The sequence below is a fragment of the Methanoculleus marisnigri JR1 genome (assembly GCF_000015825.1).
GTDB lineage: Archaea > Halobacteriota > Methanomicrobia > Methanomicrobiales > Methanoculleaceae > Methanoculleus > Methanoculleus marisnigri.
On sequence record NC_009051.1, the window covers coordinates 1,004,713 to 1,458,034 of the forward strand.

The window sequence follows — 453,322 nt, forward strand, 5'->3', positions numbered from 1 at the left end:
ATGGTGCCGCCGATCCTGACGATCCATCCTTCAAGCCCGATGGGGAAGAAGTGGTTCACGGCAAAGAGGATGGCCTCTTTCTCGGCGGCAAGAACCGGTTCGGAGTCGCAGTCCCGCCACTCGCACCAGACGACCAGGAACTCCCAGACCTCGTTGATGTTCTCCTCCGTGATCTTCTCGACCGTATACTGGTATTCCCGCCCGAACCGGTTGACCTGGCGCCGGATAGTGGCGTAGCCCTTCCCGGCGAGGTCGGCGAGGGCTTCGGTCCGGTAGATGTAGTCGAAGAAGTTCCGGTTTGCATGGAGGGGGAGGGCCGGGTAGAGTTCCCGGATCAGCGCTTCATTTGCCGGGTCGAGGACCCACAGGGGCGTATCCCCGCCTTCCCTCGCCGCGAGGTCGACGACGTCCCCGACCAGTTCCGGGTTTCTCGGGCCGATCGGCATGCGAAACGCCGTCACGCCGTCGATGGTGCTTGAGAGGACGATCGAACCTTCGACCTCTATGAAACGGTAGTCGGCGTAATGGTTCCAGCAGACCATGTTCGCGAACGTGTTGTCGCTGTGCACCTGGGGGAACTGCCGGTAGTGCTCCCGGAAGAGGTCGCGATCGTCCAGGCTCACGGGCTTGAAGTCGGTCAGTTTCAGCATGCTTACCTCCTATCCGGGTACCACCGCATGGGTGTGTGCCCTTCCATCCTCCGAAAACCGAGTGCGGTGTAGAACGGCTCGGTTCCGGGTTCGGCGACGAGGGCGATCCAGGCGACACCTGCAGACGTACAGTAATCGAGCAGCGCAGATAAGACCATCGTTCCGATGCCCCGGCCCCGGTAGCGCGGCAGGACGACCAGATCCTGGATGTAGCCGTCCGAGACCCCGTCCGAGATCACCCTGCCCATGCCGACCGCTTTGCCGGTCGTCCGGTCGATGGCGACGGCGAAGGCGAAACTTCCCGCGATGAGGGCGGCGAGATCGGCAGGGTCCCATCGCTCGTTCCACCAGCCGCCCGCCCGGTAGAGGTCGGCGATCGTCTCCACGTCCCAGACGTTCACCAGACGCACCTCGATGCCCGCCTCCTCCGTCATCGGTTCATGCCTCTCCATAAGGGTGCTCACGGTGTTTATCGTATATGACAGGCGCGGGTCTCAACCCGGACGGTGGAAAAAAATTGTCGTGCCCTTTCAGCAGACGCGCGGAACCGGATCGCCGACCGGCGGTTCGATGAACCGCTCTCCGCCGATGGCGGTTCGCATGACCACGTGCGAGCCTTCTACGACCTCGCCGACGATCGCGGCGTCACGCCCGTAGGGATGACTCCGGAGCGCCGCGAGGACGGCCTCTGCCTCCTCGGGGGCGACGCCCATGATCACTTTGCCCTCGTTCGCCACCTCGAGGGGATCGAGGCCGAGCATGCCGGCGGCGCTCCGGACGCTCGCCCGGAAGGGGAGGGCTTCCTCCTCGATGACGACACCGACACCGCTCTTACTCGCCATCTCGTTGATGGCGTTCGCAAACCCGCCTCTCGTCGGGTCTTTCATGGCGTGGATCTCCCCGGCCGCGAGCGCCTTCTCGACGAGCGGCCAGAGGGGGGCGACGTCGGACTTGATCTGGCCGCCGAAGTCGAACCCCTCCCGGTGGGCCATGATGGCGATGCCGTGGTCGCCGATGGTGCCGCTGACGATGATTTTATCCCCGACAGAAAGGCCGTTGTCCCGCACCACCCGCTCGGCGACGCCGATGCCGGCGGTGTTGACGACGATGGTATCGAGCGCGCTCCGCTCGAGCACCTTGGTGTCGCCCGTGACGAGGTTTGCCCCGCACTCGCCGAGTGCTGCGTCCATCGACGCGACGATCCGCTCGAGGTCGGCGACCTCGAAGCCTTCGGGGATGACCATGCCGCACGAGAGGGCGATCGGCCGCCCGCCCATCATCGCGAGGTCGTTGATGGTTCCGCAGACGGCGATCCGCCCGATATCCCCGCCGGGGAAGAAGATCGGCGAGACTACGTGGTTGTCGGTCGTGAAAACGATGTTCTGGCCGTTCAGTGGGATGACTGCGCCGTCGTCCAGCGATTCGAGCCCGATCCCGCCGGCGTTGTTGTGCTCGAGGTTGGTGATGACGCGCAGGAGCTCGCCCATCACCTCGCCGCCGGCACCGTGCATGAGGTTGACTTTCATTCTTCGTCCACTTCTATCTCGATGTTGGTAACTACGATTTCCATTCCTGTAACGATTTCGGGGAGTTTCCCGCACCGGGGGCAGACAAATCGCTCGTCCCCCTCGTAGCCGCATGAGCAGCGGGTGCGCGCCTCGACGTCCCGGCACGAGAACTGTGTTCCCGAAAAGAGCGGGTCGTCCTCGATGATGACGTTGAAGAGGAACTCCACCTGTTCAGGATTCACCATCGCCAGTTTGCCGACATCCACACTGACGCACTTCACCTCTTTTGCGTCGTTCTCGATCGCAGCCCGGCGGGCGGTCGTGTAGATGTCGTAGGCGATGCTGTACTCGTGCATTACTCCTCCATCGCGGCGTAAACCTGCCTGAAGACCTCGCGGGTCTCGAGCCCCTCCTCTCTGCTGAGGCGCTGGATGGCGAACCCGACGTGGACGAGGACGAACTCCCCGACCTTCACGTCGACGAGATCGAGCCTGACCTCCTGCTGCAGGTCGCCGAAGTCGACGACGCCGATGTTGCCCTCTTTTATCTCGAGTACCTCAGCGGGCATTGCAATACACATGTCCTCTCTTCCTCTCCTGTTATTTTGTTCCGTTGTCAAAAAAGGTTGACCATGCTGCACGGGGGGACCCGGGAGCAGCCGTTGTGGCCGGCGCGATTCCCGTTCTCCCCGTATTCAGGTACGTATAGATCGGTTTGGTGGGGTAAAAAAGATATGTTTGTCTCCGGTTCCGGCCCCCGGAGGGGCGGAGGGCGGGGCCGACCGTGGTGCGCCGCCGCCGGTGCCGCCGGCCCGCGGGCGTTGCGGTGTTTGTGCCCGGAGCGTAATGTTATGGGCGTACTGTATCTGCTTATTCCCGCCTGTCCCTGTGCAGTGGACCGTGGTGGCCTGCGCACCGCGGGCGCTCGAGATCCTGAATCAAAACTTTTCGGCCTTCTCGTGCTCCTGCCCTTCGGCCAGTCGCCAGTCCAAGACCTTCGGCCTTCTCGTGCTCCTGCCCTTCGGCCAGTCGCCAGTCCAAGACCTTCGGCCTTCTCGTGCTCCTGCCCTTCGGCCAGTCGCCAGTCCAAGACCTTCGGCCTTCTCGTGCTCCTGCCCTTCGGCCAGTCGCCAGTCCAAGACCTTCGGCCTTCTCGTGCTCCTGCCCTTCGGCCAGTCGCCAGTCCAAGACCTTCGGCCTTCTCGTGCTCCTGCCCTTCGGCCAGTCGCCAGTCCAAGACCTTCGGCCTTCTCGTGCTCCTGCCCTTCGGCCAGTCGCATATCGCCACGCACTGCCCCCGCCCCTTGGGGCGGGGAACGACTGCTGGAACAGCAGGAGTTTGAGCACCGCAGGTGCGAATGAGGAGGCCGGAGGCCGGGCGGGGTGGGGGTTACAGATCTTTTGGATGGGTAGAGACAGGGGAGGGGGGATGCTCCCCCCTCCCCACCTGACGGTGGTCGAGCTCCGGGCGTTCCACCCATCGCACTCCCCGTCAGCCCCTCCCCCCGAGGCGATATCCCCACGGTCCAGTGCATCGGGGCAGGAGGGAAAAATGGATCTTGTCTACCTCAACCGCTTACTGAAGACTTGCAGATGTAATGTATGCCAACCTGTCAGACTGGGATTCGGCCGTCCAGAGCGCAGAACCTTCTCTACCCCTCCCGGCGAAACACCCCCTCCACCTCGGCCCGGGGGAGATCCCTGCCCCTGACCCGCATCCGCCAGCGGTGCGTCCGGACCGAGACCGCCACGAGCGGTGCGAAGAGTTCCGCCGTCTCGGCCTCGGTGAAGTAGTGGGTGATGATGCCCTCGCCCCGCCGGAACGTCCACGGCTCCGTCTCCTTCCCTTTCCCGGCGCGCATGTCCTCGACGGAGAAACTCCTGAAGAAGAGCGTTCCGCCGGGCCCGAGCACCCGGACGGCCTCGGAGGCTATGGTCTTCCTGCCCTGCGCGGGGAGGTGGCCGGCGACGTGAACCAGGAGGACCGCGTCGAACGTCCCGGACTGGAACGGCAGGTGCCGGGCGTCGGCGACGGCGAGACCGCCCTCCGCTATCCCCGGGCGCCGCCGGGCAAGGGCGACGGCTTCGGGAGATATGTCGACCGCGGTCACGCGCGAGGATCGCCGGGCGATAGCCTCAAGGGTCTTGCCGTTCCCGCACCCGACCTCGAGGACGGCGGCATCGGCGGGGAGGTCGGGGAGCGGTGCCGGTGCTCCTCCCCAGAGGTTTCCCCGCCTCCGGTAGTCCTCGTCCCAGGGGGATGGATGGACAGTCACTGATCAGAGGTCGGCGCCGCCGGGGAATAATCATTCGCGCCGGCCGAGATCCTTCTCCCGCACGAACCGGAGCGATGCCGAGTTCATGCAGTAGCGCTGGTGGGTCGGCGGCGGCCCGTCGTCGAAGACGTGGCCCAGGTGGGCGTCGCACCGCCGACAGAGTACCTCCGTCCGGTTCATGAAGAACCGGGTGTCGGGTTCCGCCCTGACGTTCAGGTCCGAGACGGGCTTGGAGAAACTCGGCCAGCCCGTGCCCGACTCGAACTTCGTCTTCGAGGAGAAGAGGTGGTTGCCGCAGCAGACGCAGACGTACAGCCCGTCCTCCTTGCAATCCCAGTACTTCCCGGTGAACGCCGGCTCCGTCCCCTCCTTCCGGGCGACGGAGAACTGCTCCGGCGTCAGCTGGCGCCGCCACTCCTCGTCGGACTTGACGACCTTCTCGACCTCTTCCACCTCTCCGGTCACGGCGTTGCAGACGTTCACCGTTTCGACGGTTTCTACGGCTTCCCTGTTCATCGGTCACCCCCCGGTTTCTCCCGGCCCTTGGCCGGAGAGCAGATAAATCGTTCCCCGCCGCTGCCCGGGTGACGGGCCGCAGCCGGCGGACACTTCGTACCCGTCCCGGATGTGTTTTCGCATCCGTTATATATCCACCGGTCGATGAACCATCATGGAGAAATACTCTCTTCCGGGAAGGAGCCTTGTAACCCTTATCCTCCTCGGCTGCCTCGTCGGCGCTGCCGTCACGGCAGGCTGCATGGGGACTTCCGCGGAGCCGGAACCACAGGTTCCGACGTCGGAGGCGACACTGGGCGCTCACACCATCTACTCGCCCGCCGGGCCGAAGCCGTCGTTCTCGGCCACCGCCACCACGCCCGAGAAGCATATGCGCAGCGACGGGTCCTGTTACTGGATCGTGACCGGGACGGTGACCAACAACGGTGACGGGCCCGCGAGAAACGCCGTCATCCGGTTCATGCTCGTCGACGACGAAAGCAATATGATTCGGGCGACCGAGACCATTCTTGCCCCCCGGTTCCAGGCGGGCGAGACGAAGATATTCACCATCGACGCGTTCCCCGGCGACTGTGACCGGCAGTACCACGCCGAGATCGACGTCACGCACGATATCCCGTAAGGCCGGGGGTGAGCGTTATCCGGATAACGGGTTTACAGAGGAGATGAGATGAAGATACTTGGGATAAACGGAAGCCCCCGCGCCTCAAGGAGCCAGACGCTCCGGCTCGTCCAGGCCGTCCTCGACGGGGCGGAGAGCGCCGGGGCCGATGTGGAGCTCGTGGACGTCACGAAGCTCCGGATCGAGTACTGCAACGGGTGCCTGGTCTGCTGCGAGCGGGGCGAGTGCGTCAAGAACGACGATTTCGCCGAACTCTACCACAAGATGCTTGATTCCGACGGGATTGTCCTCGGGTCGCCCAACTACATCGACTCGGTCACCGCCCAGATAAAGACCATGCTCGACCGGATGGCGGACGCCATCCACTGCCAGATGTTCCTCGGGAAGTACGGGTGCGCCGTATCCACGGCGGGCGGTTCCGGGGCGGACGAGGTCGTGGCGTACCTGAATCAGGTTCTGCAGACCCTGGGCGCGAACACCGTGGGCGGCATCGGCGTGGTCCTCGGCGGAGACCCGGAGACGATCGTGCCTGCGGAGGGGAGGGCCTATGAGCTCGGGAGGAAACTCGCAAGAGCCATCGGGAAGAAGGAGACCTATCCCGATCAGGAGGAACTCCACGCCGCGATGTGTGATCGGATGCGGGCGCTGGTCACGGCAAACAGGGATCGCTGGCACCACGAGTACGACTACTGGAAGGAAGCCGGGCGGATACCCTAGGTCTTCTCCTTGACGCGGATCTCCTCGATGATCCGCTGCAGTCCTTCCCGGGCCTCCGGCTGCGGCTCCTCCCTGATCGCCAGGTCGAGAGCCGGGATAACCGCCCCGCCCATGTGGATCAGGCCCCATTCGGCCCGCTTTCTGACCACAAGCGCGTCGTCCTTGAGTGCCCGGACGAGCGGGGCGACGGCGTCCTCTCCCCCGATCCGGTTGATGGCCCGGACGGCGTTCGCCCGCACCTCTATCAACGGATCGGTGAGCGTCTCCGCAAGTACCGGGAGCGCGTCGGCGCCGACCCGTTCCACCTCGGCCCATCTCCCCTGCGCCATGAGGCAGAGCGTGAGTTCCGCACGGGTTTCCGGCTTCCAGCCGCCTGCTTCCAGCGCTTCGGCGACCCCCGCCCGGAACGTCTCGTCCCCCGAGCGGAGCGCGCCGACCAGGTGGCGGCGTATCGTATCGCCGGGATCTTTCAGGGCCTCGAGCGCGGCGTACCTGACCCGGTCGTCCACGTCGCTCAAGGCCTTGATGAGCGGTTCGAGGGCGCGAAGGTCTCCGATGTAGCCGAGCGAGCGCGCGGCGGCAACCTTGACTGCCTCGTCCCTGTCCTGCAGCGCCAGCGTCAGCGGTTCTATCGCCTGTTTGCTTCCCATGTACCCGAGCGCCTCCGCTACGGCTGCCCGGACCACGCTGTCGCGTTCGCTTTTGAGGGCTCCGCTCAGGGCTTCGATGGCCCGTGCGTCTCCGATATTGCCCAGGTTTCGGGCAGCAACGAGCCGGACGAACCGGTCGGGATCGTTCAGGGCGTCCGTGAGCGGTCCGAGTGCCGCTTCCCGCATCTCCCCGAGAACCCCGGCGGCGGCGCGTTGCATCTCCCGGTCATCGTCCTTGAGCACCCTGAGCAGCCCTTCGGCGGCCGGCTGCCCCATTGCGATAAGCCGGGTGGCAGCGGACGCCTGCACCTCCACCGATCTGTCATTGAGTGCAGTGATGAGCGTATTGATCTCTTCCCGGCCCTCCTGCCCGACGGCACTCTTCACGGAGACTTCTTTCTCCTCCCGGGCCCTGTTGCCGAAGGTGCTCTGCCACATGCTCGCCGCGCGCCGTCTCATGAGCGTGGTAGCCGCCTTTTCCCGGACCTCCCGGTCCTCGTCGCTCAGGGCATATGCCAGTGCCTCGTCCGCCCTTCCCGGCTCAATCCCCCCGAGGGCATCGACTGCTGCGAGGCGCCCTCCTTTACCTCCTTCGCGCAACACTGCCGCGAGCGGTTCGACTGCGAGGTTCCCGAATCCCCCGAGAACCCGGGCGGCAGTCACGCCGACTTCCCGTGCGGGATCCTCGAGATGCCTGATAAGGAGCGGTATCGACCGGGGGTTCCCGATGATCCCGATCGCCCTCGCTGCCGTCAACCGGACTACCGGCACCGGCTCCTCGAGTGCCGCTTCCAGCGGCTCAAGCACATCCGGCCCGAACGCCGCAACGGTCTCGGCCGCAACGGACCGGACTCCGGGGTAGTCGTCGCCGAAGAGGCGTATGAGCGCTTCGAGCGCACGCGTATCCCCGATTCGCCCGAGCGCGGCGGCAGCGGCACTGCGAACATCCTGCCCGGCGTCGCCGGTGAGCAGGATCAGCGCGTCGACGCCGTTCTCGTCGCCGATATCGCCGAGCCCCTCTGCGGCGGCGATACGGACAGCGTCGTGCGAGTCGGAGAGCGCGGCGACGAGAAACTCGACGGCCGGCGCCCCCAGGCTCCGCAACGCCGCAACCGCCGCCGCCCGGATCTCCGCGTCGTCGCTCTGCAGGGCATTGAGGTACCGTTCGAGCGACGCCTTCCCCGGTGCCTGCTCCGGCGGTTCCGGGGGTGCTACGGGGGCTTCCGGCAGCACCATCCGGCCCGGCTTCGCGGGAGCAGGTCCCTCCTTTTCTGTGCGCTCAGCCTCATCGGTCTCCTGCTCGTCGCCTGCGGGGGGGACGATCTCGTCCAGTGAAACCGGTTTCCTCGATTTCGATCGGCTCTTCTCGGTCCCCGCTTCGGCCTCCGGTCTCTCCTCCAGGAGTTTCTCGACCTCTTCGGCATCGTCCGGTTGTTGGGCGACAGGTTTCTCCTCCCCGCCTGCGGCGGGTTGCACCGCTTCCGCCCGTGCCGCCGGCGGAGGTCCGCGATGAGCCGGCCGGTCGGGTGGCCGGGAGACCGGTCCGAAGCGGTCTTCGATCCGCTTCCTGGCGGCAAGCCCCTCCCTGAGTTCCCGGTCGTAATCGGAAGACGCCGTCTGTACCGGTCTTGCCCGGGAGTTCTCCTCGTTGCGCGACCGGATGTAATCCAGCACGGCGGCTGCCTGCTCGCGGATTTCGGGGCTGTCGGAATTCATCGCCGCGTACAGTGCGTCGAGCGCGGGTTGTCCCAGTTGCCGCAGCGTCTCGCTCGCGCCGGTGCGGACACCCGAGTACTCGACCTCCAGCGCCCGGATGAGCGGCGGGATGGCCGCCCTCCCCATCCGGGCAAGTTCGTTCCACTGCTCCTTTGCGATCAGGTACCCCGCTCTCTCAAGATCGTTCTCCGGAATCCAGTCCAGCCGGTCCAGCGCCCAGGCCGCCTCCATCCGCACCGGATGGCAGGGGTCGTCGAGGGCTCCGACCAGGGCAGGTTTTCCCCGGTCGCTGCCTATCCCCCCGAGCGCCTCGGCAGCACGTACGCGGACGTCCACCTGCGGGTCTTCCATCGCCCTGACGAGTGCCGGGACGGCCCGGGAGTCACGGATCTTCCCGAGCGTTCGTGCCGACTCGCTCCGAATCCGGGGCTCCTTGCCGCCGAGGCCCTTGACGAGGATCGGGACGGCTGCCGCCTGGAGTTTTGCAAGTTCGGCCCAGTCTTCCAGGAGGAAGTAATACCACACCTTCTCGGAGGGGTCGTCGGGCACCCATCGCAGTGCGGCAAGCCCGACGGCGGCCTCTCTCCGGACCGAGTGGTTTTTGTCGCGGAATGCTTCGACGAGCGGTGGGATTGCTTTTTTGCCCGTTCCCCGGATCGCTATCACGGCGGCACGCCTGACCGCCGGCTGTTTATGGTGCAGCGCGAACTGCAGCGTCTCGGAGAGCGAATCGCCCTCCTCCGCGACTGCACGGGTGATGGCTGCCTGCAGGCCCGGGCTTGCCCGGAGGATCAGGGCGAGGAGCAGGGGGATGGAAGGAGCGCCGGCCGAAGCCAGCGCCCCGAGCATCCGTGCCCGCGAGACGCGGTTGGCATTCTCGAGTCTCTCGAGAAGGTCGGGGACGGCGGAGACCCCGAGGGCACAGAGAGCTCGCGCTGCATCGGCGCGGTTTCCGGCTTCTTCACCGTCCAGAACCGCAATCAGGCCGGGACAATCCTTCGTCTGCCGTAACCCCTCGATATTCGCTCGAAATTTATCAAAGAATGCCATGTCCTCGTATCGGTAGAGTGCGTGTCCGGGGTGCCGCCTGGCCGGATCTCTGTGTATTTAAATTATATTCGTTATTCGTTACCAATAAATGTTCCATTTCGTGTCTTGCGGCGTACCGTGGTTTCAAACGGGATCGGTTTGTTGTCTTCCGGCTTTCCTGCATCCCGCCCGGCCGATGCGAATCTTTATCGGTGCATGTCCGGTATACGGGGACCCTATGGTAAGGCTGGAGATCACCAGACTGCCGGGCATCATGCAGGAACTCGCGCCGGATATGGAGGAACTCGTAGGCCGGATATACTCCTGGTACGTCGAACCCGGACACCTGGTCTTCCCTGATCCGATGCTTGAATGGGTGCGGGAGAAGTACGGCGATATCGAGACGCAGCAGATCGTGAGGGTGACCAATAACCAGACCGGCGAGAGCACGCTTTTCAACTCCGTGCGGGCACGCCGGCCGGTGCTGACGCCCCGCGCCGAGGAGACGCGGGATCTCCGGGCGCTCTCGGGGGAGGGTCCGTTCGCAAACCCCCTCGAGGAGACGCCGGCCGATACGTTCGGGAGGATCGACGGCGATTACTGGGTTACAGCGAGCAATATCGCCAAGTACGATTACCTTCACGCCGTCATCATCGCGAAAGAGGACGACCCCTACGTCACCAGCGAACCGCAGGTCGCCGATATGATCAGCGTGGCCGTCCGGTGGTGCCAGGATGCGAACCGTACAAACCCCCGGGCGATCTACCCCTTCATCCTCTGGAACTTCCTCTGGCGTGCCGGGGCGAGCATCGTGCACAACCATGCCCAGGTGCTGCTCACCCACCTTCCGTATGCCGCTCCGGCACGGCTCGAGCGGGTCCGGGAGGAGTACCGGTGCCGCTACGGGAGCGAGTACTACGACGACCTCTTCACCGTTCATACCGCCGTCGGCCTCGGGCTCGTCTACAAAAACGCCCGTGTCATGGCGCACCTCACCCCGAGAAAGGAGCACGAGGTCGCGATCATCACGGAGTCGCCGCACGATCTCGCGGGGGCGCTCGCAAAGGTGCTCGAGTGTTACCGCAATATCGGGGTACAGAGTTACAACGCGGCGGTGTACATGCCCCCGCTCGGGGAAGAGGGACATTACGTCGCGTGGGTGGTCGACCGGGGAGACCTCCATTCCCGGACGTCGGATATCGGGGGGATGGAGGTCTATGCCGGGACGCCGGTCGTCTCGTCCGACCCGTTCCGCCTGATGGAGCACCTTACGGCCGCCATGCTGCCGTGATATCAGCAGGGGATCGTGTCGTGCTTCGCGAGGTTTTTGTAGACGCCTTCCATCCGCCCGGCGACACGGCTCCACGGGAACTCTTTCTTCACTTTGTCGAGCCCCTCCCTCCCCATGGCGAGCGCTTTTTCAGGTGAACCGGCCACCCGGGAGAGTCCGCGGGCGATCGAGTCCGGGTGCGGCCGCACCTTGACCCCGTCGGTCCCGTGCTCGATGTTCTCCGATAGTCCGCCGACGTCGGAGGCGACGACGCACCGGCCGGCGCTCCATGCTTCGAGGAGCACAAGCCCGAACGGCTCGTTTCTGCTCGGGATGGCGACGATATCGCTTGCGTTGAGGAGCGGCACGTATTCCGCGTCGGGCAGTCGTCCGAGGAACCGGACGGGAAGCGACCGGGCCCGGGTCTCGAGCCCCCGGCGCATCTGCCCGTCGCCGATGAACGCGAACTGGCCGTCGGCGTGCTCCCGGAGGAGAGCGGGAACTGCGTCCACCAGCATGTCGGGCCCTTTCTGCCACGCAAGCCGCCCGACGAAGAGTATCATCGGGGAGTCCGGGTCGAATCCGTAGCGTCGTTTTACCGCCTCCGGGTCGACGTCCGCCTGGTAGTGGCCGGGCACGATGCCGTTATGGACGACGTCGATCTTCCAGTCGGGGATCTCGTAGAGGCTCATGGCCTCCTGCCGGAGGGTCGAGGAGACCGCGGTGATATGCTTTGCAATCGATGCGCCGCAGCGTTCGATCCCGGATATCTCCGTAAACGGCCACCCGTTGCTGAACGTATTCCCGTTCCGGCCGAACTCCGTCGAGTGGTAGGTGAAGACGGTCTCCCTGTCGCGGAGTTTCTGGAGTGCGTCGACCACGTGCCAGTCGTGGAAGTGCAGGAGGTCGAACGACGGTGTGTCGAACTCGTGGAACCTCTCAAGCATCTTCCCGCTCATATCGGAGCAGTACCGGACGATGTCCTCTCCCGACGGCCGGCAGTAGTGGTACCGCACTCCGTTGATCTCGGTGTCTTTTCCCTCTCCCCGGGTGAAAAAATGCACCTCGTGGTTCTGTGCCAGCGTCTCGGCAAGATTTGACGCCGCGCTTGCGAGCCCGCCGACCCGTTCCGCATACAGCGACTCCCAGCAGAAAAATGCGATCTTCAGACTCTCCATGGTATTCCTCGTCTCTATCGTCTCTGCCGGCCGCCGGGGCTTACGGTCCCTCTTCAGCATCTGGATCTCTATCGGGCCGGCATGCAGTCCGAGCGCTTCATATCGCCTCCGAGATGATATATCTTTGGATTCTCAAAAAAACCCCAAAATGAGGTGTTTTGGGGGTTCCGATTCACCGGGTCAGGACGAGAAAGACTCTTTCAGGCGCCGCTCGAGGCGGTGGCCGTGCGACCCCATCCAGTAGAGTTTCCGGCACCTGGGGCACCAGGAGAACTCCTTCCCCCGGGTCGACCGCGGGGCGTAGCGTGCCTCCCGGATCTCCCGCAGGGTGGCCGGCCGGAGGCGGGTGTTGCAGAGGGAACAGCGGCTCATCCGGATCTCGGGCTCGATCAGCCCGAGGTCGGCGATCTGCCGTATCTGGGCCATGATCTCTTCCGACGCGATGTAGACGGCCTGCTCGCCGCCCCGCCGCGCGAGTTCGCGGTCGCGGGTCAGAAGAAGCCGGTCGTCCCGGCCGGCGATCTCGAGGAGGAGGGTGTCTTCCCGGGAACTCCCCGGGGAGAGGCTGTTTGCGCTCATGGTGTCGTAGCCCATGAACCGGAGGTAGCGGGTGAGCGTCCCGAGCATCCGGTCGGTCAGGAATCTCTGCCGTTCACCGGATCTCCGAGACATACTCGATGCGCCCGCCGCATTCGGTGCAGGTCTGCTCCTCGAGCCCCCGTATCCTGACTGCGTAGCCCGACCGCTCGATGACGGGGCTGCCGCAGGAGGGGCAGTAGGTGCTCTCGTAGGGGTGCCCCCCGACGTTGCCGAGATATGGGTAATGAACCCCGAGTTCTTTTGCACGCTCGTAGATCTTCTCAAGAGCCCTGATCTCGGTCGGCCTCGCGTCGAGCATCTTGTAGTCGGGGTGGAACCGGGTGAAGTGCATCGGGGTGTCGGGGCCGAGGTTCTCGAGCACCCACCGGATAAGCGTCTCCATCTCTTCCATCGAGTCGTTCTGTCCCGGGATGACCAGCGTGACCGTCTCGACGTGCATCCCGAGTTCCTTTGCAAGCGCCGTCGCGTCGAGGACCGGCTGCAGCCGCCCCCCGCAGACCTTCCGGTAGAAGGTGTCGGAGAACGATTTGATGTCGACGCGGAAGGCGTTGAGCATTCCCGCGAGTTCGTGCAGTCCCTCTTCGGTGATGTAGCCGTTCGTGACGTAGACCGTTCCGAGACCTTTTTGCCGCGCCAGCGTCCCCATCGCGAGCGGGTATTCGTGCCAGATGGCGGGTTCGTTGTAGGTCCAGGCGATGCTTGCGGATCCCGACCGGATCGCCCGTTCCACGCCCTGCTCCGGGCTGATGTCCCTGAGCGATTCCATCTCCAGTGTCTGCTGGGAGATTTGCCAGTTCTGGCAGTGCGCGCAGTGGAAGTTGCACCCGATGGTGCCGAGCGAGTAGGAGAGCGTTCCGGGCAGGAAGTGGTAGAGCGGCTTCTTCTCGATGGGATCGACCGCTTCGGCGATGACCTTGCCGAAGGTGGCGGCATAGAGCGTGCCGCCGCGGTTGATCCGGACGCCGCAGACTCCCTGTCTCCCCTCCTTGATGGTGCACCGGTGAGCGCAGAGCGAGCAGCGGACGGTGTCGTCCTCCAGTTTCCGGTAGAGTCGCGCCTCGTGCATACGATCACCGCGTGAGGGGAACCATGATAGTTATTGCGGGCGGGTTACCGGCTGCCCTGCTCCTCGTCTTCTTCTTCATCGTACTCGACGACAAGCGCCCCACGGTAGCCGCAACGCTTGCACTGGTAGACACAGCCGGTATATCCTCCGGTAACCGCCCAGACATCCGTAGAGTTGCATGCGGGGCAGTGCAGCATCTTCACAACAGGTATATGAGTGATATTGAGGATAATAATAGGGTGGGATGAAGAAGATCGTAATTTCTCTGGGCGGCTCGGTTCTGGTTCCTTCGCTTGAATCGAACAATATCGATCGGTATGTTTCTGTTCTGAAGAAGATCTCCGGTACGTGCCGCATTTTCGTCGTCGTCGGCGGCGGCGGGGAGGCACGCCGGTATATCGGGGTCGCCCGCAGTCTCGGCGCCGGGGAGGCGGCGGCGGACGAGCTCGGCATCATGGTGACCCGGCTGAACGCGCGTCTTCTCATCGCCGGACTCGGGGATGCGGCCTATCCGCGCGTTGCGGAGAACTACACGGAGGCGCAGGAGTTCGCGCAGGCCGGCAAGATCGTCGTCATGGGCGGGATAACGCCCGCGCAGACGACCGATGCGGTATCCGCGGTTCTCGCCGAGAGCGTCGGTGCCGCCCTCCTCATCAACGCCACGTCGGTGAACGGGATCTACAGCGCCGACCCGAAGAAGGATGCCGGTGCGGTGAGGCACGAGCGCCTCACGCCGCGTGAGCTCCTGGATATCATCACCGGGAGCCGGATGGATGCGGGCGCGAACACGGTGCTCGACATCGTGGCCGGGAAGGTGATCGAGCGGTCCGGCATCCCGCTCCTGGTGCTCGACGGCCGCGACCCGGAGAACCTCTACCGGGCGATCGTGGAGGGTGTATGCGTCGGCACCGTCGTCTGCGAAGAGGGTTCGACCCCTCTGCCGTCCTGAATCTTTCCTTCATCGGCAACTATTTTTGCCTGGGTTCCCAACGTATGCAGGTACAGGGGCAGTAGGGTAGCCTGGTCCATCCTAGAGCGTTTGGGACGCTTTGACGGCAGTTCGAATCTGCCCTGCCCCATCAGTCATGAACCGCACGACCGCCTGCGAGGTCTACCGCCGTCTTCTCGAGCACTATCCCGTCGTCGACGGCAGGCGCCATTTTCTCGAGTTTCATAACCCCTTCGAGACGCTGATCCTCACCATCCTCTCGGCGCAGACGACCGACCGTGCCGTGAACGCCGTCCGCGACGATCTCTTCTCCCGCTACCCGACGCCGGAGGCGCTCGCCCGCGCGGAGCCGGAGGAGGTGGAGCCGCTGATCAGGACGATCGGGTTTCACCACGCCAAAGCCCGCTACATCGTCGGGGCGGCAAGAAAACTCGTCGCCGAGTTCGGCGGCGAGGTTCCGCGGACGATGGAGGAACTCCAGACGCTGCCCGGTGTCGGGAGGAAGACCGCAAACATCGTCCTCTCCCACGCGTTCGATATCAACGTCGGGATCGCGGTCGACACCCACGTCCGCCGGGTCTCGAAGAGGCTCGGGTTCACCGACAGCACGAACCCCGATATCATCGAGCGCGATCTCGTCGCTCTCTTCCCCGAGGAGGTCTGGCGGGACATCAACTACCTCCTGATCCGCCACGGGCGCGCCGTCTGCACGGCAAAGAACCCGAAGCACGAGGTCTGTGTCGTCGCGGGGCTTTGCCGGTATTACCGGGAGTTCTCGGGCGGGGAGGAGTAGGGCGGGCTATTCCGGCTCGCCTTCGTGCCCTGAAGTGTTGTTCTCCGGGACTCCTGCAAAGCCCATCTACGGATTACAGGGGGTTGTGAAGCCCGGACTGGACATGCCCCTCCTGCGCTAGTTCTGATATGACAGTGCAAATCGGAGCCAGGTGCTACCTCAACTTTCGGAAATGCGTCATGAGGAGCCTGTCCCTATACACGACTTTCTAGAGGATATCGCCACGCACTGCCCCCGCCCCCTGGGGCGGGGGAGGAGGCCGAAGGCCGGGTGGGGTGGGGTCACAGATGTCCGATTACAAGGTAGAGACAGGGGAGGGGGGTTGCACCCCCCTCCCCGTCAGCCCCTCCCCCAATGGCGATACCCCCACGGTCCAGTGTACTGGCCTCCTCATAGTTATGATGCGTTTTCGAAAGTTGAACCCGAAATCCGTAGATGGCCTTACGCAACTGCCGCACAGCCCTATGCGAACCCGCCGGAGATCGACCCGCGATCGTCAACCCTCACAGAGTTCGATTAAAAGGGAGTTTGGGCGACCGGACAGAGAGCCCGTTTATTCAAAAACCCCCGCCGACCAGCGCCCGCGCGGCAAGATAACACCCTCCGGCCACGATCGCCGCCGCCGGGAGCGTCAGGATCCATGCGACGAGGATCTCCCGGACAACGCCCCACTTGACCGCCGAATAGCCGCGGGTCGCGCCGACGCCCATGATCGCGCCGGTCGCCGCGTGGGTCGTCGAGACCGGGACGCCGAACGCTGTCATCAGCGAGAGGACGCTTCCGGCGGCGGTCGACGCAGCAAACCCCTGGTAGGGCCGGATTCTCGTGATCCGGTTGGCCATCTTGTCGATGACGCGCCACCCGCCGAGGAGGGTTCCGAGCGATATGGCAAGCGACGATGTGAGGATGACCCAGAGCGGGACGGAGAACTCGGCGATCAGGCCGCCGGCAAGGAGCATCGCGGTGATGATGCCCATCGCGTTCTGGGCGTCGTTGCTGCCGTGGCCGATGGCCTGCAGCGAGCCCGAAAAGATCTGGAGGTTCTTGAATGTACGGGAGAGGCGCCGGGGAGGATGGTTGCGGAAGATCCAGGTGACGAGGGTGGCGAGGGCGAACGCGGAGAGGAATCCAAGCGTGGGGGAGATGACGATGAAGATTACGACCGCGAGGATGCCGCTGATCTTCAAAAAGCCGGCTATGATGGCGAGCGGAATTGCCATGGTCACCCCGATGAGCCCGCCGAGGAGGAGGTTCCACGGCTTGAAGTCGCCTCTATGGTGTGCAACAACGCCCGTGACAATCGCGCCGAGGATCGCGCCTACGAGCCCGTAGAAGATGGTCTGCTCAATGAGCACGAGCGACGGCCAGAGGACCGCGCCCGTTCCCGCGGCTGCAATCCCGGCGCCGAGAAGCCCCCCGATCAGGGCATGGCTGCTCGAGACCGGGATCCCGAAGAACGAGGTCATGAAGACCCAGAGAACCGCGCCGACCATGCCCATGAGGATCAGCATCGGCGTGAGGGAAACGGGATCGACGATCCCCCTCCCGATGGTTGCCGCAATTGCCGTGGTGAAGAGCAGGGGGCCGAGGAGGTTGAAGACCCCGGCCAGGAGCACCGCCTGCAGGGGTGTTAGCGCCTTTGTCGCGACGATGGTAGCGATCGAGTTTGCGGCGTCGTTCAAGCCGTTTGCAAAATTAAAGAGTAAGGCCAGAAGAATGCCGAGAACGATGATCGGATCCATGGCGGTCAGGAGTGTCTGATGGCTATGTCGCTCAAGACATTCGCGACGTCCTCGCACTTGTCGGTCGCCATCTCAAGGTTCTCGTAGATGTCCTTGAGTTTGATGATGGTGATGGCATCCTCCGTTTTGAAGAGATCCATGATGGCATGGCCAAGGACGTTGTCCGCGACGTTCTCCAGGCGGTTCACCTCGATGCACCGCTCCTCGATCAACCCCGGGTTCTTGATCGTCCGGATGCCGGCCACGGCCTTCTCGATCTCGACGACGCTCAGCCGGATTAGTTTTGCCAGCTGGATCATCGAGTCGTCGGTCTCGGTGATGCCGTAACTGTACATCTGCTGCGCGGTGCCGTCGATGTAGTCGAGGATGTCGTCGAGCGCCGATGCAAGGCGGGAGATCTCTTCCGGCTCGAGCGGCGTGATGAACGTCCGGTTCAGCTGCTCGTAGATCTCATGCGAGATCTCGTCTCCCTGATGCTCGATCTGTTTCATCCGGTGACACTGCTCTTTCACGTTCTCGAAGTTCTCGACAAGTTCGACGAGCAGATCGGCTGCGGAGACGACCGTCTGGGCCATCCTGTCGAAAAGGTCAAAAAATGCCTTGTCCTGAGGGATTACCCATTCCTTAATGCCCACAATGATCTTTATAGCGTTTTTCAGTCAGGGACTATATAGCGATCGGTCAGGCCGCATGGGTACGGTAAAATGGGGTTGATATATATGCAGAGCCCCGCAACGTGCGCATCTCTTATCCCTGCCTATTCCGGCGCAGCCCGCCCGGTTCCCCCCTCAGGACTCCGGGCCGGAGTTGCTCTTACCCGGAGACCTTCGTGAGATTGCTGCGGATGAAGTCGAGGTCGGTTTCCTTTGCCGCGATCTCATACAGGATAGTCCCATAACCTGGGCAGGGTTTCGTGAACGGCAGCAGGATCTTCCCTTTCTTGATCTGGAGGCCGACGAGCATCGGGGACTTCAGGAGCATCCGGATCTCTTTGAAGACGAAGTCCGGCGGCATCTCGTAGTATTCTCTGCAGTGCTTTCGCACGTAGTCGTTCACCTGTTCCGATGTCGCTTCCTTGAGGATCACCCGTCCACCGAGGTTGTTTACGCAACGTGATGCCATGGGAGTAATGTTCGCATTAAAACGAATAAATGTTGCGCCGTATCCCCTCTCCTATCCGCGTGCCGGGGAGGGGAAAGGTCATCGTCTGCAGTCTTCTTCCTGGCCGCGGTCTTCCTCCTGGTCGTTCTCGGAACCGGTCTCGGGCTGCTGATCAGGCGTCAGTGAGGCGTCCAGAGCCCGTTTTTCCTGCGGTATTTCATCACCGGTTCACTTAATGTCCTGCCGCAACCAAATACTCCTTTAAGTGAAGCGCGAACCGGCAGTAAAGAAAGTCCTCTACTGGTGCGACCAGTGCAACGTCCCCCTTATCGGGCGCACCTGCGCCTGCGGAGCGAGAGTCAGGGAGATACCGCTCCTGCAGCCGCACGATCTCCGGCCCGCCCTCGCGGCGGATATGGCCCTCATCCGGGGTCTTCTGACCGAACGGTTCGGCAACGTCCCGTTGCCCCGCGTCGTGCTCCTGAACAAGACCGGCGGCGTCGACCGGGCGGACCTCGTGATCGCCCACGGCGACCGGCTCGGCTGGCTCACGTTCGACCCGATCGCGCGGAAGTTCAGCCTCGATATCGCTCCCGAAGCGCTCCCGCACATCCTGCCGCACGTGACGCGCGGCATCATCGACCTGGAGGCCGAGCCCGCGGTGAGCGCCCATAAGGGCCGCATCGGCGGGAAACAGTTCCCGCTCGCGGCTCCGGTGCCGGACGGGACGGCCATCGTCTCCTACAAAAACCGGTTCGGCACGGGCATCGTCAGGGACGGGCAGGTCCGGGTGAAGGAGCTCGTCCCCGTCGAGCCCCGCAGCCGGCCCGACCCGGGCTGGGACGAGGTGATCGAGAAGAACCGCTACCACTTGAAAAACCTCGAACGGAACGCCGTCCGTACCATCAAAAAACACATGAACGACCGGCCGTGCGTGAATGTCTCGTTCTCCGGCGGCAAGGACAGCACCGCCGTTCTCCATCTCGCGCGGAAGGCGGGGGTGGAGAAGGCGTTCTTCATCGATACCGGGCTCGAGCTCCCCGAGACGGTGGAGTTCGCGGCGTCGCAGGGCGTCGAGATCATCAAAAAAGGCGGCGACTTCTTCCAGGCGGTCGAGAAGGCGGGACCGCCGGGGAAAGATCATCGCTGGTGCTGCAAACTCCTGAAACTGCAGCCGTTGAAGATCTATCTCGCCGGGCTCGGTCCCTGCGTCACCATCCAGGGGAACCGGTGGTACGAATCCCGGAACCGTTCCGACCTCGATGAGACGAGCCAGAACCCGGCAAATCCCCTGCAGTTGAACGTCTCGCCGATCCGGAACTGGCGGGCGCTCGAGGTCTTCCTCTACCTCTGGTGGCGCGAGGCTCCCATGAACCCGCTCTACGAGATGGGGCTCGAACGGGTGGGCTGCTACCTCTGCCCGGCGGTGCTCGAGAGCGAGTACGAAGGGCTCCGGGAGATGCACCCGGAACTGACGGATCGCTGGGACGAATTCCTTATCCGTTGGGCGGAGAAAAACGGGTTGCCGGACGCCTACCACCAGTGGGGGCTCTGGCGATGGCGGGCGCTGCCCCCGAAGATGCGCGAGGTCTGCAGGGACCGGGGCATCGGCGTCAACGACGACTTTACCCTGCGGGAAGCCCCAAAGAGCGTGAAAAAGGTGGCAACTATGAAGAGTACGGGTACCCGTGAGCCGGCACCGCCGGCAGAGAACGAGTCCGTCCCGGACGAGATCCGCAAGGACTTCCCGATCCTCGGCGATATCGTTTATCTCGACAACGCAGCGACGACCTTCTCGCCGGAGCCGGTGGTGGAGGCGCTCGTCGAGTTCGAACACCGATACCGGGCGAACGTCGGCCGGGGCGTCCACCGGTTGACCCGGATCGCGACGCAGCGCTACTGGCACGCCCACGAGAAGGTGGCCCGGTTCATCGGCGGGGAGGCGGGGGTGACGGTCTTTACGAAGAACGCCACCGACGCGATCAACATGGTCGCGCAGGGGCTCTCCTGGAATCCGGGCGACCGCGTGGCGACCACCATCCTCGAGCACCACTCGAACCTTCTCCCCTGGCGGGCACTTGCAAAACAGGGCGTCGCGCTCGACGTGATCGGGATCGACGCCGACTACTCGCTCGACCTTGCCGCGCTCGAGGAGACTCTGGCCGGAGGCGGTGTCCGGCTCGTTACCGTCACCCACGCCTCGAACGTCCTTGGCGTGACGACGCCGGTCCCCGAGATTTCCCGGCTCTGCCGGGAGCACGGCGCCCTCCTCCTGGTGGACGGGGCGCAGTCGCTCCCGCACATGCCGGTGAACGTCGCGGATCTCGGCTGCGACTTCCTCTGCTTTGCGGGGCACAAGATGTTCGGCCCGACCGGCACCGGCGTCCTCTGGATGCGGGATCTCCTCATCGAGCCTGCGATGCTCGGCGGCGGCATGGTCGTGAGCGTGACCGCCGAAGGCTACGTCCCGGCGGAGGGCTACCAGCGCTACGAGGCCGGGACGCCGAACGTCGGCGGCGGGATCGGGCTCGGGGTCGCCGTGGACTACCTCTCGGCGATCGGGATGGAGAAGATCCACCGGCACGAGGAGCGCCTGACAGCCCGGCTGATCGAGGGGCTCTCCGGGATAGACGGGGTCACGGTCTATGCGGGCCGGCAACCGGGTGCCCGGATAGGGATCGTCTCGTTCACCATCGACGGCGTCCACCCGCAGGAGGCGGCGCAGATGCTCGATGAGGATGCGGATATCCTGGTGCGCTCGGGGCACCACTGCTGCCAGCCGCTGATGGAGCATCTGGACCTCCCGGAGGGGACGGTGCGGGCGAGCATGGCGGCCTTCACGACGGAGCAGGAGATCGATCTTCTGATTGCGGCCGTCGACGAGATCGGCCGGGGGCGGTAGAGCCGTCTCCCTCAATCCTCTAACCCCATTCGGCGTTTGGCTCTTCCAGGCTCAGGGTTTCCACATCTCCAGTCTACTCTTGGAATCTGCTCTTCGGTTGCACTTAGCACGGATTTCGAGGGACTATCGCCGTAGGGGGAAGGGGCTGACGGGGAGGGGGGAGCATCCCCCCTCCCCTGTCCCCACCCCCCTGTGTTGCGATACCCCCACGGTCCACTACATGGGCAAGTTTGGGAAAATCAAGTCTGAAAGCCCTATCTTATCGGTGGCAGGAAACCCCCAGGTCTGGACACGACTGGGAATTCTCTCTCCTGTCACGAAAAAAGGGCCACTCCTGAACCCCACGAACTCATTCCTCTCCCCCGGAGCCCTTGCTCACCCTATGCGCCCAGTCCTATAACCCTCTCCGGGTGCGCATACACCCCCATCTCCGGCGTTCCCGCGAACCCGACGATACAGAGCCCTGTCTCCTCCGCAACCTCCACGGCGAGGGCGGTCGGGACCCCGGTGGAGACGAGCACCGGGATGCCGGCGATCAGGCACTTCCTGACCATCTCGGAGGTGACCGTCCCGGTGCCGACGGCGACCGTCCGCGAGAAGTCGAGTCCGTCCTGCAATCCCCGGCCGATCACCCTATCGAGGGCGTTGTGCCGGTCGAGGTCTTCTGCGCGGGCGACAATGCGGCCTCCCCCGGCAAGAGCGACCGCGTCGAGCGGGCCGGGGGCGGCGAGGGCGGCAACGGCGGCCTCAACCTCCGGGACGGAGACCATAAGGTCCGAGTCGATCGCGGGCAGTTTCCGGGTGTCGATGTAGGAGACGGCTCCCCCGCACCCGGAGAGGATGGTCTTTTTCACGCTGACCCGCTTGAAGACGTTCTTCGTGATGACGCTGATCCGGTTCCCCTCGATCCTGACCGACTCGATCTCGTCCGCGCTCCCGATGATCTCCTCGGTGTAGAGGTAGCCGGTGATGAAGTCTTCAAATCCGCCGGGGCTCAAGGTAACGGTCGTCAGGTGTCGGCCGTTGACGAAGATCGCCGTCGGCGCCTCTTCGGCGGCATCATGGGCGGCACTTCCGCCGCCGATACGGATACAGGCAATTCTCTTGAACATCTTCCTCACTTCACGTCGCCGCACGCTCCGGATGGCACCGGGTGCCACCCCGTGTGGGGCCGGTCATGCTATAAGAGGTGTACGGGAGAGGACTATACTATACCGATCGGGCGGCCGCGCTCTCTACACGCACTGCCGGACGAACTCCTCGGGCATCGAGGTGCGCCGTGCGGTCTCTTCGATCGAGAGCCCGCTCTCAAGGAACCTCGTTACCACGCTCTCCATGGGTTCGCCGACCTCGATGATGTGCATGTCGGGGTCGTAGAACCTGACGGCCCGCTGTCCCCAGGGCTGCTCGATCGGTTCGTGCACGTAGTTCACGGCCTCCCTCCCTTTGAGCCGTTCGAGGAAGCTGTCCAGGTCGTTCTCTTCGAAGTAGAGTTCGGCGTTGTTCGACCGCGGAACGATATCGCTCTCGGCGACGCCGATGAGGTCCGAGAAGTGCGACTTCAGGTGGATCGCAAAACCACCCTCGAAGATCACGTTCTCGCCGTGGTCATGGAGAACCCGTTGATCCAGCACCTCTTCGTAGAACGCCCTGGAGACCTCTACGTCACGAACGACGATAAGCGGGCATACGAATCTCATATCGATCATCTCATGGGATAGTGCGGCAGTTCAGCCTTCCGATCTCTGCGTTTCCCGGAACTGCTTCGTTGAAACGCCCTGAAAAACGGTATAAAAGAGGTATTAACGGCTGTCCGGGGGCGGGAAGAGATGACAGGGGAATCCTCCCCGCCGCCGGGCTTTTTGCGCCCCGGCACGGGCGCATTCGGGTTTTTATGGAACTCAAGATGTTGTTGATCACGCGCCCGGTCGGGCCCGATCAGGCTCCGGGTGTTACCCCATCACCGCCTGCGGGCCATCGCACCTGATGGTGCTCATGCTCCGGACGTTCCGTCCGTCGTCCTTCGAAAACGCTTCGCGTTTTCTCGAGCTCCGTTCCTTCAAAGCCTGACGGCTTCTCGGAACATCGCTTACTTAAACACGTCGAAGATCTGGTCGCTGCCGGTTGCGGAGAGCCGCTGGCGTTCCGCCTGCTCCTCGACGAGCGCGAGCACCGGGAGCTCCATGTCCACACCCGGGGTGTGGCCGAACATCCTCTCCATATCCGTCTGCAGGGCGTGCATGTAGAGCGAGTTCGCGATCTCCATCGGGCAGTTCTCCTCGCACTGGCCGCAGTTGACACAGGAGTCCGCCACGTGAGCGAACCGGATCAGGTGGAACATGAACGGCACGGGGAGCACGCCCGGCGGCACCAGGTAGTCTTTCTTCGTGCTGCACTCTTCGCAGTAGCAGATCGGGCAGTTCTCGATGCAGGCGTAGCACTTGATGCACCGGGACGCGTCCTCCATTATCTTCTGGAGGCGCTCCTTGCCCTCGCCGAGCCCTTCGAAGTATTTCGCCCGCCACTTGTCGCCGAGTTTCAGCATCGCGTTCTCGACCTTGCCGCGGATCTCGATCCCCTTCGGGTTCGCGGGCTCCGTGGCGATCGCCCCGGCCTTCGCGGCCCTGCTCAGGAGATCAGCACCCTTCTCGGAACAGACCTCGACGAACGTGGCCTTCCCGGCTTTCTCCCCGATGACGCCCCAGTTGCCGCAGGCGAGGTCCGCCTGGCGCGGGACTTTCATCTTGCAGCGGCGGCAGTTCGACCGGCGGCCGTAGCCTTCCTCTTCGAGTTCGTCCATCGAGATGCCCTTGTGCTGACCGTCCTTCGTGACGATGATGAACTGGCCCTTGTCAATCTCCTCCTTGACGACGTCGTTCGGGTCGATGCCGAACTTCTCGGCGATCATCTTCCGGGCCGAGACCGGGCTGACGGACCCGCCGCAGTTGACGCCGATCATGAGAAGGTTGTCCAGGTTGACCTGGTTGCGCTTCGCGAGCTCGTAGAGGCCCATCGCGTCGCAGCCCTTCACCGTCACGGCAAGGCGCATATCCTCGGCCCCGCCCAGGTACTTCTTGACCAGTTTCGAGAGCAGAAGCGTTCCACAGTGGAGCGAGCCTGCTGTCTGCCCGATCTCGGCCGGGTCGGTGATGATTGTCGGGACCGCATCGTAGAGGTCCACGCCCTTCTTCACCGCGAGGACTGCGTCGACGATCTTGTTCTCCAGGGCATACTTGAGCAGTCCGGTCACCGCACCGCCGCACTCCGCGACGCTGGCGATATCGGGGCTCGTCGTCCAGGCGTATACCATATCTCCCTTTGCTGCCATTTACTGCACCCCCGTGATCTTCTCGACCTTCACAGCACTGTGCTTCAACTCCGGCATCTTGGAGAGCGGGTCGAGCGCGGTGTTCGTCAGCATGTTCGCCGCCGCATCCGCAAAGTGCATCGCCATCATCAGCACGCCCGGTGCGACCTCGTCGGTCACCCTCGCGGTGGTCTCGACCTCGCCGCGCCTGCTGGTGAGTTTGATCATCTCGCCGTTCTGGATCTTCAGGCGCGCTGCATCCTCGTTGTTGATCTGCACGTAGCCGTTGGGCACCTCGTGGTGGAGGAGCTCCGCCCGGCCGGTCTGGGTCCGGGTGTGGTAGTGGAAGAGCAGACGTCCGGTCATCAGGGTGAACGGATACTCGGCGTCGGCGACCTCCGCGGGCGGCCGGTGTTCGATGCCGAAGAAGTGCCCGAGGCCGTCGGCCGACGAGAACTTCTCGCGGTGGAGGATCGGCGTTCCGGGGTGCTCCTCGGTGGGGCAGGGCCAGTGCACGGACTCCGGCTTCTCCATCCTTGCGTAGGAGGCGCCGGCCATCGACGGGGTGACCCGCCGCATGTCGTCCCAGATATCTTCCGCGGAGTTGAAGTCGAATCCCTGGAGCCCGAGTTTGTGAGCGAGATCGACGAAGATCTCCCAGTCGGCCTTCGCCTCGCCCGGAGGCTCCACGGCCTTCCTTACACGGTTGATGCGCCGCTCGCCGCTGGTGAACGTCCCGTCCTTCTCGGCGAAGGATGCGCCGGGCAGGATGACGTCGGCGTATTTCGCCGTCTCGGTCATGAAGATGTCCTGCACGACCAGGAAGTCGAGTTTCTCAAGCGACCGCATGACGTGGTTCGAGTCGGGGTAGGAGACGACCGGGTTCAACGCGAAGATATACATCGCTTTGATCGGGTCGCCGCACTGGGTGATCTGCTCGGTCAGCGTCACGCCGTACTCGCTTGCAAGCCCGGTGACGCCCCAGAGTTCTTCCATGCGCTTGCGGATGGTGTCGTCCTCGCACTTCTGGTAGCCGGAGAAGACGTTCGGGTATGCACCCATGTCGCAGGCGCCCTGGACGTTGTTCTGGCCGCGGAGCGGGTTGACGCCGGTTCCGGGTCTGCCCACGTTGCCGGTGAGCATCGAGAGGTTTCCGAGCGACCGGACGTTGTCCGTGCCGGTCGAGAGCTCCGTGATGCCGAGGCAGTAGATGATCACCGCGTTCTTCGCGCCGGCGTAAATCCGGGCGATCTCCTTGACCCGCTCGGTCGGCACGCCGGTGATCGACTCGACGTCCGCGTAGTTCTCCACGGTCTTCTTCAGGTCCTCGAATCCCGTCGTCCTCTTCTCGATGAACTCCTTGTCGTGGAGGTTCTCCTGGATGATCCAGTACATGATCGAGTTGATCAGGGCAATGTTGGTCGAGGGGTTGTAGCGGACCCACTCATCGGCCAGGCGCGCCGTGGGTGTGTAGCGCGGGTCGCAGACGATGATCTTCTTGCCCGCCTTCTTGGCCTGGACGAGCCTGCGGCCCGCAAGCGGGTGCGCCTCGATCGTGTTCGCACCGATCATGAAGATGACGTCGGCGTTCAGGACGTCCTCGAAGGGGTTCGTCGCGGCCCCGGAGCCGAACGAGAGCGAGAGCCCCGCGACGGACGGCCCGTGGCAGATACGCGCGCAGTTGTCGATGTTGTTGGTCTTGAAGGCCACCCGCGCGAGTTTCTGCATGATGTAGCACTCTTCGTTCGGAGTACGGCACGAGACCTGGAATCCAAGGGATTTCGGCCCGTACTTCTCGCTGGTCTCCTTGAACTTCGAGGCGATGAGATCGTAAGCCTCGTCCCAGGATGCCTCGACGAACTCACCGTTCTTCTTGATGAGGGGTTTCGTCAGCCGGTCGGGGCTGTGCACGAACTCCCAGCAGGTGGCTCCCTTGGGGCAGAGTTTGCCCTCATTGATCGGACTTCTCTTCAGGGGCTCGACCCCCACGAGCTTACCTTCATTCACCACAAGATTGAGCCCGCACCCTACGCCGCAGTACGGGCAGGTTGTGGGAACGTAACGTAATTTGCCATTAGTGTCAGCCATGTGAATTCTCCCGATAGTTGCATTCAACGTCGGTTTTGCCAGGCATGTCCGGGTAGAACGGACATGTTAATAGTGGCTTTACTCTACTAAGTAGTATATAAATTTAAACTTACTCTTTTAACATTGGCTGATTATTCATGCTGTATAGTTGATTGCTCTTCGACTCAATCCCCGGGACCCGGGGTATAGCCAACGATATCGATGATTATGCGATAAGGTGACACTTCCTCGGCGATATGCCGCAGCAACCCGTTTTGGGTAAAGCAAATTTGATTTACTGATCCAAAATGTTTACAATCAACCTTGACCAAACACCTCTCCGTGCAACCGAGACTGAATCACACATGGGAAGATATCGAGGCCCGGCTCGAGTCGAGAGGCTCCCCCCCGGGATTGATCGAGGACTTCAAACGATGCATCGATTTCCACACCTTCGCGGCCCCCGGGCTCCTGGTCGGGGTCTTCATGGTGGATCAGGCCCTGGAACTCCTGAACCCTCCTGAGGGTGAGAAGATCTACGCTGTCTGCGAGACCACCAAGTGCCTGCCCGACGCCCTTCAGGTGATTGCCCACTGCACGACCGGCAACCACCGCCTCCGGGTGATCCCGATCGGGAAGTTTGCCATCACCATGAACGGGCCGGCCGATTCCCCGTACGTAAACGGGATCCGGGTCTTCGTCGACGGCGATAAGATCGAGCGTTATCCGACGTTCGCTCTCTGGTACACCAAAGACCCGCTCTTCGACCCGAGAACCCGGGGTATCGACCTGATCGACGAGGTCATCGATGCGGGACGCGATCTCCTCTCGCACGAGCGGGTGCGGGTGAAAGTGCCCCAGAAATGGCCGTGGAAGTCCGCGATCTGTTCCATCTGCGGCGAGATGGTTCCCGACAACCTGCTCGTCGACGGTGCCTGTACCGACTGCCGATCACAGTCCTACTACGAGAAGGTAGCGTACTGAGGAGTTCTTCTCCCCCCCTGGGGGAGGCATAACTCCTATCGATATGGAAGGCACCGCATGGAGCTCTCTCCTATCGGACTCGTGCATTCAGGTATCCGCTTCAGGAGCGACATGCCGGTCCAGGGCGTCGACGCCGAGATCGAGATCTTTTCCCGGTACGCCGGGGGACTCTCCGGTATCGAGGAGAATTCGCACCTGATCCTCGTCTGCTGGATGCACGAGGCCGGCCGGGACGTCCTCACGGCGGTCGCCAGGAAGGTTTCGGGCGATCTCCCGGAGAAAGGCGTCTTCTCCCTCCGCTCGCCGGTGCGGCCGAACCCCCTTTCCGTCTCGGTGGTGCGGCTCTGCGGTGTCCGGGACGAGCGGTTTCTGGCGCTCGCGAACGTCGACCTGATCGACGGGACGCCGGTGATCGATATCAAGCCCTACCAGACGGGATGGGACTGCGTCTTCTCCGCGACCGGCCACGACCGGACGGAGAAGATCCGGAAGATGGGCCCCGGCGAGTACCGGGCCGGCCTCATCCGGGAGGCCGTGAACTATCACGGGGAACTCTGCCCCGGGGTAGCGGTCGGGGTGCGGATCGCGGAGGCGGCGACGCGCATCTTTGAGCGCGACCTGCGGCACCCGCAGGTATCGGTCGCGCCCGGCCCCGATCCCTGCATCGCCGACGCGCTCATCGGGATCACCGGCGCGAGCCCCGGAAACCGCCGGCTGGGGTGTTCGGGAGGAGACCGGTACGTTCTCTCCTGCGCCGGAAAGGAGGCGGTCTTCATCCTCCGGGAGGTGCCGGAGAGCGTCGATGCGATCCTTGCGGCCGGCGAGGCGTCGCTCTTCGACTGCGCCGTTCATTCCCGGCCGCAACAGAGACGATGATCCAGGAGTCACGAAGATGTCACGCAGGTACCTGAACCTTACCCCGCTCTCCGAGGCGCTCGCGATCATGCAGCGGGAGTTCCCCTCGCCGGGCCGCGCCGAGAGCGTGCCGCTCGCAGAGGCTGTCGGCAGGGTGACGGCCGAACCCCTGTATGCGGGGTATTCCGTTCCCATGGCCGATATCGCGAAGTTCGACGGTTACGCGGTGAAGAGCGGCGCGACACGCGGGGCGCAGGACCAGCGGCCGCTGCCTCTTGCCGGGTATACCCGCGTCAACACCGGCGAGGTGCTCCCACAGCCGTTCGACGCCGTCGTCATGATCGAGGATACCTGGGACGAGGGCGGCACGCCCTGGATCCGGAAGTCCGCCGCGTTCGGGCAGCACATCCGCCGTGCCGGCGAGGATGTCCGGGCGGGGGAACTCGTCCTCCCGAAAGGCCACCGGGTCAGGCCGTTCGATATCGGTGCGCTCGCGACCTACGGGATTGACCGGGTGAGCGTGCGGTCGGTCCGGGTCGGCATCGTCCCGACGGGGAGCGACCTCGTGCCGCTTGGCACGGCGCCCGGGCCCGGCCGGACGATCGAGACGAACACCCTCATGGCGGAGGCGTACCTTACCGGGACCGGGGCGACCTGCCGCCGTTACGGGATTGTTCCCGACGAACCCGATCTGATCCGGGAGGCGGTCGAGACGGCGGTCGCCGAGAACGATCTCGTCATCCTCTCGGCGGGTTCGTCGGCCGGCACCCGCGATTTCTCCCGGGACGTCGTCGGGGAAATCGGGGAGATAGTCTTTCACGGGATCGCGGTCAGGCCGGGGAAACCGGTGCTGCTCGCGAACGTCGGCGGCAAGCCGGTTCTCGGGATGCCCGGGTATCCCGTCGCCGCCCAGACGGTTCTCCGCGAGGTTGCCGGGAGCCTCCTCTCGTGGTGGGGGCTCTCGCCGGTCCCGTGCGGGGAGCTGGATGTCCGGCTGGCGCGGAGGCTGGCGTCCGATCTCGGGTTCGACGAGTTCGTCCCGGTCTCGGTCGGGCGGGTCGACGGCACCTGCTGGGCGACACCCCATCCCCGGGGCGGCGGCATCCAGATGGCGGTCGTCCGGGCGAACGGCTATCTCCACATCCCCGCCGCCCGCGAGGGGATCGAGGCGGGGGAAGTGGTGCGTGTCCGGCTCACCGTCCCGTCCGCTTCCCTCGCCCGGACGCTGGTCTGTGTCGGGAGGCGCGACCCCGTCCTCGGGGAACTCGGAAACCGTCTCGCGGAGTCCGGCTACCAGTTCCACTGCTGCAACGCCTCGACGATTGGGGCGGTGCTGGCCCTGCGGGCGAACACCTGCCACGCGGCAACGGTTGCTCTCCCCGAGACCGCGTTGGCATGGGACGACCAGGTGCTCCGCTACCTGCCGGACGTCGACCTCCTCCGGGTGCCGGTGGCCCGGACGGAGTTGGGGGTCGCATCGGCCGATCCCCTCGACGCCGGAAGCCTTGCGTCGCTCCGGGTCGCCAACCGCCCGAAGAGCGCGGCGGCGCAGTTCCTCCTCGATGCGTGGCTTGACCGGGAGGGGATCGACGTCTCCCCGTCGGGCGTTCCCGCGGACGTCCGGGTCTGTCCGGCCCTTGAAGCGCGGGAGGCGGGGCTCCGGTTCACGCCGATCGGCTGCGAGTCGTGCGATCTGGTGATACGAGAGGAACTTGCCGCGGACGAGGGCGTCGCCGCCCTCATCGAGGCCGTACGCTCGCCGGAGTTCCGCGCGTACCTCCATTCGATCGGGAGAGACCCGGGGGACGGAGACGCGCCCGGCGTCTTTTCGGCCTGAACCGCCGCACCTGCTCGAAACGCATATCCTTTTCTGGCATCATCACTCCTCATGCGAGTCAGCGAGCAGACACGGGAGCAGATCATGGCGGTGCTCCGGCGGATGACGGATGCCATGGGCAGAAAGGACATCGAGAGCCTGGTAACGCTCACCGATCCCGACTTCCGGGGTTTGTTCACCGGCGCCGACGGGAAGGTGATCGGGAGGGAAGCCTGCCGCCGGCACCTCGAGCACGGCTTTGCGCGGGCGGAAACCGTCGCGCTCGATCTCTCCGATGTCCATATCGGCGCCGAGGGGACGGTCGCCTGGGTGATGGCCGATATGACCTGCCGTTTTGTCTCAGGCGGTGTCCCGCGGACCATGAACGGGCGGATGACGGCGGTGCTCCGGGGGACGGGCCATGCGTGGATCTTCGCCCAGATGCACTGCTCGCTTCCGGCAGAGGGATAGGAAGAAGGGCGGTCGTCTCCGGCGTAACTCTTTTTGCTTTGTTGTGGTTTGTTCTGGTTCCTGGGCGGTAGGGTTTGCCTGGATCCGATGAGATCGTTTACTCAGCCATTCCGGTGCAGTGAGTTTGAGCACCGAAAGTGCGATGTTCCGATCGGAGAGTCCGCGATGATTGGGCATCTCGGGTACAAGAGTCTGAACACTCCCGGATTTTATTTTACGCACGCACAGTGACCGGAGCGAGGAAAAATCCCCATGCAGTGGACCGTGAGGCTACGCACCTTCGGTGCTCGAACTCCGCCTGCACCTCCGGTGCACGCGTCGTTTATCGCCATGGGGGTGGGGCTGACGGGGAGTGCGATGTTCCGATAGGAACGGAGCTCGAGCACCCGAAGGGTGCGGAGTGCGAGCGAAGCGAGCTTGAGCACCGATAGGTGCGAGGGGGCGTGCCCCTCCCCTGTCTCTCTCATAAGGCTATATCTGTAACCCCCCACCGCCCGCGCTTCGCGCTCCTCCCCCGCACCTTCGGTGCTTCAACTCCGCTCCTAGCGGAGCGTCGTTCCGCCCCCGGAGGGGGTGCAGTGCATGGCGATAGGCGATGTCCCCACGGGACATCGCTGGGAAGACCGAAGATTGACGTTCCTGTGGAATGCGATGGGCCGAAGGGCCGGGAGCATGAGCACCGAAGGTGCGAAGTGCGAGCTTAGCGAGCATGAGAAACCCAAAGGGTTTCGAAGTGCGCAGTTCCCACGAAATCCGTGCTGGCTGCCGCCAAAAAACAAAACAGTGGATGGTCGGGTTTCTCTGGATTGCGCAACATGCTGGAGTGCTTCTTAACCTCGTTTGCTAGCGTCCACGCCCCATAAAAATATCCCGGCAGAGCCCCTCACGGATCCGCTGTAAAGAACAGAATCGCCCTGCCGTTGCCGTCGATGACCGCGAGGGTGTCCCCGACGATCCGGTAGCCCGCCGCCGACCGGAGGAGGTCGAGGTAGGTTTTCTCCTGCTCCATGATGCCGGCGGGCTCGGCGCAGGAGGCTTTCGTCGCGATGATCCGCTCCACGCCAATCCCCGTCTCGTTGACCTGGTAGGGGGCGGAGTAGGCGTTGCACCCGGCAGACCCCGAGACCGTGCCGTCGCCGTCGAAGACCAGGGTGATATCGGTGCCGGGCACCGGCGATGCGACGGTGCTGCCGCTGCCGGTGGTGTAGCGGGTGAGGTGCCATTCGGTCGCAAGCAGCGGCACGCTCCCGGGCTGCTCTGCCCGCGCGAACGTGAGCACCTCCCGCCCGGAAGGCCCGGAGATCGTCAGCCGGTCGTCCTCGACCCGGTAGGAGGCGGCCGCCACGAGGAGCTCCCGGTAGCGGTTCTCCTGCTGCACGAGTTCCTGCTCATCCGCAGGGTAGGCCGCGGTGGCGACGACCGGTTCCACTGCGATGGTGGAGCCGTTGATCCGGTAGGGGGCGGAGTAGAGGTTGCACCCGGCCGACCCCGAGAGCGTTCCGCTCTCGCCGAAGACGATGAGCGGCGCCGTCCCGTGCAGGGGCGCGACGACGGAGCCGTTGTCGGCGCGGAACTCGACCAGATTCCATGCCGTCCCGCTAAGTGGTTCGGTGACCCGATTGGCGCTGTCAGGAGGCGTATCTACACCGCCGGTCCAGGCGACCGAGACGATGCACGCCGCTACGATGATCAGGAATGCAGTCTTCGCGAGTATGTTCTGTCCCTCTCTTTCCATCTCTTTCGAGTAGGCATTGGGAGGGGTAGAAGAAATAGTAACTCATTTCCATCGAGATTCCCTCGCTTCTCCTCTTCCCCGGAATCGGATCTTTCCGGCGTCGATCCGGGGTTTTCGTCAGGAGAGCGCCCCCAAGAGAGATGGCCGCACCGCCGGGGCAAAAGGGCAAAATCGGGCAGGGGCCGATCGGTCCCTGCGCCGGAAGCGGGGTAGGGATCAGGGCCGGCCCGCGCTGTACGAGAGCAGGGTCTTTCCTGCATCATCCAGGAGATCGAGCCGATCCCCGTCGATATGGTAGCCTGCAACCGAGGTGAGGAGGTTGAGGTACCGGGTCTCCTGGTTCATGAGGCCTTCCGGCTCGCCGCAGTGCATCTTCGTGCTGATCGGCGGTTCGATGGTGAGGTTCGTGCCGTCGAGCTGGTAGCCGGCCCCGTAGGAGTTGCACCCGGCGCTGCCGGTGACGTTTCCGTCAGGGTCGAAGACCGCCGTGATCGTGGTCCCGACGATCACCGAGGAGACCGTCTCCCCGCCGGGGCTGCTGAAGGACTCAAGCGTCCACTCCGTTCCGGCGAGCGGTGCCGGCGTGACCTCCGGTGCCTGCACGAAGAAGAGCAGGTCGGTGCCCTCCGCGTCCGTGAGGATCAGGCGGTCGCCCTCCGTCCGGTAGGAGGAGACGTTCGCGAGGAGGCCCATGAACGCCGCTTCCTGCTCCATGACCCCCGGCGTCTCGCAGTACATCAAAGTGCTGTAGAGCGAGGAGACCGTGAGGTCTGCGCCGTCGAGGCTGTACTGGCCGCCGTAGTGGTTGCACCCGGCGTTGCCGGTGACATTTCCGTCGTCAAAGTTTGCGGTGATCGTCGTGCCGGCGATCACCGAGGAGACTGCGTCTCCGTTGGCGCTGTAGGACTCAAGCACCCAGTCCGTTCCGACGAGCGGGAGGTCGGGCGTTTGTGCGGCTTTCTCGAAGACCAGCAGGTCGCCGCCCTCGCTGTCGGCGAGGATCAGCAGGTTGTCTTCCATCCGGTAGGAGGCGACTTCCGTGAGGAGCGCAAGGTAGCGGTCCTCCTGGTCCATGATGCCTTCAGGCTCGCTGCAGTACATCTCGGTCCGTATGGCCGGCTCGATGGTGAGCGCTGCGCCGTCCACGGTGTAGTCTGCGCTGTAGTGGTTGCACCCGGCCGATCCGCCGAGGCTCCCCTCTGCGCTGAAGGTCACCGTCACGCCCGTGCCGTCAAGAACCGGTGTCTGGGTGCCGTTCTCCCCGGCGAGGCTCGTGAGCGTCCACCAGGTGTTTCCCGCGAGTCCCGTGGACTCGTCTCCCTTCACGAAGACAAGCACGTCGGTGCCTTCCGCGTCGGTGATGATGAGCCGGTCGTTCTCGATCCGGCATCCGGCCGCCGAGCCGAGGAGATCGATGAACCGCGACTCCTGGTCCATGATGCCTTCGGGCTCCAGACAGAGTTTCAGTGTCTGGGCAATCGAGGAGATTGAGAGGCTCGTGCCGTCGATCTGGTAGTCCCCGCCGTAGCCGTTGCACCCGGCCGAGCCGGTGACCTTTCCATCAGGGCCGAAGGCCGCCGTGACCTCCGTTCCCGGCAGAACCCCGACGAGCGTGCCGTTCTCATCGAGGAACGAATCCAATGTCCAGGAAGTTCCGGCAAGCCCGACGGCCGTTCCCGGCGTCGACGTGCCCCCTGTGCACCCCGCGGTGACGATGCACGCCACGACGATGACAATGAGCGATGCCGTCGCGAGGATGAAGTTCCTGTTCCTTCTTCTGTTCGGTGCCATACAACTGCATATGGGCGGGATTGGGTGATAAATGAATGGTAGGCTACGAAAAAAATCGAACCTATACATGGGTGGTTTTTCGAATCTGGCGATTATACGTTTTATCCGGGTGCGGTTATCTTACGCTGCCGGACGGCGGAAAGCGGGCCGTTCCTCCGGTGTCGTGGCGTTCCGGCATCTCTCGCCGGGCACGTTCCTGTACATGCGGGGGTTTTTATCCGGCCAGTTCCATACCGGATGCGGGAGATGGATGCTGTGGCAATGTTGATCCTTCTGCGACACGGCGAGAGCACCTGGAACAGGGAGAACCGGTTCACGGGCTGGACCGACGTGGACCTCTCTCCGCAGGGTGTAAAAGAAGCTCATAAGGCGGCGGAACTCCTCAGGGACGGCGGGTACACGTTCGGCGTCGCCTATACCTCCGTCCTGAAGCGGGCGATCCGGACGCTCTGGATCGTGATGGACGACCTCGATCTCATGTACGTTCCCGTGCACCGGTCGTGGCGGCTGAACGAGAAGGGTTACGGCGTCCTGCAGGGTTTGAACAAGCAGGAGACCGCGGAGAAGTACGGTGCGAAGCAGGTGCATCTCTGGCGCCGGGCATACGACGTGCGGCCGCCGCCGCTCGCGTGGGACGATCCGAGGCACCCGCGGTTCGACCCCCGCTACGCGGATCTCGACCAGGAGACCCTCCCTGCGACCGAGTCCCTGCACGACACGCTCGAGCGGGTGCTCCCCTACTGGGAGAGCCATATCACCGAAGATCTCCGGCGGGGCAAACCCGTCCTGGTCTCCGCCCACGGGAACAGTCTCCGGGCTCTGGTCAAGCACCTGGACAATGTTCCCGACGACGAGATCGCGGGGCTCAACATTCCTACCGGCTACCCGCTCGTCTACGAACTGGACGAGGACCTGAAGGCCGTGAAGCACTACTACCTCGGCGACCCGGAGGAGATCGCGGCGGCCGCCCGGGGCGTCGCCCGGCAGGCAGGGCCGGGATAACCGGGGCTGGTCTCCCGGCCTTTCCCCGATACATCCCTTCGTTTACCTCCCTGTAACACAATCGTAACACCGTTCCTGCTATTGTTACAGATCTGTAACATCTTTTGCCCGCCTGTAACAAAACTGTAACAATTAAATCCCCGCCCGGTAAACATCATTCTATGTCCAGGGTTGTCCGGGTTGACGAGGAGGCGCTGGAGGTCGCCCTGCAGTACGGGAAGAACCTCTCGGCCGGGATCATGAAGATGGAAGAGATGCTCAAAAAACAGGAGAAGGCCAGGCGCGACTATACCAATATCGAGGAGATGGTCCGCCGGGCGGTCAGGGAAGAACTCGATATGCTGACGGCCAGGTACTGAGTGGATGGGCTGAGCCCGGGGCAGATGATGCCGGGGGGCACTCTTGCCCTGAGTGTGTGGCTCGGAGAAGACCTCCTGAGAGAGTTGTTGTTGCTATAGGGTCTGGCACCAACTAGAAGAGGACAAGGACAGACACGATCCAGTTTTCCCCGCAATACGGGTGCAGTGGACCGTGGTGGCTATCGCCAAGCGGGGGGTGGGGACAGGGGAGGGGGGAGCATCCCCCTCCCCTGAAACCCCTCCCCCAAACGCGATATTCGATGGAAATCCGTGCTCTGGAGCGATTCTAGACGAGGTCATCTAGAAGATCGTCCAGCGTAAAGATTCCAAGACCACCAATTCACCCCCGTCCGGTGAGTTCCGTAAGCCCCCTGAGCCACTCGAACGGCGCACCGGCGAACTCCTCCGGCGTCATCCGCCACACCCAGTTCCCCGTGGTGGTCGAGGGGTAGTTCATCCGTGCCGCGGCACCGAGGCCGAGGACGTCCTGCATCGGGACGATGCACGCCCGGGCGACCGAGGTCATCGCCAGCCGGACGAGCTCCCGGTGAACCTCGTCCGCCGCCACCTCCCGCCCGATATAGGTGAAGAACCTCTCCTTATCCTCCTCCGACGCCTCCTCCTCGAACCATCCCCGTGCGGTGTTGTTGTCGTGCGTCCCCGTGTAGCAGATGAGGTTATGGACGTAGTTGTGCGGGATATGGGGGGTTCTTGCGATCCCCTCGCCGAACGCGAAGAGGAGGATCTTCATCCCCGGGAAGTCGAACCGGTCGAGGAGGGCCTGGACGGCGGGGGTGTTCGCCCCCAGGTCTTCGGCGACGATAGGAAAGCAGGGGTGCTTTCGGGCGAGCGCCTCGAAGAAGTCTTCTCCCGGCCCGTCGACCCAGGTGCCGCGCTCGGCCGTCGCGTCGCCCGCCGGAACCTCGTAGTAGTCGGCGAATGCCCGGAAGTGGTCGATCCGGAAGAGGTCGTAGAGTTCGGCGGACCGGGCGATCCGGCCCGCCCACCAGTCGTAACCGCGCTCCCGGAGTGCGGCCCAGTCGTAGACCGGGTTCCCCCAGAGCTGCCCGGTCCTGCTGAAGATATCTGGCGGCACCCCCGCCACCACGGTCGGGCGGAGGTCTTCGTCCAGTTTGAAGATCCCGGGGTGCGCCCAGACGTCGACGCTGTCATACGCGACGTAGATCGGGATGTCGCCGATGACCTGGATGCCCCGTTCGGTGCAGTAGCGCCGGAGGGCCGACCACTGGCGGGCGGCGATGTACTGGAGGAACTTCTCTTTTCGTATCCGGTCGTCGAGCAGTTCGCGCATCTCTTTGAGGGCTCCCGTTTCCCTTGCCCGGATATCCTCCGGCCACCGGTTCCACGCCTGCCCGCGGAAATGGCCTTTTAACGCGACGAAGAGCGCGTGGTCGTCGAGCCACCATCCCGTGCCGTCGCAGAACGTCTCGAACCTGCGATCCGGCCCGGAGTGGCGGAACCGCTCGTAGGCAGCCGCGAACAGCCGTTCCCGGTACCATGCGGCCGCCTCGTACGCCGCCCGCTCCTCCGGGAACCCGGGCGCCGGCTCCAGTTCGCTCTTCCTGAGATAGCCTTCCCGGACGAGCATCTCGGGGCTGATGAGGAGGATGTTTGCGGCGAACGCCGACGGGCTCGAGTAGGGGGAGTGGGCGTATGCCGTCTCTGTCGGGTTGAGCGGCAGGATCTGCCAGTAGTGCTGCCGGCCCCGCTCAAGCGCATCGACGAACCGGTATGCCGCCGGACCGAAATCGCCGACGCCGTACGGTGACGGCAGGGACGTGATATGCAGGAGTATGCCGCTCCCCCGTGTCTGAATCATACATCTTCTCCCGATAACTCGCCCTTCTGGGGCGGTCTCCACTTATAGCCTTATCCCGCCCGGGGAGTACGGTCAAATAGATCGCGCTCCATAGGGGCCGGAATGGAGGTGATCGAGACGGCGTTACCAACCGCCATGACCAACTCCCGCATCCACGAGTACCTCCGCGAAGCCCCGTACCCGGCGACCCGGCAGGCTCTGGTCGACCGTGCCCGTAAGACCGGTGCACCGGGCGATATCCTGCGGGCGCTCGAACGGCTGCCGGAGAGGTTGTATGCGAGCCCGGACGCCGTGATCGAGACCATCGGGATGCTGGTGTGAGGGTATGCCGTCCCCCGCCGGAGATCACCGTGCCGCTGCGGTCGTCGTCGCCTCCTCCCGGATGGTGAAGAGGTCGCGGAGAGCGTCCCTGATGCAGGCCTCGAAGATGTCGCGCACGTGGGTGTGGGCGATCTCGAGCCAGTCGGCCACCCCGTCGGTGGGGATGTTCTGTCCTTCCGTCAGGTAGTAGTCGATATTGAGGAGGAACGCGTTGTGTTCCGTCGATTCGGGGACGGCGTCGGTGAGTTCCACCCGGCAGTTGTCGCGGTCGTCGTGGAACGAGAACTCGCACCCGGTGATGAACCCTGCCGGCACCTGCGGGAGTTCCGGCGGGAGGGTGGGGTAGAAGGCGAAGTAGTCCGAGAGCGTCACCTCCCGCTCCGGGATCTCGATGAAGTTGACGTAGCGCAGGTTCATGGTGCCGATGGCGTCGGTGCCGATGACCTCCCGGAACCGGTCGAACGCCCCGTGGATCTGCTCCGAGAAGGCTTCCCAGTGGACGTAGGGTTTCTGGCAGCTCACCGAGAGCAGGCGGGGCCCGACCTGGACGGCGCAACCCTCGTCCTCGGCGAGGAATATCGAGCGTTCGGCGACGAGGAGTTCCTCGCGGAGCCCTTCCGGACCGAGGAGCATCACCACCTCGCGCACGTAGCGCTGGTCTCTCTTCGGGTAGGTGTCCTTTAAGTGACTGTAGAGTATCCCCGGATAGGTCAGGTCCCAGGGGGTGTCCTCGGGGAACCGGAACTCGCATATCACTTCGGCGGCGGGGGGGTTGACATACTTCCTTACCTCTGCCATATTCTTCTCCCTCAGGGGTGCTGGATGGAGGGAGACTACTTTAAGGTGACTGCCCGGCGGCAAAGGCCGGGCACCATCACGATGCTTTATCTCTCCGGGCCGCTATCCGGGTGTGATGGGCGAGACGTTCCGCCAGACGGTTCACCTGCTCATGGGGGTCCTCAGCGCCGCGATAATTCTCCGCCTGGACGACCGGTGGGCGTTCATCTTCGTGAGCGCCGCTCTTGCTCTCCAGTTCCTCCTCTGCGACGCCTTCACCCGCGGCTACGACGTCCCGGTCCTCTCGCGGGTGATGGACGAGTCGGAACGCACCGGGAAGGTGCCGCTCAAGGGCGGGATCGCCTACGCCGCCGGGGCGCTCTTCTGCCTCGCGGTCTTCGGCCGCGAGTATACCGCGGTCGGCCTCGTCACGGTCGGGGTGCTCGACAGCGTTTCAACGCTCGCCGGGCTGCGGTTCGGGCGGCATACCCTCGTCGGGAAGAAATCGCTCGAGGGGACGGTTGCCGGGGCGGCGGCGGCCGCTCTTGCCCTCGCCTTCCTGATCCCCTGGTGGGTGGCCGTGGTTGTGGCGGGGGTCGCCGGCGTCATCGAGGCCTGCTTCCCGCTCGACGACAACGTGGCGATTCAGGTGGGGGTGTGCGTGGTGCTGGCGCTTATGGGGGTCGGGGCGGGGTTGTGACAGAAGAGTCTCGAGTGCTGGATTTGCGGAGTGCAGGTGTTCGACTGAGGATGGCAGAACAAGTTGGTGTGATGCAAAAGCCCCGTGCTCTGGACCGTGGTGGCTATCCCCGAGAGGGGGGTGGGGACAATGGGGAGTGCGAACGGAGTGAGCATGAGAAACTCGAAGAGTTTCGAGGGGGGAATACTCCCCCCTCCCCACCTGACGGTGGTCGAGCTCCGGGCGTTCGCACCTTCGGTGCTCATGCTCCCGCTCTGGCGACCGGTCGCATTCCGCCCATCGCACTCCCCGTCAGCCCCTCAAAGAACTTCGTTCTTCTCATGCTCCTGCCCTTCGGCCAGTCGCACTCCCCGCGTGGCGATAAGCGACGTTCCGGCAGGAACGGAGCTGGAGCACCGAAGGTGCGATATCCATGGGAAACCCGTACACGGGCAGGTGCGGCAAAAAGAAAGGAGCATGAACCCTCAGCACTATCTTACTAAATCGCGCTGAGCCCTGTCGATCCTCTCCCCTTCAGTGCTTCACACCCCGCTTCTTGAGTTCCTCCGACTTCTTCTTCGAGCACTCTTCGCACCGAAACTCGGGCGCCGGATCGTTCGATTTATCGTAGTTCTCTGCCCGGACCAGGCGGTAGCCCCGGGCGACCTTCCCGCAGTCCACGCACCGGACCTTCTCTTTGACCTCCCACTGGGCGGCGAGCGCCTCGGAGGTGAAGATGAACCGGTCGACCCAGAAGAAGATGAGGCCGCCGATGAGGTTTGCGACGACGGTGGCGGCGAGCGCCCCGAGGCCCGCGAGCCAGTAGAGCACCACGGCGAGGATGGGCGTCGAGAGCTGCCACCGGACGAGATACAGGCCGTATCGCTTAAAATTTACTTCCACGTATAAAATTCGGCGGGCGACCTCATAAAACCGGGGTCGGCACCGTCACCCGAGCACCAGGATCCGGCGGGTCAGGCTCTTGTGCACCCGCTGCTCGTGCTCCTGCAGGACGGTGAAGTGGCGGGCGGCGATCGGCGTGATGTCGCGATGCGTGACGACGACTGCGCGCCTCCCCGGCCGGAGGATGCGGCGGATTTCGGCAAGCGATCCGTCGTAGAGCCGGTCCATGCTCTCTCCGTGGATCCGGACCGACTGGCCGTAGGGGAGGTCGGTCACGACCGAATCAAGCGCCCCGTCGCAGACCGGGACCGCCGTGGCGTCGGCGATCAGCACGTCCGAGCCCGGGAGGTTCTGCCGGTAGCCGTCGACCATCGCGGGGTCGAAGTCGCTCCCGAGGATCCGGACGCCGATCTCCCGGGCTTCGAGCAGGATCCCGCCGGTGCCGCAGAAGGGGTCATAGACCACTTCGCCGGGGCGGACAAGGGAGATGTTGACGAGCGCCCGGGCCATCCGGGGCATCATCACCCCGGGGTGGAAGAACGGCCGGCGCATGGGGTTCCGCGCCTCGAACGCCCCCCGGTCGATCTTTCGGATGACGCGGCCGAAGTAGCAGCGGTCTTCCGAGACGACGGCGCGGTACTCCTCGACCGGGTCGCGGAGCGAGACCGGGCCGGCAATCAGGCTCCCGATCAGCCGTTCCAGGTCGAGACGCTCGATATCCATCCTGCTCCCCTGGATCATCTTCCCCCGGCCGACGAACGGCTTCTCAGTCGTGATGGCACGGTCGCGGAGGAGTTCCGTAAACGCTGCCCTTGTGGGCTCGCACTCCCCGAGGTACTCCATCACCACATGCGTCAGGGCGAGGCGCCCGGCGGCCTCCGGTTCCGGGCACTCCGCGACCGCGACCTGGGTCCTCCGGTCGAGCACCGTGCCCACGCACTCCAGTTCCATGGCAGGGAGGTCGGGGTGCTCGCCGGAGAGTTCGAAGAGCAGCTTCATTCCTATGGTATTGGGGGCGTGGGGCGATAAAGCGGGGGGATGGGGGATGCGACTGGCCGAAGGGCGGGATGGTGTGGCGGGTGTGAGGGGTCTGGTGGACGTGGATAATTACTGCCTCTTCGGTTGAATGTAATCCGAGATCCAGCGTGCATGAGTTTAGGTCATGAGGACATTTACACACCCCTTGGCACGGATTTCCCATGGATATCGCCATTGGGGGAGGGGCTGACGGGGAGGGGGGAGTATTCCCCCCTCGAAACTCTTCGAGTTTCTCATGCTCACTCCGTTCGCACTCCCCATTGTCCCCACCCCCCTCTCGGGGATAGCCACCACGGTCCACTGTACCGGGCTTTGTGCTCGCATCTGCTGTTTCCGTGGTCATTCATCACACATCCAGCTGTTTTCCCAGCAAATGCGACCCACTGCCCTCTCGGATCAAGAAGTATGCCTAAAGTGGGATCTAAAAAGAAGATAGCTGATAAAGCAAGAGGGATCCCCCCTCACTTCACCGACTCTTTCATCTTGTCGACGACGTCCTGAAAGAAGCCCTTGCCCTTCTTCGCGGAGGGTTTGTGCCCCCCGATCTCGAGCAGACGCTCATAGAGTTCGCGCTCCTCGTCCGTCAGGCGCTCGGGCACGACGATGTGCACCCGCACCAGCATGTCGCCGGGCTTCGTCTGCCACCGCACGCCCTCGCCCCGTATCTTCAGCCCGGTGTTGTGCTGCACGCCGGCGGGGATATCCAGGACGACCGTGCGCCCGTCGATCGTCTGCACCTCGACCTCGGAGCCCAGCACCGCCTGCGCCGGGGAGATATCGACGGTCGTCTCCAGGTCGTCACCCCGCCGGGTGAACGTCCTGTGCGGCGCGACGCTGATCTCGATGTAGAGGTCCCCCGGCGGCGCACCGTAATCCCCGGCGTCGCCGTAGCCCTCCATCCGGAGGCGCATGCCCGTATCCACGCCCGGCGGAACCCGGACCTTCACGGTCTGCCGGCCACGCCGGTGCCCGGTTCCGCCGCAGGCCTTGCACCGGGTCTCGGGGACCTTCCCCCGGCCACCGCAGGTGGTGCAGGGCGTCATCCGGACGAAGTTCCCGAAGATGGACTGGCTCATCTGCCGCATCTGGCCGCTGCCGCCGCAGGTCGGGCAGGTGGTGGTCTTCTTCGTCTCGCTCCCCGTCCCGTCGCACTCCGGACAGGGCTCGACGTGGTCGACGCCGACCTCCTTCTCGGTCCCGAACGCCGCCTCCTCGAGCGTGATGCGCATCTTCATCAGGAGGTCGGCGCCGGGGCGCGGGCCGGCACGCTGCCTGCCCCCGCCGCCGAAGAAGGTCTCGAAAATATCCCCGAACCCGGAGAAGTCGGCGCTGAACCCGCCCGAGTATCCGCCGCCGCCGGCGTACGAGCCACGGGACGCGTTACTGTAGGCGTCGTGCCCCATGTTGTCGTACTGGGCGCGTTTCTGCGCATCAGAGAGGACGCTATAGGCCTCGTTGATCTTCTTGAACTTCTCCTCGGCCCCCGGTTCCTTGCAGACGTCGGGGTGGTATTTTCGGGCCAGGTTCCGGTAGGCTTTCTTGATCTCCTTATCATCGGCGCTTTTCGAGACACCGAGGATATCATAGTAGCTGTCCGGACCCATCGACCTCACTCTTTGACTTCGTAATCGGCATCGACGACGGTATCGTCCTTCTTCGCGGCCCCTTCCGTCTGCTGCTGCTGGGCGGCGGCCGCCTGTGCCTGCTGGTACATCTTTGTCGTGAGTGCATATACCGCTTCGGTCAGGGCATCCATCTTCTGCTTGATCGCCTCGAGGTCGTCGCCCTCGAGCGCCTTCTTGAGGTCGGCGATCGCGCTCTCGATCTTCTCTTTGTCCGCGGCCTCGATCGAATCGCCCGCGTCCTTCATCGCCCGCTCGGCGGTGAAGATAGCGGTGTCGGCGGTGTTCCTGATTTCGATCTCCTCGCGATTCTTCTGGTCCTCCGCCTCGAACTTCTTCGCCTCGTCCATCATCCGCTGGATCTCGGCTTCGGACGGGCGGGAGTCCTGCGGCTTGATGGTGATCGACTGCTCGTTCCCGGTGCCGAGGTCCTTTGCCGAGACGTGGACGATACCGTTTGCGTCGATATCGAACGTGACCTCGATCTGCGGGATGCCACGCGGCGCCGGCGGGATGCCGGTGAGCTGGAATCGGCCCAGGGTGAAGTTGTCCTTCGCGAGCGCCCGCTCGCCCTGCATCACGTGGATCTCCACCGAGGTCTGGCCGTCGGCGGCGGTCGAGAAGATCTGGCTCTTCCTTGTCGGGATGGTGGTGTTGCGCTCGATGAGCTTCGTCGCGATGCCGCCGAGCGTCTCTATGCCGAGCGAGAGCGGCGTCACGTCGAGGAGCAGGACGTCCTTCGTCTCGCCGGTCAGCACGCCTGCCTGGATGGCGGCGCCGAGGGCGACGCACTCGTCGGGGTTGATGCCTTTATCGGGCTCCTTCTTGAGGACCTTCTTCACGGTCTCCTGGACGAGCGGGACACGGGTCGAACCTCCGACGAGGAGGATGTGGTCGATGTCGTCGGCGCCCAGTTTGGCGTCGGAGAGCGCCTGCTTCACCGGCCCGAGGGTCGAGTCGACGAGGTCGCCGATGAGCTGCTCGAACTTCGCCCGGGTCAGATCGACGTCCAGGAACTTGGGCCCGCTCTCCGTCGTGGTGATGTAGGGGAGGTTGATGTTGGTCTTCTGGACGGTGGAGAGCTCGATCTTCGCGTTCTCGGCCGCGTCGCGCAGCCGCTGCATCGCGACCGGGTCATTCCGGAGGTCGATGCCCTCCTTCTTCCTGAACTCGTCGGCCAGGTAGTCGACGACCCTCGTATCGAAGTCGTCGCCGCCGAGGCGGTTGTTGCCTGCGGTCGACTTGACCTCGAAGACGCCGTCGCCGAGCTGGAGGATCGAGACGTCGAACGTCCCGCCGCCGAGATCGTAGACGAGCACCGTGGAGTCGCCTTCCCTGTCGATGCCGTAGGCGAGCGCGCTCGCGGTCGGCTCGTTGATGATCCGGAGCACCTCGAGGCCGGCGATCGTCCCTGCGTCCTTCGTTGCCTGCCGTTGAGCGTCGTTGAAGTAGGCGGGCACCGTGATGACGGCTTTCGCGATCTTCTCGCCGAGATACTCCTCCGCGTCCAGCTTCATCTTCTGGAGGATCATCGCGGAGATCTCCTGCGGGGTGTAGGTCTTGTCCCCGATGGTGACCTTCTCGTTCGTGCCCATCCTGCGCTTGATCGACTGGACGGTGCGGTTCGGGTTCGTGATCGCCTGCCTCTTCGCGACGTTGCCGACCAGCCGCTCGCCCTCCTTGGAGAACGCTACGACCGACGGGGTGGTTCTGCCGCCTTCGGCGTTGGCGATGACCGTCGCCCGCCCGCCTTCCATGATTGCCATGCACGAGTTGGTTGTCCCAAGATCGATACCCAGAACTTTTTCCGAAACCATTCTGTTATTCCTCCATTCCTTTAGATACTACGACTTTTGCGCATCTGATGACCTTGTCCTGCATACAGTATCCGCGGACGGCCTCGTCGATCACGGTTCCTTCCCCGGCGTCCGAAGGGACGTAGGCGATCGCCTCGTGCCGTTCGGGGTCGAAGGGAAGGTTCCGGCATTCGATGGGTGTGATGCCGTGCCGTTCGAGGATGGTCATGAAGAGTTTCTTGATCTGCTCCATCCCTTCCGGGAGGCCTGCACCCTCGGCTCTCTCCGCCCGCTCGAAGTTGTCTACGACCTCGAGCAACTCCACCGCGAAATTCTCGATGGCGAACGTCGTACGGGCGTCGAGTTCCCGGTCCATTCTTTTGCGGTAGTTGTCGAAATCCGCCGCAAGGCGCAGATAACGGCTGTTAAGGTCGTCATATGCATTCTGCAGCTCTTCAAGCGCCGGAGATGCTGCATCCGCCTCGTTTGCGAGATTCTGTTGCTTCTCGTTTGGTTCGGATGTATCCTCCTTCATACGCCTAACCTGCTTCAAAACGATGTAATGGAGTTGTTCGTTTATTTATTGTAATGTGGTTCTATATAATATTAACTCTGACTGCAGAAATCTGCCTCCGGTGACATCCCGGATTTCCGATTGGACATCCGTTCGCCGGTATTCTTCCCCCGGTATCCGGATCCGCGCGAGGTGCAGCGCCCTCCTCGCCGGTCATGCCGGCGTTCCCCATGGCAGGGCCTGCGGTTTTCCTGCCGTGGAAATCGCGGCCGGTTCTGCGGGCAGCGCCAGATATATCTCTCTACCCCTCTCATGTGTACCCATGAAGTGGGCACTGCTGTCTGTCTGGGACAAGGCAGGCATCGTCGATCTCGCAAAGGTGCTTATCGAGCACGATTACGGGATCCTGAGTTCCGGCGGCACCGGGGCCGAACTCGCGCGGGCGGGGATTTCGTTCACCGACGTCTCCGCCTACACGGGCTTTCCCGAAATGATGCACGGTCGGGTCAAGACCCTCCACCCGAAGATCCACGGGGGGATCCTCGGCCGCCGCGGCATCGACGATGCCGTGATGCAGGAGCACGGCATCGAGCCGATCGACCTCGTGGTGGTGAACCTCTACCCCTTCGAGGCGATGAGCGGCAAGGGCCTCTCTCTTGAGGAGATCATCGAGTACATCGATATCGGTGGCCCGGCGATGGTGCGTGCGGCGGCGAAGAACCATAAGCACGTCGCGGTCGTCGCGGATCCCGGCGACTACGGGATGGTCGCGGACGCCGTCCGGCGGGGCGGGTTCTCTCCTGAAGAGCGGTTGAACCTCGCGGCAAAGGCGTTCGCCAGGACGGCCGCCTACGACGCCGCGATCACGAACCACCTTACCGGCATCGACCGGCCGTTCCCCGACGTCTTCACCGTCCAGTTCAGGAACGGCAGGACGCTCCGCTACGGCGAGAACCCGCACCAGGCGGCTGCCGTCTACGGCGATGCCGGCATAGCGGGAGAAGAGACGCTCCAGGGCAAGGAGATGTCCTACAACAATTACCTCGATGTCCACGCCGCGGTCGGCCTGCTCCGGGAGTTCGAGGAGTGCGCTGTGGTCATCGTCAAGCACAACAACCCCTGCGGCGTGGCGACCGGCGAGAGCCCCCTCGAGACCTACATCGCCGCCCGGGAAGTCGACCCGGTCTCGGCCTACGGCTCGATCGTCGCGATGAACCGCGAGGTGGGGGCGGACGTCGCCCGGGAACTGACGGGGACGTTCGTCGAGGTCGTGGTCGCCCCGTCGTTTACGGCGGAAGCCCTCGAGATCATGAAGGCGAAGGAGAACATGCGGGTGCTCCGGCTGCCCGGGCCGGTGGCGCAGCCCGAGATACGGAGCATCGACGGCGGCGTCCTGGTCCAGCGGACAGAGCCCTACCGCGAGGACTGGCGGGTCGTGAGCGAGCGAGAGCCCACCGCCCACGAGATGCGGGCGATGCAGCTCGCCTGGAAGGTCTGCCGGCACACGAAGAGCAACGCCATCATCTTTGCAGACGAGGACGCCGTCATCGGGATCGGCGCCGGGCAGATGAACCGGGTCGAGTCGGCGGAGATCGCGGTCAGAAAGTCCCGGAGACCCCTTGCCGGGTCGGCGGTCGCATCGGACGCCTTCCTGCCGTTCCCCGACACAATGGAGGTCGCGGCGGCGGCGGGCGCGACGGCGCTCGTCCAGCCGGGCGGCTCGATCCGGGATCAGGAGGTCATCGAGGCGGCGAACCGGCTCAACATCGCGATGATCTTCACCGGCGTCCGGCACTTCCGGCACTGAGGGGCCGGCCCTGATATCTCTTTTTTTGTCGGGTTTTCGGCTCTGTAGTAAGTGGTGTCCTGTATCATCACCTCCACACCGTTAGCTCACGCGAAGCCGCGAAGTCAGTGTCGTTGTCAGCAACCCCTACCTCCCCTTCGCGCCCTTCGCGGCTTCGCGTGAGTTTGCATCGCCTCGCACCTTGCGGTGCTCCAGCTCCGGCCCTTCGGCCCGTCGCCATTCGAAAATGCTTCGCGTTGTCTCAAGCTCCGGCCCTTCGGCCCGTCGCCATTCGAAAATGCTTCGCGTTGTCTCCAGCTCCGGCCCTTCGGCCCGTCGCCATTCGAAAATGCTTCGCGTTGTCTCCAGCTCCGGCCCTTCGGCCCGTCGCCATTCGAAAATGCTTCGCGTTGTCTCCAGCTCCGGCCCTTCGGCCCGTCGCCATTCGAAAATGCTTCGCGTTGTCTCCAGCTCCGGCCCTTCGGCCCGTCGCTCCCAAAATCTTATATCCCCCGCCCCCTCTCCACGGCTGATATGCGTATGGACTACGCGAGACTCCTCTCGGGAGCGCTCCGCTACGCAAAAGACGCTCTCTTTGGCGAGTGGGGGCGGTGGGTGCTCCTGGTACTCCTCTCGCTCGTCCAGACGTTCACCCTCTTTTTACTCCCGTTCTACAACGGCTACATCGTGCGGGTGCTCTCCGGCCGGACGCCCGCTCCCGAAGTCGACGACTGGGGGAGGCTCTTTCTTGACGGGTGGAAGCTGAACATCATCAATCTTATTTACCTGATCCCGGTCATCGTGGTCCTGGCCGTCTTCGGCGGGATTGCGGTCATCTCCGCCGTAGCGGCACGGGGGCTCGACAACCCGGACGTATGGGCCTCGGCCGTCGCCGCCGCCGTCACCGGGATCGCGATTGCGGCTCTCGTCCGGGCCGTCATATCGTTTATCTCCCTGATCGCCGTCGTGCGGTTCGCCCACACCGGAAGCCTCCTCCAGGCGTTCAACATCGTGGCGATCGTCTCGCAGATCGGGCGGATCGGGTGGGGCGCCTGGATCGCCGCGGTCGTCGTCATCCTCCTCATCGGCCTCGCGTATACGGCCGCGACCACCCTCATCGCCACGCTGCCCGTCCTCGGGTGGATCGTCAACCTCTTCTTGGGGGTGGTCTACGGCATCTTCCGCGCCCGCTACCTCGCGGCGGCCTATGAGAGTGTTCCGGCGGCGGGATGACGCGGGGACTCCTTTTCCTCTTGCCTGTATCGCCGTCCCGGTGCCGTGACCCCGGGAGTTCCAGGATGCCTCTGACAATGTCCAGAAGGCAGCGGTCAATGCATACGTGACGGATCACGTTCAAGGAAAATACCCGTGGCTTGATTGGAACTCTTTCAGGATAGCCGCTTAATGAGAACAAATGTTACATGAAAATGGTTAAATTATGGTTCGCTAAACTACCCGATTATGTCCAATGGCGGAATGGATACATATAGTTACAAGGGCTGGCTGGTATCAGACAGTTTCTTGAAACGTGCACTAGCAGTATTTGGGTACAATTTCGTCGCAGGTCTGATAATCTGGGTGGGCTTATTCATCATCTTCATGCTTTTCGGAGTGGTGGCTGCATTGGTATTTGGAACGTACTAACTGCTCTTATTTTTATAATGAGTAACCCTTTTTCGGGTATCCTCGAACGGGTCTTCCCGACGAGGCCGTGGTCACCGGGATCGGCGCTCTTCTGCCGAGTTTCCGGCTTGATAGTAAGTAATGTCTTGCAGTGCCATCTCCAGACCGTTCGTTCGCACAAAGCCGTGGAACGGAGTTTTTACCGGTGCTCATGCCCCGGCCCCCGGCCGCCTGCCGGTGCCGTATTCGCAGTGTATATATGGCCGCGCTGTCCCGGATCGGGAAACCGTTCTGAGCCCGGATTGCCTGATTCGTGGTGAAATGATCGCTTCATTTCGGCAAAAGAAGGTTGTAAAAAGAGGAATTATGGCAACGCTTTTATACCATACAATCTCACACTAAATCGTGGGTGAGACACCTATGGATTATGGAAACATGCTGAGCGATTCGTTCAGCTACGCAAAAGACGCTGTCTGGGGCAAATGGGTTCAGTGGATCCTGCTCGCCATCAGCACGATCATATTCCCGCTGATCATGGGGTATATGGTCCGCATTTACAGCGGTGTAAAGCCGGCTCCCGAGGTGGGGAACTGGGTAGGGATGTTCATTGACGGCCTGAAACTCTTCGTCATCGGGATCATCTACGGCATCCCGCTCTTCGTCATCATGGCCATCTTCTTCGTACCTGCCGCCATGATGAGCGATCCCCTTGCCGCCCTGGGAACGATGGGTATCGGTCTCCTGCTCGTGCTCGTCGTCGGAATCATCATATCGCTGATCTCGACGATCGGGATGATCCGGTTTGCGCAGAAGGACAGCATCGGCCAGGCATTCGCCTTCGGCGCCATCCTCGAGCACATCGGAAAGATCGGCTGGGGGAGTTACATCATCGCCATCATCGTCCTCATGGTTGCCGGGTTTGTCTTCGGTTTCATCGTTGGCATACTGGGCATGATCCCGGTCCTCGGCTGGGTGATCGCGTTCCTCCTGTACCCGGTCTGGGCGATCTTTGCGGCACGGTACATGACGCTGATCTACGAGAGCGCTCAGGCACCGGCCTGAACCCTATTTTCTTTTCGTAATCAAAAGGCACCGCCGGAGAGGTTCCGGGCGCCCGGGGCACGGCGTACGTGATGCCCGTTGCTGAAACCCGGCTTTATATATGCTGTGCCGTTCCTGTTCCGGTCGAACCGATCTGTGCCGGGATTAGACGATTTTTCCGGGTCAAATTCGCCCATTTCTGGAAAGGGATATAGTATATGGTCGGCAAGTGGATGCAATGGGTCATCCTTGCCGTCCTGGCACTCGTGCAGACGATCACGGTCTCCCTGATCCCGATGCTTTCCGGCTACGCCGTGCGGGTGCTCGCCGGCAACACACCTGCCCCCGAGATTGACGGGTAGGGCAAGCTCTTCGTCGACGGATGGAAGATGAATATCATTATGCTGGTCTACATGATCCCGGCAATCCTGGTCTTCCTCGTCCTCGGCGGCCTCAGCGCCCTCGCAGGAATGGCAACGACCGACCCGACTGCGGCCGCCGCCGCGATCCTCGGTGCACTGGTAGGAGCCTTCCTCGCCTTACTCGTCGGGCTTGTCATGGCGTTCATCGCCCTGTTTGCCGTACTCCGCTTCGCCCACACGGACAGCGTCGGTGAGGCATTCAACTTCAGCGCCATCCTTGCACAGATCGGCGCGCTCGGGTGGGGAATCTGGATCATCGCGGTCATCCTCCTCCTCGTCGTCGCGTTTGTCTACAGCTTCGTGGTCGGCATTCTCGGTGGGATACCCTTCCTCGGCTGGCTCATCGCACTCTTCCTCAACGCGGCGTTCGCCATCTTCTCCGCCCGGTACCTTGCCCTAGTATACGCGGAAGCGCCCGCTTCCGCATAAACTACCCAAACAACCACTCCTTTTTCGCCGAACCTATCCTTATGCACCTGCACTGAGTCCTTCCGTCAACGGTACCGTCTTCAATCCGTCGGCAGAATCTCGGGGGTATACCGTTTTTTTCCGAACAAAAACAGCGTGTTTATCCCTATCCCGGGTAATTCTTAACCGAACATGCGGTGATACACATGGATGTCGTCCGATTAATCAGCGAGTCCTTCGGTTACGCGAAGGACGCTATCTGGGGGAGATGGGTCCGCTGGCTCCTTCTGCTCGTCAGCACGATCATATTTCCGTTCATGTACGGCTACACGGTGCGGGTCATGAGCGGCACAAAGCCCGCCCCGGAACTCGAAGGCTGGATCGGGCTTTTTGTCGACGGCATCAAACTGATCGTCATCACGATCGTCTACGCGATCCCGCTCATGGTCCTCACCGTCCTTCCCTTCCTGATGTACTTCATCCCGGTCTCAGCGACGGTAACCCCGGCGGGATCCGGCCCCGAACCGCTTCTGAGCCCGGAGCTGGCCATCTTCGCAGCCCTCGCCATCCTTATCATCTTCATCCTTGCAGCCGTCATCATCGGGATCCTCTCGACGTTTGCGGCGGTCAGGTTCGCCCGGACGGGGAAGATGCGCGAGGCCTTCAGGATCCGCACTCTCCTCACCCACATCGGCACGATCGGGTGGATCCGCTGCTTCATCGCCCTCCTCGTCATGATCATCGTGATCGCGATCGTGGAGTTCGTTCTTGCCCTGATCCCGCTCATCGGCCCGGTCCTCCTCTTCCTCCTCACGCCGGCGTTCATCATCTTCTCCGCCCGCTACGTCGCCCTCCTCTACGAGAGCGCCCCGGCGCCGGTATAACCCCCCATTTTGCTCTGCACCAGAATCCCCGACTGCCCAACATTTAAGTAGCGCTGTCGCCAATTCTCTGACGGTGAATTGCACTATGTGTGATTGTTTTATTTGTTGAACCGATTCGCTTTTTTGACACAACCCTACGGGACGGCGAACAGACACCGGGTGTCTCTCTCACGCCGGCCGGGAAACTTGAGATTGCAACGCACCTCGCCGACGTCGGCGTCCACGTGATTGAAGCAGGCTCAGCCGCCGCGTCCGTCGGAGAACGCGAGTCGATCCGTGCCATCGCCGATGCCGGGCTTGCCGCCGAGTGCTGCACCTACGTCCGGGCGCTCCCCGGGGATATCGACCTTGCCGCCGACGCCGGTGCCGACTCCGTCCACCTCGTCGTCCCGGTGAGCGATCTCCATATCGCGAAAAAACTCCGTAAGACCCGCGAGCAGGTCTCTGAAATGGCCTGGAGCGCCGTCGAGTACGCGAAAGAGCGCGGTCTCGTCGTCGAACTCTCGGGAGAAGACGCGTCACGCGCCGACCAGGATTTCCTCGCGGAGGTCTTCCGGGAAGGGGTGGAGCGGGGAGCCGACCGGCTCTGCTTCTGCGACACCGTCGGGCTCCTCACGCCCGAGCGGGCGGCCGCGATCATACCGCCGCTCCTCTTCGCCCCGCTCTCCATCCACTGCCACGACGACCTCGGGTTCGGGCTCGCGACCACCGTCGCCGCCCTCCGGGCGGGGGCGACCTGTGCCCACGTCACCGTCAACGGCCTCGGGGAGCGGGCGGGAAACACCTCCCTCGAAGAACTGGTGATGGCGCTCGAGGTGCTCTACGGGGTCGATACCGGGATCGCGACCGAAGAACTCTATCCGCTCTCGACCCACGTCGCCCGGCTGACCGGGGTTCCGCTCGCGACCAACAAGCCGATCGTCGGCGAGATGGCCTTCACCCACGAGAGCGGGATCCACGCCCACGGGGTGATGCGGGACGCGAGCACCTACGAGCCCCTCCAGCCGGAGCGGGTGGGGAGGCGGCGGCGGATCGTCCTCGGGAAGCACTCGGGGTCGGCGGCGGTCGAGGCCGCGCTCCACGATATGGGCTACGCCCCGAGCGCTGCACAGCTCAAGGAGATCGTCGACCGGATCAAACGCCTCGGGGACGCCGGGATGCGGATAACCGATGCCGACATCATGGCGATCGCCGATACCGTCATGGAGATCGAGTTTACGCCGTGCATCGAACTGCGCCAGTTCACCATCGTCTCGGGCAGCAACGCGATCCCGACCGCCTCGGTGACGATGCTCGTTCGCGGCGAGGAGATCACCGGCGCCGCCGTCGGGACCGGCCCCGTAGACGCGGCGATCCGCGCGCTCCAGCGATCGGTTGCGGACGTCGGGAGCGTGCGGCTCGACGAATACAGCGTCGATGCCATAACCGGCGGCACGGACGCCCTCGTCGACGTCTCGGTGAAACTCAGCAAGGACGGGAAGACCGTGACCTCGCGGGGCGCGAGGACCGACATCATCATGGCAAGCGTCGAAGCAGTTATCGCAGGGATGAACAGATTACTCAGGGAAGAGCATGAAGACCGGAGCCAGGACTCTGATTGAAGCGCTGCAGCGTGAAGGGGTGGATACCATATTCGGCTACCCCGGCGGCGTGGTGTTGCCGATCTACGATGAACTCTACGATTCGTCGATCCGGCACATACTGGTAAGGCATGAGCAGGCAGCGGCGCACGCAGCCGACGGTTACGCGCGTGCAAGCGGCCGCGTAGGCGTATGCCTTGCCACCTCCGGCCCCGGCGCGTGCAACCTGGTCACGGGGATCGCGACGGCATATATGGATTCCATTCCGATCGTGGCGCTCACCGGCCAGGTGCCGACCGCCCTCTTAGGGAACGACGCGTTCCAGGAGTCGGACATCACCGGGATCACGATGCCGGTCACGAAGCACAACTACCTGGTGAAGGATGCCGGCGACCTCGACCGCGTGGTGCAGGAGGCGTTCTACGTCGCCCGGACCGGCCGGCCCGGTCCGGTGCTGGTCGATATCCCCAAAGACGTCAGCACGGGCCAGGTGTTGGAGGGAAAGCCCGTCCCCGAGACGGTCTCCCTCCGGGGCTACCAGCCCACCTACCAGGGGCACGTCCGCCAGATCGAGAAGGCGCTCGACCTGATAGCGACAGCCGAGCGGCCGCTCGTCTACGCCGGCGGCGGGGTGGTTCTCTCCGGAGCGTCGGCCGAACTCCTGGAGTTCGTGGAGGCGGCCGCCATCCCGGTGACGACGACCCTGATGGGGCTCGGCGCCGTCCCCGGCGACCACCCGCTCTGTCTCGGGATGCTCGGGATGCACGGCACCCAGTCCGCGAACTACGCGGTGACGGAGTGCGATCTCCTGGTAGCCGTCGGTGTCCGGTTCGACGACCGCGTCACCGGTAAGATAGAGACGTTCGCGCCGAACGCCGCGGTCATCCACATCGATATCGACCCGGCCGAGATCGGGAAGAACAAGAAAGTCGACGTCCCGATCGTGGGCGACGTGAAGGCCGTTCTCCAGGCGTTTTTATCCCGGATGCAGAAGCGCGGCGATACGGCGGCCTGGGTCTCCCGGATCGGCGCCTGGAAGGCGCAGTATCCGCTCGGTTACCGCGACGACGACCATCTCCGCCCGCAGTACGTCGTGGAGCAGCTCTCCGAGATCCTGAAAGGCGAAGGGATCGTCGTGAGCGAGGTCGGGCAGAACCAGATGTGGACCGCGCTCTACTACTGCTTCAAGAAGCCGCGGACCTGGATCACCTCGGGCGGTCTCGGGACGATGGGCTACGGGTTTCCGGCGGCCATCGGCGCACATTACGCCCGGCCGGATATGCCGGTCGTCGACATCGCCGGCGACGGGAGTTTCCAGATGAACATCCAGGAACTCGGGACGGTGGCGCAGTACAAGATCCCCGTCAAGGTCGTGATCCTGAACAACATGTACCTCGGGATGGTGCGGCAGTGGCAGGAACTCTTCTACGACCGTCGCTACTCCTACACCGAACTCCCGCCGGTGGACTTCGTCAAGATCGCGAACGCCTACGGGGTCGAGGGGCTCCAGGTCGACGAGAAGGCCGGAGTGCGTGAGGCGCTCGAGACCGCTCTCGCCACCGATGGGCCGTTCGTCCTGGACTTCCGGGTCGAGCGGGAGGAGAACGTCTTTCCCATGGTTCCCGCGGGTGCTGCGATCAACGAGATGATCGGGGTGCGTCAGCAATGAAACCGCATACCCTGAGTGTCCTCGTGGAGAACCGGGCAGGTGTCCTGAGCCGGGTCGCCGCGATGTTCTCGCGCCGGGGGTTCAACATCGAGAGCCTGGCCGTCGGGACCTGCGAGGAGCCGAACATGAGCCGGATCACGATCGTGGTGAACGGCGACGACGGGATCGTCGAGCAGATGATGAAGCAGACCAACAAGCTCATCGACGTCATCAAGGTCTCGGACCTGACGAAACGGGAGAGCGTGGAGCGGGAACTCGCCCTCATCAAGGTTGCCGCCGAGACCGGGCCGTCCCGCGCCGAGATCCTCCAGATCGCCGATATCTTCCGCGCCCAGGTCGTGGACGTCGGGTCGAAGACGCTTGTGCTCCAGGTGACCGGGGATACGGAGAAGATCGATGCGCTGGAGAAACTCCTGCGCCAGTACGGCATCAAGGAACTCGTCCGCACGGGGAAGATTGCGCTCCTTCGGGGCGCAAAGACCGTAAAGAGTTCCAAATAACATTCTTTTCGGTGTGATACCTTCATCGCTCCATCGGGGGAAGGTCACTCCCTCCCCTGCGATTGTGTTATATGTTAGCATGCCACACACTAACACAGCATGTTCTTCGGGCTACCTCTCCAAACGGGAATCATCGTGGGCGCCGCCGTCGCCCTGGTCGTCGTACTGCTCGCTCTCTGGGGTCTCGGGTTCCGGGAGGCCGTTTGAATGGCGGATCTTGCGACGTTCGCTCTGATCGCGCTCTACTTCTTCGTGCTCATCGGCATCGGGAACTGGGCCTCGAAGAAGATTCATAACACCGAGGATTACATCCTCGCGGGCAGATCGCTCGGGTTCTGGGTCTTCACGATCCTGATCGTCTGTTCGATCTGCAGCGGGATGACCCTGCTCGGCGTCAGCGGCTTTGGGTATACGTCCGGCTGGCCCGGGATCTGGGAGCAGATCTTCGTTCCGCTCGCGGCTGCGTTCTGTATCATCTTCTTCGGCGTGAAACTCCAGGCCATCGGGAAGGAGCGGGGGTACCTGACTGTCCAGGACTACCTCGCCGACCGGTTCGAGAGCCCGCGGGCGCTCCGGGCGCTCTCGGCGGTCTCCGGAATCATCGTCTCGCTGATCTATCTCGTCGGGCAGTATGCCGCGATCAGCATCGTCATCGTCTGGCTCTTCGGTATCCCGCACTGGCAGGCGCTCCTCATCTCCGGGGTCATCATCACCGCCTACACGGTCATCGGGGGGCTTTACGCCGTCTCCTGGACGACCCTCTTCCAGGGCGGCATCCTGATCTTCGGCGTGCTCCTGATGGCGCCGTTCGTCGTCATGAGCGCCGGGGGGCTTACTCACATCAACTCCGTGCTCGCCGGGATCGACCCGAACTTCGTCGAACCCTGGTATCCGGCTGCCTACGCCTCTTACGCCTACGCGACGCCGGAGTTCCTGGTCTCGTTCGGCATCCTCCTGATGGTCGGGCTTGCCTGCGCGCCGCACGTCATCAACAACGTCCTCGCGGCAAAAGAGGCCCGTTACTTCAAGTGGGCGCCGCTCGTTGCGTTCGGGATCTACGCGGTCGTGATGTTCCTCGTCAAGTTCACGGGGTTTGCCGTGCGGTCGCTCGTCGAGGAGGGAAGGTTGGTGCTCCCGGACGCCGTCAACGCACAGGACTTCGCCTTCATCCTGGGGGTCGAACACGCGATCCCGAACATGGCGTTCTGGGCGCTCTTTGCGGTGATCGTCCTCGCGGCGGTGATGTCGACGACCGATAGGCTGATGCTCACGGTCGGCACTTCGTTTGCGTGGGATATCTACAAGAACATCTTCCGCCCTGCGGCGACCGACAAAGAGGTGCTCCTCGTCTCGAAGGTCGCGATCGTCTTCGGGGCCGGCGGCACGCTTCTCCTCGCCATCAACCCCCCGCCGATGCTTGCGTGGCTGATCTGGATGGGTATCGGGGTGATGCTCGCGACGTTCGCGGTTCCGCTGCTTGCCGGGCTCTACTGGCGCGGTGCTACCGGGGAAGGAGCGATCGCGAGCATGGCGGTCGGACTCGTCGCGGCCGCAGCCTTCGGCTACTGGCACCAGTTCGTATCGCCGCTTCCCATGCACTTCAGCTTCTTTGCGCTCGTGCTCTCCGCCCTCGCCATGGTCGTCGTCAGCCTCCTCACCGCCCGGAGTTCCGCCGATGTGCTCGACGGCACCCGGACCGGCTGGTTCATCCAGTCACCCGAGAGCGCCCCGCGGCCGGGCGCACCGGGGGCGACCCGGCTCGCCGACAAGGACTCGCCCCGCCGGCAGTGACGGCGGAGCAATCCCGGTATTTCTTTTTTTGCGCCGCGCTGAGTCCGCCCGCCTCTCTTCGTAAAGTCCATATCCATATGAGCGAACACTTAGACTGCTGACATAACTGATGGATCGTTTGAGGTTGTCATGAAGACCGTCATCTACTATTTTACCGGCACCGGCAACTCCCTTGCCGCTGCAAAGAAGGTCGCCGGGCCCCTCGGGGATACTGAGTTTGTCCCGATAGCGGCGTTTCGGAATACCACGGACGAGATCATCCCGGACGCCGACCGTGTCGGGATCGTCTGCCCGGTCTACTTCTCCGGGCTCCCGGCGATGGCGGCATCGTTTGCGGAGCGCCTCGACGTCGCTAAAGCAGACTACGTCTTCTCGGTCGTCACGCACGGGGGAGGCGGAGGCTCTGCGGCTCTCCGGCAGATCGACGAGATCCTCAAGGAGCGGGCCGGAAGGGGGCTCGATGCGGGGTTCGCGGTGACCATGCCGGGCAACTACATCCTGATGTACGGTTCGCCCGCGGGGAAGAAGCGGGACCGGCTGCTCGCCGCGGCGGACGCGGAACTCGATGCGATCGCGGGCCGGATCCGGCGGGGGGAGCGGGTGAACCTCCCGTACGCGCCTCTGACGCGCCTCATCAGGGCCGTCATGTACCCCCGGTTCCGTTCCCGCGTCCACGGGGAAGACCGCAGGTTCACGGTGACCGAAGAGTGTACGTCCTGCGGTATCTGCGCGAGCATCTGCCCGGCGGAGAACATCGAGATGGTCGACGGCCGGCCGGTCTGGAACCACCGGTGCGAACTCTGCTGCGGGTGCATCCACCTCTGCCCGGCCGGGGCGATCCAGGCCGGAAAGGCTACCGAAGGAAGGCAGCGCTACCGGAACCCGTCGGTCGGCATCGCCGAACTGGAGCGCCGGCCATGAAGACCGTCATCTACTATTTTACCGGCACCGGCAACTCCCTTGCCGCGGCGAGGAAGATTGCCGGAGCTCTCGGGGAGACCGAACTCATCCCGATCGCATCGCTCGCGGACACCCCGGGGACTATCGCCCCGGATGCCGACCGGGTCGGGATCGTCTGCCCGGTCTACGACTGCGGGGTGCCGGTGATGGTCGCCAGGTTCGCGGAACGGCTCGATCTCTCGCAGGCGGGGTATACGTTTGCGGTCGTCACGATGGGCGGGATAGGGGTCTCGGCGCTCCACCAGTTGAACGGGATATTCAACAGACGGCAGAACCGGAGACTCGACGCCGCATTTGCCGTCAAAATGCCCGGCAACTTCCCGCCGCTCATGCGGTCGGTGCCGGGCGAGAAGTGTGGTAAGACCCTCGGCAGGGCAGACAGACGGCTCGCCGAGATCGCGGAGGCGATCGGGAGCGGCCGTTCGGTCTCCCCGGGGTTCGAGCCCGTCTCCTGGCTCGTGAACGTCCTGAGTTACGGGCCGTTCGTAAAGGGCACCCGGAACGCTGCAGAGGCCTTCTCCGTCTCGGATGCGTGTACCGGCTGCGGCACCTGCACAAGGGTCTGCCCGGCGGGCAATCTCACCCTCACCGACGGCCGTCCGGCCTGGGGGCGACGGTGCGAACTCTGCTGTGCCTGCCTCCACTTCTGCCCGACCGAGGCGATCCAGCTCAACGTGATGCTCGGGACCGAGGGCCGGGGGCGCTACCGGCACCCGGATCTCACGGTTGCGGATATGGTGAGCCAGCGGGGGGAGTGAGATTCGCACACGAGGTTTGAGTCATGGCAACTCCCCTGCGGCGGCTGCGTGGACGCCTGCCCGGAAGGGGCCGTCGGCTACGCGTGGAGAGGGAGATGACCGTTCACCGCCGTGATCTCGCCGAAGTACACGTTCATCGCGGTCAGCGTGCTGCTCATCCTCGCTGCAGCTGCCGGATGGGCTGCGAGCACCGTGCGGCGCCGGGCTCATAGAGAAAAGATATAAGCAGCAAGAAACCGTCCACCCCCGGCATGCAACCCTTCACGATCGCCGTTCCGGAGGCTGTCCTCGACGACCTGCGTCAACGCCTCGCCCGCACCCGCTGGCCCGATGACGGTGGCGGCCGGGGGTACGGCATCGATCTCGCATACATGAAAGACCTCGCCCGTTACTGGGAGCACTCCTATGACTGGCGGAGGCACGAGGCGTACCTGAACCGCTTCGCCCAGTTCAGGACGGAGGTCGACGGGGTGGGGATTCATTTCGTCCACGAGCGCGGGAGGGGACCGGACCCGACGCCGCTCCTCCTGCTCCACGGCTGGCCCGACTCGTTTTATCGGTATCACCGGGTCATCCCGATGCTTGCCGATCCCGCCCGGTTCGGCGGCGACCCCGATCTCTCGTTCGACGTGGTCGTCCCGTCCATCCCCGGACATGGGTTCTCCGACCGAAAGCCCATGACCACCGACGACACTGCCGATCTCTTCGCGGGACTGATGACGGAAGAACTGGGATACGGGAAGTTCGTCGCGGCCGGCGGCGACGCCGGGACCCTGATCGCCCAGGCCCTCGCGGAGCGCCACGCCGACGCCCTGGTCGGCATCCACCTGACCGATGTCGGCTACCCGGACCAGACGACGGATTTCTCGACCCTCACAGAGCCCGAGATGGCGTTCGCGAACTACATCCGGGAGTGGTGGATGAACGAAGGCGCCTTCAACATCATCCAGTCGACCAAACCGCAGAGCCTCGCCTACGGCCTGGCCGATTCGCCCGCAGGCCTCGCGGCCTGGATCATGAGTTTCATGGTCTCGGGCACGACCGGTGAGGAGTTTGAGACGCGCATCGGCCGGGACGAACTGCTCACGAACATCACGATCTACTGGGTTACCCGGACGATCGGCTCGTCCGTCCGCCGGTACTACCTTGACGCCCACGCGATCTTGGGCCCCTGGCGGCGCACCCCGGTTCCGGCTGCCGTCGCCCACCCTCCCCGGGACGCTCCGCTGCCGCGCGAATGGGCCGAGCGCCGGGTCAACCTCAGGCACTTCACCGAACTCCCCCGCGGGGGGCACTTCGCGGCCTGGGAAGAACCCGAACTTTACGCAAAGGATGTTTTGGATTTCGTCGGAGAACTGCGCAATTCTTAGGAAGACCCGCCGTGCAGGCCTGACGGCACAGCAGAACCCGCGCTCCGCGTTCCCTGCCCGGGAACTCCCGTTTTTCCCTCCAATTTGCGGCGTCTGCGGGGAAACAGATGGTCAACGATATAAGGTTTCGGCATAAACAGTACGGGCGTGAAATCGGCGGTACTGGGTGGCGGCCTCACCGGGATAACGCTGGCCCGCCTGCTCCACGAACAGGGCGACGACGTGACCGTTCTTGAACGGAACGAGATGATCGGGGGGCTCTGCCGCTCGAGGAAAGAGTTGGGGTTCACGTTCGATGCCGGGGGCTCGCACATCATCTTCTCCCGCGACGAGGAGGTCCTCTCCTTCATGCTCTCGGCACTCGGCGAGAACGCCGACCGGCGGGCGCGGAACACGAAGATTCTCTATAAAGGCCGCTACGTCAAATATCCCTTCGAGAACGGCCTGTATCAACTCCCTGACGAGGACCGCTTCTTCTGCATAAACGAGTTCGTCAAGAACCTCATCGCCGTCGAGAAAGGCGAAGTCCCGCCGCCGAAGAACTTTGCCGAATGGATCACCTGCACCTTCGGCCGGGGCATCGCCGAGTGCTACATGCTTCCCTACAACGAAAAGATCTGGAACTACCCGGCCGACCGGATGTCGCACCACTGGGTGGAGGGGCGCATCCCCCGCCCGCCGGTCGAGGATATCATCAAGTCGGCGATCGGCATCGAGACCGAGGGCTACGTCCACCAGGCGGTCTTCTCCTACCCGGTGACGGGCGGGATCGAGGCGCTGGTCAGGGCGATTGCGGAGCCGGTCCTCCCCGCCGTCAGGACCGGGTTTTCGGTCACTTCCATCCGCGAGGAGGAGGGCGGATTTGTTGTCAGCGACGGCCGCGAGACCGTCCGCGTGGACCGGGTGATCTCGACGATCCCGCTCCAGAACCTGCTCCCCTGCCTCTCCGACGTCCCGGCCGACGTGCAGGCGGCCTGCGACGCTCTCCGCTACAACTCGCTCTGCTCGGTCTTCATCGGGCTATCCGGCGACGTTCCCGATATCTCGTGGCTCTACGTCCCCGACGAGAAGACCGGCCTCTTCAACCGGATATCGTTCCCCTCGAACTACAGCACGGAGGTCGCCCCCCCCGGCCACTCCTCGATCCTCGCCGAGATCACCTACAACGAGGGCGACGCGGTCTCCCGGATGTCGGACGCCGGGGTCGTCGAGCATACCGTCGGATCGCTCATCGACGCCGGGTTCATCCCGTCACGGGATGACGTCGTCTACACCGGCGTCGCGCGGGAGAAGTTCGCCTACGTCGTCTACGACACCGAATACCTGAAGAACATCGCAATCGTCCGGGAGTTCTGCCGGGATCGGGGCATCGACCTCGTCGGCCGGTTCGCAGAGTTCGAGTACCTCAATATGGATGGGTGCATCAGGAGCGCGATCGATTTCGTGAGGGAATATCCATGAAAGTCAACTTCTTCGTCGAAGACATGCTCTTCTTCAAGTACATCGGGTGCGCCACTCTGGCAAAGACGCTCTATAACGCTCTCGTCAGGGAAGAACCCCGCCCGAAGATTGCCTGGAACGCCCATGGCCGTGACTTCGACCTCGTCCACTACCACACCTTCGGCCCTCTTGCCCTGACGAACAAGAAATACAGTCACGGCGTCAAGGTGCTCACGGCTCACTCGACCCCCCGTCTCAACGCCGGCAACCTCGTCTTCTCCGAGACGGTGAACCAATTTTACCCGGAAATTTACGGGGGGTTCGACCACATCATCACCATCTCGCCCCTCTGCGAGAGGGAGGTTCACGAGATCGCCCCGGACGTCCCGACCACCCTCATCCCGAACGGCGTGAACAGGGAGAAGTTCCAGCCGAACCCGGAAAAACGGGCGGCATTCAGGAAGACGTACGGTATCGGGGAGGACGAGTGGGTGGTGCTCACCGTCGCCCAGCAGACACCAAGGAAGGGCATCTACGACTTTCTCGCCCTCTCGCACGAACACCCGGACATCAAGTTTGTCTGGGTCGGCGGGTTCCCGTACGGGAGGCTTTCCCAGGACTACAGCATGATCGAGGAGAAAAAAAGCCGTTGCGGGAAGAACGTCCTCTTCACCGGTTTTGTCGACGACATCACCGCCGCCTACTGCAGCGCCGACGTCTTCTTCATCCCCTCCTACGCAGAGGGGCTCCCGATGGTCATCCTGGAGGCGTTCGCGACCGGCCTGCCGGTCGTCGCCCGGAGAATTCCTGAGTTCACCGGGAATTTCAGGGATACCGCCCTGTACTTCGATAATACCGAAGAGGCCGGCATGCTGCTCGAGAACCGGGATCTGCTCGGACGGCATGCGGCGCTCTCCCGGCCGTTCACAGAGGATTACGACATCAGAACGATTGCGAATCTCCACATTGACCTGTACCGGAAGCTGGCCGGGTAGTGCCGGGCTCGCGTTGCTTTTGGGAGGCCGTTCCTCTTCTCCCGTGATGCTGACGGGGAGATCGGCATCACGCTTATAGCAAACCGGCATCAACAACTATACCGGGAGTTGATCGAGGGATGATCTCCGTAGTCGTGCCGACCTATAACGAAGAGCAGAACATCGAGCGCTGCCTTGCGTCGCTCGCAGACCAGACGGTGCCGCGGGATACCTACGAGATCATCGTCGTCGACGGAGACTCGAAGGACAGGACCCGGGAACTGGCCGAACCCCTTGCGGACAGGGTCTTCATCCAGACGAGCAAGCGGGTGGGCGGAGCCCGAAACGATGGGGCGATGGCTGCCTCGGGCGATATCATCGCCACGACGGACGCCGACTGCGTCCTCCCCCGGGACTGGGTGGAGCGGATCGGGAAGGACTTCGCAGAGAAGGATATCGTGCAGCTCTACGGCACGGTCTACCCGATCGAGGACAGTTTCCGGAACCGGCTCTCTCTTCTCGGAGCAAACATCTTCTCGCGCCTGGGCTACTACACCCGGACGATCTACTTCACGCTCGGGTGCAACACGGCCTTCGACCGGGAGGCGTTCATCCGGGCGGGGATGTACCGCTGCATCGATGCCGGGGACGATCTCGAGATCGCGCAGCGGATGCGCAAGCTCGGGAAGGTCCGTCTCGACCCCCGCCTGAAAGTCGGGTTCTCGATGCGGCGCTACCAGCAGTTCGGGACGCTCAAGTCGCTCTGGGAATGGCTCTACATCGTTCTTCGCGGCGGCGAGGCCAACGGCGCCACCTACTCGCAGCGGGAGTACAAGTAGTTCCATGAAGGAGACCGTATCCATCCCGAAAGCCTATTCTGCGGCGGTGCAGCGTTCCGACGCCTGCGAGTTCGCACGCCTGCTCGGGCTGGCGGTCACGGCGATCGGGGACGGCCTTGTTAAGGTGGCGATGGCGACCGAGGGCATGAAGAACGCCCACGGCACGACCCACGGGGGCGCGATCTTCGCCATCGCCGACCACGCGTTCGGCGTCGCCGCGAACATGGAGGGGATCGACCAGATCGCGATCTCCGCTAACATCCGCTACTTCACTGTCCCCGCGGGGGAGACGCTCGAAGCGGTCGCCTATATGGTCTCGGAGACGGAGAGGACGTCCGTCTACGCCGTCGACGTCTACTCGGGCGACCGGCTGGTCGCAACGTTCGAGGGCGTCGGGTTCAAGATCGGGGGAACGGCGAAGCGGGAGTGAAAGGGGTGGTTTGATGCGGCAAATGTCCCCGAGCGTGCAGGCTCTAATGGGCATTGTACCTCACGGATCTCGTACACGGATTTCCAGTGGATATCGCCATTGGGGGAGGGGCTGACGGGGAGTGCGATGGGCGGAATGCGACCGGTCGCCAGAGCGGGAGCATGAGCACCGAAGGTGCGAACGCCCGGAGCTCGACCACCGTCAGGTGGGGAGGGGGGAGCATCCCCCCTCCCCTGTCCCCACCCCCCTGCGTGGCGATATTCCCACGGTCCACTGCATCGGATTTACTCTCGTTTCTACTATCCGAGAAGCATGAGAATGGCTAGACGGAGCGCGGGAATCCCAGCACCGGGTCATAACCCTCTAGCATAAGAACGCTCGATCCTTCTAACCGCAGCCCCCCAGAGATCCAGCCCGAATTTACCCCCTTCTGTCCCCCTACCACACCGTCCGGCACTGCCCGCCGCCGCGTTTCGCGAAGTACTGCTGGTGGTACTCCTCCGCCCGCCAGAACGTCCCCGCGGGCTCGATCGCGGTGACGATGGGGCGGCGGAACTTTCCTGATTGATCCATCTCCTCCTTCGACGCCCGGGCCTCCGCCTCCTGCTCGGGAGTATGGACAAAGATCACCGACCGGTACTGCGTCCCGATATCGGGTCCCTGCCGGTTCGGGGTGGTCGGGTCGTGGGCGTCCCAGAACGTGTCGAGGAGCGCCCGGTACGAGACGGTACCGGGGTCGTAGGTCACCTGCACGACCTCGGCGTGCCCGGTCCTTCCGGTGCAGACCTCGGGGTAGGTCGGGTTCTCGACGGTGCCGCCCATGAATCCCACCGCGGTCTCCACGACGCCCGGCACGCGCCGGAACGCCTCCTCGACGCCCCAGAAACACCCCGCGCCGAACGTGGCGCGCTCGAGGCTCTTCTCCGGTGCCATGACGGTCCGGCTCTTTTACGGGTTCGTGGAAAAAGGTATCGCTGCCGTCCGGGCATACCCTTATCTGGGGTCGGGGCCACGTACTCTCATGGTCTTTGAATCAGACGCCGTAGAGGTGGTCGCCCGGCTGATGGCGCTCTCTGCCCGCACCGCGCCGAAGGCCCGGGGCACCGACGTCATCAAGACGATGATCGTCACCGAAGAGGAGAAGGAGCGACTCGCCGGGGCGATGCGGGAGTACGGCGAGAAGCACGACGCGGTTTTCTTCATCAGGGACGCGGGCAACGTCGTGGCAAGCGACGCCTGCCTCCTCGTCGGGTCGCTCTACGCCGACGCCGTGGGCCTCGACTGCGGCGGGTGCGGCTACGCCACCTGTGCGGAGATGCTCGACGCCCAGCGCGAGTTAAACCCGCCGGCAACGCCGTTCCGGGGCCCGAACTGCATTGTGCGGATGGCGGATCTCGGGATCGCGGTCGGTTCCGCGGTGAAGACCGCGAGCCTCCACAACGTCGACAACCGGGTCATGTACACCGCCGGCGTCGGGGCGCTCTCGCTCGGGTGGCTGGAAGGCTGCGGCGTCGCTTACGGCATCCCGCTCCGGGCATCGGGAAAGGATATCTTCTTTGACCGTACACGCTGAAACGAAGTGACGAAATGGCTGTTATGAAGATCCGGGGCGGGGACCTCGACCTCGTCGAGTACGAGTTCACCTCCTTCTCCCCCGGCGAGAATATCCGGCCGTGCGGCCTCAAAAAGGACTACCGGCTCACGCCGGTCTCCGGCACCGTCGCCGCCCGCGCCCCGGCGAGGATTCACCTCACCGTGCTCGACATGAACCGGTTCTCTCCCGACCATCCCGGGGGAGGCGGCATCGGGTTCGCCATCGGGGTCTACTGCACCGCCGAGGTCGAGTGCACGCCCTCTGGGATTGAGATCGACTACACCCGCGAACCGATCCTCCGGCACTTCGCGGAGGCTTTCCGGCAGGTCGTCGGGTACGAGGGCGGTTTTAAGATCCGCGCACGCGATCACCAGTACGAGCACGTCGGGCTCGGGTCGACGAGCACCATCCTGATCGCGGTCGCGAACGCTCTCAACGTCGCCGTGGGCTCGCCGCTGACCTCTGATGAGCTCCGCCTCCTCCTCGGCTGCAACTTCGTCGAGGAGACGGAGGCCGGGAACGTCGCGTTCGGGTTCGAGACCGGCGTCGGGCCTGCCGCGAGCAGCCACGGCGGCATGGTGGTGATGGGCGACGAACTGGCGCTCATCTACCGGCACGCCTTCGCCGGGGGCAAAAAGGTCTACATCGCCATTCCGGCCTCCGACATCTCGTCGGCGGGGGAGAAGGAGTTCGACCTCCTGATGAACAAGGCCCGGACGCTCGACTACCGCGACCGGGAGCTGAAGTCCTACCTCGTCCTGATGGACCTCATCCCCGCGCTGGAACGCGGCGATCTCCGGAAAGCCGGCGAGGTCATCTGGGAGATCGAGTTCCGGGGCTCGAAGCGCGCCGAGGTGGAGCACCACGGGTTCGAGATCTACCGCTACATGGCGGCGCTCCGGGACGCCGGCCTCGAGTTCGTCGGGATGAGTTCGGTCGGCCCGTCGATCGCGGTCATCACGGACCTCCCGGAGGAGGCGGTGACGGAGATCCTCGCGAAGGCAGGCCTCCGGGTCGCTATCGCTACCACGGTCGATAACGAGGGGCTGAAGATCCACCTGGAAGAGAGGGCGTGAGGGGCGGGGCCCCGCCCAAAAGCCTCATTTTAAAAGAACGCCCAGTGGAACTCCTTGTGAGTCCTGCCGGTGCTCAGATACTGTTCTTCCGGTAATCGTACTCCCCGCTCGCGATCCGTTCCATGACGGTCTCGCCGATGGCGGCAAGATGGCTCCCGGCGAAATACCCCGACGAGACGCTCGCCCCCCCGGTCGAGGAGAGGAGGTACACCTTCCCCCGGGCGACCCCGAAGACCCGGGCGACCGGGCCTCTCGTTATCCGGACCATCTGCACCTTGTCGTAGTTCATCACGACGGTCTCGCGGTCGACGGCGCCGTTCACGAACGTGAAGAGGTCGCTATCCGTGCCGAACTCCGTGATCCGGTAGGAGACAGAGGTCGCGTAGAAGATCGCGAGGATGGCGAGCGCCGTCGCGAGCGGCAGCGCGTACGGGAGGACGAGCCCGGCGATCCCGGCCAGGGCCGCCGTCTCGCGGTAGAGATAGATCGACGGGTAGGCCGTCGCCAGAACGAGCGCGAGAGAGGCTAACGCGGCCCGGATCAGGAGAACGCTCCTCGCGCCTGCGGGCTGCCGCTCCCGGCCGTGCTCGGCCACGAACTCCGGCACCAGGTCTTCGAGAAGCCGCTGCTGCGTCGCATCGTCCTTTAAGAGGCAGAGGACGGGGCGGAGACTCTCCCCGCTCCCGGACGCGAGCCCCACCACCTCCGCCTCGATGCACGACCGGGAAAGGAGCCGGGCCGCGAGCGTCCGCTTTACCCGGACGGCGTTGATCCGCGAGACGTCAAACGACGTCTTATACGTCCTGATCAGGCCGTGCTCCAGGTATATCGTGTCGCCCCGGCGGTATACCCGGTAGTTGTAGTAATGGAATATCAGCGAGACCGACGGTGCCAGCTGGACGACGAAGAACATCAGCAGGGAGACCAGCGCCGTACCGCCCGCTCCCGCTCCCGTCACCGTGGAGACGTATACCTGAACGACGGAGTAGGCCAGGAACGCAAACCCAAAGACCGTCTGGTAGGTCGAGACGCTGAAGAGGCCGTGGACGATCACGTCCGCCGGGGAGAACGTGACCGGGGGTTCGGCCGGCTCGTCTTCCAAAACGGTCTCGTGGCCGTACAGCCGCTCTGCCATCCCGGCCCGTATCCCCTCCGCCACGTCCTCGCTAAACGTCAGGACGGCTTCCGGCACCGTGGCGCCGCTGCCCGAGTTGATGTTGACGAGCAGCCTCGATGTCCCGAAGACCCTGTTCAGGATACCCCGGTTGATGTTCACCGACGCAACCTTCGCGTAGGGGAGCGTCTTCTTCATCTTGAAGAGGGTGTTCCTCTCCACCACCACGTCCGTCTCGTTGAACTGAATGGTCGTCCGGCTCCACTGCCGGTAGTTGAAGAGCACCAGCGCGACGAAGAGGAACGCGAGTACGGCCGGTAGAGCACCCCTGCCGAGCTGCGTGGCGAGGACGGCCAGCACCACGATCGCCGAGAGCGATCGCTCCGCGATGATGCTCGGGTGGCACCGGATCTTCTCGCCATGGCGAGTTGGGGTATCCGCAGCCGTCCCGGGGCCGGAGCCCGCATCGCTGCTGCGGTCCTCTGTCTCCCGGTCACTCCCGTTCATTCGTCTGCAGCCCCCGGCCGGGGGATGGGGGTCGCCGGCATCCTGTCCCGGAGCATCCTCCCGACCAGGTTGTTGAGCCGGTCGGCCACCGTCTCCGCCTCGTCAATCTCGAGGTACCTGATGTCCGCCTCGCCCCCTGCAGTGGTTATGGTGACGTCCGCGAGGCCGAGCAGGTTGTTTATCGGGCCTCTGGTGATCTCCACCTGGTGCACCCGCTCGATCGGCACCAGGGTGTGGCGGATGAAGAGGACCCCGCAGCGCACGTCCACCCGGTCTTCGGTGATCCGGTAGCGGTACCGGGCGTAAAAGACCGGCGGAGCCGCGGCTATGTAAACCAGGGCGATCCCCAGGACGAGCAAGAAGCCGTACCTGATAAGATCGTAGTAGGACCCCAGGAATCCCTCTGCGTAGGTCTTCGTGAGGATGTAGGCCACGAGCAGAACCGCATACCACATGGCGTAGTCGATGTACATCGAGAGCATGCACTTCCGGTTCAGCCGGCGGTAACCGTCCGCGCCCGCCCCGGGTTCCGGCGATCCTTCGTCGGCCGGAGCCTGCCCGTTCACCGGGCCGGGAAACGACATGGTTATTCGTTGCCGTTCTGCTCACTTTAACCTATTGTCCGGGACGGTTTGCGTCCCCGCATCGCCGGGAACGCTCCGGTGGAAAAAAGATAACGACCGACTTCAGAAGTCGGTCATGATGCGGAACTGGTCGATCTCTTCGGTGCTCAGTTCCTCGAGGAACTCTTCGGCCGCGTGCTGGATGTTCTTGCTCGCGGTGATGGCGCGGCCGACGACCAGGATGTCGGCGCCCGCCTTCCTCGCGTCCTTCACGACGCCCTGCCGGATGCCGCCCGCGGTCGCGACCAGCAGCCGCTCGCCGCCGGCTTTCTTGATCGCCGGGATGTCTCCCCAGGCGTAGGCGGTATCCTCGACGTCGATGCCGCGGTGGAGTTCCACGACGTCCGGCTTCACCTTCAGCTGCTTGACCACGGCAACGGGGTCTTTGACGTTGAGCATGTCGATGACGGTGTAGATGCCGGTCTTGCGGGTGTCCTCGATCGCCTTCTCGATGGTGGAGATGGGCGCGAGGCCGGAGATCACGACGGCGTCGGCGCCGGCGTCGGCGGTCATCCGGGCCTCGAGGTTGCCCGTGTCGAGGGTCTTGAGGTCGGCGACGATGAACGCGTTCGGGCGGCGTTCGCGGATCTCGGAGATGATCGAGAGGCCGAACTTCTTGATCAGGGGCGTGCCCGCCTCGATGATCAGGTGGTCGTTCTGGGGCAGTTCGTCGAGAACCCTGTTCATGTGGTTCCTGTCGACGAGGTCCATGGCGACCTGGAGGTACGGCGGGTCCCAGAGCCGCTGGACCTTGAATCCCATGACCGCGTGGGCCGCCCGGTCCTTCTCGTGCAGGAGCGTCTCGACGTCGGGGAACCGGTCGAGGGCCCGGCGGAGCGCGAGTTTCATCGCGCCGTAGTTGAACCGGTAGATCTTGTTGTAGTCCTGTGCGGTCGGGTGAACGAAGACGCTCGCCATGATGACGGTGTCCTCGATGTCGACCCCCTCAAAGACGCCCTCCTCGATCGAGTCGGCGACCGCTTTCGCCACCGCGGCCTGGACGGGCCCGAACATCTGGTTCACCTGGTACTCTTTCTTTAACGTGACCTTCGGGATGATGAGCGTCGAGGGTTTCGTCGGCAGGTTCGGCCTGACGACCGCGAGGAGCGGTGTGTGTCCCTTCGAGAGCTGCGAAATGGAGTTCGCAAACGCCTGTCCTACCGCGCCCTCTTTGTTTCCCATTATCAGATCTATGTGCGCAAGTTCTGCGCCGTCTCCAACCAATGCTTCACCGATGAGATACATATGGATACCCTCAGATAGTGCTGAAATATTGGTGAAACAGGTATTAAAGACCTCCCGGTGGGATCGATACCGTTAAACGCGAAACGCCCGGTTCGAGAGGGAGGCCCTCTTCGCGTGCTGCCGGTATTAACCGTCCCCGCTGCGGGGTTTTGCGTGCAGAGGTTCCCTGTCGCGCCCCGGCACCGGACGTAAATAGCCACAGATTCCCCGGGGTGTCGGATAAGAGTTACAAGAATGTGGGGTCGGTGAGATTTGAACTCACGATCGACGGGTCTCTCCGAACATGCATCAGTGCTCCAACGGGTCATCATCCGTTCGTCAGGAGACCCATTGTTCATCACGTGCAAAGACCGCTGGAGCCCGTCGCCATTCCGGACTAGGCCACGACCCCCCTGCCCTCTATACGTTTGACGGCCATGAAGTATAAGGATTGCGCCGGAAAAAACCAGTAATCATATAACCGTACCTGCACCCATTTATATAGAATGGTTGAGGGCAGTTACGCGTGTGGGAACTCGCAGATACCCCTGCTCGGCATCACCATCGGTGAAATGCTGAACCGTATAGCGACGGAGCATCCGGACAGCGAAGCACTCGTCTCCGTCCACCAGGGTACCCGGTGGACGTATGCGGAGTTTCTCGAGCGCGTCGATACCCTTGCGCGCGCCCTCATGGCGCTCGACGTGGAGCGCGGGGACCGGGTCGCCATATGGGCGCTGAACTACGCGGAGTGGGTGCTCGTCCAGTTCGCCACGGCAAAGATCGGCGCCATCATGGTGAACATCAACCCGGCATACAGGACCTACGAGTTCGAGTACGCCATGAAGCAGTCCGAGGTCCAGACGCTCCTCATCCAGGGGCGGTTCAAGACCTCCGACTACGTCGGGATGTTCTACGAGTCCTGCCCGGAGGCGTTCGAGGCAAAGCCCGGCCGGATCAACAGCGACAAGTTCCCGTTCTTAAAGAACGTCGTCTTCCTCGGTGACATCCCCTACAACGGGATGTACACCTGGGACGACCTCCTTTCGAAGGCCGAACTCGTTCGTCCCGAAGAACTCCGGGAGCGCGAGGAGTCGCTCAGCTTCGACGACGCGGTCAACATCCAGTACACCAGCGGGACGACCGGGTTCCCGAAAGGCGTCGTCCTGACCCACCACAACATCCTGAATAACGGTTTCATCATCGGCGAAGGGATGAAGTTCACCCACGAAGACCGGCTCTGCATCCCGGTGCCGTTCTACCACTGTTTCGGCATGGTGCTCTCGAACATGGCGAGCGTCACCCACGGCGCCGCGATGGTGCTGCCTGCGCCGGTCTTCAGCCCCGAAGCGGTCCTCAAAGCCGTCCAGGACGAGAAGTGCACGGCGCTTCACGGGGTGCCGACGATGTTCATCGCCGAACTCTCCCACCCGGACTTCGCGAAGTACCGGCTGGATACGCTGCGCACCGGGATCATGGCCGGGTCGCCCTGCCCGACCGAGGTGATGCGGGAGGTCAACAAGAAGATGAACATGTCCGAGATCGTGATCGTCTACGGGCAGACGGAGACCTCGCCCGGCGTGACGATGACCACCACCGCGGACCCCCTGGAGCGGCGCGTCTCGACTATCGGCAAGCCCTTCCCCCACACCGAGATCAAGATCATCGACCCGAACACACAGCGGATTGTCCCCCGGGGGGAGACCGGCGAGATCTGCGCCCGGGGCTACTGCGTGATGCGGTGCTACTACAACAACCCGAACGCTACCCGCGCGACGATCGACGAGAGCCACTGGAACCATACCGGCGACCTCGGGACGATGGACGAGGAGGATTACGTCAAGATCGTCGGGCGCTTGAAGGATATGGTGATCCGCGGCGGGGAGAACATCTACCCGCGCGAGATCGAGGAGTACCTCCACAATCACCCAAAAGTCGCCGATGCTTACGTGATCGGCGTCCCGGACCGGAAGTACGGCGAGGAGCTGATGGCGTGGATCAAGACCGACAACGGCGCGACCCTCACCGAGGACGAGGTGAAGGAGTTCTGCCGCGGCCGGATCGCGCACTTCAAGATCCCGCGCTACGTCAAGTTCGTCGACGATTTCCCGATGACGGTCTCGGGCAAGATCATGAAGTTCAAGATGCGCGAGATGGCGATCGAGGAACTCGGGCTCGAGAGCGAGTCGAATATCGAGACCGCGTAATCACTTTTTTAAAATAGGGTCAGGAGGCCTGCTCCGCCCGGTCGACGAGCGACCGGGCGGCGGCGGCGGCCTCGCGGACGATCTCCTCTTCTCCCGGCACCTCCCGCTCGTGCATCAGGACTCTTCCCTGACAGAGAACGGTCATGACCGCGCCGCCGTTGCAGGCGTAGACGGCGTTCGAGTCGGCGTGGAAGAGCGGGGTGTTGCAGGCCGCACGGGTATCGAGGAGGACGATGTCGGCCGGTGCGCCCACGGTCAGGGTGCCGGGGCCGGTGCCGAGCGCCCGGGCGCCTGCCGCGGTCGCCATGCCGATGGCCTCGCCGGCGGGCAGCAGGGTCGGGGAGTTCCAGGCGAACTTCTGGAGGAGCGCGGCGAACTTCATCTCCTCCATGAGATCCAGGTTGTTGTTCGAGGAGCAGCCGTCGGTTCCGAGGGCGACGTTCGCCCCGTACTGTCTCAGCCAGTGGTAGGGCATCGCCCGGTTGACGGCGAGTTTCATGTTGCTTGCGGGGTTGTGGGAGGCGGTGACGCCGCGCTCTCCAAGGAGCCGGCACTCGGCCTCGTCGAGCCAGCAGCAGTGCGCGGCGACCGTCCGGGGGGTGAGGCAGCCGCACTCGTCGAGGAGGTATGCGGGGCGTTTGCCGAACCGGGCGACGCAGTCGGCGACCTCCTTCTCGGTCTCGGAGAGGTGGACGTGGATGCCGATATTCTGCTCGGCCGCGTATTCGCCGCACCAGCGGAGCCCCTCGGGGGAGACGGTGTAGACGGAGTGGGGCCCGACGGCCGCTCTGATCCGCGGGTTATCGAGCGATTTGACGTGGGCGACCAGGGTTTCCGTCGCTTTGATCTCGGCCTCCCGCTTCTCCTCCATCCCGAGGTCGATGAACCCGTAGGCGAACGTCGCCCGCATGCCCATCTCGTCGGCCGCGGCGGCCGCCCGGTCCATGAAGAAGTACATGTCGTTGAACGCGACGGTGCCGCTCTTGATCATCTCCAGGCACGCGAGTCTGGTGCCGGCGTAGACGTCGTCGCCGGTGAGGTGGGCCTCGAGCGGCCAGATCTTCTGCGAGAGCCAGTCCTGCAGCAGCATATCGTCCCCGTAGCCCCGCAGGAGGGTCATCGCGGCGTGGGTGTGGGTGTTCACCATGCCGGGCATGGCGAGCCGGTCGGAGCCGTCGATGACGATATCGGCGTCGATCGTCTTCCTCGCGTTCTCTCCAATTCCCGCGATCAGGCCGGTCTCGTCGATCGCGATATCCACAGTCGATCCGTCGATGGTGACCCCGGCGATCAGGGTAGAACCTCTGGCAGTAAAGATCTCGTTCATGCAAGTCGCTCCACAATCTTTTCGAGGATGATCTCGGTCCTCCGGCGGTTCGCCCGGGAGGTCGCGAGGATGTGCTCGTAGGTCAGGGTCTCTTCCCCGAGGCCGTTCGCGTAGTTGTCCACGGTGCAGACGGCGGCAAACCGCATCCCGAGCTCGAGGGCGAGCGTCGCCTCGCTTGCAACCGTCATCCCGACGATGTCGGCGACCTTTGCAAGCGCTTTCACCTCGGCGACGGTCTCGATCCGCGGCCCGCGGGTCTGGGCGTAGACGCCGCCCGTCCGGGCGTCCGGCACCAGTTCGGCGAGGGTGCGGACGAGATCGGCGTCCAGTTCGGGCCGGACGTGGTCGATGGTGCACTCGTGGATGGACGGGATGTCGGTGACGCTCAAATAATCGGTGGGGATGACGATCGAGCCCGGCGGGATCTCGTGCTTCAGGGAGCCGGCGGAGCCGAAGGCGACGATCTCGTCCACCCCGAGGACGGCGAGCGCGGCGAGGCACGCGCGGTAGTTGATCCGGTGCGGGGGAAGGTTGTGCTGGTGGCGCAGGAGGAGCGCGAACTCTCCGGTATGCACCTCGGCCTTCCCGTAGGGCGTGGCGACGGTCGTCTTCTCGAGCGGCGGCAGGTCGGCGAAGAGGAGGCTCGTGCCCCCGATGATCCCGAGCATCAGGCCCGCCCCGCTATACCGGTGTACGCTTCTCCGTGCGACATTCTCGTTAGAGTGTGTGACGTCCTACTGCAAAAGATTCACCTTTGCGCCGCCGCGGGATCGGTTCAATAAGGATTTACGCCATCGCGATAACCGGAATATCATGGGCTGGTTTGAGGTGGTCGGCGAGGACGCCATCAAGAACGGAACGTGCACGGATATCTACTTCCGGCGGGTCGTGGAGGTCATGGAGCGGGACGGCATCAACCCGCACGTCACGATGGAGGTGACGGCGTCGATGCTCCCCGACCCATGGGGGGTCTTCTGCGGGCTTGACGACGTCATAAAACTGCTCGAAGGCCTTCCGGTGGACGTGGACGCGATGCCGGAGGGCTCGATCTTCTTCAAAAACGAGCCGGTCCTCCGGGTCTCCGGGCGCTACCGGGACTTCGCGGTCTACGAGACGGCCATCCTCGGGTTCCTCTGCCACGCTTCAGGCGTGGCCTCGGCGGCCGCCCACATGAAACTGGCCGCGGGGGGCCGGCCGGTCTTCTCCTTCGGCTCGCGCCGCCAGCACCCGGCGATCGCGGCGATGATCGAGCGGGCGGCCTGGATCGGCGGGGTGGACGGGGCGAGCAACACCTGTGCGCCGGACGGGATCCCGCTCGCGGGGACGATGCCGCACGCGTTCATCATGTGCTACCCGGAGCAGGAGGACGCCTGGCTCGCGTTCGCCCAGGGTGCCGGCCCGGAGGTGCCGCGGATCATGCTCGCGGACACCTTCTCCGACGAGACGGACGAGGCGGTCCGGGCGGCGGCTTCGGGGGCGACGGCGGTGCGGCTCGACACCCCGCGGTCGCGCCGGGGGGACATGCGGGCGATCGTCGAGGAGGTGCGCTGGGAGCTCGACGTCAACGGCTACCCGGACGTGAAGATCTTCCTCTCGGGCGGGCTGTCGCGCGCAGAGGTCGCCGCCTACCGCGATATCGGCGACGCCTTCGGCGTCGGGGGCGCGATCGCGAACGCCCCGGTGATCGACTTCGCGTTGGACATCGTGGAGATGAAGGGCCGGCCCTACGCGAAGCGCGGGAAGCGGAGCAGCGCAAAGCAGGTCTACGATCTCGGCGGCCGGCGCCTCACCCTCCCCGCCCGCACCCCGGCGCCGAAGGGCGCGGTGCCGCTCCTCGCCCCCTGCATCAAGAACGGCACCGCCCTCGTCCGCCCGAAGATGGAGGATGCGCGGGAACGGGTGCTCTCCCGCCTCCCGGCCCTTGCCGGGGAGGGATAGGGGGCCGGCCTGCCCCAATCCTTATTATGTGATCACGATCAACATTGTAGGGTAACAGGGGCCGATAGATCAGGGGTAGATCGCTACCTTGGCATGGTAGAGGCCGCGGGTTCAATTCCCGCTCGGTCCATCTTATTTTCAGATTGACTTGATATATGGCAATCCTCAAGATACCTTCATGTTCCGCCTATATCATCAGGTTCAAATAAGAAACATCTAAATCTACATGAAACTTAATGGAAATTAACCGGGGATGTGATACTTTGAACCTCCCTTCGCTCATCAGAGCTGATAGAGACTTCGACGACATTCAGGAGCTGATCCAGTACCTTGAATGTGAGCGAGGAGACGACCAGATCAACAGTAATCTCCACATAGTTGCAACGCTGTCGATGTTCCAGAACATCGACCAGTTCGTCGAGAGCCTCAGAAACTTCCATTTCTCCATCGATGAGAGGGCAGGAAAACTGCTCCTCCTCTCGAAGGAATCCCAGGGTAAACGGATTTATATTTATACGTTCTTCGACGACAGGAACAATGTCCCGCTCTTCATCACGGATGCAAAGAAAACCAATGAGATACCTGACATCCTCTTCACTTACATCAACCGTACAAAGGAGATATCAAATCTCTGGATAGCCCCTAAGGTGATGAAGGAGATCAAAGATAACCTCGTCCGGGAGTACCCGGATATGATCATAACCTATTTCTCTGCGAAGAGGAGCCCCAACACTGATATTCACTCCGAGTTCCGGCCCCATGTCGAGAGAGGCATCCAGTACAGGGGGAACGACGGAAAACACACGCTTGAGGAGATGGAATTCTACTACGGTGTGCTACCAAAGATTCTTGAGGTCCAGCTCCCGAACGGCATCGCATTCCGCATCGACAATAAGGGAATCATAACACTGCGTCACGGACACTTCGCCGGCATCTTCAAGATAATCGAGGAAGTTATTTCACGGCTTGAAAACGTGAGAGAGGCAATCGGAGAGTCGGGATATTCCATCAGCAAGGTCGGGTCCCGCAGGCAATTCTCGAATGCCATTCAGATCCCCTGGTCAATCGATGTGCCGGTGGAGATGCACTACGATGACGTTTCCCGCTTCTGCAAGGCGATACGCAGCGAGGAATGGAACTTCACTGTACTGGAACAGGTGCTGCTGCCGGGTTCAATGTTCTTCTCCGCCCGGTTGATCGATGAGCACACGGGTTCTCTCCTGGACATCTCGACTACCGGCAAGAAGATCGACGTCTACCCGGTAGAGAAAATAGACATCGGAACATCCATGAGGTTTTTCGAGTTTGTGGTCGAGAATATCGATCATATGGCAACCGTAGGGTGATATCATCCATATTCCTCGTGAGAAGGAAGACTTTCAGGCGTTCTACAAGCGTTCTCCACCTGAAGTCCGCGAGGAATTGGATAAATTAAAAGAGAAATATAAAGCATACTCTATACCCTCGGCACGAGAGCGAATCGGTGATGCTCTTGAGGAAGACAAAAAGCACCACACTCTCGTGAAACAATGCGCAAAATCTTTCGCACAGACCAACCTTTCACAGAGATCCGGATACGAATTTTATTTTGCAGAGCCCCTGATCGAGTTCGGCTCCGCAAAAAAGGGAAATCACACTTTCGATCTCTTCCTCTACAACGAAGGCGAAAACCGTGCGATCTTCGTCGAGTGCAAATCCTCGATCACCGATGTAAGAAAGACGTTAAAAGAGGTCGGATTATCCCGTGATCTGGTCCTTGAAAAGACGGACTACCTTTCGGATACCATAGACATCGAGCTGGATCCCAACCGGTTCGAGTACGTGCTCTGCATCAACGAGAAGGACAAGATGAAGATCATCGAGTCCATGAAGGCACAGGGTCAGAAGCCGCATCCCAAATACGATATCAACCTGATAAAAGTCTGGGTTTATGCCCCGCGGTCTCAACTGATACAACTTCTCCTCGAATGCTCGCATGAGAATTCGGCATTAAATGAGATGCTGCAGGCGGGTTTCGGCGATCAGGACCTCCACCAGCAGTATGAACTCCCTTACTGTTACTCGACGAACCCTTACCGGCTCATCCAGCTGGCAATTATCGGGGAATGCTACCGAAAGAACCTGTTCGAAGATGGTATCGAAGATCCGAAGATCATCCAGAAAAGCGCAGTGCTCTCGACCTTGATGAATAACGTCTCTCTGGGCGTTTCAGAAGATCAGAAGAAGCGGATGGTGATGGAGAAGTTACGAATTGTCCTCGAATACGGGCAGAAGTATCAACTATTCGACGAAGTCGGCGCCGATGCTATCCGGCTCAACTGCCGGGGATCTAAACTCCGTGCCGTTCTTGAGAATATCGATGCAAAATTTATTGATAGGTGGGTCGATGAGAAAGCCAGCGCAGAGGGAGAGAAACTCGCACTTGAGGACTACCGGAAGAATGCCATGAGGAATCAATCCACGCTGTCCCAATTTCCCAAAAAAGATGATACCTCCGTTGAAGGAGAGAGATCAGATCCCTGACTGACTATTAAGCCTTTTTCGCATCCCATAAGTGAGACCTTATGCCAATCAGACTATCTTCACTCCTGATGGAACAGAAACCCTTCGTATGACTCCTCATCCAGCACGGACTATCGTAACTAAAGAGTACTAAGATAGCCCCTTCCATCCTTATTTTTCAGACTTTTTGAGCATCTCCTTTAATTCCTCAAGATTCTGCTGGATCTGGCTCTCTAAAGCCTGGATTTTATCGATGATCACTTCCGGAGGCTCATACTCGACCTCTTCGTATTCTATCTCCTTGTAGCGAGAGATCGAGAGGTCATAGTTATTCGCCTGGATCTCCTCGACCGGCACATAGAAGCACTTCGCCTTCCGGTCGGTCGGGTTTGTATCCCTCCGCTCCCTGAACCGCTCGATGATGTCAGGGATATCGCCCTTACCGTCGATGAATGTCCGCTTGTCGTCGAGCGAGTAACCGTCCGCCTCCATGTCGTAGAACCAGACCTTCCCGGTTTTTCCGCCCTTCACGAAGATCAGTACGGCGGTCGACACTCCCGCATAGGGCTTGAAGATCCCGGAGGGCATGGAGACGATACCCTCCAGTTGATTCTCCTCAAGGAGCATCCGTCGAAGCTCCTTATGCGCCCTGGAGCTCCCGAAGAGCACGCCGTCAGGCACGATAACGCCGCACTTCCCACCTATCGTCAGGAGTTGTATCATCCGCTCGACTAGGAGTAGTTCGGTCTTCGTCGTGCCGAGCGAGAGGCTGTCGTTGATGTCGCTCTTATCGATGCTCCCCTTGAAGGGGGGATTGGCGAGCACGACGGTATAGCGCTCTTCTTCGGTGTATCGCTTGGAGAGGGTATCTTTGAGCTCGATGTGAGGCGCTTTGATGCCGTGCAGCATCAGGTTCATGAGCGATATCCGGGTCATCGTGGAGTCGAAGTCGAATCCGTAGAATGTATCGCTCCAGAGCTTCTCCCAATGCTTCTGATCGGTGATATTGTCGCCGATGAGGTTATGGTATTCTCCCTCGTCGTCGACCTCCAGAAGGTCGGGACTCGTGTACTTCCGGATGATATGCTCATACGAGTTGATGAGGAAGCCAGCCGTACCGCACGCCGGATCGCAGATCCGGTCGGTGATGTCAGGATCGACCAGTTCAACGATCATCCGGATGATATGACGCGGGGTGCGGAACTGCCCGTTCTTCCCGGCGGTGGAGAGCTGCGAGAGAAGGTATTCGTAGATATCGCCCTGAGTGTCGCGGTTCTGCGCCGTGATATTCATCTCGTCGATGAGAGCGACCGCTTCCTGGAGGAGGGAGGGCTTCGGGATCATAAAGACGGCATCGCGCATCTGTTGAGCAAAGAGTGTCTTCTCACCGTTATGGAGGGACTGGATGAAGGGGAAGACCTTATCGCGGACGTGTACAAGCATCTGCTCGGCGGGATAGTGCTTCCAGCTTGACCACCGGCACTCCTCATGCTCCTCGAAGACCGACGTATACGGTACTCCCCGCGCTCGCGCTCGATTCTGTTCGACGCCATCCATATCTTCGAGGCGCTTCATGAAGATGAGGTAGGACATCTGCTCGATGGACTGGAGCGGGTTGGACATTCCTCCGCTCCAGAAGCGATCCCAGAGGGTGTCGATCTTTGATTTTAGGTCAGAGGCGAGTTTCATGCTACCAGTTCCCCGGTGAAGGCTTTTGACATTAAATTGTTTAACAGAGAAGATTTTTCAACAGCAGATTTGTTTTGGATATCCCTTGTAACCTGAATACTTTGCGCAATTTTGGCAAATCTATTCTGAAGGTCTAAAGGAGGTAGAATAACATTAAGATCAGAAAGAATCTTCAAATTAATATTACGTTGCGCTGTTTCAGGGGCAGAATCCCATAAAATATTCTTGTAGTGTCTTAACATCATTTCTGTAAATATTGGATTCGCTTTATCAGGCATTGGGCTTACTCCAACAACACTATCAGGAAAACAACTATCAAAATCTAAAATAGCGGTATCTCCAATATTTGCTGCAATTGCTATAACAATTATCCCTTTTTTGAATAGTTTGCTGATTTTTAGACCCTCATCGTTAAGGGTTTGAGAAAAAGTGGTTAATCTGCCCCCACTTCGGGAAATGTCTCCGGTTTGAATGAAAGGATAAGATCCACCATAAAAGCGAGGCTCATTTCTCGGCCGATGTGAGAATTTACCTCTTTGGAGCACTGCAATTGCATCCAGTTTCACAATATCCCACCCTTTTGGATTCGTCGCTGGGTCTCCAAACATCTCCAGAAACACGTTCTGCATCAGTTTCTGCGTCAGCGCATCCGCCTCCGCCCGCAGGCGCTGCGTTGCCTCTGTCTTCTCAAGAATGGCGACGATTTTGTACTGAGTTTCGATTGGAGGAAGGGGGATATAAACGTCTAACAGAGTCTTTGGGTTTACTCTTGGAAGGTTCGCACCTGACGATTTCGCATTAATCATACTCACGAACTCAGGCGTCCGTAAAAAATAGCCCAGGAATTCTCTTATTAGCAGGTCGCTGTCCGGCTTAATGGGGATGATATCAGTGCTGCATACGCCAGCAAAATCAGGCAAATATACTTTGTTCAAATATGGCCTTAATTTACCGTACAATATGTGCTCTTCTGTGAACCCAAATTTGTTGCTCTTTATATCATCGCCAAGTGTTTCGGAAAAACTTACCAGTTGGCCTGTGTTGCTCTCGATGTTCTCCAGGCCAATATAGTTCTGAAGCTCTCCCCTCATTTCGTCAGGTGAAACTGCTTTATTATCAATTTTTGCGACCTCTTCTAGTTTCACCAATCTCCATCCCTCAGGCAACTCCTTCTTCAGCACTTCTCCTTACGCCCCCGCCGCAAACAATTCCCGCTCCAGCCCCTGACAGATGCCGATAAACGCCTTCAGATCGCCCTCGTCAAACATCGGCATCGGTGCAGTACTCCCAAAATTCGTGAATGGAGCGAGGAATAGATCGTCCATTTCTATACGCCTCTTACGCATAAAAACGGTCTGAATCGTCCGGATGAAGTGAAGTTGATCGGCGGTGTAGTGCTTATTGCTCTCGATCATGTAGGTCTGAAACGCCTCTGCTATCTTCTCCTTAGGATCAGGCGCTTCATAGAGACCGAAGAGCGAGCGGATAAACTCGACCAGCGAGCCATACGGGTGACGCGGCGAGATCTGCAACATCTCTTCGGTGACGTTCACTCCCGCCTCCGCCAGCGCCTCTTCGAGATCGTGAAGGTCGGCTTCGGTTATCGGGTCATCCCGGAGAATCTTCTGGATAACCGGGTTATGGTCGGCCAGCTCCGTCACCCGCTTCTCGACCTTCTCTCTGAATGCCACCACGTACTCCGGAGCATCCTCCTTGAGCGTCCAGAGCGTGCGCTGCTCGATGATATCCCCCATGTCGATGACGATCGGCTCATGCGCCTCCTTCGACATGTACTTCATGAGCGGGGCGATCTCCTCCACCAGCCCGATCGCATCCTCGAATGACAGACCCTTCCAGAAGGCATGAGTCAGTACCTCGTCCAGCCGCTCCTCTTTTTCCTTCACAATATTGAGCGTGCGGGGGAGGTGATCGACCATCTCCCCGATCTCCGGGGCCAATCGCTCGATCTCCTTCTCGTTGCCCTCCAGCACCGCCAGCCCCAGCCGCTCTGCTTTCACGGTGAAGGATGCCTCTTTGAGGTTCACGCCGGTCTGGAAGCGCATGAGGGGCATGATCGTGGTCTTCAGGTTCTCCAGCGGGTCGAGCCCGACATTATCCCAGAGCTTCGGGGAGAGGGCTTTGGCGATCTCCCGCTCGTGCTCCCGGACGGTTACCGAGTCCATCGGAAGCGAGCGGATATCCTCTTCGAGCCTCTGCCGGACGATCGCCGCCCGCTCGTCGTCGCCCTGCTCCAGGAGCCGCTCCAGTTGCTTCAGCCGAAGGAAGAAGATCCGGCTCGTGATGGCTTCGGTCGGCTCGTTCTTCACCCCTTCGGGATTCATATTCCAGTACTCGAAGTTATTCCAGAAGTCGAAGACCTTGAAGTACTCTTTATGCCCGTCCGGCAGCCATTCCCGGTGTTTGCACGCGCCATCCGACCGCGTCCCGCGCCCCAGCATCTGCCAGAACTTGATCTTTGAGAAGACGGGTTTGGCGAAGACCAGGTTGCAGACCTCCGGCACATCGATGCCGGTATCGAGCATATCCACCGAGATCGCCACGCGGGGGAAGGACTCGTGTTCGAAGTCGTGGATGAGGGCCTCGGCGCGGGGGTCGTCCGAGACGATGATCCGCGCCAGCCGTCCTTTATATTCGGGATACAGGTCGTCGAACGCCTCATGCAGCCTTCGAGCGTGCTTCTTTGAGATGGCGAAGAAGATCGACTTTGCCGGAAGTGTCCCGGCCTGATCCATCTGGCATCCCTCCATGAACTCCCGCACGATCGCTTCGGACGTACCTTTGACGGCGACCTTCTTCTCCAGCTCTGTCCCTTCAAAGTTGATCTCGTACGGGTCGATCCCCTGCTCGATCAGCCGGTTGCGCTCGCTCTCCGTCAGGTCGGAAGGGTGGAGACCTTCGATCTGGAAGTGTGTCTGCGCTCCGATGATGCTTTTGCGGAAGTCGACCAGGACGCCGTCCTTCACCGCCTCGTCATACGAGTAAAGCGCGGTCGGCATATTGTCGTTACAGTGGAAGAACCGGAAGGTGTCCCGGTCGACCAGTTCGGCAGGTGTTGCCGTCAGCCCGATCTGCATGGCGTCCAGGTAGGTGAAGACATCCCGCCACTTGTTGTAGATGCTCCGGTGCGCCTCGTCGGAGAAGATCAGGTCGAACTCTCCGGGGGAGATGAGGTTCTGCCCGTGCCTGTCCTTCTGGGTGTATATCTCCTGAAATGTCTGGATGGTAGAGACGTACAGCCGTTTTTCCTTATTGTAGATCCCGTGCAGGATCTTGTCCTTGGCCTCATGGGGGAAGAACTCCAGGAAGCCTTTATTCCACGCCTGATCGCGGAGCGCCTTTCGGTCGGCGAGGAAGAGCACTTTCTGCGCCCGGTTCTCCTGGAGGAGGGCATCGATGATTGCCATCGCCACGCGGGTCTTGCCGGTCCCGGTCGCCATGACGATCAGCCCTTTGCGGTGACCTTTACGGATGTGCTCCAGCACGCGCTTGACGTTCTCGATGCTCTTTGAGCGGTCGACAATGCGGGTATTGATCTCGATCGATCGGGTGGGATCGATCTTCTGAATCTGGAAACGGAGCCGCTCCAGGTCTTTCTGCGCGTAGAAGCCCTTCAGCAGCCGGAGTGGGTAGCGCTCCCGATCCCAGAACCAGATCTCATAGCCGTTGGAGAGGAAGATGAAGACGTCTCTCCCGGTCTGCCGCTTGATGTCATCGGCGTACTGCTCCGCCTGCTTCTGTCCGATGAGCGGATCTTTCGAGGTGCGTTTGGCTTCGATAATGGCGAGCGGCGCGCCCAGGCTATCGAGCAGGAGGTAGTCGACGTACTTGCTCTCCAGATCATTCTTCAGTGTCTCAGAGACGGTCTTATAGGAGCGTGCGAGAAAGTCGGATTGCTTGGTATCGACTTCGGGAATGACAGAAGCGCGGTTCATAACGTCCCAGCCCTGCTCGGCAAGGTAGACGTCGATTTTACTCTTCCGCGTCTGTAATTCGGTTAAGTCCATACGATTTCTCCACGCCGGGGAGAATAGGAGAATAACGAGCCCTATTCATTAGTTAGTAAAAACAGGCGTGTAAATAAGGGTTGTGAAATCTTCGTGACCGATCATCAAAATTGAAGGAACTTTACTCGCCATTCTCCCTTGAGATTGGTATTAGGTCTTTTCTCCATCGTGAAAAAGAAATGATCTCAAATGTCTATGAGAGGTATGGCTTGTTATGCCTTGGAAAATATAGTACCAAGCCCTCTCTACTATTGTATCAGACTGAAGTGGTGTAAAATGTGAGTTTGAGGTTTCTCTACTATTATCCTCTGAATCAAGAAATAAACAAATCTCTGGAGAGGGCTTCGACGGAGAACCTTTTTTATTCCTTTTAAAAAGGGTATCTATATATATAGGCGTGATTTATTTTGTGTCAGGGAGCTCTAATGAGCAAAACATCTGCAGTAGGAATCAGTTGCCAAAAAGATGAATGTGGGGCAATAGATAATCAGACTTTAATTAAATTGTCTAATTTAACAAGGGGAAAGATTTTAGATAGAAGGAGGGATGTTAGGAGAAATATTATCTTGACAACCCTAGGTCAATACGACAAAGGTGAGATACTCGATTATCAAGAGTTAATCGACAAAATCTATACGCTAACAAAATGTCACTTTGAGAAAGAACAAGTATTAGCCATACTATCAAATTTAGAAGATGAAGATATTGTAGAGAACATTGGTGAATTTACTTACCGACTTATCACCCAAGTTGACATCCCAGATATAAATGATTCGATAATGCCCGTTTGGAATGAATTCTTTCAAGAATATATATCGAATCGTAAGATTAAGTACGACCCACATATCCATAAAAATGCTCAGGTAGCATTCAATGAAATTATTCTAAAGATTATATCTCAGTTTACGATATCAGAACCTTTTGAGAACCAAGTTGAGTCTATACCTATAGAAAATTTGCAATTGTTAATACATTCTGTTGTTAATAGCTTATTCTTCCCAAAAGACAAATTCAAAGACAAATTACAAGGATTACTACTTGAATATCTCACTTCTGAAGCATCTGAAAACCAAAACTTATTAGCGCTCATTTATAGTTGTTACGACGCATTGATAAATGTAAATTTGTTAAAATTAGAGCAGGATTTTAAAAATCTCGACATCAACTTTTCTGACCATGTAATGTTCCTACTTTTGGACACTAATTTCATTATAACACTATTAACAAAAACCGATCCGAAACACTCATTGTCAGTTGCCTTAGTAAAACAATGTGCTAAGTCTGAAATACCTTTACTGTATAGTAACTTCACTAAAGCTGAACTAAACTCGTTAATAAGGTCTGTCCAAACGGAGTTGGCGTCATTAGGTGTTGCAAGTAAGAGATCACCAAGTGACAATCAATTAATTCTGGATTATTTTAAGCATTATCAAGAATATCGGACCTCTTGGAGTCAATATAGCGCATATCTGGATACATGGGAGTCAGTAATTCAAAAAAATTGGAATATTCAACTTCTTCCAGATAATATTGCAATAAAGAAAGACAACGCAATATATGAAGTTGTAAAAGTATCTTTGAAGACGTACGATGAAGCAGCACAGAAAGATCGATCTGAAAATGGCATTGATAATCACTATAGACAAAAGTCTGAGGAATCTTACAATCACGATGCTTTTTCCGTGTCTTATGTTTTCAGATCTAAATCAAACTTCGAAAAAGATGGTAACTTTAAACCATATGGGCCGTGGTTCTTAAGTTACGATAACCGTCTTTCGATAATCAACAAAACAACATTAGCGAAATTCAATAAATACGGTTACGTAATTCAACCTAGGATTTTATTAAACTACCTGCATACGTTTACCAATGTTGCAATAGATGCAAACGAAGAAGAAGAGTTTGCACTTGCATTACTCCGTTACACGGCGAGAGTAACTTATCCAAAATTGACGTTAGATGAGTATTCTCAGCTTGTTGCGATTAAAATAGGCGTTGGAGAAGATAATTCTACAATCCTTAAAGAAATATTTCTTCAATCTCCACTGATTGAAGAATTACAGAGAGCTCTTGTGGATAAAGATTCAGGAGCAGCTGATCGCAAAGCAGCAGAGATTTTAAATTTAGCTAATGTTCAAGAAATGATGGAGAAAATAGGCTTCTCGCAAAAAGAAAAGAGTGATTATGATGAGAAAGTGAATCGATTACAATCTGTGCTTCGAAGATTAAGAGAAGAAACCAAAATAAAGGATGCCGAGATACAAATTTTACGAAACAACCCGACATATAATTATAATTATTACCAAAGTTTTTCGATTCAAAACAACGGCAATATAATTAACGTAAGCATGGACTTAGAATTAGATCCCGCTATACGGCAAAAATTTATTGCAATTGTTCAGTTGCTTGAATCCGAAAAAGCTTATGAATCAGAGTTAATTGAATTGCCCCCTTCAAAAATTGATGGAAAGAATGTTAAAGACTATTTGTGCAAGGTCTCTGAGAAGATCTCGCAATCTCCAATGACACAGGGGTTAAAGGAGATTTTACCAATAATCTCTTCAACGATTTCAATAATAAATGGCTTCATGTCATAATTTACAAAATTTTACTCTTTCCATTAATGCCCAATCTCCTTTCCCCAGCCAGATCTTCAATGTTAGACCTCGACGGCCTCCCGTGCCATCGCTATCGCCTCATCGACGGTCTCCCCGAAGGTGACGCAGCCGGGAAGGGTCGGCACAATAACGGTATACCCGCCTTCCGGCTCTCTTCTGAGGAGGATACGGTAATTCAGACATCTCATCGGATTGCACCCCTGCTCGTGAAGTACGTTACCCGGTGATGCATAAAGGGTATCCGTGCGGGTGTTACCCCGCAGTTGAGAACCCACGAAGAACACATTCACAGACGAGACAACCGGCCAAGATCTGTTGGTCAAGTATTGTCACGACAAAGAGAGATGCTATTCTATCGGTGAGATCATGAGGACGTTCACGGCTGTGCTCTACAGGGAAGAGGATATGTACGTCGCGGAGTGCTCGGAGGTCGGCACCGTCAGCCAGGGCAGGACGGTTGAAGAGGCGGTGGCCAACCTCAAAGAGGCTACGGAGCTGTACTTAGAAGAATTCCCGCTGGAAGATGGGAGGCGGCCGATCATCACGACGTTCGAGGTGGCCGAGGGTGCCCGGGCTTAAACCCATCTCAGGCGAGGCAGTGATAAAGATACTCTCGAAACAGTATGGATTCATCGTAAGCGGGCAATCCGGGAGCCATGTTCGCCTTTCAAAAGAGACGCCCAACGGGAAAGTGCGACTGTCTGAAAGAAAGGAGTTTGAGCACCGCAAGGTGTGAGGTAGGGACAGTTGTCCCGCTGCACAACGAACTGAAGATCGGTACACTTCGCAGCGTCCTGAAGCTGGCGAAGATCGATCCTGAGGATTTTGCCCGGTATCTTTGAGAGGGCCTTCTCGGCTGGCCGCAGGCCGCGCTGAACCTGTCCTGTATAACAGGTTGAAGTTTTACAACAGATCTCTAATCTCCTCCCGCTCAATCCCGGCCTGCTTGAGGATCTCCAGAAGCGTGCCGGTCGGATGGTCCCGCCCGTGCACCGGGACGACGGCCCGGCGCTTTGTCTCCGGGTGATAAAAGAGGTGGTGGCTCCCTTTCACCCTACGTAGCGGTCGGTAGAGGATGAGCCCCTCGATCACCGGCCCCTTCTTTTTTAGAATCCTGGTAGCGGTCAGACACCCCCTGAACTGTCGGAACTCACTCATCTTTCCCTCGGCACATTCGCGTGCAACATTGTAAATATGATAAGCACTTACAATGCTATCATGGCTGCAACCAAGAGGATTCCCGTCTCGGAAGGGATATGGGCGGAGATCTCCGAGCTGAAGCGCCCCGGCCAGACCTTCGATGATCTCCTCTCGCAGATGGTCGAGCAGGAGAAGAAGCGCCGGTTCATCGAGGATATGGACCGCATCGAGGCCGAAGGGGATTTCGTGGAGCTGGAGTTTGACGTTCCGGATACTGATTAACAAAAAGGCCCTTGAGAGTATCCGGAGCCTCAGCGAGAAGAGCCGGCGGATAGTCATGGACAAGCTGAAAACCCTGCAGGACGACCCGTATCCCGGCAGCGGTAAGGAGCGCCTGCACGTGCACGGGCGGGAAGATACCTATAGGCTGCATATCAGCCGGACATTCACGGCATTCTATCGCATCCATGAGCAGGAGCTGGAGGTTCATGTTCTTGCCGTGATGTCGATCGAGCAGGCGCACAAACGGTATGGATGGTTCTGACGGCCTCCCGAGCCATCGCTATCGCCTCGTCGACGATCTCCCCGAAGGTGACGCAGCCAGGAAGGGTCGGCACAATAACAGTATACCCGCCTTCAGGCTCCTTGCGGAGGAGGATACGGTAATTCAGGCTTCTCATCATATTATAACCCCGCTCGTGAATGGTACAGGCCCCGATGGGGGCATAGTGGGTATCTGTGCCTGTCCCCATCGGGGGCTATCCTTTTTTGGGTCGACGAAAAAGCATATGAAGCATCGAACCAAGCAGGTTGTATGGCAAAGAATCAGCGTGCCGACGTTAAGAACCCCAACAACCCCTCACACAAAGCAGCAGTGGACAACAGGGCGAATCAGCTCAACCCGAACAACACGGCCACGAAGTCCGGCAGATCTAAGAAGTGATTGCCTGAAAAACGTCCTACCTTTCTCCACAATGTGCAGCTTGCCCACACCAAGCCGGGCCTTTACTCCATAGCGGAGCAATCCGCAGATCTCCACATCCTTTATCACCTCCCGCTCCAACATCTACTCAAAGTTGAAAGTCGCCTATGCCTGACGATCTCATAGCAATCGTAGAAGAATCCGAGGACGTGAACAGCGCTCTCATCTCCCGGGTGCGCCTGGAGATACTCTGGGCGCTCTCCGAACTCGGCGAGGACGGGGCCACCGCACGGCAGCTCAAGGCCGGGCTGAACCTGAGCGACGGCGTGCTCTACGCAAACCTCAAGAAACTTGTCGAGATGGGGTACCTCCGCTCCGAGAAGGTGACGCTCGAAGGGAAGGAACTGGAGCTCTACGCCATCACCCCGGAAGGACTCGCCGAGTGGCGGCGCGTCCGGGGCTGGCTCTGCAAACTCCTGGGCTGCGAGGGTGATACCTGTGAACGATAGAAGCAAAGTCATTGCCTGCTTCCGGGAAGCGGGATTCCGGATGAATACGGATCTGTTCGAGCACCGGCTCATCGCCCAGAAGCTCGTCTACCTGCTGAGGCTGAAGGGCGTCGAGTTCGTGTATCCGTTCCGCCTCTACGTCCGGGGGCCGTACTCGCCGAACCTTGCGCGGGAGTACTACCAGCACGCCGATGAGTTTTCCCGGTGCGAAACGGAGAGCACGCTCTCTCCCGCCGAGGCGGATGCCGTTGCCGGGCTCACCGGCCTCTTCGATAAAAGCCCGTCCCTGCTTGAGATCGGGGCGACCTACGGGTACCTGGCCTACGAGATGCGCCAGCCGCCGGAGCAGGCATACCGGATGGTCCGGAGGATGAAGTCCTTCTACTCAAATGAGCAGATCGTCAAGGGCGTCAACCGGGCAAAGCAGTACCTCTTCGTCCCCACCGACGAAGAGAAAGCGGCGCTCGACGCCGAGCTAGGGGAGTGGCAGCGGGCCGGTATCCGGTCGATGAGGCATTAGGATGGGCCGGAGCAGGGGCGATATCTGGTTCGTCGATCTCACCGACGCACGGGGGCACGAGCAGAGCGGGCTCCGGCCCGCCGTGGTGCTCGCCGTCTCTTACGGGGGGATGACAATCGTGGTTCCGCTCACGACGACTCCGGCGGCTTTTTCGTTCCCGCACACCTACGGCATCGAGAAGAGTTCACAGAACGGGCTCTCCTCCAACAGTGCGGCGCTGGTCTTCCAGATCGTTGCCCTCTCAGAAGACCGTTTCGTCAAAAAGATCGGGCGATGTTCGGTCGAAGATATGGAAGCGATAAGCGTTCTGTTGAAGGATCTGTTATTGCTGGAATAACCGGCGGACGATCTCGCTCCAGGAACGCTGAACAGCGTTCTCAAACAGGCAGGGCTGAAAGGATTGAATAATGTATCGATTTCTTGTCATCGTCGAGCAGACCGACGGCAACTACTCGGCATACTCCCCGGATCTCGCCGTCGGTGCGTGGCGACCGGAGCGACCCGCGAGGAAGTGGAAGAGCGGATGCACGAAGCGATTGAGTTCCACATCGAAGGGCTCCGGGAGGATGGGCTCCCTATTCCGCCGTCACGGTCTTCAGCAATCTACGTGGCGGTCGGTAGAGGATAACGTCCTCCTGTCACCAAACCCCTTCTTTTCCAGAATCTTAACGGCTTTCCGGGCCGTGAGCGCCGGAAGTTCAGGCATGGGCCTCGACGGTGAGGGTGTATTCCAGGAGCCCTTCCTCGGTGGGGATTTCCTCACCTCTCGCTAGCATGCCCTCAATGTAGAGTTCAATTGCCTCCCGTGCCATCATCGGTTCGGTGAGGAGGGGGTTCGCCGGCAACCGACCCGTGAGCCTGCCGGAGTTTTTCGAGAGGGACGGCGGGAGGGTACCAGGGTTCCAGATCTCCAGGCGGTCGGAGAAGAGCATCACCTGGACGCTGGCCGGTGTAGTCGCGGTGGGCGACGGCGTTCACGATCGCCTCCGCTGCCACCTCCTTCGGGATCTCGTAGCGCACCGACGCCTGCGGGCCGGGTAGTGCAGGCGGTCACGGCGTATCCCTCCCGGCAAGCAGGGCACGGCCCCTCTCAGTGATCCGGTACTTCTGGTTGCTGCTCCGGGGCCTGTCCGGGACGGTCATCTCGATCAACCCTGCCTGCATCATTGGTTTCAGCACGGAGTTCCTGAACTTGGTGCGGTTCGTCCTCCCTGTAACGTCCATAAGTTCGGAGATCGACGTCTCCGCCACACAGGTGCGCAACACTTCGACTTGGTCCCCACTTAGTCCCAACTTGGTCCCCACCAGGTCCCTCGTTTGAGCACCTATCACCAGGTCTCGTCCCGGGCGCCACAGAACCTGGACGAACTGCTGGCCGTTCTGCCGGAATTCCGGCGGCGGCAGTCGTCGCGCTACCATATCGCATCATGTATCCGCCGTCGGCGAGGACCTTGATCGCCCGGCGAACTTCACCGCGCATTGGGCAGTCCCACACGAGGGGAAGAGCGGGGCGGAGACTGCCTCCCCGCACGCCACCCGCCGGAACGAAACAAGCGGGACGATCCAGGCCCCCGTCCGGGTCCGGATCACCAGCGCTCTGCCTGCCGGATTCACCGCCGCATACCCCTCGATCGTCAATCCGGTCCCACCTTCATGCCGCTCCCGCACCACCTGAGCCGGGCGGCCGAAGAAGATGAGTGCCCTCACATCCTCGGGTGTGATCCGGTAACGCTCCGCCTCGACGTGGACGATGAGCCCCCCCGCAGCGGTACAGGCGAGCGTGCCCGGCTCTGGGGTCATGGCCGCCCCCGCTCGACGCTGATCGCGTACTGGTGGTTCCGGGTCCTTCTGACGTTGATCTCCCGCACCGCCCTCCCGTGCCGCCGGATCTCGTCCGCGACCGCTCGCGGGACGAGGAAGAGCGGCACCGGGGAGACGTTTATCTCTTCCGGTGAAGATGTACCAGTGGCGGCCTGGCCGACGGTGCGGTCACACTTCAGGTTCGGGCTGCCGCCGCTGGTTTTCGACTCGGTTCTTCTGGTTTCGTGCTGCATGGTTCTGTACCTCACGCACCGGGATGGTTCCCGGCGCATGCACCATCCTCGGGAGCCGGGGGTTAAAAGGGTGAGCCAATGGCTCCGGATTAGACAACGGGCATTATATAAACGTTACTTTGCCGGAAACCACGATCCTGGAGGTACGGGCCGGGATCACGGATCCCGGGCAGGATCCGGTTGACGATCGATCCGGGTTTTTCCGGTGAGACGCCACCCGGTCCGGCACTCACTTTGGAGAACCGGATCTCCTATCCCGGGTTCTGCAAAAGAAGTTGCCGGCCGTTGAGGATCCTGTCCTCCCCGACGGAGAGATCGTGTGCGTACCCGGCGTGGCCTGCACCTTCGCGATGCTACCCGGTGGAACGGATGCGGTCGACCTCGTCGAGGATGGACCGGATCTCCCGCTTGAGCATGGGGAGATCGTCCTGTATGGTCAGGAATACCGCTTCGTAGTCCACACCGAAGTAGTGATGGATGATTTTATCCCGCATCCCCGCGGCCTCTCTCCAGGGAGCCCCCGGATAACTCTCGCGCAACTCCGGGGAGATCTTCTTTGCCGCCTCGCCGATAATGGTCGACATGCGCTCGATCCCGGCGCGTTCCAGCCGGCGGTTCCGGAGGTCCTGCGCCGACGAAATTCCTTTGGAGAAATCCTCGATGCTTATGATGGCATCAAGGATGTGGCGGAGATATGCGGGGTCCTCCGGCGTCATAGATCACCACGGCATCACGGTATATTGCATCGGCAAGGTAAGGGCTCACGGCGTTCTCGTTGACAAGATCCACGTCTCTCCCGAGAGCACGCCGGAGTTCATCCTCGATTCGAACAAGCTGGAAGAGACTCTTTGTGCGGGCGAACCTGACCAGGATGTCGATATCACTTGCTGCGCCGGCATCTCCCCGGGCATAGGAGCCGAAGACTGCAATCCAGTCGGCACCGTTCCGGGTGAGTATACGAACGATTGCCTCACGGGACTTCTCCGTTAACCTGCGTTCAGCCATTCGCTCGCCCCTCATCCTTATGCTACTGTCAGTATTACCGCGCTCCGTCATCAGTCTTTTGAAAGGTGAAGCGGTCCGGCCTGGTACAAACGCACCGGACAAAACTCCGGTAATGATTAACGGTCAAAATTACGGGCCGCGGGCAGGATCCGGAGGTCTTCCTGGCCTGCACAGGCCGCGGCCACCTCGTCGGGATCGTAGCGGAGCCGGACTCTCCTCGCCCTTCTCCAGGAGCCCCTTAACAATAGACCCGGGCGGCCTCTCGTGCCATCGCTGTCGCCTCTTCAACGATCCCCCCGAAGGTGACGCAAGCACGGGCGAGGCTCGGCACGATGACGGTATATCCGCCTTCCGGAGGAGGATACGATACCGCAAATTCCTCATTGCAACACCCCCTGCAGGTCATGCCGGCTCAGTGCCTGTTCACAACGGTATATTCCCGAATGATATATCCGATCCGTGCGGGCGCCACCTTGCCCGTCTTACTCACAGACGAACGGGTTTACGATTTCAAGTGCGCAGATCCCGGAAAAATCACTCCCGTTCCGGGTGACGAGCGCGCACTCATGCGTGAGGGTAGTGGCGGCAATGACCGCATCGGGGAGTTTCATCCCGCACGTTCGGCGCAGGTGAACGGCACGGTCGGCAATCCTATCGGTCAGAGGATATACTTCCGCCGAGCGGATGAAGTCCCGGGCCAGCGCGTATCCCTCCGGGGTATGCTTCTTCCAGCCGAGAAACTCGATCTTCGTGATGATCGAGATCCGGAACGAAGAGGTGAGCATATCTTCTATCTCGCCCACCCTCTCCGGCGGAATGGCGTCTGCGAGGTACTAGATGAGGATGTTCGTATCGAGCAGGTACCGTTTCATGTCCGGTTCCACTCGTTCCGCAAGTTTCGGGCCTCGGTTTCCAGGTCGAGATCCCGGTCCCGGTATATGCCCCGGTATCTCGCGGGCTCGGCAACCCCGATCGGTTCATCTGCAGGCTTTTCGGCGGTCAGGCTCTCCCAGAGATCGATGGGCACGATAACGTCGGTCTTCCTCCCGTCTGCATCGCAAATGTACTGTACTCCCATGCCGCACACTCCAGATATGCGTATGTGGGAGTTCCAGGCAGATTATAGTTGCCCTGCCCCGGCGCCCCTCATCGAGAGGGGCCACGCTCCTGCTCCCTTCGTGACAGGGGGTCTGGGGCCGGAGAGATCGTTATCCTCGCGGAGGTGCGTCGATCAGGCAGGACGACGCTCTCTTTTCCGGATCGTCGACGACCCTATCCGCAGCCGCCCGACCCCGCGTCCGAATCGGCCGGAGCGGAATAAAGGTCAATACGGTTGAAGGCAGAAACGTTGACGCGAGCATCTCCATCGCCGGAACGGTTCGTTTCCCCGGGGCAGCATGGAGATGTTTCCTTGTTTCAGCAGGAACGGTACGAGCCATGGAGATGCATAAGGAGATTCTCGCCACATTCCCCGGCCTCTCGGTTGCAGAAGGCGATGTCGGGCGGCTGTCGGTTCAGGAGAAGAGTCCGGCCCTAAATGCCCTGAAAGACGAGACCGTCCGTCTGGCAAGAGAACGGTATACGCTCGAGCGGGTCAAGGATGAACCCCTTTTCAGGGCGTACAGGGACTTCTTCTGGAGGGTGGGCGTCGATCCGACCAAGACGCGGCCCGCCTCGGAAGCGCTTGTCCGAAGGATCCTGGGCGGGAAGATGCTCCCGGCGATCAACACCGCGGTGGATGCCTATAATCTGGCCTCAATTCGCACCGGAATCCCCATTGCGGCGTTCGACGCCGATACCCTGGGCGGGGAGCTCGTTATGAGGTTTGCAGAAGAGGGGGAAGCGTTCCTCGGCATCGGGATGGCCGCACCCGTCACGCTCCATACGAACCAGGTTATCCTGGCGGATGAGGATGCGATCGTCGCCGTCTACCCGTACCGCGACTCGGATGCGACAAAGATCACCCTCGCCACAACGACGGTGCACATCGTGGCATGCGGCGTGCCGGAGATTGAGCGGGAGAAGGTGTGTTCGGCATACGACCTGGCTGCTGCATACCTTCAGGAATACGCTTCAGTCCGGGGATGATTCGGACCAACCGGTTGCCGAAACCTACATGTGGTTCTCCGAATAGGGACGACCATGAAGATCATACTGACCAGGGTATTTGTCGACGACCAGGAGAGGGCTCTGAACTTCTACACCGAAACACTGGGCTTTGTGAAGAAGAGCGACATTTCTGCCGAAGGCTACCGGTGGCTTACCGTCGTCTCCCCCGACGACCCGAACGGAACCGAGCTGCTGCTCGAGCTGAACGATAACCCGGTAGTCCGGGCATACCAGAAAGGGATATTCGAACAGGAGCTCCCCGCCGCGTCCTTTGGTGTCGAAGACACCCATGCGGAATACGAGAGGCTGAAAGCACAGGGCGTGAAGTTCACGATGGAGCCGACGGAAGTTGTCGACCGGGTGATCATAGCGGTCTTCGACGACACCTGCGGCAATCTCATCCAGATCCAGACGCTGGAAAAATAAACTATTCTATTGGAGGCGGCCCGCTCCTGAACCGGTGCGGCCTCTGATTTTTCACCAGTACTATGAGCCGCCCTCCCGGATCCCAGTAACATAACAAAATCGTTATATAACATATCTGTTATACAACACTCTCATTGGGTGCACCATGTTGCCTGTAGGAAGTCCCGCAACGGGAGACGACTTCATCGACCGCGAGCGCGAGACCGCGTTCATCCTGGACACGATCGAGAAAGACCACGTCATGCTCGTCGCCCCCCGGCGGTTCGGCAAGACCTCGATCATGCGAAAGATCGAAAGAGACCTCGCGAGCAGACACAAGCCGTGCGTCTTCCTCGAGGTCGAGAGCGTCAACTCGCCGGGAGAGTTCATCACCGATCTCGTTACGGCGCTCGTCGAGTGCGGGGGAGCAAACCACAAGACCCGGATCTTCTCGGCGCTCGAGAAGGCGTTCGCCCGGCTGCAGGAGAGCGTCGACGAGATTGAGACCCCGGTCTTCAGGGCAAAACTCCGCAGCCGTCTCCGGGCGGAGTTCTCGGACGACTGGCTCGAGAAGGCGAGGAAACTGGATACGATCTTTGCAGAGATCGACCGCCCGGTCTGCATCATCCTCGACGAGTTCCCGGTTGCGATACAGAACATGGAGGCCGACGACGCGAGAACGTTCCTGCACTGGTTCCGGCGGCTGCGCCAGGTTTCGGCAGGGGTGAGGTTCATCGTCGGGGGCTCGGTCAGCATCGACCACGTCGTCTACGGCGTCGGCGGAACCCCGGTCATCAACGACTTCCGGAGGATCGGCATCGGCGGGTTCGAGGAGGACGTCGCCCTGTCCGTCGTCGAACGTGTTTTTCAGGATGAAGGGTGGGAGTATTCCCCGGAGACCGGGCGGGCCGTCCTCGATTGCGTGGGCGACCCCTGCATCCCCTACTTCCTCATGATCGTCCTCTCCGGCCTGAAGGAGGAGATCGAGATCTCCGGCGGCGCTCCCTCCCCGGCGCTGGTCGATCGGGTTTACAACAAACGAATCCTCGGCAGCGAGGGGCGCCACTACTTCGAGCACTACTCGCGCCGTCTCCGGATCACCTACTCCGATCAGGAAGCAAAAGCCGCACGCGCCATCTTGAGCCGGGTGAGCGCCGCAGAATCCCTGCCCGCGGCCATCGCCTACGATATCTTCAGGCGGAGCACCGCATCGGAGAGCGAAGATGCGTTTTTGGCGCTGCTGGCGCAGTTGAACCACGATTTTTACGTCGCCATGGATACCCCCGGCGAGCTGCGGTTCTACTCGAAGATGCTCCGGGACTGGTGGAGGATCTACCATGCCGGCACCGGGTAACGCAGCCGTCTACCGCTACTTCCCCGGGGCGCTGGATAACGAGACGCTCCAATACCTCCTCGTCGGCCGGGAGAACCTCCTCGGGGAGATGCTGGAAGACCTGGACCGGGCGTCCCGGAGCGGAACGCCGCGGTTCTTCCTCCTGGTCGGCTCCCGCGGCGCCGGCAAATCCCACCTGCTGAGCCTGCTCTACCACCGGGTCCGCGACGAGCTCCCCGGGCGAATCATCCCCGTGAAGCTCGCGGAGGAGGAGTACTCGATATTCAGGGCGTCCGACTTCTTCCTCCGGGTGCTCGAGGAGATGGGGATCGAGACTTCAACGATCACCGCGCTCGACGACGACCCCCTGGTCCGGGACGCCGCGGTCGATACCCTCGCTGAAGCGGCCGCTGGAAGACAGATCGCGGTGTTCGTCGATAACGTGCACGAACTCTTCAACCAGATGGATAAGGGCGAGATCCGGGCGCTGCGGTCGGTATTCCAGCGGACGGATCTCTTCTCGATGGTCGCGTCGGCACCGTCGCTCTTCCCCGGGGTTGCGGACCACGACGAGCCGTTCTACAACTTCTTCCGGGTCTTTCACCTCCGGGGACTCGAAATTGCCGAAGCGAAGGAACTCATGAAGAGGGTCGCACGGCTGGACGGCAACACCGCGTTCGTCGAGAACTTCCCCGATTACGAGCCCGGCATCGAGGGGCTGCTGCACCTCGCCGGCGGCAGCCCGCGGCTGGCCGTCCAGGCGTATGAGGCCGTCTCTCGATGCGGAACCGGGTGTATGGCGGCGGTCTTCTTCAGGATGACGGACGAGCAGACGCCCTACTACCGGGAGGTGTTCGGGAGGCTTCCCGGGCAGCGGAGGCTCATCTTCGATACCGTCCTCAGCGCGGATACCCCCCTTACGCCGAAGGATATCGCGGAGCGTGCCCGGCTGAACCCGGCGACGGTGACCGCGCAGCTCCGGAGGCTGGAGGCGGACGGCTACGTCGTCTCCCGCCCGATGAGGAAGAGGACGTCGTACGAGGTCCGGGATCGCCTCTTCTGGTTCTGGCGGGCGATGCGCAGACCGGCCGGCCGGGACCGCGTGGGTGCTCTCATCGAGTTCCTGGAGGCCTGGCACGGGCGGGAGCCGTCGTATGCCGCCGTGACGCGGGCGCAAATGGCGCGGCTTTCGCTCGATCGCGCACGGGAGGAACTCCTGAGCGGAAACGAGGCGAACGGCCTCTCCCTGATAGATGAGGCATACGGGCACGCGGAAGACCTGGACCCGGGCACGGTGCGGCGGATCACGGCGGGTTTCCTGAAAGGGATTATCAGTGAGGGGCGGGTCGGCGTGATCAAAAGCGCCGTTCGCGGGATCGTCGCGTTCGGGGGCGCCGGGTTCGAGCGGTTCCTAAAACCGGTCGCGGACGCCGTGGCAATCGTCGAAGCGAACGACACGCGGCTGTATTACTTAAAGTTGCAGCCGGAAGAGAGAGCGGTCGTCGCCGGGATCGTCCGGGGGATCACGAAGTCGGAGGAGCTGGTGCCGGGGCTCCAGGCCCGGTTGTCGGCGTGAGGGCGTTTGGGGGCGGGCAGGGTGACGGTGTCGAGGCAGATCCTTCAAAGCAGGTATCCGGCGGGAGAAGCACTTCACGAAGATACGGAAGTGGCTGCCCGCGCCCCCGGCTGCGGCCGGATCCGTATGGCTCGTGCACCCGGAATTGCTATCCGGTTCTACCTGTTCGAATCGCGCAGAACCGGTTAAATCATTCCCGGATCAACAGTACTGCATGGATCTCTTCGACTCGGTCTACCACGGCACGCCCCCCTGGGAGATCGGCCGGCCCCAGAAGGCGTTCGTCGAGCTTGCCCGGGCGGGAGAGGTTACCGGCTCCGTCCTGGACGTGGGGTGCGGAACGGGGGACCATGTCCTCTTTTTTGCGGAGGAAGGGCATGAGGTGCTCGGGATCGACACCGCCGCTCTTGCGATCCGCAAAGCCGAAGAGAAGGCTGCCGGAAGAGGGCTGCAGGCGCAGTTTCTCGTCCGGGACGCACTGGACCTCTCCGGGCTTGAGCGGACGTTCGACACCGTCATCGACTCCGGGTTTTTTCATACCCTCTCCGACGAAGACCGGCCGGTCTTCGTGGATAACCTCGCGGCCGTTCTCGCGCCCGGCGGGAGGTACTTCATGCTCTGCTTTGGCGACCAGAATCCCGGCGAATACCCTCTGCCGAGAAGGATCGCGGAGGGAGAGATACGGGATGCCTTCCGGGACGGGTGGCGGATCAACTACATCCGCCCGGCGATCTTCGAGAACAGCATCCAGCCCGAAGGACACCATGCCTGGCTCGCGTCGATGACCCGGTCCGGGGAATGACGTGAGCGGCTGCCCCGGAACGATTATCCCGCAGGAAGCGCTATCTCTCTCGCGAGGATCATGGAGGATATTCCGCTCCGGAGGTTCCTTCCTGGGGACATCGAGGACGTGAGCAGGCTCGTCGTCGAGACGATAGAAGTTTCGTATGCAAAAAGCTACCCGCGGGAAGCGATAGATTACTTCCTCGAGTACCATACCGTGGAGCAGATCCTTCTGGATGCAACCCGGGGCTGCACCTTTGTCCTCGCACCCGGCGGCCGGATCGCCGGCACCGGAACCCTGCTCGGCACGACGATCAAACGGGTCTTCGTGCACCCTTCCCGCCAGCGCAGGGGATACGGCGCCCTCCTGATGCATGCCCTGGAGAGCGAGGCGATCCGCCGCGGCATCGGGAGAGTCGATCTCTCCGCTTCGCTGCCGTCGAAACGGTTCTATGACCTGCTCGGGTACGCGACGGAATGCGAGGATTACATCCCCGTCAGAAACGGGAAAAGGCTGGACTACTACACGATGGTCAAGGCCCTGGGAGAAGGCCGGTAGGCCGCGTGTTCCGGGGCTATTGGCCGCCTTCCGATTGCGTATTGTTCGTCGTATCCCGGGTGAGATACCTGTCGATATGCCGGAAGAACTTCCAGTGCAGGAGCAGGTGGACGATTATCAGGGCGGCAAACACGAGACTCGAGTTGTCGTGCATGACAACCCACTGGCTGCGGGGGATGTCGAGGAACAGTTCCCATCCGCTGCCCCGCCCGCCTCCGGAAGGCAGGACAAGATAGAGCACGAGTCCCGAAATGACCGAGGGAATGAACGTGATCAGGCATCCGATGTCGACGAGCGCGTTGATGGCGATCTGCTTCATGGTCACCCCTGTCATTTGCAGGATATATATCCTGCGCCCCCGGATCTGGTGGACTGATATGTCCGGAGGTCGATATCTTCAGGCTGCACCGCGTGTGCACGGGACGGCGTGATCAAAACGAGCTGGCAGGATTTTGCAATTACCGGCATCACGGTACTCTTCGCGGTCATGCTCCTGCCGCAGCTCCGCGACGTGCTGTCGCGCGGCGCCGTGCTGAACTTATTCACGGCGCTCTTCACGAGCATCCTCGGTTACAGCATGGCGCTGGTCTTCGCCACCCTCGGGCTCTGGATCTCGATGGTCGGCCAGGGGCTCGTTGCGACCGTGTGGATGCTGCTCGCATGCTTTTCGCTGCGGAACGTGCGTAACCGCATGTTCCCGCAAGAGTCGCTCGCATCCGTCGCCCTGGATTTCTTTACGGTCTGGGTGCAGGGCGTGGCCTTCACCGTTTCGGGCGGCGTGAAGGAGATATTCTCGCGGATCAGCCGGGAATGACCGGCTCCGGCCCGCATCCCTGCCGGTGAAGGTGGCTCCCGTCGTTTCCGGAAAGGATAACTCCTCGTACGGTGAGGGCGTAATATGGAGCGCACCACGTCCGGGGCAGGCCGGTGTACGGCAGGTTCGCCGGAAACGACGGTGAGAGCGGATCGAATGGCTCTCCTCGAGGAGATCGCCGCGTTCGTCCGTGAGCATAACGAGATCCTTGCCCGATACCATCGCTATTCGATGGACGACCTCAAGCGGATCGAGCAGGAGTGCTGGAGGCTGCACGACGAGGCGTGCAACAGGGGCGCCTGCGGGAGCGCCGTGGGACTCGTTGAACTTGAGTACCTCATCGGCCGGGCGAAGGAGATGAAGGCGAAAAGAATGGAGGAGGAGCGGGGCCCGGGTTGACCTGACGGCTACGTCGAAAGTTACGAAACGGGATCTGCGCCTTCGATGCCGGGCGGTGAATATCCTGCCCGGCTCGTCCGTCTCTTCGACGCCGGGTATCTTCACACCCGCGGGGACGTAGAGGGTGGCGTCCGGGGCTCCCGCCCCTCTTGAAACAGTCCTGAAGATACCCGGACTAACCGATCTTTAAGAGGATGGATACCAGGACGAAGAGGAGCAGGCCGTTGATCACGACGATCCCCGCAATGACCATCCCCGGGACGAGGCCCGGCAGCAGCATGCTGATGCCGAACGCGATCGCCACGACGTTCAAGACCGTCAGGGTGACCAGGAGCCGTTTGAGGATGGGCGGGAGAGGGGCCGGTTCGGCTGCAGCGTGCAGCATCGGGAGGAACCGCTTCGTGAGGAGAATCGCTCCCCCGGCGATGTTGAGGATCGCGAGGAGCACCCGGATCACGCCGGTCAGGATGCCCGGAACGATGCAGGAGAAGATCCCCATGGCGGCGAATGCGATCCCGATGACGATCAGCAGCCGTGAGCGTTTGTACTGGCCCATCGGGGTCTCCCCCAGGGCCAGCATCTGGACGGCCATGATGACGAGCAGCAGGCCGAGCTGGCCGTCCGGGGAGAACGGGAGCATCCCCAGGTTCACCGGGATGAGCAGCAGCCCAAGGAGCACCAGCAGCACGCCGACCGGGATGACCAGGGCAATCGAGAGGGGGAGGGATGCCTCTTTGAACAGGCCGGTGCCGCCGGTTGTCCGGGGATCGGTCACGCCGATCCCTCCTGCGGATACAACCGGCCGACCTTCTGGATGCACCAGGCAAGGTAGAAGAAGCCGATGCCGTAGATGATGAGGAGGACCGCGGTCTGTGGGTCGGTGGTGATGCCGGGAAGGAGCGTGACGAGGCCGAGGATTATCGACATCACGTACACGATGATGCAGGCGATCGTCAGGTGCCGGAGTATTCCGGAGACTTTCAGCCACAGCCGGGCTTTATCTTCGGAGAGGAACAACTGCGCGAGAAGAGCGATCCCCCCCGCAAAGAGGAGTGTGCCGACGAGGATGCGAACCGGCCCGGCCAGCAGTCCGGGAACGAAGCAGGCGGCCATCCCGACGACCGCCGTGCAGACCCCGAGAAGGATGACCGCCCACGAACGCCGGAGATCGCCGAACGGGGTCTTTCCCATCGTGATTACCTGGAACGAGACGATCACGAGAAAAAGCCCGTAGGTGCTGTCCGGGGCATACGGCAGTTCGCCCGCATGAATCCTGAAGAGCAGCAGGCCGAAGAGGGACATAAATACCCCGAAGACGAGCAGGATGACGACCTCGAGGGAGAGATCGGATTCCGCTCTCGCGACTGGATTGCTCTCCTCTCCCGGCTGGCTGGAATGTCCCATAATTGCATCTCCCCGGTTCTATACGGAGACCGACGGATAATTATCGCCGGTTGAGTGAATACCATGATCTAAATTTATAATTTATTTATACGTTTGTATTCCGTCCCCTGTTGGCTCTGCCGAACCATGAGCGGAACCCGTTCTCGATATATTTGCCGTATTACGGCGCTGATCCGGCAATGTAGTGGTGGGGCGCGAAAGTTGCCCCGGTTGGCATATTAGGGTTTAATATGATGGCTTTTCTAAATCCGGTGCAGGAGAAGTAATATTCAAAAGGTATATGCCTAATGGGATGGCATGAAACTGATTGGAGAACATTATGTTCCGACCGCAGGACGATTTTACGTATCTGATGCCGGTCCACTTCGGGGGCGGCAAATTCGACCCGGAAACCCTGGTCACGCAGAAGGCGACCGCCCTCTCCCTCAGTTTCGAGACCGAGAGAGACCTCCTTGAGAACTACATTCCCGAGGGGTTCGAACTCCTGGCGCCCGAGGTGCAGGTTGCGTTCAACAAATTCACCGAGATCAACTGGCTGCACGGCGGCCAGTACAACCTGATCAACGTGGCGGCACCGGTCCGGTTCCACGGGAAGAAGGACGAGCTCGACGGCGCCTACACGCTGGTGGTCTGGGAGAACAAGACCGCACCCATCCTCGGGGGGCGGGAACAGACCGGCATCCCGAAGATCTATGCGGATATCGAAGACCTGCACATCGTCCGGCCCCACTTTGCGACGACCGTCAGCTACGAGGGCAACACCTTCCTCAACATGGACTTCGAGGCCACGGGATCGATCACCGGGCGGGATCTCGATGCCCTGAAGTCGCAGTTCCTCACCATGAACACCCTCGGGTGGCGGTACATCCCGAAAGTCGGCGCTCCGGGAGCGGAACTCTCCCAGTTCGTCCTCTACCCCCAGGGCATGGAGGTGGAGACGGCAGAGGTTGGAAAGGGCAGCCTGAAGTGGACCGAACTGACCCCGATGCAGAGTCCGGCCCAGTACTACATCGTCAACAGCCTCGCGTCCCTGCCGATAAAACGGGTGACGCAGGCGGTACTGGTCGAGGGAAGAGCCATCCTTCGCGCGATGGGCGCGAGGGTGATCGAATAAAGGCAGGGATCATGGTGGATTCGGATTACTATACGGGCAAGGTCTGCCTCGTCACCGGTGCGAACTCCGGGATCGGGTATGCGATCAGCGAAGAACTCTTAAAACGGGGAGCCGTCGTCTACATGGCCGGCCGCAGCCGGGAGAAGGTTGCCGCGGCCGTCGCCCGGCTCTCCGCCTACGGGGATCGGGCACGCCCGCTTGTTGTGGACGTCACGAAGCAGGAGCAGGTGCGGAAAGGTATCGAGGATACGGCGGCAGAGGCGGGCAGGCTGGATTTCCTCTTCAACAACGCAGGCGTCGGGGGGACCATCCCGTTCGAGGCGGCCACCCTTGAGGACTGGAAGGCGATCATCGACACCAACATCTGGAGCGTCGTCTACGGCGTCCATGCCGCCGTACCGATCATGCTCAAACAGGGGTTCGGGCACGTCGTGAACACCAGTTCGATAGCGGGCATCGTTCCGCCCCCGTTCCAGGCGCTCTACTCCCTGACGAAGTACGGCGTCACCGGCCTTACCGAGAGCCTGAAGTACGAGTATGCGGATAAAGGGCTCTACTTCTCGACGATCTGCCCGGCAAACATCGCGACCCCGATCTTCAACAAGGGGATCGACGGGCAGGCCCGCGGCGAACTGCGGATCCCCGACGACGCGTATCCCGCCGATAAAGCGGCGGCGCTCATCCTTGACCGGGTCGCTGAACATAAGGGGATCATCGTCGTGCCCGAGGAACCCTACACCGACCTCTGGAAGGGGTATGTCCTCGGCGCCCCGGAGGTGGAGGAGCGGTTGCAGCAGATGGCACGCGAGCGGCGGGAAGCGTTCGAGAAGGGCGGGACATACTTCTGATATTCTCTTTTTGCCCCGGATTCGGGTACTTTTAAGTGCTGCCGCCCGATCCATCACCCTTGAGGTGGGATCATCGATCAGAATATCCCCGGAGCGATCGTTCCGGAACGCGTGGGCCTTGAGCCGGTCGCCGGAGAGTTCACCATGCCCGTCGCGCTCGCGTCTCCCGGCGACGGGACCGGCCGGCTCTTCGTTGCGGACCTCCCGGGCACCGTCCGGGTCATCGATGGGAACGATCACCGGCCGTTCCTCGACATCACCGACCGGGTCGTCGACCTCCGCACCGGCTACGACGAGCGCGGACTGCTCGGCCTCGCGTTTCACCCACGGTTCGCGGAGAACGGCAGGTTCTTCGTCTACTATAGCGCCCCGCTCCGGGCCGGTGCGCCGGAGGGCTGGGACCACACGAGCCGAATATCGGAGTTCTCTGTCTCCACCCCCGACCGGGCGGACCCCGGTTCGGAGCGGGTGATCCTGGAGGTCGACCAGCCGCAGGCGAACCACAACGGCGGCTCGATCGTCTTCGGCCCCGACGGCTGTCTCTACATCCCGCTCGGCGACGGCGGCGGTGCCCGCGACGTCGGGAGAGGCCACCCGCCGGGGGGAAACGGGCAGGATATCACCACGCTGCTCGGGAGCATTCTGCGGATCGATATCGACGGCGCGGAGCCCTATGGCATCCCGGGAGACAACCCCTTCGTCGGAAGAGAAGGGCGGGACGAGATCTACGCCTACGGCCTCCGCAACCCGTGGAGGATGACGTTCGACGCCGGAGGGGAGCACCGGCTCTTTGCCGCCGATGCCGGGCAGTACCTCTGGGAGTCGGTGAAGATCATTGTTGCGGGCGGCAACCACGGCTGGAACCTCCGGGAAGGCAACCATGCCTTCGATCCCGAAAACCCCCGCGAGTCGCCGGCAGACGTGCCCCGGACCGGCCGCCGCGGCGAGCCCCTGATCGATGCGATCATCGAGTACCCGAACGCCAAGCAGCCCGGCGGCATCGGGCAGGTCGTCATCGGCGGCTACGTCTACCGGGGGAGGGCGATTCCCCGGCTCTTCGGGCGCTACGTCTTTGCGGAGTGGAACCGGGCGGGGGCCGACGGCGAGGGGATCATCTTCGCCGCGACGCCGCCAAAAGACCCCAACAGGATGTGGGAGTTTGGTGAGGTCGAGGTGGCCGGGAGCCGGACCGTGGGAGCATACGTCCTCGCGTTCGGGGAGGACGCGGAGCACGAACTCTACGTCCTGACCGCGAAGAGCCGGGGGCCGGCCGGGAAGACGGGGAGGGTCCACCGGATCGTGCCGCCGCCGGACGATAGGCCCGGGAAAGACGCTAACCCTGCATAATGGTGCGGAAGAGTGCACGTATACCGTTTGCGAGCAACTCCGGATCTTCCATGGCGCCGAAGTGGCCGCCGCGTGGGGCGTCAAAGACGCGTTCGACGAGGAGTTCCGACCGGATCTGCTCTGCTTCTTCCATAGATTGCTCACCCTGCGAGCCCTATGACGGCCGGGCGGCTATTAACCCATCGGCGAATACTCCCGATGATGTTGCCGGGGGTCCCCTCCCCGGGCGGCCGCCCGGCACCGGAGTCCTGCGGTAGGACTGGAAATCCGTCTGGTTGAGGCCGGCTGCTCCGCACTTATCGTGCCGGCGCAGCCTGTTTCAGCGACTGCAGGAGTCCGGCAAGGCGTTCCAGGGGCTCGATCATCTCTTCCTGCGATCCCGCCTGGAGCATCCCGTCGCGGTCCTCGACCGACTGGAAGATCAGGTGGTCGGTCAGCCTCGTCCTGCCGCCGCCGAGGTCTTCGAGCGTCTGCGTCTCGAGCAGAACGTGGCCCGGCATGGCCTCGTACTCGAAGGTGTCGACGATCCGCTCCGGCGTAGCCTCGTGGTATACGCCGTGGAACGCGTAATCGCTGCCCCCGGCATCGCGCTGGACGACACGCCACGTCCCGCCGGGCCTCGCGTCCATCTTCTCGACCGTGGTCGTGACGCTCTCCGGCCCCCACCACTGCGATACCAGCTCCGGATCCGTGCATGCCCTGAACACGAGGTCCCGCGGGGCATCGAACTCCCGCGAGATGACGACATCCTGTTTTCCCGGTTCAGCGGTGAGACTTGTTTCTGCCATTGTATCTTCCTCCGATGGTTCCCGGGCTTCATCGGTTCTTCATGAAAAATGTTCCCGTCACGGGTACGCCGGTGAAGACAACCACGAATGCGGCAAAACCGGGAAATACCTCCTGAGATGCGGCACTTCCGCGGTATGTCCCGGGTGCGGGCAGAGGCTCCCGTCCGGATATGTGCCTCCTTTCTCTCACCAGAACCAGGCCAGCAGGAAGATCGCCGCCAGCAGGAGGCCGTCCTGGAGGACGACGGAGAGGATCATGATCTCGGCACCCAGCCTCGGCCCGAAGATCGCGGCGTAGAACGACCCGAGCCATCGCAGGTAGGTGACGACGCTGGTGAGCAGGTTCGCCACGAGCAGCGTGATGACGATATCCCTGCCCGCCATATCCCCCGCCGCAAGCAGCCCGGACGCAAGGCTTGCCGCGGCGACGTACGACCCGAACTTCGCGGCGACGATGGCGAGCCCCTCGGGCGGTATGGGGAAGAGCCGGCCCGCGCCCTCCAGGTATGCGGCGACGGCGTCGAAGACGCCCGCCTCGATCAGAAACGCCACAATGACGATCGTCGGGATCATGATCCCGAGGATGCGGCGGAGGGTCTTCGCGGTCGGTCCGAGAGAGGCCCGCACGGCCTCGCGAACGGACAGTGCCCCTCCGGAAGGTTTCTCCGGCGGCCCGGACGCCGGAACCTCCGGGAGCAGCACCCTCCCGGCCGCCATGACGATCCCGGTCTTGAGAAACCCGATACCCATCAGAATCGTGAAGTAGATCAGGCCGAAGGCCCCGAGCAGCGGCACGTAGACCGGGATGAGGTAGCGCCAGTGCATCACGACGGACGGAAAGGAGTTGATGAGCGCCGCGACGACGAGTTGGCGTCTCCCGATCATCCCCCTGTGGTGGTAGTCGACGAGCATCGCGTCCGCTGCCTGCGGCGAGACGAACGCCAGGAGAAAACTCGCCCCGCACTCGCGGGGGAGGTGGGAGAACGTCGTGACCGGATAGGCAACGCTCGCGATCCTGTCGGTGACTTTGAGAGCAATCAGGACTTCGGCGATCAGGACGCCGGCGACGACGATCGGGACCGTCCGGACCAGAAGGTCGAACGAGAGGCCCAGTGCCGCTGAAACGATCTCCGCCGTGCCGTCCATGGTTCACCTCGCCTTACGGCGTTCGTCCCGTCCCGAAACAACATCCGGTACGCCGTTTGCGCATATCACCGTTCTGGATGGCCGCGAGCGGAATCTGCCGATGCTGTTGTGGCCGGTATCATGGTCGGGGCTCCTGGATGGGAGGAATCCGGCAGCGATGCGATCTCCCTCCGCTTGAGGTGCCAGAAAATCGGATGGTTTAAATACAATGGATCGAGAAGATGTTTAGGTACTCGATGATTGGCGACCATGTAGAGTCCTATTGCACGTCGGTGCAAAACTGTGCGAACGTGCAGTGCGCGTTTGTGCAGAACGCATTCTTCTTTAGATAGGGAACCGGCCCTTTTGCTGAGTTCCCGTGTAACGTAACGGTTTTTCCGTTACCGCCAGGTGGTTTGTTATGTTCGGCATTACTGATCCCGCGATCTGGGTTGGGTATCTGCTTGCGCTCGTCTTTACGCTCGCATGCTTAGTGTACGGCCTCTTGAACTGGAACAACGGCGTGGAGGAGCAACGGGATGGCAGTTGATACGGGGCTCTTCGTCGCAATGACGCTGGTATACCTCGTCCTCATCATCGGCCTCGGTTACCTCGGCTACCGCCGGACAAAAGAGAACGACGACTACATGGTCGCCGGGAGGAAGATCCATCCCGTGGTTCTCGCCCTCTCCTACGGCGCGACCTTCATCAGCACCTCCGCCATCGTCGGGTTCGGCGGGGTTGCGGCGCAGCTCGGCATGGGGATGATCTGGCTGACCGTCCTCAATATCGGACTCGGGATCTTCATCGCGTTCGTCTTCTTCGGAAAACGGACCCGCCGGATCGGGAGCAAGCTCCGTGCCGTGACCTTCCCCGACCTGATGGGGAAGTGCTACGGGTCGCCGTTCATGCAGTATGCCGCGGGAACCGTCATCGTCCTCGGCATGCCGCTCTACACGGCGGCGATCCTGATCGGCGGCGCCCAGTTCATCACGAGCACGCTGCAGATCCCCTACACCACCGCGCTCCTCGGTTTCGCGGCGATCGTCGCCCTCTACGTGGTGCTCGGCGGGCTCATCGCCGTTATGTACACCGACGCGCTGCAGGGCGGGATCATGCTCGTCGGGATGACCATCCTCCTCGTGCTCACCTACATCCGGCTCGGGGGCGTCGTCGAGGCGCATACCGCCCTTGCCGGGATGTCGGACCTCGTCCCGGAGGCGCTCGCCGCCGGGGGGCTGACCGGGTGGGCGTCCATGCCGGCGTTCGGGTCGTCCATCTGGCTCACGCTGGTGACGACGCTCGTTCTCGGGGTCGGCATCGGGGTGCTGGCGCAGCCCCAGCTGGTCGTCCGGTTCATGACCGTCAAAGACAGCCGGGCGCTGAACCGTGCGGTCCTCGTCGGCGGGCCGTTCATCCTGATGATGACCGGGGTCGCCTTCACGGTCGGGGCGCTCACGAACGTCTACTTCTACCAGACGGAAGGCGTGACCGCGCTCGCGGCGGCCACCAACGGCAACGTAGACACGATCATCCCGAACTTCATCAACGCGTCGATGCCGGACCTCTTCGTCGTCGTCTTCATGCTGGCCCTCCTTGCCGCGGCGATGTCCACGCTCAGTTCCCTCTTCCATACGATGGGAACGTCGCTCGGGTTCGACGTCATACGGCGCACCGGGACGGAGAAGGCGACGATGCGGCCGATCCGGCTGGCGACCGTCGCCATGATCGTCGTGAGCATCATTCTCGCCTTCATCATGCCCGGCAGCATCATCGCCCGGGCGACGGCGATGTTCATGGGCCTCTGCGCTTCGGCGTTCCTGCCGACCTACGCCCACGCCATGTACAGCAGCAGGCCGTCGCTAAAGGCGGCGAAAATGAGTCTCGTCACCGGAGCGGTCGCCTGGTTCGCGTGGACGGCCTTCGTGCACGTCAAGGAGTCGGCGGCGCTCGGGCTCTCCAACCTCCTCTTCGGGGTTCCGGCGGTCCTCTCCGCCCCGTGGCAGGACGTGGACCCGCTCGTCATCGCGCTCCCCCTCTCGACGGCCGCGCTGCTGGTCGGGTGGGCGCTCGACCGCCACGAGGTGACTGCGGATACGGAGGAGTCGGCCGGGGCGGCCTGACGGCGGCTCCACCTTTTTTACAAGTGTCCGCCGGGCAGAAGTTACGAAAAAAGAGTGAGGGTTAGTTCTTTCTCCCCGCAACCAGCACCAGCCCGGCGATCAGCAGGGCGGCGCCGGCAAGGGCCGGCGAGAGGGGCGCCTGCTGCGTGGGGGGCGCGGTGCTCAGGTCCGCGTGGAGGTCGACGGTCTCCCCTGCGGCGGGATACTGGTTGATGGCCGCCGTGTAGGGGAGATAGCCATCTTTGGTCACGGTGTAGGTCTGGTAGGGTGTCCCGGTCACGTAGACCTGCACGGTGAGGACACCCTGGCTGGTGGTGCCCTTGACCTCGTTGTCGAACTGGACGGTTGCCCCGTCAACGTTGGCGTGGACAGTGTACCAGCCGACGTCGCCGCCGATCGGGGCGGGAGGCGCGGCGGGGTTCAGGGTCGCGTAGAGGTCGAAGACCTCTCCCTTGCCGGGAACGGAGGTTACGTCCCCGTAGTGGGTTGTGTATCCGTCCTTCTCGACACGGAACGTCTGGTAGGGTGCACCGGTGGTGTAGACCGGGACGTACAGAACGCCGCTCTCGATCGTACCCTTGAATTCGTCGTCGAAGTAGACGTCGGCTCCATTCACGTTACAGTTGACCGCATACCATCCGTTGTCCCCGCCTACGGGCGGCTGAGCACTCGAAGGAAGGACAATAAGGAAGCAGGCGATGAGAGAAAAAACCAGAAGGTTGCGTACAGCGTTTTGCATAAAAGCCTCCGCTTTCATTAGTAAATTCTCTTCTGAGGGATATATCTTTCTCTATTTTATCGGCCGAATCAAAAAACAAAAGAGATTTACAGTAACTTCGCCGGCTTTCCCGTTCAATCGGTGCGCCCCCGACGTGATCGCGCCCGTGCATGTTCTTCCGGTACGATGCTCTCCTCACGGCCGGACCGGGGGCGGCGGGAGATCCGGAAAGCCCGAACTCACCGCACAGGCATCCCCGAACCGAAAACCGTCCAGGGAAACACCGTATCGCATCTGAGCGCGGTGACTTTTATTCGGGAGTAATTATAAAACCTGGCCTGCAAGGAGGAAGTCCTGCCATGGCGCCACTGCCCGAGACCATCCGCACATTCATCGTCGGCATCCTGATCGGGATATCGATCGTCCTGACCTACTACTTTCATGCAGTCCTCTCGGTAGGAGCGGTCTTCTCCCACTTCTTCTACATACCCATCATCCTCGCCGCCCTCTGGTGGGGGAGACGGGGCATCAGCGTGGCCTTCTTCCTCGGGGGGCTGGTCCTGATCAGCCACTTCCTCCTCAGGACCGACGTCGGAACCGTCAACGACTACGGGCGTGCGGTGATGTTCGTCGTGGTCGCGATCGTCATCGCCTGGCTCTCCGAGCGGCTGAAGAGGCAGCAGAAGGACACCGAGCGGGAGCGCGACCGGGCGCAGGGCTACCTGGACGTGGCCGCCGTCCTGCTGGTCGTGATCAACGCGGACCAGACCATCGGCCTCGTCAACCGCCGCGGCTGCGAGCTCCTAGGATACCGGGAGGACGAACTCGTCGGGAAGAACTGGTTCGACGTGGCCATCCCGGAGCGCAACCGGGAGGATGCCCGGCAGGTATTCGCCCGTATGATCTCCGGCGCTGCTACCACATCGCCAACGGACGAGATCGTCATCGTGACGAAGGACGGCGACGAGCGTACCCTCATCTGGAAAGAGGCCGTCCTGCGGGACGCCGGCGGCCGTATCACCGGGGTTCTCGGGTCGGGGAAGGATATCACCGAGCGGATCCGGGCACAGGAGGCGCTCCAGAACCGCGAGGCCCAGCTCCGCACGATCGTCGAGAACCTGAACGAAGGGCTGGGCGTCTTCGACCTCGACGGCCACCCGCTTCAGTGGAACCGTGCCGCAAGAGAGTCCTTCGGACTGTTCGGCTTTGAGAGCGCCCCCGGGAACGTGAGCGAGTTCGACAGTCTCTTCGAGTTTACAACGACGGACGGCACCGTCCTCCCGGTGGAAGAGTGGCCGCTCTCCCGCGTTCTGCGCGGGGAGCAGATCCGGGATGTGGAGGTGCGCACCCGGCGCATCGGAACCGACCGGCAGCGTGTATTCAACTACGGCGGCACCCTCGTTCGCGGCGCGGGCGGCAGCCCCTTTATGGCGGTGGTCACGTTCACGGACATCACCGACCGCAAAGAGGCTGAAGAGGCCCTCCTCGCGGCGAACGAGGTGGCGAACCTGTATCTCGACATCATGGTTCACGACATCAACAATGCCAACGCTATAGCGCTCGGATACAGCGAAATCCTCGCCGAAGACCTGGAAGGCACGAACCGGGAGATGATACAGAAGGTCCGGTCGGCCGTCAGCCAGAGCATCGAGATCATCCAGAACGTCTCGACGATCCGGCGTCTCCGCTCGCTGACCCCACCCTTGAGGCCCGTCGATCTCGACGCGGTGATCCGGGCCGAGATCCGGCAGCACCGCGAGACCGATATCCGGTACGACGGGAGACCGGTCACGGTCCTCGCCGACGACCTCCTCCCCGAGGTCTTCACGAACCTCGTCGGCAACAGCATCAAGTTCGGGGACCCCGATGTCACGGTCGCGATCCGGGTCGAGGACCAGGACGGCGAGGTGCTGGTCTCGGTCGAGGACACGGGGCCCGGCATACCCGACGACGTAAAGCCCGCCCTCTTCTCGCGGTTCCGGAAGGGGAAGAGTTCGAAGAGCGGCAAGGGTCTCGGGCTGTACATCGTGCGGATGCTTGTTACCCGCTACGGGGGGAGCATCCGGGTGGAAGACCGTGTGCCGGGCGCCACGGAGGAGGGGGCGGCGTTCCGGTTCACGCTCAAAAAGGCGGCGCGGGAGGAGCCGGAGACTCCGGCCATCCCGGAGGCCCGGCCACCGATGTAGAATGGCTGCAACGGCCATCCTCCCGGCCTGACTTCCGGTTTTTTCGAAAAACCCCATTTAAAACACTAAAATCGGCGAAAATCCCGGGAAAAAGGTTCGAAAAAAGAAAAAATTTTTCTACAATCCGCATGTTCTCTTTACTATGAGATCCACTGCGATCACTATTTCTGCGGCTGTATTCGCTCTTCTTCTCATCTTTGCGGCAGGATGCACTGCCGCAACGGAGGAAAAAGCCGGTTCAGCCGCTTCTTCGCCGGCCGACGAGGCCTACGCCCGGGGGCTCGCCGAATATGGAGCCGCCAACTACCGTGTCGCCGAAGAACGCTTCGCGGAGGCCTGTGCCCTCTACGCCGATGCCGGCGATCCGGATAAGGCCAGAACAGCCAGGAACGCCATGTTCCGGGCGAACAGGACGTATATGGAGTATTCGCTCGACACCGCGGCCGCAGAGGCGGCGCTGCGGGAGAAGGTTCCCGGTATCACCGATGCCGCGATAACCGACTGGCTGGAGAACCGGGCGCAGAAGATCGTCTCGGAGAACGAGACGCTCTACTTCTACGACGTCGCCGGCGACTACCTCTACGCGCACCCCGGCGAGATGCAGAAACAGAACGAGAGGAGTCTCGACTTCGACTACGTCGCCCGGTATGCCTGGTCCGGGAACCGTTCGGAGCACGGGCCGTACGTGAACCCGGTGCGCTACGAGGGCGTCGAGCGGCTCGAGATCCCGTTCGAGGCGCTTCCGTCGACGGGCATCCTGAAGATCTGGTTCCCGCTCCCGGTCGAGACGGACGCGCAGAGGAACGTCACCGTCACGAACCTCTCGTGCCCCGACTTCATCTCCGCCGGCCCGGTCACCACCGGCCCTATCGGCTACGTCTACTACGAGATCCCCGTCGAGGCGGTCAACGGGAACCTCGTCCTCTCGGCGGATATCGCGTTCACCTCCTACGAGCAGATATTTGAGGATATCAACCCGGAGAAGGTCGGGGAATACGATACGAGCGATCCCGGGTATCTGCTCTACACGAAGTCCGAGAGGAACATCGAACTCACGGACGCGGTCCGGGAGAAGGCACTTCTGATCGTCGGGAACGAGACGAACCCGCACCTCCAGGCACAGATGATCTACCGCCACATCATCGAGACCTACCCCTACAGCCACGTCCCGCACGGTTCGCTCGATGCCCGGGAGCCCAAGGTCGCCGAGTCGACCCATATGTTCGAGACCGATCATGGCGACTGCGGCACCCAGAGCATGCTCTTTGCCGCGCTCTGCCGGTCGCTCGGGATCCCCGCCCGCGCCGTCGGCGGCTACCAGATGCTTCTCTCTGAAACGCCCGGCACCCACTTCTGGGCGGAGTACTACCTGCCCGGCTACGGCTGGGTCCCGAACGACGTGACGGTTGCCGAGGCGGCCGACTGGGTCGTCATCCCCGAGGAGAAGCGGTCGGCGTTCAAGGACTACTACGCCGCGAACCTCGATCCCGCACGCCTCGTCATCCAGAAGAACGTCGACGCCCCGATGGACCCGGCCATCCCCGGCGATGCCGTCGTCTTCAGGGTCGTCCGGCAGTACCCGGCGATCGTCTGCGATACGGCAGAGGACGACCTGGATCTCATCGGCATGGAGTGTTTCGGCATCACCCTTGAGCCCGTAGCGTGATCCCGGCCATCCTTTTTTCGACAGGTCCGTCCGGGAAATGCGTTGCGATTCCGGTGGGAAAGGTGCCGTGAGTCCCGTATTAAGCGCCTTTTTTTGTGCCAAACTTAATGAATAAGATGGGATCAATATCTACGCATTGCAACGCACTCTTCAATCGCACCGGTTCGCCAGGATCTATGCCTGCGGTTCCGTTTTTACTGACCGGAACTCTCCTGACGATTGCCGGACTTACCATCATACCGAACCATGATCCAGAGAAGCCAGTTTGACCTGAGAAAATTCGTAGCTCCCGAATTTATCTGCGGATACGGGGCCCTGCACCTTGCAGGGCGGTATGCCCGCAACTTCGGGATGAAGCAGGTGCTCCTCGTCACCGACCCGGGTGTCCGGGCCGCAGGCTGGGCCGGGGCCGTCGGGGAGAGCCTGACCGAAGCGGGGGTATCGTTCACCGTCTTCGATGCCATCTCCGCGAATCCCCGCTCCCGGCAGGTGATGGCGGGTACGGAAGCATACCTCGCCGGGGAGTGCAACGGCATCGTCGCCGTCGGCGGGGGCAGCCCGATGGACTGCGCCAAGGGGATCGGGATAGCGTCCTCCAGCATGCGCGACATCCTCACGTTCGAGGGCGTCGACCGGGTGCCGGTGCCTGCCCCGCCGCTCATCTGCATCCCGACGACCGCCGGAAGTTCCGCCGACGTCTCCCAGTTCGCCATCATCACGGACGAAGGGAGGAAGCGGAAGATCGCCATCGTTTCTAAAACGCTCGTCCCCGACATCTCCCTGCTCGATCCCGAACCCCTGACGACGATGCCGCGTGAACTGACCGTGGATACCGGCATGGATACCCTCAGCCACGCGATCGAGGCCTATGTCTCGAACGCCAGTTCCCCGATGACCGACGTGCATGCCCTCGAGGCGATACGGCTCATCGCGAGCGCACTCCCGGCGGCCATGGCCGAGCCGGACGACCTGAACCTGCGGTTCTCGACCCTCCTTGCCAGCCTTCACGCCGGACTTGCGTTCTCGAACGCAAGCCTCGGGGCGGTGCACGCGATGGCGCACAGTCTCGGCGGGGCCTACGATCTTGCGCACGGGCGGTGCAACGCGCTCCTCCTCGAGCACGTGATGGCGGCGAACTACGACGCGGCGTCCGGCCGGTACGACCGGATCGGCGAGATCCTCGGGCAGGGACGGGCAACCCCGGCAGAGGGGGCGGCCGCGTTTCGGAAAACGCTCGGGATCACGGAAACCCTCGCCGAAGTCGGCGTCCGGGTGGATGCGATCCCCGCTCTTGCGGCGGCGGCGCACGCCGATCCCTGCATGGTAACGAACCCGCGCAGCCTCGCCTGCGAAGACATTGAACGGATCTATGGGCATGCACTCTGAACCTCCCGGTGAGCGGGACGCGCTCCGCGAGAAGATCATCGGCCTCGGGGAGACGTCCCTGCACAAGAGTTACTATCCCGAACTGCAGAGACGGCTTGCGGAGCTCGAACGGTTCAGGGCGCTGCTCGACCAGACGCACGACGCGATATTCCTGATCCGTGCGGAGACCGGGAGACTTGCGGACGTCAACGCATCCGCAAAGGCGTATCTCGGCTACTCGAAGAAGGAGCTGCTCAAAAAACTGTTCGCCGACCTGATCTCCCCCTCAAAACAGGCTCAATTTTCCGAGTTCCTCATGGATTGCAGCAATCTGCCGTCCGAATTCCGGCAGGCCTTCACCGCGCCGCTCGTAGCGCGGGACGGAACGGAGATCCCGATGGAGATCACCGTCCGGTCGGTCACCTTCGGCGCCGAGCAGTATATCGTCGCGATTGCACGGGACATCACTGATCGGATCCACACCGAGAGGGAGCTCAGGATAAAGGAGAGCGCGCTCGAATCCTCGACGAACGGCATCCTCATCGCCGATCTCACCGGAGCGGTCATGTACGCCAACCGGAGTTTTACCGCGATGTTCGGCTACGAGCGGGAGGGCACGATTACGGGGAGAAACCTGGAGGCGTTCTTTGCGGACCCCACCGTCGGGGAGAAGGTTACGGCCCATCTCCTCGACAACCCTGCGATCGTGCAGGAGACGGTCGGGCTGCGGAGCAACGGCTCTCCGTTTCACATCCAGATCTCGGGCAGCGTCGTCCAGAACGATGCCGGGCAGCCGCTCTGCATCATGCTGATCGTGATGGACATCACCGAGCGCATCCTCACCGATCAGATGAGGCGGGAGACCTACGCGCAGCTCGGGAAGAATATCGAGCAGTTTGCCATCCTCGGGGACCATATCCGGAATCCCCTGCAGGTGATCGTCGGGTACGCGGAGATGATCGACGACCCGTTTGCAGAGAAGATCCTCGCAGAGTCGCGCCGGATCGACGGCTTCGTCACCGAACTCGACCGGGGATGGATCGAGTCGGCGAACGTCAGGCAGTTCCTGCGACGGCACGGGGACGGTGCAAAGCCCCCCGGGGAGACGTTTTTCCGTTTTTCGAATTGGAAGGAAGAAGATCCCTGATGCACGTTTTTTTTACCCGGTATGCGCGATTTTTAGCGAACGAGATCATCACTTTCCATTCTTTCGGAGTATACCGTCCCTTTCCTGCGTTGAAACGATCGGCTGCGCTGGCGACCGTAAATCCGACGGGCAATTAACTTCAAAACAAGAAACGCCCCGGCCGGGATTCGAACCCGGGTCGAAAGCTCCGGAGGCTTTCAGGATATCCACTACCCTACCGAGACTGCCATATTATGTTGTCGTGTATGGTATAAAAGGCCAGCGGAGAGGAGGGTTTCATGCCCTCCGCGATTCGTAGAGATGCCATATCTTGCACGCCCCTTCGTGGCTGACCATGCAGGGGCCGACGGGGGTGCGCGGGGTGCAGGCCTTCCCGAAGAGCTTGCAGTCGGACGGCCGGGCGATGCCGCGCAGCACCTTGTCGCAGATGCAGGCGGAATGCTTGTCCACGTGCCGGATCTCGATATCGTACTTCTTCTGCGCGTCGTAGCCCTCGAACTCCGGTTTCAGGCGGAGGCCGGAGGCCGGGATCACCGGGAATCCGCGCCACTCGACGTCATACGGCTCGAAGACCTCGTACATCAGGCGTTTCGCCTTGACGTTCCCTTCCCGGGTGACCACGCGCGGGTAGGCGTTTTCCACCCGGTGCGCCCCCTCCTTGACCTGCCTGACCGCCATCAGGAGGGCGAGGAGGATGTCCTCCGGCTCGAACCCCGCGACGACCTGCGGGACGGGGAACTGCTCGTACTCCTCGTAGCCCATCACCGCGCAGACGTGTCCCGGGAGGAGGAACCCGTCGAGCGACGCCTCGCCCTGGGCGAGGAGCCATGCCATCGCGGGCGGGACGAGCCGGTGGCACGAGAGGATCGAGAAGTTCTCCGGCGGGCGGGAGAGGATCGTGGCGGCGACCGTCGGTGCGGTCGTCTCGAACCCGACCGATATGAAGACGACCTCCCGGTCCGGTTCCCGCCGGGCGATCTCCACCGCCTTGTGGACGCCCTGCACCACCCGGACGTCTCCGCCGCTCGACTCGAGCGAGCCCTTCGACCCCGGGACACGCAGCAGGTCGCCGTAGGTGGCGATGGTGCAGTCCCGCTCCACCAGGTCGAGCGCGGCGTCGATCTCGCCCTGCGGCGTGATGCAGACCGGGCAGCCCGGTCCCATCACGATCTTGAGGCCCGGGGGAAGGACGCTCCTGAGCCCGGCGCGCGCGATCGCCGCCTCGTGGGTGCCGCAGATGTGCATGAGCGTGATATCACGGTCCACGAGAGCGTGAAGCGTATCGAGGATCTCCTTACCTACCGCCATGAATTATCACACTTATATTCCACTGACAGCACATATTAGTACCGGAATGAACAGCATCATGTACGGAAGCGCGGTCGTCCTCTGCGGAATCATCGCAGCGTTCATCGTTCACGAGGTCTTCGGGTGGCTGCAAAAGCGGGCCGACCTCACGGAATCAAAACTCGACGATATCGTGCTCTATTCGCTCGACAAACCCCTGGCCATTGCCATAATCGCGGGTTCCGTCTGGATCTCCGTAACGTTCATCATCGACCCCGCGGCCCTTCTCGGGGAGTACGCATGGCTCGTTTCGGAGAAATACTTCGCCGCGGCGGCGATACTCATCGCGGCGTGGGTGATCTCTTCGTTCATCTACAACTTCATCAACCTCTACGGCAGGTGGATGGCGTCGCAGACCGAGACCGACCTCGACGACCGGATCATCCGGGTGCTCGAGGTCTCGGCACGCTACATCATCTGGTTCATCGCCATCCTCATGGTGCTCCAGATGCTCGAGGTGAACATCACGCCGCTCGTCGCCGGTGCCGGGCTCGCCGGCCTGGCGGTGGCGCTCGCTGCCCAGGACATCGTCTCCAACTTCTTCGGGGGCGCGGTCATCCTGGTGGACAAGCCGTTCGCGGTCGGCGACCGGATCAAGATCGACGAGTTCCTCGGAGACGTGATCAGCATCGGCCCCGGAGCACCAGGATCAAGACGCTGGACTACCAGATGGTCACCCTTCCGAACTCGAAGGTATCGAGCAGCGTCATCGTCAACTACGCCCTGCCGGACGTCAAGTTGAAGATCAAGATCCCGATCTCGGCTGCCTACGGCAGCGATATCAAGCGCGTGAAAGAGATCCTCATCGAGATCGGGTGCGAGGCCGCGGCCCGGTCGAAATACGTCCTCTCCGATCCTGCGCCGTCCGCCTACTTCCTCGAGTTCGGAGCATCGAGCCTGGACTTCATGCTCATCATCTGGGCAAGGGCCTTCAACCTGGCCTGGGACGTCCAGGACTACGTGAACACGCGCGTCTACGAGCGGTTTGCGGAAGAAGGAATCGAGATCCCGTTCCCGCAGATGGACGTCCACATGCGGGAGTGATCAGGTCGGCCGGTAAAATACCCCTCTTTCCTCCTCCACGGGTTCGATCAGGCCCCGGGCTTCGAGGACCCGGAGGTGCTTCGCGACCTCGGTTGGACGGATGCCGAGCAGCGTGGCGAGATCGCGGGGCGTGCAGGGCCGGCGCCGGATTGTTGCGAGGATGGTCTCCCCGATATCCTCGCTCTCCGGCGGTAACGTCCGGCCCGCGTACGCTACCCCGATCGCTCCCGCGTTTCCGCCGAGCATTGCCGCGATCCGCTCGATAGCCTCGGGCGATGCCGGCCGGACCCAGTTCTCGGTGCCGGGCCTATCAAGGGTGTTTACCTGCACGCGATCGGGTTCGATTGCTATTACGGCGTCTTTCAGGAGCCGGAGTTCCTTTTCGGTGTCGTTGACGCCCGGGACGATGAAGATCTCGAGCCAGACCTCGCCGGTATACTCCCGGGCGAAGTCGAGCAGGCCCTCAAGCACCTGCTCTGCGGTGATGCCCCGGCAGGGGCGGTTAATCTTTGAAAAGACCTCTTCGGAGACGGCATCGAGCGACGGCACCACGAGGTCCGCGGGCATGAGGGCCGCCCGGACATCCGGGTCGGTGAAGAGCGCGCTGTTGGTCAGCACCGCGACCCGGTAGCGGGGGTAGCGGTCTTTGATGAAGGAGATAATCTCGCCGATCCCGGAGTGAAGCGTCGGTTCCCCTGACCCGGCGAACGTGACGTAGTCGAGTTCCGGCGCCTTCGCGAGAAAATCGTCGAGTTCCGCGATGACCCGGTCGGTCGGGACGTATTCGCGCCGCTCGCAGGTAAGATCGGTCGTCCGCCCGCATTCGCAGTAGACACAGTCGAAGGTGCAGGTCTTGTGCGGCACCAGGTCGATCCCGAGCGAGATGCCCAGCCGCCGGGAGGGAACCGGGCCGAAGAGGTAACGGTATGCCATGGGGTTTTCCGGAGTAGTATCCGGTGCGAGGAACCATCAGGATTTACCTCCCTGCAACAGCCCGGTCGGCAAACCTTGCGGGTCGCGATACACCGGGAGGTGCGTATTCCGAACCTATTTATCGTTCCGCCCGGAACATTCTGTATGTTCGGCGTCTCCACATACTGCCTTCACCGCGAACCGCTCTCTCTCGCGCTCGAGAAACTTGCTCCCATCACCGATTGCGTGGAGGTGATGGACGAGGGGCTGCACTACCTGAAGAGTGCGGAATCGCTCGAGAGTTATTCGTACCGTTACTTCATTCACGCACCGGCCCGGGGGGTCAATATCGCAAGCCTCCTTGAGCCGATCCGCCGGGCGAGCGTCGAGGTTCTGGCGCAGGCCTTCGCCGTCGCCGCCGAGGTCGGGGCGGACGTGGTCATCCACCCGGGCTACTATGCGTGGAGCGAGGAGCGGGAGCGGGCGGCCGAAAGGTTCCGCCAGTCGCTCTCCGAACTAACCGCGGCGGCCGAAGACCTCTCGGTCACGTTCTTCGTGGAGAACATGGGGAACTGGGAGTACTTCTTCCTGCGCACCTGCGACGACCTGCCGCTCATCGACGGGATCGGGCTCGCGCTCGACGTCGGCCACGCGAACCTGAACGGGTGCCTGGACTGTTTCCTCGCCCACCCGGCGGCGCACTTCCACCTGCACGACAACGACGGCACCGGGGACACGCATTCGCCGGTCGGGGACGGGACGATCGACTTTTCGGCCGTGATGAAGGCTGTGCGGAGGAGCGGCGCCGTCCCCATCGTCGAGGTGGATACCCTCGAGGGGGTGACCGCCAGCATATCCGCGCTGGAGGGGATCGCCGCCGCCCAAACGGGCGAATAGGGGCGGTCCCGCCCGGTTATTTCCCCGGTTTCGGCCGTAACCTTTTATAGGGTTAACTTCCAACATAATTGGTGCGTCACGCCTCAGTGGCTCAGCCGGTAGAGCGTGTCCTTGGTAAGGACAAGGTCGCGAGTTCGAATCTCGCCTGAGGCTTTCTGTTTTGCATTACAGCACTTATCGAAGGTGTAATCATGCATCTCGTCCCCGGGTTGCAGCATCGAATTGGGCTGATGTTGTTCGTACGATGATCACGGGTATCTTGCGATACTGCAAAGCGTAATCCCGGACGATTGTGCTTGTAATTGGTCCGGTTTGTCATTGCTCATGGGTGCCGAGAATACCAGCCGTGTATCGAACGTGAGGTCGACTTCGTGACTGTTTCGGTAGTTGATCCGTCCGGTAATATTCCCGGCCGAAGCATACCCCTCACTTTCTTGAGGTGCTGCACAAAAGGTGACATACCTATGCCAGGGCTCGTCTCGGAAAAAATGGGTGTTAAAGAAGGAATGAGGGCATTCTTCCTGGATGCGCCGCCGGAGGCAGTGGCGGCAATGAATCTGCCCCCGCTTAGTATAGCCGACAATCTGGAGGGCACGTTCGACTATATACACTACTTTGTAAAAAGCCGGGCTGAACTTGATGCGCACTTTGCGGAACTAAAAGCGCACCTCGCCCCCGGCGGCAAGTTATGGATATCGTGGCCGAAGGGCGGACAGTTGGGCACGGGCCTCGACATTAAATCGGTGATCGCAATCGGCTACAACCACGGACTGGTCGAAAGCATCAACCTGCGTATCGACGACGTATGGACCGGACTTAAGTTCACCCGGCCTAAGCCCGGCAAGATCTACAATAATCGTCACGGACGACTGCCTGATTAGACGGATCAGAAATGGTATTTGCAGATGGCGGTTGAGCCGCCGTTGATTGCATTGCCCCTCCCGTCTCCCCAACCCTGTCGAGACATACAATCCTCTGCCCTGTACCTTATCAGTAAAGACCGGGGAGCGAACTGCTGGAGACGCGCTTGTATTCCCGATGAATTAAAACCACTGCCCGACAAACCGATCAGGCACCCATGGCACCCGTGACAGACGGAGACACCCTCCTCCTGCACTTCACCAGCACCCGCCCCGACGGCGAGGTCTTCGAGGATACCCGCTCGGGCGAGCCGGTCCGGGTCACCCTCGGGGGGAACCGGATCAATCCCCTCTTCGAGGAGGCGCTGATCGGAAAAGAGCCGGGCGAGACGGTGACCGTGTCGCTGCCCCCGGAGAAGGCCTACGGGAAGTTCAACCGGAAACTCGTGGTCACGGTAAAGCGCACGAAACTGAAACTCGACCACGAACCGGTCGTCGGCGAGTTTGTCAGGGTCGAGGTGCTGGGGAAGCCCTGCCTGGTGACCGTCCTCGACGTGGACGAGAAATACATCACCGTCGACGCCAACCACCCGCTCGCGGGGGAGACGATCACCTACGCGATCACCGTCGAGGCGATCCTCCCCCGGGAGGGCTGAGCGCCTTCAGGTGACCGCGATCGTCGGCTTACTGGTTCTCCTGCTCGTCACACTCGTCCTGTTGAAATTGTGTGCTGGATCGCTCAATTCAGGAAGTTTTTGTGGAGAATGGAATAGATTAGGATGGCAACAGCCTCATATCTGACGGAAAGGCAGGACAGATAAAGTAAGGTAGCGAGGCTCAAAAGTTTAATAGCAAAATGAATCTCTAATTTCCTCCCTATTGTAGGAGTGGGTCAAATAATTTCACTCCATCACGTAACAACTGTGGATATGAAAATGTGGGTAAAGGAATCTTTTGAAAAATCGATGTGAATATGGACTCAGATAACATAAAAATTGAAATGACATCATATGAATTTGAATCGAGATTATATGCTGAAGCAACCTTTTTGACGTTGTTTTTTAACCACTCGTCGCGATCAATGTGTTTACTTGCCCAAGATTTTCGTTTCTCCTTATCGATTATAAATCTGGTCATTTCATTATCAATTTCCCTCGCATTTCGACCGAAATTGATATTTTTACACTCAATTGAGAAAATCTTTTTTTGAACGATATCTATGAGTAATACATCAATGTCTCCTAAATTGCTTGGCGAGTCTAATTTTTCATTAGGAGCTATAGGGACATTTGAATCAACGATATATTCAGTATTATCTTCAAACCATTTGTGAACTTTGCTCACGAAAAATTTTCCCTTTTCTCGTTTGATCTCGCCGAGTAATTTTTGCATCTCTTCGGACATGCCTTGTGGATTTTTATAACGTCCAGAGTCTATCAATTCAGCCAGATAGTTAAATGAAGACTCTACATGAAGCGATCCCCAGAAGATCATTGGTTCCGTATCAGTTTCTGGACCAATGATAAGGGGTCTCCGAAGATACGACAATCTCCGGTTATATCTCCATGGGAGAATATCCTCATTTAATGTGAAGCCTTCGGGAGCGAGATCCCATTTTTCTCTTGGGCTTAATGAGAATAGGTTGATTGCTTTTATAACGCGATCTTCAGGCCAATTCAGGGTCGAAATGATCCGTTTTTTAAATTCAGACACTGGTAACGATAACGCTGGTGAGTTCTGTTCCGCACAGATAAAATGGTCACAACTGTGAATTAAACAGATGATGAACTGTCCAACCTCTTGAAGACTAATCCCAAATTCTGCATTGAATGCTGTATCATATCTCGAATCTATTCTAAATGCTGCTCTTTCATCTGTAGATTTATCCTGATCCGTTGAATGTAATAGAGCCGATTCGATTCCTTCTAAAGTTTTTGCACGTAAAAAAGGCGCGTCAAAGTTTGTATCACCAAGACTCTCACACCTAATGCGGCCATTTTCCAGTAGAATAATTTTGATCTGTACAAAGTCAAAGTGGATTCTATCGCTGATGTCAGCCCAATTGATCAGATGTGATGTCAACGCAAGTAGCTTATCTAATTCACTAATACTAATCGTTCGATCTCCCGCAGGAGGCTCAGCTGCGATGATCTCAATAAGAACTCTTGTACTGAGAGATGTTGAATTAATATTCGGAATGTCTTTGATCATTTCGGTGGCGAGCTCATCTACATCTGTATAACAAGAAATTATTTGAGGTGTAGAAAACTGAATATAGGCTTGATAATGCAGCAAGCCTTCATAGGAGCCAATAAGGTATTGAAGAAGCGATTCATGTGAAAACTGCTTTAAAGATTCTCTTATTCGCCTTAGATACGTATCCACGACTTTCCCACATATTTTCATTTGTTCGGCTTTATCTGAATATTCTCCAATTGAAAATTCACACCCCAAGTCCTCAACCAAATTTTCTTCCTGTGCTTCAAGATCGTGCATTTGAATCAAACGTGGTGGAGGAGTGAAGTTTTGGAAAAGGAGTCCATCTGCTTCAATTCCGGCAATTAGAATTTTCTTCTTGAGTCCAAGTGGAGCATGGAACTCAATAATAGTACGCCTTTCCGTTTTACTCAATACGTGTTTTCCACTTGATTGAATGATAAATCCATCTATCGCTTCTAACAATGAATTCAAGATGACTCTTTCTCCGATGTTATTCGCTCTTTTAAGATATGGGACTATTGTATGGGGGATTGAAAATAGAATTGAACGCCCTTCGATGATAAAATCGCATTTAGGCGTGACATCACTCAGATCATCAAATTCACAATTTAACCAGAGATGAAAATTTTCTAATTCATATCTAATTTCAATAGGATCTGTGCCTGTACTGGATAACAATGGCTTAATGCTAGGTTTAATTTGCGAAACCCAATAGCTGATAGTGTCAGATATTAAAGTATAGAGGGCTAACTGCTCAGGAGAATGCTCGGTTGATTGCGGTTCGATCCAGATTGCTTGATCATACCCTTCAACGAGACGGACTAATGATCTGTTTATGCGATAATATGGAGTATATATCTCATCAGATTCATCTTCAGAGACTTTGCAGACTGTGATAAATCCTGATGGATTCCCTTTTTTGGCTGAATGAAAGTCAAACTTTTTTGTGGCTTTTATCCTCAGGTCTCGGCCAGTCCCTGCGAGAATATCAAGTAAGATTGGTTCATTTTTATCTCCTGCACTAAACGAATAATTATGTTGGATGTAGCCACTAAACGTGTCGAGAAATGACCAAGAAAATATATCATTGGATTTGGCAAAATTTGTATATGCCTCTGCAAATTTCCACAATGTAAGCGGTTCGCACTTTCTTAATTGTGAGAGCAACTCCAACTCATCGGCACATAGAGAGAGTGTTAGGTGACTTTGGTCATCAATGATAATTTTAAAATTTCGGCCAATTTTTCCGTACACTCTTAAAGTTAAGATCTCATTACAATATTCTAGCTCTCTCTTCAAATAGGCGAAAATTTGACATACTCTGCTTATAATAATCTCTTCTAGTTTGAGCGCGTTCCATTCGCCATTTATATCCTTGCTGGGGTAGTTTTTCGCATCATCACAGATTAAAATAACATATACAAGTTTATCTGTGTCAACCTGGTATACACTCTCTTCTATGATAAGGCGCTCATCATTTATCGGTGGCAACGAAATATCCACTTCATAGAATCCGATTAATTCAAGCGACTCCTTCATGCCCATAAATACACTTTTACGGTAGTTTTCTGCAAGGATGTCACGGCACTTGAATTTTCCAGAGATATTCCAGATGAAATGCCTTAACGCAGCGGCCAGTGAACTTGGATGTGCTACAATTATATCATCTTCAAACTTGACAATTGGCGTGATAAAGAGAGGATTTTTCTTGATATTCCTTTTCTTAAATGCTGGATCGCCAACAGAAATGGTAAATGGTGCAAGGAAACGTGAATCAATATTTATACGATTAAGCAGTTCTTCAAGTTCTTCATTCGAAAATATTACCGAGCACCTATATTTTGCAAGAAGATTTTCCTCTGGGACATCAATTTTTTGATGCCAGTTTGATGGACTGACCATGTACCGTGACTGATTTAATCGTTTTGCGATTTCATTACTTAGACTTAGTATAAGTCGCGAGGTCGCATAAATGGTATCCAGGAATTCTTGTGGATATTCATTTCCCTCGAGAAAAAGAGTTTTGAAAAGCATTCGTAAGACAAAAGGTTCACAATCATAAATTCCGGGGTAAATAATATAGTTCCCGCCGTAAAATTCGATATTCTCGGTAAATAATTGCTCGGGAGGGTCTTCTAGGACTCCAACTTCACAAAAAGGATCTAAATATTCATTTAACTTATTCTTCAGACGATCTGGATCTATCTTGTCTTTCCCCCCGTGCTTTAAAGAACAGGCTAGATGTGATGCAACTTCGAGGCGTACTGTATGGCTATGGTTTTCTGGGTGTAGATGAAGTCCTGCTAGTGTTGAAATTATTTCTTTTGGATCATATTTTCTGAATTCACTTTTTAATAATCCCAACTCTGCTTTTCTGGGAGATGGTAGTGGTCTAAAAGATCCGATACAGCATTTTTTAAACTTTTTACCACTTCCACATGGACAAGGATCATTTCTGCCAACTTTACTATGATTCTCAAAGATGTCCATATGCCCCTCGTATGTTGAGGAAAATTTTATATTCTATCTTTCTTCGTTTCTCTCGTATAATTATATTTATAACTTGTTTTACTCTTTAGGAGATCTTAACAGAAATCCGTCGCATTCCAATGAATTAAACCCCTGTCCGATAAACCGATCAGGCACCCATGGTACCCGTGACAGGCGGACACACTCTCCTGCACTTCGCCGGCACCCGCCGCGCCGGACCGGGTGTGATCCAATCCGGCGACATAACCGCCCTGTTTCTTCGTTCCCACCCGGGTTGGTTCCGGCTGGTATTTATGCCGCCCGGCAAGACCTCTTCTCATGACAGCCGGTTCGCCCACAAGCGCCGGATCGCCCCGGCGGCAGGCGATCATCGGGTTACTGGTTCTTCTCGCCGTCGCTCTCGCCCCCATCGCACTCTCGGGATACTTCTCGTCGGACCCTGAACCGGTGCATGTTCGGATCCTCGCGGTCAACGACTTCCACGGGCAGCTCCCCGGCGGGCAGAAACTCGACGGCGAGCCGGCCGGGAGCGCGCCGGTGCTTGCGTCGTACCTCAAACATGCGATGGCCGATGCCGGCGGGGCAACCACGTTCGTCGCGCTCCCGGGAGACGTCGTCGGGGCGTCGCCGCCCGAGTCCGGGCTGCTGCTGGACGAACCCGCCATGCTCTTCTTCAACGGCGTCGCGGGCGACAGCCCGGAGTCGATGATCGCGACCTTCGGCAACCACGAGTTCGACCGGGGCACGGACGAGTTGCTGCGGATGGTCCGCGGCGGGAACGGCACGGCGACCCTCGACCGCCCGGTAGACCCCTACCCGGGTGCGGCGGCGGAGTACGTCTGCTCGAACGTGGTCTGGAAGACGAACGGCACCCTTCTTGCCGCCCCCTACACCATCCGCGACGCCGGCGGTGCAAAGATCGCGTTTATCGGTGCCACGACGATCGAGACGCCCTCGATCCAGAAGGCGACCAACGTAGAAGAGGTCGTCTTTAGAAACGAGACCGAGTCGATCAACCGCTACGTCCCGGAGATCCAGCGGCAGGGGGTGCACGCGATCGTCCTCCTCCTCCACGAGGGCGGCTCGCAGGAACCCTACGACGGCCCGACCCGGGAGGGGGAGAACGTCACCGGCAGGGTCGCCGCGATCGTCGCCGGCCTTGACCCGGACGTGGACGTCGTCCTCTCCGGCCACACCCATGCGTTCACGAACGCCTACCTGGAGAACGCCGGCAAAAACCCGGTCCTGGTGACGCAGGCGTACAGTTACAGCAGGGCGTTTGCCGACGTCGATATCGTCATAGACCCCCTCACCGGCGAGGTCACTCATACGTCGGCGCGGATCGTCCCGGCATATGAATACGGCACCAGCCCCGACCCGGAGGCCTCGGTGCTGCTTGAGATCTGTGAGGAGGCGGTCGGGCCGATGACCGACCGGACCATAACGACCGCATCGGCGGATATCACGCGGCTGCAGACCGGTGCCGGCGAATCCGCGCTCGGCAACCTCGTCGCCGACAGCCAGCGGGCGGCGATGGGCGCCGATATCGCGTTCGTCACCACCGGCTCGCTCCGGGCGGAGATAGCGGAGGGGAACGTCACCTGGGGCGACCTTTATGCGGTGCAGCCGTTCTCTTCGACCGTGCTCTCGATAGCCCTGACAGGCGAGCAGGTCCGGGGCGTGCTGGAACGGCAGTGGGAGGCCCCGCTGCCGCCCCACAACCTCGCCGTCTCCGGGCTGTCGTATACCTTCGACGAGAGAAAGCCCGCCGGCAGCAGGATCGTCGAGGTCCGGGTGAACGGCACCGCACTCGACCCGGACGGGGAGTATACGGCGGCGATGGTCGACTTCCTCGCGACCGGCGGCGACCGGTATACCGTCTTCGGGGAAGGTACGGATATCGTCAACGGGCCGTTCGACGTCGATGCGCTGGTCGCGTATATGGAGTCCCTCCCTGAGCCTGTGGACGCGAAGGCGGATGGGAGGATCGCGATGATCGCGTGAGGGGGTGCCTGTTCCCGGCCGGCCCAACCTATAAATAACGCCTCTCCCCATGTCCCCCCGGAGGTCATCCGAGATGCCCGAATTTGCACAACCGTTCTCCGGGAACCGCATGGAGCGCAAACTGGACCGGGAGGAACTCATCAGGACGATCCGGTTCTCGATCGCCGCCGAGTACGAGGCGATCCAGTTCTACAACCAGATCGCCGAATCGACCGACGAACCGCTGGTCCAGAAGGTGATGCGCGATATCGCGGACGAGGAGAAAGAGCATGCAGGAGAGTTCCTGCGGCTTCTCCGGGAGCTTGAGCCCGGCGAAGAGGAGTTCTACCAGCACGGCTACGGAGAAGTCGAGGAGATGATCGAGGAGTTGAAGAAAGGCGGGAAGTGATTGCCCTTCCCGTCACCTGATCCTGCAGGACTCCTCGTAGGATTTCCTGCAGCCCGGACAGAGCGTCCGGGCCTTTTCGAGGTCCGGGTAGTTCTCTTCGGTGATCTCGTCGCAGGCCGCCCCGCAGATCTCGCACCAGAACTCCTTTGTCTCCGCTTTCTCTTCGCCTTTGATGCTGCGTTTGGTCATGCTATTCTCCCTCCGGGTAGTGCCGATCCACCTCATCGGGCATATGCTTTCGGGTCGGCCCACCGCGCCGCCCCGGTGAGACTGCTTCCCATCTCCCAGAACCGTTCCTGGATCACCGGGTCGAGGGCGAGGGACGACGGCCGTGTCCACCGGCTCTCCTCGAAGTAACCGCCGCTCGTCTTACCGGCATCCGGGGAGAGGGCGAGGTGCACCTCCGCCTCCGCCCCCTTCTTCGGTGGTGCACCGCCGTCCCTGCCGTGGGTATAAGCGCGGAGGAGCTTCGTCTCGATCACCCCCGGATGGAGGCTGTTCGCCGTCACCCCCGTCCCCTCGAGTTCTCTGGCGAGCCGGGCGGTGAAGGCGACGACCCCTACCTTCGATACCGCATAGGCATCGTAGGCGTCGTAGTCCGGAAAACCCGGAAGATTCTCCCAGTCGATCGACCGCACGCTCCGGTGGGCGATCGACGCGACGTTGACGATCCGTGCCGGAGCGCTTCTCGCAAGAAGCGGGAGGAACTCGTGGGCGAGAAGGAACTGCGCTAGAAAGTTCACGGCGAACGTCGTCTCGATCCCGCCGGGAGCAACCTCCCGCTCCGGCATGAAGACCCCGGCGTTGTTGATGAGAACGTCGAGCCGGTCGTACGCCCCGGCGATCTCCTCCGCGAGATCCCTGACCCGCTCCTGCACCGAGAGGTCGGCGATGAAGAGATCGAGCCGGTCGGAGCCGGTGGCCGCCTCCAGTTCCGCGAGGACCCTCCGGCCCTTCCCGGGATCTCTACCGTGGAGCAGCACGCGGTGGCCCTGCCGGGAGAGCGCGCGTGCGGTCACCTTTCCGATACCGTCCGTCGAGCCCGTGACGAGGATGGTCTGCTCCATATGCGGCCCTGTATCCCCTCTCTATTTGAACGTGGCGGTGCGGTATGCCGGTGCGCTCCACGGCACACATCTCACGACGGTGCACCGAAAAGGGTCTGCTTTCCGGGATTGTGGTGCGGCAAGAATCAAAAAGGTGATATGCTGCACCACAAACCTGTACTGCATGGTGCGATACTCGGTCACGATGGATGACGACCTCGTGCAAGCGATCGACAGGATACGCGAATACCGGGGCATGTCCCGGTCGGAATGGCTCAACGACCTCTGCACGAAGCATCTTGACGGTGCATCCGCGAAAGGCGTGCAGACCGCGGTTCCCGCGGGGATACAGCCTGCAAACGCCCGGGAGCCGAATATGACCGATTACGAGGCCGCCTGCGCCAACTTCACGATCGACGTCCCCGACCAGTTCAACTTCGGCTACGACGTGATCGACCGGTGGGCCGAGACCGACCGGAACAAGCTCGCCATGATCTGGGTGAACCAGGAAGGGGAAGAACGGAAGTACACGTTCCGCGATCTGCGGTACCTCTCCAACGGTGCCGCGAACATCCTCCTCAAGTACGGCATCAAGAAGGGCGACCGGGTCATGCTGATGCTCCCGCGGATCCCGGAATGGTGGATCTTCGTCATCGCTCTCATCAAACTCGGCGCGGTCTTCTGCCCCTGCCCGACGATGCTGACGCCGAAGGACATCAAATATCGCGTGCAGGCCGGGAAGTTCCGGATGATCATCACGAACTTGGAGAATGCCGAGAAGGTCGACGAGGTCGCCGATGCCTGCCCGCTGCTCGACACCCTCTTCCTCGCGGACGGGGAGCGGGAGGGCTGGGCGAGTTACCCGCACGAGATTGAGTACCCTGCACCGGTATCGCACCACAAGGTCAGCATGCCGGTCGCGAAGAAGACGAAATCGATCGACCCGATGATGATCTACTTCACCTCGGGCACCACCGGCGAGGCCAAGATGGTGCTGCACAACCAGAGTTACCCGCTCGGGCACATCATCACCGCCTCGCTCTGGCAGGACGTCACGGAGAACGACCTGCACCTGACGTTCTCCGATACCGGCTGGGCGAAGTGCGCCTGGGGCAAGATATTCGGCCAGTGGATCGCCGGAGCCTGCATCTTCGTCTACGATATCCGGGGGAAGTTCGGCGCGACCGAGCTCCTCCCGCTGATCGAGAGGTACGAGGTGACCACGTTCTGCGCACCGCCGACGGTCTACCGGATGCTGATCCTCGCCGATCTCGACAAGTTCGACTTCCGCGACCTGCGGCACTGCTGCAGCGCCGGGGAACCGCTCAACCCCGAGGTGATCCGCGTCTGGGAGGACGGCACCGGGCAGGCCATCTACGAGGGATACGGCCAGACGGAGACCGTCTGCTGCATCGCCACGTTCCCCTGCATGCAGCATAAGCCCGGGTCCATGGGGAAACCCGCACCGGGCTGGCATATCGAGCTCCACGACGACGACGGCAACCCGGCCGGCCCCGGCGAGGAAGGGCGGATCGCGGTCAAACTCGACCCCCGGCCGGTCGGGCTCTTCGTTGAGTACCTGGACAACCCCGAGGCGAACCGGGAATCGTTCCAGAACGGGTACTACTACACCGGCGACAAGGCGCGTATGGACGAGGACGGCTACTTCTGGTTCATCGGAAGGAGCGACGACGTCATCAAGTCGTCCGGCTACCGGATCGGGCCGTTCGAGGTCGAGAGCGCCCTCATGGAGCACCCGGCCGTCCAGGAATCGGCGGTCGTCGGGTCGCCCGACCTCATCCGGGGGATGGTCGTCAAGGCCTTCATCGTGTTGAAGCCCGGCTACCAGCCGTCCGAATCGCTGGTCAAGGAACTTCAGGCCCACGTCCGGAACACCACCGCCCCGTACAAGTACCCGCGGGCGATCGAGTTCGTCCAGGAACTCCCGAAGACGATATCCGGCAAGATCCAGAGGAACGTCCTGCGGGACCAGGAACTGCGGATGAGTAATAACGGGAACTGAGCGGGGTTCCCTCTGTTTTCTTTTTATGCGGCTAGGTGGTGCGCGGATCGCGCGTGACGGTGCTTGAATTCTGATTCTGATGAACCATCGTCACTCATAGTAGAAGCATTTCAGAATAGCTCAGGCGTCGCGAGGTGTGGTAAACAGAGTGACCAAACGAGGAAAACATCACGATGCAGTGGACCGTGGGGATATCGCGTCTGGGGGAGGGGTTTCAGGGGAGGGGGGAGCATCCCCCCTCCCCTGTCCCCAATTCGCACCTTTGGTGCTCAAACTCCTGTCCTTCGGACAGTCGTTCCCCTCATGGCGATATGCGACCGGCCCGAAGGGCGGGAGCACGAGCACCGCAGGTGCGCAGTTCCCTCGGAATCCGTGTCCGGGGCGCACCCAAAGCGGACACATACGTGCCCCCGATGTGAGTGCCGGTGATCTGTCCGAACCGAAACTCGATTACCGTCACGTACGACGCCAACCCCCGCTGCACCGCTCACCAAACAACCGCACCACCCCATCAGGGTTAAAAAAAGCGGGAACCCCCTAGCAGATTCGCTCGATAAAATTCTCAAGAATCTTCAGCCCCACCGCCCCGCTCTTCTCGGGGTGGAACTGGACGCCGTAGGTGAGCCCGTTATTGACCGCCGAGGCGAAGGGGTGGACGTAGGTGGTGCTCGCGATGGTGTTCGCCGGTGCGGCCGCCGCGTAGTAGGAGTGGACGAAGTAGACGTACTCCTCCTCGTGGAGCCCGTCAAAGAGCGGGGTCTTTGGGTCGATACTGATGGTGTTCCAGCCCATGTGGGGGACCTTCTCCCCGCCGGCCGGGACGAACCTTTTGACGTCGCCCGGCACGAGGCCGAGCCCCCGGTGGATGCCGTGCTCTTCGCTCGAGTCCATGAGCATCTGCATCCCGAGGCAGATCCCGAGGAGCGGCGTCTCGTTCGCGGCGGAAAGAACGGTCCCTGCGAGTCCGCCGAGCATCTCCATCCCGTCCCGAAACGCCCCGACGCCGGGAAGGACGATGCCGTCGGCGGACGTTATCGCCTCCGGGTCCGCCGTGATCGCCGGTGCCGCTCCCGCCCGCTCGAGACCGCGGAGCACGCTCCGCAGGTTGCCGAGGCCGTAATCAATTATAACTATCCTCTTCTTCATCCGCATCTCCCCGTTTCCGCCACAGTCCGCGTTCGATCCAGTCTTCGGAGAGGCCGCACTTCTCCTGCCACCGGGCGAGTCTTCCATTCCACATCTCCAGGAGTTCGGGGTGAGATTCCCCGATGATTGCAAACGTCGCAAGGTCGCTCGAGGGGCACATGAAACACCCGATACGGTCGAGCCCCCGCTCGTAGAGGGGGTTGTAGGGCGCCTTCTCGCGGAAGATGTAGAGCCAGACGTGCATCGCCGTCCACTGCTGGATGGGGGCCGCCGAGAGTTGCTGCGGGACATGGGAGTTCTTCCAGACCCGTCTGCTCTGCATCCGCCGCACCGACTCGTACTTCCGCTGCCCGATGAACGAGAGGCATTCTCCCCAGTTCTCGTCGATCAGGCGGCCGACAGGGTGAAGTTTGCAGACCGTGCAGCACCAGCGGCTGTCGACGGCAGGCGGACCGTTCTCCTCGAATGTCTTCCAGAACGCCTCTTCGTCGCAGATCCTGAAGACTTCGAGCCCGTAACGCTCCGCCACCGCGTCCACGTTCTCGCAGGTCTCGGGGAACTCGAACCCCGTGTCCGCAAAGAGGAGCGGCACCGGGCCGAGCGCTTTTAAGACAACGAGCAGGGTCGCGAGGCTGTCCTTGCCGCCGGAGTAGGAGACCGTGGCCCTTTGCGGGTTCTGCTCCGCGACCTCGCGGACGAACCGGACGCTTCTGGCCTCGTAGTCCGCGAGAACCGGCTCGTTTGCCCTGACGGCGTCGTCCCACGTCGTTTCTCCGGGAACACAGACCGAGGGCGCGTTCTTTCGCGTCCTGACGATGACTCCCCGCTCCATCGTCCCGGCGGTTGCGGCGTCGGCCTTCGCTCTGCCGACGCCGACACACTCGCCGGCCTTCGTCAGGATGAAGACCTCGTCGCCTTCGGCGACGGCGGGGTCGATCGAGACGAGGCCCGGTGCGAGGACGCTTGCCCCGGACTCACGGATGGACGGGATCGCGCCGTCGTCGACGACGACGTAGCGCTTCGTCGGCTTCAGGTAATTCGCGGCGGCCGGGCGCGGGAGGGGCTCCCAGCGGTGCTCGTCGGGGAAGTAGCGGACCGCGCCGACGACCGCCCCGCCGAGGACGATCTCGTCCATCCGGTCGTCGGCGGGAACCTTGTTCAGGAGCGCGATATGGCCCTCCGGTATCAGCGCCGCTCCGAAATGCTCGCGGAATATACGGTTGATCCGCTCGATGTCGTCGGGGAACGCGGGCCGGGCGTCTCCCGGCGGCGTGACGGCTACCGGGCGGGTGGGGGCGCCGCAGGCGCAGACCCCGGAGAGCACGGGGGCGTGGCATGCGTCGCACCAGCGAAGCAGGATCTTGCCGAGGTAGATGCGGGCCATTCTTATACTCGTTGGGGCGAAACGAATAAAAATCTTGGTGTATTCTACATCTTTCCCGCAGTACTCTCTCCGGCGGCAGTTTTGTCCGCGAGAGGGGCGCCCCTCCCCGCCGGCGGTTCATCCCGCCGTATCGGCCGCCGGAACCCGGGTTGAGTACCCCGATTTCCGTGAATCGGGGTCTCCGGGCGTGGTGGAGGGGGTGAGGCAAACCATTAAATACATAAGTTGTCTCATAGTATTGTCATGTTCAATCATGTAGAATTGCGCCCGCCGGCCGTCTGCCGGCGCGTCGACAATTCTACGCCGGCAAACGGGGCGAACCCGGATCTACCGGGATCTCCCGGGATGGCAATAGAGAGTATGCCCCTGCCCGGAACCGTAACCGCCGGACAGAGGATGCGGGGTGATAACGATGCATGAGAGCAGGGGTTCAAAGATGTCGTCGATGCGCATTGCAGGAAGAACACTCCGGAAGACCGAGATACTCGGGTTGTTCATCTTCATACTCATGGCGGTCGTCATGCTTGCGGTCGGCGCAGCGCTCTTCTGCGACTGGCTCGCCGAGCCGGGCTCGGCACCTGCAGGGACACCGGCCGATATCGGTCCGATACCCGGAGGCTTCGCGATTGCCGGCACGATCCCGGTAGTCCCCCTCGTGATCGGCGTCGAGGTGGTGGGGGCACTCACTCTCGTCGTACTCTACACGCTCTCCGGCTCCGGGCGCGGGGCATAGGGCGCTCTGGTGCGACCCCCTCTCCCGCTATAGCCAGAATGCCGGTAAAAATCACCTTATTTTGCCCCGATTCTGCGTAACGTGGCGAAATGTCCGTTATATTTATATCCCGGCCGGATAACATCAGATCTATCCCACCTCGGGAGGGAGGTGTGTCATGGCAAAGGACAGGAAGCCCCAGGATAAGAAGCAGGATAAGAAGACGGAGAAGGTTCAGGACAAGGCTAAGAAGAACTGAACTGCCGGCATCCCCAATCCCTTTTTTGGCTCTCCCTCCCCGGTATCCTCTCCCTGCTAAACGCCCGGGAACTGCAATCTTCATGGAACCTCGCGATCTACAGCCTCCGCGCCGCCCCGAAGACAAGAGCGATGACCGGAACGATCTCAAGCCTCCCTGCCCACATGACGATGATAAAAAGCCATTTTGCCGCGGGGGAGATCCCGGGGTTCACGAACCCGGTGCTGAGTCCGACGCTGGATGCGGCGGAGACGACCTCGAAGATGATGTCGGCGGAGTCGAATCCGTCCTGCGGGGCGAGGTGGAGCAGGAGGAGGGTGGCGATCGCGACCGTCAGGGCGAAGAGGACGACGACGAGCATGCTCTTCGAGACCTCGTACTCCGGGAGGTGTTCGAGGATCGCCCGCCCGTCGTGCCGGAGCGGGGTGATCGCCCGCCAGCCGGTATGCAGCCTCTTAAACCACCACCGGAGCGTCTCGAGACCGAGGGTGACCCGGCCGAGTTTGATCCCGCCGGCGGTGCTCCCGGCCGATCCGCCGACGAACATCAGCGCGGCGAGAATCATCACCGTCGAGCCGTACCAGTTCCGCGGGTCTGCGTTCTGGAACCCGGTGCAGGTGATGCCGCTCACGGTCATGAAGATCCCCTCCCGGAGGGCCTCGGCGGGCGGGAGGGCCGAGACGGTTGCGAGGTCGAGGGTGACGGCGGCGCACCCGGCAATGATGAGGGCGAAGAGGAGGATCGCCTGCCGGTCGGAGAAGAACTGGAACCTCTTCTTGTAGTACAGGAGGAAGTAGAGTTTGAACGGCAGCGCTCCGGCGATCATGACCGGGACGACGAGCATCTCGAGCAGCGGGCTGTCGTAGTAGAGGATGCCGGCCGAATGCACCGCGAATCCGCCGGTCGATATCGCCGTCATGACGATGTTTACGGCGTCCCAGAGGGGTATGCCCGAGAGGAGGACGAGCCCGATGCCGAGGGCGGTGAGCACCAGGTAGATCCGCCACATCTCGACGGCCGTGGTCACGACGCCCGGCATGAACGTCTCGGACCGGCCTTCCGAGCGGTAGAGCCGGAACCGGGTCAGGCCCGATCTGCCCGCGAGAGCGATGGTGAACGCAACGATCCCGAGCCCGCCCATCCACTGGGTCAGCGACCGCCAGAAGAGGATCGTCTTCGGCGTGGCGTCGACCGACGGGAGGAGGGAGAACCCCGTGCCCGTCCAGCCCGACATCGCCTCGAAGACGCTGTCGGTGTAGGGGAGGTTGAGGCCGAACGTGTAGGGGAGTGCGCCGATAAGGGCGGCGGCAAGCCAGATCAGGGCGACCGCCGAGAGGGCGACGGAGAGGCGTGCTTCTCCCTCCACCTTCGGGACGCCGGCAAGCCATACACCGACGATGCCGAATCCCGCCGGCGCCGAGGCCATGGGGAGAAGGATGCTCTCTTCGCCGTACCAGAGGGCGACCAGAAACGGTGAGCAGGAGACCAGCGCGATGAAGAGGAATATGAGCCCGATGTCGGGAGCTATGATCGCGAACTGGCTGTGTGCCGCCGGCAATGCCTTTCTGCCGGGATGCTCCGGGAAGAAGTGGTTTTTGCGATGGTGCATTCTCGCACCCGGTGCGGGGTTCTCCCGCCGCATCACGGAGGTACGCGTATCGGTTATCTACATTGTGGTCGTCTACCGCGGTTGTACTCCACCCGCGCTCAACCCCCGGTTAAGGATTGCGATGCCAACCCCTTTTATCTGATTAAAAATATATTGATGTCTGCATTGTTCGTCCCGGCGGTTGACGGTTCGACGGCTCGTACCCGCGCCGCGCCGATCAAACCGTCCGGGAGACGCCGTCCACCCGGCGAATCCGGTCAAAGAGCGCTCGCAGCCATTTGGAACGCGGGGGTGCGCCTGCCGGGCGAGCACGAAAAGCGGGATGGTATCCGGGTGCCGGAACCGTTTCCGGGGTGAAATATGGAGAAACTGCGAGACGAATTACCGGGGAACCTTCTGGAGATACTGCAGGACGCTGCTCCCGTCCTCGACCGCCGGTCGCGGGAGAGGCTGGCGGCGGGCATCGAGGCCCTGATCGACGAGAACCGTGATCTTGCCGTCCGTGCCGCCCGCGCAGGGCTGGAGCGCGATGCCCTTCTTGCCGCCGTCGGCAGGCAGGGGATCGTCTACGACGCCGGCGGCGGGGTGGTCGCGGCGGGCCCGGGCGAGGAGGATCGAATTGCCCGGGCGCTCCTCGGGAGGCTGGACGTATCGCTCGGGTACCCCGGCGGCGAACCGGTTCCTCCCGGCGAACTCCCCGGGCACCGGGCGCTCAGGGGAGAGAGGCTTGCATCCTGCCGCTACACCATCCACGATCCCGGCGGGGAAGATCTTCATGCCGTCGTATCCGCCTCGCCGATCATCATGGACGGGGCCGTCTCCGGCGCCACTGTCACCTGGCAGGACGTCACCGGAGAGGAGCAGGCATGCCGCCGCCTCGCGGAGGCGAACACCCTGCTCGAGGGGCTCTTCGAGAACCTCGGCGATATCGTCGGCGTCCAGCGGCCGGACAGGACGATCCTGCGCTACAATCGCGCCGGCTACGAGATGCTCGGGATGACGCCGGAGGAGGTGGCGGGGCGGAAGTGCTACGACCTCCTCGGGAGGACGTCGCCCTGCACGGTCTGTGCGACGGAGCTTGCGGTCGCGAGCAGGAAGCGGGAGGTCGTGGAGAAGTTCGTGCCCGAACTCGGGCGGTACCTGGAGTGCCGCTCAAGCCCGATCCTGGATGAGAAGGGCGAGGTGGCGTTCATCGTCGAGCAGCTCTACGACATCACCGACCGGAGGCGTGCCGAGGACGAACTCCGGGAGAGCGAGGCGACGGCCCGGGCGCTCCTGAACGCCCCGAGCGAGATGATCGTCCTCCTCGACAGGGATGGCAGGCTCCTCGACACCAACGAGATGACGACACGGCGGTTTGCGCGCAGCCGGGAGGATCTCATCGGCCGGAACATACTCCAGTTCTTCGCGCCGGATGCGGCGGCGGTGTACGCGGCACGCCTCAGGGATGTCGTCGCGTCGGGCCGACCTGCACGGTTCGAGGACGCATGGGATGGGCGGCTGTACGACGTCGTCCTCTACCCGGCCGCCGACGAGCAGGGCAACGTCATCCGGGTTGCGGCGGTTGCACGGGACGTCACCGGGAAGAAGCGGGGGGAGGATGCCCTGCGGAGGCGGACGCACGACCTGAACGAGCGGGTGAAGGAACTCTCGATCCTGTATGAGATATCCCGGATCATCGAGCGGCGATCGGAGCCTTCGCTCAACGAGGTCTTCCGTGAAGTCGTCCGGGTTCTCCCCTCCGGCTGGGAGTACCCGGAGGATACCGTCGCGAGGATCACGGTGCACGGGCATCGGTTTGCGACGGAACGCTTCGCGGAGACGCCCTGGCGGCAGGTATCTCCTGTCGTCGTCCGCGGGGAGACGGTCGGGATGGTGGAGGTCTGTTACCTCCACGAGAGGCCGGAGAGGGACGAAGGCCCGTTCCTCGCCGAAGAGCGGGCGCTGCTCGATATCGTTGCCGGACGGCTCGGAAGCATGATTGAGCGGTTCCAGGCATGGGACTCCCTCGAGAAGAGCGAGTCGCAGTTCCGGGAGATCATGCAGCAGAGTTTCGATATGATCTACACCTGCTACAACGAGGGCGGGATCGCCTACATCTCCCCGGCGGTGAACCGCATCCTCGGCTACACGCCCGATGAGATCATCGGCAGGAGGTGCCGGGACTTCGTCGTCCCCGGGTCGCTCCCCGCCTGGGAGGAGGGGCGAACGAAGATTGCCCGGGGCGAGCCGGTCGAGGGGCTCGAGATTGAGTTCCACCGGAAAGACGGATCGGCGGCCTGCCTCGAACTGAACGAGTCCCCGATCGTCCGCGACCGGTCGGTGATCGGGGTGCACGTTGTCGGCAGGGACATCACCGAGCGGAAACAGAACGAACAACTCCGGCAGCATGCGTTCGAGCAGATCGAACGGAACATCGAGCAGTTCGCGATCCTCGGCGACCATATCCGCCAGCCGCTCCAGGTGATCCTCGGGATGAGCGAACTCCTCGATGAACAGAAGGCCACGGGGAGGATCCGCGAGCAGGTCCACCGGATCAACAGTTACATCACGGATCTCGACCGGGGCTGGATCGAGTCGAGGCAGGTTCGGGAGTTTTTGCGGCGGCACGAGCTGGCGTGAGGGGGGGATTCTCCCCGAGCCTCCCGGCCGTTGCGATATGTTTCAGCCGGACGGAGCCCTGCACGAGCAGGGAGAGCGGAACCGTGCGGGCCGAGATGTTCTCTCTTCAGGCGGCCGGCGAACTGCGTGAATAAATGGAAACCCTAATGGCTGCCTCCTTTCTATATTCCATTGATCGCCATGCCCGCTCCCCCCGAAATAGTCGATCTGGTCAAGCGGTTCGACCAGTATTATGCAAAGTATACGTCACAGTCCTACAACGAGTTCCAGGTCAGAAAAGAGTTCATCGATCCTTTCTTCGAGGCGCTCGGCTGGGACGTGAACAACCGCTCGGGGCTCGATGAGCGCTACAAAGACGTGATCCACGAGGACACCGTCAGGGTGGAGAAGTCCACCAAAGCGCCGGACTACTCGTTCCGGATCGGCGGCATGCGCAAGTTCTTCGTCGAGGCGAAGAAACCCGCCGTGAATCTCAAGGAGAACCCGGAGCCAGCCTACCAGGTGCGTCGGTATGCCTGGAGCGCGAAACTGCCGGTCAGCCTGCTCACGGACTTCGAGGAGTTCATCATCTACGACTGTACGGCGAAACCCTCACCGAAGGATAAGGCGTCGGTGAAGAGGATCGGTTACTACCGCTACACCGACTATGTCGAGAAATGGGACGAGATTGCGGCGATCTTCTCCAAGCAGGGCATCCTGACCGGGGGGTATGACGACTACGTCGATAACCTGAAACAGAAGAAGGGCGGAAAGGGCACCGCCGGCATCGACGATGCTTTCCTCGCGGAGATCGAGGGGTGGCGTGATATTCTCGCGAAGAACATCGCGCTCCGGAACAAGGATCTCTCGGTCAGGGAATTGAACGCAGCGGTCCAGAAGACGATCGACCGGATCATCTTCCTCAGAATCTGCGAAGACCGCGGGATCGAGGAGTACGGGCAGCTGAAGAGAATCGCCGCCGGGAAAGATGTCTATGAGCAGTTGAAATTGCTCTTCCGGTATGCAGACGACCGGTACAACTCCGGGCTGTTTCACTTCTCCGGGGAAGCCGGCCGGGGAGAAGAGCCGGACAACCTGACGCTCTCCCTTGCCATCGACGACAAGGTGCTCAAGCAGATCATCAGCCACCTCTACTACCCGGACTCGCCATATGAGTTCTCGGTTTTCCCGGCGGACATCCTCGGCCAGGTCTACGAGCAGTTCCTCGGGAAGGTCATCCGCCTGACGGCCGGGCACCAGGCGAAGGTCGAGGAGAAGCCGGAGGTGAAGAAGGCGGGCGGGGTCTTCTACACGCCGACCTACATCGTAGAGTATATCGTGAAGCAGACCGTCGGGAACCTGGTCGAGGGGAAGGATCCGAAGGCGGTCGCAGGCCTCCACGTCCTCGACCCGGCCTGCGGTTCGGGGTCGTTCCTCCTCGGCGCCTACCAGTACCTCCTCGACTGGCACCTTGCGTGGTACATGGACAACCTGGTCCCGCTGCTCGCGAGCGGGAAGAAGATGACCGATCCGGCGGTGCTGGAACTTCTGCCGGCCAGGCCTGCGCCGGTGAAGAACGGCCGCGGTAAGAAGAAGCGGGGGGACGAGTACATCCTTCCGGTCTACCAGGTGACCGATACCGACTGGCGGCTGACGACGGAGGAGAAGAAGCGGATTCTCTTAAACAACATCTACGGTGTGGACATCGACCCGCAGGCAGTGGAGGTGACGAAACTCTCGCTCCTCCTGAAGGTGCTCGAGGGCGAGAAGTCCGAGCGGATAGGCAAGCAGCTGACGATCACCGAGGAGCGGGTGCTTCCCTCCCTCCATGAGAATATCAAGTGCGGGAACTCGCTCGTTGGTCCCGACATCTACAATGATGTGCAGATGACCCTCGACGACGAGGATGCGATCTTCCGGATCAATGCGTTCGACTGGAACCAGGCCTTCCCGTCTATTCTGCAGGCGGGTGGGTTTGATGCGGTGATCGGGAACCCGCCGTATGTGCGCCAGGAGATCCTCGGGCGGGAGTTCAAGGACTACGCGAAAAAGCATTACGCGGTCTACCACGGCGTTGCCGACCTCTACACCTACTTTATCGAGAAGGGGGTTTCGCTCCTCCGCCCGGGCGGGCAGTTCGCCTACATCGTGGCGAACAAGTGGATGCGGGCGAACTACGGGAAACCTCTCCGGCAGTGGCTGAAAGAGCAGCGCATCGAGGAGATCATGGATTTCGGCGATCTTCCCGTGTTTGAGAGCGCAACAACCTATCCCTGCATCCTCCGGATCGGGGCCGGATCTCCCTGCGAGTGGTTCGATGCTGTGCAGGTGGAAAACCTTGATTATCCGGACCTCACCGACTACGTGAAGGCTCATGCGTATCCGGTAAACCTGACGTATCTCGATGAGGAGGGGTGGTCTCTGGCCGACGAGAAGACGCAGGCGCTTCTTCTGAAGATCAGGGCCGCCGGGGTTCCTCTGGGGACGTATGTGGATGGGAAGATCTATAGGGGTATCCTGACCGGACTGAACGAGGCTTTCGTGATCGACGAGGCGACGAGAGGGCGGTTGATCGCCGAAGACCCCCGGAGCGCGGAGGTTATCAAGCCGTTTCTCGCTGGCCGAGATGTCAAGCGATATCAACCATTAGAGTTGAGCAAATATCTCATCTTTACGCGGCGTGGAATTAACATCGATAGTTACCCCGCGATTGGAAGGTATCTGAAACAGTATAAAGAAAAACTCATACCCCGGCCAAGAGATTGGCCGTCAGATAAACCATGGCTGGGTAGAAAAGCAGGTTCCTATCAATGGTATGAGGTTCAGGACTCAATTGATTACTATCTGGAATTTGAAAAGCCAAAGATCATCGTTCCCGCAATAGTTCAGAGGGGGTCATACACGTATGATGAAAGGTCAATCTACTCCAACGATAAGACATCCATAATCCCATGCACTGACATCTATCTACTTGGCATACTCAATTCAAAAGTTGCTGACTTTGTTGTCCATCTCATCTCCTCGACGAAGCAAGGAGGCTATTACGAGTATAAACCGATGTATATCTCTCAGATCCCAATCCACCCCATCGACCCCTCCGACCCCGCCGACGTCGCCCGCCACGACCGCATGGTCGCCCTCGTCGAGAAGATGCTCGACCTGAACAGGCGCCTCGCGGCGGCGAAGGCCCCGCATGAGAAGGAGGTGCTCGCCGGGATGATTGACGCGACCGACCGGGAGATCGATAGGCTGGTGTACGAGTTGTACGGGCTGACTGAGGAGGAGATCGCGGTTGTGGAGGGGGTTGTGTAGCCAGACAGCGGCTACATGAATATGGTGCTGATTGATGTCTCCTTCAAGAAGAGGTCAGTTATATGAGTAACATTGACGGCAAAGGGTATGAAAAGTCGATACTGGAACTTCGGAGTAGAAGGCAATTACACTCTATAGTTGAAGAAAGATTGACGTACCTGTTAAGAAAGGTCATTCCCGAAGAAGCTTTTGTACCCGAGATCTATGGTGTACCTGGCGGACGCCATGATTTGATGGCTTTCTCTTTCAACGGCAGAAGGATCGTTTTTGAGTTGTTCTTTTCTCCCTCCCAAGTTTCTCAAGATCTACGGCTTCTTGAACAGTCAACAGCGGAAAAAAAGATTGCAATTCTGTTAGATTATGAAGTGGATCCAAGACTCAGCAACGAATATTTTAGGAAGAAGCCAGATTCGTTTCCGTTCATATGGCTAAAATGGGTAATGGAACCAGATTTCGAGAAAATCTGTATTCAAAGGCTCAGAGAGATTATCGATGACAAAGCAATTATCAATCAATTACGGTACCTCCTTGAAAGCCCCATTGGCGAACGTATAGAAAAGCACTTTCGCAAGCAGCTCAATGAAATTAATAGAATTTTCGGGGCAGAGAGGAAGTCAACCGAACCAATAAAAGATCTAACCCCCACTAAACTTGCGTCCTTACGTATTATTGGCGAATTTAGAAAAAGTGGCATCCCTCTGGAAAAATTAAGGTCGCTTTATGCTTGGTTGTTGGAGGCAATGCCTTATGCGTTCACGATAGTCGGAAGCGGCTTTCAGGCATTCCTTATAACAGACCTCAATGGTCGTCATGCAATTTGGAGCGATGGAGACTTGGCAGATGATCTTATCCTTTCTCCTGATGTTAGTAAACGACCAAACGTTGTTTTATGTTTGAACGACATTATTAATGATATATTCGAGAAGGTCGGGTTTGAAAGGCGGGAGATTCAGTGGCATTTTTTCCATACTTACTTGGAATTCAGTGAAAATGATAGTGTCCCGTTTGATATTACCAATAAAATGTAGCAAAACAGCGTAAGAACTAATCTTGCGAGGAACTGACCCTCCCTCCGCTTGCGGTGTCTGCATGGGAGTGAAAAGCTCTTAGTTTTCCCTGACGGTAAAGGTGATCCATGGAGTGGGGGCAATGCCGGTAGAAGTCGACGGAAGACTGATCGACGACACGACAATCCAGCTCGACCGACCCCTGAAACCCGGGGAAGAGCGAGTGGTGGTCAGGTTGAGGAAACACCCTAAAAAAACGACAAAACTTCATGCTCCTGAAGAATACGTCCTGAAACTGGCCGAGAAAGACCTTGAAGAGCTGTACTGATACGTATATCGGAGATGATACGGCATGCTTACGGCTGACGGCATTCTCGGTGCGCTGGCGGAACACCGCGAACGGATCAGGAGCCTGGGCGTTCGGCAGATCGGGGTCTTCGGGTCGTTTGCCCGGGACGAGGGGCATGAAGAGAGCGATATCGATATTCTCATCGAGTTCGAGGAAGGGGGGCGTTCTTTTGACACGTATATGGACCTCAAGTTCTTCCTCGAAGATCTCTTCGGGAGGAGAGTCGACCTCGTCGACCGCGATGCCATAAAACCGGCTCTCGCACCACATATCCTCAGAAGTGTTCGGTATGTCCCGGGAATATAACCTCTACCTCCACGATCAACCTTCGAGGCTATCAGGAGAATTGACCGATACACCCGGGGAATGGACTACGAGGAGTTCCTGGCGGACGACCTGGTACAGGACGGAGTGATCCGGAACCTCATGGTCTCCCCCGGAGAGCCGCTTTGCCCCTCAAAAGACTGATACGGGTGAGCGTCATACTAACCAGTATAGATACGGGTGGGCAGAGTGGCAGGACGCACATTAACCAGGATGGCACGCGAGACTATCATCGCGATACTCACCCGAAACGATGCCGAGTGGATCGCGGTCTTCGGCTCCTATGCACGGGGATCCGCCAACCCGTCGAGCGATATCGATATCCTTGTCCGGTTCGCCCGCAAAAAAAGCCTTTTTTCGCTTGTCCGGATCGAGGACGAGCTTGCCCGGGCTCTGTGCATGAAGGTGGATCTCGTCACCGAGAACGCCGTGAGCCCGTACCTTGCCGATGCAATCTACCGTGACGCCGTGGTGATCTATGACGCCGGAGGACTTCCGCATATCTTCACCACATCCTTGATGCCATACTGAGCATCGAGGAGTTCTCCGAAGGCATCGGATCGGCGGAGGATCTCCGGAACCGCCGGCTGGAGCGTGCCGGGATCGAGCGCATGCTGACCATCATCGGCGAGGCGGCAAAGATGGCATCGCCGGAGTTGCGCAGGGAGTACCCGGAGATCCCCTGGAGGGAGGCTGCGGGGATGCGGGATAAGATCGTCCACCATTACTTCGGCGTGGATTACGAAGCGGTGTTCCTGACCCTGCGCGATGATCTTCCGGTTCTTAAGCGAGAAATCCAGTCGATTCTTAACGAAGCCTAACGTTAGTTACGCTGTTTCTCACCCCGTCGTGACCGCATGGTCGCCCTCGTCGAGAAGATGCTCGACCTGAACAGGCGCCTCGCGGCGGCGAAGGCCCCGCACGAGAAGGAGGTGCTCGCCGGGATGATCTATGCGACCGACCGGCAGATCGATAGGCTGGTGTATGAGTTGTACGGGCTCATGGAGGAGGAGATCGCGGTTGTGGAGGGGGCGGCCTGATGCAGGAGCCAGTCCTCCTGCATGAGGAAGCTGGCGCAGGGCTTCACCACGGTCGCCACGCATCCCATCCATCACCCGTACCGGCCGCATCAATCCCCGCACACAGGAGCGAAGAACCTTTAATTTTCCCGGCGGCAATAGTGATCCATGGAGTGGGGACAATGCCGGTAGAAGTCGACGGAAGACTGATCGACGACACGACAATCCAGCTCGACCGACCCCTGAAACCCGGGGAAGAGCGAGTGGTAGTCAGGTTGAGGAAACACCCTAAAAAAATGACAAAACTCTATGCTCCTGAAGAATACATCCTGAAACTGGCCGAGAAAGACCTTGAAGAGCTGTACTGATGAACATAGCTGATCTGGAAGAGGGAACGGTGTTTCTTGACACCAACATCCTCCTCTACGCCTATACCACTACGCGGTTCTCTCTATCGTGTGAGAGGCTTCTTGAAAAGATACAGGCAGGGGATATTACGGGATATATCAACGCCACTGTCTTGGACGAATTCTTCCACAAAGCCCTCCTCACGGAGTTATATACGGAGAAGCATCTCTCGCCACGGGAAGCGATTGCTTACATCAAGAAATACCCTGAGATCTTACTCGATCTGAACACTCCATACGTCATGGCCAGAGAGATACTGGAAGAGTACAATCTCACGGTCCTTGAAACCTCGAATCTTCCGGGCGATGCGCTCCTGATCTCGCAACGGTATGGACTGCTCTTCTCTGATGCTCTGCATGCTGCGTCTGCACGCAATCACCACATTGACTATTTCGCCACGAATGACCGGGATTTCGACCGGGTAGATTTTCTCACCCTGGCGCGTCCTTCTGCTGAACCAATATCCTGACCGCCCGCGCCGGTCACACCCGTCTCGTGAAAGAAAGGCCCTCCTCCGGCAAGGATGGAACGACCGAGAAGGAACTCGTTATTCACCCTCCGCCGGGCACCTCCATCAACGGGCCACACGAAATACAGAGGAAACCGCCATCCATCTATCCCAGTTTATTCGACGTTCCCCTCAAGCAGACCGCTCACACAGGCAATGTACTTCCCGGCATCGGTGATGTGAACAGAAAATCGCCTGCCGGTCCAGATGCGCGTGATGTAGCCTGTGGCTTCCAGTTTATGCAGGTATTTTCGGTTCGTCCTGTTGAGGAGTTCCCGGTTCTTCGGCCCTGAACTGTATTCGCCAGGTTTGTTCCTCTTTTCCGGCGGCAATTCGCCGTACCCTTCAAATCCTTTCTTGTGGCAAAAGTCGAAGAGACCCTCGCTGGTCATCCCCTGCCCCCGCCGGTAGAGTTCGCACAGCAGCAACTGGCACTCGGCATCCGGCATCATGATGGAGAAGTTGTACAGCGGTTCAACCCGCCCGGTCTCCACGATACTCAGACCGTGGTTCACCTCGAGCGCGGCATCACCACCCGTTGCATAGCGATCCGCATGCACGTAGTACGCCGTAACCCCGTGCACCATCGCCGCCATGGTGACGGCCACCGACGTCATCCTGCCGCAGGCCGACATATTGATCAGGACGTCGTTCCCCTGCCGCTTCTCTCTCACGATCAGGGAGGAGACGACCCGGAGCACATCAAGGATGTCGAACATATTGCAGTAGGTGACCTCGGGGTGGACACCCGCCGCCAGCAGCCCCTCACAGACCCTCTTCGTGTAGTGCCGCTGCTTCTCCAGCATCTGCTCGTCCAGATCGGCGTTGTCCGGAACCACGATGACGTATGCACGCTCGGCCCGGTATGTATTGAACGGCTTTACGGCCCGGTCGATCTCGTGGCCGAGCGGGATCAGGTGAACCCGCTCGTTCAGGCCATCGGCCCTGGCAGGCTGAATGGGATCAAGAGTTTTCACAATATTCACAATAGTCACGTGAATTTTTTAATGGTTTCCCTGTGCGTATACAACAATGGGACAGGGCGATGGGGGAGCCCTGCTCGCACGAGGGATCAGAAATGAATGACCAGACACTTAAACCATCGATAAAAAACCGGATCAGCGACCTGATCGCGACCTGCGATTTTGCAGAACTCTACCGCAAGTATGCATGGAAGCGGGATGTGTGGCAGAATGGATTCCCCGACATCTGCCGGCTTGAGCGTGGGACCGGTGACGCCGCAAGGGCCGGAACGCTCTCTGAGGAACACCTGAAAGCGATCGCGCGGTGGGGCGGGCTGCCGGGCATCGAGCGGATCCGGGCGCTTGCTCCGATCCGGATCGCCCTCTTTGAGGACGGAAAGGTTGCCCGATGGGTACGGGAGAACCCGGAGAACGCCATTCGTGTACTTGGCGACCAGATCCGGGGGTTTGGCCCCACCTATACCAGCAACCTCCTGCGGTTCGCAGCGCCGGAACTTTTCGGAGCGATCGACACCCGGATCGTCCGGGCCTTCGGTGCGGGGGACACCGGCCACCTGCACCTCCTTGACCTGATCGCGACACCCGTTGATGGGCGCTGGGCGATCCTCTCCGGCCAACAGGGCTGGCCGGGAGAATACGGCACGTGGACCGCCATCCTGTCCTACACAGCAGCAGAGCTCAATGCAGCAGGCCAACCGTGCCCGCACCCGGAGGCGTTCATCAGTGCAGGTCTTCGCGAGCGCGGGATCTGGCTGGACGCCGATGTGGAGATGGCATTCTTTAATTATGCCTCGGGAAAAATCCAGAACATAAGGAGGGATTGAAATGGACACCCCTGAAGACCGCTCACGGCAAGCGAACGAGCTGAGGAAGAGCGGGAGATGCAAAGATGCTCTGGAGATCTATCGTGATCTCTGGGACGGTCAGTATTACAACGAATATACTGCTGCGGGCCTGTTGCACTGTCTCCGGAAACTGCACCGCCTCGACGAGGCGATGACCTTCGCCGACGATATCGCCGCGCGTTACCCCGATCACAACTGGGTAAACCTGGAGGTCGCGTGGGCATACGCCGACTATGTCAAGGGAATGGCAGAGAACGGGGCGTCTGTCCCGGTGCTCCATGCCTGCGGAGAGAAGGCTCTCTCCAGAAACCCACCACCACAGGCGGTGAGCCATATCGCCTTCGCCATCATGAGACCGGCAAAAGATGCCAAAGACTGGCATACGCTGGCGGCATGGACGTCGCGGGTCGATCCGTTGCTGCTCAGCCCAACGGGGATGAAGCTCCCCGACGGAAAAGAAGGCTGGAGTTACCTTGCCCGCTGGTATCACTACCGGAACATGGGGCTCATCGGAACGGGGCGCGCGCAAGACGCCCTTCCTTTTTGCCGTGAAGCGATTGAGAGGTTCCCCAATCAGTACAAATTCTTTGCATACGATCTCGCCAGGGCATATGCAGGCATCGGCGAGTACGAAAAGGCGGCAGAGACGTTTGACGAACTCTGCCGGAATGTCCGGCCGGACTTCTACCACCTCTTCGAGTATGGGAAGGTCGTCCACCAGCTCGGCCGTCCGGAAGAGGCGCTGACACTGATGACCCGGGCCGCGAAGGCAGGGCAGCGCCCGGAGTTCATGGTCGGATACTTTATGGAGATGGGTGACATCTTCAAGCAGGTCGGTCGCCTGGACGCGGCCCGCGACCACTATACGCTGGTGACAGCCCTGCGGATGCGGATGTCATGGTCCATTCCTCCTGAATTGCAGCAGCGCCTCGATGAGAACGCCATCTCTTCGATCGAGGACTCCGTTGAGGAACTCACCTATCGGTGCAGCCGCCACTGGAGCAGCTGCGAAACCGGGCAGAGTCCCCTGACGGCGCAGCATGAGCGGGAAAAGCCGCTTGCGGAGGGGGTAGTTGGCAGGATCTTTCTCGGGCATCCGGACCGCGAGTACTTCTTCATCAACCCGCCGGACGCTGACGGATACATCGGGTTCAAGAAAGAGCTCACCTGGGCACCGGAGGACCGGAGCAAGGTTGTATTCGACGTTGTTCCGTCGTTTAACCGGAAGAAGAACGAGTGGGCTGCAAAGGCAGTGAACGTCCGGCCGAAGGACGATACTGGAGCACGATAGGGTGAAGATTCGGGTAGGATGCAAACGACGCAGGAGCGAGAGCGCGTGAAGAGAGGCGCGGCCGGCATACAATCCGGGGACAACGCATGCGTATGTGATGTACAAAGACGGTAATGCGGGGGAAGGGATTCGAACCCTTGAACTCCTTCGAGACTGGACCCTAAATCCAGCGCCTTTGACCTGGCTCGGCAACCCCCGCCTGCATATAGTGTCGGCGCCGGGAGCATTATAATTGCTCCCCGCCGCCGGTACGGGGGTCCGCCGCCGGGCGCACGATCTGCGGCACCCCCCCCGCGCCCGGCACCGGTCCGACCCCCCCGGATCTTGTGTTATCCGCGATCTGAGGCACAGGGCGGCCCCGAGGGCATCCGTGGAAAAATATATGGTTTATAATATTCATTACACAACATACAAAATTAACCGGTGGCTGTCATGCCGGAGGCACGCCTGAGGCGCATTCGGGTCGAATAACGCCCGAAATGTTAACAACAAAACCTTTATTGAATAGATTGACCGTATTTTCCAGTAGTTGAGTGATAATGCTGGGTGAGATCCTCCATATCCTGGCGGCGGCCGCTGTCAGCTGGATTCTCTTCGTTACCGTCGATATTCTCTTCAAATTGCCGGAAGCGGGGGGCGTCAGCGGAGCGTCGGCTATCGCGCGGGATATCGAGGCCGGCGGCGGCGCTCTCGCCGGCGGCACCATGATGGGGAACATCGTCTGCTCCCCCGACGCCTCGGCCGGGACGCTCCTTGCCGCATGCGGCGTCTACGTCGCCGGCATCCCCGGCGGGCTCGTCGCGGCCGCGCTCGTCTTCATCGGCAACCGCATCTGCCACGACCCCGGCTATGCCGGAACCACCGGCGCGGTCCTCGCCACGTTCGTCGTCTACGGCTTCACGCTGGTCGGGTTCGCCGCAACGGACTTCATCGCGGGCATGGTGATCGCCATCCTCACCATCCAGGGGCTCTCCCACGCCCACGCGAGCCGGCTTCTCGCACGGCTCTGGAGGGTCAGAGAGTGATCGCGATCTACATCGTCGCCGCTCTGGCGGTCTTTGCCGCGATCAGGGCCACCGTCGAGAAGAACACGGGGAGAAAACTCCCCTACGTCAACGTCATGAACTTCGCTATCGCCGGGACGGTCGTCCTGCTGCTCGACCACCCGCTCGCCCTCGTCGCGGCTGCGGCCTACTTCGTCGGCTCCACGCTCGAGGCGAACGCCATAGCGAGCACCTACGCGGGGGGTGAGCGGCGTGGATGACCTCCTCGTCCTCCTCTTCGCGGCCGTGGCGCTCATCGGGGCGGTGAGCGCCCACCTCCAGCGGGACCGCTTCGGCAAGCTGATCGCCGTCGGGATCGTCTTCGGCGGCATCGCGCCGTTCATCGCCGCCCGCGGCTACCTGGACGTCCTCATCGCCGTTAGCCTGATCGTCCCCGTCACCACGATCATCATACTGCTGATCTGCAGGAGGGATGCCAATGATGCCTGAGTTCGTCCTCGGCTGCATCATCCTCATCATCGGGGTGATCGCCGCCGGGTTCCCGCGCCCGATGACCTATCTCGGGAGGCTGATCAGCCTCGAGATCCCCGCGTTCGGCCTCCTCCTGATCATGCTCGCCTACGACGAGATGCTCGCCCTGCTGACGTTCATCGGGGTCACGGCGATCTCGACCTTCGTCCTCGTCCGGGCGATCGAACGCAAGGAGGCAGCAGAATGACGCCGAACCGGTCGATCATCACCCGGATATCGGCGATAATCTCACGGGTCGAGAACCTCACCTCGCTCTACGCGCTCCTCGCGATCGTCGTCGTCGTGCTCGGCCTCGTCAGCCTGCCGTTCATCGCCTACCACGACGACCAGCTCTACGAAAAGACCCTCGACCCGGCAAGCACCCTCGACCCCTACGACCGGGGCGGCGTGCCCTTCGGGACGACCCCCGTGAAGGCCCAGTACCCGGAGAACTCGCCCTACGCCGGATACGTGACGGCCTACCTGACCCCGTTCAGCCAGTGGCTTGCCGACACCACCCACCATATGGGAACGACGATCGTCGCTCACCCGGGCGGCATCATCGACGAGATCCTCTACAACACCCGGGGGCTGGATACCGTCGTCGAGACGAGCATCCTTTTCGTGGCGTTCGGGATCGCGAGTTACCTCTTCAGGAGGGATGACTGATGGATATCGCCTACCCGGTCGGCCTCGTCGTCGTCGCGGCCTCGATCGTCATTGGGTTTACCGCCCTCGTCCGGGAGAAGGACGACCTGCACCGGATCCTCCTCACCGACCTCGCGGAGATCCTCGCCCTCGTCCTGATCGCGCTCGTCGCCACCGACCTCGCCGAGGCGCTCATCCTCCCCGGGCTCGTCGTCGGGATATCCGAACTGATGGCCGTCTCGGAGGTCTACATCGCGAAGGAAGGGCTCCGGGCGCCGACGGGGCCGCCGTTCCGGATCGAGGTGATGGACAGCGCTCCGGGCATCCTCGCGCTGATCCTGGTCGCCTACGGCATCGTCCTCTCGGGGTTCACCGGCGGAGCGATCGCCGCGGTCGGCGCGGTCTTCTACTTCATGTGCCGGGGGCACGCCGAGCAGTTCGAGTTGATCGAGACCGTGAGCGGCTACGCATGGGCGTTCTGGATAGGAGCGTTCTTCATCTTCATGTTCCTCCCTGCGTACTGGTTCTTCGGGGTGATGATCGCCGGAGGGGCGATCCTCATCAAAGTGATGGCGAAGATGTCCCTTGTCGGGACGATGCGGCGGGGTGGTCCGGATGTTTGATCTCCCCACGGCGAACATCGGCGGGCCGGACCTCTTCGTACTGGAGTTCGGCGACATCGTCGCCTACTTCAGCCCCTACACCGCGGCGCTCTTCGTCTTCGCGCTCATCTTCACGGTTCTCGTCATCGTGAGCCGCCCGGAGCGTCAGGTGGACATCGCGTTCGGCGGCGACGCCTACTACACGAAGGTGGTCGACCCGGACCTCCTGCGGTTCCAGCGGTTCATGGCGATCGCCTGCGGGCTCGCTACGCTCGGGGCGGTGGTGACCGGGGACGTCTTCAACTTCACCCTCTTCGCCTCGATGGTGGGGATCACGAACATCGGCATCGTCGCGGCCTACCGGAACCGGCACGTCTTAAACGCCGCGTTCCAGTACGGCATCGTCGCGATGCTCGCCACCGTCCCGCTCTTCGGGGGCGCGGCGATCGTCCTCGCCGGCACCGGCACGCTGAGCATGTGGGAACTCTTCGGCGGCGCGATGGCGGTACCCCTCATCGCGAAGGCGTTCCTGGTCCTCGGCGTCATGGGGGAGGGGATGGCGCCGTTCTACATTGCAAAGGCGGAGATCACGAGGGCGCAGGGAGCGCCGTTCATCCTGATGGTTCACGTCAGTTCGCTCCTCCTCTTCCTGCGCGTAACGGAGATCGTCATATCGATGTGATTGGCCATGAAGAAACAGACATCACTGGTCATTGGACTTGCGGCGGGCGGCATCGCGGTAGCAGCCGGGCTCCTTGCCGCTCTCGGCCACCTCCCGGTATGGGCTGCCGAACTCGTCGCGGTCGTCATGTTCCCTGCCTTCGTCATCTTCATCGCACTGTGGTGGAACGCAAAACCCGGAGAAGAAGATATCCCGTTCATAGGATACTGACATGATCGAATACCTGCTCTTTGCCACCTTCATCGGCCTGCTCTTCCACGGCATCCACCGGAAAGTCATCGCGAGAGTCCAGGGACGCCCCGGACCGCCGATCTGGCAGGAGATCCTGCACACCCTGAAGTTCTCCTTCAAGGAGACCTGGATACCAAAGACGGCCAGCCAGACGCTCTTTGTGGGGATCGTCTTCGTCGCCATCGCCATCTGGAGCGGAGCCCTCTTCATCCTCCTCTCGGGAGGGAGCATCCTCCTCCTCTTTGCGGTCTACCTTCTCCACAAGATCGTGGAGCACGGGATGGGGCTCTCGACAGGCTCGCCCTACACGAAGTTCGGGGCTATCCGGTCGGTCATATCGGCGGCGTCGGAGCTCCCGCTCCTCGTCACCGTCGTCGCGATCTACTTCTTCACCCACTCGCTCTCGATCGCGGATATCGCGGCCTACCAGGAGGTTCACGGCCCGCTCCTCATCCTCGCGTTCCCGGCGGCCGTGGCGATGTACCTCGTGATCCTCTCCAAGATGCACTACGGCCCGTTCTCGATCATCGAGGCGAAGGAGATCGTGAGCGGGAACATGACCGAACACTTCGGGGTCTGGCGCGCCGGGCTCGAGGTGGCGTACGCCCTCAAGACCTACGTGCTCCTCTACGCGTTCGTCCTCATCTTCATCGGGGCTCTGCCGCTCTGGCTGACGCTGCTCGTGATGCTCCTCGTCCTGGTATCGCTCTCGTTCGTCTGCGCCGTCACTCCCATGCTCTCGCCCTACGACACCGTGACGATACAGACCCTGGTGACGGGAGCGCTCGTCATCTACATCGTCATCCTCGGGGTGGTCATGGGATGAACGCGCTGCGGCTCCTGATCACGGCGGGGGCGGCCTTCTACGTCGTGGTGTTCCTCGTCCAGGTCGCCCGGGACGCGAGCGTGGCCGGCCAGGCACTGGCGGGAGTCGTCCTGCTCGCCGTCGTTGCGGGCCTCACCTGGATGCACGACGAACTCGCCCTGAACCGCTACGAGGTAGCGCTGCTCTGGGTGATGGTGCTCGGGTTCCCCGCCTACGCGGCGGCGATTGCTCTGGGGGTGCTCGCGTGAAGTACCTCTACGAAAAAGACCTCCGGCAGATGAAGTACAACATCCTGACGAGCACGAAGCACGACGAGGCCGTCCGGGCGATCGCAGAGCGGCTCGGGATGAGCGATGCGAAACTCCGCATGGTGCTGATCCGGCGGTTCGATATGTCCCTGCTCGAGAACCTCGAATCCCGGTGGCAGATGGGGCAGCGGCACGCGGACGACGGCGATCCGGTGGCGGAAGAACTCGGTTACGAACTCTTCACCCGGTTCATACCCCTCGTGGATACGGAAACGATGCAGACGATTTACAGTGACGCAACAGCAATGACCAGAGAGATGCCCTTTGAAGAGGCGATCGCGAGAGGAAAAGAACGGCTCAGGGAGGCGATCCGCTCATGAGCATCCTCCAGAAGATCAAGAACACCGTCCGCTCAAGATCGATCCACGTCAGTTACGTCGACGTCGGGTCGTGCAACGGCTGCGACATCGAGGTGCTCGCCTGCCTTGCGCCGCGCTACGACATCGAGCAGTACGGGATCTACGTCCACAACAACCCCCGGGAGGCCGACGTCCTCCTGGTGATCGGTTCGGTCACCCCCCAGTGGGTGGACAAACTCCGCGACATCTGGGACAAGATCCCGGAGCCGAAGGTGGCCGTTGCCATCGGCAACTGCCCCATATCGGGATGCGTCTATGCCCGAAGAGGTACCTTGACGAGCCCGCCCGTCGAGAAGTACATACCGATAGCTGCACAGGTGCCGGGCTGCCCGCCCCGCCCTACGGAGATCTTGAACGCCATACTCTCGGTCGCGCCGCTGATATTCAAGGATTACGAGGAGAAACAGCCATGAAGAAGACCGTCGACGTCTCCATCCCGCTCGGCCCGATGCACCCCTGCTGGAAGGAGCCCGTCCGCCTCAAGTGCGAGACGGCGGGCGAGCGGGTGCTCAAGACCGAGCTGGAACTCGGTTACATGAAGAAGGGGATCGAGCGGATCATGCGAGGGCGGCCCTGGCAGGAGGTGATGTTTCTCGCCGAACGGGTCTGCGGCATCTGCTCGGTCGTCCACAACATGGTCTTCATCGAGACGATGGAGGAGATCAGTGATATCCCGGTTCCGCCGCGTGCGGCCTACCTCCGGGTCGTCGTCAACGAACTCGACCGGATGGCAAGCCACATCCTCGCGAACTTCTCCTACTGCTACACGATCGAGCACGAGACGCTCGCGATGTACCTCTTAAACATCCGGGAGACGGTGCTCGACAACCTGGAGCGGATCACGGGCTCGAGGATCAACACCGCCTACATGATCCCGGGCGGCGTCCGGTTCGATCTCCTGCCGGAGGACGCCGCGGCGCTGCTCGCCGATCTCGCGAAGGTGGAGGAGGAGATGAAGCGCTACGTCCGGATCTTCGAGACCGGCCCGCTGATTGCGCTCAGGAGCAAGGGGATCGGGTACATGAGCCGGGAAGAGGCGATCCGCGCCCACACCGTCGGCCCCACCGCCCGGGCGAGCGGTGTCGAGGACTCCGACCTCCGCCTCCGTCACCCGACCTACCGCGAACTCGGGTTTACCCAGATAACCCGGACGGAGGGCGACAACTTCGCCCGGGTCATGGTCCGGTTCCAGGAGGTCTTCCAGAGCATCGACCTGATAAGGAAATGCGTGGAGACCCTCCCTGAAGGCCCCATCCGGGGCGGCGGCCTCTGCAAGGCAGGCGAGGCCTCGTATGCCGGCGAGGCTCCCCGGGGCGAGTTGACCTACACCATCAAGACCGACGAATACGGCAGGGTGGTCGATATAGCAATCAGAACGCCGTCGATCATGAACATCGAGGCCTGCGCCCACTCGATGATCGTCGACGCCGCGTCGATCGCGGACGTGACGTCGACGTTCATCAGCAGCGACCCCTGCATCGCGTGCAACGAGAGGTGAAGAAATGCGATCGTTCGTCTACTACGTGCGGGAGTTCCTCAGGCCGGAATGGATCCGGAAGTTCTTCTTCGCCCGGACCGCGCCGCTCGAGACCCCCTCCTACTTCAAGGGCTACCCGACCCGGACGGAGAAGGAGTGCACGGGGTGCTTCACCTGCATGATGATCTGCCCCGCACCCGGGGCGATCGCGGTCCTCCGCAAGAAGGACGAATGGGAGCCGGAGGTCTACCCCGGCCACTGCATCCGGTGCGGTCTCTGCGTCGAGGCGTGCCCGGAAGGGGTTCTCTCGAGCGGCCGGATCCTCGACGTCACCCGGCGCGACAGGACGGCGTTCGCCTCGTGGTATCACCTGGAGGTCGACGACACCCTCTGCATGCGGTGCGGGAACTGCTGCGTCTCCTGCCCGGTCAACCGGGAGATCGACCCCCAGCTCGCGGGATCCGGGACGTCCGCGAGCGACGAGGTGATCATGCGGATCGAGGGCGGCCGGGTGCGGATCCTCCATATGGAGAAGTGCACCGGGTGCACGACCTGCGAGACCCAGTGCCCGAACCGTGCGATCCGGGTCGCCCGCATGGTGGAAGGGGTGCACCTACCGGAGGCGGAGGCATGACCTACCTCATGCTCACGGGGCGGACGGTGAACCAGGGTGTGACCGTCGAGAACAAGACCTCCGCCGAATACGCGGCCGAGACCTCGACCTGCTTCATGCACGAGTTCGACATGATGGAACTCGGGCTCGACGACGGGGATACCATCCGGGTGACCGGGCCGTGCGGAGAGGTCGTCATGCGGGCGGCGGCGTCGCCGGAAGTGGAGATGGGCACCGTCTTCGTCCCCTACGGGCCCTACGCAAACCACATCGTCGCTGCCGGCACCTGCTCCACCGGGATGCCGGACTTCAAGTCCCACAAGGTGGAGATCGAACCGACCGACGAAGAGCCGAAACTGGTTCACGAGCTGATGGAAGACCTGGGAGGCCTTGCTTATGATCGTTAAGGACGCGGTCTGCCCATTCTGCGGATGCCTCTGCGACGACATCGAGGTGGAAGTCGAAGAGGGCAGGGTGGTCGCCGTGACGAATGCCTGCGAGCTCGGGACGACGAAGTTCATGGGCGAGAAGAGGATGAAGAACCCGATCCTGCGCGACGGGGATCGGTGGAAGGATATCACCTACGACGAGGCCGTCCGCTACGCCGCCGACATGCTTCTCGAGGCCGAGCGGCCGCTCATGTACGGGTGGAGCGGCACCCACGGGGAGGCGCAGTGCGTGGGGGTGCACATGGCCGAACTCATCCGGGGCGTGATCGACAACACCTCCTCGGTCTGCCACGGCCCCTCGATCCTCGCCATCCAGGAGGTCGGGCACCCGGGATGCACGCTCGGGGTGGTGAAGAACCGGGCGGATCTCGTCATCTACTGGGGATCGAATCCGATCGACGCCCATCCCCGCCACCTCTCCCGCTACACCCGCTACGCGGAAGGGTTCTTCCTCGAGAACGCGTTCCGCGACCGGACGGTGATCGTCGTCGACGTCCGGAAGACCGAGACCGCGAACATCGCCGACGAGTTCGTCCAGATCAAGCCCGGCGGGGACTACGCGGTCCTCTCGGCGCTCCGGGCGATCGTCCAGGGGAAGGCGGACACGATCCCGCGGACGGTCGCGGGCGTCACCCGGGAGCAGCTCGTCCGGGTGGCAAACCTCTGCAAGAACGCAAAGTTCGGGGCGGTCTACTTCGGGCTCGGGCTCACGATGACGCAGGGGAAGTACAAGAACATCAGGAACGCCATCGAACTCGTCTCGGAACTGAGCCGGCACACGAAGTTCACCATCTCGGCGATGCGGGGCCACTACAACGTCTACGGTTCGAACGAAGTGAACACCTGGATGACCGGCTACCCCTTCGGGATCGACTTCTCGCGCGGGATCGCCTTCTATAACCCCGGGGAGACGACGGCGGTGGATATCCTGGCCCGGAAAGAGTGCGACGCGGCGCTGGTCGTCGGGAGCGACCCGGCCGCCCACTTCCCGCGGAAGTGTCTCGAACACCTCGCCGAGATCCCGGTCGTCCAGCTCGATCCCTACCCGAACGCCACCACCGCGTTCTGCACCGTCCAGATACCGGTGGCGGTGACCGGGATCGACGCGGAAGGAACGGCCTACCGGATGGACGGGGTGCCGATCCGGACGAGGAAAGTCATCTCCAGCGACTACCCGTCCGATGAGGAGATCCTCGCCCGGATGTACGCCCTGATGCAGGAGGCGCGGGAACGATGACCGAACTCCTGGTGAAGAACGCCTGCGTTATCGATCCGCTCCGCGGGATCAACGGCGAAACGATGGATATCGCCATCCGCGACGGCAAGATCGTCGAGGAGGTGAGCGATGCCGCAGAGGTGATCGACGCCCGCGGGATGCTCACCATGCCGGGAGGGATCGATTCGCACACCCATATCTGCGGGACGAAGGTGAACTTTGGGCGGTACATGAGCCCGGAGGATATGCGGGCGGGCAGAACACCCCGGCGGGGGGCGATGCACGCCACGTCCGGCTACAGTGTCCCGACCACCTACGGCAACAGCTACCGCTACAGCGTGATGGGCTACACCACCCTGCTCGAGGGCGCGATGGCGCCGCTCGAGGCCCGCCATACCCACGAGGAGTTCACCTACACGCCGCTGCAGGACACGATGGCGAACACCCTCTTCGACGGGAACTGGGGGGTCATGGAGGCGATTCGCGACGGCGACATAAAACGGGTCGCCGCCATCATCGCCTGGACGCTCAAGGCGGTGAAGGGGTTCGGCATCAAACTCACGAACCCCGGCGGCACCGAGGCCTGGCAGTGGGGCAAGAACGTCTCGTGCATCAGGGATCCGGTACCCTACTTCGAGGTGACGCCCGCGGAGATCATCCGGTCGGTCGTCGAGGCGAACGAACTCCTCCACCTCCCGCACTCCGTCCACCTCCACTGCAACAACCTCGGAACCCCCGGGAACTACTCCTGCACGCTCGGGTCGTTCGGCCTCATCCCCGACCTGAACGAGAAGCGGCAGACACTGTATGCGACCCACGTCCAGTTCCACGCCTACGGCGGGTCGGACTGGAAGGACTTCTGCTCGAAGAGCGAGCCGATTGCGAACTTCGTCAGCATGCGCCCGCAGATCGTCATGGATATGGGGCAGGTGATGTTCGGCCGGACGACGACGATGACCGCCGACGGGCCGATGGAGTTCAACCTCTACCGCCTCCACCACGAGAAGTGGAGCAACCACGACGTGGAGCTCGAGACGGGTTCGGGGATCATCCCGGTCATCTACCGGCGCAAGAACCTGGTCAACTCGATCATGTGGGCGATCGGCCTCGAACTCGCACTCCTCACGAAGAGCCCCTGGCAGTGCCTGCTGACGACGGACAACCCAAACGGTGCGCCGTTCGTCAAATACCCGGAGATCATCGGCCTCCTGATGAGCAAGCGGTACCGGGACGCCGAGTTCGCCACGATCCATCCCGATACCGAGTCACGGGTACCCCTCCCGGCGATCGAGCGCGAACTGGACTGGCACGAGATCGCGGTGATGACCCGGGCAGGTCAGGCAAGGGCGCTCGGCATCCAGGATCTCGGGAAAGGGCATCTCGGCCCGGGCGCCGATGCGGACGTCGCCATCTATCCCCTTAAGATCGACGAGGTCGATCCGTCGGCCGAATACCAGAGGGTGATCGACGGGTTCAGCCGGACCGAATATACGATCAAGCGGGGCAGGGTCGTTGCCCGGCGCGGCGAGTGTCTGGTTCACGGGAGCAACGCCACGTTCTGGGTCGCGCCGAAGGTTCCGGAGAACTACGATATGGGGAAGGATCCGGACTTCATCGAGAAGTTCGACCGTTACTACACCGTCCGGATGAGCAACTACCCGGTACAGAAGGAGTACCTGGCCCGGAACCGGTGTATCGAGACGGAGGTGGAATTATGAAGGTCACGCTTGCGATGAAACCCGCGGCGAAATGGTTCATCCCGATCGAGGCGGAGTCGATCGTCCCGAAGAACTTCCTTTCCGGTACCGATCTCCTGGTCTGGCGGGGGAACCGGGAGCTCCGGCTCGACGAGGTCTTCTCGGTCTCGGTGGAGGGCGATGCCGACCGCTCAGAGGACGTCGAGGTCGTCCTCTCGGGGGACACGTTCCGGTTGAAAAGGGTCGGCGAGTACATGGACGGAGGCACGATCACCGTCCTCGGCGGCATCGGGATGCACTGCGGCAACTTCATGAGCGGCGGGACGATCGAGATCCACGGGAACGCCGACGGCTGGCTCGGCCGGGAGATGGCGGGAGGAACCATCGTCTGCCGGAGCGACGCCGCCGATTACTGCGCATCGGGCTACCGCGGGGGCCGGAAAGGGATGACCGGCGGCACCGTGGAGGTCTTCGGCCGCGCCGGGGATTTCCTCGCGGAGAGCATCGCCGGCGGCACGGTGATCGTCCACGGCGATGCCGGGGATATGACCGGGGCGGAGATGCGCGGCGGCACGCTCGTCGTCCACGGAGACTGCAGTCGTCCGGGCGCGAACATGAAAGGGGGCTCCTGCTACGTCTACGGCACCGCGCAGGGGATGATCCCCACCTTCAGGAAGATCGGGACGGTTCAGCACGAAGGGCGCGCGCTTATCCGGTTTTCCGGCGATCTTGCGAACCGCGGGAAAGGAAACCTTTTTGTGAAGGGCTACGAATATCTGGACTGATGGTCAGGCACGAGTGTGGGTTCGAGGCCCCGATCCACTGCAAACGGTGCGGGAGGCCGCTGGAGAACAACGAGCGGACGGGCCTTTACTGCCCGCACTGCGGAAGAAGAGTGAGCATGCTCTGCCCGGGCTGCGGGCGTCTCTGGTGACCGGTCAGGCCCGGTTCTTCACCCACTGGGCATACTGCGCCCGTAACTGGCGGATGTCCTGTTCCGTAAGATCTTTTTTCCCCGTCTGGTGCAGATACGACTCAAGTTGCTCCACCACCTGTTCTGCATCCAGGAAGTCGTCGACGTCCAGGTAGACCGGCGCCCGCTGGACGTTGATCACCTCGCCGCACATCGGACAGAGCCTCCAGCGCTGGTAACGGTCGACGTAGTTGAAGGTCTTGCAGCCCGGACAGCGGATGACGAGGTACATGGTTAATGGGAGTTGTGCGGTCGGGCGAATTAATAGTTATCCATCCGGAGTTTTTCTGGCACCGGGGACCAGGTGGCGAAGGTCCTGTAGAGTGGATGTTGAGAAGGCTGAAGATCTTTGAAAAACGAAGGCAAGACGTTTTGGTTCTAAAACTTGGGCTCAAACTTTCTTCAGTTGAGTTCCTGACACGGATTTCGAGTGGATATCGCGCCTGGGGGGTGGGGACAAAGGGGAGTGCGAGCGCAGCGAGCATGAGAAACTCGAAGAGTTTCGAGGGGGGTGAGCCCCCCTCCCCACCTGACGGTGGTCGAGCTCCGGGCGTTCGCACCTAACGGTGCTCACGCTCCTACCCTCCGGCCAGTCGCGTTCCGCCCATCGCACTCCCCGTCAGCCCCTCCCCTAGGGGGGATATTCCCACGAAATCCGTGCCAAGCAAACCCGAAGGTCACATATGAGTGCCACCGGCGCGGGTGAGGTCTCTCCTCTCACCCCCTCTAGAAGATCATGTTCTGGACAACTCGTCCGTCACATCTCAGTTCCCTCTAATCCCCTCAACCTCCCCGCGGCTTGAGATCCTTCACCGCCGGCCCGTGGATCACCTTCCCGTCGGCATCGAACCGGGAGCCGTGACAGGGGCAGTCCCAGGTCTCTTCGGCGCTGTTCCACGCGGCGACGCACCCGAGATGGGTGCAGGTGGGGTTGACCGCGTGAACCCGCCCTTTCTCGTCCCGGAAGACGCCGGCCTTCTTGCCCTCGATCATCAGGACTCGCCCCTCGCCGGGTGCGACGTCCCGGAGATCCCCGGCCGGCCGGGATATCGCGCCGCCGATGTACTTCTCGGCCACCTCGATGTTGTGCGCGAGGAACCGCCGGGCCGATGCCGCCGGTTTGAACCGGTCGGGGGCGTAGACCTCCGCATGGGGGTTTTCGCGCCCCCGGATCATATCGGTGATGATTGTCGCGGCCGCGGTGCCGTTGGTCATTCCCCATTTCCTGAATCCGGTCGCGATGTAGACGTTCTCGTGGCCGGCGGCGAGCGGGCCGATGTAGGGGACGCCGTCGACGGTGATGTAGTCCTGCGCTGACCACCGGTAGTCGACGGACCGGAGCGGGTAGACCGACCGGGCGTAGGCCTCGAGGTCGCGGTAGTGCCTCCGCGTGTCCACGTCCTCGCCGGTCCGGTGCTCCATGCCGCCGACGATGACGAGTTCGCCGCCGTCGCCGGCAGGCTGCGACCGCCAGGAGTGGGCGGGACCATCGGCGTTGATGAACATCCCCTCGGGGAAGGGCTCGTCAAGCCGGACGCCGAGCGCGTAGGAGCGCGACGGCTCCATCCGGGCGAAGTAGAACCCGGGAGCATCGTAGAAGGGGTAGTGGGTCGCGAGAACCACGGTATCTGCCGTGACCGTTCCCGACGCCGTCCTGACCGTGCACCGCCCTCCGCCGTCCTGCACCTCGAGCGCCCGGGTATTTTCGTAGATCCGGCTCCCGTCGCCGGGAATCAGCGAAGCCAGGTGCAGGAGGTAGTTCACCGGGTGGAACTGCGCCTGGTTCTCGAAGACCACCGCGCCGTAACTCCGGGCGGAGAGCGGGATATCCTCCGTGAACGCCGCCGGGAGCCCGAGACTCCGTGCCGCGTCCGCCTCGTCCGCGACCTTCTCCCGGGCCTCTTCCGTCTCAGCGTAGGTGCAGGCCGGTTTTCTCGCGAAGTCGCAGGCGATGCCGTACTCCCGGACGAGGGACGCTACCGTCTCGATCGCCGCCTGGTTCGCTTCGGCGTACTGCTGCGCGGGCCTGCCCCCGAACCGGTCGATGAGTTCCTTGTAGATCAGCCGGTGGAGCGCCGTGACCTTCGCCGTCGTATGCCCGGTCACCCCCTGACAGATCCGGTTCCCCTCAAGCAGGGTGACCGCGTAACCGGCCCGTTTGAGCAGGACGGCGGTGGTGATCCCGGTGATGCCGCCGCCCACGACCGCCACGTCGGTCTCCAGGTTCCCCGGCAGCGGGGGATGCGGCGTCTCCGCCGCGGTAGTCTCCATCCAGAACGACCCGTGCCTGCCCGGCAGGCCATATGCACCCGGCCCATGCTCCATACGTCCAGCCTCCTTCTGCCCGCCCGGCCCGCAGTTCGGGCGGCGGCGGGCGGTCAGCATTATGCCGGGAGCATATATAGGTATGGAACGCGCCTCCCCTCTGCACCCGTCCGGTTGTTCCGCAGGGCACGCCGCCGGGAGCGGCGGGGCCTCCCCGCCGTTACGCATAAGAATGATCGCGAGCATGGGGGATGCGATCAGGATGAGCGTAATCCACACTATCGACGACTATGAGCGGTACATCGGCAAAGAGGCCGTGCGCCGCATTAAAGAGAAAGCACGGCCGCTCCGTGACATGCACGTCATGCACATGAACTCCACCTACTACGGCGGCGGGGTCTCCCAGATTCTTTCGTCCCTGACGCTCCTGATGAACAGCCTCGGGATACAGACCGGGTGGCGCGTCGTCCACGGCCCCCCGGACTTCTTCAGCGTGACGAAGAAGTTCCATAACGCGCTGCAGGGTGGCGAGATCAACATGACCGGCCGCAAGAAGGAGATCTACGAGAGCGTCATTCACGAGAACGCCATTCGAAACCACCTCGATCACGACGTGGTCTTCATCCACGACCCGCAGCCGCTCCCGCTGATCACCCATTACCGGAAGAAGAGCCCCTGGGTGTGGCGCTGCCACCTCGACCTCACCGCACCGAACCGGAAGGTCTGGAACTACCTCGTCCCGTTCATCGAGCGGTATGACGCCGTTGTCCTCTCCTGCGGGGAGTACCGGCGGGATCTCGGAAAACCCCAGGTCTTCTTCACGCCCGGGATCGATCCCTTCTCCATCGTGAACAAGGACCTCTCCGAGAGCGCCATCGACGAGCGCCTCGAGCATTACGGCATCCCGACCGATCTCCCTTTGGTCGTGCAGATCTCCCGGTTCGACCGCTGGAAGGATCCCGAAGGGGTCATCCGGGCGTTCCAGAAGGCCCGGAAGGAGGAGGAGTGCACCCTGGTTCTCGTCGGGAACGTCGCGACCGACGACCCGGAGGGCGCGGAGGTCTACCGGTCGCTTCTCGCCCACAGGAACGAGCGGATCATCGTCAAGAGCGTCCAGGACGGTGCGCTCGTGAACGCGCTCCAGCGCCGGGCCGCGGTCGTTCTCCAGAAGTCCATCCGGGAGGGGTTCGGGCTGACGGTATCGGAGGCGATGTGGAAGGGCGCGGCGGTGATCGGCGGGAACGTCGGCGGCATCCGCCAGCAGATAGAGGACGGGAAGAGCGGGTTCCTGGTCTCGTCCGTCGACGAGGCGGCGGATCGGATCGTCCGGCTGCTCCGCGACCCCGATCTCCGCGACCGTATGGGCAACGCAGCGCGTGAGCGGGTGCGGGAGCACTTCCTCTTCACCCGCACGGTCGAGCAGTACCTCGACCTGATCGGCTCGTTCGAGCCGGAGTTCCGGCTGAGGGAGGACGGGGTTTTGTCGTGCGGGTGAGCGAGGGGGTGTTGGGGGGCGGGTCTGGAGTGTTGGTGGTGCAGGAGGCGGGTTTCCTTGCCTGTGTACCTGGTGGTGCTCAAACTCATGTCCTGTGGGCAGGGGTTCCTATCTAAATCGTCTGTCCCTATGCACGGCTTTCGAGGGGATATCGCGTTTGGGGGAGGGGCTGACGGGGAGGGGGGAGTATTCCCCCCTCCCCTGTCCCCACCCCCCTCTCGGCGATAGCCCCACGGTTCACGGTACCGGGCTTGTTCCTCGCTTCGGCCATTTTGTCTGTCACATAGTGAAAGTCGTCGCCCTTCTCGAACATCTGTTGGAACGTCGCAACTCTCGCCCGGCGGTGCTTGAACTCCCGTCGTTCCGACAGTCGCATCCGCCCGAGCCCATAATCCCCGCAATCCCCCGCCATCTCCTGTGAAAGAAACCCGAGCATTTTTCTGCAAGCGGAGACGACCACTGATCCGTGAGTCCAATGGATATCCAGGTAATCGGTGTTCGGGACCTTCCCCTGATCCGGAAAGGAGACGATCTCCCCGCCCTGATCTGTGAAAAGGTCGCGTTCGAGGACGGGGACATCCTCGCCGTCGCCTCGTCCGTCTACTCGAAGGCGAAGGGCTTCACCCGCGATCTCTCCGCCATCACCCCCGGCGCGGACGCCGTGCGGATCGCGGCAAAGACGAAAGAGGACCCGCGCTTCGTACAGGCGGTGCTGGACTCGTCCACCGATATCCTGCTCGAACACCCGTTCATCCTCTCCGAACTGCCGTCCGGCCACATCGGCGTCCGGGCGGGCGTCGACCACAGCAACGTCGAAGACGGCCGGATCATCATCCTCCCGCCCGACCCTATGGCGGCCGCCGCCGAAGTCCGGGACGCCATCCGCCGCATCACCGGCAAAAACGTCCGGGTTATCGTCACCGACACCTGCGGGCGGGCGTTCCGGCGCGGCCAGACCGGCATCGCCATCGGCTGGGCGGGCATGACGGCCATCGACGACTACCGGGGCGACACCGACCTCTTCGGCCACGTCCTTGAGATCACCGAAGAAGCGGTCGTCGACGAGGTTGCAGCCTTCGCGAACTTCGTCATGGGCGAGAGCCACCAGGGCGTTCCCGCGGTGGTGTTCCGGAACTGCCGGGCGTGGAACGGACACGATAACGTCTACTTCATGCCGGAAGAGGACATCATCAGGACTGCTTTGAAGGGGAACAAAAAGGATTAGAAGAGGGCATTGAGAACAAAGACTGCCGCTCCGATCACGACGGTTATCACGATGACGGCTATCGGGCTGATATGGATGGCCCGGTGATCGTCGCTGTCGTAATAATTGACCAGGCCGGCAGAGGATACCAGTCTTCCGCCAGATTTCTTCGCCATACTGAAATATTCTCCCTTGCAATATATAAAACAGAGGTTCGGATATGCAGGAAGCCAAACCCTACGTCGTCACCGGCCGTGCGCTCCTCGGCGAAGACCTCCGGGAAGAAGACGTCACCATCACCGTCTCGGAGGGGATCGTCACCTCGATAGAGCCCGCTTCCCGGACGCCCGGGAGGTGGATCGTGCCCGCCTTCTTCAACGCCCACACGCATCTCGGCGACACCGTCGCGATGGATCTCCCCGCCCGGGGCAGCCTCGCCGACCTCGTCAAGCCCCCGAACGGCCTGAAACACCGGGTCCTCGCGGCGACCCCGCGGGCCGAACTCGTCCGGGGGATGCGTGCGAGCATCACCGGGATGCTCGCGACCGGGACAACGGGGTTCGCCGATTTCAGGGAAGGCGGGCCCGAGGGCGTCGCGGCGCTCCGCGAGGCGGCGGCCGGGCTCGACTGCCGCCCGGTCATCCTCGGCCGCGAAGGAGGGGAGGAGGTGAGCGACGGCGCGGGCATCAGCAGCGTTCACGATGTCGCGAACGCCGAAGAGATCGTCGGGGAAGCGCGGGCGGGAGGGAAACTCGTCGCCTTCCACGCGGGCGAGAAAAACCCGGACGATATCGACGACGCGCTCGCGTTCGAGCCCGACCTGCTCGTCCACTGCACCCACGCGACGGATGCGCACCTCCGCCGGATCGTCGACATGGACATCCCCGTCGCCGTCTGCCCGAGATCGAACTGGCTGCTCGGGGTCGCGGCGTCGGCGGCCCGCCCGCCTATCACGCGGATCCTCGAACTCGGGGGCCGGCTCTACCTCGGGACGGACAACGTTATGTTCGTTCAACCCGACATGCTCCGGGAGATGGCGTTTACCGCGACCGTCTACCGCGCGCGCCCCGAAGAGATCCTCCGCGCCGCGGTGTCGGGGGCCGGGTTGGCGGGGATGTCGGGGTACCTCGAGGAAGGGCAGAAAGCAAATTTCCTGGTCATCAATCCTCTAAAAAACAATATTTCCTTCAGCAGGGACATCAGGACGACCATCGTAAAACGGCTGGATTCTTCATCTATTTGCCAAACAGTTTTAACCATGCAATAGAAATCAGATAAGAAGTGTCTGTTCTGCGTGGTGTGTATGTTCCGTAAGATACTCGTTGCTATGGACGGCTCCGAACCGGCCAACCGGGCGTTTGAGACAGCTCTCGGTGAGGCCGGCGTCTGGAAAGCCGAAGTTCACGTTGTGTATGTGGTCGAATCCGGGCTATTTTCTTCCCTTCCCATGGACAACACACTCGAGATCATCTACAGTGTTTTGCAAAAGGAAGGTGAGGATGTTCTTGAAGCGGCTCGTAAGAAAGCGGATGCGGCGGGAGTATCACTCGTCACGCATCTGCGGCAGGGGCACGCGGGGTCCCAGATCATCTCTCTCGCCGAAGAGCTGGGCACCGATCTCATCGTCCTCGGCTCCTACGGGAAGAGCGGTGTCGACCGGCTCCTGCTCGGGAGCGTGACCGACTACGTGGTGCAAAACAGCCCCATCACGACGACGGTGGTGAGATCATAACCTCTCTGCAGCAGATGTTCGTCCGGGACTTCATGATAACCGACGTCGTCTGCGTCGAGATCCCCGGAAACCGGGACGATGTCCTGCGTATCCTGAAACGCACGGGGATCAGCGGCGTCCCTGTCCTCAAAGACGGCGAGCTCGTCGGCATCATCACCCGTAAGGATCTCCTCCGCAAGGCCGAAGAGACCCAGCTCGGGCTCCTGATGACGCCCGACCCGGTCGTCATCCGGCCGGACGCCCCCATCTCGGAGGCGGCCCAGCTGATGGTGCGCCACAACATCAGGAGGCTTCCCGTCCTCCAGGACGGGAAGATGGTCGGGCTGATCAGCGTGGCCGATCTCATCGGCGCCGTTGCCCAGCTCCGCATCACCCTCCCCATCAAGGAGAACTACGTCAGCAAGACCTACGCCCTCTGGGAGGAGACACCCCTCTCGCTCGTCGGGAGAGTCCTCGAGATCTCGGGTTACGACGCCATCCCCGTCCTGATGGAGGACGGCACGCTCACCGGGATCATATCGGAGCGGGATCTCATCAGGCATTCCCGCATCGAGGACGGTGTCGAGGTCAGCGACTTCTCGAACGGCACGGACGATGACGAATGGACGTGGGAGAGCATCCGGGACATGCACACCATCAGTTACGGCATCTCCAAGATCCAGCTCCTCCCGATCCCCGTGAAGAACGCGATGGTGAAGAACGTCCTCGCCGTCCCCCTGAACGCCGAGGTCGGCGAATGCGCACTGAAGATGCGGCGGGCCCGGGTCGACCAGCTCCCGGTGGTCAACGGGAACAAGCGGCTTGTCGCCATGCTCTTCGACCGTGAGCTGATAAAGGTGCTGCTGCCTGACCAGCAGGCCGTGCGAAAGAATTAAGGGGCAACATTCATATAATATACAGATGCCTATCCCTGTCGTGCCGTGACCCGGTACGGCGATAAATTTATGTTTTATGATATCGCTATACGCTTAACCGCTTTTGAGCGAGATAAGGCGTTTTAATGGTTTTAGGGGTGCTTCAATGCTTGATACTTCCCAGGAAATAATGAAAGGTACAACTACCGTAGGACTGATCTTCGATGGCGGCGTGGTCCTTGCAACGGAGATGCGAGCGACGATGGGGAACATGATCGCAAGCAAGCGTGCGAAGAAGATCTACCAGATCACGCCGAGGATCGGCCTCACGACCGCCGGCGGCGTCGGCGACGCACAGCAGCTCGTCCGGATCCTGCAGGTCGAGTGCAACCTCTTCGAGATGCGCCGCGGCAAGACCATGTCTGTCGGTGCCGCATCGACCCTGCTCTCGAACTACCTGAACCAGAACCGCTACTATCCCTACTACGTCCAGCTCCTGATGGGCGGGTTCGACGACGAGGGGCCGAGCGTCTACTCCGTCGACGCCATGGGCGGGGCGACCAAGGAAGAGGATATCGTCGCCACCGGCTCGGGCTCCCCCTTCGCCTACGGCGTGCTCGAAGACCAGTATCGGGCCGGCATGAAGGAGGACGACGCGAAGGATCTCGCCGTCCGTGCCGTCAGATCGGCGATGCGTCGTGACTCCGCATCCGGCGAGGATATCATGGTGGTCGTGATCACGAAGGACAAATATGAAGAACACATCGAGAGCGGGTTGCAGAGGCCATCGGCAGCCCGCCCAACACTCTGATATTTTTTAGGACGATTTTAATGGTTATCGAAGAGAAACTCCAGGAGCTTAAGGAGCAGATCAACAAGATTGTTCCCGGTGGAATTACCATCTCGAACGTCGAGTTTGAAGGTCCCGAGCTCGTTATCTACACCGACGATCCGAAACTGTTTGCCGATCAGGCAGACCTGATAAAAATACTGGCACGCGATCTCAGAAAGCGGATCGTCGTGCGCCCGAATATCCTTGAAGACCCGGAGCGGGCCGCCCAGGAGATCCGGGCGGTCGTGCCGGAGAACGCGGGGATCACCGACCTCTTCTTCGACCCGGAGACCGGCGAGGTCCTGATCGAGGCGGAGAAGCCCGGTGTGGTCATCGGCAAGAACGGGGTAACCCTCCGGGAGATCACGAAACAGATCGGCTGGACGCCGAAGGTTGTCCGGACGCCGCCCATCGAGAGCACGACGGTGAAGCAGATCCGTACCTATCTCCGGTCGGTGAAGGACGAGCGCAAAGCATTTCTGCGGGCGATCGGCCGCCGCATCCACCGTGAGGTCACGAGCAAAGACCAGTGGCTGCGGGTCACGACGCTCGGGTGCTGCCGCGAGGTCGGCCGCGCTGCGTTCCTGATATCGACACCGGAGAGCAAGATCCTGGTCGACTGCGGCGAAAAGCCGGGCAGCACCACGAACGGGACGCCGTACCTCTATGTGCCCGAGATCTACCCGCTCAACACGCTCGATGCAGTGGTGCTCACCCACGCGCACCTCGACCACTGCGCCCTCGTCCCGCTCCTGTATAAGTACGGTTACGAAGGCCCGGTCTACTCGACGGCGCCGACGAGGGATCTCTCGACGATGCTCCAGCTCGACTACCTGGACGTCGTCAGAAAGGAGACGGACAGGATCCCCTACACCTCGAACGAGGTGCGGACCTACATGAAACACTCCATCACCCTCAACTACGGCAGCGTGACCGACATCGCACCCGACGTCAAACTCACCTTCCATAACGCGGGGCATATCCTCGGGTCGGCCATCGCGCACTTCCATATCGGCGAGGGGCTCTACAACATCGCGTTCACCGGCGACTTCAACTACCAGAAGTCACGGCTGTTCTCCCCGGCGGTCTCGTCCTTCCCGCGGCTCGAGGCGCTCTTCATGGAGAGCACCTACGGCGGGTCGAACGACTTCCAGCCCCAGAGGAAAGAGGCGGAGGACAAGCTCTACGAGACGGTTTCGACGACGATCAAGCGCGGCGGCAAGGTGATCATTCCCGCGTTCGCCGTCGGGCGGTCGCAGGAGGTCATGCTCGCCCTCGAGGAGGGTATCCGGCGGCAGAAGATCCCGCCGGTCAAGATCTACCTCGACGGCATGATCAAGGAAGCGACGGCGATCCACACGACCTACCCGGAGTACCTTAACAGCGATCTCCGAAACCAGATCTTCCGCGAAGGACTGAACCCCTTCCTCTCCGAGGCGTTCGTCCAGGTGGACTCGCCGGCCATCCGTGAGAAGGTGGTAACGGGCGATCCCTGCGTCATCATCACGACGAGTGGTATGTTAAACGGCGGGCCGGTGATGGAGTACCTCAAGGCTCTCGGCCCCGACGAGCGCAACTCGCTCATCTTCGTCGGCTACCAGGCGGACGGGACGCTCGGGCGGCGCATCCAGAAGGGCTGGCGCGAGATCCCGCTCGGCTGGCGCGAGACGATCGTGATCAACCTCGAGATCGCGACGAGCGACGGGTTCTCCGGTCACTCCGACCGCAAACAGTTGATGAACTACGTTGCTCACCTTCAGCCGCGCCCGGAGAAGATCTTCACCATCCACGGCGACGAGAACAAGACCATCGACCTTGCAAGTTCCATCTACAAGCGCCACCGTATCGAGACGCATTCTCCCATGAACCTTGAGACGTATCGTATGATCTAGGAATGCTGCAAAAACTCCCCATCCTCCTCGGGATATTCGTGGTGATGGCGCTCTCGAACGCCGTCGTCCCGGTGCTTCCCGATTTTGCCGAGGGGGCGGCACTGCAGGGCGTGGTCTACTCCGCATACTTTTTGGGCGCGTTTCTGACGGTGCTGCCGGCGGGGCTTGCAAGCGACCGGATCGGAAGCGTGCCCCTCATCCGCACCGGGCTTCTCCTGACTCTTGCAAGCGGCGTCCTCATCCTGCTCTTTCCATCAGGCCTGCCGCTCCTCGTCTTCCGGGTGATCGAGGGGATTGGGGCGGGGCTCTTCCTCTCGGCGGCGCTCGCGTGGGCGAACTCCCAGACTCCGGCCGGGCAGCTCAGCGGCTACGTCATGGCGGCCTTGAACCTCGGTCTGGTCGTGGGACTTCTCGCGACGGGCTGGCTCGATGCGGCCTTCGACAGCCATCTTGCGGGGATTGCCCTCTTTACGGTGCTTGCAATCCCCGCGGCCGCAATGAGCCTCGTCGTCCGGGAGAGCGAGCGCGTGGGGTTTGCGAAGGCGGATTTCGCAGGGATCGTGCGGAACTATTTCTGGCTCTTTGCAGCGGCGGTCGTTCTCGTGGGGATGACCGGGGCGGTGGCGGCCGTCTACCCCGAGTACACCGGGAACGACTCGTCGGTGCTCGCCCTGCAGCTCGCGACAATCAACATCGCGACCGTCGTTGCCCTGCTCGTCACCCCCCGGATCAATTTCCGTCCTGCCCCGACCATCCGGGCCGCCTCGCTCCTGATGGCGGCGGCGGTGCTGGCGGGCTACTTCACGCCCTATGCCTTCCCCGCCATCGGGGCCCTGTCGGGCGTGTTCATCGTCGCGGTTCTCGCGTTCCTCGCGGAGACGAAGATCGAGCAGGGCGTGATGACCGGGCTCTTCAACACCGCGTCCTACGCCGGGTTCACGTTCCTCTCCGCCCTTGCGGGGCTGGTGGCCGGAGGGATCGGGTTCCTGGCCGCATTCGTCCTGCTGGCCGGGATGGCGGTGGCGGTGGCCGTCCCCATCGGCAGGTGCCGGTGCGAGTATCGCGGGTGACGGAGCGCATATTACCCCTCCCGTCCATAGGATCATCCATGAAGATGATGATCGGCGGCGAGCGGCGCGATTCGGTCTCCGGCAGGGTATTTCCGGTGCACAACCCCGCGACGGGCGACGTGGTCGGTGAAGCGCCGCTCGGCGGCGAGGACGATGTTTTAGCCGCGATCGAGGCCGCCGGGGAGGCGTTTCCCGACTGGGCCGCGAAGAGCCCGAGGGATCGGGCGAAGATCCTCTTCTTTGCGGCAGAAGAGGTCCGGCGCAGGAACACCGACCTTGCGGCGCTCCTGACCGCCGAACAGGGCAAGCCCATCCGCGAGGCGGTCGACGAGATCAACGGGTTTGCAAACATCCTCGAGTACTATCACGCCCTCTCGGCGGGGCTCCGGGGCGAGTTCGCGAACCTCAAGGGCTACGGCCGGGTTACGGTCCGGAGACGCCCGCTCGGCATCTGCGGCGCGATCATCCCCTGGAATATGCCGGCGATCATCATGGGCTGGAAGATAGGTGCGGCTCTCGCGGCGGGGAACACGATGGTCTTGAAGCCCGCCCGAACCGCCCCGCTGACCTGCATGAGGCTCGCGGAGATCCTCGGGGAGGCGGGTCTCCCGCCGGGGGTCTTAAACGTCGTCACCGGGCCGGGGGAGACGGTCGGCCGGGAGATCGCGAGGAACCCAGGCGTTCGGAAGGTCTCGTTCACCGGGGAGGTCGGGACCGGGAGGCAGGTCGCCCTTGACGCCGCCCCTGCGATGAAGCGGCTGACGCTGGAACTCGGGGGGAGCGATCCGATGATCGTCTGTGACGATGCCGATATCGGAGCGGCGGTCGAGGGGGTCATCCGGGGACGTTACTACAACTGCGGCCAGGTCTGCACGGCGGTCAAAAGGCTCTACGTCTCTGACTCGATCGCGGACGAGTTTGTCCGGCGGCTGACGGCGAGGGTCGAGACGTTCGTGGTCGGGAACGGCATGGACCGCGGCGTCGGGATGGGCCCGCTGAACAACCGGGCGGGCTTAAATCGGGTCGTTAATATTGTCGATGCCGCCCGGGAGCGGGACGAGGGGAAGATCGTCGCGGGAGGGCGGGCGCCCGAAGGGGAGCAGTACAAGCGCGGCCTCTTCTTCCTGCCGACGCTCATTACCGGTGTTCCGCACGACTCCGTCCTCTTCTCCGAGGAGATCTTCGGCCCGGTGCTGCCGATCGCCGCCGTTTCCGGTCTCGACGAGGCGCTCGAGCTCGCGAACAATTCCCGTTACGGCCTCGGGGCGTCGGTATGGACCCGGAACGCGGACACGATCGCCCGGGCGACGGAAGAACTCGAGGCGGGGATCGTCTGGGTCAACCAGCACCTGAGGATCCCGCCGGAGGTGCCGTTCGGGGGGACGAAGGCGAGCGGCATCGGCAGGGAGAACGGCAGCCGGGCGCTCGAGGAGTACACGGAGGAGAAGGCCGTGCTGGTGCGGCTGTAGGGGCTAAAATCGCCGGCAAGCCCCGTTGATGGCGGCACACGAGACGGAGAACCTTCCCCGGCGCGATGAGAGGTTTGCGGGTCATGCTTCGTCCGGGCGGTCGGTGTCAGGGTTCCCGGTGTATCGGAAAATATGTTTGCGATGCCTTTTGGGCAATCGGGATTTTTATTAAGAATATAGCAAAATTTATATAATTCAGTGCCTATCCTCACCCTCTCCCAAGGGGGGATGGTAGTATGAGACGATGGATAACTCTATGCGCGTGCATTCTTGCTCTTCTTGCGATGCCGTTTGCCGTAACGGCGGCGGTAATCGGAGACGAGAATGCAACGGCGACGCCCATGGGCGAGACCGGGCAGATGGATAACCAGACGGCGAACATGACGATTGCCGCCTACATCGAGCAGGACGAGAACCTGACACGGCTGGCCGAAGCAGTCGCCGTGGCGGGGCTCTACGACACCCTGAACGGCGAGGGCCCGTACACGGTCTTTGCCCCGAGCAACGAGGCGTTCGACGCTCTCGGGAACGACACCGTGAACCAGCTCATGAACGAGACCGACAACCTGACGATGGTTCTCCAGTATCACGTCGTCGAGGGCGAGTACCTGTCGGCGAACTTCACCAACATGACCGATGAGCAGGCCGGACAGGAGAACCAGACTGCCGGAAACGAGTCCGAAGGCGGTGTGCTTGATATCTTCAGCGGGCTTCTCGGCGGCGAGAACGAGACCGCGAGCGAGAACATGAGCACGCTCGTCACGCTTGCCGGCGAGGACCTGAACGTCTCCGCCACCGACGGCGAGGTCATGGTCGAGAACGCCACCGTCACCGTGGCGGACATCAACACGACGAACGGCGTGATCCATATCATCGACCTGGTGCTGGTGCCGCCGGGCGTGAACCTGACGGCGGGCGGGGAGACACCGACCACGATGCCGGCCGGGGAGACGCCGACCACGCCGATGGGTGAGATGACCACGATGCCGGTCGGGGAGACACCGGCCGCGACGATGGCCGAGAACCAGAGCGCCCTGATAGGCATCGTACAGTGATGTAGAGCACGGCAGAGGGCGGCAGGCGCCGCTGGTCTGCCTTCGAGGCTTCCGGACGGCACTCGAGTGCCGTTCGGCTGCAACACCTCTCTATTTTTTTCTCTTACCACAACCTGCGGATATTGCCGGGTTGTTTCGTTTCTTTGAACAGCAGGCCGGAGCCCGGAGCGCCCGGAGTGCCCGGAGCGCGAATCGGAGACATTCCAGAGATTGTCTTCTTCTCCTTTCGCCGATAGGGTGATGCCGCCGGGTGACGAACGTGTGGGGGGAATTGCCCCGATGCAGGCCGTGATTTTTCCAGGTCGGCTTTTGTGGATTATTATCATAATATTTTTATATTACCACGCTCATTCCTCTGCTCGCAAGGGGGGATATGTATGAGACGACCTGTATTGTTCGGTTTGTGCATCATTCTCTTCCTATCAATCTCTGCTGCAAGTGTAGCGGTCTCGATTGGAGGAGGACCTGTTGAACTGAACCCTGATGAGACTGTGAACATCACACCGGTAAACAGTACCGAAACCTACGAGGTGCCGCAGACGACAGTGCTTGGAGCACTTGATGCTGCCTCGATCCTCGGATCATTCGAGTACCAGGTTGCTGAAGACCTGCCTCTGGATGAGGAAAACCTCAGCATTCTATCGATTACCGACATTGAAAACGAGATTGTGAACGAGACTCCGAACAACTGGACCTTCTGGGTCAACGACGAGCAGGCCACGACAGGGCCCGCGGTGACGAACCTCACCGACGGGGACAACCTGACCTTCTCCTACGGGCCCCCGTCGCACACCCTGGAAAACGCCACGTATACCCTGATGGTGAACGTGACCGTTCTTGGGGCGGTTGTTACTCCGACGCCGACGGTGAACGTCACTCCGACGCCGGGAGCGAATGTGACGCCCTTCGTCAACGTCTCCGATCAGCCGATCGAGAACGATACGGTGATCGTTGACAACGCCACGATCAACCAGACGGGTTGGGCGGACATCCACGCGGACCTGAACGGAACGCCCGGGCCGATCATCGGCTACAGCCAGATCACCGAAGGCGTAAATGAGAACGTTTCCGTGGAGATCGAGGTCGAGAACGCCACGCCGGTGCTCTATGCCATGCTTCACATCGATGCGGGAGAGCCGGGCGTCCATGAGTTCCCGGGCCCCGACGTGCCGATCCTGGTGAACGGAAGCCCCGTCCAGCAGGCCTTCAACGTGACCGGGGGGCTGCCCGAAGAGAACGTTACGCCGACCCCAACGGTGAACGTTACGCCGAGTCCGACGGTGAACGTTACGCCGAGTCCGACGGTGAACGTTACGCCGAGTCCGACGGTGAACGTTACGCCGACACCGACGGTGAACGTTACGCCGAGTCCGACGGTGAACGTTACGCCGAGTCCGACGGTGAACGTTACGCCGAGTCCGACGGTGAACGTTACGCCGACACCGACGGTGAACGTCACGCCGACACCAACGGTGAACGTTACGCCGAGTCCGACAGTGAACGTTACGCCGAGTCCGACACCCGGTGCGAACATCACCGAACAGATCGTCGAGGGCCTTTCGGACCAGGAGAACCTGACGACGTTCGTTGAAGCGGTGAACAACTCCACTATCGGCGAGGAACTCGACGAGAACGAGAGTTACGTGATGTGCGCTCCGACCGACGATGCGTTTTCCGGGCTGGGCAACCGGACGCTCTCGGTGATCATGGGCGACACGATGCTCTTAAACAAGATCCTCAGTTACCATGTCATCCAGGGTGATTACACGATCGAAGAGCTCGTGCAACTCTGCGAGAATTCGACCGACGGGCAGATCTCCCTGCCGACCGCTGAAGGATCGGAGGTTAATGTCTCGCTCACCGAGGACGGTCAGCTGACCATCAACAACATCATCGTTGTGACCCAGATCCAGATCACGAACTACATCGTGGTCTACGTGATCGACGGTGTCCTGGTTCCGCCGGACACCCCGATCCCAACCCCAACACCGACAGTGACACCAACCGCGACACCAACGGTGAACGTTACGCCGAGTCCGACGGTGAACGTTACGCCGACTCCGACGGTGAACGTTACGCCGACTCCGACGGTGAACGTTACGCCGACACCAACGGTGAACGTTACGCCGACTCCGACGGTGAACGTTACGCCGACTCCGACGGTGAACGTGACCCCGACGCCGACAACGCCGGAGGAGACCATGGATCTCCAGCTCTATGAAGGCTGGAACTTCGTCTCTATCCCGAGATCGCTCTCTGCGGGAAACGATACCGCAGCGTCGGTCTTTGCGGACGTCGACACCGGCGGGCGGTCGATCTACACCCATACCCCGGCAGGCGGCTTCGAGCCCCTGGGCGAGAGCGAGATCCTGGAAGTCCTTGAGGGATACTGGGTCTACTCGACCGAGGAGACGACCGTGCAGCTGATGCTCAGCACCGACCCGGTGAGGGCACCCGCACTGAAGACGCTCAGCCCGGGCTGGAACGCCATCGGCTACTCCGACCTGACGGAGCGCAGTGCGGACGAGGCGCTCATATCGGTGGAAGACAACTGGGTCTACGTCGTCGGCTACGATGCAGAAGAGCAGAGTTACCGGCCGGCGCTCATCAACAATGTGACCGGTGACCAGGGGGAGAACCAGAGACTCTCCCCGACCGAGGGTTACTGGCTGTTCGTGCGCGAGGATGGCAGACTGGCTGCCATCAGCGCCTGACCTTTTTTTTGGCGGTTTTGCCTTCCGGGCAGCCAAAATCGAAGAACCGGTCTTCGGGAAGAAGCCCGGTGAGAAAAGAATCTTCCGCGGAGGAGGAATGGCGCCGGAAACCGTCCCGGTACCGGCCGCTTACTCCGGTGTTGCCGTATACTCCCGCATCAGTGCGTCGCCGTAGGCTTCCCTCTTCTTTGTCGGGATGTAGTTGAACTCCCCGGCTCTCCTGAGGAGCTCGGCGCGAATCGCGGCGTCGTCCGCGAGATGCAGGTCCCGCACGCCGTCGACGATGAAGTCGAGCTGGTTGACGCCGGTCTCCTTCCCGTCCACGAGGATCGTCTTGATCTTGATCGCGTCCGGCCGGACCCCGCCGCAGACGGTGCAGTAGTCGCCTTCCTTCTCGTTCGTCACGCTCTCACTCCCGTATCATCGTGAGCGACATCTTGAACCGGGTTATGGCCGAGAGGGCGTGGGGGACGTTCGCCGGGAAGATGATCGTCTCGCCCTCGCGCATCTGGTGCGTCTCGCCCGCCACCCAGACCTCGCACTCCCCGTCCAGGATCGTCACCACCGCATCGTAGGGCGCGGTGTGCTCCGAGAGCCCCTCGTCCTCGTCGAACGAGAAGAGGGTGATGCTTCCCACCGGTTTGTTGACGATCATCCTGCTTGCCACGGTCCCGTCCTGGTAGGCGACGAGATCCGCCAGCCGGAGGACCTTCCCCCGCAACTCGGCACGCTTCTCTTCAGACACTGTTGCACCAGCCTTTATGATACTCTGCTGCTCCTTCCTATCTACCCTTCCCTTTTCGCCCTCGTGTAGACGAGCGCCCCGTCAACCGGGCAGGCGTCCGTGCACCGGCCGCAGAGGTAGCACTCGCCGGCTCCGGCGGACGGGTTCGCCGCCCCGGTCGGGCACGCCCGCTCGCATTTCCCGCAGCCGATGCAGGCCTCCGTCCTCCTGATCCGGTAGACGGCCTTTGATGCTGCGGGGGCGAGCAGTGCGCCGTAGGGACAGACGTAGCGGCAGAACGGCCGGTAGACGACGGCGGAGAGGAGGACGATCCCGAGGAAGACGAAGAACGAGACGCTCGCGACCGCGAGGTTGAAGAAGGCCGGGAGGCCCATGAGCGCAAGAAGGTTCACCGAGAGCCCGAGGCCGGCGGCGAGGAAGACGACGAAGACGCCCGCCCTGACCGCCGTCGGGACACGGCTTTCGGCGCGGCCGCGCTTCTTCACCGGCACGAGGTACATGAATTCCTGGACGGCGCCCGCCGGGCAGACCTGCCCGCAGACGATCCGGCCGAATACGAGGGTGAGGCCGATGAAGGCGAGCAGTCCCGCGATTGCCATCGGGAGCGGCGACCCGAGCGCCGCCGCGTCCCGGAGGACGAGGGCCTGGAACTGGTAGGGGAAGACCGGCGCAAAGACCAGGAACCCGAAGAACACCGAGGCTGCGAGGAACGGCACCGCACGGCGCCGGGTGAACCGGCCCGAGTACCAGAGCCATGCGAGGGCGGCAAACGCGATGATGCCGTAGATGAACCCTGCGGCCTTCGGGATAGATTCGATGACCATCTATCCTCACAGCAGCCGCGTCCCGGTCGTCGGTCGCGGGATCTTCACCACCAGCACCCGGAAGGTGCCGTCGCTCTCGTTCATCCAGCGGTGCGGGATCTTTGCCGGGCTCTCGACCAGGCGGTCCTTTCCGACCTGGGCGCGCTCGTCGCCGATCTCGACGATCCCCGTGCCCTCGAGGACGTAGAAGAAGACGTCCACCGGGGTGATGTGTTTCTTGAGCGATTCGCCGGGGTTAAGCGTGATCACCACCGCCGTCGCGTGCTCGGTGTCGTAGACCTTCCGGGCGTCGACATGGTGCGGGTTCTCGCCGATCGGTTCCTGTGCTACATCAACGATTTTCATTGCATTCATCTCCAGAGTCTCCTCTCTCCTGAGGTAGTTAACCTTTGTAGTTCGTCCAGTAGTTCGCGAGGCACTCCCGCCGCCTCCGCTCCTGCCGGCGGGCCCGCATCTCCGGGAAGGTAGGTTCCGTGCTCTGGACCGCCGGGCAGTAGGGGCAGAGGGCGAACGGTACGTCGTCGGCCAGGTCCCTGACCGGGCAGAGGTAGGTCCCCTCCCATTCGTCGACGATCTGCCCGCCGGGGAACGGGGTGCCGACGGGATGAGCGGGTTCTTCCACGACGAAGATGGTGAACGCGGAGAGGAGGTACTTCAGGTAGAGGTACTTCGGGTCCTTCTCCCGCGCTTTTGCCGTGCAGGCCTCCGCCACCATCGAGCAGTAGGCGGAGAGCGCCGGGGCGGGGGGGCCATCCAGTTCGCGGCCGCCGCTGTTCCGGGAGAGGAGAACCAGGCGGTGGTGCGCCCCGAAGATCTCTTCCCTGACGCTCGATAGAAGGCGGTCGCGGTAGTCCTCCGGGAGGTGGGCGACTTTGCGCTCGAACCGGGCGTTCATCGCCTCGAGGTCGCGGAGGTCGTATGCCGCAGTTTCGTCCGCGATGATCCGGAGGAGATCGCCCTTCGTCTTCGCCTCCTGCATCCGGCGGCACGCCGCCCGGATGGCCGCCGCCGATACTGTTTCTCCGCGTCCCGCTTCCTCGCCGCCGTCCTCGGCGAAGGTGTCGATGAGGAGGGAGCTGACCTCGTCGGGGCCGGTCCCGGAACGGGTGCCGCCTTTCCTGCCGACGAACCGCTTGATACCTTCAAGAATTGCTCTTAGCCGCATGGTCGAAGATCTTAGGGAGTATGGAACGCACGAAGGTTTAACTCTCGTGTAACTCTCATAGTAACAATTATGGACGACCTGATCCGGAGCCTCACGGCGCTCGGGCTGACGGCGTACGAAGCCCGGGTCTACGCCGCCCTCGTCGGGATCGGCGAGGGGAGCGCCCGCCAGATCCACGAGGCGAGCGGCGTCCCGCGCCCCAGGGTCTACGACATCGCCGAAGGGCTTGCCGGCCGGGGTTTCATCACCGTCCGGCGGGGGAGCCCCCACATCTACATCCCGGCCGAGCCCGCCGTCGTCATCCACCACCTGAAGAGTGCCGTGGATGCCGCGGCGACGGCGGCGGTGCAGGGTCTCGACGCCCTCTCGCTCGACGCCCGGGCGAAGAACTCGCCGATCTGGTACGTGCAGGGGGAGTGGAGCATCCGGCGCCACGCGGAGTCGCTTGCCGGCGGCGTCGTCCGCGACCTTGCCGTCGTCTGCCTGGACTACCGGGAGATCGGCGAGTTCGCCCGCCTGATCGCCGGTGCGTCGCGGGACCACCCGGTGAGCGTCCTCCTCCCGAACGGGAAGCGCGGGATCAAAAAGCCGCTCGGGGACGCGTCCCTCTACGTCCCGAAGCCCTTCTGCACCTTCTTTCAGGAGAACATCTTCGAGAAGGTCTACTGCGGCCCCATCCCGGTGGACGGGTCGGCGTTCCTGCTCGAGTACATCTTCATCGCCGACGACCGTGTCTGCATGATCGTCTACCGCCAGGACGCCGTCCGTAACGCCGTGGTGATCACCCTGCCGTTCATCACCTGCGTTCAACGGCAGTTCGTCAACCGGATGATCGCGAACGCCGACTGCATCGGCGGCCCCCTTCCGCGAAACCCCGATCAGGCGGAGTCGAGCGGGATGTAGGGGGCGAAGGTCAGGACGTCGCTTTTGACGGCGTCGAACCCGACCCGCTCGACGAACCGTGCGGTCCGCTCTCCCGGTTTGGCGTTCTCCCGGTAGTACTCGAGCAGCCGGCGGACCAGATCGATGGCCTGATCTTTCGTGAGGTCTTTTGCGGCGACGTCGCCGATCCGGGGGCGGCCGCCGGAGTTGCCCCCGAAGATGACCGTCCAGCCTTTTGCGTTCCCCATGAGCCCGATGTCCCGGAGGTAACTCTCGCCGCAGCACCGGGGGCACCCCGAGACTCCCATCTTGAGTTTTGCCGGCAGGTTCATGTCCTGGTAGAGTTCCTCGACCTCGAGCCCGAGGCCCAGGGAATCCTGTTTGCCGTATTTGCAGGTCACCGTCCCGGGGCATGCCTGGACGTAGTGGACGCAGGGTGCGGTCGCCTGCCCGACGGTCATCCCGAGCTCGTTCCAGATGCTCTCGACGTCCTCTTCTTTGATGCCCACGAGCACCATCCGCTGCCCCGACGTCATCTTGATGACGGGGATCTCGTAGCGCCTGACGACCTTGACGATGCTCTCCAGGTGCTCCGGGCTGACGATCCCCGCGGGGGTTCTCGGCACGATCGCGTAGGACATTTTGTCTCTCTGGAGGATTGCTCCTCTGGGTCCGTTTTCCATGTTCTTGTCACCTCTCCGGCAGTTTCGGGTGCGCCGGATACGATCCAGCCATCGCTGTCCGGAGGTAAAAGCATGCTGTCACCGTGCGGGGTACACCCGTTCAGGAACTTCTGCCGGCGATCTCTTCCTCGATATACCGTTTCAGCGCCACGGCGTTGTTGTGCTCCTCGTCCCGTGCGGCGTAGAGGAGCGTGACGGTTGCGTCAGTCGCCTCCTGCCGGAGCCGGGCGAGTTTTTCCTCTTTTCCTTCGAGTTCGGCCCGATAGCGCCGGAGAAATTCCTCCCACTTCGCCGGGTCGTGTCCGAACCACCGGCGCAGTTCGCTCGACGGTGCAAGATCCTTCTCCCACCGGTCGAGCGACGCCTTCTCTTTCGAGACGCCTCTCGGCCATATCCGGTCGACGAGAACCCGGGTGCCGTCGTCTTTTGAGGGCTCTTTGTAGATCCTCTTTGTACGTAGCATGGGCGGATGTGCGGCGGCCTCTCACTTAACCCTGTTCCTGCCTTGATGGACGGGGTCTGCGCGAACGCCCTGGCGGTCGAGGAGATCTTCGTGGGCGAGACCATCACCGGCCCGGCGGAGCGACCTATACCTTCATCGCGCCGGACGAGTCCGGCACGTATTTCTTCCGGTGCGACGTCCATCCGCAGCAGATGACCGGGTACTTCATCGTAAAGTGATATCTTCTCAAAATGTCTTACTCGCTTGCCGCGTTCCGGATGGGCGGGATTCAGGGGGGTCTGCGCCCTGAACGGAGGTTTCCGGCGGCAGGGACCCGAACTGAGGATAAATTATAAGTAATATGTGCGTGATGCCCCCTCCCATGAGGCCAATCGCAGTACTTCTGGCGGTGCTCCTCATCCTGGGTGTGGGCATACTGGCGGCAGGATGCACCATGCCGGGTGGAGACGGAACCCAGCAGACCCCGATGGAGACCGGGACCCCGATGGAAACGGAGACCCCGATGGAGACCGGGACCCCGATGGAGACCGGGACCCCGATGGAAACGGAGACCCCGATGGAAACGGAGACCCCGATGGAAACGGAGACCCCGATGGAAACGGAGACCCCGATGGAAACGGAGACCCCGATGGAAACGGAGACCCCGATGGAAACGGAGACCCCGATGGAAACGGAGACCCCGATGGAAACGGAGACCCCGATGGAGACCGGGACCCTGCCCTGAGCCGGGATGACCGCAGCGGTCGGTCAGACAGGTTACCGACGCAGCCGAACAGGCCGCATTGATGGTGCGGCCCCACTTTTTTCTCACGCATTCCCGTGGAAGGAGCGTCGAGGTAATTGCAAAATTGCCTTCTGCACCGTCCGTCTTCGCAAAGCAGCCTCACAGGAGACGCGTCCGCGATGCCGGATCAAAAAAAGAGTTAGGGTTCAGCGCCGCTTCCTCGCCCAGAGGAGGAAGGCCAGCGGTGCGAGGAGGGGCGCGTAGACGAGCGGTGCCGTAGGTGTCGTCGCCGGCACGGTGGTCGGCTCCGTCGTTACGTTTCCGGTAACCTCAGGTGTCCCGGTAACTTCCGCTGTGATGTTCAACTCCTCCGCCGATGCGATCACGCTCACGGGTGACGCAATGATGGCGAAGATGGAGAACCCGGGGGTGGTTGCCCGGAAGTTGTACTTGCTGTTCTCTTCGCCGATCACTTCGGTCTCCAGGGACTCCCAGATGCCGTTGACGTAGCGCATGAGGACAACGTCCTCCGCGGTCGCGTTGTGGCTTTCAAGCCAGTTGGCAGGGACGCTAAAGAATACCGTCGCGTTGCCGATCTGGTTTTGGCTCACCCATTGGGGGGTGATCTCGATGTACTCGTAGACGTCGCCAGCGGGAGGCTCCGCAGCCGAGGACGCTTTTGCCTTCTTCACGGTCAGCATCATCTTCGGGATGGTGCTGGCTGCCGTGACGTTCACGCTGCTGACCGATGTGACGCTGATATCCGAGAAGGTGAACGTCTCGCCGCTTCTCAGGTTCTCACGTATCCCTGCGGAGAAGGAGGGAGTGCTGTCACCGCCGCCACTGCTGCCACCGCTGCCGCCGCTGCCGGGGGTGGGTTCAGGTGCAACGGTTGCCGAGACGGTGACTGCTGCTGTTTCTGCCACGTCGCCTACCGATGCCGTTACGTCCGTCGATCCCTCTGCAAACGCTCCAAAGAGGCCGGCCCGGTCGATCGTGCCGACCTCAGGGTTGGAGGACGACCAGGTTACCCTGATCCAGTCCATCTCGTTGTCGCGCTGGTCAAAGACGGTTGCCGTGAACGCTTGGGTCTCTTCGGGCAGGATCGTGGCCGTGGGCGGTTCGATCTCGATCCGCGTTGCGACCTGCGACGATTCGACGGTCACGGTCGCGGTCCCGGTCTCGTTGTCTGCAGTAGCGGTGATGGTCGCTGTGCCTTCGGTAAGCGCGCTGAAGAGTCCGTCGGCATCGATGGTGCCAACGGCCTCGTCGCTGCTTGTCCAGTTCACCGTGGGATCGGATGCGTTGTCCTGCAGGTCATATACGGTCGCGGTGAACTGCCACTCGTCCCCCAGGTCCAGGATGATCGCCGACGGGGAGACCGCAACGCCCGAGGTTGACGTGGTGACGGTTACCGCCGCGGTCCCGGTTATGTTTCCTGCCGCTGCGGTGATGGTCGTCGTGCCGTCGGCAACCGCGGAGAAGACGCCGTCCGCATCGATGGTCCCGACGGTCTCATCGCTGCCTGTCCAGTTGATCTCGACGTCGGTCATGCTGGTGCCGAACTGGTCGAAAGCGGTCGCGGTGAATGTCGCGGTGTCATTTTCGGCGAGCGTGATTGCCGATGGTGCGACAGCGATGCTGGCGAGAGCCGGCTCTTCGTCGTTGACGGTGATGGTCGCCGTCGCGGTTACGTTCTCTGCCGTTGCGGTGACGTCCGCCGTGCCTTCGGCGAGGGCGGTGAAGGTACCGTTTGCGTCGATCGTGCCGACGGTCTCATCGCTGCTCGTCCAGGCGATCTCAACGTCGGTCATGACGGCGCCGTCCTCGTCACGAGCGGTCACGATGAACAGCTGGGTATCGCCGATCGCGAGGGTGGCCTCGGGCGGTGTGATCCGGATGCTCTCCAGGACCGGTTCAGCCGGCTCTTCTTCGTTGACGGTGACGAGCGCCGATGCGGATGCATTGCCCGCCGTTGCAGTGACGGCCGTTATACCCGCGGCAAGGGCGGTGAAGGTACCGTTCGCGTCGATCGTGCCGATGGTCTCGTTGCTGCTCGCCCATTCGATCTCAGCCTCCGGCAGTTCGGCGTCGAACTGGTCATAGACCGTCGCGGAGAAGTTTACCGTCCCGTTGACCGTGGCGGCGGTTGTGAGCGGTGTGATCTCGATCCGCGTTGCGGTCGGATCACCCGTCGCTCCGGCGGTGACGGTGACGGTAGCTTCTCCGGTTACGTTCTCCGCCGTTGCGGTAACGTCCGCCGTACCTTCGGCGAGAGCGGTGAAAACTCCGTCCGCGTCGATCGTGCCGACGGTCTCGTTGCTGCTCGCCCATTCGACATCGATGCCGGTCATGGCGCTGCCGAACTGGTCGCGAACGGTTGCCGTGAACGCTTCAGTCTCGCCGATCGCGAGCGTGGCTGTGGTCGATGTGACCTCGATGCGATCGATGACCAGCTCTTCGGCACTGACGGTGACGGTTGCGGTTTCGGTTGCGTTGCCTGCCGTTGCCGTGACGTCTGCCGTGCCCTCAGCATGAGCGGTGAAGACACCCTCCGTACTGACCGTGCCGACGGTCTCATCGCTGCTCGCCCATTCGACCGCAACCTCCGACATTTCTTCGTCGAACTGATCAAAGACAATTGCGGAGAACTCCACCGTCCCGTTGATCGCGAGCGTGGCCGTGGTCGGTGTGATCTCGATGCGTGTTGCAGCCGGGTCGGTCGGCTCTTCGCCGTTGACCGTGACGGTAGCTTCTCCGGTTACGCCCTCCGCCGTTGCGGTGACGTCCGCCGTGCCTTCGGCGAGGGCGGTGAAGACTCCGTCCGCGTCGATCGTGCCGACGGTCTCGTTGCTGCTCGCCCATTCGACATCGATGCCGGTCATGGTCACGCCGTCCTGGTCGAGAACGGTTGCCGTGAACGCTTCAGTCTCGTCGACCGCGAGCGTGGGCGTGGTCGGTGTGACCGTGATGGTCGTTACAACCGGCTCGCTCGATTCTGACCCGTAGATGAAGATGTAGATGTTCGAGTTAATGCCCGTGCCTCTCTGCCAGACGATCGTGTTGCCGCTGGCGGCCGGGTAGAGTTGTTCATCGTAGATATCCTCGGGCGCGAATACGGACATCTCCTCCCCGCCGGTGGCAAGGTCGTACATGTAGATGCCCCGCGGCCCATCCTGCATGTCCTCCCAGGCGATGATGTTCTCGCTGAGCGCCGGCGAGACCTGATAATTAGGGGCGTTTGTGATCTGCTGCTCCCCGCCGGAGGGATTATCGAGGTCCATCAGGTAGATCTCGGGATCCTGGATGCCGGATCTGTTAAGGTAACACTCCCAGGCTATCTGGCTCCCGTAGAGCGAGGGCCAGGAGTGGCGGAGCCCGGTCCCGGACACCTGCATCTTCGTCTCGTCCGCGATGTCGTAGTACCAGGCCCGTTCGTCCGCCTTTTCTATCCAGGCGACGTACTTCTCCGAGAGCGCGGGCTTGACCCCGGTAGCCCCGTCGGGAATCGTTGTCTTTGCGTCAGCGTCGATGGTGGCCTTCACGGCCCCGGCGGCGATGTCGTAGAGGACGATCTTCGTGTCGCCGCTACTGTCGTCGTACCAGGCGACGTAGTTCCCGCGGACGATGGGCAGCCACTGATCGCCTGTGTCGGTGGTGAGTTGTGTCTCTTCACCCGTCGAGCGCTGATAGAGGTAGATGTCCCAGTTCCCGTTGCGGTCATCCTGCCAGACGATGTAGTCGCCCGAGATGGACGGTTTCTCCTGCGAGGCGTCATCGGATGTTATCCTCTCGCCGACGCGGGTGGTGGTTAACGGTGGTTTGTTCCGGAATTCGTCTACGGTTCCAAAGTAGATGTCTTTGTTACCGTTTCGATCGTCTTCCCAGACGATCATGTCGCCGTCGATATCAGGACGTTCCTGCGCGTTTACGAAGGGGCGATAGATCTCCTCCCCCGACGCCGCTTCCACCGCCATAACCGGCGAGGTCAACAGCCCGATGATAACGACTGCGCACAACAGTGCCAGATACGTGTGTTTTGTCATTCGTTTCCCCCCTTTGCACGAATCGCTCTCCACCTGCGGGTCCGTGGGTGCCTACCTGCCGGTAGGCGCGAACGGACTGGCCAAGGCGGGCGCTTACCGGAGCACCCGACAGGTGTGCTGCGTGTTCCGATTTAAAGCCCGGTCATAGGGTGGCCGGTGAACGGGTGAAAGGTGGTATAAATATATATCCTTTACGGTGATTTATTCATGGAATTTTATAATAAAAACCAGAATACTTTATCCGCCTGTATGGCCGCAGGGGGATCCGAACAGGTCCTCGTTACCATCTCGATGGAGAGAGGTGACTGGGGCAGCACCTGGCCGAACCGTCCCCGAGCGTCAAAAAAAAAGAGATTTAGTGGTTCTTTCTCGCCCAGAGGAGGAAGGCCAGCGGCGCGAGGAAGGGTGCGTAGACGAGCGGTGCTGCAGGCGTCGTCGTCGCTGCGACGGGTGGTTCGGTCGTCATCGTCTCCGCCCCTTCGGGCGTCCCGGTAGCCTCCGTCGTGACGTTCGTCTCCGTCGTCATGGTCGCGTTCTCCGGCATTGCGGCGATGGCGAAGGTGGAGAACCCGGGGGTGGTCGCCTGGAAGTGGTAATTCCCGTTCTCTTCACCGATGACCTCGGTCTCCAGGATCTGCCATCCGCCGTCGACGTAGCGCATGAGCCTGACATCCTCCGGGAGCATGCCGTGCTCCTCGAGCCACTTCGCCGGGACGATGAAGGTCAACGTCGCGCCGCCGATCTGGTTCGGGTTCGCCCACGAGAGGCTGATCTCGACGTACTCGTAGGTGCTGCCGCCGGGAGGCGACGCCGGGTTGGGGCACCCCGTCTCCTTCACGGTCAGCAGCAGCTTCGGGATGTTGTCGGACGCCGTGATGGCGATGCTGCCGATCGACGTGATGTCGATACCCGAGAACGTGTGCGTCTCGCCGCCCTTCAGGTCCTCGCAGGCCCCTGCGAAGAAGGTGGGGCCGGTATCGCCGCCGCCGTCGCTTGAGGCGCTTCCGGTCGATCCGCCGTTGTTCCCTGGCGTGGGATCGATCGTGGGCGCCGCCGTGACGGTGACCGATGCCGTTTCTTCAACGCCGCCGGCACACGCCGTCACGTGCGTGAAGCCCTGCGAGAACGCTGCGAAGAGGCCGGCCCGGTCGATCGTGCCGACATCGTCGTTGGAGCACGACCAGGCTACCCTGACCCAGTCCATCTCGTTGTCGCACTGGTCGAATACCGTGGCCGTGAACTCCCGGGTTCCTCCGGCCGTGAGCGTGGCTTCAAGCGGTTCGACCTCGATGCAGGCCGGAACCGGGAGCGAGGGCAGAACGGTCACGCAGGCGGAGCCACAGACTCCGTCGGCCGATGCGATGAGTTGCACCTCGCCGTCGCAGAGCGCGGTGAAGACGCCGCACTCGTTGATGGTGCCGACGCACGGATCGCTGCTCTCCCAGGTCACATTGGCGTCCATGGGAAGACCGTACTGGTCGAATCCCCTGGCGGTGAGCGCCAGGCAGTTCCCGGCAGGGATGCAGAAGTCGGGCGGGCTGACCTCGATCCGCGTAAGTTCCGGTGCCGTCGAGCTGACGGTCACCGCCGCGGTTCCGGTCGCGGTCTCGTTCTCTCCGTCAACGGTTGCGGTGACGGACGTGGTGCCGCTGGCGAGAGCGGTGAAGAGGCCGTCTGCGTCGATCTCGCCGATCTCCGGGTCGGCGCACGACCAGGTCACGGTAGAACCTACGTTGTCCTGCAAGTCATACGCGTCTGCATTGTCCTGCAGGTCATACACGGTCGCGGTGAACTGCCACTCGTCCCCGGGATCCAGGATGATCGCCGACGGGGAGACCACGACACCTGCGGATTCATTGGTGACCTCTACGTCCGCCGTCCCGTTGACGCCGTCTGCCGAAGCGATAACGGTCGTGGTGCCCGCGGCGAGAGCCGCGAAGAACCCGGTATCGTCGATCTCGCCGACGGTCTCATCGCTGCACGACCAGTTGATCTCGATGTCGGGCATCTCGCAGCCGTCCTGGTCGAGAGCGGTCGCGGTGAACGTCGCGGTGTCATTTTCGGCGAGCGTGATTGCCGCCGGGGTGACGACGATGCTGGAGAGGACCGGGTCGTCACAGTTCACGGTGACGGTTGCGGTTCCTTCGGCACAGTCTCCGCATGCGGTGATGGTCGCCGTGCCCGCGGCGAGAGCGGTGAAGACGCCGCACTCGTTGATGGTGCCGACGCACTCGTCGCTGCACTCCCAGGTTACTCTTGCGTCCTCGACGATCTTACCGGACCGGTCGAACGCGACGGCGTCGAACTCCAGTTCGTCGCCGACCTCGAGCGTGGCCGCGGACGGCACGACCGCGATCTTTGCGAGCGCAGGGCATTCGCTGATAGTGATGGTCGCGGCCTCGGAGAAGTCGCCTGCCGTTCCGGTTACGGTCGCCGTACCCGCGGCAAGGGCGGTGAAGCATCCGTTCGCGTCGATGGTGCCGACGCCCTCGTCGCTGCACGACCAGGCGATCTCACCGGCGGACATGGTGTTGCCGTTCTGGTCATAGGCCGTCACGATGAATCTCTGGATGTCGTCGACGTCCAGGGTGGCCCGGGACGGCGTGACCGTGATGTTCGTGAGCACCTGTTCGCCGGGGTCATCTGTGCTGACGGTGACGCCCGCGGTTCCGGAGGCTTCCCCGGCCGTCGCGGTGACGGTTGCGGTGCCTTCGGTCTTCGCGGTGAAGAGGCCGTCCGTGTCGATGGTGCCGACGGTCTCGTCGCTGCACGACCAGTCGACCGCAACACCGGCCATCTCGCCGCCGAACTGGTCGCGGACGGTTGCCGTGAACTGCTGTGTGGCGTCGACCTTGAGCGTGGCGGTGGGCGGTTCGATCGCGATGGTATCTGCGACCGGCGTTTCGGTGCTGACGGTGACGGCCGCCGTTCCGGTGACGTCGCCTGCGGACGCGGTGACGGTCGCGGTGCCGCTGGTGAGAGCGGTGAAGATACCGTCCGTGTCGATCTCGCCGACGGTCTCGTCGCTGCACGACCAGTCGATCGCAACGCCGGTCATCTCTTCTCCGAACTGGTCAAAAGCGGTTGCCGCGAACTGTTGCGTGCCGTTGACCGCGAGCGTGACGGTGGTCGGTTTGACCGTGATGCTCGTCAGTTCAGGCTCATCATCGATGACCGTGACGGTCGCGGTTGCGGTGATGCCGCCAGCCGACGCGACGACGGTCGTCGTGCCTGCTTCGTAAGCAATGAAGTAGCCGCCGGAATCGACGAATCCGACGGTTCCGTTGTCGCACGACCAGGAGACCTCCAGATTGGGCATGGCTTCATCGTTCTCGTCGTAGCAGGTGGCGTTGAACTTCATCTCATCGCTGATATCCAGCGTAGCTTCAGACGGTTCAACCTCGATCCTCGCGACCACGCCCGGCTCTCCTTCGGGATCGTAGATGAACGCGTAGAGGTCTGAGGTGGTATCGCGGGCTTTCTGCCAGACGATCATGTTTCCGCTGGCGGCGGGGTAGAGTTGTTCGCCGCCGGCGGTGGGTACGGCCATCTCCTCACCGTCGGGGAGGTGGCTGAGGTCGTACATGTAGATGCTTCTCGGTGCGTCCCGCTTGTCCTCCCACGCGACTATCTGTCCGGTGAGCGCCGGCGCAACCTGTTCGGAGCCGTCGGAGGTGATCCTATGCTCCCCTTCGAACGGGTCGTCGAGATTGGTCATGTAGATGTCGGGGCTCGCATTCCGGTTATCCTCCCAGGCTATGATGCCCCCGTAGAGCGAGGGCCAGGACTGAATCGCTGTGTTCGCGGATACCGGCCCTTTCATCTCACCGGCGGCGATGTCGTAGTAATGAACCCTTTCGTCTGCTTCTTCGACCCAGGCGACGTACTTCTCCGAGAGTGCGGGCTTGAACTCGGTGCTCCCGCCGGGGATCGTTGTCTTCGCGTCGCACTCGATGACATCTTTCACGCTGCCGGCGGCGATGTCGTAGAGGACGATGTTGGTATCGCCGCTGCTGTCGTCGTACCAGGCAACGTAGTTCCCGCGGACGATCGGCAGCCACTGGTCGCCTGTGTCGTCGGTGAGTTGTGTTTCTTCACCCGTCGAGCGCTGATAGAGGTAGATATCCCAGTCCCCGTTCCGGTCGTCCTGCCAGACGATGTAGTCACCCGAGATGGACGGCCTCTCCTGCGAGGCGGGATCGCTGGTTATCCGGTCGCCGGTATAACCGGGTGTATCCGAGAAGTAGATGTCCTTGTTTCCGTTCCGGCCGTCTTCCCAGACGACCATGTTCCCGTCGACGTCGGGGTTCTCCTGCGACCCGGGGAAGACGGCAAAGGGTACCAGTTCTCCCGGAGCAATCTTTGCCGCCATAACCGGCGACGCCAGCAGCCCGACGATGACGACTGCACAAAGCAGCGTCAGATACGTGCGTTTTTTCATTTTTTCCCCCTTGACAATCGCTCCCTGTCCGCGGACGGCGGCGCAGACCTCACGGTAGCGCAAACAGGCTGGCTAAAGCAGGTGCTCGCCGGGGCGTCCGGCAGACGGAGAGCGAATTTCGATTTAAGACCCGGTCATATGGTAGCCGGTGAATGGGTGGATAGCGGTATAAATATATATCTTTTACGGTGATTTATTCTTAAATTTTTATAATAAAAAAAGGGATCTCTCAGGCGTCCTTACGGGCAGAGGGGGATCCGGAAGGGGCCTTCTCCGGCTGTTGTCTGACGGATCGCGGGGAGGTAGCCCGGGGCGTGTATTCGCCCTGGAATCGATAAGGCCGGTAATTTTTCACCCAAATCCCCGCAGAAGAACCGGCGGCCGTATCCGGTCGGCGCATGCGGGGGTTACAGACGCCGCACTCCGGGAGGAGTATGAGAATGCCAACCCCCTGTTCTCAGAGCGGGAAGATCGCGTACTGGATGTACCAGATGTGCTGCACCGCGGGTATCCAGAAGTGATAGCCCTCCCAGCAGCCGGTGGCGAACCGGAAGTCGACGACGAGTTCCCACGCGAGCGGAAAGAGCATCAGCACCGGGACGGCGTAGGCGAAGAGGCGGGGGGAGGCCCGGCGGGCGAGCACGGCGGCATAGAGCGCCGCAACACCGGGCAGGGAAATAACGGTAGATACTACGGACCACAGCAACTTCCAGAGGATTGTGATCGGGAGCCACCGTTGCAGGCAGACCTTCAGGATCTGCCTTTTGGTGACCTGAACTTCTGTTTTGTTCCGCATTTCAACCGTCCAGTCTGGAAACAATCGTAAAGAGTTTAATTGTTGAAACACCAGTATTTTTACAGAATTCGTATCTTCGGCAGCCCACGGCCGTTTTCTGAGGTGATAATTATACCAGAGATCATGCCCTCCCCCAGGGGAGTTAATATCTACATCGACGAATCCGGGGATCTTGGATTTACTGGAGAGCTCTCTCCCTACTTTATCATCGCAGCAATAATCGCACAGGGCCCGGAACAGGTTCAAAAATGTAGGACCTGTATGAAACGAACCATGAGAAAACTCCCAAAGAAGTACAAAAATATTGCAGAACTCAAATATCACAATACAGATGATACGTACAGGAGGCGTATTTTAGAGGATTTTTCAAAAACAGAGATTGAAATTGCATATGTGGTTCTCAGGAAAGAACAGGTTTACGATAATCTAAGGAATAACCGTCAGATATTGTATAATTATCTCACAGGCTCGCTTGTTGCAAATATAATCTCGAAATACGGATTTTCCCATGAAATTAATGTGATCATAGATAAGTCTCTTGATGGAGTGAGCCGGGAAGAGTTCGACAAATACCTTATATATCGCTCTCTGGATCGAGACAATTCGTATCACACGGGAAACTATCAATTAGAAGTAACCCATGTTGATTCGAAACAGAACCTCTGCGTACAGGCAGTTGATTTCATAGCAGGAGCGATCCATAGACATTATAGAGGACATGCGCCCATGGCAGATCACTATCACATCATCGAAGGAAATATAACGGTTGTCCTTGATTATTTCAAAGGCCGTCAAAAGTAGAAAATAGTGACCCCTTCCTTACTTTGTCCCACCCGCCTCAAGGCGGCCTCATCCTTTTCAGGAAGGATTTACTCACTACGGTGCATGGTATGTATGTATGACATATAAGCTTATCGAGGAGTTGCTTCTGTCCTTTCGGCGGGGTTTTCCAGAACGCCCCCAACGAAATGAGAGGCAAACCTATTAGGGATTTTCATCCTTCACAGCGGGAAGAGCGCGTACTGGATGTACCAGATGTGCTGCACCGCGGGTATCCAGAAGTGGTAGCCCTCCCAGCAGCTGGTGGCGAACCGGAAGTCGACGACGACCTCCCAGGCAAGCGGGAAGAGCATCACCACCGGGACGGCGTAGGCGAGAAGGCGGGGGGAGGCTCGGCGGGCGAGGACGGCGACATACAGCACCGCGGCTCCGGCGAGGAAGATGCAGGTGAGGGTCGTGACGAACGTGACCTGCCCCGCGTGGTTCTGGCTGGCGATGACCTGGAGGACGATGAAGATGAGCGGGAGGTCGATGACCGCGAGCCAGAAGAGGGTCTTGAGGGATTCCCGCACCTCGTCGCCATCCATCCCGGCGTGCTTCAGGGCATAGACCCCGATGACGAGCATGGGAAGATAGGCCGGGGAGAGGTAACGCATGTCGGGGATGATACCGGGGCTTGCCGACATTCCGGGGATGGAGCGGGCGTAGGTGAGCACCACCAGGACGGCGGCGAGGGCGAAGAAGGCGAGGAGCCGAGCGTCCCGTGAGTCGATCCCGGTCGATCTCCGGCGGATGATGGCGTAGCCGATTACTCCGGCGAGGAGGAGGGCGAAGAACGAGACCGGCGAGACCTGGAAGAACGCGGCGGATCCGGCACGGGGCGTTTGAGGTACGTGTTGTACCCGACATGGGTTGTGGTCGTGGGGAGGTTCGTCGGGAACGAGTCGTGAATATTGTTTGATAGGACGGTTTGAGGGGGTTGATTACTTTTTTTCTGGTGTGGGGGCTCCCCTGCCCGCTGTTGGTTCCCTGTGACCTGTGTTTTTTAATAGCGGAGGATTGAGAGAGGAGGCTTGTGCTTCATCAGCGCAAACGATTCTCGGCCTCCGCCCAGTCGCCCTCCCATGCACAGATTTTGGGTGGATATCGCCATTGGGGGAGGGGCTGACGGGGAGGGGGGAGCATCCCCCCTCCCCTGTCTCCAACTCGTATCTACGATGCTCACGCTCTACGCTTCAGCCAATTGTTCCCTCACGAGTTGATAGCCGCAAGCCCCACCCCTCCCGGCCTCCGGCCTCCTCCCCCGCCCCTTGGGGCGGGGGCAGTGCGTGGCGATAGCCGATGGAAAGCCGTGCAAGAGTCTGTGTGACCGATAAGTGTGTGAGCACCGTTAAAGAGATTCAACCAGAATAAAGGGATGATTACTGTTCCTCTTCCATCTCTTCCCCGTAGTCTTCTTCTTCTTCATACCCCGATTCATCGTCGTCCTCCACCTTCAGGATATACCCCGCGACGCCGAGGAGGAGCGGCACCCCGACCGGGACGGCGAACCCCGCCGGGCCGTGGAGGGTGGGGCCGTACTGGGCGACGCAGGAGAGGAGGTAGGCGACGGCGCCGCCGGAGACGAGGAGGGCGAGGGGTTTTCTGAACGTCTCAGAGTCATCCTCCCGCCTGACGGCGAAGTAGGCGATTGCGGCGACGAGGAGGGCGGTGCCGAGGACCCAGATGAGGATCGAGACGGCCGACCGGCCGCCGATGGTGCCGGATGTGACATAGGAGATCTCCTGCCAGACCGGGATCAGGGAGGCGCCGTAGGTGGTATCCTGGTACAGGAACAGGGGGAAGCGGAGGCCTGCGCCTATCCCGTCGCCAATCGCGAAGATAGAGAGAGGGGCGATGAGGATGGCGGCGAGGAGGGTGAGTGTGCGTGTGAATGCGTTCATGGTTTCTCCAGATCGTATGAATGTCTTGAAAATGAGCTCTTTGATGCATCATGCAGAGCAGGGCGATGATGGGCGGTCATGGCGACCGTCAGATAACAGCCATGACCTGCGAGAATTCAGGCCCATGGCTCATAAAAAAAGGGGTTAGACGTAGGTGTCCAGAATGACCTGGTCCGCACCGTCGCTGAAGTGGGCGGTCACAACAACGTGGTCTCTCCCCGTCCATTCCTCAGTATCAGTGTCGTCATAGTGCAGAGTCATCGTTGCACCTACAGCGGGGGCCTTCTCATCCGTTAGGGCGGTTGTGTCCACGTCATCGATTACGAGCTTACCGGTGCCATCATCATAGGTTCGGAATACAGTGCCGTTTGGTGCGGTTATACCTAACCACTCTACGTCCGGCGCGTCTGCCCCGCCCTGGTAGGTGATGACAATCTTGTCGCTGCCCTGCTGGGTTGCCGTTGCCGCAACGTTCTTCGTCGTACCGACATTCCCTGCCATTCCGAACACGAACGCCGCAATAACCGCGGCGAGGATCACCGTGATGGCGACCATCAGGATAACGCCGATAACCGGCGACACTGCTTCTTCATTCTTGAAATTCATCATACACACCTCTAGACTCCGAGCCCCGATAGGGCAGGCAGTCGATAAAACAAACTGATTTTGCATGATATTTATAGATATCGTAGTGATCCTTTCCGGAATGATTTAATATCCCTGCCATCGGCTGTGCGAAAGAATCTTTCATACCATAAATGGTTTGCCGAAAAGAACCAACGGGCTTGAAATGCCGTTTCGAGGATAATACGAATTCATCGCTTCATATATATAAAAAGAACCCCTCCGATGCGCTCCGCGGGTGCGGCAGGTGGGGGCGTTATAGTGGTTCGAGCGGGCCGGATCCGGGGCGGCGCGCACGCGCAACGCCCGCGGGAGGGATATCCGAGCGCCGCGGGGCGCAACGGCGGCATGGATCGCGCCGGCCGCCGCCCCGGGCGTTGCAGGACGGAGATGGCTACCGGTAAGGAGCGGGGATATGCCCAAACCCCAAACTCGCCGGCAAGAAACGCCCCGGGTGCCCGGACGGTTATCCCCGGCAGCAGTTCCTCGATCCGGTCACGGTTGCTCGGGATAGGTGTCGGTGAAAGCAGACCTCTTCCCGGCTCCGGTAAATCCGCAGGAAGTACGAGTCCGGCACCACAGGGAACCCGGGGCGTTCTCCTCTCTCAGTACTCCGCTAAAATGGCTGAGGTAGTTTTCAAGAGGTCAACCCATCGACTTCCCTAAGTCCGGTCTCCGAGTGCTGCCAACTCCTCGTTTCCGTATTGTACGAGGCCGCATTGCTCAGTCTCGGGTGCCGAAACGAGTGAAGTACTGTCTCCCGGGGACATGGACATCGCAGTCCCCAGGGGCGGCAGGTGTGGCGGAGGGCCGGAGCGGCGGGGTCGTCCGTGTTCTTAACGGTAGATGCTGCTCCGGTGTCCTGCCTCGACCACAATCCGGAGCCGCTACTCCTTAGTCAAGGACAGGAGTTGTCTTTTCAGCGCCGGCAGGTCATCTTCGACCACGTTCCAGACCGCGTCCCGGTCGATTCCAAAATAGTGGTGGATAAGGATGTTCCTCATCGCGATGATAGGAGATGAGTGGATCGCCCCGGACGCACAAAGCGATCCCGAACTTCATCCGATATCCTCTTATTTCCGTCTCAAAGTCCGGAACGTATTTGTTCTTCAATAAAAACCTGCATTTCATCTTTTCCCGGCAATTTTAGCAGATACCTGGAGACGAAGAGATTGTTGTCCATGCCTGCCAGAGCGTATTCCACCAGCGCCTGATTTTTGTGGGTGCAGAGCAGGATGCCCACCGGCGGGTTATCTCCCTCAGTCATCACGTTCTCTCTATACCAGCTCACGTAGGTGTTAAGTTGGCCAATGTTTTCATGACTGAAACCATCCAGTTTCATCTCCACCAGTACATGGCATTTGAGAATACGGTGGTAAAAAACCAGGTCCACAAAAAAATGCTCGCCGCCAATGAGTATGCGTTTCTGCCGGGCTTCGAAACAGAATCCGTGGCCTAACTCGAGAAGAAATGCTTCCAACCTCTTGAGGAGTTGACTTTCCAGATGTGATTCGCTCATTACTTCTTCAGGCTTGAGTCCCAGAAATTCGAAAATGTAGGGGTCACGGATAGCCAGATTAGGCTTGGCCTGCTCTGCATTCTGCTGTGCCAGCTCTGAAAGTTTCTTTTTATCGGTCGAGAGCCCGGAGCGTTCATAATATAGACTGTTGATCTGACGTTTCAACTCGCGCACCGACCAATTGCCGCGAATGCACTCGACTTCATAAAAAGCGCGCCTGGTTTCGTCCTCCAGATTGATGAGCTCCGCGAGATGGGTAAAGGAGAGTCTGGAGATCAATATCTTCCCTGCAATGCGGGATTGTGGAGTCGCTGACTCCACAATCAGAGATCTGCTATCCTGGAAGTCAATCCCCGATCCAGCGAAAAGTCTCTGCCGAACCGATGCATTCAGGAACTGCGTCAATTGTGGAGGCAGTGCCCCCACAATCTGTGGATAGGTGAGATAGAACCGCCGATATCGGTACAACTCCCGACGGTCGCAACGTGATATCTCCTGAGCCGTCAGAATTTCTGCAAGCCTGTCCATCAGCCTGTCTCCATAATCCGCACGATCAATGCCGGAACGCTCGTATTCCTCAATGTAGCAACCAATGAGCCAGTTTCTGAGCGTCAGGCTGTTATTGACCGCACGACTGGCCTGAGTAACCAGTTCATCATGAAAGTGATGGATAGACCCTACCAGTCCATCAAAATTGAATATCGGCTCTTCCGTACTCATCTGTAGTGCCTCATAACCTTAGATCATCCCCTGCAGATGATCGTTGAATCGCATGACGGGGAAGAGTCGCTCTTATGAATCCTCCCATCTCCTCATCTGTTCATATTTGCGTAGGATTACATAATTCATTTGATTAGCCAGCCTGGAGAACCGGATAAGATATTGGCAGGATCTCCTCGATCCGGCCGCGTTTGCCCTGGATATGGGTGGTGTCAGTGGTGACGAAGCATGTGGATCAGATAAAGTCGGGCATCCTTCACAGCGGCACGGCATCCGGAGAGATGCGGTCCCTGATGTACCAGTGCAGTCCTCCCTCGGTCACCACGTCGACCTCGCGGCCGAGCAGGTCTTTTTAGTCCTGAGCAAGAGCAATGTGATCGAGGAGACTCCTCCCCGGCTCGAACTCGACGAGGAGGTCGAGGTCGCTCTCCGGGGTCTCCTCGTCCCGGGCCACCGACCAAAAGACCCTGACCCTGCGGGCGCCGTGTCCGGCTGCGACTCCAGGGATCTCTTCCCGCCGCTCAGGCAGATCGGCACAGAGGCTCAATCTCCCCCTCTCCCGTATCGATCGTATGGACCGGGGGATATTAGAGTTCTCCCGGAACCCGGTTGGACGGGAGGACCGCCCCTACTCCTGCCACCGCGGCAGCGTCGAGAGGTACTGGCCGACCATCTCCTTCGCCTTCTCGATGGGCATCCCGAGGTTCTCGGCCATCATCGGCGCGTACTGCTCGACCGCCTGCTCCCGGGTAAGATCGGGTTCAATGAGCCCCCCGTCCCGGTAGCAGTAGGTGCAGTACCGCGTGCTCCGCGACCCGTCCGCCTCCGTCCCGGCGTCCTCGTCGCGGAGAAGGGGCATCCCGCAGCTCTCGCAGAGCGCGATCTCCCTCCCTGCCCATCGCTTCAGGCACGAGAGTTGCTCCCTCATGAACGCCTCCGCCTTTTCGGGGGGGATCGCATACATCTGCGATAGCATCCCCCCGCCAAGCTTCGCCATCTCGTCGATGGTGATCCCGGGGTTCGTAAAGGCCCCGTCCCGGTAGCAGTAGGTGCAGTAGTTCTTCGAGAATGTGCCGTCCGCTTCCGTCCCGAACTGCTCCTTCTCGCTCATCGGCATCCCGCAGCTCTGGCACGTACGTATCCCGTCCGTCTTCATACAATCACCTTGTAGCAATGAAATGCTGTAAATAAGCAAACCGACCGCTCAAGATATAACTATTTGCAAAAAACCCCGTTAAACGATGCGGCTGCACCCGCCGGCGGCCCGGCCGAAGAACGAGCCGCCGCCTACTCGCCGCGGGGCGGGAACAGGATCGTCATCCTGCCGCCTGCGCCGCGATCGAGCACCGCGTCGCGCTGGAGCGCCCGGGCGTAGCCGGCGAGGTAGGGTTCGGCCACCCGGACGTCCGCGAAGGCTTCCCGGACCGCCGTAGCCGCGCCGTCGACGACGATAGCCACGCCCCCGTCGTCGCCGTCCGTGGACTCGCAGGGGATCCCCCACGTCAGGAGGAGCCCCTCCATCAGGGTCGGGGGATCGAGCCGTTCCTCAGCGTGGGTGACGAGTTCCGTTCCGTTCTCTTCGCCGAGCCGCCTGGCGATGGCGGCGATCCGCTCCGTGAGCCCGGCCGGAGCGTCCGCAAGGAGCTTCTGCAGGAGCGATCCGGTGACATCGTGCCGCTGCAGCGACCGTGCCACCTTGATCAGCTGCCAGTCCCGGGCAAACGAAGTACCGGTACGCATATTACCCTCTCATGATACCGTACGCCATCACGCCGAGGCCGAGGACCACCACGATGCGGGAGAAGACCGCCGACCAGGCGATGATGAATTCATCGGGCGTGAAGACGCTCACGAGATCGGCGAACGTGATCCCCACGACCAGCGTAAACAGCCCATAGATGAAGAGGAGCAGGGTCGGCTGCCTCACGATCCGGTAGGCGTTGAAGATGATGCCGATGAGGAGCACTCCGAGAAGGAGCGTCACGATCGCAAGCATCTGCTGTATGGTTTCTATCTGCAATCCGTTCATGTCTGTTCCTTGACTTTCCTCACCGAGATGATCGTCTGGATATCCCTCACCGCCGGAAGGCCGGAGAGGGGGACGAGCACGCTCCGTTTCAACTCGGATATGTTCTGCACCCGGACCTTGACGAAGAAGTCCCCGGGTTCGAGCACTTCGTAGAGTTCAAGAATGCTCGGGAGAGCCTGCATGAACTCCTCGACCTCCGATTTCCCGTCGGGGTGAACCCTGACGTTCAGAAAAGCGACCAGCGTATGCTCGAAACACTTCTGGTTGATGACGATCGTAAAACGTTCGAGGATGCCGGCGTTCTTCAGTTTCTCGATCCGTTTAAAGACCGTCGACGGTGCGATACCCAGCATTGAGCCGAGTTCTGCCATAGACATTCGCCCGTCTCTCTGCAGCTCCCGAAGGATCGCATCGTCGATCTCGTCCATTCATACAGTAGTTACAAGTTTTTAGTTATAAAAATTCCGCATTTGTTTTTATAACATGAGTGGATTATTTTTCGTTTCTGTCGGATAATGAGGGGGATAAGGGGGTTTTGCCGGAGTTCCGTCCGGTGATTAAATGCATGTTTCTCGAGAAAAACAGGAAATAATACTCAAATGGGTGCGAGATGCGGAAAAAATATTTCACAACCTGTGAAATATTATTCCTCCGGGGTTGACCGCCCAGACCGGCCCGGGACCCCCCGCTGCTTCCCGGATGGCCGTGTCGATGAACTCCCTGGAGGCGGCGAATGCACCGCGCGCGTGCATCCCCCGGGCAAGGCATGCCGTGAGCGCCGCCGAGAAGCAGCACCCCGATCCGTGCACCGAATAGGGATACCGCTCGCCGGAGAGGCGCATCTCCCCCTCCCGGTCGACCAGGATGTCGACCGCCGCGCCGCCGGGGAGGTGCCCGCCCTTCACCACCACGGCACGGGCACCGAGATCGAGGATCCGCCGGCCGGCGTCAGCCATATCCTCGACGGTCGCGACGTTCATCCGGCTGAGCACCTCCGCCTCCGGGATGTTCGGGGTGACGACCGCCGCCCGGGGGATGAGCAGTTCCGCGAGATCCCTGACCGCATCCTCCGCAAGCAGCCGGTGGCCCGACGTCGAGACCATCACCGGGTCGATCACGAGCGCGGCCTCCTCCGGCAGGGCCTCCGCGACCGCCCGGATGATCGGGGCGTTCCCGAGCATCCCGGTCTTCCACGCCCCGATGAAGAAGTCGTCGGCGACCGCTTCCATCTGCGCCCGCACCGCGTCGGGGGGGAGCATCCAGGTCCCCCGCACCTCGCGGGTGTTCTGGGCGGTCACCGCCGTAACGACCGTCAGCCCCCAGATCCCGAGCGCTACAAAAGTCTTCAGGTCCGCCTGGACGCCCGCCCCTCCCCCCGAATCGGAACCGGCGACGGAGCAGGCGGCGATCATCTCTCCATCCCTCATCCATCAGGTGTCGGCCGGGATCTGCTTGAATCTTTGCTTCTCCCCCGCCATTCCCTTTATCACGTTCTGCACCGACCACTCTTACAATGGATGTAGAAGAGATCAGCCGCCGGCACCTCGCCGCCGGCGCCCCTGACGACGAGATCGTGCGCCTTCTCGCCCGGGATATCCTCTCGATCAAGCATCACCGCGTAACCCCCGCCTACGCCGAGGCATTCGCCCGGGCGGTCCTTACCGAAGCGAAGAACTCGACCGGGCTCTCCGGCGACCTCTTCACGTTCGAGTCCTCCGGCTCGACCATGGGCGAGTTCGGCGTCGGCTCGCGGGGGTCCGGCGACTTCTTCGCCCACCGGCAGCTCGCCCGGATCATCGGCCGGACAGAAGCCGCGGTCGGCGTCGACGAGATGGACGACGCCGGCGCCGTCCGTGCCGGCGGGGACTACATCATCACCACCGTCGACGGGATGCACTCCCGCCTCTCCGACTTCCCCTTCCTTGCCGGGTTCCACGTCACCCGGGCGACGCTCCGCGACGTCTACGTCATGGGGGCAAAACCCGTCGCGCTCCTCTCCGATATCCACGTCGCCGACGACGGCGACGTCGCGAAGATATTCGACTACACGGCGGGCGTCTCCGCCGTCGGCGAGGCGATGGACGTCCCGCTCGTCACCGGCTCCACCCTCCGCATCGGCGGGGATATGGTGCTCGGCTCCCGGATGACCGGGTGCGTCGGCGCCGTCGGCGTCGCCCGTCACCTCACCGCCAGGAAATCGATCAGCCCCGGCGACGTCCTCCTCATGACCGAGGGGGCAGGCGGCGGGACGATCGCCACCGCCGCGATCTACTCCGGGTTCCCGGATGTTGTCGAGGAGACGATCAACCTCCACTTCCTCAAAGCCTGCGAGGCGCTCCTTGCAAGCGACGTCCTCGACGGCATCCACGCCATGACCGACGTCACGAACGGCGGGCTCCGGGGCGACGCCTACGAGATGGCCGAGACCGCCAATTGTCGGATCGTCGTCGTCGAGGACGAACTCCGCACCCTCGTCCAGCCGAACGTGCTCAGGATGCTCGACGCGCTCGAGATCGACTACCTCGGCGTATCGCTCGACGCCCTCCTGGTCGTCGCACCGCCGGAGGCTGCGCCGGAGATCCGGCGGGTCGTCGAGTCCGCCGGCGTCGCGATGAAAGAGGTCGGCTACGTCGAGGAAGGAAAGCCCGAATCCGTCCTCTCGGTCGGCGGCGAGATTCGGGACTTTACCCCCCGGTTCCGGGAGTCGGCCTACACCCCGGTCAAGAAGGTCGTGGACGAAGACAAACGGGACTTCGAGGAGATGAAGGCCGGGGTCGAGCGGGCGGCGGAGGCGGCGCTTGCAAAGAAGCTCCGGATCCTCTCCCGGCTCCGGTCTTCGTGAGGAGAATGGTGTATTCTCTAACACAGCATCTTTGCGACTCTTGTCAGCGGCCTTTGCCCCACCCCGCCCATGCTCTGGTTTCCTGCAGGGGCATGCCGGTCGGTTGAGAGGGTGTTTGCCCGACGCTATCGGGGAGGGCATGACGGCCGTTCCCATAGTGAGGGCTTGCCCTGCCTGAGGTTTTTTTGACGATGCGGTCATCGGGGGCAAATTTATATCTCCAGCTCCCGATAGAAGATATTGAACAGCAATGCCCGTCACACAGGATCTGATCCGGGAGAAGCGGTCCAGGATTCTCGCAATAGCCAGGCGGCACGGTGCCAGGAATCTGCGGGTCTTCGGGTCGGTCGCCCGGGACGAGGCGGGCCCGGAGAGCGATCTCGACCTTCTGGTGGAGTTGGAGCAGGGCAGGAGCCTCCTCGACCATATCGCGCTCATCCAGGACCTGGAGGAGGCCCTTGGGTGCCGGGTGGACGTGGTGACGGAAACGGCGCTCAAGGAGCGGTACAAAAAGCGGATCCTCAAAGAGGCAGTACCGTTATGAGGGACGGGATCGACCGGCTCCTCGACATCCTGGAAGCAATCGAGGGGATTGAGCGGTATACGGTCCGGGGCAGAGATGCTTTTTTGCAAGATGAACTGGTGCAGGTCTGGATGGTGCATCACCTCCAGATCATCGGGGAAGCAGCCTCACGTCTCCCCTCGAACCTGCGAAACACTTCTCCCGGGGTTCCCTGGAAACAGGTAATCGGTCTTCGAAATATCCTGGTTCACGCATACTTCCGCGTGGACCCTGAGGAGGTCTGGGCGGTCGTGGACCACGATATCCCCGCACTCAGGGCGGAAGTCGTGGCGCTCCTCTCTTTGCTCGGCGGCACAGGAGGCGCCGGGTAGAACGCCGCCTCTCCTCCGATATCCGTTGACAACGGAGGGGAACAGCCCCTTCCCGTCCCCCCCTTCACGTGCCTTCGGGGTTGACGACCCTCCCCATGAAGAGGATCGCGCCTGAATCCTTCTCAGTGATGAGGAAGATAAACGGGTGGTCCGCACGGAAGACGGGTGCCACACCTCCCCCCACCATAACGCCGGTCGCCGCCGCGGCCTCGGTGCCCTCCTCGTTCACGTCGATGAATGCCTTATGGAAGACCCCGGTGACGAAGAGGTCTCTCGTGCCGTCCATCCCCGAGAGGTCGGCGTCGTCGGTAAACGCCGTCGGCATCCCCATCGCCGCAAGCACCCCCGGAAGAGGATACCCCGTCTCCAGCGTGAACTTCGGGAAGAAGACCCTGACGTTCTGCGAGACCAGGGACTCCCGCAGGCCGGCAAGCCTCTCCGCGTCCAGGGCCTCTTCCGCAGCCGTCAGGTTGTCTTCTTTGGGGAGAAGGACGAGCATCGCGAGTTCGGTTTCGTTCCCGTGCGCGTACGGCATCTCGAGCACCTGGAGGGCCTCGGTCTCCGCGTACGGATAGACGGCATTCCCGTGCATCATCGGGACAGTCACCGTCGCGTTCGGTCCAACCCGGAACTCCTCATCCGTTGTCTCGTTCACGTCGAACTGTTCGACCCAGGTGCCTTTGAAGTAGATCGCGTTCGTGATCACGAGCCGGGTGAGGTCGTCGATCGAGCCGGGCGGCAGGAGGTCGCGGATCTTCTCTTCGGTCTCTCCCTCCACCCACCGGTTGATCGTCTCCCGCGACCCCCCGGGGTCATTGATGAAGTCAAGGTTCGTGACGTTCGCCCCGTACCAGCGGGTGGCCGTGTCGATGTACTCCGGGAGGAACGGGTAGGTTTCCTCCGCCCAGAGGGCGTTTGCGGTGCGGAGGGTGTAGTTGCCGCTTCCGCTATTCAGGGCGGCATTGAGGTCGGCAAACCCCTCCCGCCGGAGGGTCTCGTTTGTTGGGAGGTGCAGCACCGATTCGATCTCGTCGGCGGTCGTGCCTCTGGCGCCCTCGCAGGTGATCGCGAGGGCCGAGGTGATGCTGTAGGGCGAGAAGAAGAGGTTGTCTCTCGCATGCGCCGGTTCGGCCGCGAGGCGCCGGTAGAGGTCGAACGCAAACCGGTTGTTCCCGGCCGCCACACTATCGTCGGCTACGGATTCACCGGAGACTGAAGTCGTGCTCAGAGGTACGGTCCCGCAGACAGCCAGTCCTGCAACAATGAGCGCCAGAACCAGGATGCCTATTCCGGAGATCAATAGTCTTTTCATCGCTCTCTCCCGTGGATGGCTTCGAGGTGGCCGGTGATCCGCGAACCGGGTAGCTTCCGGACATCCACACGGAGTCTTTCTGCAGGAAGACGATAATACCGGCGAAAACGTTCGATCCCGGTCGAACGGGTTCAAAAATTATATGTCGGTCACGTAACTTCCTCACTCGCAGGATCGGGGAACTGCGTCGCCGCACATGTGTTCCGCCACCGGACACAGGCATACGTCACGAGGAAAAACCCGATCACCATGAGCGCGATCCCGGCAACGAGCAGTTCCACGGGAGCCCCCTCCGGGACCGGGATGCCTCCCCCTCCCGCAAGCGGGGGCACCGGCTCCTCCCGGACCGGCGCGGTCAGGAAGGCCGCGAGGGCACAGACCCCTCCGGCGAGGCTTGCCAGTCCCGCAGCCAGGAGGATCCTGATCCGGGCACCGCCGTGCGGCTGCAGGAGGGCGCGCCCCTCCGGCGTGAGCGCGTAGTACACCCAGGCATGCCCGTCGTCCCCGGCGGCGACAAAACCGGCGTCGGCCAACCTCTGCAGGTGGTGGTGAACCGTGGATTTTGCCAGGTTGAGGTTATCCGCGAGTTCCGTGATCGTCATCCTGCGTGTGGTTAAAGTCTTTAAAATATCAAGCCGGGTTTCGGATGCGAGAACCTCGAACGTATCCTTCGTCAGGATGATATCGGCCGGCTCCATAGGGGAGTAGTTCGGAAAGACGGGATATAACTATTCCGTTATCCCCACATCGCAAAAAAGAAGCCTCCTCATGCGGCCGGGTCGAGTGAGAGCAGGGAACGGCCCGTGCGTCCCCTCACAGACGTGACTTAACTCTCCGGTTTCTTCCCCGCCGCGCAGACGTTATACGCCAGGTACGGCAGTTTCTCCTCGACGATCGGCTCCACCTTCCGTGCGAGGTTGAAGACCGGATCGGCGAGGTTCAGGTGCGCAAACGAGCACCGGCCGACCGAGACGTCCGTAAACCCGGCCTCGCGGAAGAGCCCCGCGATCTCGGAGTTGGTGTAGTAGTGCTCGTCGAAGTGCCCGACGCCCACCTTCTTCAGGCCCACCTTCTCCCCCACCTGGTAGGCGATAGGGACGATGCTCGTGAAGACCGTCCTTGATAAGGTGCAGACGGCGATTCTGCCGCCGGGTTTCAAGACCCGGTAGCACTCCCGGAGCATCCCCTCCGGGTCGGGAACGTAACTGAAGGCGAGCAGGCTCGCGAGGGCGTCGAAAGTGCCGTCCTTGAACGGTAGGACGTCTGCCGTACCGACGCAGAACCCGCTCTCCGGGCACCGCTGCCGCCCGTGCCGAACCATCCCCGGGCTGATGTCGAGCCCGAAGGCCCGGCCGCCTTCCGCGACGTAGCGCTGCACGAAGAGCCCGGTTCCGCACCCGATGTCGAGGAGGAACCCCCCCTTCGGGAGTTCGCTCATCACGTGTTCGGAGATGTGCCCGTGGTAATACTTCCCGCGGCTACCGTCGTAGCGCTCGTCGTAGATATCCGCGACCTCGTCATAATGTTGCTGTACTTTCTTCACTGAACACCTCCCGGGCTATCCGGGCAAGTAGTGCATTGATCTGCACAAAATCGTTTGCGTTGTGGGAGAGCCGGAGATCCGCGTCGGCGAGCGCGACGGCAAGGGCCGGGTGGTTGTACTCGCGCCGGGCCACCTGCCGGAGTTCGCCGACGACCTCCCGCGCCGAGAGTCCGTACTCGATCATCAGCGACTCGGCGATCCGGCGGGCGGCGTCGAAGTTGCCGTCCCGGAGGGCGACGAACGCCGACGTAGCGACGTTTGTGGTCTCGGAGCGCGAGATCTCCGCAAGATCGAACTCCTGCTCCGCTCTTGCGGCGATCTGCAGGTACATGATCGCACGCCGCAGGTCTCCCTGCGCGGCATACACGATCAGGTCGATGTCGTCGGCCGGAACCGCCGCCCCTTCCGCGGCCAGGATCTCCTCGAGCCGGGTCAGGACGAGACTGCTCTCGACCGGGGCGAAGAAGAGCGGCAGGCAGCGCGACGCGATGGCAGGGATGATCGCCGAGGGGCGGACGGTGACGAAGATGAACCGGCAGGTGGCGCTGTAGCGCTCCATCGTCCGGCGCAGGGCCTGCTGCGCCTCGAACGTCAGGCCGTGCGCGTCCTCGAAGACCATCAGCTTGAAGTCGGCGTCGAGCGGGCGCATCGAGGCGTACCACTTCACGATCTGCTTGAAGTTGACGATCAGGCTCCGGTCTTTGCGGTAGATCATGCTGAACCGCTCGTCCGTCTCGAGCGCGCTCCTTCCCCTCCCGAGAAGGTCGGTCGCGCTGAAGACGGTCGTGTTCGCCTTCCAGTTCTCACCGTAGAGCCTTTTTGCCAGGCACTCGACGGCCGCGGTCTTCCCGGTGCCGTGCGGGCCGGAGATAAGCATGTGGGGCACGCTGCCGGAGTCCGAAAACGCCGTTAAATGGCGAACGACCTCGTCCTGTCCGATGATATCATCGCACCGCCTCGGGCGGTAGACCTCACTCCAGAGCATGGGCCAGTCTCTCTCTCATCTCATCTATTGCCGCCCGGAGGAGATAGGTATTGTCAAGCGACGCTATCAGGCGTTCACCCTCGCCGGGCTCGAGGGAGGCACACGCCGCGGCGATGGCCGGAATGGCGCGCGTCACCTCGTCGACGATCGTGAGGCTCGCCGTGCGGGCTGTCCGGGAGAGCGGGTTTAGGTCGACGGTGATGACCGCTTTGCCCATCTCGCGGAGCGCGGCGCACCGGTCCCCGTCCTCGAGCGGCACGAGCACCACGTCGGCGTCCCCAATCCCCTCCGGCAGCGAGAGCGCCCGGTCGTGGGAGAGCGGGACGATCCGCTCCGGCGTTCCCGTAAGAACCCTGACCCCGTGCTCCGTAAGAAGCCGGGTGATCCGCTCGATCCGCTCCTGTGTCCGGTGGAAGAGGTTCACCTCGACGTCGGCGCCGCTCGCCCGCTGGAGCGCCGCGATCTCCGCCGCCGCAAGCGCCGCCGTGTTGCCGTTCACCGATATCACCGCGTGCCGTGCGGCGAGAAGCATCGCGGCGGCCGTCCGCTCGGCGAGGGCGGCGCTTTCGGTCGTCTTCTCGCCGAGCAGGTAATCGAACGCCTCCCCGCGCCCGTGGGCGGCGAGCCCTTCCGGTGCGACGATACCCTCGCGGGCGCACCGGGCCAGCTGTTCGCGGGCGACAAGGGATCGGTAGCGTGGATGGTCTTTTGGAATCATGGTTTCACCTCGATCAGGTATGCGCCGCGGCGGGCGACGCGGAGACGGTAGACCTCCCCGAACAAAGAGAGCACCTGCTCCGCCCCATCTCCTGCGGCAAAGACGCCGTTTCCAAGCATCGTCATGCTCGCCGGGACCCTCTCGGCGTCGCAGGCAACGAGCACCTGCCGCACCTCCGGTGCGATGAGCCCGCTCTTCTCGGCGAACCCCCGCGAGAGGAGGCAGAAGTCGGGGAGGTCGCGGGGGCAGCGGTCCGGGAACGCGGCGGCTATCCGTGCCATCGCCGCCGGGGACGAGAGAACCGAGGCGGTCGGGAGCGCCCCGAGGCTCACGGCGTAGAGCGGCTCTTGTGGGTAGATGCGGGTGATATCCCCGTGGATACCCGCCCCCGTCCGGCAGACGATCCCGCCGGACATACTCGCGGCGACGTCCCCGAGCCCGGTGCGGTGGAGGACCTCGGCCTCGTGCGCCCGTGCGGCCACCTCGTCCGGGGAGAGACCAAGCTCGAAGAGGCGGTTTATGGCCGTGAGCGTCGCAAGCAGTGCCGCCGCCGAGAGGCCGAACCCGGCGCCGATGGGGAGCCGGCACTCCGTCGTGACGCGGGCGGTGATTCCCAGCCGTTCGAGGGCGTACTCGACCGGCGGCGACCCGGCGCTCGCGTGGCCCTGCCGGACCACCCGGACGCCTGTCTCGCGGGCCTCCTCTACCGTCGAGCGCACCCCTTCACTGATGACCACGCCGGCCCCGACGCTCCCGGTATCTTCCGGCCCGATTCCTTCGACGCGCCGGAAGTAGCCGGAGATGTGTCCGGGGGAGAAGGCTACAGCAGTTCTGACCATATCGCCCTGGCGACCTCCTCTTTGCTCCCGGAGACGTCGCGCGTCCCGCCGGCGGTCATGATCCGGAACGATCCTTCGGCCGCGCCCATCGTCGGGGGAGCGTTCACGACGACAACGCTTGCGCCCTCTTCAAGCATCGCTCGCGCCCGCTCCTCCTCGTCCCAGCCCAGTTTGAACGCTACCGTCACGGGACTGCATGCCGCCGCCACCGCGCCGATCACCTTCGGGAGGGGTTCGAGCCGGACGGTCAGCGGCGAACCGCTCGGGATCTTCCCCTCGTGCCGTTCGGGGGCAAAGTCCGATATCGCGGCCGCGCTGACGTAGATGTCGACCCCGGCGTCGCGGCAGACCGAGAGAACCGCATCCTGCATCCCGGCCGCGGTCGTCGCACGGACGTTTCGGACGCAGGGGAACGATCCCGCGTGCACCACCGTCACGTCCGCCCCGAGCCGGAAGGCCTCGAGCGCGATCTCTCTCCCCATCCGCCCGGTCGACCGGGTGGTGAGAACCCGGACGTCGTCGAGGGGCTCCGCGCACGCCCCGCTCGTGATCAGCACCCGTTTCCCCGCGAGCGGCCGGCCCGAGACCGCACGCTCCGCGTGGAGGACGATCGTATCGGTATCGGCGATCTTCGCCTTCTCCTCCTCGATCCGGGGGTCGATGACGTCGATGCCCCAGGAGCGGAGCCGTCCGAGGTTCTCCGCGACCCCCGGGTGGCGGTACATGCTCTCGTGCATCGCCGGGACGACCACCACCGGCATCCCCCGGCCGAGCGCCGTCGTCGCGAAGGTCGTGACCGTTGTATCGTCGATCCCGCAGGCGATCTTACCGATAGTATTCGCCGTAGCGGGCGCGACGAGCAGGAGGTCGGCCTCCCCGCCCTCCCCGCAGTAGAGGACGTGCTCCACCAGGCCGGTGATCCGGCTGATCGCCGGCCGCCCCGTCGCGTAGGTCAGGGCGTCGGGGTGGACGATCCCGGCTGCTGCCGCAGTCATCACCGCCTGCACCGTCGCGCCCCTGCGACGCAGGGCGTGCGCGAGTTTCACCGTCTCGACGGCTGCGATGCTCCCCGTCACGGCAAGCACCACCGTCTTTCCCGAAAGCGTCTTCACGATATCGTCACATCCTGCACCATATGCCACGCGTGCGGGCCGTACTTCTTCACCCGGCGGGAGGCTACCGCCGCCGAAAACCCGGCGCCCGCAACCTCTTTTTGGATCGTCTCGTTCACGTCCCCGATGCTGTGGACGTGGAGCACGCTCCCCTCCCGGACGTGGGCGAGGGCGTCGGCGAGCATCGATGGTGCGTCGAAGTGGCCCATCAGGACCCGGTCGTAGACCCCGGCAAGGAGGTCACGGCAGTCCCCCAACTCTGCCGTGACCCGATCTGCAACGTGGTTTGCCATAATGTTACGTTGCAGGTATTCAAAGGCTATTGGGTTGATCTCCATCGCGTGGACCCGTGCACCGCTCATGGCCGCCGGTATGGTGAAGTAGCCGATCCCGGCGAACATATCGGCGACCCGTTCGCCGGGCCGGACGAGGGCGGCGATCCTCGCCTTCTCGTTGCGGTTGCCCTGCGAAAACATCACCCTCGTCGGGTCGAGGATGAAGGTGTAGCCCTGCTCGCGGTGCCGCACCTCGCCTGCGGTGCCGTAGAGAACCTCAATGTCCGGGATGCGCATCGCGTCGATAAACCCCTTCACCCGGACAACGCCCCGGGGACGGCAGTGCTCCACGATTGCGGCAAGTTCCTCATCCGTCGGCGCGTCGCCGTGGACGACCGCGACGTCGCCGAGGAGGTGGTAGCCGCGGCCGCGGTAGGTCTCCCGCTCGGGGAGGTCCGCGTCGGCAGAATAGCCCTCCCTGACCGGAACCCAGGCGATGCCGCCCTCGACGTACGGCCGTCGGGAGGGGTCCACCCACTCCTCGTCCGCGATATCGGCGAGGGCGGCCGCCGGCACCTTCCGCGCATGCATGGCAGAACTCACCCGACGATGACCAGCCGGTCCTGCTCCTCGTCGCGGAGCACCCGGATCGGCTCCCCCTCTACCGGGAACGTCCACGAGACCATATTGAGTTCCCGCGTCCGGTAGGTCTTCGGGTCCATCAGCCCCACGACGCCCGGTTGCGTGAAGACGACGAGCGCGGACTCGGCCTCGCGGACGTTCCCGAGAAGGCGCTCGATCTCGCCCTCGGGAAGCGTCCGGGCAACGCCGGCCGTGAGATCGAAGACCCGGAGACGGTGCCCGTCGATATCGCGCACCTCGAAGTAGTTGCCATGAGAGACCACCACGTCGCCTTTCTGGTAGAACGGCAGCCGGAGAGAGTAGGTGATCCGGTAGAGTGCTTTTCCTTCCTTCTCGCCGACCAGCTTCGGGTGGGTCGTGAACCGCCCGCCGAGCGCCCCCGTGATCGTCCTCGCGATCTCCTGGCCGAGGTGCTGCGTCCCGACGGTGATATCGACGCCGTCCTTCGTGTCATCGAGATCCGATATGAACGAGAAACGGTCGCCCGACTGCTGGAGCGACTCTTCGGCCTGCTGTGCAAGGTTCACGGCGACCTCGCGCTCGTAGGCGTTGATCTTTCTATTGGTCGCCCGCACCTGGACGATCCCCTCGTAGTAGCCACCCGAGATGCGGCTGCACCGGTCACAGGACTCCCTCTGCCAGCGGATCTCGGTCTTGCAGGTCTCCCGGACAGGGACACCGTACAGGCTCGCCTCCACCTCGACGGTGCAGGCCGTCCTGTTCGACGCGATCTCTTCGGCGCGGACGGTGACCCGGACATCCTTCGCGTCCTCGTGGATGTTGACCGCCGATACCGCCAGCTCGGTGACGAGATCCTCTCGCGGCATCTGCAGGTCGGACCAGGTCTTGCCGCGCTTCTGCGACTCGCAGACCGGACAGTAGATGGTGGTCACGTACGGTTCGCAGGTCAGCAGCCGCACGTCCGCGGCCCGGCACTCCGGGCAGAGTCCCTCCTCGCTCGGCTTCCCGCAACGGGGGCAGATGCTCGTCTGGATGGTCATGGGTCAGATCCTGAATATCTGGGCGTGGGGGACGTCGCCGATCATGATACACTCGTTCTCGGCGACGAGTCCCATGGCGACGGCGAGGGCTACGACGCGCCTGCCGATGATATTGGCGTTCTCCGCGCCCGCGAGCGCTCCCCGGACGTCCTCTTCGCCGGCACGCTCGGTGCCGTAAAAACCCCCGGTGATGCAGATCTCGACGTCTCCGTGTATCAGGGTGGCGTCCATGAGCTCGGCGTCGCAGGCGGCCACCACTTCACCGGCGCCCGGTATGCGGTGCACTTTCAGGTACATCACATACCGTTTGACGGGAGTCGTCAAAAAGGTGCGCAGTTCCGTTAAGGAAGCGCGATATCCACGCCGTAGGTGCGCGACGGCGTCTCTTGATGGATGCGCCAGGCGTCCTCTTCGGTGATGAGTCCCTCCTCGAAGTACCGGCGCGTGAACCGCGGCACCGACTTCGGCCCGATGACCGCGCCGGGCCGGGAGTTCTCGTCCATGTAGTCGCTCTCCATCGTGAACCGCCGGCCCGACCGGGCGAGCGCGGGGATCTCCTCGTGCCGCGCGATGAACGAGGGCATCAGGGGTGTGTCGGGCGTCGCGAAGTGCTTGACGACCTTCTCAACCGGGATACCGGCCCGCCGTGCCATCTCAACGACGTCGGTGCACGGCCCGCTCTCGGCGTGGAGCTGGACGGCGCAGCCGCAGTCGGCCCCGAGTTCGAGGGCGTGGAAGAGGACTGCGTTCGAGGCGGCAAGCACCTCCGGCGCGACCTCGTAGTGGGGCCGCCCGCTCTTGAGGGCGACGGCCTGTCCGCCCTCGACGTAGCGGGCGGCGAGGTCGAGCCCGGCCGTCATCACGCCGGCGGCCGCTTCAAGGCTCATCCGCGCCGTAAGCCGGCCTATCTCCGCGGGGTGGACGCCGAGGACCGGGTAGACGACGAGTCCGGTCTCCCGGACCATCTCCGCCACCCGGAGCGTCGCTTCAAAGACCTCGCGGTAGTCTTCTCCGGTGGACGGCTCGACCGAAAGCGACCAGGAGGGTTTTGAGACCAGGAAGATGTGCGTCCCCCCGCTGCGGCGAAAGTCCTTCGCGGCCTCGATCCCCCGGCCGTTTACCGGGTCGATGTGGATATGGTCGTCAGTGATCGGTATCGCGGGTGGTTTCATGGAACTCGACGATCTCCATCATGGGGTAGTCGTCCTCGAGGCGCATCCGGGCGCGGCAGACGGCCGTCCCGACCTCGGTCGTGATAGCGGCATCGAACATCTTCCCGGCAAGTTCCGAGTAGCCGAACCGGTTCGAGACCATCATATCGCGGTTCAGCCGGACGGTGATGCCGGTCACGTAGGGCTGCAGCCCGACGGCCTGCTCGATGGCGGCTTCGACGGCCGCGGCGGTCTCGCGGGCGATCGGCGTCCCGACGAACTGGTGGTAGAGGGCGCCGAGTTTGATACCGGCTTCGAACGCCGCCCTCTCGCGGTCGGTGATCATGGTTAGTAGGTTTGTGGGTACGGGAGTAAGAAGGTGCGCCCCGCGATGGGGGAGCGCTGGTAACTGGTCTTCACGTGAGTTGATTGCGCAGGATAGTGATACAGTCTCACGCGAAGCCGCGAAGAACGGGAAATCCAGTGTAGTTACCTGTAACTCCCTTCACACCTAACGTTGCTCGAACTTCGGTCCTTCGGTTCGTCGTTCTTCACACCTGACGGTGCTCAAGCTCGTTGCGCTCGCACTTCACGTGAGCCAGCGGGAGATGGAGAGATCCAGGAGAAGAGCGTGCAGCATGAACATGTCGTTGGTAACCACACGGCATTAGATCTGGATGCCGACTTCGGTGACGAAGATCTCCCTAACATCGTTGTCCTCGAACGCCTCGTCTCCGAAGGTCTCGATGTGAAACTGTATGGCGGATCTCACCTCGCGAAGCGCCTCTTTGCAGGTGTCCCCCTCCGCGACGACGATATCCTTCAGACCCAGGGGATAGGCGACATAGCTGTCCGGGTGTTTCTCGACGATGATTTTCAAGGTCTTCATGGGCTTATCTCTCCTGCATTTGATCGGAGTAGAGGCGATCGGTCTGATATTCAACTCGTCTGGCGATATACTTTAGCCCGGTTTCTTCGCCGGCGAAGGTTGTTGATTCATCTTTCGTTTTCGGTATTGATGGTGCTTCTTCCTGTTGCCGGGTTCACACTCCCCGGCTCCAGGTTTTCCAGAAGAACACTCCGAGAATCAGCATGACGACGTAGCCCCCGGCGACGTAATAGGGATACTCCACGGCAACCCCGGAAACCTCCAGAGCCGCCAGCACGAGGAGCCAGAGGAGGAAACCCGAGGCCGAGGCGGCAAGCACCGTTCTGCCCAAAAGGCGTTCCGCTTCAGGCATCGTATCGCGGGCAAACAGGTGGTAGCCGAGGATGATGAAGACCGGCAGCATTCCGGCGTTAAGCCAGATCTGCACCATCTGCGGGAATTTGACTATGAATGCTCCCATGGCGTTCGGTTCCGCGAAGAACGTGAAGAGGATCGCCATGAGCACGGCGATCCAGACGTAATACAGGAATACGCCGAAGAGCGCGCCCAGAACGCCCACGGTCCTGTCCGGCTTTTTCTCTGTTTCTGTGGTCATTCCATGTTACCCTCTTCTCCGGTGTTCGGGCGGCGCGATTTGTTTCCTCTCTGTGATATCCGCCGATTAACAGGCGATCGACCGCGCCACCCGGACCAATTCGTCGCGGTCAAGCGACCCGCGCACGTAGTATGTAGCGTTCCCGGCCGCCGTCCAGGCGATCAGCCGTTCCGATTCGGTTTCGTAGATCCGCCCCCCATACCCCCTGATATCAACGGGTTTTGGTTCTCTGTTAACGATCTGATCGTTTGCGTAGGGGCTATACCCATAACTGCTCCAGGTGATTTCGAGCAGCGTCATATCGGTAGTCCACGATGCGTTCTGCATTGTGTCGTTGCGTGCGTAGCGCAGGGTCTCGCCGATCGTCGTGTAGTGGCCGTAGGACTCGTTCCAGACAGTGGCTATCAGGAGGCCGTAGAGAGTATACTCCCCGGGGATGTATGACGGCGGGGAGAAACCCGTGTATTCGGCGGGGTCCTCCCATTCCTCGATCCTGATGAAGGCTGAATCACGGAGTGATGGTGCATTATCGGGGGGGAGTTCGGTTGTGGCGTCCATTGTGGGTGGCGGCGTAATTCCTGCGGGATCGGTGGCCACGGGCTCGATGCACCCCGCGGTGAGGAGAATAAACGAGAGTATTACCATGATATAGTGAGGCTTCACGTGATTTTTCCTCCTGTAACATCCCCGGAGGCAAACGAGGTTCAACCTTAAGCACATGGAATGCGAACCACGCTTTCGCCTGAGAGCAGTGGGGGGTTCATCCGGCCGTGGAGGGATGGGGTGAGCCTCCGCCGTTTTGCGAGCGCGTTCCGGGCATCCGCACAAGGAGATAGACCCGGGTCTATATAGCATTTCTCTCACAATCATCTACGCGTCCGGGGGCTGATTGCAATAATGGGGTTTTTGATCCTGCTCTGGGGGGCCGGGGACAGGAGAGAGAGACCGTTCTCACGGCGAAGCAGATCATGCGGGGTACGCTATTCTCCGTCAACCAGGCACTCGTACGGCACCGCTGACCCGCCATTGGCGGCGATGTGACCGTGAGTGCCCCAATGGCTTTGATTCTGCGAAGAACCTGACCAGGATCGTCGTAAGCACGGCGAACCAGAGGTAGTTTGATCAGATCCGGCGGATTCAATCAATGCCGCGGAATGTCGTACGGTATTACAATTAAGTATACGCCTGCTGGATAGGTTAAGATATGAGACTGCGTGTAGTGCTCGAACCCAGTGAGGAAGGGGGATATACGGTCTATGTACCAAGCCTGCCCGGCTGTATCAGCGAAGGCGATACGAGGGACGAAGCATTGGAAAACATCAGGGAAGCCATTGAGCTGTACCTTGAAACCGTTGAGGATGATCTCGTTTGTAGCGAAACAGCCGAACAGGTTGAGATTGCCGTATGAGCAAGGTGCCTGTTCTTGATTACGACAGGATCGTCATCGCTCTTCAAAGAGACGGGTGGGTTGTCGTCCGCACGCGCGGCAGCCACATTCGACTGCATAAGCATCTGCCGGCTAAAACACTGAAACTGACAGTCCCTATGCACAAACCGCTTAAGCGCTCAACACTTTCGCACATTTTAAAACAGGCCGATATGACGGTAGAAGATCTAAACAATCTCCTCTGAGCCGGTGCATGTGAGCGTCAACTCCGGCGGGCTACGTTGACCGACATTCGATCTCCATGAGACCAGGTCTCCCTCCTGGGGAATCTGGGCTGCCCTTCGCGAAAAAGGGTACCTCCTCCCCCTACCCGATCAACTTCACCAGCCCGTGCCGGGGCTCGAGCACCTCGCCGCCCCGTTTCAGCTGCTCGAGGGTGTGCTCGATCTTGTCGCGGGAGAATCCCTGCTGCAGCAGGATCTCGATAACCTCGTCGACCCGTGCCTGGCCGCCGGAGTCGCCGGAGACGTTCCGGATAGCCTCCTTGACCGACCGGATGATGTCGCGCTGCGACTTCGTGACCCCGGTCACGAGTTTGTCGATGTCGAAACTCCCGCTCTCGGCGTCGTAGGCGACCTGCCGGAGACAGGCGTCGACGATCTTCAGGATCCGGTCGGTATCCTCCGTATCGACGGTGTTCGAGAGCCGCATCCGTGCGCTCGCCTCTGCAAGCCGCACCAGCGCCTCGAGCTGCCGTGCGGTGACCGGGACGGGCTTGTTCCCGCTCGCGAGGTTCCGCAGGCGCATATAGTAGGCGATCAGCGCCTCCTTTGCCCCGTCGGAGAGGATGGGGAAGCACGTCCGTTTCGCGTAGGCGATGTACTTCCGCAGAAGCGTCGGGTCGATGTCGGGGATGACCGGCGCAAGCGCCCGCTCGATGTACGCGTCGTCGACGTCCGGCAGCGGCTCGTACTCGTGCTGCTTGATCAGCTCGCCCACGCTGTGGGTCTTGATGATGTGCTGCGCAATCGCCCCGTCCCGCTGAACCTCCGGCTGATCGGTCATCACGAAGATGAGGTCGAACCGGGAGAGGAGCGACGGCGGCATGTTGATCTGCTCGCCGATCGGGACGAACTGGTCGAACCGCCCGAGCTTCGGGTTCGCCGCGCCGAGGAGGGCGCACCGGGACTTCAGGGTCGCGGTGATGCCGGCTTTTGCGACCGAGATCGAGTTGCCGCACCAGACCGGGATGCCGCTTCGCCGGACGTAGAGGGTGTGATTCGGGACCTCGAGGCAGTAGATCGTGCCCTTATACGGCCGCTTCTCGATATGCTGCTTTCCGTTTGTGTTGATGTTCGGCTCGTTCTGGCCGTCGCGGATGAAGGTCACCTGGAAGATGTCGTGGGTCGCCGTCGAGGTCCCGCCCCGCGGGTTTGCGGCGACGGTTCCTGCCTCCCGCCTGAGGTAGACGTTCCCTGACAATCCCTTCTTCAGCAGGAGCTCGGTGACGTCGTCGGCCAGTCTCCTCGACGAGGTGGTGTATATCGAGACCCCGGTCGTCTTGTTGATGTAGCCGTCCCCGAGCATGAGCGCGTCGAGGAGTATCCCGATCTGCTCCGGGGGGAGGCTCTTCGCGTAGTCGGGGACGTACTTCTCGTGACATTTGCCGAACGGTGCGAGGTGTTCGGCAAGCTGCTTTGCGTTGATCGAGAAGTTCTTGCCGTCATAGGAGAAGCGGAACGGCAGTCGTTCGAGGCACTGCCGGATCGTTTCGGCAGACTCCGGGTTCGTCTGCGATATGATCACGCGATAAGGAACCCCGGTCTGGTGGTGCCGCTGAACCGACCCCTCGGAGAGGAAGTAGCCCAGGAACTCAAGCCAGTCGTCCATCCCGACCGTGATGGGGTCGGTGAGTTTCCCTTCGGCGTTCTGGTTCGCGAACTTGACGACGGGCGGTATCCAATGGGTCTCGTGTCGCTCCCCTGTCCATGCGGCGTTCTTCTTGAACCGCATCCGCTTGTGGATGGGGAGTTCGTCCATGCGGATGAGCCGGAACCCTTCCCACTCGTCGGCACGCCGATTCAGGTTGACGTACATCCGGTGGTTCGGCGTGACCGCGAGGTCGACCTGCCGCGACTTGACATAGTACATCTCTCCGTCATACTCCGATGCCACGAAGTTGGACGGGGGTGCGTACTCGAGCCTGCCATCGGCAGAGAGTGTCGCGACACGGTCATCCGCGGTCACGTCGCGGAAGAGCTTCCACCCGCTCTCCGTGAGGACCTCGGTCTCGTCGTCGTAGCACTGCTGCTCCATTGCCTCGTGCAGCGCGCTCCGGTCCTCTTTCTGCATCTTGTCCATCTCATCGACGGCGGCGATCCCCATATCCGCGAGGACCAGCGCACCGGCCTCGAGCGTCCACCGCCCGTCGCCGAACTCGTCCTTGACCGCCGTTGCCGTCAACCCGGCGGAGGTCGACGACTTGCCGCTCGTGTAGATCCCGCGGGGCGAGAGTTTCACGACGTAGCGCAGGATCTGACTCTTTGCGATACCCGGGTCGCCGACCAGCAGGACGTGGACGTCGCCGCGGAGACGGGAGCCGTCCGGCATATCTTTCGCGATACCGCCGAAGAGCTGGAGCGCGATCGCCTCCTTCACGTCGTCGGTACCGTAGATCGTCGGCGCGATCGACCGGGCGATCTTCTTGTAGACCATGGGGTCGCGGGCGAGCGCCATGATATTCGCCTCGTCCTCCTCGGAGATCGAGACCTCCTCGAACTCCTTCTCGGCGACCTCGATGGAGTTGCACTCCAGGTAGATGTCAAAGAGCGTGCTCTTCTGGCCGTAGTTGACCCTCTGCACCGACCGGAGGATGCCGTTCACCACCACCCGGTCGCCCGGCGAGACCATGCCGGTCAGGTCGTCGGTGACGTCGATATCGAGCGTCTGGGGCTGCTCGCCGCCCCGGAGGCCTTCCGGGGACTCCTGGATCCGGAGTTTCTGGGCGTCGACGAACCGGCACCGGTTCATCACCAGGTCGAGACGGGTCTTCCTCTCGCAGTTCGGGCAGAAATCGGGCTCGTCGAACCGCCCGTAACCCTGCGGAACCGGGTCGGTGTTCTTGTTGCAGGTGCGGCACCGGAAGACCGCGCTGACGATCCTGGGGCGCACCTCGGTGGTCTTTCGGAGGATCCCCTCGAGGCTGACGAAGGTGTTGATCTGGTCGGCCCGGATGTCGCGGACGTTCGTCTTCTGCGGCAGGTTCGTGAACCGGATGTTGACCAGGTCGGGGTCCTGGCCGTCCTTCAGCTTGAGGAGTTTGTTCTGGACGATCGCGTCCCGGATATCCCCGAGAACCTTTCCGGGGCTCCTCAGGAGCTCGAACGCGAGTTTGTTATTCAGGATCTTGCGGTAATCGATGAGGAGCGAATGGTTGTGGGGGTACTCGCGGGAGAGTTCGGCAAGCTCGCGCTTGTACTGCTTCTTCAGGAACTTCGTCCACTCACCGACGTTGTCGGTAACTTCGACGGTTATCTCTTCAGTCAAGACAGAATCCTCAGCGGTGCTGCTCTGCGGCGAGGACGAACCGTGCGAGCAGCGCCTCCATCTGGATATCGCTGCTCGCCCCTTCCGAGAGGCGGAAATCGGTCTCGCCGAGGGCGTCGATCAGTTTCACTTTGAGCGTCCGGTCGATATCGCGCTGGACCAGCGCCCGGTAGCACTGGTTGATCAGCTCGTTCGGGGCGATGCCCCGGACATGGGTCAGTTCCAGGAGCGCCTGCTCCGCCTCGTCGAACCTCCCCCCTATCGAGAGGTCGAGGAGTTCGTCGATCTCCTCCGGGCGGGCGGTCGCGGTGATCTCGAAGATAGTCTCCTCGTCGATATCCGTCCTGAGGATGGCGGCACCCTGCAGGGCGTTGATCGCCTTCCTCATGTCCCCCGAGGCGACGTAGACGATGGCATCGAGCGCCCCCTCCGTGACCGTGAGCCCTTCGGCCGCGGCGATCCTCCGGGTCTCCTCGATGACCGCTTCCCGGTCAAGCGGCCTGAACCGGTAGATGGCGCACCGGCTCTGGATGGGATCGATGATCTTCGATGAGTAGTTGCACGAGAGGATGAACCGGCAGGTGCGGGCGTAGGTCTCCATCGTCCGCCGGAGAGCCGCCTGCGCGTCCGTCGTCAGCGCGTCCGCTTCGTCGAGGAAGAGGATCTTGAACGTCGCCCCGGCAAGCGGCGACGTCCGGGCGAACTCCTTGATCTGGTTTCTGACAACGTCGATACCCCGCTCGTCGGAGGCGTTCATCTCCCGGAAGTTCGTCTGCCAGGAGTCGCCGAAGAACTCCCGGGCGAGCGCCACGGCGGCGGTGGTCTTCCCGATCCCCGCGCTGCCCGTGAAGAGGAGGTGCGGCAGGTTGCCGGTCTTCACGTAGGACTGGAGGCGCACCACGATATCCTTCTGTCCGACCATCTCGTCGAGTCTTCTGGGCCGATACTTCTCTATCCAGATGGTGTGGTTGCCGTCCATTTGCATAGGTGTTGGTGCTCGTCCATCGTAAAAGGATCGTCATCCGTTCCGGTGATCCTTTTTAGAGGATTGAGGGTGAACAGATACGTACGGATACGTATGGAAATACCGGGAGTTCGCGTGGAGATCCGGCCGGGTCTCCCACCCCGGCATATCCGCACCCCATTCCTCGAACGGACGGATTTATGGAACCTGCAGAACGGGTATTTGCGCAGGACTTCTCCGCCGCGCGGCACACGGCGGACGCCGGCGACGGCCGGAACGGCTCGTACGTGGTGACGCCGGGGGCCGCCTGGTGCCGCCGCCTCTTCATCGTCGGCGCCCTTACCGAGAAGAGGGGGAGCGGCGACGTCATGCAGGCCCGGCTTGCCGATCCCACCGGCGCGTTCCAGGTCTCGGTCGACTGGCAGAGCCCGGACGCGGTCGAGACGCTGGGCTACATCGAACCGCCCGCGTTCGTCGCCGTCACCGGCCGGGCGGCGCTGACCGGATCCAGTGAGAGGGCATGCGCGACGGTGGAGGCCGAGGCGCTCTCTGTGGTGAACCGCACCGCCCGCGACCTCTGGGTGCTTGAGACCGCCGGCGCGACCCTCGACCGGCTCGAATCGCTCCGGGACGGCGGCGACGAACGGATCGAAGCCGCCCGCCGCCTCTACGGGATCACGGACGAGGATATCCGCGGGATGGCCGCGATGGTGAGTACAGCCCTTGCAACCGTCCGCACGGATATCGCCGTCGGCGCGATCGCGCCCCTTGTCGCCCGCGACCTCCTCCTCGATGCCCTTGAGGGAGAAGGCGGCGCCCGGGGCACCGGGTTTGAAGACGCCGTCGCCATCGGGGTGCGCTCGGGCCTCTCCGCCCGGGAGGCACGCGCCGCGCTCGAGGAACTCCTCGCCGCAGGGGAATGCTACCAGCCCGCATCGGGCATGATAAAACTGATCTGACACGATAATGCACCTTCATTTCATCGAGAACGGCCCTGCCCTCCTGGTCGAGAGCGACCGGCGGGTGCTGGTCGTCGCCGACCTGCACATGGGCATCGAATCGGGCCTCGAACGTCACGGCGTCCACATCGCGAGCCGGAGCGCCGCCCGGGCCGATCGGGTGATCGCCTGCATCGAGGAGGCAGAGCCCGACCTCCTCCTCCTCCTCGGGGACGTCAAGCACAACGTCCCGGTGACGAGCAGGCAGGAGTACCGGGAACTCCCCGCCGTACTCCGGTCGTTTAGGGACCACGTGCCGATCGCCGTCGCCCCGGGCAACCACGACGGCGGCATCGGGCGGTTCCTCGAGCCCGGTGAGCTCCTCCCCGCCGAGGGCACGCTCATCGACGGCATCGGCTACCTGCACGGCCACACGCATCCCGCCCCCGAACTCCACGGCCACCTCGTCGTCGTCGGCCACCACCACCCGGTCGTCTCGCTCGTGGATACCGTCGGGTGCGCCGCACGCGCCCGGCCGGCCTACCTCTACTCGGGGTTCGAGGAGCCGTCCGGGGAGCGCACCCGGCTCCTCTTCGTCCCGACCTTCAACGAGTTCGCGGGCGGGATCGACGTCGGGCGGCTGCGGGAGAGCGGGCTCGGCCCCCTCTCCCGGTGCATAGACAAAAATTCCGCGGAGGTGTACCTCGCAGATGGCACGTACGTCGGCTCCCCGGCCACGCTCTGCCCCGCAGACGACGCCTGACCTCCTCGACCCCCGGGTGCAGGAGGTCGTCAGGAAGCGCGGATTCACCGGATTCTCGGCAGCGCAGGAGCAGGCCATCCCGCGGCTTCTTGCGGGGGAGAACCTTGTCCTGGTGGCGCCGACCGGCACGGGGAAGACCGAGAGCGCGATGCTCCCGGTCTTCGACCGGCTCCTCAAGACAACCGGCTCCGGGTTCAAGGCGCTCTACATCACGCCCCTCCGGTCCCTGAACCGCGACATCCTCAACCGGATGGAGTGGTGGTGCCGCGAACTCGGCCTCTCGGTCGGCGTCCGGCACGGGGACACCCCGCAGAACGAGCGGCGAAAACAGGCGCTCAACCCCCCCGACCTCCTCATCACCACCCCGGAGTCGCTGCAGGCGCTCTTCATGGGCAAACGCCTCCGCGAGCACCTCAAGAACGTGAAGTACGTCGTCGTCGACGAGATCCACGAGCTCGCCGACAGCAAACGGGGAGCCCAGCTCGCGGTGGCGCTCGAACGCCTGGCCGCATACGCGGGAGAGTTTCAGCGGATCGGCCTCTCGGCGACCGTCGGGAACCCGGACGATATCGGCCGGTTCCTCGCCGGCCACCGTCCGTTCTCGCTCGTCGAGGTGCCGGTCGCGAGCAGCCTCGATATCGGCGTCCTGTTCGCCGGGGAAGACTTCGGCGCCCAGGCGCGCGCGGTCGGGAAATGCCTGGACTCCCCCGGCTCCACCCTCGTCTTCGTCAACACCCGGGTGACCGCCGAGGCGCTCGGCCACCGGCTCTACTCCCGCGGCGACGTCGAGGTCCACCACGGCTCGCTCTCGCGAGACGTCAGGGTCGATGCCGAGGAGCGGTTCAGGAAGGGCGAGGTCCGGACGCTGATCGCCACATCCTCGATGGAACTCGGTATCGACATCGGCCACATCGAGCACGTCGTCCAGTTCGGCTCCCCCCGGCAGGTCTCGCGCCTGGTGCAGCGGGTCGGCCGGGCCGGCCACCGTCTCGACGCCATCTCGCGCGGCACCGTCCTTGCAACGGGGTTTGACGACCTGTTAGAGTCGCTCGTGATCGCCCGGCGGGCGAAGGCGAACGAGTGCGAGCGGATCGTCCCGCCCGCCGGCGCCGCCGACGTCCTCGCGAACCAGGTGGCGGCGATCGCGGTCGAGTACGGCGAGATCGAGGTCTCCCGCGTCCGGGAGATGATCGAACGCTCGAACGTCTTTGACGGATGCGGGCCGCTCCTCGACGACGTCTGCCGCCAGATGGCGGAGCACCGGCTGATCCGGCTTGACGGAACCCGGATCATCAGGACGGGCCGGGCGCGGCGCTACCTCATCGAGAACCTCTCGATGATCCACGACGAGAAGAAGATGGAGATCTTCGACATGGTCTCGCGCCGCACGGTCGGGACGCTCGACGAGTCGTTCGTCCTCGGGTGGATGCACACCGGCGCGGTCTTCATCACCAAGGGCCAGCTCTGGCGGGTGCTCGAGATCGAGGGCACGCGGATCACGGTCGAGCCGGCGACCCGGGCGAAAGGAGAGGTCCCGTCGTGGGAAGGAGAGCAGATCCCGGTGCCGTTCGCCGTCGCCCGGGAGGTCGGGGCGCTCCGGCGGACCCGGGCGTTCGGCCGCTATTCCGATACCCCTGCGGCGATCGCCTACGCGGAGCGGTTCATGGGCCGGATGGACGAGGGGAACTACCCGGTCCCCACCGACCGCCTCGTCACCCTCGAGAACGCGGACGAGGGCGTGGTCTGCAACGTCTGCGGCGGGCACAAGGCGAACGAGGCGCTGGCCCGGGCTCTCTCGGTCCTCCTCTCGGCCCGCTACGGGACGAGCGTCGGGATCGAGGTCGGTGCCTACCGGTTCCTCCTCCGCCTGCCCGACAACGTCCGGGCACTGGAGGTGCAGGAGACCCTCGCGGCGCTCGAACCCGACCACCTCCCCGGGATCCTGAAGCTCGCCCTGAAGCGGACGGCGCTCTTCAAGTGGAAACTCGTGCAGGTGGCGAAGAAGTTCGGCGCCATCGACGCGGACGCCGACTACGAGCGGTTCAGCATCCACCGGCTCATCGATCTCTTCGACGGGACGGTCATCGCGGCCGAGGCCTACCGCGAGCTCTTCAGCATCTCCATGGACATGGACGCGGCGCAGGAGATCCTCGCTGCCGTCCATGACGGCCGCATCGCCGTCGCCACGGGACGGTTGAGCCCGCTCGGGAGCGATGTGCTCTCCTCCTCGCGGGACATGATCCCGCCGCCGATGGTCGACCAGGCGGTGATCGGGACGCTCGCGCGCCGCCTCGAGAAGGAGGACGTCGTCCTCTTCTGCATGAACTGCCGGAAGTGGAAGAGCCGGACGGTCGTCGAGCGCGTCCCCGATAAGCCGCAGTGCCCCCTCTGCAGCGCCCGGCTCATCGCGGCGCTGAAACCCTGGGACGAAGACCTCATCCCGGCGGTGAAGAAGAAGAACAAGTCCGAGGAGGAACGGGCGATCGAGGTCCGGTTCCTCCGGAACGCAAACATCGTCCTCTCCAGCGGGAAGAAAGCGGTGACAGCCCTCGCGGCCAAGGGCGTCGGCCCGGAGGTCGCCTCAAGGATCCTCGCGACCCTCTCCGAAGGGGACGCCTTCTACAAGGAGATTTTGAAGGCCGAGCGGAACTACGTGAAGACGCATCGGTATTGGTAAGCGACGTTCCGTTAGGAACGGAGCTCGAGAAAACGCGACGCGTTTTCGAAGGGCGACGGGCCGAAGGGCCGGAGTTTGAGCGCCGCAGGTGCGATGGCGACGGGCCGAAGGGCCGGAGTTTGAGCGCCGCAGGTGCGATGGCGACGGGCCGAAGGGCCGGAGTTTGAGCGCCGCAGGTGCGATGGCGACGGGCCGAAGGGCCGGAGTTTGAGCGCCGCAGGTGCGATGGCGACGGGCCGAAGGGCCGGAGTTTGAGCGCCGCAGGTGCGATGGCGACGGGCCGAAGGGCCGGAGTTTGAGCGCCGCAGGTGCGATGGCGACGGGCCGAAGGGCCGGAGTTTGAGCGCCGCAGGTGCGATGGCGACGGGCCGAAGGGCCGGAGTTTGAGCGCCGCAGGTGCGATGGCGACGGGCCGCCAGGAACGGAGATTAAGCGCCGCAGCACGAGCGCGATCAGATCCAAGCAACAAGCCTTCTTCTGTCCTGAAGAAATCGGCGGGTTTATGCAACCCAGATTACCCGTGCCAGGCGAACTGTTGCCACTCGAAAACGCTTCGCGTTTTCTCAGGCTCCGGCCCTGCGGCCCGTCGCCCGGCAAAAAGAACGTAACGGAAAAAACGGGATTACATTATGGTTTCGAGCCGCTGCTCCAGGAAATCAAGTCCTCTCTTGATATCCTCGACGGTCTTCCCGCCGGTCAGGATGATCTTGCCGGAGCTGAAGAGAAGGGCGACGATCTTCGGGTCCTCGATGCGGTAGACGAGCCCCGGGAACTGCTCGGGTTCGTACTCGATGTTCTCGAGGTTGAGGGTGATGACCACCTTGTTCAGGTTGATGTACTTGCCCATGTCGTACGAACAGACGATGTTCGTGACCGCGACCTGCGGCTCGTCGTAGGTATTGACCCCGGCATCGCGGAGCGACTGCATGATGATACCGAGGCCTTCATGCAGGTCCTGGTTGTTCCTGATACCGGTGAGCACCACTTTTCCCGAGGAAAATATCAGGGATGCGATCTTGGGTTTCTCGATGCGGTAGACCGCCCCGGGGAACCTCTTCGTATTCAGTTCGCAGTTTTTTATTTTATCAGATACGTTTTCGAGGTCGATCGCGTCGGCAATCACCCCGGAGGCAACGATGTTCTCAATTTTCAGTGACTCGTATCCCTTCTCATCCATCGATATGAGTATCATTTTTTGAACCATAATACTAATGGGTAATCTTTATGCTCATTCCGGATACGAAGCGCGCTTCAACTTCGTGAATGCTTTAAACCATAAACGCGCAACTTTTTATTGATCGCGTTATGGCAGATGAAGTGCAAAAACCACCGTCCTACGAGGACCTAGGCGCCAATTTCAAGATAGAAGTTCCTGAATACTATAACTTCGGCTTCGACGTGATCGACGCATGGGCGAAGAAAGACCGGAACAAACTGGCGATGATCTGGGTCGACCAGAACGGAACCGAGAAGAAATATACGTTCTTCGACCTCATGCGCCTCTCTAATCAGGCCGTCAACATCTGCCTGAAATACGGTATCAAGAAGGGCGACCGGGTCATGCTGATGCTCCCCCGGACACCCGAATGGTGGATCTTCACCATCGCCCTGATCAAACTCGGCGCGGTCTACTGCCCCGCGACGACGATGCTGACCCCGAAAGACCTGAAATACCGCATCCAGGCGGCCGATATCAGGATGATCATCACCATGGCCGAGCACGCCGATAAGGTCGAGGAGATCCGCGAAGAGTGCCCCACGCTCGCCGTCCGGCTCATGATCGACGGCGTGCGGGACGGGTGGGTCAGCTACCCCGTCGAGCTCGACTACCCCGCGCCCTGCTCGCACAAACTGGTGAACCTCCCCGGCATGCACCGGACGAAATCGACCGACCCGCTGCTGATCTTCTTCACCTCCGGCACCACCGGCGAGCCGAAGATGGTGGTCCACGCCCACTCCTACCCGCTCGGGCACATCGTCACCGCGCAGCTGTGGCACGACCTGCGCCCGAACGACCTGCACCTCACGATCTCCGATACCGGCTGGGGGAAGAGCGCGTGGGGGAAACTCTACGGCCAATGGATCGTCGGCGCCTGCATCTTTGTCTACGACATCCGGGGCCGGTTCCACGCCACCGAGATCCTCCCCCTGCTGGAGAAGTACGGGGTCACGACGTTCTGCTGCCCCCCGACCATCTACCGGATGCTCATCCTCGCCGACCTCGACAAGTTCGATCTGGCCGACATGCGCCACTGCTGCAGCGCCGGCGAAGCCCTCAACCCCGAGGTGATCCGGGCATGGCAGGAGGGGACCGGGCAGACCATTTACGAGGGCTACGGCCAGACCGAGACGGTGCTCTGCATCGGGACGCTTCCCGGCATGAAGATCAAACCCGGCTCCATGGGAAGGCCCATGCCGGGCTGGCAGATCGAACTCCACGACGACGACGGGAACCTGGCCGGCGTCGGGGAGGAAGGGCGGATCGCGATCAAACTCGATCCCCGGCCGGTCGGGCTCTTCTCCGGTTACCTGAATAACGGCGAAGAGAACCACAAAGTCTTCTCGAACGGGTTCTACTACACCGGTGACAAGGCCTACATGGACGAGGACGGCTACTTCTGGTTCATCGGGCGCGACGACGACGTCATCAAGTCCTCCGGCTACCGGATCGGGCCGTTCGAGGTCGAGAGCGCTCTCATGGAGCACCCGGCCGTCCAGGAGGCAGCGGTCGTCGGGTCGCCCGACGTGCTCCGCGGGCTGGTCGTCAAGGCCTTCATCGTCCTGAAACCCGGGTACCGGCCCACGGAGTCGCTCGTCAAGGACATCCAGAAGCAGGTCAAGCGGGTGACGGCGCCCTACAAATATCCCCGCCTCATCGAGTTCGTGGAGTCGCTCCCGAAGACCATCTCCGGCAAGATCAAGCGGCACGAACTGCGTGAACTGGAGATGAAGCGGTTTATGGACAATAACTCCCACGACTCTCCCGGCATCGGAGAGGGCGGGGAGTAATTACCTTTATTTTGTTGGAGATGCTACAGTATTAGGCGCGAGGAACGCCGGGGCACGCCAACGGCGGAGGTTCGCCGACATTCGCGCGAGAGTTGCCAAGCCAGGTCAAAGGCGCCAGGTTCAGGGCCTGGTCTCGTAGGAGTTCGCCGGTTCGAATCCGGCCTCTCGCATGCGCTTTTTTGGGATCGTTTCAATCACGGGATACGTTCAGCGTCCGGCCGCTCAATAAACGATTCCATCGTCCGGTTTCGGCTCGTCCTTTTCCCGCTTCCTTGTGATGATGAGATCGTCCGCGTCCCAGCAGAACCTGTCCGCAGGGTTCGGTTTCTTTCTCTTCTCTTCTGTCATGGCTTTTACTTCTCCCACATGTGGTTCAGGTGTCCACGTTGAGGCGTTAGGCGCTCCTCCATTATAGTCTCATGGAAAAACCGCTCCGGCAGCAGGGGGGTGACGGCCTGGACGGTATCGCAACCCTGCCCCAGGGCAGACTCGTGCCCTTTTAGTCCTCCTGCGCCGACACCTGACCAAGCGGTACGATACCCGTCCGGGATCGTGCCGGGGAAAGGCTACCGTTATGAATACGCGCACATTCACCGCAAAACCGGTCGGCACCGTGCATGCCGACAACGAATCGTTCTTGATCGAGATTGCCGGGCCGTTCCGGCCGGCACTCCAGGGGCTCGACGGGTTCAGCCACCTCGTCGTGCTCTGGTGGGGCGACCGGGTCGATACGCCGGAGTGCCGGAGCGAGACGGTCTGTCAAAAACCGTACACGAGAGGCCCGGAGACGATCGGGATCTTCGCCACCCGGTCACCCGCCCGGCCGAACCCGATCGCCCTCTCGGTGGTTCCGGTCATCGATATCGATAGCGCATCGGGCATCGTCAGGGTCGCGTATATCGATGCCGACGACGGCACGCCGGTGCTGGACATCAAGCCCTACCTCCCGGCCACCGAGCGGGTTCGGGATGTGAACATGCCTGCATGGTCCTCCCACTGGCCGCAGTGGTACGAAGACAACCAGGGGTTCGACTGGGCGGCGGAGTTCACCTTCGAGGAATGAGGGCGATGCTCGGGATTGCGGCAGTACCAAAAAGAGGCAGGGTTATTTGACCCTGCCGAACTCCTGGCTCACGTCTGCTGCGGACTGGAAAGATTTGTCCTGGAACATCTCGATGACCTGGATCACCGCGTCGGGTGCATTGTTCTTCCTGGCGTGGCTGATCAGGTCCTGCTTGCCGGCGGGGTAATCCATACCGCTGAGGAACTTCTGGAATGCGGATGCACTCAGTTCCTGGACGGAAGACGCCTGTGCTGCAGAGGCCATTCCGCCTTTAACTGAAGGTCTCTCTTCTGCCATATCTCTCACCACCTTTTTTGTCTGCATCCCGCATCGCGAGACACAGGCCGCCACCGTAGCTCCGATCAAATAAAAACGTTGCTGTCGCATTTTGAGAAAATACCTGCAATTCAGCGAGAGAACGTTTCGGACCGGAGGTGGTGACGGCTGCGCCGGGCGGGCAGGTCACCCGGTCTCCCGCACTATCCTGCGGGAGATAGCCTCCTGATGATAGAGGCGGCGTCTCGGGGCCGGGTTCGGTCGCGTGCGACGGAACGGCTGCAAAGACAGGAACCAGTAGCGGAGTTGTCTATACCGGACAATCAGAGGTGAGGTTCGCATGAACCCCGACTCTTCAAAAATGTGGGATATTCGGAATACTGTTCTCCGGGGTCCGCTTAGAACCGCCGGAAGTCGTTTCTCGGTCTCGGGGGCCGTGCCTCGTCGATCTTCAGGGTACGGCCTTCGAATACAGTGTCGTTCAGGGCTTCCTTTGCTGCTTCAGCCTCTTCAGGGCTGGACATCTCGACAAACCCGAAGCCTTTGCGCTCGATGACTCTGACGTCGTTTACCGTCCCGTACTGGCTGAATAATTCTTTCAGTTGTTCCTCATTTACCGAGTAGGTGAGGTTGCCGACGTACAGCTTGTTGCTTTCCATTCAAAGATCCTCTTCACACATGTACGCTCAAACCTTAATTATTCTTCGGAAGAAAAACCCGGGAGCGGTTTGGGGTCGACTCCCCCGGTGCGGGAACAAACCCGCTGCCGGGGTCGTGCCTGGTAAAGTTGCGGCGTTCCAGAAACCGGCTCGCGTCGAGCGGGTTCCCGGTGCCGATCCCCCGGAACACCCCGCACATTCCAATTTCCTCCCGCGCGATCACGGTCGTGCGGATCCTCCCCGGGACAGATACTTTAATGGTGGCCCGGATCATTGATATACACCTCTAGTAGATATTCGGGCGGCCCTCACCGTCGCCTATTACGGAGTTGATTAACTGGCGAATACACGAGGAACACAGAACAACAGTGGAGAGATCGTACGAGTACGGTTACCGAAGAAGAGAAATCGGGAGATCTTCGGCCGGGCCGACCTGATGCTCGGGGCAAACCACATCCGCGTCCGCTGTGAGGACGGCGTCACGCGCACGGGAAGGATCAAGGGCAAGATCAAAAAGCGGCTCTGGATACGCGAAGGCGACCTTCTGATCATCGTTCCCTGGAGTTTCCAGGACGAGAAGTGCGATATCATCTACCGGTACATCAAACCCCAGGTAGACTGGCTCAAGAAGCACAACTATCTCAGTCAATAACTTCCGCATTTTGCGCGCCGGGGTTGAGGCGTCGTCGCCTGCCTCCGGCAGGGCCCCGCGCCTGATCGGGGATGAACTCAATCCGGGTTTTGTTCTTTTCGAGAATCGTTAGCGATAGCGGCCGGGACATCCGCCGCGATATCGGTATGCACCAGTACGAACGTTCTGCTCACCGACGCCGTTACGCTTGCCGCTATCTGCATGGTGAGCATGATGAGACGCAGGGCATCCTGGATCGTTCCCCCTTCCCACATCCCCTGGATGCACTGGTTGGCAACCTCTTTCGTGGTATCGTTTCCCAGCACCACGAAGTTGCTCGCCTGCCCCTTTTGCATCACCCGCAGCCGGGAATCGACGATCTCGGCAATCACGTAACTTCCTTTCGTAGCGTAGAGCCTTTTTCTCGAGGTCTTCGCCCCCTCCGTCTCGGTCACCTCGCCGACGAGCACCCCGTCCCGCTGCGAGACCTTGGTTTTGTCGTCCCTGAGCTGGATCGTCACCCCGATCTCGTCTGCCCGTTTTGCGAGGTCGCTGTCGGAGGCGATCGAGCCGCCGTAGAGTTCGCGCTCCAGGTCTTCGATGGAGGAATCGTCCCCTCCGAATGCGATCTCCCGCATATCCCCCGCCATCACGGCGCCCTGTTTTCCGATAAAGGCGATCACAAGCGTCATACCATGACCCCTCAACCTCCGGCACGGGGCGGGAAGTTGCGCTCACCCCAACTCTTCCATGCCCGTATCAATCTGTCGATGCCCTTTCGGATAGCTGTTTCACGCCGACCTTTTACAGTCCGAAGAGCGTCCCTCCGGCAGGATGCCGGGCACACCTGTGCGTGAAAAACATTCACGAATTGCAGTAGGTGTATGAACGATTTTCACCGGTACATATATACCGAACTTCACAGACACCGTGGTTTTCGGGATTTCCGGATATTATGTTTAAAGGTGCATAAAAATACCTGAAATCGTTTATTGACTATTTAGATCCATTAGAATTTGATATTTTACCCTGACATCACTTTTTGGTAAAGAATAACTTCATATACTAAAGTGAGAAAATACTCTCTCATGGCTGAATCTTTCTCGCAAGAAATCGGGGTGTTCCAGGACGGCCTCACCGTCCAGATCCCAATGTTCTACAAACTCATGGCGAGCATGCTCACCGTTGCAGTCATCCCCATCTTCCTGCTGGGAATCGTCTCGGCGGGGGACACCGGGAGCATCGTCGCCACGCTCGGCCTGCAGAACAGCATCATCGTCATGACCCTGCTCACGGTCTTCGTGGTTTTCATGTGGAGTTTCTTCCTTGCGAAGAGCATCACGGATCCTGTCGAGCAGCTCTCGCAAGCCGCGACCAGTGCAAGCCAGGGGGATCTCGCAAACGTCGAGATCACGGTGACGAGCAACGATGAGATCGGCGAACTCGCAGTCGCGTTCAACCGCCTGATCAACTCCTACAGGATCCTCGACACCCTTGCCAAGGACGACGCCGAGTAAGAGAAACGGGCGGTGAAGACGCTTGTTTTCGACACATTGGATGCAGTCGGGCAGGGTTGCGAATGACGGATAAATTACCGGAAGGGAAGGTCATCGGGGAGATGCAGGCACCGCTCCAGTGGATCTTCTCTCACACGACCAGGTTTTCCGGGGCGGTGCGGATCACGATGCAGGACGGAAAAGGGTTCATGCTGGTGCAGAAGGGAGAGCCTCTCGCCGCACAGTTCATGCATCCGCTGAAATCCCTGAGCGGGCCGTCGGCGTTGAAATACTTCGGCAGCCAGCCGATCCTCGACTTCGGCCTCTTCCGGTACGAGCCCCGGGAGATGCAGGAGGCCCTCGCCGTATCGGCAGAGATGCAGGCCCTCCTGCAGCCCGGCCGCGAATCTCTCGTGGCCGACCATTCAGGGGAGAGCAACGGGCACGATATCGTGACCGAAACCGAGCACGAAGATACCGTACCCAACGATGCATCTCCCGGAGAGGTACCCGATTCGCTCGGGACGTTGCTGAAGCACCCCGGGGTGACCGCGGTTGCCTGTTTTGCCGAAGGCCTCTGCACCTCATCGGTCGGAAAGATCGATGCCGAATCTACCGTCGCCTTTGCCGAGGACCTGCTCCGGTGGGCGATCCGCCTGCCATCGGCTGCGCCGTCAAACGGGGCATTCGTACAGATGACACTCTTTTATCGCGGCGGAAACGTCGTCATCGCCCCCTACGGCGATGAATATCTCTGTGTCTTTACCCGGCCGGAGGTGCAGTTCGGCCAGGTACGGCGAATGATCAGGGAGATGCACGGCGGAATATGAGCATATCCCGCAGGGAACTCCTGGAATATCCATCCGTTTCACTGGACCGTTCTGCCTGAATCGGCAGAATTTTGCTGCCGAAGGCGGCAAAACAACCATTTTATAATAGTTGCTTCATTCACCCGCCCCTCATGGAGAGAGGCGGATGACGGCAGGGGAGAGCGTGAGCCCGAGAGGGGCGGCGGTCCGGCAGCATCGGCCGTCTCACAAACAGGCAAACCCCAATCGGCCACGCGAAAGAGAACGGCACGCCGGAGATGCAAGAGGCGACCGGTGACACGGATGAACCGGAGAGGTGGCGATATGACCGGAAAGAAGAAATGGACAAAACGCGGTCTTGCATCGGCAGACGAAGCGACCCGGCAGCGGGTCGCGAGAATCGGCGGGATGGCGCCGCACACCGAACGGGGCCTCCAGGCCGCAAGCATCGAGACCCGGCAGCGGGTCGCGAGTGCCGGGGGCAGGGCACCGCACGGAGCAAGAGGCCTTCAGGCCGCCGACGAAGAGACGCGGAAGCGTGTTGCACGGGCCGGCGGAAGATCCCCGCATGTTGAGCGGGGCCACCGGTAAGGATCGAAGGAGGGGCTCCTGTAAGGGCAACCGCTCCGCAATCGGCCGAAGGGGGTCCCCATAAGGCGGGGAACCCCGGTGGTTCACGTGCTTCACGGGGAGAAGAGATCGTCTGCTCCCTTTCCCTGCACCTGCGATTTCCAGGCCGGCGGCTTTTGGGGTTTCGCCGTTGCCGGGTAGCGGGCATATGCTGCCCCCGCACCCTTCAGGAGCGACGGGTAGTACCGGGCGACGTACTCCTTCACCATCCGGCGGGACGAGAACCGGGGGCCGTTGCTCTTGATCGACTCTTTCATCATCTTCACCCAGCCGTGGGGAACGTCGTCGATGGAGCGGTCGTAGTAGAGCGGGACGACTTCGTTCTCCAGGAGGTCGTAGATCGCTGCGGCGTCGATGCCGTCCCTCGCCTCGCAGTCGGCCGCCGTTTCCCCGAACGCCCAGCCGTTTCTGCCGTTGTAGCCTTCGGTCCACCAGCCGTCCAGGATGGAGAGGTTCAGCACCCCGTTGAGCGATGCTTTCATCCCGCTCGTGCCGCTCGCCTCCATCGGGGGCAGGGGGTTGTTCAGCCATACGTCGACGCCGTGCACCAGGTACCGGGCCACCTGGTCGTTGTAGTCCTCGATGAACGCGACCCGTCCGCCAAACCCCGGGTCCTGCGTGTAGCGGTAGATCCGCTGGAGCACTCCCTTGCCTTCGTTGTCGGACGGGTGGGCCTTGCCGGCGAAGATGATCTGGACGGGCTGCCAGGGGTTGTTTAAGATGCGTTTCAACCGCTCCAGGTCCTCGAAGATGAGGTATGCACGCTTGTAGGTCGAGAATCGCCGGGCAAACCCGATCGTCAGGATGGAGGGGTTGAGAAACGCGCCTTCGACCGCGGAGCTCGACGCCCCTCCGGGGCGCGTCGTCCACCGGAGCCGCTCGCGCTCCCGGAGCCGGTTGATGAGTTTCGCCTTCAGCCAGAGGTGAAGTTGCCAGAGTTCGGCGTCCGGGATCTCGTCGACGAGTTCCCATATCATCGGGTCGTCGTGCTCCGGGAGCCAGTCGGGCGAGGTCGGGCCGATATGCCGGTCGTAGAGCGCCTTCATCCGGGGGTTCAGCCAGGTCGGCACGTGGACGCCGTTCGTGACGTAGTCGATGGGCACCGCCGCTTCCGCGGGTCCGGGCCAGAGGCATTTCCACATATCGCAGGCGACGGCCCCGTTTGCACGCGAGACCCCGTTGTGATGCGCCGACGCGCGCAGGGCGAACGCAGTCATGTTGAACCCCGAAGCGGGGCTTTCCGGGTGGACACCGAGCTGCAGGAACCTGATCCGGTCTATGCCGAGCGCCGCGTAGTAGGGCGCGAAGTAGCGGTCGATGAGGTCGACGTGGAAGACGTCGTGGCCTGCAGGAACGGGCGTATGCGTGGTGAAGACGGAGGTCGCCCGCACCTCCTCGAGCGCTTCCTCGAACTCCATCCCCCGCTCGACCCGCTCGCGGATCCGCTCGAGCAGCGCGAACGCCGGGTGGCCTTCGTTCAGGTGCACCGCCGCGTACTCGATGCCGAGGGCGTGGAGCACCTTCCTCCCGCCGATCCCGAGAACAATCTCCTGCCGGAGCCGCTGCTCCCGGTCGCCGGCATACAGCCGGGACGATATGCCCCGGTTTTCGGGGTCGTTGCAGGGGATATCCGTATCCAGGAGGTAGAGCGGGATCCTGCCGACCTGCACCTTCCGGACGGCGACGTAGATGGGCGGGTCGATGTGCGGAACCCGGACCACGAGGTCTTCGCCGTCGGCATCGAGCACCGGGGTGACGGGCGCCGCATCGCGGTCGAGGGGTTCGGTGACGTCCTCCTGCCAGCCGTCGTGGTTGATCTGTTGGTGCAGGTAGCCCTGCGAGTAGAGGAACCCGACGGCGACCATCGGGAGGCCGAGGTCGCTTGCTTCTTTCAGGTGGTCTCCGGCGAGGAACCCGAGCCCCCCCGCGAAGATGGGAAGCGAGTGGTGAAGCCCGTACTCCGCCGAGAAGTAGGCGACCGTCAATGGAGGCCGGTCGGCGTACTCTTCGGAGAACCAGGTCCCGGCGGCGCTCATGTACTTCCTGAACCGGTGCATGACGATGTCGTAGCGGTGGCAGAAGGCGGGATCCGCCGCCGCCCGGTTCAGGAACTCGACCGGGATCTCGTGCAGCATCCTGACCGGGTTGTGGACGCTTGCTTTCCACGCCTGATGGTTCAGTTGCTTGAAGAGCATCCGGGCTTCCGGGTTCCAGCTCCACCAGAGGTTGTATGCGAGGTCGACGAGCCCGGAGATCCGCTCCGGGACGTGATCGAATTGATTGGGTATGGAATGTTCCATGAATCCTGTCCCCCGATTGTTGGTGTACTGTCCCTGTTTATTATTATATATGTTTGCATATTTTCGCAAAACATTGGGGAAATAAAAAATAGATGATAATATGGGGTTGTTTAACGGGTGTGGCCGTCGGATTGACCGATCTGGCATACGGTGTGCCGGGCGTCTGCGGGATGTCCGGAAAGGGAATGGGGGAGGGGGCTGGGGGTGCAGAAGTTGCTCGGCCATCTCCTGTTGTGACCCCTGTCACGAGGTGAGAAGGGGTCGGTGGTGAGTATCACGCCGTGGAACGTTGTTCTTGTGGCTATCATAGTTCCCATGCACGGCTTTCCATGGGATATCGCCACGCAGGGGGGTGGGGACAATGGGGAGTGCGAACGGAGTGAGCATGAGAAACTCGAAGAGTTTCGAGGGGGGATGCTCCCCCCTTCGCACCTATCGGTGCTCAAGCTCGCTTCACTCGCACTCCCCGTCAGCCCCTCCCCCTATGGCGATACTCCCACGGTCCACTGTATTGGGCTATTTTACATCTTCAGCCGTTCCTCCAGTCTCCACCCCGAGCGAAGCGACCTAAGGAAGTTGAAAACCCGCCTTCCTTCACCCCCTCCCATAAATCCCCGTCACCTCGGCGAACTCCCGCATGCTCTCTTCCCCTGCCTGGTCGGGCCGGAGCCGCCACTCCCAGTTCCCCTCCGTCGTGCCCGGGCGGTTCATCCGCGCCTCCTCCCCGAGACCGAGGATGTCCTGCATCGGGACGATGACGGTATCGGCGGGGGAGAGCATCGCGAGACGGATGAGGATCCGGTGTATCTCATCGCCGCTCACCGGTCCCCCGATGTAGCGGAACAGGAGGTTCTTCTGGTCGTCGGGGACCTCGCGCCCGAACCACCCCCGGACGGTGTTGTTGTCGTGCGTCCCCGTGTAGGCGACGGAACCTTCCGTGATGTTGTGGGGCGCATGGGGGTTCTGCGCGACGTCGCCGGAGAAGCCGAAGGTCAGGATCTTCATCCCCGGGAACCCGAAATACGCCATCATCTCGTGGACGTCGGGAGTGATGTGACCGAGGTCTTCGGCGATGATGGGAAGGCACGACCTGCTCCGTGCAAGCAGCGTGAAGAGGTCTCTGCCGGGCGCGTCGACCCAGTGCCCGTTCCGTGCGGTCTCTTCCCCGGCCGGCACCTCCCAGAACTGCACGAACCCCCGGAAGTGGTCGAGGCGCAGCCGGTCGACGAGGGCGAGGGTGCGATCGATCCGGCTCTCCCACCACCCGAATCCCCGCTCCCGGTGCGCGTCCCAGTTGTAGACCGGGTTCCCCCAGAGCTGCCCGGCATCGCTGAACATATCCGGCGGCACGCCCGCGACGGCAGTCGGCTTCTTCTGCTCGTCGAGTTTGAAGAGCCGCGGGTTTGCCCAGAGGTCGACGCTGTCGTAGGTGAGGTAGAACGGGATGTCCCCGACGATCTGGAGGTGGCGCATGCGGCAATGCTTCTTGAGCGTCTCCCACTGACGGTCGAAGACGTACTGGAGGAACTTCTCCCGAAAGATCCGGTCGGCAAGTTCCGTGCCGTACTTCCGCAACGCCTCATCGTGCCGGTCCCGGATTCCGGCCGGCCAGTCGCCCCAGACCTTTCCGGAGAACCGCTCCCTGAGTGCCATGAAGATGGCATAGTCGTTGAGCCACGACGTGTTGTCGGCCGCGAAATCTTCGTAGCGAAAATCCGAATCGCGTCCCTTGAACCGTTCGAACGCCGTATCGAAGAGACCGTTCTTGTAGTCGAGAACCGCCCGGTAGTCGACCCGGTCCGCAGGAAAGTCCGGCGGGTCTGCGATATCCTCCGGGGCGAGGAAACCGTCCGCGACCATCTGCTCGGGGCTGATGAGCCAGGTGTTTCCGGCGAACGCTGAGGTGCTCTGGTAAGGCGAGTTGGCGAACTCCGGGCACGTCGGGTTGAGGGGGAGGATCTGCCAGTAGCGCTGCCCGGCACGGCTGAGGAGATCCACGAACCGGTACGCCGCGGGTCCGAGATCGCCGATCCCGTACGGCGACGGCAGCGACGTGACGTGCAGGAGAACCCCGCTGCTCCGCCGGTTCATGCCCGTCTCCTCCCTACGTCACCCGCACGCCGAGGCATGCTGCCGCTCTCCCGAAGGCTTCGGTCCACCGTTCTGCACCCCCGTCACCCCGGCCGGCACGCTCCCGCACCTCCGCATAGTGCCCGCGCATCCCGACGCAGATGTTCTGGCTCTCCCATAGAGCAAGCAATAAAGGAAATATCTTTGCACACCCGACGATGCGGGAGACCTCTTCGAGCGGAGCGGGATCATCCGGGCGGGCCGCTGCCGCCCGGAGAGCGAACGTGATCCGCCTGCTCGCCGCCTCCCCGAGGGCCGCGAGATCGGGCTCGATGCTTCCCGCCCGCATCTCCTCCGCGAGCGCGTAAAACAGCCCGGGGTCGGGGCACCCCTCTCCAATCATCGCGAGCAGCCGTTCGGCGCGGGCGTGCGCCAGGAGACGGACGGCGGCTCCCGGCGCGGGGATCCCGAGATCGTCGAGCGCCCCGATTGTTGGCATCGCATCGCGGTAGACCGCGCAGACGGCGTCTCCGATCCCGGGCGCGATCTCGCGGGCGATCGTCCACCGCTCCTCGTCGGAGAGGTCGGGAGCGGTATAGACCCGGGAAAAGGCACCGGCTATCGCCCCTGCCGGATCGGAGCTCTCCCATACCGTCCAGAACGCCTCCCCGCCGCCGTCCTCGCGCACGCCGATGACGACCCGGTCGATCCCGGAGAAGCACACGGCCGCATCGAAGAGCGCCTCCTCCCCCGTCGCCCGGCACCGCACCCGGACGGTCCCGAGGATACGGCGTTCTTTTGCGTTCAGGCGGTACGGCCAGTCTCCGGCGACGTCGTAGATCCCCGACGCAGCCGCGGGGTGGTCGAGGCCGAAGAGCGCGTAGAGAGCGGTCCCGGCCGCGATCCGGGGGAGGTCGGCCGCCGCCGGCCGGACCAGGACGTCATAGACCTCCGCTCCGGTCGCGTAGCGCGGATCGTTCACCGGAGCGCGGCGGAGGATCTCGACGAACCGCGCCTCGAGGTCGAGCCCGAAAGCCTGCCGGGCGATATCCATAGCCCTTTTTGCGTGCCGCATCACCTGGACGCCCCCCGGCTCGGTGATGTCGTCGAAGAACCAGCCGCAGCTCGTCTGCATCAGCATCGCCTGCCGCTCCGCTTCAAGGAGGGAGAGCGCCCGCCGCCGGCCTTCGGCATCGATGCCGCCGGGCGCGTGCCGGGAGAAGAACGCCGCCACGCTCTCGTCCGACCACCGGGCGAGGACGAGATCGACGGCGTTGTCGCGGGCCTCCGCCGGGTCGCGGACGAGAAGAGCGAGCGCCTCCTCCGACCGGGGAGCGAGAGCGTCCCTGACCATCTCGATCGCCTCCCGGAGCGGTCCGCGCCACGCCTGCGACCACCCGAGCTCTTTTCCGGTATGGCACCCGCACTCTCCCCGCCATCGTTCGATGCCGTGAGCGCAGCTCCACGATGTCTCTTCGCGAACCAGCGCCTCGTGCGTGGGCGGGTGGGCGGCGAGGTACTCGCCGTAGACCGTGAGGCGGATGTCCCGGTGCGCCTCGATAGCCCGGAGGCAGCGGGCGAGCGCCATCTCCCCGAACTCGCGGTGGTGGCCGTAGGTCTCGGCATCGGTTGCGATATGCACGAGTTCCGGGCGGCCTCTCTCCCGGGAGAACGCGCCCGTCAGCCGGTCGGCAAGCCGCCGCCCGTCGGAGAGCAGGTCGCCGAACGCGACGTCGCGGGCGATCGTCCCGTCGTAGAAGAAGACCGCGATGCTTCGCCCGGAAGGGAGCCGGCAGAGGTAGGGCATCCTCGTCTCGACCCCCCCGCCGGAGACGTCCATCCAGCCGTCTTCCCCGATCGCCCGCACGCCTGCGGCCTGATGGGGGGCGAGGATGGTGAACCGGATCCCCGCCGCCGCCAGCGCCTCCAGGGATTCGATATCGACCGCCGTCTCCGGGAGCCACATCCCTTCGGGTTCCCGGCCGAACCGTGACGCAAAGTCACGGACACCCCAGGCGACCTGGGCACGCTTGTCCCGCCGGGCCGCGAGCGGCATGATGACGTGGTTGTAGCAGCAGGCGATCGCGGACCCGTGGCCGCCGTAGCGCTCCCGGCTCTCGCGGTCGGCGTCGAGAATCGCACCGTAGATATCCGGCCGGTGGCGCTCGAGCCAGGCAAAAAGCGTCGGTGCGGCCGTGAAACTGATCCGTGCGTAGTTGTTCACGAGTTCCTCGATCATCCCGTCATCATCGAGGATGCGTGCGGCGGTGTTCGGGGCGTAACACTCCGCGGTCACCCGTTCGTTCCAGTCGTGGTACGGTGCGGCGGAACGCTGCACCCCCACCTCGCCGAGCCAGGGGTTCTCGCGCGGGGGCTGGTAGAAATGCCCGTGGATGCAGACGGCACGCATCAATCGTCACGCCCCCTCGGGACAGAAGACGACCACCCCGAGCGGGGGCAGGGTGAGCGGAAGCGAACACGACCGGCCGTGGGCCGGGATTCGCTCCGCTTCCACCCCGCCGAGGTTCCCGACACCGCTCCCGCCGTACTCGACCGCATCGCTGTTGAGCACCTCTTTCCAGAACCCGCCGAACGGGACGCCGATCCGGTAGTCGTAGCGCGGCACCGGGGTGAAGTTGCAGATGACCAGGACGACGTCGTCGGCCGACCGCCCCCGCCGCAGGTAGCTGACGACGCTCTTCTCGACGTCCGAGAAATCGACCCACTCGAACCCCGCCTGATCGGCGTCCCGCTCGTGGAGGGCAGGCTTCCGCCGGTAGAGGCGGTTCAAATCGGTAACCCACCGGAGGATCCCCTGGTGCGGGGCGTACTGCAGGAGGTCCCACTCGAGCCCGGTCTCGTGGCTCCACTCCGGCCACTGCCCGAACTCGCCCCCCATGAAGAGGAGTTTCTTGCCCGGGTGCGTGAACATATACCCATATAGGAGACGAAGATTCGCCCGTTTCCGCCACTCGTCGCCGGGCATCTTCCCGATGAGCGAACTTTTCTCGTGAACGACCTCGTCGTGCGAGAGGGGGAGGACATAACGCTCGGAGAACGCGTACCATATGCTGAACGTCAGGAGATCGGGGCGGTACTTCCGAAAGACCGGGTCGAGCGTGAAGTAGTCCAGCGCATCGTGCATCCAGCCCATGTTCCACTTCAGGTCGAACCCGAGCCCCCCGGTCGCGGTCGGGGCGGTCACCCCCGGCCAGGCGGTCGCCTCCTCGGCGATGACGAGGACGTCCGGGAAGTTGGCGTGGACAGTGTCGTTCACCTTCCGGAGAAACACCATCGCCTCGAGGTTCTCCCGCCCGCCGTAGACGTTCGGCGTCCATTCTCCGGCGCTCCGGGCGTAATCGAGGTAGAGCATCGAAGAGACCGCGTCGACCCGGAGACCGTCCGCGTGGTAGCGTTCGAGCCAGAAGACGGCGCTGCTGATGAGAAACGACCTGACCTCGTTCCTCGCGAGATTGAAGACGTAACTCTTCCATTCCGGGTGGTAGCGCCGGCCGGGGAGGGCATGCTCGTAGAGGTAGGTGCCGTCGAAGTAGGAGAGGCCGTAGCCGTCGGACGGGAAGTGGGACGGCACCCAGTCGAGGATTACCCCGATCCCGCGCAGGTGGAGGTGCTCGACGAGGTGCATGAAGTCCTGCGGGGTGCCGTACCTGCTCGTGGGGGCAAAGTAGCCGAGCGTCTGGTAGCCCCAGGAGGCGTAGAGCGGATGCTCCATGACCGGGAGAAACTCGACGTGCGTGAACCCCGCCTCGAGCAGGTAGTCGGCGAGTTCGGTTGCAAGCTCCCGGTAGCTCGTGCACCGTCTCTCCCCCTCCGGCATCCGCCACGAACCGATATGAACCTCATAGACGGATACCGGGGCGTCCGGGGTGTTCGCCTCTTCCCGGCAGCGCATCCACGACCGGTCGCGCCAGGCGTAGGCAGTGTCCCAGACAACGGACGCGGTCTTCGGCGGAACCTCCCAGAAGCGGGCGAACGGGTCGCCCTTCTCCACGCAGTAGTCGCGGTACCTGCTCCTGATGTGGTATTTGTAGAGCGCCCCCTGGCCGAGTTCCGGGACGAACCCCTCCCAGATGCCGGAGTTGTCGCCCCGCGCCGTGAGCGGGTGTTCGCCCGCCTTCCATCCGTTGAAGTCCCCGATGACCGAGACTTCCGCGGCGTTCGGCGCCCAGACGGAAAAGAACGTCCCCTGCACACCGTCGGCGACGGCGGGATGCGCTCCCAGCTTCTCGTAGAGGCGGGTGTGGTTACCCTGCCGGAAGAGGTAGACATCGTAGTCGGTGACGAGAGTCCCGGTCTTCGTGATGTCGGGCAACGCCTGCTGCACGCTCTCACCCGTCCCAGGTATCTTCATCGCGGCCCGCCAGGGGGATGTCCCTGTAGACGCCGAGCATCCGTTCCGTGACGACGCTCCACCGGAACGTATCCATCACTTTCCTGCGGCCGGCTCTCCCGAGTTTCTGCATGTAGGCCGGATCGTCGATGAGGTGGCAGACCCCCCAGGCGATCGAGTCCGACCGGACGGGAACCTTGATCCCGTTTTTGAAGTTGTCGATATTCTCGGCGAGCCCCCCGACGTCGGTCGCGACGACGCAGCGCTCCGCACTCCAGGCCCCCGTGAGGACGAGCCCGAACGGCTCGTTCCTGCTCGGGATGGCGACAAGGTCGCACGCGTTCAGGAGCCGGACGTGATCCTCATCGGAGACGTAGCCGAGGAACTGCACGGGAAGACCGTTCGCCGTCCCTTCCAGGTAACCGCGCATATCCCCGGTGCCGGCGAAGAGAAACTGCACGTCCCAGCGTTTGGCGAGGATCTCGGGTATGGCCTGCATCAGGAGGTCGGGCCCTTTCTGGTAGGTGAGGCGCCCGACGAAGAGGACGACGGGTGCGAGCGGATGGATGCCGTAGTGCTTCTTCACCTCGCCCGGGTCGACCCGGGCGCGGTAGGCATCGGGATCGATCCCGTTCGGGATGACGGTGACCTTCCATTCGGGGACGTTGTAGAGCCACATCACCTCGGTCTTCGTTGAATTGGAGACGGTCGTGACCGCCTTTGCGATGTAGCCCCCGTACCACTCCTTGCCCGATATCTCCTGGAACTCCCACCAGCCGCCGAAATTCCCCCCGTGCCGGCCGTACTCGGTGGAGTGGAAGGAGAGAACGGTGTTCCTGTCACGGAGAACATGCAGCGCCTCAACGAGGTGCCAGTCGTGGAAATGGAGGATGTCGAACGGCGGCGTGTCGTGAGCGCGGAACGCGTCCACGAGCATGTTGCTCATCGTCCTGCAGTACTCGATGACGTTGTCGCCGTACGGCAGGCAGTAGTGGTAGCGGACGCCGTTGATTGTCGCGTCGTCTCCCTCTCCCCGCGTGAAGAAATGGACCTCGTGCCCCATCAGGGCAAGGCGCTCGGCGAGATGGGTCGCCGCCGGCGCAAGGCCGCCCACCTTGAACGTGGAATGGAGCGACTCCCAGCAGAAGAATGCTAACTTAAGCGTTTCCATAGTTTGTTGATCCTCTTCTGAATCATCGTTCGGAGTCTCCTGCGGTCGTAGATGCCCCAGATCTTCTCCGCCAGTTGCGTATCGCCGATGACCTGGGCGATCCAGCGGTTGAAGTCCTCCCGCTCCACGTGGTACCGGATGACATCGTCCGGGGCAAACTCGAGCATATTTGCGAGTTCCTGGAGACTGTGGGCGGCATACCCGGCCGGCCGGTCATATGACGAGAAGTAGAACGCCTTATCCGGGGGGACGCAACGGAGCGAGAGAGCGGCCTTGGGCGACCGGGCGATGATTGCAGACCGCTCCTCGGCGTGCGAGAGGATCCGCATAAATGAGGCGAAGTAGTCGTAGGTCGCCTGGTGGCTGACGGCGTGAAGCGGTTTTCCGCACGAGGTCGAGCGCATGGCCATCCGGCGAATATGCTCGGTCTCAAGGAGGCAGCGCCAGATCTCCGGGTCTGTCACCAGGCCCCCGGCCTCCTCGAGTGCCTCGAGGGCGGACTGCTGCATAATGTTCCTCTGCCGGCCCAGCGAGCCGGTCGGGTCGCCGGTCTCCCCGATCTCCCCGATCTCCCCGATCTCCTCGTGCGGTGGAAGCCGGGCGGCGTCTGAGGGACGTATGGTCTCTATCCCCTCCGCGGCGAGGGCGGACGGGAGCGCACGCAGGAACTCGAGGATGCCCGCCTCGGCCCCGATGAAGTCCCCGAAGATGCGGTAGTCGAGGAAGAGCGTGATGTAGTCGCCGGGGGATACGGAGAGCCACCCCGCATACTGGCCGGCCATCAGCGGCCACTTGTCCCACCCCCGCCACGGAAACCGCACGGCGATATCGTCGGAGAGGTCGCAGTGGGTGACGAGGACCGGGAGGCCCCGGTAGGTGTAGGTATGGTTCGGGTCCCTCTCAAGAGCGGGGCCCTCCCCTCCCTCGATGATGGCCGCCTCAATTCCGGCCCCGGCAAGCGCCTCTGCGGTGGTCGGGGTGATCGGGTAATCGGTATGCGCAAACGTGGTCGGCGTGACCGAGAAGTGCTCCTTCATCAGGTTCCGGTGCATGAGAAGTTCGTCCGTGAACTCCGTGAGATCGGTGAACTGCCCGGCGACGCTGTGGTAGTAGGTTCCGGCGAGGAGTTCGGCGTTTGGGTGAGTTGCCGCACGGGAGAGAAGTTCGAGCATCTCCGGGTACCACGCATCGAGGTTCTCCACCACCGTTCCGGATATCGCAAAGGCGCACGTAAACCCCTCATCGAGGAGTTCGAGGAGGAGTTCCGTCGTCGGTCGGAAGGAGCGGTCGATGACCCCTCTCAGGTCTTCCTTCACGTCCGGGTTAAAGTAACTCTCTTTTACGTTTCTCTTTCCCTTTACCAGATCAGGTTGAAACCCGGGATTGAGATAGCATGGATAATGAATATCGAATCCCAGGCAGACCTTTGGTGGATTTGCGCCCTCGCCTGTCATCGGGGGTAGATGGCCGTTTCCGTATATAAATGTCGTCGACGTGGAATACCCGCCGACCCTCAGGCCCCTTCCGTGCTCCGATACCCGGGAAATTGGCAACCGTCATCCCCGGAGCGGATCGAGGCATCCCGGTGCCTGCGCGGAGAGCAAAACGACGGGATGCTCCGCGTTACCGGCCGTCTTCGCATATCCGGATGGGGCCGCATCCCGCGATCCTGCCGCAGCGCTCGACCGCCGGCACGACCCCCGTCTTCGAGAGCTTCAATCCCTCGAACAAAAAAGGCTTTGTGACTTACTGCACATATTAGCACTACAGCGGTGGCGAAGCGGACTAAGGGCGGAATATACAGTTGATGTATTGCTAAAAATCTGTGCTGCCCTCAACTGCGATTTTGCCGACATAACGAATGTCGACAGAAGCAAGAATAAATCTAAAGAGGAGGAGGCCGCCATAGTGAACGGGCGCAATGATAGCATACAACCCACAGTTACGGGCGAGTTGAATACAAGCATCTATCAAGGCATCCGCAATACCCTTGCGGAAGCACGGTCAAAAGCCTATTCTGCTGTTAATTCCGCTATGGTTGAGGCTTACTGGGAGATCGGGCGGCAGATAGATGAAGCCGTTGGTGAACGCGCCGAATATGGAAAAGGTCTGCTGAGATATTTGGCGGGGCAGTTGACTTCAGAGTTTGGTAAAGGCTTTGATGAAAGCAGTTTACGCCGAATGCGTCAATTTTTCAAGACGTTTCCAATTCGTGCCACACTGTGGCACGAATTGAGTTGGTCTCACTATCGCCTGCTTATGAAGATCGAAGATCAGTCGCGGCGTGAGTTTTATGGACGTGAATGTGCTGAAGCGGCCTGGAGTGTTCGTCAATTGGAGCGGCAGATAAACTCGTTCCTTTATGAACGTCTGCTCGCCACACAAAAAAGCGGAGCTGAAAGCGTGAAAAACGAAATTCACACGCTTGAACCGAAAAATGATCCCGATTATATCCTCAAAGACCCCTATATTTTGGAGTTTTTGGATTTGAAAGAAAATCGTGATTATCACGAAAACGATTTGGAACAGGCTTTAATCAACAAACTGCAAGAGTTTTTGCTCGAACTTGGAAAGGGCTTTTCATTTGTGGCACGCCAAAAGCGGATAACAATTGAGGGCGACCATTACTATGTCGATCTCGTTTTTTACAACTATATCCTTAAATGCTTTGTAGTCATCGATTTAAAGGCAGGAAAGCTGACTTATCAAGATGTCGGCCAAATGGACTTCTATGTCCGATATTTTGAGGATAAGGTGAAATTGCCGGGTGATAATCCCACCATAGGGATTATTCTCTGCACCGACAAAAACGATACGATGGCAAAATACTCTGTGCTGTCAGATAATGAAAATCTGTTTGCCTCAAAATATATGCTCTATCTTCCCACAGAGGAAGAATTGAAGCACGAATTAAAACGTGAACGCGAGCTTATTGAGCGTCAGAAGGCCATGGACGAGGGGGCAGACAAATGAGTGCCCTTACAAAGCATTCACGCATTATGGAGATACTGGAGCGAGAAACGGGAGGACACAGCTACAAATCTCACAAATACAGCCTTGACGATTCAGAGCGCTCCCCTGTCGAATATGGGGAATCAGGGAAGTCGACGCAGTGGACACGGCGTGGGGAAACAAAGGATATTAGAACAACTACGATTATATGATTGGTGTATCAAAGAGATTCAATCCTGAAATGTGTCTCATGTTAGGTGATAAACCGAATCCCGGATTTATCGCCAAGTTGCCATTATATCATCGGACTCCAGTGGCGTACTTTACAGATCCCGAAAGATGATTCAACTGTTAACGATGTCCTCCAATATTACTGCATAAAGCGGTATAACGAAATACCTGAGTTAGTCGCTGAAGATTGAGCTTGTTTAATCTCACCGACTTTATGAGAAAAAATAATTTGGTCTCTGACTTTATGAACGAAGTCGCCCGGACCGCAACATTCTAAAGAGACCTCTCCCGATCACCCTCCCGGGAGTGTGGCCGCATGGACTATCTGGAGGAGTTTCCCGTTCTCGTCATCGACGACGAACTGCACTCGGATACCGCGGAAGGCCGGGCGTCGCGGGAGATCGTGATAGAACTGAAACATGAGGACTTCCCCGTCATCGAGGCTCTGACCGCCCGGGACGGGATCCATGCGTTCCTCTCGCACCCCCACGCGAGCTGCATCGTCATCGACTGGGAACTCTCCCCCGAGACGGCGGACGGCACGCTCACCGCCGCAGACGTCATCACCCTCATCCGGGAGAGGAACCCGAAAGTCCCGATATTCTTAAACACCGAGAAACTGGCGATCTCTGCCATACCGCTCTCCGTCATATCCCGGATCGACGGGTATATCTGGAAGCTCGAAGATACTCCCGGCTTCATCGCCGGCCACATCAAGCGGGCGGCAGCGAACTATCTCGCCGACGTACTCCCGCCGTTCTTCCGGGGAATGATGGACTACGTCGAGGAGTACAAATACTCCTGGCACACGCCGGGGCACATGGGCGGCGTCGCGTTCCTCAAGAACGCCGCCGGCCGGATCTTCTACAACTTCTTTGGGGAGAACGCTCTCCGGGCCGACCTCTCTGCCTCGGTGCCGGAACTCGGTTCGCTCCTGGAGCACTCCGGCGCCGTCGGGGAGGCGGAGCGGAAGGCCGCGGAGGTCTTCGGGGCAGACCGGACTTACTTCGTCACCGGCGGCACGTCGGCCGCGAACAAGATCGTCTGGCTCAGCACCGTTACCAGCGGCGATGTCGTTCTGGTGGACCGGAACTGCCACAAGTCCGTGATGCACGCGATCATCATGACCGGCGCCGTCCCGATTTACCTCATCCCGTCCCGGAACGAGTACGGGATCATCGGCCCCATCATGAGCCGCGAGTTCCGCCCGGAGGTCATCGCGGAGAAGGTCCGGAACTGCCCGCTCATCGAGGAACCCGCGTCGCGGACGGTCAGGATGGCCGCGATCACGAACTCCACCTACGACGGGATCTGCTACAGTACGGAGAGGATCGAGGAGCACCTGCGCGACCGTGTTCCATACCTCCATTACGACGAGGCGTGGTTCGGCTACGCCCGGTTCCATCCCCTCTATGCCGGCCGGTTCGGGATGCACCCAACCGACGAGGTCGGGCCGACGGTCTTTGCCACCCAGTCGACCCACAAAGTTCTCGCCGCATTCTCGCAGGGCTCGATGCTCCACGTCAGGCAGGACCGGGGTCCCGTCGACCACCCGCGGTTCAACGAGGCGTTCATGATGCTCACCTCGACCTCTCCCCAGTACACCATCATTGCGTCGCTCGACGTCGCCGCCAGGATGATGGCCGGGCACTCGGGGAGGTTTCTCGTCGAAGAGGCGATCGAGGAGGCGATCGTCTTTAGAAAGAAGATGGTGACGGTGGCCGAAGAGATCCGGGCAGGAAGTCGGGCCGGGGAGGACTACTGGTGGTTCACCGTCTGGCAGCCCGACTGCATCATGGACGAGGAGACGGAGAGGCCGCTTGGTGAGGCGGACGCTGCGCTCCTCCGGGAGCACGCCGGCTGCTGGCTCTTAAACCCCCACGATACGTGGCACGGCTTTCCGGGCATCGAGGAGGGGTACGCCATGCTCGACCCGATCAAGGTGACGATCCTCACCCCGGGGATCGGGCCGGGCGGAAGGATGGAGGAGCGGGGGATACCGGCGGCCGTCGTCACGAAGTACCTCAGGAAGAGCGGGATCGTCGTCGAGAAGACCGGGTACTACTCGTTTTTGGTCCTCTTCACGCTCGGGATCACCAAGGGCAAGTCCGGGACGCTGCTTGCGGAACTCTTCCAGTTCAAGGCCCTCTACGACCGCAACAGCCCGCTCGAGGAGGTCTTCCCCGATCTCGTGCGGGAACACCCGGCCCGGTACTCCGGGCGGGGGCTCGCCGACCTCTGCCGGGAGATGCACGGCTACCTGCGGGACGGGTCGATCGCCGGGACGCTCAGGAACGTCTACGCGACGCTGCCGGAACCGGTGATGACGCCTGCGGAGGCATACCGCCACCTGGTGCGCGGGGAGGTGGCGCCGGTGCCGGCAGGCGAGATCGAGGGGAGGACGGTCGCGGTGATGGTCGTCCCCTACCCGCCCGGGATCCCGGTCATCATGCCGGGGGAGCGGTGCGGGGCGGCCACGCGGGCGATCGTCGATTACCTCGTCTCCCTGCAGGAGTTCGACGCCCTCTTCCCCGGGTTCGAGAGCGAGGTGCACGGGGTGGATGTTGTCGTGGCAGAGGACGGGCAGAGGGTCTACTACGTCTACTGCGTTACGGAGTGACGGGTGGGGTCACTTCCGCACCCTGCCGCGGGCGAGCGAGGCGAAGATGCTCAGGGTGCAGAAGGCGGCGAAGACGAGGAAGATCGCGGTCGCGAGGAGGTGGACAGGTGGACGAGGCTACGATACTGAGCGAGACGGCGTCGAGAGCGAACTCAGCGGCGATGGATGGGAGCGCGATGTTCACTGCCGAGCCCATAAACGGAGTGACCACGCGCTGAGTGCAGGGTGGTCGGGATGATGCCGGATCACCTGCCGGGAGGTACGGTACTGGGCAGGAACCTGTCCGGGAGAGAACAATGAAGGGGAGAGGAGCGGGTTAGCCAGTGGTACTCTTTTACGCTAACTGATAACATATGCAAATTATTTACACGTCCGGGTTTTATTGGAGAAAGAGCCCTGGTTCCGTCGTGAGTAATCTCTTGCTTCAACGGTTATTTTTCGGAAAAGCCCCTTGAGGTGGGGTTTAGTATTCCGCGCAACACCTTCCCCGCACTGCGCTTGTCCTTCAGAAAGGTGCGGAGTGGACGATTCCCGGCGAAATGCCCGTGAATCTACATGTTATTCCAGAGACGCTCGGGTGATCTCTCACGCACCGAGATCGACGTACTTCTTGCGTATATAAAACGTGTAAAGAAATTGGACAGAATTTTTATACGGAGGTCTTCCGATGTCTCATCGGTGGATTCTGATGAAGATCAGTCGCATTATAGGACTTCTGGCTGCCGTCGCCTTCATCGTGCCGGTGGTTTCAGCTGCAGGTATCGGAAACGAAAATGACGGAGTCGCGGGACTTCTCTCGCAGGCGGACGGGTACGGAACCCGTGAGTATTTTACGATTACACAGGGGGAGACTGATACTCATCTGCTCAATGTACCAGCTGGGATGTCCTTACTGAATGTTTACTTAAACTGGTTTACCCCGGACCACTCCCTGAGATTAGAGATCTACAGACCGGATGGGAGCCTGTATGGTTCGTACCATGACAATTATGGTGGACGTCTGGATGGGCGGATTCGTGTAGATATAAGCAGCCCTGTATCAGGTACCTGGAGACTTGAAGTGCATGGCGAGAGTGTGACAGGAACCATTCCGTATATTTTGAATTGCAATGCTTATGCTTAAATGATTACCTCTCACACGCTTTCAACAAAGCCGAACACCTACCAGGCCAAACCTTTTTACTGATACCGGTTTTATATAAATCCATGGTCACGCGGGTGCGGATTGCCGGAATCGCTCTGGCCATCTTCTGCCTCGCACTGCTGCCGTCTGCCGCATGTGCTACTGTCGTTCAGAACGCATATCCGGAGAAGGTGCCGTTGGATCCTATGCCGGTGTACGTCTGGAATCTCCCCCTGGAGATTGTTATTCTCGGACTCGTATCCATATTCGTTCCGGTGCTCTTTATCCCGATGCAACTTGTATTCTCGCTGCTCACATGGTTGCATTTCGGCCATAAGAGGGTCCTGCACAATAACGTCCTTGAGAACGAAACCCGGAATGCAATGTACCTATGCATACGCGATAATCCGGGAATCAATACAAGCTCTCTCTCCCGGTTGCTCGGGATGAATATTGGAACCCTCCGCTACCATGTAGAGATGTTATGCAAGATGGGAACGGTCGTCCCCGAGCCGAACTGCAGTGGTATGAGATATTACGTCAGCACGGGCGCCTGTCCCGGTCTGGAACGAAAGGTGGCGGGATATCTCAACGAGCAGTCGAAGAGTCGGATACTCAATATCGTTTTGCAACACCCGGGAAGCACGAGAAAAGAGATCGCGTCCCGGCTCATAATGTCGGGCGCGAACGTCACCTGGCATATGAAACCGCTGCTCCGGGATGGTATTGTCAGAGACGAGAAGAAAGGACGGTTCATACACTACTACCTCTGCGCCGATGCGAAAGAGTGTGTACAAGCCCACGGATCGTGGAAGCCCGCGATCGCCGGGGGGCGTGTGTCCGGCACCGGTATCTGATTGCCGTTCGACAGTTCTCCATAACTACACCGTTTGCCCCTTTTCCCGGATCGCCCCGCGGCTTATCGAGGATGCGTTCAGAGTCTCCGGGCGCCGCCTGCACGTCATGCATGGACGACGGAGTCGGCCCGGGCGATCTCCTGCTCGGGAAAGAGGATGATGTGATCCGATATGCTCTCTGCGGTCGTAATCCCGCCCGACTGCTCGATCTCCAGGAAGATCTCGATCATATGCCGGGAGGCTTCGGAAGAGAACGTGGCCTCCTTCAGGGGACGAAGCGATCCGTCCGCGAAGGCGTACAGGTCGCCGTTGGTTTTGTTGTAGGTCATTGGACCGTCGTGTTTGAACGTCGTGAGCGTTATGTTGTATTCTCCGTGAATAAGATCGTCAAACTCGATCCTGTCGACCTCGCGTAATATGGCGAGGGGATGTACCCCCTGCATGGGGAAGTCAAATACCTGGTCGTTATAATATACGTTGCCGCTCTGGTGGACATATATCTCGTACGCGTGCTCCTCCCCGTCTACGTAGCCGATCCAGTGGAGTTCGGTGCACTGCACTGTTCCGTCTTTGTCGATATACTGGTTCAGCTGGATGAGCACGGCCGACTCGTTCGAAAACGCCTGCTCCTGTACGAACGTATTCCAGAGGTCAACCAGGTCGGGTCGGCACTCCCGGGAGTCGAAAGAGATATGCATCTCTCCCTTGGTGACCTCGGGCTGCTCGGGCATGTAGAAGTAATGCACAAAGACGAGAGCGATGAGGATACTCCAGATGACAATCTGGCTCCTTTTCATGGGACCTCCGGATAGGAGCGTTCTGGTTTCGACGGGTTTTTGTACAGGTTGAAGGTACTGTCGCTCATGGCTGATACAGTTTATGCAATCGGCCGGCAGGCCTGCCTGTCCATCGACAGAACCCAGTAGTTCGGGTGCAGGGCGCGCGCAAGTGCGGCAGTCTGAGGCTGCTGCGTCCTGTACGGCATTACCGCCGTGAGAATGGGTTCTCTCCTGTGCCCTCGTCTTCCGGGGAGGGTTCTCTCCGTTCATTTTCGGCAAATATCTGCCGACGTGTAAAGAAATTGGACAGAATTTCTAAATAGATCACTGTTCATGTCATTGTGTGGATGCTTCAGAGCGGCGTCTGCAAAAGATGTGGGGCTACCCATCCCTGGTTGACGACCGGATGACGCGCCCCGCATGCCCGGAGGCATGACGATCTGGGCTTTCGAACTGTAAAAGCGTTGCGTCGTGCCTCCACCAATCTACACGGAGGTGAACAATGCAACCAAAAACAATCGGGGGATTGCCCATCGTTCTGGCACTCCTCCTCGCGGGAATGGTAACTGTGCCGACGGTGAGCGCACAGACAGGTATCGAAGGTTCGTTTGATCTGCAGACCTATCGAGCGGAAGCACTCGAACACGTATCCGCGCAGGAGGGCATTCCCGTAGGAGAGTTAACCATCATAAACGAGGCTTTTGCCGCATTCCCCCTTACGGGCCGGACCCTCTGGGGGGCAAAGATACTGGACGAAAAGTCGTCCGCTATCTACGGGATTTATCTGGACGAAGAGGGGAAGGCTGCCGATATCGATGCTGTCAGAGAGGCCGAAGCGGCTGAAAGCAGCAAACGATACGGAAAACTGGACCCGGAACTTGCGGATCGCGTCTCAACCATGCGCTCCGACGAGAAGGTCGTCGTCTGGATCTGGTTAACAGAGCCCTCCATGGACCGGTCGCGGTTCCAGGGCAACCTGAGCGAGGAGCAGCACCAGGAACTACTGAGCCTGCAGAGGACCGCGTATGCCGCCCACGAGGCGCCGGTGATCGACTTCCTGAAGGAACAGGACTCGACCGTGGTCTATGCCAGCCAGTACGCCCCGGTGGTCTTCGCGGAGGTCTCCAGGGAGGCGATCCAGGACCTGAGCAAGCGGTCGGACGTCGTATCGCTGGACATCACCCGGAGCTACGAACCTGCGCTCAATAGTGCAGCGCCGACCGTGAAGGCAGACGTCGTCTGGGGAAGAGGGAAGACCGGCACCGGCATCAAGGTCGCGATTGTGGAAGTGCCGGAGTCGGGTGAAAGTTCAAGAGTAGAATTCTCAAACCCCTACCTGCCTGACGGATCAGCGTATCGCCCCGATCTGCCCGTGAGTTCCCATGCAACCGAAGTGGCCGGTATCGTTGCAAGTACCCACTCAACGTACAAGGGCATCTCCTACGGTGTACCGGCACTGCTTTCAGCGAATGCCAACACAGGGTATGATTCTAGTATTGTCCCTGCAACGGAATGGGCGATAACACAGGGTGCGAACATTCTCAGTTGTAGTCTCGGCAGAAACACATCGAGGGAACTCGACAGTCTAGCCCAATACTACGATCATGTCGTCTGGAGCAATCACCTGACTGTGGTTGCCGCCGCAGGCAACTCGCCCGACGACGGTAAGGTAAAGTCCCCGGGACTCGCGTACAACGTCGTTGCCGTTGGCGCTTTTGATGATGGAGACACATCGACCTGGACAGACGATGCCATGCTGGGAAACTCCGGCTATAACGATCCGATATCGCAGCACGGTGATCGAGAGAAACCGGAAGTAGCCGCCGTTGGGGCCGGGATGATATCCACACTAGCTGCCAGCCCCTGGGTCGGTTATTGCGACGACTTTGGAACAAGTTATGCCACACCGGCAGTATCCGGCGAGGCCGCCCTGCTGATGCACCGGCAGAGCCAGCTCACGTCCTGGCCGGAAGCCATCAAGGCCGCCATCATGGCGGGAGCGATCCACAACATCGAGGGTGCCAGCAGGTTGAGCGACCGCGACGGCGCGGGAGGGATCGACTGTTCGATCGCCGACGACACTATCTCGAACAACCGCTGGTGGGCGAACACCGTGACCTACGGCGACTTCCCGAAGACCTACGTCCTGAGCGGCATCCCCGCCGGGAAGAAGGTCAGGGTCGTCGCCGCGTGGGACTCGCATCCGCCGGATCTACACCCCCCCTACGGCACGATCAACGATCCGCTGCAATCCGACTTCGATCTCCTCATCTACGATCCGAACGGCGAGCGGGTTGAAGTCTCGTCGTCCTACGACAACAACTACGAGATCGGCCAGTTCGAGACGGAAATGAGCGGGAACTATCAGGCGAGGGTTGTTAAATACCGGTTCGAAGACGCATCCGAGCGTCTCGCGCTGGCCTACAGCATCAGCGACCCCTGAACCCACTTATTTTTGTATACACGCTAACGAAGGGACTGCAATGAAGTTGCACACTTACTCATACATCGCGACGATAATCCTCGCCGTCCTCGCGAGCGCCGGGTGCCTGGGACCGGCCGATACCAACCTGACCGCAAACGTCACGCTGGAACCGACACCGGAGCCCTGCGAGACGTGCACCGTCCCCGAAGGATTCTGCGGCCCGCCCGCGGTCTGCCCGGGGGAGCCGGTGGACGGCGTCTATGCCTTCACGGACAAGAACGTCTACCACATCGGGGAGGTGGTGGAGTTCGGCATCGTCAACTGCGGCGATGAGCCGGTGGAATTCGGCAGCCCACGCCCATGGTGGATTGACAGATGGGTCACGAACGAATCAGGATGCATGCCGGGCAATTGCACCGGCGGCACGTGGGAGCTCGTCGGCAATGCGGGATGTGCTCCGACCGTGGTGTGCTTCCTCGACCCCGGAGAGAACTGGACGGTGCGGTGGGATACTTCAGGGGCGAACCAAAGTGAGACCATAGACATGGGGGCGGACAACCCCACTCCCGGGATATACTGCATCTGGTACGAAGGCGGCTACGCCAAGGAGTTCGAGTTCGTGTGAGCGTAACGGCGGCACAGGCATGCTACGGCTTCCGTGTGCGGATGCGCTGCGGCAGCAACGCAGACGGGGTTGCCGATGGTGGACACTAGTGTACCTTATACGGCGGCGCCGTGATAAGGGTTTCATCTCCAGAAAGGGGATCAAACCCCTCACTTTTGGCAAAAACCTGCCGACGTGTAAATGAATCGGACAGAATTTCTAAATAGATCGCCGCTCACGTCATTGTGTGGATGCTTCAGAGCGGCGTCTGCAAAAGATGTGGGGCTACCCATCCCTGGTTGACGACCGGATGACGCGCCCCGCATGCCCGGAGGCAAAGGGAACGTACGCATTCTGCGTACTTAAGGTTGTGCCTCTTTTGCCTCCTGGGAAAGAAACAGGAGGAAAGCAAATGGCGTCCCTTGCATACTCCATCAACCAGATATTCTGGCTCCCTGTCCTTGTCATCCTCGGCCTGCTTCTGACGCGCATCGTCTTCATCGATGGTGGGGAGCGCCACATCACCTTCGCACGATCGGCCATCTTCTACCTCGGAGCAACTGGGATCGTCCTTCTGCGCTACCTGGTACTGGGGTACCCCGTTCTCCCCCTCCTCCAGGCAATCGCGCTTGTTGGTATCGTTGCTTTTCCCATCCTCTATATCTGGGAACGACGGCGCGCACCGGAGGGAGCGGATTGATGGCTGATGGATGACCAGCAGAGTGATCGATGTGTTCTGCGCACCCCTGTGAGAGGTAGAGGGCTCATGACCGTAAAGGCAGTGCAGGTACTGGCCGCTCTGCTCATCGCATGCACTCTGTGCATTCCTGCAGTCGCGGCCTCAACGATCCCCCTCGAATACTAACACATGGACCGGTGCCCGGACTGCAAACTGACTGATCCGCTGATTGCGGACCTGGAAAGCACCTACGACGGCGCCCTCACGATCGAATGGATCGACGTCGAGACTGTGGACAGTTGGGAGCGATGGAACGCGTACGCATTTCTCGAAGTCCCGGCCGTAGTCGTGAACGGCACCGTCACAATTCCCAAAGAGGAGATCACCGACGAGAACCTCAGGGCGGCGATCGAGCAGTCCCTTGCCGGTGCTGAGCCGCAGGAGAACTCGCCGCCGATTAACTGGAATATCCCGTTTGCATTCTCCCTGGGCCTTTTCTCCGGGTTCTCACCCTGCCTGATGGCAATACTCGGATTCATACTGGTGTACGTCACCGGGTCGGGCAAAGGGCTGAGAAGCAGTCTCCTGAACTCTGTAATATTCGGTCTGGGGCTGGTAGCCGCGTATATCGTCCTGGGGTGCTGCTTCCTGCTGGCAGGGATGTCCCTTGGTGGTTTCGGTCCGTACCTCGCCGTCGCGGCAGGACTGATCACGATACTCACCGGGGTGAACCTGCTTGGGTTGATAAAACTCCCGATCTCCGCGGACGACTACGTTAAGTCATCCATACGGAAGCATGCAACCACGCTTGCCGGGTTGTTCATTCTGGGCATGATATTTTCAATCGTCAAGGCCCCGTGCGCCGCACCGATGCTCCTCGTCCTGCTGAGCAGAATCCTGATCGACGGCACCGTACAGGATTTATCGCTCCTGCTGGTCTTCGGAGCCGGGGTGCTCACGCCGTTTCTCGGCGTCGGAGTCCTCGGTGGATACGCCTCATCAAGCAGGATACGGGAGTACAGGGACGTTATTCGAGCGGGAAGCGGGATCCTGTTGATAGGATTCGGGGTCTGGCTCATCTTCTGGGGGTAAACACTGCTGGATCAGCAGATACCCATCCTCCGGATCGACTGGCGTACCTTGCACGATCTTCCTTGCCGCGAGAATATCCGTTACCCTGCACCTGCATCCTTCAGGATGAGACCGAATGCCTCATTTTTGCAAGCAGTCGATGGACGTGTAAAGAAAAAGGACAGAAAACATAAATGCCCAGACGTCTAGGCTAGAGTGCGGAGGCTCAAAACAGCGTTCGCAAAATCGCGGAGGCTCAAAACAGCGTTCGCAAAATCGCGGAGGCTCAAAACAGCGTTCGCAAAACCGCGGAGGCTCACCCTATCCGTCCAAGACCGGATGAGCTCCCCACTGCCCGAAGGTAAAGGGAACGTACGCGTTCTGCTTACTTAAGGTTGTGCCTCTTTTGCCTCCGGGAAAAGAAGCTGGAGGAAAAACAAATGAATGGAAACATTGGAATGCGGGCACTCTCCGCGCTCCTGGCAATGCTGCTGGTGAGCGCGGGTGTTGTGCCGGTAATGGCTTGCAACCCCCTTGAACCAGGAGCCTGCACCGGTTACTCGTTTACCGAGAGCAGTGGTGTTGTGGATGACTCCAAGGGGGCAGGGTTATGCTGAGATCACTCAAACTATTTTTTAGTTTTCTGGCCCTTTTTATAGTCGCTACAGTTATCCGGTTCGGCGCTCTGATCTGGTATCCGGAATACATAGATCCGGCACACCTGTTATCATCGATATTGCTTGGACTGGCCGTAATTCCCATAGTTCTCATAGTCCTGCTCTCACGTTCCTTCACCGCCAAATTTACTGCTGCAAATCTCAGCCCTCGCGCTACACGTTTGCTCGCGATCATGGCCTCTGCTTTATTTGCTGTTATGACGTTCCTGGGGATTTACTATGGAAATCCGCCGCCGTTGTGATGGCGAAGGAGCCACTATGTTAAAAAAAGGGATTAACATGATAGATCATCCATCCTCCATCGATGGGAAATATTTAGGAGTTTGTGACGAATATGGGACCCTGTATACCGCCTTCGCCCGGGCGCTGGGCATCCCGACGCGGTTCCTGTCGTTCACCATGGAAGAAGTTGCTACCGGCAATGTATCGGGGCATGCCACTGCGGAGTCGTGGAATGGAAATGTCTGGATACACTCGGATCCGACATGGAATGTATTTGACAATCCACAGGTTTACAGGACGGCAGGAAATGATCACATCAACATTACGGTCTACGGTGACGCCGACGACTCCTATTACACACAGGATCCAAACGACCCGACCGGCGACGGCATTCTCAGGTACGAAGATTTCAGAACACAGATCTTCCTCGGTGAGGTTCCGAGGTACAATTAACCCTTTTTATGACGAGAAGTCTCACCCTCCTGGCGTTCGGGCTCATCCTTGCGGTGCTCGTCGGCAGTATCCCTGCAAGTGCGGTAGTGACGCCCCTCCCCGGGCAGGGGAACCAGACCCATATCCTTTATGGGGTCCACCCAAATGCGAAGACCAACGAGACGATCACCGCATTCATCGCTGAACATGGGGAGATCTGGTGGCATGAGAGCACGTACAACCACACGCATGAGTACGTGTACATCGTGCCGGCGAACGCCTGCGAAGAACAGCTCGTCTATTTAAACAAGATTAGAGCCGATGAACACGGCGGCGAACAGTCCATCGGGCAAATCTGGATTATCGGCTGCGATGAGGCGCTGCCCCTGGCCGCGGAACTCACCTTCCCGAAGATTTTTGCGAAGTACCCGGCGCTCAGCAACGACGGCGGGGTGCGGTCGTACGTCGAGAATCAATCCCCCAACCGCTATGAGGAGATCACGTCCAAACCTTCTCGGGCGCAGGTCTACTTCATCAACGATACCGGCGTGTTCACGGAGTACATCGTCGACCTCTCGGGAGGAGAGATCGTCTCCACCACCTACATCTCGGAAGAGAACCTCACGGTCGGGAGAGCCGAAGCGGAGGCGCAGGCCATCTCCGGGCAGTCTCCGGGCGCCTGCGTCGAGAACGTCGTGCTGAAAGTCTACGACAGCGACCGGATAGTCTGGGAGATCACCGTTCGGGCCGGTCGGGAGACGGACATCGTGCAGGTTCCCTCGGACCTGGCGCCCGGGCAGTCGCTCCGGACGACGACGCCGGGGTTCGAAACGATCCTCGCGGCTTTTGGCGTAGGGATGAGTTTCGTCCTGTACCGGAAGCGGAGATAGGGTCGGGGCGGCGGATACGCCCTTTGCAAACGCTCCTGTCCGGCATGCGCGCCTGCCCATCCGGGCATGAGGGGGCATCCCGCTCGAACTCCGCTTTGGTGAAACATCGCCCCTCCAGGCGGCACACCTGAAGAACGGGTTGGACCCGGCCTTGTCCCCGGGCCGATCCAAAAAAAAAAGTTACTCTCCCTTCAGCATCGCGTCGATCGCCGCGGCCGCCTTCTTCGCCGAGCCCATCGCCTCGATCACCGTCGCTGCGCCGGTGGCGATGTCCCCGCCGGCGTAGACGTGGGGGATGGACGTCCGGCCGTTCTCGTCGACGACAACGTTGCCCTTCCGCCCGCGCTCGAGCCCCGGGATCAGGGAGACGAGGAGCGGGTTCGGGCTCGTGCCGATCGCCTGGACGACCATGTCCACGTCGAGGGTGAACTCGCTCCCCTCGATCGGCTTCGGCGACCGGCGGCCGCTTGCATCGATGCCGCAGAGCGACATCTTCACGCACTCGATCCCCGCGACGCACTGCTCGCCGAGGATCCGGGTCGGGTTCGTGCAGGTGTAAAACTCGATCCCCTCCTCCTGTGCGTGCAGAACCTCGGCCCTCCGTGCCGGCATCTCCTCCTCGCCGCGCCGGTAGACGAGCGAGACCTTCGCCCCCAGGCGGCGTGCCACCCGGGCGGAGTCCATCGCGACGTTTCCGCCGCCGATCACCGCGACGCGGGCTCCGTGCATGACCGGCGTGTCGAACTCGGGGAACGCCTCGGCGTGCATCAGGTTCACCCTTGTGAGGAACTCGTTTGCCGAGTAGACACCGCTCAAGTTCTCGCCGGGGATGCACATGAACGCGGGGAGCCCCGCCCCGGTCGCGAGGAAGACCGCATCGTAAGCGAGGAGCTCGTCGACGCTGACGCTCCGGCCCACGAGGTGGTTCTTCTTCAGCCGGGCGCCGAGGGCGAGAACCTGGTCGATCTCTGCCCTGACGACGTCTTTCGGGAGCCGGAATGCGGGGATGCCGTAGGTCAGGACGCCGCCGGCCTCGTGGAGCGATTCATAGATCGTGACGGCGTGGCCGGCACGGGCGAGCTCGGCCGCAGCCGTCAGCCCTGCGGGACCGGAGCCCACGATCGCCACCCGCTTCCCGGTCGGCTTCGCCACGTCGGGGAGGGTGGGGTCGTTCTCCCGCTCCCGGTCGGCCACGAACCGCTCGAGCGCGCCGATCCGGATAGGGGTCTCCTTGTTGCCGAGGATGCAGACGCCCTCGCACTGGGTCTCCTGCGGGCAGACACGCCCGCAGATGGCCGGGAGCATGTTCTGCTCCTTGAGCGCCCGTGCGGCCGCGGGGAAGTTCCCCTCCGCGACATGCCCGATGAACGCAGGGATGTCGATGTTGACCGGACAGCCCGTTACGCAGAAGGGTTTCTTGCACTGCAGGCACCGCTCCGCCTCGGCGACGGCTTCTTCGGCGGAGAGGCCGCAGTCGACCTCCCCAAAGTCCTTGATCCGGACGTCGGCCGGCCGGTCACTCATGGTGGTGGCCTCCCTCGCCGCACCGGCACCGGTGCTCCGCGAACCTCTCGAGCGACTCCTTCTCCTGCGTGGTGTAGATCCGCTGCCGCTGCATCAGTTCGGCAAAATCGACCTGGTGGGCGTCGAACTCGGGGCCGTCGACGCAGGCGAACTTCGTCTCTCCTGCGACGGTCACCCGGCAGGAGCCGCACATCCCCGTCCCGTCGACCATGATCGGGTTGAGGCTGACGTAGGTCTTCACGCCGTAGGGCACCGTCGCGCCGGAGGTGACCTTCATCATGATCGCGGGGCCGATGATCCAGACCCGGTCGATCTTCCGCTCCTCGAGCAGTTTTTTCAGGACGTCGGCTGCAAACCCGTGGACGCCCTTGCTCCCGTCGTCGGTCGTGATGTAGAACTCGTCGCAGATCTCCTCCATCTCGTCCTCCAGGATGAGGAGATCGGCGTTCCTCGCCCCGATGATGCCGATGACGTGGTTGCCCGCCTCTTTCAGCTCCTTTGCGATGAGGGGGGTGCTCGCGATCCCGACACCGCCGCCGATGACGCAGCAGGTGCCGTAGTTCTCGATCTCGCTCGGTTTGCCGAGCGGCCCCACGACATCGCTGATGCTGTCGCCCGCGCCGAGGGTCGCAAGCTCCTCGGTCGTCTTGCCGACGGTCATGAAGATCACCCGGACGGTGTCCCCCCTGACCGCAGAGATGGTGAGCGGTATCCGCTCGCCTTTCTCATGCAGGCGCAGGATAACAAACTGGCCCGCCCGTGCGTGCTCGGCCACCTGCGGCGCACGTATCCAGTATTCGTAAACCCGGTCGGCGAGTTTTGTCGCCAATTCTATCGTATACAACCGCTTCACTCCTGATGATGTTGGTCGTCGTAACGTCGAAATGCATCTAACGCTTCGTACATATTGTGGCTTCAGCCTCTTTACTGCAGCTCCTCTACCTTGAATTAGTACCCCGTGACCGGCCGGAGCGAAGACGGATACAGAGTTAAAAACGCGAACGATTATCCGTTGATCCGTCACAGGAATTGGTATGCGGAGCCAGGTAATCTGGGGTATTGCACTGACCGTCATCGGCGTGGTGCTCGCACTGCTAATTCCTATCTTCGGCATCCCGCTCGTCGTGATCGGCCTCGCGCTGATCATCTGGCGGGGGCGCGAGGAGACCATCGAAGCAATCAAGGAGTGAACAATGATACTGACGACGACTGAAGAAGTGCCGGGCTACGCCGTAGGGGAAGTCCTCGGCGTGGTCTCCGGCAACACCGTACGGGCGAAGAACGTAGGAAGGGATATCACTGCAGGGCTCAAGAGCCTTGTCGGCGGGGAACTCGAGGAGTATACCGCCATGCTCGCCGACGCCCGGACCGAGGCGTACAACCGGATGGCCAATGCCGCGCGCGATCTCGGCGCCGACGCGGTGGTGAACGTCCGGTTCGCGACATCCCAGACGATGGCGGCGGCGGCGGAACTTCTTGCCTACGGAACGGCAGTGAAGCTCGTTCCGAGGAAGTAAGGGATTTTCGGGGTTTTTGGGGTTTTCGGGGCAGGGGATCCTGTCGTTCTTTTTTTGTTGGGATTGGCAGCACGGATTTGAGGCCGTGGGTATCGGGAACGTGTTTGACCTCTTGCTGGGGGTTAAAACTCTTGCTACTCACACATTTCCGTAACACGGATTTCCATCGGCTTCGCACCTTCGGTGCTCTAGCTCCGGTTCTCCGAACCATCGCTTCTCGCCACGCACTGCCCCCGCCCCCCGGGGCGGGGTGCGATGGGCCATAGGGCCGGAGCATGGGCACCGAAGGTGCGGGGGAGGAGGCCGAAGGCCGGGCGGGGTGCGACGGACGGGACGTCCGGAGCATGGGCACCGAAGGTGCGGGGGAGGAGGCCGAAGGCCGGGCGGGGTGCGACGGACGGGACGTCCGGAGCTTGAGAAGACCGAAGGTCTTCGAGTGGGGGTACAGGTATAGCCTTCTGGGTAGAGACAGGGGAGGGGGCATGCCCCCTCGCACCTGTCGGTGCTCAAGCTCGCTACGCTCGCACTTCCCACCTGACGGTGGTCGAGCTCCGGTTCTACGAACCATCGCACTCCCCGTCAGCCCCACCCCCAATGGCGATATCCACCACGGTCCACTGTACCGGGATTTTTCCTCGCTCGCCAGTTTCAACCCTTGAACGTCGCAGGCGCAAAAGACAATGGATCTCGATGATTCTAAATTTGAGCGCCACAAAACATGAGCCCAGGGGGAAGCGAATCCCCCGGCTCATTCACTCCCCGATCTTCTTCACCTTCCGCACCCGCACCGCGACACCGCGCTTCGACCGGAGCATCTCGTCCGCGCCCATCATCGCCCGGCCGGTGGCGATCGCGAGCGGTCCTTCGACCAGCACCTCGTCGCCCTCCCGTATCCGGGGGTCGCAGTCGGTGATGCCCGGGGCGAGGACGTCGCCCTGCGGCACGAACTCGTCGATCTTGATCCGGTAGCCCTCGGGTATCAGGTCCCATCCCGCAAACGTCGGGCGGAACAGCCCGGTCCCGGGGTCGATGCTGAAGAGCTGCTGCTTCCCGCGGAGCACCGCCATCTGCATGCTCCTCCCCCGGAGCTGGAGGCCCTTCGTGTTGATATCGGTCGCGAACTGCCAGGAGACCGTGCCGCGGATGGTGTCGGTCTGCATCCGCCGCTCGCCTTCGAGGGCGGCATCCAGGGCATGCAGGGACCCCGGCGCCGTCGGATGGCCCTCGCAGGTCACCTCGAGGTCGATCCCGCAGGCTTCCGCCGCCATCTCTGCAACCGTGAGCGCCCCGCCCTCGAGGTGCGCGATCACCCGGCGGTAGGGGTGTGCAGCCAAGTAGCGGGCGAGGATATCGGCGATGAAGGCGCACTCCTCACGGTCCCAGTATCCGGTCACCGGCACGTCGTAATGGCCCGCCGGGTAGACCCGCTCGAGTTCTCTCGGCACGAGGCCGAGGGGCGAGGTGACGATCAGTTCGTGCGCCCGCCGGTTCACCGTGTTCACAAAAAGCCGGTGACTCCGGGAGAGCGAGTAGGGCTTCCGTGCCGAGCAGGGGAGGAGAACCGCGACGTCCGTCCGGGTCGGGACGAACCGCTCGATCACCCGGTCGGCGAACCGCCGGACTTCCGCCCTGTTCTGCGACTCGGCGGTGTTGGCCCGCATCGGCACTGACCGCGCCACCGGAAGGGAGCGTTCCATCAACGCGTAGTTCCGGTCGAGGAACCGGAGGATGCCGACCTGCGCGGCGTCCGCGCGGCACCGGGCCTCCATCAGTTCCCGGAGCCTGCCCGCCTCGATGTAGTGCCGCACGAGGGCAAGTTCGCGGTCGAGCGCGAGACGGTTGTGCCGGAGAAGGTCGCCATCCCGGCAGCCCTCGCACCCGCAGGCGCCGGTCTCCATCAGCGATGCGGGGAACTCGCCTTCGGGGAGGCAGAACTTCTTCTGCGCCGTGGCGAGGTCGACCGCCCGGTAGTCGAAGAGGTCGAAACCCGAGTAGACGAGGAGGCAGGCGGTCGAGGGGAGCGCCGATGCCGGGGCGTACCACGCGGTGTCCGGCGGGATCTTCTCTTTCAGCGTGTTAAGCCACGTCGCGTAGTTCCGGGGGTTCTTCTCCGCCGTGTGCCAGTTCGCGACCAGGACGCAGTCACCGGACTCCGCCGAGGCGGCGAGCGGGTGGACGGTCACCGGCTGCCCCTCGCCGGGGCTGAAGTAGTTCTCCACGAACGCCGGGTCGATGGCGAGCGGGACGTTCGAGAGAGCCCGGTCGCGGAGCGTGGGGAAGAGGGCGTCCGTATCGAGGGCGGCGGGGAGGGATACGCTCGCCTCTTCGTGTTCATAGGTTCCTACCCGGGCAAGGCCGTCGCGCTTCTGCGCCTCATACCTGCTCATGGAGCACCTCCGCGTCCGGAACCTCTTCGAGAACGAGGCGCGTCCATACCTCGCCACATTGAACCGTAAACCGGCTCTCCGGGTGCGCCTCCATCAGCGACCGGATGCCTGCGCATCCCGACCGGACCATATCGTCGTCCCACTCCGGGACCTCGCTCTGGCCTACCGGGAAGGTTTCCGCGAGTTCCACGGGGTAGGGCCCGAAGGGCGGCTTGAAGTTCAGGACGGTGTCGAACCCGGGCGCACCCTGCCCGTCGAACGAGACGAGCACCCGCTCGCCGAGGGGGATGCGGGGGATGACCTCATGGAACCGGAGCACCTCGGTTCTCCGGCAGGTCTCCGAGCCCCGGTAGAAGAACCGGCGCTTGGAGACGGGGTCGTCGCGTTCGAGTTCCGCAACGTGGGCGAGGAGTTCCCGGTAGCCGTCGAGCAGGCGCGGGTGGCTCCGGCACCGCTCGTCGACGAGCTCCCAGAGCGTCCCGTCCTGGATCGCCTGCCGGATGCGGGCGATCTCTGCAAGAGTGACGTGCAGGTTGTGGAGGGCGAGCAGCCGCTCCCGGTCCTCGGACTTCCGGAGTTCGTCAGCGGTCATCGAGCGGCAGACCCGGCAGGCGCAGGGGAGTTCCGCGAGCTCGTCGATCTTGAGGCTCCCGTGGGGGGTGATGTAGCGCCCCTCCCGCGCGAAGAGGGCGTATGCAGCCGAGTCGAAGAGGTCGCAGCCCATCGCGACGGCGAGGGCGAACATCGACGGGTGGCCTGCACCGAAGAGGTGGACGGCGGTACCCGGGGAGAGGCCGCGTTTCGCCGCAAGGACGACCTGCACGAGTTCTTTGTAGCGGTAACTCTCCATCAGCGGCACCACGGCGCCGATGGGAGCGAAGGTGAAGTCGAGGTCCCGGACGGCGCGTCCCGCCTCCTCGCGGAGGTCGGTGAAGATGCCGCCCTGCACCGGCGCTGCCAGGTTCGCATCCGGGAAGAGAGCCTGTGCCTCGCGGATCCGCTCCATCGTGACCGCGAGTTCCCGTGCCGCCCTCCCGGGCCCTGCGTCCGGCGGGGTCGGGAGATCCAGAGGGACGACGATGTCGCTTTTTATCGCCTGCTGGAACTCGAGCGTGTCCCGGTTGCTCACCTCGACCTCCCCGTAGACGGAGAGCTGGAACGAGCCCGAGTCGGTCATGATGACGCCGTCGAAGTCGAGGACGCCATGAAGCCCTTCTGCAAGCGCCCGGTCGTGGAATTCGGTGCTCCGCCTGAAGATGTAGGCGTTCGTGATCAGCGCCTCGACGCCCATCTCCCGCATCTCGCGGGGAGTGACCAGGGGGAGGTGGGGATTGACGACAGGGAGGAGCGCGGGCGTCCGGACTGTTTTATCGTTCACCCTGAGTTTGCCGACCCTGCCTGCGATATCTTTGTGTATGACTTCAAAAGTAATTGCCATTCGGGTTAAACCGCCTTTTCTTCGAATATCTGCCCCTCGAACGTCTGCACGGCGACGTCGCCGCGTTGCCAGCACCCGGGCGAAAGCCCGGCCTTGACGCAGGTCTGGTCGAGGAACTCTCTGCTGTCCCAGCCGTACTCGGTCGGAACCTGCGGCAGGAGGAGCCCCCCTCTTCCGAGGCCGCTGACGATCAGGCCGTGCTTCCCGACCTCGACGCAGTTGGGGCGCTCCTCCGGCGGGCAGTCGAGCGGCCGCGGGGGCGTGAGCACCGTCACCTCGAGATCGAGGTCGGCGAGTTCCCGCCGCGATACCGGGGGAAACCGGGGATCCTTGAGAGCCGCCGATGCGGCCGCTTCGAGGATCGCATCGCCGAGCGGTTTTACCGGGTACGGGAGGCCGATGCATCCGCGGAGGCGTCCCTGCCGCTTGATCGTGACGAAGACGCCGCGTTTCTCCCCAAAAACAGGGGGGAGATCGGGCAGCATCATCCGTTCGCCGTCGACGGCTTTCTCGACGGCTTTGCGTGCCAGACGAACTGCCGTTCTGCCTTCTTCCGGGGTCAGCATTTCCATCAAAATGGGTTGTATGATATTGAATACTTTTAGTCTTTCTCGGGAGAAGAGGGAGTACAAACACCGGGCGACGAGATGATGGAACAGGGTGCATTGCCCTCGGGGCGCACCAGAACGGTCAGGGACTCGCCTGCGGGGATCGGCCGGTCGAGGCGGAGCCGGATCGTGCACTCCTCCCCGGCACCGAGGAGGTTGTCGCCCCGGGGTGTTGCCGCCGACCACGTCCCCGGTTCCGGAAGGGTGTCTTTGGACGGGGCGAGGATCTCAAGATACGTCCCTGCCATGACCGTCACGGTGGCCCGGGCAAGGTCGACCGGATCGCCTTCCCCGGTATGGGCGACGCGGACGGCGACGGTATCGACGAAGGTGCCGGAGAGCCCCGGAATCGACGAGGAGCCGGTGACCTCCCCGGCCGGTTCAAGATACGGTTCGCCTGCGGCAAAGACAGGATACATATCCGAATCGGGCGAAGAGCCGCCGCCCATAGCGCCCACCCCGTACGAGACGAGCGAGAAGAGTGTGGTGACGGCGACGAACGCCGCAAAGATTGCTGCAAGCTCCAGGTGTGTATGAACTTCGCTTCCCCCCATGGTAACGCCAATGGTAAGACCTCGGAACCAGTATATAATCCTATCTGCTGTTAGGATATGCGCGGCCGATCCAGAAACGCCCGTACAATGGTTCCATTTTCGGCGGCCCCGGATGAACCCGGGCGGAGCACCCGTACGGGTATATACTCCCGTGGTGAAGTATTATATGGGAGAGGGAGAGTGCGGCCGACGGTGGCACATCCTGTGCCGCTGAGGAAAGTCCTCCCACCGGCCAGACACGCAGCCGCATGCAAGTGCGGGTGGCGAGAGTCACGGCAATGACACAGAAACGACACGGCCCGCCGTCAGTGATGAAACGATCGAGCCCCCGTCCGGGGGCAAGCGGCGCGGGTTTCCGCGCAACTCGTTGAACGCAGCGGCGGGAAACGATGAAACGGTGAATCCCTGCGGGTGCAAGCCAGAATCGGGCATATGGATCGTCTGGTATCCGCCCAGGTATGGCGCGTAGCTGAATGCCGCACCGAACAGAAGGAGGCTTACTCCTCCCACTCTTCACAACATTCCGAGTTCTTTTCAAGGAAACCGTTATAGAGCCTCAGCCGCTTCGTGGTTTCAGTTCGATCTCATCAAACGTCACGACGTGCGAATCGAAGACGTCGCCCCGTTCGTTAACGGAGAGCTGGACGAAGATCTCGGCGGGTGTGTTTTCCATGGATACGACGTCGGCGTGCTCCGCCCTGACGTCGAACCCGAGAACCTCCAGTTCGCTCCGAACGGCGTCCCGGGTGTAGTAGGTCGAGAGGATATCCCTAACCTTTGCAAGGACGGTCTGCTGCTCCTCCTCTGTTACGGCCATACTCACCCCATGCATCCGGGGGTATATTAACCTCTCCAGTGCCTACAGGCAAATATATATGTAAAAAAATTACTAATAGTAATAAGATGGAGATACCCACCCCGGCGGAACTTCGGGAAAAACGACTTCGAATGGGCTTAAAGCAGGCCGATGTGGCCCGTATGGCCGGAATCAGCCAGTCCATGGTCGCGCGGATCGAGGCAGGCAGCGTGGACCCGAGGGTGAGCACGCTCGCCAAGATCGTGGACGTCCTGCGGGCAGCGGAGCACTCGGCGATCACGGCGGCCGATGTGATGCACACCCCGGTGCTCTCCGTCGCCCCGGACGATCCTGTCGGCCGTGCCGTCGAGATCATGGGCACAAACGGTATCTCCCAGCTGCCGGTGCTCGAGAAGGACGTGCCCGTCGGGTGCATATCCGAATCGGCTATCATGAACGCCATGGAAGAAGGAGGGCTCCACCATACGCACCGGAGACTGGTGCAGGACTACCTGGAGCCCGGGTTCCCGACAGTTCCCCCGACGGCGCCGATCGACACGGTCGTCCACCTCCTGCACCACAGCCACGCGGTCGTCGTTATCGAGAAGGGGAAGGTGCAGGGCGTGATCACCAAGCACGACCTGATATCGTTGATCACCTGATTTTAGAGCAGCGAGACCAGGTCCCGGAGGACCGCTTCGGGATCGTCGGCCTTGACCACGCTTGAGGCGAGGAGAACACCGCATGTCCCGAGGTCGACGGCGATCTTCACGCACTCGCCCGACTGGATGCCCGCCCCGGTCAGGACGTTCACGTCCGGGTTCACCGCCCGGACGGCGTTGACCGACCGCTCGATGATCCCCGGGTCGGCCTTCGAGACCGAGACCCCGCTCCCGATCAGCTCCGGGGGCTCAATCGCCACGTAGTCGGGCCGGAGCGCTGCGGCGGCGGCGCTCGTCGCGTCGTTGTTCGTGCAGACGACCGTCTCGAGGTGGAGCCTCCGGGCGCTCTCGACGCAGGCGCCGATATCGGCCAGGGTGAGGCGGCGCTCGGAGTGGTTGATCAGGGTGCCGCGTGCGCCCGCCGACCGGACGGCTTCCGGGAGAATATGCCCGGTATGGGCGCCTGGGGTGATCGCGTCGATATGCTGGGCGTAGACCGGGATCGCGTAGTGGTGGCTCATCGGGTGAAGCTCGGTGAAGGCCGGCGCGATGCCGATGACGGCTCCGCTCTCTTTTGCCACGGTCTCGGCCGCAGCGGCGATCCGGTGAGCGTTGCTGCCCATGCCTTCCTGATAGGTCTTGAGATTGACCAGAACGAACGGGGAATCCATATTCATCACGTCTGCCTGATAGGTTGCTCCTCTTGATATTAACTCTGATGCTGGTGGCGGGGGCTGAGAGGACGGTGGGAAGGTGGATCGCTTGGTGACTTGCAATATTCTGAAGCAACTGAGCGCTGGATGACAGCGACTTGTGTCCAGCGGAATTTGCGAAGCGTTGGTTTAAGTGAAGACGGTAAGTTCGAAGCTTTTCAGTTGAAAACAACAGAACAGCCTGACATGAGAATGTCCCCGTATAGTGGACCGTGGGAGAATCGCCACGGGGGGTGGGGACAGGGGAGGGGGGAGACCCCCCTCCCCACCTGACGGTGGTTGAGCTCCGTTCCTTCGCACCTTCGGTGCTCACGCTCCGGTTCTAACGATCCGTCGCGCTTCGGAACGTCGCACCTCGCACCTAACGGTGCTCATGCTCCGGCCGTCCCGCCCGTCGCACTCCCCGTCAGCCCCTCCCCACATGGCGATACTAGGCAAACGCCGTTTCCACATTCCATCTTTGTTATAGCCCTAGTCGGGGAAAACTCGCATGTACATGTTTCGATCAAAGACAGAAAATATTTACATGAACAGAGTTCAAGGGGACGTATGAGACGGACCATGTATATAAGGTTTAGTCAAGGGTTCAGACCCGCGGAATCTGTTGCACCAAAGTTTCATCAGAAGGAGGAGGTATCTGCTCAAATGATGGCAGTAATCGGCTTCTTTCTTGGAAGAAATGAGATCGCTGGCCTGGTGAAGAAGTCGGATGGAAATGTATATGCACGAATTAAAGGTGAGATTGATCACACGCACCTTATGGGACAATATGAAGAAATTCGTTTAAACTGGTTGAATTTGATCGATTCTCCGGAAACAGGGTTATCCAGTTCCGAGTGCGAATGGTGTAAAGAACAGCTTGGCATGATCCGCTTAGTCGAGTAGTTTTTCACGTTCTCTGCGGATCAAAAAACTGTGTGCCTAGATTCCTCGCGGATGATTCCGGCACAAGTTCTCTTCGTAACCAGCCTCACTCCTCTATCCCCCTGACAAAATGCCCGCCGGTGATGCCGCCGAGCGCCCGCCGTTTCACCTCGTCCTTGAGCCCGGGAAGGACGCCGTGGTCTCCCCGGGCCGCGGCGTCGATGCCCGTCCGGTAGAGCCGGGTCATCTCCGCTGCGTAGCGCGGCCCCCGTCCCCGTGCGTCGATGGCGACGGCGTCGATGCCCATCGCGGCGATTTGAGGCAGGCGGTCGATGAGACAGGTCTCGACGGCGTTTGCGATGTATGTCCGCCCCTCGCCGTCGCACCGGAGCGGGAAGACGCGGTTTCTTCCGTCCTGGAGACCCAGGAACTCTTCTCCGGCGACCGCCGCCGCGAGCCTGTCCTCGGTCACCATCGCCTCGACGTTGCCCTGCACGAGCACCTCGAGTCCGGGGGCATCCCCGGCCAGGGCCGCAAGCCCGGCAAGGTCGTCGGCCGGGAGTTCGGGGGATGCCGTGCACCGCAGGAAGAGCGGCGCCAGTTCCGCGGCGGTGCGGTGATTCCAGAGGTTCAGCCCGGCGGCGCCGTAGAGCGCCATCCGGGGTTCGGCCCGCCGCACCGCGTCCGCTGCGCCCGTCCCGCTCACCATCACCCTGCGGACGCCCGCATCGTAAAGCGATGGGAGGAGGGGAGCCGCCGCGTCGAGGAAGGTGCGCCGGGTGATCGACGGCCATTTCCAGACGAGGTCCGCACCCCCCTCCCGACAGACGCCGGCGGCCTCTTCGAGGATGCCCGGAGCGGATACCTCCAGGTAGACGGTGCGTGCGCCGCCCCGGACGGCGGCCTGTGCACCCTCGAGGGTATCGGTGTAGACCGAGACCGACGGAACCCGCGGGTTCCGGTGAGAACCTGCAGGCTGTTCCAGCACGGCAACTGCCGCTTCGGCCCTCTCCCGGGCGGCACGCACCGCGTCTTCCCCGGGTCGCCGTGCAGCGAGCATGGCCTCCTCGACCCTCTCGAGGAATGCCCGCCTGACCCGGTTCAGTTCCCCGAGCGGTGCAAAGAGCCCGCCGGGGTAGCGGAGCGTCAGGTTCCGTATCGTAAACGGCGTCCCCCCGGTCTTTGTCAGCTGCTCCGCAATCTGCTCTCCGGTAATCGGCCGGCTCCGTGCAGGCTCCATCATGAGATCCGGGCGGTAGCGCACCCGGAGCGGTTCGCTCCCCTGCAGATCGATGACCGCCTCCAGGCAGGGCGTGCCGTCCTCCCAGACGGCCGTCACGTCGAGCGGGAGCGGCTGCAGGGGTCTCTTCATGATCCGCTTCGCCCGCTCCTCGAGATCCGCGCTCTTCGTCAGGAAGACCCGGGCGCCGGGATCGACGGGTGCGGGAACGGAAAGCCGCACCGTTCCGCGGCGGACGGCGGGCGTGCCGCGGACGACCGCTCCTGTGTCGCGGTCGGGGTCGTCGGTGCAGAAGGCGAGCCCGTCGCCGGAACGCGGCACGAGATCGCCCGTAAGGCGCACGGTCGCCTCCTGCCGCCGCGGGTCGTAGCCAATGGCCGTGCCGAGCGGGACGCCCCGGTTCCCGGGCCGGTCGCGGGCCATGATATCGCGGGCGCCGAGGATGTAGCCCTCCGTGAACTCCCGGTTGAACGCGAGCGCAAGGTCGCGCATATCCTCCCGCGAGGGCGACCAGTCTTCCCCGGCGGCGATCGCGTCGAGAGCGCGCCGGTAGATGGCCGTCACCGTGGCCACGTACTCCACCGAGCGCATCCTCCCCTCGATCTTGAGCGAGGCCACCGGCGAACGTGCAAGGAGGTCGAGGCGCGGGTATACCGAGAGGTCACGGGTCGAGAGCAGGTAACGGTCCGATCCGGACCTCGCCCGCAGGTCTTTCGGGCGCCCGTACTCGTCCGTCCCGGCGGCCATGAGCCGATAGGGCTTCCGGCAGGGCTGGGCGCACATCCCGCGGTTCCCGCTCCGTCCCCCGATGACCGAGGAGAGGAGGCACTGGCCCGAGTAGCAGTAGCAGAGCGCCCCGTGGGCGAAGACCTCGATGCCGATCCCCCGTGCCTCCGCATCCTCTGCGATACCCTCGATCTCGGACAGCGTGAGTTCCCGGGCGAGCACCACGCGGGAGAACCCCTCCCGTGCCGCCCGCACCACGCCTTCGCGGTTGTGGATCGTCATCTGGGTCGAGGCGTGGAGTATGAGGTCCGGGACGACCTCCCGGGCAAGCGCCGCCACACCGATATCCTGCACCAGAACGGCATCGACCCCGAGCTCGTAGAGCCGGAGGAGGTAGCGGGCGACGTCGGGGAGTTCGGCGTCCCGGACGAGGACGTTTACGGTGACGTAAACCCTGACTCCATGGAGGTGCGCGTAACCGACGGCGGATTCGAGTTCCTCGTCGGAGAAGTTCGCCGCGTAGTGCCTGGCCCCGAACCGTCGCCCGGCAAGGTAGACGGCATCGGCGCCGGCGGCAACCGCTGCGGCCAGGGCCTCCGGCGACCCGGCCGGCGCAAGCAGTTCCGGCGACCCGGACGTCTTATGGTGATCGTGCGGCATCTGCTTCGTACCGTTCGCTCTGGCGGCCTATATACCCACCCCGGGTGAAGCGGGTATCCTTTTTGCACAGGAGAACGATCTGGAGAGGGGCTTGTGTATGGATTGTATAGGGGTTATCGGCTACGGACACATGGGCAGCATGCTGGTGGATGGGTTTCTCTCGTCCGGCGTGCTCGGCGTCGATGAGGTCGTGGTAACGTCCAGGAGGCAGGAGAGCCGGGATGCATGCGCCGCAGCATGGCCGGGCATCGGCATCGCCGCAACAAACAGTGAACTCGCACGACAGTGCCGCACGATCATCCTCGCCGTCAGGCCGCAGGAGGTGAAAGACGTCCTCCATGAGATTTTTCCGGCAATGGACGGCGACGAGCATATCGTCTCGCTTGCCGCAGGCGTCGGCCTCACGGAGCTTGAGGGGCTGTTTTCAGGTTCGGTCACCCGGGCCATTCCCACGATCACCTCAACGATCGGACAGGGGACGACGCTCGTCTGCCACGGGCGGCAGGTGGGCATGCACGACGCTCTCCGGATTGAGGGACTCTTCTCGTCCATCGGGAACGTGATGCTTGTCGGGGAGGAAGAACTCCCGGCGGCCACCATACTCTCGAGCTGCGGGCCGGGGCTGCTCGCCGCAGTCATCGAGGAACTGGCGGGCGCGGCTGCCCATGCGAGCAGTCTTTCGGGGGATCGGGCGCTTGAACTCGCAACGGAGACGGCTGCGGCTACGGCCGCCTACCTCCGGGAGACCGGCGAGACCCCCGGCGACCTGGTCGGGCGGGTCGCGACCGGCGGCGGCGTCACGGAGGTTGGGGTGAAAGGGATCCGGGAACGGCTGCCGGAAGTCTTCGACGAGGCGGTCGCCGCCATGCTGGAGCGCTACGGTGCGGTGGGGAAGTGACGGCGGGCCGGGCCCGCTCCCGATCTCCTGAAGACCGCAGGCAGACTTTTAAGTGATAGGGCGGGAATACATCCGGTAAGTATGAAGATCGTCGTCTCTGTGGAGAATGCCGCCGCTATCAACGAAGTGGCGGAGTACAACCCGACGTTCATCGAGATCAGGCTCGATCGGATGGAGGGGGATCTGCAGGATCAGGTTCGTGCCATCCGGGAGAAGACCGATATCCCGCTGATTGCCACGCTCAGGAGCAGGGACGAGGGAGGCCGGTTTGTCGGCGATGCGGATCTCTGGGCCCGGATCGTCGGGCCGATAGCACGATACGTCGATATCGTGGACGTGGAAGCACGGTACCGGGATCACGCGCCGTTCATCAAGAGCCAGGGAGTCCAGATTCTTGCATCGCTCCACACGAACGAGATGCCCACCGTGCCCGAGCTCGGGAGGATCGACGAGATGCTCCGGTCATACGGCGATATCCCGAAGATCGTCGTGCGGCCTAAAACCCGGGAAGACCTCTTCGAACTCGTCCTCTTCACCCACCAGGCCCAGAAACCGATCTGCACGAGCATCATGGGCGCCGAGTTCCGCTACGCCCGCGCAATCCTGCCCCTCTTCGGGTCGGAGTTCACGTTCAGCCATGCCGGCGCCCCGACGGCCGAAGGGCAGTACCACATACGGGAGATGCGGCAACTTGCGGATCTGTTGAAGTGAAGGGGGAGACGGGGCGGCACGGGCTGGGGTGGGCTTTTGGAAGGCGATGGCCTTCTTGAAACCCAGGTGTGCCGCGGTTCTAAGTGTCGCAAATAGGGGCAGGTAGTTTGCGAAGAAAGAACCGTTTGTTCGATGTCGCTCACACCTGACGGTGCCTGTGCCTCTCTTCGGACAGTGTAACGAGAAAAACCCGGTGCAGTGGACCGTGGGAATATCGCCATAGGGGGAGGGGTTGCAGGGGAGGGGGGATGCTCCCCCCTCCCCTGTCCCCACCCCCCTGCGTGGCGATATCCAGTGGAAATCCGTGGACGGGTATTTAGTGAGTCCCAATGCAGATCTGAAACTTGAGAACCGCCAGGTTTTCGTTGAACGGCCAGCGGAACGGCAGGAGTAGGAACATAGTGGACGCAGGCCGGGGATCCTGGAATCCCCTCCCTTTACTCCCCGCTCGAAGACCTCTGGTCTTCTCGAACTCCTTCCCCTGCGGGGAAGTCGTCCTTCGCACCTTAACGGTTCTCACGCTCCTGCCCTACGGGCAGTCGCGCCCTTCAGCCCATCGCGCCAAATCCCCGATACTTCCCCTGCTCGAGCATCGCGTCTAGGATAACCATCGCGAGCATGCACTCCGCAACCGGGACGACCCGCGGCGCGATGCAGGGGTCGTGCCGCCCTTCGACCGTTATCTCCCGCTCCTTCCCGGCGATATCGACGGTCCGTTGCGCCTTGCGGATCGAGGGCGTCGGCTTGACGGCAAGCCGGACGACGATATCCTGCCCGGTGCTGATTCCGCCAAGAACGCCGCCCGCATGGTTGCTCGAAAACCCTTCTGCGGTGATCGGATCGTTCATCTCGCTCCCGAAGAACCTCGCGGCGCCGAACCCCTCGCCAAGCTCGACACCCTTCACCGCACCGATGCCCATCATCGCCCCGGCGATGGCGGCGTCGAGCTTTCCGAATACCGGGTCGCCGAGCCCCGCCGGGCACCCGGAGGCCGTCACCTCAACGATGCCGCCCACGGAGTCGCCCGCATCCCGGGCGGCACGGATCTCCGCTTCCATCGTTTCCGGATCCGTCGCGGCGTGCACCTCGACGACCCTCCCCCGGACCGTGATGCCGCTGGGTTCGAGGCAGCGAATCGCCACCGCTCCCGCCGCGACCCGCGCAAGGGTCTCCCGGCCCGAACTCCTCCCGCCGCCGCGGTGGTCACGAAGCCCGTACTTCGCCTGCCAGGTGTAGTCCGCGTGCCCCGGCCGGAAGACGTCCCGGAGTGCGTCATAGTCCTCCGACCGGACATCCCGGTTCCTGACGAGGAGCGCGATCGGAGCGCCGGTCGTCTTTCCCTCAAAAATTCCCGAGAGGATCTCCACCCTGTCCGCCTCCTGCCGCCCGGACGCAAGCGGGCTCTTCCCCGGCCGCCTGCGGTCGAGGTAGGGCTGGATATCCGCCTCCGCGAGGGGGACATTGGGCGGGCAGCCGTCGACGACCGCACCCACCGCCAACCCGTGGCTCTCGCCGAACGTCGTGCACCTGAAATTTCTTCCGAACGTGTTCATGCAAGCATCTCCCGAACCAGTTCCGGCGTGACCGCAAGTCCGGTTATCAGCCGGAACTGCTCCGTCGCCTGGTGGACGAACATCTCCGTGCCGGGTATCGTCTCGCACCCGGCCTCTCTCGCCGCCCGGATGAGCGGCGTCTCCGGTGGCGTGTAGACGAGGTCAAATACGGTCGTCCCACGCTCGAGGTCGTCCGCGGCAAGCAGGCTCCGGGTGTCGGGCTCCATCCCGACCGGGGTTGCGTGTACCACTACATCGGCGTCGCCCCCTTTGAACTCTTCGAGACCGCCCCACCGACAGTCGAACCGCTCTGCAAGCCCCCGCGCTGCACCCGGAGCCCGGGCAAGCACCGTGACGTCCATATCAAGCGTTCTGAGCGCGTAGACCGCCGCGGCCGCCGCGCCCCCGGCGCCGAGCACCGCCGCCCGGCCGCCCCGCCGGTGGGCGAGCGGGATCTGTACCCCCAGCCAGTCGGTGTTGTGGCCGTACATCCTCCCGCCACACCGGACAATGGTGTTCACCGCCCCGATCGCTGTCGCGTGCTCGTCGATCTCATCGAGATGGCGCATCACGTCGGTCTTGAACGGGATGGTTACGGATAAGCCCTTCAGGGGGAGGAGGGTCGCGAGGCGGACGATGGTTCCCGCATCCGGCCACTCGAAGCGCGTGTAGTGATAGTTCATCCCGAAGTGTTGAAAGAGCCGGTTGTAGAGGAGCGGGCTCCTGCTGTGGGCGCAGGGGTTGCCGGCGATGGCGCATACCATAAGGCCCGGGTTCCGGTCGATCATAGCCCCGAGGCCCGAAAGGCCGAACCGTTCAAGGAGGGCGTCGCGCTCAGGCCTTCGCGTCTTCGCGTCTTCGCGTGCGGTCACATTCCCATACCCTTGCTCCCGGACGATCATATCCGCGACCTCCCCGGGCGTGCGCCTCCCGGTATCGATGCAGGCGTCGGCCGCGCCGAGGTAGGCCTCCTTTCTCCGGAGAAGGAGCGTGCGCACCTCCTCTTCGGGGGCCAGATCGGTCAGCCCCGGCCGGTCGCTCCCGGCGATCCGCTCAACGATGACCCCGGGCGGGGCGGTCAGGAGGAAGACCCTGCCGTGCCGCCGGAGGTCGGCGACGTTTGCCGGGTCGCATACCGCCCCGCCGCCGGTGCCGATCACGCCCTCCGCCGTCCGGAGCGCCGCGACGACCTCCCGCTCGAGGGCGCGGAAGTGCGCTTCCCCGTGCTGCCGGAAGATCTCCGGGATCGGCATCCCGGCCCGGCGCTCGATCATCGCATCGGTGTCGTAGAACGGCAGCCCGAGGCGATCCGCGAGGATCAGTCCGACCGATGTCTTCCCGGTCCCCCGGAAGCCGGTAAGGACGACCTTCACAGCAGCCCCTCCCCGTAGAGCGCCTCCCAGAACCCGGGGAACGACTTCTCCACGCATTCGGGGTCACGGATCGCCATCCCCCCGACCGCGAGCCCGAGCACGGCAAACGCCATCGCCGTCCGGTGGTCGTCGTGCGGGTCGACGGCCACCCCGTGGAGGGGCGCGGGCGTGATCGTGAGGGAATCCTCCGTGACCTCGACCCCCGCACCCATCCGCCGGAGGGTGTCCGCCGTCACCCCGACGCGGTCGCTCTCCTTGTACTGCAGGTGCGCCGTCCCGGTGATCGTCGTTGGCGACCCTGCCGTCGCCGCCACCGCCGCGAGCGTCTGGACGGTGTCGGGGGACGAGGACATATCGATCTCGATGCCTTTGAGATCGCCCGTCCGCTCCACCGTCACTGCGTCGGTGCCGGCGGCGACGCTGCACCCCATCGCCTCGAGGGCGTCGAGGAACCGGCGGTCGCCCTGGACGGAAGTCGGGTTCAGGCCCGTGACCGCGACCCTCCCGCCGCAGACGGCCGCGACCGCGAAGAGATAGGAGGCCGAGGAGTAGTCGCCCTCGACCCGGTAATCCCTCCCCCGGTAGGCTCTACCGCTCTCCACCCGGAACCGGTCGTAGCCCTGCCGCTCGATATGCGCACCGAACCGGAGCATCACGTCCGCGGTCACGTCGAGATACGACCGCGAGGCCGGGGTCGCCGGGAGCGTGAGTTCCACGTCCTCCTCTGCGTAGGGCGCCGCCATCAGGATGGACGAGACGAACTGGCTGCTGATGCTTCCGTCGATCGTCGCCCTCCCGCCCCGGAGTCTCCCGGAGATGCGGATGGGCGGGTAGCCGGGCTGACCGGTGAACGCGACGTCACCCCCGAGGGCCCGGAGCGCCCCCGCAAGGGGGCCGACCGGCCGCTCGAGCATCCGTGGGCTCCCCGTCAGCACCACCGGGTGCTGCGAGAGGAGCGCCGCCGAGGTGAGGAGCCGCAGCGTCGTCCCGGAGTTCCCGCAGTCGATGGTGACCTCTCCCGCCGCCGGGAAGGTGCCGCTGCAGCCGGCGACGGCGATCTCCCCCGGCAGCCACTCGAGCGGCACCCCGAGGGCTTCGAGCCCCCGGGCGGTCAGTTCTGTATCGGCCGCCCGGAGCGGCCGTGCGATTCGCGTTCTTCCCAAGGCGAGCGCTCCCGCGATCAGCGCCCGGTGGGTGTAACTCTTGGAGGGCGGCGCCGGAAACGCCGCGTCGACCGGGCCGGTCTGCGAGACGCGGACGATCATATCGGCACCTCCATGCGGGCGTAGCACCCGAGTTCCCTGACGGTGGTCATGCTCTTGAGTTCCTCCTTTGCTTCCCGCCATCCTTCGGCGATCTCCATGTCGATGAAGAACAGATACTTCCCCATGCCCCGGCGGGACGGCCGCGACTCGATCCGGGTCAGGTTGATCCCGCGCCGGGCGAAGACCGCGAGGATATCGGCAAGGAGCCCGACCCGGTCGAGTTCGGGGTCTACGAGGAGGCTGCACTTCGTGGCTCCCGCGATCTCACGGGGGAGAGCAGATATCTCGACGAACCGGGTGGTGTTGTCCCTGCTGTTCTGGACATCCCGGACGGCAATCGGGAGACCGTAGATCCGTGCCGCCGTCTCCGAGACGACCGCGCCGGCGCGGCTCTCTCTCTGCATCGCCATCGCGCTCGCCGCATTGCTGCTCGTGTGCACGACCTCCACCCCGAGTCCGTCGAGGAGGACGGAGCACTGCTCGTGCGTCTGCGGGTGGGCGTAGATGACCGGGAGGCGTGCGGGGTCTCCCCTGGCCGCGAGGTGGTGCCGGACGGGCATGTAAGCCTCTCCGGTGATCGAGACATCGAACTCCATCAGCCCCTGGAGGGTCTCCCCCACGCCGCCGGCCTCCGAGTTCTCGATCGGGACGAGCCCTTTCGCTCCGCCGGACGCCACGCGTTTGATGATGGCGCGGATCGTCGGCAGGAGTTCGATATCGTCACCGTAGAGCCTGGCCGCGAGTTCGTGGCTGACCGTCCCGGCCGGTCCGAGCGTTGCGACGGTCATCGGCTCACCACGTGGCTGATGAGGTCGTCGGTCTCTTCCGTCGCGGCCCGGAGGTACGAGGCATAATGGCCGGCGTTCGCGGTAAAGAAGTCCCGGAACCGTTCGGCGTCCCCGGACTCGACGATCTCGCGGAGCGTCCGGACAGCCTCCTCGAACTGTGCAAGCACTTCCGGGACGGCCGGGTTCATCTGCAGCATGTCGCCGTAGAGCCCCGCATCCTGGGCGAGGAGCCGTCCGACGAGCCCCATCTCGATCCGGTAGACGGGGCTCGTGAACCGGAGGGTCTCCGCGACGTCGGCGCCGGTCCGGCGGATGGCCTCCGCCTTCGCGAGCGTCCCGAAGTGGGTGAGCCCCTGGATCACCGCCATCATCCGGTCGTGGTCTTCCGGTGTCGAGAGGGTGATCGCCGCCCCCTGGTCGCGGAAGACGGATAAGAGTCCTTCAAGGGTCTCCGGGCTGCACCTGGCCGGGGTCGCGACGATCGTCTGGCCCCGGAGCGACGCGGCACCCGGCCCGAACATCGGGTGGAGCCCGATCACCTCCGCACGGGAGGCGAGCATCGCCCTGACCGGTTCGACCTTGAGGGAGGTGAGGTCGCAGAAGACCTGCTCCTCCGAGAGGAGCGGCGCGACCTCGCGGATCACCCCGACGGTGGCGCGGATGGGAACCGAGACCATGACGAGATCTGCCGTCTCCGCGACGGCGCGGTTCGTGAGGGAGGTCGCAGTCCCCGAGACAATCGTCTCCCAGCCGGCGGCCTGAAAGACCCCGGCAAAGAACCGCCCCATCTGTCCCGTGCCGCCGATGATGCCTGCAAGCATTCCCGTCACTTCTCCAGGATCGTCTCTTTGACGGCGACGCCGAAGTGCCGGCCGCCCTCCGCGACGCTGCCGAGCACCCTGTCGCCGACCGTGAGGGCGGCGACCGATACGGCCGTCCCGTCCTCCCGGACGAGCCGGATCGTCTCGGCGTTCTGGAGAACCAGGCTCACTGTCGCGTCGCCGGCCTTCGCCTCGACGAGGAGGAGCGGGCGGCGCTCGATCTTCACCCTGCCGACGACCGCGTCGTGGGTCGGGCCGGTATGCTCCGCGACGAGCACCCTGTCACCCACCGCGAGGTCGGCGAGGTACGCGGTCTTCCCGCCGGGGAGGAGGATGTAGGCGTGCACCGCCCCGGCGTTCACCCGGAACGGGCGCGGCGCCACGTAAGGGTTCTCCAGGGTCTCGGGATGGACCATCAGGAACGCCGAGGAGGTGTTGCCGACGAGCATCCCTTCTCCGTCGGCGAGGATCGAGCAGGTGTCGACGCAGACCCTATCGCCCATCCCGACGGGGACAATCCGGGTCACCTCGAACGGGACGAGAGGAACAGACGCGCCGGCGCCGGCAATCGTCTTCGCGACCCGCCGGACCTCCGCCGGATCGTCGGTCGCAAGAAGGATGCCCGCCGTCCCGCGTTCGAGGACGGTCAGGGCGACCTTCGCCTCGTCGGCGTTCCCGACCGCGGCGACGATCCGGTCGGACTGCGCGACGAGGTTCTCGAGCGGGATGACCGTCCAGTCTCCTGTCCGGACGATGACAAGACCCTCGCGGGAGAGCCGGAGCGCCTCCTCTTCGGATTCCTTGTCGACGATCTCGATCTCGAAGACGTCTTTTCCGGGGACGAGATCGCCGTTCTCCGCGATCGCCGTCACCCGGCCGAGTTTTCGCACGCGCTCTGCGTCCTCGACAACCAGGGCGTCTGCTCCGCTCTCGATCGCGGTCGTCGCGAGATCCTTCCTCCACGGCCGGAGATCGACCCAGAAGAGTTTCATCGCTCAGTCTCCAGGGCTTCGGCCGGACTTGCTCTCCCATGCACGACCCGTGATATCGCAGCGATGAACCGGGCAGGGTCGTCGCGCTGGAAAGCGTTCCTGCCCATACAGACGCCTGCCGCCCCCGCATCGATCGCGTCGCGGATGGTCGTGAGCGTCTCCATATCCCCGCCCTTCTCGCCGCCGGCGATCATCACCGGCACCGAGCAGGCGGCAGTGATCCGGCGGAACGTCTCGGGATCCCCGGTGTAGTTCGTCTTGATCAGGTCGGCCCCGAGCTCTTCCGCCACCCGGACGCAGTGCCCGATCGACTGCGGCGAGGTGGGATCGATCCCCTTGCCGCGGGGGTAGATCATGATCAGGAGCGGTATCCCCCAGCGGTTGCAGTCCCGCACCACCTCGCCCGCCGATTCGAGCATCCGTGACTCGTTGGGCGCGCCGAGGTTGATGTGGATCGAGACCGCGTCGGCACCGAGCGCGACCGCCTCCTCCACGGTGCAGACGATTACCTTATCATTGGGATCGGGGTTCATCGATGTGCTCGCGGAGAGGTGCACGATAAGCCCGATATCCTTTCCGTGCTTCCGGTGCCCTCCCTTCACCATGCCCTTGTGGAGGACGATCGCATTTGCCCCGCCCTCGCTCACCGCGTTGACCGTCTCTGTCATGTTGCAGAGCCCTTCGATCTGGCCCATCGTGAACCCGTGATCCATGGGAATGACCACGGCGCGGCCGGTGTTCCTGTCCATTATCCGCTCAAGGCGGATCTCTTTTCCTATCATATCCATCACGTCCGGAGAATCTCAACCGCTTCTTCTGCCGACCGCCCTTCATGAATGATCAGTGCTGCAGCACGGATAAGACGATCGGGCGCCGGGTGCTGGAAGGCGTTCCTCCCGATCGATATCCCGGCGGCACCCCCCTCCATCGCACCCTCGACCAGATCGAGGATCGCCCGATCATCGGTCTTCGAGCCGCCCGCGACCACGACCGGCACCGGGCATCCTCTCGTTACTTCGCGGAACGAGTCCGCATCCCCGGTGTAGACGGTCTTCACGATATCGGCGCCGAGCTCCGCCGCCACCCGTGCGGAGAGTTTGACGCACTCAAGGTCGTGCTCGTCCGCGACCTTCCTGCCCCGCGGGTACATCATCGCGAGGAGCGGCATCCCCCACTCCATGCACGTGACCGCAACCCGCCCGAGGTCCTCGAGCATCTGTGCCTCGGAGTCGGCGCCGACGTTGATGTGCACCGAGACGCCGTCGGCGCCCATCTTCAGGGCGTTCGTGACGGTGTTGACGAGCACCTTGTCGTTCGGGTCCGGGCCGATGCTGGTGCTCGCCGAGAGATGCATGATGAGGCCGACGTCCCGCCCGTGCCCCCTATGGCCGTGCAGCGCAAGCCCAACGTGGCCGATGACCGCGTTCGCTCCGCCCTCGGCGACGAGGTCGATGGTTCTCCCTACGTCGACCAGCCCGGGGATAGGGCCGAGCGTCACCCCGTGGTCGAGCGGCACGATGATGGTCCTGCCGGTGTTCCGATCCATGATACGTTCCAGACGAATCTCTTTTCCTCTCATAACCATAGTCCTCCCCGGATTTTGATGATGCAGTCTTTCCGGGAGTAATTAAAACTGGATAAACCAGGTAAAATAGCGATAAAACGCTGCCGCTCCGGAGTTACGGATATCGGCTGTCAAAAACTGGCAAATCGCTTCTGTACACGCGGCGGTTACTTCGTTAACCGAGGTAAAAACGGTCACCGGCGAAAAAACATCCACCACGCATTGGCAATACCGTTATGCGTTCTTGTATAAAAACATGCCGGATTTGCACACGGGAGGAGAATCCGGGGCAGGAGATGGCCCGGCGGAAAAAATATGGCGGTTTGCCTTATTTCCGGCTCTTCTTGAACGATATGACGTCGCCGACGGTCATGGTCACCCGACCGGGTCCGCCCGTGGAGGTGCTGTCTTCGGCCGAGTCGATCAGCCTGATATTGAGTGCTTTCTCGAGTTTCTTCCGGACATCGTCTTCGGGGATGAGGTCGCCCTTCTCGATCTTCTTGACCAGGATCTCACGCTCTTTGATCGCATGTGCGAGGTCGAGCGTGGACCACTCCTTCTCTTCCCGGGCGGCGCGGATGCGGTCGGCGTAATCGTCGACGAGTTCTCCTTCCATCAGGTCAAAGACGTCCCGGGGCCTCCTCCTGGAGCCCTGTGGGGCTGCGACTCCCGGCTTCTTCTGCGGGGCACCTCTTCGTCGCGATTGCTGGACTTCTGTACCGTGTTTCGCACATCGAACGCAGACGCAGAGTTCTGCACCCTCGATCTGGATGGTTTTCGACGGTCCCACTATAGGAGCGCCGCATAGTTCGCACTGCATAAGTCTCGCAAACAACTTTATATTCATTTTAACCTATATAATTAATCGAGGAGACCTATGGGAGATATCGCTCGGCAGGCACCAGACAAGGATACCGGTGAAGACATCTACCAGTACCTCCTGGAACGGATTACGAACCTCGAAAACCGAAACCTGGAGCTACGCGAGCAGTTCCGCCAGATGGAGTCCGAGAAACGATACGTTGAGACCCAGAAGATCCGCTACGAACGGGAACTCCGAAAACTCAAGAGCGAGATCGAACAGCTGAGAAGCCCTCCTCTCGTGATCGGAACCGTTACCGACGTTATCGACAACAGCCGGGTGATCGTGCGAAGCAGTGCAGGACCGCGATTCCTGGTCCGTACGTCCCAGCTTATCGACCCCGATCTCCTCAAACCGGGTGTGCGGTGTACGCTCAACCAGCAGTCCCTCGCGATCGTGGATGTGCTCCCCACGAGCTACGACGCGCAGATCTACGGTATGGAGCTGGTGGAGTCCCCGGAGGAGACCTACGAGAACATCGGCGGCCTTGAACCGCAGATCGAGGAGATCCGGGAAGCCGTCGAGCTCCCCCTGACAAAACCGCAGCTCTTCGAGAAGGTCGGCATCTCCCCGCCGAAGGGCGTTCTCCTCTACGGCCCGCCCGGCACGGGGAAGACCCTCCTCGCGCGGGCGGTGGCCCACCAGACGAACGCGCATTTCCTCCGCGTGGTCGGTTCGGAGCTGGTGCAGAAGTACATCGGCGAGGGCGCCCGCCTGGTCCGGGAGCTCTTCGACCTCGCGAAGCAGAGGGCGCCGTCGATCATCTTCATCGACGAGATCGACGCAATCGGCGCGCACCGGAACGACTCGACCACCTCCGGCGACCGCGAGGTCCAGCGGACGCTGATGCAGCTCCTGGCGGAGATGGACGGGTTCGACAACCGCGGGGACGTCAAGATCGTCGCGGCGACCAACCGGATCGATATCCTCGATCGTGCCCTCCTCCGCCCGGGCCGGTTCGATCGGATGATTGAGATCCCGCTCCCCGACCACCAGGGGAGGCTTGCGATCTTAAAGATCCACACCCAGTACATGAACATCGGCGAAGACGTCAACCTCTCGGAGGTCTCGCGGCTCACGGAAGGCAAGAACGGTGCCGACCTCCGGGCGATATGCATGGAGGCGGGGATGTTCGCCATCAGGATGGAGCGCGATGCGGTCAACAGCGAAGATTTCATGAAGGCGATCGACAAACTCGCGCTTGACTTCGATCGCCACCACTTCCACACCACCTTCGGCGAGATGTTCGCCTGAAGGACACCTTTTTTTTGTTGTTAAACCTCAGCCGAATGCTCTGTCGTGAACATCTCCCCCAGTCCCGACAGGCGTTCCGGGGCAAGATCGGTCTTTAGAAGGCCGAAGATCAGACGATCGTGATATTCGCCCCCGGCATGCCAGTACTGCCTCTGGATACCCTCCAGGACAAAACCGCAACTCTCCATCACCCGCTGTGATGTCGTATTGCCGGCAACGGTGTCGCCGTTCAGCCGGTAACCGTCGAGCACGGTGAACGCGAAGTAGACCAGAAAGGTGCAGGCCCGGGTGCCGTAGCCTCTTTTCCAGCACGCGTCGTCGAGCTGGTAGCCGATCAGAAACGATCCGGGGCTGAAATCGATCGGAAACAGTGCACACTGCCCGACGAAGTCCCCGGTATCCTCCAGTCTTACCGTGAAGACATGGTGATCCGGCATCCTTCCCGCCCGGAACGCCGTCCGCATCTCCTCGATCAGGGGGAGGAAATAGGATCGCGTGGCCTCATCCGTATTCGGCCCGAAAAACAGCCACCTGCAGACCGACTCCTTCGCGAGCATCCGGGATATAGCGGGAAGGTCGTGCTCGGTGCAGTAGGAGAACCTCAGACCGCCGCCGATCCAGGCGTGTTGCATATACCAGGGTTCGACCTTCCCGCATATAAGAAAGAGAGTACTGAGATAAGGAAAAAACTGCCCCGGCAGACGTGCGCGTACACCCGCCTACTCTGCCGGGTACTCCTCTTCGGCGCACCAGATCTCGAGCACCGTATCCTCAGGGTCTGTCCGGTCGGCATACGCCTCCGGCGTCGTGCCCTCGTCCATCCATATGGTGTCGACCATGTGGTCGCCCACGATCCGGTAGAGACAGCGGTACCTCCACGGTTCGGCAGGCATCACGTCCCGCTCGTAGATCTGCCGGGCAAGCCCGGACGAGCAGAATATACCGTCTCCGGGCTCGAAGAGAACCTCATCGACGTAGCGCTGGATATACCACCGGAGTTCGGAGACGAGGGCGAGCGCACTCCCGAGCGACGCCGTTCTGATCCGTATGCCGTACGCGAGCCGGTCAGGCTGATAAAAACGGAGAACGCCTCTGCTGGTCTCGGACTTGAGCAGGGTGTCGTAGAGGTCAACCCCCTCCGACTGAATGAGGAGGACGTTCATTGCATAGTTGTGGGCGCGTGAGGTCGATAAGGTTTCCTTCAAGGTTGCACCGGGGCTTTGTCGGTGGGAATGCGGATGAGACGCCGCATCCCGGGACAATCTCACTACAGTGCCGTCAAGTTTCCGAACATTCGCACATGTGAAGTATGATGCACGGATTTCCGGTGGATATCGCCATTGGGGAGTGCGACTGGCTGGAGGGCAGGAACATGAGCACCGTTAGGAACGACGTTCCATAGGAACGGAGTTCGAGCACCGGAGGTGCGAGGTGCGAGGGGCTGACGGGGAGTGCGATGTTCCGACAGGAACGGAGCTCGATCACCGTCAGGTGGGGAGGGGGGTCTCCCCCCTCAAAACTCTTCGAGTTTCTCATGCTCGCTGCGCTCGCACTCCCCTTTGTCCCCACCCCCCGAGGCGATATTCCCACGGTCCAGTGTACCGAGATTTTCCGTCGTTTCGGTCATTTAATTCGCGAAAAACCCGGAAGAGGTCCAAGCGTGCTGACGGTTCACCCGTGCATATGCGAGCGCCCAGGAAATCCTCGAACCCCTCGGCATCAGGATTTCAGGATGCTCCCTTTCATACTCCGGCAGCAGGTTGCAAACAAAAAAGATTGGCAGGGGAAGAGCGGTTCCCATCAGAGATACATGCGGCTGTCCGGCGCCGCCGTCTCGCGCTTCACCTTCTTTATTGCCGCGAGGAAGTCTTCGCGCTCGACGGCATCGGCATCCCGCCGGATCGCCATCATCCCGGCCTCGCGGCAGATCGCCTGCAGCTCGGCGCCGGTGGTGTCTCCGGCGAGCTCCGCAAGTGAGGGGAGGTCAACGCTCCCGGCAAGCGACATCTTCGCGGTGTGGATCTTTAAGATCTCGAGGCGTGCTCCGGCATCGGGCAGCGGAACCTCGATGATCCGGTCGAACCGGCCGGGGCGGAGGAGGGCCGGGTCAAGCATATCGATCCGGTTCGTCGCCGCCATGATCCGAATATTGCCGCGGTTCCCGAACCCGTCCATCTCGGCCAGGAGCTGCATCAGCGTCCGCTGGACCTCGGCGCTCCCGGAGGTCCCGTCGTTCGTTCGCATGCTCCCGATCGCGTCGATCTCGTCGATGAAGACGATCGCCGGGGCGCGCTCCCGGGCGAGGATAAAGAGCTCGCGCACGAGCTGCGCCCCTTCCCCGATGTACTTGTGGACGAGTTCGCTCCCGGACATCCTGATGAACCGTGCCTGGGACTGGCGGGCAACCGCCTTTGCAATCAGGGTCTTTCCCGTGCCGGGCGGGCCGTAGAGGAGGATGCCCTTCGGGGGCTCGACGCCCACGCGCTCGTAGATCTCGGGCTTCGTGAGCGGGTACTCGACCGCTTCCCGGACCTCCTCGATCTCCTCCTTCAGGCCGCCGACCTGCTCGAACGTCACGCTCGGCTGCTCGTCGAGTTCCATGACCCTGACTCTCGCGTCGAAGATGTTGCCGATCGTCTTGACGATGGAGAGGGTGTTGTTCACCGCCACCTTCATCCCGGGTTTGAGGGTGCGGTGGAGTTTCTCGCTGACCGCGGTGACGTATTCCTGGTTGTTGCCCTGCTGCCGGAGATACACTTCGCCGTTCTCAAGTACATCGACCACAGCGGCAACAAACAGCGGCACCCGTTTTAACTGGGCGTTCTCTTTCCGGAGCTGCAGAAGCTCCTTTTCCAGCAACTCGTTCTTGAGTTTGTAGTCCAGGATCTGTGCCTTCAGGTCCTGGATCTGGAGAGTAAGCATGTCGTGCTCGCTGCCGGGAGTGTTGCCAATGGTTTCGTCCATGTCACTCATATAGTTGGTTCTCCAACCACATTATAATGTGGTTGGAGTGATCATGCAAGGCAGAAGCATATCCAGGGGTATCGGAACCGGAGAACTCCTCGTTTCATCCGAACCCATATCGTTCCTCTCGGGTGTCGACCCCGAGACCGGCATCGTCGTCGAGCACGGGCACCCGCTCGAGGGGCAATCCATCGCCGGACGGGTGCTGGCCTTCCCCTACGGGAAGGGTTCGACGGTCGGATCCTACGTGATCTACGCGCTGAAACAGAACGGGCTCGCCCCCGCCGCGATCATCAATACGGAAACCGAACCGATCATCGCGGTCGGCGCAATCATCGCGGAGATCCCCATGATCGACCGCCTCCCGCCGGAGTTCTCCGATCTCCCGCCCGGCACCACCGTGACGGTGAACGGCGATACGGGCGAGGTCTCCTGCGACGGGACTTCGTGAGGCGCCGTGGAGACCCATTACGAGATCCTGGGCGTCTCCAGTGATGCCGCGCCCGACGAGATCCGGGCGGCCTACCGGAGTCTCGCGAAACAGTACCACCCGGACATAAACCACGACCCGGATGCAGGCGAGCGGTTCATCGCGATCCAGCAGGCCTACGAGACGTTGATCGACCCCGATGCCCGGGCGCGCTACGACCTCGCTCTCCGGGGCGGCGCCACAGCAGGACCGCATGACGCATACCAGCGGTACCGTTCCGACGGGCAGACAGTCTGGGCGCGGGGATTCTCATGGAACGGGCCGGCACCGGCTTCCCGGATCGGCAGGCTCGGCGTTCTGCTTTTCCTCTTCCTCGGAGGGGTCCTGATCGTCTTCATGCTCGTCCTGTCACTCCTCGTTCGTGCCGTCTTTGGCGGCAAACGGCAGCAGGATTCCTGAAACCCTTTTTTTATCGGACGATTCCCTCTCCCGGAACCAACCGGCACCGCGACACGGAGAATAGGAAAAGATCCCCCCCGGCCCGGTCGGATCACGGGAAACCTTATCTGGTGAAACCTCCTTCGTGCCGGGTGATTATCGCGAGGTGAACGTGATGCCCATGGAGAAAGTGAAACGATACCGGTGCAAGTACTGCAACTACATCTACTCCCCGATGCGGGGTGAGCCGCACCGCGGCATCCCGGCGGGTACCGCGTTTGAAGACGTGCCGGAGGACTACGTATGCCCTGTCTGCGGTGCGACCGGAAAGGGACAGATCGGGAAGTGGGGGTTCGAGCTCTGGGAGCCGACCAAGTACGTCTGCAAGATCTGCGGCTACGTCTACGACAAAAAGCGCGGCGAGCCCCTCCGCGGCTATCCGAAGGGCACCGCATTCGAGGATTTGCCGGAGGACTACGTATGCCCGGTCTGCGGGATGGATCCGCAGATCTCGAAGTTCCACGGTCCGGTCGGCAAATCGCAGTTCGAACCCATCCTGGACGTCTAAAGGGGTAGGGGCGCTTCCGCCTCTCTCCCGGAACCGTGCCGGCCGGCATCCCGCGGGCTGAGGGGGGATCCAGTGATTCGGCACGATACCGGATTTTTACGGCAGCACTCTTTTATGAATCCCGAACACCCATTATAACCTGAGTCAGTCCGTTCACTCAAGATCGGTCCTTTCAAATACTGGCCGGCGCATCAATGTTAGAAAAACACCGGCCGCCTTCTTTACGGGCAGCTGCCCACGGAGAATGCGGCGTCGAATAGTCACGTATCAAACGAGCAGCGGCAGATGATGTCGGATGGATTTCTTCGGTAATATTCTGGGTCAGGGGAAGAACGCAAACCCCTCGATACAGCAGGGGACCTCTCAGTTCGAGGCCGGAAACTACGGCGAGGCGGTGAAGAGTTTCGAGAAAGCGCTCAAGATCGAGCCTGAAAATGGCTTTTCCCGGCTGTATATGGGGCGGGCGCTTGCCTGTCTCGGCAGGGACGGCGAAGCCGCGGAGTGGCTGAAGAAAGCCCTCGAGTCGGCTCCCGGCGATGCCGGGACGCTGCGGGTGCTGGGACATGTCCTCGCCAGAACCGGTGAGTACAAGGAGGCGGCCGGGTGTTTCGCCCGGATCGTCGAAGAGAAACCCATGGACGCGAACGCCTCCTACTGGCACGGGGAGATGCTTGAACGGCTCGGCCGGTATGCCGACGCGGCGTCGGCCTATGCACGGGCGCTGGCAGGAGACCCGGAGAATACCGTCCTGCGGGAGAGGTGCGGGAGGATGTTCGAGCGGATCGGCGACTTCCGGGAAGCGGCGGCATGCTTTGAGAAGATCCTCAGGACAAATCCCGGCAGCACCGATCTGCTCTCTCGAATCGGGGCCGCATACCTCAACCAGGGCGATTACTCGAAAGCCGTCGGTCTCTTCGACCGGGTGCTCGATACAGAGCCGCAGAACATCGACGCGCTTTACGGAAAAGCCCGGGCGCTCGAGCACCTCGGCCTGTTCCAGGAAGCTGCCGACTGCGGCGCCGGGATCGTTGCCCTCGAACCCGAGAACATCCCTGCCTGGTATCACCGCGGCTCAATGCTTCTCCGCGCAGGAAAGCACGAAGACGCACTGGAGTGCTTCGAGAAGGTCGCTCTCGCCGACCCGGATCACGTCCCGGTTCGCTACGCCATGGGAATGGTCTACGACGCCCTCGGCCGCTACGAGCGGGCGGTCAAGAGTTTCGACCGGATCCTGAAGCACGACCAGGGTCAGGTCCAGATATGGTACGCACGCGGCATGGCGCTCTTCCGGTTCGGCCAGTACGCCGAGGCAATCCGGTCGTTCGACCGCGTGCTCGAGAGCCGGGCGACGACCGGGATGAAGTGGATCGGAGACGGCACCGACCTTGCGCTCTTCGAGCGGGACGAAGGGGGAGCCCCCCGGAGACAGAAGCCGCTGAAGTTCGATGCGTTGAACGAGCTCGTTCACAACTGCCGGGGAACTGCGCTCCTCCACCTCGGGCGGTATGCCGAGGCGCAGAAGGAGTTCGAGCATGTCCTTGATGCCGATCCCGGGAACGTCTCCGTCCTGCAGCGGAGCGGCACCGCGCTCCTCCATCTCGGCAGATACGAGGAGGCCGCACGCTGCCTGGATGCGGTCCTTGAGAAAGAGCCGCATAACGCCGTCGCCGGGTCGATGAAAGCGGACGCGCTCATGAACCTCGGCAGGCACGACGATGCGCTGGCGTGCCTTGATTCGGTGCAGGGAGCCGGCGGCGCCGAACCCCATCTTCTTTACCGGAAGGGAGCCGCCCTCCTGCACATCGGACGATATACGGAGGCGGTAGAGGCGTTCGAAGCCCTCCTCAACGTCAATCCCGCCGATGCAGCAGCGGAGAACAGCAGGGGAGAAGCGCTCGTGCACCTCGGACGGTACGAGGAGGCGCTCGCCTGCTATGACCGGGCGCTCTCGGCCGTCCCGGCCGACCGTGCCGCTCTGCTCGGCCGGAGCACGGCGCTCGAACGCCTCGGGCGGTATGAAGAGGCGCTCGAATCCATCGACCGGTTGACACAGGCCGGTCCCGGGGACACCGGGACGCTTCTTCGGAAGGCATGGATCCTCGAAGCTCTCGGCCGCTATGATGCAGCCGTCGAGTGTTACGAGGCCCTCCTTGCAGCCGATCCGAAAACCGGATACCCGGTGAATCTCGGGTTTGTTCTCGCCATGCTCGGGCGGTACGAGGAGGCCGCCGGACGGTTCGAGGAAGCCACGCGTGCCGACCCGGACAACTTCTTTGCGTGGTTCAACCGGGGCCGGGCGCTGGAGAGGATGGGGCAGTACGCGGATGCGGCCGGGTGCTACGCAAAAGTGGCCGAAGGCCGACCGGAGGACACCGGCGCCTGCTTTGCGCTCGCCGTCACCTTCGCACGGCTCGGCAGACATCAGAAGGCGATCGAGTGCTGCGACCGGGTGCTCGCCGCCGACGCCTCGAACGCCGCGGTTGCAAGGATCCGGGCGGATATGCTGGAAGCCGTCGGCAAGCACGAAGAGGCGGCGGAAGCATACGAGCAGTACCTGAAGAACTCTCCCGACGACCGCGACGCCAGGATGGCGTTCGGTATGGCGCTCGAGCGGGACGGGAAGTTCGGCGACGCGATAAAGCAGTATGCGCTGGTGCTCGAGGGCGACGAACGCGACACCGAAGCGTGGTACACCCTCGAGAGCGCGCTCGTGCACATGGGACGATACGAAGAGGCGCTCGAGTGTTCCGACAGCATCGTCGAGGCGAGCCCGGAGAGCTGGGCCGCCTGGCAGCGGCGCGGAGAGATCTTCATGTGGCTTGGCCGCTACGCCGACGCGGTGGAGTGCTTCGAGAAGGTGATCAAGGCCGATCCCGCCGACGTTCTCACCCTCAGAAGACTCGGCGAGGCCCACGAAAAGGCCGGCAGGTACGAGGATGCCCTCGCCGCCTACACGCAGGTGCTCGACCGGGAACCGACCAGCATCGAGACCCTCCATGCCCGCTCGTCGGCCCTCATCCATCTCGGGCGATACAATGAGGCGGTCAAGTCGATCGACAAGATCATCGTTCTCCAGGACGAGAACCCCGCAGCGCTCTTCATGCGGGGGACGGTGCTCGAGAAGGCGGGCAGGCACGACGACGCTCTCGCAAGCTACGAGAAAGCGCTCTCGATCGACCCGAAGAACGCGGCCGTCTGGAACGCGGCGGGGAGGCTCAAGGATGCGCTGGGACGGCACGAAGACGCCGTCAAAGCGTTCGACAAGGCCATCGATCTGGACGGGGGAGACATTCATGCCTGGCTCGCGAAGGGACTCGCTCTCGGCCACCTGGGTAAACCCGACCGGGCGACGACCTGCTTTGAGAAGGTCCTGGAGGGTGACCCCCGCCACGCCCGGGCATGGTACCTGAAAGGGAGAGCGCTCGATAAGCAGGGCAGATTTGCCGAAGCGGTGGAGTGCTTCAAAGAGGCGCTCGAGAACGGGGACGGAGGCGAAGAAGAATGAGGGGGAGACATGCGTGCGGCATCCTGCTGCTGATCGCGTGCGTCCTGGCCCTCTGTTCGGGCTGCATCGCGGGCGAAGAGGTGCGGGTGAAGTCCGGAGACACGGTGCTGGTCCACTACACCGGCACCCTCGAGAACGGAACGGTCTTCGACAGTTCCGCCGGGCGCGAACCACTCCGGTTTACCGTCGGGACCGGCAAAGTGATCCCGGGGTTCGATGAGGGTGTCGTCGGGATGCAGGTCGGGGAGGAAAAAACTCTTCATATTCCGGCCGACCGGGCATACGGACCATACCGCGAGGATCTCGTCTTCAACACGACCGAGACTGCCGGTACGGAGAACCTGACGGTCGGCGATCAGGTCGGATTACCCCTGCAGAACGGACAGGTGCTGCCCGCAAAGGTCGTCGCCGTATCGGCCGATGCAGTCACCGTCGATGCGAACCACCATCTCGCGGGCGAGGATCTTACGTTCAATGTCAGTCTGGTTGAGATTGTGTAGGGATTGCTCAACACTTTTTTGGAACTCCCTCTAGAGGATCGTCAATCATATTCTAAGCACGGATTTCCATCGGCTATCGCCACGCACTGCCCCCGCCCCTCAGGGGGCGGGGGAGGAGCGCGAAGCGCGGGTGGGGTGGGGGTCGCAGGCATAGTCTTACGGGGTAGAGACAGGGGAGGGGGGGCCCCTCCCCACCTGACGGTGGTCGAACTCCGTTCCTGCGGAACGTCGTCCTCCCCGTCAGCCCCACCCCCAGGGCGATACTCCCACTGAAGCCGTGCTTTGTGTAGTCACAAGAAATCGGCAGACTTGAAGGGCAGCAGCGCAAGCACTGGAGATGTGAGTTACGGCGGATATTACCAGAATTCGAGCACCGCCAGGTCGAGTCGATGTTCCGGGCAGAAACAGAGTATGAGACACCATCAGGCCTCGCATCGTACAATCCCCAAAACCCATCTCCGCGATGCAACCGACGACGCTTTCCGGAGAGAATTTCAGCGAGGCCAATAGTCACCCATTCTTCTCCTTCCCGGCCCCCGCCGGCGTGACGAGCACCTTATCGACCCGGTGGCCGTCCATATCGAGCACCTCGAACCGGAATCCGTTCCAGGCGAACCGGTCGCCGGCCTCCGGCGTCCGTTCGAGATACATCATCACGAACCCGCCGAGCGTCTGGTAGTAGCCGCGCCCCTCTCCGGGCAGGGTAGCCGCCACATCGAGGAGGTCGTGGAACTCGTCGACCGGGAGCATCCCGTCGAGGAGCCACGACCCGTCCGGACGAAGGACCGCCGGACCCTCTGGCGGGTGCTCGGGCGACGGGATGCCGCCGACGATCGACTCCATGATATCGTGGATGGTAACCAGCCCCTGGATACTCCCGTACTCGTCGGTGACGAGGGCGATCCGCGCCCCGGAAGTCTTGAACTCGTCGAGAACCGAGAGTGCCGGGACGCTCTCGGGCACGAAGAAGGCGGGATCGATGGCATTCGACAGGTCAGGGGATTCGCCCGCGATCATCCGCGCCCAGAGGCTGCGGACCGAGACGGTGCCGAGCAGGTTGTCGAGATGGTCGCGGTAGACCGGGAAATAGACATGCCCGGAATCCACCATCTTTTGCCAGTTCTCTTCGACGGGGTCCTCGACGTCCACGGCCACGATGTCGGGCCGCGGGGTCATCAGCACGCTGACCCGCCGGTCGGCGAGGCGGAAGATACTCTCCACCATATCCTGTTCCGCCTCCTCGAAGACGCCGGCCCGGGTGGCCTGCCCGATGAGAACCCTGACGTCCTCCTCCGTAACCTCGGGCTCCGAAGGTTTCCGAACCCTGAGCAGCATGAGGACCCCCTCGGTCGAGGCGCTCAGCAGCCGGACGAGCGGTGCAGCGATCAGCGAGAGGAGCCGTACCGGGCGCGAGACCAGCGATGCAATCCGGTCGGCGTGGGTCATGGCCACCCGTTTCGGCACCAGTTCCCCGACGACGAGCGTTAAGTAGGTGATGACGGCGACGACGGTTACGACCGCGAGCGTGCCGCTGTAAGGCGCGACCAAGGGAAATCGGGCAAACTCTTCTGCAAGAGGTCCCGCGAGCGTCGCCCCGCCGAAGGCTCCGGCCAGGATCCCGACGAGGGTGATGCCGATCTGGATGGTGGAGAGGAACTGCGTCGGATCCTGTGCAAGTTCGAGGGCGGTCGCCGCCCCGGCGTCGCCGCCCGCCGCTCTTTTCTGCAGGCGTGCCGTTCTTGCAGAGACGAGCGCGAACTCCGCCATCGAAAAGAAGCCGTTTGCGAGTATCAGGAGGACGATGATCGCAATATCGGTGGCAGGTGGCATTGTAACCCTTTTGCCAGCAGGAGCCTTAAACCTGCAGGGCTTCACGGGCGGGAGAGGAGCGTTCGTGAGAAATATTTATCGTCGCCGGGAGAGAGTCCCGCCCGGTGATACATGATGGTCGAGGTCGGCGATCAGGCCGGGGATTTCTCGATACCGGACCATAATGGGAACACGGTCAGGTTATCGGCGTTCCCGGGGAAGCGGGTTCTTCTCTCGTTCCACCCGCTGGCATGGACCCGTATCTGTGCCGGACAGATGAAGGCGCTCGAGGCGAACCGGGAGGCGTTCGAAGCCCTCGGTGCCGTTGCCCTCGGCATCAGCGTGGATTCCGTCCCGTGCAAACATGCGTGGGCCGAGAACCTCGGGATCCATAAAACCCGGCTCCTTGCAGATTTCTGGCCGCACGGTGCCGTGGCGCAGATCTACGGCGTCTTCGATAGCCAGAGAGGCTACTCCCGGCGGGCGAACATCGTCGTCGACGAGGTCGGGCGCGTCATATTCGTCGCGGAATACCCGGCGACGACGGTGCCCGACATGCAGGACGTCCTCGACGCTCTCCGGGCACAGGAGAGACATACGGAGGAGGTGTTGGAGGCGTAGCCCGGCCCCGTTCACCCCGTGCCCCGGAAGAAACTGCCGACGAGCGTGATCAGGAGAACGGCCGGAACGCCGTAGCGGATGAGCGCCATATAGACCTTCTGCTGCCACCCGCAGCCGCCGATCTCTGCATAGATCCGGGTGCGGGTCATGAACCACCCTCCGACGATGCTTATGATCAGCCCGGCCACGATGAGGCCGATCGTCCCGAATACGTAGTCGGCAAGGTCGAGGAACGGCATTCCAAGCGCTTCGAGGTTCAGGGCGGTGTAACTGAGGGCGGACGGAAGTCCGAAGAGCATGACCGCGGCGAAGACAAGAAGCGTGGCACGCTTCCGGGGGTAGCCGTAGGAGTCCATCAGCGCCGCCGTGGGAACCTCGAGCATGGAGACCGCCGAGGTGAGCGCCGCTGCAAAGAGCATCAGGAAGAAGAGCGTTCCGAGCACCATGCCGTACCGGATCTCCGTAAAGGCCGTGGGCAGGGTGATGAACGCGAGGTTCACCCCGGCTGCAGGGTCGAGACCCGCGGTGAAGACCAGGGGAAAGATCACGAGCCCGGCAAGGACTGCAATCAGCATATCGGCGGCGGCGATGATGGCGGCGTTCCGGAAGAGGGCTTCCCTTTTGAGGTAACTTCCAAAGGTGAGCAGGATGCCCATGCCCACGGAGAGCGAGAAGAAAGCCTGCCCGAAGGCCGCGATCCAGACGGCGGGGTCGGTCAGCCTCGAAAAATCAGGGGAGAGGTAGAACCCGATCCCCTCGGCCGCTCCGGGCTCCGTGAGCGAGACGGCCACGAGGAAGAGGAGGATCACGAGGAGAACCGGGATGAGATACCGGGAGGCCCGCTCGATCCCTCCCCGGACCCCCGACCGCACCGTCACATAGACCGCGAGTCCCGAGAGGAGGAAGAAGACGAGCGGGAGGTAGGAACCCGTAAACGCATCGAACTCCATCGGCTGGTTGAAGGCAAAGAAGAGCGCGTATGCGAGCACCCAGCTCGTGATCACAAGATAGTAGCCGAGGATCAGGCTGACGACCGCGACGATGACGAGACCGGCGGCGGCGAACCGCTGCCGTATCGAGCGGAAGGCGGATATGACCGATGTCCCTGTCGAGCGGCCGATGGCAAGTTCCAACACCATCAGGGGGAGGCCGAAGAGAAGGACGGCGATCAGGAACGGGATCAGAAACGCACCGCCCCCGTTGGCGCCCACGACGTAGGGGAACCGCCAGATGTTCCCGATACCTACGGCCGAGCCGATGCTTGCAAGGATGAAGCCCAGCGTTGATGACCACTCTTCTCTTTCCATATCACTCACCGCATGAGAACGGTTCCCTTTGGGTAAGGAGGAGTTCTGCCTTTATATTCATGCCCGCCGAGGGGTATCCCGACCACTGCACTTTTGTAGCGGGTGGCCCCATACGACTGCGGTCAGAAGCAGCATGAGCGTCAGTTCCCGGAAATGTCCCGGCAGGGGGGAAAGAGCGTGAACGGCCGGTACCCGTTCCTCGTCTCGATCCCCCACGGCGGCACCACCGTTCCACCCGAGCTCCGCGGTCTCGTCAACCTCACGCATAAGGAGATTGTCTTCAATAGCGACCCTTATACCCGCCGCCTCTACGGGTTCGACGATGCGGTGGAGGCGATGGTCGACTTCGACGTCTCGAGGGTCTTCGTCGACACCAACCGGGCGCCCTACGACTACCCGCCGCGGACTCAGGACGGGGTGGTCAAAGTCATCACGCAGGATGGAACCCCGGTATTCAGGAGGGGGCAGACGCCCGGCAGGGAACTGATAGGAACCCTCCTGCAGAACTACTACCACCCCTTCCACAAACGGCTGAGCGAAGCCCTCGATACCCGGCCGATCGAGATCGCTTTCGACTGCCACAGCATGCTGCCGGAATCACCGCCGGTCAGGATGGACGCCGGACGCCCCCGCCCGCTCTTCTGCCTGAGCAACCGGGGGGACCGGAACGGAAAACCGAAACGGGCGGGCGGTCTTGTGACCTGCTCCCCGGAGTGGCTCCAGGCGCTCGCCCGGTCGTTCCAGGCGGAGTTCGAGGGTGAGGGGAGGGTTGCGATGAACGATCCCTTCCGGGGCGGGTTCATCTCAGTGGCGCACTACCGGCGGCGGCGGATCCCCTGGGTCCAGGTCGAGATCAACCGCGGCCTCTACGAGACCGAAGACCGCGAGGCCGGGGAGGCGCGGCTCGCCGAACTCCGGGGGAGGATCTTCTCGGCCTTCGCCGGGTTCTGGGACGAGGTGTCGGGGTGAGGAACCTGCTCAATCAGGCCATATTCCACCGGAATTTTCCGGCCGAAGATACTATGCCGGTAGAGCCCCCACTTATATAGTGATGGATCGCCTGCACCTGATCCTCCAGCGCTACTTCGGGCATTCTGCGTTCAACCTCTACCAGCGGGAGATCATCGAAGACCTTCTTGCCGGGCGCGACGTCCTCGCGGTGCTCGCGACCGGAGGGGGAAAATCACTCTGCTACCAGGTCCCCGCGCTCGTCGGCGACGGTGTCGTGCTGGTGATATCGCCGCTCATCGCCCTGATGAAGGACCAGGTCGACGACCTGCAGGCCCGCGGGGTCGGCGCGGAAGCGCTGAACTCTTCCGGATCATATGCCGCGACGCGCCGGATCCTCTCGGAACTCAAAGAGGGGCTTATCCAGATCCTCTACGTCTCGCCGGAGAAGGCGGTCGGCGAAGATTTTATCGACCTGATGGCGTCCCTTCCGGTCACCCTGATCGCGGTCGACGAGGCGCACTGCATATCGATGTGGGGGCACCAGTTCCGCCCGGAGTACCGGTCGCTTTCGGTGCTCAAGGAACGGTTCCCCGGGGTGCCGATGGTTGCCCTGACGGCGACCGCGACCCCGGACGTCCGCGACGACATCGCGCGGCAGCTCAATCTTTCGGACCCTTCGGTCTACGTCGGGAGTTTCAACCGCGAGAACCTCCGCTACGTCGTCGTCGGAAAGGAGGAGGACGCGTACGAGCGGCTCCGGGCCTATCTGCGGGGCAGGAGAGGGGACGCCGGGATCGTCTATGTCGCAACCCGGGACGGGGCCGAGACGCTCGCGGCACGGCTCCGCGCCGGCGGGATTCCGGCACTCCCCTACCATGCAGGCATGACGGCGGCCGCCCGGAGAGAGACGCAGGACAGGTTCATCGGCGGGAAGGTTCCGGTCGTCTGCGCGACGAGCGCGTTCGGCATGGGGATCGACAAGCCGGACGTGCGGTTCGTCGTCCACTACGACATGCCCAAGACCCTCGAGGCCTACTACCAGGAGAGCGGCCGGGCCGGAAGGGACGGCAAGGAGAGCGACTGCATCCTCTACTACAGCGACGAAGATGCGCGGCGCCTCAGATCGTTCATCGACCGCGATCTTGCGTCCGAATTCCAGCGCAAGGTCGCACGCTCGAAACTCCAGAGCATGGTGGATTACTGCACCACGACGGAGTGCCGGAGAAAGGCGCTCCTCGGGTACTTCGGGGAGCGAATCGAGGAGCCCTGCAACGGCTGCGACGCCTGTGCTCCGGCAGGAAAGGCTCGTCCCCGGTCCGGGCGCAGGAAACGCGGTGCCACCCGCCCGGCATCCGGCTGAACCGGTGGGTTCCGGTGTCCCCCTTCCCCCGGGGAAACACCTATTATGCATACGGCAAAAGACTTTGCCGGGATTTGTCATGGCAAAGAAGTTAACTCGTTCGACGTCCGACCGGTGGATCGCCGGCATATGCGGCGGCATCGGAGAATACCTTGAGATCGATCCGAACGTCATCAGGATGATCTGGGTCGTCCTCAGCGTGCTCACGACGGTCTTCCCCGGCGTTCTCATCTACATCCTGCTCTGGATCATCCTGCCGGAACAGGGGCAGGCGCGGCCGGTCGAGGCGACGGCCGAGGTGTAAACAAGGACGGGGTGCGGTCCGGAGGCTGTGCCCGTTTTTTTTGGAGGACAGGCAGCCGTACCGCTAGGTTTCTCGAGATGTGGAAGTAAGGGTGATGCGCGTACTCAAGTGTCCTTGCTCACTCGTGCACGGCTTTCCAGTGGACTGCGCACCTCCGGTGCTCGTGCTCCTGTCCTTCGGCCAGTCGCATATCGCCACGCACTGCCCCCGCCCCCTAGGGCGGGGGAGGAGCGCGAAGCGCGGGTGGGGTGGGGTTCTTCCTCAATCACCCTAAAACACCTTGATTTCCTTACATTCCTGCCTTAAACCAGTCAATATTGCATCCGAAGAAAAAGAATGTCTAGAGGGAGCAAAGTTTGGGTATTGGCTGTTGTGAAGAGACAGGGGAGGGGGGCGAACCCCCCTCCCCGTCAGCCCCTCCCCCAGGGGCGATACTCCCACAGTCCAGTGTACCGGACTTTCAACCGTCTCGTCGGTTTCACTCACCAGCAGAAGGCGATTGCTTCCGTCACCATCACACCCCCTAAACCCTGTGACTTCGACGGGTCGAACCCCTACCGCCCTTTCCCTTCCTGCAGCCTCTTGATCATATCCCGCAGAGCAATCGCCCGCTCGAACTCCAGGCGCTCCGCCGCCTCCCGCATATCGGCCTCGAGTTCGATGATCAGGTTCGGGACTTCGGACTTCGGGACGTGTTTGATATCGGTGATATCGACCTCTTTTTCGCGGATCGGTTTTACGATCGTCTGCGGCGTGATGCCGTGCCGGACGTTGTAGTCGAGCTGCATCGCCCGCCGCCGCCCGGTCTCGGCCATCGCTTTCTTGATCGAGTCGGTCATGGTGTCGGCGTAGAGCACGACCTTCGCGTTGACGTTCCGGGCGGCCCGCCCGATGGTCTGGACGAGGCTTCTCGCGTCGCGGAGGAACCCTTCCTTGTCGGCGTCGAGGATGCCGACGAACCCCACCTCGGGGATGTCGAGCCCCTCCCGCAGGAGGTTGATCCCGACGAGGACGTCGTACTTCCCGAGACGGAGCTGCCGGATGATCTCCGTCCGCTCGATGGTGTCGATCTCGGAATGGAGGTAGCGGGTCTTGATCCCCTGCTCGGCGAGATACTCCGAGAGTTCCTCGGCGAGCCGCTTTGTAAGGGTCGTCAGCAGTATGCGGTCGCCGCGTTCGATGGTGGCCCGGATCTCCGTCATCACGTCCGGGATCTGCCCCTCGATCGGCCGGATCTCGACTGCCGGGTCGACGAGCCCCGTGGGCCGGATGATCTGCTCCGCGACGCTCGATCGTTTCAGTTCGTAGTCGCCGGGGGTCGCCGAGACGAAGATGACGTTTTTCATGTAGCCCGAGAACTCCTCGAACTTCAGCGGCCGGTTGTCGAACGCCGACGGGAGCCTAAAGCCGTAGTCCACGAGGGACTTCTTCCGCGAGTAGTCGCCGTTGTACATCCCCCTGACCTGGGGCAGGGTCTGGTGGCTCTCGTCGATCACCATCAGGAAGTCCTCGGGGAAGTAGTCAAGCAGGCAGTAAGGCTGTTCGCCGGCTTTTCTCCCGTCGAAGTGGCGGGAGTAGTTCTCGATCCCCTTGCAGGTCCCGGTCTCGCGGAGCATATCGATGTCGTAGAGTGTCCGCTGGCGGAGGCGATGCGCCTCGAGCATATCGAGGTTCGGGAGCCACTCCTCGAGTTCCTGCTCGATCGAGGCTATCGCCCGCTCCTTCTCCTCCTCGGGGGCGACGAAGTGCCTGGCCGGGTAGACGAAGAAGTAGTCCATCGCCTCCAGCCGCTCTCCCGAGGTCTTGTCGATCTCGCTGATCCGGTCGATCTCGTCCCCGAAGAGTTCGATACGGATGATGTTGTTGAAGTAGCCGGGGACGATATCGATGGTGTCGCCCTTCACGCGGAACCGGCCCGGCATGAGCTCGATGTCGTTTCGCTCGAACTGGATGTCGACGAGTCTCCTGATGATATCATCCCGCCGCATCCTGTCGCGGACCTTCATCTCAAAGCCCATCCCCTGGAAGTTTTCGGGGTTCCCGAGACCGTAGATGCAGGAGACCGAGGCGACGATGATGGTGTCCGGGCGGGAGAGAAGCGATGCTGTGGCCGCAAGCCGCATCTGCTCGATCTTGGGGTTGATCTGGGCGTCTTTCTCGATGTAGAGGTCGCGCTTCGCGATGTAGGACTCAGGCTGGTAGTAGTCGTAGTAGGAGACGAAGTACTCCACCCGGTTATCGGGGAAGAACGACCTGAACTCGTTGTAGAGCTGGGCGGCAAGCGTCTTGTTGTGGGCTATGACGAGGGTGGGCTTCTGGACCTCCTCGACGACGTTTGCTATCGTAAACGTCTTCCCCGACCCCGTGACCCCGAGGAGGGTCTGGTACTGCTCGCCGCGGGAAAGCCCGTCGGTAAGTTTCCGGATCGCGTCGGGCTGCGAGCCGGTTGGCTTAAAATCCGCTTTAAGGTGAAATGCCGTCATGGTACCACCGTCTTCTTCCGGAGCGTTCTGTGATACGTGATCGCGAACCGGTGCGCCTCGTCGCGGATCTCCTGGAGGAAGAGCGACGCCTTCTCGTGCTTCTCAAGCGGCAGGGGGTGGGAGAAGCCCGGCACGAAGACCTCCTCCTCGCGCTTCGCGATCGCCGCGATCGGGACCTTGATCCCGAGGTCTCTCAGCACCGCGGTTGCCGCCGCAAGCTGCCCCTTCCCGCCGTCGATGAGGATCAGGTCGGGGAACTCGCCGCCCTCCTTCTGGAGCCGCGAGTATCGCCGGCGGACCACCTCGGCGATGGCCGCGAAGTCGTCGACGCCCTCGACCGTCCGTATCCGGAATCGCCGGTAGTTTCGTTTGTCGGGCTTCCCCCAGAGGAACCGGACCATCGAGCCCACCATCGCCGTCCCGGAGAGGTGGGAGATATCGAAGCACTCGATCGCGACCGGGAGGTCCGGGAGGTGCAGGTGGCGTTTCAGTTCGTCCAGTTTGATCCGGTCGCCGAAGAACGCGATCTCCACGTTCTTTTTGACCAGGTCGAGCAGATTCTTCTTCTCGCCCCGCTGCGGCACGACCACCCGGACTTTAGTGCCCCGGAGGTGGGAGAGATAGCCGGCGACCGCGTCGTCGACCGGCACGGGCAGGATCACCTCCTCCGGCGGCTCGTGGTCGGCGTAGTAGCGGGCGAGGAACTCCTCCAGGAACCCCTCCGTCTCGTCGAAGGTGTACTCGCGCTTCCCGGCAAGCGTTCCCCGGTCGACGTTGAAGAGCATCAGAAAGACGGTTCCCTCGCTTGCGATATAGTTGACGATATCCTCGTTGTAGGTCTTCTGCCGGTCGACGTGCTGGCGTTCGCGCAGCCCCTCAAGGGCTGTGATCTGGTTGCGGAGCTCCATCGCCCGCTCGTACTCCTGCCGCTCTGCCGAGGCTGCCATCTCCTCGCGGAGCGTCCGGATGAGCCCGGCGATATCCCCTTTCAGGACCGCTTCGGCCCTCCTGACCCTTTCGCGGTATTCGTCCTCGCCGATCCTTCCCGTGCAGGGGGCGCTGCACGAGCCGATGTGTGCACGGAGGCACGGGCGGCGGGGGAGGCGCCGGCACGACCGGAGGCCGAAGAGCGATTTTAAGAGGCGCAGCAGGTCTTCGCGCTCTCGTGCGGAGACGAAAGGCCCGTAGTACCGGCCGTTCCCATCGGGCTGGCGGGCGGTGTGGATCCGGGGGTAGGGCTCGTCGGTGATATGGATGTAGGCGTACCGCTTCGCGTCCTTGAGGTCGATGTTGTACTTCGGCTGGTGCTTCTTGATCAGGGTGTTCTCGAGGATGAACGCCTCGACCTCGTTGTCGGTGACGATGAAGTCGAGGCCGGCGATCGCGGCGACGAGCCTGCCGGTCTTCGGATCGAGGTCGTGCCGGGAGAAATAACTCGATACCCGGCGCCGGAGGTTCTTCGCCTTCCCGACATAGATGATGGTCCCCTCACTGTCGGAGAAGAGGTAGCATCCGGGTTCGGTCGGAAGACTCTGGGTATCGATCATGGCTTCTTGAGGATCTCCTTTAAGAACGCGCCCGTGTGGCTCCCTTCGACCAGGGCAACCTCTTCGGGGGTTCCGACCGCGACGACCTCGCCGCCGGCGTCCCCGCCCTCGGGGCCGAGGTCGATGATGTAGTCCGCGGACTTGATCACGTCCAGGTTGTGCTCGATAACCACCATCGTGTTCCCCCGGGCCACCAGATCGTCGAGGACGGCGATCAGGTTCTTCACGTCGTGGAAGTGCAGCCCGGTCGTCGGTTCGTCGAGAAGGTAGATCGTCTTTCCCGTGGCCCGCTTTGCGAGTTCCCGGGTCAGCTTGATCCGCTGCGCCTCGCCGCCCGAGAGAGTGGTGGAACTCTGGCCAAGTTTGATATAGCCGAGCCCGACCCTCGAGAGGGTGTCGAGCCTGTTCCTGATCGAGGGGACGTTCTCGAAGAGATCCATCGCCTCCTCGACGCTCATGTCGAGGACGTCGGCGATGGACTTGCCCCGGTACTTCACCTCGAGGGTCTCGCGGTTGTAGCGCGCCCCCTTGCACTCCTCGCACTCGACGTAGACGTCGGGGAGGAAGTTCATCTCGATCTTGATGAGACCGTCGCCCTGGCAGGCCTCGCACCGCCCGCCTTTGACGTTGAACGAGAACCGGCCGGGCTTGTAGCCCCGGACCTTCGCCTCCTTCGTTTCGGCAAAGACCTTCCGGATCTCATCAAAGACCTTGGTGTAGGTCGCCGGGTTCGAGCGCGGCGTCCGCCCGATGGGGCTCTGGTCGATGACGATCACCTTGTCGATCTCGTCGTCGAAGGCAAGGTTGCCGTGTTTACCCGGGGGTTCCCTTGACGCGTGGAGTTTCTGCATCAGCGCCCGGTAAAGCGTCTCGTAGATGAGCGTGGACTTCCCCGACCCCGAGACCCCGGTGACGACCGTCAGGACGCCGATGGGGATGTTCGCGTCGATGCTCTTCAAGTTGTTCTCCCGGCAGCCCGCAAGGCGGATGAACCGGTCGCTCTGCCGGCGGGTCGTGGGGACCTCGATCCTGAGGTCGCCCGCAAGGTAACGGCCCGTGAGCGAGGTGGGGGCTCGCGCGATAGCGTCCGGCGGCCCTTCCGCGACGATCTCGCCGCCGTGGAGCCCGGCCCCGGGCCCCATGTCCACGACCCAGTCGGCGCTCCGGATCGTCTCCTCGTCGTGCTCGACCACGACGAGGGTGTTTCCCAGGTCGCGGAGGTGCTGCAGGGTCTCGAGGAGTTTCCGGTTGTCCCGCTGGTGCAGCCCGATGGAGGGTTCGTCGAGAACGTAGAGAACCCCCGTGAGGTTCGACCCGATCTGCGTCGCGAGGCGTATCCTCTGCGCTTCCCCTCCCGAAAGGCTCCCGGCGCTCCGCGAGAGGGTCAGGTAGCCGACGCCGACCTGCTCCAGAAACTCGAGCCGGGCGATGATCTCTTTTAAGACCTGCTTTGCAATCTCGCGCTGGCTCTCGGTGAGGTCCAGCGTCCGGAAGAACGAAAGCGCTCCCGTAACCGAAAGGTCGGTGACCTCGACGATGGACTTCCCGGCGACCTTCACGGCAAGCACCTTGTCTTTGAGCCTCTTGCCCCCGCACTTCGGGCAGGGGAGGACCCGCATGAACTTCTCGAGTTCGCGGCGACGGTACTCCGACTGGGTCTGGTGGTAGAGCCGCTCGGCCTGCGGGGCGAGGCCTTCCCACGTCCCGGAGTGCGACCACGAGTCCCCGTTCCTCGTCCTCATCGAGAGGCGGAGTTGCTCCGGCGAGCCGAACATCAGGGCATTATACTGCCGCTCGGTGAGGTCCTTGATCGGCGTTAAGACCGAGAACCCGAAGTGTTTCGCGACAGCGCCGAGGTACTGGCTCCGGTAACCGTCGAGGAAGTTCCGGTAGAGCATGACGGCGCCTTCGGCGATGGACTTGCTCTTGTCCGGGATGATCAGGTCCGGATCGAACTCCATCTTGATCCCGAGCCCGTTGCACTCCTCGCAGGCGCCGAAGGGGCTGTTGAAGGAGAACATCCGGGGCTGAAGTTCCTCGAACGCAATTCCGCATACCGGGCAGGCCATGAGCGCCGAGCAGGTCTCTTCCCGGCCATCCTCGCCGACGGCGATGACGAGCCCTTCGGACTTTGCAAGGGCGTTCTCGATCGCCTCAACGAGCCTCGACCGCTCGTCGACGCTCAGTCGGTCGACGACCACATCGATGTCGTGCTTGCGGTAGCGCTCGAGGGTGATCTCCTCGTCCGTCCGTCGGATCTCGCCGTTGACCCGGACCCGGGCGTAGCCTTCCCGGTCGAGGTCCTTGAAGACTTGCTGGTAGGTACCCTTCTTCTGCCGGATGACCGGGGCGAGGATGGTGACCGTCCCGGCCATCGTCGAGGCGATGTGGTCGGCTATCTTCTCCGGCGACTGGGCCTCGATGGGGATATGGTGTTCCGGGCAGAACGGCGTCCCTATCCGGGCGAAGAGGAGCCGCAGGTAGTCGTAGATCTCGGTGACCGTGCCGACGGTGCTCCGGGGATTTTTCGACGTCGTCTTCTGTTCGATGGAGATGGCAGGCGAGAGCCCGTCGATGCTGTCAACGTCGGGCTTCTTCATCAGCCCGAGGAACTGCCGTGCATACGCGGAGAGCGACTCCACGTAGCGCCGCTGCCCTTCGGCGTAGATGGTATCGAAGGCAAGCGTGGATTTCCCCGATCCGGACACGCCGGTGAGGACGATGAGCCGGTCGCGCGGGAGTTCGACGGTGATGTTGTTGAGGTTGTGCTCCCGCGCCCCCTTGATGGTGATCTTCTTCATTCTCCTGTCCTGATAACTTGATCTTCTGAGCTCATAGGCATTTGCGATCCAAAATTTTTAAATACTACCCGGGCGTTTCGCCCGCGACCGGGACCATCCCGGTGAGAGAACAGGTCTCCTTTCGCAGGGGCGGGGAGGACCCGCCCTGCGAGGAAAGATGACGTGAAGGGGCGGTGGCGGTTACCACGCCTCAGGGTATGCCATGTTGGTGTAGATGTCTTCGAGCCGGGCCTTGTGCCCCTTCTCCATATTTGCGAGCTGGACAAAGACCGTCTGCTGCTCTGCATCCGCGGAGGCAAGCTGTGTGTACATCTGGGCAGCCTGGAGTTCCTTCTTGATGGCAAGGACCAGGCCGTCGAGCGGCTTCATATCGACCGAGAGCTCGGGCTCTTCGATGGAGTCGGTGATCTTGTAGTCCCTAGCCGCGACAAAGTGCATCTGATTTACATCGCGGAGCAGCAGACCCTGGAGGTACTCCCGGTGGCCCTTCTCGTCCTCGGCAAGGTCGAGGAAGAGCGTCTTCAGGTTTGCATCCTTCACCCTGTCGGCGACCGACCTGTAGAAGGTGTACGACTCTACTTCGCTGTCGATGGCGTTCGTGATGATCTTCTGGAAGTCTTCGGAGTTCATGGTTCATATCTCCTTTTTTCGGTAGGGTCTCCGGCCCGGGGGCCGGCTGGATGATTGGTTCGTAATTATACGAACTAAACACACCATTGTGGGTGCAAATATTTACATCTTTCTCTTTTAACCCGGCTTCCGGCCGTATCCCTCCCCCATGGGCGGAAGGGGCGTCCAGGAAGCCTCCACGGCATCATTCCCTCTGTTCTGCCGGCGCGCTTCATGCAGCGACCCACGGCTTTCGCGCCCGGGCCGGGTCCTGATACCGGCACCAGGAAGGGTCAGGTTTTTGCAGTTCCCGGGCCAACGCTCTACCCTCAACGGGGAAGACTTTTTCATGCGGGAAAAGCGGATAGTGCCGGGTGCGGGCGCGCCCCGGCGGGTGGCCAGGATCGTGCAGGACCGGCACGGGAACGAGATCGAGATATTCGACCCGCCGTTCTACCGGAGGGAGTTCGAGGACGCCTACCGGTTCATCATCGATGAATACCGGGTGGCGCAAAGAGAGATCGCTCTCTTCCTCCCCTGTGCCGTGCGGAAACCCTACAGCCGGAGCCCGAGCCACAAACTCTTCCGGCGGATCATCGACGGCGTCCTTGCCCCGGAGGACTACCATATCGTCGTGTTCGGCACCTGCGGAACCGTCCCCGCGGAGCTCGAGGGCATGTACCCCTACCGAAACTACCACTACATGCTCGGCAAGACCACGGACGAGCGGGTCCGGCGGGATTTCCACCGGATCGAGGTCTACCGGCTGAAGGGCTACCTCGAGAAGACCCGCGACACCTACCGGCACCGGCTCGCCTACTGCATTGGGCCGTTTAGGAAGGCCATGGTGGAGGCCGCGGAAGCGACCGGGATCGCCGTCGACCTCCTCCCCTCCGATCCGATGATCGAGCGCCTCTACGACATCGACTGCCCGTTCCCGGAGGGCAGCCTCTCGATGCAGGGCTACATCGACGAGTTCCGCGAGGGGCTCGAGAGGCTGGCGGGGAAGCTACACGCCGGGGGCACGGCCCTGGAAGGGTGCCCGGAGCGGCGGGGGCCGGCGAGGGCGTGATTGGGTGCGAAGGAAAAGAGTTGTTTAAAATTCGTTGACTGCCTTCTAGTCTCCTTCGATTGCACCTGGCACCGATTTCAGGGGGATATCGCCGAGAGGGGGGTGGGGACAGGGGAGGGGGGAATACTCCCCCCTCCCCGTCAGCCCCTTCCCCAGGGGCGATAGCCACCACGGTCCACTGCACCGGGCTTTCTCCTCGCTTCAGTCGCTCTGTTCGTCGTGGCTAACTCACAACTTCAGGCATATAATCCAGGGTATTTGCAGTCTCACTCAATCGAAATAGTATCAAAACCCCCTCACTTCGGCTTATACCGCCCCCACTTCTCGAGCGCCTCCGAAAGTGCGGGAGCCTTCTTCGCCTTCTCCTCAAGCGTCTCCCCCTCCTTCCAGGCCTCGATCGCCTGCATGGCGGCCTCTGCGCCCGCCCGCGTCCCCTTCGGGTGGCCGTGGATGCCGCCGCTGACCAGGAGAACGAGTTCGCTGCCGTAGATGTCGAGGACGTCCGGCACGAGCCCGGGGTGGAGGCCGCCCGACGAGACCGGGAAAGCGGACTTGATATTACCCCAGTCCTGGTCGAGGGCCATGTGGTCGACGGCGTTCGTATGCTTCTCCCGGAGCATGTCCGCAAGCACCGTGGCCTCCGCCCGGGTGCCGACCAGTTTGCCCACAGCGGTCCCGGTGTGGATCTGCGCAACACCGACGAGCCGCATCATCTTCGCCAGGAACTGCATCGTGATCCCGTGCTTCTCGTCCCGGTCGAAGGCCGCGTGCATCGCCCGGTGGGCGTGGATCGCAAGCCCGAGGTCGGAGCAGTAGTCCCGGAGGGTCGCGACGGCAGCGGTTCCGGCAACCACGACGTCGATCATCGCGTAGTTCCAGCCGTAATCGGCAAGCATCTTCGCCCGCTTCTCCATCGTCTCGGTGTCGGCGGTGATGTTGATGAACGCGGACTTCACGTCGCCGGTCTCCTGCTCGGCCCGATCGCGCATCTTCGCCATCGCCCGGACGCGGTCATCGAACCGGTTGAACGACTGGGACGTCAGGTTCTCGTCGTCCTTGACGAAGTCGAACCCGCCCATCCAGGTCTCGTAACCGACCTCTGCGTGTTCCTCTGCCGTGAAGCCTACCTTCGGCTTCGGCACCGCTCCCGTGAGCGGCCGCCCCCGGATCTTCATCATATCCCGGATCCCCTCCATACCGAAGTGCGGGCCTTTGAAGTGGCGGAGGTATTCGGCCGGGAGCGAAGCGTCGATCAGCCTGAGACGGTCGAGCGCCTTCATCCCGAAGACGTTCCCGGCGATCCCGCTCAGGAGCTGGGCCGCGTTCCCCTCCTCCCAGAGGGCGAGGGGGTAGGCGATCTTCACGTAATTCCCCTCGATCTCGAACGCCTTCGCCTGGAGGTCCCGCATCCGGGGCGGCAGGGTAAAGAGCGTGGTCCAGGTTCCGGTCGAACTCTCCGACGCGATCCTCCCGACCGCCTCTTCCTTGCTGATCCCCGCCGCAGGCTCGAAGTAGTAGAGGGCTACGAGCTCGTCCGGGCCCGGGGTGTGGTTTAAATCAACAAACTCTTCGTACCAGTCAATCGCCATAGAATCACCTCTTGAAGGAAGGGGTGCCCGGGTAGAAAAACCTTCCATTCGGAGCAGGGTAAAGAACGCTGCAATCACTTTCTCCCCGCAGGCGCCGGGTTTATCTGCCGGCGGGTCGAGAGGAAAGCAGAAGGAGTCTTATGGAACGAAAAGCCGATAATTTGCGCCCGCTCTTCGATTACGATGCAGAGAGACCGCCCGCGATCGAGATTGGCGGCACCGACATCTCGGTCCGCGACCTGACCTACCAGACTGCCCCGGGCCGGGGGGTTCGGGCCTACCTGGTGACCCCGGCAAGAGAGGAGGGGACGCGTTCTGCTGCCGTCCTCTACCTCCACCCGGGACTTGGTTCCCGCGCCACGTTCCTCGCCGAGGCCGTGGCCCTTGCCGGGATGGGTGCGGCCTCCCTGCTCGTCGACGCTCCCTGGGCCGCCGATACGGCAGCAGCCTGGGGTCAGGCAGTCACAGATCCCGAGGAGGCCGTGCGGGAGCATAACCGGACGGTGATCGACCTTCGCCGGGGGATAGATCTCCTCGTAGCGCAGCCGGGCATCGATCCGGACCGGATCGGGTTCGTAGGCCACAGTGTCGGGGCGCTTTTCGGGGCGGTGCTCGCCGGCGTCGATCGGCGTCTTCGAGCCGCCGTCCTGATGGCGGGCACCGGAAGGTTTGTCGATGTCGCCGCGGTGAACCTGCCCGACCTGCAGGGCGAGAAATTCGAGCATTACCGCCGGACGCTCGCGGAACTCGACCCTGCCGTCTGGGTCGGCCGTGCCGCACCCACCCCGCTCTTCTTCCAGGCCGCTCTTCGCGACGAGTTCTTCACGGAGGAGCAGGCCCGGGAGTTCTTCGAGCAGGCAGGCGAACCGAAGTCGCTCGAGTGGTACGACGCAGGCCATTTCCTTGACGAAGCGGCCCGCCGCGACCGTATCGCGTGGCTGGCCGGGGTGCTCTCGCTGGAGCGTTCCCGGTAACGCCTCCCCGGTATCGGGACAGGTCGCCTTGTTATTACAAATACAATTTTTTGTTATAAAAGGTAAAATTTATTATACAGTTGATTCTTACCAATACGTGGCCAGGCGACGATGGAACCTGCCTGCGCCTCGTCCGTCATACCCTGCAGCGTGCTACTGCACGTCCGTCATACACCCACCCAATCACTTTTTAGGGCGCACAGCGACCTCACTCGGAGATCCCGTCGAGAACCTTCTCGATCCGGTCCACCTTCGCCTCGATCCGCTCCATCGACTGCCGCAGCATCTGGAGTTCCCCGCCAGCCGCACCGCTCTTCGGTCCCGCCGCACTCGCGATCTGGTCTTCGATCCACTCCTTGAGCCTTACGACGATGATGAAGAGCAGCGTCAGAACACCCAGATTAATGATAACGTAGACGGAACCGGCAAGCACGGTATTCAAAGAGTTCGAATCGCCAAACAAGCCGTTGATAAGGCAGCTGATCACGAGCAATGGAGCTCATCCCAATACTCTCGCAATCATGACGCTGCATGCCAGGTGGATCAGGCCGAGGAATGAGTGCTCATACCGCTCGTATCTTGGAACAATCTTCTTAAACGCTTCAATCCAGCTGAAGAACCGCTCTACCGCACTGCGCTTTTTGTAGAGTTCTGGATCAAACCAGAATGGCCTCCCTCGTTTCGGCTGTTTCCGCGATCTCTGGTTGACCGGGATGTTGCTCTTAATTCCCCGGTTCCGGTTGTACTGACGAATCTCCCGGGCATCATAGGCCGCATCTGCGGAGATGATCGTGGGACGAACCGACACCTCCGGAATCTCAAATCCTTCAAGGGTTGGCTCGTAGAGTCGGGAATCATGGGTATTTGCCGGTACAACCGTGCAGGCAAGCGGGAGACCGTTCCGATCGACCAGAGCACTCATTTTGTTCCCGTTTACCTTTTTATAGCCATCATAGCCGGTTGATCCCCTTTTTTAGCGGGAATAGCCTTAGTATCGGTGGAACAGTGCGAGAGATCGATTTTTTTGATCTCGTACCCCGACCGGAGCAGGTCGAGGAAGATCGCCTGGTACACGCCTTTCTCGCAGAGTTCGAGGTGGTACCGGTGAACCGTCGATTTGGTGCCGTATTTAGCCGGTACATCGAGCCAGGAGCATCCGGTGGTCAGAACGTACAGGACGCCGTTGATCAGCCCGCGGGGATCACAGCGAGGTCGACCGATGTGCGGCTTCGTTGGGGGGAGGTGTTTCTGGACAATGTCCCAGAGATCATCGTCAATTTCCCGGAACGCCATGATCTCTAATTTTATCTGAGAAGACTTATAATTATAGGATCACCTCATGCAATAACGGCGCCCCACAGCGCCTTCAGGTAGAGTTTCCACCTATCCTGTCTCATCCTTTGACCTCTCTAATGACACAATCAAATCCAGGTTCAGCACCACCTCAAACGGCACCGCCCGGTAGCACCTCCGGAGATACGGGGGTTCGTCCGACGTCCTGCTGTTCCCTTCCGCAAGACCGAGTTTCTCGAGCTGCCGGAGATAAATGGCGGCCAGCGGGCGCGATATGCCGAGTTCTTCGGCTATCTCGCGAGCATACTTCTCTTCGGCCGCGATTGCCCCGAGTACGGCAAGTCGCTGCTCGTTCCCGAGCAGGGAGAGCAGCCGCGCCAGTTCGGGAAGGGTGCTGAAAGACAATGTCAACATGTGTTAATTATTTTTTACACATATGAATCTTCCTGTAGTCCCGCACGGGAAAGGAGAACGACCGGGAGAAGCACGCCCTGAAGGTGCTGCGCGGCGACTTCGCGAACCTTCCCTCCGTCGCCGGGGGCTCGCCGGCCGATCGCGCGAAGGCGGCCATTCGTGCAGCGGATACATGGAACGGGTAGCGGCCGGGGAGAACTTCCGGGAGGCATATGCCGCCCCGGAATCGTCCGGTGGATCAGGATAGGTGGGTGTAGGAGATCCACGTAACGTGTTCTCCCCGCCGGCATCGGATCCGGCCTTATGCGGTTGATGGCATCTGCGTGGGCATCGGCCGGACCCGGGGTATTCGGGGCAATCACAGTACATGCCTGCGTGGTTTCGGCCGTGGATCTTCTCCGGTTCGCCGCACATGCCGGAAGCACGGCGACTGCCGGGAAGAACCGCTTCCGGCCCGATAAACACGTTGCCCCTGCGGTGGGAATGGTTCCGCACCGACGTACAGGAAGTCGGCCCGGACGGGGATATATTGCTACGGCGGCCGCGGTAGGATCATTGAACCACGCGGTTCAATGCATCCCGGGGAGATCCCTGATGTATTCGAGCGCGAGCAGCGCGTCCTCGCGTTTCCGGTCGACGGCATGCTCGTCGGCAAACGCCAGAAACCGGGCGAGGTCGTCCGGGTCCGCCTTCCCTTCAGCCGCCTCGACGACCGCGTCGTAGGTTCGTTCCGGAAAATAGAGTGCCCTGGCGGCCTCAAGGAGCGACCCCGCCGCGTCGGCACCGATAACCCCGCACTCCAGTGCCCGCTGGATGGTCGCCCGGATATTCACGAGCGGCTCGGAGAGCGGCACGAACGTCTCGGGATCGAAGAGGAGCGCCACCTCGTCGTCGGCGACGAGCCTCCCCTCCCGGTAGGCACGATAGATCTCCCCGACACCCTCCATCCCGAGGCTGTCGAGTTCCGCGGCCCGGAGCGCTCCCATGCTGGAGGCGCCGACGACCCGCACCCCGGCCCGGAGCGCGGCCAGGACCTCACGGTGGGCGACGGCGCAGTCCTGGAAGAAGACGCCGTCGATGAGGCCGATGATCCGGGCTCCGGCGCGTGCGGCCTCCAGTATGTCGCCCCGTTTCGCCGGAGGACGGTACTCGGCGTCGAGGATCGCCCGGGCGGCCGCAAGGTCACAGCTGGGACCGAGGAAGACGACGACTTCGTGCGTCACGGCACCTCCTGCCCATCCGGTCCTGATCCATCGCGTACATCTCCAGCCCCGGCACGATCACCCGGACGACCGGGATGCCGATCTCCGGCCGGGTGAGGTCGACCACGATCACCCGGGAGAGCCCGGCCGCATCGAGCCTTTCGGTGACGTGGTCGATGTCGGTGAGGAAATCGTCGCTGTCGAACGACGGCATCTGCGAGAACCGGACGACTTCGGACTCCGCGAACCAGTGCCGGTTCAGCCGTTTCGTCCGGTCGTAGCCGATCCTCTTCCTGACGTCCGCCGTATCGGTATCCTCGCGTGCACCATGGATCTGCGTCAGCCTGCTCTGCGCAACCTCCGTGAGCGCCCGGAGAACCGCGATATGGGCGCTCGTGTGCGACCCCATCCCGATCGTGAGGAGCGTGGGGTCTTTGAGCACCACGTCGTCGGCCACCGCGGCCACCGTGGGGATCCCGATATCGCTCGTGATCTCCTTGAGGGTGACCTCGACGCCGGCGGCCGCGAACTTCGCGAGCAGGTCGGCGGCGAGCCCGTCGTCGATCCCCTCGATCCGGGGGCCGGTGTTCCGGGTCACCTCCACGAGCGACCAGGCGTCGCGCTCGACCACCTCCATCAGGGCGTGGAAGGTCGCCTCCTCGAGGGTGTTGCCGGAAGCAAGCCCGTTGGTGTTGGTCCGAAAGAGGCGACCATAGGTCGCCGGGAGAGGGTGGTAGACCGCGTGGGCGGGAACGAGCACCTCCTCCTCCTGGACGATGTCGTATCCTTTGACCCAGGGAACCACGATGTCGGCCGGAACCCGGTCGGGGAGGATCAGGTCCGCGGGGTCGAGCGCGTTCTCCCCGGCCGAAATCTCGCTGTATCTCCCGATTACCGGCTCCCGGTTATCCATCTCACCCGAATAGCGCTCGATCCCTTCCATCATCGCCGAGACCTCCGCCTCGACGGGGGTGGCGCCCTTGCCGTTGTAGACCGATATCGCTCCCGCTTCAGCGGTCGGCCGGATGCTCGAGAAGACCGGGATCCCGATCCGGTCGAGGTTCGTGATATCGGCGACGCGGGTGATCCCCGCCACGGGGAGCCTCTCCCGGGCCAGACGGAGCGTCTCCTCGGGCGGAACCGTGCGCTGGGTCTCTTTCGCGTAGGCCTTCCTGCACGACTGCAGCCGGATCATGCGTCGCCCCCGTGGGACTCGCCCGGAACCCAGCGCTCGCCGCCCTCGCCGATCTCCTTCTTCCAGATCGGCACGCTCTCCTTGATCCGCTCGAGAATATACTCGCAGGCGTCGAAAGCCTCCTTCCGGTGACCTGCGCCGACGACGATGAGGAGGATGTTCTCCCCGACCCGGAGCCTGCCTACCCGGTGGATGACCTCGACGGCTGCTATGGGATATCGCGCAAACGCCTCGTCCCGGATCGTCTCAAGTTCCCTCACCGCGACCTCCTCGTAGGCCTCGAGTTCCATAACCTCCGTCCCGCCGTCGTCCCTGACGGTGCCGAGGAAGGTGACGAGAGCCCCCATATCGGGCTTCCGCACCCGGTCGATCACGGCATTCACGTCAAAATCGTCTCCTGTTACGCCGATCATTCCAGTCTCCTCCGTCACCCGCCCGCCACCGGCGGGAAGAGGGCGACCTCGTCCCCGTCGGCGAGGGCGAGCGTCATGGCCTCCGCACGCCGCACACGCCTGCCGTTGTGCATCAGGATCACGTATCCCCGGAGTTCTCCGCTCTCTTCAAAGAGCGCCTCCCCGGCCTGCTCCGAGGTCTCGGCGACCACCGCAAGGAGCCGGCTCATCGTCGCTCCTTCGGGAACCTCGAGCGTGAGATCGCCCCCGATGGCCTCCCGCAACCGCGCAAAAGTCCTTACCCGAACCTGCATTCTCCCCCTCCTCAACACCTGCCGTTTCCACACGCTCTGCAGTCATCCTGCCGCTCCACGGGCAGGATCGCCGTCGTGGCGGCCCGCCCGTCCCAGACGAGGAGCCGGCCGGCCAGGAGATCGCCGGTGCCGGTGATGTACTTGATCGCCTCGTTCGCCTGGACGAGCCCGATGATCCCGGGCGTGGTGCCGACAACGGGGATGACATCCTCCCCGGGCGGGGCTACCGGGAATATGCACTCGAGGCAGGCCGTCTTCCCGGGGATGATCGTCGTCGCCTGTCCGTCGAATCCCCTGACCGCCCCGTGGACGAGCGGCACGCTGTTCCGGAGCGCCACCCGGTTGAGGATGTAGCGCGCCGCGAAATTATCGGTGGCGTCGACGATGAGGTCGGCCCCGCCCGCGAGTCGGGCGGCGTTTCCTTCATCGAGGGTTGCCCGGGTGGCGGCGACCGCGATCTCCGGGTTCTGCGCCCGGATCTTCTCGGCCGCCGACTCGACCTTCGCCCGTCCGACGTCGCGTTCGGTATGAAGCACCTGTCGGTTCAGGTTGGTCCGGTCCACGACGTCGCCGTCGACCAGCCGGATCTCACCGATACCGGCGGCAGCAAGGTAGAGGGCGACGGGACAGCCGAGACCGCCGGCCCCGACAATGACGACCCGAGCATTCGCGAGCCGTTCCTGCGCCTCCTCTCCGAAGAGCGCGACCTGCCGCCGATAACGTTCCCGTTCCCGATCCGTGAGCATCTTCTCTCACTCATCCTCGCTGTGGAGAGGCAAACGTTCGCTTCCGCAGATGAATACGCAGTTTATGTGGTGTCCACGGCAATTTGAACGTTGTGATTCCGCGAAGTTGCCTCGGCCCGGGATCTCTGCCGGCGACCGCAACGGGAAACCCCGTAACCGCCACGGACAACCCTCCTCCCGGGAAACGTATATATCCTAGAGGATGGATAATCCGAACGACCCTGCAGACAAGCCGGGCGGTGAGTAGAGCATGACGATAGGGCTTATCGATGATGGGGACGCCTGGGACAGATTCGTAGACGAAAGCGCCTCCGGCCGCCTTTTCCACAAATGGGACTTCATGAAGATAACGGAGAAGCACACCGGCTTTCGGTTTCTCCCCTATGGAGTCTTCAAGGGCAACGAGGCGATCGCCGTCATTCCGCTCTTCCGAAAGCAGACCCACGGGGTCAACATTCTCCTCTCCCCACCGCCTCTCCAGTCGGTGGTGCCGTACCTCGGGTTCGTCATGGGCCGCCGTTACGACACCGCCAAGCAGAGCAAAAAGGAGTCGATGCTCAAGTTGGTCGGTGACGACCTGGAGAACGAGTTTGCGGCCCTGGCTCCGAACTACCTCTCCATAATCCAGGTTCCGGGTTTCATCGATGTTCGACGGTTTCTCAGGGAGGGGTACCATGCCCGGCTCCATTTCACGTATCTGATCGCACTCGATCCGCCGCTCACCGAGATCTGGAACAGTTTCTCCTCCAATCTCCGCACCAAACTGCGAAAGGTCGAGAAGAACGGTTACCGCCTCGAGAAGAGCACCGATCTCTCGATCTTCTACTCCACGGTCTCAGAGCGGTTCAGCGATCCCGACATGAACATCCCGATGATCAGCCGCACCTACTTCGAGGAACTCTTCCGGGCATACCCCGACAACCTCGGGCTCTACTACCTCTACGACGACGAAGGCACCGTAACGGGCGTGCAGGCAACCCAGGAGTACAAGGCCTTCACTCTCTGGATGGGGGCCCCGAAGATGACCGCGATGCCCGGCAACGAGTTCCTGCAGTGGTTGCTTCTCCAGCAGGCAAAGGATGAGGGATATCGCCAGATGGAGAACGTCGGGGCGAACAACGAGAACCTGAACCTCTTCAAGTCCAAGTTCAACCCCTCGCTCACCCTCTTTCTGGAGATGAGCCGGGAAGACCTCATCGGCAGGGTTGCGCGATGGGCCTACAGCACCATCGCGAGCAAGGGTCCGGTGAAGCGCAAGGTCCTCTCCTGCCTCGAGTGACGGGCCGGGCCTCCTTACCGGCGTGTCTCTTCCCGGCCTTCGAACCCGACCAGCGCCGGCGACGGCGGTCGCGGGACAAGTTTCAGGGCATCGGATATCCTGTCGGTGATCGTAAGAGTGTTGCCGGTCCTCTCCCGGTACTCCCGTACAAGGTAAGCGGTGTGGTTGCGGTAGGTCCGGTCCCGGGTGATGAAGATCAGGTCTTCCTCGATACTGGCGAGCAGCGTCTCCCATATGAGCTCGTCGCCGATGGTATCCGTACCCACGCTTTTCGGGGGGTTGCCGAGGAGCTTGCGGCGGTGAGCCCGTGTGACGAGTTCGTCGGTCCGGCGAAGGACCCGCACGGCGGGGTCGCCGGAGAGGGCGTTGAACGCCCGGGCAACCGGATCGGCGGCGGGGCTTGCGATCATGCTCTCGATATCGCCGCAGAGAGCGCCGATAGCCCTGTCATATCCCTCAGCGGCGCGCTGCAGCGAAGCAGCATTCGGGTAGCCGCGGATGATGGAGGGCAGGCGGATCTCGCCTGCCTCCTGTCTCCGCACGTCGTCCGCGATCCGGTCGAGAACGCGCGACCGGTTGCGGAGGAACTCATCGATGATGATGTCGGGAACGACCAGGTGTTCGGCCAGCGCACCGACATCCGCAACAATCTCTTCCGGATCCTCGCCGGACTCGTAGAGTTCGAGGAAGAGATTCGTATCGATACATACGGCTGTCATACCATCGCCGGATGATGCCGCGCGGCGAGATAATGATTTCCGGAACCGGTGCCCCCGAAGAGTTGGGCGACACCCCAAACACATGGCGCCGACCGGAAATCTGGAAGATCCTCCTTCAATTTTACGGAATACCGGAATCAATGCCGAATCAAAATGCTTAAGGTTTATATCGACCACCACTCCATAAGTGGGTGGTGCATGTATCGAATTCTCGTAGTCGATGATGAACCGGGGCTTCTCGAGCAGAACCGGATCTACCTGGAGACGTCCGGCGACATGCGGGTCGAGACGACGTCGTCGTCGCTGCAGGCTCTCGATATGCTCTCGAAAGCCCCTTACGACGCCATCATCGCCGACTACGAGATGCCGGAGATGGACGGCATCACCCTCTTAAAGGAGGTCCGCAACAGGGGCCTCTCGATACCGTTCATCATCTTTTCCGGCCGCGGCCGCGAGGAGGTGATCATCGAGGCGCTCAACAACGGGGCGGATTTCTACCTCCAGAAAGGCGGCAACCCCTCCGCCCAGTTTGCCGAACTCCAGAACATGATCCTCCAGGCAGTCCGGAGGAAGCAGGCCGAAGAGGAGGTACAGCGGGCCGGAGACCTGTACCGGAGCGTCTTCGAGCATACCGGCTCCGCCACCATCATCATCGAGGGCGACATGACGATCTCCCTCGCAAACAACGAATTCGAACACCTTACCGGCTATTCCCGTGAGGAGATAGAATCAAAGGTTCCCTGGACGGTGTTCGTCGCCGCAGAAGACGTTGAACGGCTCAGAAACTATCACCGGGAACGGCGGACAGACCCCGGTTCGGCGCCGAGAACCTACGAGTTCCGGCTGGTCGACCGGCACGGCAGCCAGAAAGACCTGCACATGACGATAGGGATCATCCCCGGGACGGATCGCTCCGTTGCATCGATGATCGATGTCACCGACCGGAAACGGTTCGAGGAAGAGCTGAGCGCGGCGCACGAGGAGATGATCGCGGCGTTCGAGGAGGCGAAAGCGAGCCAGGAGTCGCTCGAGGCGCAGTGCCGCGAAATGGAGGATTACCAGGCAAACCTCCGGGGCATCATAGATTTTCTTCCCGACCCGACGTTCGTGCTCGACCGCACGGGGAAGGTCATCATCTGGAACCGGGCAATCGAAGAGTTGACCGGGGTCAAGAAAAACCGGATCATCGGATCGGGGCCGGAAGCCGTCTGCAAGACGATGCCCGGACTGCAGTCCCCACTGGTAGCGGAAAGCGTCCTCTCTCGGGGGGGCGTCGAGAGCGTCACCCAGGAGGTTCGTATCACTTCGCCCCGCACGGGGGAGGTGGCCTGCCTCTGGGCGAAAGCATCGCCGCTTTACGACGCGCAGGGGCGGCTCTCCGGAGCAATCGAGTCGTTGCGGGACATCACCGATTCGAAACGGATGGAAACGCAGATCCAGCACCGGATTGACCTCGAACAGGTGGTGAGTTCGATCTCCACGAAGTTCATCGGCCTCGACCCGGCGGACCTCGAAGACGCCCTCGAAGAGATGCTCCAGGCGCTCGGGTCGTTCCTCGACGTCGACCGGAGTTACATCTTCCGCTTCTCCGCCGACCTCACCCGCGTGGAGGACACCCATGAGTGGTGCGCGGAGGGGATCGAGGCGCAGATCGATGTGCTGCAGGATCTTCCCGCCGATGTGATCTCCTGGGGACTGGAGCAGATCAGGGCGCAAAACACGATCTGCATCCCCGATATCGCCGGTCTACCACAGGAGGCAGCGGCGGTGCGCGACTTCTTCCAGGGGTATGGGGTCCGGTCGCTCATCCTGGTGCCGATCGCGACCATCGATGAAAACCTCGGGACAATCGGGTTTGAGACCACCAGGAAGATACGAACCTGGTCGGACGAGGACGTCACGCTGCTTGAGATCGTCGGCAACCTCTTTGCCGACCTCTTCTCCCGGATTCGTGTGCAGGAACGGCTCCGCACGAGCGAGGAGCGGTTCAGGAGCCTCGTGGAGCGGTCGCACGACTGCTACATCCGTGCAACCACGGCGCCGCAGGCGATCGAGTACATCAGCCCCTCGTGCGAGAGCCTGATCGGGTACACCCGGGAGGAGATCCTGGGCAATCCGAATTTCATCAGGCGGTTGATCCACCCCGAAGACCGGAAGACGTTCTTCGCTCTGCTCCAGGAACGGGACGCGACGGCCCGCCAGCCGTATGTCTTCCGGGTGCGCCGGAAAGACGAGCGCTACATCTGGGTTGAGGCCTGCACGATCCCCGTCTACGGAAACGACGGACGGGCGGTTGCAATCGATTACGCGATCCACGACATCGACGCCTGGAAACAGACCGAGGCGGCGCTCATCCAGGCCAACAAGAAACTCACCCTGATGAACAGCATCGTGCGGCACGATATCCTGAACCAGGTCACGGTGGTGCTCGGACATATCGCCCTCCTCCGGGAACAGCCGCTCGATCCGACCGTCGCCGACGCCCTCGGGAAGCAGCAGGCCGCCGTCGAGATAATACAGTCGCAGATCGGGTTCACGCGGGATTACCAGGATCTCGGTGTCCGGGCACCCCGGTGGTTCCCCGTCGAGCCCCTGGTCACGGGCGCCTCGAAAGCCCTTCGGCCGATCGGTATCCGGATCTCCACCGATCTCGACGGGCTCTCCGTCTACGCCGACCCGCTCCTCTCCTCCGTCTTCTTCAACCTCCTGGAGAACGCCGGCCGGCACGGGAAGACCGTGACCGAGATCCGGGTCACGGCCATGCCGGACGGCGGCGGAGCCCGGATTGTCTGGGAGGACAACGGCGTCGGCGTCCCCAGAGAGCATAAGGAGAGGATATTCGAGCGGGGCTTCGGGAGCCACACGGGACTCGGGCTCTTCCTGGTGAAAGAAGTTCTCTCGATCACCGGGATCGCCATCCGGGAGACCGGTGAGCCCGGGAAAGGAGCCCGGTTCGAGATTGTGGTCCCGGAGGGCAACGTCCGGTACGGGTGACAAACTGCCCAAAAAAAGACGGCCGGCAGGGGTTCGCCCTACCGCCTCCCGTACTTCCTGAACATATACCAGAGCCCTGCACCGATCCCGGCCATCACCAGGATGCCGAGCACCGCAACGTAGGACTGTTCCTTCACCACGACCCGGTACTCGTCTTCTTCTTCGTCCTGGTCGCATTTTGCCAGCGCGACGACCTTGTATTCGCCGGCGACGATATCGGCCGGCGGGATCACCGTCACCTGCACCGTCGCCCGCTCGCCGGCTTCAAGGCTCGCGACCGACGCCGGGTCGACGGTCACCCGCCACCCTTCCGGTGCGCTCATGTTGATCCCGATGTTCGTCAGCGCTCCTCCGACGCCGGCGTTCGTAACGGTCATGTCGAACGTGAGGGTGTCGCCGCGGTTGATCTCGTGGCGGTAGCTCTTCGTGTAGGTCCGCAGATCGTACGACCCCCGGAGCCGGAGCGTCAGGTTCTCCTCGTACTCCCGGGCGGAGGACCCGATCACCGCCGTGAGGTTGTACTCGCCGACACCCACCGAGTAGGGCGGGATGAGATCGAGGTAGAGGGTCTTCTCCTCGCCGGACGGGACGTAGATCTCCGAGACCTCTTCGGTGGCGGTGCTGCTCTCCTTGAACCGGGCATACCACTGCTCGGGAAGGCCCTGGACGGAGAGGGAGTAGGTATCGTCGTTTCTGCCCGCGTTCTTCAGGGTCATCTCGTACTGCGGATTGGTGCCGATCGCCGCTATCCGGGACGGGGACTTTACCCGGATCTCGGCAAAGAAGTTCTCTTTCTCGAGCGGCACGATCCCGAGGTCGACCGTCTGGCCGATCCGGATATCGACGCCTTTCTTCTCCCACGGCCGGTATCCGGGCCGGGTGACCTTTGCGGTGTAGGTGCCCATCGGGGCGCCGATGCTCACTTTGCCTTCGGCGGTCGCAAGCATCCCCTCGATGCGGGTATCACGGTCATAGAGACCGACGTCGGCACCCTTGACCACGTTACCCTCCTTATCCACCACAGTGGCCTCGAGGGTTCCCGTTTCGCCACTGTGCGTCTTCGTGACCTGGATGTAGACCCAGATCGTGCCTTCACCGATACCCACCCGGATGGGGTATTCCCCCACAGCGGCATGGCCGGAGGTCTCGGCCACCAGGCGGACGGTCTTCGTCTCGCCGGCCGGGATCAGCATCCGGTAGACCTCGCGGTCGTCGGATTCGAACCGGATCTTCCAGTTGTCGGTGCCCCGGTAAGTCCAGTAGTTGAGGAGGCACGTCCCGGTATCTCCCCGGTTCGTGACCGCGAGATCGAAGACGGCGGTATCGCCCGCCTCGATCACCTCACCGGGGAAGTCGCACCGGATCTCCGTCTGCATCGTCCCGCCCTGTGCGGCCGAAACCCCCGGGGCGGCCGACGCGGCGAGAAGGAGCGCGAGGAGGATACATATAGATGATCTTCTGCCGGCCATCTCCTCACCTGATATCCATCCGCATGAACTTCACGTAGGTCGCTGCGAAGAAGGCCGACGGGAAGACGATGAGCGCGGCGATGTTCATCCAGACCTTGCCAAGGGCACCGGCAAGGCCGGGCTTCTCCTCGGGTGCCGTGTCGTAAGGCGACGCGATCATCGAGGAAAGCTGTGGATTCGTCACCGCGATCGCGACGGTGTAGTAGTTCGTCTGCGGCGAGAGGAGGTTCGAGATATCGCTGATGAATCTCTGTTTCTCGATGTAAGTCTTCATTTCTTCTTCATATGCCTTCCACTCCGGGTCCTCGGCTCCACTGTATACCACGCTCTGCGAGACGCTGGTGCTGGAGTATCCCCCGATGCTCGCGACATGAACCACCTCTTTCTGCATGGGTACTTCAGGCGGCTCGGGGGGGTCGCCCGCGAAAGCATTAGCGGCCATCGCCCCGAACATGGGAAGGAGCGAGGAGACGGCGAAGAAGATCACCAGGGTGTAGATCAGCGCGTTCCCGCTCTCTTTTGCAGCCGTCGACATCATGAGCGCGACGGCGAAGTAGGCAAGCAGGAATCCGAGCGAGACCGCCCCGAAGATCAGGATGCCAGCAAACTCCTCCAACGTCGGGACAACCGAGAAGATGAGGAGCAGGGCAAGGGCGATGGCAAGCGCAAGCGCCATGGCGAACCCGAGCGCGCCGACGCCCCCGAGCGCCTTGCCGTTGATGATCTCGTCGCGGTAGACCGGGTGCGAGAGGAGCGACTTCAGCGACCGGGTCTCTTTCTCCTTCGAGACCAGGTCGAATCCTATCGCAATGGCAAGGATGCCGCCGAGCATCGTCATGTAACTCATCATGGAGATGAAGACGTACATGATCGAGGGCTTCTGGGGCATCCAGCTCCTGTACGGGTCGTCGAACTCCTCCATCTGCCGGAGTTGCTCGGTATACGCCTCCAGGCTGTTGTTGTAGTTCTCGATACCATCGTAGATGCTGATCGTCGATATCACGAGGAGCAGGCCGAGGATGATGGCAAAGCGCCTGCTGGTGATGTGATCAACGAACTCTTTCCTTGCTACGTTGAGCAATCGGTCAAGTGCCATCGTCTACCTCCGGTAGGCCGCCATGAAGACGTCCTCTATCTCAGGCTCCTCAAGACGCATCTCCCGGACGTGCAGCCCCTGCTCGAAGAGAGTCGCGGAGAGCCGGTCCCGGATATCGGCCTTCGCCCGGACGACCGCACGGTTTCCGTTCCTCTCGATATCGATGACCGCGGGGTCGTCGATCGCCGGCAGGCGCTCCCTGGTCTCGACGACGATCCGGACGGCATCGCCGTCTGCAGGTGCCAGCGCCCGGGCGACCTCTTCGAGCGTCCCCTGCGCGGCAAGTTTTCCTTTCGCGAGGAGCCCCACCGTCCGGCAGACCTCCCGGACCTCGGAGAGGATGTGGGAGGAGACGAAGATCGTCTTCCCTTCGCCGGCGAGGTGGGTGACGAGTTCCCGGTACTCCCGGACGCCCTCGGGGTCGAGGTTTGCCGTCGGTTCGTCGAGGAAGAGCACTTTAGGATCGTTGATCAGCGCCTGGGCGAGCCCGAGCCGCTGCTTCATGCCGCGGGAGTACTCTCCTGCCTTCTGGGCGACGCCGTCGAGATGGACGAGTTCGAGCAGTTCTGCGATCCGCTCCTTTCTCTCCTTCGCGTCCATCCCGTAGAACCGTGCGAAATAATCCAGGTTCTGCTCGCCGGTCATGTTCCCGTAGAACCCGACGTCTTCGGGGAGGTAGCCGATGATCTTCTTCACGTTCAGCGGGTCTTTTGCGACCTCGATCCCGTCGACGAAGCACCGTCCGCCGGTGGGCTCGATCATACCGGTGAGCATCAGGATCGTCGTGCTCTTTCCCGCTCCGTTCGGGCCGAGGAAACCGAATATCTCGCCTTCCCCGACCACGAGGTCCAGGCCGTCGACGGCTGTTTTTCCATTATATACCTTCGTGAGGTTCTCCGTTCGTATCATTTTACACTCCCGCCAGGGCCGTTTTGGCGGCGTCCTACTGCAGACTACGACACCCTCTTATTAACGTTTTCTGTGACAATCGTCTACACTTCAAAGAGGGATCATGATTCCAGTCTCTAAGGTGTCACGGTTATCCCGGCAGAGCCCTGAGATGCGCCGTGAATCGGGCGCCGGACTGCGTATCGGCCCTCGCGCGGTTCCGTCGTAAGTCCTGCAGCGACGTCCCCGAGGATACGAGCCATGCTCGTTCCTCGATTTGGCGTTCGGCGACAGAGTATAGGGAGGATTGGGAGATAAGGCGATGGTAAACTACGAAAAAAATCGAACCTACCAAAGGCAGGTATTCGGGCACCGGCAGGGCCAGGAACTTCGATACCGGGTAGCCACAGCCGTTCGACCGCCCTTCTTCTTCAAGACCCTCGGAGCCGGGCCGCAATGCAAAAACCTTTTCTTCCGCCGGCCTGAAGGTTCTCCTGATTGCTATGAGAAGGTTATTCGGTGTGGTCGTTGTGCTCCTTGTCCTGGTGCTCGCGGCAGGGTGCATGACCTCCCAGCCTCCGGCAGGCTACGTGACGATCCGGAGCGTCGATATCGGCATCCCGGACGGCCAGCCGCCGTCGAACGTCACCCGGGTCACGGCGGTCCCGTACCTCGACGCAGTCTACGACGACGTCGACGGCGTCGACCTGCAGGTCATTGCAAAAGAGGCCGGGACGGATATCGTCGTCGAGGAGACGGTTCTCTCCATCGGCACCCTGACATCGGGGAAGACCGCGAAGGAGGAGGTTACGCTCACGCTCGAGAACGACCGGGGTTACGACATCTGGGTGACGATCTGGCAGGACGGGCGTATGCGGGAGTCGGGTTCGGTGAACGTCTTCCTCCCCGACAGGACGGTCGCCACGCAACGACTGGCCTACTCGCTCCTCACCGTCTCCGCGATCGACGTCATGACCCCCGAGATCGACGCCGACCCGATCACGCTCGACATCATCACCGGGATCGCGAACAGCGGCGGTTCGTCCGGGAACCTCGTGATGGAGATCCGGGCGGTCAACCTCCAGACGGGGATCACGGCCGTCCGCGAGTCCCGGCCGCTCGGGACGATCCCCGGTGACCTGGGCGTCGAAAAAAGGGTGAGCATCACGGTGCCGAACGGCTACGATTACGAGATCCGCATCCGGCTCGTCGAGGACGGCGCGGCGTTTGCAACCAGCACCGGCCGGATCACCCTGGCCCCACAACCGCGGGTGATCCTTGCCGACGGCACGGTGCTCGACACCGCAAAGAGCACGTCGCCGACCGCTCTCACGTTTCCGACCCCGGCCCCGACCCCCATGACACCGTCCTCAGCGCAGGTAGGCCAGTTCCGGGTGCAGAGCAGCGGTGCGCCGACGCCGACGTACGCACCCGGGTTTGAGGCCGCACTTGCCGCCGCCGGGCTCCTCGGCGCCGGAATCGCGGTGCTTGCCAGGCGGAGGAGGTAGGATGGAACCGGAGGAAGGCCTCACGGCATGGAGGGTCTACCTCTACGCCGTCTCGTTCATCGCGCTCATCGTCGCGATCCTGGGTGCCGTGAACCTCATCGCCGTCGCAATCGAGGTCTTCGTCTACCCGCCGCCCCAGCCCTACCCGGTGTCGCAGTACTACCCCGAACTTCCCGGGAGCGTGGCGCAGGTCGCGGTGGGGCTCATTGTCTGGGGGTATCACTGGATGCTGCTCAAAAAAGAGCACTGAAAGGGATTTACCGTTGCCGGAGGGATCTCGCGGCAACCAGCAGTCCCGCAATCGCCCCCGCCGCACCGAATCCGGGGAGCGGGGTGGGCGATGTCTCCGCCGGGAGGGAGGAGGCATAGGGTGCCGGCTGCACCCGGGTGTAGACGTGAACCGTCCCTCCCGGCGGCGGCAGGGGCGGGAACTGGTGCCGCGACATCGTCCCTCTCTCCTTATCTCTGAAGACGAACTCTTCCGGAGGCGGGAGCGTGGTGTTCACCGCGACCCGGAGGGTGCCGCCCTCGACGACGCCCGCGAACGCGTTGTCGATGTAGACATCCTCCCCGTCAGCGCCGTAGATCAGGTACCAGCCGGTCTCGTTCACCTCCGCGCCCGGGATGGGCTGTTCGACCTGACAGAACTGCGGGAAGAGGTCGATCGTCTCCCCGGCGGCCGGGGCCCGTTCGATGAACCCGGTATACATCAGGCGCTCTCCATCACGGATGGTATACTCCCGTGCGGGCGGGGCCGCCGGGTCCACCGCCACGGCAAGTTCGGTATCGGCGATCGTCCCCCTGAACCCGCCGTCGAAGGAGACCTCCACGCCGTCGCCGTTGAACCAGTGGACGACGTACCGCCCGGCATCGTCCTCCCCGGCCGCTGCCGCCGGGAGAGCCGCGGCAAGGAGAAGGATGCACGCGAGACAGACGGTTCTCGTCGCACCTCCGGCTGAATGATACATGAAAGGGTACATGAAAGAAGAGGGGAGAGGGCACTATATATCGTTTCTGTGCCGTCCATCTACCGATCGGGTGCCCCCTGTCATCATAAACTCTGCGCCACGCCGTAGACGGTTCCGTTCCACTCGCAAAGGGCATACTTCGCGAGGATCCGCCGCATCTCCTCCGTGGATATGCGGAGCGAACTGTACTTCGCGTGATCCTTTCCTGCCGGGCAGTACGCGGAACGGGGGTCGAGCCAGAGGAGTGCGTCGAACAGGGGGCCTTTCGAGACCAGGACAGGTTTCTCATCGAGAATCAGCGCGCCGAGCGCCGGGTGATCCCGAAAGTCGGCTTTTGTGAGGGGCGTCACGGAAGCGGCGTCCACGGTGCCTCCCCGGGGAGACGCGCCAAGGCTTGTCTCGTCAATCAGGTTGACCCAGTGGAAGGACCCGAGACCGATGACGCACAGGATGACGAGGACGACAAGCGCCCCGAAGAACGGGCCCCTCCCCCATTCCAGATCTTCCGCCGTTTTACCCGGTCGTCCGTTTCCTTCCATCCTACACCACCGCCCGCGGCCCTAAGACCGCTGCTGCCGTTTTCCGTGGAAGAGACTGGGCCGCCGGGGTATATGAGGATTACGCGGCCGAAGGGAAGGGCCGGGGCCCTATTCCCTCTCACCCTCAAACCGCCACCCCCCGTTCGGCACGGTGATCTCGAACCGTGCCCCCTTGCCAAAGACCCCCGTCTCCCGGATCGTCATCCCGGTGATCCCGAGGATCCCCGCGACCAGGAACAGCCCGTGGCCGTACCGCCGCTTATAGGTCTCGCGGAAGATCGCCTCCTTCTCGCCGTCCGGGATGCCGGTGCCGTCGTCCTCGCAGAGGATCAGCAGGTCCTGCCCGGCCCTCGCGCACGAGAACCGGATCTCCGTCACGCTTTCGCCGTGGCGGACGGCGTTGTCGATGAGATTATAGAAGACCTTCTTCACCATCGGGTCCGCGTAGACCTCGAGGTCCGGGAAGTCGGCATGGACGTCGATCCCTGTCGGGAGGGCGAGATAGGAGACGCTCTCCGCGATGAGGTCCTGCGGCCTCTGCCAGGCAGGCACCTTCACTCCCACGTCGTGGTAGTCCCGGCTGAACTCGATCTGCTTCTGGATCTCGTCGACAGCGGCATGGGCACGCTCCAGGCAGGTCTGAACCCCGGGATTCTCGCCGTCCTCTCCGGCAAACTCGATGTAAGCGCGCGCGACGGTGATCTGGTTGAGGATGTCGTGACGGGTGATCCCCGCGAGAAGGTTTAGTTTCGTGTTCGCCCGGCCAAGCGCCTCCTCGGCGTGCTGCTGCTCGGTGATATCCTCCCCCGAACTCAGGATCCCGCAGACGGCGCCGTCCTCGTCACGGAGCACGGTGTTGCGCCACGCGACAATTCGTTCACCGCCATCTGTAGCGACGACCGGCATCTTCACGCGCTCGTTCACCCCGATCTCGCCCTGCGTGAGCCCCGTAAAGAGCGCACGGCAACGCTCCCGTTCCGCCGGGGAAACGAACCGCTCGGCCCAGGGCTCGCCCACGGCCGCATCCGCCGGGCAGCCGAGAACCTCGGACGCCCGGCGGTTGATGAGAGCGACCCGCCCGTCTCTATCGAGGACGACGAAGAGGGTGCCCGCAATATCCAGGTACTGCGCGAGCCGGTCTTTCTCCCGCATGAGCCGCTCTTCACTTGATTTCAGGCCGGTAAAGACCAGCGCGTAGGGCTGCCGGATCCCGGTCTCAACGAACGCGACGTAGATGAGCCCGAACGAGAGCACCATCAGGAGGTGGCCGATCATGTTCGAAAGCCCGTAGACGCTGATATAGAGCGTAAAGGCAAGTTCCGAGGCGATCATCACGAGGACGGCCGCGGTGAGGTGGCCCGCCACCCGGGGCGAGAAGGCGTCCCGCACCCGGTAGACGGCGACCGCCCCAAGGGCGAGCAGCACCGCTATGACGTACTCGCTCCAGACTTTGAACGCCGTCAGCCCCGAACCCTCGATGTAGCAGTCGGGAAAGACCGGGACGGCGAAGATCGAGAGGAGGAAGAGCACGGCAACCGCCGAAAACGCGGCAAACACCCGCCGGGAACCGGGGTTTTTCCGGAGCAGGAGAGGCGCGGCAAGCAGCGTCCCGGCGAGGAGGTAGCGCGAGGCGATCCAGAGCTGCGTCGGAAGGTTTGCATCGTAGCCGACGAAGATGCCCATGCCGTCATACGCGAGGGTGTGGACCAGTTCGATACCGGCCACGAAGAGCAGCCCGGTGCCGGCGACCAGCAGGTAGCCGTTCTCCCGCATCGCCCGGGCATTCCACGCCACGATGAAGACGGCGATTGCAATCGCGATGGCGACGAATTCGGCGATCGTGTGGAAGAGGAGGTAACTGTACAGGCTTGTCGCCGCGAGGGCGGCCAGAAGCACCGTCAGGACGGTGAACGAACACCAGATGCCGGATTCCACGGCCTCCTGTCCGGTATGGCCCCACCGGCTCTCCGCTCCGCTCCGGGCTGTACGCGCCGAACGATCTGTCCGCATAAGGTTGTTCTCCATGGCTTCCGGCTCCGGGGCGGGGAACGCCGGGCCGGTTCCCGGACATCCCACCCGAACCCTGCCCCGGTGGTGCGGCGCCAGGGCCCGGACCATCCGCCCAACTTTTATCTCACTAATAATATATTTGACTCGACATCAATATATCGGATAAAAAAATCACCATCTACGGGATAATTCAGATAAAACGAGCATTCTATTCTGGCAACCAGGAGAATGCCTCCCACGAGGATCGAGACTCCGGAGAGATCGTTATACCAGTTCATTCCTCCGCAGGAACTCCCTGATATCGCGGGACTCTACCCAGCCCTCGTCAAGTTGCTTGACGATCGCGTTGATCCGCTCAACCTGCTCCCGGATCTTTGCCGACATCGTTTCCTCGTCGGCCAGATCGGCCATACCGAGGATCACCTGCAGGGGCAGCCGGATATGGTCCGCGAGAACTGCAAACTGCTCGATATTCTGCTCGATCGGGTAGAACGCCTGCAGTCGCATATCCTCGTAGCGCACCCTGTCCGAGACGTCCCTGCCGACGATCTGTACGCCCACCACGCGACCGTCTTCCACGATCGGAGACTCGTTCAGTTCGAGGAACGCCACGGACCCGTCTTTTCGACGGAACTCGATCTCGAGCCCCTCGACCGGTTCGCCCCGGGCGATCTTCTTTCGTCCCTCCTCCCAGACGGGGAGGGACGAAGGGACGACGTAGTCGTGACACCCGCGGCCGATGAACTCGTCGGGAGTATAGCCGAGGATGCGGGTCACCGCCGGGGAGATGTAGGTGATCCCGCGATCATGGTAGCAGGTGTAGATCATATCGAAACTCCGCTGGGCGATCTGGCGGAACCGCTCCTCGTTCTCCGCGAGAGCGTTCTGCATCTCCCGCCAGTCGGTGATGTCCTCCAGCATCGCGATGACCAGACCTCCCTCCCCGGTGTCGTGAAGCAGCGACGTGGTCAGCCGTCCCCAGATGATCCGGCCGTCCTTCGTCAGGTAGCGTTTCTCCCGGCGGATGCCCTTCCCCAGGGCAGTCTGCCGGTGGAGAGAATCGGCCCCCTCCCGGTCGGGCGGGTAGATCAGGTCATACGATCGCATACCGTACAGTTCGTCTTCCTCGTAACCGAACATCCGTACGAGTGCCGGGTTCACCTCCATGATCCGTCCGTCCGAATCGATGAGCGCGATCCCGGTTCCTGCCTGCTCGAAGATCCCCCGGAACCTCTCTTCGCTCTCCCGCAACGCAAGTTCCGCTCTCTTCTGTTCCGTGATATCCTGCCCCGTGACGGCCAGCATCCCGACCTGCGGCCGGTAGATCTGCAGGTCGTACCACCGCCCGGTTCTCGGCTCCTGCAACCGCCGCTGAACCGGATGACCGGTCTCTGCGACCGCCCCGTAGAGAGCGCAGGCACCCTTCGCAATCGTCGGAAAGATATCGAAGAGCCGCTGCCCGATCAGTTCCTCCCGGCTGCGGCCGAATACCTCGGCCGCTTTTTCGTTCAGCTCGCTGATACGGTAATCGACAGGGTTCCCGGCGTCGTCCCGGACCACCTCGTAGAGGGTGTAACTCTCGAGCATCCGTTCAAAGAGAAGGCGGTACTTCTTTTCGCTCCTCCCAAGAGCCTTGTTCGCCCGCATCCGCTCGATGACCCGGCCGAGCCTCCCGGCGACGGCGTCGATCAGGCGGCGTTCACCGATGGGAAACGGCACACCGTCATCTTCGGGCCGCGGGCGGCGGTAGCAGATCTCCACCCTTCCGACTATCCGCCCCTGAACGACGATCGGGCTTTCCTGCCGCCAGGGGGTTTCGACAAATCCGGCCGACTGGTATTCCCGGCCGTCGACCACGATCCGGGCGGCGGCATCTTCCGGGTGGCGCCAGCCGGCGGGGAGGATGACGGCAACATTTCGGAGAACCTCTTCGACCGATGTTCCGGGCCGCTCGACGACGCCGCTCACGGCGTAAAGCGTCGCAAGTTCCCTTACCCGGTTATCCAGGGCGATCTGCTGCTCCCGCAGCATCTCTTCGGCCCTGCGCCGTTCCGTGACGTCTTCTGCGATAACGACGAGCCGGTCGTACTGCGGCCGGTATGCCTTCAGTTCGTAGCAGGTGCCGGTCGCCGGACTTGAGACCTCGCGATGCACCGCCTCCCCGGTTGCGGCAGCCCGGTAGAAGAGGTCGAGCGCTGCAGAGGTGATCGAAGGAACGACCGTGACGAGGTCTTCTCCGACGACCTCTTCCTGCTGACGCCCGAGGCTTTCGGCGGTTTTGCGGTTGACCCAGACGACCCGGAAGCCGGCAGGGCCCCCTGAGGCATCGCGGAGTATCTCAAGAAGGAGGGCGGCGTCCGGCATCTGATCGAAGAGGAGGCGGTACTGGTGCCCGGACGATGCAGCCCCGGCGGGTGCCGGCGCGACGGCCGCCCCGAGCATCATGGCGACGGCACGGACAAGGGCGTGCTCCTGCGGCAGGAACGGATCGTCTCCCCCCTCCGGAACCCTCCCATACTCTACCACGAGCTGCCCGGCTGAACGTTCTCCCGTATCAATCCCGGCAACAATCCTTCCGGGTCTGGAAACGGCGGTTCCGGGCTCTATCCGCACCGACACCGCTCCCGGGTGGCGGAACCCGCGGGCCAGAAGGGCGGCCGTCTCCCGGAAGATCTCGCCGGTATCGGCGCCGCCTTCGATCGCACGGGCGACCGCGGAGAGGGTGCAGAGTTCCCTCGTCTGCCAGCAGGATTCATCCCGGCCGGTGACGTCGAGGTCGACCCCCGCCCAGAGGACGATCCTGCCCGCGGCGTCCCTGACCGGGATGCCCCTGCTCGCGATGGTTCGATACCTTCCGTCGGCACCCCGGATACGGTAGTTGCACCTCCACGGAAGGCCGGTATCGTTGCGGCGTTCCCACTGAGCGAGCATCGTCTCGGCGTCCCCGGGGTGGAGGTTGCCCGCCCACACGGGATCACAGCGCTCTTCGCGCGTCGTCTCCCGGAGAGCAGGCGCCACTCCGTCGGGCCCACTGATCCAGATCCTGCAGGGGACTGCCTCGTCGGCAGGCAGGTCCTGTTTATCCGGAGCAGTCGCGGTGAAGTCTGGTGGCGGCATGTTTTAATACTGCTGGGAAGTCAGGAGGGGTGACGGGCGTTGACGGCAGGCCGTCACCCGGGCATGCTGTGGAGTGGGTGATCGTTCCGATCATTTGGGGGCGATCTCTTCATAATGCTTCTGCTCGGTGAAAGGGCGACCCGTCTTTTGAGCGATCGCGCCGGCGACAGATCGGGATATGCGCCCGGACACCCTTTAAGTGAGACGCAGTTAAGGTTGCAGGGTTATGATAGAGACCTGCGCCCGAACGACTCCGGCCGGAGGCAGGCCGTGACGGAGCGTGAGGAGTGCCCGTCCTGCCCCCGATGCCGGGCCGGGATCTGCGAGATTCACAGGCCGGTCGTCGGGCGCCGGGAGATCGCGGTCTTCGGGATCTCGGGCATCCTCCTCCTTTCGGGGATACTCGTGAACTACCTCACCCCGTATCCCCTCGCCGGCACGGCCCTGCTGCTCGCTGCCGCGGCTATATCCGGCTACGACGTCCTGAGAGCCGGATTCTTTGCTCTCATCCGGCTCCGGTTCAGCATCGCCGTGCTCATATCCATCGCGGCGGCAGGGGCGTTCCTGACCGGAAACCCGGCCGAAGGGGCGACCGTGCTCTACCTCTACGCCGTCGCCGAGTTCATGGAGGAGTACGCGGCCGGGAGGGCAGAGCGCTCGATAGCCTCGCTCCTCGATCTCACGCCGCAGACCGCCCGGGTCAGGCGAGACGATGGGGAGGTGACCGTCCCGGTCGATGACGTCGGCATCGGGGAGACCGTGATCGCGAGACCGGGCGACACCGTTCCGCTCGACGGCGTCGTCACTGCCGGCGGATCATCGGTCGATCAGGCGGCGATCACCGGTGAGAGCGTCCCGGTGGCAAAGGGAGTCGGGGACGGCGTCTACGCCGGGACGCGGAATCTCGACGGGTACCTCGAGGTCCGGGTGACGAAACCGGAACGAGAGAGCACGATAGCCCGGGTCGCCGCCCTGGTCGCGGAGGCCCAGGCCCACACCTCTCCCACCGAGGCGTTCATCGAACGGTTTTCGCGCTACTACACGCCGGCGGTCATTCTCGGCGCCGCCCTCCTCGTCGTGGTCCCGCCGCTCGCCTTCGGCGTCCCGTTCCTCGAGGCGTTCTACCGGGCGCTGGTCCTGCTCGTCATCGCCTGTCCCTGTGCGCTCGCGATCTCCACCCCGGTCTCGATGGTCTCGGGGATCACGACCGCGGCGCATAATGGCGTGCTGATCAAGGGCAGGGACTCGCTCGAGGCCGTGGGGCTCGCCCGGGTGGTCGTCTTCGACAAGACCGGGACGCTCACGGCCGGGAGGCTCGAGGTGGACAACGTGATCGGGTTCGGGATCCCGGAGGCGGAGGTGCTCGCCGTCGCCGTGTCGCTCGAGTCCCGTTCGGGTCACCCGATCGCGGAGGCGATCCGGCGGCGGGCGGAGGAGGAGGGCGCCGTCCTGCAGGACGTCGGGGAGTTCGTCTCGATTGCAGGAAGAGGCGTCCGGGGACGGATCGGCGGTGCGGCCTACGTGCTCGGAAACGTTGCGCTCTTTGTCGACGGAGATGCTCCGGCATGGCGGGCGGATTACGACCGGCTGGAGAGCGAAGGGAAGACCGTCGTCCTCGCCGGCACCGCCTCAGGGGTGCTTGGGCTTATCGCCCTCTCGGACGTGGTAAAGAAGGATGCAAAAAAGACGGTTGCCGCTCTCCGGGCGCGAGGAATCCGGACGGTGATGCTCACCGGGGACAACGAGCGCGTCGGGGGGGCGGTGGCCCGCCGCATCGGGATCGACGAGTGCCATGCCGGGCTCCTGCCGGAGGATAAGGTGACGATGGTCGAGCGGCTGATGGACCGCTACGGGCTCGTGGTGATGGTCGGCGACGGCGTGAACGACGCGCCGGCGCTTGCGCGGGCGAACGTCGGGGTCGCGATGGGGGCGATAGGCTCAGACGTCGCGATCGAGGCCGCCGACATCGTCGTGATGGAGGACGACATCTCGCGGGTCGCCTACCTCGTCGCCCTCTCGGAGAAGACGGTCTCGGTCGTCCGGCAGAACGTCATAGCGGCGCTCGTGGTGAAACTCGGCATCGCCGGGCTCGCCGTCCTCGGGCTGGTCACGCTCTGGATGGCGGTGGCGTTCGGGGACATGGGCCTCTCGCTTGCGGTCATCGCGAACGCTCTCAGGATAGGCCGGCCGGATTCCGGCAGCCCTCCATGAAACCGCGGAAAAAAGGGCAAATAAAGGAAAGGGATTTACTCAAAGAGAACGGTCTTCTCCGGCGTCCATGCCGGGTCGATGAACGAAAGGAGCCTCGTGGTCGAGTCCGCGGCGTTCCGGGTCTCTTTTACCCGGTCGGGCAGGACGTAGGCGGCACTCCCGGCAGGAACCCGGATCGTCTCTCCGTCCGGTGTGGAAACCTCGATCTCCCCCTCGATCACGTAGAGGAGATCGGACGAGCCGTTGATACCGTCATATCCAAGATACCCGCCCGGGAGGAGTTCGCCGTATGCGAGGCTGTAGCCGACCGGGATGACCGTCTCGTTCATCAGCACCGGATTTAAGAGAGTATAGACCGCCACGCCGGATTCGAGGCTCCACTCGATCCCCTCCCGGGGATCGGCGACGACGAGCGGCGCACTGTCCGTTTTTGCGCCGATCGCGTCAGGCCCGCCCCCCGGAATCTCGATTGCGGGCGTGAAGGGCGGCTGGACCGCGGTGAGGTAACGGAGTTCCGTATCCCCGGCCGAAGCTATCGACTGCAGCACGCCTTCCGGCAGGAGCACCGTCTCTCCCTCGCGAGCGGTTACCGTCTCGTTGCCGCAGCGGATCTCCGCCGCACCATCGAGCACGTAGACGAGTTCCGTCGTCCCGATCAGGCGGTGCGGCGGCGTCGCGTTGCCCGGTGCGATGACGACGCAGCCCATGCTGTAGTTCGTCCGGATCTGCGGCGTCTCCTCGCCGATGATCCCGAAGTAGGTTGCCCGGCCGTCGAAGATGGGGACCGGGTCCACCGGGGCGATCAGGCTGACACCCGCCTCTGCCGGAGGCTCGTCTGCGGCGAGACATCCGGCGGAGAGGAGGATACAGACAAAGAGAAGAGGAGCAATCCTGTGCATGGGAAACTATCTGCGACGGGAGGAATAAAGCAGATCGTTCCCCCCGGTATACACCGCGAGCGTTCAGGCGGAAACCCGGGCGGCCTATGCACATCCCCCGTGTCCGGCTTTCCTGAGGGAGAACCGGAACGCCGCGCCCTCCCCCGGGCGGCCCGGAACGCGATCCTCGACCCAGATCCTGCCACCGTAGCGGGCAGCAAGCATCCGGCAGATCGAGAGGCCGAGCCCCTGGCTCCCCCGCCTGCCGCCCTCCCGCTCGAACCGGAAGAAGATCGCCTCCTTCGCCTCGTCCGGAACACCCGGGCCGGTGTCGGCAACGGTGACGACGACGCCCTCCTCGTCCAGATCGTCGACCGCCACCGTGACCTCGACACCCGGGCCGCCGTGCTTTGCGGCGTTGCCGATAAGGTTCGTGAAGACCTCGGGAAGCAGATCGTCGGCAAAGACCTCTACGGGCTGCCCGCAGTACCGGATGCAGAGGTCGGGGAAGTGGGCGATCTCCTCCCGGATCACGTCGTGGAGGTTTTGGCGTGCAAGCCCGTTCCGGACTTCCTGGATCTTTCGGAGGGTGGCGACGTTTGCGGTGATCTCGATGCTCTTCCTGATCCCGTCCTTCAACTTCCGGGCATGTCGCGCCGGCTCGCCCTCGAGCTCGTCGATGAGGAGGTCGGCATAGATGTTTGCGACGTTGTCTGCGTTCCGGATATCGTGAGTGAGGATGTCGAGGTAGAGGTTCGCCTCGCGGTTCGCCACCTCAAGCCTCCGGTAGAGCATTCCCCGCACGATGCCGGCGCCGATCTCACGTCCGACCGCTTCAAGGAGCGCGCGCTCGTCGTGAGAGAAGAATCCCCGCTCCCTGCTCCCGATGAGGAGCGCCCCAACGACGTCGGACTCGACGACGAGCGGGATGCAGGCGAGTGCGGCGAACCCGAGCTCCCGGAGAAGGCGGGATCCCGGGGTGTTCGGACCCCGGTCCTGTTCAAGGTAGCAGGGAAGGCCGGCGGCGATGGTATCGGCGAACGACACCCCAAAAACGGTTTCTGCCAGTTCCAGGCACGTATCCGGCATGTTTCGCCAGCACTGAAGAGTGGCCTCTCCCCACCCGGAATCGAGGCGGTAGATCGCGCCGCCGTCGTAGCCGAGGAGGTCGAGTGTCTGGTTGAGCGCCGTCTCCAGCAGTTCTCCCGGCAGATGCGTCGATGCAGATGTGCCGATGATCCGGTTGAGCAGCAGGAGATGCCGGTTCCTCGCCTGCAGTTGCTCCTCCGCCTGTTTCCGGTGGCTGACGTCCCGCATAACGACCTGAACCGCGGGCCGCCCCTCAAAGATCGTCCGTGTCCCCCTCCCCTCGATGGGAACCGTCGCCCCGTCGAGCCTGACGACCAGCAGCTCGATGAGCGGCGTCTCCTCTCCCTGGAGATCCCGCACGGAGAAGGCCTCGATGGTATCCCGGGCGTCCGGGTGGACGATATCGAGGATAGCCTTCCCGATGACCTCCTCGGGGCGTGAAGCCCCGAGCAGTTTCAGACCGGCGGGGTTGACGAATATGATCCTCCCGTCGCGGTGGATCAGGGTCGCCTCGGCGGAGAGTTCGACGAGAGATCGATACTTCTCCTCGCTCTCGCGGAGGTTTGCCTCCATCTGCTTTAAGGGGGTGATGTCCTGGACTCCGGCAAGGAATCCCCGGCAGGTGCCGCCGGTGTCGATGATCGGGGTGGTCGCTATCAGCGTATGAATACAGGTACCGTCTCTTCTGACCAGTTCGAACTCGAAGACCTCGCGCACGTTCCGACCCAGGTGCTGCAGAAATTCCCTCACGTCTCCGGCACACTCTTCGTCGACGAACACATATACCGGCGCTCCGATGATCCTGGCGACCGGGCAGCCGAGGAGATCGGCCATCTTCTGGTTGGCAAAGACCACGATGCCCTCTCTGTCTATCAGCGCGATACCCTCGTTGAGGTTCTCGACGAGGAACCGGTACCGGTCCTCGCTCTCCCGCAGGATCTCCTCTATCCGCCTCCGTTTAGCAGCATCCACACCCGAATCGCGGTCCTTGCCCGGGGCGATCCCGTCGCAGGAAGGTTCGGGAGAAAAGCGGACGAGCCGACTGCCGCGAAGCCGGCCTTCATGCACGGCCCGGCATGAGCAGCGGAACCGCCCCTCGCCGCCGCCGGGCAACCGCATCGCGCACAGGAAATCGGCGGCCGAGGAGCGGCCGGAGAGAAACGCGGCGATCTCGGTTCTCCCCGACTCCCCGCAGATCCGGGGTATCAGGGCCCGGAGCAAGCGGTCAGCGTCGGTTCCAACGGGCACGTCACGGATGATATCGAGCAGGTGCTGCAGGTGCCTGTTGATGCAGGCCACCCGGTCGTCGGGGCCGACTATAAGCAGCCCCTCGTCGAACGCATCCAGGATGCCGGAGAGCACGAGGATGTCGTCATGTGCGGGTGTGCATTCATGCATCGGCCGGGATCACCTTCCTTTACTCTCGGAGGAGTTTCATCCCCATGGGCTGATAAAATGTTCCCGCACATTCCTCATGAATCCGGCAAAATTTCAGAAGAATTTTGACGATCCTATCAGTCTTGCGGGCAGGTTCATCCGAGCACAGGCAGTATGCTGTTTCCCTGAAGTTATAAACCTGTTTATTTTCACCGGGAGACATGTGCCTCGACGCCCTCAGGCTGCGCGCGGCCGGTATATTTACATCCCGCAAGAACGGCATCACCCCCATGAACGGGTACGCACGCGGCTCGGGCATGCACGACGGGACCGTAGAAGAGAAGCAGACGGGGAGGGCATGAGGTGGCCCACGATCACGGGGAGGGCGGACGGCACTACGAGACGCATCCAGAAGAGGCCGCCGGGCAGAAACCGCCGGAGACCCGCCGGCCCGGCCACGGCACGCACCGTCACGCCCTCGAGGACTTCCGGCGGCGTTTTGTCGTCTCGACGATACTGACGATTCCGATTCTCATCCTCTCGGAGCCGGTCCAGGAACTTCTCGGGATCGTCATCCGGTTCCCGGGCTCGGACTACCTTCTCCTCGCTCTTGCGACCGTGGTCTATCTCTACGGCGGCCATCCGTTTCTTACCGGCATCGTAAACGAACTGCGGGCGCGGATGCCCGGGATGATGACACTCATCGCCGTCGCGATCACCGTCGCCTACGTATACAGTTCGGCGGTCGTTCTCGGTCTCGTCGGCGGAGAAGGGTTCTTCTGGGAACTCGCCACCCTGATCGACATCATGCTCCTCGGGCACTGGGTGGAGATGCGCTCGGTTCTCGGGGCGTCGCGGGCGCTCGAGGAACTGGTCCGGGTCATGCCCTCGGAGGCGCACCTTCTCCGGGACGCCGGCACGGACGACGTACCCGTCGACCGGCTCGAACCGGGCGACCGGGTCCTCGTCCGGCCCGGAGAGAAGGTGCCGGTGGACGGCACGGTGATCGAGGGGGCGACGAGCGTCAACGAGGCGATGCTCACCGGGGAGTCGCGCCCGGTGGAGAAGCGCCCGGATGACGAGGTCATCGGCGGAGCGGTCAACGGCGAGGGCTCGATCGTCGTGGAGGTCCGGCGGACGGGTGCGGAGACCTACCTTGCGCAGGTGATCGACCTTGTTCGGAAGGCGCAGGAGAGCAGGTCGCGGACGCAGGACCTCGCGGACCGGGCGGCGTTCCTCCTGGTGGTGATCGCCCTCTCGGTCGGTGCGGTAACGTTCGCGGGATGGTTCGCCCTCGGGGAGGGGACCGGATTCGCGGTGGAGCGGGCCGCGACCGTTATGGTCATCGCCTGCCCCCACGCGCTCGGCCTCGCCGTCCCGCTCGTGATCGCGGTCTCGACGGCGCTTGCCGCAAAGTCGGGGTTCCTGATCCGGGACCGGAGCGCGTTCGAGCGGGCAAAAGACCTCACTGCGGTCGTCTTCGACAAGACCGGGACCCTGACGACGGGGGTATTCGGGGTCACGGACATCCTCGCCTTCGGCGGCGCGGCGGAGGACGACGTGGTCCGGGCAACGGCATCGGTTGAGGCGCACTCCGAGCACCCGATCGCCCGGGGCGTCGTCCGGAGCGCGGAGGAGCGGGGAATCGCTCTGCTCCCGGTAGAACGGTTCCGGGCGATCCCGGGAGTCGGCGTCGAGGGGACGGTCGGCGGCCGGAGCGTCCGGGTGGTCGGCCCGGGTTACCTCGCGGAGAGCGGCATCGATGCCGGGGACGGGCGGATTCAGGCGCTCCAGCGGCAAGGCAAGACCGTCGTCTTCCTGCTCGAGGACGACCGGCTCACGGGAGCGCTCGCGCTCGCCGACATCATCAGGCCGGAGTCGGGAGAGGCGATACGCCGGCTCAAAGAGATGGGCGTCCGGTGCATGATGCTGACCGGGGACAACCGTGACGTCGCCGCATGGGTGGCGGGGGAACTGGGTCTCGACGAGTTCTTCGCCGGTGTCCTGCCTCATGAGAAGGCGGAGAAGATCCGGGAGGTGCAGCGCCGGTACCGGGTGGCGATGGTGGGCGACGGGATCAACGACGCACCCGCGCTCGTCGAGGCCGACCTCGGGATCGCCATCGGGGCCGGGACCGATGTGGCCGTGGAGAGCGCCGATATCGTTCTGGTGAGGAGCGATCCGCGGGACGCGGCGGCGGTCATCGACCTTGCGAAGAAGACCTACCGGAAGATGCTCGAGAACCTCCTCTGGGCAACGGGTTACAATGCCGTCGCCATCCCGCTCGCCGCCGGGGTTCTGATCGGCGCCGGGATCCTTCTCACGCCGGCCGCAGGGGCGGTGCTGATGAGCGCAAGTACGGTGATCGTCGCGATCAACGCCAGGTTGCTCCGGATATAGGCGATCGTGTACCACCACCCGGCTAATAGGTTGAACCGGGAAGCTCAATGCGGTCAAATAGGGGGGCAGGGCCAGTATCTATCGGAGATGAGTTACTCATGAAACGAGACACTACAATCCGAATCTTCTCCCTCTTCATCGCCCTCGCCGTGGTGGTTCCTGCCGTGCAGGCCGCCCTCACGGTCGATGCAGGGGGCGACCGCACCGTGCTTGCCGGGGAGCCGGTTACCATCCTCGCTGCCTGCAACGACACGGACATCTTCGACGCGATGAACCTCTCGGCTTGCGTCAACTGGAGCACCGGGAGGACCGAGGCGGAGATCGTGCAGGACGACGAGCAGAACGGCACCGTCCGGGCAACCCATACCTACCTCGCCGCCGGCACCTACACGGTCACGGTAGAGGTCGCAAACAACGCGACGGGCGCCGTCGCCTGCGACACCCTGAACGTGACCGTCGGCCCGCAGACGGCGGAGGTGAAGGTCGCCCCGAAGGTCCTGAACCAGAAGAGCAACGGTGTCATGACCGTCTTTATCAGCATCGCGGACTGGCTCGGGTTTACCGGAGCCGACAGCGCGAACACGACGGTATCGGACCCCTCGGAGTTCGCGATCGGGAACGCAACACCGGAGAAGGTCAACTTCTGCGCAAAGGACGGCGGCACGCTCATCCTGAAGTACCGGCGCCAGGATCTCGACCTCGCCGCCGGCGACGGCAACCTGACGGTGACCGGGGGCGCCGTGACGGAGAACGGTTCCGTCCCGGTCGTCGGCACCGGGTCCGTCTCCGTGATCAACCCGGGCAACGGAAATGCGGCGAAGTTCGGCAGCGATGACGGGCATGCCCGGGCCGCGATGGTGAAGGAGAAGGTGAAGAACCAGAAAGAGTTCCGTGAAGAGCAGCAGAAGTCCAACGGAAAAGCAAAGGGGCAGGCGCCGTAACGGCGCACCGGGAGCGGGAACGCTCCCCTTTTCTCCTGTAATTATAAAGCCCGGATCAATTCTCTTATCGGTTTTCACGTCGACCAGTATGCATATGGGACGCTACGCCAGCGGCGACGTCGTTTTAGCCCCCGTTCGAATCGGGGGAGGGGGCGAGCGGAAGGTGCGCCCGGCTGTGGTCGTTTCTGCGGGAGAGAGCGGGAGCCTGCTGGTCTGCCCGGTATCGAGCAATCCGTCCACCGACGGGATCTCGATACCCCTCTCGCTCGACGACTTCGCCCGGGGCGGCCTCGACCTCTTCACCGAGAGCTACGCTCTCGCCGCACACGCCGCCACCATCCGGACGGCGGACGTCGTCGGAAAGAAGGGCACCCTCCTGCCGGAGACGCTCGCCGCCGTCCGGGAAGCCATGCCGGGGGTGTACGACAAGAGGGGACGGGGACGGCGGTGAATGGGTAAAGACTACAAGTCTTGACTGGTGAGCCTCGGGTATTGTATGCGTTTCACGTAGCGAGAGATGAAGCGATCCGAGAGCGTGGAAAAATCCCAGTACAGTGGACCGTGGGAGTATCGCCATGGGGGAACGACGCTCCGGAGAACGACCGTCCGCAGGACGGGAGTTTGAGAAGCCATCAGGCTTCGAGGAGCGGAGTTCGAGCACCGAAGGTGCGAGGCGCGAACGCAGTGAGCGTGAGCACCGTTAGGTGCGAGGAGGGGCTGACGGGGAGTGCGATGGTTCGTGGAACCGGAGCTCGACCACCGTCAGGTGGGAAGGGGGGCTTGCCCCCCTCGAAACTCTTCGAGTTTCTCATGCTCGCTGCGCTCGCACTCCCCTTTGTCCCCACCCCCCTATGGCGATATCCACTGGAAATCCGTGTCATTTTAGCCGAAGGGCTTTCAAAAGCGCGATGGTTCGTAAGTGCGACTACCGTCCCGGCAAGATTTTGAGCACAGGGCGGTGCGAGTTGTGCAATTCACTGCGATCCACTGCACGGAAACCCCGGTGCAACCACGATCCTATAAAACAACCCTGAGGCCCCTAACAGCCCTTCAGAGTTCGTACCGCTTCAAAAACTCCCGGATCTTCCGGGACTCCGTCCACTCCCGGTCGAGTTCGCTGATCCGCGTATTGATCCGCCGGACCTGCTCCCGGAGTTTCTCCGCGACCACTTCGTCCTCGAGGAGATCCGCGACCCCCATGACCACCTGGAGCGGGTGGCGGATCCGGTCGGCAAGGAAGGCGAACTGCTCGATATTCCGTTCGGTCATATCGAACGCCTGCTCCCGGAGCCGCTCGTGCAGGATCCGCTCGGAGATATCCCTGCCGACGACCTGGAACCCCACGGTTATCTTCTTCTCGACGATCGGCGACTCGTTCAGTTCCAGTATGCCGGTCTCCCCGTTCTTTCGCCTGACCTCGACCTGGAGCCCTTCGACCTGCTCGCCCCGGAGAACTCTCCGCCGCCCCTCTTTCCAGGCCATAAGGCTCGTCGGAAGGATGTAATCCTCCCAATCAGTTCCCACCATCTCTTCGGGAGAGTAGCCGAGTATCCGCTCCATCGCCGGCGAGACGTAGTTCAGCCCGCCGTCCAGGTACGACGTGACGATGAGGTCGAAACTCCGCTGGGCAATCCCCCGGAACTTCTCCTCGCTCTCCTCGAGCGCCGCTTCCACCTGCAGCCGCTCGATGATCCGGCCGAGCCGCTTCGTGACGGAATCGAGCAGCATCTGCTCCTCCGGCAGGAACGGCCCTTCGCTGCCCTCCGGGATCTCCGCGAGGTACCGCACCTCGACCTCGCCGACACGTCTGCCGTGGACGAGGATCGGGCTCTCCTGTTTCCAGGGGGTATCCGCCGGATCGCCCCGGTAGTAGTCCCGGCCGTCGACGGCGATCCGCACCCCGGTATCGTCCGGGTACTGCCATCCCATGGGAAGAGTATCGGCAACCGCCTGCAGGAGTTTATCGAGCGTCATCCCGGGCGTCTCGACGAGGTGCGCGATGGTGTACAGGCACCGGAGTTCGTCCATCCGTTTCTTCAGTTCGTGCGTCTTCTCCCGGAGCACCTTCTCCACCCGGCTCCGCTCGGTCACATCGAAGGCCGTCCCGGCAACGCCGACAACCTCTCCCTCCGGATCCCGAAGCGGTTTGAGCGTCAGGTCGCGGACACGCCGCTCGCCTGCGACGGTGAACGTCACCGCAGCCCGCACGGTCTCTCCCGTCTCAAGAACCCGCCGTTTGAGCGCGGCAAGATGCCCGGCGTTCTCGGGAAAGGCATCCTCTTCGCACATGCCGATGATGGACGTATCCGTGGACCCCAGCTGCTGGTTGTACGACCAGATGTAACGGAGGTCTTCATCCTGCACAAAGACGACCACCGGAGACTGGTTGAGCGCGGCCATGAAATGATGCGCATTCAGATCCGCGGTGGCGTCCCGGATCTTGATGAGCCGCTGCCCGGTCACGGCGAAAGCCTGTTTGCTCGATATCGAGAGCCAGCGCCGGATACCGTCCGAAGTCCGGGCACGGCAGAGAAGAGAAGGCAGGTCCGCGCCGTTCTCAAGGACATTACGGAGCAAACGCACGGAATCGTCGTCCTCGATGATCGGCAGGATGTATGCATCGAGAAGAGAACTCATCTCCATCCCGATGGCGTCCGCCTGCCTGATGCCGAGAGTCCGTGCGAGGGCCGGGTTGTACCAGCTGACCTTCCGGTCGTCGCCTACCACAAGAAGTCCGTCTTCGAGAGCGTTGAGCACCGCACGATCAAAGGGTGCTCGATCCTGGTGCGAGTCTGTCATTTCCCACCGGCGCCGAGATACAGTCGCTGTAGTGGTTGTGCCCCGGGGACATTAAAAACATTACTATCCGTTTATTGGGCGAAACTCCGGTTTTCCTCGGCCTGCCGGGCTATTGAGCGACGCTTCCGGGTTCCCGGGGGAGCAGGCAGAAGGCCCGGAGGGAGATGCCTGCAGGCGGGGGGACCCGTGAAGCGCGCCTCGCCAAGGTATAAATACCCCCGGCGGACCATAACCGGAGTCCATGATGACGGATACCGAGTCCATCGAGATCTTCGCCGTGATCCGGGAACGCCGGAGTGTCAGGAACTACGCCGACCGGGACGTCCCGGACGAGGCCCTGAGAGCGATCATCGCTGCGGGCATCCAGGCCCCGACCGCCCTCGGGCTTCAGCCCTGGCAGTTCGTGATCGTGAAGGACCGGGGCCTGATGCAGCGGGTATCCGACTACTGCAAACCAATCCTTATCGAGAAGATTGGAGAGGAGGCCCGACCAGGGACGGAAGAGTTCCTCGCGGCGCTCAAGAACTCCGACTTCAACATCTTCTACAACGCCCCGGTGCTGATCCTGGTCCTCGGCGCCCGGGAAGCCGTATCGAGCGTCCTCGACTGCGCGCTCTGCGCGGAGAACATGATGCTTGCCGCCTGGGCGCTCGGTATCGGCAGTTGCTGGATCGGTTCGGCGGCTCTCGTCCAGCAGAACCCCGATCTCCTCGCGGCGCTGAAGGTTCCGGACGACCACCAGATCGTGGCGCCGGTGATCTTCGGCTATCCTGCCCCCCTCTCACCGAAAGCGGCGCGCCGGGAGCCCCGGATAACGTGGGTTCCCTGAGAATCCGGGTTCGCCGGCGGGATCAGGGCAATCCTGCTGCTATACCCTGCCGGCTCACGCGGAGTGGGAAGAGCGTGATGCCCGGTTGACGGAGAGTAGACACCCCTCTTCACACCTTCGGTGTTCAAGCTCCTGCTCCCACCCTGCGGGTGCTCACGCTCCGGACATTTTCCGTCGCGCCGTCCCGGCAGTCGCACTCACGAACCGTCCATCCTACCGGAACGCCGTTCTCCGGTGCTCGAAAGTTCTACGGACAGCGCTTCGATGCACTGACACGGATTTCAGTGGGACTGCGCACCTCGCACCTCCGGTGCTCGAACTCCGTTTCTGCAGAAATGTCGTTCTCCGGTGCTCGTGCTCCCGCCCCCGCACCTCGCACCTCCGGTGCTCGAACTCCGTTCCCATGGAACGTCGTTCCTACCGGTGCTCCAGCTCCGTTCCAGAGGAACGTCGCACCTTCGGCCGGTCGCATATCGCCCCCGGGGGAGGGGCCGACGGGGAGGGGGGCTCGCCCCCCTCGAAGGCCTTCGGCCTTCTCATGCTCGCTGCGCTCGCACTCCCCTTTGTCCCCACCCCCCCATGGCGATGTTCCCACGGTCCACTGCATCGGGATATTTCCTCGCTCCACTTGCTTGTTTGTCGCACAACGACGGCCTTCGTCCCATCGCGGCTCGAAGCTTGACGGCTTCTCAAGCTCCAGACGTTATCCGTCGCACTTCGCATGGGGTGAAACATGTCAATCCGTGGCTTGCCGTTGCACCTCGAGACCCCGGGAGAGAGGGGCGAACCCTTCCCCGCTTCACCCGGCAACGGTGCACGCGGCGGCTTCCGCGGGGATGATCGGGAGCGTGATCCGCCGCCGGTCCCGGACAATCTTCAGGGTTGCCGGTTCCGCGATGGGCCAGGCGGCAAGGAACCGGTGCAGGTCGTCGACGCAGGTCACGCAGGTATCGTTGATCGCCACGATCAGGTCTCCCGCCCGGAGCCCGGCCCGGCCGGCGGGGCTGACCCGGTTCACCGAGACGACCTCGACCGCCTGGTTCGCGGCGAGGCCGAGCGCCAGAGCGAGGTGCTGCGGGAGCGGGTGCGACTGGCCGGCGATACCGAGGTAGCCGCGCCGGACCCTGCCGTCGGCGACCAGCTGCGGGAGAACCCACGAGGCGGTGTTCGAGGGGATCGAGAAGCAGATACCCTGCGCTGTCGGGATGATGGCCGTGTTGATCCCGATGACCCGGCCGCGGGAGTCCACCAGCGGGCCGCCGGAGTTGCCGGGGTTCAGGGGAGCGGTGTGCTGGATGATGTTCTCGATCAGGCGGCCGTCCCGGCTCCGGAACGCCCTTCCGAGAGCGCTCAGGACTCCCGTCGAGACGGTCGAGTTAAAGCCGAGCGGGTTGCCGATGGCTATCGCGAGCTGGCCGACCGCGAGCTTCCCGGAGTCGCCGAACGACGCGTAGACGAGATCCCCGGTATCGGCGCGGAGCACGGCGAGGTCGGTCGCCGGATCCGCCCCGGCCAGGCGTGCGGGAAGAGCGGTGCCGTCCGCCGTCCTGACCTCGATCCTCCCCGCCCCCTGCACCACGTGGTTGTTGGTCAGGATGTAGCCCTCCGGCGATACGGCCACGCCCGAGCCCGCTCCCACCTGTTCGCCGCGCCGCCCGGGGGAGTTCTTCTCCACGACCACGCTCACGACCGCGGGGCCCACGGACTCGACGACCCGGACGACGGCGCGGGAGTAGGCGTCGAGGAGGTCGGCATCGGACTCCCCGGGATCGGGGATCGCAGCGTGCCTATCTGGAACGGATTTCTGAGAAGAATCTCCGGTATGCTGGAAGAGTCTGTGCCCAATTTTATCCATCGTAGTTTATAATTTGTAATCAATAGTAATGTACTTTCCGCACGGGTCTACGAACGCTACCCCGGTTTCGCGGGATCGCTCCCTACCCGGGCGCGCAAAAGCCTCCCTGCCGCAAAGGACAAATAGACCCGATCTCTATTGCTCCCCATGCTCGGGACGGCTGCGATTGAAGTGGAGGATGCGAAAATCGACGTGCGCCCAACGGATGTCAGGCGGACCCTCCTGGTGCACGGGGACAGAGACCCGGTTCTCTCCCATCGCTCCTCCGAGGAGGTCTACCGGCGTGCCGGCGAACCCCGGCGGCTGGTCGTCTACGAAGGGGCGGGGCACACCCTCGACGAGGCGGCCGGGAGCCTCTACGTCGAGGTGAAAGCGTGGCTCCTCAAGCACCTCCCGGGGACGCTTGTCTGACCGCTACATCAAGGTACCGCCGGGCAGCGCAGGGATCGTCGCTGGAGAACCCGTCGATGCCGAGCCGGAGCTCTTCACGGACATCGTCCTCCGTGTTCAAGAGCCAGGGGACGACGAGCAGCCCGGCCGCGTGCGCCTCCTCCACCAGTTCGCGCGAGACCCGGTCCCATCGCGGGAGGATGAGGTCGGCCTGCACCGAGCGGGCGAGCGCCACGGGATCGCCGGTCTCCTCAGAATAGATGAGGCCCGCCTTCGCCCCCGGGAGGAGGTTCTTTGCCGCCGCAACGCTTGCGGGGTGAAACGAGACCAGGAAAAGCCGTTCCGGCATTTTGTCCATGATCACCGAGACGATGACCGCCTCCGTCCCGGGCTCTTTGAGCTCCACGACAAGCCCGGTATCACTATGGACGAGGGCGAGAACCTCCCGGAGCGTCGGGATCGTCTCGCCCTCGCCCGCGTCCAGTCCGGCCAGGTCTTCGAGGGTATAGCCCTTGACCGGCCCGGTCCCGTCCGTCGTCCGGTCGAGGGTTGCATCGTGGATCGCGACCGGGATGCCGTCCCGCGTGAGACGCAGGTCGACCTCGACGAGATCGGCGCACGCCATACCTCTTCGGAGAGCCCTCAGGGTGTTCTCCGGCCCGAGAGCCCGCGCCCCCCGGTGTCCGATGATGAACATGCGGCGCCATGCACCGGGTGACCAGATATAGGTGGCGGGTCGCGGACCTTTCCGGCAGAGCGATCCGTGCCCTTGAAGCGCTCCCGGGTACGGTGCGGCCCGGCTGCCTGCATGGCTCCCGGCACGGAGCGCCGCCCTGAGAAACGGTTTATTCAGGGGCAGGTGCCGCCTCCGGCGCCTGTGTGCGGCTGAAAAAAGGGTTATTTCTGCTGGACCTTCTGAAACTCTGATTTGATGTCTTCCTGGCTGTTGTACTGCTTATCCTCAAACTGGTTCAACGTGTCGAGGAGGCCCTGGGGTGCTCCGCTCTCCTTCGCCTGGGAGATAAGGTTGTCTTTCGATGCGGGGAAATTGATCTTCGACGTGATCTGTTCGATGATCCGGGGGTCGAGTTCCTGCAGGGACCCGGCGACTTTCGACATCCCGCCCGTGGCGGATTCTTTCATGCCTCTCATGCTGCTCACCGTCATATCTGCGTTCCCTTTTCGGGAGGCGGCCCCAGGAGGGTAAGATGCAATAAATACCTATCGGCCGTACTGCGGCGGGGGTGGTTACCCCGTGCCGGCCGAAAGCGACCGGACCTCTCCTGCTGTGAACGCCGGCAGGACGCCGGAGGCCGCACCGGTCCGGGCGGAAGGGCGGCGACGGCGAATATTTGCTCCGAAACGAGAGATTTCGCGGGTTGCAAGGCCAACCGCACCTCCGGCAGCGCCAAATCAAAAGGTTAATTTTACTCGTCTAACTAACCCTTCCCTTATGAAAAAGTATGGTATTCTCACGCTGCTCGCATGTATCGTCGCAGTGCTGGCAGTCGCAGGTGCAGGGTGCACCGGTACGACCACCGAACCGGACTACGTCGTCGGTATCGACGGCGCGTATCCTCCCTTTAGCTACATCGACAAGGACGGGAACGCCCAGGGATTCGATGTCGATTCCATGAAGTGGATCGCCGAGAAGAAGGGCATCGAAGTGACGTTCATGGCGGTCGACTGGGACGCCATCATCCCGACTCTCCAGGCAGGAAAGATCGATATGGTCTATGCCGGGATGTCGATCACCCCCGAGCGGCTGGAGAAGGTCAACTTCAGCAACCCCTACTGGTCAATCAACCAGGACGTCGTAGCCCGCGAAGACTCGAACGTGACGCTTGATGACGTTCTTGCCGGAAAGGCGATCATCGGAGTGCAGCGGGGATGCACTGCCGCCATCTGGATCGAGGAGAACCTTGTCGAGACCGGAAAGATGTCCAAGGACAACCTGAGATACTACCCCGACACACCGGCTGCCGTCAGCGACCTCGAGATCGGCAGGATCGACGCGGTCATGTATGACGACGTCTCCATCCAGGACATCATCGCAGGCAAGCCGCTGAAGACCATCGGCTCCGTCGAGACACAGGAACAGGAGCAGTTCGGCGTCGCCATCAGAAAGGAGGACACTGCGCTCCTCGAGTTCATGAACGAGGGGATTGCGGAACTGCAGGCCGATCCCTACTGGGAAGAACTCAAAGAGAAACACAACCTGAAGTAACCGGGGACGACTCGTCCCTCCTTTTTCACGACATTCAATCATCCCGGAGGCAACTCTCCTGTACCCGCGTAAACCCGCCGCTGTAGAGAACGGATCCATCCTGACACAGTACCGGACACCCGTCCTCTGTGCGCTGGCGACGGCGATCCTGATCGGCGGGAGCGCCCCGTTCACGAAACTTCTCCTCGCCGATATCGGGCCGCTCGCTCTCGCCGCACTCGTCTCGCTCGGGAGCGGTTGCGGCGCACTGCTCTTCTCCCTCGCCGGAACGGCGGCGGGAACCCGGCGGAGCCACGTCGAGGCGCCGCCCGGGAGGGGGGAGATCCCCTGGCTCATCGGCGTGACGCTCTTTGGAGGGCTCCTCGCACCGGTCACCCTGGTGTACAGCCTCCCCGGAACGCCTGCGGCGACGGCGGCTCTCCTCCTGAACTTCGAGGCCGTTGCCACGACGCTGATTGCCGCGACGATCTTTCGCGAGTGGGTGAGCCGCCGCGTCTGGGTTGCGCTCGGGTGCATCACCGCATCGTGCCTCCTCCTCACCTGGAACCCGGCCGCCGGACTCGGCCTCTCCCTCCCGGCACTCGGCATCCTGCTCACCTGCCTCTTCTGGGCGGTCGACAACAACCTGGGACAGCGGCTCTCGGCGAAGGATCCCCTCCTCGTCATCTCTGTAAAGGGGATCGGCGCCGGCACCGTCACGCTCCTCGTCGCGCTCACCGCCGGGGAGCACCTCCCGGCCACGGCCACGGCTGCCGCCGCCATGGCGGTCGGGTTCCTCTGCTACGGGGGCCTGACGAGCATCCTCTTCCTCCTCGCCCTCCGGGGCATCGGTGCAGCCCGGGCAGGTTCGCTCCTTGCCGTCTCCCCGTTCTTCGGCGTCCTCTTCTCGCTCCTGCTCTTCGCCGAACTTCCGGCAGGCGCCTTCTACGTCGCGCTGCCCGTCATGGCCATCGGGGCCTGGCTGATGATCTCCGAGGAGCATTCGCACCCTCACCGGCACCCGGGCGTCGTCCACGAGCACCGCCACCGCCACGACGACCAACACCACGACCATGACCACGAGGCCGGCGACCCGCCGCTCTCGGCGGCCGGCGAGCATTCCCATGTGCACGCCCATGCCGAACTCGCCCACGAGCACCCGCACCAGCCCGATATTCATCACCGGCATTTGCACCGGCGGTAGGGTGGGATGGAGAAATGGAGCTGCTACATCTTTTTAGAGACGCATTGTAGGCCAGACCTACTTTTCCCCCTCGTGTCCAGGTACAGTGGACCGTGGGAGACTCGCACCTTCGCACCTTCGGTGCTCAAACTCCGTTCCTGAAGGAACGTCGTTCTTCGGTGCTCGAACTCCGCCTGCCCTTCGGGCACGCATCGTTTATCGCCATGGGGGGAACGACGCTTCACAGGAGCGGAGTTCGAGAAACCCGAAAGGTTTCGCTGTGAGGCTGACGGGGAGTGCGACGGTTCGTAGAACCGGAGCTCGACCACCGTTAGGTGGGAAGTGCGAGCGAAGTGAGCTTGAGAAACTCGAAGAGTTTCGAGGGGGTGTCCCCCTCCCCTGTCTCATGAGGCACTACCGGTCTATAACCCCCACTCGAAGACCTTCGGTCTTCTCAGGCTCCGGACGTCCCGTCCGTCGCACCCCACCCGGCCTCCGGCCTCCTCACCCGCACCTACGGTGCCTCAACTCCGCTCTTTCAGAGCATCGCACTCCGCACCTACGGTGCCTCAACTCCGCTCTTTCAGAGCATCGCACTCCGCACCTTCGGTGCCTCAACTCCGCTCTTTCAGAGCATCGCACTCCGCACCTTCGGTGCCTCAACTCCGCTCTTTCAGAGCATCGCACTCCGCACCTACGGTGCCTCAACTCCGCTCTTTCAGAGCATCGCACTCCGCACCTACGGTGCTCAAACTCCTGCCGTCCGCTACGCTCCCGGCAGTCGTTCCCCGCACCTACGGTGCTCAAACTCCTGCCGTCCGCTACGCTCCCGGCAGTCGTTCCCCGCACCTACGGTGCTCATGCTCCGGCTCTACGACCCGCCGCACCCCGCCCCTTGGGGCGGAGGCAGTGCGTGGCGATAGGCGATGCCCCTACGGGACATCGCTGGAGAAGACCAAAGGTCCTGGACTTGCGATGGACAGAACGTCCGAGGCATGAACACCGCCAGGTGCGCAGTAGAATACTCCTCAGAGAGCGTCCTTCGAGCATCGTTAGATGCGCAGCACACTGAAAATCCATGCCCGGGCCTTCGTGGGCAACTACTAAACGTGTGATGGGCTGAGCATCTGCAGCCAGTTGCACCAAAAAAATTACAGTTGAGCCGCGGCGGTGGCCCGGGTCGTTCCGGGGACGGCCACCCGCTTCTCCAGGATATTGACCGCGAAGGTCGTGATCGTCACCAGCACGAGGTAGACGATGCCGACGGCTGCAAACGACTCCGTGTAGGTGAAGTACTTCGTCGCCACCAGTTTCCCCGCCCCGGAGAGTTCGATCACCGTGATCATGTAGGCAAGCGACGAGTACTTGATCAGGTAGATGAACTCGTTCGAAAGCCCCGGTATCGCCCGGCGGAGCGCCTGCGGCAGGATGACGTTTCTGATCGCCTGCCACCGGGTCATCCCGAGCGCCTGGGCGGCAACCATCTGGCCTTCCTTGATCGATATGAGGGCGCCCCGGATGTACTCGGCGTTATACGCCCCGTTGCAAAGGATAAACCCGACCACCGATGCCACGAACGCGGTGAAGGTGATCCCGACCGCCGGGAGGCCGAAGTAGAGGATGAAGAGGAGAAGGAGGAGCGGCGTGCCCTTGATGAGGAAGACGAATGTCTTGCAGATCCAGGATATAACGGGGTTGCCGTACTGCCTCCCCACCGCAACGGCGATCCCGAGCGCAAGGCCGAACGGGGCGGAGCACGCGATCAGCTGCAGGGTTACAACCAGCCCCTGCATCAGTGCCGGGAGGAGGATATCGAAGACGAAGACTGCCAGGTCCATGCCGCTCCTCAGTCCTCCATCCGGGAATCGATCCGGCCGATGAAGTCCTTCATCCGGGTGAACCGTGAGTCATGCAGGAGCAGGTCCGGCGACCCCTGTTCGGCAACCACGCCGTTCTCCATGAAGAGGACCTCATTTGCAACCGAACAGGCAAACCCCATCTCATGGGTGACGACGAGCATCGTCATCCCGTTGCGGGCAAGTTTCTTCATGACCTCGAGCACCTCCCTCGTCAGTTCGGGATCGAGCGCGGAGGTCGGTTCGTCGAAGAGGATGACGTCCGGGTCCATGGCAAGCGCCCGGGCGATGGATACCCTCTGGGCCTGACCGCCGGAGAGTTCGGCCGGATAGTGGTCGGCCCAGTCCTCCATCCCCACCTGCCGGAGTTCGGTGAGGGCCTTCTCGCGTGCCTCCGCTTTGCCCATGCCCCTGACCTTCAAGAGCGCCAGTTCGACGTTTTTAAACGCGGTGAGGTGGTCGAAGAGGAAGAAGTTCTGGAAAACCATCCCGATCTTCTGCCGGAAGTAGTTGATCCGCGCCCCCGAGCTCGTGACCTCCTCTCCGTCAAGCCAGACCGTCCCGCGGTCGGGCGGCGTCAGCTGGTTGATGCACCGGAGAAGCGTGCTCTTCCCCGTCCCCGAGGGACCGATGAAGACCTTCGTCTCGCCGCGGCGAACGTCGAACGATACCCCGCGCAGCACCTCGTTACCCCCGAAGGACTTGTGTATGTCCTCGACTCTCAACACAATGTCGTTGTTGTTCATGCTCTACATCGCTCCGGTTCCGAATCCCGGGATTGCTATCCTCGCCTCAAGCCTGTGCAGGAGTTTGAGGCCCCCGTAGTTTAAGATGATGAAGATCCCCGCCGTGGCGAGATAGACAGGCATGGTTATGTTGGTCTGCGTGACCATCCGCGACGTAATGGTGAGCAGCTCCACGACCCCGATCGCGTAGCAGACCGCCGAGTCGGTCAGGATATTGGGATACTCGTTCGACCATCCGGGAAGAGCGATACGCATCGCCTGGGGGAGGATGACGGAACGGATGGCGGTGAGTCTGCTCATCCCGAGCGATCGCGCTGCGATCATCTGCCCTTCCCCGACCGACTGGATGGCTCCCCGGAAGATCTGGGACTGGTATGCCGCTCCCCGGAGGCCCAGCACGACAGCTCCGACGACGAACGCCGAGAGATTACCGAGCCCGAGCCCGGGGAATATGCCGAACCAGAAGAGGAAGAGCAGGACGAGGATGGGGAGGCCCCTGAAGAACCAGACATAGACTCCGACGGCCCAGCGCACCGGCCGGGAGCCGTACACCTGGCCGAGCGCCATGGGCAGCCCGAGAAGGAGGCCGAGGACGAGGGCGGCCAGGACAAGACCGAGGGTAGAGGCAACGCCGGAAAGGAGATATGGAAACCACTCGATAAGTATTGGCAGAACGTCCATTTGGCTATCCCTGGATCATTGTGCGGCACCGTCTCCGGCCGGAAGAACAGCGCCGGGTACTCTACAAATGATTCTGACGGAGAGCAAAATAAACGTTGTTAAATCCTCTTCAATTGAGGACGATTGACCGGCGGCGACATACTTGCGCCTCTCCGCGAAGGATCCCGCCACGTCCCGGCATGGAACGTAAGCCGGATACCCGGTCCCCCCGGCATCCGATTCGTCCCTCCACGCTGTTCTCCCGGGATTCCAGCAACACTTAAGTATGTAGGGATGGGGAGGAAGGGGTATGCCACCTGCACCCGATATCAGGATCCCTCTCGATGTGCCTTCCGAGGAGCAGGAGAGGTACCGGGAGAATTACAGTGCGATCACGCACGGCACCGGGAGGCTGATGCTCTTTGCCGGTGACCAGAAGGTCGAGCACCTCAACGACGATTTCTTCGGCGAAGGCATCCACCCCGAGGATGCCGATCCCGAACACCTCTTCCGGATTGCGAGCCGGGCGAGGATCGGGGTCTTTGCGACGCAGCTCGGGATGATCGCCCGGTACGGCGGGGACTACCGTGACGTGCCGTACCTCGTCAAGCTCAACTCCAAGACCAATCTGGTCGGGACCTCCCAGCGCGACCCGCTCAGCTCGGAACTCCATCTTGTCCGGCAGGTCGTCGACCTCCGGGACCGGACGGGGCTCTCGATCCTCGGCGTCGGCTACACGGTCTACCTGGGGAGCGAATACGAGGCGATGATGCTCTACCAGGCTGCGCAGATCGTCAACAACGCGCACCAGAACGGCCTTATCACCGTGCTCTGGATGTATCCTCGCGGCAAGGCGGTCAAGGACGAGCGGGACCCGCACCTGATCGCGGGCGCGGCGGGTGTCGCGGCGACCCTCGGGACCGACTTCGCGAAGGTGAACCCGCCCAAAGTTGGTAAATCGGTCGACGCTGCGCTGCTCAGGGAGGCGGTGGCGGCCGCAGGCAGGACCGGTGTCGTCTGTGCCGGCGGGTCGCATGCCGATATGCAAGAGTTCCTGCAGCAGCTCCACGACCAGATTCATATCGGCGGCACGGTCGGGAACGCGACCGGCAGGAACATTCACCAGCGGTCGCTTGATGAGGCTGTCCGGTTCTGCAACGCGATATCGGCGATCACCCTCGACGATGCGAGTGTGGAGGAGGCAAACGAGATCTGCACGGGAGGCAGGTGTTAGGATGACGACAGTCGGCATACTGACGGGAGGAGGCGACTGCCCGGGCCTGAACGCGGTGATCCGGGCGGTCGTGCGGACGGGAGCGAAGCACGGGTTCGATGCGATCGGGATCCGGGACGGATGGCTCGGGCTGGTCGCCGGGAACGTCGAACCGCTCACCGATTACTCGGTGACCGGGATCCTCCCGAAAGGCGGGACGATCCTCGGGACGTCGCGGACGAACCCCTTCAAGAACGAGGCCGACGTCCAGCGGCTGCGCGACAACATCAGGAAGTTCGGGATCGACGCGATCGTTGCGATCGGCGGCGAGGATACCCTGGGTGTCGCGAACAAACTCTCGAAGATGGGTATCCCGGTGGTGGGGGTCCCGAAGACCATCGACAACGACGTCGGTGCAACCGACTACACCTTCGGGTTCGACACCGCCGTCGCAACCGTCACGGAGGCGATCGACCGTCTCCACACGACGGCGGAGTCGCACCACCGCGTCATGGTCGTGGAGGTGATGGGCCGGCACGCCGGGTGGATCGCGACCGTGGCCGGGATCGCGGGTGGAGCCGACGAGATCCTGATCCCGGAGATCCCGTTCGACCTCGACGAGGTCACCCACCACCTCCGGGCGCGCTACGAGCGGGGGAAGAAGTTCAGCATCGTCGTGGTAGCCGAGGGCGCCCAGCCGAAGGGGATGGCGGAGGCGATCGCACAGTCCGCACGGACGGACGAGTTCGGCCACGTCACCCTCGGCGGTGTCGGGAACTACCTGCGCGACGAACTCGAAAAGAGGCTCGACATGGAGGTGCGGGTGACGGTGCTCGGGCACATCCAGCGCGGCGGCTCCCCGACGGCGCACGACCGGGTGCTCGCGACCCGGTTCGGGGTGGCGGCGGCGGACCTCATCAAGGAGAAAGACTTCGGGAAGATGGTCGCGCTCCGGGGGGACGATATCGTCGCGGTCCCGCTCGAAGAGGCGGTGGCGAACCTCAAGACCGTGGATATGGACCTCTACAAGATCGCGAGCATCTTTTACGGGGGGTGATGCAAGGGGATCCCCCCAATCGCTTTTAGTCCCTGAAACGTGCTCTTATGGCATGCGGATAGCGTTGCACCCGGTGTTGCAGGCTGGATCGGGATCTGGATATCGGGAGGAGCGAAGCGAGCGGCAGGGTTCGTTGCGGTTGACACGACATCCGAAGCGATAATAAATCCAAATACAGTGGACCGTGGGAGTATCGCCATTGGGGTGGGGCTGACGGGGAGGGGGTCTCCCCCTCCCCTGTCTCTACCCGTAAGGTTCTACCCGTAACCCCCACCCCGCCCGGCCTCCGGCCTCCTCCCCCGCCCCTGGGGCGGGGGCAGTGCGTGGCGATATCCCCACGAAAGCCGTGCATGAGAGACCGACTGACCGAAGGTGGGGACTTCGGGGTAACCCAAACCTGTTTTGTCCGTGGCTGACCCTGTGTGGTGGACCGTGGTGGATATCGCCACGGGGGAACGACTGCCGGAACGGCAGGAGTTCGAGAAACCCGAAGGTCTTCGCTGTGTGAGCGAAAGCGAACACGAGAAGACCGAAGGTCTTCGCTGTGGGGGCCGGGGAGGGGGTCTCCCCCTCCCCCAAGAGAGACCTTGCCCGGAAGGTTACATCTGTCGCCCACGTGCGAATTAGCCTGAGGCTATCGGAACCGATCTCTTCAACCCGCCCCACCATCACCCGTACCTTCACCAAAACTCCCTCGCACAACCGCGCCGGCAACCCCCCCGGCGGTCCCGAGGAGGGTGAAGAGGTACACCAGGGCGATCACGACCATCCCCTCGAACGTGTCGGCGAACCCGAAATCGTGCAACGCGGTCCAGAGCAACGGGATGAAGAAGAGGAGGCCGGCCCCGAAGAGTGCCGTGACGAAACCGGCCTCGAGGCCATCTTTTGGCCTGTCCCCTGAAGCATACCCCGCGATGAATCCGCCGGCAAGTGGTGCGGCCACGACCAGCAGCAGACTGAGGAGACCGGATACGAGGGCCAGACCGACGATGGCGACCGTGCCGACGGCGATCCCGCGCCGCCCGCCCTGCTCGCCCGTCCCGGCGGCACCGTCTCTCTGGAGAGCGCTGCGCACCGCTCTTCCCGCTGCCCCGCCGATGGCGTTGTAGGGGAGGAGGAGCCCCGTGAAGATCAGGGCGTAGAACGCAAAGGTTGACAGGACCGAAGGGTCTCCCTCCGACAGGCTCGTGAAAGCCGCCGCGATCAGCGCCACGATCACCCCGCAGGCGGCGCCGGCGACGGCCCCGTCCCTGACCCTTCCCCGGGTGAGGAGCCCGGCGACGAGCCCCCCGCAAAAGAGGAAGACCACCGTCATCACCGGGTCCGGGAGGAGACCCGACCGGCCGAGGAGAAAGACGCCGCCGCCTGCCAGCGCTCCCGGAATCACCCCGGAAAAGCGGCCAGCGTCGAATGAAACCATGGGAGACTCTCACCGCGCCGCACGATAGCCTTTCTGGTTTGCCCCGGCCGATCGTAGGCTTATGGGGTGGTGCAGCGGCAAACCTCGAGGCGGTGGATATGGACCTCTATAAGATCGCGAGCACCTTCTACAGGGGTGAAGGGAGCCTCCCCCTTAACCCTCAGGCCCTCTCAAGTTCCTGCCCTGCTCTTTCCCAAAACTCGCCCGGAAAACCGCCCCGGCAACCCCGGCGGCGGTCCCGAGGAGAGGGAAGAGCAGTCCCAGGGCGATCGCGGCCATCCCCGCGAGCCCGGCGACGAACCCCTCAGCATGCGACGCGGTCCAGAGGAACGGGAGCAGAAAAAGGCCGGTACCGAAGAGCGCCGCGACAAGCCCGGCCTCGAGGCCGTCCTCCGGTCTCGGCCCGGCAGCGTACCCCGCGATGAACCCCCCGACGAGCGGAGGAGCCAGGAGCAGCGGGCCGAGGAAGGCAACGAAGAGAGACGACCCGGCGATGACGGCCGTGCCGATGCCGATCCCGACCCACCGGCCCCGCTCACCCTCCCCGGTGCTGCTCCTCCGGAGACCGTTTCGCACCGCCGTCCCGGCCGCCCCGCCGACGGCGTTGTAGGGAAGGAAGAGCGCCGTGAGGATGAGGGCGTAGAAGAGAAAGGTCATCCAGGGCGGGGGATACCGCGGACTGCTCTCTACCAGGCTCATGAGGGCTACTCCGGAGGCCATAATCAGCGCCACGATCACCCCGCAGACGGCACCGGAGAGAGCGCCGTCCCTGATCGTTCCCGGGGTGAAGAGCCCGGCGACGAGCCCCCCGCAAAAGAGGAACGCCACCGTCATCACCGGGTCCGGGAGGAGACCCGAGCGACCGAGGAGCGAGACCGCACCGATCACCAGTGCTCCCAGGACCGCCCCTTTCCAGCGCCCGACGGCACACGCTGTCATATGGGGATCTCGTCCCGTCTTGGTTTACCCGTTTCGATTCGCCCCGGCCGGCGGAGCACAGGTATTATAACGCCAGCAAGGTATGGAACTGCAACGGAGACGTGGCGTAAGACCGGAGAGCGACCCTCCGGAATCCGGCCTCAGACTCGCCGCTCCGCAACCGGACTGTAACCATGAGCATCACAGACTACTGCAGGCGCACCGTCGCCTTCACCCGGGAGATCATGCAGCAGCCGGCGACGGCGAAGAAGGACCTCCGGTTCTCCGATCTCGGCTTCTTCCTCCGGTTCGCCCGGCCGATCTGGAGTCTGGGCGTACTGGCCCTCGTGGCGACGGCGCTCGTTGCAGCCGCAAAGGCGGTCCTCCCCCTCAGCATCAAGTTCTTCATCGACAATATCCTGCTCGGGGAGACCCCGGCCCCCGATACCCTTATTGCAGGTGCCGGCGCCATCCTCTCGTCGCTCGATACCCTCATCGCCGCACTCCTGGTGCTCGGGCTCTTCACCGGCGGCATGGACCTGCTGCGGAACTACTGGACGGCCCGGTTCCGGGAAGGCTACGCCTTCAACCTCCAGACCGCTCTCGTCGAGCACGTCCTGAGTTTCCCGATCTCGTACTTCAAGTCGCAGCAGACCGGCTACATCATGTCCCGCCTCTCCGACGACGTCCAGATCCTGCAGTACACCGTCTCCCAGTACCTCCCCCTGATCGTCGCAAACGGCCTCTACGTCGTCTTCACCCTTGCCGTCCTCTGCATCCTGAGCCTGAGGCTCACCCTCGTCGTCGCCGCCTTCATCCCGCTCTACCTCCTGGTCAACGCCGTCTTCATCCGGCGGATCCGCGCCGCCACCCACCGGGAGCGCGAACGGCAGGCCTATGTCTCCCGCGACATCCAGGAGGTGATCTCCGGCATCGACACGGTAAAAACGCACGCCGCGGAGGAGCGGGAGGTGCACCGGGTCTCCGGGACGCTTGCAAAGATGGTCGATGCCCGGATCAGGAACACGATGCTCTCGGCGTTCTCGGAGTACTTCAGGATCGGCACGATGTCGCTCATGCTGATCGCCGTATTCTGGGTCGGCGGGAACGAGGTGCTCGCCGGGGGTATGACCATCGGGGACTTCGTCGCGTTCGCGGTCTACGTCGTGACGTTCGCTCCCACCGTCAACACCTTCTTCGCCTTCCCCGTCGTCATGCAGCCTGCGGCGACGTCCGCCGCCCGCCTGCGCGAACTCTTCTCGATGGACGGGGAGCCGTCCGGCGGCGGGGTCGTGCCCGCCGCGGTGCAGGGCAGGATAGAGTTTTCCGGCGTTCGGTTCGGTTATACGGAGTCGGAACCGGTTCTCGCGGACGCAAACCTCGTCATCCGTCCCGGCGAGGTGGTCGCCGTCGTCGGGAGAACAGGTGCCGGGAAGACGACGCTCGTGAACCTGATCCTCCGGGCGTTCTCGCCGCAGGAAGGCACGATCACCCTCGACGGCCACGATCTTGCATCGCTCGATCCGAGGTGGCTGCGGCGGCAGGTATCGCTCGTCTCACAGGACCTCTTCCTCTTCCACACCACCATCGAGGACAATATCCGCTACAGCAGGCCCAAGGCCACCTTCGAGGAGGTCGTCAATGCCGCACGGAAAGCGCAGATCCACGACGAGATCACGGGGTTCCCGGACGGATACCGGACGGTCGTCGGGGAGCGCGGGACGCAGCTCTCCGTCGGTCAGCGGCAGCGGGTCGCCATTGCGAGAGCGTTCCTCAAAGACGCGCCCATCCTTATCCTCGACGAGCCCACGTCCGCGCTCGACATGCAGACCGAGGAGCAGATTCGCCGGACGCTCCGGCTCCTGGTCCGGAACCGGACGACCATCCTCGTCTCCCACCGTCCGTCGCTCCTGACCATCGCCGACCGCGTCGTCGCGGTCGAAGGCGGGCGGGTGCGGGAACAGCAGGGAACGGATCTCCCGCCGGAACACGATACCGGCCGCATACGCCGCCCCGGCCACTCCGCGGCCACCTGATCCGCCGGGTTCACCCCGGCTACCCGATCGAGTGACCCGTGGCCCGGAGGACGGCAACGATGATGAGATAGCCGGCGACGGTTCCGGCAAGCGTCACTGCGACGGCAATGAGGCCGCCGCCCCAGTGCATGCGGCTCCACCACCCCGCCGCGCTGCCGATGAGAAACGATACGAAGATGATGAGGACCTCCTCTCTGTCGGGCGTTGCCATAATCCGGAGAGTTATCGGCGCTCTCCCCCCATATCGTTTACCCTACCCCGAACAGCAGGAATATAACCACCGGCATCGTCTTCATGAAAAGTGTTCGTCGCCTGCCACCTCTTCCTCGGCCTCATCCTGGGCCTCGCGATCGCCGGACGCCTGGGCGACCGGCGGCTCATCGGCTTCTGTGCTCTCGGGGCCGTCCTCCCCGACCTGATCGACAAACCGGTCGGCCACATTCTTCTTGCAGGCACGCTCAATTCCGGGCGGATATTCGGGCACGGGCTGCTCTTTCTCGCGCTCCTCGCGGTTGCGGGCATCGCCCTATACCGGAGACGGGAATCCTTTGCGCTCCTCGCCGTCGCCACCGGCGCACTCTCCCACCAGGTCATCGACGCGATGTGGGCGATGCCCGTCACCTGGTACTTCCCGCTCCTCGGCCCGTACGAGGCTTACGAGTACACCGGCTACTTCGGCGGCGCCATCCTGGCGGAAGTGTCGTCGCTCTCCGAATGGGTATTTCTCGCGGCATCGGCCGGTATCGCTCTCGCCGCCTGCAGGGGCCTCGGGTCCGGCACTTCCAGGCTCGCCGCGGCACTCGTCCGCGTCTCCGTCCCACTCCTCGGAATCCTCGCCCTCGCCTCCCTCCTCGCCTGGGCGGCCGGCGGCCCGGAGAGCGTCCTGATGACCGGAGCGGGGTCGGAGGATTACCTGCTGCTCGCAGCGGTGGCGGCAGTCGGGGTTGTCGGGGCTATACGGCACCAGGATCTCCTGGATGCCGAATAAAGCCGTCAGTCAAGCCGGGTGATCGTGGTGACGCTGCCCGGCACCGTCCTCTCCACCCGGAGTGCCGGCCTTCCTGCCGGTTTGATCTCGACGGCAAACGTCCGGTACGCCGTGCAATCCGACTTGCCGTCCGGTGAGACGTTCAGCACGTACAGCTCTCCGGCCTCGAGAAGGTGATCGGAGTCGGCGTTCAACCGCTCCTGGACGCTCCAGCGCCCGACTGCGGGAACGACGTCGATGAGAGGATCATTCCGGCGAACCGTCTCCTTATGCGTGGAGCCGATCAGGCGGACGGATACCGTGGTGATATCGATCGGCTCGCTGCCGGCGGTGAGACCGACCGGGACGATGATGGAATGTATGATTCCGGGAGTGCTGCTGACGCCGTATACGCAGCCGGTCACGGTGAGGCTCGACCCGGCCTCCTGGATGCCCTGGTGAACGACGGATCGGCTCTCCTCGGAGAAGAGGATACCCGCCCCCAGGACGACGTACGCAAAGACGGCTGCAACGACGACAAATGCTATGAGCACGATCGCAGCCTCGAGTCCGGTGAACCCGGCTTCAGAAGAGTTCGACGTAGACATTCTTTCCAATACCGGCGGGAACGTTTCTGGTCAGCGCAGCGGTTTCTCCCCCTGCGGCGGTCATCTGGAGGGTGAACGTGTCTCCGCGTCCAACCTCAACACTTTCCATCTCCAGTCTCACCGTGACGACCTCCCCAGTCTCAAGGAGGGGTCCGCCATCTTCCGGATACCGCCAGGTGACGGTTACGGCGGGGTCGCCGGGGGGGAACGTGACGAGAGTCTTCTTCGTGGCGACGGTGTAGGTCATGCTCCCCATATCGATGACGGCGAGATCGGTCGCGGTCTCGAGATCGAACTCTATGGAATCAAGAAAACCCTGATTGTTATCCAGCTTGGCGATGACCGACTGTCCCGGGCGGAGGGCGGATCCGGCTTCCCCGAGAGCGGCATGCATCGTCTCCTGGCTCTTCTGCGACGTGGTCATGCCCACCCCGAGAACGACGTACGCAAAGACCGCTGCGACGACGATAAAGGCGATGAAGACGATGGCCGCTTCCAGTCCGGTGAACGCCCGATCGTCCCAGTCTTCCCGGGGCATATGAATGCGGGTTGGTCGCGCTTCGATTAAAAGGTGCTGCTTTTTCTCGCAGCCCCTTCTTCATGGGCTCCAGGGGTTCGTATCCCCCAAACGGGCCCTCACCGGAGAACCTATTTATACCATGGCTTTTTATGGGGTAACAGAATGACAGCCGAAACCACCGCAGGCCTTCTCATCGGTTCCCTGGATCCCCGCACCATCCCGCTGGACATAAAAGGCGTCTATCTCTGGGCCTTCCTCGCCCTTGCCGGCATCTACGCCCCAATCATCAGCGAGAGCCCCCTTCGTGTGGTCTTCGTCCTGCCGTTCATCCTCTTCATCCCCGGCTATCTCCTGACCGCGGCCCTCTTCCCGGCAAGAGGCGACCTCGACGGGATAGAGCGCATCGCCCTCTCGCTCGGCCTCTCCATCGCCGCCGTGCCGCTCTTCGGCTTCGCGCTCAACTACACGTCCTGGGGTATCCGGCTCGACTCCATCGCCATCACCCTCCTGGCATTCAGTCTCGCCGTCGGCCTTATCGCGCAGTTCCGACGCCGAGAACTTCCAGAAGAAAGCCGTTTAACGGTTCGTTTCGGCACGTACCTCGCCGCGATAAAGGAGGAGTTCTCCGGCGGTTCCCCGTCCCGGTTCGACCGGGTCTTAAGCGTCGTCCTCATTGCCGCCGTCCTCGTGGCCGTCGCGACGACGGTCTTCGTCATCGCGGTCCCGAAAGAGGGCGAGAAGTTCACCGAGTTCTACGTACTCGGGCCGCGAGGAAAAGCAGCCGATTACCCGACCGAGTTCATGTCCGGAACGCCGCAGACGGTCATCATCGGGATCGGGAACCACGAATACCAGGATATCACCTACACGGTGGAGACGTATGCCGTCGAGAGCAGATTCAATAACGCGACGAACCAGTCGAGGATCTTCTCGGCGACGCTCCTCGACCGTTTTTCCGTCACGGTGCCGCACAACCGGACCGTCGAGCAGCCCTACTCCTTCCAGATCACGGACCCGGATACGAACCGGCTTGAGTTCCTCCTCTTCAAGGAGGAGCCACCCGACAACATCCCCAAAAACAATCTCACCGGTGCCGGCTACCGCAACCTGCACCTCTGGCTACAGGTGCACTGATCGGAAACGGGCTGCACGCGGAGATCCCTGTGCCGGGGCACGGGAAGCGGTGCATCCCATGATGCCAGAGGCCTCGTTCGCCCGTATCGTTCGAGATATTGTATTTTCGGCAGAATACGACACAAAAAATCGGTTATCGGGTTGTTGAACACAGAGAGGGGTGTTCCAAACGTTTAAATTCCCAAACAGTATACGGTTCACCGAGGTACAAGAATGAAAAGCGAAATTCTGGTCGCCTCCCTCCTGATCCTGGCGCTTATGGCGGCACCGGCCGGGGCTTTTAGTGCAGACAATCTTGTTATTGTCGTGGAAGAGGACGGGAGCGCGGAGATCACCTTTAACTACACCCTCTCGTGGGTCGAGACAATCGCCGTCTTCTTCAAGATCTCCGATCCGGAGCGGGAGCTGAAGGCCGCGCTCGAGGACGCGCTGGGGGTCCCCGTAACGGTAACCTCGGCCGGGAGCGACACCGCAACGTTCTCTGTCCGGGAGTTCGCGAAGATCAACGGCACCGACGAAGGACGGGCCTACTCGACGCCGGGACTCGACTTCACCGGGGCGCAGGAGATAATCGACGGATACTGGTTTGCATCGCTGGTCGAGACGGACCTCTCCCCCGGCCTGACGGTGGTCCGGTTCCCGGACGGCCACGAGGAGACGTTCTCCGACCAGAGCGCAATTCCGCCCCTCTCCCACACGGTTCCGTGAACCGGCCTATCTCCTCTTTTTCTACACGCAAACTCTGTTCATCGACGTTTCCGGATACTGCCCTCGCCTGCCGCCACCACCCAGAAGAGGGAGACCTACGAGAGTGAACGCCGATACCCGGACAGACTTCGCGTTCCTGGCGTAAGGCCGGATCACTATCCTTGCCCCATCACTCACGCGAAGAGCGACGGACGGGACGTCCGGAGTTCGAGGAGAACAAAGTTCTTCGAGAGCGCGAAGGCGCGAGGAGGAGGGACGATGTGGGCTTATCGATTGCCGGTGACGTACTGTCGGCACCGCAGCTAACCGGCCGCAATCTAGCAAAAAAAAGAAGGGGGAGATCTTACTCGAAGATGTTGAAGATCTGGTCGCTGCCGGTGTCGGAGAGACGCTTGCGTTCCGTCTGTTCCTCGACGAGCGCGAGCACCGGGAGCTCCATGTCCACACCCGGGGTGTGGCCGAACATCTCCTGAAGGTCGACCTGCAGGGCGTGCATGAAGAGCGCGTTCGGGATATCCATCGCGCAGTTCTCTTCGCACTGACCGCAGTTGATACACGAGTCCGAGATGTGAGCGTACCGGATCAGGTGGAACATGAAGGGCGGCGGAACCTGACCGGGCTCGACCAGGTAAGCCTTCTTCGTGCTGCACTCGACGCAGTAGCAGATCGGGCAGTTCTCGATGCAGGCGTAGCACTTGATGCACCGGCTCGTCGCGTCCATGATCTTCTTCAGGCGCTCCTTGCCCTCGCCGAGGCCCTCGAAGTCTTTCGCCCGCCACTTGTCGCCGAGCTTCAGCATCGCGTTCTCGACCTTGCCGCGGATCTCGATACCCTTCGGGTTCGCGGCCTCGGTCTTGAGTTCTCCGGCCTTTATGGCTGCATCAAGGAGGTTTGCACCCTTCTCAGAGCAGACCTCGACGAAGGTGGCGTTCCCGGCTTTCTCCCCGATGACGCCCCAGTTGCCGCAGGCGAGATCCGCCTGGCGCGGGACTTTCATCTTGCAGCGGCGGCAGTTGCTGCGGCGGCCGTAGCCTGCCTCCTCGAGTTCGTCCATCGAGATGCCCTTGTGCTGGCCGTCCTTCGTGACGATGATGAACTGGCCCTTGTCGATCTCTTCCTTGACGACGTCGTCGGGGTCGACCTCGAACTTCTCGCGGATCATCTTCCGGGCGGCGACCGGGCTGACGGACCCACCACAGTTGAGACCGATCATCAGGACGTTGTCCAGGTTGACCTGGTTGCGCTTCGCGAGCTCGTAGAGGCCCATCGCATCGCAGCCTTTTACCGGCATGGCGATCCGCATGTTCTCGGCGCCGTCCAGGTACTTCTTGATCAGTTTCGAGAGCAGGAGCGTTCCGCAGTGGAGCGAGCCTGCCGTCTGTGCGATCTCGGCCGGGTCGGTGATGAGCGTGGGGACGGCGTCGTAGAGATCCTGTCCCTTCTTTACGGCAAAGACAGCGTCCACCATGCCGGATTTAAGCGCGTGCGTCAGCAGAGCGGTGACCGCTCCGCCGCACTCGCCCTTCTCCTGGCAGGCGGCGTCAGCTGCCCATGCGTAGACCATATCGCCTTTTGCTGCCATGTTCAGGCCTCCGTAATCTTCTCGACCTTCACAGCACAGGCCTTGAACTCAGGGATCTTCGCGATCGGGTCGAGTGCGTTGTTCGTCAGTCTGTTCGCTGCACACTCGGCGAAGTGGAACGGCATGAACATGACGCCCTTCTTGATCTCGTCGGTCACTTTCGCGGGGACGTCCACCGTGCCACGGCGGGAGGTCGCACGGACCATCTCCTTGTTCGCTATACCGAGTTCTTTTGCGTCCTCGGTGTTGATCTCGATCCAGCCGGTCGGGACCTCGGTATCGAGGGTCGCGGAGCGGCGGGTCATGGACCCGGTGTGCCAGTGCCAGAGGCAGCGGCCGGTGGTGAGGATGTAGGGGTACTCATCGTCGGGGACTTCCGCCGGCGGTTTCCACTCGATGGGGTGCATCACGCCCATGCCATCGGGGTGCGAACACTTGCCGATGTGCAGGATGGGTGTGCCGGGGTGGTCTTCCGTGGGGCAGGGCCAGTGGAGTGCTTCGGGCCGGTTGAGCCGCTCGTAGTTCATCCCGTGGTAGGACGGCGTGAGGGCGGCGATCTCGTTGAAGATCTCCTCGGCGCTCTGGTAGGGGAACTGGTCGGCGTAGCCCATGGCGGCCGCCACTTCGCTGATGATCTGCCAGTCGACCTTCGCCTCGCCGGGCGGGTCCTGGGCCTTGCGCCACATCTGGACACGCCGCTCGGTGGAGGTCTGGGTACCTTCCTTCTCTGCGTAGCAGGTGGCGGGCAGCACGACGTCTGCGTGCTGGGCGGTCTCGGTCAGGAAGATATCCTGGACGACCAGGAACTCGAGTTGCTCGAGTGCGTGCTCCGCGTGGGTGAGGTCCGGGTCGGAGAGCATCGGGTTCTCGCCCATGATGTACATCGCCTTGAGCTCGCCGGGGTTGTCGGTCAGGACGTTGAACATGACGGTGACTTCGTAGCCGTTCTTCGGCTCGCAGATGCCGTCGGGGAAGCCCCAGGCGTCGGCGAACTTCTTGTGGACGGCCTCGTCGATGACCTTCTGGTAGCCGGTGAAGACGACCGGGAGCGCACCCATGTCGCAGGCGCCCTGAACGTTGTTCTGGCCACGGAGTGCGTTCACGCCGCCACCACGCCTGCCGATGTTTCCGGTCAGCATCTGGAGGTTAGCGGTCGACTTGACGTTGTCGACGCCGACGGTGTGCTGGGTGATGCCCATCGAGTAGAGGAGCGCGGAGGATTCAGCGGTACCGATCCATTCGGCTGCGGTCTTGAGGTCCGCAGCAGCAATGCCGGAGATCTTCTCGACGTTCTCGGGGAGATAGGTGTCGCTCGTCACCGTCGCTTTGAGTTCCTCGTATCCCTTTGCACGCTTCGAGACCCATTCCTTGTCCTCCCATCCGTTCCTGATGATCTCTCCCATCAGGCAGTTGAGGACGGCCACATCGGTGCCGGAGTAGAAGGATGCATAGAGATCCGCCTGCTTCGCGGTCGGCGTGTAGCGCGGGTCGAACACGATGATTTTTGCACCGTTCAGCTTTGCCTGAACGATCTTGCGGCCGATGAGCGGGTGCTGCTCGAATGTGTTGGACCCGATGACGAAGACGCACTTCGACTCGGCGATGTCGAGGATGGAGTTGGTCATCGCACCGGAGCCGAACGAGGCGGCGAGACCGGCGACGGTGGATGCGTGGCAGAGCCGGGCGCAGTGGTCGATGTGGCGCGTCTTGAAGACGCCGCGTGCCAGTTTCATCAGCAGGTAGTTCTCTTCGTTTGAGACACGGGCTGAGGAGAGGCAGGCGATTTCATCGGGCTTATACGACTTGAACTTCTGTGCGATCAGGTCGTAAGCCTCGTCCCAGGTCGCCTCGACGAACTTGCCGTCCTTCTTGATGAGCGGCTTTGTGAGGCGGTCCGGGCTGTTCACGAACTCGTGAGCGTAAGTGCCCTTGGGGCAGACTTTCCCCTCGTTGACCGGAGAACGCTTGTAAGGTTGTGTGCCGACAACCTTCCCGTCCTTCACAACGAGGTTGAAGCTGCACCCCGTACCGCAGTACGGGCATGTAGTTTGTACATACTTGAGATCCATGGTTAAAACCTCGGATACATAGAAATACGGGGTTCAGAATATTTAACTATAGTGATTAACACCCACTTTTTTGATGAATAAGTGTGGGGCAAAGCATGCTTTTTGCCGGGAACTTGAGACGATATCGACCATTCTTGTCCGAACAGGCATTCAGGAGCATGAAATCGACCGGATCCGGGATGCGCACCTGAATACCGCATCAGGCAAAAAATGGGTTAGTTGGTGTAGGGTGCCTTCCCGAGTTTGGGCTCGAACGTAGTGTCGCCCTCGGTCCTGACGGCGTGGGAGAAGAGCGCAAGCGGGATATCCATCGGGCAGAGCTCTTCGCACTGGCCGCAGTTGATGCAGGAGTCCGAGATGTGCGCAAACCTGCGAAGATGGAACATCGGGTTCGGCGGAACCTCTCCCGAAGTGACCATCCGGGAGTTTCCTTTGAGTTCATCGGCAACCGGGAAGCAGACCGGGCAGTTCTCGATGCAGGAGTAGCACTTGATGCACCGGCCGGTCTCGCGGCCGATGGTTCCCCAGAGGTCGGAGGCGAGCGCTTCGAAGTCCTTCTTCCGCCATTTGTTGCCGAGATTCAGCATTGCTCCCTCGACCTTGCCGCGGATCTCGATCCCCTTCGGGTTCGCGGGCTCGGTGGCGACGGCCCCGGCTTTTGCGGCCGCATCCAGAAGTTTTGCGCCCTTCTCGGAGCAGACCTCGACGAAGGTGGCGTTCCCGGCTTTCTCCCCGATGACGCCCCAGTTCCCGCAGGCGAGATCCGCCTGGCGCGGGACCTTGTAGAGGCACCGGCGGCAGTTGCTGCGGCGGCCGTAACCCTCGTCCTCGAGATCGTCGATCTTGATCCCTTTATGACCGCCCTCATACTCGATGATGAACTGGCCCTTGTCGATCTCCTCTTTGTGGACCGCATCAGGGTCGACCTCGAACTTCTCGCGGATCATCTTGCGGGCCAGGACCGGGCTGACGGAGCCGCCGCAGTTCACGCCGAGCAGGAGGAGGCGATCCATATCGACCGCATTCCGCTTTGCGAGTTCGATGAGGCCCATCGTGTCGCAGCCCTTGACGGTGACGCCGAGCTTCGCGGTCCTGTTGTTATCGAGGTAGTCCTTCACCAGTTTCGAGAGCAGGAGCGTTCCGCAGTGGAGCGAGCCCGCCGTCTCTGCGATCTCCGCAGGATTGGTGATCACGGTCGGCACCGCGTCGTAGAGGTCCGCACCCTTCCTGACGGCAAGGACTGCGTCCACCATACCGGACTTAAGGGCATACTGCTGCAGGGCGGTGATCGCACCCCCGCACTCCCCCTTCTTCAGCACATCGGCGTCTGCCGCCCACGTGTAGAACATATCGCCTTTAGCTACCATGTTCAGGCCTCCGTAATCTTCTCGACCTTCACAGCACAGGCCTTGAACTCGGGGATCTTTGCTACGGGATCGAGTGCGTTGTTCGTCAGGACGTTCGCGGCACATTCCTTGAAGTGGAACGGCATGAACATGACACCCTTCATGATGTCTCTGGTCACCCTCGCGGGGACGTCGACGGACCCACGGCGGGTGACGGCACGGATCATTTCCTTGTTCTTGATGCCGAGCGCCTGCGCATCCTCGGGATTGATCTCGATCCAGCCGGTCGGGACCTCATGGTCGAGCGTTGCAGACCGGCGGGTCATGGTGCCGGTGTGCCAGTGCCAGAGGACACGGCCGGTCGTGAGCACGAACGGATACTCCGCGTCGGGGACTTCCGCCGGCGGTTTCCACTCGAGGGGCGCAAAGACGCCCATGCCGTCGGGATGCGAGAACTTGCCGATGTGCAGGATCGGGGTGCCGGGGTGGTCGACTGCGGGGCAGGGCCAGTGCAGGGCCTCAGGCTTGTTGAGCCGTTCGTAGTTCATCCCGTGGTAGGACGGGGTGAGGGCGGCGATCTCGCTGAAGATCTCTTCGGCACTCCGGTAGGGGAACTGGGCAGCGTAGCCCATCTTCGCGGCGAGCTCGCTGATGATCTGCCAGTCGACCTTCGCCTCGCCGGGCGGGTCCTGGGCCTTGCGCCACATCTGGACACGCCGCTCGGTGCTGGTCTGGGTGCCGTCGCGCTCCGCGTAACATGCCGCAGGCAGAACGACGTCGGCGAGTTCGGCGGTCTCGGTCAGGAAGATATCCTGGACGACCAGGAACTCCAGACTCTCAATGGCGTGCCTGACGTGGGTCAGGTCCGGGTCCGAGAGCATCGGGTTCTCGCCCATGATGTACATGCACTTGAGCTCGCCGGGATTGTCGGTCAGGATGTCCATCATGACGGTGACCTCGTAGCCGTTCTTCGGCTCGCAGATGCCGTCGGAAAAGCCCCAGGCGTCGGCGAACTTCTTATGGGCGGCCTCGTCGATGACCTTCTGGTAGCCGGTGAAGACGACCGGGAGAGCACCCATGTCGCAGGCGCCCTGGACGTTGTTCTGGCCACGGAGCGCGTTCACGCCGCCGCCGCGCTTGCCCAGGTTGCCGGTGAGCATCTGGAGGTTTGCGGTCGACCGGACGTTGTCGACGCCGACGGTGTGCTGGGTGATACCCATCGAGTAGAGGAGCGCTGAGGATTCAGCGGTGCCGAACCACTCGGCGGCGGTCTTGAGGCTTTCGGCGGGAATACCGGAGATCTTCGAGACGTTCTCAAGGCTGTAAGTGTCTTTCATGACGACTTCCTTGAGTTTCTCGTAGTCCTTCGTCCGGTTGGCGATGAACTCCCTGTCTTCCCAGCCGTTCTTGATGATCTCCTGCATCATGCAGTTGAGGATGGCGACATCACTGCCGGACACAAACGGCATGTAGAGATCGGCCTGCTTTGCGGTCGCGGTGTAGCGTGGGTCGGCGTAGATGATTTTTGCACCGTTTTTCTTGGCCTGCATGACCTTGCGGCCGATGAGGGGGTGCTGCTCGAATGTGTTGGACCCGAGGATGAAGACACACTTGGAGTCGGCGATGTCGAGGATGGAGTTGGTCATCGCACCGGAGCCGAACGAGGCGGCGAGGCCGGCGACGGTGGACGCATGGCAGAGACGGGCACAGTGGTCGATGTGCCGGGACTTCATGACGCCGCGGGTGAACTTCATCAGCAGGTAGTTCTCTTCGTTGGAGACACGGGCCGATGCAAGCGCCGCGAACTCATCGGGCTTGTACGACTTGAATTTCCGGGCGATCAGGTCGTAGGCCTCGTCCCAGGTTGCTTCCTCGAATTTGCCGTTCTTCTTGATGAGCGGCTTCGTCAGGCGGTCCGGGCTGTTCACGAACTCATGAGCGTAGGTGCCCTTCGGGCAGACCTTTCCCTCGTTCACGGGTGAGCGGCGGTAGGGTGCCGTTCCAACAACTTTGCCGTCCTGGACGACAAGGTTGAAACTGCAGCCGGTGCCGCAATAAGGACATGTTGTGGGAACATACTTCAACGTCATGTTTTTTGTCACCTCTGTGACAAAACGACAATCGGGTGTTAAGTTACTTAAATTAGGGTAGTTAACCTGATTCGCCACCCCCTTCGCCGGCAGCATTGGAGGACAAACAACAATCCGCATCCGCTCTTTGGGTTTTTACATGCATAAGAATCACCGGAACACCGGCTTTAATCGGGATCGGAACCAGACATAAGTGCTGAACCGGTGCTCCGCGGAAGCATCTCCGGGCAGTCGGGAGCCAGGAAAACCGTTCCGAATCTGCGCGACAAGGGCCGAAAAGAAAAAAACGTGCGTTTTCCGGGGCACTCCCCTGCGTGCGGGAACGTTTATCCGTCCGTTCCCGTTTGACAGGAGATGTTATTATCGGTGGATGCATACCCCATTCATACAACTTGCACGGGAGAGAGTTGCCATAGCGAAGAAGACAGTGCCAATCCCACCGATGCTCGTCGATCTGGTGGGAAACGCCCTCGCGTCGATGGACGGGGTGATATTCGCCGATCTCGACGCCTGCCCGTCGTGCGGGGGTCAGGTGATCGGGCATGATATGCGGGCAAAACGGTTTGCCGTCATGCTCGATAACGAAAGAGAACGCACCATCCGGGTCTTCGTGAAGCGGTTCTACTGCCAGGACTGCGGCGCCCTCTGCTATGCGGACGCCCCTTTTTATCCCGATACCCGTCTCGCGTCGCCCATCGTCGATCTCTGCCTCCTTCTCTCACGGCAGATGCCCTTCAACCAGGTGGCGCAACACCTCCGGGCAATGGGGATCGTCGTCGACCGGGGAACGATCCGGAACTACGCCTCCCGCGACTTCGGGGCGATCCCCGCAACCGATCTCTTCGGCTTCCTGTTACCGCTCTCCCTCTTAAACCTCGCCACCTTCACCCTCGACCGTGAGCGGCGTCCCATCGTAGGGGCAGAAGCGCTCGCCGCCTGCGGTTTCCCACCCGCAGGCAGGGCAGCGTTTCGCAACAGGAGGGCGCCCGAAGAGCGGGATCAGCGGTATGAACAGGAAGAGAAAGAAGAACGGGAATCCTGACGCCAGCGATACGGCCGTGACGGCGACCGATACCGCGAGCAGAAGAAGGGTCAGGCTCCACCGGATCGCCGTAGCGCCACCTCCCTGACCGCGTATGCCGGCAGTGCGTCCGAGACCTCCCCGATCTCCTCTTCAAGCGTAACGCCGCCGAGTTCTCGGGCAAAGAGGTCCGCTCCGATGCCGGCCGTGATCAGCCGCCCGGAACCGCTCCGGGATACCGCATGCTCTACTGCGCGGGCGATCAGTGTTCGCTGGGCATCCCAGAACTGCCGGGCGACCGCCAACGCTCCGTCCCGCCCTATCTCGTCGAGATCGGCGCAGACCACCCGGGCAAGTCTCCGGAGCGCCGCTTCGGGGGTCTTCTCGCCGTCGTCGGGTGCAGGCGAGGTGTAGTCCTCCGGGGCGATGTGGCCGAGCAGGAGGTGCGCGTCGCCGCTTGCGGCGAAGTACTCGGTGCTCACCGGGGTCGCCGTCCCGTCGAGCATGACCGACGATACCAGCGTCGCGACGTTCGTCCGGAGCATGCCGGTGTAGACGAGGTACTGCTCCTGCAGCCGCCGGGTGTCGGTCAGCCCCTTGAGGTCCTCAAAACGGTTCAGGGAGATGACGTCGGCGGTGGTGCTTCCCACGTCGAGGAGCACCGCGTCGGCGTAGTTCTCCCGCAGGTAGTCGGCCGACGCCAGCCAGTTCGCGGCGGCAAGGGCCGGAACCGGCCGGGTATGGAACGCCGCGTCGGTGCCGTAGAAGACGGCGCCGGGAATGACCTCCTGCACCGCTTCGACGATCCACCGGATGCCGTCCATCTTGCTCGCAAAGCAGTCGGCAAGCTCCCCGCTCATCACCACGGCGGCGGGTTTTCCGGCATAGGGTTTGAGGAGATCGGCGAGCGGCGCGCCCTGCCAGAGGGGGCAGTAGTGGATATGCACGCCGGTATCGTCGACGACCTTGAGGTTCGCGCCGCCGATGTCGATCCCGATCATAGCCGGTGAAGCCCCCCGTCCTTGTCGAACCGCACCCTCCCGGAGAGGTGCACCTCCGCCGGGGCCTCGCCGTGCGACGCTGCAACAAGGATATCGGCGATCTCCTCTTCCATGACGGCCGTGATGCCGACCAGGCTGGTCGTGGGCCTCGGGTTGACGTCCACGACGTAGATCCGGTCACCGACGACGACGTCGATCCCGGCGTACCCCTGGCACCCGAGGACGTTCATCGCCCGCACGGCGGCATCGACGATCTCCTCCTCGCGATCGGGATGGACGGGCGTCTCTCCCCCGAGGTAGAGGAACCTCCCGTCGTCCGCGACGGCGATCTCCTGCCGGTTGACGGCGAGCAGGAGCGGCGCGGCGCCCGTGTAGAACTCGCAGACGTTGCCGGTCACCCTGCTCCCCACCAGGCTCACGCTCAGCGCCTCTCCTTCGACGTAGGCCTGTGCAAACTCACCGGCTCCCGGCTCCTCATCCGTCAGCCGGACACCCAGGGCGCCGCAGCCCATGATCGGTTTGACGACTCTCCTCCCTTCCCCGGCAGCGGGGGGGACGGCTATACCGTTCCGGGAGAGGATATCTGCCGTCCGCTGCTTGTTGGCGCAGACCGCCGCGTTCATGCTCCCGCACCCGACGTTGTGGGTCAACCCTTCGAGGAGATGCGTGTACCGGAAGAGGAGATGATCCGGTGCGATGACCATGCCCACGTCGCACTCCGGCGCGAGCCTTTTGATCTCGCCCTCGAAGTCGGGGCTCTCCGGCGTCACCACGTCGTAACCGCACCGCTCAAAACTCTCGCTTATGGCGGCGAGCATGGCGGCGCCCTCGGGCGCAAGCTCGGGGTCGTTGCATACGGAGTATTCGGCGAGAAAGACCTTCATTGCAGTAGAGGTTAGCTACAGAGGACTTGACCCTGACGATCGGGCAGGTTTTTGATGCGCGGGGACCATCCCTATAGACAAGGATGAAGCCCAAGATTCTGCTCACCAACGACGACGGGATAACCTCTACGGGACTCTGGGCGGCATACGACGCGCTCGCGCCGATCGCCGACGTCACCGTGGTCGCGCCCGCCACCCAGCAGAGCGCCGTAGGAAGGTCCATCTCCATCTTCGAGCCTATCCGTGCGAATCAGGTGACGATGAACGGCGTGACCGCCTACTCGGTCGGCGGGAAACCGACCGATGCCGTGATCATCGGGCTGTTCGCGCTGCGCCTGAACCCCGACCTCGTGGTCAGCGGGGTCAACATCGGCGAGAACCTCTCGTTCGAGTCGATCATGACCTCGGGAACCGTCGGGGCCGCACTCGAGGCGGCGAACCAGGGGGTGCCGTCTCTTGCCTTCTCGCTCCAGGTGGAGGACCAGGGCGACAAGTTCGACGACCCCTCGCGGATCATCGACCGGTACTCCGACGCGAAGAGGGTGGTCCGCGAGACCTGCGAGAGGGTGCTTGCAAACGGGTTCCCCGGAAAAGCTCACGTCATCAACGTGAATATCCCGGCACGGGTGCGCGGGGGATACGAGATCACCCGTCTTGCCGAGAAGCTCTTCTACACCGGCGTGGAGGAGCGCCTCGACCCGCGCGGCCGTCCCTACTACTGGATCGACGGGCCGCTATACGAGGATGCGGAGGAGGGCACCGACGTGCACGCGGTGCAGAGGGGCAACGTCTCCATCACGCCGATCACGCTCGACTGCACGGCTTATGCCGCCGCGGACGAACTCAAGGCCATCTTCGACGGTATGCATATCTGAACGGGAGGAGAAGAGTACAGCATGAGTGCAGAAAAGCGGAACGCAGGCTACCGGGCGGCAGAAGAGGTCGAGGACGGGATGGTCGTCGGACTCGGCACCGGGTCGACCGTCTTCTTCGCGATGGAGCGGCTGGGCAAGCGGATAGCAGAGGACCGGCTCTCCATTGCCGGCGTCCCGACGTCCTACCAGGCGGCCATCCGGGCACGCCGGTACGGCATCCCCCTCACGAGCCTCGACGAGTATCCCGAACTCGATATCGCCATCGACGGGGCCGACCAGGTCGATCCGGCTCTCTGCCTGATCAAGGGGCGCGGTGCCGCGCTCCTCCGGGAGAAGTGCGTCTGCGACGCGGCACAAAGAGCGGTCATCGTCGTTGATGGGACAAAGATGGTGGAGGCCCTGAACGCGCCCGTGCCGGTCGAGGTGCTCCCGTTCGCCGTGGAGGCGGTCTCGCGCCGGCTTGCGGCGCTCGGTGCCGACCCGGTCCTCCGGGAAGCGGTGAAGAAAGACGGGCCGGTCGTCACCGACAACGGCAACTTCATCCTCGACTGCAGTTTCGGGACGATCGCGGACCCCGGGCGCCTGGAGACGGCGATTGCCTCGATCCCCGGTACACTGGAGTGCGGCCTGTTCTCGGCCTACACAGAAAAAATAACGGTTATTGTCGGTGAGGAGAAGGGTTGCAGCGTCGTATCACTGCATTGAGATGCATTCCCGCATCTTCTGGATGAGGTCTAACTGATGCCGGGCTTCCTTCTTCTTTTCTTTCTCGATTGTATCCATGATCTCCGTTATTGAGCGCGAGAGCGTGTAGATCTTCACCGGCCTTCCTTTGCTCTCCGACTTGCTCTCGCGGGTATCGATCCAGTTACATTCTTTGAGGTAGCGCATGGCGATGCTGACTTCGGGCTGGCGGAGATCGGTGCCGCGCTCGATGTCCCGGGATGTCGCTTCCTCGATATTTGCCAGGTATACGAGCACTTTGGAGACGTTTCGTTTGATTCCGATACCCATCAGGAGCTCGGCGAGTTCTTCATCGCGTGGCGTAAAATACCGTACCTTATCGGACCTCATCCATTCACCATCAGATAGTATCTATTGTTTTAAATCTGACTATAAAAATATTATTATTTCAATAGGAGATCCGGCGATTGTGATTGTTTTAAGTGAATAGATGAAGCATCAAACCCTTGAGAACGGTCTTTTCTTCACCGGATCACGCTTCCACCGGCAGCAGGAGAGTGCTCTCCAGCGGGAGAGAGAACGATCGGGAGGCCGGAAAACGGGGGTCACGCCATCGGCCGGGGTATCCATAGCTACCGGGTAGCGCCGAAGATTCAAAACGGCCCGTATGGGAACCAACGGCCCAAAGGCCCGTATGGAAACCAACGGCCCAAAGGCCCGTATGGTCTGTAAAAAAAAAGAGAAGGACTAACGGGTTTCAGATGAGACCGAGACTGGAGAGTTCGGAGAGAATCCGCTTTACCGCACGCTGGGCATCCTCGGGCACCTTGCCGCCCGTGATGATCAGTTTGCCGGACCCGAACAGGAGGACGACCACCTTGGGGTCGTCGAGCCGGTATACGAGCCCGGGGAACTGTTCGGGCTCGTACTCGATCTTGTCCAGATTGAAGCCCACGGCGATCTTATTGAGGTTGATCGGCGTCCCGAGGTCTGCGGACGTGACGATGTTCTGGATCTTATACTCAGGGTTCTCGGGGATGTCGATGTCGAGCGCCCGCAACTGATCGGCGAGGATTTGCAGGCCCCGGGAGAGGTTGTCGATGCTCTTTGCACCGGTCAGGACGACCTTGCCGGAACCGAAGACGAGCGCGGCGATTTTCGGGTCCTGCATCCGGAGAACGACGCCGGGGAACCGCTTTTTATTGTATTCCGCGTCCTTCAGCCGGGAAGCAAGAGAAGGCAGATCAAGAGAATCCGTCACTTTCGCGGAAGCGACGATATTTTCTATCTTGAGGGACTCCTCTGGTCTGTGCTCATTCATATATATAGCATGCTTAAAAAAGGTATATAAAGAGTTGGTTTTCTACTCTTCCAAAGTCGAGATATCACCGGGGTCCATACCCAGCTCCTGTGCTTTCAGGACCCGCCTCATGATCTTGCCGCTCCGGGTCTTGGGGAGCGAATCGACGAAGTCAATCTCGGACGGTATGGCGATGGGACCGAGCGTCATCCTGACGTGGTAGACGAGATCGTTTCTCAGTTTTTCGCCGGGTTTTTGGCCGTTCCTGAGGATGACGAAGGCTTTTATGGTGTTCCCCTTCAGGGCGTCGGGTTTCCCGATGACGGCGGCTTCCGCCACGGCCTCGTGGGAGACGAGCGCGCTCTCGACCTCGGCCGTCCCGATGTTGTGCCCGGCGACGACGATCAGGTCGTCGGACCGCCCGATGACCATGATGTAGCCGTCCTTGTCCTTCACCGCGAGGTCGGCCGCGGTGTAGCAGCCGGGAACGGTGTTCCAGTACTTGCAGTACCGCTCATCGTCGTTCCAGATCGTTCGCATCATCGACGGCCAGGGCTCCCTGACGACCAGGAGGCCGCCCGTGCCCGGCGGACACGGGTTGCCCGCCATATCGACGACGTCCGCGACGACGCCCGGGATCGGCTTCCCGGCGAATCCGGGGCGCATCGGCTCGCCGATCATCGTGGTCACCATGTGCATCCCGGTCTCGGTCTGCCACCAGGTGTCCACGATCGGGCACCGGTCTTTGCCGATGGTGCGGTAGAACCACTCGAACGCCTCGGGGTTGAGCGGCTCGCCGACCGACCCGAGGATGCGGAGCGACGAGAGGTTGTAGCGGTCCGGCCACTCTTCGCCCACCCGCATGAACATCCGGATGGCCGTCGGTGCGGTGTAGAAGATGGTGACGCCGTACTCCTCGATGAGGTCCCAGTAGGTGCCCGGATCCGGGTAGTCGGGGGTGGCCTCGGCGATGAGGCAGGTGGCGCCGTTCAGGAGCGGGCCGTAGACGCCGTAACTGTGACCGGTGATCCACCCGGGGTCGGCGGTGCACCAGTAGATGTCGTTGTCCTTGACGTCGAAGACGTGGCGGGTGGTGTAGTAGGTCCCGACCATGTAGCCGCCGCAGGTGTGCACGATGCCCTTCGGGGATCCGGTGGTGCCGCTCGTGTAGAGGATGAAGAGCGGGTCTTCGGCGTCCATCGGTTCGGCCGGGCACTCCCGCTCGACGCCCTCCATCAGGTCGTAGTAGTCCACCTCCATCTCGGGGTGGAGCTCCACGGGCTTGTCGTCGTCGCGCCGGAGGATGACGATCCGCTCGACGGAGGGTGCGTTGACGACCGCCTCCTCGACGATATTCTTGAGCGGAATTGCCTTACCGCGCCGGTAGGTGACGTCGGCGGTGACGACCACCTTTGCATCGGTGCCCGTGATGCGCTGATTGAGTGCACTGACGCCGAACCCGCCGAAGACGACCGTGTGGATGGCCCCGATCCGGGCGCAGGCGAGCATGGCGACGATCTGTTCGGGCACCACCGGCATGTAGATGCAGACGCGGTCGCCCTTCCCGACGCCGAGACGCTTCAGGCCGTTTGCGAACCGACAGACGGCCTGGAAGAGCTGGCGGTAGGTGAGGATCCGCTCCTCCTCTTCGGTCTCTCCCCGCCACATGATCGCGACCTTGTTGCGCCGCTGGTTGTAGACGTGGCGATCCAGGCAGTTGTGGGTGATGTTGAGTTTGCCGTTGAGGAACCACCTGGCGTAGGGGTAGTTCCACTCCTTCACCCGGTCCCAGGGCTGGAACCACTCAAGCTCCTTGGCGACGCAGTCCCAGAACCCGTCGGGGTCCGCAAGAAACTCCCGGTAGGCCTGGTTGTAGTCCCCGACCCAGGACTGCTCCCTGCAGCTGGCTTCGGGGGTATAGTACTTCGCCTCCTCGAGTTTGACGTTAAAATCTTCAGCCATCCTATTACCCCTTATTATACATTATTAATAATGTATATTGTATATCAACATTCTGGTTGAAGGGACGGTTTCGTCAGAGGGGTCCTGGCCGGGAATGGTTGCCGGGACCGCACCGGGAGGGGTGTCTGCCAAGCAGAAATGTGCAACCCTTGAGGGATTTTGGCGGATTGGCACGCGGGAAGGGCGATTCCTGGGTTAGGACAGGGATTGGATCAGCCGGACACCGGCCTCTTCGTCGGAGGGCGATGTCGCGCGAAAAGAGGGGCAGCCTCCGTCCGTGGTCGTGTGGGTGAATGGACTCTTCCTGGGACAAGAAGGGAGAGATAAAAGTAATTTCAGAGTGCGCTCAACTTGATTAACCCTACCCACCAGCGTTTTCCCAAGCAGACCGCTCACGCAGGCAATGTACTTCCCGGCATCGGTAATGTGAACGGTGAATCGCCTGCCTGACCAGATGCACGTGATGGACGACCCGACCCGCTCAACGCCGCCACCATACCAGAACGAATATATACAAATATCGCGAGACACCATGTAGTTTACAAAACAATAAATAACAAAGCAATCGTAAACCCGGCGCTTGGCGGTGAGATGAGATGACCATTGGAGAACGGATAAAATCCGCACGCATTGGCGCGGGATTGAGCCAGCGGAATCTGGCCGAAAAGATGGGCCTGAGCGCCATGGCGATCTCGAAGTACGAGAACGGCGAAGTCACCCCGAGATCGGGGCTCCTGATTCAGATGAGCGAGATGCTCGGAGTGAACGTCGATTACTTCTTCCGCTCCATATCCGTGGATCTTTCCGAGCCGCAGTATCGGTGCCGGAAACCGCTGAAAAAGCGAGAGGAAAGCCAGATACATGCAAAAGTTCAGGAATGGCTCGAAAGATATCTCGAGATCGAGTTGATTCTGGGTGAGGAGAAGCCTCTCTTGCTCCCTTCAAGGGAGGATTGCCGCATAACAAGCCTGGGGGAGATCGAAGATGTGGCCCAGAAAGTTCGTGATGAGTGGAACCTGGGCCTGGATCCCATTGAGAGCGTCATGGATGTGCTGGAGCAGCACGGCATTAAGGTCGGCATCATCGGAGCCACGGATAAGTTCGACGCTCTGACATTCTATTACGATGATAACACGCCGGTTATAGCCATAAACAACGACACCCCAGGGGACCGCCAGCGGTTCAACCTTGCCCACGAACTCGGACACCTTCTGCTCCGGATTGAAGGGGACGTCGATGAAGAAACGGCGGCCCATCGATTTGCCGCTGCGTTCCTCGTACCGAAAGAGATGGCGTTTCGGGAGCTGGGGCAACGACGCCGGAACATATCACCACGCGAATTCTATCTTCTCAAGCATAAATGGGGCATGAGCATGAGTGCCTGGCTCCATCGGGCTGCCGACCTCGGGATCATATCAGAGAGGACGTCGAAACGGCTCTGGTTGCTCTTCAACAGTAATGGGTGGCGGCAGACAGAGCCCGGAACCCCGTTGCCGCCCGAACATCCGACGCACATGAAACTGCTGGTGCTCCGCGCTCTTAGCGAGAAGAAGATAAGTACAGCGCGAGCTCAGGAATTATTGGGGGGAGAGCAGCCCGGTGAGCAGTGTGTCGAAGCATTCTAGGCGATACGTGTGAAAGGTGCCAAGGTCAAGTGTTCAATCGATGCGAACTACGTCTTCGACCTGGACACCGGCGGGATACTGGATTGTCCCCCATATCTCGGTTACACCTTCCTTATGGCGAACTTCATCGCCCACGAGATAGCAACAATCTCCCACGAACGATTACGGCTCTGCGGCATGCAGATCGCCGACCTGGAACCCGGGCAGGTTTCGGAGATCTACGAACTCCTCCGGGAGCACCGCGGACTCTCCTACAGGGATCTCGCCGCATTCGTCCTGGCACGGGATACGCAATCCATACTGGTAACCGGCGACGGTCATTTGCGCACGATGGCCGGAGAGAATGATATAGAATGCCACGGGACATTGTGGATACTGGATGCACTCGTGGACGCAGGCATCCTCACGGGGCCGCGCGCCGCAGATGCCCTGAGAACGATGCAGGCGAACAACAGGTGGCTCCCAAAGACTGAGTGCGATGCGCGAATACGAACGTGGAGGCCATAGAGATCTCCAACAGCCGTAACGCACCCCATGATGAGAGACACTATCGGGCTGCTGTTTCCGGCATCACTCGTGGCGCTCAGCATCAGCACCGCGGGGATGTACCGATGTGCCGCGCAACGAGAGTGTCCCGGTATGGCCGCTGCAACACGAGAGGCAGCCGGGGATCGTGAAATCGTCAGCGGCGGCCGTTTTAAGTGAGGACAAATGCCAACCTTTTTGCCGCCCTCTTTTCCATATCCAATTGATCACCATGCACAACGGGGTGATTCACAAGACCATCCCCTCCCGGCGCCACGGCCCCGCCGGGATGTTCGACGCGACCGGCCGGCAGATCGACCTGCGGGTATGCGAGTCGCAGAGGCTCGCGGAGGACGGGGTGGCGAAGGAATGAGGGGGATTGAAGGAATCGAGCAGACGATAAACGGACTTGAGACCGACGCAATTGAGATTGAGCGGATTGTAATAGGGTTACTTCGAACCGTGGAACTGATCCACAAACCGGATCCTGCAGGAGCACTCTTCTTCGCTCCGAGTAATCAGTGGAGCGAGTTGTCCGGCCAGGAGCAGCAGAAACAGCGAGACGCGCTACGAAAATATCAACGGTGGTATACGGTCGCCCACCGGTACGTCAGGGAATATGCCCCCGAAAGGGTCGATGAATTCAATCACTGCTATTTTGGCGACACGCAGGGCAACTACGGCGTTATCGATTACATCAAGTTAGAACGGCTGCAACGGTCACGCAACAAGTCCAGGATCATCGACGATTTCTGGCGCGTCTTCGAGATCCAAAGGAGTATCCTCCTCTCCGTATCGGATGTTCTCGGGATCGAGAGAATAAACCTCCGGGAACTCATATCGTCGGACTTCATCGACCGCGAGATCGGTGAAGCCGACTGTCTCTGCAGGATGGGTCATCCTCGTGCCGCGGGCGTCCTTGCGGGGGTTGCGCTCGAACGGCAACTGAAGACGCTGTGCGACAGGTATGGCCTCGAATACCAGAAGAAGGACGCTGTCGAACATCTGGTGCAAAGGCTGTATGAAAACGATTGCCTTGATCTCACGCAACTCAGAACCATCCGGCATCTTGCCGAGATCCGGGAGAAGTGCGACCATGCAAGCGACGTCACAGGCGATGAGGTCGGTGAGTTGATCGAACGGTTGAGGGAATTCATGCGGCAGAGTTTTCCGACCGAACCGCTGCAGCCGCAGGATACGATAGCGTAGCAGAAGCGAGACTTCGTCCCCCATCGATCAGCCCGTCTCCTACGTGCGGATCGAGATCCCGCACCTGGCAGGGGGACAGAGAATACGGGCATCATGGATGCCGGGGGGTTGGGGATAGGGCCTAGTGGAGTCGAAAAGAACTCGCCAGAAAACAACAGAAAGAAATGCGCCCCGGAGGGGCATCAGAACAGTAAACCTGCCGGATCAATCGTACTCGCGCCAGGTCTTGCCGCAGGCGGTGCACCGGAAGAACCTGACTTCGCTCTCATCAGCCGCACGCAGCTGCCGCAGCCACCAGAATGCCGTCGTGCAGTCGCACTCCGGGCACTTGATGCTCGCGGTCGGGAGGGTCGCTATCTTGTCCTCCTCGTCGACGATGGTGATCTCTTTCTCCACACGTTTGTCTGTCTTCTTCAACCGGTCGGAATCATCGATCTCCCGGATATAGCCACATTTTTTGCATTTCAGCTGACCACCGGACGATATCATCAGACCTTTACACTGCGGACAGAACATCATTGTAATGAATGGGGTGGCAATCGCAATTAATTCTTGGTCGCGCAGCATGATCCGTTCGCATGACAGGTGGCCCGGACTGGACGGGTGCACAAATAATTATAGTCGGATACGGCGAAGGGTAAAGGATGAAGGATTACCTGGTGCTGATCTCCTGCATCTGCTTTCTCGTCTTTCTCATCCCGGGCAGGTTCAGGAAATACTTCGCACTCGGCGGGTGGGCGAGCATCGTCGGATACCTCTTTCTCGAGCTTCCCTACTACTTCTCCCTCAATAACTTCATGTACCCGGCGATAGCCGTCCTCTCGGTACCCTTCCTCTACATCACCGCAAAATACCTGCTCCGCGACGACCCCCGGGTGATGCAGATCTCGACGATAGCGGCCGTGGCATTCCTGATCTACGCTCCCTTCGGCTACATGCCCGCACTCGGGAACTGGCTGATTGCAGCCGTCGCCGACCAGACCTCGGCGGTGCTCGCGGCGGTCGGCTACCCCGTAACCTTCCAGGACTGGAACCTGATGGAGCGCAACGGGCTCCAGACCGAGATCATCCTTGCCTGCACCGGCATCCAGAGCATCGCGATCATGCTCGGGGTCGCCTGGGGCGTGCAGTCGACGCTGAAGCAGAAGATCGCCGGCTTCCTCGTCGTCTTCCCGACGATCTACATCCTCAATATCGTGCGGAACGTCTTCGTGATAACGGCCTACACCGAACAGTGGTTCCCCTACCTCCCCGAGATCGCCGGCAACGGCGAGTTCGGGTACGAGAGTTTCTTCTGGGCACACAACGTCATGGCGGAACTCGGGGCGCTCGTCTTTCTTGTGGTCCTCGCGTACACCCTCTTCATGATCGTGCCCCAGCTCGGCACCCTCGCCGACAACCTCTACCGGCTCTATCGCGGCGAGATCGCGCAGGTCGTCCGGCCGAACGCCGGAAAGACCGAACGTTGACGCCGGGCGGGAAGTGCCCGGTAGTCGCACTCCAGAGTGTCGTTCTTCGCACCTGCGGTGATCACGCTCCTGCCCCGAAAACGCTTCGCGTTTTCTCATGCTCCTGCCGTTCCGGCAGTCGCACCCTTCGGCCAGTCGCGCTTCGCGTGAGACTTCAGCACAGAGTGAGTTCAGGGACTCACGCGAAGCCGCGAAGGGGAGTTGATCTCAGATAAACCGATCTTCGCGCTCTTCGCACCTGCGGTGCTCAAGCTCCGGGCGTTCCGCCCATCGCTCTTCGCGGCTCGCACCTGGCGGTGCTCACGCTCGCTACGCTCGCAAGTCGCACCTACGGTGCTCCAACTCCGCTTCTGACGAAGCGTCGTTCTTCGCGTGAACTAACAGTTTATATGCGATGATACGGCCTCACGCGAAGGCCAAAGGGCACGGTTTGAGCACCGTCAGGATGCGGGCTGCAACGCCCATCCGCTACGCTTCCTCAAGGCCCAAAAAAGATCTGCGAGCCGGTCAGGAATACCGCCGGTAGAGGTAGAAGACCCGCTGGACCGCGGAGAGGTTCGTGCAGACCGCGATGAGGAGGACCGCAACCCAGAGGAGCCCGGTCACGCCGCCGAGCACCAGCACGAGGATCGTCTCGGGCCTGCCGAAGAAGCCGACCCCCTCGAGGGGATCCTCGATCTTCCCGGCAACCCTCTCGGAATACCCGATCTCCGCGTACGTGACCGGCTTGATGAATGTGTTCATCAGCGATCCCGCGAGCGCCAGCCCCACGATACCGAAGTCGGCGACCGGCGGGACGTCGACGAGGTGGCTGACGATGGGGATGCCGGAGAACCCCACGCCGAGGATGACCGCCGCGTCGACGTATTTGTCGGCGATCCAGTCGAAGACCGCCCCAAACCGGCTCTCGGCGTGATTTTTCCGGGCGACGTTGCCGTCCACCAGGTCGAGGATCGCCGAGACGAACAGGAGCAGGCTGCCCGCGAGGAAGTGGCGCCCGGCGAAGGCAAGCGCGCACGAAAAACCGAAGAGCACCGAGAGTACCGAGACCTGATTCGGCGTAACGCCCAGGCGTATAAAAAACGACGCGATTGGCTCCGTATATTTGATGAATTTCGGCCGCAGGGAGGTTATATTCATCGCATATTTTATCTGCTCGAAAGGAGTTTAACCTTTGCTCTGATGGACGAGAGCGCAACACTTCACCCGGAATACCGTTTACGGGCTAAAATCACCAGATTCATAAACGCTCCCGCCAGATAGATCACCGGGAACGAATTCCAATGCCAGAACACGATAGGCCGCACGTGCTCATGATGTCGGAGATCACCGTCGACGGGAAACTCACCCTGAAACGCGGGGCCTCGAGCAAGATTCTCATGAAGTACATGGCTCCCGAAACCGAACTCCTCCTTCACCAGACCCGGGCGGAATATGACGCCATCATGGTCGGGGCGAACACCATCAGGATCGACAACTCCTTCCTGACGGTCAGGCTGGTCGAGGGAAAAAGCCCGCTCCGCGTCATTCCGAGCAGCCGGGCAGATATCCCGCCGGATGCAAACGTCCTCGGACCGGACGCGAGAACCGTCATCGCCGTCAGTGAGGCCGCGCCGGCGGAGAATGTCGCCCGGCTCCGGGAAAGCGGCGTCGACGTCGTCGTCGCGGGCGAGAAAGAGGTCGATCTGCCGGAACTGATGGGCATCCTGAAGAGAGATTACGGCGTCGACCGGATGATGATCGAGGGGGGGCCGACGCTGAACTGGGCGATGCTGAATCACCGGCTTGTGGACGAGATACGCCTGATCCACCTGCCGTTCATTGTCGGCGGCGCCGACACCCCGTCGCTCGTCGGCGGCATGCATATCGAGACCGAGGAGGAGATGTTCCGGCTCTCCTTAAAGCGCCACTTCATGTGCGGGAGCAACCTGGTCACCGAGTGGGATGTGCTCTACCAGCCAGGAAATTAACCACTTTTCACCGCCGATCCCCTAGATCATCATGTAGGGGTCGGCCTTCATGTATTCCCGGCAGACCGTCGTCGCGTAGTGGCCGGGAGGGAGCGTGAATTTGAGCCGGACATCCGCACCGGATACCTCCGTCTCCACGTCGGCGGAGAGGCTGATCGGCCGGAGCACCCCGGAAAACGCCGTCTCCACGAACCGGGAGGCGCGCTCGAAGTCCCCGGCGTCGATACCCGACTCGATCATCAGTTCCTGCATCATCTCGTCCATCGGCCCGCGCGATGTCACCTGTCCAGAGCCCGGAATGAAGAGGGCGATCCGGCACCGGCCGCGGCGAACATGCATCAGGGCCGCCTGCCGGTTCCGCGCGGAGACGATATCCTCGCGGCTGTTCTCAAAGAGGAGCCGGTCGCCGATCTCGGGCTCGGTGAGCGACATGCCGGCATCGATGCGGGAGGAGAGCGCGCAGTTGAAGAGGTAGGACTGGTATGCGCTCACGAGGAGCGAGAGGAGTTTCGGGGGGAGCGCCCGGAGCGCGCCGGCGTAGTCGCCGGGGTTCGCGACGAGGTGGTTCGCCATCGCCCGCTCGTAGGTCATCCATATGGGTAAGTCGGCGAGCGCCGCCCGTGCATCGTGGGTCTCGGTGAAATGAGTCCGGGCGCGCTGTGCCTCCTCCGACTCCCGGGGGTAGGCCCGGCCGATGTAGATGGCCACGGCGCCTTCGTAATCGCCCTTGAGGATCCTCTCGCCGACCAGATGCGTGACCGGCCGGACGACGCCGAACCGCTGCAGCCCGTAGTAGTTCGGTATCCCGGCGGACGCCACCTCCGTCGCCGCCTGCACCCGCGCCGGGAGGCCGTCTTCGATGCAGTCGCGGATGACGATATCGAACCGGTTGCCCGCGAGGCTGCCGAGGGAGAGCGGGTGCTGCGACCGCCCGACGACCTCGAGCGAGATGTCCGCAAGGTGCACCTGTTCAACGGCCTCCGGCGTGACGTTGTAGATCGATATGAACTGGGTGGTCACCGCGTTCTTGTCCTTCGTCCCCGCCCAGGCGATCCGCCGGTGGCTGATGCCGAGCCGTTTTGCGATCTCCTTGACCGCCCGCTGGAGTTCCCAGTTCGTCTTGGTGAGCAGGCAGATGAGGTGCGGGCCGTTCTGGTCGCTGATCGGGAGCGGGAGTTCCTCGACGACGAAGTCGGCGGGGCTTACGCGGAGCCGGCCGCCGATACCGGGGGCATCGGACGCGTAGTAGCGCATCCCGAGTTCCTGCTCGAGGGGATGGGGCGAGGGCATCATAGCAGGGAAAGGTCTCCGGTGATCCGGTCGAGGTCTTCGGAGCGGGCGGGGCCGAGGCCAAGCGCCGTCACGGTTCCCGGCGGGATCTCGGTCATCCCGGCGTCCTGGATGATCGACGCGGGGATGCCCGCCCGCTCCGCGATCGTCTTGAGTTCAAAGAGCTGCCGCTCGGCCGAAGCCTTCAACACCACCTTCTTCTGCCCTTCGTCGAGCCAGGCCTTCCTCGCCAGTTTGTCGGCCTTCTCGTAGGCCCCGATGGCGGCGTGAGCGATCTGCGCGCACTTCTTGCCGCAGCTCATCTTGATGTCGGCGCGCACAATCAGGCACTGCTTCCACTTGAACTCCCGTATATCAGGCATTTCGTACTACCTGGGGCATGATCCGTCAAATACGCAGCTGTGGGGTGCGACTGCCGGAACGGCAGGAGCATGAGAAAACGCGAAGCGTTTTCGGGGCCGGAGCATGAGCACCGATAGGTGCGGGGAGGGAGCGGGGGGCATGTCGCCGGCGTCGCAGAGAGTCTTGCGAGGTGGGGAAGGGGGTTTGGGGAATTTGGATATCGCGGCCGCCGTCCCCCAGGATACTATGAACCCACACACGGATTTCCAGTGGATATCGCGACTGGGGGAGGGGCTGACGGGGAGTGTGATGGGCGGAATGCGACCGGTCGCCAGAGCGGGAGCATGAGCACCGAAGGTGCGAACGCCCGGAGCTCGACCACCGTCAGGTGGGGAGGGGGGCATGCCCCCTCCCCTGTCTCCAACTCACATCATTGTTGCTCAAACTCGCTATGCCTGCATCCCCTATTACCCCCACCCCTCCCGCGCTTTGCGCTCCTCCTCCACACCTTCGGTGCTCATGCTCCGGCCCCATGGCCCGTCGCACCCCGCCCCGAGGGGCGGGGGCAGTGCGTGGCGATATGCGACTGTCGAAGGGCAGGAGCAGGAGCAACGCCAGGTGTAATAGGAAACGGGCCGGAGGGCAGGAGAACGGGCAGCGGAGGTGGGAGGTGCACAGTCCCCCAAACTCCTGTCCTCCAGCCGCTCATCACCGATGACTCTTACTCCCATCATCCACCCCCTTTTATACCGCCGAACGTCCACTCTACTCAGGAACCGGCCCGCCATCGGCGAACCGGGAACCAACTCGTGCGGGGCATGATACTCTGGTCTGGGATGTTGTCGTTGTGGGCGCGGGGCCTGCCGGGAGCGCCGCGGCGCGGGCGTGCGCAAAAGAGGGGCTCAAGACGCTCTGTATTGAGGAGCACGGAACGATCGGCTACCCGGTGCAGTGCGCTGGACTGCTCTCGGTCTCCGCCCTTGCCGAGTGCAACGTCTCGAATTGCTCGGTCTTGAACGAGGTGAGCGGTGCCCGCATGGTCTCGGGTCTCGGAGGAGAACTCCTCTTCGATGCGGGGGTCACGAAGGCTTACGTCGTCGACCGGTGTCTCCTCGACCGGGAGATGGCACAGAAGGCAGCGGACGCCGGGGCGGAGTTCCGCCCAAAGACCAGTGCATCGGGCATCAGCGGCTCCTCGCTCCTGACCCGGGGCGTCCGCGGGCGGGAGGAGATCCCCTTCCGCCTCCTGATTGCCGCCGACGGACCGCGGAGTTCCGTCGCCCGCATGCTCGGCCTGCAGCGCCCTGCGCTCTACCTCGCCGGGATTCAGGCGGAGGTTCCCTACGAGATGGACCCGCGCTACGTGGAACTCCACCCCAACGCCTCGCCCGACTTCTTCGGGTGGGTGATCCCGGTCTCGGCGACCCGCGCCCGTGTCGGCCTCTGCGCCCGGGAGCACGCAAAAGACCACTTCGACCGGTTCACCGCCCGCTACGGGGGGAACTCGCTCCACCTCGCGAGCGGGGTCATCCCGCTCGGGGTCATGCCCCGGACTTACGGACGGCGGGCACTCGTCGTCGGCGATGCGGCGGGGTTCGCAAAGCCCACGTCTGGCGGCGGGGTCTACACCGGCGTCCGGTCGGCGAAACACGCGGCCGCCGTCGCCGCGGCGTGCTGTGCGCGCGGGGAGTTCGACGACGGGAGCCTCCGGGACTATGAGCGGCGCTGGAAAGAGGATTTCGGGAAAGAGCTCGATATCGGGATGAAAGCGCTTCATATGCGCCAGAAGATGACGGCGGAGGAGATCGACCGCCTCTGCCGGGCTCTCGACGATCCGGATCTCATCGCGACGATCGTGGAGCACGGTGACATGGACAGGCCGGGCACCCTGCTCCGCAAACTTGCCCTGAAACCCGCGCTGGCCCGGGCAATGGGCATACTTTTCGCATCGGGAGTACGCCGGATTCTTACCGGCTGAGATATGCGACGTGCTTAGTAATACCTTTATACCAATACGTAATACAATCGCATCAGGTGTGTCATGCATATACCTGACGCGTTCATACCGATGGGGCAGGCCCTGGTCTACTGGGTCATCGCCCTGATCTTCATTGCACTCGCCCTCCGGTGGGCGCGGCGTTCGATGGGAGAGGAGAAGATACCGCTGGTCGCCGTGCTCGCAGCAGGCATCTTCGCCATCCAGGCGTTGAACATCCCCATCCCCTGGGGGACGAGCGGCCACATGGTCGGTGCGGCGCTCGCGGCAATCGTCCTCGGGTCGCCGTTCGCAGGGGTCTTCGTCCTGACGCTGGTGCTCCTCGTGCAGGGTATCATCTTCGGCGACGGCGGCATCACCGTCATGGGTGCCAACATCATCAATATGGGCGTCATCGGCGGATTCGTCGGCTACTACGGCTATGCCGGCATCAAACGCGTGATAGGGAATGCGTATGCCGCCGCCTTCATCGCCGCATGGGCGTCGCTCTTCGTCTCCGCAATCCTCTGTGCGGTCGAACTCGCAATCGCCGGAACGTTCCCGCTGGTTCCAGCACTCACCGGCCTTGGGCTCTACCATGCGGTCATCGGGCTCATCGAGGGAGGCATCACCGCGGGCGCCCTCTACCTGATTGCCTCGGCACGGCCCGACATCCTCGAACACCCGGCAGGGGTGAGCGCGTAATGGAGAGAAAGCAGTTCGTCATCATCGGCGTCGCGATCGCCCTCGTGATCGCGGTTGCCGCACCGTTCCTCGCCTCCGGAGACCCCGACGGGCTCGAGAGCGCGTTCTTCAGCATTTACGGCGCAAAGCCCTTCATGGGGAGCGAGCTCGATGAAGATGCCGCCGGCGCCGCAGAGGAGCAGGTGGTCGCCGCGACCGGGAACGACTTCGCGTACGAGGCACTCATGCCCGACTACAGTATCCCCGGCATGGATAAGGCCGGAGAGGTGCTTGCGGTCGTTATCGGCACGCTTCTCATGCTGATACTGGTATTCGCCGTCGCGAGGGTCTCCGCACGGCCCGATAACTAGATACCTGAAAAACCCACACTTTTTGCTATCATGCACCTGCTCGAGACCCGCGACCTCACCCATATCTATCGCGGCGACGTCCACGCTCTCGAAGGCGTGAACTTCACCGCAGAGAGGAAGTCCCGCATCGCCGTCATCGGGCCGAACGGTGCCGGGAAGAGCACGCTTTTCAAGCACTTCAACGGCATCCTCAAACCCACGTCCGGCGAGGTGCTGGTCCGGGGCGAGCCTATCACGAAGGAGAACGTCCGTGAGGTCAGGAAGTTCGTCGGGATCGTCTTCCAGAACCCCGACGACCAGATCTTCTCCCCCACCGTGGAGCAGGACATTGCGTTCGGCCCGATTAACCTCGGCCTCGACGAGGCGACGGTCGCCCACCGTGTCGAGGAGGCCCTGCACCTCCTCGGGATCGAGGAACTGCGCGAGCGCGTGCCGCACCACCTCTCGGGCGGCGAGAAGAAACGGGTCGCCATCGCCGGCATCCTTGCGATGGAGCCGCAGGTGCTGGTGCTCGACGAGCCGACCGCGGGGCTCGACCCCCAGGGTGTCGCCGACCTCGTGGCGTTCGTCAACCGGCTGCCCGAGGAGTACGGCATGACGGTGGTCTTCTCGACTCATCATCTCGACCTCGTGGCGGAGATGGCGGACTACATCTACGTAATGGATAAGGGAAGGGTCGTGGGCTCCGGGACAGTCGAGGAGGTCTTCACCCGGCCGGAACTGCTCACCCAAACAAGGCTCGACGTGCCGCCCATACCGAAACTGATCCGGTCGCTCCGGGAGAACGGCGTCGCCATCGATATGGCATACACCTACGAGGACGCGAAGAAGTCGTTCCTCGACGCCTACGCGAGAAGAGCATGATCGACGATCTCTACTACATCGAGAAGCATGCTTATCGGACGAGCATCGTCCACCGGCTGGACGCGAGGGTTAAACTCCTCATAGCCCTCGCCGCCATCGTGGCCATCGTAGCCGTGCCGTACTCGACGAGGGTCTACGAGGTCGGCGCCGCCCTCTTTGCCCTCTTTGCCCTCCTCTGGGCCGCATCGCGCCTCTCACCGGTTGTCTACTTGAAAAGGCTCGCGCTCATCCTGCCGTTCGGCATCTTCTTAATCGCGTTCCAGGTATTCGTAAAAAATCCATATTACGATGTTTTTCATACGATTGCGACCCTCCCCTTCGGGATCGAGGTCTACGCGGAGTCGGTGGAGTTCGCGTCGATCCTCCTCCTGAAGTTCGTCGTCAGCGTATCGTTCATCATCCTGCTCTCGTCGACGACGAAGATGCAGGACATGATCGAGGCGGCGGGGAGGCTCGGCCTGCCCCGGGAGTTCACCCTCACGCTCGCGATGATGGTCCGCTACATCTTCGTCTTTGCCGAGATGTTTACCCGGATACGGACCGCGATGGCGACCCGGTGCTTCGATCCCCTCGACCGCACCCTCCCCTACCGCTACCGGCTGCACCAGATCGGCTACACGGTCGGGACGATCTTCATCAGGTCCTACGAGCAGGGCGAGCGCACCTACACGAGCATGCTCTGCCGGGGCTACGGGGCGAACGCCGGCCTGTATATCAGGAAGAAACCCCTCCGCACCGGAGAGACCGTCTTCTTCGCCGCGACGCTGGGTTTCATCGTGCTCTCTTCGGTTCTGATCTATGGGCAGCCGTAGGTGAGTGCGATGTTACCTTGCCAATCAAATTCTGTCCCTGTTGAAGCGTCCAGAGCCTGAAATGGCTTACTTGCGTGTTGCAGACATTATCTCTTCTCGTCAAAGCGATTCCGGGATACCAACGACAACAATGCAACTATAGCGAGGAAAAGCCCGATCCAGTGGACCGTGGTGGCTATCGCCACGCAGGGGGGTGGGGACAATGGGGAGTGCGAACGGAGTGAGCATGAGAAACTCGAAGAGTTTCGAGGGGGGAATATTCCCCCCTCCCCGTCAGCCCCTCCCCAAATGGCGATAGTCACTGGGAAGCCGTGCACGGGATGTAGACTGCGCGTAGGACAGGAGCTTGAGCACCGTCAGGTGCAGGGGCGGGAGCACGAGAGGCCGTGAGGCTTAGAGGCGCGAACACAGTGAGCGTGAGCACCGCCAGGTGCGAAGTGCGCAGTCCCCTCGAAATCCGTGCCAGGTGCAATTAAAAGAGACAACCGAATGCAAATGCAGAAGCATGAGCAACATCGCAGACCCGGAACCGTTTCCCGGAACACCATCGGCATACGAAAAAAACCAGATCGTTCATATTCCCCGGCGGTGTATAGGGAAAGTATGCCCGCAAAGAGCGAATTCGGCAGAGGGTTCGTCGTCAACCTGATGCTGCTTTCACGGCATTTCGGCCTGCCTCCCGAGCGAGCGTTCTACGGCGCCGCGGATCACCTCAACGACTTCACCGTGCCGGAACAGTTCCGGGGAACCGAGATCGAAGAACTCGTTGAGCGGCTCCGCAAACAGGTGATCTGGCACCAGCCCGGCACCCTGGACAAGGAAGATGCTGCCGACGTAAAACGGCTCCTCAACCGGCTCGCGGTCGCGATCGACAGAGAACTCGGCATACCCGATCCGGATACGGGAAAATACGACTGAGGGGAGCGCGCATCCCGCCAGGGAGCCGGGATCGGACGGGGGCCGCCGGGGCTTTCCGACCGCGCCTGCGCTGGAGCCCCATCGAACCGTTGAGCAGCAGGACAGCCTCAAAATAGAGATTTTTCCAGGGCCATATACTATAAGTGCTTATAAAACCAATATATACTGTGAATTTTGCTGCGATTCAGGACACCGCTTGTTCAGCGGAGGTCACAGATGACTGATACCTACGATGCTTCACACATCACGGTACTGGAAGGCCTGAGGCCTGTGCGGGAACGTCCCGCCATGTACATAGGCAGCACGGAGAGCCGGGGACTTCACCACCTGGTCTACGAGGTCGTGGACAACGCCGTAGACGAGGCTCTCGCCGGGTTCTGCGATCTGATCCAGGTGACCGTCAACCGGGACGGCTCGGTCTCGGTTGATGATAACGGCCGTGGCATTCCGGTCGACCTCATGCCCCAGTACGGCAAGAGCGCGCTCGAGATCGTCCTCACCGTGCTGCACGCCGGCGGAAAGTTCGACAAGAATACCTACCAGGTATCCGGCGGCCTGCACGGCGTCGGTGTCTCGGTCGTCAACGCCCTCTCGAGCTGGCTCGATGCAACGGTCTTCAAGGACGGCAACGTCTATGCGATGCAGTTCCGGCAGGGTCTGGTCGCAAAACCGCTCGCGAGCCGCCCGGAGACCGAGCACGAGATGGAGGCGCGGTACGAGGAGCGCTATGGTGCCCGGGACGGGCAGCCGCTCGACTACGAACGGCTCCGGGGGACCCGGATCACGTTCCAGCCCGACCGTTCGATCTTCGAGACCGTCGAGTTCGATTACGACGTGCTGGATCACCGGCTCCGCGAACTCGCCTACTTAAACAGCGGCCTCACCATTGTCCTCCGGGACGAACGCACCGGCGATGTGGTCACCTACTGCTTCGAGGACGGGATCCGGCAGTTCGTCGCCCACCTCGGCGAGGGGAAGGAGAGCCTCCACGACGATATCATCTACTTCCAGAAGCGCGACTCCGAGAGCAAGGTCGAGGTCGAGGTCGCCCTGCAGTACAACAACTCATACTCGGAGACGATCTATACCTACGTCAACAGCGTCAACACCCGGGAGGGCGGCACCCACCTCGAAGGCTTCCGGAGCGCTCTCACCCGGGCGATCAACAGCGCTGCCCACCGTAACAACCTCCTAAAAAACAACGATGCCCAGGTCAAGGGTGAAGACGTCCGGGAAGGGCTCGCCTGTGTCATCAGCACCCGGGTGGCGAATCCGCAGTTCGAAGGGCAGACCAAGATGCGCCTTGGGAACAGCAACGTCCGGGGCATCGTGGACTCTCTCGTTTACTCCTCGCTCACCGAGTACTTCGAGGAGCACCCAAAGACCCTCCAGACGGTCGTGGACAAGGCGATGGCGGCCGCCAGAGCAAGGGAAGCCGCCCGGACTGCACGTGAACTCGCCCGGCGGAAGAGCACGCTGGAGTCGACCGGCCTCCCCGGGAAACTCGCCGACTGCCAGGAACGCGACCCGGCAAAGAGCGAACTCTACATCGTGGAGGGAGATTCGGCAGGGGGTTCCGCGAAACAGGGGCGGGATAGGAAGTTCCAGGCGATCCTTCCCCTGCGGGGGAAGATCCTGAACGTCGAGAAGGCGTCGGAGCACAAGATCCTGAAGAACGCCGAGATTCAGGCGCTGATATCCGCGATCGGCACCGGAGTCGGCGACAGTTTCGACGCGGAACGGGCCCGGTACCACCGGATCATCCTGATGACGGATGCCGATGTCGACGGAGCACACATCCGGACGCTCCTCCTCACGTTCTTCTACCGCTACATGGTGGGGCTCGTCGAAAACGGCTACATCTACATCGCCCAGCCGCCTCTCTACCGGGTGGCGAAGGGCAGACAGGAACAGTATGTCTACCGCGAAGAGGAGATGCGAGAGATCCTCGCCGAGTGGGGCGAGAAAGGCGTCTCGATCCAGCGCTACAAGGGTCTCGGTGAGATGAACGCCGGACAGCTCTGGAGCACCACGATGGACCCGGCAAACCGGATTCTCAAGCAGGTGAAGATTGAGGACGCCGCCTACGCGAACGAAATATTCGAGAAACTTATGGGAGAGAACGTGGACGCCCGGAGAGATTTCATCCGCAGGCATGCAAAGGAGGTGAGCAACCTTGACGTCTGAAGGGGAAGGGGTTGTCCCGATCAACATCGAAGAGGAGATGAAATCATGCTACATCGACTACGCGATGAGCGTGATCATCGGCCGTGCCATCCCCGACGCGAGAGACGGCTTGAAGCCGGTGCACCGCCGCACCCTCTACGCGATGTGGGAGATGGGCAACACGAGCGACAAGCCCTACAAGAAGAGCGCCCGTATTGTCGGAGACGTGATGGGTAAGTACCATCCTCACGGCGATTCGGCCATCTACGATACGCTCGTGAAGATGGCCCAGCCCTTCTCCTACCGCTGCATGCTGGTGGACGGCCAGGGGAACTTCGGGTCAATCGACGGCGACTCCGCTGCCGCCATGCGTTACACGGAGGCCCGGCTCACGAAGATCTCGGAGGAACTGCTCACCGATATCGACAAGAAGACGGTGGATTTCGTCCCGAACTTCGACGAATCGCTCCAGGAGCCCAGTGTCCTCCCCGCCCGGATCCCGAACCTCCTCGTCAACGGGTCGAGCGGGATTGCCGTCGGCATGGCGACGAACATGCCGCCCCACAACCTCAGAGAGGTCTGCGAGGCGACCTGCCGCGTTATCGACGACGCGGGCACCTCCACGGAGGAGCTGATGCAGGTCATGCCCGGACCGGACTTCCCGACCGGCGGGATCATGATGGGCACCGCAGGCATCCGCGACGCCTATCTGACCGGTCGCGGAAAGTGCGTTGTCAGGGGCGTCGCGGAGATCGAGGAAGAGGGCCGGACACCGCAGATCATCATAACCGAGATCCCCTTCCAGGTGAACAAGGCGCGCCTGATCGAGCATATCGCCTCCCTCGTCCGCGATAAAAGGATTGAGGGGATCGGCGATATCCGCGACGAGTCCGACCGCGACGGCATGCGGATCGTGGTCGAACTCAAGAGGGGAGCCGCGCCTCAGGTGATACTGAACTTCCTCTATAAGCACACGGCGCTCGAGTCTTCCTTCGGCATCATCAACCTCGCGATCGTCGACCGCCAGCCCCGGACCCTGAACCTCAAGGAGATCATCCACGAGTTCCTCAAGCACCGGGTGGACGTGGTCCGGCGGAGGACCGAGTTCGATCTCACGAAGAACGAGGAACGGATGCACATCCTCCGCGGCCTCCTCGTCGCGCTCGACAACATCGACGCGGTCATCGCGACCATCCGGGGTTCCGGGACGACCGATGAGGCGCAGAAGGCCCTGGTGGCAAAGTTTGCGCTGGACGAGGTGCAGGCGGACGCCATCTTGAAGATGCAACTCCGGAGGCTTGCGGCGCTCGAACACCAGAAGATTCTCGACGAGCGCGATGCAATTGCGGCGGAGATCGAGCGGTTGTCCGCGATCCTCGCAAGCGAGGCGAGCATTCTCGCCGAGATCAAGAAGGAACTCGTCGATATCGGTGCGCGCTTCGGCGACGAACGGAGAACCCGGATTGCGCAGGCAGCCGAGGCGTTCGACAGGGAGGACCTCATCGAGGACAAACCGGTGCTGGTCTCGCTCACTTCCTCGAATTACGTGAAGAGGATCGACCTCGACACCTACCGGAACCAGCGGCGCGGCGGTCACGGCGTCATCGGGATGGCGACGAAAGACAACGACGGCGTCGAGAAGGTCTTCGTCGCGAACATGCACGACAACCTCCTCTGCTTCACCGACAGGGGAAGGATGTACTGGCTGAAGATCTACGATCTTCCCGAGGGGCAGCGGACGGGCAAGGGCAAGGCCCTCGTCAACCTCTTAAACCTCGACGGCGAAGAGCGCGTGACCACGGTGATCCCGGTCAGGGAGTACCGGCCCGACCATCACCTCTTCTTTGCGACGAGGAACGGGACGGTCGCGAAGATGGCGCTCGACGAGTTCTCGAGGCCGCGGCAGACCGGGATCAATGCCATCAACCTCCGCGACGGCGATGCGCTGGTGGACGTGAAGGCGACCGACGGCAACCAGGAGTTGATCCTGACGACGAAGTTCGGACAGAGCCTCCGGTTCCACGAGGAAGCCGTCCGCCCGGTTCACCGGAACGCCATGGGCGTGCGGGGGATCAAGCTCCGCCACGGCGACGCGCTGCAGGCCATAGCCATCGTCGAGGACGACCATCTCCTCACCATCACGGAGCAGGGCTACGGGAAGCGGACGGAGTTCGACGAGTACCGCGGCCACGGCAGGGGCACGCTCGGGGTGCGAAACATCGTCGTCGACGCCCGGGCGGGTAACGTCGTCGGGTCGATGGCGGTCTCCGACGACGACGAGATCATCGTGATGAGTGCGTCCGGCATCGTGATCCGGACGAAGGTTTCCGAGATCTCGATCCAGAAGCGGGGCACCCGCGGTGTCCGGGTCATGAAACTCGACGACGGCGACCGGGTCATCGGGTTCACGATCCTGGATTCCGAGGAGCCCGAGGAAGAGGCGTAAGCGGCCTCTCCCTCTCTTTTTCAACGTTCGCTCTCTTTGTGCCCCTCGCACCGAATTCTGTCTTTGCGATCGCTCCGGAAGCATAGGGGCTCATTCACCCAAGAGATCTGCGTGGCGGTGCTCTGCTCAAGAATCCGGAGATGCCTGTATCCTCGTGTCGATACCCATAGGGAAATTCGCCACTCAAAATAGGAAGCTATTTACTCTAAAAGAGAAATATATGTTACGTTGGGAAAACATGAAACAGAGAACCTATCTCATCTGCATCGCCCTGGTGGCAATCGGCCTGGTCTTTGCTCTCGGATTCGGCCTGACGACCGCAAACATGATCGTCCCGGTCGTCGCCGTCATTGCCGGCATCGCTATCCTGGCTCTCTGCCGCCGCAGCGTGACGGAGGTCACGGAAGACGAACTCTCCACGATCCTGCACGGGAAAGCGGCGCTCAGCGCACTTGAGGTGACCATCCTCATCGCCGCGATCGGATTTGCTGCGCTGATGAGCTTTTCGTCCGGCGGTGGATCCGGCTGGGGCCTGGCAACATACGACAATGGATCGACCAAGGTCTACTACGGGGTACTCTCTATCTCTCCAACACTCTCCGTCTCTCCTCTAGATCTGAATTACGAAAGTTACTCCCTGTACGAAGGCTCCTACCTCATCCCCGACCCGGCAAACCTGACTTTTGACGACGTCATCGCCATTGATGCGATGTTTGCCGAAGGCCACCGCATCCGTGATACGACCCGCGCGTTCGGTGCGGCGCTCGGCGCGGTCACGGTGCTGTTGACGGCACTGTACGGCGCGTTCCTGTGGTATTACAACAGAAAATACGGGGCGTAAAGCCGATGAAGAACAGGATCAAGGTCTTTCGCGCGATGCACGACATGACCCAGGAGGAGCTTGCCGATGCGATCCGGGTCACCCGGCGGACGATCAACTCCATCGAGCGGGGGAAGTACAACCCCTCCATCGAGGTCGCCTACAGGATCGCGAAAACCTTCGGTGTCACCATCGAGGAGGTCTTCTGCTTCGAGGACGGCGAGGATACGGAGGACCGGCGATGATCCGCTGCGACCACCTGACCAAGATCTACAACAGCATCGCTGCCGTGGACGACCTCTGCCTCGAGATCCCCGCCGGCGAGGTCTTCGGGCTGCTCGGCCCGAACGGCGCCGGCAAGAGCACCACCATCCTGATGCTCGTCGGGCTCATCCAGCCGACCTCGGGCGCGTGCTCCATCGACGGGACCGAGGTCGCCGCCCACCCAATCGAGGTGAAGAAGAAGATTGGCTACATGCCCGAAGACGTCGGGTTCTACCCCGACCGCACCGCAGAAGAGAACCTCGACTACGCGGCGAGGTTCTACGGGCTCAGCGAGGCCGAGCGGAAACGGCGGGTCGACGACCTCCTCGCCCTCGTCGGGCTGGACGGCGTCGGGACGAAGGTCGGCGGCTACTCGAAAGGGATGCGGCAGCGCCTCGGTCTCGCCCGGGCCCTCGTCAACGAACCCGCCGTCGTCATCCTCGACGAGCCCACGGCAAACCTCGACCCCCGGGGGGTGCTGGACTACCGCCGGATCGTCAGGAGTCTTGCCGACCGGGGAACGACCGTGCTCGTCTCCTCCCACATCCTCTCAGAGGTGAGCAAAGTCTGCACCTCCGTCGGTATCCTCGCACGCGGCAAACTCATCGCGTCCGGCGACCGGGAGATGCTCTCGCGCGCCGCGATGCAGGACCGGGTGACGATCGACGTCGAGACCGTGACCCCGATGCCCCGGCTCACGAACCCGGAGATCCTCTCTGCGGAGTATTCGCAGGACACCTGCTCCGCCCGGATCGTCGCGAAGCATGATATCAGCGGTTTCATCGCAGAGACCCTGTATGCCGAAGGCATCCTCCCCCGGCGGCTGGCGGTCGAGATGCCCGACATGGAGGATATCCTGCTCTCGTATTACGCGGAGGGAACCGCATGACGCAGGCGGCCTTGCGTATCATCGCGGGCAAGGAGTTCTCCGACCATCTCCGGAGCAGGCGGTTCCACCTCCTCTTCGCGATCCTGGCCGTCGTCGCCGCCGTCGGCATGATCACCGGAGCGGTCCAGTACTCGAAAGACCTCTCCGACTACAACGCGGTCCAGATGATCGCGGAGGGGGACGACGACCCGACGCTCGCCGGCAACCTTGCCGGGATGAAACCCTCCGTCCTCTCGGCATACTCCCAGATGGGAATGCTGATGGCCGGTATCGGCGTGGTGCTCGGGATCGCGATGGGGTTCGACCTGGTGACCCGGGAGAAAGAGAGTAAATCCCTCAAAAGCCTGCTCGCCTACCCGGTGTTCCGCGACGAGGTGATCAACGGAAAAGCCCTCGGGGGCGTCGGCGCAATCGCGCTCGCGATGGGGGTCGTCCTGATCGTCTCCGTTGCAATCATGGCCCTGTTCGGCATCGTCCCGAACCTCGACGAACTGGTACGCATCCTGGTCTTCGGGGTGACGTCGTTCCTCCTCGTCTTCACGTTCTTTGCCCTCGCCCTCCTGATGTCGACGGTCTCCAAAGACAGCGGGAGCGCCCTGCTGTACTCCCTGATCGTGATGATCGTTCTCTCGTCGTTCATTCCGATCTTCGCGTACACCCCGGTATACTCGGCCGTCTTCGGCGACGCCCCCACCCCGCCGGGCATGTCCACCTACTCCTACCAGCAGAGTTCTTCGGCCTATACTGTGACATCGGTCGCGGTTGCATACAAATCCGACGATGCCGTAGACCCGGAAGCCCTCGCGGAGTACGAGCGGGCATCGAGAGAGTACATGAACCAGAAACGGACAATCACCGATATCGTCACGCTCGTCTCGCCGACCGGCAACTACCAGACGATTCTCGGCGCCGTATCGCAGCCCGCAGGGGAGAATACCCCGGGACTCGGAAACCTCCTCGGCGCCCTCGCCTGCAACATCATCGCCCTGCTTGCAATGCCCGCAGCCTTCTTCGGGCTGGCATGGGTCCGGTTCATGCGGGAGGATATCCGGTGACCGGAGCCCCCTCCTGGCTGGAGAAGCCGGGCGTGGTGCTCATCATTCTCCTGGCCGGACTGACGGCGGCGACGGTCTCGAACATCGGCGGGAGGGAGGTCGCCGTCTATCTCATGGCGGTACTGGCGGTCGCGAGCGCAATCGTCGTGTACTTCGATGCGACGGCGATCGGTGCCGGAACCCGGGTAAAGACCGAACGGCTCCGCGATATCGAGACATGGAAGCCGGCCTCGTGGGCGATCTGGGTCGTCATCTTCTGGCCGCTCTTCCTGCCGTATTATCTCTGGAAGCGGAATGGAATGAAGAGTTCCTGATGCTTGCTATGTACATCCCAGGCCATAGCATCCCCAAAACCGTCCGGAGACGTCCCGGGAGCGTCTCCTCCCCGGCGCCTCTCTCAAAAACAGGTTAGAATTCCGTTTTCCTGAAGTACCTGAGCGCCTCCGGCCGGTGCTGTTCAAGCTCCGCGAAGAAGTGCTCTGCAAGTTGCGGGTCGGAGTCGTTGATCGCCTGCTGCAGAGTGCGCATCAGCCAGCCATGGATCTCCTGGCCGCGGTCAAGCGTATTCATCACGACGACGACCGCCTCGCCCACATCTCGTCTGTCGTTCCATCAATACACCGTACCACCATCTTTTCCGCGGGTTTTATCCGGCCGGAGGACAACAGGACGTTCGGATGAGGTGTCTGTGATGTTTCGTACGACGATAAAAGTAGATACGCACGGCGAGGGGGAGATCGTCGACCTCACGCCCAGGGTGGCGCAGGCGGTCGCCGAGAGCGGTGTTCGGGAAGGCCTCGCGAACGTCTTCGTCGCGGGCTCGACCGCCGCCGTCACCACCATCGAGTACGAGCCCGGCGTGCTCTCCGATCTCTCCCGGGCGCTCTCGGTCATCGCCCCGGCCGATATCCCCTACGCCCACGATGCGGCGTGGGGCGACGGCAACGGCCGCTCCCACGTCAGGGCGGCAATCGTCGGCCCGTCGATCTCTATTCCGGTCATCGCCGGTGCGCTCGCGTGCGGCACCTGGCAGCAGATTGTCCTCTTAGAACTCGACGTGCGGTCGAGGCGCGAGCGCACGGTCTACGTCACCGTCACGGACTGACGCCGGGGACGGGGTGAGATACACAGCCCGATTGCCGCACGGCGGGCAAAAGAGGTACGGTGTTGCCGGCAACCCGGATTGTATCGCCCTGCTCCCGGTGTTAACCGGAATCGTTCGGGAAGAATGAGTGATTTAGTCGAGAGGTACCGTTTCGAGTTGAGATACCAGTTCCCAGATGCGGGTCCGTGCGTGGACCGGCATGTTCGGGTCGTTGCTGATCTCGTCTATCATGGAGATTGCGGTTGCGGCGCGAAGACCAATGCTCCTGGAGTCGTCCTGGAGAACCGATTTGGTCGAGTCTGCGACGCGCCGGATATTTCTTGGAATGGTAGAATCCTCACTGATATTCTGTAGCATCTGGATGCAGATCCGTATTGTTTCGTCTGGACTTGCCATTAGAATTACCCCTCTATTATTAATGGCATCCAGACATATATAAGTTCATTAAGGGAGTTCAACGAAATGACGGCTGATCAGGCTGACGAAGTCATGGCCGGGTATCTCCTCAAGGGAGGAAAGATGCTCGCTAAATCCTGTAAAGTCTGCGGCTACCCCCTCTTTGAGTATAAGGGAGAGACACAGTGCGTCGTCTGCCCGCTTGCTGCTTCAGAAGAACCTCTTCCCACACCGGAGCCGCCGGCACCGGCCCCAGAATCCGGGCGGTCCCCGGCACCGGCACCGGCCGCACGGGAGGAGCCGCAGGGCGAAGCTGCCGTGGAGATCGAGCGGACGATCGTCCACCTCTGCGAACGGATCAGGGAAGAACAGAGGCCCGAAGAGTGCCTGACCCTGATGAAGGCGGTCGAGCGGGGCGCGAGAGCCCTCGCACGACTGGGTCAGCGGTAAGGTCTGCGGGCAAGATCCCATATCGCACGGGCGGTCTTTTCCCCGATCCCGTGCACCGCCGCCAGCTCCTCCGGTTCGGCATCGACGATCGCCTTGAGCGAGCCGAAGTGTTCGAGGAGGAGACGTGCGCTTTTTAAACCGACGTTCGGAAACGCAGCGAGCGCGTACTCCTGCTCCTCACGAACCGAGCGGTAAGACTTCTTCGGGTGCACCTTCCGCTCTCCCCGCTCGCTCCCCTCCCGCTGTGCGAGGACGTAGAGCGTATCGGCGGTGTCGTCCGCATCCCGCGTACGTATCAGCGCGACGCCCATATCGACCGTGATGGCCGCAAGCGTGCCCCGGATAGCGTTCGGGTGGATGTTTCGAACCGAATAAAGGTCGTCCTCTCCTTCGATGATCAGGACGGGACGCGGCACCGCGTCGGCCATCGCCTTGATCTGCCCGAAGAGATCGCGCTCGACGAGGGTGTTCATGAAGTCCTGCACGGTCTTCCTCTCCACGAGGATGCGGTCGCCGACGGCGTAGTCGCCGACCTCGAGGCGCTCCAGCGCGATCGATGCCCCGAGTTCGTACAGGCGCCCGACGACCCTCGACGACGTCTCACGGTCGTCGACGGTGATCGCCGGTCCCGCCGGAGCAAACGAGAGGATGTCCGCCTGCCTAGTGGCGGACGGGACGGCCGGGGCGGGGATCGGGGCGGGGGCGGGTGCCGAGCTCATACCCTTGATCCCCGTCACCATCGCCCGCTCCCGGCTCTGGCTCACGTACCGGAATGTCTCATCGGACGTGCCCTTCGTCACCAGCACGACGATCGTGCCGCTGCCGCTTCTCCCGGTTCGTCCCTTCCGCTGGATGCTCCGGATCTCCGAGGGGACGGCCTCATAAAAGATCACCATATCCGTCGAGGGGACGTCGAGCCCCTCCTCGCCCACGGAGGTCGCGACCAGGCACCTGAACTCGCCCTCCCGGAACCGGGCGAGGCTCGCGATCTGCTCCTTCTGCGAGAGTCCCCGCTCCGCGTCCCGCGACGCCTGGCCGACGAACCGCTCGCAGGCGATGCCGGCAGCGGTGAGCGTATCCACGAGCGTCTGGACGGTGTCGCGATAGGTGGCGAAGACGATGATCCGGCTCTCGGGGTGCGCCGCGAGCTGCGCCCGCACCAGTTCGCGGACGATCGAGGCCTTGGGGTGCAGTTCCTCCTTCCAGCCGGCTGCGGCCTCGACGAGGCTTTTGTAGGCAGGGTCGGCGACGAGGCGCTTGCTCGCTTTGCTCCCTGCGCTCGAGACTCCTTCCGCACCGAGCCGGGCGAGATAGTGCTTGAGCGCCTCGCTCCCTTGCGTCTCGGCAAGCGATATGGCGTGCCGGAGTTTCATGCACTCGGCATGCAGGGACGCCGCGATGAACGCCGATGGATCGCGTGTCCGTATACGCTGCTGGATCTGGGCGTTCAAGGCGTTGAGCGCCTTCATCGAGAGTTTGTCCGGTTTCGGGACGCGGAAGTTGAGTTTCGCGAGCCGGCCAAGACGCGACTCCACGAGCCCCCGGAGGACGACGAGCGCCGCCTGCAGTTCTTCGGGCAGGTAGACGTCGACGTACTGGATATCACGCTCGTGGATGTAGGGCCGGACGTCCTCGTCGGTTTCCACCCTCGTCTCGACCGCCTCGATGCGCAGGTTGTTGCAGACCTCCTGCACCTTCGCCTGGTCACCGCCGGGCGAGGCGGTCATCGCGAGCAGCAGGGGGTCTTTTGCCGCGGTGCAGTAGTGCCCGGCAAGGAAGACATAGGCGTAGTTCCCCACCGCCCGGTGGCACTCGTCAACGACCAGCAGCACGACGTCGGCGAGGCTGTACCTCCCTGCCAGGCAGTCGTTCTTGATCACCTGCGGGGTGGCGAAACAGACCCGGCACGCTTCCCAGGCCCGCGCCCGCTCCGCCGGGGGGGTGTCCCCGGTGAACATGGCAAAATCGGACTCATCCGGCTCGGAGCCGTCCCGGATGAGCAGGAACTGTTTGAAGAAACGGAGGTGCTGCTCAACCAGGGGTTTCGTGGGCGCAAGCACGAGCACCCTCCCCGGGTGGGAGTGGAGGCGGGACGCCGCGACAATGAGCGCGACGGCCGTCTTCCCGAGGCCCGTCGGGAGGACGACCATCGTGTTCGCATCGAGCGCCCGGAGCGCGATGGAGAGTTGATACCGCCGTTCCTCGATGCTTTCCGGCCGGATCAGCGGGTGGGAGACGTAGTTCATGCCCTGATTTCGCGGAACGTGGCGGCACCGGAGATGAGTGCGGAGAGAACCTCCGGCAGCCGCTCGATCGGTATGCGGACCTGCTCCATGCTGTCGCGGTCTCTCACGGTCACGGTGTTGTCTTCGAGCGTTTCGTAGTCGACGGTGACGGCAAAGGGCGTCCCGACTTCGTCCTGTCTCCGGTAACGCCTGCCGATGGCGCCGGAGTCGTCGTACTGGGCGAGAATGCGGCACTGCGTGAGCCTCTCCGTGATCGTCTGCGCGACGGTCTCGAGGCCGTCCCGGTTCATCAGCGGAAAGACGGCGACCTGGATCGGCGCGACCGCCGGCGGGAGCCGGAGCACTTTCCGGATCTCGCCTTCGACCTCTTCCTCGGCGTAGCTGTGCTCCAGAGCAACGTAGATCATCCTATCGATGCCGTACGACGGCTCAATGACGTGGGGCATCACCTCTTCGCCGCGAACTTCGACCTCCTCTTCCCGGACCTGGTAGAGGTCGGCGGGGATGAAGAACTCCTCGCCGTCGACGGTGACCCGCGCACCGTCCTCTCCCGGCTCGGATGCGGCGAGAGCATCCGCGATTGCCTTTGCCTTGCCGCGGTACCGCGGGCCGAGCACGCCCATGTCGGCCGTGATCCGCCGCTTTACGACCCTTTTGGGCTCGTCATAAGGCATGAAGACCGTCATCGAGGTGCCGGAATGTCCCGCATGCGAGCGCAGATCGTAGTTGGTGCGGTCGGCGATGCCGACGATCTCGACCCACCCGAACCGGCCGGAGTAGACCTCGGCGTCCCAGCAGTCGGCCGCATAGTGCGCCCGCTCATCGATCAGGTGCTGGCGGAACCGGAGTTTTACCGGGTCGACACCGATAGCGGTCAGGATCCGGTGCGTCAACGCGATGTAGTAGGCGACGTACTCGTTCGCGATAACCCCCTCGTCCACGGCGGCACGCATCGTCATTGCGGCCGGCTCCTGGCCGTCGAGCTGCCGCGCGATGGTGAGGAGAGGGGCCGTGTAGTCCGCGTAGCGGTGGAACGCGGGATGATCCTTCCGGTCGGGGTGAACGAAGATCTCGGCCTCCGCCTGGGAGAACTCCCGCAGCCGGATCATGCCCTGGCGGGGGGAGATCTCGTTTCTGTAGGACTTCCCGATCTGAACGGCGCCGAAGGGGAGTTTGTCCCGGTAAAATCGCAGGAGCCGGGAGAAGTCGGTGAAGATGCCCTGGGCGGTCTCGGGGCGCAGGTAGCCCTTCCGTTGCGAGCCGGGGCCGATTGTCGTCTGAAACATAAGGTTGAACGCGAAGACGCCCGCTTCGCCCAGGGGTTCCTTGCACGACGGGCAGGGAAGTTCGTAGAGCGCCGCCTGGAGCGCCTCCGCAGAAAGCGTGCCCGCGTTCTCGATGCCGTTCTCCTCCGCGATGTGATCGGCGCGGAGGTACTCGCCGCAGTGCGGGCACTGCACCATCTTGTCGGCGAACTCTTTCACATGGCCGGATGCGACGAAAATCGCTTCGTTTCCGACGGTGGGGCATTCGATCTCGTAGTAGCCTTCCTGGAAGACGTAGAACGACCGCCAGAGATTCTCGACGTTTCGCTTCAGCATCGCTCCGAGCGGGCCGTAATCGATGAACCCGGCAATCGACCCGTATATCTCGGATGAGGGCCAGACGAAACCTCGTCTTCTGGCTACTTCCATGACTTTTTCGTAAATATCGCTCGTCTCGGCCATAGTCTTGCAGTACAGTTGAGCGGCGGTGCTAATAAAGAATAGTCCTCACCTCGCGCGGGATCACGATTCTTCGAGAAATGGGCAGTGCGGCAAAGTTTTTTTTCACGGCGGGGAATATCCCGGAAGATATGGTTACATCCGCAGAAACGATCCATCTGTTTTGAGAGTTTATATGGTAAACTTTAAATGTTAGCGGTTGTAATGTAGGGAACGTTACGCCCCGGTCGGGGGAGAACCTTTATATACAGGGTCGCCATGGGTGACCCCCAGAACCAGACGGTGGAATGCAGAACTGAGAGAGACGGACATGGCAGAAGATACCCGCAAGCAGCAGCTCCTCGAGCTGTTCACGACCATCACGAACAAGAAGACGATCGTTGAACCGATGAGAAAGGTTCACGGTACGCTCCGGGATCGCGACGCTGTGGAACGCGAGATTGCCCTGATCATGCGGGAGATCCTCGATCGGGGGTATTTCAAGACCAAACTCGCCCCGCGGCAGCTCGCGAAACTCGTGGTTGCGTATTACGACGGCAAGAACGACACCGAAATCGCGAGGGCGCTCGGCGATGAGAAGTTGAGCAAGACCGTGGCACGTGCCCGGGTCCGCCTCAAACTCTTCAGGGAGCTCGATTTCAAGATGCCGTTCGATCAGGCGGAGATGGCGGAACTTCTTGATTCGGGGAAGACCATGAAGGAGATCAGCGAGGAACTCGATATAAGTCCCTCGACACTTCGTGAGTACCGCCACGTGATCGACCAGCAGAGAGACACCACTCTCGACCCATTCCTGGAACGGATCAGGGACGTCATGGAGGACCGCGATCTCTCCGAGATGATGACGCGCGGTGTCGCGAACGACGGCCTTAGCGAAGCGATCGACATCACCGAAGCGATCGACATGGGGGAGTTCTGAACCCCGGTTCATCCTCATAATCCACTGAACATTTTTTAGTATTACGAATCGATCTCTTCTCCATGAGGTTGACCTGGCTTGGCCACGCGTGTTTTTCTCTTGCAGGATCGCGGACGATCGTCATCGATCCTTTCATCCCGGAGGGATCGCTTCCCGCGGAGCCCGATATCGTTGCCGTGACGCACGCCCACGCCGACCACCTGGGCATTGCCACAGAACTCTCGAAGAAGACGGTCGCCGTCAACGAGGTGGCGAAGTACCTGAAAACGAAGGGCGTTCCCGCCGAACCGATGAACCTCGGCGGCACCATCACCGTCGACGGCGTCCGGTTCACGATGACGCCCGCGCTCCACTCGTCGTGGCTGGAAGACGAGGGACCGGGGTTCTACGGCGGTGTGGCCGCCGGATTCGTCATCACGATGGACGGTGTCAGCGTCTACCACGCCGGCGACACGGCGCTCTTCTCCGATATGCAGCTCATCCGCGACCTCTACCGGCCGGACGTGGCGCTTCTCCCCGTAGGCGGGTGCTTTACGATGGGGCCCGAAGAGGCGATGATCGCGGCGCGATACATCGGCGCGCCGCTCGTGGTCCCGATGCACTACGATACCTTCCCCGCCATCCGGCAGAACCTGGAGGAGTTCAAGCGGACCATCGAGCGCACGACGTCGATCCGGGTCGCGCTGCTCTCGCCGGGAGAGAGCATCGAGGTCGGCCCGGAAAAGGCCGGGGAGTGAGGGGGGGCCCCACCCCGTTTTGCGATTACAGAGAGCGTATGCCCGGGTGATGGTGTTTCGGTGGCACGTATGGCCGAGGATTGAGGAAGATCAACTCATACTTTCGGTGCTCGTGCTCCTCCGGCCACATTTTGGGACATCTCAAGTCCCGTGCACGGATTTCCACTGGGAGTCGCACCTTTGGTGCTCCAACTCCGTTCCTGCCGAAACGTCGTTTATCGCCATTGGGGAGTGCGGCTGGCCGAAGGTGCGATGTTCCGGTGGAACGGAGCTGGAGCACCGGTAGGAACGACGTTCCATGGGAACGGAGTTCGAGCACCGGAGGTGCGAGGTGCGGGGGCAGGAGCATGAGAAGAACGAAGTTCTTCGGGGGGCTGACGGGGAGTGCGATGGGCGGAACGCCCGGAGCTCGAGCACCCGAAGGGTGCGGAGTGCGAGCGTAGCGAGCTTGAGCACCGGAGGTGCGAGTGCGATGGTTCGGAGCGCGACTGCCGTCCCGGCAGGAGCGTGAGCACCGAAGGTGCGAAGAACCGGAGCTCGAGCACCCGAAGGGTGTGGAGTGCGAGCGAAGCGAGCTTGAGCACCGACAGGTGCGAGCGAAGTGAGCATGAGAAACTCGAAGAGTTTCGAGGGGTGAGCATCCCCCCTCCCCTGTCCCCACGTTACACCTTCAGACTTCATTGCTGCAGACAGTTCTGCTCCTGCAACCCCCACTCGAAGACCTTCGGTCTTCTCAAGCTCCGGACGTCCCGTCCGTCGCACCCCCCACCCAACCCTGCACAAAGATATATGTGGTCTCACGCCTGGAGTGACGCGGGCTCACCGGGCCCCGGTGAGAGTATCCAGTATGAGGTGAGGGAAAATGGAAGAGAAGATGTTTACTCCCGGCGGCATGGAGCGCCTGCAGGCCACGAGCGACCGGGAGAATATCCCGTATCCCCGTGGGGACGGCAAAGTCAAACTGGTGAACTCGGAGTGGCTGGACCGCCACTTAACCGACACAAACCTGACGGTCATCGACGTTCAGCCGAATATACACGACTACATCCAGGAGCACGTCCCCGGTGCCGTCTACCTGACCGAAGGCGTCCTGCGGGTATCAAACCGCGGCTTCCCGGGGTCGTACAGCCCGAACGCCTGCATCCAGGAGTCGTTCCGGCGTGCAGGCATTACGGCCGACTCCCCGGTCGTCGTCTATACCGGGAAAGGCGCGTTCTCCGGCGCGGGCGACGGGCTCGGGCAGACGATGATGGCCTACACCCTGGCGAAATACGGCCACAACGCCGTGTACATCCTCGACGGCGGGATTGACGCGTGGAAGAGCGAGGGGCGGGAACTCTCGCAGGACTACCCCCCGGTCGAACCGTCGGATTTCACCGTCGAGGTCCGGGACGACTACCCCATCGGGTACGAGGAGTTCGTGCGGATCAAGGACAACGACGATGTGGTCGTGCTCGATGCACGCCCGGCAAAGGTCTATGAAGGGAAGGGGCCCTGGCGGAAGGCCGGGCATATCCCCGGTGCCGTCAACCTGCCCTGGAAGAGCCTGATGCACGAGGCGAACCCGGCCCGGCTTAAATCCAACGACGAACTCGACATGATCCTGGAAGAGCACGGCGTCGACCGGAGCAAAACGGTCATCTGCTCGTGCGGGACCGGAAGGGAAGCCACGAACGAGTTCGTCCTCTTAAAGTGGCTCTACCTCTACCCGAACGTTCGGATCTACGAGGGATCGTTCACCGAGTGGGTTACCTACCCGGACAACCCGGTCGTAGAGGGGTCGGATCCCCGAGGGGCGAGAGTCGAGACGGCTTCTGCACGGTAATCCTTAAACGTCCGGGCAACCGGCCAAAACCTTTATTTTCTATATTTCCCAAACAGAAACCATTAAATATTACAATGCACTAGATAGACCTAGAGAGATTTGGATTCACACAAGACACTTCCCCCCTTGACGTCGTCTTTTTGTGTATCCTCTTCTCTCTAAAAGCGACGGGCCGGAGCTCGAGAAAACGCGAAGCGTTTTCGAGTTGCGAGGTTCCGCAGGAACCGAGCAGGAGCACCGTCAAGGTGCGACTTGCGACTGCCGGAACGGCAAGAGCACCGCAGGCACGAAACCGCATTTCTTCCGGGATTACCGTCCACCGGCAGGCAGGTCTCCGCGACGCACCGCCGCGTTTTGCCGAGCAAGAACGTCTTCAGGACCGCCGATTCTTTGATAACCCGACATCTCCCGTATCCAGGCAACATTTATGTTCATCCGTCACCATTACACTCTTCGTGGATAGTACTGTCGCCGGGATCGCCCCCGTAGACGATGAAGAGCCCGGCGATCACACGATGGGGGACGCCTTGTCGACATTTCTCACCCTGGAATACCCGTATTGCTACGTAGCGGAGCACTGCCTCCGTGCGCCTGCCGACTGTTATGGTGCAGCATCCGCCTTTGCAGGATCGGCTCCCGGGGAGAGTCTGCGGCCGGGCACACGGCATGAAACAGACCAGGCGCGGGAACTTGCGCGCATCGGCGGAGCCGCCGACGGCCGGACGGAGACATGAAGAAGATCGTCGTTCACGTGCGGGAGGACGGGCACGAGAAGATAGAAGAAGTTCTCGAGGGCCTCCATTACACGATATCGCTCGTTCAGGACATCTACCAGATCACCATATACACGCCGGAGGAGAACCTCGACGACCTGATCGAGAAGATCCAGGCCGTACTGGACCTGCGGTACAACGAGAACATAATCGAGGTATCGACGCCGGAGTTCGTCATCTCGTCGCTCCTGAAACGTGCCGAGAAGAAGGTCGAGAAAAAGGAAGAGAAGACACCGGTCGAGAAACTGCTTGACACCGTTAAGGATTATGGAACCCTGGATCTCGAAAAGTTGTCGTTGACGTCCATCGCCGGACTGGTAGCCCTCTCCGGCCTGCTCCTCGACAACCAGACGATCATCATCGGGGCGATGCTCCTCTCCCCGATCATGGGCCCGATCTACGGGTTCTCCGTCTATGCCGCGCTCGGCAGGATCGAGAACGCCATGCGCTGCCTCGGCGTGCTCGCGGCGCTGCTCCTGGGTGTCCTCGTCCTCTCCGCAATCGCCAGTTTCCTGATCAACCTCGTCATACCGCTCACGATGACCGACGAGATCGCCACGCGCCTCGTGGTGAACCCCATCTACACGATAATGGCGGTGCTCCTCGGATTCGCGGCGGTGGTGGCGTTCAACCGGGGCACGTCAGAGGTGATCGCCGGCGTCGCCATCGCTGCCGCCATCATCCCGCCGACGGTGGTGGCCGGCCTTGTTCTGGTGCTCCAGCCCATGAGCCTGATCACTACTGCGCTGCTGGTGGCCGGGCAGGTTGTCGGGCTGATAGCCGGGGCGCTCGTCGCCGTGACCGTGCTGAAGATCAAACCCCGGGATACCCGTGACCAGAATATCGCAAGGCGATATATGACGTGGTCGGTCGCGATGATCGTGCTGCTGATCGTCCTGCTTCTCTGGATCTCGTGGCTCATGTGGAGTTAGCGGCGCCATCGCACCGAGCGTAACCAGGAGCGTGCCGGCCCGGGATCCGGCTTCTTCCTGGCGCGACCGTTCCCCGGGCGCTACGCCGATCCGGACCATATGCTTACCATGCAGGTGCCCCGAGCAGACAGACGTTCCCGAAGGAGACTATATGGATATATTCACCCCCCATAAACTCCAGTGGGGTATATACCACGCAGAATGAATATATCCTGACGGCGCCAACGCCTACCAATCCATGGAGATCAGAAAAGTCCAGATCACCGGGGGTTCGTCGTACATCGTATCCCTGCCGAAACAGTGGATCAGGTCCGCGAACATCCAGAAGAACGATCCGGTGGGACTGGTTGTGCAGCCCGACGGATCGCTCCTGATCACCCCGAAGATCAGCGGTGAGTCGGCCCACCGGACCCGGGTCTTCGAAGTGGGGGCCGCGACCGACCGCACCTACCTGCTCCGCCTCCTCGTAGGGGCGTACATTGCCGGGTTCACGACCATCCGTCTTGAGTCGAAAGGAAGAATGCCGCCGTTCATCCTGCAGCTCGTCCGGGAGTTCACGCAGATGGCGATCGGGCAGGAGGTGGTCGGCGAGACCAACACCTCGATAACGATCAAGGATCTCCTCAATCCAACAGAGATGCCGTTCGAGAACACCATCAAACGGATGCACCTTCTCGCGCGGGGCATGCAGCAGGACGCGATGGCCGCGATACGGGGGCAAGATACGGCTCTTGCGGGCGATGTCGTCGTGCGGGACACGGAGGTCGACCGGCTGCACTGGCTCGTTGCGCGGCAGGACAATCTCATCGCGAACGACGCCACGCTCGCGCGCCGGATGGGCATCCCGGCAACCCGGGCGGCGTACTGTTTCCAGGTAAGCAGGATCATCGAGCGGATTGCCGACCACGCCACCCGGGTCGCGCACAACGCCCTCCTCCTGATCGACCGGGATATCGAGGCGGCGACGCTCGATCTCATGGACGAATCAAGCGCGCTTGCGCTGCAGATCTTCTCGTGGAGCATGGAGGCGTTTCACACGGGAGACGTCGAAAAGGCGAACACGACGCTTCAGAGGGTGCGCGACCTCGAGGAGATGGCCCGCGACATCAATACCCGGGTGCTCCGGTTCGATGCGGTGACGGCGATCCCGACAGGGCAGATTGCAGACAGTATCCGGCGGATCGGGGAATATTCCGGCGACATCTGTGAGAGCGTCATCAACTATACCGTCGGGCAGACGGCCTGACGGCCCGTCGGCCCCGGGAGCTCTTTTTTTCGGGTAGAGAGCAAACCAATCGATAACGCGCAAGTATCTTCACCGGCGATATCATGGGCACACTCATCCCGCTCGTCGTTCTCGTCATCGTCTTCCTCCTGATCGCGATCCGAAAGATCGGGAACACCGACTTCCGCATCTGGCAGGTGATGCTCCTCGGCGCGGCGGCCGTCCTTGCAACAGGATCGATCGCGCCGCTCGACGCGCTCGCGTCGATCAACCTCGACGTGATGCTCTTCCTCTTCTTCATGTTCGTGATCGGGGAGGCGCTTGCGTCGAGCGGCTACCTCTACCACCTCTCCTTCCGCCTCTTCTCGCGGGCAGGGTCGGTCCGGCACCTGGTCGTTCTCATCCTCATCGGCGCAGGCGTCCTCTCGGCGCTCCTGATGAACGACACGCTCGCGGTCGTCGGCACCCCGCTGATGCTCTACTTCGCCCGGCGGCACGGCATCTCTTCAAAACTCCTGCTCTTAGCACTTGCGTTCGCCGTCACGACGGGAAGCGTCCTAAGCCCCATCGGGAACCCGCAGAACCTCCTCATCGCGCTCTCGGGCGACGTTGCAAACCCGTTCATCACGTTTCCCCTCTACCTCGGCGTCCCGACGGCGATCTCCCTCCTGCTCGCCTACGCCTTCCTCCGCCGGGCGTTCCCGGACGAACTCAACTCCACCGTTCCGCTGGTTCACCGCGAGGAGGCGATCTGTGATCCCGCGCTCGCGGCCCTCTCCCGCCTCTCGCTCATCCTGCTCGTCCTCATGATCGCGGCAAGGGTCGCCGCGGTGATGCTCGTCCCGGGCATCGATATCCCGCTGACCTGGATCGCGGCCGCTGCGGCCGTTCCCATCCTCGCCGGGAGCGGGCGGCGGTTCGAGATCCTCCGCCGGATCGATTGGCCGACACTTGCCTTCTTCGCCGCCCTCTTCGTCCTCATGGCGAGCGTCTGGCAGTCGGGGTTCTTCCAGCCGTTCATCGAGGGAAGTTCGCTCGATCTCGCCGCCGTCCCGGTCATCGTCGCAACCGGCGTCGTCGCCTCCCAGTTCATCTCAAACGTCCCCTTCGTCGCCCTCTTCCTCCCGGTCCTCTCCCACCTCGGGACGTCCACGGTCGGGATGATGGCGCTTGCGGCCGGCAGCACCATCGCCGGGAACATGCTGATCCTCGGCGCGGCAAGCAACGTCATCGTCATCCAGGGTGCGGAGAAGGAAGGCGAGACACTGACGTTTTGCGAGTTCGCGCGGGTCGGCGTCCCGCTCACCCTCGCCCAGGCGGTGGTGTACGTGGTCTGGCTCTCGCTCGTCCCGGCGTGAGACTCAGGGCCCAAACGACTCCATCGACCCCGGAACCGCCCCGAGATCCAGGTATATCGAACCGAACCGGACCGACGCGACGGCGGCCGGGTCGAAGGGCGGGGCGAAGACCTCGAGCCGCCGTCCTCCAGGGTGCAGATCTTTGACGATGCCGAGGGCGACAACAAAGTTCTCGGGGTCGTTGAGGGAGACCAGGCGCCCGACGACCCCGCGGGGGTTCCCGAGATCAGGCACCCTGCCCTGGAGACCGAGCCCACGGAGCGGGATCTCCTGCAGTTCTGCGCCGGCAAAATAGGATGCGAACCGTTCCTCGCGGTAGCGCCGCCGCCCGGCGGCTGGACGGGCGACGACCGCAGGGGATACGGGGATTCTGTGGATTGCAACCCCCGGGCGGCGGGCGAAGTTCGCGAGGAGCCGTTCGAGTTCACGCCCGCGCTGGAGGGCGACGATGCGGGTGGGGCGCAGGAGGTCGATCATCTGGAACTGGAACTCGATCCCCACCCCACCGGCGACGAGCCCGGGCGAGTCGATGACAATGACGCGGGCGGAGAGTTCTTCGGCCTTCTCGACGAGGCGTTTTGCCCCCGTGATGGTCTGGACGAAGTGGCCGCCCGGAGACGTCGAGCCGACGAACCGGAGGTAGGTGGGGCCGGAACAGAGGACCATCCCCTCGGTCGTCGGCGGGCCGATCCGGGACTGCCCGGTATCGCAGTCGACGTATGCCGCCCTCGTCTGCGCGGCCGCCGTATCGACGAGGTACCGGCAGAGCGTCGTCTTCCCGCTGTCCGTCGATCCGACTACGTAGACGCGCTCCCCGGCATCCGACCTCCGGAGTGCCGCGGCGAGGCCTTCCCATCCTTCCCCGATGTCGATCAAACCCGGTACGCCTCCCTGGAAGAACTGTTGCGCTCCAGGGATATAACGCACCCCGCCGAAAGGCCGCACCCCCCGGGGAGAACTTTATCTAAAGGGTGCCCTTATCTGCGGCCATGAACAGAACGGCATCAACCACTGAGCCGGTGCCTGCAGCCCTCGGCAGGACGTTTCCCACCCTCATGGCGACGTCACTCTCCGGCAGGGTCGTCACCCTCCCCGACGATGCGGGCGGCGACGTCTCGCTCGTCGTCCTCGTCTTCCTCGAATCTGCAGGGCCGATGGAAGAGTCATGGAGCGGCCCGTTCACCGGGGCGTTCACCGGGAATCCCCGGGTGAAGACCTACCTCGCTCTAGTCGTCGGCGACAGCCTCGTCGGCAGGTCCCTTGCCGACCGCATCCGGCAGGGACTCGCGGGCGGCACCCCTCCCGCAAAGCACGACCAGGTGCTGACCGTCCCGGAGGATATCGAGCGGTGCCGGCGGGCCTACGGGATCGGCGATCCGTCGCTCGCCTACATCTACCTCCTGGACGGGCGCGGCATCATCCGCTGGATGGAGAAAGGGACCGCGACACCAGAAGGCCTCGCCGGCCTGCTCGATAGCGCCGGAACGATACTCGAACCGCTTCTCGCGTGACTCACGGCGACGGGCAAAAAGGCGGGACGCGAGCGAGGGCGAGCGTCGCGGCCGCCCGGTCCCTTCCCGGGCTCACAGGGGTTCCGCACACCGGGGCATCTGTTGCCCCGAACAGGTTCCGATAAAAAAAAGGTCAGAGGTTCTTCAAGGCAACGATATCGGTCACGCCGGTAAGTTTCCAGATGTTCGAACGCTCTTCGGAGGCGATCGCCTCGATCGGCTCCTCGGGCTTATGGCCGAGCGCCGCAAGGATGTTTTTGGAGAGGCTATGCGCCTTGATCATGTTCACGAACTTCTCCCTGACGAGCTTCTTCTCGATCGCGTCCTCAAGCTGCACCAGGTACCCCTGCATCGTCACGAAGGTGTAGCAGGAGAGGTCGCCGGAATACCTCTCGACCTCGACGGAGACGTACGGGTGCTGCCGGAAGAGGTCGTTCTTCCTGCCGTACTTGGTTGCCAGGAAGTAGAGAAATTTTCCGTCGAAGACGTACAGGAACGGGGCGATATACGGGTATTTTCCCCCCTGAAATGCGATACGGCTGAGAAACCCTTCCTCGATGAGCTTGTCGTACTCCGCCTTGTCCATATTCGGTATCTTCACGATCTCCATCGGGCATCCTCCTATGCCGGTAACCCGTGAGAGTTCATATAAGTTTCCACAAGACGACGCGAAACCTCCGGCAAACATCCGACCAATCCCCGGAATGTCGGTCTTAACGGCCGGGAGCCCCGGCAATGACTCTTTCGCAGCCGGGATTATGCCCCACTCCCTGCAGGGTTCTGTTGCACCATGAGCGGTCTGCGGGTCTTTTGCCGGCTGCTCCAGGCCACGGCCCCGGCGACCCGGCCATGCTGCCGGGTATGCAGGGTCGCGGATGGTACAGATGTGCCGGTACCGAAAACGGTTTTGCCGGAGAACTCTTTTTTCTAAACAGAAAATATAATAATATTTATATTCATCAACTGAAAGAAAAATGCACATGAGCAAGCACCACCAGAGCGCTCTGATTCTCCTTGGAATTGCCGTCTGCGCGGGATTCCTCCTCTCCGTACCAGCCGCTGCCGGCTCCGGCCAGGGGCTCACGGTTCTGGAGACGGGAGAGCTGCTGTCGCTCTCGCTCAGGGAGCTTCCGGCGGCAGAGAACGGATCGGAGCCATCCGGTGATCCTGTACTCCCGGACGAGAACGGTACCCCCGATGTTGTCCCGGTGCTCCCCGAAGACGAGGCTGACCCCGACATGCCCGCGGTGACCCCCGACATGGCTCCGGTAACCCCCGACGAGGATAACACCACCGGTGCAGTTCCCGCCCCGACCGGTGCCGACGTCGGCACGGAGCCGACAATGCCTGCCGGTGAAACCGGCAGTTACGACGACGAACGGCTGGCGGGGTTGGTCGAGACCGCCAGCATACGCCTGATGCGGCTCTCGATGGAGCACGCCCACGCCCTCTACCTGCAGGATGAAGATGCCGCCGCTACGGCCGCAGACGACCTGCATGCATTCTCCGTCAGGCTGCTTGGCGAGGTGGAGCCGCTCCAGGTCTCCCCGGAACGGCAGCCTTTCAAGGACGAATTCGTCAGGTCGCTCGAGGCATACTCCCTGGCAAGCTCGAAACTTCTCGGCTCGACCGATGCCGGCGAGGATGCCGTTCCGGCGGCCTTCAGTGATCTGGCGGCGGCGTCGGAAAACCTTGAGACGGTCAGCCGCGAGGCCGGCGAGATACAATCCCGTGCACCCATGGTGAGCTTCGCCGCCGCGGCGCCCGGCATCCCGGCCGGAACCGGGCCCGCCGTAATTCCGCCCCCAAAAAAGGTGCTCCATCTCCTGGATCGCCATACATACGACGATCCGGGCGGCGAGAATATGATCTCGGTGCTCGCCGAGTCCTCCCGAACCGCAACGGCATACCGGGAGGTTCCCGGAAATGAGTCGACACCGACCGTCGAAGCAGGCGAAGGGCGCACGTTCCTCCTCGTTGCCGTCAAGTCGACCAACCTCGGGCACAAGGGCGACTCCGACCTCTACACCATCGAGGCGCCCGCAAGGGACGCGTTCGTCCTCGAATACGGGGGAACCACGGTTGCCCCCCTGGATGTTCCGCCCTTCACCACGCTCGGGGAGTCGTTCGACAAAAAGCCGCTTGAGCGGTACGAATCGCTGAAAGGCTACCTCTACTTCGATGTCCCGGATACGTTCGAGGTCTCGGAAGCGACGCTCAGGGCGGATCTCGGGTATGCCGGCACCCCGGCCTGGAGACTCGAAGAGAGATCCAGCGACGCGGAAGCGGTATAACCCGCACCACCTCTCTTTTTACCCCCCTCAGAGGGAGAGCAGTTCCACGTTCCGGGTTCCCGTATCCAGCACGGCAACGGTCGGCCGCCCGGTCAGGTACCCGCAGGCCTCTCCGGGATTGACGACCAGCGTCCCGCAGAGCGTTCTGACCTGCGCCTGGTGGGTATGGCCGTGAACCATGACGTCGAAGGCCTTCCGCACGATGAGCGCCTGCAGGAGTTCCCGGTCATCGCCGTGGAGCAGCCCTATCGTCATGCCGCCTGCGGTGACGGCGGCAAACGTGCCCCGCAGGCTGAGCCGGTCGTGCTCGGCGAACCGTGCCGAGAGGAGACGGTGATCACCGTCGTTGTTCCCGAGGACGCCGATCATGGGCGACTGCAGGTTCGCAAGCCGGGGGATGACGAACGGCGAGACGTAATCCCCGGCGTGAAGCACCAGATCTACCCGTTCCCCGTTCAGCTGTCGTACGGCTGCGTCCACCATCTCGAGGCAGTCATGTGTGTCGGAGAGGATCCCGATGCGCATGTATGCATCCTTGGGCACCGTCACGATATATATGGCTGCCCATCGCCGCAGGGGCAGGAGAATGTATCCCTCTATTACGACCCCCAAGGATGCGCTTCTATACACATCTCCCCGGAAATCAGGAATATTAATACCTAATCCTGCTATTTAAAGCGCAAAATCTTTATAACGATGCCATCCGATACTGGAATGGGAGCATGCTCCCGGAATTATGCCGGGAGCACAGAACGAATGGATCTGCAGAGGGACAGCATGTGGGCGTACATCAAGTGCTCTGACGGCAGAACAGAGGAGCGGGAGTTTCCTGCAGGGGTATACATCGAGATCGGCGACATCCTCGAGGACGGGTCGGTCGTCATCGACGTCCCGTACCCCGACGAGATCGAAGAGGACATGGATTTTCCGGATCTCTACGACGACTGAAACTGACGGGGAGAACCGTTATCGCCGGAACCAGCCTGCGGCCCGGCGCATCGGCTGGACGTTCGCCCCCTCCATCTCCCCCAGGGCAAATGCGAACCTTGCCCGGATCGTCGGCGGAAGGTCGCTCTCGGGTATCGATATGAATCCATACTCCCCGTAGAAGTCGACGAGGTTTCTGACCGAGTGCATGTACAGGGTATCATGCTGGCACGCCTCGACGAGTGCGTCCATCGCCCGCCGGGCATATCCCCGACCCCGGAACCTGGCGGGGGTGAAGACGCCGTCCACCTCATAGCCGTCCGGGTGCCGGCGGCACCGGGCGACGGAGACCAGCGTGCCGCCGACAAAGACCCCGAATATCCGATCCGTCTTCGGGTTCGCCTTCAACTCGTGGTAATCGAGCCAGATCTCTTCTGCGAGCCCGAACTCTTCGCTCCTGAGTTCCCGGGTCTCGATCTCCAGGCAGATAGAGACCGCCAGCACCAGCACCGGCTGTTTTACGCACCCTATAACGGCACTCGTGACGCTCCCGAGCGGTGCGGCTCCCGCAGCGTCACGCCTCCCTATGCGCGGGATGGCAACCAGGGATGCGCCGATCTCGTCCGCCACGGCGCAGATGGTGCGTGCCGGATCCCCGGTCCGTACCAGCGGCTCGAGTTCCCGCCCGGAGGGCGACAGACTGTCTTTCAGGGCGGCGAGCCGGCCGCCGGTCTCCCGTTCGGCCTCCGAACGCCCGGGTTCGACGACGTGCAGGAGTGCCCACGTCCCGTCCCCGGCAACACCCTTGAGGAGCGAGCGGACTTCGGGTGCCGGGTCCGCAAGATCGGTCGGCACCAGCAGCCGCGAGAAGAGCGCCTGCCTGTCACCTGCCGTCGATTGCGGTACGATCAGGACGTGCACCCGGGCGTCCCGGAGCACGGTGGCCGCAACGTTGCCGGAGAAGAGGTTCCGGAGAAGCCCCTGGTCTCTGACTCCCATTGCTACCAGGTTCGCCCCCGTCGCCAGGGCGGTCCGGAGGATCCTCGCCGGGAGATCAGTCCCGTCATCCTCCGCAACCACCACCTCGACGGGGAAGCCCTGCCGCTGCACCAGTTCCCGCATCCGGCGGAGCGCATCCTCATCGGCAGACGAGAGGGCTGCCGATCTTTGGGCGTGGACGAGGACGACCTCGCGGACGCCCGGAACCTCGCCGACCCGCTCCGCCATGGTGACGGAGGCCGCGGAGAAGTCTGTCGGAATAAGCACCTTTGCAAACATTCTTCTGCCTCAGATTATCCGGTATCCAGCCGGGGGCACGTGTATCTCGAACCTCGCCCCCCTGCCGGGCGTTCCGGTCTCCCGGATTGTCATGTTCGTGATGGCAAGGATCTCCCGGACGAGGAAGAGCCCGAGCCCGCCCTCGATGCCGACACCGTAGTCAAAGATCTGCTCCTTCTCCGCTTCGGGAATTCCCACGCCGTCATCCTCGATAGAGATCACGAGCCCGTCGTCCAGGATCCGGTAGGTGATGACGACCGACGATACAGTCTTCCCGTGCCGGGCGGCGTTCTCCAGCAGGTTCGAAAAGACCCGGTCGAGCATCGGATCGGCGAAGACCTCGAGCCGCTCTACCCAGGAACGAACCGATATTCCGGGAAGCACCAGACGCGACGTCACCTCCCAGATCACCTTCTGAACTGGCTGCCAGCCCGACGGCCGGAGGCCGAGATCCTGGTAGTCCCGGGTGATCTCTGCACGCCGCTGCACCACCCGAGCGTCCTCTTCCAGGCTCCGGAGATACCGGTGGATACCAGGGTCGTCGAACTCCCGCATCCCTCCGGCGATCCGCTCGAGGAGTCCCGATACTGCCGCGGCGAGATCGCTCCGGGTGAGATGGCCCAGCATATTCAGTTTGGCGTTCGTCCGGCGGAGTGCGTCTTCGGCGTTCTTCCGGGCGGTGATATCGACGAGCGTGAGGACGATCCGCTCGCCCGGGAGCCGGCCGGCTGATACGAGCACCTGGACGGCTGTTCCGTCGATTCGGAGAAGCACTGTCTCGTAGTCATAGAGGGTTCCACTGCGGTCGATATCCGCCGCTAGCGTTTCCCAGGCTTCTGGATCTTCGAAGAACCCGGCGACGTGCTTCCCGACCAGATCCTTCGTCGTGAAGCCGAGGAGCGCGGCGCCCACGTAGTTCGTCTCCTCGATCTGCGGCCCGGACTCGCCGGGGGCAATGATGAACGTTCCCGCCTCCGAGTTATCGAAGATCCCCCGGTACCGTTCTTCCTGCTCCCGCAGCCGGAGAGAGAGGAACGACACGACGGTGCCGACGGCGGCGAAGACTACCGCCCGCGAGAGCGCCGAGACGACCGCTCCGGCCTCTCCCCCGGTGAAGGGCAGGGCCAGCGCCAGGTACCCGAGAGCCAGGGCAAGCGAGAAGAGGATTCCGCGGCGGGGGAACCAGTAGGCGGCAAGGACGATCGGCAGGTACAGCAGGTGCGGGAGGACGATGGTGACGCCGGCAAGGAGGCCGGCGGCGTTTGCGATGAAGGCAACGAGAACCGATGCGGCAACCAGGAGGAGCCGGGTATCCCGGATTGCGGATCGGCGGCTGTACGAGGTCAGGCTGACCCCCCCCGGATACAGGTGCGCCACGCAACCGATGCGCCGGATCTCCGGCCGGGTGAGATCGCTCCACGGCATGCTCTCTGCATAGTCCTCTATAAGGCGCATTGACTTCCGGCCATTAAAAGGGGTATGGTCGGCGGGCGCGGGCAGTCAGGTGCCGGGAGACTTCCGTCCCGCGAGAATACGGCCATGCAAAGACATATGCCATCCGTTTCGCCATTACTGATCATAATCGGGGAAGTACCATGAAGATCTCACTCCTCCAGGTGAACACAGTCGTCGGCGACCTCGCCGGCAACGCCGGCCGGATTGCGGCGGGCACACGCGAGGCGGCCCGCCACCGACCGGACCTGATCGTCGCCCCGGAACTCTCCCTGACCGGCTGCCCGCCCCGGGATCTGCTCCTGCAGGCGGGGTTCATAACCCGGAGCCTCGCCGTCCTGGATGACCTGGCCGCCGGGCTCGCGGATGCCCCACCGGTGCTCGTCGGTTTCGCCGAGCCGAACCCCGCCGGAACCGGCCGACCGCTCTTCAACGCCGCCGCCCTCCTCCGGGACGGGGAGGTGCGGGGGACGTTCCGGAAAACCGCAATCTCCGGCAGCTTCGATGAAGGCCGCTACTTCGAGCCGGCGGCCGGGAGCCCCGGGACATTCCACCTCGGCGAGAGAACGGTCGGGGTCGCCATCGGCGAGGAGATCCGGTGCGGCGGAGAGGTGCCGGACGTGATCGTGAACCTCTCTGCGTCGCCGTTCGTCATCGGAAGACAGTGCCTGCGCGAGGAGATGTTCTCCCGGGCCGCGAAGGAGAACCGGGTCGCGATCGTCTCGGCAAACCTCGTCGGCGGGAACGACGACCTGGTCTTCGACGGCCGGAGCGTTGCTTTTTCCGCAGACGGAACCCTCATCGCCCGCGGTGCGGCTTTTGCCGAGGAGATCGTAACCATCGATCTCGCCCGCCCCGCCCCGCAGGCGGTCGCTCCCGACGACCAGGGGCCCGAGTCCGAGATCTGGCGGGCGCTGGTGCTCGGCACCCGCGACTACGTCCATAAGTGCGGATTTAGATCCGTCCATCTCGGTCTCTCCGGCGGGATTGACTCCTCGCTCGTGGCCGCCGTCGCCGCCCGGGCGCTCGGGCAGGAGAACGTCCTCGGGGTGCTCCTCCCCTCTCCCCACACCTCCGCGGAGAGCATCGAGGATGCCCGGGAACTTGCGGCGAACCTTGGTATCCGGGTGCAGTGCATCCCGATTGCTCCTATGATGGAGGCGTTCGACAGCGGCCTCGCGGACGTCTTCGCGGGGCTTGCCCCCGACATCACCGAGGAGAACCTGCAGGCCAGGATCCGGGCGACGGTTCTGATGGCACTCGCGAACAAGTTCGGCTCCATGCTCCTCTCGACCGGGAACAAGTCGGAGGTCGCGGTCGGCTACTGCACCCTCTATGGGGATGCGGCGGGGGGGCTCTCCGTGATCGCGGACGTCCCGAAGGGGATGGTCTACCGGATTGCCCGGTGGCTGAACGCCGAACGCCCCGTCATCCCCGAGAGGGTGCTCAAAAAACCCCCCTCAGCGGAGCTCCGGCCCGGCCAGACCGACCAGGAGATCCTTCCTCCCTACGACCTCCTCGACGCGATCCTTCACCGTCTTATCGACTGTCTCGAGTCGCCCGACGAGATCATCGCCGCCGGGTATCCCGAAGAGACCGTCCGGGAGGTCGCCGGAATGGTCGAGCGGGCTGAGTTCAAGCGCAGGCAGGCCCCGCCCGGGATAAAAGTGACCGACAGGGCGTTTTCCACCGACTGGCACATGCCGATCGCCGCGAAACCCTGGTGGCGGTGATGGCGGCGACCCTCACCGAGGATCTCATTCAGATCTACGACGCCCTCTTCGCGGCGTTCGGCCACCAGCACTGGTGGCCCGCAAAGACGCCGTTCGAGACGATGGTCGGCGCGATCCTCACCCAGAACGTCTCCTGGACGAACGCGGCGCAGGCCATCGCAAACCTCGAAGACGCCGGGATGCTCGACCCCCGCCTCCTCGCCGAGGCCGATACAGCAGATATCGCCCCCCTGATCGTCCCTTCCCGGTACTACAACCAGAAGGCGGAGCGGATCCGGGAGTTTTCCCGAGTCTATGTCAGGGAGTTTCGCGCCGACCCGGCGGCGATGGCGGCCATGGAGACCGGCGAACTCCGCGAGCGGCTGCTCGCCCTCCGCGGTTTCGGGAAGGAGACAACGGACACCATCCTGCTGTATGTCTGCGAAAAGCCGGTCTTCGTCGTCGATGCCTATACCCGGCGGATATTCTCGCGCTACGGCTTCCTCCCCGAAGGGGCGTCCTACGACCTGACGCAACGGCTCTTTGCCGAGAACCTCGAGCCGGACGCGGAACTCTTCAACGACTACCACGCCCAGATCGTGCGCCTGGGGAATACTATCTGCAAAAGATCGCCGCTCTGCGACCGCTGTCCCATCCGCGAGGTTCGCGGGACGCTCCGGTGCGCCGTGGGGCGGGGGTGAAGGGTGTTAGGTTTTCCGGGTGCGACGGACGGAACGTCCGGAGCTCGAGAAAACGCAAAGCGTTTTCGAGTTGCGACGGGCCGAAGGGTGCGACGGTTCACTAGAACCGGAGCATGAGAAGCCCGAAGGGCTTCGAGTCCGGAGCGCGAGCACCGTCAGGTGCGGGGTACACACAGCGGAACGACGGGTGCAGGAGCACCGAGGGGGCAAAGCGCGACGGGAACTCGTCAACAATCACACGAACTTCGCGTTCTCGAAGACCTTCGGTCCGTCCCGAATCGAACCTCACAGTGCTCACATTCTTCGTATCTGGAAATTTCTGCAGTCATACTGGCACGGATTTCAAGGGGATATCGCCATTGGAGGAACGACGCTCCGCAGGAGCGGAGTTCGAGCACCGAAGGTGCGAGGTGGGGCTGACGGGGAGTGCGATGGGCGGAACGCCCGGAGCTCGACCACCGTCAGGTGGGGAGGGGGAAACCCCCTCCCCTGTCCCCACCCCCCACGGCGATAGTCCCACGGTCCACTGCATGGGGATCTCTCCTTATTTCGGTCGTGTTGTTGCCAGCACTCAAACCTGACGGTTCCCACGCTCCGGTCCTTCGGTCCGTCGCACTTCGCACCTGACGGTGCTCAAACTCCGGTCCTTCGGTCCGTCGCACTTCGCACCTGACGGTGCTCAAACTCCGGTCCTTCGGTCCGTCGCACTTCGCACCTGACGGTGCTCAAACTCCGGTCCTTCGGTCCGTCGCACTTCGCACCTGACGGTGCTCAAACTCCGGTCCTTCGGTCCGTCGCACTTCGCACCTGACGGTGCTCAAACTCCGGTCCTTCGGTCCGTCGCACTTCGCACCTGACGGTGCTCAAACTCCGGTCCTTCGGTCCGTCGCACTTCGCACCTGACGGTGCTCAAACTCCGGTCCTAGCGGAACGTCGCACTTCGCACCTGACGGTGCTCAAACTCCGGTCCTTCGGTCCGTCGCACTTCGCACCTGACGGTGCTCAAACTCCGGTCCTTCGGTCCGTCGCACTTCGCACCTGACGGTGCTCAAACTCCGGTCCTAGCGGAACGTCGCACTTCGCACCTGACGGTGCTCAAACTCCGGTCCTTCGGTCCGTCGCACTTCGCACCTGACGGTGCTCAAACTCCGGTCCTTCGGTCCGTCGCACTTCGCACCTGACGGTGCTCAAACTCCGGTCCTAGCGGAACGTCGCACTTCGCGGCTTCACACGAACTTGCAGAGCATGGATGATGATACCGCTCACGCAAAATGAGCGATGACTCTCCCCGGGCCGCCAGCGCCGGGAGAAAACCAATGCCCGCTCACTTCTTCCGGTAGATGTTCAACCCGATCTTGATGTCCTCGTGTTCCGGCACCGAGACGTTGCCCTCGGTGGAGGCGATCGTGATCGACTTCCCGCTCTTCGATGCGCCGAACTCTTTTTCGAGATCCACGCGTATGGTGAGGACGCTTCCCTCAACCGTCATGTCGACGTTCTTCATCGCTTTCAGTACGTGCGTTCCCCGCGGATATGCGCATCGGTGCGGGAACAATAAACGCTATCCCGCCCCCGGTCCAACCGTACCAGCACATCAGGTTCTGTGACGCAATGGACGCAAAACACACTGCTCTGGAGAAATATTTCGGTTACACGTCGTTCCTCCCCCACCAGGAAGAGATCGTCGACGCCGTCCTCGCCGGGCGCGACGTCCTCGCCGTCATGGCGACCGGAGGCGGCAAATCCCTCTGCTACCAGCTCCCCGCCCTCGTCTTCGGCGGGCTTACGGTCGTCGTCTCGCCGCTCATCGCCCTGATGAAGGATCAGGTCGACGGTCTCCGGGCAAACGGCATCCCGGCGGCGACGATCAACAGCTCGCTCGGGTATGGGGAGCAGAAGATCGTCGAGCGGGTGATCCTCGAAGGCCGCATCCGGATCCTCTACGTCTCGCCGGAACGGGCAGTGCAGCCGTTCTTCCTCTCGCTCATCGCAAAAGCGGACGTCCGGCTCATCGCCATCGATGAGGCGCACTGCATCTCCATGTGGGGCCACAACTTCCGCCCCGAATACCGCCGGCTTCGGGTGCTCAAAGAGCGGTTCCCCACCGTCCCCGTCATCGCCCTGACCGCGACCGCCATCCCCGCCGTCCAGAACGACATCGCGGTCGAGCTCGCTCTCTCGAACCCTGCCCGGTTCGTCGGGAGTTTCAACCGCAAAAACCTCACCTACCGGGTGGTGCCGAAGGCACGCTACTTCCCGAGGCTGGTCGCCTACCTGAATGAACACAAAAACGACGCCGGCATCATCTACTGCTTCTCCCAGAAAGCAACGGTGGAACTCGCGAAGAAACTGCAGGATAAAGGGTTCTCGGCGCTCCCCTACCACGCCGGCCTCCCCGACGCCGTCCGCGCGGAGCACCAGGAGGCCTTCTCCCGCGGCGACGTTGCGATCATCTGCGCCACCGTCGCCTTCGGCATGGGCATCGACAAACCGGACGTCCGGTTCGTCATCCACACCGACCTCCCGAAGGATATCGAGTCCTACTACCAGGAGACCGGCAGAGCAGGGAGGGACGGGGAGCCGGGCGACTGCATCCTCTACTACTCCCGTGGCGACTACGGCACGATCCGCTACATCATCGAGAAGGAGGGCGCCGATGCGACACAGAAGGACGTCGCCTACCGTAAAGTGGGGGCGATGCTCGACTACTGCGAGACTCCCGGATGCCGGAGGAAGTTCCTGCTCGCCTACTTCGGCGAGTCCTACCCGGAGGAGCGGTGCGGCGCATGCGACCGCTGCGAGACGCCGGTGAAGGTATTCGACGGGACGGAGGTGGCGGCGGCGGTCATCGCGTGCATCCGCGAGACAGGGGAACGGTTCGGCGCTTCCTACATCGCCGACGTCCTCGCCGGCTCGAAGAGCGCGAGGGTTCGCGAGAACGGGCACGACCGGCTTTCTGCCTACGGCTCCGGCAGGGGCTACACCCGCGACCAGTGGCTGCTCTTCATCCAGGAGATGGTCGGGAAGGGGTTCGTCGCGTCGACCGGCGGCCGGTACCCCGTCCTCGTTTCAAACGACCGGAGCCGGGCGGTGCTCGCGGGGAAGAACCCGGTGCCGCTCGCAGAGCCGCGTCCGGAGGGCGTCGTCGCGCCGGAAACCGGGGAGAAGGACTACGACGAACCCCTCTTCCTCCGGCTCCGCCGGCTCCGGAAAGTCGTTGCCGACCTCGATCACGTGCCGCCGTTCGTCGTCTTCCACGACCGGAGCCTCAAGGAGATGGCAACGTACTACCCGACCACCGGCGTTGCCCTCCTCGAGATCTACGGCGTCAGCGAGGCGAAACTGAAGCGTTACGGCAGGAAGTTCCTCGACGCCATCGATAAGCACTGCGCCGAACACGGGATCGGGCCGGAGCAGCGGAGAGGGTGACCCCCCCTCCCCAAACACCCCAAATCCATCCTCAACTCGATGTATTAATGAACGAGGAGCGCCAATATGCCAGGTACAAGGCATATGCGGCTCATTTCATGGAACATAGATCTCTTCCGCTCCGGCCTTAAGAGCGTGGAGAAGAAAGTCGAAGCGGTCTGTCGGCACTCGCCTGATATCGTCGCTTTCCAGGAGGTGACGGATCGGGCGCTGCCGCTCTTCCGGGAAGAACTGGAGAAGTTTGGACTGCTCCACTCCATCGACAGCCTTGCGCTGGTGGAGATCGCGCGGGTGGCCTATATGGCCGAACGACTGAACGACCTTCGCGCACGGGGCGCGAACGATCCCTTCCAGTTCGCGTATAACGTCTCCCGGCTCTCGGAACAGTACTATCCTCCCGGCGAAGCAAAGAGCTGCGGATGCCTGATCGCGAGCAGGTACCCCCTCACGCCGTTAAACCCGCTCGACTTCGATATCCCGTGGAAACAGCGGGTGGTCTCTGCCGTCGTCAGCGCACCGGCGGGCGAGTTCGAGGTTCACAACGCCCATGTGCCGACGGCGATCGGCACCCGGAGGAACGAGATCGTCAAGGCCGAGACGCTGGCCGGGATCTACCGCCACCTCGCCGTCCAGTCGGCACGACCGCGGATCCTCTGCGGCGATCTCCACATCCCGGAGGCGGAGCTCCCCGACGGAACGATCGTTCCCTTCTACCGCGACATCATCCCGGACGAAACCTACAACACCATGATCTCCGAGAGCGACGAGTACCTCGGCCGCCCGAGAAAGTGGTGGTACAACGCCGAGATGAACGTCCTCCCCGGTCTCGCGGAGTACGACCTCCCCGACGTCTTCCGTAGACTTCACGGCTACCAGGCGAGAGAGTACAGCTGGTGCCCCGACCGCGGGCCCGAGGATGTGCCGAAGTGCAAACGCTACGACCACATCTTCGCGTCTACGCGCCTCAACCCGACGGCGTGCTGGTACCTCCATGACCTGCGGGGGCAGGGGTTGAGCGATCACTCCGCCGTCGTGATGGACTTCGAGCCGTGAGCAGGTGCGAGGCCGTCCGCGGCACAAGCCCGGTCCGGCACCCACCTTAGCGCAGGCTCTGCCGGCCTGGCCGCACCCGCTGTTTTTCTTCATGACCTTTTTTAAACCTGCAGTCGAGAGAGTATACCGGTGAAAAACAATGGTTGCACTTACTGAAGAGATGAAGACGGCGTTTCGCACGATGAAGGCGTTTCCGGTCGCCACTGCTTCGAAGGACGGCTGGCCGAACGTGGTGCCGATCGCGTTCGTCGAGATCGTCGACGACGAGACGATCTGGATCGCGGACAACTTCATGAAGAAGACGCTCGCAAACGTCCAGGAGAACCCGAAGGTCTCCATCTACGTCTGGGGGCCCGAGACGAAGGGCTGCTTCCAGGTCAAGGGCGACGTCGAGATCCGGTCGAGCGGCCCGGAGTTCGAGAAGATGCAGTTCACCGTCCGGGCGAAGATGGCGAAGGCGCCGGCGAAGACCCTCCTCATCATGAAGGTTCGCGAGATCTACGAGTGCTCCCCCGGACCGAAGGCCGGGGAGAAGATTCTTTAACTTTTTTTCTGCGGGATCCCTGCCGGGATCTGCCGTGGGCAATATCCACGGCCTTCTCCCAGGTTCTCTTGCGCCGCAGGTGGCGCCTACGTAGGCGATCGACAGAACCGTTCGGGTTCGTGAAAAGTCCCGTACAGTGGACCGTGGGGGATATCGCCACCGGGGGAGTGCGACTGGCCAAAGGTGCGATGTTCCGGAGGAACGGAGCTGGAGCACCGTTAGGTGCGGGGGCAGGAGCACGAGAAGAACGAAGTTCTTCGAGGGGCTGACGGGGAGTGCGATGGTTCGGAGCGCGACTGCCGTCCCGGCAGGAGCGTGAGCACCGAAGGTGCGAAGAACCGGAGCTCGAGCACCCGAAGGGTGCGGAGTGCGAGCGAAGCGAGCTTGAGCACCGGAGGTGCGAGTGCGATGGGCGGATCGCCCGGAGCTCGACCACCGTCAGGTGGGGAGGGGGTCTCCCCTCCCCTGTCCCCACAATTTAAGGGATTTCTGTAACCCCAACCATCTCCCGCTCCAGGCAGGTATACGCATCCCTGCTCCAGCCTTCCAGATCCACTCACGCCTGGCCGTATGGTACAATCAAATGCAAACTACCGTCCCCGGCCAGCACACGGATACCAGGCTTCGCACCTGACGGTGCTTTGAGGTTGTGTCTGCTCACGACCACCGAATCCACATGTTCGCGCACCGCCTCACAGAGGGGACTGCCTTCCCGGTTCTAAACTATTTTCCCGCACCGCCGCCAACGCTTCCTCAGGATTTGATGAAAAAATGAAGATAGCCGCAGTTGTGGGAAGCCCGCGGGGAGTGCAGAGCAGGACGAGAAAACTTGTAACCTTCGTGCTCGCCGGGGCAAAAGAGGCCGGTGCCGAGATCGATATCATCGACCGCGCCGATCTGCAGATCGTCGCCTGCACCGGTTGCGAGAGTTGCAGCCTGGACGGGACGTGCGTCTTTGGCGACGACTTCCCCGCCGCGTACGACCGGATACGGGATGCCGACGGGCTGGTGTTCGCCTCGCCGGTCTACGTCGACAACGTCAGCGGGCAGATGAAGGTCTTCATCGACCGGCTGGCGGACGCTATGCGTTACCAGAAGTTCGCCGGGAAATACGGCTGCAGCGTCGCGACCACGCAGGTCTCGGGAGGCGACGCGGTCGTCGGTTACCTGAACCACGTGCTCAACTACCTCGGGGTGACGACGGTCGGGGGGATGAGCGTCGCACTCGATGACGACCCGGAGGCGCTCGACCGGGCTGAACCGGCGGCACGCGATCTCGGGCGCCGGCTCGCCCTTGCCGTCAGGGACCGGCCGCGCTATCCCGATCAGGAGGCCCGGATGGCGGAGAACCGGAAATACTTCGCCGGCATCGTCCGGGCGAACCGGGACTGGCGGCCGGACGAGTACGAGCGGTGGGTGCGTGAGGGCTGGATCGGGGAGGAATGAGGAGCCGGCGACGCGATCCTGCCGGCATCGCCGGTTCCAGACCGGACAAAGGGAACCGCATCCAGCCATAGAAGAGCAGAACTACCGGTCCTGTTGAAACCCTGTTCCGATCATCATCCTTTCCCGATGGGGTTGATACTGGGCCCGGCTGTCCCGGGGACGACCTTTTTTCTCGGGCCCGGGATCAACCTTTTCCCCGGACATCCCCATGCAGTGGACCGTGGTTGCCTGCGCACCTTCGCACCTTCGGTGCTCAAACTCCGTTCCTGAGGGAACGTCGTTCTCCGGTGCTCGAACTCCCGCCGTGCCGCCGGTCGCTTATCGCCACTGGGGTGGGGCTGACGGGGAGGGGGTCTCCCCCTCCCCTGTCTCCACGTTGTAATGGATCTCTGTAACCCCCACCACCCGCGCTTCGCGCTCCTCCCGCCCCAGGGGGGCGGGCAGTGCGTGGCGATAGGCGATGCCCCTACGGGATATCGCTGGAGAAGACCGAAGGTCCTGGACTGGCGATGGACGGAATGCGACCGGCCGCCAGGGCGGGAGCATGAGCACCGCAGGTGCGCAGCCCGGTGGAAAGCCGTGCCCCTGATTGCGGCCATTTTGCGCAAACGGGGGGTTCAACAAGGCCCAACTACCTTTCTTCAACGATTGGGCGTGAATAACGGAGCGCCGGGAGGGAGATTTGAACTCCCGAGGTGCCAGGCACCAGTGGCTTTCAAGGCCACCGCCTTCCCGGACTAGACTATCCCGGCTCGCCTTAACCTATAGGTCACCGGACAAAAAAAGGTTGTTCATCCCCTGCGCGCGAAGACAACGGCGAGAAGCGCGAGGAGTGCCAGGGCCGCCGGGAGCGGTGCAGCCTGTGCGGGGGTGGGGGTCGCGTCCCCGAAGAGCCCGGGCGCGGTCTGGCTCACCCTGACCGTATCGGCGTTCGTTGCCGATATCTGCACGGTGCCGCTGTCGTTGTAGCTCATGGGGTAGACCTTGACGTAGACCGGGCCTCCCTTTGCGGCAACCTCTACGGTCTCGGGCTCGAGCATGCCCTTGTTGTTAACTTTATGGGATTCCCCATCCTCATCGATGTATTCGACCACCCAATCGATCCCGGCCGAGGTCATGATCTTCACCGTGCCGCTTTTGGTGTCGACCTCGAAGTAGGCCGGGGCGGACCGGCTGGCGGGGGAACTCGCGGATATCATCGCCTCCGTCGGCGTCGGACCGGGTGTCCCGGTTACCACGAATTCGGCGTCGCCGATGTAGCCCTTGTTGTCGGAGAAGGTGACCTCGTACGAGCCTCCTTCGGAGATAGGCACCTCAACGGAGAACGCACCGTTCTTGTCCGTCGCTACGTACTTCGGCCCGTAGACGGTAAAGCCGTCTCGTTCGACCAGAACCCGTGCTCCCGCATCACCGAGGTCGACGATCTTACCCCGGAGATCGAGGGTACCGTCGAAGTCCTGGTTGAGCGGAGAGTCTATCGTAATGCTCCCGGAACGGTCGACCAGGGTGACCGTCCGCTGTTTTGTCGAACTGCCCCCGAAGGTGGAGAGCGTGGGATCGATGAGCTCGATAGAGTACTGTCCCGGCTCCAGACCGTCCGTCTCGAACGTCGTGGAGAACGACCCGTCCTCCTGGACGACGATTGTCTTGCGGGCAATCTCGTGCTTCATGTACTGGGCACGGTACAGTACAATCTCCGTGCTGAATCCGGGATTGACCGTCGGCTTGGGGAGACCTCCAACGATCGTGGTGCCCGTGACTTTGAGCGGGTCGCCGACGTTTACCGTCTGCGGGGCACTGATTGAAACGTATGCGGCCGATGCCGTACCGACGAGCATCATCGCGACGATGATCGTCAGCCATGCGATCCTTTTCATATCATAACATCCTCGAATATGAGGTATAATGGTATCCAAATTAACCGAGAAGCCGCTGGCGTCCTGGCGGGGGAAAGACCGCTATGAAGGGCGGATCCTCGATACGCTGACGGTTATCTTTCGAAGCGGCGGGTGTTCCTGGAACCGGTGCAGGATGTGCGGCTACCGGCACGAGCGGTATCCCGACCTTCCCCGGGACGAACTCGCCGAACGGATGATTCGCCAGGTCCGCTGGGTGAAAGAGAACTTCCGCGACGAGGACTACCAGGTGCTCAAGATCTTCACGTCGGGGAGTTTCTTCGACCCCGACGAAGTTCCCCCCACGGTCAGGCGCGCAGTCGCGGAGGCGTTCCGGGGCAAAGCCGTGATCGCCGAGACGCGGCCCGAGTACGTCGACGCCGACGCAGTCCGCGAGTTCCGGGAAGGGATCGATACCGGCGACTGGGACAAACCGCTCCACGTCGCCGTGGGCCTCGAGACCACGAACGATCTCATCAGGGAGAGGAGCATCGACAAGGGGTTCTCGTACGCCGACTTCCTCCGCGCCGCAGAGGTCGCCCACGCCGCCGGTGCGGGCATGAAGGCCTACCTGCTGATGAAACCGCCGTTCCTGACCGAACGCGAGGCACGCGACGACATGATACGCTCGATCAGGGACGTCGCCCCCGTCGCGGACAGCATCTCCATGAACCTCTGCACCGTCCAGAGCAGAACCGAGGTCGAACACCTCTGGAAGCAGCACGCATACCGGCCGCCGTATCTCTGGAGCGTTCTCGACGTGCTGATCGCTTCCCCGGTGCATATCCTCTGCGACCCCGTCGGCGGCGGGAAGATGCGGGGGCCGCACAACTGCGGAAGATGCGACGGCCCGATCGTGAAGGGGATCATCGACTACTCGCTCTCTGAAGATGTCGAACTCCTGCGTGCCCTTGCGGAGACGGAGTGCGGGTGCAAAGAAGAGTGGGAGTTCGTGCTGGACCGGGAAGAGCCGTTCTGTATGCCGCTCACCCGCTAGCACTTCTCCTGTTCTTCGAGCTGCTCGCAGAGCAGCGGGAGGAACGTCCCCGCATCGCTCACGACGCCGATCGCCTGCGTCGTGCCGCGGTCCATCAGTTTCGTCACCGATGCGGGGTTGATGTCGACGCAGACGGTCTTGACGTACGAGGGGAGGCAGTTCCCGACGGCGATCGAGTGGAGAAGCGTTCCCACCATCACCACCATCCCGAGATCGTGGATATGGCGGCGCATGACTTCCTGCGCCTCGACGACGTCCGTGATTGTGTCGGGGAGCGGCCCGTCGTCCCGGATGGAGCCGGCGAGCACGAACGGGATGCCCTTCTTCACGCACTCGTACATGATCCCGCCGGTGACGACCCCCTGGTCGACCGCGTTCTTGATGGAGCCCGCCCGCATGATCTCGCTGATGGCGCGGATGTGGTGCTTGTGCCCGCCGGTGACGAGCGTGCCCGTCTTGACGTCCATCCCGAGCGACGTGCCGTAGAGGTTGGACTCGATATCGTGGGTGGCGAGCGCGTTCCCCGCAAAGAGCACGTCGATGTAGCCTTCGCGGATCATCTTCGCGAGGGCGTCGGCCGCTCCGGTATGGACGATGGCGGGGCCGCCGACGAGCGCGATCTTCTCGCCTTTCTGCTTCGACTTCAGGATCTCGCGGGCGATCTTTGCGATGATCGCCTCGCTCGGCCGCTCGGACGAGACGGTTCCGTGCATGAACTCGAACGTGCTGACCTTCCTCGGCCGCTCGGGGTAGACCACCCGAACGCCGGTCTCGCTGACGACAACAGCGTCCCCGCCCTTGATCTTCGATATCGGGGTGCAGATCGCCCGCTTCTCCGTCTCGTCGACCACGATGTGGCAGTCCATCTCAATGCGCTCGACGGGCAGCCAGTCGCCCCGGTATTTTACGTAGGTCGGGTGGTTGGTGGTCGAGTAGAACCCCTTCGGCAGGATCCGGTCGCCCTCTGCCGGTACGAGGGTGACGTCGTCGATCTCGGGGGCCCGTGCGCCGAGCCGGTGCAGCTCGGAGAGGATGGCGTCAAGCTGGTGATCGCCGGGCGCCGTCACGCGGAGCCGTGCGTAACTCGTGTCCGTCTTCAGTCTTCCGACGTTGAACGTGAGGATCTCGAATTCTCCCCCCATATCCATGATCCTGTCAAACACGAGGGTCATGACGCCCGAATCGATGATATGGCCCTCTAGTTCGATTTCCCGGCAGGATTCCATATGTAAGAGTTGGTGATAGTCCGATAATACAGTTTCCCCGCCCGTCTCTCCCCCCGGAACAGTGCGCCTGCCGCCCGTCCGTAACGATACCCTCCCGGACGAGCGCCGCCGCGCGCCGGTCCCGGGAGTGGGAAACCTTCGGGCTCAAATTCCTTTCAGCGGGGCTGAAACTCTTCAATCGTGCAGCATGACCCCGGCACAACCGGGAGCGCTATTCTCTCCGCTTCCGGCAGAGGTACTCCTGCACCAGCGCCAGTTCCTCGCGGGTGTTGACGTTGAAGGCAAGCCGCTTGTCGTGCAGGAGAAGTTGCACCTCGTCCTGGGCCGCACCGGAACCGCCCGCCGTCAGGATGTTGATCCCGGCGGGACAGGCCGGGACGCCGTCGACCGTTTCCGTGTACCGCGTGCGGCAGCCGTGCTCCTCGCAGAGGTCGCGGGGCACCCACGTCGAGCATGCCGGCACTCCCGCCCGGCGCCAGGCCTCCTCGACACCGGCGACGATATCGGGCGCAAGGCAGGGGAGGTCGGAGACGCAGGTGAAGAACGGCGTTCCTCCCTCCTCCAGGTCTGCCGCAGCGGCGTTGATATCCTCAATGTAGCCGAGCCCCTCCGCCTCGTACAGGCCGACCCCCTGCGCCCGGCACCAGTTCTTGGTGAACGGCGTCCGGTACGAGGCGACCACGACCACCTCGTGGCCTGCGGCCGTGAAGGCGTCGGTGACGTAGGAGAGCATCGGCCGCCCGCAGATGGTGACCAGGGGCTTCTCGCCCATCCGGAGACGGGTGCCCTCTCCCCCGGCCATGATCAGGGCAAGCATGTTTCGAGCGCCTCGATGAGTTGCCGGTTCTCTTCATGCGTCCGGACGGCCACGCGGATGTGGCGGGGAAGCCCGAACGACCGGCAGTCCCGCACCAGGATACCGCGGGAGAGGAGCCGCCCAACGAGCACCTCCGACTCCACCGGGACTTCGATAAGGATGTAGTTCGCGGACGGCGGCGCATAGACGAGACCGAGAGCGTCCAGGCGGCTGCAGAGCCAGGCCCGCTCCCGGGCAATCCGCTCCCGCGACGCCTCAAGGAGGTCGTAGTGCCGGAAGGCCTCGATCGCGAAGGATTCGGCGAACGCGTTCACCGTCCAGGGAAGGCGCACCGTCTCGACCTTCTCGATGAGCTCGGGCGTGCCGAAGGCGTAGCCGAACCGGATGCCCGGCACGGCGAAGCTCTTTGTCAGGGAGCGCAGCAGAAAGAGGTTCTCGTCCGAGACGTCGGCGACGCTCTGGGCCGGGTCGGAGAGTTCGATGAAGGCTTCGTCGAGGAAGAGGCAGGCCCCCCGCCCGGTGACCCCATCGAGCACCCGGAGGACTTCCGCCCGGGTCAAAAGCTTCCCGGTGGGGTTGTTCGGGTTGCAGAGGAACCGGACGGCAGCTCCGCTCTCCTCCGCCGTGCACCGGGCACCGGCGAGCCTCACCGCCATCCCGTACTCGGCGAACGTCGGCGACTCGACATAGGCGGCATCTCCGGCCCCGAGCACGGCAGAACAGAACGCGCGGATCAACTCGACGGATCCGTTGCCGACGGCGACCTCTGAGGCATCGCGCCCGAAGGTTCTGCTTATTTCCTCTTTGAGCGTCTCATAACGGTCGTCGGGGTAATCTTTCAGCGCCGAAGCGTCCGGAATCCAGGGGAACGCCGGGGGATACGGATTTATGTTGGCACTGAAATCAAGCACCTCGCCCCTCTCCCGGGTGCGGTGCCAGCGCACCCGGCCGCCATGTTCTGCCCTTTTAGGGAGATTATCTCTCATATTCGTGGCAACTCTTTGAGGATACGTTGTCGGCTGCTATCCATAAAACCGTTATGTCGGGCAGGATTGCATATCGATAGGTATATATACCATCCACATATTATTATGCCTTATCTGATACAGTCAGACGAAAAGGACACGTTTGTCTGACAAACGGCTGACAAGGGGCTGCCACATGTCAGATACGAGTGATTGAAATGATGGATCGGATTACAATCAGATTGCCACGGCAACAGGTCGAGATGCTCGAGAAGCTGGTGGAGGCTGGCGAATTCCCCACGGTATCGGAGGCTGTGCGGTATTCGGTCAGGGCGCTTCTTGAACGGCATGGAAACCGTGTTCTACGTGAGGCCGACCAGATTTCATTCAAAGTTTAGGAGGTATTATTGATGCAGACGATCATCAACGAGGCGTTAAAACACGCAGAACGTGAGAAGTACCTGAAGACGGACATGGTCGATGGCGAAGACGACATCATCGGCCAGCCACGTATTGTCATCGTAGGGTGCGGCGGTGCGGGCAACAACACCGTCAACCGGCTGTACCACATGCAGGTCAGCGGTGCAGAGACGATCGCGATCAACACGGACAAGCAGCACCTGGACATGATCCAGGCAGACAAGAGAGTTCTTGTCGGCAAGTCGCTCACCAAAGGCCTTGGAGCCGGCGGATTCCCCGACGTCGGCAGGCGTGCAGCCGAGATGGCCCGGCCGACCCTGGAGAGCCTCCTCTGCGACGCGGACCTTGTCTTCATCACCGCCGGCATGGGCGGAGGCACCGGTACGGGCACCGCCCCGGTCGTCGCACAGATCGCAAAGGAGCAGGGCGCTATCGTCGTCGGCATGGTCAGCTACCCCTTCCAGGTCGAAAAGGCCCGACTCCTCCGTGCGGAAGAGGGGCTTGAACAGCTCTCGGCCTCCGCCGACTCGGTGATCGTGCTCGACAACAACCGCCTCATCAAGTACGTGCCGAACCTCCCGCTCGGCCAGGCGTTCTCAGTCATGGACCAGCTCATCGCGGAGACCGTCAAGGGCATCAGCGAGACGATCACGGAGCCTTCCCTCATCAACATCGACTACGCCGACGTGCGTGCCATCATGAGCAAGGGCGGCGTCGCCGTGATGCTCGTCGGCGAGAGCAAGCAGCAGAACAAGGCCGAGAGCGTCGTTCACGAGTGCTTGAACCACCCCCTGCTGGACATCGACTACCGCGGAGCAACCGGGAGCCTCATCCACATCACGGGCGGCAACGACCTGACCCTCCAGGACGCCGAGGAGATCGCAAGCTCCCTGACCTACGAACTCGACCCCCACGCGGACGTCATCTGGGGAGCGCGGGTGAACAGCGATTACGAAGGAAGAGTTCGGGTCATGGCGGTCATGACCGGCGTAAAAAGTGCACAGATCCTCGGAAGCCACCGCACCTACGAACAGGTCGCGCAGCGGTCCAGCGCACCTGCCGGCAGGCGCATAGCAGGGGACTCCCCGAGCGGGCACCTCATCGACTTCCTCTGAAATCCCCTACCCTCTTTCATACCTTTTTTAAATCGGAATCGTTCCACGGAGGCGCGCTCCGTCCTCCTACGAAATACTTAAGAGTACAGATGACGTTTGAAATATAGACGTTCTTGTATAATCCCTCCAGCACGGGGTGTATTGTGCAGGGCACAGATCCACCGGGTCTGCGATTGCCAAAGTACCGGGGTTGAACACATGAGCAGACAGATGAACGACGGTCTCGATTGTCGAGTCCGAAAGCGTCTTTTCTTGTGGTGTAGCCGCTACACGAGCCTCCGGCATCCTGCAGCACACGGGAGCGATCTTTTGCTGGCGGGGATATGAGACAGGTACCGAATGTCGAGGATTGGTAAAGAATGCTGAACGATCTGATTGAAAAAAGAAAAAAAGTCCTTGCGGAGTCTGAACAGCACAAAGACCGGCGCAACGAGTTGAACGCGCTTGCCAGCAAAAACGCCCGGGAACGCAACACGTTGAATGCCCAGACCCGCGAGTTCGTCGAGGAGGCGCAGCAGCACAAGGAGCAGCGGGATAAGATCAACGAGGAAGTCCAGGCGCTGAAGGACCAGAGGAACGAACACAACGACAAGGCAAACGCGCTCTTCGAAGAGATCGAGTCCTTCAAGAGAGAGCACGGCAACCTCCAGAACCGGGGTGTCAAGGAACTGCAGAAGCAGATCGAGCACCTGGAGTTCAAGCAGCAGACCGAGGTTTACAGCACCGATAAGGAGCGCGAACTGATCGAGAAGATCAAGCAGCTCAAGGCGGCGGCGAAGGACCAGGAGGCCGAGCTCGAACAGAACAAGGAGATGCGGACGAAGCTTGCCGATGCCCGCGAGTTTCGCCGGCTGGCCTCCGAGATCCACAAGGAAGTCACCGAGAAGGCCGAGGCCGCACAGCAGCACCACGACCTGATGGTGGAGTCCTACAGGAAGGCCGACAAGTCCCGCGAAGAGGCCGATCAGTCCCATCAGCAGTTCGTCGAAGCCCAGGAGGCTGCGGACGAGGAGCACAAGCAGTTCATCGCCTGCCAGAAGGAACTCCGCGACTACGACAAAGTCATCTCGGGTCTCCGGAAGAAGACCAAAAAGACCAAAGTCACCAAAGAGCAGAAGGCCGTCCGGAAAGAGGCGGAACGTGTCTTCCAGCAGTTCCGTGACGGTGAGAAGATCACCACCGACGATCTGCTCCTGCTTCAGCGTGCAAAACTCATCTAATACTTTTTTACCGCGCTCCAAATCATTTAATAGATCTGAGGCGATGTTCTATTGAATGGCAAAAGAGCGGACGCTTGTCCTCTGTGTCGATCGCGATGACGATCTCGGGTTCAAAGCCGGGATCGATGGTCCCACCGTGGGCAGAGAGGCATGCCTCCATGCGGCGACCTCACTCGCCCTGGTCGATCCCGAGGACTCCGATGTCAACGCTATCTTCGAGACGATCAGGCTCTACGACGAACTCGCCAAAAAAGGGGAAGAGGTCGCCGTTGCCGTCATCTGCGGCAACCACATGAATCTGCTCGAGGGCGATCGCCGGGTAGCGTCCGGTCTCGATGCAATCCTCTCCGCAACGGGCTCTACATCCTGCATCATCGTGACGGACGGCGCCGAGGACGAGTATGTCCTGCCGATCATCCAGTCCCGGGTGCCGGTCAGCAGCGTGCGGCGGGTCGTGGTCAACCAGATGCCGAACCTCGAGGGGACGTACTACATCTTACGACGCCTTCTCGACGACCCGAAGGTCTCGAAGATCGTGCTCGTCCCGCTCGGTCTCGCGATGCTCCTCTATGCCGTGGGATACCTGCTCGGGTACCCCGAGGGTGCGACCATCGTCGTCGTCGGCGTCATCGGCACCTACCTGCTCTTCAAGGGCGTCGGGATAGACGAGATCTTCGGTTACCTGATCACCTCGCTGAAAACATCGCTCCACGGCGGGAGGTTCACGTTCGTATCCTACATCGCAGCGATACTGCTCGGTATCGTCGGGGTTATCCTCGGGCTCATAAGCCTCCTCGAATACTACTCCCCGTTCGGCATCGTCATCCAGATGCTCGCGTTCATCTACGGTGCCGTCGCCTGGTTCATCGCCGCCGGCCTCGTGGCGTCGGTGGGAAAGATCATCGACGTCTTCCTAAACGAGCGCGAGGCGATCCAGCGGGTGGTCGCCCTGCCGTTCTTCGTCCTGGCGATCGGGGCCATCGCCTACGGGGCAAGCACCTACATCCTCTCGATCAGCAGCGAGATCTCCGGGTTCCCCGTAACGAGTACGGGCGGTGCGCTGTATATCGTCTTCGCGATAATAGGAGGCCTCTTCTGCGCCTTTTTCGGCGTCTACCTCCAGTCGTTCCTGGGCCGGTGGGTTGACGAGCGGGAACCGGCCACACTGAAGAGAGAAGCGTAGAGACGCCCCTCGGAGCCGGGGTGTCTCACAGGGCTACCCCCACTTCTCGATGATATCGGTTTCATCGAGCCGGGGGAATGCCTCCCCGAAGTACCGGCCGGGAAAAGGGTAGGGGCTGTTGTTGAGCACGATCGCCTGGATCTCCGGGTCTGCTCGAGCCCTGGTACGACGCCGATATGTTACGGCAGCCCCGGCCCCCCAGGGCACGGCGGGTGTGGCGGGCACAATAAGGGCCTTTCGGGGATGCCGCTACCTCGCGGCAGAGACGATCCAGGTCGGCCGCCACCGTACTCGAAAGACCCACAGGTAGACGTCAAAAGATCGGCACCGCAATCCGGCTTACCGGCGGTTAAGCAAAATAGCCGAGTCCTTCCGGGAACTCGCTGACGTCCTCATAGTGTTTGACGTCCTGGGGGGTGATGACGGTGAGCGAGGGCACGACCACGCCGAAACCGTGCGCGGGGAACCAGTACGACCCCTGCCCGTAGTCGTTCGACGCGTCCTTCACGCGCACCTCGATACGCTCGAGATCGAGTTGCTGAACGCTGACGTTGTCGAAGTTCAGTATCTCGAGTGCCTTCTGTTTCAGATCGGATTTTCCAAGGAGGAGAACGAGGAACCCGATGCCGTCGTCTATCGTATAGTTCATGGTGACGACGGCATCCGCCTTATCCAGCCGGACGGTGACGTCTTTGACGGTGATGTAACTGTGTCGCTCCTCGTCCGCCGCCAGAGCGGGGAGAACGAGAGCAGTTACCAGCATCAGCGCTATGCCGACCGTCAACCACCTCATAGTATAGCGTATATAGTGCGGGTCTTAAAGCCTTTATGGTCGATCCGCATCAAACCGACCAGATAAACGGCCATCTGCCGGATAGCGCGCGACAGGCAGGTTTTTCCGGCGCGCCGTGCAGGAGCGCCGCCACCCGGCCGCTACGCTCCCTTGAAGAGTATCAAAAAAGCGTTTCGGATTCCCTCACTTCGCATGAGTGAGGACAATCTCGATGCTTGATACGTTCGTCTTGCCGGTATCGGTGTCGATCATCTCGGTCGACGTGAAGATCTCTTTCTTGTCCACGTTTGCAAGGAACCGGTTGAGCGCGATCTCCGCCGTATCGACCGCGCGTGAAATTGCCTTCCCCCGCGCCTTAATCGCGACTTCCTCCGCTCCGTTATTAAACTGGGTGACCACCGCAAGCACGTAGTTCATGACCGGTTTGTTTCCCACGAATACTGTGTTGTCCTTTATCATTAGCCCACCTCGTCTAAAGGTACTTCCTCGAGCATATCAGTTCAGCGTTGAGGACGGATGCGCCTGCGGCCCCACGGATGGTGTTGTGGCCGAGCGCAACGAACCGTAACCCTTCGCGGATTCTCCCGACGGACACCGTCATGCCCCGTCCACGGTTACGGTCGAGCCGTGGCTGCGGACGGTCGGGCGGGTCGAGGAGCTCAACGGCCTTCTCCGGCTGTAAGGGTAGATTGCTGAAGGGGGACTTAAAGTTTGCGTAAACTTTTTTCACCTCGGCAACCGGCTCCTTTACGTCGACCCAGACCGCAATGGTGTGTCCGTCGATGACGGGGACCCGGTGGCAGCTTGCGCTCACGCCGAACGAAGCCGGGGTTACCTCGGAACCGTCGAACGACCCCATTATTTTCACCGTCTCGCTCTCCATCTTCTCCTCTTCGGAGCCGATGTAGGGGACGACGTTATCGTAGATGTCCATGGCGGAGACGCCGGCAAACCCGCCTCCCGAGATTGCCTGCATGGTCGCCACACGCACGTCATGGAACTCGAACGACCGGAGGGGTGCAAGGGCCAGCGCAAGGACGATCGTCGAACAGTTCGGGTTCGTCACGATGAACCCCTCGCGTCCGCGATCCCGCTGGACGTCGATCAGGCCGAGGTGGTCCGGGTTGACTTCCGGGATCACCAGCGGAACGTCCGCGTCCATGCGGTGCGAGCGGGCGTTGCTGCAGACACCGATACCCGCATCGGCGATCTCCGTCTCAAGGGACGCCGCCACCTCGGGAGGAAGCGCGGAGAAGACGAGGTCGCAGTCCTTCAGACTCTCGACGGTTGTGGGAGTGACGACGATATCGCTGACGTTGTCCGGGTACGGCGCATCGAGGCGCCAGTTGACCACCTTGCCGTACGGTTTTCCCGCACTCCGCTCAGATGCGGTCAGAGTCTGGAGATTAAACCAGGGATGATCCGCCAGCAACTGAACGAAGCGCTGTCCCACCGCTCCTGTGGCACCAAGCACTCCTACATTAATCATAGACAAAAATATCTGTAGTGTTGGTGGTATTAAAAGAGTTGGTTTCTTTATTCCATGGAGATTGCTTCCGACGGGCACTCGTCGACGCAGGTTTCGCAATCAACACAGAGGTCGACGTCGACTTTTGCCTTGCCGTCTTCCATGGTGATGGCGGAAGCCGGACAGACGTCCACACAGGTTTCACAGCCGGTACACTTCTCAATATCAACAACTGCTGCCAATTTGGTTCCTCCGAACGTACATAGTTTACGACCGTATCAAAAATAAATTTCGCTTTCCTTATCACAGCCCGAGGACATCCTGCATACCATAGATGCGCGGCTCCCTGCCGACGACCCAGCGTGCGGCCCGGACGGCGCCCTGGGCGAAGACCGCCCGGTCGTAGGCGCGGTGAGAGACCTCGATGCACTCGAAGTTCCCGGCAAAGAGAACGGAGTGATCGCCGACGATATCGCCGCCGCGGATGACGTGGACGCCGATCTCGTCTTTCCGCTCGGTCTCGCCGACACGGCCGTAGGCCTTCTCGCGGCTCCCGAGTTCCTGGTCCAGGATCTCGAGGATGGTCTTCGCCGTGCCGCTCGGGGCGTCCTTCTTATAGCGGTGATGGGCTTCGGTGACCTCGACGTCGTAGTCGCCGAGCTCGCGTGCCGCTTCCCGCACGAGTTTCCAGAAGATGTTGACGCCGACGGAGAAGTTGCTCGATATCACCGCCGGGACGTTTCCTTCGACGGCGGCCGCGATCGTCTCCCGCTGCTCGGGGGAGAACCCCGTCGTCCCGACGATGAGCGCCACGCCGTTTCGGGCGGCGGCTTTGATGTTCTCGACCGCAGCGCCCGCAACGGTGAAGTCGATCAGGACGTCGGGCTTCTTCTCGTTCAGGAACGCGTCGATCTTCGCCGCCGGGACGACCTCGGTCTTAAAAAGCGTTCCCTCCCGCACGTCGATGCCTCCGACCAGTTCCATGTCGGGGGCTTCGTCGACGATCCGGCCGATGTTGGTTCCCATACGTCCCAGGGCACCGGATACGACTACCTTAACCATGATTCACCAGCACCTTTCTCAGTTGTTCCGTCTTTGCTTCGTCGAGTTCGTCGAGCGGCAGCCTGACCGGGCCCGCGGCCATCCCGAGGAGTTCCACCGCCTTCTTCACGGGGATGGGGTTCGTGTCGATGAACATCGCCCGCATGAGGGGAGCGAGTTCGTAGTGCAGAACCTGTGCGCGGGCAAGGTCGCCGGCCCGGAAGGCCTCGTACATCCCCACCATCCGGCCGGGGTCGACGTTTGCCGCCACCGATATCACGCCCGCACCCCCTACGGCGAGGACGGGGAGCGTCATCGCGTCGTCCCCGGAGATCACGCTGAACTCCTCGTCCCGCGTCTCCTCGATGATACGGGAGATCTGGGTGATGTCGCCGCTTGCCTCCTTGATCCCGACGATGTTCGGGTGTCTCGCGAGCTCCGCCACCAGGTCGGGCTGGAGGTTCTGCCCCGTCCGGCCGGGGACGTTGTAGAGGACGATTGGAATATCAAGGTCGGCAAGCTTCGTGAAGTGCTTGATGAGCCCGGAGCGGTTCGGCTTGTTGTAGTAGGGGCTGATGATGAGCGCGCCGTCCGCACCCGCATCCTTCGCCGACCGGGTCAGGCGGACGGCCTCTTCGGTGTTGTTCGATCCCGTCCCGGCAAGCACCGGGACCCGCCCGTCGACGACCTCGACGGCCTTGCCGATCACCTGCTCGTGCTCCTCGAACGTGAGCGTCGCGGACTCGCCGGTCGACCCGCAGGGCACGATACCGTGAACCCCGCGCTGCAGGAGTGATTCTATGTTGGACTGTAATCCTTCAATATCGAGACTCGCTCTGGAGTCCCGGTAAAAAGGGGTAATGATTGCCGGAAGGATTCCCTCAAACATACAGTTTGGTTTACCGCTTCCTTGTATTTATCTTTCTTGAGATGTACCCGGCAACCCGGTTCCGGACGGTCTTGCTGTCGATCACGGCAACCTCGGCGACAGCGTGTTTATTCTCTTCAAAGTCTCCACTGAATCTGTCGCGGTGCTTGACGATGAGTTCTTCGCCGAGGTTCTTGATATATGACGGTTTTATTCCCATGTGGACCTACCCTTACAATTGTGCATAGGTAATGCGATTTGACAGTTTAAGAATATTTTGTGCGACCGTGACCGGATCTTCCCCGAGAACCCGGATCATCGGCTCTTTCCCCACGGCCCCCCGGTCGTAGATGACGTCGGGAACACCCTCCCTGCAGCAGGAGGCGACGCCCCAGTCCATCGTCTGCACGCCCACCGGTTCTTTCTCCCGGTCGAACGAGCAGACCTCGAAGAGGAGGTTGTCGAGCTCCGGGAGGATTGCTTCCGAGAAGCGGATGTTTGCCGCGCTCCTGATGCGCGGGTCGAAACGCATGGCCGTGATGACGATCCGGGCCACGTGGTCGCTTGCCCCGAACGCGATCTCCCCGACGGGGTGCACCTTATCATCAAGCCTGACGATCCGGCCGAGGACTCCCGCCACGTCGTCTTTGCTCCGCGCATCGGGCAGGGCGTAGACGATGTTCATCCCGACCTCCGGGATGAGCCGGGCATCCATCCGCTCGACGAGCAGCGCTACGGCCTCTTCCACGCGATCGATAACCTTCCCGCGCTCTTGCATCATGCCTTCTATCCTCGGTCAGGGAGCCATATATGGGTTGCGCTCACGCAAAGCCGATGTCGCCGCCGGACCTCCGCGAGCCCCTCGATCGGCCGCCGCGGCATGGCTGTGCGTCGTCTCACTCCATGCGTGCGGGATTGTCGGCCGGCCCGGATAAGCGTGTGGGTCGCCCCCGCCCTATGGATAGAGATATACCTGCACGTCCCCCACCTGTTTACATGAATCTACGGGTTCTTGAGGTGCTGACCGCAGTCGGGTGCCTCGCACTGTTCATCGTGCTGCTGGTGACGCTGCCCAAACTTATGGGAGAGGCAATGCAGGGGCTTGCATACGTCGTCGCACTGGTCATCTTTATCGCCGTGCTCAGTATCGCCGGCTACCTGATCGATAAAAAGGTCGCTTAACTCCGTTTTTTCGCCATATTTTTCTTGAGCCGGTAGTAACTCAGCGGATGGTTGACCCGCTCGCAGTCCTTGTCCCGGTTGGCGCAGAGCCCGAACGTGCGCATGGTGGCGCACGACGGCGGGGTATACTCGGTGCCGCCCCGGCCGGAGATGTGCTCCACCTGGTACATCGTCATGTCCGGGTCGAAGTCGGGAGCCCGCGCGAACACGTCCGCTATCTGCGCAACGTTCATCCCGATGGTATGGAGGAACGACGTGATGGCGAACCGGCCCATGTGCGTCAGGTTCGTCCCCGCGGTGATCGCCTGGATGAGCGCGCTGATGCAGGGCGGGAACGCTTCCTCCTTGATCTCGCCGAACTGTTCGAGGACCTGCTGCTGCCGCAGCGCGGTAATCTCGCTCGTGACCGGCGCGAGGCGTTCGCAGATCCCGGTCGGAACCCGGAGCGGCAGCTGGTCGGCGATGATCGCCCGGATCCGTTCCCGGATGAGTTCGTCGATCTCGCCTGCCTCGAGGTTCACGCCTCCCTGCCGGACATCCCTGTTGACGAGCCGCCACCGCCTGTCGCGCAGGTGAGGGACCAGCTCGACGTACCGGGTGACCGGCATTGCAACCGCCCCGGTATCGATGCCGACGCTCCAGGCAACGAACCGCCGTATCTCCGGCTCTTCGGCCGCGAGGAAGAAGGATGCGCGTTCGGCCTCGTAGCGGGCAAGGCGGTCGACGAGCGACCGGTCGCCGGCGCAGGAGACGAGCATCCGGGCGATGGCGTAACTCGCGATCTCGATCTCGGGCTTGAGATTCTGCGTGTTTTCGTCCCCGAACTCCTTTTTGAACGTGAGCGCGGCAACGACCCGTTCCTTCGCGCGCTCGAGCGCCGCGACGCCCGGGCTGCTTCCAAGGAACTCTTCGAGCGACTCCACGTGCCGGCGGGCCAGCTGCTGCGATTCTTTCAAAAAGGGATATTTGATGAGTTCTTTGCGATCGAGTACGATACCCATCAATCGGCCTCGATCCGAGGAGCAAGGAGGTACTCAACGCGGCCGTTGCCGTCCGCAATGTCAAAGACAAACCTCACCGGGTGATCGATGCCGAGGTAGACCTCCACCTTGTCCGCGCGCGCCATGACCCGCCCCATGTCCTTCAGGTAATCGATCGAGAAGAGGGAACGGGCCTGCACCGGGCTTAAGGCGACGAGTTCGTCCTCGCCGAGCGCGAGTTTGATGTGGTCGGTGTCGCCCTCCGCCTCCATGTAGAAGGTCATGGCATCGGGGTCGATCCCGAGCGCGATCTTGTCGGAGATGACGGCGGCCGCTTTGATGGCGTTGTTCAGCGCGTCGCCCGGGACGACCGCCTTTCCGGGGAGGTCGATTCCCGGCGGGTTCGGATCTTTCCGGATGGTGTTGACATCAAGGAGCGATATGGAGTAGCGATAGCCGCCGAAACTCAGTTCCAGTTTTCGCTCTTCGTCGAGCAGGGTCAAAGTCAGCGCGTCGCCCTTCCCCATCATCCCGATGATGTTCTTCATCTTTGCGATATCCAGACCCAGCTCCCCGGCTGTCGCCGAGAACGAGTTGAACGCCGTGCTCTGGAGTTCCAGGGAGACCATGGCCACGTTTGCGGTATCGACGGAGCGTGTCCTGATCTGATCCTCGGCCGTGTGCAGGCGGCACTCCGTCACCAGTGCGGCGATCGCGTCGATGGATTCCCGAAATATTTCTGCGTCAATCGTTGCCTTTAACATTGTGACCCCTTATTAAACTCTCGTTGAAAGTATATAATCACCCTATTCATTATAGTGCTTTACGATCACAATCGGCGGTAGACCCATGACGCCGGTCGCGGAAGCGGTCGCGGCAGACACGTACTCCGGAACCGTATCATTCATGTTTAACAGCATCGAATACTATACATAATCTTCTTGATTGTGCTGGAGGTCGGATCCGTCAGCCTCAAGCGGAGGGTGATCTCCCATGGGTTCTCAATGGACTAAAGACAGCGTCTATCGAAAGGCGATGAAGGCGGGATACCGGGCACGTGCCGCCTACAAGCTGCTGGAGATCCAGCAGCGAAACGGTATCATCAGGCCCGACGACAACGTCGTCGACCTCGGGGCGGCGCCGGGCAGCTGGCTGCAGGTGCTTCGCGACCTGACCGACGGCAGGGTCATCGGCGTGGATCTCAATCCCATCGCGCCCATGGAAGGCGTCACCACCATCGTCGGGGACTTCACCGATCCTCTCGTCCAGGAGCGCATCCGCGAGGAGGCCGGCGGCGTCGTCAGCGTCGTGGTCTCCGACGCCTCGCCGAAACTCTCCGGCCAGAAGAGTTACGATCAGGCCCGTGCGATCGGGCTCGGCGAGGACGCACTGGCGTTTGCCTGCACGGTCTTAAAACCCGGCGGCAATATGGTGATAAAGTCGTTCCAGGGCGAGCTCTTCGGGGAGCTGATTGCCGAAACGAGAAAGCATTTCTATTCCGTCCGGGGGTACAGGACGAAGGCGTCGCGGAAAGGGAGTGCCGAGACCTACATTATTGCAAAGAATTTCAAGGGAACATGCGATGATGCTGAAGGACCCCTATAACCGAACCGTAACCAACCTCCGGATCAGCCTGACCTCCCGGTGCAACCTGCGGTGCATCTACTGCCACGCCGAGGGCGAGGTGAACCCGGAGGAGCAGATGAGTGCCGGGGATATCGCCGAACTGATGCGGGTGGGCGTGCAGTTCGGTATCAGAAGTATCAAGTTCACCGGCGGGGAGCCGCTGCTCCGCCGCGACCTCGTCGATATCATCCGCTCGGTGCCGCCGGGTGTGGAGTCGTCCCTGACGACGAACGGGACGCTGCTTGCGGCGAAGGCCGCGGAGCTCAAAGAGGCCGGGCTTGCACGGGTGAACGTCAGCCTCGACAGCCTCCGCCCCGAGCGCTACCGCGAGATCACGGGCAAAGACTGCCTCGCGGATGTCCTTAAGGGGATCGACGCGGCGATCGAGGTCGGGCTGACCCCGGTCAAACTCAACATGGTGCTCCTCGACGGCATCAACGAGGACGAACTGGACGACTTCATGGCGTTCGTCCGGAGCAAACGCGACGTCATCCTGCAGGTCATCGAGCTGATGGAGTTCAACGAGTGCAAGTTCCACGGGGACGTGGACAGCGTCGAGCAGGACTTAAACGACCGGGCGAAACGGGTCGTCACCCGCCGGATGCACCACCGCAAGAAGTACTGCCTCGACGGCGCCGAGGTCGAGGTCGTCCGCCCGCTCCACAACACGGAGTTCTGCGCATTCTGCAACCGCCTCCGCGTGACCTCGGACGGGAAACTCAAGCCCTGCCTTCTCCGGAGCGACAACCTGGTCGATATCCGGGGCAAGCACGGCAAGGAACTCGAAGACGCCTTCCGCGAAGCCGTCGGCAGGAGAAAGCCGTTCTTTACATAACGATGTCTGCCCCGTTAGGGCGCGACGGACGGAACGTCCGGAGCGCGAGCACCGTAGGTGCGAAGGCAGGCGGAGTTCGAGAAAATTGCGCCGCAATTTTCGATGACGATGTTCAGCCCGCAGGGCTGAACGGAGCTTGAGAAAACGCGAAGCGTTTTCGAAGGCGATGTTCTGCCCGCAACGTTGAACGGAGTTTGAGAAGCCATCAGGCTTCGAAGGCGACGCGTGCCTCGTAAGGGTGCGACGCGTGCCCTGAAGAGGCAACCAGAGCCCCTCACCGCCGCCACTGTTGTACGGAAGCAATACTTTTTGTACCTCTCTCCCCAATAGGAGAGAATATGCTGGAAATGAACGAGTACGTCCGCGTCATGCAGAAACTATACGGCAAATCGCTGATCCTGGAGAGTCCCACCGAGTTCCATCCGGTCCTGCACTTCTACTTCACCGACGCCCTCGCCCACATCGACTACACGCTCGGCATCCTCGCCTACAACTACATGTCACCACGAAATATCATGAGCATGGAATACATGCGGTGGCGGCTGGACGAGGAGAAGGTCGGCGACCGGGCGCACTTCCCCGGGTTCGTCAACTGGCTCAAAGAGGAGCAGCCGGAGAAGTACGAGGCGCTCCCGATGCTCTGGTCCGGCGTCTACGACAACGACGACCCCGCCCAGTACCGGAGTTTCCGGATCGTGCTCAACCCCGACGACAAAAAAGCGATCCCGGCCGAGTATCTCTCGACGTTCATCGACGAGTTCTTCGACCCGAAGTTCGTCAAACAACTCTATAAGACCTCGTCGCTCGCCCGACTCTTCGACGAGTACGTCCGGAGCAGATCGGCATAAGGGGACCACTCCATGGATGTTGCTCGACTCGCTTCATCGCTCATCCGGATCAGGAGCGAGAACCCCCCGGGGAGCACGGCGGATGTCGTCGCGTTCATCGGGGAGTTCCTCGATGCGCTCGGGGTGAAGAACCGCATCATCTCGCATCCCGGCGGCCGGGATAACCTCGTCACGACTGAGCCCGGTTCCCGGCTCCTCCTCTGCGGCCACGTCGACGTCGTCCCCGCCATCCCCGACGACTGGACGCACGATCCCTACAGCGGGGAGGTCACCGGCGGTTACGTCTGGGGGAGAGGCGCCACCGATATGAAAGGGGGATGCGCTGCTCTCCTTATCGCCTGCCGCGACCTCATCGAGAGCGGGGTGGAGCCGGAGGTCCAGTTCGCCTTCGTCTGCGACGAGGAGACCGGCGGGGAGTACGGGATCCGGTCGCTGCTCGCCCAGAACCTGCTCGAACCCCGCGAATGCCTGATCGCCGAACCGACGCCGGAGACCAGCCCGGCGATCGGCCAGAAAGGCCTCTACCGGATCGACCTCTCCTTCCGCGGCAGACCCGGCCACAGTTCCCTCTATCCCCTGGTCGGGAAGAGCGCCGTCATGGCGGCGTTCGACCTCCTCGGCTACCTCCAAGAGGTTCACGCCCGCCCGTTCCCCGTCGATGAAGACCTGCAGCCGCTTATCGAGGAGGGTGCCCGGGTCTTCTCCGAGATCTTCGGGATCGAGGGAGGGGATGAGATCCTGACCCGGGTGATGTTCAACCCCGGACGCATCGAGGGCGGCGAGAAGGCGAACATCGTGGCGGAGCAGTGCCGGATGGAACTCGACATCCGGGTGCCGTGGGGCTGCTCCCTCGAGAGCCTGCGGAGTGGGATCGCCGAACACGCCCCGGACGCCGTGATACGCGAGACGGACGTGGCCGAACCGACCCTGACGCCCCCGGACGCCCGGATTGTCCGGACGGTCTGTCGCGAGGTGGAGCGGGTCTACGGGACGGCAGCCCCCTTCCTCCAGTGGGCGGCAAGCGACGCGAAGTACCTCCGCGACAGGGGGTTCGATGTTCTGGAGTACGGGCCGGGGGAGATCCCGACGCTGCACGCGGTGGACGAGCGGGTCGGCGTTGAGCAGCTCGAGAAGGCAGTGGATGTCTACCGGGGCGTCATCCGGGCGTACTCTTCATGAGTGGATACCCGGACGGCCGTCGACTGCAAACCACGTTTTTTGTTCCAAAGGGAGGATGCCCCTTTTTCCGGGAAGACCGTCATCAGCCCCTTACCCACGTGTAATGCCTGTTTATCGCATAGTTCCAGGCAAACGCGATGAGTATTCCTGCAAGGTTTGCGACGAGGTAGTAGGCCCCGGCAATATCCACGAGGAGGTAGAGGACGGCCATGTTGATGGCGAGCCCGCCCATCGAGACCGCCTGGAACGATCCGAACCGCGAAAACTTCCGCTCGAACTTCAGGTTTTCTATCGACCGAAACGTCCAGACGTCGTTTAAGACGAAGTTGTTCACGATGGAGAGTTCAATCGCGATTGCCGCCGAGACGAGGTAGTAGAGGCCGGCAATCTCGGTCAGGGCATAGAGGAGGCCCATGTTGACGAAGATGCCGGAGAGCCCGACAAGCCCGAACCGGACGACCTTGTTCCACTCGGTCCAGACCGATCCTGTCCGGCGCGTGACGGAGAACCGGACGATCCCGCCGCACTGCCGGAGGTAGTCGATCACGGTGCCGGCCCGGAGTTTGCTCGCCCCCTCCTCGCGGTCTTTGAAGACGAACGGTATCTCGACAAACGTTCGCCACCGGCCTTTGCCGAGAACCTCCATCAGGATCTTGTAGCCCCGGGGCGCAAGCGGGGCGCCGTCGACGACCTGGCGCCGCACGGCAAAGAACCCGCTCACGGGATCGGTGATCTCGGGGAAGAGGATGCGGCCGAACGCGGTTGCCCCGAGTGATATGATCCTCCGCTTGAGCGGCCACGCCTCGATATCGCCGCCCTTCGTGTACCTGCTCCCGACGGCGATGTCCGCGCCGCCCCGTATCGCCTCGTAGAACAGGGGGATGAGATCGGGAGGGTGCGAGAAGTCGGCGTCGATGACCTGCAGGATATCCGAGCGCGCCGACCGGAATCCCTCGACGACCGACTGCGAGAGGCCGTGATCCTCCCTCCGCACGATCAGGCGCACGTTCTCCTGCCGGCCGGCGATCTCCCGGACGATCGGGATCGTGCGGTCCTTCGAGTCGTCGTCCACCACCAGGATCTCGTCGTGGATGCCGTTTTGCGACAGAACCCCGTCGACCGCATCGATGATCGCGGCGATGTTCTCCTCCTCGTTGAAGGTAGGGATGATCACCGAAAGATCACAGGGTTCGGCCATGGTTCTTTTCCCCTAGGTCGACCTGAAGAGATAGATTCCCGTGTGCTGCCCGGTAAACTGCGCGTTCTCGTCAAGCCAGCCCAGTGCATCCTCGCCGGGGTTCGCGGCAAAGATATCGTGGGTCACGACGTAGAACGCGCGCCGGTCGGGATACCGGTCACGGACAGCCGCGAGGTCGTCCCCGGTCGTCGCCGCGAGTTCGATGGTTCCGTCGGTCGCGTTGCTGTAGTAGTAGTCGAGCGGAAGCGCCATGTAGGACGGCAGCACGACGACGAGATCTCCTTCCCCGGTCATCCCGCCGAGTTCCGCGGAGAAACCCCGCCAGTCGTTCTTCTGCGGTGTCGTGTAGTAGGTGGAGAGAAACGGGGCGCTGACGAGGATTGCCGCGGCGATGAAGATTGCGACCGCCCACCTCTCCCGCACGAGGGCACGGAGCGCGGGATACGCCGACGCGATCCCGATGAAGTAGACCGGGAGGAGGTAGATG

At 62.1% G+C, this 453,322-nt stretch carries 441 protein-coding genes, 8 tRNA genes, 1 other RNA gene and 1 pseudogene (2 of these 451 running past the window's edge); 233 read left to right on the plus strand and 218 right to left on the minus strand.

What is annotated here, in order from left to right:
• The 7 genes from MEMAR_RS05015 to msrB form a co-directional block, all read right to left on the minus strand.
• A protein-coding gene (locus tag MEMAR_RS05015) for a DUF2156 domain-containing protein (RefSeq protein WP_011843864.1) crosses the window boundary here: on the minus strand, positions 1-650 show its 5' portion. The gene continues 265 nt to the left of window position 1, outside the view; the window shows 650 of its 915 coding nt (coding positions 1-650); its start codon is at positions 648-650; its stop codon lies beyond the left edge, outside the window.
• Between the two features lie 2 nt (positions 651-652).
• The gene (locus MEMAR_RS05020) at positions 653-1,084 is read right to left on the minus strand and encodes a GNAT family N-acetyltransferase (RefSeq protein WP_011843865.1); all 432 of its coding nucleotides are present in this window, start codon (positions 1,082-1,084) and stop codon (positions 653-655) included.
• A gap of 96 nt (positions 1,085-1,180) precedes the next feature.
• Positions 1,181-2,176 (minus strand): hydrogenase expression/formation protein HypE, encoded by a 996-nt coding sequence (hypE, locus tag MEMAR_RS05025; protein ID WP_011843866.1) that lies wholly within the window; start codon positions 2,174-2,176, stop codon positions 1,181-1,183.
• Positions 2,173-2,514: a hydrogenase maturation nickel metallochaperone HypA/HybF gene (locus MEMAR_RS05030; RefSeq protein WP_011843867.1), complete on the minus strand. Its 342-nt coding sequence runs from the start codon at positions 2,512-2,514 to the stop codon at positions 2,173-2,175. Before MEMAR_RS05030 ends, hypE begins: the two co-directional genes overlap by 4 nt.
• Positions 2,514-2,738 (minus strand): HypC/HybG/HupF family hydrogenase formation chaperone, encoded by a 225-nt coding sequence (locus tag MEMAR_RS05035; RefSeq protein ID WP_011843868.1) that lies wholly within the window; start codon positions 2,736-2,738, stop codon positions 2,514-2,516. The genes MEMAR_RS05030 and MEMAR_RS05035 overlap by 1 nt, the downstream gene beginning before the upstream one ends.
• Before the next feature lie 1,071 nt (positions 2,739-3,809).
• Positions 3,810-4,433, minus strand: coding sequence for a class I SAM-dependent methyltransferase (locus MEMAR_RS05040; protein ID WP_011843870.1), 624 nt, complete (start codon positions 4,431-4,433; stop codon positions 3,810-3,812).
• 30 nt (positions 4,434-4,463) lie between these two features.
• Positions 4,464-4,949 carry a peptide-methionine (R)-S-oxide reductase MsrB gene (msrB, locus tag MEMAR_RS05045; RefSeq protein WP_011843871.1) on the minus strand — a complete coding sequence of 162 codons (486 nt, stop codon included), beginning with the start codon at positions 4,947-4,949 and terminating at the stop codon, positions 4,464-4,466.
• 154 nt (positions 4,950-5,103) lie between these two features.
• Here msrB and MEMAR_RS05050 point away from each other — a divergent pair, with 154 nt between their 5' ends.
• Positions 5,104-5,571 (plus strand): FxLYD domain-containing protein, encoded by a 468-nt coding sequence (locus MEMAR_RS05050; protein WP_011843872.1) that lies wholly within the window; start codon positions 5,104-5,106, stop codon positions 5,569-5,571.
• Positions 5,572-5,619: 48 nt separating this feature from the next.
• A complete protein-coding gene (locus MEMAR_RS05055) occupies positions 5,620-6,288 on the plus strand; it encodes a flavodoxin family protein (protein ID WP_011843873.1) in 669 nt (222 codons plus the stop codon).
• Here the strand turns inward: MEMAR_RS05055 and MEMAR_RS05060 are convergent.
• Positions 6,285-9,704, minus strand: coding sequence for a HEAT repeat domain-containing protein (locus tag MEMAR_RS05060; protein WP_011843874.1), 3,420 nt, complete (start codon positions 9,702-9,704; stop codon positions 6,285-6,287). The two genes, MEMAR_RS05055 and MEMAR_RS05060, sit on opposite strands and share 4 nt — an antisense overlap.
• A gap of 217 nt (positions 9,705-9,921) precedes the next feature.
• Here MEMAR_RS05060 and MEMAR_RS05065 point away from each other — a divergent pair, with 217 nt between their 5' ends.
• On the plus strand, positions 9,922-10,974 hold the full coding sequence (locus tag MEMAR_RS05065) for a hypothetical protein (RefSeq protein ID WP_011843875.1): 1,053 nt from the start codon (positions 9,922-9,924) through the stop codon (positions 10,972-10,974).
• Between the two features lie 2 nt (positions 10,975-10,976).
• Here the strand turns inward: MEMAR_RS05065 and MEMAR_RS05070 are convergent, their stop codons facing one another.
• The 3 genes from MEMAR_RS05070 to amrS form a co-directional block, all read right to left on the minus strand.
• Complete coding sequence (locus MEMAR_RS05070) at positions 10,977-12,131, minus strand: glycosyltransferase family 4 protein (RefSeq protein ID WP_011843876.1); 1,155 nt, start codon at positions 12,129-12,131, stop codon at positions 10,977-10,979.
• Positions 12,132-12,311: 180 nt separating this feature from the next.
• Entirely contained in the window at positions 12,312-12,803 is a 492-nt protein-coding gene (locus MEMAR_RS05075; protein WP_081432597.1) for a Mut7-C RNAse domain-containing protein, read from the minus strand.
• Positions 12,784-13,797 (minus strand): AmmeMemoRadiSam system radical SAM enzyme, encoded by a 1,014-nt coding sequence (gene amrS / locus MEMAR_RS05080; RefSeq protein WP_011843878.1) that lies wholly within the window; start codon positions 13,795-13,797, stop codon positions 12,784-12,786. The genes MEMAR_RS05075 and amrS overlap by 20 nt, the downstream gene beginning before the upstream one ends.
• Positions 13,798-13,820: 23 nt before the next feature.
• On the opposite strand from amrS, the gene MEMAR_RS13095 reads away from it, so the two are divergent.
• The 4 genes from MEMAR_RS13095 (at position 13,821) to nth (ending at position 15,539) form a co-directional block, all read left to right on the plus strand.
• Complete coding sequence (locus MEMAR_RS13095; RefSeq protein ID WP_048063758.1) at positions 13,821-14,045, plus strand: hypothetical protein; 225 nt, start codon at positions 13,821-13,823, stop codon at positions 14,043-14,045.
• Entirely contained in the window at positions 14,042-14,746 is a 705-nt protein-coding gene (gene pyrH, locus MEMAR_RS05090) for a UMP kinase (protein ID WP_011843880.1), read from the plus strand. The genes MEMAR_RS13095 and pyrH overlap by 4 nt, the downstream gene beginning before the upstream one ends.
• 55 nt (positions 14,747-14,801) lie before the next feature.
• Positions 14,802-14,876: transfer RNA gene (locus MEMAR_RS05095), tRNA-Pro, on the plus strand.
• Between the two features lie 6 nt (positions 14,877-14,882).
• Entirely contained in the window at positions 14,883-15,539 is a 657-nt protein-coding gene (gene nth / locus MEMAR_RS05100) for an endonuclease III (RefSeq protein ID WP_011843881.1), read from the plus strand.
• 557 nt (positions 15,540-16,096) lie between these two features.
• On the opposite strand, the gene MEMAR_RS05105 is transcribed toward nth, so the two are convergent.
• The 3 genes from MEMAR_RS05105 to MEMAR_RS05115 form a co-directional block, all read right to left on the minus strand.
• Complete coding sequence (locus tag MEMAR_RS05105; protein ID WP_011843882.1) at positions 16,097-17,281, minus strand: inorganic phosphate transporter; 1,185 nt, start codon at positions 17,279-17,281, stop codon at positions 16,097-16,099.
• A gap of 5 nt (positions 17,282-17,286) precedes the next feature.
• Positions 17,287-17,916 (minus strand): DUF47 domain-containing protein, encoded by a 630-nt coding sequence (locus MEMAR_RS05110; RefSeq protein WP_011843883.1) that lies wholly within the window; start codon positions 17,914-17,916, stop codon positions 17,287-17,289.
• A gap of 178 nt (positions 17,917-18,094) precedes the next feature.
• The gene (locus MEMAR_RS05115) at positions 18,095-18,403 is read right to left on the minus strand and encodes a DUF1894 domain-containing protein (protein WP_011843884.1); all 309 of its coding nucleotides are present in this window, start codon (positions 18,401-18,403) and stop codon (positions 18,095-18,097) included.
• 244 nt (positions 18,404-18,647) lie between these two features.
• Between MEMAR_RS05115 and MEMAR_RS05120 the strand changes: the two genes are divergently transcribed.
• Entirely contained in the window at positions 18,648-21,284 is a 2,637-nt protein-coding gene (locus MEMAR_RS05120; protein WP_011843885.1) for an aminotransferase class V-fold PLP-dependent enzyme, read from the plus strand.
• Positions 21,285-21,664: 380 nt separating this feature from the next.
• On the opposite strand, the gene fdhD is transcribed toward MEMAR_RS05120, so the two are convergent.
• The 4 genes from fdhD to fdhF (MEMAR_RS05140) form a co-directional block, all read right to left on the minus strand.
• Positions 21,665-22,396 (minus strand): formate dehydrogenase accessory sulfurtransferase FdhD, encoded by a 732-nt coding sequence (gene fdhD, locus MEMAR_RS05125; protein WP_011843886.1) that lies wholly within the window; start codon positions 22,394-22,396, stop codon positions 21,665-21,667.
• A 123-nt stretch (positions 22,397-22,519) separates the two neighbouring features.
• A complete protein-coding gene (locus MEMAR_RS05130) occupies positions 22,520-22,984 on the minus strand; it encodes a VOC family protein (RefSeq protein WP_011843887.1) in 465 nt (154 codons plus the stop codon).
• Between the two features lie 389 nt (positions 22,985-23,373).
• Positions 23,374-24,612, minus strand: a complete 1,239-nt coding sequence (locus tag MEMAR_RS05135) for a Coenzyme F420 hydrogenase/dehydrogenase, beta subunit C-terminal domain (protein WP_011843888.1) — start codon at positions 24,610-24,612, stop codon at positions 23,374-23,376.
• Complete coding sequence (gene fdhF / locus MEMAR_RS05140) at positions 24,613-26,679, minus strand: formate dehydrogenase subunit alpha (protein ID WP_011843889.1); 2,067 nt, start codon at positions 26,677-26,679, stop codon at positions 24,613-24,615.
• 321 nt (positions 26,680-27,000) lie between these two features.
• Between fdhF (MEMAR_RS05140) and MEMAR_RS05145 the strand changes: the two genes are divergently transcribed.
• From MEMAR_RS05145 to MEMAR_RS05160, 4 genes are read left to right on the plus strand one after another with little or no spacing between them, the layout of a single operon-like run.
• Positions 27,001-27,642: an FmdE family protein gene (locus tag MEMAR_RS05145; protein ID WP_011843890.1), complete on the plus strand. Its 642-nt coding sequence runs from the start codon at positions 27,001-27,003 to the stop codon at positions 27,640-27,642.
• A 57-nt stretch (positions 27,643-27,699) separates the two neighbouring features.
• Positions 27,700-28,518, plus strand: coding sequence for a tRNA (N6-threonylcarbamoyladenosine(37)-N6)-methyltransferase TrmO (gene tsaA / locus MEMAR_RS05150; RefSeq protein ID WP_011843891.1), 819 nt, complete (start codon positions 27,700-27,702; stop codon positions 28,516-28,518).
• A 16-nt stretch (positions 28,519-28,534) separates the two neighbouring features.
• The gene (locus tag MEMAR_RS05155) at positions 28,535-30,334 is read left to right on the plus strand and encodes a molybdopterin-binding protein (protein ID WP_011843892.1); all 1,800 of its coding nucleotides are present in this window, start codon (positions 28,535-28,537) and stop codon (positions 30,332-30,334) included.
• A gap of 51 nt (positions 30,335-30,385) precedes the next feature.
• Complete coding sequence (locus tag MEMAR_RS05160) at positions 30,386-30,784, plus strand: nuclear transport factor 2 family protein (protein ID WP_011843893.1); 399 nt, start codon at positions 30,386-30,388, stop codon at positions 30,782-30,784.
• A gap of 883 nt (positions 30,785-31,667) precedes the next feature.
• Here the strand turns inward: MEMAR_RS05160 and MEMAR_RS05165 are convergent.
• Together MEMAR_RS05165 and MEMAR_RS05170 are read right to left on the minus strand one after the other, a co-directional pair.
• Entirely contained in the window at positions 31,668-32,519 is an 852-nt protein-coding gene (locus MEMAR_RS05165; RefSeq protein WP_011843894.1) for an META domain-containing protein, read from the minus strand.
• A gap of 216 nt (positions 32,520-32,735) precedes the next feature.
• A complete protein-coding gene (locus MEMAR_RS05170; protein WP_011843895.1) occupies positions 32,736-34,310 on the minus strand; it encodes an META domain-containing protein in 1,575 nt (524 codons plus the stop codon).
• Positions 34,311-34,565: 255 nt separating this feature from the next.
• Here MEMAR_RS05170 and gpmA point away from each other — a divergent pair, with 255 nt between their 5' ends.
• Together gpmA and MEMAR_RS05180 are read left to right on the plus strand one after the other, a co-directional pair.
• Complete coding sequence (gene gpmA, locus MEMAR_RS05175) at positions 34,566-35,312, plus strand: 2,3-diphosphoglycerate-dependent phosphoglycerate mutase (protein ID WP_143706443.1); 747 nt, start codon at positions 34,566-34,568, stop codon at positions 35,310-35,312.
• 161 nt (positions 35,313-35,473) lie between these two features.
• A complete protein-coding gene (locus MEMAR_RS05180; RefSeq protein ID WP_011843897.1) occupies positions 35,474-35,671 on the plus strand; it encodes a hypothetical protein in 198 nt (65 codons plus the stop codon).
• 340 nt (positions 35,672-36,011) lie between these two features.
• On the opposite strand, the gene malQ (MEMAR_RS05185) is transcribed toward MEMAR_RS05180, so the two are convergent.
• Positions 36,012-37,511 (minus strand): 4-alpha-glucanotransferase, encoded by a 1,500-nt coding sequence (malQ, locus tag MEMAR_RS05185; protein WP_011843898.1) that lies wholly within the window; start codon positions 37,509-37,511, stop codon positions 36,012-36,014.
• 102 nt (positions 37,512-37,613) lie between these two features.
• On the opposite strand from malQ (MEMAR_RS05185), the gene MEMAR_RS05190 reads away from it, so the two are divergent.
• A complete protein-coding gene (locus tag MEMAR_RS05190) occupies positions 37,614-37,832 on the plus strand; it encodes a DUF2795 domain-containing protein (RefSeq protein ID WP_011843899.1) in 219 nt (72 codons plus the stop codon).
• 24 nt (positions 37,833-37,856) lie between these two features.
• Here MEMAR_RS05190 and MEMAR_RS05195 read toward each other — a convergent pair whose 3' ends face one another.
• Complete coding sequence (locus MEMAR_RS05195; protein ID WP_011843900.1) at positions 37,857-38,630, minus strand: TIGR04255 family protein; 774 nt, start codon at positions 38,628-38,630, stop codon at positions 37,857-37,859.
• Positions 38,631-38,745: 115 nt separating this feature from the next.
• On the opposite strand from MEMAR_RS05195, the gene MEMAR_RS05200 reads away from it, so the two are divergent.
• On the plus strand, positions 38,746-39,309 hold the full coding sequence (locus tag MEMAR_RS05200; RefSeq protein ID WP_011843901.1) for a diacylglycerol/polyprenol kinase family protein: 564 nt from the start codon (positions 38,746-38,748) through the stop codon (positions 39,307-39,309).
• A 513-nt stretch (positions 39,310-39,822) separates the two neighbouring features.
• Here the strand turns inward: MEMAR_RS05200 and MEMAR_RS05205 are convergent.
• The 5 genes from MEMAR_RS05205 to MEMAR_RS05225 all read right to left on the minus strand — a co-directional run bounded on the left by MEMAR_RS05205 (position 39,823) and on the right by MEMAR_RS05225 (position 45,182).
• On the minus strand, positions 39,823-40,191 hold the full coding sequence (locus MEMAR_RS05205; RefSeq protein ID WP_011843902.1) for a hypothetical protein: 369 nt from the start codon (positions 40,189-40,191) through the stop codon (positions 39,823-39,825).
• A 45-nt stretch (positions 40,192-40,236) separates the two neighbouring features.
• Entirely contained in the window at positions 40,237-41,190 is a 954-nt protein-coding gene (locus MEMAR_RS05210) for a methyltransferase domain-containing protein (protein ID WP_011843903.1), read from the minus strand.
• 500 nt (positions 41,191-41,690) lie between these two features.
• On the minus strand, positions 41,691-42,833 hold the full coding sequence (dnaJ, locus tag MEMAR_RS05215; protein WP_011843904.1) for a molecular chaperone DnaJ: 1,143 nt from the start codon (positions 42,831-42,833) through the stop codon (positions 41,691-41,693).
• A gap of 5 nt (positions 42,834-42,838) precedes the next feature.
• The gene (dnaK, locus tag MEMAR_RS05220) at positions 42,839-44,668 is read right to left on the minus strand and encodes a molecular chaperone DnaK (protein WP_011843905.1); all 1,830 of its coding nucleotides are present in this window, start codon (positions 44,666-44,668) and stop codon (positions 42,839-42,841) included.
• A gap of 4 nt (positions 44,669-44,672) precedes the next feature.
• Positions 44,673-45,182, minus strand: a complete 510-nt coding sequence (locus tag MEMAR_RS05225) for a nucleotide exchange factor GrpE (RefSeq protein ID WP_011843906.1) — start codon at positions 45,180-45,182, stop codon at positions 44,673-44,675.
• Between the two features lie 301 nt (positions 45,183-45,483).
• Between MEMAR_RS05225 and purH the strand changes: the two genes are divergently transcribed.
• The 17 genes and pseudogenes from purH to MEMAR_RS05305 all read left to right on the plus strand — a co-directional run bounded on the left by purH (position 45,484) and on the right by MEMAR_RS05305 (position 63,636).
• Positions 45,484-46,968, plus strand: coding sequence for a bifunctional phosphoribosylaminoimidazolecarboxamide formyltransferase/IMP cyclohydrolase (gene purH / locus MEMAR_RS05230; protein WP_011843907.1), 1,485 nt, complete (start codon positions 45,484-45,486; stop codon positions 46,966-46,968).
• A 519-nt stretch (positions 46,969-47,487) separates the two neighbouring features.
• The gene (locus tag MEMAR_RS05235; protein ID WP_143706327.1) at positions 47,488-48,180 is read left to right on the plus strand and encodes a DUF4013 domain-containing protein; all 693 of its coding nucleotides are present in this window, start codon (positions 47,488-47,490) and stop codon (positions 48,178-48,180) included.
• Positions 48,181-48,990: 810 nt separating this feature from the next.
• Positions 48,991-49,632, plus strand: a complete 642-nt coding sequence (locus MEMAR_RS05240; protein ID WP_011843909.1) for a DUF4013 domain-containing protein — start codon at positions 48,991-48,993, stop codon at positions 49,630-49,632.
• 197 nt (positions 49,633-49,829) lie between these two features.
• Positions 49,830-49,973: a hypothetical protein gene (locus MEMAR_RS13100; protein ID WP_011843910.1), complete on the plus strand. Its 144-nt coding sequence runs from the start codon at positions 49,830-49,832 to the stop codon at positions 49,971-49,973.
• A 12-nt stretch (positions 49,974-49,985) separates the two neighbouring features.
• Positions 49,986-50,462: pseudogene (locus tag MEMAR_RS05245) on the plus strand (DUF4013 domain-containing protein); the annotation flags it as partial.
• A 185-nt stretch (positions 50,463-50,647) separates the two neighbouring features.
• The gene (locus MEMAR_RS05250) at positions 50,648-51,325 is read left to right on the plus strand and encodes a DUF4013 domain-containing protein (RefSeq protein WP_011843912.1); all 678 of its coding nucleotides are present in this window, start codon (positions 50,648-50,650) and stop codon (positions 51,323-51,325) included.
• Positions 51,326-51,414: 89 nt separating this feature from the next.
• The gene (locus MEMAR_RS05255; protein ID WP_011843913.1) at positions 51,415-52,926 is read left to right on the plus strand and encodes a 2-isopropylmalate synthase; all 1,512 of its coding nucleotides are present in this window, start codon (positions 51,415-51,417) and stop codon (positions 52,924-52,926) included.
• Entirely contained in the window at positions 52,898-54,574 is a 1,677-nt protein-coding gene (gene ilvB / locus MEMAR_RS05260; protein ID WP_011843914.1) for a biosynthetic-type acetolactate synthase large subunit, read from the plus strand. The genes MEMAR_RS05255 and ilvB overlap by 29 nt, the downstream gene beginning before the upstream one ends.
• Positions 54,571-55,074: an acetolactate synthase small subunit gene (ilvN, locus tag MEMAR_RS05265; RefSeq protein ID WP_011843915.1), complete on the plus strand. Its 504-nt coding sequence runs from the start codon at positions 54,571-54,573 to the stop codon at positions 55,072-55,074. The genes ilvB and ilvN overlap by 4 nt, the downstream gene beginning before the upstream one ends.
• 207 nt (positions 55,075-55,281) lie before the next feature.
• On the plus strand, positions 55,282-56,865 hold the full coding sequence (locus MEMAR_RS05270) for a sodium:solute symporter family protein (RefSeq protein WP_011843916.1): 1,584 nt from the start codon (positions 55,282-55,284) through the stop codon (positions 56,863-56,865).
• Positions 56,866-56,994: 129 nt separating this feature from the next.
• Complete coding sequence (locus tag MEMAR_RS05275) at positions 56,995-57,786, plus strand: EFR1 family ferrodoxin (protein WP_011843917.1); 792 nt, start codon at positions 56,995-56,997, stop codon at positions 57,784-57,786.
• Positions 57,783-58,583: an EFR1 family ferrodoxin gene (locus MEMAR_RS05280; protein WP_011843918.1), complete on the plus strand. Its 801-nt coding sequence runs from the start codon at positions 57,783-57,785 to the stop codon at positions 58,581-58,583. Before MEMAR_RS05275 ends, MEMAR_RS05280 begins: the two co-directional genes overlap by 4 nt.
• A gap of 251 nt (positions 58,584-58,834) precedes the next feature.
• Positions 58,835-59,953, plus strand: coding sequence for an epoxide hydrolase family protein (locus tag MEMAR_RS05285; protein WP_011843919.1), 1,119 nt, complete (start codon positions 58,835-58,837; stop codon positions 59,951-59,953).
• 147 nt (positions 59,954-60,100) lie between these two features.
• The gene (locus MEMAR_RS05290) at positions 60,101-61,414 is read left to right on the plus strand and encodes a protoporphyrinogen/coproporphyrinogen oxidase (RefSeq protein WP_011843920.1); all 1,314 of its coding nucleotides are present in this window, start codon (positions 60,101-60,103) and stop codon (positions 61,412-61,414) included.
• Complete coding sequence (locus MEMAR_RS05295) at positions 61,411-62,388, plus strand: glycosyltransferase family 4 protein (protein WP_011843921.1); 978 nt, start codon at positions 61,411-61,413, stop codon at positions 62,386-62,388. The genes MEMAR_RS05290 and MEMAR_RS05295 overlap by 4 nt, the downstream gene beginning before the upstream one ends.
• A gap of 119 nt (positions 62,389-62,507) precedes the next feature.
• Positions 62,508-63,206 carry a glycosyltransferase gene (locus MEMAR_RS05300; RefSeq protein WP_011843922.1) on the plus strand — a complete coding sequence of 233 codons (699 nt, stop codon included), beginning with the start codon at positions 62,508-62,510 and terminating at the stop codon, positions 63,204-63,206.
• Positions 63,207-63,210: 4 nt separating this feature from the next.
• Positions 63,211-63,636: a PaaI family thioesterase gene (locus MEMAR_RS05305; protein ID WP_011843923.1), complete on the plus strand. Its 426-nt coding sequence runs from the start codon at positions 63,211-63,213 to the stop codon at positions 63,634-63,636.
• Positions 63,637-64,074: 438 nt separating this feature from the next.
• Here MEMAR_RS05305 and msrA read toward each other — a convergent pair whose 3' ends face one another.
• Positions 64,075-64,569: a peptide-methionine (S)-S-oxide reductase MsrA gene (msrA, locus tag MEMAR_RS05310; RefSeq protein WP_011843924.1), complete on the minus strand. Its 495-nt coding sequence runs from the start codon at positions 64,567-64,569 to the stop codon at positions 64,075-64,077.
• 88 nt (positions 64,570-64,657) lie between these two features.
• Between msrA and MEMAR_RS05315 the strand changes: the two genes are divergently transcribed.
• Together MEMAR_RS05315 and MEMAR_RS05320 are read left to right on the plus strand one after the other, a co-directional pair.
• A complete protein-coding gene (locus tag MEMAR_RS05315; RefSeq protein ID WP_011843925.1) occupies positions 64,658-65,209 on the plus strand; it encodes a ferredoxin domain-containing protein in 552 nt (183 codons plus the stop codon).
• 14 nt (positions 65,210-65,223) lie between these two features.
• Complete coding sequence (locus MEMAR_RS05320) at positions 65,224-66,306, plus strand: GHMP family kinase ATP-binding protein (protein WP_011843926.1); 1,083 nt, start codon at positions 65,224-65,226, stop codon at positions 66,304-66,306.
• A 73-nt stretch (positions 66,307-66,379) separates the two neighbouring features.
• Here MEMAR_RS05320 and MEMAR_RS05325 read toward each other — a convergent pair whose 3' ends face one another.
• The 4 genes from MEMAR_RS05325 to MEMAR_RS05340 form a co-directional block, all read right to left on the minus strand.
• Positions 66,380-67,927 carry a PH domain-containing protein gene (locus MEMAR_RS05325; protein ID WP_011843927.1) on the minus strand — a complete coding sequence of 516 codons (1,548 nt, stop codon included), beginning with the start codon at positions 67,925-67,927 and terminating at the stop codon, positions 66,380-66,382.
• The gene (locus MEMAR_RS05330) at positions 67,924-68,511 is read right to left on the minus strand and encodes a PH domain-containing protein (RefSeq protein ID WP_011843928.1); all 588 of its coding nucleotides are present in this window, start codon (positions 68,509-68,511) and stop codon (positions 67,924-67,926) included. Before MEMAR_RS05330 ends, MEMAR_RS05325 begins: the two co-directional genes overlap by 4 nt.
• Positions 68,512-68,613: 102 nt before the next feature.
• Positions 68,614-69,795: a bifunctional 5,6,7,8-tetrahydromethanopterin hydro-lyase/3-hexulose-6-phosphate synthase gene (locus MEMAR_RS05335; RefSeq protein WP_011843929.1), complete on the minus strand. Its 1,182-nt coding sequence runs from the start codon at positions 69,793-69,795 to the stop codon at positions 68,614-68,616.
• 237 nt (positions 69,796-70,032) lie between these two features.
• Positions 70,033-70,186, minus strand: a tRNA-Trp gene (locus MEMAR_RS05340).
• 94 nt (positions 70,187-70,280) lie between these two features.
• Between MEMAR_RS05340 and MEMAR_RS05345 the strand changes: the two genes are divergently transcribed.
• Positions 70,281-71,981 carry an AMP-binding protein gene (locus MEMAR_RS05345; RefSeq protein ID WP_011843930.1) on the plus strand — a complete coding sequence of 567 codons (1,701 nt, stop codon included), beginning with the start codon at positions 70,281-70,283 and terminating at the stop codon, positions 71,979-71,981.
• Positions 71,982-72,000: 19 nt separating this feature from the next.
• Here MEMAR_RS05345 and MEMAR_RS05350 read toward each other — a convergent pair whose 3' ends face one another.
• Both MEMAR_RS05350 and MEMAR_RS05355 read right to left on the minus strand, forming a co-directional pair.
• Positions 72,001-73,308: an amidohydrolase family protein gene (locus tag MEMAR_RS05350; protein ID WP_011843931.1), complete on the minus strand. Its 1,308-nt coding sequence runs from the start codon at positions 73,306-73,308 to the stop codon at positions 72,001-72,003.
• A complete protein-coding gene (locus MEMAR_RS05355) occupies positions 73,305-73,976 on the minus strand; it encodes an MTAP family purine nucleoside phosphorylase (protein WP_011843932.1) in 672 nt (223 codons plus the stop codon). The genes MEMAR_RS05350 and MEMAR_RS05355 overlap by 4 nt, the downstream gene beginning before the upstream one ends.
• Before the next feature lie 145 nt (positions 73,977-74,121).
• On the opposite strand from MEMAR_RS05355, the gene MEMAR_RS05360 reads away from it, so the two are divergent.
• From MEMAR_RS05360 to MEMAR_RS05375, 4 genes are all read left to right on the plus strand, one after another.
• On the plus strand, positions 74,122-75,246 hold the full coding sequence (locus MEMAR_RS05360; RefSeq protein WP_011843933.1) for a nicotinate phosphoribosyltransferase: 1,125 nt from the start codon (positions 74,122-74,124) through the stop codon (positions 75,244-75,246).
• A 58-nt stretch (positions 75,247-75,304) separates the two neighbouring features.
• A tRNA-Ala gene (locus MEMAR_RS05365) sits at positions 75,305-75,376 on the plus strand.
• Positions 75,377-75,482: 106 nt separating this feature from the next.
• Positions 75,483-76,592 (plus strand): hypothetical protein, encoded by a 1,110-nt coding sequence (locus tag MEMAR_RS05370; RefSeq protein WP_011843934.1) that lies wholly within the window; start codon positions 75,483-75,485, stop codon positions 76,590-76,592.
• A 76-nt stretch (positions 76,593-76,668) separates the two neighbouring features.
• Entirely contained in the window at positions 76,669-77,769 is a 1,101-nt protein-coding gene (locus tag MEMAR_RS05375; RefSeq protein WP_143706328.1) for a hypothetical protein, read from the plus strand.
• 150 nt (positions 77,770-77,919) lie between these two features.
• Here MEMAR_RS05375 and MEMAR_RS05380 read toward each other — a convergent pair whose 3' ends face one another.
• Genes MEMAR_RS05380 through MEMAR_RS05390 form a run of 3 tightly spaced genes read right to left on the minus strand, consistent with a single transcriptional unit; the run spans position 77,920 to position 83,462 of the window.
• Complete coding sequence (locus MEMAR_RS05380; protein WP_011843936.1) at positions 77,920-79,437, minus strand: type I restriction-modification system subunit M; 1,518 nt, start codon at positions 79,435-79,437, stop codon at positions 77,920-77,922.
• Positions 79,434-80,618 carry a restriction endonuclease subunit S gene (locus MEMAR_RS05385; protein ID WP_011843937.1) on the minus strand — a complete coding sequence of 395 codons (1,185 nt, stop codon included), beginning with the start codon at positions 80,616-80,618 and terminating at the stop codon, positions 79,434-79,436. Before MEMAR_RS05385 ends, MEMAR_RS05380 begins: the two co-directional genes overlap by 4 nt.
• A gap of 6 nt (positions 80,619-80,624) precedes the next feature.
• Positions 80,625-83,462, minus strand: coding sequence for a type I restriction endonuclease subunit R (locus tag MEMAR_RS05390; RefSeq protein WP_011843938.1), 2,838 nt, complete (start codon positions 83,460-83,462; stop codon positions 80,625-80,627).
• A gap of 425 nt (positions 83,463-83,887) precedes the next feature.
• Between MEMAR_RS05390 and MEMAR_RS12930 the strand changes: the two genes are divergently transcribed.
• Positions 83,888-86,059, plus strand: coding sequence for a hypothetical protein (locus MEMAR_RS12930; RefSeq protein ID WP_011843939.1), 2,172 nt, complete (start codon positions 83,888-83,890; stop codon positions 86,057-86,059).
• A gap of 62 nt (positions 86,060-86,121) precedes the next feature.
• On the opposite strand, the gene MEMAR_RS05395 is transcribed toward MEMAR_RS12930, so the two are convergent.
• Entirely contained in the window at positions 86,122-86,268 is a 147-nt protein-coding gene (locus tag MEMAR_RS05395; protein WP_011843940.1) for a type II toxin-antitoxin system HicB family antitoxin, read from the minus strand.
• A 178-nt stretch (positions 86,269-86,446) separates the two neighbouring features.
• Between MEMAR_RS05395 and MEMAR_RS05400 the strand changes: the two genes are divergently transcribed.
• On the plus strand, positions 86,447-86,659 hold the full coding sequence (locus MEMAR_RS05400) for a type II toxin-antitoxin system HicB family antitoxin (RefSeq protein WP_011843941.1): 213 nt from the start codon (positions 86,447-86,449) through the stop codon (positions 86,657-86,659).
• A gap of 324 nt (positions 86,660-86,983) precedes the next feature.
• Here the strand turns inward: MEMAR_RS05400 and MEMAR_RS05410 are convergent, their stop codons facing one another.
• Positions 86,984-87,238, minus strand: coding sequence for a type II toxin-antitoxin system HicA family toxin (locus MEMAR_RS05410; RefSeq protein ID WP_011843943.1), 255 nt, complete (start codon positions 87,236-87,238; stop codon positions 86,984-86,986).
• Between the two features lie 60 nt (positions 87,239-87,298).
• On the opposite strand from MEMAR_RS05410, the gene MEMAR_RS13295 reads away from it, so the two are divergent.
• On the plus strand, positions 87,299-87,502 hold the full coding sequence (locus MEMAR_RS13295; RefSeq protein ID WP_011843944.1) for a hypothetical protein: 204 nt from the start codon (positions 87,299-87,301) through the stop codon (positions 87,500-87,502).
• Positions 87,480-87,764: a type II toxin-antitoxin system RelE/ParE family toxin gene (locus MEMAR_RS05420; protein ID WP_011843945.1), complete on the plus strand. Its 285-nt coding sequence runs from the start codon at positions 87,480-87,482 to the stop codon at positions 87,762-87,764. Before MEMAR_RS13295 ends, MEMAR_RS05420 begins: the two co-directional genes overlap by 23 nt.
• On the opposite strand, the gene MEMAR_RS12935 is transcribed toward MEMAR_RS05420, so the two are convergent.
• Positions 87,667-87,972: a type II toxin-antitoxin system HicB family antitoxin gene (locus tag MEMAR_RS12935; RefSeq protein WP_319638623.1), complete on the minus strand. Its 306-nt coding sequence runs from the start codon at positions 87,970-87,972 to the stop codon at positions 87,667-87,669. The two genes, MEMAR_RS05420 and MEMAR_RS12935, sit on opposite strands and share 98 nt — an antisense overlap.
• A gap of 62 nt (positions 87,973-88,034) precedes the next feature.
• On the opposite strand from MEMAR_RS12935, the gene MEMAR_RS13345 reads away from it, so the two are divergent.
• The 4 genes from MEMAR_RS13345 (at position 88,035) to MEMAR_RS05435 (ending at position 89,508) form a co-directional block, all read left to right on the plus strand.
• The gene (locus tag MEMAR_RS13345; protein WP_011843946.1) at positions 88,035-88,163 is read left to right on the plus strand and encodes a hypothetical protein; all 129 of its coding nucleotides are present in this window, start codon (positions 88,035-88,037) and stop codon (positions 88,161-88,163) included.
• A 146-nt stretch (positions 88,164-88,309) separates the two neighbouring features.
• Positions 88,310-88,651: a transcriptional regulator gene (locus MEMAR_RS05425; RefSeq protein ID WP_011843947.1), complete on the plus strand. Its 342-nt coding sequence runs from the start codon at positions 88,310-88,312 to the stop codon at positions 88,649-88,651.
• Positions 88,641-89,171 carry a hypothetical protein gene (locus MEMAR_RS05430; protein WP_011843948.1) on the plus strand — a complete coding sequence of 177 codons (531 nt, stop codon included), beginning with the start codon at positions 88,641-88,643 and terminating at the stop codon, positions 89,169-89,171. Before MEMAR_RS05425 ends, MEMAR_RS05430 begins: the two co-directional genes overlap by 11 nt.
• Position 89,172: 1 nt before the next feature.
• A complete protein-coding gene (locus MEMAR_RS05435; RefSeq protein ID WP_011843949.1) occupies positions 89,173-89,508 on the plus strand; it encodes a type II toxin-antitoxin system PemK/MazF family toxin in 336 nt (111 codons plus the stop codon).
• Positions 89,509-89,869: 361 nt separating this feature from the next.
• Here MEMAR_RS05435 and MEMAR_RS05440 read toward each other — a convergent pair whose 3' ends face one another.
• From MEMAR_RS05440 to MEMAR_RS05475, 8 genes are all read right to left on the minus strand, one after another.
• Positions 89,870-90,103: a hypothetical protein gene (locus MEMAR_RS05440; protein ID WP_048063760.1), complete on the minus strand. Its 234-nt coding sequence runs from the start codon at positions 90,101-90,103 to the stop codon at positions 89,870-89,872.
• Between the two features lie 118 nt (positions 90,104-90,221).
• Positions 90,222-90,437 carry a Fic family protein gene (locus tag MEMAR_RS12940; RefSeq protein WP_143706330.1) on the minus strand — a complete coding sequence of 72 codons (216 nt, stop codon included), beginning with the start codon at positions 90,435-90,437 and terminating at the stop codon, positions 90,222-90,224.
• 159 nt (positions 90,438-90,596) lie between these two features.
• Entirely contained in the window at positions 90,597-90,971 is a 375-nt protein-coding gene (locus MEMAR_RS05450; RefSeq protein ID WP_011843952.1) for a hypothetical protein, read from the minus strand.
• Positions 90,968-91,225 (minus strand): hypothetical protein, encoded by a 258-nt coding sequence (locus MEMAR_RS05455; RefSeq protein WP_245526657.1) that lies wholly within the window; start codon positions 91,223-91,225, stop codon positions 90,968-90,970. Before MEMAR_RS05455 ends, MEMAR_RS05450 begins: the two co-directional genes overlap by 4 nt.
• Before the next feature lie 353 nt (positions 91,226-91,578).
• Positions 91,579-91,941, minus strand: a complete 363-nt coding sequence (locus MEMAR_RS05460) for a HepT-like ribonuclease domain-containing protein (protein WP_011843955.1) — start codon at positions 91,939-91,941, stop codon at positions 91,579-91,581.
• Positions 91,901-92,281 carry a type VII toxin-antitoxin system MntA family adenylyltransferase antitoxin gene (gene mntA, locus MEMAR_RS05465; RefSeq protein WP_245526658.1) on the minus strand — a complete coding sequence of 127 codons (381 nt, stop codon included), beginning with the start codon at positions 92,279-92,281 and terminating at the stop codon, positions 91,901-91,903. The genes MEMAR_RS05460 and mntA (MEMAR_RS05465) overlap by 41 nt, the downstream gene beginning before the upstream one ends.
• Before the next feature lie 431 nt (positions 92,282-92,712).
• Positions 92,713-93,033: a type II toxin-antitoxin system VapC family toxin gene (locus MEMAR_RS05470; RefSeq protein WP_222702455.1), complete on the minus strand. Its 321-nt coding sequence runs from the start codon at positions 93,031-93,033 to the stop codon at positions 92,713-92,715.
• 65 nt (positions 93,034-93,098) lie between these two features.
• Complete coding sequence (locus MEMAR_RS05475) at positions 93,099-93,308, minus strand: hypothetical protein (protein ID WP_011843958.1); 210 nt, start codon at positions 93,306-93,308, stop codon at positions 93,099-93,101.
• A gap of 365 nt (positions 93,309-93,673) precedes the next feature.
• Here MEMAR_RS05475 and MEMAR_RS05480 point away from each other — a divergent pair, with 365 nt between their 5' ends.
• From MEMAR_RS05480 to MEMAR_RS05505, 6 genes are all read left to right on the plus strand, one after another.
• Positions 93,674-94,318 carry a B3/B4 domain-containing protein gene (locus MEMAR_RS05480; protein WP_245526659.1) on the plus strand — a complete coding sequence of 215 codons (645 nt, stop codon included), beginning with the start codon at positions 93,674-93,676 and terminating at the stop codon, positions 94,316-94,318.
• A 54-nt stretch (positions 94,319-94,372) separates the two neighbouring features.
• Entirely contained in the window at positions 94,373-94,765 is a 393-nt protein-coding gene (locus MEMAR_RS05485) for a VOC family protein (RefSeq protein ID WP_011843961.1), read from the plus strand.
• 145 nt (positions 94,766-94,910) lie between these two features.
• Positions 94,911-96,098, plus strand: coding sequence for an ATP-binding protein (locus tag MEMAR_RS05490; RefSeq protein ID WP_011843962.1), 1,188 nt, complete (start codon positions 94,911-94,913; stop codon positions 96,096-96,098).
• Positions 96,082-97,653 carry an AAA family ATPase gene (locus MEMAR_RS05495; RefSeq protein ID WP_011843963.1) on the plus strand — a complete coding sequence of 524 codons (1,572 nt, stop codon included), beginning with the start codon at positions 96,082-96,084 and terminating at the stop codon, positions 97,651-97,653. The genes MEMAR_RS05490 and MEMAR_RS05495 overlap by 17 nt, the downstream gene beginning before the upstream one ends.
• A gap of 214 nt (positions 97,654-97,867) precedes the next feature.
• Positions 97,868-98,455, plus strand: coding sequence for a class I SAM-dependent methyltransferase (locus MEMAR_RS05500; protein ID WP_011843964.1), 588 nt, complete (start codon positions 97,868-97,870; stop codon positions 98,453-98,455).
• Positions 98,456-98,515: 60 nt separating this feature from the next.
• Positions 98,516-98,995 carry a GNAT family N-acetyltransferase gene (locus MEMAR_RS05505; RefSeq protein ID WP_011843965.1) on the plus strand — a complete coding sequence of 160 codons (480 nt, stop codon included), beginning with the start codon at positions 98,516-98,518 and terminating at the stop codon, positions 98,993-98,995.
• Positions 98,996-99,011: 16 nt separating this feature from the next.
• Here MEMAR_RS05505 and MEMAR_RS05510 read toward each other — a convergent pair whose 3' ends face one another.
• The gene (locus MEMAR_RS05510) at positions 99,012-99,314 is read right to left on the minus strand and encodes a DUF4405 domain-containing protein (RefSeq protein WP_011843966.1); all 303 of its coding nucleotides are present in this window, start codon (positions 99,312-99,314) and stop codon (positions 99,012-99,014) included.
• Between the two features lie 108 nt (positions 99,315-99,422).
• Here MEMAR_RS05510 and MEMAR_RS05515 point away from each other — a divergent pair, with 108 nt between their 5' ends.
• Together MEMAR_RS05515 and MEMAR_RS05520 are read left to right on the plus strand one after the other, a co-directional pair.
• Complete coding sequence (locus MEMAR_RS05515; protein ID WP_011843967.1) at positions 99,423-99,809, plus strand: ACT domain-containing protein; 387 nt, start codon at positions 99,423-99,425, stop codon at positions 99,807-99,809.
• A gap of 84 nt (positions 99,810-99,893) precedes the next feature.
• Positions 99,894-100,208, plus strand: a complete 315-nt coding sequence (locus MEMAR_RS05520) for a hypothetical protein (RefSeq protein ID WP_011843968.1) — start codon at positions 99,894-99,896, stop codon at positions 100,206-100,208.
• Positions 100,209-100,383: 175 nt separating this feature from the next.
• Here MEMAR_RS05520 and MEMAR_RS05525 read toward each other — a convergent pair whose 3' ends face one another.
• On the minus strand, positions 100,384-100,983 hold the full coding sequence (locus tag MEMAR_RS05525) for a hypothetical protein (protein WP_011843969.1): 600 nt from the start codon (positions 100,981-100,983) through the stop codon (positions 100,384-100,386).
• Positions 100,980-101,612 (minus strand): hypothetical protein, encoded by a 633-nt coding sequence (locus MEMAR_RS05530; protein ID WP_011843970.1) that lies wholly within the window; start codon positions 101,610-101,612, stop codon positions 100,980-100,982. Before MEMAR_RS05530 ends, MEMAR_RS05525 begins: the two co-directional genes overlap by 4 nt.
• A gap of 319 nt (positions 101,613-101,931) precedes the next feature.
• On the opposite strand from MEMAR_RS05530, the gene MEMAR_RS05535 reads away from it, so the two are divergent.
• The 3 genes from MEMAR_RS05535 to MEMAR_RS05545 all read left to right on the plus strand — a co-directional run bounded on the left by MEMAR_RS05535 (position 101,932) and on the right by MEMAR_RS05545 (position 104,921).
• Positions 101,932-102,726, plus strand: a complete 795-nt coding sequence (locus MEMAR_RS05535) for an acetoacetate decarboxylase family protein (RefSeq protein ID WP_011843971.1) — start codon at positions 101,932-101,934, stop codon at positions 102,724-102,726.
• A gap of 11 nt (positions 102,727-102,737) precedes the next feature.
• Positions 102,738-103,574 (plus strand): SDR family NAD(P)-dependent oxidoreductase, encoded by an 837-nt coding sequence (locus MEMAR_RS05540; RefSeq protein ID WP_011843972.1) that lies wholly within the window; start codon positions 102,738-102,740, stop codon positions 103,572-103,574.
• Between the two features lie 111 nt (positions 103,575-103,685).
• Positions 103,686-104,921: a PQQ-dependent sugar dehydrogenase gene (locus MEMAR_RS05545; protein WP_143706331.1), complete on the plus strand. Its 1,236-nt coding sequence runs from the start codon at positions 103,686-103,688 to the stop codon at positions 104,919-104,921.
• Here MEMAR_RS05545 and MEMAR_RS13110 read toward each other — a convergent pair.
• From MEMAR_RS13110 to MEMAR_RS05555, 3 genes are all read right to left on the minus strand, one after another.
• Positions 104,908-105,054, minus strand: coding sequence for a hypothetical protein (locus MEMAR_RS13110; RefSeq protein WP_187147938.1), 147 nt, complete (start codon positions 105,052-105,054; stop codon positions 104,908-104,910). The two genes, MEMAR_RS05545 and MEMAR_RS13110, sit on opposite strands and share 14 nt — an antisense overlap.
• A 163-nt stretch (positions 105,055-105,217) precedes the next feature.
• Complete coding sequence (locus MEMAR_RS05550) at positions 105,218-105,709, minus strand: SRPBCC family protein (RefSeq protein WP_011843974.1); 492 nt, start codon at positions 105,707-105,709, stop codon at positions 105,218-105,220.
• 186 nt (positions 105,710-105,895) lie between these two features.
• Positions 105,896-106,855 carry a nucleoside recognition protein gene (locus tag MEMAR_RS05555; RefSeq protein WP_011843975.1) on the minus strand — a complete coding sequence of 320 codons (960 nt, stop codon included), beginning with the start codon at positions 106,853-106,855 and terminating at the stop codon, positions 105,896-105,898.
• 400 nt (positions 106,856-107,255) lie between these two features.
• Here MEMAR_RS05555 and MEMAR_RS13370 point away from each other — a divergent pair, with 400 nt between their 5' ends.
• Together MEMAR_RS13370 and MEMAR_RS05560 are read left to right on the plus strand one after the other, a co-directional pair.
• The gene (locus tag MEMAR_RS13370) at positions 107,256-107,384 is read left to right on the plus strand and encodes a symporter small accessory protein (protein ID WP_342606854.1); all 129 of its coding nucleotides are present in this window, start codon (positions 107,256-107,258) and stop codon (positions 107,382-107,384) included.
• Complete coding sequence (locus MEMAR_RS05560) at positions 107,374-108,957, plus strand: sodium:solute symporter family protein (protein ID WP_011843977.1); 1,584 nt, start codon at positions 107,374-107,376, stop codon at positions 108,955-108,957. Before MEMAR_RS13370 ends, MEMAR_RS05560 begins: the two co-directional genes overlap by 11 nt.
• 61 nt (positions 108,958-109,018) lie before the next feature.
• Here the strand turns inward: MEMAR_RS05560 and MEMAR_RS05565 are convergent, their stop codons facing one another.
• On the minus strand, positions 109,019-109,696 hold the full coding sequence (locus MEMAR_RS05565; RefSeq protein ID WP_011843978.1) for a hypothetical protein: 678 nt from the start codon (positions 109,694-109,696) through the stop codon (positions 109,019-109,021).
• A gap of 338 nt (positions 109,697-110,034) precedes the next feature.
• On the opposite strand from MEMAR_RS05565, the gene MEMAR_RS05570 reads away from it, so the two are divergent.
• From MEMAR_RS05570 to MEMAR_RS12450, 4 genes are all read left to right on the plus strand, one after another.
• On the plus strand, positions 110,035-111,861 hold the full coding sequence (locus tag MEMAR_RS05570; protein WP_011843979.1) for a PAS domain-containing sensor histidine kinase: 1,827 nt from the start codon (positions 110,035-110,037) through the stop codon (positions 111,859-111,861).
• A 142-nt stretch (positions 111,862-112,003) separates the two neighbouring features.
• Positions 112,004-113,527 (plus strand): transglutaminase-like domain-containing protein, encoded by a 1,524-nt coding sequence (locus MEMAR_RS05575; protein WP_011843980.1) that lies wholly within the window; start codon positions 112,004-112,006, stop codon positions 113,525-113,527.
• A gap of 246 nt (positions 113,528-113,773) precedes the next feature.
• Positions 113,774-114,913: an alcohol dehydrogenase-like regulatory protein ErcA gene (ercA, locus tag MEMAR_RS05580; protein ID WP_011843981.1), complete on the plus strand. Its 1,140-nt coding sequence runs from the start codon at positions 113,774-113,776 to the stop codon at positions 114,911-114,913.
• Positions 114,903-116,039, plus strand: coding sequence for a PAS domain S-box protein (locus MEMAR_RS12450; RefSeq protein WP_011843982.1), 1,137 nt, complete (start codon positions 114,903-114,905; stop codon positions 116,037-116,039). Before ercA ends, MEMAR_RS12450 begins: the two co-directional genes overlap by 11 nt.
• A 152-nt stretch (positions 116,040-116,191) precedes the next feature.
• Here the strand turns inward: MEMAR_RS12450 and MEMAR_RS05590 are convergent.
• Both MEMAR_RS05590 and hypD read right to left on the minus strand, forming a co-directional pair.
• A tRNA-Arg gene (locus tag MEMAR_RS05590) sits at positions 116,192-116,263 on the minus strand.
• Between the two features lie 52 nt (positions 116,264-116,315).
• Positions 116,316-117,347, minus strand: a complete 1,032-nt coding sequence (gene hypD, locus MEMAR_RS05595; RefSeq protein ID WP_011843983.1) for a hydrogenase formation protein HypD — start codon at positions 117,345-117,347, stop codon at positions 116,316-116,318.
• A gap of 46 nt (positions 117,348-117,393) precedes the next feature.
• Between hypD and MEMAR_RS13350 the strand changes: the two genes are divergently transcribed.
• Together MEMAR_RS13350 and MEMAR_RS13355 are read left to right on the plus strand one after the other, a co-directional pair.
• Positions 117,394-118,128: a mechanosensitive ion channel domain-containing protein gene (locus MEMAR_RS13350; protein ID WP_281033855.1), complete on the plus strand. Its 735-nt coding sequence runs from the start codon at positions 117,394-117,396 to the stop codon at positions 118,126-118,128.
• Positions 118,056-118,430 carry a mechanosensitive ion channel family protein gene (locus tag MEMAR_RS13355; protein WP_267312965.1) on the plus strand — a complete coding sequence of 125 codons (375 nt, stop codon included), beginning with the start codon at positions 118,056-118,058 and terminating at the stop codon, positions 118,428-118,430. Before MEMAR_RS13350 ends, MEMAR_RS13355 begins: the two co-directional genes overlap by 73 nt.
• Here MEMAR_RS13355 and MEMAR_RS05605 read toward each other — a convergent pair whose 3' ends face one another.
• Positions 118,431-119,363, minus strand: a complete 933-nt coding sequence (locus tag MEMAR_RS05605) for a radical SAM protein (protein WP_011843984.1) — start codon at positions 119,361-119,363, stop codon at positions 118,431-118,433. It lies immediately after the preceding gene.
• 144 nt (positions 119,364-119,507) lie between these two features.
• Here MEMAR_RS05605 and MEMAR_RS05610 point away from each other — a divergent pair, with 144 nt between their 5' ends.
• From MEMAR_RS05610 to MEMAR_RS05625, 4 genes are all read left to right on the plus strand, one after another.
• Complete coding sequence (locus MEMAR_RS05610) at positions 119,508-120,239, plus strand: sugar phosphate isomerase/epimerase family protein (RefSeq protein WP_011843985.1); 732 nt, start codon at positions 119,508-119,510, stop codon at positions 120,237-120,239.
• Positions 120,240-120,319: 80 nt separating this feature from the next.
• A tRNA-Thr gene (locus tag MEMAR_RS05615) sits at positions 120,320-120,392 on the plus strand.
• Positions 120,393-120,703: 311 nt separating this feature from the next.
• Positions 120,704-121,120, plus strand: coding sequence for a class I SAM-dependent methyltransferase (locus tag MEMAR_RS05620; RefSeq protein ID WP_011843986.1), 417 nt, complete (start codon positions 120,704-120,706; stop codon positions 121,118-121,120).
• Positions 121,121-121,317: 197 nt separating this feature from the next.
• Positions 121,318-121,755 (plus strand): FKBP-type peptidyl-prolyl cis-trans isomerase, encoded by a 438-nt coding sequence (locus MEMAR_RS05625; RefSeq protein WP_011843987.1) that lies wholly within the window; start codon positions 121,318-121,320, stop codon positions 121,753-121,755.
• A gap of 220 nt (positions 121,756-121,975) precedes the next feature.
• On the opposite strand, the gene MEMAR_RS12945 is transcribed toward MEMAR_RS05625, so the two are convergent.
• Positions 121,976-125,809 (minus strand): YecA family protein, encoded by a 3,834-nt coding sequence (locus tag MEMAR_RS12945; protein WP_011843988.1) that lies wholly within the window; start codon positions 125,807-125,809, stop codon positions 121,976-121,978.
• 318 nt (positions 125,810-126,127) lie between these two features.
• On the opposite strand from MEMAR_RS12945, the gene MEMAR_RS05630 reads away from it, so the two are divergent.
• Positions 126,128-127,813, plus strand: a complete 1,686-nt coding sequence (locus MEMAR_RS05630; protein ID WP_011843989.1) for a bifunctional metallophosphatase/5'-nucleotidase — start codon at positions 126,128-126,130, stop codon at positions 127,811-127,813.
• 73 nt (positions 127,814-127,886) lie between these two features.
• Positions 127,887-128,201 carry a ferritin family protein gene (locus MEMAR_RS05635; protein ID WP_011843990.1) on the plus strand — a complete coding sequence of 105 codons (315 nt, stop codon included), beginning with the start codon at positions 127,887-127,889 and terminating at the stop codon, positions 128,199-128,201.
• Positions 128,202-128,213: 12 nt separating this feature from the next.
• Here MEMAR_RS05635 and MEMAR_RS13115 read toward each other — a convergent pair whose 3' ends face one another.
• Together MEMAR_RS13115 and MEMAR_RS05640 are read right to left on the minus strand one after the other, a co-directional pair.
• On the minus strand, positions 128,214-128,390 hold the full coding sequence (locus tag MEMAR_RS13115; protein WP_011843991.1) for a hypothetical protein: 177 nt from the start codon (positions 128,388-128,390) through the stop codon (positions 128,214-128,216).
• Positions 128,391-128,422: 32 nt separating this feature from the next.
• Positions 128,423-129,268 (minus strand): SDR family oxidoreductase, encoded by an 846-nt coding sequence (locus MEMAR_RS05640; protein WP_011843992.1) that lies wholly within the window; start codon positions 129,266-129,268, stop codon positions 128,423-128,425.
• Positions 129,269-129,431: 163 nt separating this feature from the next.
• Between MEMAR_RS05640 and MEMAR_RS05645 the strand changes: the two genes are divergently transcribed.
• On the plus strand, positions 129,432-131,270 hold the full coding sequence (locus tag MEMAR_RS05645; RefSeq protein ID WP_081432598.1) for an AMP-binding protein: 1,839 nt from the start codon (positions 129,432-129,434) through the stop codon (positions 131,268-131,270).
• Positions 131,271-131,807: 537 nt separating this feature from the next.
• Here the strand turns inward: MEMAR_RS05645 and hisH are convergent.
• Together hisH and MEMAR_RS05655 are read right to left on the minus strand one after the other, a co-directional pair.
• Positions 131,808-132,416 (minus strand): imidazole glycerol phosphate synthase subunit HisH, encoded by a 609-nt coding sequence (hisH, locus tag MEMAR_RS05650; RefSeq protein WP_011843994.1) that lies wholly within the window; start codon positions 132,414-132,416, stop codon positions 131,808-131,810.
• Positions 132,391-133,800, minus strand: a complete 1,410-nt coding sequence (locus MEMAR_RS05655; protein WP_011843995.1) for a phosphoadenosine phosphosulfate reductase domain-containing protein — start codon at positions 133,798-133,800, stop codon at positions 132,391-132,393. Before MEMAR_RS05655 ends, hisH begins: the two co-directional genes overlap by 26 nt.
• Before the next feature lie 412 nt (positions 133,801-134,212).
• On the opposite strand from MEMAR_RS05655, the gene MEMAR_RS05660 reads away from it, so the two are divergent.
• Complete coding sequence (locus MEMAR_RS05660; protein ID WP_011843997.1) at positions 134,213-134,533, plus strand: hypothetical protein; 321 nt, start codon at positions 134,213-134,215, stop codon at positions 134,531-134,533.
• Positions 134,534-134,868: 335 nt separating this feature from the next.
• Here the strand turns inward: MEMAR_RS05660 and MEMAR_RS05665 are convergent, their stop codons facing one another.
• Positions 134,869-136,380 carry a TrkH family potassium uptake protein gene (locus MEMAR_RS05665; protein ID WP_011843998.1) on the minus strand — a complete coding sequence of 504 codons (1,512 nt, stop codon included), beginning with the start codon at positions 136,378-136,380 and terminating at the stop codon, positions 134,869-134,871.
• 360 nt (positions 136,381-136,740) lie between these two features.
• Between MEMAR_RS05665 and MEMAR_RS12455 the strand changes: the two genes are divergently transcribed.
• The 11 genes from MEMAR_RS12455 (at position 136,741) to MEMAR_RS05715 (ending at position 145,869) form a co-directional block, all read left to right on the plus strand.
• Complete coding sequence (locus MEMAR_RS12455) at positions 136,741-139,002, plus strand: PAS domain-containing protein (protein WP_011844000.1); 2,262 nt, start codon at positions 136,741-136,743, stop codon at positions 139,000-139,002.
• Between the two features lie 180 nt (positions 139,003-139,182).
• Positions 139,183-142,293: an Eco57I restriction-modification methylase domain-containing protein gene (locus MEMAR_RS05675; protein ID WP_011844001.1), complete on the plus strand. Its 3,111-nt coding sequence runs from the start codon at positions 139,183-139,185 to the stop codon at positions 142,291-142,293.
• A 62-nt stretch (positions 142,294-142,355) separates the two neighbouring features.
• Positions 142,356-143,321 (plus strand): hypothetical protein, encoded by a 966-nt coding sequence (locus tag MEMAR_RS05680; RefSeq protein ID WP_011844002.1) that lies wholly within the window; start codon positions 142,356-142,358, stop codon positions 143,319-143,321.
• Between the two features lie 121 nt (positions 143,322-143,442).
• Positions 143,443-143,628: a hypothetical protein gene (locus MEMAR_RS05685; RefSeq protein ID WP_048063763.1), complete on the plus strand. Its 186-nt coding sequence runs from the start codon at positions 143,443-143,445 to the stop codon at positions 143,626-143,628.
• 24 nt (positions 143,629-143,652) lie between these two features.
• Complete coding sequence (locus MEMAR_RS05690) at positions 143,653-143,955, plus strand: nucleotidyltransferase family protein (protein WP_011844004.1); 303 nt, start codon at positions 143,653-143,655, stop codon at positions 143,953-143,955.
• Between the two features lie 60 nt (positions 143,956-144,015).
• A complete protein-coding gene (locus MEMAR_RS13310) occupies positions 144,016-144,117 on the plus strand; it encodes a hypothetical protein (RefSeq protein ID WP_011844005.1) in 102 nt (33 codons plus the stop codon).
• Between the two features lie 69 nt (positions 144,118-144,186).
• Entirely contained in the window at positions 144,187-144,504 is a 318-nt protein-coding gene (mntA, locus tag MEMAR_RS05695) for a type VII toxin-antitoxin system MntA family adenylyltransferase antitoxin (RefSeq protein ID WP_048063764.1), read from the plus strand.
• A gap of 23 nt (positions 144,505-144,527) precedes the next feature.
• Complete coding sequence (locus tag MEMAR_RS05700) at positions 144,528-144,794, plus strand: HepT-like ribonuclease domain-containing protein (protein ID WP_235808173.1); 267 nt, start codon at positions 144,528-144,530, stop codon at positions 144,792-144,794.
• Positions 144,795-144,830: 36 nt separating this feature from the next.
• A complete protein-coding gene (locus MEMAR_RS05705) occupies positions 144,831-145,013 on the plus strand; it encodes a hypothetical protein (RefSeq protein WP_011844008.1) in 183 nt (60 codons plus the stop codon).
• The gene (locus MEMAR_RS12950; RefSeq protein WP_011844009.1) at positions 145,013-145,360 is read left to right on the plus strand and encodes a Rossmann-fold NAD(P)-binding domain-containing protein; all 348 of its coding nucleotides are present in this window, start codon (positions 145,013-145,015) and stop codon (positions 145,358-145,360) included. Before MEMAR_RS05705 ends, MEMAR_RS12950 begins: the two co-directional genes overlap by 1 nt.
• Complete coding sequence (locus tag MEMAR_RS05715) at positions 145,360-145,869, plus strand: type II toxin-antitoxin system VapC family toxin (protein ID WP_011844010.1); 510 nt, start codon at positions 145,360-145,362, stop codon at positions 145,867-145,869. The genes MEMAR_RS12950 and MEMAR_RS05715 overlap by 1 nt, the downstream gene beginning before the upstream one ends.
• Positions 145,870-146,024: 155 nt before the next feature.
• Here MEMAR_RS05715 and MEMAR_RS05720 read toward each other — a convergent pair whose 3' ends face one another.
• Positions 146,025-146,894, minus strand: coding sequence for an HFX_2341 family transcriptional regulator domain-containing protein (locus MEMAR_RS05720; protein ID WP_011844011.1), 870 nt, complete (start codon positions 146,892-146,894; stop codon positions 146,025-146,027).
• 92 nt (positions 146,895-146,986) lie between these two features.
• On the opposite strand from MEMAR_RS05720, the gene MEMAR_RS05725 reads away from it, so the two are divergent.
• Positions 146,987-147,715 carry a hypothetical protein gene (locus MEMAR_RS05725; RefSeq protein ID WP_143706333.1) on the plus strand — a complete coding sequence of 243 codons (729 nt, stop codon included), beginning with the start codon at positions 146,987-146,989 and terminating at the stop codon, positions 147,713-147,715.
• A gap of 1 nt (position 147,716) precedes the next feature.
• Entirely contained in the window at positions 147,717-149,027 is a 1,311-nt protein-coding gene (locus MEMAR_RS05730) for a tetratricopeptide repeat protein (protein ID WP_011844013.1), read from the plus strand.
• Positions 149,028-149,141: 114 nt separating this feature from the next.
• On the opposite strand, the gene MEMAR_RS05735 is transcribed toward MEMAR_RS05730, so the two are convergent.
• Positions 149,142-149,226: transfer RNA gene (locus tag MEMAR_RS05735), tRNA-Leu, on the minus strand.
• Between the two features lie 340 nt (positions 149,227-149,566).
• Here MEMAR_RS05735 and MEMAR_RS05740 point away from each other — a divergent pair.
• Genes MEMAR_RS05740 through MEMAR_RS05830 form a run of 19 tightly spaced genes read left to right on the plus strand, consistent with a single transcriptional unit; the run spans position 149,567 to position 160,583 of the window.
• Positions 149,567-150,052, plus strand: a complete 486-nt coding sequence (locus MEMAR_RS05740; protein WP_011844014.1) for a hypothetical protein — start codon at positions 149,567-149,569, stop codon at positions 150,050-150,052.
• Positions 150,049-150,291, plus strand: a complete 243-nt coding sequence (locus tag MEMAR_RS05745) for a DUF2109 domain-containing protein (protein ID WP_011844015.1) — start codon at positions 150,049-150,051, stop codon at positions 150,289-150,291. The genes MEMAR_RS05740 and MEMAR_RS05745 overlap by 4 nt, the downstream gene beginning before the upstream one ends.
• The gene (locus tag MEMAR_RS05750; protein ID WP_011844016.1) at positions 150,284-150,520 is read left to right on the plus strand and encodes a DUF2108 domain-containing protein; all 237 of its coding nucleotides are present in this window, start codon (positions 150,284-150,286) and stop codon (positions 150,518-150,520) included. The genes MEMAR_RS05745 and MEMAR_RS05750 overlap by 8 nt, the downstream gene beginning before the upstream one ends.
• Positions 150,510-150,749: a DUF2107 family protein gene (locus tag MEMAR_RS05755; protein WP_011844017.1), complete on the plus strand. Its 240-nt coding sequence runs from the start codon at positions 150,510-150,512 to the stop codon at positions 150,747-150,749. Before MEMAR_RS05750 ends, MEMAR_RS05755 begins: the two co-directional genes overlap by 11 nt.
• Positions 150,746-151,210 carry a DUF2106 family protein gene (locus MEMAR_RS05760; RefSeq protein WP_011844018.1) on the plus strand — a complete coding sequence of 155 codons (465 nt, stop codon included), beginning with the start codon at positions 150,746-150,748 and terminating at the stop codon, positions 151,208-151,210. The genes MEMAR_RS05755 and MEMAR_RS05760 overlap by 4 nt, the downstream gene beginning before the upstream one ends.
• Entirely contained in the window at positions 151,210-151,812 is a 603-nt protein-coding gene (locus MEMAR_RS05765; RefSeq protein ID WP_011844019.1) for an EhaG family protein, read from the plus strand. The genes MEMAR_RS05760 and MEMAR_RS05765 overlap by 1 nt, the downstream gene beginning before the upstream one ends.
• Positions 151,805-152,473 (plus strand): membrane protein, encoded by a 669-nt coding sequence (locus MEMAR_RS05770; protein ID WP_011844020.1) that lies wholly within the window; start codon positions 151,805-151,807, stop codon positions 152,471-152,473. Before MEMAR_RS05765 ends, MEMAR_RS05770 begins: the two co-directional genes overlap by 8 nt.
• A gap of 6 nt (positions 152,474-152,479) precedes the next feature.
• A complete protein-coding gene (locus MEMAR_RS05775; RefSeq protein ID WP_011844021.1) occupies positions 152,480-152,683 on the plus strand; it encodes a hypothetical protein in 204 nt (67 codons plus the stop codon).
• A gap of 1 nt (position 152,684) precedes the next feature.
• Entirely contained in the window at positions 152,685-153,530 is an 846-nt protein-coding gene (locus MEMAR_RS05780; RefSeq protein ID WP_011844022.1) for a respiratory chain complex I subunit 1 family protein, read from the plus strand.
• On the plus strand, positions 153,527-153,778 hold the full coding sequence (locus tag MEMAR_RS05785; protein ID WP_011844023.1) for a hypothetical protein: 252 nt from the start codon (positions 153,527-153,529) through the stop codon (positions 153,776-153,778). The genes MEMAR_RS05780 and MEMAR_RS05785 overlap by 4 nt, the downstream gene beginning before the upstream one ends.
• A complete protein-coding gene (locus tag MEMAR_RS05790) occupies positions 153,775-154,158 on the plus strand; it encodes a DUF1959 family protein (protein ID WP_011844024.1) in 384 nt (127 codons plus the stop codon). The genes MEMAR_RS05785 and MEMAR_RS05790 overlap by 4 nt, the downstream gene beginning before the upstream one ends.
• Positions 154,155-154,610, plus strand: a complete 456-nt coding sequence (locus MEMAR_RS05795; protein WP_011844025.1) for an NADH-quinone oxidoreductase subunit B family protein — start codon at positions 154,155-154,157, stop codon at positions 154,608-154,610. Before MEMAR_RS05790 ends, MEMAR_RS05795 begins: the two co-directional genes overlap by 4 nt.
• Positions 154,607-155,695 (plus strand): hydrogenase large subunit, encoded by a 1,089-nt coding sequence (locus MEMAR_RS05800; RefSeq protein WP_011844026.1) that lies wholly within the window; start codon positions 154,607-154,609, stop codon positions 155,693-155,695. The genes MEMAR_RS05795 and MEMAR_RS05800 overlap by 4 nt, the downstream gene beginning before the upstream one ends.
• Before the next feature lie 4 nt (positions 155,696-155,699).
• Positions 155,700-156,308 carry a 4Fe-4S dicluster domain-containing protein gene (locus tag MEMAR_RS05805; RefSeq protein WP_011844027.1) on the plus strand — a complete coding sequence of 203 codons (609 nt, stop codon included), beginning with the start codon at positions 155,700-155,702 and terminating at the stop codon, positions 156,306-156,308.
• Entirely contained in the window at positions 156,305-156,694 is a 390-nt protein-coding gene (locus MEMAR_RS05810; RefSeq protein ID WP_011844028.1) for a molybdopterin dinucleotide binding domain-containing protein, read from the plus strand. Before MEMAR_RS05805 ends, MEMAR_RS05810 begins: the two co-directional genes overlap by 4 nt.
• On the plus strand, positions 156,684-157,973 hold the full coding sequence (locus MEMAR_RS05815; protein ID WP_011844029.1) for a formylmethanofuran dehydrogenase subunit B: 1,290 nt from the start codon (positions 156,684-156,686) through the stop codon (positions 157,971-157,973). The genes MEMAR_RS05810 and MEMAR_RS05815 overlap by 11 nt, the downstream gene beginning before the upstream one ends.
• Positions 157,970-159,670, plus strand: a complete 1,701-nt coding sequence (locus MEMAR_RS05820) for a formylmethanofuran dehydrogenase subunit A (protein ID WP_011844030.1) — start codon at positions 157,970-157,972, stop codon at positions 159,668-159,670. Before MEMAR_RS05815 ends, MEMAR_RS05820 begins: the two co-directional genes overlap by 4 nt.
• The gene (locus tag MEMAR_RS05825) at positions 159,667-160,434 is read left to right on the plus strand and encodes a formylmethanofuran dehydrogenase subunit C (protein ID WP_011844031.1); all 768 of its coding nucleotides are present in this window, start codon (positions 159,667-159,669) and stop codon (positions 160,432-160,434) included. Before MEMAR_RS05820 ends, MEMAR_RS05825 begins: the two co-directional genes overlap by 4 nt.
• Positions 160,434-160,583, plus strand: a complete 150-nt coding sequence (locus MEMAR_RS05830) for a DNA helicase PriA (protein ID WP_048063768.1) — start codon at positions 160,434-160,436, stop codon at positions 160,581-160,583. Before MEMAR_RS05825 ends, MEMAR_RS05830 begins: the two co-directional genes overlap by 1 nt.
• 4 nt (positions 160,584-160,587) lie before the next feature.
• On the opposite strand, the gene MEMAR_RS05835 is transcribed toward MEMAR_RS05830, so the two are convergent.
• Both MEMAR_RS05835 and MEMAR_RS05840 read right to left on the minus strand, forming a co-directional pair.
• On the minus strand, positions 160,588-160,854 hold the full coding sequence (locus MEMAR_RS05835; RefSeq protein ID WP_011844032.1) for a DUF1922 domain-containing protein: 267 nt from the start codon (positions 160,852-160,854) through the stop codon (positions 160,588-160,590).
• Positions 160,855-161,405: 551 nt separating this feature from the next.
• A complete protein-coding gene (locus MEMAR_RS05840) occupies positions 161,406-162,947 on the minus strand; it encodes an FAD-dependent oxidoreductase (RefSeq protein ID WP_011844033.1) in 1,542 nt (513 codons plus the stop codon).
• A gap of 172 nt (positions 162,948-163,119) precedes the next feature.
• On the opposite strand from MEMAR_RS05840, the gene MEMAR_RS05845 reads away from it, so the two are divergent.
• Positions 163,120-164,382: a glycosyltransferase gene (locus MEMAR_RS05845; RefSeq protein WP_245526660.1), complete on the plus strand. Its 1,263-nt coding sequence runs from the start codon at positions 163,120-163,122 to the stop codon at positions 164,380-164,382.
• Positions 164,383-164,857: 475 nt separating this feature from the next.
• On the plus strand, positions 164,858-165,607 hold the full coding sequence (locus MEMAR_RS05855) for a coenzyme F420-0:L-glutamate ligase (RefSeq protein ID WP_011844036.1): 750 nt from the start codon (positions 164,858-164,860) through the stop codon (positions 165,605-165,607).
• On the opposite strand, the gene MEMAR_RS05860 is transcribed toward MEMAR_RS05855, so the two are convergent.
• Positions 165,604-165,762 (minus strand): preprotein translocase subunit Sec61beta, encoded by a 159-nt coding sequence (locus MEMAR_RS05860; protein WP_048063770.1) that lies wholly within the window; start codon positions 165,760-165,762, stop codon positions 165,604-165,606. The two genes, MEMAR_RS05855 and MEMAR_RS05860, sit on opposite strands and share 4 nt — an antisense overlap.
• Positions 165,763-165,806: 44 nt before the next feature.
• On the opposite strand from MEMAR_RS05860, the gene MEMAR_RS05865 reads away from it, so the two are divergent.
• The 9 genes from MEMAR_RS05865 (at position 165,807) to MEMAR_RS13120 (ending at position 177,204) form a co-directional block, all read left to right on the plus strand.
• Entirely contained in the window at positions 165,807-166,853 is a 1,047-nt protein-coding gene (locus tag MEMAR_RS05865; protein WP_011844037.1) for an amidohydrolase family protein, read from the plus strand.
• Between the two features lie 36 nt (positions 166,854-166,889).
• Positions 166,890-167,318 (plus strand): universal stress protein, encoded by a 429-nt coding sequence (locus MEMAR_RS05870; RefSeq protein WP_011844038.1) that lies wholly within the window; start codon positions 166,890-166,892, stop codon positions 167,316-167,318.
• Positions 167,319-167,332: 14 nt separating this feature from the next.
• Positions 167,333-168,193, plus strand: a complete 861-nt coding sequence (locus MEMAR_RS05875) for a CBS domain-containing protein (protein ID WP_048063771.1) — start codon at positions 167,333-167,335, stop codon at positions 168,191-168,193.
• A 145-nt stretch (positions 168,194-168,338) separates the two neighbouring features.
• Positions 168,339-168,983 (plus strand): archaeal proteasome endopeptidase complex subunit beta, encoded by a 645-nt coding sequence (gene psmB, locus MEMAR_RS05880; protein ID WP_011844040.1) that lies wholly within the window; start codon positions 168,339-168,341, stop codon positions 168,981-168,983.
• A gap of 20 nt (positions 168,984-169,003) precedes the next feature.
• A complete protein-coding gene (locus MEMAR_RS05885; RefSeq protein WP_011844041.1) occupies positions 169,004-170,896 on the plus strand; it encodes a beta-CASP ribonuclease aCPSF1 in 1,893 nt (630 codons plus the stop codon).
• 2 nt (positions 170,897-170,898) lie between these two features.
• Complete coding sequence (locus MEMAR_RS05890; protein ID WP_011844042.1) at positions 170,899-171,966, plus strand: MFS transporter; 1,068 nt, start codon at positions 170,899-170,901, stop codon at positions 171,964-171,966.
• Between the two features lie 38 nt (positions 171,967-172,004).
• A complete protein-coding gene (locus MEMAR_RS05895; RefSeq protein WP_011844043.1) occupies positions 172,005-173,435 on the plus strand; it encodes an aldehyde dehydrogenase family protein in 1,431 nt (476 codons plus the stop codon).
• A gap of 236 nt (positions 173,436-173,671) precedes the next feature.
• Positions 173,672-174,490, plus strand: a complete 819-nt coding sequence (locus tag MEMAR_RS05900) for a fasciclin domain-containing protein (RefSeq protein ID WP_011844044.1) — start codon at positions 173,672-173,674, stop codon at positions 174,488-174,490.
• Between the two features lie 491 nt (positions 174,491-174,981).
• Positions 174,982-177,204, plus strand: a complete 2,223-nt coding sequence (locus tag MEMAR_RS13120) for a fasciclin domain-containing protein (protein ID WP_048063772.1) — start codon at positions 174,982-174,984, stop codon at positions 177,202-177,204.
• 129 nt (positions 177,205-177,333) lie between these two features.
• Here MEMAR_RS13120 and MEMAR_RS05910 read toward each other — a convergent pair whose 3' ends face one another.
• Genes MEMAR_RS05910 through MEMAR_RS05930 form a run of 5 tightly spaced genes read right to left on the minus strand, consistent with a single transcriptional unit; the run spans position 177,334 to position 179,938 of the window.
• The gene (locus MEMAR_RS05910; protein ID WP_011844046.1) at positions 177,334-177,609 is read right to left on the minus strand and encodes a hypothetical protein; all 276 of its coding nucleotides are present in this window, start codon (positions 177,607-177,609) and stop codon (positions 177,334-177,336) included.
• 4 nt (positions 177,610-177,613) lie between these two features.
• On the minus strand, positions 177,614-177,949 hold the full coding sequence (locus MEMAR_RS05915; RefSeq protein WP_011844047.1) for a cupin domain-containing protein: 336 nt from the start codon (positions 177,947-177,949) through the stop codon (positions 177,614-177,616).
• Positions 177,950-177,990: 41 nt separating this feature from the next.
• A complete protein-coding gene (locus MEMAR_RS05920) occupies positions 177,991-178,773 on the minus strand; it encodes a 4Fe-4S binding protein (RefSeq protein WP_011844048.1) in 783 nt (260 codons plus the stop codon).
• A gap of 6 nt (positions 178,774-178,779) precedes the next feature.
• A complete protein-coding gene (locus MEMAR_RS05925) occupies positions 178,780-179,118 on the minus strand; it encodes a cupin domain-containing protein (protein ID WP_011844049.1) in 339 nt (112 codons plus the stop codon).
• Between the two features lie 37 nt (positions 179,119-179,155).
• Positions 179,156-179,938, minus strand: a complete 783-nt coding sequence (locus tag MEMAR_RS05930; RefSeq protein ID WP_052291856.1) for a DUF2115 domain-containing protein — start codon at positions 179,936-179,938, stop codon at positions 179,156-179,158.
• Positions 179,939-180,007: 69 nt separating this feature from the next.
• Between MEMAR_RS05930 and MEMAR_RS05935 the strand changes: the two genes are divergently transcribed.
• A complete protein-coding gene (locus MEMAR_RS05935) occupies positions 180,008-180,841 on the plus strand; it encodes a TrmB family transcriptional regulator (RefSeq protein WP_011844051.1) in 834 nt (277 codons plus the stop codon).
• On the opposite strand, the gene MEMAR_RS05940 is transcribed toward MEMAR_RS05935, so the two are convergent.
• Positions 180,817-181,503, minus strand: a complete 687-nt coding sequence (locus MEMAR_RS05940; RefSeq protein WP_011844052.1) for a nitrite/sulfite reductase domain-containing protein — start codon at positions 181,501-181,503, stop codon at positions 180,817-180,819. The genes MEMAR_RS05935 and MEMAR_RS05940 overlap by 25 nt on opposite strands.
• A 100-nt stretch (positions 181,504-181,603) precedes the next feature.
• The gene (locus MEMAR_RS05945) at positions 181,604-181,966 is read right to left on the minus strand and encodes a DUF488 domain-containing protein (RefSeq protein WP_011844053.1); all 363 of its coding nucleotides are present in this window, start codon (positions 181,964-181,966) and stop codon (positions 181,604-181,606) included.
• Positions 181,967-182,327: 361 nt separating this feature from the next.
• On the opposite strand from MEMAR_RS05945, the gene MEMAR_RS05950 reads away from it, so the two are divergent.
• Positions 182,328-182,690, plus strand: a complete 363-nt coding sequence (locus tag MEMAR_RS05950; RefSeq protein WP_048063952.1) for a hypothetical protein — start codon at positions 182,328-182,330, stop codon at positions 182,688-182,690.
• Positions 182,691-182,896: 206 nt separating this feature from the next.
• On the opposite strand, the gene MEMAR_RS05955 is transcribed toward MEMAR_RS05950, so the two are convergent.
• The 3 genes from MEMAR_RS05955 to MEMAR_RS13315 form a co-directional block, all read right to left on the minus strand.
• A complete protein-coding gene (locus MEMAR_RS05955; RefSeq protein ID WP_011844054.1) occupies positions 182,897-186,736 on the minus strand; it encodes an Ig-like domain-containing protein in 3,840 nt (1,279 codons plus the stop codon).
• 355 nt (positions 186,737-187,091) lie between these two features.
• Positions 187,092-191,177, minus strand: a complete 4,086-nt coding sequence (locus MEMAR_RS05960) for an Ig-like domain-containing protein (protein ID WP_011844055.1) — start codon at positions 191,175-191,177, stop codon at positions 187,092-187,094.
• Between the two features lie 457 nt (positions 191,178-191,634).
• On the minus strand, positions 191,635-191,973 hold the full coding sequence (locus tag MEMAR_RS13315) for a hypothetical protein (protein ID WP_011844056.1): 339 nt from the start codon (positions 191,971-191,973) through the stop codon (positions 191,635-191,637).
• A 42-nt stretch (positions 191,974-192,015) separates the two neighbouring features.
• On the opposite strand from MEMAR_RS13315, the gene MEMAR_RS12730 reads away from it, so the two are divergent.
• Positions 192,016-192,774 (plus strand): DUF3800 domain-containing protein, encoded by a 759-nt coding sequence (locus MEMAR_RS12730; RefSeq protein ID WP_187147939.1) that lies wholly within the window; start codon positions 192,016-192,018, stop codon positions 192,772-192,774.
• 200 nt (positions 192,775-192,974) lie between these two features.
• Here MEMAR_RS12730 and MEMAR_RS05970 read toward each other — a convergent pair whose 3' ends face one another.
• From MEMAR_RS05970 to thiD, 11 genes are all read right to left on the minus strand, one after another.
• Complete coding sequence (locus MEMAR_RS05970; RefSeq protein ID WP_011844058.1) at positions 192,975-193,472, minus strand: hypothetical protein; 498 nt, start codon at positions 193,470-193,472, stop codon at positions 192,975-192,977.
• 702 nt (positions 193,473-194,174) lie between these two features.
• Positions 194,175-194,696 (minus strand): hypothetical protein, encoded by a 522-nt coding sequence (locus tag MEMAR_RS13125; RefSeq protein WP_011844059.1) that lies wholly within the window; start codon positions 194,694-194,696, stop codon positions 194,175-194,177.
• Between the two features lie 144 nt (positions 194,697-194,840).
• On the minus strand, positions 194,841-195,305 hold the full coding sequence (locus MEMAR_RS05980) for a type IV pilin (protein ID WP_245526661.1): 465 nt from the start codon (positions 195,303-195,305) through the stop codon (positions 194,841-194,843).
• 902 nt (positions 195,306-196,207) lie between these two features.
• Positions 196,208-196,348, minus strand: coding sequence for a HepT-like ribonuclease domain-containing protein (locus tag MEMAR_RS13360; RefSeq protein WP_319638636.1), 141 nt, complete (start codon positions 196,346-196,348; stop codon positions 196,208-196,210).
• Positions 196,349-196,404: 56 nt separating this feature from the next.
• A complete protein-coding gene (locus MEMAR_RS05990; protein ID WP_011844062.1) occupies positions 196,405-197,559 on the minus strand; it encodes a PDDEXK nuclease domain-containing protein in 1,155 nt (384 codons plus the stop codon).
• A gap of 352 nt (positions 197,560-197,911) precedes the next feature.
• Positions 197,912-198,106, minus strand: a complete 195-nt coding sequence (locus MEMAR_RS05995) for a nucleotidyltransferase family protein (RefSeq protein ID WP_011844063.1) — start codon at positions 198,104-198,106, stop codon at positions 197,912-197,914.
• A gap of 81 nt (positions 198,107-198,187) precedes the next feature.
• Entirely contained in the window at positions 198,188-198,715 is a 528-nt protein-coding gene (locus MEMAR_RS06000; protein WP_011844064.1) for a zinc ribbon domain-containing protein, read from the minus strand.
• Between the two features lie 131 nt (positions 198,716-198,846).
• The gene (locus tag MEMAR_RS06005) at positions 198,847-199,299 is read right to left on the minus strand and encodes a hypothetical protein (protein WP_011844065.1); all 453 of its coding nucleotides are present in this window, start codon (positions 199,297-199,299) and stop codon (positions 198,847-198,849) included.
• Position 199,300: 1 nt separating this feature from the next.
• A complete protein-coding gene (locus MEMAR_RS06010; protein WP_011844066.1) occupies positions 199,301-199,588 on the minus strand; it encodes a hypothetical protein in 288 nt (95 codons plus the stop codon).
• Complete coding sequence (locus MEMAR_RS06015; protein ID WP_011844067.1) at positions 199,585-200,016, minus strand: Lrp/AsnC family transcriptional regulator; 432 nt, start codon at positions 200,014-200,016, stop codon at positions 199,585-199,587. Before MEMAR_RS06015 ends, MEMAR_RS06010 begins: the two co-directional genes overlap by 4 nt.
• A gap of 198 nt (positions 200,017-200,214) precedes the next feature.
• Positions 200,215-201,015 carry a bifunctional hydroxymethylpyrimidine kinase/phosphomethylpyrimidine kinase gene (gene thiD, locus MEMAR_RS06020; RefSeq protein WP_245526663.1) on the minus strand — a complete coding sequence of 267 codons (801 nt, stop codon included), beginning with the start codon at positions 201,013-201,015 and terminating at the stop codon, positions 200,215-200,217.
• Positions 201,016-201,101: 86 nt separating this feature from the next.
• Between thiD and MEMAR_RS06025 the strand changes: the two genes are divergently transcribed.
• The 3 genes from MEMAR_RS06025 (at position 201,102) to MEMAR_RS06035 (ending at position 203,324) form a co-directional block, all read left to right on the plus strand.
• Entirely contained in the window at positions 201,102-202,430 is a 1,329-nt protein-coding gene (locus MEMAR_RS06025; RefSeq protein ID WP_011844069.1) for an AIR synthase-related protein, read from the plus strand.
• Between the two features lie 250 nt (positions 202,431-202,680).
• On the plus strand, positions 202,681-202,974 hold the full coding sequence (locus MEMAR_RS06030) for a nucleotidyltransferase family protein (protein ID WP_011844070.1): 294 nt from the start codon (positions 202,681-202,683) through the stop codon (positions 202,972-202,974).
• Complete coding sequence (locus MEMAR_RS06035) at positions 202,971-203,324, plus strand: HepT-like ribonuclease domain-containing protein (RefSeq protein WP_011844071.1); 354 nt, start codon at positions 202,971-202,973, stop codon at positions 203,322-203,324. The genes MEMAR_RS06030 and MEMAR_RS06035 overlap by 4 nt, the downstream gene beginning before the upstream one ends.
• Positions 203,325-203,388: 64 nt before the next feature.
• On the opposite strand, the gene MEMAR_RS06040 is transcribed toward MEMAR_RS06035, so the two are convergent.
• From MEMAR_RS06040 to MEMAR_RS06110, 15 genes are all read right to left on the minus strand, one after another.
• On the minus strand, positions 203,389-204,636 hold the full coding sequence (locus MEMAR_RS06040) for a serpin family protein (RefSeq protein WP_011844072.1): 1,248 nt from the start codon (positions 204,634-204,636) through the stop codon (positions 203,389-203,391).
• A 149-nt stretch (positions 204,637-204,785) separates the two neighbouring features.
• Positions 204,786-205,334, minus strand: coding sequence for an ArsR/SmtB family transcription factor (locus tag MEMAR_RS06045; protein ID WP_011844073.1), 549 nt, complete (start codon positions 205,332-205,334; stop codon positions 204,786-204,788).
• A 128-nt stretch (positions 205,335-205,462) separates the two neighbouring features.
• Positions 205,463-206,179: a class I SAM-dependent methyltransferase gene (locus MEMAR_RS06050; protein WP_011844074.1), complete on the minus strand. Its 717-nt coding sequence runs from the start codon at positions 206,177-206,179 to the stop codon at positions 205,463-205,465.
• Positions 206,154-207,164, minus strand: coding sequence for an AAA family ATPase (locus MEMAR_RS06055; protein ID WP_011844075.1), 1,011 nt, complete (start codon positions 207,162-207,164; stop codon positions 206,154-206,156). The genes MEMAR_RS06050 and MEMAR_RS06055 overlap by 26 nt, the downstream gene beginning before the upstream one ends.
• Positions 207,151-207,882, minus strand: coding sequence for a 4-phosphopantoate--beta-alanine ligase (locus tag MEMAR_RS06060; protein WP_011844076.1), 732 nt, complete (start codon positions 207,880-207,882; stop codon positions 207,151-207,153). Before MEMAR_RS06060 ends, MEMAR_RS06055 begins: the two co-directional genes overlap by 14 nt.
• Positions 207,879-208,721: a pantoate kinase gene (locus tag MEMAR_RS06065; protein ID WP_011844077.1), complete on the minus strand. Its 843-nt coding sequence runs from the start codon at positions 208,719-208,721 to the stop codon at positions 207,879-207,881. Before MEMAR_RS06065 ends, MEMAR_RS06060 begins: the two co-directional genes overlap by 4 nt.
• Complete coding sequence (gene coaBC, locus MEMAR_RS06070; protein WP_011844078.1) at positions 208,703-209,833, minus strand: bifunctional phosphopantothenoylcysteine decarboxylase/phosphopantothenate--cysteine ligase CoaBC; 1,131 nt, start codon at positions 209,831-209,833, stop codon at positions 208,703-208,705. Before coaBC ends, MEMAR_RS06065 begins: the two co-directional genes overlap by 19 nt.
• A complete protein-coding gene (locus MEMAR_RS06075) occupies positions 209,830-210,699 on the minus strand; it encodes a class I SAM-dependent methyltransferase (protein ID WP_011844079.1) in 870 nt (289 codons plus the stop codon). The genes coaBC and MEMAR_RS06075 overlap by 4 nt, the downstream gene beginning before the upstream one ends.
• 8 nt (positions 210,700-210,707) lie before the next feature.
• Entirely contained in the window at positions 210,708-211,751 is a 1,044-nt protein-coding gene (locus MEMAR_RS06080; RefSeq protein WP_011844080.1) for a 60S ribosomal export protein NMD3, read from the minus strand.
• Between the two features lie 3 nt (positions 211,752-211,754).
• Positions 211,755-212,048 (minus strand): DUF424 domain-containing protein, encoded by a 294-nt coding sequence (locus tag MEMAR_RS06085; protein ID WP_011844081.1) that lies wholly within the window; start codon positions 212,046-212,048, stop codon positions 211,755-211,757.
• Between the two features lie 44 nt (positions 212,049-212,092).
• Positions 212,093-212,923 (minus strand): TatD family hydrolase, encoded by an 831-nt coding sequence (locus tag MEMAR_RS06090; RefSeq protein ID WP_011844082.1) that lies wholly within the window; start codon positions 212,921-212,923, stop codon positions 212,093-212,095.
• Positions 212,895-213,248 (minus strand): dihydroneopterin aldolase family protein, encoded by a 354-nt coding sequence (locus MEMAR_RS06095; RefSeq protein WP_011844083.1) that lies wholly within the window; start codon positions 213,246-213,248, stop codon positions 212,895-212,897. The genes MEMAR_RS06090 and MEMAR_RS06095 overlap by 29 nt, the downstream gene beginning before the upstream one ends.
• A 321-nt stretch (positions 213,249-213,569) precedes the next feature.
• On the minus strand, positions 213,570-213,791 hold the full coding sequence (locus MEMAR_RS06100; protein ID WP_011844084.1) for a type II toxin-antitoxin system HicB family antitoxin: 222 nt from the start codon (positions 213,789-213,791) through the stop codon (positions 213,570-213,572).
• 154 nt (positions 213,792-213,945) lie between these two features.
• Entirely contained in the window at positions 213,946-214,386 is a 441-nt protein-coding gene (locus tag MEMAR_RS06105) for a hypothetical protein (RefSeq protein ID WP_011844085.1), read from the minus strand.
• Positions 214,387-214,452: 66 nt separating this feature from the next.
• On the minus strand, positions 214,453-215,031 hold the full coding sequence (locus MEMAR_RS06110) for a hypothetical protein (RefSeq protein ID WP_143706338.1): 579 nt from the start codon (positions 215,029-215,031) through the stop codon (positions 214,453-214,455).
• 559 nt (positions 215,032-215,590) lie between these two features.
• On the opposite strand from MEMAR_RS06110, the gene MEMAR_RS06115 reads away from it, so the two are divergent.
• Positions 215,591-215,794 (plus strand): type II toxin-antitoxin system HicB family antitoxin, encoded by a 204-nt coding sequence (locus MEMAR_RS06115; protein ID WP_011844087.1) that lies wholly within the window; start codon positions 215,591-215,593, stop codon positions 215,792-215,794.
• Entirely contained in the window at positions 215,791-216,018 is a 228-nt protein-coding gene (locus MEMAR_RS06120; RefSeq protein ID WP_011844088.1) for a type II toxin-antitoxin system HicA family toxin, read from the plus strand. Before MEMAR_RS06115 ends, MEMAR_RS06120 begins: the two co-directional genes overlap by 4 nt.
• Before the next feature lie 121 nt (positions 216,019-216,139).
• Here MEMAR_RS06120 and MEMAR_RS06125 read toward each other — a convergent pair whose 3' ends face one another.
• Both MEMAR_RS06125 and MEMAR_RS06130 read right to left on the minus strand, forming a co-directional pair.
• Positions 216,140-219,319, minus strand: a complete 3,180-nt coding sequence (locus MEMAR_RS06125; protein ID WP_011844089.1) for an LAGLIDADG family homing endonuclease — start codon at positions 219,317-219,319, stop codon at positions 216,140-216,142.
• Between the two features lie 10 nt (positions 219,320-219,329).
• The gene (locus MEMAR_RS06130) at positions 219,330-220,298 is read right to left on the minus strand and encodes a replication factor C small subunit (RefSeq protein ID WP_011844090.1); all 969 of its coding nucleotides are present in this window, start codon (positions 220,296-220,298) and stop codon (positions 219,330-219,332) included.
• Positions 220,299-220,483: 185 nt separating this feature from the next.
• On the opposite strand from MEMAR_RS06130, the gene MEMAR_RS06135 reads away from it, so the two are divergent.
• From MEMAR_RS06135 to MEMAR_RS06145, 3 genes are read left to right on the plus strand one after another with little or no spacing between them, the layout of a single operon-like run.
• Positions 220,484-221,242, plus strand: a complete 759-nt coding sequence (locus MEMAR_RS06135) for a hypothetical protein (RefSeq protein WP_011844091.1) — start codon at positions 220,484-220,486, stop codon at positions 221,240-221,242.
• A 7-nt stretch (positions 221,243-221,249) separates the two neighbouring features.
• On the plus strand, positions 221,250-221,984 hold the full coding sequence (locus tag MEMAR_RS06140) for a metallophosphoesterase (protein WP_011844092.1): 735 nt from the start codon (positions 221,250-221,252) through the stop codon (positions 221,982-221,984).
• Entirely contained in the window at positions 221,932-224,661 is a 2,730-nt protein-coding gene (locus MEMAR_RS06145) for a DEAD/DEAH box helicase (protein ID WP_011844093.1), read from the plus strand. The genes MEMAR_RS06140 and MEMAR_RS06145 overlap by 53 nt, the downstream gene beginning before the upstream one ends.
• 622 nt (positions 224,662-225,283) lie before the next feature.
• Here MEMAR_RS06145 and MEMAR_RS06150 read toward each other — a convergent pair.
• Positions 225,284-225,838 (minus strand): TATA-box-binding protein, encoded by a 555-nt coding sequence (locus MEMAR_RS06150; RefSeq protein WP_187147940.1) that lies wholly within the window; start codon positions 225,836-225,838, stop codon positions 225,284-225,286.
• Between the two features lie 128 nt (positions 225,839-225,966).
• Here MEMAR_RS06150 and MEMAR_RS06155 point away from each other — a divergent pair, with 128 nt between their 5' ends.
• Both MEMAR_RS06155 and MEMAR_RS06160 read left to right on the plus strand, forming a co-directional pair.
• Entirely contained in the window at positions 225,967-227,670 is a 1,704-nt protein-coding gene (locus MEMAR_RS06155) for an AMP-binding protein (protein ID WP_011844095.1), read from the plus strand.
• A gap of 85 nt (positions 227,671-227,755) precedes the next feature.
• Positions 227,756-227,840 (plus strand) — tRNA-Leu (locus MEMAR_RS06160).
• 52 nt (positions 227,841-227,892) lie between these two features.
• On the opposite strand, the gene MEMAR_RS13365 is transcribed toward MEMAR_RS06160, so the two are convergent.
• Complete coding sequence (locus MEMAR_RS13365; RefSeq protein ID WP_267312969.1) at positions 227,893-228,018, minus strand: hypothetical protein; 126 nt, start codon at positions 228,016-228,018, stop codon at positions 227,893-227,895.
• 226 nt (positions 228,019-228,244) lie between these two features.
• On the opposite strand from MEMAR_RS13365, the gene MEMAR_RS06165 reads away from it, so the two are divergent.
• On the plus strand, positions 228,245-228,733 hold the full coding sequence (locus MEMAR_RS06165; protein WP_011844096.1) for an SAM-dependent methyltransferase: 489 nt from the start codon (positions 228,245-228,247) through the stop codon (positions 228,731-228,733).
• A gap of 42 nt (positions 228,734-228,775) precedes the next feature.
• Here the strand turns inward: MEMAR_RS06165 and MEMAR_RS06170 are convergent, their stop codons facing one another.
• Entirely contained in the window at positions 228,776-229,030 is a 255-nt protein-coding gene (locus MEMAR_RS06170; RefSeq protein WP_011844097.1) for a DUF2795 domain-containing protein, read from the minus strand.
• 377 nt (positions 229,031-229,407) lie between these two features.
• Complete coding sequence (locus tag MEMAR_RS06175; protein ID WP_011844098.1) at positions 229,408-229,668, minus strand: RNA recognition motif domain-containing protein; 261 nt, start codon at positions 229,666-229,668, stop codon at positions 229,408-229,410.
• A 337-nt stretch (positions 229,669-230,005) separates the two neighbouring features.
• On the opposite strand from MEMAR_RS06175, the gene eif1A reads away from it, so the two are divergent.
• The gene (gene eif1A, locus MEMAR_RS06180; RefSeq protein ID WP_081432600.1) at positions 230,006-230,320 is read left to right on the plus strand and encodes a translation initiation factor eIF-1A; all 315 of its coding nucleotides are present in this window, start codon (positions 230,006-230,008) and stop codon (positions 230,318-230,320) included.
• Positions 230,321-230,397: 77 nt separating this feature from the next.
• Here eif1A and MEMAR_RS06185 read toward each other — a convergent pair whose 3' ends face one another.
• On the minus strand, positions 230,398-230,991 hold the full coding sequence (locus tag MEMAR_RS06185) for an MJ0548 connectase family domain-containing protein (RefSeq protein ID WP_011844100.1): 594 nt from the start codon (positions 230,989-230,991) through the stop codon (positions 230,398-230,400).
• A 396-nt stretch (positions 230,992-231,387) separates the two neighbouring features.
• On the opposite strand from MEMAR_RS06185, the gene MEMAR_RS06190 reads away from it, so the two are divergent.
• The 3 genes from MEMAR_RS06190 to MEMAR_RS06200 all read left to right on the plus strand — a co-directional run bounded on the left by MEMAR_RS06190 (position 231,388) and on the right by MEMAR_RS06200 (position 233,195).
• On the plus strand, positions 231,388-231,816 hold the full coding sequence (locus tag MEMAR_RS06190) for a HAMP domain-containing protein (RefSeq protein ID WP_081432601.1): 429 nt from the start codon (positions 231,388-231,390) through the stop codon (positions 231,814-231,816).
• Between the two features lie 62 nt (positions 231,817-231,878).
• Positions 231,879-232,625: a roadblock/LC7 domain-containing protein gene (locus tag MEMAR_RS06195; RefSeq protein WP_011844101.1), complete on the plus strand. Its 747-nt coding sequence runs from the start codon at positions 231,879-231,881 to the stop codon at positions 232,623-232,625.
• Between the two features lie 303 nt (positions 232,626-232,928).
• Positions 232,929-233,195, plus strand: coding sequence for a hypothetical protein (locus MEMAR_RS06200; protein ID WP_143706340.1), 267 nt, complete (start codon positions 232,929-232,931; stop codon positions 233,193-233,195).
• 92 nt (positions 233,196-233,287) lie between these two features.
• Here MEMAR_RS06200 and glgP read toward each other — a convergent pair whose 3' ends face one another.
• From glgP to MEMAR_RS06230, 6 genes are all read right to left on the minus strand, one after another.
• Positions 233,288-235,534, minus strand: coding sequence for an alpha-glucan family phosphorylase (glgP, locus tag MEMAR_RS06205; RefSeq protein ID WP_011844103.1), 2,247 nt, complete (start codon positions 235,532-235,534; stop codon positions 233,288-233,290).
• A 594-nt stretch (positions 235,535-236,128) separates the two neighbouring features.
• Complete coding sequence (gene malQ / locus MEMAR_RS06210; RefSeq protein WP_011844104.1) at positions 236,129-237,625, minus strand: 4-alpha-glucanotransferase; 1,497 nt, start codon at positions 237,623-237,625, stop codon at positions 236,129-236,131.
• Between the two features lie 13 nt (positions 237,626-237,638).
• Positions 237,639-240,014 (minus strand): DUF3536 domain-containing protein, encoded by a 2,376-nt coding sequence (locus MEMAR_RS06215; RefSeq protein ID WP_011844105.1) that lies wholly within the window; start codon positions 240,012-240,014, stop codon positions 237,639-237,641.
• Between the two features lie 6 nt (positions 240,015-240,020).
• Complete coding sequence (glgB, locus tag MEMAR_RS06220; protein ID WP_143706342.1) at positions 240,021-241,976, minus strand: 1,4-alpha-glucan branching protein GlgB; 1,956 nt, start codon at positions 241,974-241,976, stop codon at positions 240,021-240,023.
• Entirely contained in the window at positions 241,954-243,126 is a 1,173-nt protein-coding gene (locus MEMAR_RS06225) for a glycosyltransferase family 4 protein (RefSeq protein WP_011844107.1), read from the minus strand. Before MEMAR_RS06225 ends, glgB begins: the two co-directional genes overlap by 23 nt.
• Positions 243,108-244,580 (minus strand): alpha-amylase, encoded by a 1,473-nt coding sequence (locus tag MEMAR_RS06230; protein WP_011844108.1) that lies wholly within the window; start codon positions 244,578-244,580, stop codon positions 243,108-243,110. The genes MEMAR_RS06225 and MEMAR_RS06230 overlap by 19 nt, the downstream gene beginning before the upstream one ends.
• Before the next feature lie 454 nt (positions 244,581-245,034).
• Here MEMAR_RS06230 and MEMAR_RS06235 point away from each other — a divergent pair, with 454 nt between their 5' ends.
• The 4 genes from MEMAR_RS06235 to MEMAR_RS06245 all read left to right on the plus strand — a co-directional run bounded on the left by MEMAR_RS06235 (position 245,035) and on the right by MEMAR_RS06245 (position 250,909).
• Positions 245,035-246,099 carry a PDDEXK nuclease domain-containing protein gene (locus MEMAR_RS06235; protein WP_011844109.1) on the plus strand — a complete coding sequence of 355 codons (1,065 nt, stop codon included), beginning with the start codon at positions 245,035-245,037 and terminating at the stop codon, positions 246,097-246,099.
• 526 nt (positions 246,100-246,625) lie between these two features.
• Positions 246,626-248,929, plus strand: coding sequence for an Orn/Lys/Arg family decarboxylase (locus MEMAR_RS06240; RefSeq protein ID WP_011844110.1), 2,304 nt, complete (start codon positions 246,626-246,628; stop codon positions 248,927-248,929).
• Positions 248,930-249,617: 688 nt separating this feature from the next.
• The gene (locus MEMAR_RS12735; RefSeq protein ID WP_222702441.1) at positions 249,618-250,052 is read left to right on the plus strand and encodes a hypothetical protein; all 435 of its coding nucleotides are present in this window, start codon (positions 249,618-249,620) and stop codon (positions 250,050-250,052) included.
• Positions 250,053-250,258: 206 nt separating this feature from the next.
• Entirely contained in the window at positions 250,259-250,909 is a 651-nt protein-coding gene (locus MEMAR_RS06245; RefSeq protein WP_245526556.1) for a winged helix-turn-helix transcriptional regulator, read from the plus strand.
• A gap of 104 nt (positions 250,910-251,013) precedes the next feature.
• Here the strand turns inward: MEMAR_RS06245 and MEMAR_RS06250 are convergent, their stop codons facing one another.
• Positions 251,014-251,706, minus strand: a complete 693-nt coding sequence (locus MEMAR_RS06250) for a hypothetical protein (RefSeq protein WP_143706343.1) — start codon at positions 251,704-251,706, stop codon at positions 251,014-251,016.
• 484 nt (positions 251,707-252,190) lie between these two features.
• Between MEMAR_RS06250 and MEMAR_RS06255 the strand changes: the two genes are divergently transcribed.
• The 7 genes from MEMAR_RS06255 (at position 252,191) to MEMAR_RS06280 (ending at position 258,688) form a co-directional block, all read left to right on the plus strand.
• Positions 252,191-254,131: a S8 family peptidase gene (locus tag MEMAR_RS06255; protein WP_011844115.1), complete on the plus strand. Its 1,941-nt coding sequence runs from the start codon at positions 252,191-252,193 to the stop codon at positions 254,129-254,131.
• Positions 254,132-254,171: 40 nt separating this feature from the next.
• Positions 254,172-254,738: a hypothetical protein gene (locus tag MEMAR_RS06260; RefSeq protein ID WP_011844116.1), complete on the plus strand. Its 567-nt coding sequence runs from the start codon at positions 254,172-254,174 to the stop codon at positions 254,736-254,738.
• Between the two features lie 391 nt (positions 254,739-255,129).
• Positions 255,130-255,417 (plus strand): hypothetical protein, encoded by a 288-nt coding sequence (locus tag MEMAR_RS06265; RefSeq protein ID WP_048063775.1) that lies wholly within the window; start codon positions 255,130-255,132, stop codon positions 255,415-255,417.
• 168 nt (positions 255,418-255,585) lie between these two features.
• Positions 255,586-256,488, plus strand: coding sequence for an urease accessory protein UreH domain-containing protein (locus MEMAR_RS06270; RefSeq protein ID WP_011844118.1), 903 nt, complete (start codon positions 255,586-255,588; stop codon positions 256,486-256,488).
• Between the two features lie 589 nt (positions 256,489-257,077).
• Positions 257,078-257,386, plus strand: a complete 309-nt coding sequence (locus MEMAR_RS12960; protein ID WP_143706344.1) for a hypothetical protein — start codon at positions 257,078-257,080, stop codon at positions 257,384-257,386.
• The gene (locus MEMAR_RS06275) at positions 257,364-257,819 is read left to right on the plus strand and encodes a transglutaminase-like domain-containing protein (protein ID WP_081432602.1); all 456 of its coding nucleotides are present in this window, start codon (positions 257,364-257,366) and stop codon (positions 257,817-257,819) included. The genes MEMAR_RS12960 and MEMAR_RS06275 overlap by 23 nt, the downstream gene beginning before the upstream one ends.
• 8 nt (positions 257,820-257,827) lie before the next feature.
• On the plus strand, positions 257,828-258,688 hold the full coding sequence (locus MEMAR_RS06280; RefSeq protein WP_011844122.1) for a PGF-CTERM sorting domain-containing protein: 861 nt from the start codon (positions 257,828-257,830) through the stop codon (positions 258,686-258,688).
• A 180-nt stretch (positions 258,689-258,868) separates the two neighbouring features.
• Here the strand turns inward: MEMAR_RS06280 and gltA are convergent, their stop codons facing one another.
• Both gltA and MEMAR_RS06290 read right to left on the minus strand, forming a co-directional pair.
• Positions 258,869-260,212, minus strand: a complete 1,344-nt coding sequence (gene gltA, locus MEMAR_RS06285; protein ID WP_011844123.1) for an NADPH-dependent glutamate synthase — start codon at positions 260,210-260,212, stop codon at positions 258,869-258,871.
• The gene (locus MEMAR_RS06290) at positions 260,205-261,065 is read right to left on the minus strand and encodes a sulfide/dihydroorotate dehydrogenase-like FAD/NAD-binding protein (RefSeq protein ID WP_011844124.1); all 861 of its coding nucleotides are present in this window, start codon (positions 261,063-261,065) and stop codon (positions 260,205-260,207) included. The genes gltA and MEMAR_RS06290 overlap by 8 nt, the downstream gene beginning before the upstream one ends.
• A gap of 181 nt (positions 261,066-261,246) precedes the next feature.
• Between MEMAR_RS06290 and MEMAR_RS13130 the strand changes: the two genes are divergently transcribed.
• Together MEMAR_RS13130 and MEMAR_RS06295 are read left to right on the plus strand one after the other, a co-directional pair.
• Complete coding sequence (locus MEMAR_RS13130) at positions 261,247-261,402, plus strand: hypothetical protein (RefSeq protein WP_011844125.1); 156 nt, start codon at positions 261,247-261,249, stop codon at positions 261,400-261,402.
• A 3-nt stretch (positions 261,403-261,405) separates the two neighbouring features.
• Positions 261,406-261,729 (plus strand): YbjQ family protein, encoded by a 324-nt coding sequence (locus MEMAR_RS06295; protein WP_011844126.1) that lies wholly within the window; start codon positions 261,406-261,408, stop codon positions 261,727-261,729.
• A 752-nt stretch (positions 261,730-262,481) separates the two neighbouring features.
• On the opposite strand, the gene arcS is transcribed toward MEMAR_RS06295, so the two are convergent.
• The 4 genes from arcS to MEMAR_RS06315 are packed head-to-tail and all read right to left on the minus strand — an operon-like array spanning position 262,482 to position 266,716.
• Positions 262,482-264,116, minus strand: coding sequence for an archaeosine synthase subunit alpha (arcS, locus tag MEMAR_RS06300; protein ID WP_011844127.1), 1,635 nt, complete (start codon positions 264,114-264,116; stop codon positions 262,482-262,484).
• A complete protein-coding gene (gene tgtA / locus MEMAR_RS06305) occupies positions 264,103-265,554 on the minus strand; it encodes a tRNA guanosine(15) transglycosylase TgtA (protein ID WP_011844128.1) in 1,452 nt (483 codons plus the stop codon). Before tgtA ends, arcS begins: the two co-directional genes overlap by 14 nt.
• Before the next feature lie 5 nt (positions 265,555-265,559).
• Positions 265,560-266,126 carry a TIGR00296 family protein gene (locus tag MEMAR_RS06310; protein ID WP_048063777.1) on the minus strand — a complete coding sequence of 189 codons (567 nt, stop codon included), beginning with the start codon at positions 266,124-266,126 and terminating at the stop codon, positions 265,560-265,562.
• Positions 266,127-266,155: 29 nt separating this feature from the next.
• Entirely contained in the window at positions 266,156-266,716 is a 561-nt protein-coding gene (locus MEMAR_RS06315) for a hypothetical protein (RefSeq protein ID WP_011844130.1), read from the minus strand.
• A gap of 170 nt (positions 266,717-266,886) precedes the next feature.
• Here MEMAR_RS06315 and rnpB point away from each other — a divergent pair.
• An RNA gene (rnpB, locus tag MEMAR_RS12560) (RNase P RNA component) lies at positions 266,887-267,228 on the plus strand.
• A gap of 44 nt (positions 267,229-267,272) precedes the next feature.
• Here rnpB and MEMAR_RS06320 read toward each other — a convergent pair.
• The gene (locus tag MEMAR_RS06320; RefSeq protein ID WP_011844131.1) at positions 267,273-267,533 is read right to left on the minus strand and encodes a hypothetical protein; all 261 of its coding nucleotides are present in this window, start codon (positions 267,531-267,533) and stop codon (positions 267,273-267,275) included.
• An 86-nt stretch (positions 267,534-267,619) separates the two neighbouring features.
• Between MEMAR_RS06320 and MEMAR_RS06325 the strand changes: the two genes are divergently transcribed.
• Positions 267,620-268,174 (plus strand): CBS domain-containing protein, encoded by a 555-nt coding sequence (locus MEMAR_RS06325; protein WP_011844132.1) that lies wholly within the window; start codon positions 267,620-267,622, stop codon positions 268,172-268,174.
• 2 nt (positions 268,175-268,176) lie between these two features.
• On the opposite strand, the gene tpiA is transcribed toward MEMAR_RS06325, so the two are convergent.
• Positions 268,177-268,845: a triose-phosphate isomerase gene (tpiA, locus tag MEMAR_RS06330; RefSeq protein ID WP_011844133.1), complete on the minus strand. Its 669-nt coding sequence runs from the start codon at positions 268,843-268,845 to the stop codon at positions 268,177-268,179.
• 687 nt (positions 268,846-269,532) lie between these two features.
• Here tpiA and MEMAR_RS06335 point away from each other — a divergent pair.
• Complete coding sequence (locus MEMAR_RS06335; protein WP_187147907.1) at positions 269,533-269,772, plus strand: hypothetical protein; 240 nt, start codon at positions 269,533-269,535, stop codon at positions 269,770-269,772.
• 85 nt (positions 269,773-269,857) lie between these two features.
• Here the strand turns inward: MEMAR_RS06335 and MEMAR_RS06340 are convergent, their stop codons facing one another.
• Positions 269,858-272,377: a U32 family peptidase gene (locus tag MEMAR_RS06340; protein ID WP_011844134.1), complete on the minus strand. Its 2,520-nt coding sequence runs from the start codon at positions 272,375-272,377 to the stop codon at positions 269,858-269,860.
• A gap of 97 nt (positions 272,378-272,474) precedes the next feature.
• On the opposite strand from MEMAR_RS06340, the gene MEMAR_RS06345 reads away from it, so the two are divergent.
• Positions 272,475-273,275, plus strand: coding sequence for a pyrroline-5-carboxylate reductase family protein (locus MEMAR_RS06345; protein ID WP_011844135.1), 801 nt, complete (start codon positions 272,475-272,477; stop codon positions 273,273-273,275).
• Positions 273,276-273,356: 81 nt separating this feature from the next.
• Complete coding sequence (locus MEMAR_RS06350; RefSeq protein ID WP_011844136.1) at positions 273,357-273,986, plus strand: type I 3-dehydroquinate dehydratase; 630 nt, start codon at positions 273,357-273,359, stop codon at positions 273,984-273,986.
• Between the two features lie 548 nt (positions 273,987-274,534).
• Here MEMAR_RS06350 and MEMAR_RS06355 read toward each other — a convergent pair.
• The 9 genes from MEMAR_RS06355 to MEMAR_RS06395 all read right to left on the minus strand — a co-directional run bounded on the left by MEMAR_RS06355 (position 274,535) and on the right by MEMAR_RS06395 (position 283,162).
• Positions 274,535-275,539, minus strand: coding sequence for a chorismate synthase (locus MEMAR_RS06355; RefSeq protein ID WP_011844137.1), 1,005 nt, complete (start codon positions 275,537-275,539; stop codon positions 274,535-274,537).
• Positions 275,536-276,912 (minus strand): shikimate dehydrogenase, encoded by a 1,377-nt coding sequence (gene aroE, locus MEMAR_RS06360; RefSeq protein WP_011844138.1) that lies wholly within the window; start codon positions 276,910-276,912, stop codon positions 275,536-275,538. Before aroE ends, MEMAR_RS06355 begins: the two co-directional genes overlap by 4 nt.
• On the minus strand, positions 276,909-278,177 hold the full coding sequence (aroA, locus tag MEMAR_RS06365) for a 3-phosphoshikimate 1-carboxyvinyltransferase (protein WP_011844139.1): 1,269 nt from the start codon (positions 278,175-278,177) through the stop codon (positions 276,909-276,911). Before aroA ends, aroE begins: the two co-directional genes overlap by 4 nt.
• Positions 278,174-278,965, minus strand: coding sequence for a prephenate dehydratase (locus MEMAR_RS06370; protein ID WP_011844140.1), 792 nt, complete (start codon positions 278,963-278,965; stop codon positions 278,174-278,176). The genes aroA and MEMAR_RS06370 overlap by 4 nt, the downstream gene beginning before the upstream one ends.
• Complete coding sequence (locus tag MEMAR_RS06375; protein WP_011844141.1) at positions 278,962-279,786, minus strand: prephenate dehydrogenase/arogenate dehydrogenase family protein; 825 nt, start codon at positions 279,784-279,786, stop codon at positions 278,962-278,964. The genes MEMAR_RS06370 and MEMAR_RS06375 overlap by 4 nt, the downstream gene beginning before the upstream one ends.
• 5 nt (positions 279,787-279,791) lie before the next feature.
• Positions 279,792-280,778, minus strand: coding sequence for a 3-dehydroquinate synthase II (locus MEMAR_RS06380; RefSeq protein WP_011844142.1), 987 nt, complete (start codon positions 280,776-280,778; stop codon positions 279,792-279,794).
• The gene (locus tag MEMAR_RS06385) at positions 280,775-281,560 is read right to left on the minus strand and encodes a 2-amino-3,7-dideoxy-D-threo-hept-6-ulosonate synthase (RefSeq protein ID WP_011844143.1); all 786 of its coding nucleotides are present in this window, start codon (positions 281,558-281,560) and stop codon (positions 280,775-280,777) included. The genes MEMAR_RS06380 and MEMAR_RS06385 overlap by 4 nt, the downstream gene beginning before the upstream one ends.
• A gap of 5 nt (positions 281,561-281,565) precedes the next feature.
• On the minus strand, positions 281,566-282,357 hold the full coding sequence (locus tag MEMAR_RS06390) for a 2-amino-3,7-dideoxy-D-threo-hept-6-ulosonate synthase (RefSeq protein ID WP_011844144.1): 792 nt from the start codon (positions 282,355-282,357) through the stop codon (positions 281,566-281,568).
• A 313-nt stretch (positions 282,358-282,670) separates the two neighbouring features.
• Entirely contained in the window at positions 282,671-283,162 is a 492-nt protein-coding gene (locus MEMAR_RS06395) for a multiprotein bridging factor aMBF1 (protein WP_011844145.1), read from the minus strand.
• Between the two features lie 57 nt (positions 283,163-283,219).
• On the opposite strand from MEMAR_RS06395, the gene MEMAR_RS06400 reads away from it, so the two are divergent.
• Entirely contained in the window at positions 283,220-284,458 is a 1,239-nt protein-coding gene (locus MEMAR_RS06400) for a proteasome-activating nucleotidase (protein WP_011844146.1), read from the plus strand.
• 20 nt (positions 284,459-284,478) lie between these two features.
• Here MEMAR_RS06400 and MEMAR_RS06405 read toward each other — a convergent pair whose 3' ends face one another.
• The 3 genes from MEMAR_RS06405 to MEMAR_RS06415 form a co-directional block, all read right to left on the minus strand.
• A complete protein-coding gene (locus tag MEMAR_RS06405; protein ID WP_011844147.1) occupies positions 284,479-285,090 on the minus strand; it encodes a GNAT family N-acetyltransferase in 612 nt (203 codons plus the stop codon).
• Between the two features lie 87 nt (positions 285,091-285,177).
• Positions 285,178-285,663 carry a DUF5804 family protein gene (locus tag MEMAR_RS06410; protein WP_245526557.1) on the minus strand — a complete coding sequence of 162 codons (486 nt, stop codon included), beginning with the start codon at positions 285,661-285,663 and terminating at the stop codon, positions 285,178-285,180.
• A 595-nt stretch (positions 285,664-286,258) separates the two neighbouring features.
• A complete protein-coding gene (locus MEMAR_RS06415; RefSeq protein WP_011844149.1) occupies positions 286,259-287,431 on the minus strand; it encodes a proteasome-activating nucleotidase in 1,173 nt (390 codons plus the stop codon).
• A gap of 43 nt (positions 287,432-287,474) precedes the next feature.
• On the opposite strand from MEMAR_RS06415, the gene MEMAR_RS06420 reads away from it, so the two are divergent.
• The 5 genes from MEMAR_RS06420 (at position 287,475) to MEMAR_RS06440 (ending at position 292,863) form a co-directional block, all read left to right on the plus strand.
• Complete coding sequence (locus MEMAR_RS06420; protein WP_011844150.1) at positions 287,475-287,873, plus strand: DUF126 domain-containing protein; 399 nt, start codon at positions 287,475-287,477, stop codon at positions 287,871-287,873.
• Between the two features lie 6 nt (positions 287,874-287,879).
• Positions 287,880-288,311 carry a J domain-containing protein gene (locus tag MEMAR_RS06425; RefSeq protein WP_011844151.1) on the plus strand — a complete coding sequence of 144 codons (432 nt, stop codon included), beginning with the start codon at positions 287,880-287,882 and terminating at the stop codon, positions 288,309-288,311.
• A 160-nt stretch (positions 288,312-288,471) separates the two neighbouring features.
• Positions 288,472-288,858, plus strand: a complete 387-nt coding sequence (locus MEMAR_RS06430; RefSeq protein ID WP_011844152.1) for a rubredoxin — start codon at positions 288,472-288,474, stop codon at positions 288,856-288,858.
• A gap of 295 nt (positions 288,859-289,153) precedes the next feature.
• A complete protein-coding gene (locus MEMAR_RS06435; RefSeq protein ID WP_011844153.1) occupies positions 289,154-292,363 on the plus strand; it encodes a tetratricopeptide repeat protein in 3,210 nt (1,069 codons plus the stop codon).
• Positions 292,360-292,863, plus strand: a complete 504-nt coding sequence (locus MEMAR_RS06440; RefSeq protein ID WP_011844154.1) for an FKBP-type peptidyl-prolyl cis-trans isomerase — start codon at positions 292,360-292,362, stop codon at positions 292,861-292,863. The genes MEMAR_RS06435 and MEMAR_RS06440 overlap by 4 nt, the downstream gene beginning before the upstream one ends.
• Positions 292,864-293,373: 510 nt before the next feature.
• Here the strand turns inward: MEMAR_RS06440 and MEMAR_RS06445 are convergent.
• Complete coding sequence (locus MEMAR_RS06445; protein ID WP_011844155.1) at positions 293,374-294,693, minus strand: hemolysin family protein; 1,320 nt, start codon at positions 294,691-294,693, stop codon at positions 293,374-293,376.
• A 111-nt stretch (positions 294,694-294,804) separates the two neighbouring features.
• Between MEMAR_RS06445 and MEMAR_RS06450 the strand changes: the two genes are divergently transcribed.
• Complete coding sequence (locus tag MEMAR_RS06450) at positions 294,805-295,293, plus strand: redoxin domain-containing protein (protein WP_222702442.1); 489 nt, start codon at positions 294,805-294,807, stop codon at positions 295,291-295,293.
• Between the two features lie 11 nt (positions 295,294-295,304).
• Here the strand turns inward: MEMAR_RS06450 and MEMAR_RS06455 are convergent, their stop codons facing one another.
• A complete protein-coding gene (locus MEMAR_RS06455; RefSeq protein WP_011844157.1) occupies positions 295,305-296,600 on the minus strand; it encodes a sodium-dependent transporter in 1,296 nt (431 codons plus the stop codon).
• Positions 296,601-296,777: 177 nt separating this feature from the next.
• On the opposite strand from MEMAR_RS06455, the gene MEMAR_RS06460 reads away from it, so the two are divergent.
• The 3 genes from MEMAR_RS06460 to MEMAR_RS06470 all read left to right on the plus strand — a co-directional run bounded on the left by MEMAR_RS06460 (position 296,778) and on the right by MEMAR_RS06470 (position 299,215).
• Positions 296,778-297,569, plus strand: a complete 792-nt coding sequence (locus MEMAR_RS06460; RefSeq protein WP_143706346.1) for an N-formylglutamate amidohydrolase — start codon at positions 296,778-296,780, stop codon at positions 297,567-297,569.
• 82 nt (positions 297,570-297,651) lie between these two features.
• The gene (locus tag MEMAR_RS06465) at positions 297,652-298,911 is read left to right on the plus strand and encodes a RecQ family ATP-dependent DNA helicase (RefSeq protein WP_011844159.1); all 1,260 of its coding nucleotides are present in this window, start codon (positions 297,652-297,654) and stop codon (positions 298,909-298,911) included.
• A gap of 79 nt (positions 298,912-298,990) precedes the next feature.
• On the plus strand, positions 298,991-299,215 hold the full coding sequence (locus MEMAR_RS06470) for a PspC domain-containing protein (protein ID WP_011844160.1): 225 nt from the start codon (positions 298,991-298,993) through the stop codon (positions 299,213-299,215).
• A gap of 554 nt (positions 299,216-299,769) precedes the next feature.
• On the opposite strand, the gene uvrB is transcribed toward MEMAR_RS06470, so the two are convergent.
• The 4 genes from uvrB to MEMAR_RS06490 form a co-directional block, all read right to left on the minus strand.
• Entirely contained in the window at positions 299,770-301,698 is a 1,929-nt protein-coding gene (gene uvrB, locus MEMAR_RS06475) for an excinuclease ABC subunit UvrB (protein WP_011844161.1), read from the minus strand.
• Entirely contained in the window at positions 301,695-303,245 is a 1,551-nt protein-coding gene (gene uvrC / locus MEMAR_RS06480) for an excinuclease ABC subunit UvrC (protein WP_011844162.1), read from the minus strand. Before uvrC ends, uvrB begins: the two co-directional genes overlap by 4 nt.
• Entirely contained in the window at positions 303,242-306,046 is a 2,805-nt protein-coding gene (gene uvrA, locus MEMAR_RS06485) for an excinuclease ABC subunit UvrA (protein ID WP_011844163.1), read from the minus strand. The genes uvrC and uvrA overlap by 4 nt, the downstream gene beginning before the upstream one ends.
• 180 nt (positions 306,047-306,226) lie before the next feature.
• A complete protein-coding gene (locus MEMAR_RS06490) occupies positions 306,227-306,676 on the minus strand; it encodes a ferritin-like domain-containing protein (protein WP_011844164.1) in 450 nt (149 codons plus the stop codon).
• A 328-nt stretch (positions 306,677-307,004) separates the two neighbouring features.
• Between MEMAR_RS06490 and MEMAR_RS06495 the strand changes: the two genes are divergently transcribed.
• Positions 307,005-307,727, plus strand: a complete 723-nt coding sequence (locus MEMAR_RS06495) for a DUF5591 domain-containing protein (protein WP_011844165.1) — start codon at positions 307,005-307,007, stop codon at positions 307,725-307,727.
• A gap of 296 nt (positions 307,728-308,023) precedes the next feature.
• Here the strand turns inward: MEMAR_RS06495 and rbcL are convergent, their stop codons facing one another.
• Complete coding sequence (gene rbcL / locus MEMAR_RS06500) at positions 308,024-309,316, minus strand: type III ribulose-bisphosphate carboxylase (protein ID WP_011844166.1); 1,293 nt, start codon at positions 309,314-309,316, stop codon at positions 308,024-308,026.
• Between the two features lie 140 nt (positions 309,317-309,456).
• Between rbcL and MEMAR_RS06505 the strand changes: the two genes are divergently transcribed.
• Positions 309,457-310,290: an alpha/beta hydrolase gene (locus tag MEMAR_RS06505; RefSeq protein WP_011844167.1), complete on the plus strand. Its 834-nt coding sequence runs from the start codon at positions 309,457-309,459 to the stop codon at positions 310,288-310,290.
• Positions 310,291-310,498: 208 nt separating this feature from the next.
• Here the strand turns inward: MEMAR_RS06505 and MEMAR_RS06510 are convergent, their stop codons facing one another.
• The 9 genes from MEMAR_RS06510 to MEMAR_RS06550 all read right to left on the minus strand — a co-directional run bounded on the left by MEMAR_RS06510 (position 310,499) and on the right by MEMAR_RS06550 (position 315,846).
• The gene (locus MEMAR_RS06510; RefSeq protein WP_394295773.1) at positions 310,499-310,723 is read right to left on the minus strand and encodes a hypothetical protein; all 225 of its coding nucleotides are present in this window, start codon (positions 310,721-310,723) and stop codon (positions 310,499-310,501) included.
• 66 nt (positions 310,724-310,789) lie between these two features.
• Entirely contained in the window at positions 310,790-311,212 is a 423-nt protein-coding gene (locus MEMAR_RS06515) for an IS5 family transposase (RefSeq protein WP_011844169.1), read from the minus strand.
• A gap of 11 nt (positions 311,213-311,223) precedes the next feature.
• Positions 311,224-311,583: an IS5/IS1182 family transposase gene (locus tag MEMAR_RS06520; protein WP_011844170.1), complete on the minus strand. Its 360-nt coding sequence runs from the start codon at positions 311,581-311,583 to the stop codon at positions 311,224-311,226.
• Positions 311,584-311,673: 90 nt separating this feature from the next.
• Positions 311,674-311,997, minus strand: a complete 324-nt coding sequence (locus tag MEMAR_RS06525; protein WP_011844171.1) for an ArsR/SmtB family transcription factor — start codon at positions 311,995-311,997, stop codon at positions 311,674-311,676.
• A gap of 569 nt (positions 311,998-312,566) precedes the next feature.
• Complete coding sequence (locus MEMAR_RS06530) at positions 312,567-313,220, minus strand: TfuA-related McrA-glycine thioamidation protein (RefSeq protein ID WP_011844173.1); 654 nt, start codon at positions 313,218-313,220, stop codon at positions 312,567-312,569.
• Positions 313,180-314,394, minus strand: coding sequence for a YcaO-related McrA-glycine thioamidation protein (locus MEMAR_RS06535; protein WP_011844174.1), 1,215 nt, complete (start codon positions 314,392-314,394; stop codon positions 313,180-313,182). The genes MEMAR_RS06530 and MEMAR_RS06535 overlap by 41 nt, the downstream gene beginning before the upstream one ends.
• On the minus strand, positions 314,391-314,807 hold the full coding sequence (locus tag MEMAR_RS06540) for a molybdenum cofactor biosynthesis protein MoaE (protein ID WP_011844175.1): 417 nt from the start codon (positions 314,805-314,807) through the stop codon (positions 314,391-314,393). Before MEMAR_RS06540 ends, MEMAR_RS06535 begins: the two co-directional genes overlap by 4 nt.
• Before the next feature lie 14 nt (positions 314,808-314,821).
• A complete protein-coding gene (locus tag MEMAR_RS06545; protein WP_011844176.1) occupies positions 314,822-315,100 on the minus strand; it encodes a ubiquitin-like small modifier protein 1 in 279 nt (92 codons plus the stop codon).
• Positions 315,101-315,111: 11 nt separating this feature from the next.
• Positions 315,112-315,846 carry a HesA/MoeB/ThiF family protein gene (locus MEMAR_RS06550; RefSeq protein ID WP_011844177.1) on the minus strand — a complete coding sequence of 245 codons (735 nt, stop codon included), beginning with the start codon at positions 315,844-315,846 and terminating at the stop codon, positions 315,112-315,114.
• Positions 315,847-316,096: 250 nt separating this feature from the next.
• On the opposite strand from MEMAR_RS06550, the gene MEMAR_RS06555 reads away from it, so the two are divergent.
• Entirely contained in the window at positions 316,097-317,125 is a 1,029-nt protein-coding gene (locus tag MEMAR_RS06555; RefSeq protein WP_011844178.1) for a GNAT family N-acetyltransferase, read from the plus strand.
• A gap of 14 nt (positions 317,126-317,139) precedes the next feature.
• Here the strand turns inward: MEMAR_RS06555 and MEMAR_RS06560 are convergent, their stop codons facing one another.
• Positions 317,140-317,844 carry a PIN domain-containing protein gene (locus MEMAR_RS06560; protein ID WP_011844179.1) on the minus strand — a complete coding sequence of 235 codons (705 nt, stop codon included), beginning with the start codon at positions 317,842-317,844 and terminating at the stop codon, positions 317,140-317,142.
• Between the two features lie 198 nt (positions 317,845-318,042).
• Here MEMAR_RS06560 and MEMAR_RS06565 point away from each other — a divergent pair, with 198 nt between their 5' ends.
• Positions 318,043-320,838, plus strand: coding sequence for a PAS domain S-box protein (locus tag MEMAR_RS06565; RefSeq protein ID WP_011844180.1), 2,796 nt, complete (start codon positions 318,043-318,045; stop codon positions 320,836-320,838).
• Positions 320,839-320,876: 38 nt separating this feature from the next.
• On the opposite strand, the gene MEMAR_RS06570 is transcribed toward MEMAR_RS06565, so the two are convergent.
• Genes MEMAR_RS06570 through MEMAR_RS06580 form a run of 3 tightly spaced genes read right to left on the minus strand, consistent with a single transcriptional unit; the run spans position 320,877 to position 324,312 of the window.
• Entirely contained in the window at positions 320,877-322,307 is a 1,431-nt protein-coding gene (locus MEMAR_RS06570) for an NEW3 domain-containing protein (protein WP_011844181.1), read from the minus strand.
• Between the two features lie 4 nt (positions 322,308-322,311).
• The gene (locus MEMAR_RS06575; RefSeq protein WP_011844182.1) at positions 322,312-323,403 is read right to left on the minus strand and encodes an ABC transporter permease; all 1,092 of its coding nucleotides are present in this window, start codon (positions 323,401-323,403) and stop codon (positions 322,312-322,314) included.
• Positions 323,404-323,406: 3 nt separating this feature from the next.
• Positions 323,407-324,312 (minus strand): ABC transporter ATP-binding protein, encoded by a 906-nt coding sequence (locus tag MEMAR_RS06580; protein WP_011844183.1) that lies wholly within the window; start codon positions 324,310-324,312, stop codon positions 323,407-323,409.
• 500 nt (positions 324,313-324,812) lie between these two features.
• On the opposite strand from MEMAR_RS06580, the gene MEMAR_RS06585 reads away from it, so the two are divergent.
• Together MEMAR_RS06585 and MEMAR_RS06590 are read left to right on the plus strand one after the other, a co-directional pair.
• Positions 324,813-325,799 carry a DUF7490 domain-containing protein gene (locus MEMAR_RS06585; protein WP_245526558.1) on the plus strand — a complete coding sequence of 329 codons (987 nt, stop codon included), beginning with the start codon at positions 324,813-324,815 and terminating at the stop codon, positions 325,797-325,799.
• Position 325,800: 1 nt separating this feature from the next.
• Positions 325,801-326,049 carry a DUF5671 domain-containing protein gene (locus tag MEMAR_RS06590; RefSeq protein ID WP_011844185.1) on the plus strand — a complete coding sequence of 83 codons (249 nt, stop codon included), beginning with the start codon at positions 325,801-325,803 and terminating at the stop codon, positions 326,047-326,049.
• 7 nt (positions 326,050-326,056) lie between these two features.
• On the opposite strand, the gene MEMAR_RS06595 is transcribed toward MEMAR_RS06590, so the two are convergent.
• From MEMAR_RS06595 to MEMAR_RS06610, 4 genes are all read right to left on the minus strand, one after another.
• Positions 326,057-326,767, minus strand: coding sequence for a hypothetical protein (locus tag MEMAR_RS06595; protein WP_187147909.1), 711 nt, complete (start codon positions 326,765-326,767; stop codon positions 326,057-326,059).
• 83 nt (positions 326,768-326,850) lie between these two features.
• The gene (locus tag MEMAR_RS06600; RefSeq protein WP_011844187.1) at positions 326,851-327,306 is read right to left on the minus strand and encodes a hypothetical protein; all 456 of its coding nucleotides are present in this window, start codon (positions 327,304-327,306) and stop codon (positions 326,851-326,853) included.
• A 108-nt stretch (positions 327,307-327,414) separates the two neighbouring features.
• Positions 327,415-329,424 (minus strand): MASE3 domain-containing protein, encoded by a 2,010-nt coding sequence (locus tag MEMAR_RS06605; protein WP_245526559.1) that lies wholly within the window; start codon positions 329,422-329,424, stop codon positions 327,415-327,417.
• A gap of 156 nt (positions 329,425-329,580) precedes the next feature.
• Positions 329,581-332,433 (minus strand): PAS domain S-box protein, encoded by a 2,853-nt coding sequence (locus tag MEMAR_RS06610; protein WP_048063781.1) that lies wholly within the window; start codon positions 332,431-332,433, stop codon positions 329,581-329,583.
• 270 nt (positions 332,434-332,703) lie between these two features.
• On the opposite strand from MEMAR_RS06610, the gene MEMAR_RS06615 reads away from it, so the two are divergent.
• Positions 332,704-334,644: a heavy metal translocating P-type ATPase gene (locus MEMAR_RS06615; protein ID WP_143706347.1), complete on the plus strand. Its 1,941-nt coding sequence runs from the start codon at positions 332,704-332,706 to the stop codon at positions 334,642-334,644.
• Between the two features lie 35 nt (positions 334,645-334,679).
• On the opposite strand, the gene MEMAR_RS06620 is transcribed toward MEMAR_RS06615, so the two are convergent.
• Together MEMAR_RS06620 and MEMAR_RS06625 are read right to left on the minus strand one after the other, a co-directional pair.
• On the minus strand, positions 334,680-335,543 hold the full coding sequence (locus MEMAR_RS06620) for a cupin domain-containing protein (protein ID WP_011844191.1): 864 nt from the start codon (positions 335,541-335,543) through the stop codon (positions 334,680-334,682).
• Positions 335,544-335,627: 84 nt separating this feature from the next.
• Positions 335,628-338,009: a PAS domain S-box protein gene (locus tag MEMAR_RS06625; RefSeq protein ID WP_011844192.1), complete on the minus strand. Its 2,382-nt coding sequence runs from the start codon at positions 338,007-338,009 to the stop codon at positions 335,628-335,630.
• 342 nt (positions 338,010-338,351) lie between these two features.
• Between MEMAR_RS06625 and MEMAR_RS06630 the strand changes: the two genes are divergently transcribed.
• The 3 genes from MEMAR_RS06630 to MEMAR_RS06640 all read left to right on the plus strand — a co-directional run bounded on the left by MEMAR_RS06630 (position 338,352) and on the right by MEMAR_RS06640 (position 341,780).
• The gene (locus tag MEMAR_RS06630) at positions 338,352-340,388 is read left to right on the plus strand and encodes a copper-translocating P-type ATPase (RefSeq protein WP_011844193.1); all 2,037 of its coding nucleotides are present in this window, start codon (positions 338,352-338,354) and stop codon (positions 340,386-340,388) included.
• Between the two features lie 98 nt (positions 340,389-340,486).
• Complete coding sequence (locus tag MEMAR_RS06635; protein WP_187147910.1) at positions 340,487-341,329, plus strand: PKD domain-containing protein; 843 nt, start codon at positions 340,487-340,489, stop codon at positions 341,327-341,329.
• A 94-nt stretch (positions 341,330-341,423) separates the two neighbouring features.
• The gene (locus MEMAR_RS06640; protein WP_245526560.1) at positions 341,424-341,780 is read left to right on the plus strand and encodes a type II toxin-antitoxin system PemK/MazF family toxin; all 357 of its coding nucleotides are present in this window, start codon (positions 341,424-341,426) and stop codon (positions 341,778-341,780) included.
• 599 nt (positions 341,781-342,379) lie between these two features.
• Here MEMAR_RS06640 and MEMAR_RS06645 read toward each other — a convergent pair.
• Entirely contained in the window at positions 342,380-344,128 is a 1,749-nt protein-coding gene (locus MEMAR_RS06645) for a PAS domain S-box protein (RefSeq protein ID WP_011844196.1), read from the minus strand.
• Between the two features lie 241 nt (positions 344,129-344,369).
• Here MEMAR_RS06645 and MEMAR_RS06650 point away from each other — a divergent pair, with 241 nt between their 5' ends.
• Positions 344,370-344,957 carry a nitroreductase family protein gene (locus MEMAR_RS06650; RefSeq protein WP_143706348.1) on the plus strand — a complete coding sequence of 196 codons (588 nt, stop codon included), beginning with the start codon at positions 344,370-344,372 and terminating at the stop codon, positions 344,955-344,957.
• A gap of 799 nt (positions 344,958-345,756) precedes the next feature.
• Here the strand turns inward: MEMAR_RS06650 and MEMAR_RS06655 are convergent.
• Positions 345,757-346,812 carry a S1C family serine protease gene (locus MEMAR_RS06655; RefSeq protein ID WP_011844198.1) on the minus strand — a complete coding sequence of 352 codons (1,056 nt, stop codon included), beginning with the start codon at positions 346,810-346,812 and terminating at the stop codon, positions 345,757-345,759.
• A gap of 147 nt (positions 346,813-346,959) precedes the next feature.
• Here MEMAR_RS06655 and MEMAR_RS06660 point away from each other — a divergent pair, with 147 nt between their 5' ends.
• Positions 346,960-347,223: a serine aminopeptidase domain-containing protein gene (locus MEMAR_RS06660; protein ID WP_048063782.1), complete on the plus strand. Its 264-nt coding sequence runs from the start codon at positions 346,960-346,962 to the stop codon at positions 347,221-347,223.
• On the opposite strand, the gene MEMAR_RS06665 is transcribed toward MEMAR_RS06660, so the two are convergent.
• Both MEMAR_RS06665 and MEMAR_RS06670 read right to left on the minus strand, forming a co-directional pair.
• Complete coding sequence (locus MEMAR_RS06665) at positions 347,195-347,899, minus strand: glycerophosphodiester phosphodiesterase (RefSeq protein ID WP_011844199.1); 705 nt, start codon at positions 347,897-347,899, stop codon at positions 347,195-347,197. The genes MEMAR_RS06660 and MEMAR_RS06665 overlap by 29 nt on opposite strands.
• Before the next feature lie 200 nt (positions 347,900-348,099).
• Positions 348,100-348,345: a DUF2795 domain-containing protein gene (locus tag MEMAR_RS06670; protein ID WP_245526561.1), complete on the minus strand. Its 246-nt coding sequence runs from the start codon at positions 348,343-348,345 to the stop codon at positions 348,100-348,102.
• A gap of 310 nt (positions 348,346-348,655) precedes the next feature.
• Between MEMAR_RS06670 and MEMAR_RS06675 the strand changes: the two genes are divergently transcribed.
• Both MEMAR_RS06675 and MEMAR_RS06680 read left to right on the plus strand, forming a co-directional pair.
• Entirely contained in the window at positions 348,656-349,429 is a 774-nt protein-coding gene (locus MEMAR_RS06675; RefSeq protein WP_011844201.1) for an ABC transporter substrate-binding protein, read from the plus strand.
• 151 nt (positions 349,430-349,580) lie between these two features.
• Entirely contained in the window at positions 349,581-350,612 is a 1,032-nt protein-coding gene (locus MEMAR_RS06680; RefSeq protein WP_245526664.1) for a DMT family transporter, read from the plus strand.
• Between the two features lie 1,130 nt (positions 350,613-351,742).
• On the opposite strand, the gene MEMAR_RS06685 is transcribed toward MEMAR_RS06680, so the two are convergent.
• Genes MEMAR_RS06685 through MEMAR_RS06695 form a run of 3 tightly spaced genes read right to left on the minus strand, consistent with a single transcriptional unit; the run spans position 351,743 to position 353,874 of the window.
• Entirely contained in the window at positions 351,743-352,429 is a 687-nt protein-coding gene (locus MEMAR_RS06685) for an amino acid ABC transporter permease (protein WP_011844204.1), read from the minus strand.
• Positions 352,430-352,437: 8 nt separating this feature from the next.
• On the minus strand, positions 352,438-353,193 hold the full coding sequence (locus MEMAR_RS06690) for an amino acid ABC transporter ATP-binding protein (protein ID WP_011844205.1): 756 nt from the start codon (positions 353,191-353,193) through the stop codon (positions 352,438-352,440).
• 3 nt (positions 353,194-353,196) lie between these two features.
• Positions 353,197-353,874: an amino acid ABC transporter permease gene (locus MEMAR_RS06695; RefSeq protein WP_011844206.1), complete on the minus strand. Its 678-nt coding sequence runs from the start codon at positions 353,872-353,874 to the stop codon at positions 353,197-353,199.
• Between the two features lie 289 nt (positions 353,875-354,163).
• Here MEMAR_RS06695 and MEMAR_RS06700 point away from each other — a divergent pair, with 289 nt between their 5' ends.
• Together MEMAR_RS06700 and MEMAR_RS06705 are read left to right on the plus strand one after the other, a co-directional pair.
• Complete coding sequence (locus MEMAR_RS06700; RefSeq protein ID WP_011844207.1) at positions 354,164-355,087, plus strand: beta/alpha barrel domain-containing protein; 924 nt, start codon at positions 354,164-354,166, stop codon at positions 355,085-355,087.
• 1 nt (position 355,088) lies between these two features.
• Positions 355,089-356,123, plus strand: coding sequence for a 6-phosphofructokinase (locus MEMAR_RS06705; RefSeq protein ID WP_011844208.1), 1,035 nt, complete (start codon positions 355,089-355,091; stop codon positions 356,121-356,123).
• A 652-nt stretch (positions 356,124-356,775) separates the two neighbouring features.
• Here MEMAR_RS06705 and MEMAR_RS06710 read toward each other — a convergent pair.
• Both MEMAR_RS06710 and MEMAR_RS12460 read right to left on the minus strand, forming a co-directional pair.
• Positions 356,776-357,543, minus strand: coding sequence for a DUF5518 domain-containing protein (locus tag MEMAR_RS06710; protein WP_011844209.1), 768 nt, complete (start codon positions 357,541-357,543; stop codon positions 356,776-356,778).
• A gap of 153 nt (positions 357,544-357,696) precedes the next feature.
• Entirely contained in the window at positions 357,697-358,482 is a 786-nt protein-coding gene (locus MEMAR_RS12460) for a DUF5518 domain-containing protein (protein ID WP_011844210.1), read from the minus strand.
• A gap of 173 nt (positions 358,483-358,655) precedes the next feature.
• Here MEMAR_RS12460 and MEMAR_RS06720 point away from each other — a divergent pair, with 173 nt between their 5' ends.
• Complete coding sequence (locus MEMAR_RS06720) at positions 358,656-360,497, plus strand: ABC transporter ATP-binding protein (RefSeq protein WP_011844211.1); 1,842 nt, start codon at positions 358,656-358,658, stop codon at positions 360,495-360,497.
• A gap of 19 nt (positions 360,498-360,516) precedes the next feature.
• Here the strand turns inward: MEMAR_RS06720 and MEMAR_RS06725 are convergent, their stop codons facing one another.
• Positions 360,517-360,708, minus strand: coding sequence for a hypothetical protein (locus MEMAR_RS06725; protein ID WP_011844212.1), 192 nt, complete (start codon positions 360,706-360,708; stop codon positions 360,517-360,519).
• Between the two features lie 90 nt (positions 360,709-360,798).
• Here MEMAR_RS06725 and MEMAR_RS06730 point away from each other — a divergent pair, with 90 nt between their 5' ends.
• Positions 360,799-361,485: a metal-dependent hydrolase gene (locus MEMAR_RS06730; RefSeq protein ID WP_011844213.1), complete on the plus strand. Its 687-nt coding sequence runs from the start codon at positions 360,799-360,801 to the stop codon at positions 361,483-361,485.
• Positions 361,486-361,490: 5 nt separating this feature from the next.
• Here the strand turns inward: MEMAR_RS06730 and MEMAR_RS06735 are convergent, their stop codons facing one another.
• Positions 361,491-362,072 (minus strand): archaellin/type IV pilin N-terminal domain-containing protein, encoded by a 582-nt coding sequence (locus MEMAR_RS06735; protein ID WP_011844214.1) that lies wholly within the window; start codon positions 362,070-362,072, stop codon positions 361,491-361,493.
• Positions 362,050-362,610 (minus strand): archaellin/type IV pilin N-terminal domain-containing protein, encoded by a 561-nt coding sequence (locus MEMAR_RS06740; protein ID WP_011844215.1) that lies wholly within the window; start codon positions 362,608-362,610, stop codon positions 362,050-362,052. Before MEMAR_RS06740 ends, MEMAR_RS06735 begins: the two co-directional genes overlap by 23 nt.
• 144 nt (positions 362,611-362,754) lie before the next feature.
• On the opposite strand from MEMAR_RS06740, the gene MEMAR_RS06745 reads away from it, so the two are divergent.
• Both MEMAR_RS06745 and MEMAR_RS06750 read left to right on the plus strand, forming a co-directional pair.
• Positions 362,755-363,726 carry a DUF1616 domain-containing protein gene (locus MEMAR_RS06745; protein ID WP_011844216.1) on the plus strand — a complete coding sequence of 324 codons (972 nt, stop codon included), beginning with the start codon at positions 362,755-362,757 and terminating at the stop codon, positions 363,724-363,726.
• A 213-nt stretch (positions 363,727-363,939) separates the two neighbouring features.
• On the plus strand, positions 363,940-364,434 hold the full coding sequence (locus MEMAR_RS06750) for a hypothetical protein (RefSeq protein ID WP_011844217.1): 495 nt from the start codon (positions 363,940-363,942) through the stop codon (positions 364,432-364,434).
• Positions 364,435-364,777: 343 nt separating this feature from the next.
• Here MEMAR_RS06750 and MEMAR_RS06755 read toward each other — a convergent pair whose 3' ends face one another.
• The 4 genes from MEMAR_RS06755 to fdhF (MEMAR_RS06770) form a co-directional block, all read right to left on the minus strand.
• Positions 364,778-366,016: a Coenzyme F420 hydrogenase/dehydrogenase, beta subunit C-terminal domain gene (locus tag MEMAR_RS06755; RefSeq protein ID WP_011844218.1), complete on the minus strand. Its 1,239-nt coding sequence runs from the start codon at positions 366,014-366,016 to the stop codon at positions 364,778-364,780.
• Positions 366,017-366,018: 2 nt separating this feature from the next.
• Positions 366,019-368,085 (minus strand): formate dehydrogenase subunit alpha, encoded by a 2,067-nt coding sequence (gene fdhF, locus MEMAR_RS06760; protein ID WP_011844219.1) that lies wholly within the window; start codon positions 368,083-368,085, stop codon positions 366,019-366,021.
• Between the two features lie 215 nt (positions 368,086-368,300).
• On the minus strand, positions 368,301-369,452 hold the full coding sequence (locus MEMAR_RS06765) for a Coenzyme F420 hydrogenase/dehydrogenase, beta subunit C-terminal domain (protein ID WP_011844220.1): 1,152 nt from the start codon (positions 369,450-369,452) through the stop codon (positions 368,301-368,303).
• A 2-nt stretch (positions 369,453-369,454) separates the two neighbouring features.
• Positions 369,455-371,521: a formate dehydrogenase subunit alpha gene (gene fdhF / locus MEMAR_RS06770; RefSeq protein ID WP_011844221.1), complete on the minus strand. Its 2,067-nt coding sequence runs from the start codon at positions 371,519-371,521 to the stop codon at positions 369,455-369,457.
• A gap of 427 nt (positions 371,522-371,948) precedes the next feature.
• Between fdhF (MEMAR_RS06770) and MEMAR_RS06775 the strand changes: the two genes are divergently transcribed.
• Positions 371,949-372,563, plus strand: coding sequence for a hypothetical protein (locus MEMAR_RS06775; protein ID WP_187147911.1), 615 nt, complete (start codon positions 371,949-371,951; stop codon positions 372,561-372,563).
• 50 nt (positions 372,564-372,613) lie between these two features.
• On the opposite strand, the gene MEMAR_RS06780 is transcribed toward MEMAR_RS06775, so the two are convergent.
• Together MEMAR_RS06780 and MEMAR_RS06785 are read right to left on the minus strand one after the other, a co-directional pair.
• Positions 372,614-373,543: a hydantoinase/oxoprolinase family protein gene (locus MEMAR_RS06780; protein WP_011844223.1), complete on the minus strand. Its 930-nt coding sequence runs from the start codon at positions 373,541-373,543 to the stop codon at positions 372,614-372,616.
• The gene (locus tag MEMAR_RS06785; protein ID WP_011844224.1) at positions 373,540-374,427 is read right to left on the minus strand and encodes an ATP-grasp domain-containing protein; all 888 of its coding nucleotides are present in this window, start codon (positions 374,425-374,427) and stop codon (positions 373,540-373,542) included. The genes MEMAR_RS06780 and MEMAR_RS06785 overlap by 4 nt, the downstream gene beginning before the upstream one ends.
• An 83-nt stretch (positions 374,428-374,510) precedes the next feature.
• Here MEMAR_RS06785 and surE point away from each other — a divergent pair, with 83 nt between their 5' ends.
• Together surE and rpiA are read left to right on the plus strand one after the other, a co-directional pair.
• The gene (gene surE, locus MEMAR_RS06790; RefSeq protein ID WP_011844225.1) at positions 374,511-375,302 is read left to right on the plus strand and encodes a 5'/3'-nucleotidase SurE; all 792 of its coding nucleotides are present in this window, start codon (positions 374,511-374,513) and stop codon (positions 375,300-375,302) included.
• A 21-nt stretch (positions 375,303-375,323) separates the two neighbouring features.
• The gene (rpiA, locus tag MEMAR_RS06795; RefSeq protein ID WP_011844226.1) at positions 375,324-376,007 is read left to right on the plus strand and encodes a ribose-5-phosphate isomerase RpiA; all 684 of its coding nucleotides are present in this window, start codon (positions 375,324-375,326) and stop codon (positions 376,005-376,007) included.
• On the opposite strand, the gene MEMAR_RS06800 is transcribed toward rpiA, so the two are convergent.
• The 3 genes from MEMAR_RS06800 to acs all read right to left on the minus strand — a co-directional run bounded on the left by MEMAR_RS06800 (position 375,996) and on the right by acs (position 379,248).
• Positions 375,996-376,376 carry a TrmB family transcriptional regulator gene (locus MEMAR_RS06800; RefSeq protein ID WP_011844227.1) on the minus strand — a complete coding sequence of 127 codons (381 nt, stop codon included), beginning with the start codon at positions 376,374-376,376 and terminating at the stop codon, positions 375,996-375,998. The genes rpiA and MEMAR_RS06800 overlap by 12 nt on opposite strands.
• A 367-nt stretch (positions 376,377-376,743) precedes the next feature.
• Positions 376,744-377,307, minus strand: a complete 564-nt coding sequence (locus MEMAR_RS06805) for a TATA-box-binding protein (RefSeq protein ID WP_011844228.1) — start codon at positions 377,305-377,307, stop codon at positions 376,744-376,746.
• A gap of 42 nt (positions 377,308-377,349) precedes the next feature.
• On the minus strand, positions 377,350-379,248 hold the full coding sequence (gene acs / locus MEMAR_RS06810) for an acetate--CoA ligase (RefSeq protein WP_011844229.1): 1,899 nt from the start codon (positions 379,246-379,248) through the stop codon (positions 377,350-377,352).
• 596 nt (positions 379,249-379,844) lie between these two features.
• Between acs and MEMAR_RS06815 the strand changes: the two genes are divergently transcribed.
• From MEMAR_RS06815 to MEMAR_RS06825, 4 genes are all read left to right on the plus strand, one after another.
• Positions 379,845-380,873, plus strand: coding sequence for a helix-turn-helix domain-containing protein (locus tag MEMAR_RS06815; protein ID WP_011844231.1), 1,029 nt, complete (start codon positions 379,845-379,847; stop codon positions 380,871-380,873).
• 9 nt (positions 380,874-380,882) lie between these two features.
• Positions 380,883-381,380 carry a DUF3368 domain-containing protein gene (locus MEMAR_RS06820; RefSeq protein WP_011844232.1) on the plus strand — a complete coding sequence of 166 codons (498 nt, stop codon included), beginning with the start codon at positions 380,883-380,885 and terminating at the stop codon, positions 381,378-381,380.
• Between the two features lie 250 nt (positions 381,381-381,630).
• Positions 381,631-381,771, plus strand: coding sequence for a hypothetical protein (locus MEMAR_RS13135; RefSeq protein WP_187147912.1), 141 nt, complete (start codon positions 381,631-381,633; stop codon positions 381,769-381,771).
• Complete coding sequence (locus MEMAR_RS06825; RefSeq protein ID WP_011844234.1) at positions 381,768-382,607, plus strand: hypothetical protein; 840 nt, start codon at positions 381,768-381,770, stop codon at positions 382,605-382,607. The genes MEMAR_RS13135 and MEMAR_RS06825 overlap by 4 nt, the downstream gene beginning before the upstream one ends.
• A gap of 204 nt (positions 382,608-382,811) precedes the next feature.
• Here the strand turns inward: MEMAR_RS06825 and MEMAR_RS06830 are convergent, their stop codons facing one another.
• The gene (locus tag MEMAR_RS06830) at positions 382,812-383,126 is read right to left on the minus strand and encodes a transcription factor S (RefSeq protein WP_011844235.1); all 315 of its coding nucleotides are present in this window, start codon (positions 383,124-383,126) and stop codon (positions 382,812-382,814) included.
• Between the two features lie 125 nt (positions 383,127-383,251).
• On the opposite strand from MEMAR_RS06830, the gene artA reads away from it, so the two are divergent.
• Positions 383,252-384,076, plus strand: coding sequence for an archaeosortase A (gene artA / locus MEMAR_RS06835; protein ID WP_011844236.1), 825 nt, complete (start codon positions 383,252-383,254; stop codon positions 384,074-384,076).
• Between the two features lie 507 nt (positions 384,077-384,583).
• Here the strand turns inward: artA and MEMAR_RS06840 are convergent.
• Positions 384,584-385,216 (minus strand): CDP-alcohol phosphatidyltransferase family protein, encoded by a 633-nt coding sequence (locus MEMAR_RS06840; protein WP_011844237.1) that lies wholly within the window; start codon positions 385,214-385,216, stop codon positions 384,584-384,586.
• A gap of 143 nt (positions 385,217-385,359) precedes the next feature.
• Here MEMAR_RS06840 and MEMAR_RS06845 point away from each other — a divergent pair, with 143 nt between their 5' ends.
• Positions 385,360-386,046 (plus strand): dihydrofolate reductase family protein, encoded by a 687-nt coding sequence (locus MEMAR_RS06845; RefSeq protein WP_011844238.1) that lies wholly within the window; start codon positions 385,360-385,362, stop codon positions 386,044-386,046.
• A gap of 21 nt (positions 386,047-386,067) precedes the next feature.
• Here the strand turns inward: MEMAR_RS06845 and truD are convergent, their stop codons facing one another.
• Both truD and pth2 read right to left on the minus strand, forming a co-directional pair.
• Positions 386,068-387,339 (minus strand): tRNA pseudouridine(13) synthase TruD, encoded by a 1,272-nt coding sequence (truD, locus tag MEMAR_RS06850; RefSeq protein WP_011844239.1) that lies wholly within the window; start codon positions 387,337-387,339, stop codon positions 386,068-386,070.
• Entirely contained in the window at positions 387,336-387,698 is a 363-nt protein-coding gene (gene pth2, locus MEMAR_RS06855) for a peptidyl-tRNA hydrolase Pth2 (RefSeq protein WP_011844240.1), read from the minus strand. Before pth2 ends, truD begins: the two co-directional genes overlap by 4 nt.
• A gap of 806 nt (positions 387,699-388,504) precedes the next feature.
• Here pth2 and MEMAR_RS06865 point away from each other — a divergent pair.
• From MEMAR_RS06865 to MEMAR_RS06925, 13 genes are all read left to right on the plus strand, one after another.
• Positions 388,505-389,656, plus strand: a complete 1,152-nt coding sequence (locus tag MEMAR_RS06865; RefSeq protein ID WP_048063785.1) for an NAD(P)/FAD-dependent oxidoreductase — start codon at positions 388,505-388,507, stop codon at positions 389,654-389,656.
• Positions 389,657-389,719: 63 nt separating this feature from the next.
• Positions 389,720-390,358, plus strand: a complete 639-nt coding sequence (gene cbiM, locus MEMAR_RS06870; protein WP_011844242.1) for a cobalt transporter CbiM — start codon at positions 389,720-389,722, stop codon at positions 390,356-390,358.
• Positions 390,358-390,708: a PDGLE domain-containing protein gene (locus MEMAR_RS06875; protein WP_011844243.1), complete on the plus strand. Its 351-nt coding sequence runs from the start codon at positions 390,358-390,360 to the stop codon at positions 390,706-390,708. The genes cbiM and MEMAR_RS06875 overlap by 1 nt, the downstream gene beginning before the upstream one ends.
• Positions 390,709-390,738: 30 nt before the next feature.
• Positions 390,739-391,572: an ATP-binding cassette domain-containing protein gene (locus tag MEMAR_RS06880; RefSeq protein ID WP_011844244.1), complete on the plus strand. Its 834-nt coding sequence runs from the start codon at positions 390,739-390,741 to the stop codon at positions 391,570-391,572.
• Entirely contained in the window at positions 391,569-392,384 is an 816-nt protein-coding gene (gene cbiQ, locus MEMAR_RS06885) for a cobalt ECF transporter T component CbiQ (protein WP_011844245.1), read from the plus strand. The genes MEMAR_RS06880 and cbiQ overlap by 4 nt, the downstream gene beginning before the upstream one ends.
• Positions 392,385-392,987: 603 nt before the next feature.
• The gene (locus MEMAR_RS06890; RefSeq protein ID WP_011844246.1) at positions 392,988-393,302 is read left to right on the plus strand and encodes a hypothetical protein; all 315 of its coding nucleotides are present in this window, start codon (positions 392,988-392,990) and stop codon (positions 393,300-393,302) included.
• 216 nt (positions 393,303-393,518) lie between these two features.
• On the plus strand, positions 393,519-395,489 hold the full coding sequence (gene gyrB, locus MEMAR_RS06895) for a DNA topoisomerase (ATP-hydrolyzing) subunit B (protein WP_011844247.1): 1,971 nt from the start codon (positions 393,519-393,521) through the stop codon (positions 395,487-395,489).
• A complete protein-coding gene (gene gyrA, locus MEMAR_RS06900; protein WP_011844248.1) occupies positions 395,479-397,914 on the plus strand; it encodes a DNA gyrase subunit A in 2,436 nt (811 codons plus the stop codon). Before gyrB ends, gyrA begins: the two co-directional genes overlap by 11 nt.
• A gap of 238 nt (positions 397,915-398,152) precedes the next feature.
• Entirely contained in the window at positions 398,153-398,755 is a 603-nt protein-coding gene (locus tag MEMAR_RS06905) for a DUF2178 domain-containing protein (RefSeq protein ID WP_011844249.1), read from the plus strand.
• Between the two features lie 5 nt (positions 398,756-398,760).
• Positions 398,761-398,979, plus strand: a complete 219-nt coding sequence (locus MEMAR_RS06910; protein WP_011844250.1) for a helix-turn-helix transcriptional regulator — start codon at positions 398,761-398,763, stop codon at positions 398,977-398,979.
• The gene (locus tag MEMAR_RS06915) at positions 398,976-399,887 is read left to right on the plus strand and encodes an ABC transporter ATP-binding protein (RefSeq protein ID WP_011844251.1); all 912 of its coding nucleotides are present in this window, start codon (positions 398,976-398,978) and stop codon (positions 399,885-399,887) included. The genes MEMAR_RS06910 and MEMAR_RS06915 overlap by 4 nt, the downstream gene beginning before the upstream one ends.
• Positions 399,884-400,942, plus strand: coding sequence for an ABC transporter permease (locus MEMAR_RS06920; protein WP_011844252.1), 1,059 nt, complete (start codon positions 399,884-399,886; stop codon positions 400,940-400,942). The genes MEMAR_RS06915 and MEMAR_RS06920 overlap by 4 nt, the downstream gene beginning before the upstream one ends.
• On the plus strand, positions 400,939-401,256 hold the full coding sequence (locus MEMAR_RS06925; RefSeq protein ID WP_011844253.1) for a hypothetical protein: 318 nt from the start codon (positions 400,939-400,941) through the stop codon (positions 401,254-401,256). Before MEMAR_RS06920 ends, MEMAR_RS06925 begins: the two co-directional genes overlap by 4 nt.
• A gap of 94 nt (positions 401,257-401,350) precedes the next feature.
• Here MEMAR_RS06925 and MEMAR_RS13140 read toward each other — a convergent pair whose 3' ends face one another.
• The gene (locus MEMAR_RS13140; RefSeq protein ID WP_187147913.1) at positions 401,351-401,512 is read right to left on the minus strand and encodes a hypothetical protein; all 162 of its coding nucleotides are present in this window, start codon (positions 401,510-401,512) and stop codon (positions 401,351-401,353) included.
• Positions 401,513-401,633: 121 nt separating this feature from the next.
• Here MEMAR_RS13140 and MEMAR_RS06935 point away from each other — a divergent pair, with 121 nt between their 5' ends.
• Positions 401,634-402,047 carry a secondary thiamine-phosphate synthase enzyme YjbQ gene (locus tag MEMAR_RS06935; protein WP_011844255.1) on the plus strand — a complete coding sequence of 138 codons (414 nt, stop codon included), beginning with the start codon at positions 401,634-401,636 and terminating at the stop codon, positions 402,045-402,047.
• Positions 402,048-402,179: 132 nt separating this feature from the next.
• Here the strand turns inward: MEMAR_RS06935 and MEMAR_RS06940 are convergent, their stop codons facing one another.
• On the minus strand, positions 402,180-402,443 hold the full coding sequence (locus MEMAR_RS06940) for a UPF0147 family protein (RefSeq protein ID WP_011844256.1): 264 nt from the start codon (positions 402,441-402,443) through the stop codon (positions 402,180-402,182).
• 66 nt (positions 402,444-402,509) lie between these two features.
• On the opposite strand from MEMAR_RS06940, the gene MEMAR_RS06945 reads away from it, so the two are divergent.
• Positions 402,510-402,893, plus strand: coding sequence for an Sjogren's syndrome/scleroderma autoantigen 1 family protein (locus MEMAR_RS06945; RefSeq protein ID WP_011844257.1), 384 nt, complete (start codon positions 402,510-402,512; stop codon positions 402,891-402,893).
• Here MEMAR_RS06945 and MEMAR_RS06950 read toward each other — a convergent pair.
• Together MEMAR_RS06950 and glyS are read right to left on the minus strand one after the other, a co-directional pair.
• The gene (locus MEMAR_RS06950) at positions 402,884-405,139 is read right to left on the minus strand and encodes a DEAD/DEAH box helicase (RefSeq protein ID WP_011844258.1); all 2,256 of its coding nucleotides are present in this window, start codon (positions 405,137-405,139) and stop codon (positions 402,884-402,886) included. The two genes, MEMAR_RS06945 and MEMAR_RS06950, sit on opposite strands and share 10 nt — an antisense overlap.
• Positions 405,136-406,866 carry a glycine--tRNA ligase gene (gene glyS / locus MEMAR_RS06955; RefSeq protein ID WP_011844259.1) on the minus strand — a complete coding sequence of 577 codons (1,731 nt, stop codon included), beginning with the start codon at positions 406,864-406,866 and terminating at the stop codon, positions 405,136-405,138. Before glyS ends, MEMAR_RS06950 begins: the two co-directional genes overlap by 4 nt.
• A gap of 307 nt (positions 406,867-407,173) precedes the next feature.
• Between glyS and MEMAR_RS06960 the strand changes: the two genes are divergently transcribed.
• The 6 genes from MEMAR_RS06960 (at position 407,174) to MEMAR_RS06985 (ending at position 414,632) form a co-directional block, all read left to right on the plus strand.
• Entirely contained in the window at positions 407,174-407,782 is a 609-nt protein-coding gene (locus MEMAR_RS06960) for a helix-turn-helix domain-containing protein (protein WP_011844260.1), read from the plus strand.
• A gap of 62 nt (positions 407,783-407,844) precedes the next feature.
• Positions 407,845-408,519 (plus strand): metal-dependent hydrolase, encoded by a 675-nt coding sequence (locus MEMAR_RS06965; RefSeq protein WP_011844261.1) that lies wholly within the window; start codon positions 407,845-407,847, stop codon positions 408,517-408,519.
• A gap of 862 nt (positions 408,520-409,381) precedes the next feature.
• Positions 409,382-410,344: a sulfurtransferase gene (locus tag MEMAR_RS06970; RefSeq protein ID WP_011844262.1), complete on the plus strand. Its 963-nt coding sequence runs from the start codon at positions 409,382-409,384 to the stop codon at positions 410,342-410,344.
• A gap of 730 nt (positions 410,345-411,074) precedes the next feature.
• Complete coding sequence (locus MEMAR_RS06975) at positions 411,075-412,049, plus strand: TIGR00341 family protein (protein WP_011844264.1); 975 nt, start codon at positions 411,075-411,077, stop codon at positions 412,047-412,049.
• 238 nt (positions 412,050-412,287) lie between these two features.
• The gene (locus tag MEMAR_RS06980) at positions 412,288-413,295 is read left to right on the plus strand and encodes a phosphate uptake regulator PhoU (protein ID WP_011844265.1); all 1,008 of its coding nucleotides are present in this window, start codon (positions 412,288-412,290) and stop codon (positions 413,293-413,295) included.
• Between the two features lie 83 nt (positions 413,296-413,378).
• A complete protein-coding gene (locus MEMAR_RS06985) occupies positions 413,379-414,632 on the plus strand; it encodes an SLC13 family permease (protein WP_011844266.1) in 1,254 nt (417 codons plus the stop codon).
• Between the two features lie 3 nt (positions 414,633-414,635).
• Here MEMAR_RS06985 and MEMAR_RS06990 read toward each other — a convergent pair whose 3' ends face one another.
• Positions 414,636-415,508: a Clp1/GlmU family protein gene (locus MEMAR_RS06990; RefSeq protein WP_011844267.1), complete on the minus strand. Its 873-nt coding sequence runs from the start codon at positions 415,506-415,508 to the stop codon at positions 414,636-414,638.
• Positions 415,509-415,621: 113 nt separating this feature from the next.
• Here MEMAR_RS06990 and MEMAR_RS06995 point away from each other — a divergent pair, with 113 nt between their 5' ends.
• The gene (locus tag MEMAR_RS06995; protein ID WP_011844268.1) at positions 415,622-416,143 is read left to right on the plus strand and encodes a hypothetical protein; all 522 of its coding nucleotides are present in this window, start codon (positions 415,622-415,624) and stop codon (positions 416,141-416,143) included.
• A gap of 133 nt (positions 416,144-416,276) precedes the next feature.
• On the opposite strand, the gene MEMAR_RS07000 is transcribed toward MEMAR_RS06995, so the two are convergent.
• Positions 416,277-416,753 (minus strand): pyridoxamine 5'-phosphate oxidase family protein, encoded by a 477-nt coding sequence (locus tag MEMAR_RS07000; RefSeq protein ID WP_048063787.1) that lies wholly within the window; start codon positions 416,751-416,753, stop codon positions 416,277-416,279.
• A 370-nt stretch (positions 416,754-417,123) separates the two neighbouring features.
• Between MEMAR_RS07000 and MEMAR_RS07005 the strand changes: the two genes are divergently transcribed.
• On the plus strand, positions 417,124-418,437 hold the full coding sequence (locus tag MEMAR_RS07005) for a hypothetical protein (RefSeq protein ID WP_245526563.1): 1,314 nt from the start codon (positions 417,124-417,126) through the stop codon (positions 418,435-418,437).
• A 27-nt stretch (positions 418,438-418,464) separates the two neighbouring features.
• Here MEMAR_RS07005 and MEMAR_RS07010 read toward each other — a convergent pair whose 3' ends face one another.
• Positions 418,465-418,962: a metallophosphoesterase gene (locus tag MEMAR_RS07010; protein WP_011844271.1), complete on the minus strand. Its 498-nt coding sequence runs from the start codon at positions 418,960-418,962 to the stop codon at positions 418,465-418,467.
• Positions 418,963-419,193: 231 nt separating this feature from the next.
• Between MEMAR_RS07010 and MEMAR_RS07015 the strand changes: the two genes are divergently transcribed.
• Entirely contained in the window at positions 419,194-419,385 is a 192-nt protein-coding gene (locus tag MEMAR_RS07015; RefSeq protein WP_011844272.1) for a hypothetical protein, read from the plus strand.
• A gap of 18 nt (positions 419,386-419,403) precedes the next feature.
• Here MEMAR_RS07015 and MEMAR_RS12740 read toward each other — a convergent pair whose 3' ends face one another.
• On the minus strand, positions 419,404-420,642 hold the full coding sequence (locus MEMAR_RS12740) for a GNAT family N-acetyltransferase (RefSeq protein ID WP_011844273.1): 1,239 nt from the start codon (positions 420,640-420,642) through the stop codon (positions 419,404-419,406).
• A gap of 9 nt (positions 420,643-420,651) precedes the next feature.
• Complete coding sequence (locus MEMAR_RS07025; RefSeq protein WP_143706451.1) at positions 420,652-422,067, minus strand: ATP-binding protein; 1,416 nt, start codon at positions 422,065-422,067, stop codon at positions 420,652-420,654.
• A gap of 170 nt (positions 422,068-422,237) precedes the next feature.
• Here MEMAR_RS07025 and MEMAR_RS07030 point away from each other — a divergent pair, with 170 nt between their 5' ends.
• On the plus strand, positions 422,238-423,827 hold the full coding sequence (locus MEMAR_RS07030; RefSeq protein WP_011844275.1) for an NAD+ synthase: 1,590 nt from the start codon (positions 422,238-422,240) through the stop codon (positions 423,825-423,827).
• Entirely contained in the window at positions 423,827-424,507 is a 681-nt protein-coding gene (locus MEMAR_RS07035) for an endonuclease III domain-containing protein (RefSeq protein WP_011844276.1), read from the plus strand. The genes MEMAR_RS07030 and MEMAR_RS07035 overlap by 1 nt, the downstream gene beginning before the upstream one ends.
• A 1,324-nt stretch (positions 424,508-425,831) precedes the next feature.
• Here the strand turns inward: MEMAR_RS07035 and MEMAR_RS07040 are convergent.
• Entirely contained in the window at positions 425,832-426,011 is a 180-nt protein-coding gene (locus MEMAR_RS07040; RefSeq protein ID WP_011844278.1) for a hypothetical protein, read from the minus strand.
• A gap of 107 nt (positions 426,012-426,118) precedes the next feature.
• Here MEMAR_RS07040 and recQ point away from each other — a divergent pair, with 107 nt between their 5' ends.
• The 4 genes from recQ (at position 426,119) to MEMAR_RS07060 (ending at position 430,979) form a co-directional block, all read left to right on the plus strand.
• Positions 426,119-427,936, plus strand: a complete 1,818-nt coding sequence (gene recQ / locus MEMAR_RS07045; RefSeq protein WP_011844279.1) for a DNA helicase RecQ — start codon at positions 426,119-426,121, stop codon at positions 427,934-427,936.
• Positions 427,937-428,002: 66 nt separating this feature from the next.
• Entirely contained in the window at positions 428,003-428,989 is a 987-nt protein-coding gene (locus tag MEMAR_RS07050) for an endonuclease/exonuclease/phosphatase family protein (protein ID WP_011844280.1), read from the plus strand.
• 139 nt (positions 428,990-429,128) lie between these two features.
• Positions 429,129-429,533 carry a pyridoxamine 5'-phosphate oxidase family protein gene (locus MEMAR_RS07055; RefSeq protein ID WP_011844281.1) on the plus strand — a complete coding sequence of 135 codons (405 nt, stop codon included), beginning with the start codon at positions 429,129-429,131 and terminating at the stop codon, positions 429,531-429,533.
• 771 nt (positions 429,534-430,304) lie between these two features.
• Entirely contained in the window at positions 430,305-430,979 is a 675-nt protein-coding gene (locus MEMAR_RS07060) for a flavodoxin family protein (protein WP_011844282.1), read from the plus strand.
• A 667-nt stretch (positions 430,980-431,646) separates the two neighbouring features.
• Here MEMAR_RS07060 and MEMAR_RS07065 read toward each other — a convergent pair.
• Together MEMAR_RS07065 and MEMAR_RS07070 are read right to left on the minus strand one after the other, a co-directional pair.
• A tRNA-Ser gene (locus MEMAR_RS07065) sits at positions 431,647-431,731 on the minus strand.
• Between the two features lie 39 nt (positions 431,732-431,770).
• Positions 431,771-432,856: a hypothetical protein gene (locus MEMAR_RS07070; RefSeq protein WP_011844283.1), complete on the minus strand. Its 1,086-nt coding sequence runs from the start codon at positions 432,854-432,856 to the stop codon at positions 431,771-431,773.
• 28 nt (positions 432,857-432,884) lie between these two features.
• On the opposite strand from MEMAR_RS07070, the gene MEMAR_RS07075 reads away from it, so the two are divergent.
• On the plus strand, positions 432,885-433,871 hold the full coding sequence (locus MEMAR_RS07075; RefSeq protein WP_011844284.1) for an archaeosine biosynthesis radical SAM protein RaSEA: 987 nt from the start codon (positions 432,885-432,887) through the stop codon (positions 433,869-433,871).
• On the opposite strand, the gene MEMAR_RS07080 is transcribed toward MEMAR_RS07075, so the two are convergent.
• The 3 genes from MEMAR_RS07080 to MEMAR_RS07090 form a co-directional block, all read right to left on the minus strand.
• The gene (locus tag MEMAR_RS07080) at positions 433,868-435,097 is read right to left on the minus strand and encodes an ornithine cyclodeaminase (protein WP_011844285.1); all 1,230 of its coding nucleotides are present in this window, start codon (positions 435,095-435,097) and stop codon (positions 433,868-433,870) included. The two genes, MEMAR_RS07075 and MEMAR_RS07080, sit on opposite strands and share 4 nt — an antisense overlap.
• 211 nt (positions 435,098-435,308) lie before the next feature.
• Positions 435,309-435,914 carry an NTP transferase domain-containing protein gene (locus MEMAR_RS07085; RefSeq protein WP_048063789.1) on the minus strand — a complete coding sequence of 202 codons (606 nt, stop codon included), beginning with the start codon at positions 435,912-435,914 and terminating at the stop codon, positions 435,309-435,311.
• Positions 435,902-436,825 (minus strand): pyridoxal phosphate-dependent aminotransferase, encoded by a 924-nt coding sequence (locus MEMAR_RS07090; RefSeq protein WP_245526564.1) that lies wholly within the window; start codon positions 436,823-436,825, stop codon positions 435,902-435,904. Before MEMAR_RS07090 ends, MEMAR_RS07085 begins: the two co-directional genes overlap by 13 nt.
• A gap of 272 nt (positions 436,826-437,097) precedes the next feature.
• Here MEMAR_RS07090 and MEMAR_RS07095 point away from each other — a divergent pair, with 272 nt between their 5' ends.
• The 4 genes from MEMAR_RS07095 to MEMAR_RS07110 all read left to right on the plus strand — a co-directional run bounded on the left by MEMAR_RS07095 (position 437,098) and on the right by MEMAR_RS07110 (position 440,817).
• Entirely contained in the window at positions 437,098-437,277 is a 180-nt protein-coding gene (locus MEMAR_RS07095; RefSeq protein WP_048063790.1) for a ribbon-helix-helix domain-containing protein, read from the plus strand.
• 12 nt (positions 437,278-437,289) lie between these two features.
• A complete protein-coding gene (gene ftsZ / locus MEMAR_RS07100) occupies positions 437,290-438,414 on the plus strand; it encodes a cell division protein FtsZ (RefSeq protein WP_011844289.1) in 1,125 nt (374 codons plus the stop codon).
• Between the two features lie 359 nt (positions 438,415-438,773).
• Positions 438,774-439,634, plus strand: coding sequence for a coiled-coil protein (locus MEMAR_RS07105; RefSeq protein WP_011844290.1), 861 nt, complete (start codon positions 438,774-438,776; stop codon positions 439,632-439,634).
• 55 nt (positions 439,635-439,689) lie between these two features.
• Positions 439,690-440,817: a DUF373 family protein gene (locus tag MEMAR_RS07110; RefSeq protein WP_011844291.1), complete on the plus strand. Its 1,128-nt coding sequence runs from the start codon at positions 439,690-439,692 to the stop codon at positions 440,815-440,817.
• Positions 440,818-441,166: 349 nt separating this feature from the next.
• Here the strand turns inward: MEMAR_RS07110 and MEMAR_RS07115 are convergent, their stop codons facing one another.
• From MEMAR_RS07115 to MEMAR_RS07150, 8 genes are all read right to left on the minus strand, one after another.
• Positions 441,167-441,610 (minus strand): hypothetical protein, encoded by a 444-nt coding sequence (locus MEMAR_RS07115; protein WP_011844293.1) that lies wholly within the window; start codon positions 441,608-441,610, stop codon positions 441,167-441,169.
• Positions 441,611-441,793: 183 nt separating this feature from the next.
• Positions 441,794-442,069: a DNA-binding protein Alba gene (albA, locus tag MEMAR_RS07120; RefSeq protein WP_011844294.1), complete on the minus strand. Its 276-nt coding sequence runs from the start codon at positions 442,067-442,069 to the stop codon at positions 441,794-441,796.
• Between the two features lie 13 nt (positions 442,070-442,082).
• Entirely contained in the window at positions 442,083-443,099 is a 1,017-nt protein-coding gene (asd, locus tag MEMAR_RS07125; RefSeq protein ID WP_011844295.1) for an aspartate-semialdehyde dehydrogenase, read from the minus strand.
• A 47-nt stretch (positions 443,100-443,146) separates the two neighbouring features.
• Complete coding sequence (locus MEMAR_RS07130) at positions 443,147-443,320, minus strand: 4Fe-4S binding protein (protein WP_011844296.1); 174 nt, start codon at positions 443,318-443,320, stop codon at positions 443,147-443,149.
• A gap of 61 nt (positions 443,321-443,381) precedes the next feature.
• Positions 443,382-444,140 (minus strand): 4-hydroxy-tetrahydrodipicolinate reductase, encoded by a 759-nt coding sequence (gene dapB, locus MEMAR_RS07135; protein ID WP_011844297.1) that lies wholly within the window; start codon positions 444,138-444,140, stop codon positions 443,382-443,384.
• Positions 444,133-445,008 carry a 4-hydroxy-tetrahydrodipicolinate synthase gene (gene dapA, locus MEMAR_RS07140; RefSeq protein WP_011844298.1) on the minus strand — a complete coding sequence of 292 codons (876 nt, stop codon included), beginning with the start codon at positions 445,006-445,008 and terminating at the stop codon, positions 444,133-444,135. The genes dapB and dapA overlap by 8 nt, the downstream gene beginning before the upstream one ends.
• Before the next feature lie 10 nt (positions 445,009-445,018).
• On the minus strand, positions 445,019-445,207 hold the full coding sequence (locus tag MEMAR_RS07145) for a 30S ribosomal protein S17e (protein WP_011844299.1): 189 nt from the start codon (positions 445,205-445,207) through the stop codon (positions 445,019-445,021).
• 12 nt (positions 445,208-445,219) lie between these two features.
• Positions 445,220-445,768 (minus strand): thiamine-phosphate synthase family protein, encoded by a 549-nt coding sequence (locus MEMAR_RS07150; RefSeq protein WP_011844300.1) that lies wholly within the window; start codon positions 445,766-445,768, stop codon positions 445,220-445,222.
• A gap of 215 nt (positions 445,769-445,983) precedes the next feature.
• Between MEMAR_RS07150 and MEMAR_RS07155 the strand changes: the two genes are divergently transcribed.
• Positions 445,984-446,169, plus strand: coding sequence for a hypothetical protein (locus tag MEMAR_RS07155; RefSeq protein WP_245526565.1), 186 nt, complete (start codon positions 445,984-445,986; stop codon positions 446,167-446,169).
• Here the strand turns inward: MEMAR_RS07155 and priL are convergent.
• On the minus strand, positions 446,166-447,170 hold the full coding sequence (gene priL, locus MEMAR_RS07160) for a DNA primase regulatory subunit PriL (RefSeq protein ID WP_011844302.1): 1,005 nt from the start codon (positions 447,168-447,170) through the stop codon (positions 446,166-446,168). The two genes, MEMAR_RS07155 and priL, sit on opposite strands and share 4 nt — an antisense overlap.
• Entirely contained in the window at positions 447,170-447,913 is a 744-nt protein-coding gene (locus MEMAR_RS07165; protein ID WP_011844303.1) for a DNA polymerase sliding clamp, read from the minus strand. Before MEMAR_RS07165 ends, priL begins: the two co-directional genes overlap by 1 nt.
• A 229-nt stretch (positions 447,914-448,142) precedes the next feature.
• On the opposite strand from MEMAR_RS07165, the gene MEMAR_RS07170 reads away from it, so the two are divergent.
• The 4 genes from MEMAR_RS07170 to MEMAR_RS07185 all read left to right on the plus strand — a co-directional run bounded on the left by MEMAR_RS07170 (position 448,143) and on the right by MEMAR_RS07185 (position 451,637).
• The gene (locus MEMAR_RS07170) at positions 448,143-448,754 is read left to right on the plus strand and encodes an RlmE family RNA methyltransferase (RefSeq protein WP_011844304.1); all 612 of its coding nucleotides are present in this window, start codon (positions 448,143-448,145) and stop codon (positions 448,752-448,754) included.
• Positions 448,732-449,610, plus strand: coding sequence for a GTP 3',8-cyclase MoaA (moaA, locus tag MEMAR_RS07175; RefSeq protein ID WP_011844305.1), 879 nt, complete (start codon positions 448,732-448,734; stop codon positions 449,608-449,610). Before MEMAR_RS07170 ends, moaA begins: the two co-directional genes overlap by 23 nt.
• Positions 449,611-449,948: 338 nt before the next feature.
• Positions 449,949-450,458 carry a hypothetical protein gene (locus MEMAR_RS07180; protein WP_011844306.1) on the plus strand — a complete coding sequence of 170 codons (510 nt, stop codon included), beginning with the start codon at positions 449,949-449,951 and terminating at the stop codon, positions 450,456-450,458.
• A 12-nt stretch (positions 450,459-450,470) separates the two neighbouring features.
• On the plus strand, positions 450,471-451,637 hold the full coding sequence (locus tag MEMAR_RS07185) for a M20 family metallopeptidase (protein ID WP_011844307.1): 1,167 nt from the start codon (positions 450,471-450,473) through the stop codon (positions 451,635-451,637).
• A gap of 82 nt (positions 451,638-451,719) precedes the next feature.
• Here MEMAR_RS07185 and MEMAR_RS07190 read toward each other — a convergent pair whose 3' ends face one another.
• Positions 451,720-452,835: a glycosyltransferase gene (locus MEMAR_RS07190; protein ID WP_011844308.1), complete on the minus strand. Its 1,116-nt coding sequence runs from the start codon at positions 452,833-452,835 to the stop codon at positions 451,720-451,722.
• 12 nt (positions 452,836-452,847) lie between these two features.
• Positions 452,848-453,322, minus strand: partial view of a glycosyltransferase family 39 protein gene (locus MEMAR_RS07195; protein ID WP_245526566.1) — the 3' end only. It continues 947 nt past the right edge of the window; the window shows 475 of its 1,422 coding nt (coding positions 948-1,422); its start codon lies beyond the right edge, outside the window; the stop codon is at positions 452,848-452,850.

Coding starts and splice junctions, on each gene's coding strand:
- MEMAR_RS05020 (WP_011843865.1), bottom strand. CDS start 1,084: ATGACGGAGGAGGCGGGCATCGAGGTGCGTCTGGTGAACGTCTGGGAC.
- hypE (WP_011843866.1), bottom strand. CDS start 2,176: ATGAAAGTCAACCTCATGCACGGTGCCGGCGGCGAGGTGATGGGCGAG.
- MEMAR_RS05030 (WP_011843867.1), bottom strand. CDS start 2,514: ATGCACGAGTACAGCATCGCCTACGACATCTACACGACCGCCCGCCGG.
- MEMAR_RS05035 (WP_011843868.1), bottom strand. CDS start 2,738: ATGTGTATTGCAATGCCCGCTGAGGTACTCGAGATAAAAGAGGGCAAC.
- msrB (WP_011843871.1), bottom strand. CDS start 4,949: ATGAACAGGGAAGCCGTAGAAACCGTCGAAACGGTGAACGTCTGCAAC.
- MEMAR_RS05050 (WP_011843872.1), top strand. CDS start 5,104: ATGGAGAAATACTCTCTTCCGGGAAGGAGCCTTGTAACCCTTATCCTC.
- MEMAR_RS05055 (WP_011843873.1), top strand. CDS start 5,620: ATGAAGATACTTGGGATAAACGGAAGCCCCCGCGCCTCAAGGAGCCAG.
- MEMAR_RS05060 (WP_011843874.1), bottom strand. CDS start 9,704: ATGGCATTCTTTGATAAATTTCGAGCGAATATCGAGGGGTTACGGCAG.
- MEMAR_RS05065 (WP_011843875.1), top strand. CDS start 9,922: ATGGTAAGGCTGGAGATCACCAGACTGCCGGGCATCATGCAGGAACTC.
- MEMAR_RS05070 (WP_011843876.1), bottom strand. CDS start 12,131: ATGGAGAGTCTGAAGATCGCATTTTTCTGCTGGGAGTCGCTGTATGCG.
- MEMAR_RS05075 (WP_081432597.1), bottom strand. CDS start 12,803: ATGTCTCGGAGATCCGGTGAACGGCAGAGATTCCTGACCGACCGGATG.
- amrS (WP_011843878.1), bottom strand. CDS start 13,797: ATGCACGAGGCGCGACTCTACCGGAAACTGGAGGACGACACCGTCCGC.
- MEMAR_RS13095 (WP_048063758.1), top strand. CDS start 13,821: ATGATAGTTATTGCGGGCGGGTTACCGGCTGCCCTGCTCCTCGTCTTC.
- pyrH (WP_011843880.1), top strand. CDS start 14,042: ATGAAGAAGATCGTAATTTCTCTGGGCGGCTCGGTTCTGGTTCCTTCG.
- nth (WP_011843881.1), top strand. CDS start 14,883: ATGAACCGCACGACCGCCTGCGAGGTCTACCGCCGTCTTCTCGAGCAC.
- MEMAR_RS05105 (WP_011843882.1), bottom strand. CDS start 17,281: ATGGATCCGATCATCGTTCTCGGCATTCTTCTGGCCTTACTCTTTAAT.
- MEMAR_RS05115 (WP_011843884.1), bottom strand. CDS start 18,403: ATGGCATCACGTTGCGTAAACAACCTCGGTGGACGGGTGATCCTCAAG.
- fdhD (WP_011843886.1), bottom strand. CDS start 22,396: ATGTTCAAGAGAATTGCCTGTATCCGTATCGGCGGCGGAAGTGCCGCC.
- MEMAR_RS05130 (WP_011843887.1), bottom strand. CDS start 22,984: ATGAGATTCGTATGCCCGCTTATCGTCGTTCGTGACGTAGAGGTCTCC.
- MEMAR_RS05135 (WP_011843888.1), bottom strand. CDS start 24,612: ATGGCAGCAAAGGGAGATATGGTATACGCCTGGACGACGAGCCCCGAT.
- fdhF (WP_011843889.1), bottom strand. CDS start 26,679: ATGGCTGACACTAATGGCAAATTACGTTACGTTCCCACAACCTGCCCG.
- tsaA (WP_011843891.1), top strand. CDS start 27,700: ATGGAGCTCTCTCCTATCGGACTCGTGCATTCAGGTATCCGCTTCAGG.
- MEMAR_RS05155 (WP_011843892.1), top strand. CDS start 28,535: ATGTCACGCAGGTACCTGAACCTTACCCCGCTCTCCGAGGCGCTCGCG.
- MEMAR_RS05160 (WP_011843893.1), top strand. CDS start 30,386: ATGCGAGTCAGCGAGCAGACACGGGAGCAGATCATGGCGGTGCTCCGG.
- MEMAR_RS05165 (WP_011843894.1), bottom strand. CDS start 32,519: ATGGAAAGAGAGGGACAGAACATACTCGCGAAGACTGCATTCCTGATC.
- MEMAR_RS05170 (WP_011843895.1), bottom strand. CDS start 34,310: ATGGCACCGAACAGAAGAAGGAACAGGAACTTCATCCTCGCGACGGCA.
- MEMAR_RS05180 (WP_011843897.1), top strand. CDS start 35,474: ATGTCCAGGGTTGTCCGGGTTGACGAGGAGGCGCTGGAGGTCGCCCTG.
- malQ (WP_011843898.1), bottom strand. CDS start 37,511: ATGATTCAGACACGGGGGAGCGGCATACTCCTGCATATCACGTCCCTG.
- MEMAR_RS05190 (WP_011843899.1), top strand. CDS start 37,614: ATGGAGGTGATCGAGACGGCGTTACCAACCGCCATGACCAACTCCCGC.
- MEMAR_RS05195 (WP_011843900.1), bottom strand. CDS start 38,630: ATGGCAGAGGTAAGGAAGTATGTCAACCCCCCCGCCGCCGAAGTGATA.
- MEMAR_RS05200 (WP_011843901.1), top strand. CDS start 38,746: ATGGGCGAGACGTTCCGCCAGACGGTTCACCTGCTCATGGGGGTCCTC.
- MEMAR_RS05210 (WP_011843903.1), bottom strand. CDS start 41,190: ATGAAGCTGCTCTTCGAACTCTCCGGCGAGCACCCCGACCTCCCTGCC.
- dnaJ (WP_011843904.1), bottom strand. CDS start 42,833: ATGGGTCCGGACAGCTACTATGATATCCTCGGTGTCTCGAAAAGCGCC.
- dnaK (WP_011843905.1), bottom strand. CDS start 44,668: ATGGTTTCGGAAAAAGTTCTGGGTATCGATCTTGGGACAACCAACTCG.
- MEMAR_RS05225 (WP_011843906.1), bottom strand. CDS start 45,182: ATGAAGGAGGATACATCCGAACCAAACGAGAAGCAACAGAATCTCGCA.
- purH (WP_011843907.1), top strand. CDS start 45,484: ATGAAGTGGGCACTGCTGTCTGTCTGGGACAAGGCAGGCATCGTCGAT.
- MEMAR_RS05235 (WP_143706327.1), top strand. CDS start 47,488: ATGGACTACGCGAGACTCCTCTCGGGAGCGCTCCGCTACGCAAAAGAC.
- MEMAR_RS05240 (WP_011843909.1), top strand. CDS start 48,991: ATGGATTATGGAAACATGCTGAGCGATTCGTTCAGCTACGCAAAAGAC.
- MEMAR_RS13100 (WP_011843910.1), top strand. CDS start 49,830: ATGGTCGGCAAGTGGATGCAATGGGTCATCCTTGCCGTCCTGGCACTC.
- MEMAR_RS05250 (WP_011843912.1), top strand. CDS start 50,648: ATGGATGTCGTCCGATTAATCAGCGAGTCCTTCGGTTACGCGAAGGAC.
- ilvB (WP_011843914.1), top strand. CDS start 52,898: ATGAAGACCGGAGCCAGGACTCTGATTGAAGCGCTGCAGCGTGAAGGG.
- ilvN (WP_011843915.1), top strand. CDS start 54,571: ATGAAACCGCATACCCTGAGTGTCCTCGTGGAGAACCGGGCAGGTGTC.
- MEMAR_RS05270 (WP_011843916.1), top strand. CDS start 55,282: ATGGCGGATCTTGCGACGTTCGCTCTGATCGCGCTCTACTTCTTCGTG.
- MEMAR_RS05275 (WP_011843917.1), top strand. CDS start 56,995: ATGAAGACCGTCATCTACTATTTTACCGGCACCGGCAACTCCCTTGCC.
- MEMAR_RS05280 (WP_011843918.1), top strand. CDS start 57,783: ATGAAGACCGTCATCTACTATTTTACCGGCACCGGCAACTCCCTTGCC.
- MEMAR_RS05285 (WP_011843919.1), top strand. CDS start 58,835: ATGCAACCCTTCACGATCGCCGTTCCGGAGGCTGTCCTCGACGACCTG.
- MEMAR_RS05295 (WP_011843921.1), top strand. CDS start 61,411: ATGAAAGTCAACTTCTTCGTCGAAGACATGCTCTTCTTCAAGTACATC.
- MEMAR_RS05300 (WP_011843922.1), top strand. CDS start 62,508: ATGATCTCCGTAGTCGTGCCGACCTATAACGAAGAGCAGAACATCGAG.
- MEMAR_RS05305 (WP_011843923.1), top strand. CDS start 63,211: ATGAAGGAGACCGTATCCATCCCGAAAGCCTATTCTGCGGCGGTGCAG.
- msrA (WP_011843924.1), bottom strand. CDS start 64,569: ATGGCACCGGAGAAGAGCCTCGAGCGCGCCACGTTCGGCGCGGGGTGT.
- MEMAR_RS05315 (WP_011843925.1), top strand. CDS start 64,658: ATGGTCTTTGAATCAGACGCCGTAGAGGTGGTCGCCCGGCTGATGGCG.
- MEMAR_RS05320 (WP_011843926.1), top strand. CDS start 65,224: ATGGCTGTTATGAAGATCCGGGGCGGGGACCTCGACCTCGTCGAGTAC.
- MEMAR_RS05325 (WP_011843927.1), bottom strand. CDS start 67,927: ATGAACGGGAGTGACCGGGAGACAGAGGACCGCAGCAGCGATGCGGGC.
- MEMAR_RS05330 (WP_011843928.1), bottom strand. CDS start 68,511: ATGTCGTTTCCCGGCCCGGTGAACGGGCAGGCTCCGGCCGACGAAGGA.
- MEMAR_RS05335 (WP_011843929.1), bottom strand. CDS start 69,795: ATGTATCTCATCGGTGAAGCATTGGTTGGAGACGGCGCAGAACTTGCG.
- MEMAR_RS05345 (WP_011843930.1), top strand. CDS start 70,281: ATGGTTGAGGGCAGTTACGCGTGTGGGAACTCGCAGATACCCCTGCTC.
- MEMAR_RS05350 (WP_011843931.1), bottom strand. CDS start 73,308: ATGAACGAGATCTTTACTGCCAGAGGTTCTACCCTGATCGCCGGGGTC.
- MEMAR_RS05355 (WP_011843932.1), bottom strand. CDS start 73,976: ATGCTCGGGATCATCGGGGGCACGAGCCTCCTCTTCGCCGACCTGCCG.
- MEMAR_RS05360 (WP_011843933.1), top strand. CDS start 74,122: ATGGGCTGGTTTGAGGTGGTCGGCGAGGACGCCATCAAGAACGGAACG.
- MEMAR_RS05370 (WP_011843934.1), top strand. CDS start 75,483: ATGGAAATTAACCGGGGATGTGATACTTTGAACCTCCCTTCGCTCATC.
- MEMAR_RS05380 (WP_011843936.1), bottom strand. CDS start 79,437: ATGAAACTCGCCTCTGACCTAAAATCAAAGATCGACACCCTCTGGGAT.
- MEMAR_RS05390 (WP_011843938.1), bottom strand. CDS start 83,462: ATGGACTTAACCGAATTACAGACGCGGAAGAGTAAAATCGACGTCTAC.
- MEMAR_RS12930 (WP_011843939.1), top strand. CDS start 83,888: ATGAGCAAAACATCTGCAGTAGGAATCAGTTGCCAAAAAGATGAATGT.
- MEMAR_RS05395 (WP_011843940.1), bottom strand. CDS start 86,268: ATGAGATGTCTGAATTACCGTATCCTCCTCAGAAGAGAGCCGGAAGGC.
- MEMAR_RS05400 (WP_011843941.1), top strand. CDS start 86,447: ATGAGGACGTTCACGGCTGTGCTCTACAGGGAAGAGGATATGTACGTC.
- MEMAR_RS05410 (WP_011843943.1), bottom strand. CDS start 87,238: ATGAGTGAGTTCCGACAGTTCAGGGGGTGTCTGACCGCTACCAGGATT.
- MEMAR_RS13295 (WP_011843944.1), top strand. CDS start 87,299: ATGGCTGCAACCAAGAGGATTCCCGTCTCGGAAGGGATATGGGCGGAG.
- MEMAR_RS12935 (WP_319638623.1), bottom strand. CDS start 87,972: ATGGGGACAGGCACAGATACCCACTATGCCCCCATCGGGGCCTGTACC.
- MEMAR_RS13345 (WP_011843946.1), top strand. CDS start 88,035: ATGGCAAAGAATCAGCGTGCCGACGTTAAGAACCCCAACAACCCCTCA.
- MEMAR_RS05425 (WP_011843947.1), top strand. CDS start 88,310: ATGCCTGACGATCTCATAGCAATCGTAGAAGAATCCGAGGACGTGAAC.
- MEMAR_RS05435 (WP_011843949.1), top strand. CDS start 89,173: ATGGGCCGGAGCAGGGGCGATATCTGGTTCGTCGATCTCACCGACGCA.
- MEMAR_RS05440 (WP_048063760.1), bottom strand. CDS start 90,103: ATGCTCTTCTCCGACCGCCTGGAGATCTGGAACCCTGGTACCCTCCCG.
- MEMAR_RS05450 (WP_011843952.1), bottom strand. CDS start 90,971: ATGACCCCAGAGCCGGGCACGCTCGCCTGTACCGCTGCGGGGGGGCTC.
- MEMAR_RS05455 (WP_245526657.1), bottom strand. CDS start 91,225: ATGCAGCACGAAACCAGAAGAACCGAGTCGAAAACCAGCGGCGGCAGC.
- MEMAR_RS05460 (WP_011843955.1), bottom strand. CDS start 91,941: ATGACGCCGGAGGACCCCGCATATCTCCGCCACATCCTTGATGCCATC.
- mntA (WP_245526658.1), bottom strand. CDS start 92,281: ATGACGGAGCGCGGTAATACTGACAGTAGCATAAGGATGAGGGGCGAG.
- MEMAR_RS05475 (WP_011843958.1), bottom strand. CDS start 93,308: ATGGGAGTACAGTACATTTGCGATGCAGACGGGAGGAAGACCGACGTT.
- MEMAR_RS05480 (WP_245526659.1), top strand. CDS start 93,674: ATGCATAAGGAGATTCTCGCCACATTCCCCGGCCTCTCGGTTGCAGAA.
- MEMAR_RS05485 (WP_011843961.1), top strand. CDS start 94,373: ATGAAGATCATACTGACCAGGGTATTTGTCGACGACCAGGAGAGGGCT.
- MEMAR_RS05490 (WP_011843962.1), top strand. CDS start 94,911: ATGTTGCCTGTAGGAAGTCCCGCAACGGGAGACGACTTCATCGACCGC.
- MEMAR_RS05495 (WP_011843963.1), top strand. CDS start 96,082: ATGCCGGCACCGGGTAACGCAGCCGTCTACCGCTACTTCCCCGGGGCG.
- MEMAR_RS05500 (WP_011843964.1), top strand. CDS start 97,868: ATGGATCTCTTCGACTCGGTCTACCACGGCACGCCCCCCTGGGAGATC.
- MEMAR_RS05505 (WP_011843965.1), top strand. CDS start 98,516: ATGGAGGATATTCCGCTCCGGAGGTTCCTTCCTGGGGACATCGAGGAC.
- MEMAR_RS05510 (WP_011843966.1), bottom strand. CDS start 99,314: ATGAAGCAGATCGCCATCAACGCGCTCGTCGACATCGGATGCCTGATC.
- MEMAR_RS05520 (WP_011843968.1), top strand. CDS start 99,894: ATGGAGCGCACCACGTCCGGGGCAGGCCGGTGTACGGCAGGTTCGCCG.
- MEMAR_RS05530 (WP_011843970.1), bottom strand. CDS start 101,612: ATGGGACATTCCAGCCAGCCGGGAGAGGAGAGCAATCCAGTCGCGAGA.
- MEMAR_RS05535 (WP_011843971.1), top strand. CDS start 101,932: ATGTTCCGACCGCAGGACGATTTTACGTATCTGATGCCGGTCCACTTC.
- MEMAR_RS05540 (WP_011843972.1), top strand. CDS start 102,738: ATGGTGGATTCGGATTACTATACGGGCAAGGTCTGCCTCGTCACCGGT.
- MEMAR_RS13110 (WP_187147938.1), bottom strand. CDS start 105,054: ATGGAAGAAGCAGAGCAGATCCGGTCGGAACTCCTCGTCGAACGCGTC.
- MEMAR_RS05550 (WP_011843974.1), bottom strand. CDS start 105,709: ATGGCAGAAACAAGTCTCACCGCTGAACCGGGAAAACAGGATGTCGTC.
- MEMAR_RS05555 (WP_011843975.1), bottom strand. CDS start 106,855: ATGGACGGCACGGCGGAGATCGTTTCAGCGGCACTGGGCCTCTCGTTC.
- MEMAR_RS13370 (WP_342606854.1), top strand. CDS start 107,256: ATGTTCGGCATTACTGATCCCGCGATCTGGGTTGGGTATCTGCTTGCG.
- MEMAR_RS05560 (WP_011843977.1), top strand. CDS start 107,374: ATGGCAGTTGATACGGGGCTCTTCGTCGCAATGACGCTGGTATACCTC.
- MEMAR_RS05565 (WP_011843978.1), bottom strand. CDS start 109,696: ATGCAAAACGCTGTACGCAACCTTCTGGTTTTTTCTCTCATCGCCTGC.
- MEMAR_RS05570 (WP_011843979.1), top strand. CDS start 110,035: ATGGCGCCACTGCCCGAGACCATCCGCACATTCATCGTCGGCATCCTG.
- MEMAR_RS05575 (WP_011843980.1), top strand. CDS start 112,004: ATGAGATCCACTGCGATCACTATTTCTGCGGCTGTATTCGCTCTTCTT.
- ercA (WP_011843981.1), top strand. CDS start 113,774: ATGATCCAGAGAAGCCAGTTTGACCTGAGAAAATTCGTAGCTCCCGAA.
- MEMAR_RS12450 (WP_011843982.1), top strand. CDS start 114,903: ATGCACTCTGAACCTCCCGGTGAGCGGGACGCGCTCCGCGAGAAGATC.
- hypD (WP_011843983.1), bottom strand. CDS start 117,347: ATGGCGGTAGGTAAGGAGATCCTCGATACGCTTCACGCTCTCGTGGAC.
- MEMAR_RS13350 (WP_281033855.1), top strand. CDS start 117,394: ATGAACAGCATCATGTACGGAAGCGCGGTCGTCCTCTGCGGAATCATC.
- MEMAR_RS13355 (WP_267312965.1), top strand. CDS start 118,056: ATGGTCACCCTTCCGAACTCGAAGGTATCGAGCAGCGTCATCGTCAAC.
- MEMAR_RS05605 (WP_011843984.1), bottom strand. CDS start 119,363: ATGGCATACCGTTACCTCTTCGGCCCGGTTCCCTCCCGGCGGCTGGGC.
- MEMAR_RS05610 (WP_011843985.1), top strand. CDS start 119,508: ATGTTCGGCGTCTCCACATACTGCCTTCACCGCGAACCGCTCTCTCTC.
- MEMAR_RS05620 (WP_011843986.1), top strand. CDS start 120,704: ATGCCAGGGCTCGTCTCGGAAAAAATGGGTGTTAAAGAAGGAATGAGG.
- MEMAR_RS05625 (WP_011843987.1), top strand. CDS start 121,318: ATGGCACCCGTGACAGACGGAGACACCCTCCTCCTGCACTTCACCAGC.
- MEMAR_RS12945 (WP_011843988.1), bottom strand. CDS start 125,809: ATGGACATCTTTGAGAATCATAGTAAAGTTGGCAGAAATGATCCTTGT.
- MEMAR_RS05630 (WP_011843989.1), top strand. CDS start 126,128: ATGACAGCCGGTTCGCCCACAAGCGCCGGATCGCCCCGGCGGCAGGCG.
- MEMAR_RS05635 (WP_011843990.1), top strand. CDS start 127,887: ATGCCCGAATTTGCACAACCGTTCTCCGGGAACCGCATGGAGCGCAAA.
- MEMAR_RS13115 (WP_011843991.1), bottom strand. CDS start 128,390: ATGACCAAACGCAGCATCAAAGGCGAAGAGAAAGCGGAGACAAAGGAG.
- MEMAR_RS05640 (WP_011843992.1), bottom strand. CDS start 129,268: ATGGAGCAGACCATCCTCGTCACGGGCTCGACGGACGGTATCGGAAAG.
- MEMAR_RS05645 (WP_081432598.1), top strand. CDS start 129,432: ATGGTGCGATACTCGGTCACGATGGATGACGACCTCGTGCAAGCGATC.
- hisH (WP_011843994.1), bottom strand. CDS start 132,416: ATGAAGAAGAGGATAGTTATAATTGATTACGGCCTCGGCAACCTGCGG.
- MEMAR_RS05655 (WP_011843995.1), bottom strand. CDS start 133,800: ATGGCCCGCATCTACCTCGGCAAGATCCTGCTTCGCTGGTGCGACGCA.
- MEMAR_RS05660 (WP_011843997.1), top strand. CDS start 134,213: ATGCATGAGAGCAGGGGTTCAAAGATGTCGTCGATGCGCATTGCAGGA.
- MEMAR_RS05665 (WP_011843998.1), bottom strand. CDS start 136,380: ATGCACCATCGCAAAAACCACTTCTTCCCGGAGCATCCCGGCAGAAAG.
- MEMAR_RS12455 (WP_011844000.1), top strand. CDS start 136,741: ATGGAGAAACTGCGAGACGAATTACCGGGGAACCTTCTGGAGATACTG.
- MEMAR_RS05675 (WP_011844001.1), top strand. CDS start 139,183: ATGCCCGCTCCCCCCGAAATAGTCGATCTGGTCAAGCGGTTCGACCAG.
- MEMAR_RS05680 (WP_011844002.1), top strand. CDS start 142,356: ATGAGTAACATTGACGGCAAAGGGTATGAAAAGTCGATACTGGAACTT.
- MEMAR_RS05685 (WP_048063763.1), top strand. CDS start 143,443: ATGCCGGTAGAAGTCGACGGAAGACTGATCGACGACACGACAATCCAG.
- MEMAR_RS05690 (WP_011844004.1), top strand. CDS start 143,653: ATGCTTACGGCTGACGGCATTCTCGGTGCGCTGGCGGAACACCGCGAA.
- MEMAR_RS13310 (WP_011844005.1), top strand. CDS start 144,016: ATGGACTACGAGGAGTTCCTGGCGGACGACCTGGTACAGGACGGAGTG.
- mntA (WP_048063764.1), top strand. CDS start 144,187: ATGGCACGCGAGACTATCATCGCGATACTCACCCGAAACGATGCCGAG.
- MEMAR_RS05705 (WP_011844008.1), top strand. CDS start 144,831: ATGGTCGCCCTCGTCGAGAAGATGCTCGACCTGAACAGGCGCCTCGCG.
- MEMAR_RS12950 (WP_011844009.1), top strand. CDS start 145,013: ATGCAGGAGCCAGTCCTCCTGCATGAGGAAGCTGGCGCAGGGCTTCAC.
- MEMAR_RS05715 (WP_011844010.1), top strand. CDS start 145,360: ATGAACATAGCTGATCTGGAAGAGGGAACGGTGTTTCTTGACACCAAC.
- MEMAR_RS05725 (WP_143706333.1), top strand. CDS start 146,987: ATGAATGACCAGACACTTAAACCATCGATAAAAAACCGGATCAGCGAC.
- MEMAR_RS05730 (WP_011844013.1), top strand. CDS start 147,717: ATGGACACCCCTGAAGACCGCTCACGGCAAGCGAACGAGCTGAGGAAG.
- MEMAR_RS05740 (WP_011844014.1), top strand. CDS start 149,567: ATGCTGGGTGAGATCCTCCATATCCTGGCGGCGGCCGCTGTCAGCTGG.
- MEMAR_RS05755 (WP_011844017.1), top strand. CDS start 150,510: ATGATGCCTGAGTTCGTCCTCGGCTGCATCATCCTCATCATCGGGGTG.
- MEMAR_RS05760 (WP_011844018.1), top strand. CDS start 150,746: ATGACGCCGAACCGGTCGATCATCACCCGGATATCGGCGATAATCTCA.
- MEMAR_RS05765 (WP_011844019.1), top strand. CDS start 151,210: ATGGATATCGCCTACCCGGTCGGCCTCGTCGTCGTCGCGGCCTCGATC.
- MEMAR_RS05770 (WP_011844020.1), top strand. CDS start 151,805: ATGTTTGATCTCCCCACGGCGAACATCGGCGGGCCGGACCTCTTCGTA.
- MEMAR_RS05775 (WP_011844021.1), top strand. CDS start 152,480: ATGAAGAAACAGACATCACTGGTCATTGGACTTGCGGCGGGCGGCATC.
- MEMAR_RS05780 (WP_011844022.1), top strand. CDS start 152,685: ATGATCGAATACCTGCTCTTTGCCACCTTCATCGGCCTGCTCTTCCAC.
- MEMAR_RS05785 (WP_011844023.1), top strand. CDS start 153,527: ATGAACGCGCTGCGGCTCCTGATCACGGCGGGGGCGGCCTTCTACGTC.
- MEMAR_RS05795 (WP_011844025.1), top strand. CDS start 154,155: ATGAGCATCCTCCAGAAGATCAAGAACACCGTCCGCTCAAGATCGATC.
- MEMAR_RS05800 (WP_011844026.1), top strand. CDS start 154,607: ATGAAGAAGACCGTCGACGTCTCCATCCCGCTCGGCCCGATGCACCCC.
- MEMAR_RS05805 (WP_011844027.1), top strand. CDS start 155,700: ATGCGATCGTTCGTCTACTACGTGCGGGAGTTCCTCAGGCCGGAATGG.
- MEMAR_RS05810 (WP_011844028.1), top strand. CDS start 156,305: ATGACCTACCTCATGCTCACGGGGCGGACGGTGAACCAGGGTGTGACC.
- MEMAR_RS05815 (WP_011844029.1), top strand. CDS start 156,684: ATGATCGTTAAGGACGCGGTCTGCCCATTCTGCGGATGCCTCTGCGAC.
- MEMAR_RS05820 (WP_011844030.1), top strand. CDS start 157,970: ATGACCGAACTCCTGGTGAAGAACGCCTGCGTTATCGATCCGCTCCGC.
- MEMAR_RS05825 (WP_011844031.1), top strand. CDS start 159,667: ATGAAGGTCACGCTTGCGATGAAACCCGCGGCGAAATGGTTCATCCCG.
- MEMAR_RS05830 (WP_048063768.1), top strand. CDS start 160,434: ATGGTCAGGCACGAGTGTGGGTTCGAGGCCCCGATCCACTGCAAACGG.
- MEMAR_RS05835 (WP_011844032.1), bottom strand. CDS start 160,854: ATGTACCTCGTCATCCGCTGTCCGGGCTGCAAGACCTTCAACTACGTC.
- MEMAR_RS05840 (WP_011844033.1), bottom strand. CDS start 162,947: ATGGAGCATGGGCCGGGTGCATATGGCCTGCCGGGCAGGCACGGGTCG.
- MEMAR_RS05845 (WP_245526660.1), top strand. CDS start 163,120: ATGATCGCGAGCATGGGGGATGCGATCAGGATGAGCGTAATCCACACT.
- MEMAR_RS05855 (WP_011844036.1), top strand. CDS start 164,858: ATGGATATCCAGGTAATCGGTGTTCGGGACCTTCCCCTGATCCGGAAA.
- MEMAR_RS05860 (WP_048063770.1), bottom strand. CDS start 165,762: ATGGCGAAGAAATCTGGCGGAAGACTGGTATCCTCTGCCGGCCTGGTC.
- MEMAR_RS05865 (WP_011844037.1), top strand. CDS start 165,807: ATGCAGGAAGCCAAACCCTACGTCGTCACCGGCCGTGCGCTCCTCGGC.
- MEMAR_RS05870 (WP_011844038.1), top strand. CDS start 166,890: ATGTTCCGTAAGATACTCGTTGCTATGGACGGCTCCGAACCGGCCAAC.
- MEMAR_RS05875 (WP_048063771.1), top strand. CDS start 167,333: ATGTTCGTCCGGGACTTCATGATAACCGACGTCGTCTGCGTCGAGATC.
- psmB (WP_011844040.1), top strand. CDS start 168,339: ATGCTTGATACTTCCCAGGAAATAATGAAAGGTACAACTACCGTAGGA.
- MEMAR_RS05885 (WP_011844041.1), top strand. CDS start 169,004: ATGGTTATCGAAGAGAAACTCCAGGAGCTTAAGGAGCAGATCAACAAG.
- MEMAR_RS05890 (WP_011844042.1), top strand. CDS start 170,899: ATGCTGCAAAAACTCCCCATCCTCCTCGGGATATTCGTGGTGATGGCG.
- MEMAR_RS05895 (WP_011844043.1), top strand. CDS start 172,005: ATGAAGATGATGATCGGCGGCGAGCGGCGCGATTCGGTCTCCGGCAGG.
- MEMAR_RS05900 (WP_011844044.1), top strand. CDS start 173,672: ATGAGACGATGGATAACTCTATGCGCGTGCATTCTTGCTCTTCTTGCG.
- MEMAR_RS05920 (WP_011844048.1), bottom strand. CDS start 178,773: ATGGTCATCGAATCTATCCCGAAGGCCGCAGGGTTCATCTACGGCATC.
- MEMAR_RS05925 (WP_011844049.1), bottom strand. CDS start 179,118: ATGAAAATCGTTGATGTAGCACAGGAACCGATCGGCGAGAACCCGCAC.
- MEMAR_RS05930 (WP_052291856.1), bottom strand. CDS start 179,938: ATGCGGCTAAGAGCAATTCTTGAAGGTATCAAGCGGTTCGTCGGCAGG.
- MEMAR_RS05935 (WP_011844051.1), top strand. CDS start 180,008: ATGGACGACCTGATCCGGAGCCTCACGGCGCTCGGGCTGACGGCGTAC.
- MEMAR_RS05940 (WP_011844052.1), bottom strand. CDS start 181,503: ATGGAAAACGGACCCAGAGGAGCAATCCTCCAGAGAGACAAAATGTCC.
- MEMAR_RS05945 (WP_011844053.1), bottom strand. CDS start 181,966: ATGCTACGTACAAAGAGGATCTACAAAGAGCCCTCAAAAGACGACGGC.
- MEMAR_RS05950 (WP_048063952.1), top strand. CDS start 182,328: ATGAGGCCAATCGCAGTACTTCTGGCGGTGCTCCTCATCCTGGGTGTG.
- MEMAR_RS05955 (WP_011844054.1), bottom strand. CDS start 186,736: ATGACAAAACACACGTATCTGGCACTGTTGTGCGCAGTCGTTATCATC.
- MEMAR_RS05960 (WP_011844055.1), bottom strand. CDS start 191,177: ATGAAAAAACGCACGTATCTGACGCTGCTTTGTGCAGTCGTCATCGTC.
- MEMAR_RS13315 (WP_011844056.1), bottom strand. CDS start 191,973: ATGCGGAACAAAACAGAAGTTCAGGTCACCAAAAGGCAGATCCTGAAG.
- MEMAR_RS13125 (WP_011844059.1), bottom strand. CDS start 194,696: ATGAACGCATTCACACGCACACTCACCCTCCTCGCCGCCATCCTCATC.
- MEMAR_RS05980 (WP_245526661.1), bottom strand. CDS start 195,305: ATGATGAATTTCAAGAATGAAGAAGCAGTGTCGCCGGTTATCGGCGTT.
- MEMAR_RS05990 (WP_011844062.1), bottom strand. CDS start 197,559: ATGAGTACGGAAGAGCCGATATTCAATTTTGATGGACTGGTAGGGTCT.
- MEMAR_RS06000 (WP_011844064.1), bottom strand. CDS start 198,715: ATGAAGACGGACGGGATACGTACGTGCCAGAGCTGCGGGATGCCGATG.
- MEMAR_RS06005 (WP_011844065.1), bottom strand. CDS start 199,299: ATGCGTACCGGTACTTCGTTTGCCCGGGACTGGCAGCTGATCAAGGTG.
- MEMAR_RS06010 (WP_011844066.1), bottom strand. CDS start 199,588: ATGAACGGATTGCAGATAGAAACCATACAGCAGATGCTTGCGATCGTG.
- MEMAR_RS06015 (WP_011844067.1), bottom strand. CDS start 200,016: ATGGACGAGATCGACGATGCGATCCTTCGGGAGCTGCAGAGAGACGGG.
- thiD (WP_245526663.1), bottom strand. CDS start 201,015: ATGAGGGATGGAGAGATGATCGCCGCCTGCTCCGTCGCCGGTTCCGAT.
- MEMAR_RS06025 (WP_011844069.1), top strand. CDS start 201,102: ATGGATGTAGAAGAGATCAGCCGCCGGCACCTCGCCGCCGGCGCCCCT.
- MEMAR_RS06030 (WP_011844070.1), top strand. CDS start 202,681: ATGCCCGTCACACAGGATCTGATCCGGGAGAAGCGGTCCAGGATTCTC.
- MEMAR_RS06035 (WP_011844071.1), top strand. CDS start 202,971: ATGAGGGACGGGATCGACCGGCTCCTCGACATCCTGGAAGCAATCGAG.
- MEMAR_RS06040 (WP_011844072.1), bottom strand. CDS start 204,636: ATGAAAAGACTATTGATCTCCGGAATAGGCATCCTGGTTCTGGCGCTC.
- MEMAR_RS06045 (WP_011844073.1), bottom strand. CDS start 205,334: ATGGAGCCGGCCGATATCATCCTGACGAAGGATACGTTCGAGGTTCTC.
- MEMAR_RS06055 (WP_011844075.1), bottom strand. CDS start 207,164: ATGCTCTGGAGTGAGGTCTACCGCCCGAGGCGGTGCGATGATATCATC.
- MEMAR_RS06060 (WP_011844076.1), bottom strand. CDS start 207,882: ATGATTCCAAAAGACCATCCACGCTACCGATCCCTTGTCGCCCGCGAA.
- MEMAR_RS06065 (WP_011844077.1), bottom strand. CDS start 208,721: ATGGTCAGAACTGCTGTAGCCTTCTCCCCCGGACACATCTCCGGCTAC.
- MEMAR_RS06075 (WP_011844079.1), bottom strand. CDS start 210,699: ATGCATGCGCGGAAGGTGCCGGCGGCCGCCCTCGCCGATATCGCGGAC.
- MEMAR_RS06080 (WP_011844080.1), bottom strand. CDS start 211,751: ATGACCATCCAGACGAGCATCTGCCCCCGTTGCGGGAAGCCGAGCGAG.
- MEMAR_RS06085 (WP_011844081.1), bottom strand. CDS start 212,048: ATGTACCTGAAAGTGCACCGCATACCGGGCGCCGGTGAAGTGGTGGCC.
- MEMAR_RS06090 (WP_011844082.1), bottom strand. CDS start 212,923: ATGAAACCACCCGCGATACCGATCACTGACGACCATATCCACATCGAC.
- MEMAR_RS06095 (WP_011844083.1), bottom strand. CDS start 213,248: ATGATCACCGACCGCGAGAGGGCGGCGTTCGAAGCCGGTATCAAACTC.
- MEMAR_RS06100 (WP_011844084.1), bottom strand. CDS start 213,791: ATGAAGACCTTGAAAATCATCGTCGAGAAACACCCGGACAGCTATGTC.
- MEMAR_RS06105 (WP_011844085.1), bottom strand. CDS start 214,386: ATGACCACAGAAACAGAGAAAAAGCCGGACAGGACCGTGGGCGTTCTG.
- MEMAR_RS06110 (WP_143706338.1), bottom strand. CDS start 215,031: ATGGTAATACTCTCGTTTATTCTCCTCACCGCGGGGTGCATCGAGCCC.
- MEMAR_RS06115 (WP_011844087.1), top strand. CDS start 215,591: ATGAGACTGCGTGTAGTGCTCGAACCCAGTGAGGAAGGGGGATATACG.
- MEMAR_RS06120 (WP_011844088.1), top strand. CDS start 215,791: ATGAGCAAGGTGCCTGTTCTTGATTACGACAGGATCGTCATCGCTCTT.
- MEMAR_RS06130 (WP_011844090.1), bottom strand. CDS start 220,298: ATGGACGGCAACCACACCATCTGGATAGAGAAGTATCGGCCCAGAAGA.
- MEMAR_RS06135 (WP_011844091.1), top strand. CDS start 220,484: ATGGAACCTGCAGAACGGGTATTTGCGCAGGACTTCTCCGCCGCGCGG.
- MEMAR_RS06140 (WP_011844092.1), top strand. CDS start 221,250: ATGCACCTTCATTTCATCGAGAACGGCCCTGCCCTCCTGGTCGAGAGC.
- MEMAR_RS06145 (WP_011844093.1), top strand. CDS start 221,932: ATGGCACGTACGTCGGCTCCCCGGCCACGCTCTGCCCCGCAGACGACG.
- MEMAR_RS06150 (WP_187147940.1), bottom strand. CDS start 225,838: ATGGATGAGAAGGGATACGAGTCACTGAAAATTGAGAACATCGTTGCC.
- MEMAR_RS06155 (WP_011844095.1), top strand. CDS start 225,967: ATGGCAGATGAAGTGCAAAAACCACCGTCCTACGAGGACCTAGGCGCC.
- MEMAR_RS13365 (WP_267312969.1), bottom strand. CDS start 228,018: ATGACAGAAGAGAAGAGAAAGAAACCGAACCCTGCGGACAGGTTCTGC.
- MEMAR_RS06165 (WP_011844096.1), top strand. CDS start 228,245: ATGAATACGCGCACATTCACCGCAAAACCGGTCGGCACCGTGCATGCC.
- MEMAR_RS06170 (WP_011844097.1), bottom strand. CDS start 229,030: ATGGCAGAAGAGAGACCTTCAGTTAAAGGCGGAATGGCCTCTGCAGCA.
- MEMAR_RS06175 (WP_011844098.1), bottom strand. CDS start 229,668: ATGGAAAGCAACAAGCTGTACGTCGGCAACCTCACCTACTCGGTAAAT.
- MEMAR_RS06185 (WP_011844100.1), bottom strand. CDS start 230,991: ATGACGCTTGTGATCGCCTTTATCGGAAAACAGGGCGCCGTGATGGCG.
- MEMAR_RS06190 (WP_081432601.1), top strand. CDS start 231,388: ATGGCTGAATCTTTCTCGCAAGAAATCGGGGTGTTCCAGGACGGCCTC.
- MEMAR_RS06195 (WP_011844101.1), top strand. CDS start 231,879: ATGACGGATAAATTACCGGAAGGGAAGGTCATCGGGGAGATGCAGGCA.
- MEMAR_RS06200 (WP_143706340.1), top strand. CDS start 232,929: ATGACCGGAAAGAAGAAATGGACAAAACGCGGTCTTGCATCGGCAGAC.
- glgP (WP_011844103.1), bottom strand. CDS start 235,534: ATGGAACATTCCATACCCAATCAATTCGATCACGTCCCGGAGCGGATC.
- malQ (WP_011844104.1), bottom strand. CDS start 237,625: ATGAACCGGCGGAGCAGCGGGGTTCTCCTGCACGTCACGTCGCTGCCG.
- MEMAR_RS06215 (WP_011844105.1), bottom strand. CDS start 240,014: ATGCGTGCCGTCTGCATCCACGGGCATTTCTACCAGCCCCCGCGCGAG.
- glgB (WP_143706342.1), bottom strand. CDS start 241,976: ATGAAGATACCTGGGACGGGTGAGAGCGTGCAGCAGGCGTTGCCCGAC.
- MEMAR_RS06225 (WP_011844107.1), bottom strand. CDS start 243,126: ATGGAAACGCTTAAGTTAGCATTCTTCTGCTGGGAGTCGCTCCATTCC.
- MEMAR_RS06230 (WP_011844108.1), bottom strand. CDS start 244,580: ATGACAGGCGAGGGCGCAAATCCACCAAAGGTCTGCCTGGGATTCGAT.
- MEMAR_RS06240 (WP_011844110.1), top strand. CDS start 246,626: ATGGACTATCTGGAGGAGTTTCCCGTTCTCGTCATCGACGACGAACTG.
- MEMAR_RS12735 (WP_222702441.1), top strand. CDS start 249,618: ATGAAGATCAGTCGCATTATAGGACTTCTGGCTGCCGTCGCCTTCATC.
- MEMAR_RS06245 (WP_245526556.1), top strand. CDS start 250,259: ATGCCGGTGTACGTCTGGAATCTCCCCCTGGAGATTGTTATTCTCGGA.
- MEMAR_RS06250 (WP_143706343.1), bottom strand. CDS start 251,706: ATGAAAAGGAGCCAGATTGTCATCTGGAGTATCCTCATCGCTCTCGTC.
- MEMAR_RS06255 (WP_011844115.1), top strand. CDS start 252,191: ATGCAACCAAAAACAATCGGGGGATTGCCCATCGTTCTGGCACTCCTC.
- MEMAR_RS06260 (WP_011844116.1), top strand. CDS start 254,172: ATGAAGTTGCACACTTACTCATACATCGCGACGATAATCCTCGCCGTC.
- MEMAR_RS06265 (WP_048063775.1), top strand. CDS start 255,130: ATGGCGTCCCTTGCATACTCCATCAACCAGATATTCTGGCTCCCTGTC.
- MEMAR_RS06270 (WP_011844118.1), top strand. CDS start 255,586: ATGGACCGGTGCCCGGACTGCAAACTGACTGATCCGCTGATTGCGGAC.
- MEMAR_RS12960 (WP_143706344.1), top strand. CDS start 257,078: ATGCTGAGATCACTCAAACTATTTTTTAGTTTTCTGGCCCTTTTTATA.
- MEMAR_RS06275 (WP_081432602.1), top strand. CDS start 257,364: ATGGAAATCCGCCGCCGTTGTGATGGCGAAGGAGCCACTATGTTAAAA.
- MEMAR_RS06280 (WP_011844122.1), top strand. CDS start 257,828: ATGACGAGAAGTCTCACCCTCCTGGCGTTCGGGCTCATCCTTGCGGTG.
- gltA (WP_011844123.1), bottom strand. CDS start 260,212: ATGAGTGACCGGCCGGCCGACGTCCGGATCAAGGACTTTGGGGAGGTC.
- MEMAR_RS13130 (WP_011844125.1), top strand. CDS start 261,247: ATGCGGAGCCAGGTAATCTGGGGTATTGCACTGACCGTCATCGGCGTG.
- MEMAR_RS06295 (WP_011844126.1), top strand. CDS start 261,406: ATGATACTGACGACGACTGAAGAAGTGCCGGGCTACGCCGTAGGGGAA.
- arcS (WP_011844127.1), bottom strand. CDS start 264,116: ATGAGCAGGTATGAGGCGCAGAAGCGCGACGGCCTTGCCCGGGTAGGA.
- tgtA (WP_011844128.1), bottom strand. CDS start 265,554: ATGGCAATTACTTTTGAAGTCATACACAAAGATATCGCAGGCAGGGTC.
- MEMAR_RS06310 (WP_048063777.1), bottom strand. CDS start 266,126: ATGGAAATGCTGACCCCGGAAGAAGGCAGAACGGCAGTTCGTCTGGCA.
- MEMAR_RS06315 (WP_011844130.1), bottom strand. CDS start 266,716: ATGGGGGGAAGCGAAGTTCATACACACCTGGAGCTTGCAGCAATCTTT.
- MEMAR_RS06320 (WP_011844131.1), bottom strand. CDS start 267,533: ATGGCCGTAACAGAGGAGGAGCAGCAGACCGTCCTTGCAAAGGTTAGG.
- MEMAR_RS06325 (WP_011844132.1), top strand. CDS start 267,620: ATGGAGATACCCACCCCGGCGGAACTTCGGGAAAAACGACTTCGAATG.
- tpiA (WP_011844133.1), bottom strand. CDS start 268,845: ATGGATTCCCCGTTCGTTCTGGTCAATCTCAAGACCTATCAGGAAGGC.
- MEMAR_RS06335 (WP_187147907.1), top strand. CDS start 269,533: ATGATGGCAGTAATCGGCTTCTTTCTTGGAAGAAATGAGATCGCTGGC.
- MEMAR_RS06340 (WP_011844134.1), bottom strand. CDS start 272,377: ATGCCGCACGATCACCATAAGACGTCCGGGTCGCCGGAACTGCTTGCG.
- MEMAR_RS06345 (WP_011844135.1), top strand. CDS start 272,475: ATGGATTGTATAGGGGTTATCGGCTACGGACACATGGGCAGCATGCTG.
- MEMAR_RS06350 (WP_011844136.1), top strand. CDS start 273,357: ATGAAGATCGTCGTCTCTGTGGAGAATGCCGCCGCTATCAACGAAGTG.
- MEMAR_RS06355 (WP_011844137.1), bottom strand. CDS start 275,539: ATGAACACGTTCGGAAGAAATTTCAGGTGCACGACGTTCGGCGAGAGC.
- aroA (WP_011844139.1), bottom strand. CDS start 278,177: ATGATCGTCCGCGTCTCGCAGACCGGCCCGGTCGACGCGGCGTTTCCG.
- MEMAR_RS06370 (WP_011844140.1), bottom strand. CDS start 278,965: ATGACCGTCGCAACGCTCGGACCGGCCGGGACGGTCAGCCACGAACTC.
- MEMAR_RS06375 (WP_011844141.1), bottom strand. CDS start 279,786: ATGCTTGCAGGCATCATCGGCGGCACGGGACAGATGGGGCGGTTCTTT.
- MEMAR_RS06380 (WP_011844142.1), bottom strand. CDS start 280,778: ATGAAACTCTTCTGGGTCGATCTCCGGCCGTGGAGGAAGGATCTCGCG.
- MEMAR_RS06385 (WP_011844143.1), bottom strand. CDS start 281,560: ATGATAGGAAAAGAGATCCGCCTTGAGCGGATAATGGACAGGAACACC.
- MEMAR_RS06390 (WP_011844144.1), bottom strand. CDS start 282,357: ATGAGAGGAAAAGAGATTCGTCTGGAACGTATCATGGATCGGAACACC.
- MEMAR_RS06395 (WP_011844145.1), bottom strand. CDS start 283,162: ATGCAGTGCGAACTATGCGGCGCTCCTATAGTGGGACCGTCGAAAACC.
- MEMAR_RS06400 (WP_011844146.1), top strand. CDS start 283,220: ATGGGAGATATCGCTCGGCAGGCACCAGACAAGGATACCGGTGAAGAC.
- MEMAR_RS06405 (WP_011844147.1), bottom strand. CDS start 285,090: ATGCAACACGCCTGGATCGGCGGCGGTCTGAGGTTCTCCTACTGCACC.
- MEMAR_RS06415 (WP_011844149.1), bottom strand. CDS start 287,431: ATGAGTGACATGGACGAAACCATTGGCAACACTCCCGGCAGCGAGCAC.
- MEMAR_RS06420 (WP_011844150.1), top strand. CDS start 287,475: ATGCAAGGCAGAAGCATATCCAGGGGTATCGGAACCGGAGAACTCCTC.
- MEMAR_RS06430 (WP_011844152.1), top strand. CDS start 288,472: ATGGAGAAAGTGAAACGATACCGGTGCAAGTACTGCAACTACATCTAC.
- MEMAR_RS06435 (WP_011844153.1), top strand. CDS start 289,154: ATGGATTTCTTCGGTAATATTCTGGGTCAGGGGAAGAACGCAAACCCC.
- MEMAR_RS06440 (WP_011844154.1), top strand. CDS start 292,360: ATGAGGGGGAGACATGCGTGCGGCATCCTGCTGCTGATCGCGTGCGTC.
- MEMAR_RS06445 (WP_011844155.1), bottom strand. CDS start 294,693: ATGCCACCTGCCACCGATATTGCGATCATCGTCCTCCTGATACTCGCA.
- MEMAR_RS06450 (WP_222702442.1), top strand. CDS start 294,805: ATGATGGTCGAGGTCGGCGATCAGGCCGGGGATTTCTCGATACCGGAC.
- MEMAR_RS06455 (WP_011844157.1), bottom strand. CDS start 296,600: ATGGAAAGAGAAGAGTGGTCATCAACGCTGGGCTTCATCCTTGCAAGC.
- MEMAR_RS06465 (WP_011844159.1), top strand. CDS start 297,652: ATGGATCGCCTGCACCTGATCCTCCAGCGCTACTTCGGGCATTCTGCG.
- MEMAR_RS06470 (WP_011844160.1), top strand. CDS start 298,991: ATGGCAAAGAAGTTAACTCGTTCGACGTCCGACCGGTGGATCGCCGGC.
- uvrB (WP_011844161.1), bottom strand. CDS start 301,698: ATGACGGCATTTCACCTTAAAGCGGATTTTAAGCCAACCGGCTCGCAG.
- uvrC (WP_011844162.1), bottom strand. CDS start 303,245: ATGATCGATACCCAGAGTCTTCCGACCGAACCCGGATGCTACCTCTTC.
- uvrA (WP_011844163.1), bottom strand. CDS start 306,046: ATGAAGAAGATCACCATCAAGGGGGCGCGGGAGCACAACCTCAACAAC.
- MEMAR_RS06490 (WP_011844164.1), bottom strand. CDS start 306,676: ATGAACTCCGAAGACTTCCAGAAGATCATCACGAACGCCATCGACAGC.
- MEMAR_RS06495 (WP_011844165.1), top strand. CDS start 307,005: ATGCGGGAAAAGCGGATAGTGCCGGGTGCGGGCGCGCCCCGGCGGGTG.
- rbcL (WP_011844166.1), bottom strand. CDS start 309,316: ATGGCGATTGACTGGTACGAAGAGTTTGTTGATTTAAACCACACCCCG.
- MEMAR_RS06505 (WP_011844167.1), top strand. CDS start 309,457: ATGGAACGAAAAGCCGATAATTTGCGCCCGCTCTTCGATTACGATGCA.
- MEMAR_RS06515 (WP_011844169.1), bottom strand. CDS start 311,212: ATGAGTGCTCTGGTCGATCGGAACGGTCTCCCGCTTGCCTGCACGGTT.
- MEMAR_RS06520 (WP_011844170.1), bottom strand. CDS start 311,583: ATGGCGTTCCGGGAAATTGACGATGATCTCTGGGACATTGTCCAGAAA.
- MEMAR_RS06525 (WP_011844171.1), bottom strand. CDS start 311,997: ATGTTGACATTGTCTTTCAGCACCCTTCCCGAACTGGCGCGGCTGCTC.
- MEMAR_RS06535 (WP_011844174.1), bottom strand. CDS start 314,394: ATGATCCGGCTGCAGTCGTGCAGGAAGGCCTACGCGAAAGAGACCCAG.
- MEMAR_RS06540 (WP_011844175.1), bottom strand. CDS start 314,807: ATGATCGGCGTAACAGGAGACGATTTTGACGTGAATGCCGTGATCGAC.
- MEMAR_RS06545 (WP_011844176.1), bottom strand. CDS start 315,100: ATGCAGGTTCGGGTAAGGACTTTTGCGCGGTTGCGGGAGGCCATCGGG.
- MEMAR_RS06550 (WP_011844177.1), bottom strand. CDS start 315,846: ATGCTCACGGATCGGGAACGGGAACGTTATCGGCGGCAGGTCGCGCTC.
- MEMAR_RS06555 (WP_011844178.1), top strand. CDS start 316,097: ATGACGATAGGGCTTATCGATGATGGGGACGCCTGGGACAGATTCGTA.
- MEMAR_RS06560 (WP_011844179.1), bottom strand. CDS start 317,844: ATGACAGCCGTATGTATCGATACGAATCTCTTCCTCGAACTCTACGAG.
- MEMAR_RS06565 (WP_011844180.1), top strand. CDS start 318,043: ATGTATCGAATTCTCGTAGTCGATGATGAACCGGGGCTTCTCGAGCAG.
- MEMAR_RS06570 (WP_011844181.1), bottom strand. CDS start 322,307: ATGGCCGGCAGAAGATCATCTATATGTATCCTCCTCGCGCTCCTTCTC.
- MEMAR_RS06575 (WP_011844182.1), bottom strand. CDS start 323,403: ATGGCACTTGACCGATTGCTCAACGTAGCAAGGAAAGAGTTCGTTGAT.
- MEMAR_RS06580 (WP_011844183.1), bottom strand. CDS start 324,312: ATGATACGAACGGAGAACCTCACGAAGGTATATAATGGAAAAACAGCC.
- MEMAR_RS06590 (WP_011844185.1), top strand. CDS start 325,801: ATGGAACCGGAGGAAGGCCTCACGGCATGGAGGGTCTACCTCTACGCC.
- MEMAR_RS06595 (WP_187147909.1), bottom strand. CDS start 326,767: ATGTATCATTCAGCCGGAGGTGCGACGAGAACCGTCTGTCTCGCGTGC.
- MEMAR_RS06600 (WP_011844187.1), bottom strand. CDS start 327,306: ATGGAAGGAAACGGACGACCGGGTAAAACGGCGGAAGATCTGGAATGG.
- MEMAR_RS06605 (WP_245526559.1), bottom strand. CDS start 329,424: ATGGTCCGGGCCCTGGCGCCGCACCACCGGGGCAGGGTTCGGGTGGGA.
- MEMAR_RS06610 (WP_048063781.1), bottom strand. CDS start 332,433: ATGCCGCCACCAGACTTCACCGCGACTGCTCCGGATAAACAGGACCTG.
- MEMAR_RS06620 (WP_011844191.1), bottom strand. CDS start 335,543: ATGCACAGGATTGCTCCTCTTCTCTTTGTCTGTATCCTCCTCTCCGCC.
- MEMAR_RS06625 (WP_011844192.1), bottom strand. CDS start 338,009: ATGCATGAATGCACACCCGCACATGACGACATCCTCGTGCTCTCCGGC.
- MEMAR_RS06635 (WP_187147910.1), top strand. CDS start 340,487: ATGAAACGAGACACTACAATCCGAATCTTCTCCCTCTTCATCGCCCTC.
- MEMAR_RS06640 (WP_245526560.1), top strand. CDS start 341,424: ATGGGACGCTACGCCAGCGGCGACGTCGTTTTAGCCCCCGTTCGAATC.
- MEMAR_RS06645 (WP_011844196.1), bottom strand. CDS start 344,128: ATGACAGACTCGCACCAGGATCGAGCACCCTTTGATCGTGCGGTGCTC.
- MEMAR_RS06650 (WP_143706348.1), top strand. CDS start 344,370: ATGATGACGGATACCGAGTCCATCGAGATCTTCGCCGTGATCCGGGAA.
- MEMAR_RS06655 (WP_011844198.1), bottom strand. CDS start 346,812: ATGGATAAAATTGGGCACAGACTCTTCCAGCATACCGGAGATTCTTCT.
- MEMAR_RS06660 (WP_048063782.1), top strand. CDS start 346,960: ATGCTCGGGACGGCTGCGATTGAAGTGGAGGATGCGAAAATCGACGTG.
- MEMAR_RS06665 (WP_011844199.1), bottom strand. CDS start 347,899: ATGTTCATCATCGGACACCGGGGGGCGCGGGCTCTCGGGCCGGAGAAC.
- MEMAR_RS06670 (WP_245526561.1), bottom strand. CDS start 348,345: ATGAAAGAATCCGCCACGGGCGGGATGTCGAAAGTCGCCGGGTCCCTG.
- MEMAR_RS06675 (WP_011844201.1), top strand. CDS start 348,656: ATGAAAAAGTATGGTATTCTCACGCTGCTCGCATGTATCGTCGCAGTG.
- MEMAR_RS06685 (WP_011844204.1), bottom strand. CDS start 352,429: ATGGACCTGGCAGTCTTCGTCTTCGATATCCTCCTCCCGGCACTGATG.
- MEMAR_RS06690 (WP_011844205.1), bottom strand. CDS start 353,193: ATGAACAACAACGACATTGTGTTGAGAGTCGAGGACATACACAAGTCC.
- MEMAR_RS06695 (WP_011844206.1), bottom strand. CDS start 353,874: ATGGACGTTCTGCCAATACTTATCGAGTGGTTTCCATATCTCCTTTCC.
- MEMAR_RS06700 (WP_011844207.1), top strand. CDS start 354,164: ATGCCACCTGCACCCGATATCAGGATCCCTCTCGATGTGCCTTCCGAG.
- MEMAR_RS06705 (WP_011844208.1), top strand. CDS start 355,089: ATGACGACAGTCGGCATACTGACGGGAGGAGGCGACTGCCCGGGCCTG.
- MEMAR_RS06710 (WP_011844209.1), bottom strand. CDS start 357,543: ATGGTTTCATTCGACGCTGGCCGCTTTTCCGGGGTGATTCCGGGAGCG.
- MEMAR_RS12460 (WP_011844210.1), bottom strand. CDS start 358,482: ATGACAGCGTGTGCCGTCGGGCGCTGGAAAGGGGCGGTCCTGGGAGCA.
- MEMAR_RS06720 (WP_011844211.1), top strand. CDS start 358,656: ATGAGCATCACAGACTACTGCAGGCGCACCGTCGCCTTCACCCGGGAG.
- MEMAR_RS06725 (WP_011844212.1), bottom strand. CDS start 360,708: ATGGCAACGCCCGACAGAGAGGAGGTCCTCATCATCTTCGTATCGTTT.
- MEMAR_RS06735 (WP_011844214.1), bottom strand. CDS start 362,072: ATGTCTACGTCGAACTCTTCTGAAGCCGGGTTCACCGGACTCGAGGCT.
- MEMAR_RS06740 (WP_011844215.1), bottom strand. CDS start 362,610: ATGCCCCGGGAAGACTGGGACGATCGGGCGTTCACCGGACTGGAAGCG.
- MEMAR_RS06745 (WP_011844216.1), top strand. CDS start 362,755: ATGACAGCCGAAACCACCGCAGGCCTTCTCATCGGTTCCCTGGATCCC.
- MEMAR_RS06750 (WP_011844217.1), top strand. CDS start 363,940: ATGAAAAGCGAAATTCTGGTCGCCTCCCTCCTGATCCTGGCGCTTATG.
- MEMAR_RS06755 (WP_011844218.1), bottom strand. CDS start 366,016: ATGGCAGCAAAAGGCGATATGGTCTACGCATGGGCAGCTGACGCCGCC.
- fdhF (WP_011844219.1), bottom strand. CDS start 368,085: ATGGATCTCAAGTATGTACAAACTACATGCCCGTACTGCGGTACGGGG.
- MEMAR_RS06765 (WP_011844220.1), bottom strand. CDS start 369,452: ATGGTAGCTAAAGGCGATATGTTCTACACGTGGGCGGCAGACGCCGAT.
- fdhF (WP_011844221.1), bottom strand. CDS start 371,521: ATGACGTTGAAGTATGTTCCCACAACATGTCCTTATTGCGGCACCGGC.
- MEMAR_RS06780 (WP_011844223.1), bottom strand. CDS start 373,543: ATGATCGGGATCGACATCGGCGGCGCGAACCTCAAGGTCGTCGACGAT.
- MEMAR_RS06785 (WP_011844224.1), bottom strand. CDS start 374,427: ATGAAGGTCTTTCTCGCCGAATACTCCGTATGCAACGACCCCGAGCTT.
- surE (WP_011844225.1), top strand. CDS start 374,511: ATGAAGCCCAAGATTCTGCTCACCAACGACGACGGGATAACCTCTACG.
- rpiA (WP_011844226.1), top strand. CDS start 375,324: ATGAGTGCAGAAAAGCGGAACGCAGGCTACCGGGCGGCAGAAGAGGTC.
- MEMAR_RS06800 (WP_011844227.1), bottom strand. CDS start 376,376: ATGAGGTCCGATAAGGTACGGTATTTTACGCCACGCGATGAAGAACTC.
- MEMAR_RS06805 (WP_011844228.1), bottom strand. CDS start 377,307: ATGAATGAGCACAGACCAGAGGAGTCCCTCAAGATAGAAAATATCGTC.
- acs (WP_011844229.1), bottom strand. CDS start 379,248: ATGGCTGAAGATTTTAACGTCAAACTCGAGGAGGCGAAGTACTATACC.
- MEMAR_RS06815 (WP_011844231.1), top strand. CDS start 379,845: ATGACCATTGGAGAACGGATAAAATCCGCACGCATTGGCGCGGGATTG.
- MEMAR_RS13135 (WP_187147912.1), top strand. CDS start 381,631: ATGCACAACGGGGTGATTCACAAGACCATCCCCTCCCGGCGCCACGGC.
- MEMAR_RS06825 (WP_011844234.1), top strand. CDS start 381,768: ATGAGGGGGATTGAAGGAATCGAGCAGACGATAAACGGACTTGAGACC.
- MEMAR_RS06830 (WP_011844235.1), bottom strand. CDS start 383,126: ATGATGTTCTGTCCGCAGTGTAAAGGTCTGATGATATCGTCCGGTGGT.
- artA (WP_011844236.1), top strand. CDS start 383,252: ATGAAGGATTACCTGGTGCTGATCTCCTGCATCTGCTTTCTCGTCTTT.
- MEMAR_RS06840 (WP_011844237.1), bottom strand. CDS start 385,216: ATGAATATAACCTCCCTGCGGCCGAAATTCATCAAATATACGGAGCCA.
- MEMAR_RS06845 (WP_011844238.1), top strand. CDS start 385,360: ATGCCAGAACACGATAGGCCGCACGTGCTCATGATGTCGGAGATCACC.
- truD (WP_011844239.1), bottom strand. CDS start 387,339: ATGATGCCCTCGCCCCATCCCCTCGAGCAGGAACTCGGGATGCGCTAC.
- pth2 (WP_011844240.1), bottom strand. CDS start 387,698: ATGCCTGATATACGGGAGTTCAAGTGGAAGCAGTGCCTGATTGTGCGC.
- cbiM (WP_011844242.1), top strand. CDS start 389,720: ATGCATATACCTGACGCGTTCATACCGATGGGGCAGGCCCTGGTCTAC.
- MEMAR_RS06875 (WP_011844243.1), top strand. CDS start 390,358: ATGGAGAGAAAGCAGTTCGTCATCATCGGCGTCGCGATCGCCCTCGTG.
- MEMAR_RS06880 (WP_011844244.1), top strand. CDS start 390,739: ATGCACCTGCTCGAGACCCGCGACCTCACCCATATCTATCGCGGCGAC.
- cbiQ (WP_011844245.1), top strand. CDS start 391,569: ATGATCGACGATCTCTACTACATCGAGAAGCATGCTTATCGGACGAGC.
- MEMAR_RS06890 (WP_011844246.1), top strand. CDS start 392,988: ATGCCCGCAAAGAGCGAATTCGGCAGAGGGTTCGTCGTCAACCTGATG.
- gyrB (WP_011844247.1), top strand. CDS start 393,519: ATGACTGATACCTACGATGCTTCACACATCACGGTACTGGAAGGCCTG.
- MEMAR_RS06905 (WP_011844249.1), top strand. CDS start 398,153: ATGAAACAGAGAACCTATCTCATCTGCATCGCCCTGGTGGCAATCGGC.
- MEMAR_RS06910 (WP_011844250.1), top strand. CDS start 398,761: ATGAAGAACAGGATCAAGGTCTTTCGCGCGATGCACGACATGACCCAG.
- MEMAR_RS06915 (WP_011844251.1), top strand. CDS start 398,976: ATGATCCGCTGCGACCACCTGACCAAGATCTACAACAGCATCGCTGCC.
- MEMAR_RS06920 (WP_011844252.1), top strand. CDS start 399,884: ATGACGCAGGCGGCCTTGCGTATCATCGCGGGCAAGGAGTTCTCCGAC.
- MEMAR_RS13140 (WP_187147913.1), bottom strand. CDS start 401,512: ATGAATACGCTTGACCGCGGCCAGGAGATCCATGGCTGGCTGATGCGC.
- MEMAR_RS06935 (WP_011844255.1), top strand. CDS start 401,634: ATGTTTCGTACGACGATAAAAGTAGATACGCACGGCGAGGGGGAGATC.
- MEMAR_RS06940 (WP_011844256.1), bottom strand. CDS start 402,443: ATGGCAAGTCCAGACGAAACAATACGGATCTGCATCCAGATGCTACAG.
- MEMAR_RS06945 (WP_011844257.1), top strand. CDS start 402,510: ATGACGGCTGATCAGGCTGACGAAGTCATGGCCGGGTATCTCCTCAAG.
- MEMAR_RS06950 (WP_011844258.1), bottom strand. CDS start 405,139: ATGAACTACGTCTCCCACCCGCTGATCCGGCCGGAAAGCATCGAGGAA.
- glyS (WP_011844259.1), bottom strand. CDS start 406,866: ATGGCCGAGACGAGCGATATTTACGAAAAAGTCATGGAAGTAGCCAGA.
- MEMAR_RS06960 (WP_011844260.1), top strand. CDS start 407,174: ATGGCAGAAGATACCCGCAAGCAGCAGCTCCTCGAGCTGTTCACGACC.
- MEMAR_RS06965 (WP_011844261.1), top strand. CDS start 407,845: ATGAGGTTGACCTGGCTTGGCCACGCGTGTTTTTCTCTTGCAGGATCG.
- MEMAR_RS06970 (WP_011844262.1), top strand. CDS start 409,382: ATGGAAGAGAAGATGTTTACTCCCGGCGGCATGGAGCGCCTGCAGGCC.
- MEMAR_RS06975 (WP_011844264.1), top strand. CDS start 411,075: ATGAAGAAGATCGTCGTTCACGTGCGGGAGGACGGGCACGAGAAGATA.
- MEMAR_RS06980 (WP_011844265.1), top strand. CDS start 412,288: ATGGAGATCAGAAAAGTCCAGATCACCGGGGGTTCGTCGTACATCGTA.
- MEMAR_RS06985 (WP_011844266.1), top strand. CDS start 413,379: ATGGGCACACTCATCCCGCTCGTCGTTCTCGTCATCGTCTTCCTCCTG.
- MEMAR_RS06995 (WP_011844268.1), top strand. CDS start 415,622: ATGAACAGAACGGCATCAACCACTGAGCCGGTGCCTGCAGCCCTCGGC.
- MEMAR_RS07000 (WP_048063787.1), bottom strand. CDS start 416,753: ATGGAGATCGTGAAGATACCGAATATGGACAAGGCGGAGTACGACAAG.
- MEMAR_RS07005 (WP_245526563.1), top strand. CDS start 417,124: ATGAGCAAGCACCACCAGAGCGCTCTGATTCTCCTTGGAATTGCCGTC.
- MEMAR_RS07010 (WP_011844271.1), bottom strand. CDS start 418,962: ATGCGCATCGGGATCCTCTCCGACACACATGACTGCCTCGAGATGGTG.
- MEMAR_RS07015 (WP_011844272.1), top strand. CDS start 419,194: ATGGATCTGCAGAGGGACAGCATGTGGGCGTACATCAAGTGCTCTGAC.
- MEMAR_RS12740 (WP_011844273.1), bottom strand. CDS start 420,642: ATGTTTGCAAAGGTGCTTATTCCGACAGACTTCTCCGCGGCCTCCGTC.
- MEMAR_RS07025 (WP_143706451.1), bottom strand. CDS start 422,067: ATGCCGTGGAGCGATCTCACCCGGCCGGAGATCCGGCGCATCGGTTGC.
- MEMAR_RS07030 (WP_011844275.1), top strand. CDS start 422,238: ATGAAGATCTCACTCCTCCAGGTGAACACAGTCGTCGGCGACCTCGCC.
- MEMAR_RS07035 (WP_011844276.1), top strand. CDS start 423,827: ATGGCGGCGACCCTCACCGAGGATCTCATTCAGATCTACGACGCCCTC.
- MEMAR_RS07040 (WP_011844278.1), bottom strand. CDS start 426,011: ATGAAGAACGTCGACATGACGGTTGAGGGAAGCGTCCTCACCATACGC.
- recQ (WP_011844279.1), top strand. CDS start 426,119: ATGGACGCAAAACACACTGCTCTGGAGAAATATTTCGGTTACACGTCG.
- MEMAR_RS07050 (WP_011844280.1), top strand. CDS start 428,003: ATGCCAGGTACAAGGCATATGCGGCTCATTTCATGGAACATAGATCTC.
- MEMAR_RS07055 (WP_011844281.1), top strand. CDS start 429,129: ATGGTTGCACTTACTGAAGAGATGAAGACGGCGTTTCGCACGATGAAG.
- MEMAR_RS07060 (WP_011844282.1), top strand. CDS start 430,305: ATGAAGATAGCCGCAGTTGTGGGAAGCCCGCGGGGAGTGCAGAGCAGG.
- MEMAR_RS07070 (WP_011844283.1), bottom strand. CDS start 432,856: ATGAAAAGGATCGCATGGCTGACGATCATCGTCGCGATGATGCTCGTC.
- MEMAR_RS07075 (WP_011844284.1), top strand. CDS start 432,885: ATGGTATCCAAATTAACCGAGAAGCCGCTGGCGTCCTGGCGGGGGAAA.
- MEMAR_RS07080 (WP_011844285.1), bottom strand. CDS start 435,097: ATGGAATCCTGCCGGGAAATCGAACTAGAGGGCCATATCATCGATTCG.
- MEMAR_RS07085 (WP_048063789.1), bottom strand. CDS start 435,914: ATGCTTGCCCTGATCATGGCCGGGGGAGAGGGCACCCGTCTCCGGATG.
- MEMAR_RS07095 (WP_048063790.1), top strand. CDS start 437,098: ATGATGGATCGGATTACAATCAGATTGCCACGGCAACAGGTCGAGATG.
- ftsZ (WP_011844289.1), top strand. CDS start 437,290: ATGCAGACGATCATCAACGAGGCGTTAAAACACGCAGAACGTGAGAAG.
- MEMAR_RS07105 (WP_011844290.1), top strand. CDS start 438,774: ATGCTGAACGATCTGATTGAAAAAAGAAAAAAAGTCCTTGCGGAGTCT.
- MEMAR_RS07110 (WP_011844291.1), top strand. CDS start 439,690: ATGGCAAAAGAGCGGACGCTTGTCCTCTGTGTCGATCGCGATGACGAT.
- MEMAR_RS07115 (WP_011844293.1), bottom strand. CDS start 441,610: ATGAGGTGGTTGACGGTCGGCATAGCGCTGATGCTGGTAACTGCTCTC.
- albA (WP_011844294.1), bottom strand. CDS start 442,069: ATGATAAAGGACAACACAGTATTCGTGGGAAACAAACCGGTCATGAAC.
- asd (WP_011844295.1), bottom strand. CDS start 443,099: ATGATTAATGTAGGAGTGCTTGGTGCCACAGGAGCGGTGGGACAGCGC.
- dapB (WP_011844297.1), bottom strand. CDS start 444,140: ATGGTTAAGGTAGTCGTATCCGGTGCCCTGGGACGTATGGGAACCAAC.
- dapA (WP_011844298.1), bottom strand. CDS start 445,008: ATGTTTGAGGGAATCCTTCCGGCAATCATTACCCCTTTTTACCGGGAC.
- MEMAR_RS07145 (WP_011844299.1), bottom strand. CDS start 445,207: ATGGGAATAAAACCGTCATATATCAAGAACCTCGGCGAAGAACTCATC.
- MEMAR_RS07150 (WP_011844300.1), bottom strand. CDS start 445,768: ATGATGCAAGAGCGCGGGAAGGTTATCGATCGCGTGGAAGAGGCCGTA.
- MEMAR_RS07155 (WP_245526565.1), top strand. CDS start 445,984: ATGAATCTACGGGTTCTTGAGGTGCTGACCGCAGTCGGGTGCCTCGCA.
- priL (WP_011844302.1), bottom strand. CDS start 447,170: ATGGGTATCGTACTCGATCGCAAAGAACTCATCAAATATCCCTTTTTG.
- MEMAR_RS07165 (WP_011844303.1), bottom strand. CDS start 447,913: ATGTTAAAGGCAACGATTGACGCAGAAATATTTCGGGAATCCATCGAC.
- MEMAR_RS07170 (WP_011844304.1), top strand. CDS start 448,143: ATGGGTTCTCAATGGACTAAAGACAGCGTCTATCGAAAGGCGATGAAG.
- moaA (WP_011844305.1), top strand. CDS start 448,732: ATGATGCTGAAGGACCCCTATAACCGAACCGTAACCAACCTCCGGATC.
- MEMAR_RS07180 (WP_011844306.1), top strand. CDS start 449,949: ATGCTGGAAATGAACGAGTACGTCCGCGTCATGCAGAAACTATACGGC.
- MEMAR_RS07185 (WP_011844307.1), top strand. CDS start 450,471: ATGGATGTTGCTCGACTCGCTTCATCGCTCATCCGGATCAGGAGCGAG.
- MEMAR_RS07190 (WP_011844308.1), bottom strand. CDS start 452,835: ATGGCCGAACCCTGTGATCTTTCGGTGATCATCCCTACCTTCAACGAG.